285 protein-coding genes, 4 tRNA genes and 2 riboswitches (1 of these 291 cut by a window edge) are annotated in these 338,553 nt (G+C 33.5%); of the genes, 193 read left to right on the top strand and 96 right to left on the bottom strand.

What is annotated here, in order from left to right; genetic code table 11:
• Nucleotides 1-384 (top strand): integrase core domain-containing protein (locus E1J38_RS06300; protein ID WP_145774291.1); only part of this gene is annotated, 384 nt, incomplete at its 5' end.
• Between the two features lie 95 nt (nucleotides 385-479).
• On the opposite strand, the gene E1J38_RS06295 is transcribed toward E1J38_RS06300, so the two are convergent.
• Together E1J38_RS06295 and E1J38_RS06290 are read right to left on the bottom strand one after the other, a co-directional pair.
• Nucleotides 480-1,094, bottom strand: a complete 615-nt coding sequence (locus E1J38_RS06295; protein ID WP_133356321.1) for a deoxynucleoside kinase — start codon at nucleotides 1,092-1,094, stop codon at nucleotides 480-482.
• A 2-nt stretch (nucleotides 1,095-1,096) separates the two neighbouring features.
• Nucleotides 1,097-1,876 carry a hypothetical protein gene (locus E1J38_RS06290; RefSeq protein ID WP_133356320.1) on the bottom strand — a complete coding sequence of 260 codons (780 nt, stop codon included), beginning with the start codon at nucleotides 1,874-1,876 and terminating at the stop codon, nucleotides 1,097-1,099.
• A 218-nt stretch (nucleotides 1,877-2,094) separates the two neighbouring features.
• Here E1J38_RS06290 and E1J38_RS06285 point away from each other — a divergent pair, with 218 nt between their 5' ends.
• The 4 genes from E1J38_RS06285 to E1J38_RS06270 all read left to right on the top strand — a co-directional run bounded on the left by E1J38_RS06285 (nucleotide 2,095) and on the right by E1J38_RS06270 (nucleotide 6,849).
• A complete protein-coding gene (locus E1J38_RS06285; protein ID WP_133356319.1) occupies nucleotides 2,095-2,958 on the top strand; it encodes a GLPGLI family protein in 864 nt (287 codons plus the stop codon).
• A gap of 126 nt (nucleotides 2,959-3,084) precedes the next feature.
• On the top strand, nucleotides 3,085-3,930 hold the full coding sequence (locus E1J38_RS06280) for a GLPGLI family protein (protein WP_133356318.1): 846 nt from the start codon (nucleotides 3,085-3,087) through the stop codon (nucleotides 3,928-3,930).
• 37 nt (nucleotides 3,931-3,967) lie between these two features.
• On the top strand, nucleotides 3,968-6,679 hold the full coding sequence (locus E1J38_RS06275) for a TonB-dependent receptor (protein WP_133356317.1): 2,712 nt from the start codon (nucleotides 3,968-3,970) through the stop codon (nucleotides 6,677-6,679).
• Nucleotides 6,680-6,767: 88 nt separating this feature from the next.
• Nucleotides 6,768-6,849: transfer RNA gene (locus E1J38_RS06270), tRNA-Tyr, on the top strand.
• 209 nt (nucleotides 6,850-7,058) lie between these two features.
• Here E1J38_RS06270 and E1J38_RS06265 read toward each other — a convergent pair.
• The 3 genes from E1J38_RS06265 to E1J38_RS06255 all read right to left on the bottom strand — a co-directional run bounded on the left by E1J38_RS06265 (nucleotide 7,059) and on the right by E1J38_RS06255 (nucleotide 9,136).
• Nucleotides 7,059-7,796: a sulfite exporter TauE/SafE family protein gene (locus tag E1J38_RS06265; protein WP_133356316.1), complete on the bottom strand. Its 738-nt coding sequence runs from the start codon at nucleotides 7,794-7,796 to the stop codon at nucleotides 7,059-7,061.
• 78 nt (nucleotides 7,797-7,874) lie between these two features.
• Nucleotides 7,875-8,762 (bottom strand): arsenite methyltransferase, encoded by an 888-nt coding sequence (locus tag E1J38_RS06260; RefSeq protein WP_133356315.1) that lies wholly within the window; start codon nucleotides 8,760-8,762, stop codon nucleotides 7,875-7,877.
• 47 nt (nucleotides 8,763-8,809) lie between these two features.
• The gene (locus E1J38_RS06255; protein WP_133356314.1) at nucleotides 8,810-9,136 is read right to left on the bottom strand and encodes an ArsR/SmtB family transcription factor; all 327 of its coding nucleotides are present in this window, start codon (nucleotides 9,134-9,136) and stop codon (nucleotides 8,810-8,812) included.
• A 246-nt stretch (nucleotides 9,137-9,382) separates the two neighbouring features.
• Between E1J38_RS06255 and dnaG the strand changes: the two genes are divergently transcribed.
• The gene (gene dnaG / locus E1J38_RS06250) at nucleotides 9,383-11,341 is read left to right on the top strand and encodes a DNA primase (protein ID WP_133356313.1); all 1,959 of its coding nucleotides are present in this window, start codon (nucleotides 9,383-9,385) and stop codon (nucleotides 11,339-11,341) included.
• Here dnaG and E1J38_RS06245 read toward each other — a convergent pair.
• Together E1J38_RS06245 and nadE are read right to left on the bottom strand one after the other, a co-directional pair.
• Entirely contained in the window at nucleotides 11,336-11,968 is a 633-nt protein-coding gene (locus tag E1J38_RS06245; RefSeq protein WP_133356312.1) for a response regulator, read from the bottom strand. The two genes, dnaG and E1J38_RS06245, sit on opposite strands and share 6 nt — an antisense overlap.
• Nucleotides 11,969-12,065: 97 nt before the next feature.
• Nucleotides 12,066-12,854 (bottom strand): NAD(+) synthase, encoded by a 789-nt coding sequence (gene nadE / locus E1J38_RS06240; RefSeq protein WP_133356311.1) that lies wholly within the window; start codon nucleotides 12,852-12,854, stop codon nucleotides 12,066-12,068.
• 110 nt (nucleotides 12,855-12,964) lie between these two features.
• Between nadE and gldB the strand changes: the two genes are divergently transcribed.
• A complete protein-coding gene (gldB, locus tag E1J38_RS06235; protein WP_133356333.1) occupies nucleotides 12,965-13,912 on the top strand; it encodes a gliding motility lipoprotein GldB in 948 nt (315 codons plus the stop codon).
• The gene (gene gldC / locus E1J38_RS06230; RefSeq protein WP_133356310.1) at nucleotides 13,912-14,250 is read left to right on the top strand and encodes a gliding motility protein GldC; all 339 of its coding nucleotides are present in this window, start codon (nucleotides 13,912-13,914) and stop codon (nucleotides 14,248-14,250) included. Before gldB ends, gldC begins: the two co-directional genes overlap by 1 nt.
• A 133-nt stretch (nucleotides 14,251-14,383) precedes the next feature.
• Here gldC and E1J38_RS06225 read toward each other — a convergent pair whose 3' ends face one another.
• The 9 genes from E1J38_RS06225 to E1J38_RS06185 form a co-directional block, all read right to left on the bottom strand.
• Entirely contained in the window at nucleotides 14,384-16,690 is a 2,307-nt protein-coding gene (locus E1J38_RS06225; protein ID WP_133356309.1) for a glycoside hydrolase family 78 protein, read from the bottom strand.
• Nucleotides 16,691-16,985: 295 nt separating this feature from the next.
• The gene (def, locus tag E1J38_RS06220; RefSeq protein ID WP_133356308.1) at nucleotides 16,986-17,594 is read right to left on the bottom strand and encodes a peptide deformylase; all 609 of its coding nucleotides are present in this window, start codon (nucleotides 17,592-17,594) and stop codon (nucleotides 16,986-16,988) included.
• 33 nt (nucleotides 17,595-17,627) lie between these two features.
• Nucleotides 17,628-18,905: a rod shape-determining protein RodA gene (rodA, locus tag E1J38_RS06215; protein WP_133356307.1), complete on the bottom strand. Its 1,278-nt coding sequence runs from the start codon at nucleotides 18,903-18,905 to the stop codon at nucleotides 17,628-17,630.
• Nucleotides 18,905-20,839 (bottom strand): penicillin-binding protein 2, encoded by a 1,935-nt coding sequence (mrdA, locus tag E1J38_RS06210; RefSeq protein WP_133356306.1) that lies wholly within the window; start codon nucleotides 20,837-20,839, stop codon nucleotides 18,905-18,907. Before mrdA ends, rodA begins: the two co-directional genes overlap by 1 nt.
• Nucleotides 20,836-21,342, bottom strand: a complete 507-nt coding sequence (mreD, locus tag E1J38_RS06205; protein WP_133356305.1) for a rod shape-determining protein MreD — start codon at nucleotides 21,340-21,342, stop codon at nucleotides 20,836-20,838. Before mreD ends, mrdA begins: the two co-directional genes overlap by 4 nt.
• Nucleotides 21,335-22,150, bottom strand: coding sequence for a rod shape-determining protein MreC (mreC, locus tag E1J38_RS06200; RefSeq protein WP_133356304.1), 816 nt, complete (start codon nucleotides 22,148-22,150; stop codon nucleotides 21,335-21,337). The genes mreD and mreC overlap by 8 nt, the downstream gene beginning before the upstream one ends.
• Nucleotides 22,151-22,161: 11 nt before the next feature.
• Nucleotides 22,162-23,190 (bottom strand): rod shape-determining protein, encoded by a 1,029-nt coding sequence (locus tag E1J38_RS06195; protein ID WP_133356303.1) that lies wholly within the window; start codon nucleotides 23,188-23,190, stop codon nucleotides 22,162-22,164.
• 159 nt (nucleotides 23,191-23,349) lie between these two features.
• On the bottom strand, nucleotides 23,350-24,882 hold the full coding sequence (gene purH, locus E1J38_RS06190) for a bifunctional phosphoribosylaminoimidazolecarboxamide formyltransferase/IMP cyclohydrolase (protein ID WP_133356302.1): 1,533 nt from the start codon (nucleotides 24,880-24,882) through the stop codon (nucleotides 23,350-23,352).
• A gap of 238 nt (nucleotides 24,883-25,120) precedes the next feature.
• A complete protein-coding gene (locus E1J38_RS06185; RefSeq protein WP_133356301.1) occupies nucleotides 25,121-25,576 on the bottom strand; it encodes an XrtF-associated fRMsr-like GAF protein in 456 nt (151 codons plus the stop codon).
• 72 nt (nucleotides 25,577-25,648) lie between these two features.
• Here E1J38_RS06185 and xrtF point away from each other — a divergent pair, with 72 nt between their 5' ends.
• The 6 genes from xrtF to E1J38_RS06155 all read left to right on the top strand — a co-directional run bounded on the left by xrtF (nucleotide 25,649) and on the right by E1J38_RS06155 (nucleotide 32,243).
• Nucleotides 25,649-26,200: an exosortase family protein XrtF gene (gene xrtF, locus E1J38_RS06180; protein WP_255449795.1), complete on the top strand. Its 552-nt coding sequence runs from the start codon at nucleotides 25,649-25,651 to the stop codon at nucleotides 26,198-26,200.
• The gene (locus tag E1J38_RS06175) at nucleotides 26,193-26,621 is read left to right on the top strand and encodes an exosortase F system-associated membrane protein (RefSeq protein ID WP_133356299.1); all 429 of its coding nucleotides are present in this window, start codon (nucleotides 26,193-26,195) and stop codon (nucleotides 26,619-26,621) included. The genes xrtF and E1J38_RS06175 overlap by 8 nt, the downstream gene beginning before the upstream one ends.
• A 70-nt stretch (nucleotides 26,622-26,691) precedes the next feature.
• Nucleotides 26,692-27,099: an HYC_CC_PP family protein gene (locus E1J38_RS06170; RefSeq protein WP_133356332.1), complete on the top strand. Its 408-nt coding sequence runs from the start codon at nucleotides 26,692-26,694 to the stop codon at nucleotides 27,097-27,099.
• A gap of 99 nt (nucleotides 27,100-27,198) precedes the next feature.
• Nucleotides 27,199-29,595, top strand: coding sequence for a heavy metal translocating P-type ATPase (locus tag E1J38_RS06165; protein ID WP_133356298.1), 2,397 nt, complete (start codon nucleotides 27,199-27,201; stop codon nucleotides 29,593-29,595).
• Nucleotides 29,596-29,598: 3 nt separating this feature from the next.
• A complete protein-coding gene (locus tag E1J38_RS06160) occupies nucleotides 29,599-31,842 on the top strand; it encodes a TonB-dependent receptor (RefSeq protein WP_133356297.1) in 2,244 nt (747 codons plus the stop codon).
• Nucleotides 31,843-31,886: 44 nt separating this feature from the next.
• Nucleotides 31,887-32,243 (top strand): heavy-metal-associated domain-containing protein, encoded by a 357-nt coding sequence (locus E1J38_RS06155; protein WP_133356296.1) that lies wholly within the window; start codon nucleotides 31,887-31,889, stop codon nucleotides 32,241-32,243.
• 30 nt (nucleotides 32,244-32,273) lie between these two features.
• On the opposite strand, the gene E1J38_RS06150 is transcribed toward E1J38_RS06155, so the two are convergent.
• Nucleotides 32,274-32,675 (bottom strand): CBS domain-containing protein, encoded by a 402-nt coding sequence (locus E1J38_RS06150; protein WP_133356295.1) that lies wholly within the window; start codon nucleotides 32,673-32,675, stop codon nucleotides 32,274-32,276.
• Nucleotides 32,676-32,816: 141 nt separating this feature from the next.
• On the opposite strand from E1J38_RS06150, the gene E1J38_RS06145 reads away from it, so the two are divergent.
• Both E1J38_RS06145 and E1J38_RS06140 read left to right on the top strand, forming a co-directional pair.
• Nucleotides 32,817-33,191 (top strand): hypothetical protein, encoded by a 375-nt coding sequence (locus E1J38_RS06145; protein ID WP_133356294.1) that lies wholly within the window; start codon nucleotides 32,817-32,819, stop codon nucleotides 33,189-33,191.
• A 1-nt stretch (nucleotide 33,192) separates the two neighbouring features.
• Nucleotides 33,193-34,914 (top strand): AarF/UbiB family protein, encoded by a 1,722-nt coding sequence (locus E1J38_RS06140; protein WP_133356293.1) that lies wholly within the window; start codon nucleotides 33,193-33,195, stop codon nucleotides 34,912-34,914.
• A gap of 88 nt (nucleotides 34,915-35,002) precedes the next feature.
• Here E1J38_RS06140 and E1J38_RS06135 read toward each other — a convergent pair whose 3' ends face one another.
• The 8 genes from E1J38_RS06135 to miaB all read right to left on the bottom strand — a co-directional run bounded on the left by E1J38_RS06135 (nucleotide 35,003) and on the right by miaB (nucleotide 42,668).
• A complete protein-coding gene (locus tag E1J38_RS06135; protein ID WP_133356292.1) occupies nucleotides 35,003-35,608 on the bottom strand; it encodes a hypothetical protein in 606 nt (201 codons plus the stop codon).
• Between the two features lie 162 nt (nucleotides 35,609-35,770).
• Nucleotides 35,771-37,402: a chaperonin GroEL gene (gene groL / locus E1J38_RS06130; RefSeq protein WP_133356291.1), complete on the bottom strand. Its 1,632-nt coding sequence runs from the start codon at nucleotides 37,400-37,402 to the stop codon at nucleotides 35,771-35,773.
• A gap of 66 nt (nucleotides 37,403-37,468) precedes the next feature.
• On the bottom strand, nucleotides 37,469-37,744 hold the full coding sequence (locus E1J38_RS06125; protein WP_133356290.1) for a co-chaperone GroES: 276 nt from the start codon (nucleotides 37,742-37,744) through the stop codon (nucleotides 37,469-37,471).
• Between the two features lie 166 nt (nucleotides 37,745-37,910).
• Complete coding sequence (secG, locus tag E1J38_RS06120) at nucleotides 37,911-38,267, bottom strand: preprotein translocase subunit SecG (RefSeq protein ID WP_133356289.1); 357 nt, start codon at nucleotides 38,265-38,267, stop codon at nucleotides 37,911-37,913.
• Complete coding sequence (locus E1J38_RS06115; RefSeq protein WP_133356288.1) at nucleotides 38,264-39,217, bottom strand: DUF8458 domain-containing protein; 954 nt, start codon at nucleotides 39,215-39,217, stop codon at nucleotides 38,264-38,266. Before E1J38_RS06115 ends, secG begins: the two co-directional genes overlap by 4 nt.
• A gap of 75 nt (nucleotides 39,218-39,292) precedes the next feature.
• Entirely contained in the window at nucleotides 39,293-39,799 is a 507-nt protein-coding gene (locus E1J38_RS06110) for an LptE family protein (RefSeq protein WP_133356287.1), read from the bottom strand.
• A gap of 60 nt (nucleotides 39,800-39,859) precedes the next feature.
• Entirely contained in the window at nucleotides 39,860-41,131 is a 1,272-nt protein-coding gene (locus E1J38_RS06105; protein ID WP_133356286.1) for a sigma-54 interaction domain-containing protein, read from the bottom strand.
• 88 nt (nucleotides 41,132-41,219) lie between these two features.
• The gene (gene miaB / locus E1J38_RS06100) at nucleotides 41,220-42,668 is read right to left on the bottom strand and encodes a tRNA (N6-isopentenyl adenosine(37)-C2)-methylthiotransferase MiaB (RefSeq protein WP_133356285.1); all 1,449 of its coding nucleotides are present in this window, start codon (nucleotides 42,666-42,668) and stop codon (nucleotides 41,220-41,222) included.
• 183 nt (nucleotides 42,669-42,851) lie between these two features.
• On the opposite strand from miaB, the gene E1J38_RS06095 reads away from it, so the two are divergent.
• From E1J38_RS06095 to E1J38_RS06045, 11 genes are all read left to right on the top strand, one after another.
• Entirely contained in the window at nucleotides 42,852-43,310 is a 459-nt protein-coding gene (locus E1J38_RS06095; protein ID WP_133356284.1) for a hypothetical protein, read from the top strand.
• A gap of 14 nt (nucleotides 43,311-43,324) precedes the next feature.
• Nucleotides 43,325-44,575 carry an LVIVD repeat-containing protein gene (locus E1J38_RS06090; RefSeq protein ID WP_133356283.1) on the top strand — a complete coding sequence of 417 codons (1,251 nt, stop codon included), beginning with the start codon at nucleotides 43,325-43,327 and terminating at the stop codon, nucleotides 44,573-44,575.
• Nucleotides 44,576-44,704: 129 nt separating this feature from the next.
• Nucleotides 44,705-45,475: a hypothetical protein gene (locus E1J38_RS06085; RefSeq protein ID WP_133356282.1), complete on the top strand. Its 771-nt coding sequence runs from the start codon at nucleotides 44,705-44,707 to the stop codon at nucleotides 45,473-45,475.
• A gap of 51 nt (nucleotides 45,476-45,526) precedes the next feature.
• Entirely contained in the window at nucleotides 45,527-46,309 is a 783-nt protein-coding gene (locus tag E1J38_RS06080) for a hypothetical protein (RefSeq protein ID WP_133356281.1), read from the top strand.
• Nucleotides 46,310-46,448: 139 nt separating this feature from the next.
• The gene (gene topA / locus E1J38_RS06075) at nucleotides 46,449-48,938 is read left to right on the top strand and encodes a type I DNA topoisomerase (protein WP_133356280.1); all 2,490 of its coding nucleotides are present in this window, start codon (nucleotides 46,449-46,451) and stop codon (nucleotides 48,936-48,938) included.
• Between the two features lie 5 nt (nucleotides 48,939-48,943).
• A complete protein-coding gene (locus E1J38_RS06070) occupies nucleotides 48,944-50,110 on the top strand; it encodes a formimidoylglutamase (RefSeq protein WP_133356279.1) in 1,167 nt (388 codons plus the stop codon).
• A 161-nt stretch (nucleotides 50,111-50,271) separates the two neighbouring features.
• Nucleotides 50,272-51,648: a T9SS ring complex lipoprotein PorK/GldK gene (gene porK, locus E1J38_RS06065; RefSeq protein WP_500801821.1), complete on the top strand. Its 1,377-nt coding sequence runs from the start codon at nucleotides 50,272-50,274 to the stop codon at nucleotides 51,646-51,648.
• 70 nt (nucleotides 51,649-51,718) lie between these two features.
• Nucleotides 51,719-52,354, top strand: a complete 636-nt coding sequence (gene porL, locus E1J38_RS06060; protein WP_116039279.1) for a type IX secretion system motor protein PorL/GldL — start codon at nucleotides 51,719-51,721, stop codon at nucleotides 52,352-52,354.
• A 46-nt stretch (nucleotides 52,355-52,400) separates the two neighbouring features.
• Nucleotides 52,401-53,960 carry a type IX secretion system motor protein PorM/GldM gene (porM, locus tag E1J38_RS06055; RefSeq protein ID WP_133356277.1) on the top strand — a complete coding sequence of 520 codons (1,560 nt, stop codon included), beginning with the start codon at nucleotides 52,401-52,403 and terminating at the stop codon, nucleotides 53,958-53,960.
• Nucleotides 53,961-54,006: 46 nt separating this feature from the next.
• The gene (porN, locus tag E1J38_RS06050) at nucleotides 54,007-54,897 is read left to right on the top strand and encodes a type IX secretion system ring subunit PorN/GldN (RefSeq protein WP_133356276.1); all 891 of its coding nucleotides are present in this window, start codon (nucleotides 54,007-54,009) and stop codon (nucleotides 54,895-54,897) included.
• A 119-nt stretch (nucleotides 54,898-55,016) separates the two neighbouring features.
• Entirely contained in the window at nucleotides 55,017-56,060 is a 1,044-nt protein-coding gene (locus E1J38_RS06045; RefSeq protein ID WP_133356275.1) for an NAD(P)/FAD-dependent oxidoreductase, read from the top strand.
• A 108-nt stretch (nucleotides 56,061-56,168) separates the two neighbouring features.
• Here the strand turns inward: E1J38_RS06045 and E1J38_RS06040 are convergent, their stop codons facing one another.
• Complete coding sequence (locus E1J38_RS06040; protein WP_133356274.1) at nucleotides 56,169-56,552, bottom strand: DUF983 domain-containing protein; 384 nt, start codon at nucleotides 56,550-56,552, stop codon at nucleotides 56,169-56,171.
• 85 nt (nucleotides 56,553-56,637) lie between these two features.
• Here E1J38_RS06040 and E1J38_RS06035 point away from each other — a divergent pair, with 85 nt between their 5' ends.
• The 7 genes from E1J38_RS06035 (at nucleotide 56,638) to E1J38_RS06005 (ending at nucleotide 65,602) form a co-directional block, all read left to right on the top strand.
• A complete protein-coding gene (locus tag E1J38_RS06035; RefSeq protein WP_133356273.1) occupies nucleotides 56,638-58,548 on the top strand; it encodes an ABC-F family ATP-binding cassette domain-containing protein in 1,911 nt (636 codons plus the stop codon).
• A 72-nt stretch (nucleotides 58,549-58,620) separates the two neighbouring features.
• Nucleotides 58,621-59,742: an efflux RND transporter periplasmic adaptor subunit gene (locus tag E1J38_RS06030; RefSeq protein ID WP_133356272.1), complete on the top strand. Its 1,122-nt coding sequence runs from the start codon at nucleotides 58,621-58,623 to the stop codon at nucleotides 59,740-59,742.
• On the top strand, nucleotides 59,739-62,936 hold the full coding sequence (locus tag E1J38_RS06025) for an efflux RND transporter permease subunit (RefSeq protein WP_133356271.1): 3,198 nt from the start codon (nucleotides 59,739-59,741) through the stop codon (nucleotides 62,934-62,936). Before E1J38_RS06030 ends, E1J38_RS06025 begins: the two co-directional genes overlap by 4 nt.
• The gene (locus E1J38_RS06020) at nucleotides 62,926-64,245 is read left to right on the top strand and encodes a TolC family protein (RefSeq protein ID WP_133356270.1); all 1,320 of its coding nucleotides are present in this window, start codon (nucleotides 62,926-62,928) and stop codon (nucleotides 64,243-64,245) included. The genes E1J38_RS06025 and E1J38_RS06020 overlap by 11 nt, the downstream gene beginning before the upstream one ends.
• A 152-nt stretch (nucleotides 64,246-64,397) precedes the next feature.
• Nucleotides 64,398-65,222 (top strand): Two component regulator three Y domain protein, encoded by an 825-nt coding sequence (locus tag E1J38_RS06015; RefSeq protein ID WP_133356269.1) that lies wholly within the window; start codon nucleotides 64,398-64,400, stop codon nucleotides 65,220-65,222.
• Nucleotides 65,223-65,289: 67 nt separating this feature from the next.
• Nucleotides 65,290-65,472, top strand: coding sequence for a CPXCG motif-containing cysteine-rich protein (locus E1J38_RS06010; protein ID WP_133356268.1), 183 nt, complete (start codon nucleotides 65,290-65,292; stop codon nucleotides 65,470-65,472).
• Between the two features lie 57 nt (nucleotides 65,473-65,529).
• Nucleotides 65,530-65,602 (top strand) — tRNA-Met (locus tag E1J38_RS06005).
• A 150-nt stretch (nucleotides 65,603-65,752) separates the two neighbouring features.
• Here the strand turns inward: E1J38_RS06005 and E1J38_RS06000 are convergent.
• Nucleotides 65,753-66,667, bottom strand: a complete 915-nt coding sequence (locus E1J38_RS06000; RefSeq protein WP_133356267.1) for an AraC family transcriptional regulator — start codon at nucleotides 66,665-66,667, stop codon at nucleotides 65,753-65,755.
• Nucleotides 66,668-67,232: 565 nt separating this feature from the next.
• On the opposite strand from E1J38_RS06000, the gene E1J38_RS05995 reads away from it, so the two are divergent.
• The 18 genes from E1J38_RS05995 (at nucleotide 67,233) to E1J38_RS05910 (ending at nucleotide 101,412) form a co-directional block, all read left to right on the top strand.
• The gene (locus tag E1J38_RS05995) at nucleotides 67,233-68,645 is read left to right on the top strand and encodes a hypothetical protein (RefSeq protein ID WP_133356266.1); all 1,413 of its coding nucleotides are present in this window, start codon (nucleotides 67,233-67,235) and stop codon (nucleotides 68,643-68,645) included.
• Nucleotides 68,646-68,808: 163 nt separating this feature from the next.
• A complete protein-coding gene (locus E1J38_RS05990; RefSeq protein ID WP_133356265.1) occupies nucleotides 68,809-71,853 on the top strand; it encodes a SusC/RagA family TonB-linked outer membrane protein in 3,045 nt (1,014 codons plus the stop codon).
• Nucleotides 71,854-71,857: 4 nt separating this feature from the next.
• A complete protein-coding gene (locus tag E1J38_RS05985) occupies nucleotides 71,858-73,438 on the top strand; it encodes a RagB/SusD family nutrient uptake outer membrane protein (protein WP_133356264.1) in 1,581 nt (526 codons plus the stop codon).
• Nucleotides 73,439-73,476: 38 nt separating this feature from the next.
• Complete coding sequence (locus tag E1J38_RS05980) at nucleotides 73,477-75,090, top strand: glycoside hydrolase (RefSeq protein WP_186525824.1); 1,614 nt, start codon at nucleotides 73,477-73,479, stop codon at nucleotides 75,088-75,090.
• A 101-nt stretch (nucleotides 75,091-75,191) separates the two neighbouring features.
• Entirely contained in the window at nucleotides 75,192-76,616 is a 1,425-nt protein-coding gene (locus E1J38_RS05975) for a hypothetical protein (protein WP_133356262.1), read from the top strand.
• Between the two features lie 156 nt (nucleotides 76,617-76,772).
• Nucleotides 76,773-78,320, top strand: coding sequence for a glycoside hydrolase (locus E1J38_RS05970; RefSeq protein ID WP_133356261.1), 1,548 nt, complete (start codon nucleotides 76,773-76,775; stop codon nucleotides 78,318-78,320).
• 16 nt (nucleotides 78,321-78,336) lie between these two features.
• Nucleotides 78,337-79,959, top strand: coding sequence for a sulfatase (locus tag E1J38_RS05965; protein WP_255449794.1), 1,623 nt, complete (start codon nucleotides 78,337-78,339; stop codon nucleotides 79,957-79,959).
• A gap of 48 nt (nucleotides 79,960-80,007) precedes the next feature.
• Nucleotides 80,008-81,408: a sugar porter family MFS transporter gene (locus tag E1J38_RS05960; RefSeq protein WP_133356260.1), complete on the top strand. Its 1,401-nt coding sequence runs from the start codon at nucleotides 80,008-80,010 to the stop codon at nucleotides 81,406-81,408.
• A gap of 10 nt (nucleotides 81,409-81,418) precedes the next feature.
• The gene (locus tag E1J38_RS05955; protein ID WP_133356259.1) at nucleotides 81,419-82,183 is read left to right on the top strand and encodes an SGNH/GDSL hydrolase family protein; all 765 of its coding nucleotides are present in this window, start codon (nucleotides 81,419-81,421) and stop codon (nucleotides 82,181-82,183) included.
• A 9-nt stretch (nucleotides 82,184-82,192) separates the two neighbouring features.
• On the top strand, nucleotides 82,193-85,033 hold the full coding sequence (locus E1J38_RS05950; protein WP_133356258.1) for a DUF8487 domain-containing protein: 2,841 nt from the start codon (nucleotides 82,193-82,195) through the stop codon (nucleotides 85,031-85,033).
• Nucleotides 85,034-85,066: 33 nt separating this feature from the next.
• Nucleotides 85,067-88,369 (top strand): DUF5107 domain-containing protein, encoded by a 3,303-nt coding sequence (locus E1J38_RS05945; protein ID WP_133356257.1) that lies wholly within the window; start codon nucleotides 85,067-85,069, stop codon nucleotides 88,367-88,369.
• A gap of 12 nt (nucleotides 88,370-88,381) precedes the next feature.
• Complete coding sequence (locus E1J38_RS05940; protein ID WP_133356256.1) at nucleotides 88,382-89,893, top strand: sulfatase family protein; 1,512 nt, start codon at nucleotides 88,382-88,384, stop codon at nucleotides 89,891-89,893.
• Nucleotides 89,894-89,896: 3 nt separating this feature from the next.
• Complete coding sequence (locus E1J38_RS05935; RefSeq protein WP_133356255.1) at nucleotides 89,897-91,180, top strand: hypothetical protein; 1,284 nt, start codon at nucleotides 89,897-89,899, stop codon at nucleotides 91,178-91,180.
• 63 nt (nucleotides 91,181-91,243) lie between these two features.
• On the top strand, nucleotides 91,244-91,879 hold the full coding sequence (locus E1J38_RS05930; RefSeq protein WP_133356254.1) for a hypothetical protein: 636 nt from the start codon (nucleotides 91,244-91,246) through the stop codon (nucleotides 91,877-91,879).
• Between the two features lie 162 nt (nucleotides 91,880-92,041).
• A complete protein-coding gene (locus E1J38_RS05925) occupies nucleotides 92,042-93,943 on the top strand; it encodes a sulfatase family protein (RefSeq protein ID WP_133356253.1) in 1,902 nt (633 codons plus the stop codon).
• Nucleotides 93,944-93,977: 34 nt separating this feature from the next.
• Complete coding sequence (locus tag E1J38_RS05920; RefSeq protein WP_133356252.1) at nucleotides 93,978-96,764, top strand: DUF8487 domain-containing protein; 2,787 nt, start codon at nucleotides 93,978-93,980, stop codon at nucleotides 96,762-96,764.
• Nucleotides 96,765-96,767: 3 nt separating this feature from the next.
• Nucleotides 96,768-99,992 (top strand): beta-galactosidase, LacZ type, encoded by a 3,225-nt coding sequence (gene lacZ / locus E1J38_RS05915; protein WP_133356251.1) that lies wholly within the window; start codon nucleotides 96,768-96,770, stop codon nucleotides 99,990-99,992.
• A 46-nt stretch (nucleotides 99,993-100,038) separates the two neighbouring features.
• Nucleotides 100,039-101,412: a sulfatase-like hydrolase/transferase gene (locus tag E1J38_RS05910; RefSeq protein ID WP_222428235.1), complete on the top strand. Its 1,374-nt coding sequence runs from the start codon at nucleotides 100,039-100,041 to the stop codon at nucleotides 101,410-101,412.
• On the opposite strand, the gene E1J38_RS05905 is transcribed toward E1J38_RS05910, so the two are convergent.
• A complete protein-coding gene (locus E1J38_RS05905; protein WP_133356249.1) occupies nucleotides 101,409-102,251 on the bottom strand; it encodes an AraC family transcriptional regulator in 843 nt (280 codons plus the stop codon). The genes E1J38_RS05910 and E1J38_RS05905 overlap by 4 nt on opposite strands.
• A gap of 132 nt (nucleotides 102,252-102,383) precedes the next feature.
• Here E1J38_RS05905 and E1J38_RS05900 point away from each other — a divergent pair, with 132 nt between their 5' ends.
• The 10 genes from E1J38_RS05900 (at nucleotide 102,384) to E1J38_RS05855 (ending at nucleotide 114,267) form a co-directional block, all read left to right on the top strand.
• A complete protein-coding gene (locus tag E1J38_RS05900) occupies nucleotides 102,384-103,340 on the top strand; it encodes a dihydrodipicolinate synthase family protein (protein ID WP_133356248.1) in 957 nt (318 codons plus the stop codon).
• A 121-nt stretch (nucleotides 103,341-103,461) separates the two neighbouring features.
• On the top strand, nucleotides 103,462-105,045 hold the full coding sequence (locus E1J38_RS05895) for an aldehyde dehydrogenase (NADP(+)) (RefSeq protein ID WP_133356247.1): 1,584 nt from the start codon (nucleotides 103,462-103,464) through the stop codon (nucleotides 105,043-105,045).
• A gap of 5 nt (nucleotides 105,046-105,050) precedes the next feature.
• Nucleotides 105,051-106,061 carry a 4-hydroxyproline epimerase gene (locus tag E1J38_RS05890; RefSeq protein WP_133356246.1) on the top strand — a complete coding sequence of 337 codons (1,011 nt, stop codon included), beginning with the start codon at nucleotides 105,051-105,053 and terminating at the stop codon, nucleotides 106,059-106,061.
• Nucleotides 106,062-106,069: 8 nt separating this feature from the next.
• On the top strand, nucleotides 106,070-107,317 hold the full coding sequence (locus E1J38_RS05885) for an NAD(P)/FAD-dependent oxidoreductase (RefSeq protein ID WP_133356245.1): 1,248 nt from the start codon (nucleotides 106,070-106,072) through the stop codon (nucleotides 107,315-107,317).
• A gap of 277 nt (nucleotides 107,318-107,594) precedes the next feature.
• On the top strand, nucleotides 107,595-110,684 hold the full coding sequence (locus E1J38_RS05880) for a T9SS type A sorting domain-containing protein (RefSeq protein WP_133356244.1): 3,090 nt from the start codon (nucleotides 107,595-107,597) through the stop codon (nucleotides 110,682-110,684).
• Nucleotides 110,685-110,696: 12 nt separating this feature from the next.
• The gene (locus E1J38_RS05875) at nucleotides 110,697-111,410 is read left to right on the top strand and encodes a fibronectin type III domain-containing protein (protein ID WP_133356243.1); all 714 of its coding nucleotides are present in this window, start codon (nucleotides 110,697-110,699) and stop codon (nucleotides 111,408-111,410) included.
• 20 nt (nucleotides 111,411-111,430) lie between these two features.
• Nucleotides 111,431-112,303 (top strand): glycoside hydrolase family 16 protein, encoded by an 873-nt coding sequence (locus E1J38_RS05870; RefSeq protein WP_133356242.1) that lies wholly within the window; start codon nucleotides 111,431-111,433, stop codon nucleotides 112,301-112,303.
• 248 nt (nucleotides 112,304-112,551) lie between these two features.
• Nucleotides 112,552-113,373, top strand: a complete 822-nt coding sequence (locus E1J38_RS05865) for a T9SS type A sorting domain-containing protein (protein WP_133356241.1) — start codon at nucleotides 112,552-112,554, stop codon at nucleotides 113,371-113,373.
• A gap of 364 nt (nucleotides 113,374-113,737) precedes the next feature.
• Nucleotides 113,738-114,013, top strand: a complete 276-nt coding sequence (locus E1J38_RS05860; RefSeq protein WP_133356240.1) for a hypothetical protein — start codon at nucleotides 113,738-113,740, stop codon at nucleotides 114,011-114,013.
• Nucleotides 114,014-114,039: 26 nt separating this feature from the next.
• On the top strand, nucleotides 114,040-114,267 hold the full coding sequence (locus E1J38_RS05855; protein ID WP_133356239.1) for a hypothetical protein: 228 nt from the start codon (nucleotides 114,040-114,042) through the stop codon (nucleotides 114,265-114,267).
• On the opposite strand, the gene E1J38_RS05850 is transcribed toward E1J38_RS05855, so the two are convergent.
• The 3 genes from E1J38_RS05850 to E1J38_RS05840 all read right to left on the bottom strand — a co-directional run bounded on the left by E1J38_RS05850 (nucleotide 114,233) and on the right by E1J38_RS05840 (nucleotide 118,306).
• A complete protein-coding gene (locus tag E1J38_RS05850; RefSeq protein WP_133356238.1) occupies nucleotides 114,233-115,681 on the bottom strand; it encodes an MptA/MptB family glycosyltransferase in 1,449 nt (482 codons plus the stop codon). The genes E1J38_RS05855 and E1J38_RS05850 overlap by 35 nt on opposite strands.
• Before the next feature lie 323 nt (nucleotides 115,682-116,004).
• Nucleotides 116,005-117,117, bottom strand: a complete 1,113-nt coding sequence (gene leuB, locus E1J38_RS05845; protein ID WP_133356237.1) for a 3-isopropylmalate dehydrogenase — start codon at nucleotides 117,115-117,117, stop codon at nucleotides 116,005-116,007.
• Nucleotides 117,118-117,130: 13 nt separating this feature from the next.
• The gene (locus E1J38_RS05840; RefSeq protein WP_133356236.1) at nucleotides 117,131-118,306 is read right to left on the bottom strand and encodes a 2-isopropylmalate synthase; all 1,176 of its coding nucleotides are present in this window, start codon (nucleotides 118,304-118,306) and stop codon (nucleotides 117,131-117,133) included.
• 148 nt (nucleotides 118,307-118,454) lie between these two features.
• On the opposite strand from E1J38_RS05840, the gene E1J38_RS05835 reads away from it, so the two are divergent.
• The 23 genes from E1J38_RS05835 (at nucleotide 118,455) to E1J38_RS05725 (ending at nucleotide 145,035) form a co-directional block, all read left to right on the top strand.
• On the top strand, nucleotides 118,455-120,005 hold the full coding sequence (locus tag E1J38_RS05835; RefSeq protein ID WP_133356235.1) for a hypothetical protein: 1,551 nt from the start codon (nucleotides 118,455-118,457) through the stop codon (nucleotides 120,003-120,005).
• Nucleotides 120,006-120,083: 78 nt separating this feature from the next.
• Nucleotides 120,084-120,210, top strand: a riboswitch (SAM riboswitch).
• 116 nt (nucleotides 120,211-120,326) lie between these two features.
• A complete protein-coding gene (locus E1J38_RS05830; RefSeq protein WP_133356234.1) occupies nucleotides 120,327-121,601 on the top strand; it encodes an O-acetylhomoserine aminocarboxypropyltransferase/cysteine synthase family protein in 1,275 nt (424 codons plus the stop codon).
• Nucleotides 121,602-121,615: 14 nt separating this feature from the next.
• Nucleotides 121,616-125,014: a bifunctional aspartate kinase/homoserine dehydrogenase I gene (gene thrA, locus E1J38_RS05825; protein WP_133356233.1), complete on the top strand. Its 3,399-nt coding sequence runs from the start codon at nucleotides 121,616-121,618 to the stop codon at nucleotides 125,012-125,014.
• A gap of 76 nt (nucleotides 125,015-125,090) precedes the next feature.
• Nucleotides 125,091-126,266 carry a trans-sulfuration enzyme family protein gene (locus tag E1J38_RS05820; RefSeq protein WP_133356232.1) on the top strand — a complete coding sequence of 392 codons (1,176 nt, stop codon included), beginning with the start codon at nucleotides 125,091-125,093 and terminating at the stop codon, nucleotides 126,264-126,266.
• Between the two features lie 399 nt (nucleotides 126,267-126,665).
• Nucleotides 126,666-127,049: a hypothetical protein gene (locus tag E1J38_RS05815; RefSeq protein WP_133356231.1), complete on the top strand. Its 384-nt coding sequence runs from the start codon at nucleotides 126,666-126,668 to the stop codon at nucleotides 127,047-127,049.
• A 38-nt stretch (nucleotides 127,050-127,087) separates the two neighbouring features.
• Complete coding sequence (locus E1J38_RS05810; RefSeq protein ID WP_133356230.1) at nucleotides 127,088-127,564, top strand: Hsp20/alpha crystallin family protein; 477 nt, start codon at nucleotides 127,088-127,090, stop codon at nucleotides 127,562-127,564.
• A gap of 174 nt (nucleotides 127,565-127,738) precedes the next feature.
• On the top strand, nucleotides 127,739-128,158 hold the full coding sequence (locus E1J38_RS05805; protein ID WP_133356229.1) for an RrF2 family transcriptional regulator: 420 nt from the start codon (nucleotides 127,739-127,741) through the stop codon (nucleotides 128,156-128,158).
• Nucleotides 128,159-128,308: 150 nt separating this feature from the next.
• The gene (locus tag E1J38_RS05800; protein ID WP_133356228.1) at nucleotides 128,309-128,566 is read left to right on the top strand and encodes a DUF2061 domain-containing protein; all 258 of its coding nucleotides are present in this window, start codon (nucleotides 128,309-128,311) and stop codon (nucleotides 128,564-128,566) included.
• An 11-nt stretch (nucleotides 128,567-128,577) separates the two neighbouring features.
• Nucleotides 128,578-129,198, top strand: a complete 621-nt coding sequence (locus E1J38_RS05795; RefSeq protein WP_133356227.1) for a phosphoadenosine phosphosulfate reductase domain-containing protein — start codon at nucleotides 128,578-128,580, stop codon at nucleotides 129,196-129,198.
• Nucleotides 129,199-129,210: 12 nt separating this feature from the next.
• The gene (gene cysD, locus E1J38_RS05790) at nucleotides 129,211-130,116 is read left to right on the top strand and encodes a sulfate adenylyltransferase subunit CysD (RefSeq protein WP_133356226.1); all 906 of its coding nucleotides are present in this window, start codon (nucleotides 129,211-129,213) and stop codon (nucleotides 130,114-130,116) included.
• A 58-nt stretch (nucleotides 130,117-130,174) separates the two neighbouring features.
• On the top strand, nucleotides 130,175-131,422 hold the full coding sequence (locus E1J38_RS05785; protein ID WP_133356225.1) for a sulfate adenylyltransferase subunit 1: 1,248 nt from the start codon (nucleotides 130,175-130,177) through the stop codon (nucleotides 131,420-131,422).
• A gap of 92 nt (nucleotides 131,423-131,514) precedes the next feature.
• Nucleotides 131,515-133,623: a ferredoxin-like domain-containing protein gene (locus tag E1J38_RS05780; protein ID WP_133356224.1), complete on the top strand. Its 2,109-nt coding sequence runs from the start codon at nucleotides 131,515-131,517 to the stop codon at nucleotides 133,621-133,623.
• A gap of 12 nt (nucleotides 133,624-133,635) precedes the next feature.
• A complete protein-coding gene (gene cobA / locus E1J38_RS05775; RefSeq protein WP_133356223.1) occupies nucleotides 133,636-134,400 on the top strand; it encodes a uroporphyrinogen-III C-methyltransferase in 765 nt (254 codons plus the stop codon).
• Nucleotides 134,401-134,409: 9 nt separating this feature from the next.
• Nucleotides 134,410-135,000, top strand: coding sequence for a precorrin-2 dehydrogenase/sirohydrochlorin ferrochelatase family protein (locus E1J38_RS05770; RefSeq protein ID WP_133356222.1), 591 nt, complete (start codon nucleotides 134,410-134,412; stop codon nucleotides 134,998-135,000).
• Nucleotides 134,993-136,048 carry an NAD(P)/FAD-dependent oxidoreductase gene (locus tag E1J38_RS05765; RefSeq protein WP_133356221.1) on the top strand — a complete coding sequence of 352 codons (1,056 nt, stop codon included), beginning with the start codon at nucleotides 134,993-134,995 and terminating at the stop codon, nucleotides 136,046-136,048. Before E1J38_RS05770 ends, E1J38_RS05765 begins: the two co-directional genes overlap by 8 nt.
• Nucleotides 136,049-136,177: 129 nt before the next feature.
• Nucleotides 136,178-136,918: a serine O-acetyltransferase EpsC gene (gene epsC / locus E1J38_RS05760; RefSeq protein WP_133356220.1), complete on the top strand. Its 741-nt coding sequence runs from the start codon at nucleotides 136,178-136,180 to the stop codon at nucleotides 136,916-136,918.
• Nucleotides 136,905-137,795: a cysteine synthase CysM gene (cysM, locus tag E1J38_RS05755; RefSeq protein WP_133356219.1), complete on the top strand. Its 891-nt coding sequence runs from the start codon at nucleotides 136,905-136,907 to the stop codon at nucleotides 137,793-137,795. Before epsC ends, cysM begins: the two co-directional genes overlap by 14 nt.
• Before the next feature lie 88 nt (nucleotides 137,796-137,883).
• Nucleotides 137,884-137,997, top strand: a riboswitch (SAM riboswitch).
• A gap of 122 nt (nucleotides 137,998-138,119) precedes the next feature.
• Nucleotides 138,120-139,133 carry a homocysteine S-methyltransferase family protein gene (locus E1J38_RS05750; protein ID WP_133356218.1) on the top strand — a complete coding sequence of 338 codons (1,014 nt, stop codon included), beginning with the start codon at nucleotides 138,120-138,122 and terminating at the stop codon, nucleotides 139,131-139,133.
• A gap of 6 nt (nucleotides 139,134-139,139) precedes the next feature.
• Entirely contained in the window at nucleotides 139,140-139,421 is a 282-nt protein-coding gene (locus tag E1J38_RS05745) for an antibiotic biosynthesis monooxygenase family protein (protein WP_133356217.1), read from the top strand.
• Complete coding sequence (gene metH, locus E1J38_RS05740; protein WP_133356216.1) at nucleotides 139,421-142,093, top strand: methionine synthase; 2,673 nt, start codon at nucleotides 139,421-139,423, stop codon at nucleotides 142,091-142,093. The genes E1J38_RS05745 and metH overlap by 1 nt, the downstream gene beginning before the upstream one ends.
• Before the next feature lie 111 nt (nucleotides 142,094-142,204).
• A complete protein-coding gene (gene metF / locus E1J38_RS05735; protein ID WP_133356215.1) occupies nucleotides 142,205-143,161 on the top strand; it encodes a methylenetetrahydrofolate reductase [NAD(P)H] in 957 nt (318 codons plus the stop codon).
• 36 nt (nucleotides 143,162-143,197) lie between these two features.
• On the top strand, nucleotides 143,198-144,295 hold the full coding sequence (locus E1J38_RS05730; RefSeq protein ID WP_133356214.1) for an acyloxyacyl hydrolase: 1,098 nt from the start codon (nucleotides 143,198-143,200) through the stop codon (nucleotides 144,293-144,295).
• Nucleotides 144,292-145,035: a head GIN domain-containing protein gene (locus E1J38_RS05725; protein ID WP_133356213.1), complete on the top strand. Its 744-nt coding sequence runs from the start codon at nucleotides 144,292-144,294 to the stop codon at nucleotides 145,033-145,035. Before E1J38_RS05730 ends, E1J38_RS05725 begins: the two co-directional genes overlap by 4 nt.
• Here the strand turns inward: E1J38_RS05725 and E1J38_RS05720 are convergent.
• The 3 genes from E1J38_RS05720 to gldA form a co-directional block, all read right to left on the bottom strand.
• The gene (locus E1J38_RS05720; protein ID WP_133356212.1) at nucleotides 145,006-146,208 is read right to left on the bottom strand and encodes an acetate/propionate family kinase; all 1,203 of its coding nucleotides are present in this window, start codon (nucleotides 146,206-146,208) and stop codon (nucleotides 145,006-145,008) included. The genes E1J38_RS05725 and E1J38_RS05720 overlap by 30 nt on opposite strands.
• 2 nt (nucleotides 146,209-146,210) lie before the next feature.
• A complete protein-coding gene (pta, locus tag E1J38_RS05715) occupies nucleotides 146,211-148,301 on the bottom strand; it encodes a phosphate acetyltransferase (protein WP_133356211.1) in 2,091 nt (696 codons plus the stop codon).
• 217 nt (nucleotides 148,302-148,518) lie between these two features.
• Nucleotides 148,519-149,415 (bottom strand): gliding motility-associated ABC transporter ATP-binding subunit GldA, encoded by an 897-nt coding sequence (gene gldA / locus E1J38_RS05710; RefSeq protein ID WP_133356210.1) that lies wholly within the window; start codon nucleotides 149,413-149,415, stop codon nucleotides 148,519-148,521.
• A gap of 279 nt (nucleotides 149,416-149,694) precedes the next feature.
• Here gldA and E1J38_RS05705 point away from each other — a divergent pair, with 279 nt between their 5' ends.
• Genes E1J38_RS05705 through E1J38_RS05690 form a run of 4 tightly spaced genes read left to right on the top strand, consistent with a single transcriptional unit; the run spans nucleotide 149,695 to nucleotide 153,611 of the window.
• A complete protein-coding gene (locus E1J38_RS05705) occupies nucleotides 149,695-150,522 on the top strand; it encodes a prephenate dehydratase (protein WP_133356209.1) in 828 nt (275 codons plus the stop codon).
• Complete coding sequence (locus E1J38_RS05700) at nucleotides 150,519-151,664, top strand: pyridoxal phosphate-dependent aminotransferase (RefSeq protein WP_133356208.1); 1,146 nt, start codon at nucleotides 150,519-150,521, stop codon at nucleotides 151,662-151,664. Before E1J38_RS05705 ends, E1J38_RS05700 begins: the two co-directional genes overlap by 4 nt.
• A 1-nt stretch (nucleotide 151,665) precedes the next feature.
• Entirely contained in the window at nucleotides 151,666-152,517 is an 852-nt protein-coding gene (locus E1J38_RS05695) for a prephenate dehydrogenase (protein WP_133356207.1), read from the top strand.
• 11 nt (nucleotides 152,518-152,528) lie between these two features.
• Nucleotides 152,529-153,611, top strand: a complete 1,083-nt coding sequence (locus tag E1J38_RS05690; protein ID WP_133356206.1) for a bifunctional 3-deoxy-7-phosphoheptulonate synthase/chorismate mutase type II — start codon at nucleotides 152,529-152,531, stop codon at nucleotides 153,609-153,611.
• A gap of 45 nt (nucleotides 153,612-153,656) precedes the next feature.
• Here the strand turns inward: E1J38_RS05690 and E1J38_RS05685 are convergent, their stop codons facing one another.
• Nucleotides 153,657-154,109 (bottom strand): hypothetical protein, encoded by a 453-nt coding sequence (locus E1J38_RS05685; RefSeq protein WP_133356205.1) that lies wholly within the window; start codon nucleotides 154,107-154,109, stop codon nucleotides 153,657-153,659.
• An 89-nt stretch (nucleotides 154,110-154,198) separates the two neighbouring features.
• Here E1J38_RS05685 and rsgA point away from each other — a divergent pair, with 89 nt between their 5' ends.
• The 11 genes from rsgA (at nucleotide 154,199) to E1J38_RS05630 (ending at nucleotide 167,266) form a co-directional block, all read left to right on the top strand.
• Nucleotides 154,199-155,149, top strand: a complete 951-nt coding sequence (rsgA, locus tag E1J38_RS05680; protein ID WP_133356204.1) for a ribosome small subunit-dependent GTPase A — start codon at nucleotides 154,199-154,201, stop codon at nucleotides 155,147-155,149.
• Entirely contained in the window at nucleotides 155,146-155,598 is a 453-nt protein-coding gene (gene dtd / locus E1J38_RS05675; protein WP_133356203.1) for a D-aminoacyl-tRNA deacylase, read from the top strand. Before rsgA ends, dtd begins: the two co-directional genes overlap by 4 nt.
• A gap of 230 nt (nucleotides 155,599-155,828) precedes the next feature.
• Nucleotides 155,829-157,727, top strand: a complete 1,899-nt coding sequence (locus E1J38_RS05670) for a DUF3857 domain-containing transglutaminase family protein (protein ID WP_133356202.1) — start codon at nucleotides 155,829-155,831, stop codon at nucleotides 157,725-157,727.
• Between the two features lie 6 nt (nucleotides 157,728-157,733).
• The gene (locus tag E1J38_RS05665; protein WP_133356201.1) at nucleotides 157,734-159,731 is read left to right on the top strand and encodes a DUF3858 domain-containing protein; all 1,998 of its coding nucleotides are present in this window, start codon (nucleotides 157,734-157,736) and stop codon (nucleotides 159,729-159,731) included.
• Nucleotides 159,732-161,747 carry a DUF3858 domain-containing protein gene (locus E1J38_RS05660; RefSeq protein WP_133356200.1) on the top strand — a complete coding sequence of 672 codons (2,016 nt, stop codon included), beginning with the start codon at nucleotides 159,732-159,734 and terminating at the stop codon, nucleotides 161,745-161,747.
• Entirely contained in the window at nucleotides 161,747-162,073 is a 327-nt protein-coding gene (locus E1J38_RS05655; RefSeq protein WP_133356199.1) for a nucleotide pyrophosphohydrolase, read from the top strand. The genes E1J38_RS05660 and E1J38_RS05655 overlap by 1 nt, the downstream gene beginning before the upstream one ends.
• Nucleotides 162,074-162,179: 106 nt before the next feature.
• Nucleotides 162,180-163,403, top strand: a complete 1,224-nt coding sequence (locus E1J38_RS05650; RefSeq protein ID WP_133356198.1) for a 3-phosphoshikimate 1-carboxyvinyltransferase — start codon at nucleotides 162,180-162,182, stop codon at nucleotides 163,401-163,403.
• Between the two features lie 138 nt (nucleotides 163,404-163,541).
• Nucleotides 163,542-164,591 carry a tRNA preQ1(34) S-adenosylmethionine ribosyltransferase-isomerase QueA gene (gene queA, locus E1J38_RS05645; protein ID WP_133356197.1) on the top strand — a complete coding sequence of 350 codons (1,050 nt, stop codon included), beginning with the start codon at nucleotides 163,542-163,544 and terminating at the stop codon, nucleotides 164,589-164,591.
• A 175-nt stretch (nucleotides 164,592-164,766) separates the two neighbouring features.
• The gene (gene rlmN / locus E1J38_RS05640; RefSeq protein ID WP_133356196.1) at nucleotides 164,767-165,807 is read left to right on the top strand and encodes a dual-specificity RNA methyltransferase RlmN; all 1,041 of its coding nucleotides are present in this window, start codon (nucleotides 164,767-164,769) and stop codon (nucleotides 165,805-165,807) included.
• A gap of 20 nt (nucleotides 165,808-165,827) precedes the next feature.
• Nucleotides 165,828-166,196 carry a gamma-glutamylcyclotransferase family protein gene (locus E1J38_RS05635; protein ID WP_133356195.1) on the top strand — a complete coding sequence of 123 codons (369 nt, stop codon included), beginning with the start codon at nucleotides 165,828-165,830 and terminating at the stop codon, nucleotides 166,194-166,196.
• Between the two features lie 92 nt (nucleotides 166,197-166,288).
• Nucleotides 166,289-167,266, top strand: coding sequence for a polyprenyl synthetase family protein (locus tag E1J38_RS05630; RefSeq protein WP_133356194.1), 978 nt, complete (start codon nucleotides 166,289-166,291; stop codon nucleotides 167,264-167,266).
• Between the two features lie 2 nt (nucleotides 167,267-167,268).
• Here E1J38_RS05630 and E1J38_RS05625 read toward each other — a convergent pair whose 3' ends face one another.
• The 4 genes from E1J38_RS05625 to metK all read right to left on the bottom strand — a co-directional run bounded on the left by E1J38_RS05625 (nucleotide 167,269) and on the right by metK (nucleotide 172,503).
• The gene (locus E1J38_RS05625; protein WP_133356193.1) at nucleotides 167,269-168,237 is read right to left on the bottom strand and encodes a transglutaminase family protein; all 969 of its coding nucleotides are present in this window, start codon (nucleotides 168,235-168,237) and stop codon (nucleotides 167,269-167,271) included.
• Nucleotides 168,238-168,243: 6 nt separating this feature from the next.
• Nucleotides 168,244-169,170, bottom strand: a complete 927-nt coding sequence (locus E1J38_RS05620; protein ID WP_133356192.1) for an alpha-E domain-containing protein — start codon at nucleotides 169,168-169,170, stop codon at nucleotides 168,244-168,246.
• 5 nt (nucleotides 169,171-169,175) lie between these two features.
• The gene (locus E1J38_RS05615; protein ID WP_133356191.1) at nucleotides 169,176-170,618 is read right to left on the bottom strand and encodes a circularly permuted type 2 ATP-grasp protein; all 1,443 of its coding nucleotides are present in this window, start codon (nucleotides 170,616-170,618) and stop codon (nucleotides 169,176-169,178) included.
• A 631-nt stretch (nucleotides 170,619-171,249) separates the two neighbouring features.
• Nucleotides 171,250-172,503: a methionine adenosyltransferase gene (gene metK / locus E1J38_RS05610; protein ID WP_133356190.1), complete on the bottom strand. Its 1,254-nt coding sequence runs from the start codon at nucleotides 172,501-172,503 to the stop codon at nucleotides 171,250-171,252.
• Between the two features lie 622 nt (nucleotides 172,504-173,125).
• Here metK and ilvD point away from each other — a divergent pair.
• From ilvD to E1J38_RS05580, 6 genes are all read left to right on the top strand, one after another.
• Nucleotides 173,126-174,808 (top strand): dihydroxy-acid dehydratase, encoded by a 1,683-nt coding sequence (gene ilvD / locus E1J38_RS05605; protein WP_133356189.1) that lies wholly within the window; start codon nucleotides 173,126-173,128, stop codon nucleotides 174,806-174,808.
• A 47-nt stretch (nucleotides 174,809-174,855) separates the two neighbouring features.
• Nucleotides 174,856-176,589, top strand: a complete 1,734-nt coding sequence (gene ilvB / locus E1J38_RS05600; protein ID WP_133356188.1) for a biosynthetic-type acetolactate synthase large subunit — start codon at nucleotides 174,856-174,858, stop codon at nucleotides 176,587-176,589.
• Nucleotides 176,590-176,689: 100 nt separating this feature from the next.
• A complete protein-coding gene (gene ilvN, locus E1J38_RS05595) occupies nucleotides 176,690-177,220 on the top strand; it encodes an acetolactate synthase small subunit (protein WP_133356187.1) in 531 nt (176 codons plus the stop codon).
• A 65-nt stretch (nucleotides 177,221-177,285) separates the two neighbouring features.
• On the top strand, nucleotides 177,286-178,761 hold the full coding sequence (gene ilvC, locus E1J38_RS05590; protein ID WP_133356186.1) for a ketol-acid reductoisomerase: 1,476 nt from the start codon (nucleotides 177,286-177,288) through the stop codon (nucleotides 178,759-178,761).
• Between the two features lie 171 nt (nucleotides 178,762-178,932).
• Complete coding sequence (gene ilvA, locus E1J38_RS05585; RefSeq protein ID WP_133356185.1) at nucleotides 178,933-180,198, top strand: threonine ammonia-lyase IlvA; 1,266 nt, start codon at nucleotides 178,933-178,935, stop codon at nucleotides 180,196-180,198.
• A gap of 42 nt (nucleotides 180,199-180,240) precedes the next feature.
• Nucleotides 180,241-180,756, top strand: coding sequence for a plastocyanin/azurin family copper-binding protein (locus tag E1J38_RS05580; RefSeq protein ID WP_133356184.1), 516 nt, complete (start codon nucleotides 180,241-180,243; stop codon nucleotides 180,754-180,756).
• 15 nt (nucleotides 180,757-180,771) lie between these two features.
• On the opposite strand, the gene E1J38_RS05575 is transcribed toward E1J38_RS05580, so the two are convergent.
• The 3 genes from E1J38_RS05575 to E1J38_RS05565 are packed head-to-tail and all read right to left on the bottom strand — an operon-like array spanning nucleotide 180,772 to nucleotide 183,886.
• On the bottom strand, nucleotides 180,772-181,569 hold the full coding sequence (locus tag E1J38_RS05575) for a 3-keto-disaccharide hydrolase (protein WP_133356183.1): 798 nt from the start codon (nucleotides 181,567-181,569) through the stop codon (nucleotides 180,772-180,774).
• A gap of 29 nt (nucleotides 181,570-181,598) precedes the next feature.
• A complete protein-coding gene (locus E1J38_RS05570) occupies nucleotides 181,599-182,186 on the bottom strand; it encodes a gluconate 2-dehydrogenase subunit 3 family protein (RefSeq protein WP_133356182.1) in 588 nt (195 codons plus the stop codon).
• The gene (locus E1J38_RS05565) at nucleotides 182,183-183,886 is read right to left on the bottom strand and encodes a GMC oxidoreductase (RefSeq protein ID WP_133356181.1); all 1,704 of its coding nucleotides are present in this window, start codon (nucleotides 183,884-183,886) and stop codon (nucleotides 182,183-182,185) included. Before E1J38_RS05565 ends, E1J38_RS05570 begins: the two co-directional genes overlap by 4 nt.
• Before the next feature lie 126 nt (nucleotides 183,887-184,012).
• Between E1J38_RS05565 and E1J38_RS05560 the strand changes: the two genes are divergently transcribed.
• The 21 genes from E1J38_RS05560 (at nucleotide 184,013) to E1J38_RS05460 (ending at nucleotide 206,187) form a co-directional block, all read left to right on the top strand.
• Nucleotides 184,013-185,056 carry an AraC family transcriptional regulator gene (locus E1J38_RS05560; protein WP_133356180.1) on the top strand — a complete coding sequence of 348 codons (1,044 nt, stop codon included), beginning with the start codon at nucleotides 184,013-184,015 and terminating at the stop codon, nucleotides 185,054-185,056.
• Between the two features lie 103 nt (nucleotides 185,057-185,159).
• Nucleotides 185,160-186,122 (top strand): sugar phosphate isomerase/epimerase family protein, encoded by a 963-nt coding sequence (locus tag E1J38_RS05555; RefSeq protein WP_133356179.1) that lies wholly within the window; start codon nucleotides 185,160-185,162, stop codon nucleotides 186,120-186,122.
• Between the two features lie 28 nt (nucleotides 186,123-186,150).
• Nucleotides 186,151-187,323, top strand: a complete 1,173-nt coding sequence (locus tag E1J38_RS05550; protein ID WP_133356178.1) for an MFS transporter — start codon at nucleotides 186,151-186,153, stop codon at nucleotides 187,321-187,323.
• A gap of 8 nt (nucleotides 187,324-187,331) precedes the next feature.
• Nucleotides 187,332-188,480, top strand: a complete 1,149-nt coding sequence (locus tag E1J38_RS05545) for a Gfo/Idh/MocA family protein (RefSeq protein WP_255449792.1) — start codon at nucleotides 187,332-187,334, stop codon at nucleotides 188,478-188,480.
• Nucleotides 188,481-188,498: 18 nt separating this feature from the next.
• Nucleotides 188,499-189,551 carry a sugar phosphate isomerase/epimerase family protein gene (locus tag E1J38_RS05540; protein WP_133356177.1) on the top strand — a complete coding sequence of 351 codons (1,053 nt, stop codon included), beginning with the start codon at nucleotides 188,499-188,501 and terminating at the stop codon, nucleotides 189,549-189,551.
• 9 nt (nucleotides 189,552-189,560) lie between these two features.
• The gene (locus tag E1J38_RS05535) at nucleotides 189,561-190,307 is read left to right on the top strand and encodes a 3-keto-disaccharide hydrolase (protein ID WP_133356176.1); all 747 of its coding nucleotides are present in this window, start codon (nucleotides 189,561-189,563) and stop codon (nucleotides 190,305-190,307) included.
• A gap of 528 nt (nucleotides 190,308-190,835) precedes the next feature.
• Complete coding sequence (locus E1J38_RS05530; RefSeq protein WP_133356175.1) at nucleotides 190,836-191,462, top strand: GNAT family N-acetyltransferase; 627 nt, start codon at nucleotides 190,836-190,838, stop codon at nucleotides 191,460-191,462.
• Nucleotides 191,463-191,553: 91 nt separating this feature from the next.
• Nucleotides 191,554-192,729, top strand: coding sequence for an argininosuccinate synthase (locus E1J38_RS05525; RefSeq protein ID WP_133356174.1), 1,176 nt, complete (start codon nucleotides 191,554-191,556; stop codon nucleotides 192,727-192,729).
• A gap of 74 nt (nucleotides 192,730-192,803) precedes the next feature.
• A complete protein-coding gene (gene argC / locus E1J38_RS05520) occupies nucleotides 192,804-193,787 on the top strand; it encodes an N-acetyl-gamma-glutamyl-phosphate reductase (RefSeq protein WP_133356173.1) in 984 nt (327 codons plus the stop codon).
• A gap of 11 nt (nucleotides 193,788-193,798) precedes the next feature.
• Nucleotides 193,799-194,593 (top strand): pyrroline-5-carboxylate reductase, encoded by a 795-nt coding sequence (gene proC / locus E1J38_RS05515; RefSeq protein ID WP_133356172.1) that lies wholly within the window; start codon nucleotides 193,799-193,801, stop codon nucleotides 194,591-194,593.
• Between the two features lie 2 nt (nucleotides 194,594-194,595).
• Entirely contained in the window at nucleotides 194,596-195,744 is a 1,149-nt protein-coding gene (locus E1J38_RS05510) for an aspartate aminotransferase family protein (protein WP_133356171.1), read from the top strand.
• A 32-nt stretch (nucleotides 195,745-195,776) separates the two neighbouring features.
• The gene (locus tag E1J38_RS05505; RefSeq protein ID WP_133356170.1) at nucleotides 195,777-196,973 is read left to right on the top strand and encodes a glutamate-5-semialdehyde dehydrogenase; all 1,197 of its coding nucleotides are present in this window, start codon (nucleotides 195,777-195,779) and stop codon (nucleotides 196,971-196,973) included.
• Between the two features lie 45 nt (nucleotides 196,974-197,018).
• Complete coding sequence (gene proB / locus E1J38_RS05500; protein ID WP_133356169.1) at nucleotides 197,019-197,780, top strand: glutamate 5-kinase; 762 nt, start codon at nucleotides 197,019-197,021, stop codon at nucleotides 197,778-197,780.
• A gap of 5 nt (nucleotides 197,781-197,785) precedes the next feature.
• Nucleotides 197,786-198,724 carry an N-acetylornithine carbamoyltransferase gene (locus E1J38_RS05495; protein WP_133356168.1) on the top strand — a complete coding sequence of 313 codons (939 nt, stop codon included), beginning with the start codon at nucleotides 197,786-197,788 and terminating at the stop codon, nucleotides 198,722-198,724.
• A complete protein-coding gene (argB, locus tag E1J38_RS05490) occupies nucleotides 198,717-199,499 on the top strand; it encodes an acetylglutamate kinase (protein ID WP_133356167.1) in 783 nt (260 codons plus the stop codon). The genes E1J38_RS05495 and argB overlap by 8 nt, the downstream gene beginning before the upstream one ends.
• On the top strand, nucleotides 199,496-200,560 hold the full coding sequence (locus tag E1J38_RS05485; protein ID WP_133356166.1) for a M20 family metallo-hydrolase: 1,065 nt from the start codon (nucleotides 199,496-199,498) through the stop codon (nucleotides 200,558-200,560). Before argB ends, E1J38_RS05485 begins: the two co-directional genes overlap by 4 nt.
• Nucleotides 200,561-200,594: 34 nt before the next feature.
• A complete protein-coding gene (gene argH / locus E1J38_RS05480) occupies nucleotides 200,595-201,869 on the top strand; it encodes an argininosuccinate lyase (RefSeq protein WP_133356165.1) in 1,275 nt (424 codons plus the stop codon).
• Nucleotides 201,870-201,885: 16 nt separating this feature from the next.
• Nucleotides 201,886-203,319, top strand: a complete 1,434-nt coding sequence (locus E1J38_RS05475) for a sialate O-acetylesterase (RefSeq protein ID WP_133356164.1) — start codon at nucleotides 201,886-201,888, stop codon at nucleotides 203,317-203,319.
• A 60-nt stretch (nucleotides 203,320-203,379) separates the two neighbouring features.
• Nucleotides 203,380-204,480: a Re/Si-specific NAD(P)(+) transhydrogenase subunit alpha gene (locus tag E1J38_RS05470; RefSeq protein WP_133356163.1), complete on the top strand. Its 1,101-nt coding sequence runs from the start codon at nucleotides 203,380-203,382 to the stop codon at nucleotides 204,478-204,480.
• Between the two features lie 10 nt (nucleotides 204,481-204,490).
• Nucleotides 204,491-204,799, top strand: coding sequence for an NAD(P) transhydrogenase subunit alpha part 2 (locus E1J38_RS05465; protein WP_133356162.1), 309 nt, complete (start codon nucleotides 204,491-204,493; stop codon nucleotides 204,797-204,799).
• Nucleotides 204,799-206,187 carry an NAD(P)(+) transhydrogenase (Re/Si-specific) subunit beta gene (locus E1J38_RS05460; protein WP_133356161.1) on the top strand — a complete coding sequence of 463 codons (1,389 nt, stop codon included), beginning with the start codon at nucleotides 204,799-204,801 and terminating at the stop codon, nucleotides 206,185-206,187. The genes E1J38_RS05465 and E1J38_RS05460 overlap by 1 nt, the downstream gene beginning before the upstream one ends.
• Before the next feature lie 67 nt (nucleotides 206,188-206,254).
• On the opposite strand, the gene E1J38_RS05455 is transcribed toward E1J38_RS05460, so the two are convergent.
• The 4 genes from E1J38_RS05455 to E1J38_RS05440 all read right to left on the bottom strand — a co-directional run bounded on the left by E1J38_RS05455 (nucleotide 206,255) and on the right by E1J38_RS05440 (nucleotide 211,404).
• On the bottom strand, nucleotides 206,255-207,742 hold the full coding sequence (locus tag E1J38_RS05455) for a cellulose synthase family protein (RefSeq protein WP_133356160.1): 1,488 nt from the start codon (nucleotides 207,740-207,742) through the stop codon (nucleotides 206,255-206,257).
• Entirely contained in the window at nucleotides 207,742-208,431 is a 690-nt protein-coding gene (locus E1J38_RS05450; RefSeq protein WP_133356159.1) for a glycosyltransferase family 2 protein, read from the bottom strand. Before E1J38_RS05450 ends, E1J38_RS05455 begins: the two co-directional genes overlap by 1 nt.
• 80 nt (nucleotides 208,432-208,511) lie before the next feature.
• Nucleotides 208,512-210,104 (bottom strand): 4Fe-4S binding protein, encoded by a 1,593-nt coding sequence (locus tag E1J38_RS05445; protein WP_133356158.1) that lies wholly within the window; start codon nucleotides 210,102-210,104, stop codon nucleotides 208,512-208,514.
• A 1-nt stretch (nucleotide 210,105) separates the two neighbouring features.
• The gene (locus E1J38_RS05440) at nucleotides 210,106-211,404 is read right to left on the bottom strand and encodes an NAD(P)/FAD-dependent oxidoreductase (RefSeq protein ID WP_133356157.1); all 1,299 of its coding nucleotides are present in this window, start codon (nucleotides 211,402-211,404) and stop codon (nucleotides 210,106-210,108) included.
• Between the two features lie 205 nt (nucleotides 211,405-211,609).
• Here E1J38_RS05440 and E1J38_RS05435 point away from each other — a divergent pair, with 205 nt between their 5' ends.
• The 6 genes from E1J38_RS05435 (at nucleotide 211,610) to E1J38_RS05410 (ending at nucleotide 217,090) form a co-directional block, all read left to right on the top strand.
• Nucleotides 211,610-212,323, top strand: coding sequence for a DUF547 domain-containing protein (locus E1J38_RS05435; RefSeq protein ID WP_133356156.1), 714 nt, complete (start codon nucleotides 211,610-211,612; stop codon nucleotides 212,321-212,323).
• A 34-nt stretch (nucleotides 212,324-212,357) separates the two neighbouring features.
• On the top strand, nucleotides 212,358-213,260 hold the full coding sequence (locus E1J38_RS05430; protein ID WP_133356155.1) for a hypothetical protein: 903 nt from the start codon (nucleotides 212,358-212,360) through the stop codon (nucleotides 213,258-213,260).
• Between the two features lie 39 nt (nucleotides 213,261-213,299).
• Nucleotides 213,300-214,301, top strand: coding sequence for a glycoside hydrolase family 113 (locus E1J38_RS05425; protein ID WP_133356154.1), 1,002 nt, complete (start codon nucleotides 213,300-213,302; stop codon nucleotides 214,299-214,301).
• Complete coding sequence (locus E1J38_RS05420; protein WP_133356153.1) at nucleotides 214,298-215,032, top strand: hypothetical protein; 735 nt, start codon at nucleotides 214,298-214,300, stop codon at nucleotides 215,030-215,032. Before E1J38_RS05425 ends, E1J38_RS05420 begins: the two co-directional genes overlap by 4 nt.
• The gene (locus tag E1J38_RS05415) at nucleotides 215,029-216,288 is read left to right on the top strand and encodes a POTRA domain-containing protein (RefSeq protein WP_133356152.1); all 1,260 of its coding nucleotides are present in this window, start codon (nucleotides 215,029-215,031) and stop codon (nucleotides 216,286-216,288) included. The genes E1J38_RS05420 and E1J38_RS05415 overlap by 4 nt, the downstream gene beginning before the upstream one ends.
• A 70-nt stretch (nucleotides 216,289-216,358) precedes the next feature.
• Nucleotides 216,359-217,090, top strand: coding sequence for a metallophosphoesterase family protein (locus E1J38_RS05410; RefSeq protein ID WP_133356151.1), 732 nt, complete (start codon nucleotides 216,359-216,361; stop codon nucleotides 217,088-217,090).
• Here E1J38_RS05410 and E1J38_RS05405 read toward each other — a convergent pair whose 3' ends face one another.
• The 12 genes from E1J38_RS05405 to E1J38_RS05350 all read right to left on the bottom strand — a co-directional run bounded on the left by E1J38_RS05405 (nucleotide 217,091) and on the right by E1J38_RS05350 (nucleotide 228,645).
• Nucleotides 217,091-218,614, bottom strand: a complete 1,524-nt coding sequence (locus E1J38_RS05405) for a carboxypeptidase-like regulatory domain-containing protein (RefSeq protein WP_133356150.1) — start codon at nucleotides 218,612-218,614, stop codon at nucleotides 217,091-217,093.
• 77 nt (nucleotides 218,615-218,691) lie between these two features.
• On the bottom strand, nucleotides 218,692-219,417 hold the full coding sequence (locus tag E1J38_RS05400) for a TIGR04283 family arsenosugar biosynthesis glycosyltransferase (RefSeq protein WP_133356149.1): 726 nt from the start codon (nucleotides 219,415-219,417) through the stop codon (nucleotides 218,692-218,694).
• Nucleotides 219,410-220,171, bottom strand: coding sequence for a DUF547 domain-containing protein (locus E1J38_RS05395; protein WP_255449791.1), 762 nt, complete (start codon nucleotides 220,169-220,171; stop codon nucleotides 219,410-219,412). Before E1J38_RS05395 ends, E1J38_RS05400 begins: the two co-directional genes overlap by 8 nt.
• Before the next feature lie 95 nt (nucleotides 220,172-220,266).
• Complete coding sequence (gene arsM, locus E1J38_RS05390; RefSeq protein WP_133356147.1) at nucleotides 220,267-221,238, bottom strand: arsenosugar biosynthesis arsenite methyltransferase ArsM; 972 nt, start codon at nucleotides 221,236-221,238, stop codon at nucleotides 220,267-220,269.
• Nucleotides 221,239-221,308: 70 nt separating this feature from the next.
• Nucleotides 221,309-222,121: a purine-nucleoside phosphorylase gene (locus tag E1J38_RS05385; protein WP_133356146.1), complete on the bottom strand. Its 813-nt coding sequence runs from the start codon at nucleotides 222,119-222,121 to the stop codon at nucleotides 221,309-221,311.
• Nucleotides 222,114-222,743 (bottom strand): TIGR04282 family arsenosugar biosynthesis glycosyltransferase, encoded by a 630-nt coding sequence (locus E1J38_RS05380; RefSeq protein WP_186525823.1) that lies wholly within the window; start codon nucleotides 222,741-222,743, stop codon nucleotides 222,114-222,116. Before E1J38_RS05380 ends, E1J38_RS05385 begins: the two co-directional genes overlap by 8 nt.
• A complete protein-coding gene (locus E1J38_RS05375; protein WP_133356144.1) occupies nucleotides 222,736-223,230 on the bottom strand; it encodes a rhodanese-like domain-containing protein in 495 nt (164 codons plus the stop codon). The genes E1J38_RS05380 and E1J38_RS05375 overlap by 8 nt, the downstream gene beginning before the upstream one ends.
• A gap of 9 nt (nucleotides 223,231-223,239) precedes the next feature.
• Nucleotides 223,240-224,295, bottom strand: coding sequence for an arsenosugar biosynthesis radical SAM (seleno)protein ArsS (gene arsS, locus E1J38_RS05370; RefSeq protein WP_133356329.1), 1,056 nt, complete (start codon nucleotides 224,293-224,295; stop codon nucleotides 223,240-223,242).
• Nucleotides 224,296-224,603: 308 nt separating this feature from the next.
• Nucleotides 224,604-224,939, bottom strand: a complete 336-nt coding sequence (locus E1J38_RS05365) for an arsenosugar biosynthesis-associated peroxidase-like protein (RefSeq protein ID WP_133356143.1) — start codon at nucleotides 224,937-224,939, stop codon at nucleotides 224,604-224,606.
• Between the two features lie 143 nt (nucleotides 224,940-225,082).
• On the bottom strand, nucleotides 225,083-227,011 hold the full coding sequence (gene acs, locus E1J38_RS05360) for an acetate--CoA ligase (protein ID WP_133356142.1): 1,929 nt from the start codon (nucleotides 227,009-227,011) through the stop codon (nucleotides 225,083-225,085).
• A gap of 15 nt (nucleotides 227,012-227,026) precedes the next feature.
• Nucleotides 227,027-228,361: a sugar MFS transporter gene (locus E1J38_RS05355; protein ID WP_133356141.1), complete on the bottom strand. Its 1,335-nt coding sequence runs from the start codon at nucleotides 228,359-228,361 to the stop codon at nucleotides 227,027-227,029.
• Between the two features lie 211 nt (nucleotides 228,362-228,572).
• A tRNA-Phe gene (locus tag E1J38_RS05350) sits at nucleotides 228,573-228,645 on the bottom strand.
• 169 nt (nucleotides 228,646-228,814) lie between these two features.
• On the opposite strand from E1J38_RS05350, the gene E1J38_RS05345 reads away from it, so the two are divergent.
• The 7 genes from E1J38_RS05345 (at nucleotide 228,815) to E1J38_RS05315 (ending at nucleotide 236,768) form a co-directional block, all read left to right on the top strand.
• A complete protein-coding gene (locus E1J38_RS05345) occupies nucleotides 228,815-229,546 on the top strand; it encodes a type III pantothenate kinase (RefSeq protein ID WP_133356140.1) in 732 nt (243 codons plus the stop codon).
• Entirely contained in the window at nucleotides 229,543-230,847 is a 1,305-nt protein-coding gene (bamG, locus tag E1J38_RS05340) for a BamG family beta-barrel-assembly machinery protein (protein WP_133356139.1), read from the top strand. The genes E1J38_RS05345 and bamG overlap by 4 nt, the downstream gene beginning before the upstream one ends.
• A gap of 24 nt (nucleotides 230,848-230,871) precedes the next feature.
• A complete protein-coding gene (locus tag E1J38_RS05335) occupies nucleotides 230,872-232,254 on the top strand; it encodes a tetratricopeptide repeat protein (protein WP_133356138.1) in 1,383 nt (460 codons plus the stop codon).
• 37 nt (nucleotides 232,255-232,291) lie between these two features.
• Nucleotides 232,292-232,843 carry an LPS export ABC transporter periplasmic protein LptC gene (gene lptC / locus E1J38_RS05330; RefSeq protein ID WP_133356137.1) on the top strand — a complete coding sequence of 184 codons (552 nt, stop codon included), beginning with the start codon at nucleotides 232,292-232,294 and terminating at the stop codon, nucleotides 232,841-232,843.
• A 147-nt stretch (nucleotides 232,844-232,990) separates the two neighbouring features.
• Complete coding sequence (locus E1J38_RS05325) at nucleotides 232,991-233,185, top strand: LPXTG cell wall anchor domain-containing protein (protein ID WP_133356136.1); 195 nt, start codon at nucleotides 232,991-232,993, stop codon at nucleotides 233,183-233,185.
• Between the two features lie 3 nt (nucleotides 233,186-233,188).
• Nucleotides 233,189-234,478: a hemolysin family protein gene (locus E1J38_RS05320; protein WP_133356135.1), complete on the top strand. Its 1,290-nt coding sequence runs from the start codon at nucleotides 233,189-233,191 to the stop codon at nucleotides 234,476-234,478.
• 139 nt (nucleotides 234,479-234,617) lie between these two features.
• Nucleotides 234,618-236,768: a peptidylprolyl isomerase gene (locus E1J38_RS05315; protein ID WP_133356134.1), complete on the top strand. Its 2,151-nt coding sequence runs from the start codon at nucleotides 234,618-234,620 to the stop codon at nucleotides 236,766-236,768.
• 80 nt (nucleotides 236,769-236,848) lie between these two features.
• Here E1J38_RS05315 and E1J38_RS05310 read toward each other — a convergent pair whose 3' ends face one another.
• The gene (locus E1J38_RS05310) at nucleotides 236,849-237,757 is read right to left on the bottom strand and encodes a GYDIA family GHMP kinase (RefSeq protein WP_133356133.1); all 909 of its coding nucleotides are present in this window, start codon (nucleotides 237,755-237,757) and stop codon (nucleotides 236,849-236,851) included.
• On the bottom strand, nucleotides 237,758-239,080 hold the full coding sequence (locus tag E1J38_RS05305; RefSeq protein WP_133356132.1) for a hydroxymethylglutaryl-CoA reductase, degradative: 1,323 nt from the start codon (nucleotides 239,078-239,080) through the stop codon (nucleotides 237,758-237,760).
• 239 nt (nucleotides 239,081-239,319) lie between these two features.
• On the opposite strand from E1J38_RS05305, the gene E1J38_RS05300 reads away from it, so the two are divergent.
• From E1J38_RS05300 to E1J38_RS05280, 5 genes are all read left to right on the top strand, one after another.
• Entirely contained in the window at nucleotides 239,320-241,548 is a 2,229-nt protein-coding gene (locus tag E1J38_RS05300) for a S9 family peptidase (protein WP_133356131.1), read from the top strand.
• Nucleotides 241,549-241,572: 24 nt separating this feature from the next.
• Nucleotides 241,573-242,937: a peptide MFS transporter gene (locus E1J38_RS05295; RefSeq protein WP_133356130.1), complete on the top strand. Its 1,365-nt coding sequence runs from the start codon at nucleotides 241,573-241,575 to the stop codon at nucleotides 242,935-242,937.
• Between the two features lie 39 nt (nucleotides 242,938-242,976).
• Entirely contained in the window at nucleotides 242,977-244,755 is a 1,779-nt protein-coding gene (locus E1J38_RS05290; RefSeq protein WP_133356129.1) for a peptide MFS transporter, read from the top strand.
• A gap of 121 nt (nucleotides 244,756-244,876) precedes the next feature.
• On the top strand, nucleotides 244,877-245,425 hold the full coding sequence (locus E1J38_RS05285; protein WP_133356128.1) for a thioredoxin family protein: 549 nt from the start codon (nucleotides 244,877-244,879) through the stop codon (nucleotides 245,423-245,425).
• Nucleotides 245,426-245,463: 38 nt separating this feature from the next.
• Nucleotides 245,464-245,934 carry a thioredoxin family protein gene (locus E1J38_RS05280; RefSeq protein ID WP_133356127.1) on the top strand — a complete coding sequence of 157 codons (471 nt, stop codon included), beginning with the start codon at nucleotides 245,464-245,466 and terminating at the stop codon, nucleotides 245,932-245,934.
• A 4-nt stretch (nucleotides 245,935-245,938) separates the two neighbouring features.
• On the opposite strand, the gene E1J38_RS05275 is transcribed toward E1J38_RS05280, so the two are convergent.
• Genes E1J38_RS05275 through surE form a run of 5 tightly spaced genes read right to left on the bottom strand, consistent with a single transcriptional unit; the run spans nucleotide 245,939 to nucleotide 250,726 of the window.
• Nucleotides 245,939-247,978, bottom strand: a complete 2,040-nt coding sequence (locus E1J38_RS05275) for a ComEC/Rec2 family competence protein (protein WP_133356126.1) — start codon at nucleotides 247,976-247,978, stop codon at nucleotides 245,939-245,941.
• A gap of 21 nt (nucleotides 247,979-247,999) precedes the next feature.
• Complete coding sequence (locus E1J38_RS05270; protein ID WP_133356125.1) at nucleotides 248,000-248,548, bottom strand: C40 family peptidase; 549 nt, start codon at nucleotides 248,546-248,548, stop codon at nucleotides 248,000-248,002.
• Nucleotides 248,549-248,550: 2 nt separating this feature from the next.
• Complete coding sequence (gene lpxB / locus E1J38_RS05265) at nucleotides 248,551-249,663, bottom strand: lipid-A-disaccharide synthase (RefSeq protein WP_133356124.1); 1,113 nt, start codon at nucleotides 249,661-249,663, stop codon at nucleotides 248,551-248,553.
• 8 nt (nucleotides 249,664-249,671) lie between these two features.
• Nucleotides 249,672-249,953, bottom strand: coding sequence for a hypothetical protein (locus tag E1J38_RS05260; protein WP_133356123.1), 282 nt, complete (start codon nucleotides 249,951-249,953; stop codon nucleotides 249,672-249,674).
• Nucleotides 249,950-250,726 (bottom strand): 5'/3'-nucleotidase SurE, encoded by a 777-nt coding sequence (gene surE / locus E1J38_RS05255; protein ID WP_133356122.1) that lies wholly within the window; start codon nucleotides 250,724-250,726, stop codon nucleotides 249,950-249,952. Before surE ends, E1J38_RS05260 begins: the two co-directional genes overlap by 4 nt.
• Before the next feature lie 178 nt (nucleotides 250,727-250,904).
• On the opposite strand from surE, the gene E1J38_RS05250 reads away from it, so the two are divergent.
• Both E1J38_RS05250 and E1J38_RS05245 read left to right on the top strand, forming a co-directional pair.
• Nucleotides 250,905-253,067 (top strand): carboxy terminal-processing peptidase, encoded by a 2,163-nt coding sequence (locus tag E1J38_RS05250; protein WP_133356328.1) that lies wholly within the window; start codon nucleotides 250,905-250,907, stop codon nucleotides 253,065-253,067.
• Nucleotides 253,068-253,079: 12 nt separating this feature from the next.
• Nucleotides 253,080-254,174 (top strand): ABC transporter permease, encoded by a 1,095-nt coding sequence (locus E1J38_RS05245; RefSeq protein ID WP_133356121.1) that lies wholly within the window; start codon nucleotides 253,080-253,082, stop codon nucleotides 254,172-254,174.
• A gap of 68 nt (nucleotides 254,175-254,242) precedes the next feature.
• Here E1J38_RS05245 and E1J38_RS05240 read toward each other — a convergent pair whose 3' ends face one another.
• The 3 genes from E1J38_RS05240 to E1J38_RS05230 are packed head-to-tail and all read right to left on the bottom strand — an operon-like array spanning nucleotide 254,243 to nucleotide 256,691.
• Nucleotides 254,243-255,235, bottom strand: a complete 993-nt coding sequence (locus tag E1J38_RS05240) for a Gfo/Idh/MocA family protein (protein WP_133356120.1) — start codon at nucleotides 255,233-255,235, stop codon at nucleotides 254,243-254,245.
• A 29-nt stretch (nucleotides 255,236-255,264) separates the two neighbouring features.
• A complete protein-coding gene (gene yihA / locus E1J38_RS05235) occupies nucleotides 255,265-255,867 on the bottom strand; it encodes a ribosome biogenesis GTP-binding protein YihA/YsxC (RefSeq protein WP_133356119.1) in 603 nt (200 codons plus the stop codon).
• Nucleotides 255,868-255,926: 59 nt separating this feature from the next.
• Nucleotides 255,927-256,691, bottom strand: coding sequence for an alpha/beta fold hydrolase (locus tag E1J38_RS05230; RefSeq protein ID WP_133356118.1), 765 nt, complete (start codon nucleotides 256,689-256,691; stop codon nucleotides 255,927-255,929).
• A 293-nt stretch (nucleotides 256,692-256,984) separates the two neighbouring features.
• On the opposite strand from E1J38_RS05230, the gene mraZ reads away from it, so the two are divergent.
• The 18 genes from mraZ to E1J38_RS05140 all read left to right on the top strand — a co-directional run bounded on the left by mraZ (nucleotide 256,985) and on the right by E1J38_RS05140 (nucleotide 275,112).
• Nucleotides 256,985-257,455 (top strand): division/cell wall cluster transcriptional repressor MraZ, encoded by a 471-nt coding sequence (gene mraZ, locus E1J38_RS05225; protein WP_133356117.1) that lies wholly within the window; start codon nucleotides 256,985-256,987, stop codon nucleotides 257,453-257,455.
• Nucleotides 257,430-258,338, top strand: a complete 909-nt coding sequence (rsmH, locus tag E1J38_RS05220; protein WP_133356116.1) for a 16S rRNA (cytosine(1402)-N(4))-methyltransferase RsmH — start codon at nucleotides 257,430-257,432, stop codon at nucleotides 258,336-258,338. Before mraZ ends, rsmH begins: the two co-directional genes overlap by 26 nt.
• Nucleotides 258,339-258,656 (top strand): FtsL-like putative cell division protein, encoded by a 318-nt coding sequence (locus E1J38_RS05215; protein ID WP_133356115.1) that lies wholly within the window; start codon nucleotides 258,339-258,341, stop codon nucleotides 258,654-258,656.
• Nucleotides 258,657-258,718: 62 nt separating this feature from the next.
• The gene (locus E1J38_RS05210) at nucleotides 258,719-260,689 is read left to right on the top strand and encodes a PASTA domain-containing penicillin-binding protein (protein ID WP_133356327.1); all 1,971 of its coding nucleotides are present in this window, start codon (nucleotides 258,719-258,721) and stop codon (nucleotides 260,687-260,689) included.
• On the top strand, nucleotides 260,686-262,149 hold the full coding sequence (locus E1J38_RS05205; protein ID WP_133356114.1) for a UDP-N-acetylmuramoyl-L-alanyl-D-glutamate--2,6-diaminopimelate ligase: 1,464 nt from the start codon (nucleotides 260,686-260,688) through the stop codon (nucleotides 262,147-262,149). The genes E1J38_RS05210 and E1J38_RS05205 overlap by 4 nt, the downstream gene beginning before the upstream one ends.
• 42 nt (nucleotides 262,150-262,191) lie before the next feature.
• Complete coding sequence (mraY, locus tag E1J38_RS05200) at nucleotides 262,192-263,433, top strand: phospho-N-acetylmuramoyl-pentapeptide-transferase (RefSeq protein ID WP_133356113.1); 1,242 nt, start codon at nucleotides 262,192-262,194, stop codon at nucleotides 263,431-263,433.
• A complete protein-coding gene (murD, locus tag E1J38_RS05195) occupies nucleotides 263,434-264,765 on the top strand; it encodes a UDP-N-acetylmuramoyl-L-alanine--D-glutamate ligase (RefSeq protein WP_133356112.1) in 1,332 nt (443 codons plus the stop codon).
• Nucleotides 264,766-264,769: 4 nt separating this feature from the next.
• Nucleotides 264,770-265,963 (top strand): FtsW/RodA/SpoVE family cell cycle protein, encoded by a 1,194-nt coding sequence (locus tag E1J38_RS05190; RefSeq protein ID WP_133356111.1) that lies wholly within the window; start codon nucleotides 264,770-264,772, stop codon nucleotides 265,961-265,963.
• Nucleotides 265,963-267,060: an undecaprenyldiphospho-muramoylpentapeptide beta-N-acetylglucosaminyltransferase gene (murG, locus tag E1J38_RS05185; protein WP_133356110.1), complete on the top strand. Its 1,098-nt coding sequence runs from the start codon at nucleotides 265,963-265,965 to the stop codon at nucleotides 267,058-267,060. The genes E1J38_RS05190 and murG overlap by 1 nt, the downstream gene beginning before the upstream one ends.
• Nucleotides 267,057-268,409 carry a UDP-N-acetylmuramate--L-alanine ligase gene (gene murC / locus E1J38_RS05180; RefSeq protein ID WP_133356109.1) on the top strand — a complete coding sequence of 451 codons (1,353 nt, stop codon included), beginning with the start codon at nucleotides 267,057-267,059 and terminating at the stop codon, nucleotides 268,407-268,409. The genes murG and murC overlap by 4 nt, the downstream gene beginning before the upstream one ends.
• A 16-nt stretch (nucleotides 268,410-268,425) precedes the next feature.
• The gene (locus E1J38_RS05175; protein ID WP_369407150.1) at nucleotides 268,426-269,115 is read left to right on the top strand and encodes a cell division protein FtsQ/DivIB; all 690 of its coding nucleotides are present in this window, start codon (nucleotides 268,426-268,428) and stop codon (nucleotides 269,113-269,115) included.
• 100 nt (nucleotides 269,116-269,215) lie between these two features.
• Nucleotides 269,216-270,520 (top strand): cell division protein FtsA, encoded by a 1,305-nt coding sequence (gene ftsA / locus E1J38_RS05170; RefSeq protein ID WP_133356108.1) that lies wholly within the window; start codon nucleotides 269,216-269,218, stop codon nucleotides 270,518-270,520.
• A gap of 51 nt (nucleotides 270,521-270,571) precedes the next feature.
• On the top strand, nucleotides 270,572-272,530 hold the full coding sequence (ftsZ, locus tag E1J38_RS05165; RefSeq protein WP_133356107.1) for a cell division protein FtsZ: 1,959 nt from the start codon (nucleotides 270,572-270,574) through the stop codon (nucleotides 272,528-272,530).
• Between the two features lie 115 nt (nucleotides 272,531-272,645).
• Nucleotides 272,646-273,095: a GatB/YqeY domain-containing protein gene (locus tag E1J38_RS05160; RefSeq protein WP_133356106.1), complete on the top strand. Its 450-nt coding sequence runs from the start codon at nucleotides 272,646-272,648 to the stop codon at nucleotides 273,093-273,095.
• An 11-nt stretch (nucleotides 273,096-273,106) separates the two neighbouring features.
• Nucleotides 273,107-273,180: transfer RNA gene (locus E1J38_RS05155), tRNA-Arg, on the top strand.
• Nucleotides 273,181-273,309: 129 nt separating this feature from the next.
• Complete coding sequence (locus E1J38_RS05150; RefSeq protein WP_255449789.1) at nucleotides 273,310-274,146, top strand: zinc-dependent peptidase; 837 nt, start codon at nucleotides 273,310-273,312, stop codon at nucleotides 274,144-274,146.
• An 81-nt stretch (nucleotides 274,147-274,227) separates the two neighbouring features.
• Nucleotides 274,228-274,647 carry a CBS domain-containing protein gene (locus E1J38_RS05145; RefSeq protein ID WP_133356105.1) on the top strand — a complete coding sequence of 140 codons (420 nt, stop codon included), beginning with the start codon at nucleotides 274,228-274,230 and terminating at the stop codon, nucleotides 274,645-274,647.
• A 45-nt stretch (nucleotides 274,648-274,692) separates the two neighbouring features.
• Nucleotides 274,693-275,112: a CBS domain-containing protein gene (locus E1J38_RS05140; protein WP_133356104.1), complete on the top strand. Its 420-nt coding sequence runs from the start codon at nucleotides 274,693-274,695 to the stop codon at nucleotides 275,110-275,112.
• Here the strand turns inward: E1J38_RS05140 and rpe are convergent.
• The 4 genes from rpe to E1J38_RS05120 all read right to left on the bottom strand — a co-directional run bounded on the left by rpe (nucleotide 275,109) and on the right by E1J38_RS05120 (nucleotide 278,420).
• Nucleotides 275,109-275,768 carry a ribulose-phosphate 3-epimerase gene (gene rpe, locus E1J38_RS05135; RefSeq protein WP_133356103.1) on the bottom strand — a complete coding sequence of 220 codons (660 nt, stop codon included), beginning with the start codon at nucleotides 275,766-275,768 and terminating at the stop codon, nucleotides 275,109-275,111. The genes E1J38_RS05140 and rpe overlap by 4 nt on opposite strands.
• Before the next feature lie 177 nt (nucleotides 275,769-275,945).
• Complete coding sequence (locus E1J38_RS05130; RefSeq protein ID WP_019387909.1) at nucleotides 275,946-276,809, bottom strand: sigma-70 family RNA polymerase sigma factor; 864 nt, start codon at nucleotides 276,807-276,809, stop codon at nucleotides 275,946-275,948.
• 172 nt (nucleotides 276,810-276,981) lie between these two features.
• On the bottom strand, nucleotides 276,982-277,356 hold the full coding sequence (locus E1J38_RS05125; protein ID WP_133356102.1) for a hypothetical protein: 375 nt from the start codon (nucleotides 277,354-277,356) through the stop codon (nucleotides 276,982-276,984).
• A gap of 65 nt (nucleotides 277,357-277,421) precedes the next feature.
• The gene (locus E1J38_RS05120) at nucleotides 277,422-278,420 is read right to left on the bottom strand and encodes a hypothetical protein (protein ID WP_133356101.1); all 999 of its coding nucleotides are present in this window, start codon (nucleotides 278,418-278,420) and stop codon (nucleotides 277,422-277,424) included.
• A gap of 138 nt (nucleotides 278,421-278,558) precedes the next feature.
• Here E1J38_RS05120 and E1J38_RS05115 point away from each other — a divergent pair, with 138 nt between their 5' ends.
• From E1J38_RS05115 to E1J38_RS05030, 18 genes are all read left to right on the top strand, one after another.
• The gene (locus E1J38_RS05115) at nucleotides 278,559-278,837 is read left to right on the top strand and encodes a hypothetical protein (RefSeq protein WP_133356100.1); all 279 of its coding nucleotides are present in this window, start codon (nucleotides 278,559-278,561) and stop codon (nucleotides 278,835-278,837) included.
• Nucleotides 278,838-279,171: 334 nt separating this feature from the next.
• Nucleotides 279,172-280,314, top strand: coding sequence for a helix-turn-helix domain-containing protein (locus E1J38_RS05110; protein WP_133356099.1), 1,143 nt, complete (start codon nucleotides 279,172-279,174; stop codon nucleotides 280,312-280,314).
• A 295-nt stretch (nucleotides 280,315-280,609) separates the two neighbouring features.
• The gene (locus E1J38_RS05105; protein ID WP_133356098.1) at nucleotides 280,610-281,119 is read left to right on the top strand and encodes a DUF6134 family protein; all 510 of its coding nucleotides are present in this window, start codon (nucleotides 280,610-280,612) and stop codon (nucleotides 281,117-281,119) included.
• A gap of 43 nt (nucleotides 281,120-281,162) precedes the next feature.
• Nucleotides 281,163-282,065 (top strand): sterol desaturase family protein, encoded by a 903-nt coding sequence (locus tag E1J38_RS05100; RefSeq protein ID WP_133356097.1) that lies wholly within the window; start codon nucleotides 281,163-281,165, stop codon nucleotides 282,063-282,065.
• Nucleotides 282,062-282,862, top strand: a complete 801-nt coding sequence (locus E1J38_RS05095) for an SDR family NAD(P)-dependent oxidoreductase (RefSeq protein WP_133356096.1) — start codon at nucleotides 282,062-282,064, stop codon at nucleotides 282,860-282,862. The genes E1J38_RS05100 and E1J38_RS05095 overlap by 4 nt, the downstream gene beginning before the upstream one ends.
• A gap of 334 nt (nucleotides 282,863-283,196) precedes the next feature.
• Nucleotides 283,197-283,667: a lipocalin-like domain-containing protein gene (locus E1J38_RS05090; RefSeq protein ID WP_133356095.1), complete on the top strand. Its 471-nt coding sequence runs from the start codon at nucleotides 283,197-283,199 to the stop codon at nucleotides 283,665-283,667.
• Between the two features lie 16 nt (nucleotides 283,668-283,683).
• Nucleotides 283,684-284,226 carry a hypothetical protein gene (locus E1J38_RS05085; RefSeq protein ID WP_133356094.1) on the top strand — a complete coding sequence of 181 codons (543 nt, stop codon included), beginning with the start codon at nucleotides 283,684-283,686 and terminating at the stop codon, nucleotides 284,224-284,226.
• 28 nt (nucleotides 284,227-284,254) lie between these two features.
• Nucleotides 284,255-284,779, top strand: a complete 525-nt coding sequence (locus E1J38_RS05080) for a hypothetical protein (protein WP_133356093.1) — start codon at nucleotides 284,255-284,257, stop codon at nucleotides 284,777-284,779.
• 24 nt (nucleotides 284,780-284,803) lie between these two features.
• Nucleotides 284,804-285,070, top strand: a complete 267-nt coding sequence (locus E1J38_RS05075; protein WP_133356092.1) for a hypothetical protein — start codon at nucleotides 284,804-284,806, stop codon at nucleotides 285,068-285,070.
• Nucleotides 285,071-285,108: 38 nt separating this feature from the next.
• Nucleotides 285,109-285,762 (top strand): outer membrane beta-barrel protein, encoded by a 654-nt coding sequence (locus tag E1J38_RS05070; RefSeq protein ID WP_133356091.1) that lies wholly within the window; start codon nucleotides 285,109-285,111, stop codon nucleotides 285,760-285,762.
• Between the two features lie 162 nt (nucleotides 285,763-285,924).
• Nucleotides 285,925-286,176, top strand: a complete 252-nt coding sequence (locus tag E1J38_RS05065; protein WP_133356090.1) for a hypothetical protein — start codon at nucleotides 285,925-285,927, stop codon at nucleotides 286,174-286,176.
• A 196-nt stretch (nucleotides 286,177-286,372) separates the two neighbouring features.
• Complete coding sequence (locus E1J38_RS05060) at nucleotides 286,373-287,392, top strand: thiamine-phosphate kinase (RefSeq protein WP_133356089.1); 1,020 nt, start codon at nucleotides 286,373-286,375, stop codon at nucleotides 287,390-287,392.
• On the top strand, nucleotides 287,389-288,669 hold the full coding sequence (locus E1J38_RS05055) for an aminotransferase class I/II-fold pyridoxal phosphate-dependent enzyme (protein WP_133356088.1): 1,281 nt from the start codon (nucleotides 287,389-287,391) through the stop codon (nucleotides 288,667-288,669). Before E1J38_RS05060 ends, E1J38_RS05055 begins: the two co-directional genes overlap by 4 nt.
• A gap of 1 nt (nucleotide 288,670) precedes the next feature.
• Nucleotides 288,671-289,726 carry a DUF3419 family protein gene (locus tag E1J38_RS05050; RefSeq protein ID WP_133356087.1) on the top strand — a complete coding sequence of 352 codons (1,056 nt, stop codon included), beginning with the start codon at nucleotides 288,671-288,673 and terminating at the stop codon, nucleotides 289,724-289,726.
• The gene (locus tag E1J38_RS05045) at nucleotides 289,723-290,664 is read left to right on the top strand and encodes a GNAT family N-acetyltransferase (protein WP_133356086.1); all 942 of its coding nucleotides are present in this window, start codon (nucleotides 289,723-289,725) and stop codon (nucleotides 290,662-290,664) included. Before E1J38_RS05050 ends, E1J38_RS05045 begins: the two co-directional genes overlap by 4 nt.
• On the top strand, nucleotides 290,661-292,907 hold the full coding sequence (locus E1J38_RS05040) for an efflux RND transporter permease subunit (RefSeq protein ID WP_133356085.1): 2,247 nt from the start codon (nucleotides 290,661-290,663) through the stop codon (nucleotides 292,905-292,907). Before E1J38_RS05045 ends, E1J38_RS05040 begins: the two co-directional genes overlap by 4 nt.
• Nucleotides 292,907-293,851 carry a diacylglycerol/lipid kinase family protein gene (locus E1J38_RS05035; protein WP_133356084.1) on the top strand — a complete coding sequence of 315 codons (945 nt, stop codon included), beginning with the start codon at nucleotides 292,907-292,909 and terminating at the stop codon, nucleotides 293,849-293,851. Before E1J38_RS05040 ends, E1J38_RS05035 begins: the two co-directional genes overlap by 1 nt.
• A 10-nt stretch (nucleotides 293,852-293,861) precedes the next feature.
• Nucleotides 293,862-294,839, top strand: coding sequence for a UbiA family prenyltransferase (locus E1J38_RS05030; protein WP_133356083.1), 978 nt, complete (start codon nucleotides 293,862-293,864; stop codon nucleotides 294,837-294,839).
• A gap of 96 nt (nucleotides 294,840-294,935) precedes the next feature.
• Here the strand turns inward: E1J38_RS05030 and E1J38_RS05025 are convergent, their stop codons facing one another.
• From E1J38_RS05025 to E1J38_RS05015, 3 genes are read right to left on the bottom strand one after another with little or no spacing between them, the layout of a single operon-like run.
• Nucleotides 294,936-295,247: a hypothetical protein gene (locus E1J38_RS05025; protein ID WP_255449788.1), complete on the bottom strand. Its 312-nt coding sequence runs from the start codon at nucleotides 295,245-295,247 to the stop codon at nucleotides 294,936-294,938.
• 18 nt (nucleotides 295,248-295,265) lie between these two features.
• The gene (locus E1J38_RS05020) at nucleotides 295,266-296,234 is read right to left on the bottom strand and encodes a sodium-dependent bicarbonate transport family permease (RefSeq protein WP_133356081.1); all 969 of its coding nucleotides are present in this window, start codon (nucleotides 296,232-296,234) and stop codon (nucleotides 295,266-295,268) included.
• An 18-nt stretch (nucleotides 296,235-296,252) separates the two neighbouring features.
• The gene (locus E1J38_RS05015) at nucleotides 296,253-296,453 is read right to left on the bottom strand and encodes a hypothetical protein (protein ID WP_133356080.1); all 201 of its coding nucleotides are present in this window, start codon (nucleotides 296,451-296,453) and stop codon (nucleotides 296,253-296,255) included.
• 80 nt (nucleotides 296,454-296,533) lie between these two features.
• Between E1J38_RS05015 and E1J38_RS05010 the strand changes: the two genes are divergently transcribed.
• Entirely contained in the window at nucleotides 296,534-297,457 is a 924-nt protein-coding gene (locus tag E1J38_RS05010; protein ID WP_133356079.1) for a LysR family transcriptional regulator, read from the top strand.
• A gap of 65 nt (nucleotides 297,458-297,522) precedes the next feature.
• On the opposite strand, the gene E1J38_RS05005 is transcribed toward E1J38_RS05010, so the two are convergent.
• From E1J38_RS05005 to tamL, 5 genes are all read right to left on the bottom strand, one after another.
• On the bottom strand, nucleotides 297,523-299,742 hold the full coding sequence (locus tag E1J38_RS05005) for a polyribonucleotide nucleotidyltransferase (RefSeq protein WP_133356324.1): 2,220 nt from the start codon (nucleotides 299,740-299,742) through the stop codon (nucleotides 297,523-297,525).
• Between the two features lie 196 nt (nucleotides 299,743-299,938).
• Nucleotides 299,939-300,208: a 30S ribosomal protein S15 gene (rpsO, locus tag E1J38_RS05000; protein WP_116039090.1), complete on the bottom strand. Its 270-nt coding sequence runs from the start codon at nucleotides 300,206-300,208 to the stop codon at nucleotides 299,939-299,941.
• Between the two features lie 127 nt (nucleotides 300,209-300,335).
• Nucleotides 300,336-301,196, bottom strand: a complete 861-nt coding sequence (accD, locus tag E1J38_RS04995; protein ID WP_133356078.1) for an acetyl-CoA carboxylase, carboxyltransferase subunit beta — start codon at nucleotides 301,194-301,196, stop codon at nucleotides 300,336-300,338.
• A gap of 267 nt (nucleotides 301,197-301,463) precedes the next feature.
• Nucleotides 301,464-302,531 (bottom strand): class II fructose-bisphosphate aldolase, encoded by a 1,068-nt coding sequence (gene fbaA, locus E1J38_RS04990; protein WP_133356077.1) that lies wholly within the window; start codon nucleotides 302,529-302,531, stop codon nucleotides 301,464-301,466.
• A 124-nt stretch (nucleotides 302,532-302,655) separates the two neighbouring features.
• On the bottom strand, nucleotides 302,656-305,184 hold the full coding sequence (gene tamL / locus E1J38_RS04985; RefSeq protein ID WP_133356076.1) for a translocation and assembly module lipoprotein TamL: 2,529 nt from the start codon (nucleotides 305,182-305,184) through the stop codon (nucleotides 302,656-302,658).
• Nucleotides 305,185-305,422: 238 nt separating this feature from the next.
• Here tamL and E1J38_RS04980 point away from each other — a divergent pair, with 238 nt between their 5' ends.
• Nucleotides 305,423-306,148: a TrmH family RNA methyltransferase gene (locus E1J38_RS04980; protein ID WP_133356075.1), complete on the top strand. Its 726-nt coding sequence runs from the start codon at nucleotides 305,423-305,425 to the stop codon at nucleotides 306,146-306,148.
• A gap of 42 nt (nucleotides 306,149-306,190) precedes the next feature.
• Here the strand turns inward: E1J38_RS04980 and porT are convergent, their stop codons facing one another.
• Together porT and ubiE are read right to left on the bottom strand one after the other, a co-directional pair.
• Complete coding sequence (gene porT / locus E1J38_RS04975; protein WP_133356074.1) at nucleotides 306,191-306,916, bottom strand: type IX secretion/gliding motility protein PorT/SprT; 726 nt, start codon at nucleotides 306,914-306,916, stop codon at nucleotides 306,191-306,193.
• A 4-nt stretch (nucleotides 306,917-306,920) separates the two neighbouring features.
• A complete protein-coding gene (ubiE, locus tag E1J38_RS04970) occupies nucleotides 306,921-307,646 on the bottom strand; it encodes a bifunctional demethylmenaquinone methyltransferase/2-methoxy-6-polyprenyl-1,4-benzoquinol methylase UbiE (RefSeq protein ID WP_186525822.1) in 726 nt (241 codons plus the stop codon).
• A 275-nt stretch (nucleotides 307,647-307,921) separates the two neighbouring features.
• Between ubiE and trkA the strand changes: the two genes are divergently transcribed.
• From trkA to E1J38_RS04950, 4 genes are all read left to right on the top strand, one after another.
• Complete coding sequence (gene trkA / locus E1J38_RS04965) at nucleotides 307,922-309,271, top strand: Trk system potassium transporter TrkA (RefSeq protein ID WP_133356073.1); 1,350 nt, start codon at nucleotides 307,922-307,924, stop codon at nucleotides 309,269-309,271.
• Between the two features lie 9 nt (nucleotides 309,272-309,280).
• Nucleotides 309,281-310,774 carry a TrkH family potassium uptake protein gene (locus E1J38_RS04960; protein ID WP_133356072.1) on the top strand — a complete coding sequence of 498 codons (1,494 nt, stop codon included), beginning with the start codon at nucleotides 309,281-309,283 and terminating at the stop codon, nucleotides 310,772-310,774.
• Nucleotides 310,775-310,869: 95 nt separating this feature from the next.
• Nucleotides 310,870-311,088 carry a hypothetical protein gene (locus E1J38_RS04955; protein WP_133356071.1) on the top strand — a complete coding sequence of 73 codons (219 nt, stop codon included), beginning with the start codon at nucleotides 310,870-310,872 and terminating at the stop codon, nucleotides 311,086-311,088.
• Between the two features lie 131 nt (nucleotides 311,089-311,219).
• The gene (locus tag E1J38_RS04950; RefSeq protein WP_133356070.1) at nucleotides 311,220-311,549 is read left to right on the top strand and encodes a hypothetical protein; all 330 of its coding nucleotides are present in this window, start codon (nucleotides 311,220-311,222) and stop codon (nucleotides 311,547-311,549) included.
• Nucleotides 311,550-311,614: 65 nt separating this feature from the next.
• Here E1J38_RS04950 and E1J38_RS04945 read toward each other — a convergent pair whose 3' ends face one another.
• Together E1J38_RS04945 and E1J38_RS04940 are read right to left on the bottom strand one after the other, a co-directional pair.
• Entirely contained in the window at nucleotides 311,615-312,799 is a 1,185-nt protein-coding gene (locus E1J38_RS04945; protein ID WP_133356069.1) for a pyridoxal phosphate-dependent aminotransferase, read from the bottom strand.
• Nucleotides 312,800-312,832: 33 nt separating this feature from the next.
• Nucleotides 312,833-313,927: a fatty acid desaturase family protein gene (locus E1J38_RS04940; protein ID WP_133356068.1), complete on the bottom strand. Its 1,095-nt coding sequence runs from the start codon at nucleotides 313,925-313,927 to the stop codon at nucleotides 312,833-312,835.
• A gap of 139 nt (nucleotides 313,928-314,066) precedes the next feature.
• Between E1J38_RS04940 and rsmG the strand changes: the two genes are divergently transcribed.
• Entirely contained in the window at nucleotides 314,067-314,696 is a 630-nt protein-coding gene (gene rsmG / locus E1J38_RS04935) for a 16S rRNA (guanine(527)-N(7))-methyltransferase RsmG (protein ID WP_133356067.1), read from the top strand.
• 261 nt (nucleotides 314,697-314,957) lie between these two features.
• Here the strand turns inward: rsmG and E1J38_RS04930 are convergent, their stop codons facing one another.
• The 3 genes from E1J38_RS04930 to E1J38_RS04920 form a co-directional block, all read right to left on the bottom strand.
• Nucleotides 314,958-315,806 carry a fumarylacetoacetate hydrolase family protein gene (locus E1J38_RS04930; RefSeq protein WP_133356066.1) on the bottom strand — a complete coding sequence of 283 codons (849 nt, stop codon included), beginning with the start codon at nucleotides 315,804-315,806 and terminating at the stop codon, nucleotides 314,958-314,960.
• Nucleotides 315,807-315,850: 44 nt separating this feature from the next.
• Nucleotides 315,851-316,630 (bottom strand): SDR family NAD(P)-dependent oxidoreductase, encoded by a 780-nt coding sequence (locus E1J38_RS04925; protein ID WP_133356065.1) that lies wholly within the window; start codon nucleotides 316,628-316,630, stop codon nucleotides 315,851-315,853.
• A 68-nt stretch (nucleotides 316,631-316,698) separates the two neighbouring features.
• Nucleotides 316,699-318,366, bottom strand: a complete 1,668-nt coding sequence (locus tag E1J38_RS04920) for a TIM barrel protein (protein WP_133356064.1) — start codon at nucleotides 318,364-318,366, stop codon at nucleotides 316,699-316,701.
• A gap of 211 nt (nucleotides 318,367-318,577) precedes the next feature.
• On the opposite strand from E1J38_RS04920, the gene E1J38_RS04915 reads away from it, so the two are divergent.
• The 3 genes from E1J38_RS04915 to E1J38_RS04905 are packed head-to-tail and all read left to right on the top strand — an operon-like array spanning nucleotide 318,578 to nucleotide 324,105.
• A complete protein-coding gene (locus E1J38_RS04915; RefSeq protein ID WP_145774286.1) occupies nucleotides 318,578-320,701 on the top strand; it encodes a DUF5722 domain-containing protein in 2,124 nt (707 codons plus the stop codon).
• 25 nt (nucleotides 320,702-320,726) lie between these two features.
• Nucleotides 320,727-322,430, top strand: coding sequence for a sulfatase (locus E1J38_RS04910; protein WP_133356062.1), 1,704 nt, complete (start codon nucleotides 320,727-320,729; stop codon nucleotides 322,428-322,430).
• Between the two features lie 28 nt (nucleotides 322,431-322,458).
• Nucleotides 322,459-324,105 carry an arylsulfatase gene (locus E1J38_RS04905; RefSeq protein WP_133356061.1) on the top strand — a complete coding sequence of 549 codons (1,647 nt, stop codon included), beginning with the start codon at nucleotides 322,459-322,461 and terminating at the stop codon, nucleotides 324,103-324,105.
• Between the two features lie 382 nt (nucleotides 324,106-324,487).
• Here E1J38_RS04905 and E1J38_RS04900 read toward each other — a convergent pair whose 3' ends face one another.
• The 9 genes from E1J38_RS04900 to E1J38_RS04860 all read right to left on the bottom strand — a co-directional run.
• Entirely contained in the window at nucleotides 324,488-327,247 is a 2,760-nt protein-coding gene (locus E1J38_RS04900; protein WP_133356060.1) for an alpha-L-rhamnosidase, read from the bottom strand.
• A 79-nt stretch (nucleotides 327,248-327,326) separates the two neighbouring features.
• Nucleotides 327,327-328,823 carry a RagB/SusD family nutrient uptake outer membrane protein gene (locus tag E1J38_RS04895; RefSeq protein ID WP_133356059.1) on the bottom strand — a complete coding sequence of 499 codons (1,497 nt, stop codon included), beginning with the start codon at nucleotides 328,821-328,823 and terminating at the stop codon, nucleotides 327,327-327,329.
• A gap of 27 nt (nucleotides 328,824-328,850) precedes the next feature.
• Nucleotides 328,851-331,979 carry a SusC/RagA family TonB-linked outer membrane protein gene (locus tag E1J38_RS04890; protein WP_133356058.1) on the bottom strand — a complete coding sequence of 1,043 codons (3,129 nt, stop codon included), beginning with the start codon at nucleotides 331,977-331,979 and terminating at the stop codon, nucleotides 328,851-328,853.
• A 444-nt stretch (nucleotides 331,980-332,423) separates the two neighbouring features.
• Complete coding sequence (locus E1J38_RS04885; RefSeq protein WP_133356057.1) at nucleotides 332,424-333,818, bottom strand: FAD-binding oxidoreductase; 1,395 nt, start codon at nucleotides 333,816-333,818, stop codon at nucleotides 332,424-332,426.
• Between the two features lie 21 nt (nucleotides 333,819-333,839).
• Complete coding sequence (locus E1J38_RS04880; RefSeq protein ID WP_133356056.1) at nucleotides 333,840-334,685, bottom strand: SDR family oxidoreductase; 846 nt, start codon at nucleotides 334,683-334,685, stop codon at nucleotides 333,840-333,842.
• Between the two features lie 12 nt (nucleotides 334,686-334,697).
• The gene (locus E1J38_RS04875) at nucleotides 334,698-335,549 is read right to left on the bottom strand and encodes an amidohydrolase family protein (RefSeq protein WP_133356055.1); all 852 of its coding nucleotides are present in this window, start codon (nucleotides 335,547-335,549) and stop codon (nucleotides 334,698-334,700) included.
• Nucleotides 335,550-335,572: 23 nt separating this feature from the next.
• Nucleotides 335,573-336,595, bottom strand: a complete 1,023-nt coding sequence (locus E1J38_RS04870; RefSeq protein WP_186525821.1) for an L-rhamnose/proton symporter RhaT — start codon at nucleotides 336,593-336,595, stop codon at nucleotides 335,573-335,575.
• 70 nt (nucleotides 336,596-336,665) lie between these two features.
• Nucleotides 336,666-338,378 (bottom strand): PQQ-dependent sugar dehydrogenase, encoded by a 1,713-nt coding sequence (locus E1J38_RS04865; RefSeq protein WP_133356053.1) that lies wholly within the window; start codon nucleotides 338,376-338,378, stop codon nucleotides 336,666-336,668.
• 17 nt (nucleotides 338,379-338,395) lie between these two features.
• Nucleotides 338,396-338,553, bottom strand: the end of a protein-coding gene (locus tag E1J38_RS04860; RefSeq protein ID WP_133356052.1) for an alpha-L-rhamnosidase. Its footprint extends 2,674 nt past the window's final position; 158 of the gene's 2,832 nt are visible here — the last part of the coding sequence; its start codon lies off the right edge, out of view; the stop codon is at nucleotides 338,396-338,398.

Here is a 338,553-nt window from a genome sequence, read left to right as displayed (position 1 = left end):
AAACATCCATTAATTCATCACTCTGATAGAGGTTTACAGTATTGCAGCCATGAGTATACTCATATATTGCAGCAAAACAATATCCAAATAAGTATGACTGAGCAATATGACCCTTATGAAAATGCAGTAGCGGAAAGAGTCAATGGAATCCTTAAAGATGAATTTGGGTTGGATCAAATCTTTAAGAGCAATCAACAACTGCATAAGCAATTACAAGAGTCCATATTACTTTATAATAACTTAAGACCCCATCTGTCAATCAAAATGCTAACTCCTAGTCAAGCACATAAACAGCAGAACATAAAACTTAAAAAATGGACAAAGAAAAACCATCAAAAGCTAGCTTTTGATGGTTCAAATATTAGTACTAATTTTATTCAATAATCGGTCAACCTATTTTAGGACGACTCAGTTTTATAGTATTGAACGTACTTACCTCTCATTGTAAAAGTACGGTTTTACCAAAAGTAAAAAACAACCTAAAACAGTCCGTGAATTTCAGCATCAATAGTATTTATAACTTGTCCTAAATCTTCTGGGTTGTCAACAAAATCTAAATTATCTACATCTATAATTACCATTTTACCTTTGTTGTAACCATGAACCCAAGCTTCGTATCGCTCGTTCAATCTGCTTAAATAGTCAATACTAATAGAATTTTCATAATCGCGTCCACGCTTATGTATTTGCTTCACTAAATTAGGAATAGAACTCCTTAAATAGATAAGTAAATCAGGACCTTTAACTAAAGATTCCATGAGTTCAAAAAGCGAACTGTAATTTTCAAAATCCCTGTTTGTCATTAACCCCATAGCATGAAGATTGGGAGCAAAAATATGGGCGTCTTCGTATATGGTTCTATCTTGAATAATACTCTTTCCACTTTGTCGAATTTGGAGCACCTGACTAAACCTGCTATTTAAAAAATAGACCTGAAGGTTAAAACTCCAACGTTCCATTTGGTTATAAAAATCGTCTAAATAAGGGTTGTCTACAACATCTTCTAATTGCGCTTCCCATTTGTAATGTTTGGATAATAATTTAGTTAAGGTGGTTTTTCCAGCGCCAATATTTCCAGCAACAGCAACATGCATACTTAATTAATTTTTAATTGAAATTGTTGTAGTTTTTGATTCTGGTAAATATACAAGGTTTCATTGGTTACAAAAAACTGATTTATCAACAAATTTGATAGATCAATTGGGATAGTTTCACTCCTGTCTTTCTTTAAAAAGTACAAACTATTACCCTTCTTTAAAACTAAATTTCCATTGTCTTCAAATAACTCTGTGTAACCATTGTTTTTAGTTTTACTGATTAAATTTCCGAAGTAATTGTACTCATAGATATATTTTTCAGATAATAACCAAACACTGTTGTAATTACTTTTTAAGTCTATTACTTTACTTTGAATGGGTATGGTTCGCGCTTGTGTATTGTTGTTTTTGTAGTTGAATAATTCTAGTTGTTGGCTATCTTGGTTAAAAACCCAAAGCGTGTTATCAAAACCACTTGAAATATGAGTGATATTTTTATAAGGTTGAATGGTGTTGAAATCTATTTTAAAAATTTCGGCAAGCCGGTTATCTAGTATAATAGCCGTATTAAAATCTTTATAAAATAAATTTATTTTTAAAGGGTTGAAGACATTGGCAGAGGCAACATCTCCTAGTTGTAAATTATTATATGTGATAGTTTGATTACCTTTTTTTTTATAAAACACATTATTAAACACATAATAAATAGTGCCAAAATCATCAATGGATACAATGGTATCAGCCTTAAAACTAATAGTTTTAACATGAAAAGCATCAACACTGTTTTGTGAATATATTGAAAGCTTAAAAAATAATAGAAGTAAAAAAACCTGCTTCATAGTGGCTTGAAAAATACAAAAATCAAACCATTTCTTTTTATAATAAATGAGGTTTAAAGAATCATTTTGTATATCTAAATCTCACAGTAAAACGGTATTAAGTAATATAAAGTACATACAAAATGGTTTTTATTCACTGTTTCTGTTAATTGTAACATAAGAACAACTAAAAAACGTTTAATAAATTACTATATTTGTTAAACAAAATATAATAAATTATGAAACGCATCTTAAAATTTATTTATAGTACCTTGTTATTTTTCTGTCCAATTTTCTTAATGAGTCAGGAATTTTATGGAAAAGCGTATTATCAATCTAAATCAACTTTAGAGTTAGGACGCTGGGGTGCTACAATGAGTCAGCAGCAAAAAAATCAAATAGCAGCAAGGTTAAAAAATAGGCTAGAAAAAACATTTACGTTAACCTTTAACAAAGTGGAGTCAATTTTTGAAGAAGTGGAAGTTTTAGATGCCATTTCAGGGGCAACAGATTCTTGGGGTAAAAATTTTAGAGCAGGAAATCAATATAAAAACGTAAAAGAGAAAAAACTCATCCAAGAGCAAGAATTTTATGGTAAGCGCTTTGTAATTGAAGATAAAATACAAGATTTTAATTGGAATTTGGGGACCGAAACTAAAAAAATTGGACAATACACTTGTTACAAAGCTGTAGCTCTGGTGCCCGCACATAATTTAGAATGGTGGTCTTTTTCTTGGAGTAAAATGAGAAATAGAAAAGCTAATGAGCAAGAAGTTCCTGATGATCAGAATAAGGATGAAGTGTTGAATGAAGGGGTAGAAACAGAAATGGTTAACATGACTCAAATTGTTGCTTGGTACACACTACAAATACCACTCAGTCATGGTCCTTTAGAATTCTCGGGTTTACCAGGGTTAATTTTAGAGGTTAATTACAACGGGACCACAATGTTATGTTCTAAAGTGGTTTTAAATCCTAAAGAAAAAATTACAATTGATATACCCAACAAAGGAAAACGCGTATCAAAAAATGAGTACACAGATATTATTTTTAAAAAAATGCGTGAATTTAGGGAAAACAGAATGGGTAGAAGTAGGAGATAATATTTTGGTTAATAAATTCATTAGTTTTTGATTTAACGAAAAAATAACGTCATAGAATTAAACTTTGAATTTGTATTTTGGTCTAATCAAGTATTGAATCTAGATTAACCAATAATATTTCTAATAATGAAGAAAGCTTTCATAAAATATTCTGTCCTCTGTCTTATATTTTTTATATCCCATGTAACCAACTCCCAAGATTTTCAAGGAAAAGCATATTACATGTCTAAAACTACTATAGATATGGCTAATTTTGGTAGACCCGGAATGGATGAAGATATGAAAAAACGCATTGCAGACAGATTAAAGAATGCCTTAGAAAAAACATTCATTCTTACGTTTAATAAATCAGAATCTATTTATGAAGAAGAGGAAAAGCTTGAAGCACCAGGTGGGGGAGGTAGTGGTTTTAGAACTATGATGATGGGGAATTTTGTAGATGGAAATCAATACAAGAATATTAAGGACCAATCTTTTTTACAAGAACGTGAGATTTTTGGGAAGAAATTTTTAATAAAAGATTCCATTCCATCATTTGAGTGGAGAATGACAGGAGAAACAAAACAAATAGGTCAGTATACTTGCTTTAAGGCTTCGGGTATAAAAGTTAAATATGGACTAGACGTCAATACAAGAAGACCTAATCAAGATGATGAAGAACAACCAGAGGAGGGTCAAAACATGGTTGAGGTAGCTGTGTGGTATACGCCCCAAATACCAGTAAGCCAAGGACCTAGTGATTATTGGGGTTTACCAGGATTAATTTTAGAAGTTAATGAAGGTAGAACCACCATTTTATGTTCTAAGATTGTTTTGAAGTCTGATGAAAAAGACACTATCAAAGTACCTTCAAAAGGAAAAGAAATTTCTCGTGCTGAGTTTGATGAACTTTCAAAAAAGAAAATGGAAGAAATGCGTGAAAATTTTAGAAGAGGCGGTGGCCGTCCAGGTGGTGGAGGTGGAAGAAGATAATTTTGAAGTGAATAAAGAATCATACCAATCAAAATAAATGAAGTATAATATTTTATTAGTGCTATTACTAATAGCTGGAGTAACCTTTGCTCAAGTTCGTATTGAAGGTGTTGTTAAAGATAGTATTGGAACCCCGCTAGAATTGGCAAATGTTATTGCCATTAACCAAGCTACTCAAAAGCTAGATTCTTATGGCATTACCAATGATGAAGGGCGCTACAAATTATCATTAGAAAAAAACACCTCTTACACAATTCAGGTAAGTTATGTAGGTATGAAAACTGCTCAAGCTGCTATAGAGACAACAGACCAACCTATTTTAAAAGACTTCGTACTTCAAAGTGATAATGCCCTTGATGCTGTTGAATTAGTTTATGAAATGCCTGTAACCGTAAAAGGAGACACTATTGTTTATAATGCCGATTCTTTTAGGTCTGGTACTGAGCGTAAATTGGGTGATGTTCTTAAAAAACTTCCCGGTGTTGAACTCAATGATGATGGCGAAATTGAAGTTGAAGGTAAAACGGTTGGAAAAGTGATGGTGGAAGGAAAAGATTTTTTTGATGGCGATTCTAAATTGGCTGTTGAAAATATTCCAGCTAATGCTATTGACAAGGTTGAGGTACTTAAAAATTACGCCGAAGTTAGTCAGTTACGGGGTGTTACAAACAATCAGGATAACATAGCTATTAATATTAAGCTTAAAGAGGGTAAAAAGAAATTTTGGTTTGGTACGGTTACTGGTGGATTAGGAGATTCTGATAAGGAAACCTTGTATTTAGCTCAACCAAAATTATTCTATTATAGTCCAGAATATAGTGTAAACCTTATTGGAGATTTGAACAACTTAGGCGAAGTGGCTTTCACAAGACGTGACTACTTTAAATTTACGGGTGGTTTTAGAAGCCCGAGCAGAAGTAGTGGTACGAACATAAACATAGGAAGCAATGATATTGGATTTTTAACCGTTCAGAATAACAGAGCAAAATATATTAATACTAAGTTTGGTGCCGCTAATTTTAGTTATTCGCCTAGTAAGACTCTAGATTTAAGCGGATTTGCTATTTTTTCAAATAGTAGAACAGATTTGCAGGAAGACAGATTCGTTACATTTACTGATCCTGATTTGAATATTCCTGATGAAGATACCGAGAGTAATACCACACAGCGGAGTGATTTGGGAATGCTTAAACTTAGTACTTCCTATAAACCTAATGTAAATAATCAACTAGATTATGATGTATTGGCAAGAACATCTAAAGAGTCTCAAGATCAAATATTTTTTTCATCGGTTTTAGGTAACATTGATCAGTTGGAAAATACGTCTCCTTATAGTTTTAATCAAAACTTAAATTACTATTACACGCTAGATGAGAACAATATTTTTGCTTTTGAAGTTCAGCATTTGTTACAAGAAGAAGATCCTTTTTATAATGCCATTTTAGAAGATAAAGCTAATTATGACAATACAGCCAATGTACTTGGTTTAGATAATGCACAGATAGATTATAACGTAGCTCAACAGAAAATAGTAAAATCCAATCAGATAGATGCAAAATTAGATTACTGGAATGTGTTAAATGCCAAGAGTGATATTAATTTTACGTTGGGAACTATATACAGCAAACAAGATTTTGATTCTGATATATTTCAATATTTAGATAATGGTAGCATATTTAATCCTACTAATACGTTTCCAGACTATCCTGATGGCAATGATATAGCTTATACTTTTAGCGATGTTTATTTAGGTTTACATTACCGTTTAAAATCCGGGATTTTCACCTTTACTCCTGGGGTTTCTGCCCATGCTTACAGTGCTAAGAATAATCAGTTTAACGTAGGTTTTACAGATAACTTTTTTAGAGTATTACCTGATTTCAATACTAGGGTTCAATTAAAAAATAGTGAACAAATTATTTTTAATTATCGCATGTCAACCAATTTTACTGATGTCAACCAATTGGCTAGAGGGTTAGTGCTAAATAATTATAATGCCCTTTTTTCTGGAAATCAAGAATTGGAAAGTGCACTAGCTCATAATGTTAACCTGTCTTATTTCAGTTTTAATATGTTTAACTACACCAATGTTGTAGCAAGGCTTAGTTATTCTAAAACCGTTGATAGGATAAGAACCACCTCTCAATTTCAACCAGGTAGTGTCGTTAGGGTTAGCACGCCTTTTAACTCAAATTTTGCCGATGAGAATGCTAGTGCGAATGCTAGATTGGAAAAAACTTTAGGGAAGTTTAGAGTAAGAGTAAGTGGTAATTTTGATTATTCTAAATTTAACCAGTTTATTAATAATAGACGATCAATAAATAAAAATTACACATACACCTATAGAACAGGATTAAGCACTAACTTTAGAGAAGCCCCAAATTTTGAAATAAGCTACAGACATTCTATACAAGATAATAATCAAGGGGAAAATAAAACTACGTTTTTCACCAGAGCTCCATCTATAGAGTTTGACGCGTTAATCTTTAAAAAGTTCACGTTTAAAACAGATTATTCTTATAATAATTTTAGTAATGAGGATATAACCATAAATAGCTTTGAGTTTTGGAATGCATCTTTAGCCTACAAGAAAGACCAAGATAGTAAGTGGGAGTTAGAGCTGAGAGCAACAAATTTATTAGATACCCAGTCGCAAAACCGTAGTAATATTGGGAATGTTTCTGTAAGTGAAGTAGAATATTTTATACAACCTAGGTTTGTAACGTTTAGGTTGAGATACGAATTATAAAACCAAAGAAAAAAAGGATAATTTAAATAAGTTATCCTTTTTTTCTTTGGTAAAATTATTCAACAATAATATATTTGCGCTCGGTTTTGGGAAGATACTCAAGCGGCCAACGAGGGCAGACTGTAAATCTGCTGACTAAGTCTTCGCAGGTTCGAATCCTGCTCTTCCCACATGAACTCGAAAAGTCTACACGGTTGTGTAGACTTTTTTTATTCCAAAATATATTTTAAGAGTTGTTTACAGGTTTTGTTTATGATTCTGTTTCTATAAATATTGAAGAGTTTCTAAGTTATGAATAGGTATGAACTAAAAGTAGTCAATATTCTTTTTTAGATAAAGTTAGTAATGGATGACACTTTTTTTGTGAAGCGTTTTTATTTTACAGTTTATTCAACAAGACATTAGACAAAGTTATTATTCCAATAATAAGTATTAAACTAAGGGAAATTTTCTTAAACTTATCTTGCGGAATATAGTTGAGTATCTTTTTACCGATGGCTGTCCCTACAATTCCAATGACCAACAAAAATGGCACATAAATTAAATCATGTTTATGAATAAATCCATTGTAATAATATACAAATGTTCTTGAAAAATCTATTAGAAAATCAATGAATGCTGACGTGGCAATAAATACACTTTTTTCTAAATTGAATGCAGCCATAGTTAGTCCGCGTATCGCACCACCTGTTCCTAAAAGACCTGCTGAAAAACCTGATAAACTACCTCCAAATATAGCATTTCGTTTAACTGGGTTTATCACTAATTCTTTTTTAATCAGAAAGAGAAGGGCTAAAATAATAAGGAATATTCCAAGGATTAGTTCAAGGTATAGACTGTTAAATACCTTTGTGAGTAATCCACCTATTACAACAAATAGTATTGACGGAATTCCAATATTGATAAGTAATTTTTTGTCAAGACCCTTTTTGAATAAAACAATCTTACTTAAATTGCTAGAAAGATGATAAATGGCTGTTAAACCCAAAACTGATTCGAAATCGAAATAAAAATTTGCAATCGGAACAAAAAATACTGACGAACCAAACCCACCTACGGTGCCAAATATTTCGGCGATTAAGGATAAAAATAAGAATAAGTAACTTATTTGTTTCATTCAACATATAATAGATAAAGTTTCTTTTTCTAATGCTACATACATAACTTATCTGGAGATGTTTCTATTAAAATTTAATTAGCAGCATCCACTGCTTGGAGAACAACAAGCATCCTGCAGTTCTGATAATTTTACTATAGGCTTCTCAGTTTTAACTCCAGGTTTTTCGGCATAAACAGTAATACTAAAAATACCAACACTACTATTGTTAAAGTTTTTTACAGCATCCTTAGTGAGATATTTAGAAAGGATGTCATCTGGAATTCTAATAGGTTTTTCTTTTTGAAGGGTAATATTCTCAAAACCTTGGTCTTCAATAAATTTTAAATACTCATTTTTTTGAATAGCACCTGCTATACAACCGGCATACATTTCAGCATCTTGTTTTAAGGCTTCGGGTAGATTGCCAACCAAAACAATATCTGAAATACTAAAGTGCCCACCTGGTTTTAAAACTCTAAAAATCTCTCCAATTACCTTTTTTTTGTTAGGGACTAAGTTCAAAACACAATTGCTTACAATAACATCAGCAATATTATCATTTACTGGCATATTGTCAATATCACCTTCTCTAAATTCAATGTTGTTATAGTTTAGCTTTTCAGCATTAGTGCGAGCTTTTTCAATCATAGTAGGTGTAAAATCAATACCAATAACTTTGCCTTCTTTACCAGTTTCATGTCTGGCAACAAAACAATCGTTTCCTGCTCCAGAGCCTAAATCAATAACGGTGTCACCTTTTTTAATTTTTGCAAACTCAGTTGGGAGCCCGCACCCCAATCCTAAATCGGCATCCTCAACATAACCATCGGTTTGTGAATAATCATCCATCATAATGTTATAAACTTTATTTGAAGACGTAGTAGCGCCACAACATGATGAGGCATTTTCTGCTTTTCCTTGTTCGGCTATTTTACTGTATCTTTCCTTAACAATGTCCTTTAATACTTGCTCTTTTGTATCCATAATAATACTTTATTGTAATTTTACGATTAATTGATTTAATTTTTTTTTTAACAACAGTTAGACGTTGTATCTAGGTCTAAAAACTCTGTGATTAGGTTTTTCATTTTGGACCAGTTGTGTTTGTCTATACAATAACAAACACTGGTACCTTCTATATTGCCTTTAATGATTCCAATACTTTTTAGTTCTTTTAAATGTTGAGAAATGGTAGGTTGGGCCAACCCAATTTCATCTACTAAATCGCAGCAAATGCAGGTGTTTATTTTAAATAAATGCTGAATAATAGCAACCCTTGCAGGGTGCCCTAATACTTTTGCTAATTGTGCAATCTCATTTTGAAGATTTGTGAACTTTTCAGATTTAGTAACTCCCATTTGTTAAATTCATTTATTGCAATATTACGATTAATATTTTAATTCACAATATTTTTGAGAGTTTTTTTAGAAATGGATGGATTTTAAACTAAAAGAAAAGGCATATTAATTGAAATTTAAGAGTTGCAACCTACTTGAATATAAGTTTGAAGTTTAAAGGTTTAGTTTAGGTCTAGTATCCGTTTAGCTTTAATTTCTAAAATCAATTGATTAATATTACATTTACAATCTCTTTAATTTTTTCAATTGATTGCACAATCTTCCATAGACCAAGTTTTTGAAACCGCCCGGGTAGAGGAGGTTATAGGTGATTTTGTAAACCTTAAAAAGGCCGGTAGCAATTTTAAGGGTCTAAGTCCGTTTAGTGACGAACGTACTCCAAGTTTTATGGTATCACCTGTAAAACAAATATGGAAAGACTTTAGTACCGGAAAAGGTGGTAATGTAGTGGCATTTTTAATGGAGCATGAGCATTTTACTTATCCCGAAGCCATCAAATATCTCGCAAAAAAATATAATATTGATATTGAAGAGACTCAACAAACCAATGATCAAAAAGAAGCAGCTAATGAGCGTGAAAGTTTGTATTTGGTTAGTGAGTTTGCTAATGATTATTTTCAAAAGATACTACATAAAACAGACCAAGGAAAGTCTATTGGTTTAAGCTATTTTAAGGAGCGTGGTTTTACCGATGAGATTATCAAAAAATTTAATTTAGGATATTCCCTAGATGATTGGCAGGCCTTTACAGACGAGGCTTTAAAAAAAGGTTATAATATTGAATATCTTGAAAAAACGGGACTTACTATTGTAAAACCAGACAAGCATTTTGATAGGTTTAAGGGGCGTGTTATGTTTCCAATTAAAAGTATGAGTGGCCGGGTTTTAGGCTTTGGTGGACGTATACTGATAAATGATAAAAAGGCGGCCAAATATCTTAATTCACCAGAGAGTGATATCTACCATAAAAGTAAAGTGCTTTACGGGATTTATAACGCCAAACAAAGTATTGCAAAAGAAGATAATTGTTATTTAGTAGAGGGATATACAGATGTGATTCAATTTCATCAAACGGGAATAAAAAATGTCGTATCATCTTCGGGAACAGCGCTTACTTCTGAGCAAATTAGACTTATAAATAGACTAACTAAGAACATTACGGTGCTTTTTGATGGTGATGCCGCCGGTATGAGAGCCTCGCTTAGAGGAATTGATTTAATTCTGGAGCAAGGAATGAATGTAAAAGTATGCTCATTTCCAGAAGGCGAAGACCCTGATAGTTTTGCAAAACAGAATACCCTTGAAGAACTAACACTATATCTTGAAGAAAATGCCAAGGATTTTATTCAGTTTAAAGCGGGGATTTTACATGAAGATTCCAAAGATGACCCCATAAAAAAAGCTGAAACCGTAAGGGATATTGTTAACAGTATCTCTAAAATTCCTGACAGAATTAAAAAAGAAATTTATATTCAGGAATGTGCTAGAATTATGGATATTAGTGAAGAGGTACTGTTTAGTACATTAGCTCAAATTAATAAAAAGGACTTTCAGAATCAGAATACACAACTTAAGAAAGAACATAAAGTTTTTGAGGTTATTAAGCATCAAGAGCCTGTAAAAAAGGTAGATGTTCAATACGTTTTAGAACGAAAAATTATAGAGATCTTATTGCTTTATGGCAATAAAGTTGAGGATTTTGAAGATTTGGTTTTAAAAGAAAATGATGCAGGCGATTTAATTTTAGAGCCTATAATTCAGCAGGCTAAAGTATTTGAAAAAATATACTTAGACCTGCAGGATGATGAGATGCAGTTTTCAAATGAGCATTTTAAAAATTTGTATTACACCATAATAGATGCTTTAAATCAGAATCCAGAATTTAATTTAAGAATGTTTATTAATTCTGTGAACCAAGAAACAGCAAATGAAATCACCACTATTCTTATGGAAGATGAGCGTTATGCTCTTGATAATTGGAACAGAATGAATATCTATCCTAAAGAAAAATTAAACACCGTTTCACAGTTGGTAAGTGAAACAATTTTAAGCCTGCGTTGTTTTTTAATAGACCAAAAAGTCAAAGAGTATCAACAAGAAACTTTGCAAAATAAAAATGATGTAAATAAAAATATTCTTGAAGAGGTAAAAGACTATTCAGGCTTAAAAATGCTATTATCTAGAAAACTTAACAGAGTTTTATAATTGGTCTGCTAGTTTAGCTTGATTAACTAGATCTACTAGGTTAGTTACTTTAAGTTTACGCATTAATCGGGCTTTGTAAGTACTAACCGTTTTTTCATTAATATCAAGTTCTTTGGATATTTCTTTATTCTTTTTACCAATGGTTAAGAGTTTCAGTACTTCAGCTTCTCTAGTAGATAGTTTCTTATAAAAAGTTCCTGAACTTCTTCCAATACGATTGCCAAAAGCAAGCTGTTGTGTAAGTTCATTACTTAAATAAATACCGCCATCATGTACCTTTGTAATGGCTTCACTAATGGTTATTACGTTAACCGTTTTAGAAACATAACCAGAAGCACCAGCTTTAATGGCATTTATGGCGTATACTTCTTCTGGTTGCCCACTAAATATAATGGTCTTGATATCTGGATGGTCATTTTTTAAATGACGTAAAATAGTTAATCCATTAAGTTTTGGTAAATCGGCTTCCGTTAAAAGGATGTCAACTGGATTTTTCTTAATAAAATCCATTACGGCTTCGCCGTCTTCAACACTACCAACAATTTTTATGTTGGGTGATGCGGAGAAAAGAACCTCTAGTCCCTTTCTTGTAATAGGGTGATTGTCTGCTATTAATAACTTTATCATAATTTTGGTTGTTTTGCATAATTATTTAGAGAGATAATTATAAGTTGAGAGATTATGCAATTATAAAAGTAATGATTTTCTGAATGTTTTGCAATAATTATTTTAATTTAATTGGAATATTGCAAACTGGTATTGGAATCATTTTATGTTTATTAGCCGTGTTAAAGCGTTTGTATATTTTAAAAACCTCCTTTTCTCTACCCAGAAAATCGGCTTCTGTTTTACCTTCATCATTCATTTTCATAGCCCATTCAAGTTCTGGATATGATGCTCCTATTTGATCTTCATCACTCCTAGCATCACCAAATAAACCATCACTTGGTGCAGCCGTCATAATAGATTTTGGAACCTCCAATAGTTCACCTAATTGATAAACTTCAGATTTTAGTAAATCAGCAATAGGGCTTAAATCTACACCACCATCTCCATATTTAGTATAAAAACCAACACCAAAATCTTCTACTTTGTTACCAGTGCCAGCTACCAGAAGTTTATACAAACCTGCATAATAATACAGGGTTGTCATTCTTAATCTGGCCCGAGTGTTCGCTAACGCCATATCTATAGTGGCTTGATCACCATCTAAAAAAATCTCAGTTTTAAATTCTTCAAAAACAGGTGTTAAGTCAGCTCTAGTATCACTTACATTAGCAAATCTAGATTTAAGTTGTTTAATATGTTCCTGGGCTCTACTTATATGACTTTTTGCTTGGTGGATAGGCATCTCAACCACTAAAACATTTAAACCAGTTTTAGCGCATAACGTTGAAGTTACAGCAGAATCTATACCACCAGAAACCCCTACAACAAAACCATTTACACCAGCGTTAGTAGCATAGGCTTTTAACCAATCAACAATATAATTTATAACTTTTTCTGTTTGCATTTTAATAAAAGATTTTAATTCTAAGAATACTACCTTTGCAAACAAAAATAAGCGAATCACTCAATTAATAAAAATTTATGCTGTTTAAGTTTTATATCAAGAATTTCGTGATGATTTCATGTCTTACACTATTTACGGTTTCTTGTAAAAAGGAAAATCAAATTGAAAAGGAAATAGCGAAAATCAATATTGATATTAATGTAGAACGGTTTGATCAATTATTTGCTAAAGTAAGTGTAAACGAACTACCTAAATTAAAGACAGCTTATCCGTTTATGTTTTCTGAAGTAATTAAAGATTCATTTTGGATAGCAAAAAAAGAAGATACCCTTCAAAAAATGCTGAATAAAGCCGTTGATAAAACATTTCGTGATTTTGATATTACCGAATTAGAAATAGAATCACTTTTTAATCACTTAAAATATTATTTTGATGCTTTTAATCCGCCCAGAGTTATAACCACAACAAGTGACGTTGATTATAGAAACAAAGTTATTGTAACTGATACTATTGCTATAATAGCACTAGACAACTATTTAGGTAGTGACCACGAGTTTTACGCTAATATACCAAAGTTTATTGTAGCTAATTTAAAAAAAGAACAAATTGTGGTAGATCTGGCAGAAGCGTATGCTAAAAAGTATATTTACCTGAGGAATAATAAAACATTACTTGATGAAATGATTTATTTTGGAAAACAGCTATACTTTAAAGATTTAATGATTCCTTTTAAAACCGAAGCAGAACGCATTGGCTATTCTCAAGAAGAATTGGATTGGGCTGATGCTAATGAAAGTTATATTTGGCGATATTTTGTAGAGCGTGAATTGCTTTTTAGTACCGATTCTAAACTATCAAGTAGATTTATAAATCCTGCACCTTTTACTAAATTTTATTTAGAAGAAATTGATTCCAATTCACCAGGCAGATTGGGACAATATGTTGGGTGGAAAATAGTGCGTGCTTACATGGAGCAAAATGACGTGTCTTTGAACAGGATGCTGATAACTAGTGCTGAAGAAATTTTTAATAATACGAAATATAAACCAAAAAAATAATGGGTGAAACACACACATCAAAGATTGAATTGAATGTTGAATTAGACGATAATAGAGTGCCAGAGAAGTTGTTCTGGTCTGCTGAAGATGGTGGTATAAATAAAGAGGAAGCTAAAGCTATGATGCTCAGTGTTTGGGACTCTAAAGCACAAGAGTCTTTGCGTATTGATTTGTGGACCAAAGACATGCCTGTTGATGAAATGAAGGTGTTTTTTCATCAAACGCTTGTGTCTATGAGCGATACGTTTAAAAGAGCTACTCAGGATGAAAAAATGACGGCTACCATGAAAGATTTTTGTGACTATTTTGCCGAAAAACTAGATTTGAAAAATAAATAGTTTAAATGTTCTTTTTCCAGTAACTATGATGTATAGAATAACTGATCTATTACTTTGATTTAGAGTTTCAACCCCACTTAAATACCTTAAAAACGGTGTTTTCTATTGTAATAAAAGAAGTTAGACCTTTCGTTTAAGGACTAACTTCTAAATTATCAAATAAATTACCATTATATGAACTACCTAGCAAAACATAACCCGTTTTGCTTTGATGGGTAACTTTTGTTAACGCTGCTCCGTCTATAAAAGTCTCTATTTCTTTGTTATGGAACTTTAATTTTATAGTGTGCCATATACTGCTATCAAAATTTTCAACCTTCCCTTCGGCAAGTGTTTCTTTATCAAAAACCAACTTCCAGTTACCGTTTTTCTCCAGCATCAGGCGATAGCCTTTAAGATAGCTCCCCTGCACACGTCCACCAAGTTCTACATTGCCACCATCTATAAATACATCTACACTACAGGTAAAGTTTTTCCAGTTAACATCTCCTATTAAGGTATTTGGTTTAATGTTTGAACGACGGTAAACACGCATCCAATCGTAACCTTGCACCGGGTTTATTTGTTTTAAACAATTGGTGCCATCTTCTTTTTTAGCAATTTCAAAACTTCCTGTTTGATCGGAATGATACTTTGGAAGGTCTCCAACATTTCGGTCTTCATAATCTTCTTTATACGGAAACGGAAACGCCTTTTCTTCAGGGATTTTGTATTGTCCTTTTTGTTGACCTGTAGTAGTGGTTAACGAATAAATACACTTGGGATCTAGCTCAATACTAAATTTCCCATTTTCTGGTATAATACTTTTTTGTTGAACGAACTGCTGTCTTTCATTCGATTTCCATACATGAACAATTTCATTAGAAAGACCTTTGTTTATGTTAACTTCTAGTTTTTCAGGGTTTTCAGTACATATTATCATACTCCAGTTTTCACTATTCTTATCTTTTAAAGAAACGATACTACCTTTATATGTACTGGAATCAAATAGTCCACAGCCTTCATCTAGGTATTTCCATGTAAGAGGTTGTGTAAATTGAGTAGTATGTGCTGTAGCCCAAATTGTTGGCCAAACTTCGTAATAACCACTCCAGGGACTATTAGCTTTCATAGCACCTGCTTTATCCCAAGTAACTGATTTATAAATGGAACCAATTGGAGCCCATATTAAGGTTTTCGTAATTTTATCTCGTATATAAAACTTATTGTAAATACGGGCAAGGTTTAATGCTCCTGCTCCTCCCCAGTCTATTCCTGTCCAACTCCAATCTTCACTAGCCCAAAGTGGTTTGCCAGAGGCTTTTGCTTTAGCCGTTGTTGGTCTGCCGCGGCCATCTACCATATTTTCATTAAATTCTCGACCGGTTACGTAATGATAACCAGCGGCTTCAATTACCTTGTCAAATTCAGGGTCTTTTTCAAGCTCTTCAAATATTTGCCAATCACCGCTATTATCATCGGGCCCTTGAATTTTTACATTTTGATAACCTTTAGCGTCAAGTAAAGGTCTTACTTCATTTACAAGCCAATTTCTATCTGTATAATTTTCATTTTCAGCTGCTGCTACCCAGTCAATATCTAAGTCCCAATCTCTTTTAGCTACATCTAAAAAAGTAACAAAGTATTCAGCAGATTCTTTGGTAAAAATATTTGGTTTTAAATACCCAGGAAAACTCCAAGGTAAGTATTCTAAAATCATATTAGAATTTCTGTTTTTAGCTTCTTTCATAAACCAAAACTCATAACCGCGAGATACAGGGTTTTTTAATTCCTCACGAGTTATGGCATGAGAAGGTTCAGAACCACAGGTTGAATTTTCGCCGCCACCCATTTCTACTTTCAAGTGCTGAAATGCTGCACCAAACTTAGGCTTAAAAAGAATATCTAGAATATGACTACGGTAAGGGTCCTGATAGTCATATAGCAAATCTGTTGAAGCTCCAGCACTAACACCTCCAATACCTTCAAATGTTCTACCCGCATCTTCAGGGTTTAGATAGATTGTAGTTACACCATCCTTTTGATTAAACACTGGTGGTTGGAAAGGCTTTTCAGGATTTTCAATGTCTCCCATTACAAACCATGCCGGTTCACTGTGGGCTACCCCTCTATTGTTACCCCAAACTGTAACCTTCCAGTAGACTTTCTGACCCGATTTTAGAGGTTCTCCTAGGTATTGATATGAACCTGTTTCAGATTTACTAGTTGGACCAGTATCCCATAAGTCGGGATATTTTAGTTTTTCTATACTGGTGGCCATCATAATTCTAAAACCTCCCTGTTCTGTACTTATATCGTCTCCAACATAAGTCCAGCTAAAACTTGGTCTAGCCTTGGTAATACCTGTGGGGTTGGTTTTAGATTCACATTTTAAATCTTTTACATCTAAGGCCTGAGCTATTGAACATAGGCAGAGTAAACATAATGTAATTAATTTCATATTTCTATATTAGTTAGTTTGGTGATTTTTTTGTTCTAGAAGTATTTCACTATTTCAAATATCATATTTTTTGTCAATATCTTAATTGAGTCTCATGTCTCGAATTTTTTAATATGGTTTACAAAGTTAATATTTCTTAATATGGATTTTTCTTTCAAACCAGAATTAAGTATTTATAAAAGAAAACACAGACCTATTAGAAAATAAGATATAAAATAAGCTATAAAGATACTTTGTGGTTGAAGAAATAAGATAGACAATTTTAAGGTATTTATGGATTATTTTGCTGTTTAAGTTATTGCTTATTCAATTCTCTCTCAAGGTGATCTAAATATAAAATACCGTTTAGGTGGTCTATTTCATGTTGAAAGATTACTGATGTAAAACCTTCAATTGTTTCTGTTTTATGTATGGCATTCTGCGTGTCATATTCAATTTTAATAGCGTAAGAACGCGAGTTTAAGGTGTCTGTTCTATCTGGTATTGATAAGCAACCTTCTCTAACCGTTTGTGTTTTTTTTGAGTATTCTATAATTTTAGGATTCAGATACACTTCAAACGGAAAGTTTTCTTTGTCAAAGCGTTGTACCCAAATAATGTTTTTTAAAATACCCACTTGAGGCGCTGCAATACCAACTCCTAAAGATATACTGTCTCTTACAGTAGCGTATAAACGCTTAATAAATTTCTGTTGAAGTTTATCTTCAGGATTCGGTTTTATATAGCCACTCTTAGTTCTCAATGAAAGCGAATCTCTTTTGTTGGTAATTTTGTAAACTCGCATTGGAGTTAGAGAATCTGCTGAAGAGATTAAATCAAATTCCAATTTAGAAAAACTTCCCTTTGCACTGGAACAGCCAACGATTAAAAATGTTACTGAAAAAATTAGAAGATATATTTTCATTCTAGTGAGATAATCTAATATAAATTTGTCAACCTACCATTCGTTGATACGGTTAGAATCTAATTTAATAAATATAAAAATTAAAATAGTAAATGCCCATAAACCAGATCCACCATAACTAAACATAGGCAGCGGGATACCAATAGTAGGGATTAACCCCATTACCATACCAATGTTTATTAGGAAATGAATAAAAATAATGGATGCAACCCCATACCCATAAACTCTACTGAATTGTGACTTTTGTAATTCAGCTAGATGAAGAATTCTAAGAATAAGTAATACAAATAAGATTACAACTAAGGAGCAACCTAAAAACCCCCATTCTTCTCCAACGGTACTAAAAATATAATCGGTATGTTGTTCTGGTACAAACTTTCCAGTGGTTCTTTCGCCTTCCATAAAGCCTCTTCCTGAAAACCCTCCAGAACTAATTGCCTTTTCAGATTCGTTTAAATTGTAGGCAAAGGTCTGTTTCATTTGTTCCAGTTTAACAGGGTCTTTTTCTAAACGTAACCACAAACTAATTCTATCTTGCTGGTGTGGTTTTAAAATAGATTCATAAAAGAATTTTACACCGAATGATATCCCAATGGATAGGAATAAAACGAAAAATGACTGAAAAAGTGTTATCTTTTTTTTGTTAAAGAAATGATACGTAAAAACCAAAACACCTATAATAGAAGAAGCTATTGTAGCTCCAAATTTTAATGCTAAAACAGCGATGATTATCACTGATATTCCTATAGTAAGGTAGTATTTAGGTAAGCCTTCTCTATATAATACAAAGAAAAATGCTCCATAAACAATAGTACTTCCTGTATCATTTTGGAGTAGCACCAAAAATGCCGGAATGATAATGATAATAAAGGTTTTTATTTGATCTTTTAGGTTATTTATGTTAGTATTTAAATCACTTATATGCTTTGCAACTGCCAACGCAGTAGCAGCCTTAGCAAATTCACTAGGTTGTAAAGTCATACCTCCGATGGCATACCAGGAAGTGGCACCATTTACATTTTTTCCAAATACAAAAAGTCCAATCAAAGAGAGCATAGAAACAATGTAAATAATACTAGAAAATCGCTCATAAAATTTGGCATCAATAGCTAGAAGTAGAATGATTAACGCAAATGTTAGAAAAATAAAAACGGTTTGTTTACCAAAAGGTTGAGACATGTCAAAATAGTTGATGATATCTCCTGAGTGTGAAGCAGACAAAATATTAACCCAACCAAAACCAACTAATAATAGGAAAAGGATAATGGTAATCCAATCAAACTGGAAATGCCTGTTAGTTTCTCTTACCATTAATTCTGACTTTCAATTTTTCTTAAATGTTCTTTCAGCTGTTCATATTCATTATCATCAACAAGCTGAAATTGAGTTTCACCGTTTATATTAAAAGGTTTGCCTGAGTAAGGTTTTGCATACTCGTTTTCTAGGGTATGTCTCAGCAACCAATCTTCCATATCTTTCCTAGTTGTATAGCCCTTAATATGTTTTTCAATCATCAAACTGGCAACTTTACCAGCAAACCTACTTCCCCAATAACCATTTTCAACAAAAACAGAGATGGCTATTTTAGGGTTGTCTTTCGGTGCAAAAGCTACAAAAATTGAATGGTCTGTTAATTGGGTTTTTAAACTGTCTATTATGGCAAAATTTTCAACTGTGCCAGTTTTTCCACAAATATCAATATCTTTAACTTGAAGCCATTTAGCAGTCCCGTTTTTATAAACTTGGTGCATACCTTCTATAACTGGATTAAAATGTTCCTTGTTAATAGTGGTGTATTTACGCTCAGTAAACTTTTCAGGAATGTCTTCACCTTCAATAGATTTTATGATGTGAGGCGTGTAATAAAAACCTCTATTAGCAATAGCAGCAGTCATATTTGCCAACTGAACAGGGGTAGTGGCTACCTCACCCTGCCCAATAGCATTGGAGATGGTATATGTAGAATAAAATGTTCTGGGATACACATGTTTATAATAGTCTCTATCAGGTATTCTTCCCTTTTGACCAACATATAAGTCGTTATTTAAAAAATTACCCAAACCAAAACTTTTGGCATGATTACTCCAGCGGTCAATACCTTCCGACGCATCATTGTTTTTATCTAAGATTTTTCTGTATGTGGTAGCAAAATAAGCATTGCAAGATTCTTGAATACCAGATATTAAATCATTACGCTTGCCAATATAGCAATGACATTTCATGAATCTATTTCCGTACTTGTAACCCGCATAACAAGTAACCCTGTCACTAGGGGTTATAACCTCTTCCTGAAGCCCAATAAGAGCATTCATTAGTTTAAATGGTGATCCTGGTTCATAAACGCCCTGTAAACTTCTATTGAAAAGAGGTTTAGCAATAGAATCGTTAAAGAGCTTTGTGAAGTTTTTAGAGCGTTCCCTTCCTGCTAAAATATTGGGATTGTAAGTTGGGGCTGCTACCATAGCTAAAATTTCTCCAGATGATGGTTCAATAGCAATAACACCACCACGTTTATTTCTCATCAATAACTCACCGTACTCTTGCAAAGTTGCATCAATGGTAATGTGAATATCTTTTCCTTGTTTTGGTAATGTGTCAAATATTCCATCTTTATAAGGTCCAATATTTCTATTAAATCTATCTTTTTGAATGAATTTAATGCCTTTGGTACCTCTCAGTGTTTTTTCATACGAAGCTTCTATACCTTGTTTTCCAATAAGATCACCCATTTTATAATAGGGCTGCTTTTCGATAATGCGACTATTAACTTCACCAATATCGCCTAAAACGTTTGCGCCAATGGATCTTTGATAATGTCGGAGAGAGCGCTTTTGAATATAAAAACCTTCAAATTTTCGCATTTTTTCCTGTAAAACCGCATAATCTTCCTTTGATAAATGCGATACAAAAACTGAGGGTAACCTTGGTGAATAGTTTCTAGCCCTATTGAAGGTTTTGATAAACTTTTCCTTATCAATTTTTAAAAGGTTGCAAAACTCTAAGGTGTCTAACGGCTCCACTTCTCGTGGGATAACCATAACGTCATAAGAAGGTTGGTTTGATACTAGCAGATTGCCATTTCTGTCATAAACAAATCCTCTTTTTGGGTAATCATATACCTTTCTAATGGCATTATCTTCATATAGATTATGACCTTCAGATGAATAAATTTGAAGATAAAATAATCTTGAAATGAACAAAATCCCAACAAGAATTACTGAACCAAAAAGTAAAAATTGTCTCATTTAGTATTCTTACTGAAAATAATAGATATGATTATACTTAATAAAATAGTAAATATACTAGAGAATAACGTTTTTTGAAGGATAAAAATTATTTTAGATATGCTAAAAATTTCGAGTGAAAACAAAATGAGATGATGTACAAAAACTAATAGTGTTATGTAAACAATTTTAGGGCCAAGATCAATTCCTGAAAACCGTATAGTTTGGTGTTCGTACATTGATCCGAAAGATGATTTTAAAAGCACAGGTCTTATGTAAGCTATAAAAACACTTGCCGCAGCATGAATACCTCCAGAATCTAAAAACATATCAATTGATAACCCGAGAAAAAAACTGGTTAAGATTAGTATGGTTCTATTGTCTTTTACAGGAAAAAATGCGATGAAAAGTAAATAAATATAGGGGTTGAGGTATCCGTAAAAGTTTATATGATTAAATATAATAACCTGCACTAAAACCAATGCTATAAACCGAATAATATTTCCTGTAATAGCACTATTCATTTAATAAGTTGTCTATTTCTTCTTTATTTTTATTTTCAATAATATAAACGTGTTCTAAGTTGGTCATGTCATTAAACAGTTTCACATTTATATCATAAAAATTTTCAGTTACATCATTTTTAAAATCCTGAATGACTCCAATGGGAATACCTTTAGGAAAAATAGAAGACTGCCCAGAAGTAACAATGGTGTCGCCTATATTTACTTTGGCATTTATTGGTATATCTATCAACTGAACTAATTCTGGGTTTTTACCGTTCCATCTTAAAGATCCATAATGAGCAGTTCTTTTTAACCCAGCACTAATACTGCTATTTGTAGTATTTAAAATTGAAATTACTGTTGAAAACCTAGAGCTAGATTTATCCACAATGCCAACTATTCCTTGTGTGGTGATAACCCCAAAATCTTGTTTTATACTATCACTTTTTCCTTTGTTTATTAAAAGAATATTGTCAGTAGCTGAGTAACTATTTTTTATGACTTTGGCTGCGAAAAACGTATAAGATTTTTCAAGTAAAACAGAATCTAAATAGTTTGAATTAGTGTTAATGTTACTATTGAAAAGTAGCTCTCGTAATCTGTTGTTTTCTTCTGAAAGTAGCTGGTTTTGAGATTTCAAAGTAAAATACTCACTAATATTATTTACAGAATTATAAACCCCTCCACTGATAAAATTAGCAGAATTAATGAATTTGCTTTTGTGATAAGAGTGAGATTGTATGGTAAAAACAATGGCAATAAAAAATAGCAACAAGAACAATAGGAAATTTTTGTTCCTAATTATAAAATTTATAATCTGCTGCATGCTTTAAGCTCCTATTTTATCAATACACTTTTGTATTTAGATAGATTTTTAAGTGTGATACCTGTACCTCTAACAACGGCACGTAAAGGGTCTTCGGCTATATAAACAGGAAGGTCTGTTTTTTGAGATAAACGTTTGTCTAAACCACGCAACATAGAACCACCACCTGCTAAGTAAATTCCGGTATTGTATATGTCAGCAGCCAATTCAGGAGGTGTTTGTGATAGGGTTTCCATAACAGCATCTTCAATACGTAAAATAGACTTATCTAAAGCCTTGGCTATTTCTCTATACGATATGGATACTTGTTTAGGTTTACCAGTTAATAAATCACGACCTTGAACACTCATATCTTCAGGAGGGAGTTCTAAATCTTCGGTGGCTGCACCAATTTGGATTTTTATTTTTTCAGCAGTTCGCTCCCCAACATAAAGGTTGTGTTGGGTACGCATATAATACACAATATCGTTTGTAAAAACATCACCTGCAATTTTAACAGATTTATCACATACAATACCACCAAGGGCAATAACAGCAATTTCGGTGGTTCCTCCACCTATATCAACCACCATATTTCCTTTAGGCTGCATAATATCAACCCCAATACCAATAGCTGCAGCCATAGGTTCATGGATAAGGTAAACTTCTTTTCCATTAACACGTTCGGCACTTTCTTTAACTGCTCGCATTTCTACTTCTGTAATCCCAGAGGGGATGCAAATTACCATTCTAAGAGCCGGAGTAAAGAACTTCTTTTTTAAGGCAGGTATGTTTTTAATAAACATACTAATCATTTGTTCTGAAGCATCAAAATCTGCAATAACCCCGTCTTTTAAAGGGCGAATGGTTTTTATGTTTTCATGGGTTTTTCCTTGCATTAAATTTGCCTCTTGGCCAACAGCAATTATTTTACCAGTAATTCTATCTCTTGCTACAATTGACGGCGCATCAACAACTACTTTGTCGTTGTGAATAATAAGTGTGTTTGCTGTCCCTAAATCTATTGCTATTTCTTCGGTTAGGAAGTCAAAAAAGCCCATGTATTTTTAGTGGTTTAATTGGGTTAGTAATCGAAATCTTGTAAATGTAATAAAAGTTGGTAAAAATATACACTTAGGACTCACTTAAAATACTTATAATTTTAAGCATATGAATGTTATACGTCTTTTATCGGTTTTTAGACTTCGGAATCAACCTTTTTAGTGTTTAAAATGACGGGTTCCTGTCATAACCATAGCCAAATCATTTTTATTACAGTAGTCAATACTTAATTGATCTTTAATAGATCCGCCTGGTTGAATCACAGACGTTACCCCAGCATTTTTAGCAATCTCAACACAATCTGGAAATGGGAAAAAGGCATCACTTGCCATAGCAGCTCCATTCAAATCAAAATTAAATGAATTTGCTTTATGAATGGCTTGTTGTAAAGCGTCTACACGACTTGTTTGTCCTGTTCCACTAGCACATAGTTGTTTGTTTTTTGCTAGTACAATGGTATTAGATTTGGTGTGCTTGCAAATTTTGGAAGCGAATAATAAGTCTTCAATTTGTTCAGCTGTTGGGGCTAAATTAGTTACGGTTTTTAAGTCTTCGGCTTTATCAGTAACGTTATTTCTTTCTTGAAGTAATACCCCATTTAAACAAGTTCTTACGTTCATTGGAGGCATATCTACATCATGAATTTCTAATAAAATTCTATTCTTTTTACCTTTTAGTAAATCTAAAGCATCGGCAGCAAAAGACGGTGCAATAACTACCTCACAGAATAACTTGTGTATTTCCTCAGCCGTTGCTAAATCAATTTCAGTATTACTAATTAAAACACCTCCAAAAGCCGATACAGGGTCTCCTGCCAAAGCATCAACATAAGCCTGTTTGATGGTGTTGCGCTGTGCTAAACCGCATGCGTTATTGTGTTTTAAAATTGCGAAAGTAGGGGCGTCTTCTTTGAATTCTAACATTAAATTAACCGCAGCATCAACGTCTAACAAATTGTTGTAACTTAATTCTTTACCGTTAAGTTTTGTGAATAATTCGTCAAAGTTCCCAAAGAAAAACCCCTTTTGGTGTGGGTTTTCACCGTAGCGCAATACTTTACCTTTTGTTTCACTAACTTTTAAAGCTGCCACTTCATGATTGACATTAAAATAGTTAAAAATAGCCGAATCATAATGTGATGATACATTAAACGCTTTGGTCGCAAAACGTTTTCTGTCCTCTTCTGAAAGCGTTCCGTTTTTCTCTGTAATTAAGTCTAAAAATTCAGCATAATCATCAACTGATGCAACGCATACCACATCGGCATAATTTTTCGCAGCAGCTCTAATTAACGAAATACCACCAATATCAATTTTTTCAATAATAGCTTGATTGCTTGCCCCAGAGGCAACAGTTTTTTCAAATGGATATAAATCAACAATAACAACATCAATTTGCGGAATGTCATATTCAGCTAATTCAGCAACATCAGAATCATTATTTTGTCTGTTCAAAATACCACCAAATACTTTGGGGTGTAATGTCTTCACACGTCCACCAAGTATAGATGGGTAAGAAGTAACATCTTCCACAGGAACAACCTCAATACCTAAATCGTTAATAAACTTTTCTGTACCACCAGTAGAGTAGATGGTAACACCTTGCTCATTTAGTTTTTTTACAATAGGTTCTAAACCGTCTTTACTAAATACCGAAATTAGGGCAGATTTGATAGTTTTTTCGTTGCTCATTCCTGTTTGATTTTGAATACTCATACTTTTGAAGATGAGTATTTAAGATTATTTTTTAGTTGATAATACTGTGTTTTGTAATAAAGTGCAAAAGTAGTTATTTAAAGCAAAATAACAGCTTTAGCAAAGCGAAAATAATGGTGTTTTTTTAACTAAAGTTGAAGTTCTTAACAAAGCGTTCAAATTCCAAAATGAGAAATATAAATTTTGTAAAGAAATCTTAGCAGTACTTGGGATTTTATGAAAGTATCTCAGAAACTTTTTGGGTAACAAACTCTAAAAAACGTTCATCTTCTTTAGTAAAAGGATCTGGAGTGTTGGAGTCAATATCAATCTGTCCAATGTTTGCTCCGTTCACAAAAATAGGGATCACAATTTCGGCTTTAACTGTGATGCTACAGGCAATATAGTTATCTTGAGCATTCACATCTGGCACTACAAAATTTTGGTTGCTAACAGCTACCTGTCCACAAATACCTTTTCCAAAAGGGATGATTGTATGATCAGTTGGGGCGCCAACGTACGGTCCCAATTTTAGTTCTTCTTTATTGCCATTTCTAAAATAAAAACCAACCCAATTATAGTGGTCTACATGTTTTTCTAATAGCTTACAAATCTCTAACAGGCGTTCATCAACATGGGTTTTATTAGAAGTGATGGCGTCAATCTGAGGTTTTAATTGTTCAAAAGTCATATTTAAGTTTGAAGAGTTGAGCAAATGTATTTAAAAAGGTGTAATTTCGAAATTGAGATTTATGTTATTTTTTTGAAAGCACTTCTTTTAAGATATAAGACGGTAGTAATATTTATTCTAACATTTTCTGTAGTTTATGGAGTGTTAACAATAACTCATAAATTTTATTTACAATTTTCAACTGGAACGGAATATTTTCCCGACTATTTTACCAATTTGGTTGCCCAACAAACCGAAATTCTTTTAAACAACTTTGGTTATAAGACTGTAATGATTCCTCATTCCAATGAGCCTTCTATTAAGATAATTGTGAATGATAAATATTTAGCTAGAATTATTGAAGGCTGTAATTCTTTGAGTGTTATAATTTTGTTTGCGTCATTCATTATTGCTTTTTCAAGGAAATTAAAAGCGGCCATTTTATATGCATTTTCAGGAGCTGTAATAATTTATGTTGTCAATTTGTTTAGAATAGTGGTTTTAAGCATTGGTTTATATCATTATCCTGAAAAAGAGCATATCTTACATACGGTGGTTTTTCCAGCAATTATTTATGGTATAGTTTTTTTACTTTGGCTTATTTGGGTAAACGGATTTTCTAAAAAGAAGAAAAAAAATGAATAAAGCCTTAAAGTTTTTAATTTTATTTGTGTTGTTTGGGTTGCTCATTTTAATTAGGGCATTTGAAAATGAGCTATTCTATGATCCCTACTTGACATTCTTTAAGAATGATTATCTATATATTGATAGCCCTAGACGTGAGGTAGCTAAACTAGTTTTTTTTACAACTTTGAGATATGCTTTAAACACTATGATCTCATTAGCAATATTATTTGTGTTTTTTAGAAGTAAGAGTGTAATTAAGTTTTCTTTATTAATATATGCTTTTGCCTATTTTATATTAATGACTGCTTATTTGTATTTTGTGATTAATCCAAAGCAAGATGATTATTATTTGTTTTTTAATATTAGAAGATTTTTAATTCAACCTATATTTTTACTGCTTTTAATACCAGCATTTTATTATCATAAGATTAAGAATTAAATAAGTTTGAATGTTAATGATTTTATAAAGAATGACTGAGCAACTCTAGATTTTGTAACTTTGTTTTGTGATAAAAAAACTGTTACATAAAAGCTTTTCGGTGTTTTTGGCATCATTAGTGTTATTTTCAACACTCTCTTTTACTATTGAAAAACATTTTTGCGGTGATGTTTTGGTAGATGTTGCTGTTTTTACTCAAGTTGAAAAATGTGGAATGGAATCCGAAGACATGGGTTTATCCGAAATTACAAAAAAACCCTGTTGTAAAGATGAAATAAATATTGTTGAAGGCCAAGACGAACTTTTAAAAACTTTTAATGAGCTCGATTTTGAACAACAACAATTTATTACCTCATTTATATATTCATACATAAATCTTTTTGAAGGGCAACCAAAAAAAATAGTCCCTCACAAAGATTACTCTCCACCTAACCTGGTCAGGGATATTCTAGTTTTAGACCAAGTTTTCTTGATTTGATTAATAATTTTCTTTTGTTATTCTCCAGAAAATGGGAATCCATGTCTTAATAATTCCAATTAGACATGGAAAAGAATTTTTAATCAAATTTAAATTATTATGAAAAAAACATATACAGTCACAGGAATGACATGTAATGGTTGTCGGTCGCACGTAGAGAATGCCCTCAATAAAATTGAAGGTGTCATAAATGCCAATGTCGATTTAGGAAAAGCCGAAGCTTCTATACAAATGGAAAAGAATATTGCTATTGAAACATTTCAAAAGGCTTTGGGAGACCATTATGGTATTCATTTGCCTGGGGAAGAAAAAAAGAAGCATTCACATCACCACAAAAAGGAAAAGCAAGGCGAAGGAACAGGTGTTTTTTATTGCCCAATGCACTGTGAAGGCGATAAAACTTATAGTAAACCCGGTGATTGTCCAGTTTGTGGAATGGACTTAGTTGAAGAAGTGAATTCTTCAGATGGTGATGATTCTTCCTATTCAAAACCCTATAAGAAACTCCTCGAAAAATTCTGGATTTCGGTGACTTTTACACTGCCAATTTTTTTAATAGCCATGTCTGAAATGGTTCCAAACAATCCGTTATATAATATTTTAGATTTAAAATATTGGAATTGGATACAATTAGCACTGTCACTTCCAGTGGTGTTTTATACCACTTGGATGTTTTTCGAGCGTGCCTATAAATCTATAAAAACTTGGAATTTAAACATGTTTACCCTCATAGGAATGGGGGCTGGTGTTGCTTGGCTATTTAGTGTTTTTGGAATGTTATTTCCAGATATATTGCCCAATGAATTTAAAAACGAAACCGGAACAGTACACGTCTATTTTGAAGCCGCAACCGTCATTTTAACGCTCGTTTTGTTGGGGCAATTGTTGGAAGCTAAAGCCCACAGTAAAACTAATTCTGCAGTCAAGGAATTACTCAAATTGGCACCTAATAAAGCCATAAGAGTTGTTGATGGGGAAGAAAACGAAATTTCAATTAACGACATAAAGAAAGGTGATCTACTTCGTGTTAAACCTGGGGATAAAATCCCAGTTGATGGTATTATTACAGATGGTGAGAGTTCGGTAGATGAATCTATGATTACTGGTGAATCTTTGCCAGTATCAAAAAGTATTGATGATAAGGTTAGTGCAGGAACTATAAATGGCAAACAATCCTTTTTAATGAAAGCTAAAAATATTGGTGAAGATACCTTGCTTTCACAAATTGTAAAAATGGTAAACGATGCTAGCAAAAGTAAAGCGCCCATTCAAAAATTGGCCGATAAAATATCGGGGTATTTTGTCCCTATTGTGGTATCTGTCTCAATCATCACATTTATAATATGGAAGTTTTTCGGACCAGAACCGTCCTTTGTGTATGCTCTAGTAAATGCCATTGCGGTCTTGATTATTGCTTGTCCATGCGCATTGGGTTTGGCTACACCAATATCTGTTATGGTTGGTGTTGGTAAGGGCGCAAAATCTGGCGTACTGATTAAAAATGCCGAAGCCCTTGAAAATTTTAATAAAATTGATGTTTTAATTATTGACAAAACGGGAACCATTACAGAGGGGAAACCTTCTGTTGAAATCATGAAAAGTGTTTATAAAGATTTTAGCGAAGAAACGGTTATTAAATATATTACTTCATTAAACAAGTTAAGCGAACATCCCATTGCTGATGCAACGGTAAACTATGGTAAGGAAAAGGATGTTAAAACTTTAGAGGTTAAAAATTTCAATGCCATAACAGGAAAAGGAGTTAGTGGCACTATTGGCGGAAAAGAGGTTAAGCTTGGTAATGAAAAACTCATGGAAGATTCCAAGATTTTAATTTCTGAAGATATAAAAATGGCTATTTCAGAACAGCAAAAATTAGGCAAAACAGTGCCTATGCTTTCAGTAGATAATGAAGTTGTTGGTTATGTTGTTATTGCTGATAAAATCAAAGAAAGTAGTAAAAATGCCATTTCAATATTACAAGAAAAGGGTATCGAAGTAATTATGCTTACTGGTGACAATAAAGATACTGCAAAAGCTGTAGCCACTGAAATGGGATTGAGCAATTATAAATCTGAAATACTTCCCGAAGACAAACTAAGAGAAGTTGAGAAACTTCAAAGCCTAGGAAAGCTTGTAGCAATGGCTGGCGATGGTATTAACGATGCACCTGCATTAGCAAAAAGCAACATAGGTATTGCCATGGGAACGGGAACAGATGTCGCTATTAAAAGTGCACAAATTACTTTAGTAAAGGGTGATATACATGGCATTGTAAAAGCGCACAATTTGAGTGGAAAAGTAATGAAGAATATCAAACAAAATTTATTCTTTGCGCTTTTTTACAACAGTATTGGAGTGCCTATTGCAGCGGGTATTTTGTTTCCATTTTTTGGAATATTATTATCTCCTATGATTGCAGCAGTAGCCATGAGTTTTAGTTCTCTATCAGTCATATCAAATGCTTTGCGATTAAAAAACATAAACATTGATTAATAAATGAAAAATCTAATATATATTTTACTAATACTTCCTTCGGTTTTCTTTTCACAAGAAAAGATTATGGGAATGGTTATGGAGGCCAACGACAGAAATGAACATATCGGTTTACCCGGTGCCAATGTATTTTGGCTAAACACGAAAGTTGGTACGGTTACAGATTTAGATGGTAAGTTTACTATAGACTACAAAAAAGAGTATTCAAAATTAGTTATAAGTTATGTTGGTTTTAAAACCGATACATTAACTATTAAAGAGCCAAAAATGGTACACCACTGGTTGCAACCAACAGATAATTTGGATGCCATTACACTAACCTCAAGAAAGCAAGCTACCAGAAAATCATATTTACAAGCCCAGAATGTTTTAACTGTAAGTAGTGACGAGTTATTGAAAGCCGCTTGCTGTAATCTGTCAGAGAGTTTTGAAACCAACCCATCTATCGATGTCAATTTTACCGATGCTGTCACTGGAACCCGACAAATAAAAATGCTGGGGCTTACCAGTCCGTACATTTTAATTGCCACTGAAAATATTCCCTCTATTCGAGGAGCTTCCCAAGCTTTTGGTTTAAGTTTTATTCCGGGAACTTGGGTAGAAAGCATTCAAATTACCAAAGGTGCTGGAAGCGTGGTGAATGGTTACGAAAGTATTGCAGGTCAAATTAATGCGGAACTTGTAAAACCATCAAAAGACGATAAATTATTCATTAATGCTTACGGCTCGTTGAACGGAAGGTTGGAGTTAAACACCCATATCAACTCGACAGTTGGAAATAAATGGCATACAGGGTTATATCTTCATGGAAATATGCGAAACCAAAAATTCGATAAAAATGAAGATACATTTTTAGATATGCCTTTGCAGAAACAAATTAACATGATGAACCGTTGGCAATATACCAATCCTGAAAAGGGGCTGGTTAGTTTTATCAACCTAAAGTTTTTAACCGACACAAAGCAGTCGGGTCAACTTAATTTCAATCCAGTTACAGATAAGATGACCACCAATTATTGGGGAAGCGAGATAATAACAAACCGTTATGAAATTGCTGCTAAATTGGGTTATGTAAACCCTGAAGTACCTTGGCAAAGTCTAGGGGTACAAACAGCGTTTAGCAGTCACAAACAGGAATCTTATTTTGGATTTAAAACCTATGATATTACCCATAATAGTCTGTATACCAATGCTATTTATAACTCCATCATTAGTGACTCACGCCATAAAATAAAAACAGGGGTTAGTTATACTTATGATCATTATGATGAGTTGGTGAATACAAATGATTTTGAAAGAACCGAAACTTCTGTAGGTGGTTTTTTCGAATATTCACATGATAATCTGGAGCTATTCAATTTAACGGCTGGTATCAGGATAGATTATCATAATTTATTGGGAACGTTTATAACGCCAAGAATGCATGCACGTTATTCCCCATGGAGTCAATCGGCCTTTAGAGCTTCTTTTGGAAGAGGAAAACGAAGTGCTAATATTTTTGCTGAAAATCAGAAGTTGTTCGCCACATCTAGAAACATTGTTATTAACAATGTTGGAGGAAACATTTATGGTTTAGACCCAGAAATAGCATGGAATTACGGCGTGTCTTACTTACAAGGTTTTAATCTTTTTGGAAAAAAGGCAGACATAACGTTAGATTATTATAAAACCGATTTTAAAAATCAGGTAGTAGTAGATTATGAAAATCCGCTAGAGGTAAGTTTTTATAATTTAGATGGAAAAAGTTATGCTAATAGTTTTCAAGCAGAGTTTAATTGGAATTCTTTTGAAGGATTTGATTTGCGAGTAGCTTATAAATATTATGAAGTTAAAACCGATTATGAATCAGGCAGGTTAACAAGACCATTAACACCAAAACATCGGTTTTTTGCAAATGTAGGATACAAAACACATAAAAAAGACAATGAGATACTTTGGAAGTTTGATACTACATTTAATTGGTTAGGGGAACAACGATTTTCGTCAACAGCAACTAATCCTATACAATATCAATTACCGGAGCAAACACCAACAGTTTCCACTTTAAATGCCCAAATAACTAGAGTATTTTCGTCAAAATTTGAGGTATATTTAGGAGGAGAAAACATCACCAATGTAAGGCAACCAAATCCAATTATTGGAAGTGATGATCCGTTTGGAGCAAATTTTGACACCACTTTTGTATATGGCCCCATTTTTGGAAGTATGTATTACGTTGGTTTAAGATTTAAAATAAATAAAAGTTAACCCTCATGCTGAATTTATTTCAGCATCTCATAAATAATAATGAAATGAAAAAACTACTAATAATTGTATTATTGCTAACAGGGAGTATAACTATTGCTCAAAACAAAAATGCCAAAGCTTACACAGAGGTTGATGGCGTTTGCGGTATGTGTAAGGCACGTATTGAAAAGGCTTGTTTGAACACTAAAGGTGTGAAATATGCCAAATGGGATGTAGAAACACATCAATTGAGTTTAATTTTCGACGAGCGTAAAACCAATTTAAAGACTATTGAGAAAAGTGTATTGGCGGCGGGTCATGATGTTAAGGATACTAAGGCATCAGATGAAGCCTATGCTAAGGTTCACCATTGTTGTAAATACCGTAATGAAGATGTTAAGGATGACCATAACGAAGAATAGCTTAAAAAATAGTCTGAGTTTAAACTCAGACTATTTTTTTAAAAAAAATCTTATAATGTCAGCTGTTGATACGATACCAACAATATTTTCATTTTCTATTATAGGAACAGCACGGTAGCGTCCTTTTGATAATTCTTCGGCTACTTCACTTACCAAAGTGTCAGGTCCAATAGCATAAGGATTGGGCGTCATAATGTCTTTGACGTTTAATTTGTTATAAATTGCATCATCATCATTAAGTCCAGCGCCTTTTATGTGGTACATAAAATCAATCAAACTTAGCATCCCAACTAATTTCTTGTCTTTGGTCACTGGTATGTGGTGATGAAATTTTTCCTTTTCGTAAATGTGTTTTACATCAATAATCTTTTGATCTGGTGAAACACAAACCACATTTTTTGTCATTATTGAGGAGACAGGTAGAGATTTCATGATATCTAAATTTTAATTAACACACCCCTAACTCTATTTCAAAAATAAGTTTCTAAACCCATATATGAACTGAGGAAAATCATTTTGAAAAATTATGTTTAACAATATATTGTATTGAAGAAAAAACTAATAGTTCAAGTTATGAAAACCAAAACATTAATAGAATTAATTACGCTGTCATCTAGTCTTTACATTTTAGCGCGTGATACACAATTACTAGATAAATTTGGAGAATGGACCGATGAAAAAGCAAAAAAAATGAATGGTATAGCTTCTGAAACTGTTTTGGATAAAGATGGTAATGAGTTACAATTATTAGATAAGATAAAACTCAAAGCAGAACACGTTAAGGACGAATTAGAAGCCAAGATTGAAGATGTGATGTCTAATATTTATAAAAAAATAAAAATAGCACATCTTGATGATATTAAAGACATAAAAGAAAGGTTAGAAAAGGCAGATGCTAAAATAGCATTACTAGAAGCAAGGTTGAACAAACTTGAAGCAAATTCTTAACATGGGTTTATATTTAGATATTGGAAAAAAATACAAATCGGTAGCACGATATAACCAAATACTAAAGGTTTTGGTGAAGTATGGTTTTGAAGATTTGGTTCAGTATTTAGAAGAAAAAAAACGATTTGAATTCCTTCGTAAGCTCATACCTAAAGCCTCGCGTGAAAATGCCTATAAATATACCAAATGGGAAAAAATGCGTTTGGTTTGCGAGGAGCTTGGTCCAACATTTGTAAAATTTGGTCAAATACTAAGTAATAGGCCAGATTTAATTCCGTTAAAACTAACTTTTGAATTAGAGAAACTGCTTGATAATGTTCCTCCTATTCCTGAGGAAGAGGCCAAAAAAGTGGTAGAGAAAGAACTAAAAGATTCTGTTGAAAATTTATTTGCTTGGTTTGAGCCAAAACCGTTTGCATCAGCCTCTATGGCTCAGGTACATAAGGTTACTCTCAAGAATGGCAAGCGCGTAGCACTAAAAATACAGCGTCCGGGAATTAAAGAAGTTATAGAAGAAGACATTAAAGTAATGTATAGTATTGCAGAAGTACTTCAAAAACGTATACCATCTATAAAAAGTTTTGACCCCAAGGGATTAGTTAGAAATTTTGAAGAAGCTATTTTAAAGGAACTTGATTTTATTAACGAATCTATAAATGTACAACGTTTCTATAACAACATAACAAACGATACAAGCATAGATAATTTTGCAGTAGCCCCCAGAGTGTATAGAGAATATACTACTACTAAAGTGTTGGCTTTAGAATTTATGTCTGGTACTAAGATTGATAATTTTGATGAGTTATATACTAAAGATATTGATACCAAGTTAATTTCAAGACGTCTAACTAAGAGTTATTTTAAGCAAATTTTTAATTATGGGTTCTTTCATGCAGATCCGCATGCAGGGAATTTACTAGTATTATCAAACGGACACATTTGCTTTTTAGATTTTGGTATGATGGGAAGCATCCTGCCAAGAGATATTGAGGTTTTTGGTAAATTGTTCCTAGCTATTACAAGACGTGATGTTAAAAGAATAATAAAGGCGTTACAAGAATTTTCAAACTATACAAACGTTGAAGATATTAGGGCTCTTGAATTTGATATAAACGAGTTTGTAGAGAAGTATTATGTTAGATCCGTGCACAAAAATGAGATGAGTACAATACTTTTAGAGTTGAAGGATATTATTATTGCACATGGATTAAAAGTTCCAACGCACTTTTTCCTTTTCGCTAGGTCATTAGTTACTATAGAAGGGGTGGCTCGTAAATTGGATCCAAATATAGACCAGTATAACATTGCAAAACCTTTCTTGTTGAAAGCTGTGGCTAAAAGTTTTAATCCAATACTATTTGGTGAAAAAGCAATTAATTCTCTTTATGAATTAGGAAATTATATCGAAGAATTTCCAAGAGATTTAAAGAATGCCATTAGAAAAATAAATAGGGGTGAAGTAAAAGTAGATTTAACTCATAAGGGGATAGATCCCATGGTACATACCATCCATAGAATTACAAAACAAATTATTACCGCGTTTATAATAGGGGCATTAATTGTAGGAGCATCATTATTTATAATTTCAGGCATTAAACCACTGTGGGGAGATGTTTCTGTTGTAGGTGTTGTATTTATTATAGTAGCATTGGTATTAGCGTATGGTATGATTAGAGATATTAAAAAGGGAGATCGTGATGAGTGGTGGTATATGAATGAATGATTATTGAAAGTAATAAACCTATTGAAATTATGAAGGGCAGTAAAATTATATTTACTGCCCCTTGTTAATTAATTCAATGTTTTGAAACTTATGAGGGTTGCATAAAAGCTCTTTTAAAGTGCGTAAATGCCTCAGAGATTTCATCTTGGAAATGTTCCCATTTAGTCTCTTCTTTTTTGCTTCCATACTTAGTTTTTATTTGTTCTATAAAAACATTGAATTCATTTTTCCCTTTTTCAAAAGACGCTTTTGTATTTGCTTTACCTTTTTCAAATTTTTGTTCTAGTACTTCTAACTTAATCTTAAATTTTTCAATTTCAAGTAAAACAAAGGCGTAGATGTCATTAAGGCGTTTATTGGTTTTAATTTGCATTTCAATTTCATGTAGTTTTGCTAGTAAGGATTTCTTTTGTGCTTTAAATGCATCTAGACCTTCGGCTTTACCTAATTCTAATTGAACACGTAATTCATCAAATTTACTGTGAATATCTTTGGTTTTTTCTCTGCCAGCCTCAATTTTAGTTTTAGCTTCATGTAAAACATGATTAAACTTCTTTTTAACTTCCTCATATTTATCTTTAGCTTCAGCCTTTCCTAAGGCAGCTTGAACTTGAAGTTCTTCAATTTCAATGGCAGCTTTTCTAAGTGTTTCGACTACATTATCTATAAATCGATTATCTTCAATTGTTTTCATGGCGTTATAATTATGATTATTAACAAATTTGAAGACTATTTATATTATTATCAATGAGGAATGTCAGCTAAGAACATATTTTAGTGTTAATTTCTAGATATGAAATTGAAAAAGCCCTTGAAATATCAAGGGCTTTTTTAATCTATAGCTGAAGTATCTTCATTACATCATTCCTGGCATACCACCGCCGCCCATTGGAGGCATTGCAGGAGCATCTTCTTTGATGTCTATTAAAGCACACTCTGTTGTTAAAATCATGCCAGCTACAGAAGCAGCATTTTCTAAAGCAATACGAGTTACTTTTTTAGGATCTATGATACCTGCTTTAAGCATATCAACGTAGGCCTCAGATTTGGCATCGTAACCAAAGTCTTTTTTGCCTTCTAATACTTTATTAATAACAACAGAACCTTCTCCTCCGGCGTTTTCAACAATAGTGCGTAAAGGTGATTCTATAGCTTTGTTCACTATTTGCACACCAGTAGTTTCGTCTAAATTCTCAGTAGTTAATGTTTCTAAAACGGCCTTGGCTCTAACCAATGCAACACCACCACCTGCAACAATGCCTTCTTCAACAGCAGCTCTGGTTGCATGTAAAGCATCATCAACACGATCTTTCTTTTCTTTCATTTCAACTTCAGAAGCAGCACCAACATAGAGTACAGCAACGCCACCAGCTAATTTAGCTAAACGCTCTTGAAGTTTTTCCTTATCGTAATCAGAAGTAGTTGTTTCAATTTGAGTCTTGATTTGGTTAACTCTAGCTTTTATAGCTTCAGCATCACCATTACCATTAACAATAGTGGTATTGTCCTTGTCAACAGTCACTGTTTCAGCAGTTCCTAACATGGAAAGGTCTGCATTTTCTAAAGTAAATCCTCTTTCTTCAGAAATTACCGTACCACCAGTTAAGATAGCAATGTCTTCCAACATGGCTTTACGTCTGTCACCAAAACCAGGTGCTTTTACGGCAGCAATTTTTAAACCACCACGTAGTTTGTTAACAACCAAAGTTGCTAATGCTTGTCCATCAACATCTTCTGCAATGATTAATAAAGGACGACCAGATTGAGCCACAGGTTCTAGTATGGGAAGAATTTCTTGTAAGTTAGAAATCTTCTTATCAAACAATAAGATGTATGGGTTTTCTAAATCGGCTACCATTTTATCAGAATCTGTCACGAAATAAGGAGATAGGTAACCTCTGTCAAACTGCATACCTTCAACAACATCTACGTAAGTATCCATGCCTTTAGCTTCTTCAACAGTAATAACACCTTCTTTGCCAACTTTTTCAAAAGCTTGAGCAATTAATTCACCAATAGTATCATCGTTATTTGCTGAAATGGCAGCTACTTGTTTTATTTTTTCGGTAGAGCTACCTACTTTTTGAGCCTGAGCTTCAAGATCGGCAGTAATAGCCTCAACGGCTTTATCTATACCACGTTTTAAATCCATTGGATTAGCTCCAGAAGCCACATTCTTTAAGCCCTCTTTAACAATAGCTTGAGCTAAAACGGTAGCAGTAGTAGTACCGTCACCAGCCAAATCATTGGTTTTAGATGCTACTTCTTTTACCATTTGAGCCCCCATATTTTCGTGCTCATCATCTAACTCAATTTCCTTTGCTACCGAAACACCATCTTTGGTTACTTGTGGTGCTCCAAAACTTTTTGAGATAATTACGTTTCTTCCTTTTGGTCCTAAGGTTACTTTTACTGCATTTGCTAATGCATCCACACCACGTTTTAGACCGTCGCGTGCTTCAATATCAAATTTTATATCTTTTGCCATAATGTTTTTGATTTTTAATATGTTGTTTTGTAAGATTTACGTTTACACAGAAACGAAAAAAGATTTCTAAACTATTGCAAGAATATCGCTTTCTCGCATGATTAAATAATCAGTGCCTTCCCATTTTAGTTCTGTTCCAGCGTATTTACCATATAAAACGGTATCACCAACTTTTACGGTTATAGGATCGTCTTTTGTGCCAGGTCCAGCAGCAACAACGGTTCCTCTTTGTGGTTTTTCTTTTGCGTTATCAGGGATAATAATTCCCGAAGCAGTAGTAGTTTCAGCAGCAGCAGGTTCTATAACAACTCTGTCTGCTAATGGTTTAATGTTAATGCCCATTTTTCTATAATAGTTTTTATTAATTGATTTATTTTATCGCTTTAAGTTCATACTAAAAATGTGCCATTACTTTTAGACTGACAAACTTTCAGACTTGCGTGCTTTATACTGGAAATAAAAATGCCAACTGAATAAGTTGGCATTTTTTAATAAGGATTATTTTGTACTATTGGGCGGTGTCATTAGCCGTAGTTGCATCATTTGTTGTAGGTAATGGCGCTGCATCAGGCAATGGTTGAGTGGTTGTAGCGTCAGGGTCTAATGCTTTAGAATCTGTGCTGTCACCACCTTTATTAATTGCTACATTTGAAGCTAAAATTAGCACCAATAAAAAGGTTGCTAAGTACCAGGTACTTTTATCTAGAAAGTCGGTTGTCTTTTTTACACCACCTAATTGTTGTGAACCTCCGCCACCAAAAGTAGAAGATAAACCACCACCTTTAGGGTTTTGTACCATGATTACTACTATTAACAAAAATGCTACTACAACAATTAATGCTAAAAATATTGTGAAATTCATTATTCTTTATTGTTTTGTTCTTGTAATTGTTCTACTGCCTTAATTTGGTTTGCAAAGAAACTACTTTTTTCTGGATATTTCAAACTTAATATTTTATAAGATTGAATGGCTTTTTTGTAGTTTTTTTGCTCTACATAAATACGTGCTAAAGTCTCAGTCATTAAAGCCTCTGGTTTTATCATTTGGGCTTTTGCTAAATTGCCTTTTTTGTTTGATGAAACCGTAGGTTTTATTTTAGGATTTTTGCTAATAAATTTATCTATGAGTTCAAATTTTTTGGTTTTTTCTAAATAGCTTGATGTGAGTTCTTCTTTCTCTTTAGGTTTGTTTTCAAGAACTTCTATGTCTCTTTTAATAGGTTTGTAGCGAGTAAGTTTTAACCACTCGTTAAACGAATGTTTTTCATTTTTATCAAACTGAAGTGGTTTGCCTAAACTTAAAATTTCATTAGCCGATAGTGTAGGTTCTTTGGTTAATTCCGTTGATGTTTCAATAGCTTCAGATTCGTCTAAAGTAAAATGAGGTTCTTTTTTGGTAACTGGTTCTTTTGGTTGAAACAATGCAGGGTCTAAAACACCTTTAGTTTCTTTAATTTGAAGTTTTAATGCTTCATCAATGGCCACACTTTTGTTTACCGATAAGTCTTCTATAGAAACATCAATGTCTTTTAAATGTTCTATATTTTGTTTTATAAATTGAGATATTTTATTTTGAACAAAAGACTCAGAGGTTATAAAGTCGAATAAAATACTACGGTCTGTAGTATAGGCCGCTGTAGTTTTTAATTCTTGATTGTACTTAAAACTGCTTTGGTTTTTAAGTCCTTTTAAATAAACTGCTCTTGCCGATTGAAAATAAGGAAACTCATCAATAACAGATTTCACAGCTTCAGTTTGCTGGTGAGTAATCTCTTGCGGATGCTGTAGTATGTTTGTAAAATCTGATGAATTCATTAGCTAAATCCAAATTTAGTTATAATTATTTTAGCATTCAGTTTTTAATTGAGTGTTTCCTATTGCTAAATAAAACTACCATCTTGCTAAAGTGGCATTGAAAATATCTTGCGTTAAACGATCCAAAATTTCTTCATGGGCAGTAGCTTTTTGTGCTCCAGTTAATTGTGCACTCCCAGGAAAATCATAGAAAAATGAAAAAGATTGCTCTAAGTCATCTTCTTCATTGTTGGTGTTATAAAACCGAACTTTAACTGAAATAGTTAACCTGTTTTGTGCCGCTGTATTTTGAGCCGTAGAGGTGGTTGGTGCAATGCGATAATCTGTAATCTCACCTTCATAAATTAAATCACCACCAGAAGGTACTAGTCTGTAATTAGTTTGGTTTTGAATTAAATCTTCCAATGCTAATTTAAAATCTCTATCTAAACCTGGCTCAAATAGGAGCGAGGTGTTTTCAAATTGATTTACTTGGTAAGTTTCAGCTACTATTGATGTTGGAGGCGTAAAACTATATTGTATTTTGCAATTTGTAAAAATTGAGAAGGTTAAAACTAAAAAAAGATATTTTATGTGTTTCATTTATTTTTTTGGGTTCCTGTTTTTAAAAGGAATAATAACCGTTTAGAGTTTAACGATAAACTATAAATCGTATTGTTTTATCTTTCTGTACAAGGTACGTTCACTAATGCCTAATTCGGCAGCGGCTAATTTACGTTTTCCGTTGTGACGTTCTAGTGATTTTTTAATTAATTCCAACTCCTTGTCTTGTAAAGAAAGGGTTTCTTCTTCTTCTATTTCTTCAGCAAAATGATATTTGTCTTGAGTATTTTCGGCAACGTCATTATTAGAGGCATGTTCAGTGATTGACAGTACTTCTGTTTCTTGTAGTGGTTCTTCGTAAACAGCATCGTCGTTATCATCTTCACCATAAATTTTTTGAATAAGGTGTTCGTGATCTTTTTCAACGTCTTTTATGTTACCGCTTTTCATGAGTTCCATAGTGAGTTTCTTCAAATCATTTAAATCACTTTTCATGTCGAAAAGAACTTTATAAAGAATTTCACGTTCGCTACTAAAATCACTTTCAGATTTAGAGGTTTTAATAACTGCCGGTAAATTAGTTGATGCTGTACTAGGTAAATAACTTCTTAAAACTTCAGGCGTAATAGTTCTGTTCTGTTCTAAAACCGAAAGTTGTTCCGCAATATTTCTTAACTGTCTAATATTACCGTTCCAGCGGTATTTTAAAAGTATTTGAACTGCATTGTCTGTAAGCTTTATAGTTGGCATTTTGTACTTTAATGCAAAATCACTGGCAAATTTTCTAAACAGTAAATGTATATCGTCTTGTCTTTCACGTAACGGTGGTAAATGAATTTCAACTGTGCTTAAGCGATAATATAAATCTTCTCTAAATTTTTCTTTTTCAATGGCTTCAAACATATTAACGTTTGTAGCGGCCACAATACGCACATTGGTTTTTTGAACTTTACTAGAACCTACTTTTATAAACTCACCATTTTCTAAAACACGCAATAAGCGTACTTGAGTGGTTAAAGGTAATTCTCCAACTTCATCAAGGAAAATAGTACCACCATCGGCTACCTCAAAGTAACCACTGCGGGTTTGGGTAGCACCTGTAAAGGATCCTTTTTCATGCCCAAACAATTCACTATCTATAGTTCCTTCTGGAATAGCTCCACAGTTAACCGCAATATATTTATTGTGCTTTCTGTGGGATAATTGATGTATGATTTTTGGAATACTCTCTTTACCAACACCACTTTCACCAGTAACCAATACAGAAATATCTGTTGGAGCCACCTGAATGGCTTTTTCAATGGCACGATTTAACGATGGAGTATTACCAATTATGCCAAAACGTTGTTTTATTGCTTGAACTGATTCCATCTATTTTTCTGTAAATCCCGCGAAGGCAGGCATTATTTTGGTTTTTATAATATGGATCCCGAACCAAGTTCGAAATCACAAATGTTGTTTAATAATTATCTGAATACCCAACTGCTTCACCAATAAGTGTTGCACTAGTACAATCTGTAATTTTTACGTTTACAAAATCGCCCACCTTGTAATTTCCTTTTGGGAAAACCACCATAGTATTTTGGCTGTTTCTACCTGCCCAATGAGCATCAGAACGTTTAGAAGCCTTTTCAACAAGAACTTCCTCAATTTTACCAACATGCTCTTGTGTGCGCATTAATCCGTGCTTTTGCTGTAACGCAATGATTTCGTTTAAACGTCGTTTTTTAATATCTAATGGAATATCATCTTCTAGTTTGCGTTCGGCTAATGTTCCAGGTCTTTCAGAATAAGCAAACATAAAACCAAAATCGTATTTTACATATTCCATTAGGCTTAATGTATCTTGGTGGTCTGCTTCAGTTTCTGTTGGAAAACCAGAAATCATATCTTGGCTAATGGCACAGTCTGGGATAATACGTCTAATATTATCAATAAGTTCAAAATATTCCTCTCGTGTATGCTGACGATTCATTTCTTTTAAAATACGGTTACTACCACTCTGTACCGGCAAATGAATATATTTACAAATATTGTTATACTTGGCCATGGTTTCAATAACATCCAAGGTCATATCTTGAGGGTTAGAAGTAGAAAAGCGAAAACGCATTTTTGGTTGTGCTTTGGCACACATTTCTAAAAGCATTGCAAAATTAACTGCGGTTGCTTTTTGCATATCGCTGGCTTTATCAAAATCTTTTTTAAGTCCACCACCATACCAAAGAAAACTGTCTACATTTTGCCCTAAAAGTGTAACTTCTTTGTAGCCTTTGTTCCATAAGTCGTTTACTTCTTCAATAATACTTTGAGGATCTCTACTGCGCTCTCTACCACGAGTAAATGGTACTACACAAAAAGTACACATGTTATCACATCCACGCGTAATAGACACAAAAGCGGTTACGCCATTGCTATTTAATCTAACGGGAGAAATATCACCATAGGTTTCATCTTTTGAAAGAATTACGTTTATGGCGTCTCTACCTTCATCAACTTCGGCTAAAAGGTTAGGTAAATCTTTATATGCATCAGGGCCAACAACCAAATCCACAATTTTTTCCTCTTCAAGAAATTTAGCTTTTAAGCGTTCTGCCATACAGCCCAAAACTCCTACTTTCATGTTTGGGTTCCTTTCCTGTTTTACCGCATTATATTTCTCAAGGCGCTTTCTAACGGTTTGTTCTGCTTTATCTCTAATTGAACAAGTATTTACCAAAACCAAATCGGCTTCTTCTAAATTTTGAGTGGTGTTATATCCTTGCTCATTCAAAATGGATGCAACAATCTCACTATCAGAAAAATTCATCTGGCAACCATAACTTTCAATAAAAAGTTTACGTTGGTTACCTTTTTTCTGCTCTAAAATGAGAGATTCTCCTTGTTTTTTTTCGTCTATAATCTTTTCCATAATTTACTTGAACCAGTTGTGTCCAATATTTATACCTGCCTCAAGAAAGCAGGTGCAAAGATACAATTAATTTGGTTTTTGTGACAAAGTGTCATACTAAAATTTTAAAATTTAATTTTATAGTTTTTGATGGTTTTCGCGCAACCAATTCATGTTTAAAGTATCTAGTAAATAAACCAAACTATGTTAAGGTTAATACTTAAAAACACCAAACAAATACTTTTGTACACTGTATTAGGTTTGCTCTTTTTAAACACGCAATGTGAAGAGGAGGATAATCTAGTAAATGATTCTTTTTGTGATTTCACTACAATTATTAATACTTCTAAATATAATAATCTGAATTCTGATGATTTCAACTTTATTAATGCCGAAATAAATGAAGATTGTCTGGAGGTAACTATTGGAGCATCTGGTTGTGATGGTAATTCATGGGAATTTAGTTTAATTGATTCCGGAGCTGTTGCAGAGTCCTCCCCTGAGCAGAGGTATTTAAAAATTGATTTTGATAATGAAGAACTTTGTCTTGCATATTTTGAAAAGAAGGTTTCGTTTAACCTAACATCAGTACAGGTGGAAGGAAGTAGCAAAATTATGCTTCATATTGATGGACTTGATGAACCTTTAGAGTATGTATACTAATAAAAACATAATACATGAGAACTAACCCTGTTTTTTTCATACTTGTTGTAGCACTGGCTTTATTTGCTTGTAATAATGATAATGATAATGAAGATCTCGTAACTGTTGCTACACCAGAGTTTGTTAGCAAATCAGCTTTCAGAACAATGGTTGATATTATTGCTCCACAGCCCATCATACAAGCAGGAAAAATTTATGCCTATAGCAATTATATTTTTGTAAATGATATAAATAAAGGTGTTCATGTTATAGATAACACAGATCCTAAATCTCCCAAAGCAATAAGATATATAGTTATTCCAGGAAATGAGGATATTTCAATAAAAGACAATTATTTATATGCTGATAGCGCCACGGACCTAGTGGTTTTTGATATTTCAGATATCAATAATATTATAGAAGTTGAACGGTTGGAAGATGTATTTCAAGTTTACAATTTTAGAATTCCTCTGGAAGCTATGGCTACAGATTATGATGATTTTAATTGGGAGACCGATATTTTAATTGGTTGGAAACTAGAACAAAGGCCAAGAGATGAGGTGGAACAAAATATCTGGATTGATAGGGGAATGGTATTTGATACGGCTGTTATGGCAGCTTCGGCAGAGTCTAGCGTAGGTGTTGGTGGTTCATTGGCACGTTTTCAAATAGTGAATAATTATCTGTATACTGTTGATTCTCATGAAATGACTATTTTTAATATGGGTAATCTATCCAATCCTACTAAAATAACAACTTTTTATGCCGGTAATAATATTGAAACTTTATTTCAGGCAGAAGGGTATCTTTATATTGGAAGTACTGATGGTATGTATATTTATGATTTAGCAGATGCTGAAAATCCCACACGTTTATCTGAGTTTATTCATTGGACTGGTTGTGATCCTGTTGTAGTTTCGGGTAATTATGCCTACTTAACCATACGAGGAGGCAATAATTGTGGTGAACAAGAGAGTGTTTTAGAGGTGATTGATGTAACAGACAAAACCAATCCTATCTTAGCAAAACGTTATGCCTTAGATAACCCTTACGGATTAGGAATAAAGGGTAATATGCTTTTTGTATGTGATGGTGCTTCCGGTTTAAAACTATTCAATAGAAACTCTCCTGTAGATTTGAACTTGATACGAACCATAAGTGATGTTCAGGCCACCGATGTTATTCCGCTGGAAAATAGTTTGGTGATGATTGGAGATAATATTCTCTATCAATATAAATACCTAGAGGGTAATATTAGTTTTTTAAGCTCATTTTCACTTAACTAAAAAATTATTTCTTTGAATAACAAAAATCTGCTGGAAAGCGGATTTTTTTTATTTAAACTCGTAACAAATTATAAAAAACGGCTACTTTTATTGTGTGTAATTTTTACGTACTAACTTAAACCATTAAAAATGCAGTCCTTTAATACAATAACTAAAAAAATAAATACGGCCCCAGATTTGAGTTTTGGAGATATTATTAATGATGCCATAGAGCTGTTCAAAAAAGTGTGGATTAAAGGTTTTCTAACTATTTTAATTATTGCTGTTGCTGCCATTGCTGTCAGTTTTATCTTTCAATTAATTGGTTTAGCTCCAGACTCTTTATATTTTGTTGATAATGGTTTTAATTTGGAGACTCTCGTTGGGTTTTATTCTCAGAATGCCATTTATAGTATTCCACAAACCATTATGGTAAGTGCCTTAACTATAGCTTTAATGGCCGCTTTTTACAGGATTTGTAAACAAGTGAGTTTAGGGCAAAATGTAAATGATGATTATTTCTATTTCTTTAAGAAAGAATATTTTACCAAGGCATTAATGTTGGGTATGATATATACTGCCATAGCTACAATTGCTCAACTTTTGCTACTCATTCCATATATATATGCTATTGTACCACTATCGTATTTTTCTATCATTTTTTCTAATAATCCACATTTAAGAGAAATAGAAATAGTTAAATTAAGTTTCGCTATTGGTAACAAAAAGTGGCTTATTTCATTTGGTAGTCTTTTTGTTTGTTCAATTTTAGGTATGTTAGGAATAATTGCTTGTGGTATTGGTGTTTTGTTAACAATAAGCATTGCTTATTTACCATTCTTTTTAATTTACAAGGATGTTATTGGTTTTGATGAACAATCAGAAATAGATTTGATAGGTGAAGACAATGGATTTAATTAATTTAAAAAACTAACCTCTATAAATTGTAAATGCTAACCAAAAACATATAAGATGAGCGCGATAAATACATTAATTGAAAAAATAAATAGTTCTAAAACCCTAGATTTTGGTAATATTTTTAGTGATTCGATTGAGCTTTTTAAAAAAACTTGGGTACAAGGCTTTTTATTGCAATTATTCACGCTAATAATAATGCTGCCTTTAATAATTGTACTATACGTGCCATTAATAGCAGCTATTATAGCGCAACAAGAAAGTGGTTTTGGTAATAATGAGGCGTTTGAGAATTTTATAGCAGGAATGTCGGTTTTTTACATAGTTTTTGTTGTTGCTGGTGTCTTAGTTTTAGGGGCTATTTCTGTTGGACTTAATGCCGGATTTTATAGAATGATGCGCAAGTTGGATAATAATGAACAAACTAACACCTCAGATTTTTTCTATTTTATTAAAGGGACATATTTAAGCAAAATCTTTGTTTTAATGTTGGCATCGTTTGGTATTGCAATTTTGGCAGTTATATTATGCTATTTACCAATATTTTATGTAATGGTTCCTCTGTCTTTATTTGCCATAGTTTTTGCTTTTAATCCAGATTTGAGTGTGGGTGAAATTGTTAAAGTAAGTTTCAAGCTAGGAAACAAAAAATGGTTACTCATTTTTGGGTTGTTATTTGTTTCTGGGTTGTTAGCAGAAATAGTTGGATTCATGTTATGTGGTATAGGATTGTTATTTACAGCGGCATTTCCTTATCATCCAATTTATTTAATTTATAAAGAAGTTATTGGTTTTGATGAGACTACAGCTATTGAAGAAATAGGAACCTCTACCGAATAATTTTTTTTATAATAACTTTAAAGACCCGTATTTATTGAGTTAAATGCGGTTTTTTTTAATAAAATAATATGCGGTTAATCTGTAAAATGCAGCAGATAAACTTTTTTTCATATACATTTGTAGCTTCAAAAACTGAAGTATGGCGAAGAATTTAGTGATAGTTGAGTCACCTGCAAAAGCAAAAACCATTGAAAAATTTTTAGGAAAGGATTTTAAAGTAGAATCTAGCTTTGGGCATATATCAGACCTTCCTTCCAAGGAATTAGGGGTAGATGTAGACGGTGATTTTAAACCTAAATACGAAGTTTCTAAAGACAAAAAGGCGGTTGTAAAAAAACTTAAAGAGTTAGCTAAAAATGCAGATACTGTTTGGTTGGCAAGTGATGAAGACCGAGAAGGAGAAGCTATTGCGTGGCATTTAGCAGAGGCTTTAAAACTAGATAAAGAAAAAACGAAACGTATTGTTTTTCATGAAATTACAAAGTCGGCTATACAAAAGGCTATTGAAAACCCTAGAGGAATTGACTATGACTTAGTTGATGCCCAACAAGCACGCCGTATATTAGACAGAATTGTTGGTTATGAACTATCTCCTGTTTTATGGCGTAAGGTGAAAGGAGGTTTGTCTGCCGGTAGGGTGCAATCTGTTTCTGTAAGATTGATTGTTGAAAAGGAAAGAGAAATTCAAGATTTCAAACCTGTGGCATCTTATAGAATAGATGCCGAGTTTTCTAATCAGGACGGACAATCATTTAAAGCAAAATTGCCCAAGAATTTTTCAACCAAGGAAGAAGCTCAACAATTTTTAGAAAAAAATGCATCTGCCAGTTTTGAAGTAGCAAGTTTAGAAAAGAAACCAGCAAAAAAATCACCTGCGGCTCCTTTTACAACGTCTACATTACAACAAGAAGCGTCGCGTAAACTATATTTTTCTGTAAGTAAAACCATGACTATGGCACAACGGCTATACGAAGCTGGTTTAATTACTTATATGAGAACCGATAGTACTAATTTATCAGATGAGGCTAGACAAGGTGCTCAAGCCGAAATAGAAAAAGCTTTTGGATCTAACTATAGTAATCCAAGAAATTATACTGGAAAATCTAAAGGAGCTCAAGAGGCTCATGAGGCTATAAGGCCTACCGATTTTTCAAGAAGCTCTGTAAATATAGACAGAGACCAAGCACGTTTATATGAGTTAATTTGGAAGCGTTCTATTGCATCGCAAATGAGTGAAGCCCAATTAGAGCGTACCAATCTGAAAATTAGTGCTTCTAAGCATAATGAAATTTTTACGGCCAACGGAGAGGTGATTACTTTTGATGGTTTTTTGAAAGTATATTTAGAAGGTACTGATGATGAGGATGTTGAGCAGGATGGTATGTTGCCTGCTATGAAAACGGGAGAAAAACTTCTTAACAACTACATCACGGCAACAGAACGGTATACGCGTCCACCAGCAAGATTCACAGAAGCATCTCTTGTAAAGAAGTTAGAGGAATTAGGTATTGGGCGTCCGTCAACCTATGCACCAACCATTTCTACCATTCAAAATAGAAATTATGTTGAAAAGGGTTCGGTAGAGGGTGAAGAAAGAGAATATACCCAACTCACTTTAAAAGAAGGGAGTATTTCAAGTAAACTACTCACAGAAAAAGTAGGATCTGATAAAGGCAAATTAGTTCCTACAGATATTGGAATGATTGTTACAGATTTTCTAGTGAATCATTTCGATCAAATTCTAGATTATAATTTTACAGCAAAGGTTGAAGAAGATTTTGATAGTATAGCTGATGGAGAAGAGGATTGGACTAAAATGATGAAATCGTTTTACAAAAATTTTCACCCTAAAGTAGAAGACGTCAAAGAAAATGCAGAACGAGAATCTGGAGAACGTATTTTAGGTGAGGATCCTGAAACGGGAAGACAAGTTAGTGTGCGCTTAGGAAGATTTGGGCCTATGGTTCAAATAGGAACTTTTGAGGATGAAGAAAAGCCTTTGTTTGCTAGTTTAAGTCCAGACCAACAGTTAAGTAGTATAACCTATGAAGAAGCTATGGATTTGTTTCAGCTTCCAAAAGATCTAGGAACGTATAAAGGAGAAGAAGTTCAGGTAAATAACGGTAGATTTGGCCCTTATGTGAAATTTGGAAATAGCTTTGTATCCTTACCAAAAGGTGTTGACCCATTGAGTGTTGACCTTGATGATGCCATTGTTTTAATTAAAGAAAAGATAAAGGCAGATGCTCCTATATATATATATAAAGATTTACCAGTACAAAAAGGTAAAGGACGTTTTGGGCCCTTTATTAAATGGAACAATATGTTCATCAATGTAAATAAAAAGTATGACTGGGATAACCTATCTGATGAAGATATTGTTGAGTTGATTGAAACCAAAATTCAGAAAGACATTGAAAAAGTAGTTCATAATTGGGAAGATCAAGGTATACGAGTTGAGAAAGCAAGATGGGGAAGACATCATGTTATCAAAGGAAAGGTGAAAGTTGAATTGGCAAAAACGGTTGATGTTTCAGAAATGACTCTCGAAGAAGCCAAAGGCCTTATTGAAGCCAATGCACCAAAAAAGAAAACAACAAGAAAAAAAGCAACCACTAAAAAGAAGTAGCCTAAATGAATTTCAATTTTCTTACCCCTGTTTCAGATTTAGTTTTAGCTCACAACGAATTATTATCTGCTCAAGCGTTGGGAAGAAAAATTAAAATTCATTCAGAACAAAATGGCATGCCAGATTTAGAAGGTGTTTCTATTGCTCTTATTGGTGTTTTAGAGAACCGAAATGATGTTAATTATATTGGGGATGAATTTAAGTTAGATGAAATAAGAAAATCTTTCTACGGTCTTTTTCCAGGTATATGGAATACCACTATAGCAGATTTAGGCGATATTCATAAAGGAGAAAGTGTAGAAGATACTTACTTTGCTTTAAAAACAGCCATTAGTATTTTAGTGAAAAAGAATATCATTCCAATTATATTAGGTGGCTCTCAAGATTTAACTTACGCAAATTACCGGGCTTATGACCATTTAATACCAATGGTTAATATTGTTAATATTGATAGTAAGTTTGATATGGGAGATTCTACAAAGCCCATAAAGAATAATAGTTTTGTTGGAAAAATAATTCTAGATAAGCCATACAACCTTTTTAATTACGCCACCATTGGTTATCAGACCTATTTCAATTCTCAGGAAGAAATAGATTTAATGGAAAGTCTTTATTTTGAATCTTATAGATTAGGTGAGATTTCTAATAACATTGCTTCAGTAGAGCCTGTTTTAAGAGATGCTAATATTGTAAGTATTGATTTAACTTCTGTTAAAAGTTCTGAGGTAAGTTTAAATCAAAAATTTTCTCCAAATGGTTTAGACGGAAAAGAGATATGTGCCATTTCAAGATATGCGGGTATCAGTAATAAAGTAACATCATTTGGAATTTATGAATACAAGCCTTCAAATGATGATGAAATTTCTTCAATGCTAATATCACAAATGATTTGGTATTTTATTGAAGGAGTGAATTGTAGAGTAAAAGATGATGATTTTTCTAATGAGAACAATTATCAAAAATTCATTACCTTAGTAGACTCCCAAGAATTAATCTTTTACAAAAGTAATAAGACCGGTAGGTGGTGGATTGAAATCCCTTTTTTAGCAGAAGTAAATAATAAATTAAAAAGACATACGTTATTACCATGCATGCATCAGGATTATATAGATGCGAGTAATAATATAGTCCCAGACCGCTGGTATAAAGCGTTTCAAAAGAATTGTGTTTAGCAACAATATCAAGGCAAAATGCTTATTTCATCGATTAAATGCTTACTTTTTACGATGAAATGTAATTTTTTTCTCGAAAAAGTTGTTTTTTAAAAAATATATAAATATGTTTACCCTCGCAAAGTTGAAGCAGATTAATTAACCTCGAGTTTTCTATGAATATGAAAAAGTTAACATTATTAACCGCAGTACTTATACTACTAGCTAGTTGTGGCTCCAAAGATAGGGGAGAGTTAGTGGGTGTTAAAGGAAAGAAATGGCATCCAGAAAAGCCCTATGGAATGGAACTTGTACCTGGTGGTGCGTTTATAATGGGTAAAGCAGATGATGATTTAGCAGGCGTGCACAATGCACCAGCAAAAACAGTTACTGTTAGGCCCTTTTACATGGATGAAACAGAAATTACTAATAGTGAGTATCGTCAATTTGTTAATTGGGTTAGAGATTCTATTATTAGGACTAAGTTGGCTATTTTAGCCGATGAAGTTGGTATGACGCCTGAAGATGGAGGTATTGGTGAATTTGCTTTTAAAGAAGCAGATACTGCTAATATGACCGTTTATCAGAAGTATATATATGAAAATTATACTGGGCTCGGACCTACCGGATATGAAGGTTACAACTTAAATCATGATATTGATTTAATTTTTGACACAGCGGAATACCCTGATGAGTATTATGCCGAAGTTATGGATACCATGTATTTGCCAATGGAAGAATCTTATAATGGTCAACGTACTTGGGATGTAACTAAATTTAAGTTTCAGTACACATACATGGATATTCAAAAGGCCGCTAAGGATAGAAGTTTAAGAAGAAAAGACGTTTTACTCAAAGAAGAAGTTGAGGTGTATCCTGATACTACCGTTTGGATTAGAGACTTCTCATATTCTTATAATGAACCAATGCATAACGATTATTTTTGGCATGATGCTTATGGTGAATACCCTGTGGTTGGTGTAACTTGGAAACAAGCAAAGGCCTTTTGTCAATGGAGAACTTTATGGAAAAACACCTATCAAAAAAGCAAAAAAGGGGCTCATTTTGTAAATGCGTTTAGATTACCTTCAGAAGCTGAATGGGAATATGCCGCTAGAGGAGGACTGAGAGCAGCTACATTTCCTTGGGGTGGACCTTATGCCAAAAGTGATAGAGGCTGTTTTATGGCAAACTTTAAACCAGTAAGAGGTGATTATGCTGCAGACCAAGCATTATACACCGTTGAAGCAAAATCTTATGAGCCTAATGATTATAATTTATACAACATGGCTGGTAATGTTGCTGAATGGGTAGATTCATCTTATGATCCATCATCTTATGAATATATGTCGACCATCAACCCAAGTGTTAGCGATATGGAAAACGAACGTAAAGTAGTGCGTGGGGGATCATGGAAAGACGTTGCATACTTCTTACAAGTAAGTTCAAGAGATTATGAGTATGCAGATTCTGCAAGAAGTTATATTGGCTTTAGAACCGTTCAGGATTATATGGGGACACAAGTAAATTCTAAAAACGGTAAAAAGACAAAAATTTAATCTAATCAATAATAAATTACTATTAATTAACCTACTTAAGTATTCGTACTTAAATTAAAAATCGAAAATTATGGCACAGTCAAGAGCAAGTAAAAAGTTTATGAATTTAGCTTACGGATTAGGAGCATCAATCGTAATCGTAGGAGCATTGTTCAAAATTATTCATTTTGAAATTGGACCTTTAACAGGTAATGTCATGTTAACCATTGGATTGGTAACAGAAGCAATCATTTTTGCTATTTCAGCATTTGAACCAGTAGACGACGATTTAGATTGGTCACTTGTTTACCCAGAGTTAGCGGGTGGTCAAGCAACCGAAAAAGAAGCTAAAGACCCTCAAGGTTTGTTATCTAAAAAATTAGATGAGTTATTAAAAGACGCTAAAATTGATGGCGAACTTATGGCTAGTTTAGGAGATAGCATTAAAAACTTTGAAGGTGCTGCTAAAAACCTTACACCAACTGTAGATTCTATGGAAGCTACAAGAAAGTACGGCGAAGAATTATCTTTAGCTGCTGCTCAAATGGAATCTTTAAACAGTTTATATAAAGTACAGTTAGAAAGTATTAACAAGCAAGCTGCTTTAAATGAAGAGTCTGTTGAGAACGCTGCTAAATTAAAAGAGCAAATGCAATCTTTAGCATCTAATCTATCATCATTAAATGGTGTTTATGGAGGTATGTTATCTGCTATGAATAAAAGCTAATTAGGGGTTACCCAAATTTATATTAATAACCAAAACCTAATTAGAAATGGCAGGAAATAATTTATCACCAAGACAGAAGATGATTAATCTGATGTATTTAATCTTCATTGCAATGTTAGCATTAAATATGTCAAAGGAGGTACTTTCGGCCTTTGGATTAATGAATAAAAAGCTTACGGAATCTAATGAGGCTGCAACTATTCGCAATCAAGCGTTTGTAGCTAGTTTAGAACAAAAAGCTATAGATCAAAAAGAAAAATATGAGCCTTTAAAGGATAAGGCAAGTCAAATACATGTTTTAGCGACTAATTTTAATGATTATCTCGAAGAATTAAAAGGTAAGATGGAAGCCACAGTTGATGATCCTGAAGATTATGAGATTATGGACAAAGGTGATTACCTTGATGAAAACTTTTTTAAAGGAGATAAGCTCAAGCCTGAGGGTGAAGAGTTTTTAAATCAAATAGCTACCTTTAGAGATGGTGTTTCAGAAATTCTAAAAGATCAAAATGGTATGGAAGACATTGTGAAAGATGTTCAAAAAAACTTTAATACCGATGATATTAAGCGTGGTGCAGGAAAGCAACCATGGTTAGAGTACCATTATAAAGGCTTTCCTCTAGTGGCTTCTTTAACAAAGATGACCCAGTTACAAGCAGATATTAAAACCACTGAATCTCAAGTGTTATCTGCAATGTTACAAGGAACACTTTCTAGCGAGGTATCTATGACTAACTATACTACGTTGTTAGAAACTACAAAGTCTGCTTACTTTAACGGAGAAACATTTGATGGTCAAATAGTATTGGGTAGAAAAGATGCCTCTACTAAGCCTAAGAGAGTTGAATTAACTTTAGATGGAAGACCTTTAAGTGAAGATCAGTACTCTATTGAGGAGGGTAAAGTAAAATTAAAAGTAGGAACAGGTAATCCTGGAGAACATAAGATAGAAGGTAAATTAATCTTTGCTCAAGATGGAGAAGAAGTTGAAGTACCTGTATCATCATCTTTTGCTACCGTTCCAAAGCCAAATTCAGCTACGATTTCAGCAGATAAAATGAATGTGGTATATCGTGGTGTTAAAAACCCAATGACCATTTCATTTGCGGGAATTCCTGATAATAACGTAAGCGCTAGAGCTCAAGGATTATCTAGAGTTAGAGGTAGCAACTATGTTATGGACGTAACTACCGTTAAGGGTAGAGAGGTAACCATTAATGTAACTGGTAAGTTGCCAGATGGAAAACCAGTGAGTGATAATGCTACTTTCAGAATTAAAGATTTACCAAAACCAACTGGAACTATTAGAGGTGAAGATGGTCAGGTAAAAATGCAACGTAATAGTTTGGAGATATCTTCTGTTGGCGCGAAGTTCGACGATTTCGATTTCGAATTACCATTGCGAGTTACAGGATTTAAGTTTAAAGTGTCTGGGCAACCAACCATTAATGTTAGTGGTAATAAGCTAGACAGTAGAGCGAAATCTGCATTACGTAAAGCAAAACGAGGATCAGACGTGCAAATATTTGATATTGAAGCTAAAGCAAGCGGTGTAAGTGTTATACTTAAAAAAGTGTCGCCTGTAATTATTGAGCTTACAAATTAAAATCTAAGAATAGTCTTAGATTAAAGCCCTATTAAAATATAAAAAGATGAATTATAAAAGTTTTTTATTAACCATGGTAACTGTTTTTACAGCTTCAAGCATGTTTGCTCAGGCAAATATATTGAATGCTAAATCACCCGAAGAAATAGGTGTAAGAACAGAAGCACAGATAGCAATTGATAATGATAAGCCACTGCCTTATGGTTATGTAGATGATAGAGATATTCTTTTTTCTAAAATGACCTGGGAGAAAATTGTTCTTGACGAACGTGCTAACTTCCCATTGTACTACCCTATTGACACAAATAACATTGGTAGTAATAGAAGGTCTCTTTATGATGTGCTTATGAAAAACATTAAAAATGGTAACATTGAAAGAATTTATGATGATTCTTATTTTACAACCCAAAGAACACTAAAAGATATTGAAGCTGCTTTAAGCAAAATTGATACTACTGAGTTAGGTATTGAACAGTTAAATGCAGGTGAAGAATTGTCGGCAGAATATATTAACAGACGTGATATTACTGCTGCAGATATTATGGAATATCGCGTTAAAGGGTTGTGGTATTTTGATAAGCGCCAATCTGAAATGAAATACAGGTTATTAGGAATAGCTCCTGTAGCACCAGATGTTAATTTTATAGATGAAGAAGAACCAGATCTAGTAGAATTATTTTGGGTCTTTTTACCAGACGCCAGAGAGGTATTACATGAAGCTAAATCGTTTAATAACGAGAATAGTGCCATTCCGTTCTCTTTTGATCATATTTTGAATTCCAGACGTTTTCATGGATATATATACAAAGAGGAAAATGTACAAGGGGATAGAAAAGTTAATGAGTATATCTCACAAAATGCTTTAATGCAATTATTGGAATCTGAAAGAATTAAGGATAAAATTAGAGATTTTGAACTAGATATGTGGACTTATTAACCACATAAGAATTTAGATAATTTTTAAGCCCACTTTTAGTGGGTTTTTTTTTGTTTAATTTGTCATACTGAGAGTACTCGGAACGGCTTTAAAATTTCTAAACTTCATATATTCGTAAAATGAAAGTAGATTGCATTGTGGTAGGCATTGGGTTAGCAGGGATTAACTTTTGCGAACAACTTAGAACTAATAGTAAAAACTTTATGGTTTTTGATAATAACTCTCAATTATCATCATTCGTTGCTGGAGGTTTATACAACCCAGTGGTCTTAAAACGTTTCACTAGTGTTTGGAAGGCCAAAGAGCAATTAGAATTAGCATTACCAGTATATGCTTCCCTTGAAAAGTTGTTAAGTGTTAAGTTAGATTATAAAATTCCTGTCTACAGAAAATTCACTTCAACCGAAGAACAAAATAATTGGTTTACAGCATCTGATAAGCCATTGCTTTCAGAGTATCTATCAGATACTATTATTAAAAACAATAATGATAGTTTAGAAGCTCCTTTTGGCTTTGGTGAGGTGTTTAATACTGGAAGAATTGATGTTAAAACTTTGATAGATTCATATAAGGGTTATTTGAAGGAGAAGAACAGGTTATTAGAAGAAGCCTTTGAATATGATATGTTAAAAATTGAAAAAGATAAAATTCAATATAAAAATATTGAATCAGAATACATCGTATTTGCCGAAGGTTTTGGAATTAAACACAATCCGTTTTTTAGTAATTTACCATTAGTACCCGCCAAAGGAGAATTATTAATTATTCATGCCCCGGAATTGAAAATAGATTTCGTGTTAAAGTCTGCAGCCTTTTTAATTCCTTTAGCGGATGATTTATATATTGTTGGAGCTACTTACGAATGGAATGATTTAACCAATAAAACATCATTAAAAGCTAAAGAGGAACTATTAGGAAAGCTCAAAAAACTAATTTCATGTGAGTTTGAAGTTATTCATCAAGTTGCAGGAGTGAGACCAACTGTAAAGGATAGAAGACCTTTGGTTGGTAGACATAATGAGTATAAAAATCTGTTTGTTTTAAATGGACTAGGAACACGTGGTGTTATGATTGGACCTTATGTAGCTAAACAGCTTTATAATTTTATTGAAAATAATATTGCTTTAGAAAATGAAATTGATATTAAAAGGTTTTATAGCTAAAACGTCTATTTTGTTAGCTGTTGAGGTTTTGTTATTTGATAACTGAATGAGAGGAGGTTGAAAAAAGCCACTCCCGAAAGCGTGACCCGTAAATGGTAATACCTAAGATTATTTCTTTACCAAACTTTCGTCATAATGCATAAAAAAGTTAATCCAAATATTTCTAGAAAGTCTCATTATAATTGGCATAAAAACTACTAAGGTGCCAACAATAGAAATAAAAGTAACTTGTAAACTAGCATTAAAAAACAGGTTGCTAATAACATAAGCAGCTACAGCAAAAGCAATTCCAACGGCATAACTTACGTACATGGCACCATAAAAAAATGAGGGCTCAATACGGTATTTAGTATCGCACTTAGAACACCGTTCGTTAATTTTCAAAGTATCTGAAATTATATAAGCATTTTTGTTGCTATACATAGATTCTTGGTGGCATTTTGGACAACAACCGGTTATAATACTATAAATCTTGGTTCCTTTTTTTAACATATAATTTAGTGTACTTTTGCTACCGTTCTAACAAAACAAAAGTAGTTTTAATAGTTTAATATTCTGTAACTAAAGTCACATTTCTATGCTTAACATACACAATCTTTCAATATCGTTTCAAGGTGAATATTTATTTGAAGATATAACCTTTAAACTAGGAAGTGGAGATAGAGTTGGGCTTATTGGAAAAAACGGTGCTGGTAAATCTACTATGCTTAAAATTTTATCGAAGGAGTTAGAGCCTGACTCTGGACAAATAGCTACAGATAAAACTCTGAAAATTGGTTTTTTAAAGCAGGATATTGATTTTATTTTTGGAAGAACGGTTTTAGAAGAGGCATATGAGGCCTTTACAGAAATCAAGAGTCTAGAGGTTAACATGGATGTTATTAATACCCAATTGGCAGAACGAACAGATTATGAAAGTGACGGATATCATCAGCTTATGGTTGATATTAATGATTTGCAGCATCAATATGAAATTTTAGGAGGGTATAATTATCAAGGCGATACAGAAAAAATATTGCAGGGGCTTGGTTTTAAGCGTGAAGATTTTGATAAGTTAACCGATACTTTTTCGGGAGGTTGGCGTATGCGTATTGAACTGGCAAAATTATTACTTCAAAATAATGATGTTTTACTTTTAGATGAGCCTACAAACCATCTGGATATTGAATCTATTATTTGGTTAGAAAACTTTTTGAAAAATTATTCTGGAGCTGTGGTTATAGTATCTCATGACAAAATGTTTTTGGATAATGTTACTAATAGAACTATTGAAATATCATTAGGGAGAATTTATGATTATCCTAAACCATATTCAAAATATTTGGTACTACGTGAAGAATTGAGAGAGCAACAATTGGCATCACAAAAAAATCAGCAAAAACAAATTGAACACACAGAAAAACTAATTGAAAAGTTCAGGGCTAAAGCTACTAAAGCTTCTATGGCGCAATCACTTATAAAAAAGCTAGATAAAATTGAGCGTATTGAGGTTGATGAAGATGATAACAGTGTCATGACGCTTAATTTTCCTGTTTCAGTAACACCAGGTAAAGTTGTTGTTGAGGCGTCAGCAGTTTCAAAGAATTATGGGGAAAAAGAAGTCTTGAAAAACATCAATTTATTAATTGAACGAGATAGTAAGACCGCCTTTGTGGGCCAGAATGGTCAAGGTAAATCAACCTTGGCTAAAATTATTGTTGGAGATATTAAGTTTGATGGCTCTCTAAAACTTGGGCATAATGTTCAGTTAGGGTATTTTGCTCAAAATCAAGCAGAGTACTTAGATGGTAACAAAACTGTTTTAGATACTATGATTGATGCTGCAAACGAAACCAACAGAAGCAAGGTACGCGATATTCTAGGGTCGTTTTTGTTTAGAGGAGAAGAGGTTGAAAAATATGTTAGAGTGCTGTCTGGAGGGGAGCGCAACAGATTAGCATTAGCTAAATTGATGTTGCAACCCTTTAATGTTTTGATAATGGATGAGCCCACAAATCATTTAGATATCAAGTCTAAAAACGTATTAAAAGAAGCTTTAAAACGCTACGAGGGGACTTTAATTCTAGTATCACATGACCGTGATTTTCTACAAGGATTGGCTAATAAGGTTTATGAGTTTAAAGATCAAAAAATAAAGGAATATTTAGGAGGTATAGATTATTATTTAGAACAGCGTCAAGTTGAGAGTTTAAGGGAGGTAGAAAAGCGTACCGTGACAAAAGAAGCGCCAAAAAAGAAGCCGAAAACGTCTTATGAAGATCAGAAAAAAATAAAGTCTTTAAAGAATAGATTAAGTAATATTGAAGCTAAAATTAGTGCCTTGGAAAAAGAAATAAAGACCATAGATTTAGAGCTTGAAATTAATTATGAAGAAGCTACTTCAAAACCCAATTTTTTTGATGTTTATCATAACAAGAAGTCAGATTTAGATACTTTAATGGAGCAATGGGAAAATATTCAATTGGAAATAGAAACTTTAAACGATTAGATTTAAGTTTTTTTTAACTACATTATGTTGGTGTAACAAATATATTTGTTTATCACCATCAAAACAACTCGCATGCGCAAAACCATACTTTCTGTAATAGGAATTTTACTTATGGTATTTTCCTTTTTGTTTGCAAAAAATCTTATAGCTAATAAAAACAAACCAAAACCATTTAGAGAAAAAGTTGTAAAAACGGTATTTACAGACACGGTTACAAATAAAACGGTAAAAATTGTAATTCCCGCAAGTGGTAGTTTGGTAGCAAAGCAACGTGTAGAACTTTATGCTGAAGTTCAGGGAGTTTTTAGATTTTCTAATGTGCTTTTTAGACCTGGACAAACATATAAGAAGGGGCAAGTTTTAATTCAAATAGACAACACTGAATATCGCGCTAGTGTTCAGGCTGCTAAAAGTAATTTGTACAATGCCATTACTGGAATAATGCCAGATTTAAGATTAGATTTTCCCGAAGTTTATCAAAAATGGCAAACCTATATCAATAAATTCGATTTAGATAAAACTACGCCAGAATTACCAAAAATGACTTCAGAAAAAGAGAACTATTTTATAAATGGACGTGGTATTGTTTCTAGCTACTATAATGTTAAAAATCTAGAGAAACGACTTTCAAAATATACTATTTCTGCACCTTTTTCGGGAATTCTAACAGAGGCTTTAGTAACAGAGGGGTCTTTAATACGTAATGGGCAAAAACTAGGAGAATTTATAAATCCATCGGTTTATGAGATGGAAGTGGCCTTGGCTAGTTCTTATGCAGATTTACTTAAAGTTGATGAAACCGTTGTATTGAATAGTCTAGACAAAACCACTACTTACAATGGCATCGTTTCAAGAGTTAATGGTAGTGTAGACCCAACTACACAAACCATAACTGTTTATATTGAAGTAAAAGATCCAAGCCTTAAAGAAGGTTTATTTTTAGAAGCAAATGTAAATGCTAAAGAAGAAGATGATGCTATTGAAATTGATAGGAACTTATTCTTAGAAACCAATGAGATTTATGTGGTTAGAGATAGCGTTTTAGATGTTATGGAAGCCAAACCGGTTTATTTCTCAGACTCAAAGGTGGTGCTAAAAAACGTACCTAATGGTACGGTAATCCTTAAAAAACCTGTTCCGGGTGCTTATGTAGGCATGTTAGTAAAACCTTTTGAAAAGAAATCAAAATCATGAGAAAGATAATAGCTTATTTTATCAAGTATCACGTAGCGGTTAATGTTTTTATCTTGGCTTTCTTTACGTTTGGTATTATTGGGATGTTATCACTTAGGTCATCCTTTTTTCCATTAGTTGAGTCTAAAATCATAACCATAAATGTTACATACCCTGGAGCATCTCCTCAGGAAATTGAAGAAGGTATAGTCCTTAAGATTGAAGATAATTTAAAAGGATTAAAAGGTGTTGAGCGTGTTACTTCAGTTTCTAGAGAAAACAGTGGGTCAATTACTGTAGAGATTGAGAAAGGTGAGAATATTGATTTCATGTTACTTGAAGTAAAGAATGCAGTCGATAGAGTGCCTTCTTTCCCTACTGGTATGGAACCGTTGGTGGTTGCAAAACGAGAAGAGGTTCGAGAAACTATATCGTTTGCTATTAGCGGAAAGAATATTCCCTTAGTTACTTTAAAACAACTTGGTAGACAAATAGAGAATGATTTAAGGGCTATAGAAGGCATTTCACAAATTGAGGTAAGTGGTTATCCAGAGGAGGAAATTGAAATAGCCGTTAATGAAACAAGTTTGTTAGCCTATGATCTCAGTTTTAATGAAGTTGCTCAGGCAGTAGCATCTGCCAATATTTTAGTAACAGGAGGAAATATAAAAACTAGTGCAGAAGAGTACTTAATTAGAGCCAACAACAAATCGTATTATGGTGATGAACTGTCAAATTTAATTATCAAAGCTTCTACTAATGGAAAAATAGTGCGACTCAAAGACGTTGCGATAATAAGGGACCGATTTTCTGAAACACCAAAAGTAAGTTATTTTAATCAGGAGTTAGCTGTTAATATTAGTATCACTAGTACAAATAATGAAGATTTAATATCAGCTGCAGAAAAGGTAAATGAATATATTGAAAGCTATAACCAGAGTTACAATAACGTAAGTTTAAAAGTAATTAGTGATCGTTCCATCCCTTTAAAACAACGTACCCAATTGTTAATGGAAAATGCCTTTGCAGGTGTTATTTTGGTGCTTATTTTTCTATCTCTTTTTCTAAATACACGACTAGCATTTTGGGTGGCATTTGGGCTCCCTATTTCATTTTTGGGTATGTTCATTTTTGCAAATCAGTTTGATGTTACAATAAACGTATTGTCCCTTTTCGGGATGATTATTGTTATTGGGATTTTAGTAGATGATGGTATCGTCATAGCTGAAAATATTTATCAGCATTATGAGGAAGGTAAAACACCTGTTCAAGCAGCTATTGATGGAACTATGGAGGTACTTCCTCCAGTAGTCTCAGCAATTATAACAACATTATTGGCATTTTCATTGTTTTTGTTTTTAGATAGCAGGATTGGTGAATTTTTTAGTGAAGTTTCTGTTGTGGTGATATTAACTTTATCTATTTCATTAGTTGAGGCATTGATTATTTTACCTGCGCATTTGGCTCATTCTAAAGCGTTGACTAAACCTAACGGAACTGTTACTACCTCAAAAATAAAGCTGTTCTTCTCTAAAATGAGACTCATAAATAAAATTGGTGACAGTATTATGTCTTTTCTTAGAGATAAAGTGTACAGTCCAACCATTCATTTTGTTTTAAATAATAAGTTACTTTCGCTTGGGTTTTTTATTACCCTACTCATTCTTACCTATGGATCAATTGGAGGTGGAATTATTGGTGTTACAAGATTTCCTTCCATAGCAAGTGATAGAATTAATGTTCAATTAGAAATGCCCAATGGCACCAATGAAAAGGTTACAGATTCTATTATTTCAATGATTGAAAATAAATCATTTCAAGTAAATAAAGAGTTTACTGAAAAGTATTTAAAGGGTACTGGAAAACAACTCTTTGAAAACACCATTTTAACTTTAAATAGTTCCTCAAGTGCCAGATTAGAAATTAATATGCTTCCCGGAGAAGAAAGACCTGACGAAATAAATGCAAGACTGGTGGCAAATAGGTTAAGGCAGGTAGTGGGACCAGTAATTGGCACAGAAAGCTTAATTTTTGGATCAGGAGGCAATTTTGGAGGAAGTCCAGTTTCAATTTCTTTATTAGGTAATAACGTTAAAGAATTGAAGGCTGCGAAAATAGAGCTTAAAAACCGATTGCAAACCAATCCACTTTTAAAAGATGTTGCTGACAATGACCCTGCAGGTATTAAAGAAATTAGCTTGCAGTTAAAAGAAAGTGCTTATCTGTTGGGATTAGATTTACGGACCGTTATGAGCCAAATTAGAGCTGGCTTTTTTGGAGCTCAAGCACAGCGCTTTCAAAGAGGACAAGATGAAATTCGTGTTTGGGTTCGATATGATAGAAGCAATCGGGAGTCGTTAAGAGATTTAGATGATATGCGTATTATTACACCGTTAGGAGAGCGTGTTACCTTAAAAGATATTGCTTTTTATAGTATTGAAAGGGGGGATGTTAGTATTAATCACTTACTGGGGCAACGAGAAATTCAGGTTACAGCAGATTTAAAGAATCCTAATGGAAGTGCTACCGATATTTTAAATGATATAAAGGAAGATGTTATTAAGGATATACAATCTAGGTATCCTACAATTACACCATCTTATGAAGGCCAAAATAGAGAAACGGTTAAGCTAGTAACCTCGTTAAAGAATGCGGGAATACCAATATTATTGCTCATTTATATCACGATTGCGTTTACATTTAGAAGTTACAGTCAACCGTTGTTGTTGATTATTTTAGTGCCACTTAGCTTAACATCTGTAGCTTGGGGGCATTGGTTGTTTAATTTTCCTTTAAGCACATTATCTCTCTTGGGTATTATTGCCTTAATAGGAATTATGGTTAATGATGGATTAGTACTTATAGGTAAATTCAATTCTAATCTAAAAAAAGGGATGCCTTTTGATTTAGCACTTTCAGAAGCTGGAAAATCTAGATTTAGAGCAATTTTTTTAACATCATTAACAACCATTGCAGGTTTAGCTCCATTATTATTAGAAAAAAGTAGGCAAGCACAATTTTTGAAGCCTATGGCAATTTCAATTTCATTTGGTATTGGTTATGCAACAATTTTAACGCTATTAGTATTGCCATTGTTCTTGGCATTTAGTAATGATATTAAAAAGAATATAAAGTGGTTAGTAACCGGTAAGTCTGTAACCAAGGAAGAAGTAGAACGTGCTATAATAGAACAAAAGGAAACACATGAAAGTTAGATTTATATTTTTTAGTATTTCACTAATACATAGTATATGTTTGTTTTCTCAGGAAATTATAACACCCAAAGAAGCTATAAGTTTAGCTTTAGAGCATAATTATGGTATAAAAATAGCTAACAATCAAGTTGAGGTAGCAAAAAATAATGCTAACATTCTTAATTCAGGTTACCTGCCTACACTTACAGGAAATGCAAATGCTTCAATTGATAGACAAAATACAGAGGGTCAACTTGCTAATGGAGACACCCGTGTGGCTACAGGAGCAGAGACAAGACGATACAATGCATCAATAAATTTAAATTATGTTTTGTTTGATGGTTTAGGAAGAAGCTACAACTATAAGCAGTTAAAAGAAAGCCAGCAACTAACAGAATTACAAGCACGTGAAACCATTGAAAACACTATTCTGCAGCTTTTTACTGTATATTACAATGTGGCAGAGTTAGAGGAGAACACCAATTCAATAATCCAAGCCCTAGAAATTTCAAGAGATAGAGTAGTTAGAGCAAAGTATCAATTCGATTATGGACAAGAGACAAAGTTAGCTCTTTTAAATGCTGAAGTAGATATTAATAATGATAGTATCAATTTGATGAATGCAGAACAACAGCTGAAAAATTTCAAAAGAGATTTAAATTTGGTTTTGGGAAATACATTACCAGATAATTTTGATATTGATACAGAAGTTGAGTTCAATCAGCTTATGAATAAAGCAGAACTTTTAGAAAAGGCCAAAGTTTATAACACAGCTTTACAGCAAATTGAGAAAAATATTAAAATCAATTCTTTGATTGTAAAATCTGAAAAATCAGCTTACCTACCTACAGTTGGATTAACAGGAAGCTATGGCTGGAATGAGTCTAATAATAACAGTCCTTTAGCTTTTGTGCTTCAAAACACAAATTCTGGTTTTTCTGGAGGTTTAAACTTAACCTGGAACTTATTTGATGGCGGAAATACTATAACAAGGGTTAAAAACGCAAAGATAAACTTAGAGACTCAAAATATTCAAAAAGAAGAATTTTTGGTAACATTAGAAAGGGATTTCAATAACGCCTGGGAAGATTATCAAAATAAATTAGCAATTTTTAGACTTCAAGAAGATAATATTAAAACCTCACAGAATAATTTTGACAGAACCCATGAAAAATTCAAACTTGGCCAGTTAAACTCGATAGAGTTTAGGCAAGCTCAAATAAATCTTTTAAGAGCTACATTAACTAAAAATCAAGCAAAATATGCTGCTAAAATCGCAGAGTTACAATTGCTTAAAATTAGTGGTGAAATTTTAAATGTTGATTTCTAGAGATTTTCTTTAAAGATGCCCTTTTCTAATTAATTTTTTGTATTTCATCGAAAGTCATTTGTTAAAATTTTATGCTTTTCATCGATAAAAATAGTTTTTAAACCTGTTTTGGCTTAGTTTCGTGATAGAATTAATCCCAAATCTATTCTATAATGAAAACCTTAAAGCTAATAGTGGTTTGTTTATTAACAACTACTTTTTCATTTGCTAATATTTCTTTAACCGAGAAAGACGCCCTTATTGCATTGTATAACTCAACCCAAGGAACCCAATGGAATACCCAATGGGATTTAAACGCCGATATTAGTTCTTGGTATGGTGTAACTATTGAAGATAATAAAGTGGTAGAAATAAGTTTGCCATTTAATAACCTACAAGGGCAATTACCTCACGAAATTGGAAATTTTTCTAGTTTAAAGAAATTAAATCTAGGATTTAATAAAATATCTGGAAGCATACCTACTTCATTAAGTAATTTAAAATCATTAACTTCATTGGAGTTGTTTATGAATGCTTTTGAGGGGAACATTCCATCAGAGTTGGGTCAATTAGAAAGTTTAGAATCTTTAAAATTGTATAGCAACAAGTTAGACGGAGAGATCCCAAGCTCACTTATGGGGCTAACAAATTTAAAAGAGCTTTTATTGGGGAGTAATTTTTTAACAGGTACTATCCCAACAGATATTTATGCCTTGTCTAAATTGCAAAAGTTGAGTCTTATGGATAATAAATTAGAAGGAGAAATTCCTGTTGAAATTGCACAATTAACTGATTTAGAAGAATTGTTGTTATCTACAAACAAGTTAACAGGAGATCTGCCTTTAGAATTTATGAATTTAACCAAGTTAACAACAATAATGGTTAGTGATAATAATTTGAATCAAGAGTATATAAGTGTTTCAGGGAAAAACCCTCCAAGCATGATGATATTGCCATCGCAAAGAGCAACAGCTTCTATGGATATTGAAAAAGAATAATTCAAAGTAATACTTTTATAAAGTTTATAAAAAAGTGACTATTTTGTAGTCACTTTTTTGTTTTATTATGATTGAGCATTATTTTACATGCCCGTATTGTTGGCAAGTCATATCTGTTTTAATAGATAGCTCCATTCAAAACCAAAATTATATAGAAGACTGTGAGGTTTGTTGTAACCCAATTGCCATTTCATTTCAAATTTATAATTCAGATATCTCAGGCTTTCAGGCAGATAGCCTAAAGCAGTAATATTTTCATCAATATGCTTGTTAAAACTAAAAAGGATTGTATATTTGCAGTCCACATCGCGGGATAGAGCAGTAGGTAGCTCGTCGGGCTCATAACCCGAAGGTCACTGGTTCGAGTCCAGTTCCCGCTACGAAACCAGACGCATCATCTAAATAGTATGATGCGTTTTTTTTGATACTTACTAATTGTTATACAGAAAATATGTTGCTGTATTTATTTTATTCCTTATTTAATTTTTCTGAGTGATAAATGTTCGTGTTTTAAATATTTTTAAAAGGTATTATTTACGTAGACTCTGTCTGTAGTTCCTTGGTGACTTTTCCATGAAGTTTTTAAAAATTCTAGAAAAATAAAGTGGGTCCTCATAACCTACTTTAAAGCTAATTTCCTTGATACTTAAATCAGTATAATTTAAAAGCTCGCAGGCTTTTTGTACTTTCTTTAAATTAAAGAAAACTAAAAGAGGATATCCTGTTTTTGCCTTAAACTTAGTGTGTAAATAAGATTTGGAGTAATTAAACTTAGATGCTATTTCGTCTAGAGTAAATTTTTTATCTAGATTATTTAGTAAATATTTTATAATTGAATTTACTGTAGTATCATCACTATTACTTTTAATGTTATATTCAAAATCATGGTAAATAAAATTACTGATAAAGTTTAAAGATAGAAGATTTGCATATTCTATGTGGTTCTCTAAATAAGTGCTGTTAAAAAGATTAAATATTTTTTCAAAAGAATTAATTCTATCAATAGAAAAAGGGATGTTTTTGTAGTTCTTAGTTTGGGTACTTTCATATCTTTTGTAAAGCTTATCTGCTAGAGGACCGTTAAAGTGAAACCAATAAATACTCCATGGGTCATTGTCATAGGCTCTATATTCATGTTTTACTTTTTTGGGTATTATAAAAAACTGGTTTGGATTTACTTCAGTTCTTTCATCATTTATATAAATCTCTCCTTTACCTTTTGTACAGTAAATAAAAATATATTGGTTGGCCCCTTTCTTTCTCATTCTATAATGATGATGAGCCCTTGGGTAATACCCTAAGTCGCTAACGTAAAAGTTTTTGGTGATGTCATTGGTTCTTGAGATATTAATGATTGATCTGTGGAATGCAATCATTTTTTGGCCAATAAACCCTTCTTTTAAAGTTAAATCTTCGATTGAATATGATTCAGTTTTTTTAGTCATGTATTTATAGATATCAAATATTAACTGTAGGTCTTTTGTGAAAAGATAAAGAGGTTACATAGACTTAAAGTTAATAAAATTATGAATAGATTGTTAGTAATTAGTTTGTTATTAGCTCATCAAAATCTTCCTTGTTATTTTGTTAAAAAAATGAAATTCGATACAATGTTCAAATGGATTGATATAATCCTAAGTTCATGATACAAGCTAAGTAATCAATAGAGGGTGCTATTTTGTTTATATATATTAAGTTGTTTTCATTTTCTTGTTAAAATTTAAGCTTTTTTACAAAAATAGAAATATTATCCATGTTTTAGGTTTTTACGTCTATTGTTTAAAGGTCTTTAGATTGTAATTTTGTAATAATGTAGTGTGTAAAATGATTATTTCGTAATTTTATTACATTACATAGAGTAATATGTATAGTGTAATGGTAAAAACAGTGAAAGGTTATTTTTTATAAATAATAAAATTATCCTTGTTTTAATCTACTCATCATAATTATTCAATTTTCACCAACATAGTGCAAGCTAATTTTATAACTAAACTCGATAATACATTAAAAATGAAAACAATTAAAACAAAACTAGTTGTCCTTACAGGATTTTTAACCATGTTATTAGGATGTGGTGATGACGATTCGGTTAATGTAGATTCAATACCGGAATTCCAGTCGTTGATTCAGCAGGTTTCTTCACTGCCCGGAGAAGAATTTCTTTTTGAAGGCATTGTAACAGACCCAGCAGGTATTAAATCTGTCAATTTTAAGTACGAAGCGTGGTTTTTAGATAAAACCATCATGAAAGATTCTTTGCCTGAAACTTATACAATTTCATATAAGTTTAAGGTACCAGATGATGCCACAGAATTTAGCGTTCATACCATACCTGTTACTATTACAAATGCTGGTAATATAGCATCAACAAAAGAGGTGGTGGTAACTTTAGATAAAGATATTGCTGCACCTTCAATAAACATAAATTCTCCTGTTAACGGAGCAACTATTTTAATTGGTGATGGCGATGAAGTTAATTTAGATATTGATTTAGCAGATAGAGAACTGGCTGAATTAAAAATTGAAAGTGATCTTTTGAATGAAACTATTCCGTTATCTGGAGCTTCTTATAATTATAGTAATTCTATTAATGTGACCGATGAGGGAGATTATGAGTTTATAATTACTGTTACAGATGCTACTGGAAATGAGGCTACGGCGAGTGTATCTGTAAGCGTGGTAAGTGATTTGCAGTTTAATGCTATGTATTTAACTGATGAAACTAGCGATGCTTCATTAAATCAAGATATTTTTGGTATACCATTTAGTACCGTAGGTAGTCAATTATCTGGTGAAAGTGGGTACGTGTTCACAGGGCGTTATTATTCTACTGCTGCTAATTCAGAAGTTCGTTTTGTTCCACAACAAGGTTCCTTTAAGCCTTTTACTTTTGGAGCAGATCCAAGTAATCCAGGAAAATTATTGTTAGGTCAGGATGAAACCATAGACCCAATTATTATTCCTGGGGTAGGTTATTATGAGGTGAGCATGGATATTAGAGATCTTTCTTATTCAGTGACACCATATACACCAACAGATGCTACTTTTGATCAAGTTTATATTATAGGAAGAGGTATTTATATTGATGCTACAACATCTACTTGTACCAATAATACCGATGGCAGTACGCAGTGTTGGAATTTCAGATCGGGTAAGCCTTTTACCCAAGATGCAAATAATGATTATTTGTGGACTATCGATGTAACCTTACAAGATCAGCCTAATGATGAGGGGGCTAATGGTTATATACTAAATGCAAACCCATCTGGATGGGCACCATTCTGGAGAACAAATCCTGATGATAGATCACAAACAATTCCTGGTGGTGGGTCAAACTATGTGTTTGAGGATAGTGCCTTGAATAAAGACTATACGTTTATTTTCGATACTCATCTAAATCGAATTATTGCCAGAGAGAGATAGAATTATAAGGATGTATTGAGAACGCTTGTTTTCTGAGCGTTCTCGATTTTCTATGTGTGTTAGAGATTTTTCAATAAGCCTTTAAGGTAATTATTGGTCAAATGTCCTAACCTAATTTCACTAAATTAAATTAATAACAACCAAACATTAAAAAGCAAATTAAATGAAACAAATAGCTTTAATTGCGTTCAGTATGTTGTGCATCAGTTTTACAATGATGGCTCAAAATACTGTAAAAGGAACTATTACAGACGAACAGGGGCAACCAGTGCCCGGTGTTAACGTCCTTGAGAAAAATACATCCAATGGATTTGTATCTGATTTTGATGGAAATTATACCATAACTGTTGAGGATAACGCTACATTAGTTTTTAGCTATGTAGGCTTTAAAACACAAGAGGTATCAGTAGACAATAGAAGTAATATAGATATTACACTAGTCGCTGATAATGAACAGCTAGACGAAATTGTAGTTATTGGTTATGGGGCTGTAAAACGCGATAGAATTGCTACCTCAATGGCTTCTGTAGATGGAGATGAGATCGCAAAGCAAGTTGCTAGTAACCCTGCGGAAGCCCTTCAAGGTAGAGCTGCAGGTGTGCAAGTATTGTCCTCTGGTGGGTCTCCTGGAGCCTCACCTCAAATATTGATACGTGGTATTACCACAGGAGGTTTAAATACGGCTCCTTTAATTGTCATAGATGGTGTTTTGCAACCTAATGGTACCTCACTAAATGCTATTAATTCGCAAGATATTAAAAGTATGGATATCTTAAAAGATGCTGCAGCAACTGCTATTTATGGGTCCAGAGCATCTAACGGTGTGGTTTTAATAACTACAAAACGAGGAGAATCAGGTAAAACCACTATCAATTTTGATGTGAATTATGGTGTTCAAGGTTGGGATAAAATTGAGGTAGCAGATGCACCAGAGTATGTTCAAATTTGGAATACAAGAAGGTTAAACGATGATCCAAATGCTACCAATTTATTGGATCCGAATGAATTTGGAGAAGGAACAGATTGGTGGGATGAAGTAGTAGAAGACTTTGCGCCAGTTATTAATGCTAACATTCGTGCTTCAGGAGGTAGCGATAAAATTAAGTATGCAGCAAGTGTTAGTTTTTTTGATCAGCAATCTAATTACAGTAAAGGTTGGTATCAAAGAGTTACTGGGCGTTTTAATGTAGATTTTAAGATATCTGACAAAATAAATTTAAAACAAGATTTAAGCCCAAGAGTAGAGCGTTGGGAAAATACACCAAACCTTTTGTTTAATGTTCTTAGGGTAGATCCAACTATCCCTGTATTTATACCTCAAAGCGAGCGTGTAGGACGAAATATCTATAGTATCTATGCGTTACCAGAAAGAAATCTTGTGTCTAATCCTGTGGGTCAATTAGCTAGACAGTTTACAGATAATAGTTTTTTTGGGTTGTTTTCTAATACCCAACTAGATTTTCAAATAAATTCTAAGCTTAAATTTACATCACAGCTGGGTCTTAATTTTGATGCTTACACATGGGAAACATTTAATCCTACGTTTTTTATTGGTCCTAACAGGCAAAGGGAAATTAATGTTTATGAAAAAAATGTGACCCAAAGTTTTGATTATGTAATAAATAACACCATTACGTATGAGAATACGTTTCATGATAAGCATTATCTGAACTTACTTGGTGGTGTATTATTTGATTCTACCAATTCTAATTTTCTTCGTGCATCTAGAGATGGTATTCCTAGTGATACTAATGAAAACCTATGGCAGTTAAATGCAGCCGTTGGAGAAACCATTAGAGCAACAGGTAATCAAAGTACTGCCAACATACTTTCTGGGGTCTTTAGAACGATTTATAGTTTTGATAATAAATATACCTTAAATGCCTCTGTAAGGGTAGATCAGTCATCAAGATTCCCAAAAGATGGTAGAACAGGTATTTTCTCTAGTGCTTCTTTAGCTTGGGATGTGGATTCTGAAGATTGGTTTAAAAGTGAAACCATTAACAACCTGAGATTTAAAGTTGGGGTAGGGGAAGTTGGAAACCAAAATATTCGGATTGATGGTCAATTTTTTTCCATTGGTTCCGATTTTTCAGTTTTAGGGGGACAGGCTGTTGTTTCAAATTTCTTATCTCAAGCTGGGAATGAAGATTTAAAATGGGAAACGGTTCGGGATAAAAACTTTGGAGTAGATTTAGGTTTTCTTAATAATGCTTTAACGCTTTCAGCAGAGTATTATATTAAAACTTCAGAGGATTTATTGTTTAGTGTAGAATTGCCTAACTATACTGGAATACCTGGTACGGTAGATCAGAATGTAGGTAGTTTTGAATCCAAAGGTATTGACATTGCTCTTGGGTACAATAAGCAATGGGATGATTTTTCACTAGGTGTTAATTTAACATTATCAACTGGCGACAGTAAGGCCGTAGAATTGGCACCAGGAAACGAAATTATTCTAGGGCTTAAAAGAGAAACCTTAGGTAATAGATTTGTTAAAATTACGGAGTTAGGTCAAACGGTTGGGTTATTCCAAGGGTATGAAACTGCTGGAATTTTTCAAAACCAAACTGAGTTGAATTCTCATACATCGGAAGATGGTACTATCATTCAACCCAATGCTCAGATTGGAGACTTGCGTTATGTGGATCAAAATGGTGATGGTGTGTTAAATGACGATGATCTAACAATCATAGGTAATCCCTTCCCTGATTTTTATGGAGGATTAAATGTAAATATGCAGTATAAAAAGTTTGACATGTCTATGCAGTGGTATGGGACTTTTGGCAATGATGTATATAATGCTAATTTAGAGTATAATAGATCGAGTAATCAAAATCTCAATGTACTGGCTGGAACTGCAGATGTTGTTTGGTCGCCAACCAACACAGGGGCTAGATTTCCGAGATTAACTGATGCTGATCCAAACGGAAATTACCAAAACCCCTCTGATTTATTTATTGAAGATGGGTCATATTTAAGATTGCGAAACATTCAATTTGGTTATAATTTTGATGTAAAAGGGTTTTCAAGATGCCGTTTGTATGTTTCTGGACAAAATTTAATAACAATTACTAATTACACTGGTTTTGACCCAGAGGTTCAGAATCAGCCCAGAGGAGTAAATATCATTGATGCTCTTGGTGTAGATTTTGGAAGAAATCCTGTGGCTAAGACATATTTAATAGGACTAAATTTAACTTTATAAGATTATGAAAAAGATTGTTTTATTTTTATCAATAGTTGGAGCTTTATTTGTTGCGAGTTGTGATAAAGAAGATTTTTTAGATCAGCCTTTACAAGGTAGACAAACCTTAGACGATTTCTTCGCTAATGGTGATAATGCGGAATTTTTTGTAAATGCTTTGTACAGGAAAGTAAATGGCGAAGATTGGTGGCAGGTAAATTTTCAACGCCAAATCAATGAAATGGCTAGTGATGATAACTGGGCAGGAAATACAGAACAACCTAGACCAGATATTACTGGAATAGCTCAGTATAATGTGTTTGCAGGGTCAACTTACTTTAATCGGTTTTGGGAAAGCCATTACATAGGCATAACAAGAGCTAATTTAACTTTAGAAAGGATTCCAAATATTGATATCGATGAAAACAAGAAAACGCAGTTTTTAGGAGAAGCCAGATTTATTAGAGCTTTTTTGTATTTTGATTTGATTCGAAATTTTGGTGGCGTACCACTTGTCACTACATACAGTGAGATTTTTGACCCTTCCATAAATGATAAAGTTCGTGGCACTGTTGAAGAAGCATATGAGCTCATTGAGGAAGATTTAATGATCGCAATTAATAGTCTGCCAAGAAAAAGTGAATATGCGCCAGCCGATTTAGGTAGAGTTACAAAGGGAGCTGCGCAGTCATTGTTAGCTAAAGCGTATTTATACCAAGAAAAATGGACAGAAGCACAGGTTATGGCTAAAACAGTGATGGATTCTGGTGAGTATGGGTTAGAGCCTGATTTTGCAGATATCTACAGGGTAGGTAATGCGCATGGTGTAGAATCTATTTTCGCAATAGAGTTTATAAATAATCCTTCAACGCCTAGAGTAGGAGCGCAGTATGCTATAACTAACGGTAGTCGCGGGGATCGTGGTTGGGGATGGGCTTCCCCAACTAGTGATTTAGAAAATGCGTTTTTAAGTGAAGGGGATAATATCAGATTAAGGTCTACAATTATTAAGCATGGAGAACCTGTGTATGGCGATCCTGCTGTAACAGAATTTGATGGTAAACCTAGTGAAAATAAATCGGGGCGTACCAATAGAAAGTATTATGTGCCTACAGCTGAACGACCAACACCTTACCAAAGAGGTCAAATTCCTGGAACTTATATCCATATCAGGTTAGCAGATGTTATTTTATTCCATGCAGAGGCAGCCTATTTTAATGGAGATGAAACTTCAGCTAGAAACTCACTAAAGCTTGTAAGAGACCGAGTAGGCTTAGATACAAATATGTCCTTATCCGGTTCGACCCTGCGAGATGCCATCTGGAAAGAAAGACGTTTAGAGTTGGCTTTAGAGCAACACAGACTGTATGATATTAGAAGGCAAAAAATAAATGGGGTGCCCAGAATTGCATCGATATTGGGGCCTAATGGATCCTTTGTTAAATATAATACAGAAGTTAGTACAGATCCTTTTGAAACAACCAATTTAAAAGAACCACAAGATAGTGGAAGATTGTTTGATCCAAATGTACACATGTTATGGCCTATTCCACCGGAGGAGATTCAATTGTCTAGAGGGAATATTACGCAGAATCCTGGATATTAATATTTGTTAAGTTTTTTAGATTTTAAATCATGTTGAAATTGTATAAGTATATTTTAGTTTTAGTAAGTGTTGGGGTGTTTTTTGGTTGTAGCTCAGATAGTGCAACAGATCCTAACGATCCAAAATTTGATGTGCCAGAAGAAGGAGTAACACTTAATTTAAATAATACGTTTCAAATGATTGATCATTTTGGAGCTTCGGGTGGTTTTCAAGACCAATGGGTTGGAAAATGGCCCGACGCTACTAGAAATAGGGCGGCAGAATGGCTTTTTAGTACAGAAACAGATTCTCAAGGGAATCCAAAAGGTATTGGGCTTTCCTTATGGCGCACGATTATTGGAGAAGGGTCTGCGGACCAAGCCAATAGTGGATTTAGAGCCAACAGCTGGTTTCGTGAAATGGAGTGTTATTTAGCACCAGATGGAAGTTACGACTGGACGAAGCAAGCTGGAGAGCAATGGTTTATGTCAAAGGCAAGAGAATATGGGGTCAATAAATTTACTGCTTGGACAGGTTCGCCACCTTATTTTATGACTAAAAATGGATATGTGTTTAGTACTAGCGATGTGCCTACTTTTAATTGCCAACCTGATAAATATGATGATTTCGCTAATTTTTTGGCAGACGTTGTAAAAAACTATGAAAATAAAGGTTATAATATTGTAACGGTTTGTCCTTTTAATGAAACGCAATACGAATGGAATGCAGAAGTAGGTCAGGCACAACAGTCTGGCACAAAGGCAACCAATGCTGAAATAGCGACAGTTACGCGAATAATAGATGAAGTTTTTACCCAAAAAGTTGTGAATGCTAAAATAATGATACCTGAAGCTGCACAATTAAAGTATTTGTTTGAAGGTTCTGGTAACACGGTAAATCAAGTAGGTTCATTTTTTAATACGTCTAGTCCAAATTTTATTGGTGACTTACCTAATCTGTCAAAAAACATTGCTGGTCACAGTTATTTCAGTAACGGCACTACCAATGAGTCTTTGAGACAACGTAAGTCCTTAAGAACAGCTTTGGCTGGCTATGGATTAGATTATTGGCAAACGGAGTATAGTTTATTGGGCACCGCGTATCAACAAAATAAAGATGTGTCTACGCTTCAGGAGATTGATTATGCGTTATGGATGAGTCGTATTATTCATACCGATTTAGTCTTTGGTAATGCCACTGGTTGGAGTTTTTGGACGGCATTTAACCAATCTACATTTGGAGATCATCCGTTTAGATTTAATTTAATTCTGTATCAACCTAATTCTAACGGTCCTGCACATACGGATGGTTCAATTACCGATAATAAGTTGCTTTGGGCACTTGGTAATTTTAGTCGATTTATAAGACCGGGTATGGTGCGGTTTGATGTTGTTGATCCAGATTATGGAGAAACAGCTTCGGTTGAAAATTTTATGATTTCGGGTTATAAAAGTACAACTAATAACGAGGTGGTATTGGTATGCATCAATAATACTGATAGTAGTAGAGATATTACTTTAGATAATTATGGTGAAGATTTTGAGGTTATCAATAATAGTTTTGAAGCTTTCACAACCTCTATGGGAAGCAATTTGAGAAAGTCAACAATGAATATTGATAACATTAGAATTCCTAGTAAGTCTATAGTTACGCTAAAGGCTACACTTAAGTAGGAGTATTAAACAACAACATATGGAACAAAATTTTGATGCGGTGGAATTCTGCGTTAATATCTATTGTCTTCAGTTAAAATGTTAAGAATAAAAACATTAAAATGTTAAAAGTTCAAAAAATTATATCTCTGGTGCTTTTAGGATTAATATTCGCATGCAGTACAAGTGATGCAACAGATCCTAATGATTCTCAGTTTGATGATAAAGACAATAATAACCCTGCAACAGGCGGAGGGGCTTCTAATGCAGATATAACGTTGTCTGTTGATGCTGCTGACGCTGTAGATATTTACCCTGATATTTTTGGGGTTAATAACGATTGGCGTCAAATACCCGATAATACGTTTTCAAATTTTGCTAGTACCATAAAAAATATTGGTACTGCTGTGGTGCGCTATCCAGGAGGTTGGGAATCTGAGTTTTATGCTTGGACAAGTAATACAACACCAGGATGGAACAATACACCTTCGCAACCAGGTGCATCTATTACTTCATTGAAAAGTCATATTTCGAATTATAGTATTGTGCTTCCAACTGCAGAGGCTATGAATGCAACTGTTGGTTCAGGACAATGGAATACGGCAATAGCAAATTTGAAAGCGAGAACTAAAGAAGCGCTTACTATATCTAATATAGGTAATGGCTTGGTGGAAATAGGTAATGAATGGTGGTTACAATTTGCAGGAGGAGTGTCAAGAGCTCAAAAACTTGATAAATATGTAAATGTGGCAATGGAGTTGGCTGAGTATATTGAAAGCGAATATCCAAATAGAACGTTTAAGTTACTAATTAATGGTGATTATACACAGCCACAGGAGTTTACAACTATGAAGAATAAGTTTACTAGGGCTTATGCTGCTATTGATGGGGTAGCGCTTCATACTTACACAGGATACAACACGGCTACTCATAATATTAGTGATTTAGAGGAGCGTATTAAGAATTGTGCAAATAATTTTAATCCTAATAAAAATTTTAAGTACTTGTCTGAGTGGATGCCTTCTAGAGACTATAATGATAGGGCTTTATATATGGAGGCTGCTAACATTCTACCAGATATCATCCATATTTATGCAAGGGCAGGTTCTCAAGCAGCAGCTTTTTGGCCACCAATAAACACGTCAATTCCTGGACTAGGTTTAACAAATTGGAACTACTCTAAAGTTTTTCCTACCGGTCAGATTTTAGGAGAACTAGCAGATTCTTATAAAGGAAAATCTTTAAAGACAACCTCTAATAAATTTCATTTAGCGGCGGCGTTACAAGATGCCAATACTATGGTGTTATTTATTACTGGAGGAAAAGAGAGTGGAAAAAAAGTAGCCGTAAAGATAAATGGATTCACAATAAGCTCAATACAAACTGTGGAACGTTATGTGCCGTTTGATTATGGTAATACTGCTGCAGCTGAACCATATATCACTCAAACCGCTACAGCTGAAATTAGTTCAGATAATGAGGTGGTTGTAGATGTAAATAAACAAGGGCTGTACCAAATCTATAAAATTATAGTTAAAGGAAATTAAAATAGTATAATTATCCATAAATTAGGTTAAGGAGTCTATTTTTATCATTAACATTAGCCCTAAATTTGACTATATTTTAACCGTAATACTTTTATTTAAGTTAATGTGATGTCAAAAACGAATATAAAAACACAAAATTTCAAAAATAACAATATAATGCATGTTGTTGGTTTGGTTTTGTGTTTTTTTGTGTTTTCGTTTTCTCTTGGTGCACAAACTTTAAAAATCAATATTAATAAAAACCATAAGTTTCAAACTATTGATGGTTTTGGAGCGTCTGACGCTTGGCGGTGTCAATATGTTGGAGCAAATTGGCCAGAGGATAAAAAGAATAAAATAGCAGAACTCTTATTTAGTAAAGGTATAAATGATAACGGAAATCCTAAAGGGATAGGACTCTCTATATGGCGTTTTTATGTTGGTGCAGGTACGATGGAGCAAGGTGATGCATCTGGTATAAAAAATCATTGGCGTAGAGCTGAATCGTTTATAGATTACAAGGGGAATTATGATTGGAACAAACAAAAAGGTCAGCAATGGTTTTTAGATCAAGCGAAACAATATGGCGTTGATAAGTTTTTAGCTTTTTCTATATCTGCACCTGTTCAATGGACTAAAAATGGTAAAGGTTATAATGGTGATAATAAAGATGGTGAAATAAACTTAAAACCTGAATATTTTGATGATTACGCCCAATTTATGGTGAATGTTGTAAAACATTTTAACTCCAGAGGTTTTGAGTTTGCATACTTAAGTCCAATAAACGAACCACAATGGGACTGGGAAAAGAAAAGTCAAGAAGGTACACCAGCCACTAATAAAAATATATTTGAGCTTACTAAGCTACTAAACGATAAAATAGAAGAGAGTCGTTTAGAAACAGAAATTGTTTTAGCCGAATCTGCAGATTTAAGATGGTTATATTCTAATTATGGTAAGCCTGAAAGGGGTCATCAAATAGATTATTTCTTTAGTAAAAAAGATAGTTCAAGTACCCTAAAGAATCTAAAAAACACTATTTCTGGTCATAGTTACTTTACTACTTGGCCAGTTGATAGCTTGATTACTATTAGGCAAAAGCTAAACAAACAATTAACATCTCATGAGCTTGATTATTGGCAAAGTGAGTTCTGTATTTTAGAAAACACAGATGATATTGGAAGCGGAAACAAGCGTGATTTAGGAATGGATACCGCGCTTTATGTGGCTCGTGTAATTCATGCCGATTTAACTTTGGCGAATGCTTCTTCATGGCAATGGTGGACTGCCTTAACAAATGCCAATTTTAAAGATGGATTAATATATCTAGATACAGGTGACGAAAAAGATAAATATAATTTGGATAAAATGAAGTTTGATGGTGCATTTCATGACTCCAAACTTTTATGGGCTTTCGGCAACTACTCCAGATTCATTAGGCCTGGTATGGTACGAGTGGAAATCAATGTTACAGATGAGGAAAATTTTCCAAAAGATAGTTTTGAAGGTATTATGCTATCGGGTTATATCGACAGGGATTCATCAAAATTAATCGTAGTTGGAATTAATTATGGAGATAAAGCCTGTACTATAGATTTTCAAGATTTCAAAGCAGAATCTATATACATAACATCAAAGGATAAGAATTTAGAGTTTAAGAAAGTAATTGATAAAAAAATAACCTTAGAAGCACGTTCTGTTAATACATTAATAGGAAGTTTCTAGAAACAAAATATAAGAAGTGAACTTTTTAAGAATCAAGTTAGTTAAGTTTGAGTTAGTTTTAGTTTTTAGTCTTTGTCTTACAACCATTTTTTTAAATGGTTGTAAAGGCAATGATGATAAAGAGGAAGCTAAAAGTAAAAAGCCTAATATCGTTTTTATTCTAGCCGATGATCTAGGAGCTCATGATTTGAGCTATTCAGGAAGCAATTATTATGAAACACCAAATATTGACGCCATAGCTAATAGTGGTGTGCAGTTTACACAGGGTTATGCAGCTTGTCAGGTATGTAGTCCTTCTAGAGCAAGTATCATGACAGGACAGTATACCGCTAGACATGGTGTGACCGATTGGATTGGTGCAGCTACAGGTGAAAAATGGGGCGATTATTACAATACAAAAGTTATGCCTCCGGAATATGAACATGCTTTAAATGATTCAACTATAACAATTGCCGAGGCACTAAAGAGCCATGGGTATAAAACATTTTTTGCTGGAAAATGGCATCTTGGAGATGAGCCTTTTTCTCCCGAGAATAATGGATTCGAAATTAACAAAGGAGGTTGGGAAGTTGGAGGCCCTAAAGGTGGTTATTATGCCCCTTGGAGAAATCCGAAACTTGATTACAATTATGAAGGTGAGAATTTAACCAAACGTTTGGCCTTAGAAACGGCCGATTTTATTTCAGCAAATAAAGATGAGCCATTTTTTGCATACCTTTCCTTTTACGCGGTACATGGACCTATTGAAACTACTGAAGCAAAATGGAAGAAATATAGAGATAAAGCAGAAGCACAAGGTATTCCAGAATCTGGCTTTGAAATGGAAGCTAGATTACCAATTAGAAATGTGCAAGATAATCCTATTTATGCTGGCTTAGTAGAATCTATGGATGATGCGGTAGGTGTGGTTTTAGATAGACTAAATGAACTTGGGCTGGATGAAAATACCATCGTTTTGTTTACATCTGATAATGGTGGTGTGGCCAGTGGTGATGCTTTTTCTACTACTAATGCGCCACTAAGAGGAGGCAAAGGCTACCAATGGGAAGGAGGCATAAGAGAGCCTTATTTAATTAAGGCACCAATGCTAAAAAATACGCCCAAACAAATAGATTATCCAGTATCTGGAATAGATTTTTATCCTACACTTCTAGATTTAGTTGGTGCAGAAAAGCATACAGAACATGTTGTTGATGGTGTGAGTTTAGTGCCGCTTTTAAAAGGTGAAAGTTTAGATACTAGACCTTTATTTTGGCATTATCCGCATTACGGAAACCAAGGCGGAGATCCTGTGAGTATTATTAGAAAGGATGCTTATAAACTTATCCATTACTGGGAAGATGGACATGATGAACTATATAATTTGTCAACAGATCCTGGAGAAACAAATGATTTATCAGCTGAAAAATCTGAGATAGCACAAAGTTTAAGAAATGAGTTGGACACCTATCTATCTAGTGTAAATGCAAGGACTCCAGAGGTCTATGAAAAGTATGATGATGCAAAAGCCAAAGCAAAATATGAAGAAAGAAAAACTAAAATGAAACAACGCTTAGAAAAGCAACGTATGGATTTTCTAAGTAAAGATTTTGATCCAAATAATAATTGGTATGACAGTAGTTTAAACACCAAAGATTAACCAATCTCATAAAAAAGAATAACAACTAACCAACCAAACTAAACTATAATGAGAAACACTAAATTCAATTTTTCATATCTACTTTTTTTAGCACTTGTCTCTGCAATGGGTGGATTTTTATTCGGTTATGACTGGGTAGTTATTGGTGGAGCAAAACCATTTTACGAACTCTTTTTTGATATAACCTCGCAGCCTACATTACAAGGTTGGGCCATGAGTAGTGCTTTGATTGGATGTATTCTAGGAGCTGTAATTTCTGGTGTAGTTGCAGATAAATTTGGTAGAAAATTACCTTTAATTTTTTCAGCAGCTTTGTTTACCATTTCAGCTTTTGGAACTGGTTATGTAGATAGTTTTACACCATTTATAATATATCGTCTTATTGGAGGATTAGGAATTGGAATGGCATCAACACTATCTCCAATGTATATAGCAGAAATAGCTCCAGCAAAATATCGTGGTCAGTTTGTGGCTATCAATCAATTAACACTAGTAATTGGGATTTTAGCAGCTCAAGTGGCTAATTTTTTCATAGCCGAAGCCATTCCTGATAGCAGTACCCCAGAGATGATTTTAGCATCGTGGAACGGACAGACAGGATGGCGTTGGATGTTTTGGGCAGAACTTATTCCTGCTATTTTGTTCTTTGTCTTAATGTTTATTGTGCCTAAAAGTCCAAGATTTTTAGTGAAGATAAATGAGTCGGAAACTGCTAAAAATGTACTTGCGAAAATAGGCGGTGAGGCCTATGCTCAAGAAGAACTCAATAGTATCAAATTGACTTTAGAAGAGAGCGGACAAGCCAAAGTTAATATAGCTGATTTAAAATCTGCCAAAATAAAACCTATTTTGGTAATAGGTATAGTATTGGCAATATTCCAACAATGGTGCGGTATAAATATCATTTTTAATTATGCTGAAGAAATTTTTACGGCAGCAGGTTATAGCGTGGGCGATATGTTATTTAATATCGTCATTACAGGTAGTGTGAATTTAATTTTTACATTAATCGCCATGCGAACTGTTGATAGCTGGGGTCGCAGAAAACTCATGCTATTAGGCTCTATAGGCTTGGGTGTGGTATATCTCATTTTGGGTGGTGCCTACTTTTTCCAGTTTACGGGATGGCCAGTGTTATTATTAGTAATAACCGCAATTGCTATTTACGCCATGTCTTTAGCACCAATTACATGGGTAGTGCTTTCTGAGATTTTTCCAAACAAAATCAGAGGTGTAGCCATGTCTATCGCTACATTTTCTTTATGGGTTGCGTCTTTTATATTAACATTTACTTTTCCAATTTTAAATGATGCTTTAGGTGCTTCTGGAACATTCTGGGTATATAGTGCTATATGCGTCGCTGGCTTTTTATTCATACGAAGTAAGTTGCCAGAAACCAAAGGGAAGAGTTTAGAAGAAATTGAAATGGAATTTACAAAGGATAAATAATAGTTGGAAGATGATTTTAAATTCTAAAACATATAAAATCTTAGGATTTGCTTTTTTATTGAGCTTCAATTTTGCTTGTGCACAGCTTAAAGGAGTTTCATCTTCAAAAAAAGAAAACTTAGCTACCCATTACCTAGATTCTCTTAAAAAAGAACTAATGGTAAAGTGGCCAAATAACCGTACTATAAATTTAGTGTTTCATGGGCATTCAGTGCCAACAGGGTACACCACCAGAGGTGTGTTAGATAGGATAAATGCTTATCCATACCGTACACTAAAAAAGGTTAACGACTTTTATCCATACTCAGTTGTAAACACCATTACAACGTCTATTGGAGGGGAACAGGCAGAACAAGGCGCAAAACGTTTTAAGGAAGACGTACTAAATCATAGGCCAGATGTCCTTTTTATAGATTATGGGTTGAACGATAGAAGCATTGGTTTAGAACGCGCAAAAGTGGCTTGGGAGCAAATGATTGAAGATGCATTGGCATACGGTACCAAGGTTATTTTATTAACGCCTACCCCCGATTTGAATGAAGATATCACTTCCGAAGAAACACCTTTAGCCCAACACAGTGAACAGATTAGGGCACTGGCAAAAAAGTACAATGTTGGTTTGGTGGATAGCTACGGATTGTTCAAGACATTGGCCAAAATTCAACCTCTAATAGGGTATATGTCGCAGAATAATCATATCAATCAAAAAGGACATCAATTTGTAGCTGATGCCATTTTTGAATATTTAAAAAACTCTAAGTATAAAACGGACTAAATTATTTAAATGAAGATTTTCAGAATACATACCATAATTCTTTTAATGACTATATGCGTCACTTTTCAGAATTGTAAAAATGATGAAAGCGCTTATTTAGATTTGTCTGGAACGTGGAATTTTAGAATTGATTCACTAGACCAAGGTGAAAAAGAAAAGTGGTTTAAATTGAATTTAGAGGATAGCATTAGTTTACCGGGGTCTATGCCCGAAAATGGTAAGGGTAATGATATATCAGTTAAAACCAATTGGACTGGTAACATGTGGAATGATAGTCTTTGGTATAAGTCTGAAGAGATGAAAAAGTACCGACAAGAGGGCAACGTAAAGGTGTCCTTTTGGTTAACTCCCGTTAAAGATTATAAAGGGCCTGCTTGGTATCAGAAAAAAATAGCCATTCCACAATCTTGGGAAAGCAAAAATATTGTTTTACATCTGGAGCGTGTACACTGGGAATCTACAGTATGGGTAGATGATGAGAAACTGGGAATGCAGAATAGTTTGGCTACAGCCCATAATTATAATTTGGGTGAATTGTCAGTTGGAGAACATACTATTTCCATACGTATAGACAACCGCATAAAAGACATCAATGTAGGTTTAGATGCTCATAGTATTTCAGACAACACACAAACTAACTGGAATGGTATCGTAGGGGACATATCGCTTTCTGCGGTTCCAAAAATGTCTATCGGAAATGTGAAATTATATCCTAACGTCTCTGATAAAACCGTTAGAGTGGTAGTTAGAATTGAAAACGGAACAGGTAAGAACCAATCTGCAGAATTAACACTTCAAGCCAAAGAAAAATCAGAAAACGGGGAAGCTCTTGAAGTTTTAAAAGAGTCAATAGAAATAGATGATTCTAAAACAGTTGAGTTTGATTATCCAATGGGAGATGCTCCTAAACTTTGGGATGAATTCAATCCTAACTTGTACAAAATGCATTTGTCTTTAAATTCTGAAAAAGAGTTAGACGAAAAAGTGGAAACTTTCGGTATGCGAGAGTTTAAGGCAAAAGAAACAGTTTTTACTATTAATGACCAACCAATATATCTTAGAGGAACATTAGAATGTGCTATTTTCCCATTAACGGGTTATCCTCCAACAGATGTGGATTCATGGAAAAGAATCATGAATATTATCAAGGCTTATGGTTTAAACCACATGCGTTTTCATTCTTGGTGTCCGCCAGAAGCAGCGTTTCAGGCTGCTGATGAAATGGGAATTTATATTCAAGCCGAAGCATCTGCGTGGCGGGCTGGTTTAGGAGATGGTGAGCCCGTTGATACGTGGTTATACAAAGAAGGAGAAGACATTATTAACACTTATGGCAACCATCCATCGTTTGTTTTAATGACTTATGGTAACGAGCCAAGTGGTAAAAATCACAAAGCATATTTAACTAAGTATGTTGATCATTTCAAAGCTTTAGATAAAAGACGTTTGTACACTAGCGGTGCTGGCTATCCTTATCTGGAGAATATGGATTATTATAATCACAGAGGTCCAAGAATTCAAGGTTGGAATGAAAACTTAAAAAGCATCATTAATGCCAAAGCACCACAAACCGAATTTGATTGGAGTACCTTTATTGATAAAACACCTATGCCATATGTTAGCCATGAAATGGGGCAATGGTGTGTGTATCCCAACTTTAAAGAAATGCCCAAGTACAAAGGTGTTTTAAAGCCTAAAAACTTTGAAATTTTCAAGGAATCTTTAGAGGAGAACGGTATGTTGAAATTAGCAGACAGCTTCTTGTTGGCATCAGGAAAATTGCAAACACTATGCTATAAAGCAGATATTGAAGCAGCATTACGAACCAAAGGAATGGCAGGTTATCAGTTATTAGATTTACATGATTTCCCTGGTCAGGGGACCGCTTTGGTTGGTGTTTTAGATGCTTTTTGGGATGAGAAAGGCTATGTGACACCTGAAGAATTTAAGGCCTTTAGTGGGAGTACGGTTCCGCTAGCACGTTTATCTAAACCAACATTTAAAAATACCGATACATTAACCGCTAAAATTGAAATAGCCCATTTTGGAGAATATCCTTTAAAGAATGTAACCCCAAAATGGGAGTTAATTAAAATAGATGGAAGTGTTTTCTCCAAAGGAGTATTGAATGAAACAGATATTCCAATAGGGAATGGCATTCAATTGGGTACTATTAATCAGTCTTTAAGTTCTATAGATACAGCTCAAAAGTTAACATTAACTGTTTCAGTAGAAGATTATAAAAACAATTGGGATGTTTGGGTATATCCTAATAAAAATAGAGTTGTTGTAGATGATTCCTCTATCAAAGTAATAAGTAAACTAGATGCAAAAACTATCAGTTATTTAGAGAATGGGGGTAATGTACTTTTAAATATTAACAAAGGAGATATAGCTCCAGAAAAAGGAGGCGATATTGGTATTGGCTTTTCAAGTATTTTTTGGAATACCTCTTGGACCAATGGACAGAAACCACATACCTTGGGAATTCTATGTAACCCAGAACACCCTGCTTTAGCTAACTTTCCAACAGAATACCATTCCAATTGGCAATGGTGGGATGCCATGAGTCATTCAAATGCTATTGTTTTTGACGATATGCCTGAATTAAATCCTATTGTTAGAGTTATTGACGATTGGTTTAAAAATAGAAAACTTGCTTTAATTTTTGAAGCACGGGTAGGGAAAGGAAAGTTAATTTTTTCTGGAATAGACCTGCATACTGATTTAGAAGAAAGACTTGAAGCACAACAACTTTTATACAGTTTAAAAACATATATGACCGGTCAGGATTTTAAACCTAAAAGTGAATTAACAATTAGTCAACTAAAAGCGCTATTAACATATTAGTAACAAACAAACTAAGCATTAAATTTAAAGATTATGAAGACAGTAAAGGCTTGGCACGAGAGAGTAACCATTCCTACCTATGAGGTAGGGGCACCAGAGAAATACCCTGTTTTTTTAGAAAAGCGTGTATATCAGGCCAGTAGTGGTTCAGTATATCCACATCCTGTTATTGAAAAAATCAGTGATGAGAAAGTAGATAAAGAGTGGGATGCTATTTTTATTGAAAATGATTATATCAAATTAATGATTTTGCCTGCTTTAGGTGGTAGAATCCAAAGAGCGTATGATAAGATTAGAGAACGTGATTTTGTGTATTATAATCATGTTATCAAACCAGCTTTGGTGGGGTTAACAGGGCCATGGATATCTGGTGGTATAGAGTTTAACTGGCCACAGCATCATAGACCAAGTACGTACGACCCAACAGATTTTTATATTGAAGACAACGAAGATGGCAGTAAAACGGTTTGGGTTAGTGAATTAGAACGTATGTTCCGTACTAAAGGAATGGCTGGTTTTACCTTGCATCCTGATAAAGCTTACATTGAAATTAAAGCGCATTTATATAACAGAACACCGCATCCACAAACATTCTTATGGTGGGCAAATCCTGCTGTAGCAGTTAATGATCATTACCAATCAGTGTTTCCGCCAGATGTAAATGCCGTGTTTGACCATGGTAAGCGCGATGTATCAGAGTTTCCAATAGCTAAAGGCGAATATTACAAAGTAGATTATTCTCCAGGAACAGATATCTCTAGATATAAAAATATTCCGGTGCCAACCAGTTATATGGCAATTACTTCTAAGTATGATTTTGTGGGTGGTTATGAAAACGATTCAAAAGGCGGATTGCTTCATGTGGCCGATCACAATGTGTCTCCAGGTAAAAAACAGTGGACTTGGGGTAACGGAGAGTTTGGTAAGGCATGGGACAGAAATTTAACAGATGAAGATGGCCCTTATATTGAGTTAATGTGTGGTGTTTACACCGATAATCAACCAGATTTCTCTTGGATGCATCCATACGAAGAGAAGAGTTTTAAGCAATATTTTATGCCTTATTACAATGTGGGTGTAGTAAAAAATGCCACTAAAGAGGCCTTAGTAAATCTTGAAATGGTTGATGGAAAAGCTTTGGTGAAAGTTTATGTAACATCAACTTACAATAATTGCGTAATCACTCTAAAAGCAGGAAATAAGGTTTTACATGACGAAGTTTTAAATCTTTCTCCAGCAGTTGGGTTTGAAAAAGCGATTGATATAGAGAATTTCACTTTTGATGATTTACAAATTTCTTTAAATGACGCAGCAGGGAAAGTTTTAGTGGCTTGGGAACCCGATAAGGATTTATCTGATGAAATCCCTGAACCAGCCAAGGCGGCCAAAGATCCAAAAGATATAGAAACTATTGAAGCCTTGTATTTAAGAGGGCTTCATTTAGAACAATACAGACACGCTACTTTTGTAGCCACTGATTATTACGAGGAAGCATTAAGACGTTCTCCAAAAGATGTGCGTAACAACAACGCTATGGGGCTTTGGTACATGCGTAAAGGGCAATTAGAAAAAGCTATTGGATATTTTGATACAGCCATTGAAACTCTTACAAGTCACAACCCAAACCCTTATGATGGGGAGCCTTATTTTAACAAAGGAATGGCATTAAGCTATTTGGGTAAAAAAGAGGAGGCTTATGCTAGTTTTTTTAAAGCCTGTTGGAATGCACAATGGCAGGATGCGGGCTATTTCAACTTAGCACAAATCGATTGCTCTCGCGGTAATTTAGAAAAAGCCATGGATTTGGTGGATAGAGCTTTAATCAAGAACTGGCACAACCATAAGGCAAGACACCTTAAAGTGATTTTGCTTAGAAAAATTGGTAAAATTGAACAAGCAAAACAATTGATAGAAGATTCATTAGCTATTGATAAATTCAATTTTGGCGTGCTATATGAAAAGTATATGTTGTCTAATGCTCAAGAAGATTTAAAAGCATTTAAAGATATTCTTAGAAATTATGCTCACAATTACATAGAATTTTCATTAGACTATGCTATGGCAGGTCAATATGACGAAGCCGTAGCGTTGTTAAAAGTACATACCGATGCTAATGCTGAAGTATACCCAATGGTATACTATTTTATGGGGTGGTATTTAGACCAAAAAGGAGATAGTGTTAGTGCTTTAGATGCCTACAAAAAAGCATCACAAATGCCAGACACCTATTGTTTTCCAAATAAAATTGAAGAGGTAATAGCGCTTCAGTCGGCTTGTAAAGCGAATCCGTCTGATGCAAAAGCATTTTATTATTTAGGTAACTTTTGGTATGCCAACAGACAATACAAAGAAGCAAAAAATTGTTGGGAGTCATCGGTTAAATTAGATGATAGTTTCGCTATTACGCATCGTAATTTGGCCCTTCTGTATTACAACAAAACCAACCAAGAAGATTTGGCAGTAACCCATTTGGAAAAAGCGTTCGAATTGGATAATAATGATGCCAGGTTATTAATGGAATTAGATCAGTTATACAAAAAGATAAATGTTCCAATAGAAAAGCGTTTGGCATTGCTAGAAGATCATATTGATTTGACCAACTCAAGAGATGATTTGTACTTAGAGCGTATTGCACTTTATAATCTGAAAGGTGACTTTGAGAAAGCAAAAGCATTGATTGATAAGCGTCAGTTCCATCCGTGGGAAGGAGGTGAAGGTAAGGTGCCATTTCAATATCTAACAAGTAATATCGAGCTTGCGAAAAAGTACATTTCTGTTAAGAATTACGAAGACGCTATTAAGCTTTTAATACAGTCCAAGGATTACCCACACAATTTAGGAGAAGGGAAACTACATGGTACTGTTGAGAACGATATTGATTATTGGTTAGGTTGTGCTTATGAAGGATTAGGTAATGAAGAAAAAGCCAATTATTATTTTAACTTAGCCTCTAAAGGATTGAGTGATCCAAGTCCAGCCATTTTTTATAACGATCAGCAACCAGATAAAATATTTTACCAAGGATTGGCACTTCAAAAGCTGGGGAAAATGGAAGAGGCAAATACTAGGTTTGATAATTTGTTGAGCTATGGGAAGGCTCATATAAACGATAATGTTAAGTTGGATTATTTCGCCATTTCTTTACCGGATTTGTTGATCTGGGAGCAAGATCTTAACGTTATAAACAAAATTCATTGTAATTATATGATTGGTTTAGGGCAGTTAGGTAAAGGTGAGGATTGTAAAGCCACTGAGGCATTCACCAAAGTTATTGATACTAATTTATCGCATATTCCAGCGCATATTCATCAAGCACTTGTTGGTATTAAATCTTAATAGTAATAGGTAATGAATTTGTTAGCTTTTGTTAAAAGTCTGTTGTTTGGCACTTTGTTTTGTGTAGTGTTTCATGCCTGCGCTCAAAATACCAATCCCAATATTGTCATCATTTATGTTGACGATTTAGGTTATGGTGATATTGGCGTAAACGGAGCCATAGGAGTAGAAACACCCCATATAGACACACTGGCCAAAAATGGTTTAAATTTTACAGATGCCCATTGTTCGGCATCAACCTGTACACCATCAAGATATTCTTTATTAACAGGAAGCTATGCCTTTCGAAATAATGCTGAAATTTTAGAAGGTGATGCACCACTTATCATAAACCCTAACATGGGTACATTGCCTAAAATGTTACAAAAAGCAGGTTATAAAACCGGGGTGGTAGGCAAATGGCATTTAGGTCTTGGTAAAGGGAAAATCAATTGGAATGAAAAAATTCCATTAGGGCCAGAAGAAGTGGGTTTTGACTATAGTTTTTTAATTCCAGCAACTGGAGACAGAGTACCTTGTGTATTTCTTGAAAACCAAAAAGTGGTTGGCTTAGATCCCAACGACCCCATTACAGTAAGTTATGGTGCCAGAATTGAAGGCTACCCTTGGGGTTTTCAGCATCCTGAATTGTTAAAACAACATACAGACCCTTACCATCAGGGAGCAGTAATTAATGGTATCAGTCGTATTGGGTATATGAAAGGAGGTAAAAATGCGCTTTGGGTAGATGAAGACATTCCTTTTGTGTTAAGTGATAAAGCCACAACATATATCGATGAAAATAAAGACAATCCGTTCTTCTTATATTTTTCATTGCATGATATTCATCAACCAAGAATTGCCAATATTAAATTTGTGGAAAGTAGTACTATGGGACCACGCGGAGACGTGATTGCACAAATGGATTGGTGTGTTGGACAAATTTCAGAAGCATTGGATAACCAAGGTTTGTTAGAAAACACCTTGATTATTTTCACGAGTGATAATGGTCCTATTTTAGATGACGGCTATTTAGATTACGCTAGAGAGTTGGTGGGAGACCATAAGCCAGGTGGCCCGTACAGAGGGAGTAAATATTCTGCTTACGAGGCTGGAACACGAATGCCTACCGTGGTACATTGGCCAAAAGTTGTAAAACCAGGCACCAGTAAAGCTTTGTTGTCTCAAGTTGATTTGTATGCCTCTTTGGCATCCTTAGTCAATCAAAATATTGAAAAAGGAGATGCTGTGGATAGTCAAAACTTTATGGATTCTTGGTTAGGGAAATCAGATAAGGGACGCAAATTCTTACTCGAAGAATCATACACCTTCGGTTTTAGAATGGATAATTGGAAATACATCAAACCAAAAGATGCGCCCGTACCCAATTGGATTGTTCAAAAGTTTGTAGACCCGGGATTTAGACCCGAACCACAATTATTCAATTTAGACAAAGACCCTTCCGAAGAAAAAAATATAGCTAACGAGCATCCAGAAATCGTGGCTAAAATGGAGGCTAAATTAAAAGAAATATTAGAACAGTAAATTATGCTAGTAGATAGAATAAAATACATATTTGTTATTGTTATTGCAATTATTTCGGTTGCATGTTCTACAGATGCAGGAACGTCTCCCGACGATCCAATATTTGAAGAAAAAGAAGAGGAGAAAGAGGGCACTTTAGTAAGTGCTACAAATAACCCAACAGAAATAAAAGGTGTTAAATGGAGACAACATTCTGATGATGAGTTTTTACAAGGCGATGGCTCTTTAGATTGGTGGTTAAATATGCCAGATGCCGTTTCAAAAGAAAACCTATTAAAATCCTTGGTAGCTAATAATGTGAATTCTATTGTAATGCGAGTAGATGATGCCAGACGTTTTAAAAGTCCTTCTGAAGAAAACTATAACAAAGCAATGGATGATATCATTGATGTGATAGAAACCGCAAAGGACAACAGTATGAAATTGGATTTCTACTTATGGGCAAGATTCTGGTTTGAGAGAGATGGGGCGCCAAACCATGGAAGCGTAAATAACGGAGCAAATAAATTAAAACAATGGTTTACTACGGTTTTAAATAAAGCCAAAAGCGCTGGTGTGTTAGATGATATAAAAGGTATTATTCTTGTAGAAACTAATACAGATAGAATTGAAGATGTTAAGGCTTATGCCGTAGCTACTCTAGATGCTTTTAACGCTAATTCTGTATGGAATGACGCTGAAGGTAATCCTTTTTTTCATAACAAAACCCTTATTGCTCCAGGAAGCGGTTTTGGTTTAGACTTTAGAAACATAGGGAATGATAACGGTAAGTTTTTTGAAGACATACAGGGTAAATGTAAAAACTTTGCGTTTCAATATAAGTATATGAGAGGTGCCCATGAAACTGTAACATTTGATGACTATTATAATGTAACAATAGGTGGAGAAAAATGGACATGGGATGATATGGAAACCAATAGTGCTTCGTTCACTAAAGAGGACAGAGCTAGTTTTTTAAATCATTTTGGTGCTACAGAATTAACAAACTATATAAAAACATACAAAGACCAATATCCTTCGGTTGCCAATATGATATTTTGGGGAGACAAGTGGGATGGTTTAAGCAAAACACCGCCATTAAGTCGACAAGCTCTACATGAGATTTTAGTAAAAGACAACAATAATACAGGTTATTTTTTCAATCTAGCTAGTTCGGAAACTTCAAATTCTTCGGCTCAAAAATTTTATCTTTTAGATGGTTTATCTGCAAGTCAAATACAAGGATGGTCGGGATTGAGTGTTTATGATGAGTGGTTTAGATGGTCTCAAAATAATCCGGGTTATTAAAGTGTTATAGGGAAGATGATAGGACGTATCAGATACTTAACCGAAATTAATTTAAAAGATATTATGAAATTAAAAACCTTATTATTTTTATTAACCTTCTCAATTTCCATTTACACTTTCTCGCAAGGTGCAAATAATGATTTTGAATATGATAAAACGGATTTGGAATCAATAACCAAAGAACTCGGATTTTATATATTTAAATTTCCTGTAAAACAAAATTCCAAACAATTATATGATATAGAGATTGAGGAGTTCGAAAATGGACAAATGATCAACAACATCAGTCTCATAAAAGACACTAAAGGAAAATTTAAAAAATATGGTATTGAAGCTTCTAACTATTTTATTCCCAAAAAAGATAGTGACTCAATCTATTTTCATAGATTTTATTTTCACAAAAAAGACTCTTTAATATCGCTAAAAATAAAATCACATGGAATGGAGTCAAAGTATGATTTTAGTTTGGCTGGAAAATCTACTCTCGATTTGAGTGCTATTTATACAGCCAAAGATGAAATTGACAGTTTAGGATTTATTAAAATTGAACACACAAAACCATTAATGTTCCTATACGCAAATTCAGAGAAAGATAAAGAGGAACCCCTATGGTGTCCTAGCGGTATTAAAAAAGAGGATTTAGTTAAGAGATTTTATTATGTGATTTTGATTTCCATGAAAGAATTTATAAAAGATTAAAGCTTGCCCATAACGCCGCGTAAAAATAATAGCTTGGTTCGTTTCTACTCGGAAAATCCTACGGATTTTCCTCTGGTTCGTCCCTTATTTTAGTAAGTTAGTTGCTTGCACTAGTAACTATCCTTGCACAAACCGTTTTAAACTAAAAAGAAAATAAAAATTATGATTCAATTTATAAAGAGGAAAGGATTTATGTTAAGCCTCGGTTTAGTGTTTGTTTTGTATTCTTGCGAATCTGCACCCAAAGAAAAACCAAATATTCTTTGGATAACTATCGAGGACACGTCCCCACAATTTATTGGCTGCTATGGCAATGAAAATGCTAGCACTCCAGTAATTGATAAATTGGCAGAAGAAGGTGTTCGTTTTACCAATGCATTTTCAACAGGTACTGTCTGTGCGGCCAGTAGATCTTCCATTATAACCGGAGTAAGAACCTATAAAATGGGGACTGGACATCAAAGAAGTCAATATCCAATTCCAGATTACATCAAAGGTTTTCCATATTACTTAAAACAATTAGGGTATTACACAACCAACAATTATAAAACAGACTATAATATTGCCAACGAAAAAGACTTCATAAAAGAGTCATGGAACGAGTGCTCAGGTAAAGCAACGTGGAAAGGCAGAAAAGAAGGGCAGCCTTTCTTTTCGGTATTTAATTTTCCAGAATCTCATCAATCAAGAACCATGTCTTGGACGTTTGAGCAATATGTAAAACACGTTTGGAATCATTTACCAGAAGAAGACAGAATTGCAGATGAAGCTTTTGAAATGCCACCGTTTTATAATGACACACCGGAGATGCGCAAACAATTCGCAAGAGTTTATAATTCTATCAAGTTAACGGATAATAGAATAGGGGAATTGTTGCAAAAGTTAGAAGACGATGGCTTAACAGATGATACCATTATTTTCTTTTATGCAGACCATGGAGAAGGGATTCCCAGAGGAAAAACCAATGGTATTAACCTTGGATATCGCGTACCGTTTGTCGTTTGGTTCCCTGAAAAATATAAGCATTTATCGCCTTGGGAAACAGGTAAAACAACAGATAAGCTAATTAATTTTGAAGATTTAGGTCCCACCATGATTGATTTATTGGGAGGTGAAGTTCCCGAATACATGAAGGGGCAACGCCTTTTTAATGCAGATTCAGAATATGATAAAGACCTATTATTACTTTCTACAGATAGAGTTGATAATGGCCTAGATTTGGTAAGAACCGTAACCGACGGCAAGTATGTATATTCCAGAAACTTTATGCCATTTATACCCGAAGTAAGGTATATCAATTATTTAGAAATTGCTGATATTACCAAACACATGCGTAATGATTTAAAGCATGGTAAATTAAATGCATTTCAATCTGGTATTTTTGAGGAGCGTCCCTATGAAGTACTTTATGATATTGAAAACGACATTTGGGAAGAACATAATTTAGCAGGAAACCCAAAATATAAGTCTGTTTTGCAAAAGATGCGACAACATCTGGATACTGAGCTTTTAAAGGCAAAAGATATTATGTTAATACCTGAATACGAAATGGTAAAACTTTCTGAAATCCAAACTGCTTATCAGTATCGTTTAGATGAAACCAAGTATAATTTTGATGAAATTTATAAAGTAGCATCCTTATCTGGAAAGAAAGGGGAAGACGTTATTAAATCTCAAATAGAGTATCTAAAGCATCATGATAAATTAGTGCGCTATTGGGCTAGTGTAGGATTGATGTCTCAAAATTCATCACAATTACAACCGTATGAATCAGAATTAAAGGTAGCAGTTCAAGATGATTATGCGCCTGTTGCTATTACAGCTTCAGCAATTTTATATAAGAAATTCGGTAATAAGGATGTTGTAGAAGTTTTAAATAGCTTTAGTAAAAGTGACAACTGGACTTTAGCCTTAATGAGCATATATCACATGCTTTATTTTGAAGATAGAACACCATTTGAATCCACTATACAAGAATTGCTTCAAGACAAAGATATTAATTGGCATGTAAAAAGTGCTTGTCAAGATTTTGAGCGAAGCCAGAAGTTGAAAGAGGGCATGTAAAAATAGGAATACTAAACGATAAAGGAATAAAACAATGAGATTATTTCACACCACAATTATAATGATTGTACTGTTTTTAAGTGCATGTACATCACCAAAAGTAGAGCAAATCGATTTGTCTGGAGACTGGCAGGTTAAGCTGGATTCTACTAATGTTGGCGAAACCGAAAATTGGGCATCTTCAAAAATTGAAGGCACTTCAATTAGTTTGCCAGGTACTTTGGACGATGCGGGTATCGGAGCTCCAAATACTTTAGAACCCGCCATCAACAACTATGTGATGTCTAATTTGGCAAGGAAGCATCAATACATTGGAAAAGCTTGGTATCAAAAGGACATTGAAATTCCAAGTCATTGGAAAGAAGATGCAATTAGTCTAAGTTTAGAACGTGTGCTTTGGGAATCTACAGTGTATGTAGATGGTAAAAAAATAGGGTCTACTAATAGCTTAATTGGAACGCATGATTATGATTTAAGTGAAATTACTCCAGGAAAGCATACGTTAACCATTGTTATTGACAACTCCAATAAGTTTCCAGACATCAATGTAGCAGGTTCAAAATATCCCGATAAAGTAAATCAAGATATGGCACATGCCTATACGAATCATACACAAATTAAGTGGAATGGTATTTTGGGAGATATGGTTTTAAAAGCTTCAGCAAAAAATAATCCTACGAATCTTCAGGTGTATCCAAATCAAGGCTTAGACAAAATAAAAGTTACATTTAACCAACCTACGTTAGAAGAAAACTCAGTAGAATTTGTAATTAAAGCAGTTGATGGTTCTACGGTTTACAGTGAAAAATTAAAAGTTTCTAATTCTAATAACAACTTACACACTTTAGAAATAGAAAAACCTGAAGGTGTTGAATTATGGGATGAATTTAATCCTAATTTGTACGATGTATTTGTTACCACTTCAACGGGAACAGTAAACACACGTTTCGGTTATAAGTTCGTTGCAAATAATAATGGTAACCTTACGTTAAACGGAACGCGTATCTTTTTACGCGGAAATTTAGAGTGTGTTATTTTTCCGTTAACAGGATATCCACCAACAACAAAAGAAGCATGGGCAAAATTAATTGGACAAGCCAAGGCTTATGGGTTAAATCATTTAAGATTCCATTCTTGGTGTCCACCAAAAACGGCGTTCCAGGCTGCCGATGAAGCTGGTTTTTACTTGCAAGTAGAACTGCCACATTGGAGTTTAAAATTTGGTGAAGATCCAAAAACAGTTGAGTTTCTTACTTCAGAGGCGCATAAAATTATCAAAGATTATGGGAATCACCCCTCCTTCATTTTTATGGCCATGGGCAACGAGTTGGAAGGCGATTTTGAACAACTTAACAGTTTGGTGGCAGAGTTAAAACCAAAAGACAACAGGCATTTATATGCAACAACAGCCTTTTCATTTCAACGTCCTGCAGGAACTCGCCCTGAGCCGGAAGATGAGTTTTTTATTGCGCAATGGACCAAAAATGGATGGATTCGTGGTCAAGGTGTCTTTAATAATAAGTCACCACATTTTGATGCTGATTTTACCTCAGGAGCTGAGTTTGTTGAAATTCCGTTAATATCCCATGAAATTGGTCAGTATTCGGTGTACCCCGATATGAGTGAAATTGAAAAATATACGGGAGTTTTAGAACCGCTTAATTTTATCGCCGTAAGAAACGATTTGGAGAAAAAAGGATTGCTGGACCTAGCTCCTGATTTCACCTATAACTCAGGAAAGTTAGCATCTATTTTATATAAAGAAGAAATTGAACGTGCCATGAAAACGCCAAGTTTTGATGGGTTTCAATTATTACAATTGCAAGATTTTCCGGGTCAAGGTACGGCATTGGTAGGATTACTTAACGCCTTTTGGGAATCTAAAGGGGTTATTTCAGCAGAAGAATTTAGTCAGTTTAATAGCGAGTTGGTACCTCTCTTAAGGTTTGAAAAAGCAGTTTACGAAAGTGGAGAAACCTTTACAGCTTTAATTGAGGTAGCTAATTTCTTTAAGCCTTTAGATAATCAAACTTTGAATTGGAGTATAAGCGATGAGGCAGGTATTGTGCTAGCTAATTCTGAATTGCAAGACATCAATTTAAGTATTGGCAATAACACCAAATTAGGAGAAATAACTTTTGATGTCAACACTGAATCTGCTAAAAAGCTCAAAGTAGAAGTCAGTTTAGAAGGTACTAAATATAAAAATTCGTGGAACATCTGGGTATATCCTAAGGCATCGGATTTAGCTAAAAACAACATTGTTGTAACGTCATCTTATACTGTGGCAGAACAAGTGCTTAACAAAGGCGGTAAGGTGTTACTTAATCCAGATTTTAAAACGCTTGATGGTATAGAAGGGCGCTTTGTACCTGTGTTTTGGAGTCCGGTTCATTTCCCAAACCAACCCGCTACTATGGGGGTTTTGGTTGATGATAAACATCCCGCATTTAAATCTTTCCCAACGGATACGCATAGCGATTGGCAATGGTGGGATTTATGTATCAATTCAAAAACGATAGTAACAGATTCGCTAAATGTTACACCAATAGTAAGACTTATAGATAATTTTGTAACCAACCATCATTTGGCGAATGTGTTTGAAGCTAAAGTTGGCAATGGTAGTTTGGTATTTTCATCCATCGATTTAATAACCAATTTAGATAAGAGACCTGTAGCAAGACAATTACGAAACAGTCTGTTGCAATACATGGACAGTGAAGCCTTTTTACCATCACAAAGTGTCACTATAGATGATTTAAAAGGCATTAAACTTGATAAAAAACAAGGTAAGTTTTCTACAGAGGATATTTACGACTAAACGATGAAGAGGAACTTGCAGTTTTATCTCGGAATAGGGGTTGTCTTATGTGTCCTAATATATAGTGTTGGTTGTGAGAAAGCTCCAGTAAATCGTCCTGTTTACCAAGCATCTCTTTGGGAAAATCCAGAATGGGAAAATCCAGAAATTTTTCAGATTAATAGAGAAGCTCCCAGAGCAACATTTTATAGTTTCCCGAGCATTACGGAAGCATTAGATGGTAAGGATTGGAAAGCTTCTTCGTTTTATCAATCTTTAAACGGCACCTGGGATTTTTATTACACAGATAGTGTACAGGCAAGACCTGAAGAGTTTTATAAAAAAGATTTTAGCGTCAAGGGTTGGGATAAAATCAATGTGCCTTCTAATTGGGAATTACAAGGTTTTGGATTACCAATTTATACCAATATAAAATACGTTTTTCCAAAGAATCCCCCTTATATCTCTCATAATATGAACAACGTAGGGAGTTACAAGCGGAGCTTTGACTTGCCCAAAGACTGGGACAATAAAGACGTGTATTTACATTTTGCAGGTGTAAGTGGTGCCATGTATGTCTATCTTAACGGTGAGTTTGTTGGTTATAATGAAGGCAGTAAAACCCCTGCTGAATTTAATATTACAAAACATATTATCTCTGGTAAAAATCAATTAGCGGTGCAGGTATTACGATGGTCCGACGGAAGTTATATGGAAGATCAGGACTTTTGGCGATTAAGTGGCATAGAACGAGACGTATATTTAAGAGCTGAAAACTTGGTGTCTATTAAAGATATTCAGTATAATGGTGACTTAAGTAATAACTTCACTCAAGGTGAATTCTCTTTGAATATAGATTTTGAAAGCACTTCTAATTTAGCCGAAAATAGAAGGATACATATTGAATTATTTGATGGTGAAACTTCTATATTTTCAGAAGAAAAGAAACTTAGTATAGCTTCTGAAAGTCAAAACTCTTTAAATTTTAACACCAGTATTCTCAATGTAAAGGCTTGGACTGCCGAAACCCCGAACTTGTACACGCTATTGATAGCAATAAAAGATAAAAATGGTAAAGTGCAACAAGCCACAACGTTAAAAACAGGCTTTAGAAATATAAAAATAGAGAACAATCAATTTTTGGTAAACGGTAAACCTGTTTTAATAAAAGGTGTCAATTTACATGACCATGATGAAACAACGGGTCATGTAGTCAGTAAAGCTTTAACCTTGAAGGATTTGACGATAATGAAGGAAAATAATATCAATGCTATTCGTTGTAGTCATTATCCAAAAAATACATTTTTCTACGATTTATGCGACCAATATGGGTTTTATGTAATAGACGAAGCTAATATTGAAACGCATGGCATGGGGACTACAAATCAAGGACTGGATAAGAAACCAGAGATTAAAAAAATACATCCTGCTTACAGAGAGGACTGGAAACAAGCACATTTAGATAGAACCATACGCATGTTTGAACGTGATAAAAACCATCCATCAATCGTCACATGGTCTTTAGGTAACGAAGCAGGAAATGGTGATAACTTTTTTGCGACTTACGATTGGCTAAAAGCGAACGACTCAACGCGACCAACACAGTATGAAGGGGCAACCAAATATGAGAATACTGATATTCAGGCACCAATGTACGACCGTATTCAGCAGTTAATTGAATACGCCGAAAACAATCCAAAACGCCCACTTATCTTATGTGAATACTCGCATGCTATGGGAAACAGCCTCGGTAATTTTAAAGATTATTGGGATGTGATTCGAAAATATGATGTGCTACAAGGTGGCTTTATTTGGGATTGGGTGGACCAAGGCTTAGTTGCAGAAACCGAAGATGGCCAAAAATATTGGGGCTATGGCGGCGATTTTGGCGCTGGGCACCTACATCATGACGCTAATTTTTGTTTAAATGGTATTGTAAATCCTGATAGAACACCGCACCCCGGGTTGCAGGAACTCAAAAAAGTATATCAAAATATTCTTTTCTCTGGCATAGATTGGGAAAAAGGAAAAATAAAGATTACTAACGAATATTTTTTTACCAATTTGAATCATTTTAAAATAGATTGGGAGCTTTTTAAAGAAGGAGAAAAGTTAGCTTCAGGGAGTTTAGGAGTTTTAGATATAGAACCAGAAACGTCCAAAGAAGTACAATTAAACTTACCTATACTTGATTTTAGCAAGAATGAATACACGCTTAACTTTTTAGCAACAACACATAAGGAATTACCCCTGTTGTCTAAAGGATTTCCTTTAGCTAAGGAACAGTTTATTACGGGTAAATATTCGTCTCAATTCAAAGAAAATAGTAAAGAAACCATATCAGTTTCAACAACTGAAAATGATATAGTTTTTAAATCACAGGCCATTACAGCTAGTTTTGATAAGGATTCTGGAGAACTATCTAATTTAGATTATGGAAATGGAAATATCATATTAAAGGGAATAACCCCTAATTTTTGGAGAGCTACTACAGATAATGATTTTGGGTTTAATATGCCAAAACATTTCGGTATTTGGAAAAAAGCTACCAATAATAAAATATTAGTTTCTTTGGTTTTAAAAGATGAAAAATCAACTTTTGATATGTTGTCAGCTCAGGAAATAAACCTTAAGGAACATTTAGTTCAACTTGAAGCAAGCTTTAAATTGCCTGATGACATCGCAACATTACAAATGACATATCAAATTAATGCTTCAGGACAAATCACAGTAAAAACTGAATTACTAGATGTTAAAAATGACTTAGCAAATATGCCTCGCTTTGGAACTAATTTCATTGTTAGTAAAGAATATGATAAAGTGAATTGGTACGGAAGAGGCCCCTTAGAAAATTATCAAGATAGAAAAACATCACAGTTTGTTGGTAATTACAAAGCTTCGGTTTCAGACTTGTATTTTCCATACATTAGACCACAAGAAAACGGATATCGAACAGATATTCGTTGGGTAACCTTTACCAATAACGAAGGACAAGGCATCAAAATAACAGGTCCTGAACTTTTAAGTTTTAGTGCGCATCATCAATACAATTCAGATTTCGATGCAGGCGATACCAAGCAACAACGCCACACCATAGATATTATAAATAGAGATTTGGTAAATATTAATATTGATAACGCACAAATGGGTGTTGGAGGTGATACTAGCTGGTGGACAAGACCTCTGGAACAATACCAGATTAAAGCAGTAAATCAATCGTTTTCTTATAGTATCATTCCAATTCAATAGTCATGAATTATAATTATAAATGAATCGCCTTTTCTCAATATGTATTTTGACCTTAATAACTGTTTTTGCATGTAACTCAAAAACAGAAGTTTCAAAAAGTGAACCGCCAAATGTCATAATAATTTTGGTAGATGATGCTGGCTACGTAGATTTTGGTTTTATGGGCAGCCAGGATTTACAAACTCCAAATATTGATTCGCTTGCTAAAAGTGGGGTAACATTTACAGACGCGCATGTAAGCGCCACAGTTTGCGCGCCATCACGAGCTGGATTAATCACAGGAAAGTACCAACAACGTTTTGGTTTTGAGGCTAATGGTACTGGAGGCATTGGTTTAAGTGATAATGTAGTAACCATCGCCGATGTTTTTAAAGCTAATGGTTACAAGACCTATGCTATAGGAAAATGGCATTTAGGATCCGATAAAACAGACCACCCAAATCAACGAGGTTTTGATGAATTCTATGGTTTTTTGGCAGGAAGTCGTTCGTATTTTCCATTGGATAATCCAAGTATAGATGAGATGCTTCAACATAATGGGGAGCGTGTTGTTTTTGAAGGGTATATGACAGATGTGTTGGGAAAACAATCCGTTACATATATTGAAGAAAGTGGCGATAAACCTTTTTTTATGTATTTAGCTTATAATGCAGTGCATACACCCATGCATGCAAAAGCAGAAGACTTGGAGAAGTTTAAAAACCACCCGAGGAAAGAATTAGCAGCGATGACGTGGTCTTTAGATGAAAATATTGGTAAACTTTTAAAAGTACTAGAAGCATCAGGAAAAAGAGAAAATACGTTAATTTATTTTTTAAGTGATAATGGTGGCGCGCATAACAATCAATCTTCTACAGGAACTCTTAAAGGCTGGAAAGGCAATAAATTTGAAGGAGGCCATCGTGTGCCATTTATAGTCAGTTGGCCTAAAATGATTAAAGGAAATCAAAAATTTGAAGGATTGACATCTTCACTAGATATTTTTACCACGTCTTTAAGTGCCGCTGAAATTAATAAACCCAAAACATTAAAATTAGATGGCGAAAACTTGTTGCCGTATTTAAGAGGTGAAAAAAAAAGCAATCCGCATGAAACTTTATTTTGGAGAAAATTGGATGAATCTGCCGTAAGAATGGGTGATTCAAAACTTATTCAGCTTAAAGGCTACGGTTCAGTGCTTTATAATTTGAGTTCGGATTTGGGTGAAACAAATGACCTGTCTTTAATTTACAACAATAAACTTCAAGAATTAAAGTTAAAATACAACAACTGGGAGTCAACACTAATGGCACCCTTGTGGGATGAGAGCAAACCTTGGATGGATGTTACGTATCACATCCACAAACAGCTTATGGAAAATAAAGAACCAGAATACAAGGATATTTGGAGTTTAGCTTTTAAAAATAGAAAGCAGGACTAAACACGCTTTTTAAAGTAAGATGGTATATGGCCTTTTACTTTTTTGTACTGCCTGTTAAAGTTAGATAAGTTATTAAACCCAGATAATTCTGCTATTTCAACAATAGGCATGTCTAATTGTTTTTCTAAAAGCCTTGTGGCATGCTCAACCCTTATCTCATTTAAAAAAGTAATGTATGTTTTATTGGTTCTCTTTTTAAAATATTTACAAAATGCATTTTTTGTCATATTGGCCTCATTAGAAATTGTTTGCAATGAAATGTTTTTTTGATAATTATTCATAGTATACTCAAAAACATGACGCATTCTGTTTCCCTCTATGTCAGAATAAGATTTTTCGTAAATAAATCTAGAGAGTGTTTCAGATTTAGCAGTAGCAATGTGTTTTAGAATTTCTAAAAGCAAAATAAATCGTTCTAATTTAGAAGCTTTTTTTAGTTTTTTAAAGCATTCTATAATTTTACTTTTATTGTTTTTTATAACCAAGCCTTGCGTAGATTTCGCAAAAAAACGGTTGAGTTCTGTAAATTCACTCAATTCAAAAAACGTATCGCCAAAAGACGATTCAGTAAAAAATAAACTCAACATTCTAGATTCAGTTACACCGTGTTTATCACTTTTAAAAGCGTGTGGCAAATTGCTGCCAATAATAAAAATATCATTTTCAACATAACTAGAAATATGATCACCCACCAATAGCGTTCCGTTTCCTTTTCCTATAAAACTAATCTGAATTTCATTATGCTGATGCAACTTATCATAAAAAACAGCTTCAATATCTTCTTGATAAATTAATGAGCTATTTTCTGGCTTTGGTATTTTAAAAGGATGTACTTTCATTAATACAAAAATACTCAAAATATAAGCGTAACTTAAATAAACGGATAATATAATATTAAAATAGAATAATTTAGTAGCATTGTTGATGGTAATATTTATATAGTTTTATAACTCATTAAAAAGAATAAAAAAATGAAATCCAATTGGGATGGTGTCATGCCTGCAGTGTTTACATGGTTGAAAGAGTCAAAATCTGGTACTCTTGAAATTGACTTTGATACCACACAAAAACAGGCGGCAGGTATTTTAAAAGCTCAAGGTAAGGGCGGAAGCAGAATGAGTGGGCTTGTAGGTTCTGGTACTCTGGGTGAGAATAGCTATTTAAGCAATAAACAGCGGCTTTCTTTACTTAAATCCCTTTCTGAGGTTGCTAAAGAATACAATGTTCCGTTAATCAGCGGAGCTTCAGCAGAAACTAAGGAAGAGCTTACTAAAATCATTGAAGGGCTTGCAACAGTAGGCGTTGATACAGTTATGGTTATGCCACCAAAAACGAAGGCAGTTCCTTCTGAAACAAAAATGTATGAGTACTATGCACTTTCAGAAGTAACTGCAAAAGATGTAGGTGTAACCATTATGCCTTATAACAATCCAGATGCAGCTGGTTATCATGCGCTATCAACAGACCTTCTTTTAAGACTTTCTGTGCTTCCTAAAGTAACTGCGCTTAAAATATCTACCATAGATGTTTCAATTATTGAAACGCTGATGTTAGAGAACAAGGATTTAAAAATTTTAGCAGGAGTAGATACCGTTACTGTGCATGCAGGACTTGCTGGCGCATGTGGCGGCATTACGGGGGTAGGTTGTATCTTTCCAAAAGCTAGTGTTACCATGCAGGAGTATGTTTTAAAAGGAGAATGGGCTGAGGCAAACAAAATTTCCAAGGCTTTAAATTCGCTGTCGTATTTAGATGCTCAACCGCTGCTTATGGAATATCTTAAGTTGGCTATGGGAATTCATCATAATGATGTTGCTGGAGGTTTACGAACCTTTGGTAAGAAATTAACAAAACAACAAATGGATGATGTACATGCAAGATACATTCTGGCGAAAGAAAGACTTGAAGTTTTAGATTTAATAAGTTGATCTTTTCATATAATCAAAAATGAGAAACTTTCGTTTTAAACCATTATCACAGAAACACTCATTATAAAAACATTTACAAAAAAGTAAATTTGAAAAAAAAGCATTTAGAAAATAAGTAGAGATGATTACAGGAAAAAACTATATAGGCAATCAAAAATCAGCCAAGGGATACAACACCTACAAAACATTCAATCCAGAATTAAATAAAGAAAACGATACTATTTTTACAGAAGCATCTTCAGAAGAAATTCAAGAAGCAGTAGATTTAGCTTCAAAAGCATTTCAAGAATATAGATTTGTTTCTGGAGCTAAAAAAGCAGCATTTTTAAATGAAATTGCAGATGAAATTTTAGCTTTAGATGATGAGTTAGTGGAAACATATTGTTTTGAAACAGGTTTGCCAGAAGGAAGAGCCAAAGGAGAAAGAGGAAGAACTATTGGGCAATTAAGAAGTTTTGCAAATTTAGTAGCTGAAGGTTCTTGGGTAGAAGCAACCATAGATACTGCACAACCCAATAGAGAACCCATGCCAAGGTTAGATATTCGTAAAATGAATATTCCTTTAGGGCCAGTTGTGGTGTTTGGAGCAAGTAATTTTCCTTTAGCATATTCCACAGCTGGTGGGGATACAGCAGCAGCATTAGCAGCTGGTTGTCCTGTAATCGTAAAATCACACCCAATGCATTCTGGAACTGGAGAATTGGTTGCTTCTGCAATTATAAGAGCAGCAGAAAAAACAGGAATGCCAAATGGTGTTTTTTCAAACTTAAATTCGAGCGGAATTGAAGTTGGTCAGCAATTAGTTGCCAACCCAAAAGTAAAAGCAGTTGGTTTTACAGGAAGCATAAAAGGAGGTAGAGCACTACTAGATTTATCTGCGAAAAGAGAAGAACCAATTCCTGTGTTTGCAGAAATGGGTAGTATCAATCCTGTGGTTATTTTACCAGAAGCATTAGAAAATAGACATCAAGAAATTGCAAAAACCTACGCAGGTTCCATTACTCTAGGAACAGGTCAGTTTTGTACAAACCCTGGATTAATTATTGGAATTAAAAGTGATGGACTAACAAATTTTATTAATCAGTTATCACAAGAAATTTTAGAAATTATTCCTTCTTGCATGTTGCATCCAAACATTAAAAAAGGGTACAATGCAAATAAAGAAAAAGTGGTTTCTCAAGAAAATGTTACTGTTACAGCAAATTACGAATTTGATGTTGCTAATAATCACGCACAACAGGCTGTAGTTTCTGTTGAAGGAAAAACATTCTTAGAGAATTCAACATTACATCTAGAGGTTTTTGGTCCTTTTTCTATGATAGTTCAATGTGAAAATACTAACGAGTTAGAACAAGTCATTGCCAATTTAGAAGGGCAATTAACAGGAACTGTTATTTCTGATAATGATGAAATTACAAATTATTCAAATATAATTGCAGCTTTACAAAATAGAGTAGGGCGTATTATTTTTAACGGAGTTCCAACAGGTGTTGAGGTTTGTGAATCTATGGTGCATGGTGGTCCTTATCCTGCATCTACAGACAGTCGTTTTTCTGCAGTGGGTATTACTTCTATAAAACGTTGGGTGCGTCCTTTTAGCTATCAAAGTTGGCCTAATAATTTATTGCCTAAAGAATTACAAAATGAGAATCCATTATCAATTTTTAGAACGATTGATGGCATAAGAACAAAAGATTCAATTTAGGGAAAATGAGTAAGCATACATTTGTCTGTATTGATGGGCACACTTGCGGAAATCCAGTGAGAGTAATTAAAAGTGGAGGTCCACAATTGATAGGTAACACTATGAATGAAAAACGCTTACACTTTTTAAAAGAATATGATTGGATTAGAAAAAGCTTGATGTTTGAACCTCGTGGACATGATATGATGAGTGGGAGTATTTTGTATCCGCCGCATGACCCCGAAAATGATTTTGCCATTTTATTTATAGAAACTTCAGGTTGTTTGCCTATGTGTGGCCATGGTACAATAGGTACCATTACAATAGCCATAGAGGAAGGTTTGATTGTGCCAAAAAAACCGGGAAAAATAAGGATGGAGGCACCTGCAGGTTTGGTTGAAATTGATTATTCAATCAAAAATGATAAAGTAGATTGGGTACGTTTAACCAATGTAAAAAGTTATTTAGCAGAAGAAGGTTTGACGATAAACTGTCCTGAGTTAGGCGAACTTACTTTTGATGTTGCTTATGGAGGAAATTTTTATGCTATTGTTGATCCTCAAAGTAACTTTTCAGGTATTCAAAATTTTTCTGCGAGCAAGCTTATTCAGTATTCGCAAGTACTGAGACAAGCCATCAATGAAAAATATCCGGATAGGTTTATTCACCCAGAAAATGAAACCATAAGAAATGTGTCTCATTTACTTTGGACGGGAACACCTCTAGATTCTAGTTCCTCAGGAAGAAATGCTGTGTTTTATGGCGATAAGGCTATAGATAGAAGCCCTTGTGGCACAGGAACATCCGCAAGAATGGCGCAACTACATGCCAAAGGAAAATTAAAGCTAGGAGAAGAATTTATTCACGAGAGTTTTATTGGTAGTAAATTTATTGGCCGTATTGAATCAGAAGTTTTTTTAAATGGAGTAGCTGCCATCATCCCAAGTATTCAAGGTTGGGCAAAAATATATGGGTATAATACTATTATTATTGATGATGAAGACGATCCTTATGCTTATGGTTTTCAAGTGATTTAGATTTTAGTATGAGTAAAAATGTCATTATTATAGGTGGCGGTATTATAGGTTTGTGTTCCGCTTATTACCTTCAAAAGGCAGGGCATCAAGTTACGGTTATTGATAAATCCAATATGGATTCTGGTGCTTCTTACGTTAATGCAGGGTACATCACACCAAGTCATTTTATTTCGTTAGCCTCTCCTGGTATGATTTCAAAAGGATTGAAGTGGATGTTCAGTCCTCAAAGTCCACTGTATATAAAACCAAGGTTGGATTCAGATTTTTTAAAATGGGCATGGGCGTTTAAAAAATCGGCTACACCTTCAAAAGTAGAAAAATCTATAAAGCCACTATTGGATATCAATCTGCTAAGTAGAACATTATACGAAGATTTACATCAATCTAACGATTTTAATTTTCATTATGAGAAAAAAGGGCTTTTAATGTGCTACAAAACAGATAAAGTTGGCGAAGAAGAATGGGAAGTAGGTAAACGAGGCATAAGAGAAGGATTGCAGGTTGAGCATTTATCACAAATTGAGGTTTCACAATTAGAACCTAATGCTAATTTAAACATCAAAGGTGCGGTTTATTACCACTCAGATGCTCATATGACTCCTAATAACTTTATGAATGAAATGATTGTTTTTTTGAAAAGTAGAGGCGTTTCAATTTTAAAAAATGAAGAGGTATTAGATGTTGAAATAAACTGTGAAAGTATTTCCAATGTAATCACCAATACACAAAACTTAAAATGTGATGAGGTTGTTTTGGCTGCAGGAAGTTGGAGCCCAAAAATCAGTAAAAAATTAGGACTAAAATTACTCATACAAGCTGGTAAAGGTTATAGTATAAATGTAAAACATGATACCAAAATTGCCATTCCTGCTATTTTATGTGAAGCCAAAGTAGCAGTAACGCCTATGGATGGTTTTACACGTTTTGCTGGAACCATGGAATTAACAGGCATAAATCACAATATAAATCCTGTCCGCGTAAATGCTATAGCTGAAGCAAGTAGTTCTTATTATAATGAACTCCATATTACTTCAGAAGAAAAAGCACAAGTAAAATGTGGCTTACGTCCTTGTACTCCTGATGGCTTACCTTACATTGGGAAAACTTCAAAATATAAAAACTTAACTATTGCTACAGGGCATGCCATGATGGGCTGGAGTTTGGGTCCTGCAACTGGACAGTTGGTGTCAGATCTTATTTCAGAAAAAAAAACAGATTTAGATATACAAGCATTTAATCCAGATAGGGGTTTTTAGAGTGTTTTTGTGTATGTGTGGTTGGTTTTTAAAGTGCGTTTACTCAGCGTTCTACATGCGATTCTGATACGTTTTATTTTTTGTAATTGATGTTTACTTGTTGAAAGTAAACTAAATAGGTGGTTGTTGCTTTACAGCGAGTACTTAACAAACCCCATTATAGATATTATGCTTTGATTGTTTAAAAAGTGTTTTTGTCTATGTTTAGGGTAGTTTGGTTAATGTTTTTAGACTTTAGTTAGTTTAATTTTATCAATTCCATACTAACTGAGGCATTATGAGCAAAAAAAATACGCTAAGACTGGTTTTTATCGGTCTATTTTTAGTTGCATTTACGTTAATTTTCAAATCTTCTCTCCATCAAGAATCTGAATATTTGGAGTCTGATTATGGTGGCGATTATGAGCATCATGAAGAAGAAACTCCAGAAGAGATAGCTTATGAAATGGCTATGGATGAACTGGCATTACCAAAACCTTTTAATTTTCAAAATTTAGAAGGAGATGCACTGGCCAATTACAATACTTGGTATGCCAATGCAGAAAAAGAAGGGTTTAAATTTAATACTTCAAAAGATTTTGAAGCTTACTTTAAGAAGGCGCATCAGAATATGACAATCCCACCACCTGAAAAATATTTCTATGCCAACCGTACACTTTCTGGAACTTGGGATCAGAAATATTTGCACATGACATCTACTACTGCTCCTGGCTACAGTGAAGGAGGTTTTAGAACCGATGGTTCTTTATACGATCCAGTAAATGAGGACATGTATATTGTGTCTTTTGCAGGTCATATTTATAAAATTGATGAGAGCGCTCCAGTAAAATGGTCACTCAGAAATCACTCCAAAAGTTTTGAGGGTGATAAGTTTAATGGTGTAAATCTACCAGATGGTTCTTTTAGGCTTTTAAACCAGAAGAGTAATGGCAGTATGGAATTTTCGGATGACGAAGGTAGAACTTGGATGGACGCCAATGGCGCTTTTTTTGAAGGTAGTGCAAACTATACCACGGTTGTTACAAAAAAAGATGGTGATAAGCGCATTGTGGCGCACGGTGCTAGAAGAAACGCATCTCAAGGAAACGCATGGTATGACTACGTTTATATATCTACAGATTATGGTTTAAATTATACCACTTCGGCATTAACTTTTCAAAGTAATGCGTTTGATGTTGAAATCCTAAAACCACATGGGAGCAGAGACGTTTACCTTTTTGCAAGACGTGCCAGCGATTCAAAATTATATGTATACAAAATGGGTGAAAATGATGCTGACTTCACACTTATTCATGAACCAACAACTACAGTAGCTAAATTAGATTCTGTTCAAGGAACAACAGTAGGTGGTGTTACGCATTTTTACATCAGCTATGATAATACAACTATTTTCTATTCGGGTGATGAAGGAGCAACTTGGACACAGAGTGTTACCTCTAGTGATACAGGTAGAAACATTGTAGAGGTGCATCCAACACAACCCAATATTGTATTTAAAGGGTTTGTTGAGCTTTGGATATCTACAGATTATGGTGTGAATTGGACTAGAAATCAGCATGTGTTGAGTAATAACGATATTTACGTTTGGGATTTACAGCACTTCAAGATTTTTGATAAAGAAGATGGTGGGTTTTTTACCATCTCAGGCTATGATTTTGGAACCTATTATTCTACTACTCCAGAAGACTGGAATTCTTGGGTAAGTGTAAGTAGAGGCAATCCAACTATTATGTGTTATGATGCTGAAACCAATGAAAAATATAATCTAGTATATACTGCAAATCAGGATAGAGGGTCTCAAAGTTTTTCAGGAAATAATAATTATGATAAAAGTGTTCCAATACCAGCTTTAAGAGAGGCTAATACCGATGTATTACGCGTTGCGGTAGCTAATGGTGGTGAATCAGCATGGTATTGGTACTATTATGGAACTATAGGAAGAAGTTCTGCAACAAATGGTGCAAATTATAGAACAGTAACTGGAACTGATTTTTACGGAAATTGGGCAGCTACCAGTATGGTGCCTTCTCCAAACGATAATGAAGATGCTGTTTATATTCCTTGGGGAGAAGGAGGGTTGCAAAAAATTATTTATGACGGTAGTGCTGTAGTTAGAGAAATACATCCGTTTCAGTTTAGTGGTCCAATATCCAGTTTTGGCTATTCTAAAGTAAACAAAAACCGATGGTATGTTAGTTTAAAGTCTGGGCAATTGTTGTATTCTACAGATGGAGGAAATTCTTTTACATCATCAAGTTACAATGGAACATGGCCTCAACAAGATGATTCACATAGAAAGCGAAGACAGGTAATTGCTACTAGTCCTATAGATGAAGCAACGGTTTATTTTGCTGGGAAGGGTAATAATTTCTTGATATCTGTTGATGGTGGGCAAACATTTACCAATCATAATGACGGATTAAATGTAGAACGTATTTCTGAGTTGGATGCTTCGCCAAACGGTCAGTATATTTTTGCTGCCTGTGAGTTTGATGGGGCTTGGGTGTTTTCGGTACAGCAGGACCGATGGTTTAAAATGGACGGATTAGATGTTCCTGATGCCATAGGGTATACAGATGTACAGTTTATTGAATTTGAAAATGCTGTAAGATTTGCTACTTATGGTAGCGGAATTTTAGACTTTATCTTAGATCAAGATTTTTCAGAGATCTTTGTGGCAGCAGATAATTTTACCATTGAAACCATAGATGAAACCTGTCAAGGAAAAAACGGCCAAATAAAAATTAACACAAAATACAGGCACAGTTATAATGTTACAATTGCAGGAATCGAATATAGTTTTAATGATCTTCTCAATATTCCTAATCTGGAACCAGGAGTTTATGATGTCTGTATAGGAATTAATAATACATCTTATCAGTATTGTATTAATTTGGAGGTTAAGGCTTCAGAACTGCTTACGGGTAAATTTACTTCAATAAAAACTGGTAAAGTGGCTGTTGAAATAGAATCAGGATCTGCGCCTTTTAAAGTTTTTGTTAATAACAAACAAGTTCTTGAAACCAGTCAAACCTCTTTCGAGATTTCAGCAAATGACGGAGATATAATTAATATTGAAGCTAAAGCTACTTGCGAGGGCAAATTAACCAAAGTAATGGATGCTTCTGGAGGGTTGAAGGCCTTTCCAAATCCAGTCATAAATCAGTTTGAATTAAGTATTCCAGAAATATCAAAAGCTACGGTATCTGTAGAGTTATATTCCTTAACATCAGGATTAATAGCTAAACAACAGTATAATGTTGCCGGTGGAAAGATAACGGTAGATATGCAAGCATATCCATCAGGAATTTACTTTGTAAGGTTGGATTCTGAAAAGCCTAAAACCCTAAAAATTGTGAAGAAATAAAAGAATAAAGTCATGAAAAAAATCTTATATAAATTAGTTTTGATTGCATTTTTAGGTACATCGTGTTCATCTGGCGGAGGTGATGATTCTGGAGATGGAGGTGGAGGTGATACTTCAAATAGTAAACCCACTACACCGGCATTGGTGTTTCCTTCTCAAAATCAATTGTGCACTACCAATGTTTTAAATTTTGAATGGCAGGCTTCTACGAACTCAGATGGGAGTTCTGTAATATATATATTGGAAATTTCAAAAGATAATCAATTCAATAATAAAGTTGTTGATGAAGTTTTAACATCTCTGTCAAAAATTATAACGCTAGAGAAGGGTTTTGCTTATTATTGGAGGGTTAAGGCTAGGAGTACCAGAAATATAGAAAGTGATTATTCACCTACGGCTCAGTTTTATACTGAAGAAGTACCTAATAGTAATCATTTACCATTTGCGCCTGCTCTTCAATCTCCCTTTTTGGGCCAGTATTTAGAAACAGGAACCACTACAGTTAACTTGGAATGGACAGCCTCGGATGTTGATGGAGATCCTGTAACTTTTGATGTGTATTTTGGAAAGGATAAAGATGCCTTAAGTTTGGTTTCTGAAGACACTTCTGCAAATACTTTTGAAGTTAATTTAGATACTGTAGATACCACCTATTACTGGAAAATAGTGGTGAAAGACGATAAAGGAGCTTCGGTTACAGGACCTATTTGGTATTTTAATCTATAAATAAAACTTAACTAATTGATATGAAAACTAGTATAAAAACAAAGAACTTCTTTTTTGCTGTTATTGGTCTAATAACGCTATTGTTTATGTCTTGTTCAGGAGATGGAAAAACCTCTGCTGATGATGATCAGTTTGATGATGGAGACAATCCTATAACTGTTGCAAAACCTGTTTTGAATTCTATAAATACAAGTGGATGGATAATGATGTTTGAAGATAACTTTGATAATTTTGAACCAACCAAATGGACTAAAAATAATTCTACCAAAAGTAGGGCGGCAAGACCAGGTATTGGTATCAACCAATGGTTCTGGAAACCAGAGAATGTTTCCTATAGAAATGGTAATTTAATTCTTAAAAGTGAGAAGGTAGCAAACGATGTGTTGCACTGTGGCGGTGTATTTTCTAATGATTTGTTTGAATTTAAGTATGGATATATAGAAGCTAAGATTGATATAGCTGAAACGATGTTTGGTACACACACAGCCTTATGGTTACAGGGTGATAACATGGGCAATGTAGATGGTACAGGAAATGATGGAGCCGAAATAGATGTGTTTGAGTCTGCTTGGGTTGATAATTTTACGAAAAGTGTGGTGCATATTGATGGCTATGGGGCGTCTCACAAAGCAAATACCAGAAAGTATGATACACCAGGTATCCATTCTGGATACCATATTTACGGTTTGTTATGGAACGAAAATATGCTGGAAGTTTATTATGATGGTGAGTTTAAAACACGCTACCAAGGTATATGGGTACCGCAAGTAGAAGAGTTTTTGTGGTTGTCTACTGGAGCTAGTTTTGGAGGAACTGCCAACTTTACATCAAGAAGTATTGGCGACTTTACAGAGGCAAAAGTAGATTATATAAGAGTTTGGCGCATGGATTAGTTTAGTTTAAGTTTAATATAGTTTAAGTTTTGAAAACCACCTTGTAAAACGGGTGGTTTTCTATATGTATTTTAGGGTAAAGGGTTAAAGTGATTTTATATAGTGTTGTTTTGTAGTGCTTTGTTTTATTATTTAATGGTAGTTAAAAAGTATAATTGTACATGTTTAGATAAGTTTAGTCCATTAATAGTAGGTTAAAAAAAACTAATTTTAAGCATATAAATTACCAACTAAAAATTATAGACATTATGAAAAAAATTACATTATTAAATTTACTCTTTGTTTTATGCGCTTTTTATGGTTTTAGTCAAACTGTTGTGAATAATTTTGAGGATATTTCCCCTACGGTAACAACACAATTTGGTGTCGATTTTTCTGTAGTTTCTAATCCTAACACTACAGGTAATACTTCAACTAATTGTGGTAAATTGGGGAGAACAACAAGTAACTGGTATGAGTTGATTACTTTTCCTATTACAGCATATAATGTTCCTGCCAATACAACAAGATATTTGCATGTGATGGTTAATTATCCGGCACAACCAGATGTCTCTGTTAGGTTTGATGCATCAGATGCAGATATTAATGGGGCTACAGACATAAGAGCACTTAATAGTTATACCAATTTTAATCAATGGCAGGATTTAGTCTTTCAAATAGATGGTGGAGCTTCTGGTGCTACTGTAGAATATATTGTGTATTTACACGATATAGGATATCAGAATTCTCCAGCTGGAAGGATTTTAAACAATACGGATGCTTTTGCTTACATTGATAATTTTACTTTTAGTGATAGTGATGTTCCACTTTTAAGTAATAAGGATTTTGAACTATCTAAAAACATTTCACTTTATCCAAATCCAGTAAAATCTACTTTTTCAATAACATCTAACAACGGAGTTAAGATTTCTAAAGTATCTGTTTACAATGCTTTAGGAGCCAAAGTTGCTGTGAACCCTGTTTTAGGAAGTGATAAATATGATATCAGTAGCTTAGCTTCTGGAATGTATTTAGTAAAAATTTCAGATGATAAAGGTGCGGTAACTACAAAAAGATTGCTAAAACAATAATTGCATATAGCGAGTTTTTAAATAAACAATTTTAAAAAACATATTACCCAAGGCCAATAAAGTTATTGGTCTTGGGTTCTTTTTTAACAGTTTATTTGAATTTGATAAAATATTGAGGAAGTATTATGGTATTTGTTTACACTTAAGCACTATAGGTGCCCCTGCTTAAAAAGTAAAGTTAACAATTACATAATATCATGGTTTAATTTTTATATTACACTTGCACAGGTGTTTAATAAACTACTTTTTATAGTTAAAATAGTGGCTGTTAATTTTTTATTTTATTCAGAAATTATTTTTAAATTGAAACTATGTTTTTTGGTATTTATTTAAATACAGCTAACCCCAATAACCCCAAAATAAAATGGTACGTAAAATTGTAGACTACCAAAAATTAAATCCAGATATCCTGAATCTTCTTGTTGAGAAGTTTTCAGATGATTATGATGATAACCATATCATTTCATTTAGAAATGCTAAAAATGAAGTTATAGACGCCGTAGAAGTTAAAACAGAAGATACAGTTTACTTGGTTAAAGTTGGGAAATGTTTGGTTCAGGCTATGCAGGATTTTGGAGTTGGTAGCGAAGACCATACAAGTGATGATCAACCTATTCCTGATGAAAATTTCAATAATTGAAGACTAATATCCATTCTATTTAATAAATGAAAACAGCAGTTTTTAAGTCTTATCAAAATGGTTTATTTACGTTTTGGTTTGATAATGGAGACGAATTGGCTTTTGAAGAAGTACACCCAAAAGCACTCTATAAATATAATTTAAAAGCAGATAAATCTTTTCTAGATAAATCTTTTAAACTTTCATATTCTGAAATTTTTAATGATTTAGATGATAGTGTTATTTACAGGATAGATTCCCTTGTGTTGCTTTAGGGTTGTTTTTAAAAACATCCCAAACTAAAGCTCCATAAACAGTAAGATATTCTAAGAAAATGACAGGAAGGTTTTCTGATTTGTTAGCGTTCCCTGTTTGTATATAAGCTAAGTAACTCAGTATTATTACAAAACTCCATACCAATGGAAATTTATATTTTGTAAATACAGATAAAAATAAAAGTGTTGCCAAATACCAAGGATGTACCGTAGTACTTAAAAATAAATAGCAGGCAAATACCAATACCATAGATTTAAGTAAATTTTCCATAGGGTAATTAACTTTGTAAAAGGTTCTGTACATTGTAAATAGGAATACAATTAAAGAAAGTGCAATTCCCAAAACCGCAATTTCATTATACCCCCTGATGTAAAAACCAATTTCACGAAGCAGATAATATATACTAGCATTAAATTCAAACTTTTGAAACCAGAGTGCTACAGTTTCTGTATAGTTTGAAACAAATTGCATAGAAAAAAAAGGCATAAAAAGTAATAAAGTAGTCCCGCCAACAATAGTATAAAACCCTATTAACTTTGAAATCTTGAGCAGAGTTGAAGTGTCTTTACTATTCCTTGTAGGTTGGTTTACAGAGTTAGCCTGAACTATTTCAAAGGGTTTCTTTACAAACCATTGATATACTAATGGCAAAAACATGAGCGGCATTAATTTAGTAGAAATAGAAAGAGCAAATACAACAGCGCTCCATGGCCATTTACCTTTTTCAAGCAAATATAAACTCCAAACTAAAAAGAAAATCATGACGCCTTCAAAATGAAGGTTTCCTGTTAGCTCAATGATGATAAACGGATTTAATACATACCAAAAGATATTATGAACCGGTAACTTTAGTTTTTTAAGAAGTTTTTTACCAAAGTAAAGTGTTCCAAAATCTGCAGAAATAATAATAAGCCTTAAAACAACCACAGAACCTAAAATGCTTTTACCAGCAAATAATCCAGCAATTATAAAACATAGTTGGTTTATGGGAGGGTAATTGGTAAAATGGCTGGCGTTTAAGGCACCCATACCTTTATACAATGCATCTGCCTGAGTAACTGGAGAAACACCATTTTCAATAAAATTAGTAACAGTATGTAGGTACGGATTAAAACCTTCCAAGATCACGCGTCCGTCCCAAATAAAACGGTAAAAATCTTGGGATAGATTAGGAATAGCTAAAATGAAAACAGCTCTAACCATAAATGCAATAGTTGTTAAAAGCTGGGTGTTATTTTTGTAGTTTTTTTGTAACCAATAAAACAACCCAAAAAGAGCGGTGTATAAAGAAATGAGCTTTACATACTGGGTGCGCTCTAAATTATAGGCAAAAACAACATAAAGCACACAACTAGTGAGTGCTAATAGAATAGGGGTTTTATATAATTTTAAAACCGATAGATTAATTTGCATGAGCCAAATATAATACTAATTGTTGGTTGTGGTTTTTCTCAAAAGCTTACTTGAATTTTGGGAAAAATTTATTGATAAATCTTTCTTATGCGTTAGTGATTGCAGCGTCATCCTTTTATTTTGGAATCCTGCCCTAGCAGGAATGAGAAAATAAAAGATATAGCGGAAAGCGCGACTTTTTGTTTTTTTAAAGATGTCTCTTTTGACTGCGCTAAAGGTGATAAAACAAAAAGTAACGTACAAATAAAAAAGAGCACCTTAATGATGCTCTCTCTAATACGGACGTCTGTAGTTTAATTGTTTTTGGTGACTAACTCAAATAATTAAATGATAGTTGACTGTCCTAAATGTATGTTGGTAAAATTCAAATTAGTTTCGTCTGGATTATTGATAAAATCCTCTATAAAATCACCTACTTTGGTGGTGCTAATATTATCGTATTTTGTATTTAAATCGGGTGTAGTGATATGAAGTTTTAAAGACTTGTCAACACCTTCTCGTATCAAAGCAGCTTCGTCATATAAACCAAAATGGTCTAACAACATGGCCGCACTTAAAATAGAAGCAATGGGGTTGGCTATTCCTTTATTTTTAGCTTTCGTATAAGCACCATGAATAGGTTCAAACATAGCATGTTTGTCTCCAATAGATGCCGAAGCCAACAAACCAATAGACCCAACAATAACGCTAGCCTCCTCAGAAAGGATGTCTCCAAACATGTTTTCGGTTAGAATAACATCAAACTGGCGCGGATTAATAATGAGTTCCATAGCAGCATTATCAACATACATGCAATCTAAAGTCACATCTGGATATTCTTTAGAAATTTCATTAACAACGGTGCGCCAAAGTCTAGAACTTGCTAAAACATTGGCTTTGTCAACCAACGTTAATTTATGTTTTCTTCCTTGTGCTGCTTTGAAAGCTAAATGTGTGATGCGTTCAATATCAGAGCGTTTGTATTTGCAAATATCAGAAGCTTCATTGTTGCTAAAATGCTTGTCGCCAAAGTAGATTCCACTTGCTAATTCCCTATAGATTAATATATTAGATCCTTTAATTTGCTTTGTTTTTAACGAGGATTTATTTAATAAATCGTCATAAGCAATTACGGGTCTTATGTTGGTGTATAAATCGAATGTTTTTCTGAGACCTAACAAACCTTGTTCTGGTCTCACGGTAGCTAAAGGGTCATTGTCATACTTAGGATCACCAATAGCGCCAAATAAAATAGCATCTGCTTTGTCACAAATGCTAATAGTTTCTTCTGGTAAAGGAATACCTGTTTTATCCATCGCGCAAGCGCCAACCAGAGCCTTTTCAAAAGTAAAGACATGGTTAAACTCCATAGCAATAGCTTTTAGAACCTTAATGGCTTGAGCAGTCACTTCAGGTCCTATACCATCTCCTGGTAAAACAGCTATGTTTAATTTCATCCTTCTTTAAAAATTAATTAGAAGAAATCTCGTTGTAAACCGAACTGGACTCTATAATTTGATGAATATCATTGTCGTCTACTTCCTTTTTCTTATCAGCAAACTCTAAAAATTTGTTGTAAACTTCATCAAGCTGGAGTTTGGTTAATTCATAACCTACATTTTTAGCTCTGTAAGCTAAAGCAGCTCTACCACTTCTAGCTGTTAAAACAATAGCTGATTCTGTGACACCAACATCTTTAGGGTCTATAATCTCATAAGTTTCACGATTTTTAATAACACCATCTTGATGGATACCAGAACTATGTGCAAATGCATTGGCTCCAACAATAGCTTTGTTCGGTTGCGTATAAATACCCATACTATCTGATACCAATTGACTTATGCCATATAGCATTTCAGAGTTAATTCTGGTATCTAAGTTCAAGTAAGGGTGTTGTCTTAAAATCATGACCACTTCTTCTAGTGCTGTGTTTCCTGCACGTTCACCTATGCCGTTAATAGTACATTCAATTTGGCGAGCACCATTAATAACACCTTCAATAGAATTGGCAGTAGCTAGACCTAAATCGTTGTGGCAGTGACAAGATAAAATAGCTTTGTCAATACCTTTAACGTTTTCTTTTAAGTATTTAATTTTAGCCCCATACTCATGTGGTAAACAGTATCCAGTGGTATCTGGAATATTCAATACTGTGGCACCTGCTTTAATGACAGCTTCACAAACTCTTGCTAAATATTCGTTATCAGTTCTACCAGCATCTTCGGCATAAAATTCTACATCTTCTACAAAAGATTTGGCATAACTAACCGCTTTAACGGCACGCTCTATTATAGCTTCTTGATTAGATTTAAATTTGAATTTAATATGAGAATCTGAAGTACCTATTCCAGTATGGATTCTTGGAGTTTTAGCATATTTTAAGGCTTCAGCAGCAACTTTTATATCATTTTCAACAGAACGTGTTAGCCCACAAACGGTTGCGTTTTTTACAATTTTTGAAATAGCTTCAACCGATTTGAAATCTCCAGGACTGGAAACGGGAAACCCTGCTTCAATAATATCTACACCTAATTGGTCGAGCTGTTCAGCAATGACTAATTTTTGTTCAGTATTTAATTTACAACCAGGAACTTGCTCACCATCACGCAGCGTAGTATCAAAAATTTGTACCTTATTATCAGACATTTATTAAAATATATTTTCTTATTCTTTTACGAATGTATATTTTGGTTTCGTAAAACTACAACTTTAATTGCTTTTTTTACGATGTTTAACTACTGCTAAGTTAAGTTAAAAAATTGTATTACAATGCTTTAAACGTATTTTTGTAACTATGACAAAAGAGCAAAAAGATAATTTGTTTGTGTTGGTAAAGTCTTTATCAAAGTCTGAAAAAAGACAATTCAAATTATATGTTGGCAGATTAGGTGTCAATGAAGACTCCAAGTTTTTATTGCTCTTTAATATTTTGGATAAATTACCAAAATATGACGAAGCCACCATTTTAAAGAAAGGTATTGTAAAAAAACAACAGCTTTCCAACTTAAAAGCACATTTATACAAACAGATACTAATAAGCTTAAGGTTGAATCCTTCTCATCAAGATGCACGAATCCAGATTCGTGAACAATTAGATTTTGCTACCATTTTATATCACAAAGGACTCTATAAGCAGAGTTTAAAGATTTTAGACAAAGCTAAAAATATGGCAATAGTCAATGAGGAAAAGAACATTGCCTATGAAATTGTTGAGCTTGAAAAAATTATTGAATCACAGTACATAACCCGCAGTTTGAGTAATAGGGCAGATGAGTTAACAGTTCAGGCCAAAGAATTAAGTATTCAGAATGTGGTAGCTAGTAAGTTGTCTAATTTATCATTACAGCTTTATGGCTTGTTTTTAAAAACAGGTTATGTAAAAAACGATGCAGAATACAAGAGGATTACAGATTATTTTAATGCGCGCCTACCTAAATATGATATCAATGGCTTAGGTTTTCGGGAAAAGTTGTGGTTATATAAAGCACATTTATGGTATAGCTTTTTAATTCAGGACTTTCTATCATGTTATAAATACGCTTTAAAGTGGGTAACGCTTTTTTACGATAATAAAGATATGATTAAGCTTAATCCTGTTTTCTTTTTACGTGGAAATCATTATTTACTTGAAGCTTTGTTTTATTTACGTAAACACGAAAAGTTTAAAGAATATCTTGAAAAACTGGAAAATATAACCAAAGAAAAATGGTTTCCAATTGATGATAATGTTGATGGATTAGCATTCCTTTACATCTATACCAATAAACTCAATTTACATTTTATTGAAGGTTCTTTTGAGCAAGGAGTTCCTTTAATTGATAAAGTGTTAGAGCAATTAAAAACCTATCAAGATAGAATTGATGAACATCATATTATGGTATTCTACTACAAAATTGCTAGCATGTATTTTGGAGCAGGAAACAACAAAGAGTGTATTCAGTTTTTGGATAAGATAATTAGTAACAAATCATTACAAATGCGCGAAGACTTGTTATGTTTTTCAAGAATTTTGAATTTAGTAGCGCATTATGAGGCTGGATTAGATTACAACTTGGATGTGCTAATTAAAAGTACTTATAAGTTTTTAATAAAAATGGAAGATTTATATGAAGTACAAAAGGAGTTTATTAAATTTTTAAGAGGTTTGGGAGATATTTATCCTCATGAAGTAAAGAACGAGTTTATCAAACTACACGAGAAATTAAAAGAGTTTGAAAACGATCCCTACCAAAGTAGAGCATTCTTGTATTTAGATATAATTTCATGGTTAGAATCTAAAATTGAAAATAAACCTATTGCAGATGTTATTCGAGATAAATTTGAACAGAATTTGATTGAAAACTAAAATTTACCCTTAAAAAATTTGGAAAATAACTTTTCTGAACGAATATTTGCAAAACAAAAGTTCAACAAACGTATTGAAATGTTATCAAGAAAGGTGGAGGGATTAGACCCTTGGAAGCCTTAGCAACCCTTTAAACTTATTAAAGAAGGTGCTAAATTCTACTTAAATGACCGATTCATTTATCGGGAGTTTGGATAGATAACGGAACGAAATTACTTCCTGTAATTTAAAATTCTTCATAACATTTTTCTACACTAGTACGTTATTTTTAGCGTATTTTGACTATTGATTATTTTATTAACCGAAAAAAGAAATTAGAAAATGAGTGATCAAAAATTAGCAACAAACGCATTACACGCAGGCCATGATGTTAAAGCAACTGGAGGAACAAGAGCGGTACCTATTTATCAAACTACCTCTTACGTATTTAATGATTCTGAGCATGCAGCTAACCTGTTTTCATTACAAGAATTAGGCTTTATTTACACCAGATTAAACAATCCAACAAACCAAATATTACAAGAGCGTCTGGCTTCAGTAGAAGGTGGTATTGGAGCTGTTGTGTTTGCTTCTGGAACTGCTGCTATTTCAACAGGACTTTTAACGCTTTTAAAATCGGGAGATCATATAGTAGCATCAAGTAGTTTGTATGGAGGTACATACAACTTGTTGAGTGTAACATTGCCTAGATTAGGTATTACAACAACGTTTGTTGATGCATCAAACCCTGATAATTTTGCTAAGGCGGTTCAAGATAATACGAGAGCTTTTTTTGTAGAGTCTCTAGGAAATCCAAAATTAGATGTACTAGATTTAGAAGCCATTGCTGAACATTCAAAGGCAGCTGGAGTTCCTTTTATTGTTGACAACACTGTGGCTACTCCTGCTTTGTTAAATCCAATTAAACATGGTGCAAACATTGTTATTCATTCATTAACCAAATATATTGGTGGTCAAGGAACATCCTTAGGTGGCGCTATTATTGATGCAGGAACTTTTGATTGGTCTAATGGAAAGTTTCCTGAGTTCACAGAGCCATCAGCAGGGTATCACGGACTAAAGTATTACGAAACTCTAGGAGCTGCTTCATATACATTTAAGTTAATTTTAGAAGGGTTACGTGATTTTGGCGGTGCATTAAGTCCAACCAATGCTTTTAATATCCTACAAGGACTAGAAACATTGCCTATAAGAATTAAACAGCACAGTGAAAATGCCCTTGAGTTGGCAAAATGGTTGGAGGATCAACCAGAAGTAGCTTGGGTAAATTACCCAGGGTTAGAGAGTAGTAAATACAAAACTTTAGCAGATAAATATTTACCCAATGGCCAAAGTGGAATTGTTACTTTTGGAGCCAAAGGAGGTTTTGAAGCTGCTAAAACCATTGCAGATAAAACAAAACTTTTCTCGTTACTAGCTAATATTGGGGATACAAAGTCATTGATAATTCATCCTTCTAGTACAACCCATCAACAGTTAAACGAAGAAGAACAAGCTTCTGCTGGTGTAACACCAGATTTAATTAGATTGTCTGTGGGTATTGAGGATATTGAAGATTTAAAAGCCGATTTAAAAGCAGTTTTTTCAGAAATATAAAAGAAATACGAGACTTGAAAAACACCTTACAACATATCATAATCAAGAATTACACAACCGTAAGTGGTGTGTCTAACCCTGAGATTAAATTAAGTTATCAGGTGTTTGGGCAGGCATTAGGAACGGCTCCTGTTGTATTAGTAAATCACGCTCTTACAGGAAATAGTAATGTTGCTGGAGAAACGGGTTGGTGGAAAGATTTAATAGGACACGATAAGGTTATTGATACTAAGCTTTATTCTGTTTTAGCATTTAATATTCCGGGTAACGGGTTTGATGGTTTTGTGATTGATAACTACAAAGACTTTATTGCTCGTGATGTTGCTCAAATCTTTCTAGAAGGCATAAAAAGATTAAACATAGACAAGGTTTTTGCCACTATAGGGGGGTCTTTAGGAGGTGGTATTGCTTGGGAAATGGCTGTTTTACAACCTAATTTTACAGAGCATTTAATTGTGGTGGCAACTGATTGGAAGTCTACAGATTGGTTAATTGCCAATTGCCAAATTCAAGAGCAATTCTTATTGAATTCAAAAAATCCAGTTCATGATGCTAGAATGCATGCTATGCTGTGTTATCGTACGCCAGAGTCTTTTAAAGCACGTTTTCAACGAACAAAAAACGAAGATTTAGAAATTTTCAATGTAGAAAGTTGGCTATTACATCATGGTAAAAAATTGCAAGAACGATTCCAATTGTCTGCCTATAAATTGATGAATCAACTCCTAAAGACCATAGATGTGACTAAAGATAGGGCTTCAAACTTTAATGTTTTAGAGAATATTGAAGCTAAAATACATATTGTTGGTGTAGATTCTGATTTGTTTTTTACAGCCGAAGAAAATAGAGAAACACATAAACAGTTGGCTTTATCACACCCTAACGTAACTTATAGCGAGATACATTCAGTACACGGGCATGATGCATTTTTGATGGAATATAACCAACTTGAAAAAATAGTTGAAGGGATATTTGTGCCTAATTCAAAAAGAAAACCAATCAAAGTTTTAAAGTTTGGAGGTAAATCGCTAGCTAATGGAGTAGGTCTGAAAACGGTACTATCTATAATAAAAAATAAGGTAGAATCTGGTGAACGCATTACTGTGGTGGTTTCCGCAAGGGGTTCGGCAACAGATGATTTAGAAGCTATATTGAATAAAGCTTTAGAAGGAAAGCCCTATAAAGAGGATTTAGAAGTTTTTAAAGCTTATCAGTTACAGCCTTCAATGTCTACTGATTTTTCAAAAGAGTTTGAAGTTCTAGATAAACTTTTGGAGGGTGTTAGTTTGTTACGTGATTTCAGTAAAAAAACTAAGGATAATATTTTAGCACAGGGAGAATTACTTTCTGTTAAACTTATTACTAATTTACTAAATGAACATAGTATTGAAGCTAGAGCTGTAGATTCTAGAGAATTAATTAAAACTGATGAATCTTTTGGTAATGCGCAACCACTCTCTAAATTATCTAGAGAAAATGTAGAGAATTATTTCAAAAGAAATAATGGTGTGGTTAATGTAATTACAGGTTTTATAGCTTCAAATTTAAAGAATGAAACAACTACTTTAGGTAGAAACGGAAGTAATTATACGGCGGCTTTATTGGCAAATTTTTTAGAAGCCGAAGAGTTGCAAAATTACACCCATGTAAGTGGTATTTATACTGCTGATCCTAATTTAGTTCCCGATGCCAAACAGATTAGAGAATTATCATTTAGTGAGGCTAATGAATTGGCAAATTTTGGAGCATCTGTATTACACGCAAAAACTATTATTCCGTTGGTGGAGAAGAATATTAATCTTCGGATTTTGAATACTTTCAACCCTGACGACGAAGGCACGTTGATTACTGCAAAACCAAGTGCCAAAGAAGTCACCTCGCTTTCTGTGTTAGATAATGTGGCTTTATTGAATTTAGAGGGGCGTGGTTTATTAGGGAAAATAGGTGTTGATGCTAGAATATTTGGGGCATTAGGAAATGCAGGCATTAGTGTGAGTATTGTGTCACAGGGTTCTTCAGAGAGAGGTATCGGGTTAATTATTGATGCAGATCAGGCAGCACAAGCTGTAGCTACCTTACAACGAGAATTTAAAAATGATTTTCATTCTCAAGATGTAAATGCTATTAGTGTCAATGAAAATGTGGCTGTTATCTCAATAGTTGGTATTGAATTAAGTTCGTTCCATAAACCGTTTAATGCGCTAATAAAAAATCAAATTACCCCGTTACTTTTTAATAATACAGTTACTGGGAAAAATGTAAGTTTGGTAGTGAATAAAACAGAGCTTCACAAAGCATTAAACGTTATTCATGGGGAAGTTTTCGGAATTTCTAAGAAGATAAATATTGCCATTTTCGGACACGGTGGTGTTGGAGCTGCTTTAATTAATCAGATTTTAAAGTCTAAAGACGATATTGAAAAACGAAAAGGTATTAATTTAAATGTGTTTGCTATTGCTAATTCAACTAAACTTATTTTAGATAAAAATGGAGTCAATACGCAATGGAAAGAAGCAATTGCATCAAGTCTATTAGATAGTTCTATTGAAGATATTATAACCTTTGCAAAGAACCATCATTTAGAAAACTTAATAGCAGTAGATAATACAGCAAGTGATGTATTTTATAAAAACTATGAGCCTTTAATAGAAGCTGGTTTTGATTTAGTATCCAGTAATAAAATAGCCAATACCATCTCACATAATTTTTATAGAGAATTACGAGAGCAACTGAAAGTGAATAATAAACAGTACCTTTATGAAACAACTGTTGGTGCTGGGTTGCCTTTAATAGATACTATTAAGTTACTGCATGAATCTGGAGAAAACATCACGCGTATCAGAGGAGTTTTTTCAGGAACATTAAGTTATTTATTCAATAATTTTTCGGTGCAGGATAAACCGTTTAGTGTAATTGTTCAAGAGACTATTGATAAAGGTTTTACAGAACCCGATCCACGTGAGGATTTTTCAGGGAATGATGTAGCTAGAAAGTTATTGATTTTAGCCAGAGAACTGGATTTACAGAATGAGTTTGAGGATGTAGAAGTTTTAAATTTAATTCCAGAAGCTTATCGTGATATTTCGGTTACAGACTTTTTAAATAAGCTAGAGGTTTTAGATGAAAAATACCAGAAAATAAAGGAAAATCAAGAACCAGGTCATGTGCTTCGTTACGTGGGTGATTTATCAGGAGATCTATCACAAGACAAAGGTAATTTAGAAGTGAAATTAGTATCAATCCCAGAAGATAGTACTTTGGGTCATGTAAAAGGTTCAGATGCTATTTTTGAAATATTTACAGAAAGTTACGGAGAACAGCCAATTGTAATTCAAGGCGCTGGTGCAGGCGCAGAAGTTACTGCACGTGGTGTTTTTGGAGATATTTTAAGGTTGAGCAAACATATAAACTAATAAAAAGTAGTCATTCCGAATTTCTATTGGAATAAATAAAAGGTTAAAAAGGAGTAGAGGCCTATAAGAAAAGGAGATGAGCAAAGAGAAAAAACATTTTGAAACGGAAGCAGTACGCACACAATCTGGAACTACACAATATTCAGAACATTCGGTGCCTTTGTATTTAACCTCAGGATTTGTATTTGATGATGCAGAGGAAATGAGAGCGTCCTTTGCAGAAGAAAAGCAACGCGATTTATATAGCAGGTATAGCAACCCTAATGTAAATGAATTTGTAGATAAGGTTTGCAAGATGGAAGGTGCTGAATCTGGTTTTGCTTTTGCAAGTGGTATGGCAGCTGTGTTCTCAACATTTGCAACGTTTTTAAATGCTGGTGATCATGTTGTGTCTTGTAGTTCGGTATTCGGTGCAACACATGGATTGTTTACCAAATACTTTCCTAAATGGAATATTGAATGTTCTTATTTCAATATTAATGAAGTTGAAACGGTTGAACGTTTAATTAAACCAAACACCAAGTTTATTTATGCTGAAACCCCAACTAATCCGGGTGTTGATGTTTTAGACTTAGAGTTTTTAAGCACTATCTGTAAAAGGCATAATTTGTTATTGGTGATTGATAATTGTTTTGCAACACCGTATTTACAGAATCCCATAAAATATGGAGCAGATTTGGTAATCCATTCAGCTACTAAGTTAATGGACGGGCAAGGGCGTGTACTTGGAGGAATTACAGTTGGAAGTAAAGCGCTAATTAGAGAAATTTATCTGTTCTCTAGATTAACAGGACCTGCTATGAGTCCGTTTAATGCGTGGGTGCTTTCAAAATCGTTAGAGACTTTAGCAATTCGGGTTGAAAAACATTGCGAAAATGCCATAAAGCTTGCTGAATATCTAGAAAAGCACCCCAAGGTAAAATGGGTTAAATATCCGTTTTTAAAGTCACATCCAAAGTATGATATTGCTAAAAAGCAGATGCGCTTAGGAGGTAATATTGTAGCTTTTGAAGTTGAAGGTGGTTTAGAAGGCGGACGCAATTTCTTTGATAATATAAAGATGTGTTCTTTATCTGCTAATTTGGGAGATTCTAGAACCATAGTTACACACCCTGCAAGTACAACACATGCTAAGGTAGAACCAGAGGTAAAAGCTTCTGCAGGTATTACAGATGGTATGGTGCGTTGTTCGCTTGGTTTAGAACATATTGATGATATTATTGCGGATATAGAACAGGCTTTAAATAGTTAATGTTTCTTTTAATAATATTCTTTAGCAGAAACAAATTCACAATAGATTTTATATAGGAGTAACCTATAAACTCATAAGATATCTATAAGAATATGTAGTTTAAGGAGATAAACCTAAAGGCAAACAGTTTTTACATATTTATTAAATAAATTGTGAAAAATTGTCATTATTCATAAAGCCTTTTTTAAAAATTTCTGTCATTTTTTCATTGTCATGGGTTGTTTTTTAACTAAATGCCAGCTAAAATAGTTTGGTATTTTTTTTGTTTTTAATAAGGTGCTTTTAAGGTGAATCTATATTATTCTACGTTGGTTTACTTTTTTTAAGTATACTTTCAGAATATTATTAAATGTTGCCTTAGTATTATTAGAGTTTTTGTTTAATTATTAATTGTTTATTATGGAACTAAGTAAGATTAATAAGAATGAAAGCGTTTTTAAATCCTCTAAAAATGCATCTTTTAAACTAACCGAATTGAAAATGGATGTAAAAGAAGGTATTTTAACAATACGAATAAAAGCTCCATTATTAAAACCTAACAACTTTGCCATTGATATTGCAAATGGCATATTAACATTAAAAGTAATGTTAGCTAAAATTGAAACAAGTTATGGCGTCTTTAAAAAGAAACCTGTTTTTGTAGAAAGTTTTTTGGTTTTGCCTAACAGTTATTTTAACACATTAATAAATACCCAATATGTTGATGGTGGTTTATATATTTCAGTAGCAGAAAAAAACACCACGTCATTCTTATCTGATGAAGTATTAGAAGGTGTGGCGTAGTTTTAAATAAATTATTTGTTTAACTAAAAATTTTTATTATGAGCAATCTAGTAACAACTCAAAAAAATGGAAGTTTAGCAAAATCAGATAGATACGCAGACTTCCCATCGTGGTCTAATTGGATAGATAGAATGTTTAATTCAGATTTGCCGTCTATTATGATGTCTAATTACAATACCGGAATGACCTTACCTAAGGTTAATATTAGAGAAACAGCTGATGCTTTTTATGTGGATATGGCGGTTCCCGGAATGAAAAAAGAAGATTTCACAATAGATTTGGATAACGAAGTATTATCAATATCTTCAGAAAAAAATGCTGAGAACGAACATGTAGAAGATAATCATATTCGACAAGAGTTCGGTTATGCTTCATTTAAGAGAACATTCTCGTTACCTGAATATATTGAAGAATCTAAAATTAAGGCAACTTATAAAGATGGTATTTTAAGCGTTCATCTTCCCAAAAAGGAGGAAGCTAAACAAAAACCTCCAAGAACCATAACTATTTCTTAGTAATTAAAAAGGCCTCTTTTAAAGAGGCTTTTTTAATGCTGTAGTTTAGATTGAAATCTAGTTGAATACAAATTCGTGAGGTGTTTATGTGAAACGGATTTTTTGACATTAAGTCTGTTCATAAAAGCAAAAATAGACTTAGTGTCAATTCATTAAATTATTTATATTAGCAGCATGCTATCTAAAAAAACCAAGTACGGACTAAAAGCTTTAACCTTTATTGCAAGGAGTGAAAGTGGTATGCCAGTTCGTGTTGGAGAAATAGCAGGTAGTGAAAGCATTCCACAGAAATTTTTAGAAACTATATTACTTACCTTAAGAAAAGCAGGTATTCTTGGGTCTAAAAAAGGCAAACATGGTGGGTACTATTTACGTAGCCATCCATCGGCAGTTAAAATGACTGATGTGATGCGTGTTTTAGAAGGCCCTATTGCTATGGTGCCTTGTGTAAGTTTAAACTATTACGAAAAATGTGATGATTGCCCAGACGAACATCAATGCAGTGTTCATAGGTTAATGATAGAGGTGCGAGATAGCACATTAAAGGTACTGAGAAATACTACTTTAGAAGATTTAGCCTTGAAAGATTCCTAAAAATAAATCATTTAGCTACTTTTTTTAGGTCTTTTACCCTTAAAATATTCCATTATTCTAAAAAGTTGTTTATCCTCTTTGTGTTGTAATAAAAAGTATTACTTTTGTAATCCCTATTAAATTGATAGGATTAATATAGTAAAAAGACAAATGATAGCGCAGATGTTATTAAAAAGTAAAGAGAAATCTACTTATAAAGAAGATAGTTCTGGAGAAAAACCAATTAGAAGTGTTGCTAAAGCGCTAAGTTGGAGAGTTGTTGGTACGTTAGATACCTTAGTGGTTTCTTACATTCTTACAGGTAGAATATCATTAGCAGCATCCATTGCTTCTGTAGATTTTGTAACAAAACTAATTTTATACTTTTTTCACGAGCGCGTGTGGAATGTTATTAAATGGGGAAAATAAATTAAGATTTTATGTTTACTGAAAATCAAATACAACAACTAAATAAGGCATTAAAAAATGCTACTCCAAGTGAAATTATTAAAAAGGCATTTGAGCTGAGTAATGAAGCAGTGGTTACAACAAACTTCAGACCCTATGAGGCAGCTATTTTGCATGCTGTAAGCACAGAAGTTTCAGATGTTCCTGTGGTGTGGTGTGATACGGGGTATAATACTCCAAACACTTACAAACATGCAGAACAGGTTATTCAGGAATTAGGCCTAAACGTTTTTTTATATGTTCCTAAACAAACCGCTGCCCATAGAGATGTGGTTATGGGTATTCCTAGTGTAGATGATGCAAATCATGCACTGTTTACAGAACAAGTTAAATTGGAGCCTTTTAAACGTGCTATGGAAGCTCACAAGCCAAAAGTATGGTTTACTAACTTGCGTAAAGGACAAACAGCCTTCAGAAACAGTATTGATATTTTTAGTTTAAGTGCTGATGGTGTTTTAAAAGTAAGCCCTTTTTATTATTGGTCTGATGAAAAATTAGATACTTATTTAGAAGAGAATAATTTACCAAACGAGTTTAAATATTTTGACCCAACAAAAGCATTGGCCAATAGAGAATGTGGTCTACACGCTTAAATAAATAAGATTATGAAGAAAGATACGTCATACATTAATGCGTTAGAAAATGAAGCCATCTATATAATTAGAGAGGTAGCCGCACAGTTTGAAAAACCAGTATTGTTATTTTCTGGAGGTAAAGACTCCATTACTCTGGTAAGGTTGGCACAAAAAGCGTTTTACCCAGCTAAAATTCCGTTTCCATTAATGCATATTGATACAGGGCATAATTTCCCAGAAACTATTGAATTTAGAGATAGATTGGTTGAAGAACTTGGTTTAGAATTAATTGTACGTAATGTACAGGATTCTATAGATCAGGGAAAAGTAAAGGAGGAGTCTGGACGTTACGCAAGTAGAAATATGTTGCAAACCACAACGCTTTTGGATGCTATTGAAGAGTTTAAGTTTGATGCTTGTATTGGTGGTGCACGTCGCGATGAAGAAAAAGCAAGAGCTAAAGAACGTATTTTCTCGGTTCGTGATGATTTTGGTCAATGGGATGAGAAAAACCAAAGGCCAGAATTGTTTGATATGTTGAATGGAGAAATAGATTTAGGACAAAATGTTCGTGTATTTCCAATATCAAACTGGACAGAGTTAGATGTTTGGTCTTACATAGAAAAAGAAAATATCGAAATCCCATCCATTTATTTTGCTCATAAACGTAAAGTATTCTTGAGAGATGGATTGATTTGGTCTGCAGAAGATGATGTGGTTTATAGAGACGAAGAAGAAGAAATAATTGAAGAAATGGTACGTTTCAGAACTGTGGGAGATATGAGTTGTACTGCAGCAGTATTATCAGAAGCAGCTACAATTTCTAAAGTTGTTGAGGAGATCAGAGATTCTTCAATTTCAGAACGTGGAGCGCGTATTGATGACAAGCGCTCAGAAGCAGCCATGGAAAAACGTAAACAACAAGGGTATTTCTAAAATTAGATATTAGTTAAAGTTACAAACGAAAAATAGGCTTTAAGCCAACAATATAAAGATGGAAGTATTAAAAATAGCAACAGCAGGAAGTGTAGATGACGGTAAAAGTACATTGATTGGTCGTATTCTTTACGACACAAAATCATTGACAACCGATAAATTGGAAGCTATAGAAAAAACAAGCAAACAACGCGGTTATGATTATTTAGACTTTTCATTAGCAACAGATGGTTTGGTTGCCGAAAGAGAACAAGGTATTACAATTGATGTAGCTCATATTTATTTTTCAACATCTAAGAAGAGTTATATTATTGCTGATACTCCTGGTCATGTAGAATATACCAGAAACATGGTAACAGGAGCTTCAACATCACAGGCATCAATTATTTTAATTGATGCTAGAAAGGGTGTAATAGAGCAAACCAATCGCCACTTCTTTATTAATAACCTATTGCGTATTAAAGACGTTGTAGTGGCTATTAATAAGATGGACTTAGTTGATTATTCTGAAGATGTTTACAATAAAATTAAAGCCGATTTTGAGGATTTAATGAGTAAGAGAGATTATCAAGATCAATCTATTTCATTTATTCCGGTAAGTGCTTTAAAAGGTGATAATGTTGTTAATCCTTCAAAAAATATGCCTTGGTATAAGGGAGAAACGTTGTTGGATCACTTAGAAAAACTTGATAAAGCCGATATTTTTAATGTGGGTACACCACGTTTTCCTGTGCAATATGTTATTCGCCCAAAGACTGATGAATATCATGATTTTAGAGGGTACGCTGGGAAAGTTTATGGCGGTAACTTAAGTGTTGGAGATGAGGTTGTGGTATTGCCATCTCTAACAAAGTCTAAGATTAAGGAGATTTATTTCTATGATGAAAAATATGAAACTGCTTCAAGACGTTCCTCGGTTACTATTACTCTAGAAGATGATGTTAATGTAAGTAGAGGTGATATGATAGTAAAGGAGAATGATTTACCAACCATAGAAAAACAATTTACTGCTAACGTATGTTGGATGGATTCAAAACAGTTAACACCTGGTGCTAAATATATTGTACAACATGGTATTAACAAGGTATTGGCCAAAGTAGATAACATTCATCATAAAATTCATCCTGATTATTCTGGAATTGAAGAAGAGGTGAGCGGTTTAGGAATGAACGATATTGCTCAAGTAAGCTTTAAGCTTAATAAGCCTATTTATTATGATAAGTTTAAAAATCACCGTACCAATGGGTCGTTTATAATCATCGACTCACAATCAAATAATACGGTTGGAGCTGGATTTATTCAATAAATAAAGGTCTACCGTAAAGACCTAAAAGAAACGGAAAAAAGAGAAACGAGAAACACTAAAAAAGACTTTCCGAAAGGGGAGAAAAGGGAGTCATGCAAAGTTTTAGAACAGAAATAGAAAATCCAATTGTTGAAAAGGATATTATTGAATTAGCAAATAAAATTGAACTTTTTCATAATGGCAAAATTGATGAAGAAAAATTTAGAAGCCTTCGTTTAGCACGTGGTGTTTATGGACAAAGACAGGAGGGGGTTCAGATGATTCGTATCAAGTTACCTTATGGTAAGGTTAAGAGTAATCAACTACACAGAATTTCAGATGTGTCTGATGAATACTCAAAAGGACGCTTGCATATTACTACACGTCAGGATATTCAAATTCACTATGTAGATTTAAATAGAACACCAGAACTTTGGGCAGAGTTAGAAAAAGATGATGTTACATTAAGAGAAGCTTGTGGAAACACAGTACGTAATGTAACCGCAAGTGAGACGGCTGGAATTGACCCCAATGAGCCTTTTGATGTGTCACCTTATGCAGATGCTTTATATAAATTCTTTTTACGTAACCCTATTTGTCAGGAAATGGGACGTAAATTTAAAGTATCGTTCTCATCTTCTGATGAAGATACTGGGTTATCCTATATGCATGATTTAGGTTTCATTGCAAAAATTAATAATGGAGTACGCGGATTTAAAGTGATGATTGGTGGTGGATTAGGTTCTCAACCACGTGAAGCAGATGTGCTTTATGAGTTTGTTGAAACCGATAAAATTATTCCAATCATGGAAGGTGTTTTAAGAATTTTTGATCGTCATGGTGAACGTAAAAGTCGTGCCAAGGCTCGTATGAAATTCTTAATAAAAGATATTGGTTTAGAGGCTTTTAAAGAATTAGTTGATGCTGAACAACAAGCTATAGAGTTAAAGTCTGTGCCAATTAATGCTCATGATTACAGAGCATCTGTTCCTGTTGAAGTTTCTGAAATTCCTGAGGTTGAAATTAAAGATCAGACAGCTTTTGAAACTTGGAAGGCAACCAACTTAGTTCCTCAAAAGCAAGATGGTTACGTCGCTATAGGTGTTAAAGTATTGTTAGGCGATTTTTATACCGATAAAGCTAGATTGCTAGCAGATTTAGTTGAAAACTATGCTGCTGGAGAAATTCGTTTGTCACTGCGTCAAAATATTTTGATTCCTTTTGTAAAGGAGGATTTGGTGCCATTTTTCTATACTGAATTAGAGAAGTTAGGCTTTGTGGAAGTGGGTTATAATAAAGCGGTTGATATTACGGCGTGTCCAGGTACAGATACTTGTAACTTGGGTATTGCTAGCAGTACGGGAATAGCAGCAGAATTGGAACGTACAATTAAAACCGAATACCCACAATACTTAAATAACAACGATTTGGTTATTAAAATTAGTGGTTGTATGAATGCCTGTGGGCAACACAATATGGCAAACATTGGTTTTCAAGGAATGTCTGTTCGTACACCAGACAAATTAGTAGCCCCAGCTTTACAGGTATTGTTAGGTGGAGGTAACCTAGGTGATGGAAATGGTGTGTTTGCAGATAAAGTAGTAAAGGTCCCTAGTAAAAGAGGTCCTGAAGCTTTAAGAAGAATATTAAATGACTATCAGGCCAATGCTAAAGGTAAACCTTTTGTAGACTATTATAAAGAACATGGTGAAAGGTACTTTTATGAACTTCTTCAAGATTTACAAGATGTTAGCAATTTAACTGAAGCTGATTTTATTGATTGGGGGAATGAAGAGAAGTATGTAAAAGAAATTGGTGTTGGTGAATGTGCCGGTGTTGTGATTGATTTAGTGGCAACATTGTTTCTTGAAAGTGAAGAAAAAATAGAAAATGCTAAAGAATCTGTTGGTAATGGTGTGTATTCTGGAGCTATCTATCATGCGTATAGTTCTATGGTGAATACAGCTAAAGCTTTATTGACAGCTGAAAATAAAAAGACCAATACACATGCTGGTATTATCAAGCAGTTTGATGAATTGTTTATTGAAAGCCAAAAAATAAGTTTAGGCGGTTCTTTTACTGAAATAGTTTATCAAATCAATAAATTTGCACCTTCACAGGAGTTTACTTCAAAGTACATAGAAAATGCTGCAGATTTCTTGTCTAAAGTAAGGGCTTACAGAGAAGCTGAATTAGGAACTGTTCAAAAAGAAGCCGTTTAAAGAGAGAAACAAATGAGTAGCATACCCCCAAAATTAACAGTAGTAGGAGCAGGTCCCGGAGACGAAGATTTAATTACCCTCAAAGCTATCAATGCTATTAAATCTGCTAACGTTATCCTTTATGATGCTCTTATAAATGAAAGTTTACTCAATTATGCTTCAGATGATACGGAGCGTATATTTGTAGGTAAGCGCAAGGGGTGTTATGCATTTCAGCAAGAGCAAATAAATGAATTGATTGTTACTAAAGCACATGAGAAAGGGCATGTAGTTAGACTTAAAGGAGGAGATCCGTTCATTTTTGGAAGAGGTGCTGAAGAGATTGATTATGTAAAAGGATTTGGATTAGAAACCGCTGTTGTACCAGGGATTTCATCGGTTATAGGGGTGCCTGCTTACCAGGGGATACCCTTAACAAGGCGTGGTGCATCAGAAAGTTTTTGGGTAATCACAGGAACCACAAAAAACCATCAGTTATCCAGCGATGTATTGTTAGCGGCAAAATCTACAGCCACAGTAGTCATTTTAATGGGAATGCATAAACTTGGTGAGATTGTAAAGACATTTTCTCATGAAAACAAACAAGATACACCTGTTGCCATTATACAAAACGGAACCACAGATAACGAAAAAATAGGGGTTGGAACAATTGCTACCATTGAAAGAGTGGTCTCTGAAAAGCAGTTATCCTCTCCAGCTATAATTGTTATTGGTGAGGTTGTGGAAAAGCGAGTTCAATTGTCTTCTGTTATAAAAAGTGTTAAAGAGCAAATTTAAGTTGCCACTATGGAACGTAATAACCTCTACCCTATTTTTCTCAAGGTAAAACAACTAAATATCCTAATTGTTGGAGGGGGTTTTGTTGCAGAGGAAAAACTTACTTTTTTGTTAAAATCCAGTCCAGATGCACAGGTCACTATGGTGGCTCCAATGTTTAGAGAAGGAACTATTGCCTTAGCTAAAAAAGGAGATGTTACCCTTGTAAAATCAAAATATAAAAAACGATTTTTAAAAAACAGGCATATTGTTGTAGTAACCACTGATAAGCCTAAAGTGAACAAGCAGATTTATAAACATTGTAGAAGAAGAAGCATTTTGGTAAATGTAGCAGATAATCCACCGCTATGCGATTTCTATATGGGAGGTATTGTTACAAAGGGTAATGTAAAAGTAGCTATTAGTACCAACGGAAAATCACCAACAACAGCTAAACGATTAAGACAGTTTTTTGAGGAGGTCATTCCGGAAAATGTTGATGATTTAGTTAAAAATTTAAACGAATACAGGAAAACACTAAAAGGTGATTTTGAGGAAAAGGTGGAAACACTCAACGAAGTCACAAAAAAATTAATAGAAAAAAGAAAACAAAATGATTAAGACGGACATACTTATTATAGGCGCTGGCCCCACAGGGCTATTTACGGTTTTTGAAGCTGGATTGTTAAAACTAAAGTGTCACTTAATTGATGCATTACCTCAACCAGGAGGTCAATGCTCTGAGCTGTACCCAAAAAAGCCTATTTATGATATCCCTGGATTTCCTGAAATTTTAGCAGGAGATTTAACTAAAAATTTATTAGAACAAGGAAAGCAGTTTGAACCCGGTTTTACCTTAGGCGAGCGTGCAGAAACTATAGAAAAACAAGAGGACGGGTCGTTTATTGTAACTACCAATAAAGGAACAAAGCATCAAGCTCCTGTTGTAGCCATAGCAAGTGGTTTGGGAAGTTTTGAACCTAGAAAACCTCAAATAGAAAATCTACTTGATTATGAAGATAAAGGCGTTGAGTATATGATTAAAGAACCAGAAATCTACCGCGGTAAAAACGTTGTAATTGCAGGTGGTGGAGACTCTGCTCTAGATTGGTCTATCTATTTATCAGATGTAGCTAAAAGTGTAACACTTGTACACAGGCGTAATGAGTTTAGAGGACATTTAGATTCTGTTGAAAAAGTTCAAGAATTAAAAAATGAGGGCAAAATTAATCTTATTACTCCGGCAGAAGTAACTAATATCTTGGGTAATGGAAAAGTTGAAGCCATAGAGATTACTAAAAATGGAGAGACACCAGTAGTTGTTGAAACAGATCATTTTATTCCTCTTTTTGGTTTATCACCCAAATTAGGGCCTATAGCTAACTGGGGTCTGGAAATTGAGAAAAATGCTATTAAAGTAAATAATGCATTAGATTATCAAACCAACATTCCCGGTATATTCGCCATTGGTGATGGTAATTACTATCCAGGTAAACTAAAGCTAATCCTATGTGGGTTTCATGAAGCAACCATAATGTGTCAAGCAGCATATAAAATCATTAATCCTGGTAAGAAGTTTGTTTTGAAGTATACAACGGTAAGTGGGATTGATGGATTTGATGGTACAAGAAAAGAAGCACCAAAAGCGGTTGTGCAGGCTATAAATTAAATGGTAGATTTTAATAAAGAACTATCCCGCGAGGTTTCTTTTGAACACGCGGGATTTAATGTTTAATATCGCTAGATTATTCAGGTTTTAATTTTATTTTTATCAAGTAAAAGACTAAAGAGGTAACTTATGAAAAGCTATAATGTTTGTTTAAAAGATACAGTTAAAACCTTTACTAAAAAATTGTTTTATTCTTTGTTTGATTGTGAACAAGAAGAAGAACATAGTGAATTTCTGCAACATACCTTTGTTAAAATTCTGTCGGTTTTAAAAATTGATAATGCCGAAAATATTTGGGAAAGTTTTAAAGCCGATTTACCAGAAATTAGAACAAAACTTGATTTGGATGCTGTAGCTTTTGAAAAAAACGACCCCGCATCACATTGTTTAGAAGAAATTTATTTGGCGTATCCCGGATTTCATGCTATTTCAATTTATCGATTAAGTAATGCCTTGTATAAGAGAGGTGTATATATTTTGCCAAGAATGATGAGTGAATATATTCATGGTATTACAGGTATTGATATTCATCCGGGAGCTACAATAGGCGATTCATTTTATATTGATCATGGTACCGGAATTGTAATTGGAGAGACATCTATCATCGGTAAGGAAGTTAAAATATATCAAGGCGTTACTTTAGGAGGTATTTCGGTATCAAAAAATCTTGCGAAAGTAAAGCGTCACCCTACAATTGAAGATGGAGTTTGCATTTATGCTAATGCCACCATTTTGGGAGGTGATATAGTAATCGGTAAAAACAGTATTATTGGAGCAAACGTTTGGATAACCCAATCAGTTCCAGAAAATTCATTAGTTACCTATCAAACCGAAATAAAAATTAGACCCAAAAAGAATGGTATACGATAAAACAGTTTTAGATTATATAGGCAACACACCTTTGGTTGATGCAAGTCAATTAGTAGCCAAAGATGGCGTTAAATTATTTTTAAAACTTGAGGGTAATAACCCTGGTGGTAGTGTTAAAGATAGGCCTGCTTTTAATATGATAAATGAAGCACTCAAGCGAGGTGATGTTAAAAAAGGTGGCACTTTAGTAGAAGCCACAAGTGGTAATACAGGCATTGCTTTAGCGTTAATAGCAAATCTATTAGATGTGAATATGGTATTAATCATGCCTAAAAACTCTACTGAAGAACGGGTTAAAACTATGCGTGCCTATGGAGCCGAAGTGATTCTAACACCCGCTGATATTGGTATTGAAGGCTCTCGAGATTTGGCTTTTAAATTACGAGATGAAAAGGGATACGTGTTGTTAAATCAATTTGGAAACGATGATAATTGGAAAGCCCACTATAAAACCACAGGACCTGAGATTTGGAAAGATACCAATGAAAAAATCACACATTTTGTGTCTGCCATGGGAACTACAGGTACTATCATGGGGGTTTCAACATATTTAAAAGAAAAAAATAAGGCTATAACTATAGTAGGCGCACAACCTGATGATAATTCAAGGATACCTGGTATTAGAAAATGGCCAGAAGAATACATTCCTAAATTCTTTGATAGAAGTAAGGTTGATAAGATTATTGAAGTAACCGAAGCAGATGCTAAAGTAACAACCCAACGTTTAGCAAAAGAGGTAGGTGTTTTTGCAGGGATGAGTAGTGGCGGATCTGTGTTTTGTGCACTAAAAGTAGCTGAATCAATTAATGAGGGTGTTGTTGTTGCTATTATTTGTGATAGGGGTGATCGATACTTATCATCAACATTGTTTGAGTAAGCTTGTGAATTTTTAAAAATGATAGTGCAAAACAAAAATATAGTCGTTATTTTTGTGCGCCAATAGGTGTGAGTTCATAAACGTAATAGTGTTATCAAGAAAGGTAGAGGGATTAGACCCAATGAAACCTTGGCAACCCTTTAACTTGTAAAGAAGGTGCTACGTTCTACCGCCTCTCCTGAATTTATGTGGCTGATTGTATTCATTAAATCAGTAACTCAGGGACTTAGCGGACAGATAACGAATAGTATTTTTACTTTTCTTGATGACATTTGTATATACTGTAAGATTCCTGAGAATCTTTAGGTGTTTAATTAAATTAAGATGTCAAATATAAAACAAGCTTTAAAAGACCGAATTTTAGTTTTGGATGGTGCCATGGGTACTATGTTGCAAGCTTATAAATTTACTGAAGAAGATTTTAGAGGAGATCGTTTTAAAGAATATCCAATTCCCTTACAAGGGAATAACGACTTATTATCAATAACGCAGCCAGAAGCTATTAAAACGGTTCATGCCAAATATTTTGAAGCTGGAGCCGATATTGTTGAAACCAATACATTTTCGGGTACAACCATTGCCATGGCAGACTATCAGATGGAGGATTTGGTATACGAACTAAATTTTCAGTCAGCTAAAATAGCCAAAGAAGTCGCCGACGAATTCACCAAAAGAGAACCACAAAAGCCACGTTTTGTAGCGGGCTCTATGGGGCCAACAAACCGTACGGCAAGTATGTCTCCAGATGTGAATGACCCTGGATACAGGGCGGTAACTTTTGATGAATTGCGAATAGCTTATAAACAACAAGCAGAGGCACTGGTTGATGGAGGTGTAGATTTATTGTTAGTTGAAACGGTGTTTGATACATTAAACGCCAAAGCAGCTTTATTTGCCATTGAAGAAGTTAAAGAGGAAAGAAATATTGATATTCCTATTATGCTTAGCGGAACTATAACAGATGCTTCGGGGAGAACCTTATCGGGTCAAACAGCTGAAGCTTTTTTAATTTCTGTATCACATATTCCATTGTTATCGGTAGGGTTTAATTGTGCATTAGGAGCTAATTTATTACAACCACATTTGGAGGCCATTGCAGGAAAAACAGATTTTGCCGTATCAGCGCACCCAAATGCTGGTTTGCCAAATGCTTTTGGAGAATATGATGAAACGCCAGAAGAAATGGGGGCTCAGATAGAAGAATACTTAAAAAAGGATTTAATAAATATTATTGGTGGTTGTTGCGGTACAAGTCCAGCACATATAAAAGTTATTGCAGATATAGCTTCTAAATATAAACCACGTCGTCATGCTGAATTTGTTTCGGTGTCTCATTGAGTTGATATGATTCTAGAAGTAGCTATTCTAAATATTAAAGAGGGATTGTCAGAGAATTTTGAAGGTGATTTCAAAAAGGCTGAACCTATCATCTCATCAATGAAAGGTTACATCTCACACAAGCTAAAAAAATGTGTTGAGCAAAACGATAAATATATATTATTAGTAAACTGGAAAACTATTGAAGACCATGAAATTGGTTTTAGGCAGTCTAAAGAATATCAGGAATGGAAAGCATTATTACATCATTATTATGACCCATTTCCAATAGTAGAGCATTATAAATAATGAAAGTTAACCAATCTAGATACATGCGTTTGTCAGGATTAGAACCACTAATCCTGAACGAGAACAGCAACTTTATAAACATTGGTGAGCGTACTAATGTAGCTGGTTCTCGTAAATTTTTACGATTAATAAAAGAAGAGCAGTTTGATGAAGCTTTAGATATTGCCCGTCACCAAGTTGATGGAGGTGCGCAAATTATCGACATTAATATGGACGATGGACTTATTGATGGCAAAGAAGCTATGGTTAGGTTTTTAAACCTTATTGCAGCTGAACCTGATATTTGCAGAGTACCAATTATGATTGATAGTTCTAAATGGGAAATCATTGAGGCAGGATTGCAGGTTATTCAAGGCAAAGGTGTTGTTAATTCCATTTCACTCAAAGAAGGAAAGGATAAATTTATTTGGGAAGCCACCCAAATAAAACGTTATGGAGCAGCAGTTATAGTAATGGCATTTGATGAAGTTGGGCAAGCCGATAATTATGAGCGTAGAATTGAAATTGCAGAACGTTCCTACCGTATTCTGGTTGATGAAGTTGGTTTTCCTTCGGAAGATATTATTTTCGATTTAAATGTATTCCCCGTAGCAACAGGAATGGAGGAGCATCGTAAAAATGCTATCGATTTTATTGAAGCCACCCGTTGGGTTCGTCAAAATTTAGAAAATGCCAGTGTTAGTGGTGGTGTAAGTAATGTGTCATTTTCGTTCAGAGGAAACAATATTGTAAGAGAGGCTATGCACTCGGTGTTTTTATATCATGCTATTCAAGCAGGAATGAACATGGGAATTGTAAACCCTACTATGTTAGAGGTTTATGATGATATTCCAAAGGATTTATTAGAGCATGTTGAAGATGTAATTTTAGACAGACGAGATGATACTACAGAACGTTTATTAGAATTCGCCGAAACTGTAAAAGGTACCAAAGTTGAAAGAGCGGCTGATTTATCTTGGAGAGAGAATGCATTACAAGATAGAATTACGCATGCTTTAGTAAAGGGAATAGATGCTTTTATAATAGAAGATATTGAGGAAGCAAGACAACAAGCTGATAGACCTTTAGATGTTATTGAAGGTCACTTAATGATAGGAATGAATGTGGTGGGTGATTTGTTTGGTGAAGGAAAAATGTTTTTACCACAGGTAGTAAAATCGGCTCGTGTTATGAAAAAAGCCGTTGCGTATTTAAATCCGTTTATTGAAGCCGAAAAATCTGAAGAGCAAAAAGCGTTAGGTAAAATATTAATGGCGACTGTAAAAGGCGATGTACATGATATTGGTAAAAATATTGTTAGTGTTGTTTTAGGTTGTAATAATTATGAGATAGTCGATTTAGGGGTTATGGTGCCTCCAGAGAAGATTATTGAAGCCGCCAAAAAAGAAAATGTTGACGCTATTGGCTTATCTGGTTTAATTACACCATCATTAGATGAAATGGTGTATTTAGCTAAAGAAATGGAACGCGAAAACATGGATATTCCATTGCTAATTGGTGGAGCTACAACATCTAAAGCACATACAGCCGTTAAAATTGATACACAATATAAAAATGCTGTAGTGCATGTAAATGATGCATCGCGTGCCGTAACGGTTGTAGGAGATTTGCTAAATAAGCAAAGTGCTAATGAATATGTAGCTAGATTAAAAAAAGATTATGATGAATTTAGAACCAAGTTTTTAAAACGTGGTAAAGAAAAATCATATATTTCTATACAAGAGGCTAGAGAACGTAAATTTAAAATTGATTGGGATACTACTGAAATTAGAAAACCTAAAGAAATGGGGATTCAAATGTTAAAGCAATTAAGTTTAAAAGAACTGTTGCCTTATGTAGATTGGAGTCCTTTTTTTAGAAGTTGGGATTTACATGGCAAGTATCCAGATATTTTAGATGATGAGGTAGTTGGAGAGCATGCTACACAATTATTTGATGATGCCCAAACGATGATTCAGGATATCATTGCGAAACAATTATTGAAACCTAAAGCGGTTTTTGGATTGTTTGAAGCAAACTCTATCAATGATGATGATATCTCAGTTAAAAAGAAAGGCAAAGAAATAGCAGTTTTCAGAACGCTTCGTCAACAATTAAAAAAGCGTGAAGGAGTGCCTAACCATGCCTTGGCAGATTTTATTGCTCCTGAAAGTACAGGAAAAACAGATTATATTGGGGCTTTTTGTGTGGGGCTTTTTGGAGCTCAAGAGCTAGCGGAAGGGTATAAGAAAAAAGATGATGACTATAGTGCTATTATGGCACAAGCTATTGCCGATAGATTTGCAGAAGCCTTTGCAGAATATTTGCATAAGCAAGTAAGAATCAAGCACTGGGGTTATGCCGAAGGTGAAGATTTAAGTAATGATGAATTGATTAAGGAAACGTACAAAGGTATTCGTCCGGCACCAGGTTATCCAGCATGTCCAGACCATTTAGAGAAAGAAACTATTTGGGAGTTGCTAGACGTTGAAAAAATTATTGGGGTTACGCTAACTGAAAGTTTAGCTATGTGGCCAGCATCGGCGGTTTCTGGATATTATTTTGCAAACCCAGAGGCTAAATATTTTGGATTAGGTAAAATAACCGATGACCAAGTAACCGATTATGCCCAAAGAAAAGGCATCACAAAAGATAAAGCAAGAAAGTGGTTGCATCCTAATTTGGCAGAATAGCCTGCGTTAGCGATTGAAGCTAACTACCATGTAGTGCGTAAAGCGCGACCCAAAGGGGAACGCCCAAAAAGAATAAATTAATAAGGAGATACTGAATTAAATTCAGCATAAATGAAAGTAACAGACCATATAAAAGAGGCCAAGGGAAAAACCTTGTTTTCGTTTGAAGTGATTCCACCAAAGAAGGGTAAAAATATTCAGGATTTATACAATAATATAGATCCTCTAATGGAGTTTAATCCACCGTTTATTGATGTAACTACTTCTAGAGAGGAGTATGTTTATATTGATAAAGGCAATGGGCTTTTAGACAAACGTATTACACGTATGCGCCCAGGTACCGTTGGGATTTGTGCTTCTATTATGCATAAGTATCAAGTAGATGCCATTCCGCATTTGTTGTGTGGTGGTTTTACAAAGGAAGAAACCGAGTATGTATTGGTAGATTGTCATTATTTAGGGTTGGACAATGTTATGGCTTTACGTGGCGATTCCATGAAAGATGAACCCTATTTTAAACCCGTAAAAGGAGGGCATGCCTATGCTTGTGAATTGGTAGAGCAAATAGCTAACTTAAACAGAGGACAGTATCTTCATGATGATGTAGAAGTAGAGCATTATTCTGATTTTTGTATTGGAGTGGCGGGGTACCCGGAAAAACATATGGAAGCCCCTTCATTACAAACCGACTTAAAACGTTTAAAACAAAAGGTTGATGCTGGAGCAGATTATGTGGTAACGCAAATGTTTTTTGATAATCAGAAGTATTTTGATTTTGTTGAAAAAGCACGTGACATGGGAATTACAATACCAATTATTCCAGGTATTAAACCAATTGCAGTTAAGCGTCATTTACAATTATTGCCTCAAGTATTTAAAATAGATTTACCTCAAGATTTAATTGATGCTGTTGAGACTTGTAAAGATAATAAAGCGGTAAGGCAAGTAGGTATTGAATTTGCTATTCAACAATCTAAAGAGTTAAAAGCGGCTGGGGTGCCAGTGTTACACTATTACTCAATGGGTAAAAGCGATAATATAAAGGCAATAGCTTCGGCGTTGTTTTAAATATTGTATTACTTTTGCGCTATAAGCAACCCATTAATGAGGCTTTTTTTAACCTGCTTTTTAATTGTTTTTTCTTCTGTTTCTTTTGCGCAGGAAAATCAGTACAGTTCTTATTTTGATGTTAATTACTTCAAAGGTAATATTGCACTGCACAATAACGACATTCTACACTTAATACAAGGACACCCCGAAGGTGTTATTTTAAGTTGGAATAAAAAGACTTTTGGTTATCAAGAGTGGGAACAACGTTATAATTATCCAGATTACGGTATCTCTTTTGCATACCAGAATTTAAAGAATGACGTATTAGGAAATAACTATTCAATTTATGCACATTACAATTTTTACTTTTTTAAAAGAAACTTGATGATGCGTATTGGCCAAGGGTTGGCCTACACTACCAATCCTTATAATAGGGAAACGAATTTTAGAAATATAGCTTTTGGAACCCAACTTATGAGTAGCACTTATGGTATGTTGAATTATAAAAAGGAACGCCTTTTTGATAAGTTTGGTTTACAGGGTGGATTATCCTTTATTCATTATTCTAATGCAAATGTAAAGGCTCCAAACACAAGCATAAATTCGGTTACATTAAATTTAGGAGTAACCTACAGTATGGATGATAAGAATCCTGAATATCATAGTAATTTACAAGAAAACGATAATAAATTTGTAGAACCCCTAAAATATAATTTGGTTTTTCGAAGTGGAATCAATGAAAGTGATATTGTGGGGAGTGGGCAATTTCCATTTTATATCTTCTCAGCTTATGCCGATAAACGAATTAATATTAAAAGTGCATTACAACTTGGGGCCGATGTGTTCTTTTCTAATTTTTTAAAAGAATATATTAAGTATAGAAGTGTAGCTTTTCCTGAGGATAATTTATCTGGTGATGAAGATTTTAAACGCATTGGGGTTTTTGCTGGTCATGAATTGTTTGTAAATAAATTAAGTTTAGTTACCCAACTAGGATACTATGTGTATTACCCGTTTGATTTTGAAGGGAGAACTTATGTTAGGGTTGGAATGAAACGATATTTTTCTGATAAATGGTTTGGGGCATTGACTCTAAAATCTCATGGTTTTAAAGCTGAAGCAGTAGAATTAGGAATAGGAATACGATTATGAAAAAGGTACTACATATTTTGTTAATCGTTTTAATTTTTGCTTGTGACAGTGAGAATGTAGCTGATTGTTTTCAAAAAACAGGAACTATCATTCAAAATGAATTAGAACTTGGTGTCTTTAATAAAATTTTGGTCAATAGAGATATTGAACTAATAGTTAAAGAAGGTGCTCAAAAAGTTGTTATAGAAACAGGGGAGAACCTAATAAATGATGTTACAGTGGTTGTAGTTGACAATCAATTGATATTAACAGACAATAATAACTGTAATTACGTGCGTAATTATGGTATTACCAAAGTGTTTGTAACGGCTCCGGATATTACGGAAATACGAAGTTCTACACAGTACGATATTAGTTCTAATGGCGTTTTAACGTATCCAAATTTAACCATACTGTCTGAAGACTTTAATGCGCCAGGTACTTTTACTACCGGTAATTTTAGGTTGCAAATTGATAATAGTACCTTTAGACTAGTCTTTAATAACTTGTCAAATTGTTTTGTTTCAGGGAACACCAACAACTTGCATGTTACCTTTGCATCAGGAAACGGGCGTTTTGAAGGTGAAAATTTAACTGCACAAAACATACAAATTTGGCACAGAGGAACCAATGACATGTTGGTGAACCCCATTCAGAGTATTCAGGGAGTCATCAGTAGTGTAGGTAATGTAATTTCCATAAACAGACCTAATACTGTAAATATGGATGAGCTATATAAGGGCCGATTGATTTTTAAATAAGGCTATAGATTGCTTTGCAATTTCCAACTCTTCATTTGTGGGGATTACCAGTATTTTTGTTAACGCAGTGTCTTTATTGATAGCTCGAATTTTATTAGAACGTACCAGATTTTTTTCAGCATCTAATTCAATACCCAAATAATCTAAATCTTTACAAACGCGTTCGCGCATATCAGCAGAGTTTTCACCAATACCAGCGGTAAATATGATGGCATCCAGTCCGTTCATAATAGCGGCATAACTACCAATATATTTTTTAATTCGGTATGCGTTCATCTCTAAAGCCAGTATGCAATTCTTATTACCTTTTTCGGCTTCCTTTTGAATTTCACGTAAATCACTATAACCAGTAAGCCCAAGCATGCCACTTTGTTTTTGAAGCATGTTATTGATGTCTTTTAACTCAAATCCATGACGTTCTGCTAAATGAAAGATAACAGAGGGGTCAATATCTCCAGAACGAGTTCCCATTATAAGACCATTTACAGGCGAGAACCCTAATGAGTGATCAATACTTTTACCATTTTTAATGGCCGTCATACTACAACCATTACCTAAATGAATAGAAATGATTTTTGAATCTTTTTTTCCGAGAAATTCAATAGCCTTTTCAGATACGTATTTGTGGCTTGTGCCATGGAATCCGTATAAGCGAATATGGTGTTTTTCTAAATACTCATTTGGAATAGCATATTTATAGGCTTTTTCTGGAATTGATTGATGAAAAGCAGTGTCAAAAACTGCTACCTGCTTAGCATTTTTAAAGACTTCCTCGGCTACTTCAATACCTTCTAGATTTGCTGGATTGTGTAAAGGTGCTAAAGAAGATAAAGCTTTTATTTTTTCTTTAACCTCATTGGTAATTACCGTGGTATCGCTAAAATGTTTTCCACCATGAACCACTCTGTGTCCTACAATAGTAATATCATCGGGAGATTGAATAACGCCAGTTTCATTGTCTAAAAGTTGTTCGGCAACTAGTTTTAATCCTTGTTTATGATTTTTAACTGGAGTTACTTTTTCAATAGTATCATTATTGGTTTTAAATTTAAAAATAGCATCTTCAAAACCAATACGTTCTATCTGTCCTGAACAAATAATACGTTCTTCTGGCATTGAGAATAATTGAAATTTCAATGATGAACTTCCGGAGTTTAGTACTAATACTTCCATGGTTATAGGTCTTGAGCTTGAATGGCTGTTATTATTACGGTGCTATAAATATCATCTGATGTGCAGCCTCTACTTAAATCGTTAACAGGTTTGTTTAAACCTTGTAACATAGGGCCGATAGCTAATGCACCTGTTTCTCGTTGTACCGCTTTATAGGTATTGTTTCCAGTATTTAAATCTGGGAAAATCAACACGCTGGCTTCACCAGCGACCTCAGAATCTGGTAATTTACTTTTTCCAATGCGTTTATCAACCGCAGCATCATATTGAATAGGACCTTCAATTTTTAAATCAGGAGCGATAGACTTAGCAATTTCTGTTGCTTTTCTAACTTTATCAACATCTTCACCTTTTCCAGAAGCACCTGAGGAATATGATAACATGGCAACTTTAGGTTCTATACCAAAATCTAAGGCGGTTTTTGCAGATGAAATAGCTATTTCTGCTAATTGTTCTGCATTAGGATTTGGATTGATGGCACAGTCACCAAATATAGAAACACGATCTTCTAAACACATAAAGAACACCGATGAAACTATATTAACACCTGGTTTAGTTTTGATGAATTGAAGCGCAGGGCGTAATGTGTGTTGTGTGGTATGCATAGCTCCAGATACCATACCATCGGCATGACCTTTGTGTATCATCATGGTGCCAAAATAAGATACGTCCTCAATCATATCTTGAGCCATTTGTCTGTTTACGCCTTTGTGTTTTCTAAGTTCATAAAGGGTGTCTACATAATCATCAAAATGTTCAGATTGGGTGGGGAATACTACATTAACATCGTTTAAATTAAGTGGGATGTCGTACTCTTCAATACGCGATTGTATTTTTTCTCGTTCACCAATAAGAGTGATATCAACCACCTGAGTATTTACTAATCTGGCAGTTGCTCTCAGGACACGTTCATCATAACCTTCTGGTAGTACAATGTGCTTTTTATCCCTAAGTGCGCTTTGTAACAAATTATATTGGAACATTCTTGGAGTGAATATATCCGATTTGAAAGTAATTAAACGTTCAGCCAACATATCAGTGTCAACATGATTTTCAAATGTTGAAATAGAAGTTCTTATTTTTTCAGAATTCTCAGCGTAAATTCTAGACTTCACTTTTCCAATATCGTTTGCAACAGAAAAGGTGCCTCCTTGAACACTAATAACAGGAACAACACTTGAAAGTCCTTCAATGAGTTTTAGTATAGATTCTTCAGGAAGTAAACCACCTGTTAATACAATACCCGATATTTTTGGGTAATTTTTAGAGGCATGGGCTTGTAAAGCACCTAGTATAATATCTGCCCTGTCACCTGACGTTATGACAAGAGAACCATCTTTTAATTTCGTAAGATAGTTTCTCAACTGCATGGTGCCAACTCCAAAATTTTCTACTTGATTGTTAAGCATGTCTTTTCCAAACAAAACTTTAGCATCTAATGCTTTAACAATTTCTTTCAGAGTTGGACTAGCTAAACTTCTTATTTTTGGAATAACAGTAATATCGGTATCATTATTAATACGTTCAGCCAGTTTAGATTTAAGCTCCTTAACATCTTCTTTATTAATCTTATTGGCCATGATTGATAGCACATCTACCTCTTCTTTAAAGGTGTCATGTGCTAATTGAGCACTATCCACAATATCTTTCATGCTTTTGCCATCACCATGTAAAACAATAATGACTGGTAACCCGAGGTTTTTAGATATTAACATGTTGATATCTAACTCTAAACTAGAGTTTTCATGAGAGAAGTCTGTTCCTTCAACAAGAACCAAATCAAAACGATTTTCCAATCGTTTGTATTTTTTAATAATTTCATCAATAACATCTCCAGATTTACCCTGATTGTAAAGGTCTAAAACTTCACTTCGGGTAAATGCGAATGTTTTTTTGTAGTTGATGTCTATATCGAAATGTGAAATCACGGTGTTAATGTGATTATCCATTTCTCCAGCTTCAACATCCTCAATAATTGGTCTGAAGTAACCTACTTTTGCAGTCTTTCCTAAAAGCATACGCATGAGACCTAAAACTACAACCGATTTACCACTATTAGGCTCTATAGTGGCTACATAAATTCCTTTGCTCATTATACCTGTTTGTTGTTTACAAAGATACTTTTTTAAATCCTGATTAAAGAAGTACCCTTCCCTGTTTTAATTTGTTTTAAATACGGTACAAAATTAAAGCCTCAATGTTGTTGTAAAGATGATTTTTGTCATGATTTTTAATAAAAGCTAAATTGGTTTTTTGAATTTACCTTTATTATAAATAATGAAACTGAATCTTAGAAGAGTGATTTTTTATTTAAGACTGTGTAAGTTCTCTAAATAAAGTCTCTAAACTTGCATTTTTTTGATTTAATTGAAGAATTTTTAAGTGGTTGTCATGAGCAAAATCAAAAACATGTGAGCGCATGTCTTTTGAAGTTGAAAATGTAATTTCATAAACAAAATCATACGTGTTAATTACTTTTTTAACTTTTGGAAGTTGTTTTAAAAAAGCATCTTCAACTCTATAATCAAACTCCACAACAACAGTTTGTTCTTTTTGTTCACGTAATTCCGATAATTTTTTGTCGGCAACAATGTTACCTTTATTAATAATAATAACACGGTTACACATAGCCTCTACTTCTTGCATAATATGGGTTGAAAGAAAAACGGTTTTTGTCTTTCCAATAGTTTTAATAAGGTTTCTAATATCAACCAGTTGGTTAGGGTCTAAGCCAGTGGTGGGTTCATCTAATATTAAAACATCAGGATTATGCAAAAGAGCCGTTGCCAAACCAACACGCTGGCGATACCCTTTAGAAAGTTGTCCTATTTTTTTGTGAACTTCAGGTGTTAATCCTGTAAGCTCAATAACCTCATTTATACGTTCTTTAGTTACCTTGTATATGTTGGCATTAAATGAGAGGTACTCTTTAATATACATTTCCAAGTATAATGGGTTATGTTCAGGTAAGTAGCCTACGCTTAACTGTACGTTTTTGGTTTCGTTATTTATATCATACTCATTAACCTCTGCGTTTCCATCGTCTGGTCTTACGTAAGTGGTTAATATTTTCATCATGGTAGATTTGCCAGCGCCATTGGGACCTAAAAAGCCAACAATTTCGGGGTTTTTAACTTTAAAAGAAATGTTGTTTAAGGCTTTCTGATTACCGTAAAATTTAGAAATATTTTCAACCTTAATAGACATAATAAAAATTTCAGACAAAATTAAATGATTATCTAATGTAACCTAAGTTTTGCTATAAAATCACTAAAACTTCAAAAAAAAATATAAAAAATTAATTCTACAATTTTGATTTCTTAAAATATTAACTACTTTAGCCGCTGTAATTATGAGAACAACAGTAGTTTATACATATTTTAGCTTTTATTATTTCTTTTTTAGTTAAAGGAACGAGGCGTTATATGTATAAATTAGAACAATAAATTTAAATATAAGTCTCGGTGAAAATCGAGACTTTTTTTTATGATTAAAACGGTTGCCATACAAGGAGTAAAAGGATCATTTCATCACATTGTGTCACAGCAATTTTTTGATAAATCGGTTCATAATATTGAATGTTTAACATTTGATGAGGTGGTTAATTCTTTAATTTCTGAAGAATCTGACGCGGCTATTATGGCTTTAGAAAATTCTATTGCAGGTTCTATTATTCCTAATTATGCTTTAATTGATACTTATGGGTTGCACATAGTGGGAGAACATTATGTTGATGTTCAGCATAATTTAATGGTGTTGCCTGGGCAAACTATAAGAGATATTAAAGAAGTGTATTCACATCCTATGGCATTGTTGCAGTGTAAAGAATTCTTTAAACAATACCCTCATATTAAGTTGGTAGAAGATAAGGATACAGCAGAAGTTGCACAGCGTATCAAACATGGTGAATTAAAAGGTATAGGAGCTATTGCTAGTGTTTTGGCAGCAGATATTTTTGAACTGGACATTTTAGGAAAAAGTATTCAAACTATAAGACATAACGAAACCCGTTTTGTTATTGTAAAGCGCACAAATTCTGAAGTTCCTGAGAACGAAATTAATAAAGCATCTATTAAGTTTGAGGCAAATCATAAAAGAGGCAGTTTAGCAACTATTTTAAATGTGATGAGCGATTGTAAATTAAATTTAACTAAAATACAGTCGTTACCAATTATTGAAACTCCTTGGAAATATGCCTTTTTTGTAGATATTACATTTAATGAATACAGTGATTATAAAAAGGCTAAATCATTAATTGAAATAATGGCCGAAGGCTTTAAGGTATTGGGTGAATATAAAAATGCCAAGTTATGATTGAAGTAGCAAACAGATTACATACCGTTGAAGAATACTACTTCTCAAGAAAATTAAGGGAGGTAAACCAAATGATTGCCAATGGTAATCAGGTCATTAATTTGGGTATAGGAAGCCCTGATATGCAACCACCACAAAAAGTGATTGAGGCTATATCAGGTAGCTTACATGATGCTAGTGCTCATAAATATCAAAGTTATCAAGGGTTGCCAGAGCTTAGAGAAGCAATGGCAGCATTTTATAAAGAGCATTTTTCGGTGCGTTTGAATCCTAACTCTGAGATTCTTCCTTTAATGGGTAGTAAAGAAGGGATTATGCATATCTCTATGGCTTACTTAAATGAAGGTGATGAGGTTTTAATTCCAAATCCAGGTTATCCAACATACCAATCTGTTACTAGGTTGGTAGGAGCTAAACCAGTTTTTTATAAATTAGATGCTACCAATAATTGGCTGCCAGATATTAATGCGCTTCAAAGTTTAGATTTGAGCAAAGTAAAACTAATGTGGGTTAATTACCCGCATATGCCAACGGGAGCTCAACCATCTAAAATAGCTTTTAAGAGTTTAGTGGCTTTCGCAAAGCGACATAATATTTTAATTGTTAACGATAACCCATACAGTTTTGTGCTTAACGAGAATCCAATGAGTATTCTCAATATTGAAGGTGCTAAAGAGGTTTCTTTAGAGTTGAATTCATTAAGCAAAACCTTTAATATGGCAGGATGGCGCGTTGGTATGGTGCTAGGAAGTAGTGAGCTTATAAGTAATGTGTTGAAAGTTAAAAGTAACATGGATTCTGGCATGTTTTACGGTATTCAAAAAGGTGCTATTCAAGCATTGAAATGCTCTAAAATGTGGTATGTAACCTTAAACAGTGTATATAAAAAGCGCCGTGATTTAATTTGGAAATTAGCAGATACTCTTAACTGTACTTATGACAAAAATGCAACAGGTATGTTTGTGTGGGCTAAATTACCCGCAAACCTAAAATCTGAAGAATTTATAGACACTGTGTTAAAAAACAATCATGTTTTTATCACACCAGGCACTATTTTTGGTAGCCAAGGAGAAGGCTATATTAGATTTTCACTTTGTGCATCGGCAGAAGATATAGAGGAATGTATAGCAAGAATTAAGTAGCATGAAGAATATTTACTTTATAGGCATAGGGCTAATAGGAGGAAGTCTTGCTAAAGATATCAAGAAGCAGAACCCCAATGTGGTTAATCATGGTATTAGTAGAAAAGACTCAACACTAGAGGAAGCATTAACTTTAGGGTTGATTGATAAGAAAGCTACTTTAGATGATATTGATAAAGCAGATATGGTGATTGTATCTATACCTGTTGATGCTACTGTAAAATTATTACCAACCATTTTAGATAAAGTATCAGATGACGGATTGGTAATAGATGCAGGCTCAACAAAGGAAGCTATTTGTAAAGCGGTTGAGAATCATCCAAAACGAAGAAATTTTTTAGCGGCACACCCCATTGCAGGTACAGAACATTCTGGTCCAAGTGCTGCTATTAACGGATTGTTTGAAGGTAAAACCAATATTATTTGTGAAGTAGAAAAAACGGCTTTCAAGCTTCAAGAACAAGCACTAGAGATTTTCAAATCTCTAGGTATGCGTATCCGTTATATGAATCCTGAAGCACATGATAAACACATTGCTTATGTGTCGCATTTATCGCACATAAGTTCTTTCATGTTAGGAAAAACAGTTATTGAAAAAGAAAAGAATGAGCGTGATATTTTTGATATGGCTGGTAGTGGATTTGCTTCAACAGTAAGGCTTGCTAAAAGTTCACCAGAAATGTGGACACCCATTTTTAAACAAAATAAAGAGAATGTAATTGAAACATTAGAAGAGTATATAAATAACCTTTCTCATTTTAAAGAGCTAATGAAACAAGATAACTTTGAAGCTATTTTTAATGAGATGAGAGATACAAATCATATTAAAGACATATTAAACGGAATTAGTTAAGAGTAACAATTATGGAAAACAAAAAAGAAATGAGAGCATGGTTAGATGATATGAAGTTAAACCATCCACTAGTAATTGCAGGCCCTTGTAGTGCCGAAACTGAAGAGCAAGTTTTAAAAATAGCTCACGAGCTTAAAGATACCGATGTAAATTATTTTAGAGCAGGTATTTGGAAACCAAGAACAAGACCAGGAATGTTTGAAGGTGTTGGAGCATTGGGTTTAAAGTGGCTACAAAAGGTGAAGGCCGAAACAGGCATGAAAGTGTGCACAGAAGTAGCCAATGCGGCACATGTAAAATTAGCTTTAGAGCATGATATTGATATGCTTTGGATTGGCGCTCGCTCTACAGTAAGCCCATTTATAATGCAGGAAATTGCAGATGCATTAGAAGGAACAGAAAAACCAGTTCTAATAAAAAATCCTGTAAACCCAGATTTGGCATTATGGTTAGGAGGTATTGAAAGAATTTATAGTTCTGGTGTTAAAAACATTGGCGCTATACATAGAGGTTTTTCTACGTATGAAAAAACCAAATTTAGAAACAACCCAGAGTGGCAAATGGCTATAGAGTTTCAAAATAAGTTTCCGGATATTCCATTAATTAATGATCCATCGCATATTACAGGAAAAAGAGATATGGTATTTGATATTTCGCAAATTGCATTAGACCTTAATTTTGATGGTTTAATGATAGAAACACATCATGATCCTGAAAATGCTTGGAGTGACGCCTCTCAACAAGTAACACCAAATATGTTAATTCAAATGATGCGCGATTTAAAAGTAAAAAAGGAGGCAGATCCTGAAGCAGAATACAATAGCAAGTTGGGTAATTTAAGAGCGCAGATTGATGTTATAGATAATCAAATTATTGATATGCTTGGTAAGCGTATGCAAGCTTCAGATGGCATTGGTAAGCTTAAAAAAGAGAAAAACGTTGCTGTTTTACAAAGTAAGCGTTGGAACGAAATTTTAGGAAGAATGGTGTTGGAAGGTCAAGATCATGGCTTAAGTGAAGAGTTTATACTTAAAATGTTTAAAGCCATTCATCAAGAATCTATTAATCATCAAGAGAAGATTATAAACGGATAATTATTTATAGAAAATTTAAAAGCCTCACATTTGTGAGGCTTTTTGTTATTCTAGGTTTCTCTTAAAAATGTATCGTGTAATAAAAATTCCCTGCCCGTCATCTTTACCGCTATCACTTTCAACAGCACTGGTAACAAAAGCCAATTCCCAACCTTCGGCTACCATAGATGTAATTTTAGAGGAAATTAACGCATCGTTAGAAGCAATATTTTGAAAACGTATGCCACCAATATTATAAAAGTTTAAAAGCTTTGTTTCTTCAAAGTCTTTAACACGAATTTCATTGCGTTTTGATTTGTTTCGTGTGTGATCTTCTTCGGATTGTTCGGAAGTAAATTCTTCAAAATCTCTTTCTGAACTAGCGGAAATAAGTCTGGATCTACCTAAACCATTTGGAACAATAGATTCAACACTTGTAATAACCTTAAACTCAACTTGAGCATTAATTTCGGTAAAACTAACTATTAGGATAGTCGTAATGATTAATAATTTTTTCATGTTGTTGATTTTTTTAAAAAATTCAACCACCAATATAAACTTATTCTTACTTAAAAAAACGAATAATTTCATTTATTTTTGAATTGAATATGACAGGACTTGTTTATAAATCTACAGGGAGTTGGTATACTGTAAAAACACAGTTAGGAGATACCTATCAATGCCGTATTAAGGGTAAATTTAGAATTAAAGGTATTAAAAGCACCAATCCAATTGCAGTGGGTGATTTGGTAGATTTTGAATTGGAAAGGGCAAACGATGTTGAGTCTGGAATCATCCATAAAATTCACGATAGAAAAAATTATATTATTAGAAAATCTGTAAATCTATCTAAGCAAACTCATATTATTGCTGCAAACCTTGATCAGGTTTTTTTGATGATAACCATTAACAATCCTCCCACCTTAACAAGTTTTATAGATCGGTTTTTAGTGACTGCCGAGGCCTATTCCATAAAAACGGTTTTACTGTTTAATAAAATAGATACTTATAATGAAGAAACCCTTTTAGAGGTAAAATATTTAGCACATGTTTACCGTAAAATAGGGTATGAATGCATAGGAGTATCAGCTAAAACAGGAAAAAATGTTGACAAGATAAAAGCTCTTATGAAAGATAAAGTAAGTATGTTTTCTGGTCATTCAGGGGTTGGTAAATCTACTTTGGTAAATGCCATTCAGCCAGATTTGAATTTAAAGACCAAAGAGATTTCAACGTTGCATATGCAGGGGCAACATACCACAACATTTGCCGAAATGTATGATCTTGATTCTAATGCAAAAATTATAGATACACCAGGTATTAAAGGTTTTGGAGTGGTAGATATGGATAAAGAAGAAGTAGGTGATTATTTTCCTGAAATATTTGCCCTAAAGCAAGGTTGTAAATTTAACAACTGTTTGCATGTACAAGAACCCAAGTGTGCGGTAAAAAAAGCGCTTGATAATGAGGAAATAGCCTTTTCTAGATACCGGAGTTATTTGCAAATTTTACAAGGTGATGATGAAAATTATAGAACCGATAATTGGGAAGTAGAATGAAGGTAGTATTGCAAAGAGTATCTAAAGCTAGTGTAACCATAGGAAGAGAAATTCCTGCTGTTATTGGAAATGGCCTTTTAATTTTATTGGGTATAGTAGAAGAGGATACCCCTGATGATATTAATTGGTTAACAAACAAAATAGTTAACCTTCGCATATTTGGAGATGACAATGGAGTTATGAATAAATCTGTTAAAGATGTTAATGGTGATATTATTGTTGTTAGCCAGTTTACATTACACGCCCTTACCAAAAAAGGGAACAGACCTAGTTATATCAAAGCAGCAAAACCAGATATTGCGGTTCCGTTGTATGAGAGTTTTGTTAAACAATTGGAAATAAATTTGGGTAAAATAGTGCAAACCGGACAATTTGGAGCCATGATGCAAGTAAGTTTGGTTAATGATGGGCCAGTAACTATAATTATTGATACTAAAAACAAAGAATAGTTTTTTAAATTCTTTTAAGGCGCTAATCTATAGTCAGTTTAAACTATATTTTTCTATTCCCATTTGGAACAACAGTTGTAAGTGTTTTTTGTTTTTCTCTCATTTTCTTATATCTTGTGTGAGATTTTTAGTAATAAAAAACTAATATTAACCAACAAACCTGATTTTTCTCATAATATTTTGAGAATTATCATAATACATTTAACCCAGAAAAACTATCAACTTACTTTATGAGAGTTAAATTATTTACAAGTTTTTTACTTGTGACACTTAGTGTTTTTTCACAAAACAATATCAGTTTAACCATACCCAATAATCTTAAAGAAAACGCTAATGCGGTAATTAGAGAACATAGTATTGATGTAACTCTAAGGTCTTCAAGTGACATGCATGTTGTTCAAAAACGTGTAGTTACGGTACTTAATAAACAAGGAAATGATCATATAGATGCCTATTTATATTATGACGATAATAAGAGAATTATTAGTTTGGAAGCTATCGTTTTTGATGCTTTTGGTAGGCAAATAAAAAAGATAAAGAAGAAAGATTTTAAGGATGTAAGTGCTGTTGATGGTGGTACTTTGTACTCAGATTCTAGAGTCAAATATCTCGAGTACACTCCAATAAGTTATCCATACACAATAGAGATTTCATGTGAGTATGTAGATAAAAATACGGCATTTATTGAATCCTTTTATCCGCTTAATGATTATTATTTAAGTGTTCAGAAAAGCTCCTATAGTCTAAGTTTTCCTTCAGATATAAAGGTTAGAACTAAGAAAAGAAACTTTGAAAATGTAAACTTAGAAGAAGTTGTGTTAGAAAACTATTTATCATTTAAAGTTAAAGATATAGAGGCTATTAAACCCGAAGATTTTAGTCCGTCACTTTCTGCAATAGCACCAAGGGTTTTAGTAGCGTCAAATGAATTTACTTTGGAAGGTGTAAGTGCTCATGTAGAAAATTGGGAGGACTTTGGAAAGTGGATGTATCATGACTTAATTAAAGATACACAAGATTTGCCACAAAGTACTTTAAAAGAAATTAAAAGTCTGGTAAATGGAGCTAAAAGTGATCTTGAGAAAGCAAAAATAGTATATCAATATGTTCAAGATAAGGTGCGTTATATCAGTGTTCAAGTAGGTATTGGAGGTTGGAAACCGTTTAACGTTTCTAAAGTGGATGAGCTTGGTTACGGAGATTGCAAAGCGTTAACTAATTACACCATGGCTCTTTTAAAAGCTGTTGGTATAGATTCTCATTTTACCGTTTTGTATGCTAGAAGTTCACAAAGAAGTATGGAGAATGACTTTGCGTCTATGCAAGGTAATCATGCCATACTAAACATTCCTCAAGAAAATGGTGAAGATATATGGCTGGAGTGTACCAGTCAGAAATTACCATTTGGTTTTATTGGAGATTTCACCGATGATAGAGATGTGCTTGTTATTACGCCAGAAGGAGGAAAAATTGAACACACAAAAAAGTATAAAGTTGATGAAAGTCTTCAAAGTATAAAAGGAGTATGTAATATTTCAAATGAAGGAGCCATTAAAGCTAAAGTAACGGTGATTTCAAAAGGCATTCAATATGATGATAAATATTTATTAGAAACCGAAACTAGTAGAGATTTAGATATGCATTATAAAGAACATTGGGGTTATATTAACGGACTTAGTATTGATGATATGGAGATTATTAATGATAGAGATAATATTGAGTTTATTGAAAACATTAGCTTTAATGCGTTAAACTATTCCAAAATAGTAGGAGACCGAATGTTATTGACCTTAAATGCATTAAATAGAAATAGACATATTCCAGACAGATATAGATCAAGAAAGTTGCCACTTCAAATAAAAAGAGGCTTTAAAGATATTGACTCAGTAGAAATTAAACTACCAAGTGATTATAAAATTGAATCTAAGCCAGAAAATGTTTTAATAGAAAATAAGTATGGCAGTTACAAAATGGAATTAAATATTAAAGATGAAAACACTTTAGTATACAACCGAGAATTTATAATTACAGATGGATATTTTCCAAAAGAAGATTATGAAGGCTTTAGAGACTTTTATAAAGAGGTTTCAAAACAAGACAACGCCAAAATAGCATTAATTAAAAAATAATATACCATGAGAGTTATACTAATTGTATTTGTTCTATGTATCACAAATTTGATGTTTTCACAAGATTATAAATTTGGAAAGGTTTCTAAAGAAGAGCTTAAAGAAACAGTTTGTTCTATAGACTCAACAGCAAATGCTGCTTTTTTATATAAATTTAGACGCACCTACTACGAGTATATAAAGGATGAAGGATTTGTTTTAAAAACAGACATACATGAACGTATAAAATTTTATAACCAAGAAGGATTTGACTATGCAACAAAACAGGTTAGGCTTTATAATGGAAGCGGTGGAGAAGAAAAAATTTCTAATTTAAAAGCCTATACCTACAATATTGAAAAAGGTAAAGTTGTATCAGAAAAGCTCAGTAAAGATGATATTTTTAAGTCTGAAGCTAACAAATACTCTAATAGTGTAAAATTTACAATGCCAAACATAAAGCCTGGTTCTGTTATAGAATTTAAGTACCAAATCAATTCCCCATATTGGTCTAATGTTGACGAGTTTATTTTTCAGCATGATATACCAATAAAAAAGTTAGAGGCAGAATTTGATGTACCTGAATATTATAATTTTAAAGTAAATACAAAGGGCTTTTTATCTGTTGTTCCCGAAGTAGAAAATAAAAATGGGGTTATAAGATTTGTAGACAAATCAAGATCGCAAATAGGAGGAACAGTCTATGATAACTCAGAAATAGCCTATTATAGACAAGTTAGTAAGTATCATTTACAAGATATCCCAGCTTTAAAAGAAGAGCCTTTTGTTAATAGTATTAATAACTACAGGTCATCGGCAAAATATGAGCTTTCTTATACTAAGTTTCCAAACTCACAAATAGAGACTTACTCAACTACATGGGAAGATGTTGTAGATAGAGTTTACCAAAGTTCAAATTTTGGTGACGAGCTTAAAAAAACGGCTTATTTCCAAAGCGATATTGATGCACTGGTAGGTTCAGTATCAGGAGCAGAAGAAAAAATGGCTATGATTTTTGATTATGTGAAGTCTCAAGTTAAATGGAATGGATACTATGGATTTTATGCCGATGATGTTAAAAAGGCATATAAAAGTCATGCAGGTAGTAGTGGTGACATTAATTTAATGCTAACAGCTATGTTGCGATATGCTGGTTTAAATGCAAATCCTGTTTTAGTTAGTACTAGAACGCATGGGGTGCCTTTATTTCCTACTAGAGAAGGATATAACTATGTGGTTACTTGGGTAAGATTACCCAATGATAAAGTGGCCTTACTAGATGCTACAGATAAATATTCAGTTCCCAATATACTACCTTTAAGAGCTTTGAATTGGCAGGGAAGAATTGTTGCTGAAAACGGTGGTTATGGGGTTATTGATTTATATCCTAAAAATAAATCTGAAAATTCAGTTACTATGATGGCTAAAATAGATGAGGAAGGTGCTTTAGAGGGTAGTTACAGAAGTATAAAAACAAACCACAGAGCGTTGTCATTTAGAAATAGTTATAATGAGGCAGACAAAGATGATTTCTTAGAAAAATTGGAAAACAGGTACAATGGGATAGAGATTTCTGATTATACTGTTAAAAATGATATGGACTTGTCCAAACCCATTCAAGAGTCCTATAAATTCAATAAGGAAAGTCAAGTTGATATCATTGGAGAGAAAATGTATTTTTCACCGTTATTTCATCTAAGAACAAAAGAAAATCCTTTTAAATTAGAAAAAAGAGAATTTCCTGTAGATTTCGGATATCCATCCCTTACATCGTTTAGAGTGATTTTAAGTATTCCAGAAGGATACAAAATAGAAAGTACACCAGAGTCTGTAGCCTTAGCGTTACCAGATAATTTAGGGTCTTTTAGTTATATGGTGAAGGGTGGTGGGCGCAACATTCAAGTAATGGTAGAGACACAAATAAATGAGTCTATTATATCACCAATATATTATGAGGTCTTAAAAGAATATTTTAATACATTTATCCAGAAAGAAGCAGAACAAATAGTTTTAACAAAAGTATAGATGAAGTATCAAGGTCTATTTCTTTTAGTATTCGCAACTTGTTTCTGTTCGGCTCAGAATTACAAATTCGGTAAGGTTTCAAAAGAGGAATTAGTGGAAAAAGTTTGTTCTATAGATTCCAATGCTAATGCTGCTTATTTGTTTAAAAAAAGGCACTCTTATTTTAGTTATCATAGGTCAGATGGTTTTAAGCTTCATACAGAAATGCATGCGCGCATAAAAATCTATAATCAAGATGGATTTGACTATGCAACTAAGGAGGTGAATCTATACAAAGATGGGGTAGGGTTAGAAGAGAAAATGACTGATTTTAAAGCATATACATTTAATATTGAAAACGGTAAAGTCATTCAGGCTAAAGTAGATAAAAACGAGGTATTTAAATCAGATGTTAATAGGTATTTAGCCGAAATTAAATTTACAATGCCTAATGTAAAACCTGGTTGTGTAATAGAATATAAATATACCTTAGTCTCACCTTTTTGGTCTAATATAGATGAGTTTGTTTTTCAGCACAGTATTCCAACAAAAAAGATAGAAGCTATTTTTGAGGTGCCAGAGTATTATAGTTTTAAACCAAGAACTAAAGGGTATTTAGTACTTCAGCCCACTCAGGAAGAGAAAAGAGATAAACTTTACTATAAAACTGAGGTTCCCATAACTGAAAATACTAAGTTGGATACAAAAAGCCTTTACAGAACGGGTGAGATTGAATACAAAAAGAATGTTTTCACCTATAATCTCGAGAATATTTCGGCGATTAAAGATGAACCCTACGTAAATAATATAAATAATTATAGGTCATCTGTTAAGTATGAACTATCCTTCACGAAGTTTCCTCATTCAGCAATAGAGTATTATTCTACCACATGGCAAGATGTTGTAGAAAGAATTTATAAGAGTTCTAGTTTTGGAGGCGAACTTAATAAAACAGCCTATTTTAAGAACGATATAGATGCGCTATTAGCTTCGGTTTCAGACCCTGTTCAAAAGACTGCTTTGATTTTTAATTTTGTTAAATCGCAGGTAAAGTGGAATGGTTACTATGGCTTTTATTCAGAGGATATCAAAAAAGCTTATAAAGAACATGTAGGTAATTCTGGTGATATAAACTTAATGTTAACTGCTATGCTTCGCTATACGGGTTTAAATGCAAACCCCGTTTTAGTAAGTACAAGAACTCATGGGGTGCCATTGTTTCCAACCAGAGAAGGCTATAATTATGTGGTGTCATGGGTAAAACTACCTGATGGCTCTGAAGCTTTGTTGGATGCAACAGATCAATATGCTATTCCAAATATTCTACCATTAAGAGCTTTAAATTGGCAGGGTAGAATAGTGGCAGAAAATGGTGGGTCTAGTGTAGTAGATTTATACCCTAGAACAAAGTCAAAGAATTTAGTGTCCATGATGTTGAAGATAGATGAAGAGGGAACAATTCATGGAAATTATAGAAGCACTAAAACTAATCATAGGGCACTTGCTTTTAGGAACAATTACATAAGAGTAGATAAAGATGAATTTTTAGAAAAACTAGAGAATACGTATAAAGGTATTGAAATTGAAAATTATGTGGTTAAAAACGATATAGATTTATCAAAACCAATTATAGAATCTTATAAATTTTTAAAAGAAAGTCAAGTTGATATCATTGGAGAGAAAATGTATTTTTCACCGTTATTTCATCTAAGAACAAAAGAAAATCCTTTTAAATTAGAAAAAAGAGAGTTTCCAGTAGATTTTGGATACCCTTCTACGATCTCTTATAAGGTTTTAATTAATATTCCAGAAGGATATAAAATAGAAAGTACTCCAGAGTCTGTAGCTTTTGCTTTGCCAGATAACTTAGGGTCTTTTAGTTACAACATTATGGGTAATGGTAGTACTATTCAAGTAGCTATTGAAACACAAATTAACACGGCAATCATATCTCCTGTACATTATAAGGCTCTAAAAGAATATTTTAATACATTTATCCAGAAAGAAGCAGAACAAATAGTTTTAACAAAAGTATAATGGATATAAAAAACGCTCAAAAAATTGTAGATGAATGGATAAATGAACATGGGGTACGCTATTTTAATGAGCTTACTAATATGGCACAACTTACCGAAGAGGTTGGAGAAGTGGCACGCATTATTGCGCGCCGCTACGGAGAGCAAAGCGAAAAGGAAAGTGACAAGGATAAGGATTTAGGCGAAGAATTGGCCGATGTACTTTTTGTGTTATTGTGTTTAGCGAATCAAACAGGTACCAATTTACAGCAAGCTTTTGATAGAAGAATGGAAAAAAAAGCCAAACGAGACCATGATAGGCATCACAATAATGAAAAATTGAAATGATTTTTTATTAGAGAAAGTAGTCCATAAAAAAAATCAATAAGTTTCATAGTATTAATCTCCATTATCCAGTAAATTTGCAGCTTGTTTATAAGAGGTATTCATAGGTATGCAAATTACACTTCATAAATCTGAGGTTGCAAAACAGTCTTCAGTACAAATTACAGGGTCTAAAAGCGAGTCTAATAGGCTGCTGCTTTTAAAAGCACTATATCCTGTTTTTACACTTAAAAATGTATCGAATTCAGACGATAGTAACCTAATGACTAGTGCATTAGATTCAACTTCTGAAATAGTAGATATCCATCATGCAGGTACTGCTATGCGATTTCTTACCGCTTTTTTTGCAATTCAAGAAGGAAGAACAGTGATACTTACTGGATCTAAGCGCATGAAAGAGCGTCCTATTAAAATTTTAGTAGAAGCTTTAAAGCAATTAGGCGCTGATATTGAGTATGAATTAAACGAAGGGTTTCCTCCCTTAAAAATAACAGGGAAAAAGCTAACTAAAAGTAAAGTATCATTGGCAGCTAACGTTAGTAGTCAATACATTTCGGCGTTATTACTCATTGCTTCAAGATTAGAAAACGGACTTGAATTAACTCTTCAAGGAGAAATCACGTCGGTACCATATATAAAAATGACCTTAAGTCTATTACATGAAATTGGAATAGAAACATCTTTTGAAGATAATGTCATTAGTGTTAAGCCCAATACCCAAAACTCAATGCCTAAAACCTTAGTAGTAGAGTCAGATTGGTCTTCGGCATCTTACTACTTTAGTATTGCGGCCATTAGTAATGTTGGTACAGAAATTACGTTATCATCCTACAAAGAAAATTCATTACAAGGAGATTCAATTTTAGTTGATATTTATAGACATTTTGGAGTAGAGACTATTTTTGGAGATAACACATTGACCTTAAGAAAAGTAACTACAGATGTATTGCCTTTAGAACTAGATTTAAAAAATGCACCCGACATAGCGCAAACCATCGCCGTAACCTGTTTTACTTTGGGTATTCCCTGTGATTTGTTTGGTCTTCATACCTTAAAAATTAAGGAAACAGATAGACTTGTAGCCTTAAAAACCGAAATAGAAAAACTGGGAGGAGAAGTTTATATAACTGATAAATCCCTGCATTTAAAGGCTTCAAATAACATCAAAGAATTGGTGTCTGTTGCAACCTACAATGATCATAGAATGGCTATGGCATTTGCTCCCATTGCTTTAAGAGTGCCTATTGTGATTGAAGATGCTATGGTGGTTTCAAAATCATATCCAACCTTCTGGAACGATTTAAAATCTATTGGTTTTAAAATATCTCAATAATAATTAGTTAATTACTTGACAACCCCTGTTTGCAGATTGTATATTTGCAACTTTCTAAAAATATCTGTAGAGAAGGATATCCATTATTTATAAATATGAATATCGATTTTTACACCAAACTATTTTAAAAAAGAGTACATGAAATTATCAAACTTTGGCTTTAATTTACCTCAAGAACTTTTAGCAGAATACCCATCAGAAAACAGAGATGAATCGCGTTTAATGGTTCTAAACAGAAAAGAACAAACCATTGAACATAAACTGTTTAAAGATATCATTGATTATTTTGATCAAGATGATGTATTAATACTAAATAACACAAAAGTATTTCCTGCCAGATTATACGGTAATAAAGAAAAGACTGGTGCCAGAATAGAAGTATTTTTATTGAGAGAACTTAATGAAGAGCAACGCCTTTGGGATGTTTTAGTAGATCCAGCTAGAAAAATAAGAATTGGTAATAAACTGTATTTTGGTGATGACGAAACTTTAGTAGCAGAGGTTATTGATAATACCACTTCAAGAGGAAGAACATTACGTTTTTTATATGATGGTTCATATTCAGATTTCCGAAGAAAACTACAAGAACTAGGTGAAACGCCATTGCCTAAGTATATCAAAAGAGATGTAGAGCCAGAGGATGAAGATAGATATCAAACTATATATGCCAAAAACGAAGGAGCCGTTGCAGCGCCTACAGCAGGACTTCACTTTTCTAAGCACTTATTAAAGCGGTTAGAGATTAAGGGTGTTAATTTTGCTGAAGTAACTTTGCATGTTGGTTTAGGTACCTTTAACCCAGTTGAGGTAGAGGATCTTTCTAAACACAAAATGGATAGCGAAGAAATTTCTATAGACAGGTTTGCCGTAGAAACTGTAAATAAAGCTATTCAAAACAAAAAACGTGTTTGTGCCGTTGGTACAACAGCAATGAGAACTATTGAGAGCTCAGTGTCTTCAAACGGTTTGCTAAATGAAATGGATGGGTGGACTAACAAATTTATATTCCCTCCATATGATTTCAGTATTGCTAACTGCATGATTACTAATTTTCATACGCCAAAATCAACTTTATTAATGATGGTTTCGGCATTTGCTGGTCATGATTTCATTATGAAAGCTTATGAAGAAGCGGTTAAAGAAAAATATAGATTTTATAGCTATGGAGACGCTATGTTAATCATTTAATAAAGTTTAAATATATTATATGAAAGCCTCGTTTATCGGGGCTTTTTTTATACGCATAGCTTTGTCAAAGTATATCTTAATTTCTAACACAAAGTTAAATTAGTAATCCTTAAACCAAAAATCATATAATGATAGCTATCGGGACAAAATTCCTTTCGTTATTTTTGCAAAACTTATGGGAATTATCAAAAAAGATATTAGAGCATTAACCAAAGATCAACTAAGAGAATTCTTTGTGAATGAAGGTGATAAAGCATTTCGTGGGAATCAGGTCTATGAATGGTTATGGCAGAAATCTGCACATAGTTTTGATGACATGACTAATCTGTCAAAAAGTACACGCCAAATGCTTGAGAATAATTTCACAATTAACCATATTAAGGTTGATACCATGCAGCGTAGTAACGATGGTACGGTTAAAAATGCAGTACGATTGCACGATGGTTTAGTAGTAGAATCGGTATTAATTCCAACCGAATCAAGAACAACAGCTTGTGTGTCAAGTCAGGTGGGGTGTAGTTTAGATTGTAGGTTTTGTGCAACAGCACGTTTAAAACGAATGCGTAATCTAAACCCCGACGAGATTTATGACCAAGTGGTTGCCATAGACCAAGAAAGTAGGTTATATCATAACAGGCCACTAAGTAATATTGTGTTTATGGGAATGGGAGAACCGCTTATGAATTACAATAATGTATTAAAGGCTATAGATAAGATTACCTCACCAGAAGGATTAGGTATGTCTCCAAAACGTATTGTAGTATCCACATCGGGGGTGCCAAAAATGATAAAGAAAATGGCAGATGATAGCGTAAAGTTCAAGTTAGCCGTATCTCTTCATTCTGCCATAGATGAAGTGCGTGATACTATTATGCCATTTAACAAAACCTTTCCTCTTAAAGATTTAAGAGAAGCGCTGCAATATTGGTATACTAAAACCAAAAACAGAATTACTTATGAATATGTGGTTTGGAAAGGTATAAATGATAGGCGTATTGATGTAGAGGCTTTAGTGAGATTTTGCAAGTTTGCACCAAGTAAAGTGAACCTTATTGAGTACAACCCTATTGATGATGGTGAATTTCAACAGGCTAATCCAGAAGCAATAGATATGTATCAAAGAGTTTTGGAGGCCAATAGTATTACAGTTACAATCCGTAGAAGTAGAGGTAAAGATATTGATGCGGCCTGCGGACAATTAGCTAATAAAAAATAGCCTATAGAATTATTTAAGTTATGAATAAGCATTATTATTTTGTTTATGGAACACTAAAAAAGGGTTATTGTAACCATAAGCTATTAAGGGATTCTAAAAAAGTACGAGACTATACAACAAAACCAGAATACAGTATGATTAATTTGCATTCGTTTCCTGGGGTTGTCAAAAATGGTAATACGGCAATTCATGGGGAAATTTATGAGGTTATTGATGAAATGATAGAAAAAAGTTTAGACAAACTTGAAGGTTATAACCCGAATAATAAAGAAAACTTTTTTAATAAAGAGTGTATTAATCTCGAAGGAAAAAGAGTATTTATTTATATTTTGAACACATCTAAAGTAGCGACAGAGGAATATCAAATAATACCTTCAGGAAAATGGTAATCAAAGTTATTTGTTAAAAAATAGTAATTTAATATAGCTGAATTTCAATAAAACAATTAATATTATATTTGAAATCTCTTTAAAAATTTATATTGAAAATAGTTGAACAGATAAAGCAACCTATAGCCTTTGAAATGGAGCTTTTCGAACAAAAGTTCCAATTGTCAATGTCAAGTAAAGTAGCGTTGTTGAATAGGATTACTCACTACATAGTAAATAGTAAGGGAAAGCAAATGCGCCCCATGTTCGTGTTTTTAGTGGCCAAAATGGTTTCAAATGGAGAGGTTAGAGAACGCACTTACAGAGGTGCATCGGTAATAGAATTAATACATACAGCAACGCTGGTTCATGATGATGTGGTTGATGATAGTAATAGACGTCGTGGGTTTTTCTCTGTAAATGCTCTCTGGAAAAATAAGATAGCAGTTTTAATTGGTGATTTTTTGCTATCCAAGGGTTTGTTGTTATCTATAGATAATAATGACTTCGATTTACTTAAAATCATTTCTGTAGCAGTACGAGAGATGAGTGAAGGAGAGTTGCTTCAAATTGAAAAGGCGAGAAAATTAGATATCACTGAGGAAGTGTATTATGAAATCATCCGTCAAAAGACAGCAACATTAATAGCTGCTTGCTGTAGCTTGGGGGCCGCTTCGGTAAAACCAGACTCAGAGCATATTGAAAAAATGCGAAAATTTGGAGAACTTATTGGAATGGCATTTCAAATAAAAGATGACTTATTTGATTATGGAGACACAGCCATTGGAAAACCAACGGGTATTGATATTAAAGAGCAAAAGATGACCTTACCTTTAATATATGCACTTAATAATTCAAGTAAAAAAGATAAGAGTTGGCTTATTAATTCGGTTAAAAATCATAATAAAGATAAAAAGCGTGTAAAGGAAGTTATTGCCTTTGTGAAAGATAATGGTGGACTAGATTATGCCATAACCAAAATGAAAGCCTTTCAAGAAGAAGCACTTTCTATGCTTAATGATTATCCAGAGTCAGAGTTTAAAAACTCCCTAGAACTGATGGTTAATTATGTGATTGACAGGAAGAAGTAATTTTATTGCTGCTGCTGTTGTTGAACGAATTCTAAGTTTTGCCGGTAGCTATTTTGAGTGATACTTTTTTTAACAGTATTAGATTTTTCTACATCAGTTTCATCTGTGGTAATGTTGGTATGGGTTTTTGTTGCACTAACATTTACTTTTACAAATAAGCTATCGGTTACATGACCTCTAAAAACTCCTTTAACAGGAGTACAATCTTTATAATTTCTGCCTACAGCAAGTTTTACATGATGTTCAGAGGCTATTAGGTTATTGGTGGGGTCTAAACCTAACCATCCATAATAGGGAATATAGACTTCTATCCAGGCATGTGTAGCGCCTTCTCCTCTAGTTTTGGAATCTCCAGGGCAAATGTAGCCACTAACATAACGAGCTGGTATGCCCATCATACGTACCATTTGCAATAAAATGTTGGTAAAGTCTTGACAAACACCAGCTTTAAGTTTCCAAACTTGATCTAATTTAGAATCTACATCAGTAATGCCTTGTATATACTTGAAGTTGTCATAGATAAACTCACAGAACTCTAAAGCTACTTTGTATGGTGATAAAAGAGATTTGTCTTTTGAAGCAATCATTTCTTTAATATCAGGTGTCCCATCAAAAGTTATAAACTTTAAATAGTCCATAAACTGAATATCTTTTTTTAAAGACTCTAAAAGGTGCCATTGCTCTTCAGGTTTTGCTCTGTCTTCTGGAAAAATAACAGGTTGCGTATAGATTTCAATATCAGATTCTATTGATAAAAAATTGTGAGGAGTAATTAACATAAACGTACCAACGGTATTATGAAAGAAATCTTGGTAGGTGGTAACGTTTGGGTTTCCGTTTATTGTTATGTTTTGTGATATTACCTTTTGAAATTCATTATTAAAGGGGTACAAACGTATTTGGTTTGCCCCATCAATCACATTGCCGCTGTATGTGTATTTTGTAAGATGTTTTATGAAGTACAAAGCCATAACAACCTAACTTTGGTTTGAAAAATACACATTATTAATGCTTAAGGAGATATTTGAGATATCATTTTTTATACTAGCAATAAAATTAGTTAATCCTTGCTCATTAATGCTTTCTATAGTTGTGTATTGAATGGTGCTTTGTAGTTTTCCTAAAAGGAATTCTAAATCATTATTGACCAATTCATTCGTTTGTATAAGCTGGTTTATATGTCTACTTAATTTGTTAACGCAATAGTACAAGGATTTTGGGAATAATTGTTCTTGAAATATTAACTTTATTATGAAATCCTCTTGAAATGTAGACTTATATTTTTTTAAATAGAGCTGGTAGGCACCTATGGAAAGTAAAAAATTTTTCCACAGGAAACTACGTTCTAAAGCATCAGATGTTTTTGCAATTTCTTTTAATTTCATGGAAGCAAGATCAGAGATTTGAATGACGCGCTCCAAAAATTTACCAATATCCATAAAGTAATAGGCAGAACCTCGTTCTTGAGTGATATCAATTTTTCCGTAATAGAGTAATTGATGGTTTAATAGTCTGTCTAAGAAAACCACTGGGTCTTCTTGGTATAGTTTACTTGGTAGTTCTGGCTTTGTTAAATAGAGATAATAGCTATTAATACCAAGCCATAGCTCTCTTGGAATATGTTCTTGAACACTTCTTGCATTTTCACGCGATCTGGTAACTAAATTAATTATAGAATTTTGATTGTCTAAATTAAAAACCATGTGATTAATACACTCAATGGAATTTTCTGAAGAAAAACCACTCTCAGAACCGCAATAGTTTTTAATTATAGGAGTCCAGGGGAAAAGATCAGGAGAATCTTGATGCGCAGAGTAATTCACTTTTAGTAAATTCAAAACGCTGTAGCCGCGTTCCATATAGCGGTTCATCCAGATTAAGTTATTTGCTACTCTACTAAGCATTTTAATTATTTAATTACCCAAGTATCTTTACTACCTCCACCTTGCGAACTATTCACAACTAAGGAACCTTTTTTAAGTGCCACGCGAGTTAATCCACCCGGGCAAATATCAATACCATCTGGCCCATATAAAGCAAAAGGTCTTAAATCTACACACCTAGGGGATAGTTTGCCATCTATATAACAAGGTGCAGTAGATAATTTTAAAATAGGTTGTGCTATATAAGCAGCAGGGTTTTTATTAACAACTTTAAAATAGTTGTCAATTTCCTCGTTGCTTGCTTCATGCCCCATCAACATACCGTACCCGCCACTGCCATCAGTTTTTTTAATAACCATTTTGTTGATGTTTTTTTTCACGTAATCTAAGTCTTCAGGTTTACCAAGTTGATAGGTTTCAATATTTTTTAATATAGGTTCTTCGTTTAAGTAGTATCGAATCATATCAGGAACAAATGTGTAAACAGCTTTATCATCTGCTATCCCAGTACCCGGTGCATTTACTATGGTGACGTTTCCTTTGCGGTAGGAAGACATGATACCTGCTACACCTAGAACACTATTTGAATTAAATTCCATAGGATCAAGAAAATCATCATCAACTCTGCGGTAAATTACATCAACCCGTTTTAGTCCAAAAGTAGTTTTCATATAAACCACATGATCCTTTACAACTAAATCAGAACCTTCAACAAGTTCAATTCCCATTAAGCGCGCTAGAGTGGTATGTTCATAATATGCTGAATTGTATATGCCTGGGGTTAGTAAAACTACATTGGGGTTGTCCTGAGTACTGCACTCGCATAACTTTTTGTAGAGAATATCAGGATAACTAGAAACGGATAGTACATTGCATTTAGGTAAAATACCAGGAAAAATGCGCTTAGATATTTCTCTATTCTCAAGCATATAACTAACACCAGATGGAGTTCTTAAATTATCTTCTAAAACATAAAATTCCCCATCATTGTTCCTTATTAAATCTACCCCTGTAATATGAACATAAATATCAAAAGGAGGTGCAACACCTTTCATTTCTCTTAAAAAGTATGGGCAATCATATATTAAACTGGCAGGAACAACTTTATCTTTTAAAATAAATTGGTCATTGTAAATATCTTTTATAAAAAGATTTAGGGCTGTGATGCGTTGCTTAATGCCTTTTTCAATTTTGCCCCATTCTTTTGATGTAATTATCCTTGGTAAGATATCAAATGGAAAAATTTTCTCAATACCTTTTTCATCATTATAAACAGTAAAGGTAACCCCTTGGTGCATGAACAATTGCTTAGAGAGTTCTTCTTTTTTAGAAAGTTCTTCAGCAGATGTGTGCTGTAAATAATTGCTAATGATTTCATACTGTTCACGTAATGCGTGGTTATTTGTAAACATTTCATCCCAAGTATCTTTTAAAAAATCATAAGAAGAAAAAAAGGATGGTTCTTGCATTTTAGTATTTTGAGAGTTCTTCCATCAAATCTATAAAAAATTGAATAATTATCACATATTTTAACAATTGTCAATAAATAAATTATCAAAACCTTTATTTTAGTAAATAATAAATAGGGATTTAACAATATAAAGATGTTTTGTTATTATTCTTTTAATATCATTTAATAAAAAGCCTTCAGGTGACCATTAGTATAAAAACTGTGTCTTTGTAAACAGAAAGCAAAATGAAAACATTTTTGAAAGTTATACCACTTCTTAAAAATGAACTAGATATCCGAAAGTCTTTCAGTACTAGATTTTTTACAATAGCTTTGTTTAATTACCGACTTCAAATTAGGGTGGTAGAAATATTAGCTTAAATATGTGTGAGAAAAAACCAAAAAGCAGTTTAGATAGTGAACGCATAAAAGATAAACAAAAGCAAGCTCTTAATACTGGTAATTTAGTTTACTGGTTAAGCTATATTTAGCTCTTGGAGATGCGGTATTGTAAGTTAAATACAATTTGTTGCCGGTTTAAAATAACATAGCAACAGGCTTTCACTTTGGTATGGATTAAGTTGTAATTTTGAGTAAGTAAAAAAGTTTCCAATTTTGGAAGCTTTTTAGAAATTCAACTTAGAGGATTTTTATAATGCAAAGACCTCTTTTACCTTATCTACATAGTCTAATTTTTCCCAAGTAAAAAGTTCCACATCAAGAGTAATACTATTTCCGTTTGCTTGTGAAAAAGTTTTCGTTACTGTTCTGTTGGTTCGTCCCATATGTCCGTATGCCGCTGTTTCGCTATACATTGGTGAGCGTAATTTTAAACGTTCCTCAATTGCAAAAGGGCGCATGTCAAAAATTTGAGATACTTTTTTAGCTATGTCTCCATCACTAACATTAACTTTTGATGTTCCATAAGTATCAATAAAAATACCCATAGGTTCAACAACACCAATAGCATAACTAACTTGTACTAAAACTTCATCTGCAATACCTGCAGCTACTAAGTTTTTAGCAATATGTCGCGTAGCATAAGCAGCACTTCTATCTACTTTACTTGGATCTTTTCCTGAAAAAGCACCACCGCCATGGGCACCTTTACCACCGTAGGTGTCTACAATAATTTTGCGTCCGGTTAACCCAGTGTCACCATGTGGCCCGCCAATAACAAATTTTCCTGTTGGGTTAATGTGGTATTTGATATTGTCATTAAACAAACTTTGAGTTGCCTCAGGTAATTTTGCAATTACTCTTGGAATTAATATCTCAACAATATCTTTTCTAATTTGAGCTAACATGGTGTCATCATCTGCAAAGTCATCATGTTGGGTAGATATTACTATAGCGTCAATACGTTGTGGTATGTTGTCATCGCTATACTCAATGGTTACCTGGCTTTTAGAATCTGGTCTTAAATAGGTAATATCTTTGTTCTCTCTACGCAACGCAGCGAGTTCTATTAATATTCTATGAGACAAATCAAGAGCTAAGGGCATGTAGTTTTCAGTTTCATTGGTAGCATATCCAAACATCATTCCCTGGTCACCTGCACCCTGTTCCTCCTTATTACCACGATCTACACCCTGATTAATATCTGGAGATTGTGGGTGGATAGCCGAAAACACACCACAAGAATTCCCGTCAAACATGTATTCGCCTTTGGTATAACCAATCTTGTTAATGGTTTCTCGGGCTATTTTTTGAACATCCAAATAAGTGGTTGACTTAACCTCGCCAGCAAGCACCACTTGTCCAGTAGTAACTAGGGTTTCGCAGGCTACTTTAGAATCTACATCAAAAGCTAAAAAATTATCAATAAGTGCATCGCTAATTTGGTCTGCTACTTTATCTGGGTGTCCCTCAGAAACACTTTCTGAAGTAAATAAATAAGACATTTTTTATAATTTACCGAGTGAGATTTGACGGAAAACGTCAAGGAAGCAAACACTGCCTTTAGCATTTTTTATTTCTAATTTATTCAGAATCTTCTTGTTTAATGAAATAGATTAGAAGAGGTTGCAATCAGTCAAATCTTTCCTCTATTAATGTGAGCGCAAAAATATAAAATTTAATAGAAACACTATTCAATTTTTATTTTTTTAACCAAAATTTTGGCTAGAAGATTTTAATTGTAAATATTTGTTATGTTCAAGATGAAAAATTTATGTTCTAATATCGTTCCTGTCATTGTCATTGTGATTATTTCATAGTGATAGGAAGTGTTATTTAATAAAAATAAAATACAGTTCAAGCCTTCCTAAAATTACGGAAGGTTTTTTTGTGATTTTTTTCAAGTATTGGACATCATAAAAAAATGAAGTTAAATAACTGTTAATAAGTAGTTTATTGTGTTTTTTTGCATCGTGAATTTAACCTTGTTTTATATTAAGAAAAACTTAAAAATGGTTAAAGCTTTATTTTCGTTGACCATAAATTAGCATTTTTTGTTAAAACTCTTAAAATTGTTGAATTATCAACATAAATACAGGTAAAGATTTAAAATTATTGATAAAAAACATGAGCGAACTTAATAAATACAGCAAAACAGTTACTCAAAACCCATCTCAACCAGCTTCACAAGCTATGTTATACGCTACTGGTTTAACAGAAGAAGATTTAAAGAAACCTCAAATTGCTATAGGAAGTACAGGATATGACGGAAATCCTTGTAACATGCATTTGAATGATATAGCCGCTGAAATTAAAAAACGTATAAACGAAACGGGTCAGGTAGGATTAACATTTGGTACTATAGGTGTTTCTGATGGTATTTCTATGGGTACTCCTGGAATGAAATACTCTTTAGCCTCTAGAGATATCATAGCAGATTCTATGGAGACTGTAGTGAATGGTATGGCTTACGATGGATTAATTGGTGTGGTTGGATGTGATAAAAATATGCCTGGTGCTATTATAGCTATGTTAAGACTTAATAGACCTTCAATTATGGTTTATGGAGGAAGTGTTGCCTCGGGGAAATACAAAGGTCGCAAATTGAATATTGTATCTGCTTTTGAGGCTTTAGGTCAAAAAATTGCCGGTGAAATTGATGATGCAGAATACAAGGAAATAATTAAGAAATCAATTCCAGGAGCAGGAGCTTGTGGTGGAATGTACACTGCCAATACCATGGCGTCATCAATAGAATGCATGGGAATGGCGTTACCGTATAACTCATCTATTCCAGCTGTAAACCCAAGTAAACTTACCGAAGCTGAACGTACGGCTAAAGCCATGAAAAATCTTTTGGAAATCGATTTAAAACCAAAAGATATTGTAACTAAAAAGTCTATTGAGAATGCCATTACTTTAGTAAATGCTCTAGGTGGTTCTACCAATGCGGTACTACATTACTTGGCAATTGCTTATGCAGCTGATATAGAGTTTACCTTAGAAGATTTTCAAAAAATTAGTGATAGAACACCACTTATTGGAGATTTAAAACCATCAGGAAAGTATTTAATGGAAGATGTTCATGGTATTGGCGGCACGCCTAAAATTATGAAATATTTGTTAGAGAAAGGCCTTTTACATGGAGACTGTATGACCGTAACAGGTAAAACACTAGCCGAAAACCTTGCTGATGTAGAAGCTATGGAGTTCGAAGAGCAAGATGTAGTTTACAGTACAGACAAAGCTTTAAAATCTTCTGGAAACTTACAAATATTAAGAGGAAACTTAGCCGAAGAAGGTGCTGTGGCAAAAATATCTGGAAAAGAAGGTTTGATATTTGAAGGAAAAGCAGTGGTTTACAACAGTGAGCCTGATGCAAATGAAGGGATTTCTAATGGTGAAGTGGAAAAAGGAAACGTCGTCGTTATTCGTTATGTAGGACCAAAAGGAGGACCTGGAATGCCCGAAATGCTAAAACCTACATCTATGATTATGGGAGCAGGTTTGGGTAAATCCGTAGCCTTAATAACAGATGGTCGTTTCTCTGGAGGAACACATGGTTTTGTTGTGGGGCATGTAACGCCAGAAGCACAAGTTGGTGGAACCATTGCTTTGGTTGAAACAGGAGATACCATTACGATTAACGCCGAGGATAATACAATTAACCTAAATATTTCAGATGAGGAAATGGCAAGTAGAAAGGCTAAATGGCAAGCACCTCCATTAAAACATACCAAAGGGATATTATACAAATATGCACGATCTGTGGCGTCGGCTTCAGAAGGATGTGTTACAGATAAATATTAAAAATAAAATACGACCTGATGCAAAGCAAAAGGTAAAAAAGTTATAAAATGAATACTGAAACCATGGAAACCAATAAAACGGCAGCTACCAAAACGGAGCGTATCACCGGATGTGAGGCTATTATTAGATGTTTGATTGAAGAAGGGGTTGATATATTATATGGCTACCCTGGTGGAGCCATTATGCCGGTTTATGATGAATTGTTTAAATATCAAGGAAAAATTCATCATGTATTAACGCGTCATGAACAAGGTGCAGCACATGCAGCTCAAGGATATGCTCGCATATCAGGAAAAGTTGGAGTAGCAATGGCAACTTCTGGTCCAGGAGCAACAAATTTAGTAACAGGTATTGCTGATGCTCAAATAGATTCTACGCCACTAGTGTGTATTACAGGACAAGTACCATCACATTTGTTAGGAAGTGATGCTTTTCAAGAAACAGATATTGTTGGTATTTCTACCCCAGTTACCAAATGGAATCATCAAGTTACTAAAGCCGAAGATATTCCCGAGGTTTTGGCTAAGGCGTTTTATATAGCAAGAAGTGGAAGGCCAGGGCCAGTTTTAATAGATATTACTAAAGACGCACAGTTTCAAGAATTTGATTTTTCTTATAAAAAGTGCACTGGAATAAGAAGTTACACGCCCGCACCAAAAATTAATCTAGAATCTTTGAGAGCTGCCGCTGAATTAATCAACAATGCTAAAAAACCATTAATTGTTTGGGGTCAAGGTGTCATTCTTGGTGAAGCTGAAGAAGAGTTAAAAGCAGTAATTGAAAAATCTGGAGTGCCAGCAGCATGGACTATCTTGGGGGCTTCAGCTATTCCTACATCACATCCATTAAATGTGGGTATGGTGGGAATGCATGGTAATTATGCGCCCAATAAATTAACCAATGAATGCGATGTGTTGATTGCCATAGGAATGCGTTTTGACGACCGCGTTACAGGTGATTTAAATACATATGCTAAACAAGCTAAGGTTATTCATTTTGATATAGATCCAGCTGAAATAGATAAGAATGTAAAAACAGATATTGCTGTCTTAGGTGATTGTAAAGAAAGTTTGGCACTGTTATTAAAAGAGCTTAATGCAAATTCACATGAAGATTGGCATCAGGAGTTTAAAGATTTGTATAAAATTGAATATGAAAAAGTAATCAAATCTGATTTGCTTCCTGAAAAGGAAGGTTTAACAATGGGTGAGGTTCTTAAGGAAATAAATTCACAGACAAAGGGAAATGCAGCTATTGTTTCAGATGTTGGTCAACACCAAATGATTGCTTGTAGATATGCTGAATTTAATAAGACCAAAAGTAATATTACCTCAGGAGGCCTTGGTACTATGGGGTTTGCATTACCAGCAGCTATAGGTGCTAAAATGGCAAAGCCAGACCGTGAGGTTGTTGCTATTATTGGAGATGGTGGTTATCAAATGAATATTCAAGAATTAGGTACTATTTTCCAACAAGAAGTACCCGTAAAAATTGTAGTTTTGAATAATGAATTTTTAGGAATGGTACGTCAGTGGCAACAATTGTTTTTTGATAAACGCTATGCCTCTACAGAAATGACAAATCCTGATTTTGTAACCATTGCAAAAGGTTATCATATTAATGCAAAACGTGTTACAAAGCGAGAGGAATTAGCGGATGCTGTTCAGGAAATGATTGCTTCCAAATCATCTTACTTCCTAGAAGTTTGTGTTGAGAAAGAAGATAATGTATTCCCTATGATTCCTTCAGGAGCTTCGGTATCTGACATTAGATTAAGTTAAAAAAGAATAAAGAACCATGTTAAAAGAATAAAGAGTTTCAGAAAAATGATATTTTAACAAATCTTTTCTCTTTCTTCTTTTTTCTCATATCTCTTATAAAATGAGTGAAGAAATAAAAACACTTACGATTTCAGTTTACACCGAAAACAACATCGGTTTGTTAAATCGTATATCGGCTATTTTTCAGCGTAGACACATCAATATTGAGAGTTTAACAACTTCTCAATCTGAGATAGAAAATGTGAACCGTTTTGTTATTGTGGTTAATATCACTGAAACCCAAGCAAAAAAAATAGTTGGTCAGATAGAAAAACAAGTTGAGGTAATCAAAGCTTATTATCATGATGATCATGAAACTATTTATACAGAATCCTGTATGTTTAAGATAAAATCTAATTTGTTGTTCGATGAGCCTCAAATTCAAAATATTATAAAAGAAAGTAACACGAGAATTGTAACAGTGAACAAAGAATTTTTCGTTTTGGAAAAATCTGGTAGACGTCATGAAATTGAAGCCTTAAGAAAAGAATTGAATGTTTTTGGCATCATGCAATTTGTGCGTTCAGGTAGAATAGCAGTTACTAAAGATGAAATGAAAATCACAGAGTTATTAGCAGAAATTAAAAATTAACATATAATTAAAAAAGCGCCTTTCTTTTAAGGGCGAAACCAAGTACTAAAAACAAGAATATTAAAATGGGAAATTATTTTAACACTTTAACGCTAAGAGACAAATTAGATCAATTATCAAAGTGTAGATTTATGGATTCTTCAGAGTTTGAAGAAGGAGTAAATGTTTTAAAAGGAAAGAAAATAGTAATTGTAGGTTGTGGAGCTCAAGGACTTAATCAAGGATTGAATATGAGAGATTCTGGTCTTGATATTTCTTATACATTACGCGAAGCAGCTATCAAGGAAAAAAGAGCTTCTTATGTTAATGCAACTGAGAATGGATTTAATGTAGGGACTTACGAAGAGTTAATCCCAACTGCAGATTTGGTTTTGAATCTTACTCCAGATAAACAACATACTAGTGTTGTAAATGCGGTAATGCCTTTAATGAAAAAGGGGGCTACATTATCATATTCTCATGGTTTTAATATTGTTGAAGAGGGAATGCAAATTCGTGAAGATCTAACTGTAATCATGGTAGCGCCAAAATGTCCTGGTTCAGAAGTTAGAGAAGAATATAAAAGAGGGTTTGGTGTACCAACGCTTATTGCGGTTCACCCTGAAAATGACCCAGAAGGAAAAGGTTGGGCACAAGCAAAAGCTTATGCCGTAGCAACTGGTGGAGATAGAGCGGGTGTATTAGCATCGTCTTTTGTTGCAGAAGTTAAATCTGATTTGATGGGTGAGCAGACTATTCTTTGTGGGTTACTACAAACGGGGTCTATTCTATGCTTTGATAAAATGGTTGAAAAAGGCATCGAGCCTGGATATGCTTCTAAGCTAATTCAATATGGATGGGAAACAATCACTGAAGGGCTAAAATATGGAGGAATTACTAATATGATGGATAGATTGTCTAATCCAGCTAAAATTAAAGCCTTCGAATTATCAGAAGAACTAAAAGATATCATGCGTCCTTTATTTCAAAAACACATGGATGATATTATGGAAGGACGTTTTTCTAGTGGAATGATGGCAGATTGGGCTAATGGTGATGCAGATCTTTTAGGATGGAGAGCTGCTACCGCAGAAACCAATTTTGAAAAAACACCTGCTGGAGATGTTGAAATTTCAGAACAAGAATATTATGATAATGGGGTGTTAATGGTTGCTTTGGTTCGTGCAGGGGTAGAATTAGCATTTGAGGCTATGACAGAATCAGGAATCATTGATGCATCTGCGTATTATGAATCTTTACATGAAACACCGCTTATTGCTAATACCATTGCTAGAAAGAAATTATATGAAATGAACCGTGTAATCTCTGATACAGCAGAATATGGATGTTACTTGTTTGACCATGCATGTAAGCCTTTATTAGCTGATTTTATGAAGACTATTGATACCGATGTAATCGGAAAGGCATACGCTAAAGACAATGGTGATAGTGTAGATAATGCAAGATTGATTGAAGTTAATGCAGCTTTGAGAGCGCATCCGGTTGAGAAAATTGGAAGTTTCTTGAGAGCGTCTATGACAGCTATGAAGCCTATTGTTTAAATTAAAGGATTCCAAATATAAAAACCTCATAAGTCTTAAGACTTATGAGGTTTTTTGTTTTATTCCATTTTATAAAAACGCAAATACTTAACTTGCATAATAATTAGTTTTCCATTCCAGAGATTATATTTAATAGAAACTTCTTATTTTCAAACCCAAAAAATAACTTGGATGAGTAAAGAAACTATAACTTACTTCCCACATATAAATGATGTTAAAAAAGCCGCAGAAACTATCAAAAACGTATCTGCAGTAACACCACTGAGCTATGGATTAAGATATTCCAATAAGTATAACACCAATGTTTATTTTAAAAGGGAAGACTTGCAGCAGGTTCGTTCGTACAAGATTAGAGGGGCTTATAATAAAATAAGCTCTTTATCTGAAACAGAATCTAAGAAAGGGGTTGTTTGCGCTAGTGCAGGAAATCATGCTCAGGGCGTAGCTTTGTCATGCAAGTTACTGGAAATAAAAGGAACTATTTACATGCCAACCCCAACACCAAAACAAAAAATAGAACAGGTGACAATGTTTGGTGGTAACTTCATTGAAATAAAATTAGTGGGTGATACTTTTGATGATGCTTATCATGCAGCAGTTATAGAGGGAAACCAGACAGGAAAAATTTTTATACACCCTTTTGATGATAAAAAGGTTATTGAAGGACAAGCAACTATAGGCTTAGAAATACTGGAACAAGCCAAAAAGCCAATTGATTATATTTTTATTCCTGTTGGAGGAGGTGGTTTGGCAGCTGGGTTATCATCGGTTTTTAAGGTCCTATCTCCAAATACTAAAATTATAGGAGTAGAGCCTGAAGGAGCTCCGTCTATGACTGTTTCAATAAAGAATAAAAAAAATACCGAGTTAAAACAAATTGAAAAATTTGTTGATGGAGCAGCTGTAAAGCGTGTTGGCAACTTAACCTTTCCTATATGTCAGCAGAACTTAGATGATATGATTACTGTTCCAGAAGGGAAGATTTGTGAAACTATTTTAGAGCTATATAATAAAGATGCTATTGTTGTTGAACCAGCAGGTGCTTTAAGTATTGCTGCACTAGATTTTTATGCAGAAAGGATTCAAAATAAAAATGTGGTTTGTTTAATTAGTGGTAGTAACAATGATATAACTAGAACTTCTGAGATACAGGAACGGGCCTTACTTTATGCTAATTTAAAACACTATTTTATTGTAAAATTTCCGCAACGTGCGGGCGCTTTGAAAGAATTTGTAGTAGATATTTTAGGTGAGGATGACGATATAACTTATTTTGAGTATGCCAAAAAAACGAATCGGGAAAATGGTACGGCAGTTGTAGGTATACAATTAAAATCTTCTAAGGATCTCGAGCCGTTAATTATGAAAATGAAAAAGCACAATTTTTATGGAGATTATCTCAACGATAAACCTGATTTATTTCAATTTTTAGTTTAATTTAGGATGACTATAGTAAATAATATTAAATATTAAAACAAAATGAGAATAGTTAAAGGCGCATTTATATTTTTTTGTGCAGTTTCACTTTTAGTTAGCTGTGGAGGAGAAAAGAAAAAAGAGAAAGAAAATTTTTCATATGAAAACAAGTCAACAACCACAGAGAAAGAAATAGAAAATCGAAATTTAGCTAATATTGTTTTGATAGGTGATGATTTGATGAAGTTTGATAAAACCGAAATTAAAGCCAAAACAGGTCAGAAAGTAAAGTTAACCTTACGCCATAAGGGAAAAATGGATGTTAACGTTATGGGGCATAACGTGGTTATATTAAAAAGGGGTGTAGATATAACAACCTTTGCAGGTAAAGCGGCATTAGCGAGAGATAACGATTATATTCCGGTTAACACTGAAGATATTATAGCTTTTACCAAAACCATTGGGGGAGGGCAAACCACCTCAATAGAATTTAATGCTCCAGATCCAGGTATTTATGATTTTATCTGTAGTTTTCCTGGTCACTATGCTTTAATGAAAGGAAAGTTTATTGTGGAATAAAAGTTTATAGATATTTTATTTTAATTCCAATAGTTTGATATTCTTAAATTCTACAGGATGACTTTCGCTTTGTAATGAAATATAGCCACCCTTTAATGGGTGGTTTTCTTTTGAGTTCCATTTATCACCCGTGTTCACGGCTCCACCTCCTATATGAGGTTTGTTATAAGTTAATACCGCTTCTCCATTTATAAAATGTTTAATAATGGAGTCGTTTCTAACTTCAATTTCAACATTTACCCATTGGTCACCATGATAGGTTTTAGAGGAAGATTTAATAATATGCTCAGTTACCAAAGAATCCTTATAAAATACATGTGTCCCAGGGGTGCATAAATTTCCTGTTGAACGCTCATCTATACCATTTCCACCAAGTAACTGAACTTCTATACAAACTGGAAAATTTTGGTTTAACTCCATACCTTTTGGGTCTTCACAATGAATCATTATCCCACTATTTCTATGTGCCCAAGCCTTTCCTCCTGCAACCTGTTCTCCCGTAAACCGATAATCCATTTTAAATCTGTAGTTGTTGTATGGTGTTTTGTAGAAAAGATGTCCAAAAGCATTGTTAAATGAGTCGTAATCTTTATAGGATACTTTTAATAAACCCTCTTCAACAATAAATGTGTTTTTGTAATTATTTCCGTATTCAAAACCCATTATTTTTGGTGTCCAACCTTCTAAATCCTTGCCGTTAAAAATGGATTTCCATTCAATTTTTGTAATAGGTTTTTCGGATTTTTTCTTGCATGAAATCATAAATGAAAGAACTACGAAAATGCATACAATTTTGATTAAAATGGACTTCATGTTTATATTGATTTTATGATTTGAATTTTTTACAAAGACCAAGCTTTGCCTCCAGTAGCTTCTTCAACAGTAATACATCCTTTTTGAACGGCTGGTATAGGCTCATAAACTAGTATTTCTTCGCCTATTGTTTTGCTGGTTCGGTAGGCCCAAACAGCTTGGTTTCTTAAATTTAATATGGATTTGTAAACTAGGTTTTTTTCTTGTCTAAACAATACTTTTTCTTCTTTAGAGGGTTTTAAGTATTTGTCTAAAAAAACATTATAGTCTTCAGTTTTTAAGTCTTTCGCTCCCGTTTCTTTTACGGGCAGAGCTTTAACTATACTTTTTATACCTTCTTTATATTCTGCCTTATCTTCCTCTGTATAAGCTTTTGAAGCATATAAGTCTATAAACTCAGGAACATTAACATCTAAGGCTCCAGGTGTAGTCTCTGTTTTTGGTAGTATTAAATCGACTAGTTTAGTGATTACTATGCTTTCTTCTTCAGTAAAGAAAAGTGGAACCCATTTTTCTTTTTCTGTAGTACAACTTTGTAAAATGCTAAAGACGCTTGGTGCTATAGCAGAATAACCAATGGTTAAACCAATATTTTTTAATGCTTCTCTGCGTTTCATGATTGTTTGGCTTTAAATTGTTTTACTGCATAATTGGCAGCTCTTGCAGTTAACGCCATATAGGTTAAAGATGGGTTTTGGCACCCTGCTGAGGTCATGCAAGCGCCATCGGTAACATACACATTTGGAACGCTATGAATTTGGTTGTATTTGTTAAGTACAGATGTTTTGGGGTCTCGCCCCATTCTTGCTGTGCCCATTTCATGAATGCCTATGCCAGGGCCGCTTGGCCTATCAAAGGTGTGAATATCTTTAAAACCTGCTTTCTCAAGCATATCTGCAGCTTGTTCCATAATGTCTTTTCGCATATTAAGTTCATTCTCTTTCCATTCCGCATCAAAAGTAACGGTTGGTAATCCCCATTGGTCTAGTTTGTCATAATCTAATGTCATTTTGTTATCATGGTAAGGTAAGCATTCTCCAAAACCGCCTAGGTGCATTCGCCAGGGGCCTGGTTTCAATAACTCTTCTTTAAATTTAGCTCCGTAGCCTAGTTCAGCAATATGTTCAGAAATGCCATGCCTACCAGCACCACCTTGGTAGCCGTAACCTCTTAGAAATGATTTTTGTTCACTCTCATTGTCGCCTAGGTTTCTAAATCGAGGAATGTAGATGCCATTAGGTCTCCTTCCTTTATAATATTTATCATCAAAACCATCAATTGAACCTGATGCACCAGAACCTAAGTGGTGATCCATGATATTATGTCCTAATTCTCCAGAGTCATTTCCTAATCCGTTTGGAAATCTATCAGATTTTGATTGCATTAAAATAGAAGCTGAAGCTATGGCAGAGGCGCAACAAAATATAATATCCGCTTCAAACTCAAGTTTTTCTTTTGTTTTCTCATCAATAACCTTGACGCCAGTTGCCTTTTTAGAGGACTCGTCATAAATAATTTCATAGGTAATAGAATGTGGTCTTAGAGTTAAATTACCTGTTCTATTGGCCGCAGGTATAGTTGAAGAAACACTACTAAAATAAGCTCCATAGGGGCATCCACGCCTACACCTATTTCTAAATTGGCATTTGCCTCTACCTTCGTGTGGCTGGTCTCCTGTAATATGTGCAACTCTTCCTATAGTTAATACGCGCCCATGATTTTGTGCCATTTGTTCTTTAAGATGTTGCTCTACGCAATTTAGTTCCATAGGTGGTTCAAAAACACTATCGGGTAATTGTGGTAACCCTAAAGCTTCTCCGCTTATACCAATATAACGCTCTACATAACTGTACCAAGGTTCAATATCTTTATAGCGAATAGGCCAATCTATACCATAACCATCTTTTTTGTTAGCCTCAAAATCTAAATCACTTAGTCTGTAGGTTTGTTTTCCCCATGTTATGGATCGTCCCCCTACATGGTAACCCCGTATCCAATCAAATCTCTTTTTTTCATTGTAGGGATGATCGTAATCATCAACAAACCAATGTCTGGAGTCTTGTTTTACAACATAACTTGTTCGTGCCTGTTTATATTGTCTAGCTTTTTGTTCAGCAGTGGGGTCTCCTCTTAGTTCCATATCCCACGGGTCTAAATTCATAGTGGGGTAATCTTTTATGTGCTCAACCATGCGTCCACGCTCTAGTACCAAAGTTTTTAAACCACCTTCACATAGTTCTTTAGCCGCCCAACCTCCTGTCATTCCTGAACCAATAACTATAGCGTCATATTTGGTAGTTTTAGTTTCTTCTGTCATAAATATTAGTTAAGAAATAGTAATTATTAAAGTGTTTTTATGATATTTTAGTATAAATATGTTTAAAAATATGAATATGTTTTAAAAATAGTTATTTTGCATTTGTTATTTGTTTAAAATATTTCAGTGAAAGTAAACGTACATGAAATTGAGCCTTATGAAGCAAATGGTGTGGTATATCATGCTGATACCTGTTTGCCATTAATTGATGCCTTTAACAGAAAGAAATTGAAATTTAAAGCGCTGGCAAGACATACTTATCCTGGGGAGCGCTTGGATGAAAACACTTTGGGTTTGAATAGTATTGGTTATTGGGATGCTAATGAACCTCAAGATTGGGGTTTAGATTGGCATAGAAATGAGGGTATAGAGTTTCATTTTTTAGAATCAGGCACCATGCCGTACGCTCAAGAAGGTAAAGAGGTGCTGTTAACCCCCAATAACTTGACCATCACGCGTCCATGGGAAGCACATAAAGTTGGGAACCCCAATATTGGTATGGGAAAATTTTATTGGGTGATTATTGATTTGGGTGTACGCAGACCTCATCAAGAGTGGGTATGGCCAGATTGGATTACATTAACAAATAATGATCTGTTACAATTAACAACTATTTTAAGGCATAATGAGAAATCTATTTTAAAAGCAGATCAAAGGGTTCGAGACTGTTTTAAGCGTATAAATGTTGCAGTTAATACAGATGAAAATGGAAGTAATGCCTCCAAAATTAGGTTGTTAATAAATTATTTATTGATTTTAATTTTAGATTTATTAAAAACCGAGAATATTATACTTAATGAGTCTTTAACAGATAGTTCAAGGAGTGTGCAGTATTTTTTAAAAGAACTAGACAAAAACTTAGCAGAAAATTGGACTATAGAAAACATGGCTAAGTCTTCTGGGGTTGGTTTAACACGTTTTACACATCATTGTAAACAGTTAACTAATTTAACACCCATGCGCTATTTAAATATTCGTCGTTTAGAAATGGCTAAAAACATTCTAAAAGATAATCCTAATTTAACAGTTGGTGAAGTAGCATATATGTGTGGTTTTACAACAAGTCAATACTTTTCTACAGTATTTAAAAAACACGAAAAATGTTCTCCAAAAGCTTTTAGAAGTAGGTTTCAGTTTAACGAAAAGTTAAGTGATTATCCTAAGGTTTAAAGTTGTTTAAAATTTTTCACTGAATAAAAACAAACAGCTATTGGTATTTATTTCCATAACTTCACCTTTCTTCTTATTAAATGATATACTAATCTAAAAAAACATGAAACGTAGAGATTTTATCCTAAAAGCATCTCAAACAGGTATTGCAGTTTCAGCACTTGGAATTTATGCTTGCAAGAATTCAAAAGAAAATAAAATTATTAAAGAAATTGAGGGAATAGAGAATTCAGAAGAGCTGTTTTTTAAAATTTCTTTGGCGCAATGGTCATATCATAGATCTCTGAAAAGTGGGGCTATGGATCATTTGGATTTTGCTGCAAAATCAAGAAGTTTTGGCTTTGAAGGTATAGAATATGTGAATAGTTTCTTTAAGAACAAGGCTCAAGATATGAGTTATTTAAAAGAAATGAATTTTAGAGCTAATGCAGAAGGCCAAAAAAATGTACTAATTATGATAGATGGTGAGGGAGCATTGGCGGATGCTGATACCAAAAAGCGTTTAAAAGCAATTGAAAATCATTACAAGTGGGTTGAAGCAGCTCATTTTTTAGGATGTCATGCTATTAGAGTCAATTTGGCCGGAGGTGTTGAGGAAGATGAAGCTGCTAAAGCAGGTGTAGATTCTTTAACCAAACTTTCTGATTTTGCCAAAGGAGCGAATATTAATGTTTTGGTAGAAAACCATGGCGGCTTTTCTTCAAATGGATCGTGGATGTCTCGAGTATTTTCTCAAATAGAAAATGAAAACTGTGGAACTTTGCCCGATTTTGGAAACTTCTGCATAAGGAAGGATAAAGAGAGAAACTGTTTGGAGGCTTATGATAGGTACAAGGGAATGCAAGAAATATTACCATTTGCCAAGGCGGTAAGTGCAAAATCATATGATTTTGATGCTGATAGTAATGAAACTACTATTGATTATAAGCGTGTTATGCTGATGGTGAAAGATTCTGGCTATACGGGCTTTGTTGGAGTGGAGTTTGAGGGCAAAGGTATTCCAGAGGAGACAGGTATTAAAGCTACTCGCGATTTGCTTATTAGGGTTGGGAAACAACTCTCATAAAAAAACAACTAATCAAACTAAATAAATTATGGATAAAATTAATAAAAACAGGTTGTTTTTAGGAAGTTGTTTAGCTTTAATAACTACTGCAATGACCTTTGCTATTCGTGCACGTTTAGAAACAGTTTTTGGGCCTGAAGGTGTGGGGTTAACCATGGAACAAATTGGTTATGCCTTTGCGCCAGCCTTTTTTGGTTTTACTATTGCCATGATAATCGGTGGGCCTTTGGTAGATTTGTTAGGGATAAAAAAAATAACATGGATGGCGTTTATAACCCATGCCATTGGAATTGTGTTAACCTTATTAGCAGATTCTATGACCTCGCTATTTGTTGCAACCTTATTTATCGGTATTGGAAATGGTTTTGTAGAAGCAGCATTAAACCCTATGGTGGCGTCAATGTATCCCGATGAAAAAACCAAAATGCTCAATAGGTTTCACGTATGGTTTCCGGGAGGCATCGTTATTGGAGCACTTGTAGGTTGGTTAGTTATGGATATTTTAGAATTAAGCTGGCAAGTTATGGTAGGTACGTTGTTTATTCCTTTAGTAATTTATGGTGTATTGTTTTGGGGACAGAAAATACCTGTTACCGAGCGTGTACAAATGGGGGTGAGTAACAAAAAAATGTTTTCGAGTGTTCTAAAACCATTGTTTTTATTCATGGTAGCTTGTATGTTTCTAACAGCAGCTTCTGAATTAGGAACCACACAACGTATTGAGTCATTACTGAAAGAATCGGTAACGGCGCCGCTATTAGTGTTAGCTTTTATTAATGGTATCATGGCTTTAGGCAGACTGTTTGCAGGACAAGTAGTGCATAAATTAAGTCCCTCTGGCATGTTATTGTATTCTGCTATTTTCACCTTTATTGGTTTGTGGCTATTAACTATCACAAGTGGAGGGATGACATTTGTGGCTGCTACAGTTTTTGCTATTGGAGTTACGTTTTTCTGGCCAACCATGTTGGGGTTTGTTGCCGAGTATTTACCAGAAACGGGAGCATTAGGATTGTCGGTAATGGGAGGTGCAGGTATGTTTTCGGTGTCTTTGGTTTTGCCTATTATGGGTAATTTAATGGACAACGTTAGTGCATCTGAAGCTCTCCGAACTATGTCCATTTTACCAGCTATTTTAATAGTGGCATTTTTAGGATTACATATTTACATGAAGAAAAGAAAAGGCACAGATGAAGCTTAAAATAGATTATGAATAGAAAATTAAGAATGGGAATGGTTGGAGGCGGTCTAGGCTCTTTTATAGGAGATGTACACCGAAAAGCGGCGGGTATAGATGGTATGATTGAACTCGTTTGTGGTGCGTTTAGTAGTACCGCTGAGAAATCAATAACCTCAGGTAAGGCTCTTGGACTGGATGAAAGCAGGTGCTATGGCAATTTTGAAGAAATGATTCAAAAAGAAAAAGAATTACCGGAAGATGTTCGTATGGATTTCGTAGCTATTGTTACTCCAAACTATATGCATTTTCCGCCTGCAAAAATGGCATTAGAACATGGATTTCATGTGGTTTGTGATAAACCTGTAACTCTAACTTTAGATGAGGCTCAAGCCTTACAAAAAGTGGTGGATAAAAGCGGAAAACTATTTGCACTTACACACAATTACACTGGTAATTCTTTAGTGAAGCAAGCCAAAGCCATGGTGGCTAAAGGCGAACTGGGGACCATTAGAAAAATTCAAGCACAGTATTTACAAGGCTGGCTATCTACATCTTTGGAGAAAACTGAACAAAAGCAAGCGGCGTGGAGGGTTGATCCAAAACGTTCTGGAATAGGTGGTGCTTTAGGCGATATTGGTACGCACGCCGAAAACTTAATTGAATACATTACAGGTTTAAGAATTAAAGAAATTGCAGCTGACTTGGGAAGATTTGGAGAAGGACGCGTTTTAGACGATGATGGAAACATGTTGATACGAATGGAAAATGGGGCAAAAGGCACAATTTCTATTTCTCAAATAGCCTTAGGTGAAGAAAATAATTTGGGCATCAAAGTTTATGGTACAAAAGGTAGTTTAGAGTGGCACCAAGAAAACCCAAATGAACTAATAACACGATGGCTAGAAGAACCTAAAAAGGTTTACACGCCCAATGGTAACAATTTGTATCCTGAAGCACTAGCTGTATCAAGAATTCCTGCAGGGCATCCTGAGGGCTATTTGGAGGCATTTGCAACCATATATAAGAATTTTGCAATGCATTTAGTGGCTGTAAACCAAGGACAAAATATTGAAAAACCAGATTATCCTACCATTGAAGATGGTGTTCGCGGTATGCAATTTATTTATGCAGCGGTTGAAAGTGATAAAAACAATGCTGCTTGGACTAAATTAAGTTAAACAAGAATAAAATAATTGATGAAAACAATAAAAGGACCAGCAATTTTTTTAGCGCAGTTTGCAGGAAGTGAAGCACCATTTAATAGTTTAGATGGTATGTGCAAATGGGCTGCTGATTTAGGTTATAAAGGTATACAAATTCCAACATGGGAGTGCAACTTAATTGAAATAGATAAAGCTGCTGAAAGTCAAATCTATTGTGATGAGTTAAAAGGGAAGGTGCAATCTTATGGTTTGGAAATCACAGAGTTATCTACCCATTTACAAGGGCAATTGGTAGCTGTGAATCCTGCCTATGATAGTATGTTTGATGGGTTTGCACCTGAGTCTGTTCGAGGAAACCCGAAAGCAAGAACGGAGTGGGCTATAGATTTTGTAAAAAAATGCGGAACAGCCAGTAAACGATTAGGTTTAAAAGCACATGCTACCTTTTCGGGAGCTTTAATGTGGCATACAGTATACCCATGGCCACAGCGACCTGCGGGTTTGGTAGCAATGGGGTTTAAGGAGTTAGCCAATAGATGGTTACCCATATTAAATCATTTTGACGAACAAGGTGTAGATGTGTGTTATGAAATTCATCCTGGAGAGGATTTACACGATGGGATTTCATATGAGCGTTTTTTGGAGGCTACAGGAAATCATGATCGTGCTAATTTGTTATATGACCCAAGCCATTTTGTGTTACAGCAATTAGATTATTTGCAGTTTATTGATATTTATCATGAGCGCATTAGAGCATTTCATGTGAAGGATGCAGAATTTAACCCAACAGGGAAACAAGGTGTATATGGAGGTTACGCCGATTGGAAAGATCGCGCGGGACGTTTTAGAAGTTTGGGTGATGGGCAAGTGGATTTTAGTGCTATATTTTCAAAATTGACCAAGTACGGATTGGATTTATGGGCGGTTATGGAGTGGGAGTGTTGTATAAAATCGTCTGAGCAAGGCGCAAGGGAAGGCGCACCATTTATTCAAAAGCATATTATTGAAGCGGCCACTCGCAGTTTTGATGATTTTGCCGGTGGCGATATTGATGAAGATTATTTGAAAAGTATTTTAGGAATATAAAGAAGGGTAATGCATAAAAACTTTTTAAAACTATATATTTTATTGATTTTTTTTGGTTGCAAGGATAATTCTAAATCAGTTAACGCAAATATAGATCAAGTTGATACTAACGTTTCTGAAAAAGTAGTCCAAACTTCAGAATGGATAAAGCTTTTTGATGGAAGCTCATTAGATTATTGGCGAGGATATTTAAAAGATGATATGCCCGATGAATGGGTAATAGAAGACGGCGTCTTGGTATTTACGCCAAGTGAAGACGGTGGTAAAAATATTATTACAAAAGATAAGTTTAAAAATTTTAAATTGTCTTTAGAGTGGAAAATATCCAAAGGTGGTAATAGTGGTATTTTTTGGGGTGTTTATGAGGATGAAAAATATAGTGAAGCTTACCATACAGGGCCTGAAATTCAAATTTTGGATAATGCGCAACATCCAGACGCCAAAATAAATCCAAAATTTCATCAAGCGGGCTCACTTTACGATTTGGTTCAACCTCAACATGATGTTTGTAAACCAGCAGGTGAATGGAATCTGTGTGAACTTGAAGTTAATCATAAAACAAACAAAGGCTCAGTAGTTTTAAATGGTACTAAAATTGCTTCTTTTCCTCTTTCAGGATCAGAATGGGAAGAACTGATTAAACATTCTAAATTTAAGGATTGGGAAGGGTTTGGTGAACATCACATTGGGCATATTGGATTGCAAGACCACGGTGATAAGGTTTGGTTCAGGAATATTAAGATTAAAAGGCTTTAAAAATTATTTTTAAAAGCTTAAAGTGTTCTTCTAATTTGTTAAAAAAAAATAGAAAGTTAATAAATTTCCACTTTCCTAGTTTTTTGTTGTTGTATTGTTTTTTAGAAAATAATTGTCAAAAAGGCGATATTAAAAGTGATATCTTATAAAAAACTAATTATTTATAAATTTTATTAAAAACGCTGTCATTGTTAGGCGTTTATAAAATAATGTATTAGTTTTACAGCATGAAAAATTTAAAAAACAAGATACGTTGTACCACTCCCGGTTTACCCATGCGCCGTCGTCGCTGCATATAATATGCCCCCAAGAAGTAAACCTAATAACGTCATTTAAATTTTTTTAAAAGTGTCCAGTTTTTTTTCAATAGCAATTAAAATTAAAGTTAATTCCATGACAATTAACAATAACTTTGTACGCTGCTTTTTCCCGCGTCGCCCGTAAGGGTATGTATTATAATTTTGAATTAGGTGCGTCCAATTCTGCTTTCAAAAAAATAATTTATAGACATTCAATTAAAGGGAAAAAATGAAGGTTGTAATAGCCGATAAAACACATATAAAATACGCCGAAGAAATTTGCGAAACTATAGCAGAATCTGCTGCTGTAAGAGGAACAGGTATTGCAAGACGAACACCTGAATACATTGCAAAAAAAATGGAAAACGGTAATGCCGTAATTGCTCTAGATGGCGATAAGTTTGCTGGTTTTTGTTACATAGAAAAGTGGGGGCACGGTAAATTTGTTGCCAATTCTGGACTAATTGTACATCCTGATTACAGAGGAGGAGGTTTAGCAAAGAAAATTAAACTTAAAGTGTTTGCGCATTCAAGAGAGAAATTCCCTGATGCCAAGGTGTTTAGTATCACTACGGGGTTAGCTGTAATGAAAATGAATAGTGATTTGGGTTATAAACCTGTGCCTTTTTCAGAACTTACAGATGACCCAACTTTTTGGGATGGTTGCCAAACCTGTAAAAATTATGATGTGTTAACACGTACTAACAGAAAGATGTGCTTGTGTACAGGAATGCTTTATGATCCTGAGAAAGTGAAGAAGGAGAAAAAAACTGTAGTTAAAGAGAAAACATTTAATAGACTAAAACGAATTAAAGAAGCATTGTTTCTTAAAAAGGATAAAAATAAAAAGACATGAAATGAGCCATAAAGATTATCTAAATAATACCTTTTCGATATATTTTATGGTGAATTACATCTGACCAAAAAAAACATTAATACTAGAACAGATGAAAAAATTAGTAATAGCTTATAGCGGTGGTTTAGATACATCGTATTGTGCGGTAAGTTTGTCAAAAGAATATGAAGTTCACGCCGTAAGTGTTAATACAGGCGGATTTACAAAAGAAGAAATCAATCATATTGAAAGTAATGCCTATAAAATGGGGGTTGCTACCTATAAAAACATTGATGCAGTAGCAACATTTTACCAAAAAGTAGTAAAGTATTTAATTTTTGGAAATGTGTTAAAGAATAATACCTATCCATTATCAGTTAGTGCCGAAAGGATTATTCAAGCTATTGAAATTGTTGAGTATGCAAAAAGTATAGGAGCAGGTTACATTGCCCATGGTAGTACGGGTGCTGGTAATGATCAAGTAAGATTCGATATGATTTTTCAAACCTTAGCGCCAGAGATAGAGATTATTACACCTATTAGAGATGAACAGTTAACCAGACAACAGGAAATAGATTATTTAAAAGCTAATGGTATTGATATGTCTTGGGAAAAAGCTAAGTATTCTATCAATAAAGGCTTATGGGGAACCAGTGTTGGGGGTGCAGAGACTTTAACGTCAGATCAACCTTTACCTGAAAATGCTTATCCATCACAGGTTAAACATTCTGAACCTGAAAAAGTAAAATTGACTTTTGAAAAGGGAGAACTGGTTGCAGTAAACGGTGTTGAAAATGCTCCTGAGATTAATATTGAAGTTTTGAATAATTTGGCATCTGCTTACGGAATTGGAAGAGATATTCATGTAGGTGATACCATTGTGGGTATTAAAGGAAGAGTTGGTTTTGAAGCCGCAGCAGCTTTAATTACTATAAAGGCACATCATTTATTAGAAAAGCATACGCTTACTAAGTGGCAATTACAACATAAAGAATATGTATCCAGTTTCTATGGTATGCATTTACATGAAGGACAATATTTAGATCCTGTAATGAGAGATATTGAAGCTTTTTTAACTAGTTCTCAAGATAAAGTTAGTGGCGATGTTGTAGTTACTCTAATACCTTATCACTTTTCGTTAGATGGAATTAGTTCAGAACATGATTTAATGAGTGCTAAATTTGGTAGCTATGGTGAAGAGAACAAAGGTTGGACGGCAGATGATGCCAAAGGATTTATTAAAATTCTTGGAAACCAGAATAAAATATATCAACATGTAAACTCTTAAACGCTAAAGTTATTCTCAATGTGTCACACTTAGCACAGTGTAAGTGTAATGAAGAATATCAAAAAGAAATAAAAATGAAAAGTATTAAGGTAGGAATAATAGGAGGTGCTGGTTATACGGCTGGAGAATTAATAAGATTATTAATTGCTCACCCTGAGGCTGAAATCGACTTTGTGTTTAGTACAAGTAATGCTGGCAACCAGATAAGTAAAGTGCATCAAGATTTGGTAGGCTCATTGGATAAAACTTTTTCTGATACAGTAAATCCAAATGTTGATGTCTTGTTTTTATGTTTGGGTCACGGTAATTCCGTTAAATTTTTAGAAGCCAATACTTTTTCAGAAAACACCAAAATTATTGATTTAGGAAATGATTTTAGGTTAGAGGCAGATAACGTGTTTAATGGAAAAACCTTCGTTTATGGCTTACCAGAATTACAAAAAGAAGCTATTAAAAGCGCAGATTATATAGCTAATCCAGGATGTTTTGCAACTGCCATTCAATTAGGGTTGTTGCCATTGGCCAATGCAGGTTTACTGAATCAAGATGTGCATATCAATGCGGTAACAGGAGCTACAGGAGCAGGAACCTCACTGTCTGCAACTACTCATTTTACTTGGCGAGATAATAACTTTTCCTATTATAAGCCATTCACTCATCAGCATTTAGGTGAGATTAATCAATCGGTTAAGCAATTGCAGAATAATTTCGATTCAGAGATCCTGTTCATGCCTAATAGAGGAAATTTTTCAAGAGGTATATTTGCAACTATTTATACTAATTTTAAAGGAACCCTTGATGAGGCAAAAGATATTTATAAATCATTTTATAAAGAAGCAACTTTTACTTTTATAAGTGAGGATCAATTGCACTTAAAACAAGTGGTAAATACCAATAAATGTTTAATTCATTTACATAAGCATAATGGAAAATTATTGGTAACCAGTATTATAGATAATTTATTGAAAGGTGCCTCTGGACAGGCCGTTCAGAATATGAATTTGATGTTCGGATTGGAAGAAACCACAGGATTACAATTAAAGGCTACTTATTTTTAAAAGCATAACACATGAAAATAGCTATTATAGGAACTGGAAATTTAGGAAGCTCTATAGCCAAAGGCTTAATTAAAAACAAAGCATTTACATCTTTATATTTGAGCGATAAGAATACCTCTGCGGTTTCTCAGTTTGAAGACGAAGCGTATGTGACTATAACCAACTACAACAAAGAGGCGGTTATGAATTCTGATTTGGTGATTTTCGCATTACAACCCAGGCATGTAGAAACTGTTTTAAAAGAAGTAGCAGCAGAGATTACCAAAAAACATTTAATAATGTCGGTAGCCGCCGGATTTGCAATTTCTAAAATTGAAAGTGTTATAGGGGCAGATAAGCATATTATTCGTGTAATGCCTAATACGGCTATTTCTATTGGAAAATCCATGACTTGTTTGTCGGCCAATGACATTGGTGAAGAGAAAATAGAATTAGCTAAAACAATATTTAACCAATTAGGAACTACTATGGTAATACCTGAAGAACAAATTCAGGCAGCAACCGTAATTTGTGCTAGTGGTATTGCGTTTTGGATGCGTTTGGTACGTGCTACTACACAAGGAGCTATCCAATTAGGGTTTGAAGCCGAAGAAGCTCACCAATTGGCATTACAAACCTGTTATGGAGCGGCTAGTTTATTGAAAGAATCGGGGAGACATCCAGAGGCTGAGATTGATAGGGTAACTACGCCAAGTGGTTGCACCATTGAAGGTTTGAATGAAATGGAGCATCAAGGATTAAGTTCCTCTTTAATTAAAGGAATCAATGCTTCTTTTGAAAAAATTAATCAAATTAAAAACAGTTAAGCATGCCATTATTTGACGTTTATCCATTATATGATGTAACACCGGTTTCAGGTAAAGGAATTCATGTGTATGATGATCAAGGAACAGAATATCTAGATCTTTACGGTGGGCATGCTGTAATTTCAATTGGGCATGCACATCCAAATTATGTTAAGGCTATAACAGACCAAGTTAATGCATTAGGGTTTTATTCCAATGCTATTCAAAATCCGTTACAAGAGGAATTAGCAAGTAAACTGGAACAACTTTCTGGTTGTGAAGGTTACCAACTATTTTTGGTAAATTCTGGCGCTGAAGCCAATGAAAATGCTTTAAAGTTAGCGTCATTTAAAACAGGAAAGAAACGTGTTGTAGCATTCAAAAAAGGCTTTCACGGACGTACATCGGCGGCGGTTGCAGCCACCGATAACCCAAATATTGTTGCGCCAATAAATGCGCAGCAAGAGGTTACCATTTTAGAATTGAATGATATTAAGGCTGTTAAAGCCGAATTGGAAAAAGGTGACGTTTGCGCGGTAATTGTAGAATTTATTCAAGGTATTGGCGGGTTAGACCAAGGGTCTGCAGAATTCTTTGAACAAGTTGATGCTTTATGTAAAGCTAATAATACTATGTTTATTGCCGATGAGATCCAATGTGGTTATGCGCGTTCAGGTAAATTCTTTGCTTTTCAATATTATAACGTAACACCAGACATTATTTCCTTGGCAAAAGGTATGGGGAATGGATTTCCAATTGGAGGGATTTTAATTCACCCTGATATCGAAGCAAAGTATGGTATGCTGGGAACTACTTTTGGGGGAAATCACTTGGCATGTGCAGCGGGTTTATCAGTCTTAAATACGATGGCATCTGAAAATTTATTAGAGAATGTAAATGATGTAGGTGCCTATTTTATTGAAAAGGCTAAGAACATTTCGCAGATAAAGAAAATAAAAGGAAGAGGGTTAATGCTTGGGCTCGAATTCGATTTTGAAGTTGGAGACTTACGTAAAGAATTAATTTACAACCATAAAGTCTTTACAGGTGGAGCAGCTAATAAAAAGCTTTTAAGAATTTTACCACCTTTGAACATTGAAAAGGTCCATGTAGACCAGTTTTTTGATATTTTGAATGTAGCCCTCAAGACAATAACAGAAACTGTAAAATAGATAATAGATAAATGAATACTGAAAAAAAGACAATGAACACATTATTATCCATAGAAACAAGAAATGCTGTATTGCTTAAAATGGCAGAGCTTTTAGAGCAACAACGTAAAGCAATAATTAGTATAAATAAAGTAGATTTAGAATCTTACAAAGGCGATGACATCTCTATGTACGACCGCTTAAAGGTAGATGATTCTAAAGTTGATGAAATGATTAACGCAGTAACCCATTTGGCCTCTCAGGAGGATCCTGTGGGTGTAGAACGTTTTAGTTTTAAGCATGAAAACGGCATGCAAATTTATAATAAGACAGCATCCTTTGGTACTGTATTGATCATTTATGAATCACGTCCTGATGTAACAGTTGAAGCTGCAGGAATTGCCTTTAAATCTGGTAACAAGATTTTACTAAAAGGAGGTAAAGAATCGCTGCGTTCCAATTTAAAAATTGTGGAATTATGGCATCAAGCTTTGAATGAAGAAGGTGCTTCTACAGATTGGGTGGAGTATTTGCAATTTAATAGAACTGAAACTCAAGCCTTTTTAGAAAAACCAACTCAACGGGTTGATTTAATTGTGCCTCGTGGCGGTGAACGATTAATTGCTTTTGTAAAGGAGCATGCAGCATGCCCAGTAATTGTTAGCGGTCGTGGAAATAACTTTGTTTATGTACATAAAGATGCTGATAAATCTACTGCCTTAGACGTGATTATTAATGGGAAAACAGCCAAAATTTCGGCATGTAACGCAGTTGACAAAGTGCTTATTGATTCTAATCTGCCTGATAAAAATAATTTTATACAGACTTTGATTTCAAAATTAAAAGAATTTAATGTTGAGATTTTAGGAGATAATCAAACTTCTAAATTTGAAGAAATCAATAGTTTTGAATCTGATGATATTTGGTATGAAGAGTTTCTGGATTATAAAATAGTAATTGGAGAAATAGATTCAAATGACAGTGCTATTGCCAAAATCAACACGTATTCAGGAGGACATTCATCGTCTATTATAACAACCGATGATGCTGAAGCTAAAACCTTTATGGAAAATGTAGATACAGCGGCTGTTTATCATAATGCTTCAACAAGATTTACAGATGGTGGACAATTAGGATTAGGAGGAGAATTAGCCATTAGTACTGATAAATTACATCAAAGAGGACCTATTGGTCTGCAACATTTGGTAACTAATAAATGGTATGTTCATGGTAATGGACAAATAAGATAACCCTTAAAGGGTTTTTATGAAATGAGATTTGGCTCATAAAATGAAATGAAGAAAAAACGCATATTACTAAAAGTAGGTTCTAATACTCTAACTAAGGAAACTAATAATATTTCTAGAGGTAAAATTGAAGATATTGCAAATCAGATTGCAAAACTTCAGGACACCTGTGAGTTTATTATTGTGAGTTCTGGTGCTATAGCTGTTGCGAAACAATTTGTAAAACTGGAAAGTAAACGTAAGGAACTTTTTGTAAAACAAGCCTTAGCATCTATTGGACAACCTCATTTAATTAGAATTTATCAGGAGATTTTTAGGGAATATGGGTTGTTGAGTTCTCAGTGTTTATTGTCGTATTCAGATTTTGAAAAACAAGAAAGTAAGGTTAATATCACCAATACTATCAATGTATTGGTTAATAACAATTACATTCCAATAATCAATGAAAATGATACGGTAGCAACCCATGAGATTAAATTTGGGGATAACGATAAGCTGGGGGCATTAACCGCTTCTTTATTAAAAGCCGATTTGTTTATCATAGCAACAAATACCAATGGGATATATACCAAAACGTCCATACAGAATGGTACACCAGAGACCATTAAAGAAGTGACAGATTTTAAGGAGCTTGCCGATGAAGTTGTGAGTTCTAAATCTTCTCATGGTAGTGGTGGTATGCAAAGTAAAATTGAAGCTGCTGAGGTTACAAAAAAAGCAAATATAGAAACATGGATAGTAAACGGTTTAGAGGATAATTTTATTCTGAATGCTATGGAAAATAAAGTGCCGTTTACCAAGATAAAATAAAAATAATGAAACATTACACTTCCATTAATGATATAGATAACATCGACGACTGGATTGAGGAAGCAAAACAATTAAAAGCGAATCCGCTCAAAAACATAGACTTAGGTAAAAATAAAACCTTGGGATTGCTATTTTTTAATTCTAGTTTACGCACACGTTTAAGTACCCAAAAAGCAGCATTAAATTTAGGAATGAACCCCATAGTTATGAATGTATCGGGTGACGCATGGGGATTAGAGTTTGAAGATGGTACGGTAATGAATGGAAATACAGCAGAACATATCAAAGAAGCAGCTGCCGTAGTATCTCAGTATTGTAATGTTATTGCAGTAAGAGCGTTTCCAACGCTTACTGATAAAGAAAAAGATGAAAGTGAACAGGTTATGAATGCTTTTATGAAATATGCATCAGTACCAATTGTAAATATGGAAAGTGCAACGGGGCATCCATTACAAGGGTTGACAGATGCTTTAACAATTTCAGAATATAAAAAAGTAGCCAAACCAAAAGTAGTATTAAGTTGGGCACCACACATTAAGGCACTACCTCATGCCGTAGCAAATAGCTTTATTCAAGCCATGCAGAAAATGGATGTGGAGTTTGTGATTGCTAATCCTGAAGGTTATGATTTGAACCCTAAAATAACTGGAAATACACCTATATATCACAACCAAGCTGAAGCGTTTAAGGACGCTGATTTTGTGTATACTAAAAACTGGAGCTCTTACGAGGACTATGGTAAGGTTGTAAATACAGATCCCAACTGGATGATTACAAAAGACAAATTAAAAGATGCTAAATTTATGCACTGTTTACCTGTAAGACGAAATGTTGTGGTAGAAGATGCCGTATTAGATAGTGACAATTCTATTGTAATAGAACAAGCCAATAATAGAACCTATGCAGCACAATTAGTGCTTAAAAAAATATTGGAAAATGGCTAAAGAAAAACTATCTATTGTTAAAATTGGAGGGAATGTTATAGAGGATAATGATGCTTTAAATACATTTTTAGAGCACTTTTCTAAACTGGAAGGAAATAAGATTTTAGTCCATGGTGGAGGAAAACGAGCTACTAGTGTAGCTGCAAAATTGGGTATAGAATCAAAAATGGTAAACGGTAGACGTATTACCGATGCCGATACTCTTGAGGTGATTACTATGGTCTATGGCGGGTTGGTAAATAAGAATATTGTTGCTAAACTACAAGCCTTAAGTGTTGAGTCCATAGGGTTAACAGGTGCAGATGTGAACAGTATTAGGTCTGTTAAAAGACCAGTAAAAGAAGTTGATTTTGGTTTTGTTGGTGATGTAAAATCTGTAGCGTACCAATCTATTGATAAACTAATTAAAGCCCATTTTACACCTGTGTTTTGTGCTATTACTCATGATGGTAACGGACAATTATTAAACACTAATGCAGATACCATAGCTTCGGAATTAGCTATTGGTCTATCTAAATTATATGAGATTGAATTAACCTACTGTTTTGAAAAGAACGGCGTATTGATGTCAGTTGATAATGATGATTCTGTTATTGAATATATGGATTCAGGTACATATCAAGGATTAAAAGGTAATGGCGTATTTCATGACGGTATGCTTCCAAAATTAGAAAATTGTTTTCATGCCTTAGAACAAGGTGTCTCTAGAGTATTTATTGGGAATCCACTCATAATAAGTAATAAAGAACAAAAGTTCACTACCTTATATCTATGATACAGCAGTTAACATCTGATGCTATTGCGCTTCTAAAGCAATTGATTGAAACCCAGTCATTTTCTTCAGAAGAAGACCAAACGGCATTACACTTAGAAGTTTGGTTTAAACGTTATGATATTGATTACAAGAGAACTAATAATAATGTTTGGGCAGTTAATAAATATTTTGAAGAAGGTAAGCCAACTTTATTGCTTAATTCTCATCACGATACTGTAAAACCTAATTCAGCATATACTAAAGACCCCTTTAAAGCTATTGTTCAAGATGGGAAATTGTACGGATTAGGGAGTAATGATGCTGGTGGTTGCCTAGTGTCTCTATTGGCAACTTTCTCCTATTATTATAATCATAAAAATCTAAAATACAATCTGGTTATTGTAGCATCAGCTGAAGAAGAGAGTAGCGGTCCCAATGGATTAAACAGTATGTTATCTGTGATTCCAAAAATTGATGTTGCTATTGTGGGAGAACCAACCTTGATGAATTTGGCTGTTGCCGAAAAAGGATTGGTAGTCTTTGATGCTGTTGTAAATGGTACACCAAGTCATGCAGCACACCCAAATAACGACAATGTAATTTATAAAGCAATTGAAGTATTGCAGTGGTTTAAAGATTTTAAGTTTGAAAAAGGCTCTGAAGCTTTAGGTGATGTAAAATTAACAGTGAGCCAAATCAATGCTGGAAAACAACACAATGCAGTACCTGCAGACTTGAATTTGGTTATTGATGTTAGGGTAAATGATGCGTATACCAATGCAGAAATAGCCGAAATATTGCAAAAGAATGCACCGGTAACTAGTATTACACCGCGTAGTTTACGATTAAATTCATCATCTATCCCAATAGATCATGCTTTAATTAAAGCAGGTGTTGCTATGGGACGAAGCACGTATGGATCACCAACACTATCTGACCAAGCAGTATTATCTTGTCCAAGTTTAAAACTGGGACCTGGAGATAGTACACGTTCACATTCGGCAGATGAATTTATTTATTTAAACGAAATTGAAGAAGGTATTAAAATTTACATTGAGTTGTTAAATCGGGTTATCGTTTAAACAAATCAACTCATAAACAAAAAACATTTGAATAATGAAACTTTGGGATAAAGGCATATCAATAGACAATAAAATAGAACAATTTACGGTAGGTAACGACCGAGAAATTGATATTCATATAGCAAAGTATGATGTTATTGCATCAAAAGCGCATGCAAAAATGCTACAAAGTATAGGTGTTTTATCAGCTAAAGAATTAGAACAACTTTTGGAAGGTTTAAATGTATTGGCTAAACAAATTGAAGAAGGCACTTTTGTTATAGATGAACAATTTGAAGATGTGCACTCTAAAATTGAATATGAATTAACCAAAACACTTGGAGAGATTGGTAAAAAGATACATACAGCACGTTCCAGAAACGACCAAGTTTTAGTGGCATGTCATCTATATTATAAAGAGAATTTAGAATTGATTCAAGCTAAAGTAAAAATATTATTTGATACACTTTTAAGTTTAGCAGAAACTCATAAAGATAAACTATTGCCAGGGTATACTCATTTGCAAGTAGCTATGCCATCATCGTTTGGATTGTGGTTTTCGGCGTATGCAGAGTTGATGATTGATGATGTGTTTTTATTGAACGCTGCTTTTAAAACTGTAGATCAAAACCCCTTAGGGTCTGCAGCAGGGTACGGAAGCTCTTTTCCAATTGATAGAGAATTAACTACTCAAGAAATGGAATTTTCTACCTTAAAGTACAATGTGGTTGCAGCGCAAATGGGACGTGGCAAAAATGAGCGTACTATTTCTGCTGCTCTAGGAAGTTTGGCAAATACGCTTTCAAGATTTGCTATGGATGTATGTTTGTATATGAGTCAGAATTTCGGGTTTGTTACCTTTCCAGATGAATTAACCACAGGTAGTAGTATCATGCCTCATAAAAAGAATCCTGATGTGTTTGAATTGATAAGAGGAAAATGTAACAAGATTCAAGCGCTTCAAACAGAAATGGTACTAATTACTAATAATTTACCTAGTGGTTATCATAGAGATTTTCAGTTGCTTAAGGAAAATATGATTGCGGCTTTTGAAGAACTTAAAGATATTTTGGATATTTTCAACTATGCTATTCAGCAGGTAATTGTTAAAGATGTTGATTTGAATGATGACAAGTATAAATACCTTTTTACAGTAGATAACATCAATACGCTTGTTGTTGAAGGGAAAAGCTTTAGAGAAGCTTATCAAAAAATTGGAGGAGAAGTCCAAGATGGTTCCTATATTCCAGATACTTCTAAACAACATACCCATATGGGAAGTATTCATAATTTATGTTTAGATAAAATAAAGGCAAAATTTCCTCATTAACTTAAAAACAAAAAAAATGAAAACAAAGAAACTATATTTATTAGCCCTAGTATTTTTTTCCTTGATAGTACAATTGGTAAAAGCTGAAGTTAAACTTCCAGCTATAGTTTCTTCAAATATGGTATTACAGAGAAACTCGACTGTAGAGTTATGGGGATGGGCAGATGCTAACGAAAGTTTTTCAATTAAAACTAGTTGGTTAACAGAAGCGATAAATATTAAAGCAAATGATTCTGGGAATTGGAGTGTTCAAGTTAAAACAACCACCAGTAAAGTATCTCAAACAATAGAAATAAAAACACAAACTACCACCATTATTTTAGAGAATATCCTATTTGGTGAAGTTTGGCTGTGTTCTGGGCAGTCCAATATGTTTCAACCCCTAAAAGGGTATAACGGTCAGCCAACATTTGGAGGGAGTGAAGCCATAATGCTTTCAGAGAATGCGAATTTACGTCTGTTTACAGCACATAAAAAAGCTTCTGAATCACCTTTAGAAGATTTGAAGGATTTTAGTGGTTGGACACAAGCTTCACCTGAAACTGTTTCAGAATTTAGTGCAGTGGCATACTTTTTTGGAAAACAATTACAGGAAATTTTAGATGTTCCTGTGGGTCTTATACATTCCTCTTGGGGAGGTAGTAAAATAGAAGCATGGATAAGTGCAGAAGTTTTAGAAGAGTTGCAAGAAGATGGTGTGCCTATAACCCCTGTTAGCAAAAACCCGCAGCGTTCTCCAACACTACTTTTTAATGCCATGATAAATCCGTTAATACCCTATAAAATAAAAGGTGTATTGTGGTATCAGGGTGAGGCCAATAGACAAGATCCTAATTCATATAAAATTTTATTTCCAAGAATGGTAAAAGATTGGCGAGAGCGCTGGGGAGGTGAAGAGTTTCCAATCTATTATGCACAAATAGCCCCTTATATTTACAGTGGTGATAATGAATATAAAAATAAAGAAGATAATACAGCATACATACGGGAAGCTCAAATGGAATGTTTGGATTTAATTCCAAATTCTGGAATAGCTATCACTTTAGATATAGGAGAGGAAAAATTCATTCATCCACCTAAAAAGAAAGACGTTGCCGATAGGTTATTATTTAATGCTTTAAATAAAACTTATGGTTATAAGGCAATAGATTATGCTTCACCAACCTACAAATCCCATATAGTCAGAGATGGAGCAATTATTTTAGAGTTTAACAATATTAATGGTGGTTTATATTCTAAAGAAGGTCTATCGGATTTTGAAATTGCAGGGAAAGATAAAGTGTTTTATCCTGCTGAAGCTCAAATTATTGAAGGAAACAAGGTGTTGGTGAAAAGTCATGAAGTAGTTGAGCCAGCAGCCGTACGTTATGGCTGGAAAAATTGGGTAAGAGGAACGTTGTTTGATACAAGCTTATTGCCTGTTTCATCTTTTAGAACAGATAAATGGTGAAATAATTAATAGTTTAAAAATAAAAAACACTAACCAAATACTAGACTAATTAATAACAAAATGAAAATAGGAGTTTTAAAGGAATCTCAAAAAGGTGAGAAGCGGGTTGCTTTATCCCCTTTAATTACCAAGAAATTGTTTGAAAAAGGATTTGAGATTTATATTGAAAAAAGTGCTGGAGAAAATTCTTTATACAGAGATTCTGATTATGAAGAAGCAGGAGCGTCTTTAACTACCAGAGAAGACATCTTTAAATTAGCACAGGTACTTATTAAAATTAACCCATTTGATAATGAAGATTTGAAGTTGGTACAAAGCCATCATATTTTGATGAGTCAACTATATCACAAATCAAGTCCAGAATTAATCAAAGCCATTTCAGAAAAAGGGGCGACTGCCTTCTCCATGGATGCTATGCCACGTATTTCCAGAGCACAGGATATGGATGTTTTAAGTTCGCAAAATAACTTAGCTGGATATAAGGCGGTTATTTTAGGAGCTTACGAAATGACAAAAATTTTTCCTTTAATGATGACTGCTGCTGGTACTATCACACCATCCAGAGTGTTGATTTACGGTATTGGGGTTGCAGGTTTACAGGCCATTGCCACTGCTAAACGATTAGGGGCAGTTGTTGAAGCAACTGATATAAGATCTGAAACGAAAGAACAAGCAGAATCTTTGGGGGCCAAATTTATTTCAGTTGATAATACCGGAGAAGAGTCTGAAGGGGGGTATGCCAAAGAAGCTTCAGAAGAATATAAAAAAAGACAAAAAGAGGCAGTGAATGAATCCTTATTCAAAGCAGATTTGGTAATTACAACGGCTAATGTTCCTGGTAGGAAGGCCCCAGTTTTAATAACTGAGGAACAAGTAAAACAAATGAAGAATGGTGCTGTTATTATTGACTTAGCAGCGGGACAGGGAGGAAACTGTGAGGTAAGTAAACTCAATGAAAAGGTCATTGTTAACGGTGTTAAAGTTATTGGAACCACCGTTGCGCCAGAGAGTGTCTCTACCAACGCCAGTGAGTTATATGCTAAGAATATATATAACTTTATTATACACTTAACAGAAGACTTGAATTTTAAATGGGATTTAGAGGAAGAAATTACCGATGAAACCCTTATTGTTCAAGACGGGGTTCAACGCAAAAACTAACTAATCAAAAATGGAAAATTTAATAGAATTTATTAGTAACAATTTACAGATTGTTTACATCATTATTTTAGCAACCTTTGTTGGGGTAGAACTCATTAAGAGTATCCCAGCTGTTTTGCATACACCATTAATGTCTGGTGCCAATGCCCTAAGTGGTGTGGTAATTGTTGGGGCTATTTTGGTAATGTTGCATTCAGATCCTACAGATTATCTTGCATTATTGCTAGGGTTTATAGCGGTTGTATTAGGAATTTTAAATGTTGTTGGTGGTTTTGCAGTCACTAACAGAATGTTAGAAATGTTTAAAAAGAAGAAATAATGAGTGTAACATTAAGTATAATTTATCTAATCGCAACGGTAACTTTTGTATTTGGTTTAAAGCGATTAGGACACCCAGACACTGCTAAATCAGGAAATTTGATTGCCGCTGGAGGCATGGGTTTAGCTATTGTTGGAACCATTTTTATTCATGATTTGGAAGTGCCAACTATTATTTATGTTTTAATTGGAATTGCCATTTTAGTAGGAACTATTATTGGTTGGCTTATTGCCATGAAGGTTGAAATGACTAAAATGCCAGAATTGGTATCCTTGTTTAATGGTTTTGGTGGAGCTAGTGCTGCTTTAATTGGGATTGTAGAGTTTGGTAACACTAATATTTCTGCAACTAGTGCCTCTGTAGTAGCTACCATTCTAGCTGCTATTATTATTGGAGCAATTACCTTTTCAGGAAGTTTAATGGCCTTTGGTAAGTTAAACGGTTCTGTAAAGAGTGTGATTAAGATTCCACAATACAATATTGTAAATAACCTATTCATTGTTAGCGTGGTTGCTCTAGCTGCTTATATGGTTGCTGGGGGTATTGATAGCTCACTATTATTATATGCTTTATTAGCTGGCGGATTAGTTTATGGTATTCTATTTGTTATGCCTATAGGAGGAGCCGATATGCCCGTAGTAATCTCATTATTAAATTCCTTAACAGGTATTGCAGCGGCTATTACTGGTGTGTTGTATGATAACATGGTCATGTTAGTTGGGGGTATATTAGTAGGTTCTGCTGGAATTATTTTAACGGTTGCCATGTGTGTGGCTATGAACAGAACCTTAGTATCTGTAATATTTGGTTCATTTACTGCAACAGCAGGACCAGAAGGGGTTAATAAGACTTTGGGCTCCATTAAGAGCACTACAGCTAGTGATACAGCTATTATGATGAACTACGCAACTAACGTGATTATTGTTCCAGGATATGGATTAGCTGTAGCTCAAGCACAACATGTTATTCATGAGTTAGAAGAACTATTGACAGGAAAAGGTGTTAATGTGAAGTATGCTATTCACCCTGTAGCAGGGCGTATGCCCGGTCATATGAATGTATTACTGGCAGAATCTAATGTTGAGTATGATATGCTTGTTGAAATGGATGATATCAATCCTCAGTTTAACAATGCTGATGTGGTTTTAGTTGTTGGTGCCAATGATGTTGTTAACCCTGCGGCACATAATGACCCATCAAGTCCTATTTACGGAATGCCTATTTTGGATGTAGAAAATTCAAAGCATATTGTTGTAAATAAACGAAGTATGAATGTAGGTTATGCAGGCATTGATAATGAATTGTTCTACAATGCGAAAACTGCTATGTTATTTGGTGATGCCAAAAAAGTATTAACAGATTTGGTTGCAGAGTTAAAGAACATGTAAATAAACGCTGCTAGAATAAAAAAGGCTTTTTGTTTCATACAAAAAGCCTTTTTTTTATTCGCTTTTTTTAAACTTTAGATGCTAACGATTTAATAAATACATACCCAAAACCAATAAAAAGCATCAAGTGAAAAGGAAAAAGACCAAAGTCACCGCCTTGGTCACCCACCACAAAAGCACTATACATACCAAATCCAAAATAAAGCATTAAAGCACCTTCAAAAATTACATGTACAGATACTGTTTTTTTGATGTACTTATTGTTTTTCCAGTTGTCTTTAAACTTACTTATATTAAATTTTGGAGTACGTACAAATTCACTTTTCTTTCCTAAATGCCCTTCTAAAACAGCAATAGAATTATGTAACGAAAAACCCATGGCGATGGAAAAAAAGACAAAGAACATACCAATATAGCCCACGAAGTTTTTAATGCCTTTACCATAAATATTGCGGTACATAACCCAATAACATACAAAGAAAATAACCGTACTAAGCACAAAGAAACTCATTACCAAAAAGTAGGTTTTTAAATGTGCATATTCATTCTTAATATAAAGCATAGGAATACTTAAAACCGCTACTATAAGAATGTTTAAAAACATGGTGCTATTTAGCAAATGTAATAAGCCGTGAACCTTGGTTTTGGCTGAAATGTTTTGACTTTTTATTACACGCCACATCATCTTTCTAAAGTTTTCGGCACCACCTTTATTCCATCTAAATTGTTGTGAACGGGCAGCACTTATAACTACAGGTAATTCTGCAGGTGTTTCAACATCTTCAAGATATTTAAATTTCCAATTTTTTAATTGGGCACGGTAACTAAGGTCAAGGTCTTCGGTAAGGGTATCACCCTCCCAATTTCCAGCATCAATAATACACTGTTTACGCCAAATTCCTGCAGTTCCATTAAAGTTAATAAAATGACCTTTACTGTTTCTTCCAACCTGTTCTAAAGTAAAATGAGCATCTAGTGCAAAAGCTTGTATTTTTGTTAGTAAAGAATAATTCCTATTTATGTGACCCCAGCGGGTTTGTACTACACCAATGTCTTTATTTTTAAAATAAGGTACAGTACGTTTTAACCAATCAGATTTTGGTAAAAAATCAGAATCGAAAATGGCAATAAATTCGCCTTTGGCAATCTCTAATCCTTCCTTTAAAGCGCCAGCTTTAAAGCCAACACGGTTTGTTCTAGTGATATGCTTAATGTCTAACCCGGTTTGTTGTAGTTTTTTAATATGTGCAGCTGTACTATTAACCGTTTCATCTGTAGAGTCATCTAGCACTTGAATTTCCAATTTATCATGCGGATAATCAATCTTAGCAATATTATCTAATAAACGTTCCATGACATACATTTCATTATAAACAGGAAGTTGTATGGTAACATAAGGAACTTCATCAGGGTTTGATAAATTAAACTTAGCTGAGTTATTTTTTCGCTTAGCAGAAATATAATTGAACAATAAGTTTAATTGGGCCAAGGCATACAAGAAAATTAGCAATATAGCAATGGTGTATATAACAATGATGATGGTTTCTATAGTCATTATTTAAAACTGTATTTAAATATCCAACCTAATATTTTTATGCCTGCAAATATAGCACCTTTTACAGTTCCGGAAACTTTTGATACTCCTATTCTATTTCTATACTTAACAGGAATTTCAACATAACTAAATTTTTGTTTCAAGACTTTAAGTTGCATTTCTACTGTCCAGCCATAGGTCTTGTCCTCCATTTGAAGTGCTAATAATTTATTGTGTTTAATGGCTCTAAAGGGTCCTAGATCAGTAAATTTAGCACCAAATATTAGTTTCATTAAAAAGGTAGCCAACCAATTCCCGAATATTTGCGGAAATGTCATGGAGCCTTGCTCTCTGAGATGCTTAACCCGAGCGCCAATCACAAAATCGATATCATCATTTAGTATAGGAGAAACTATTTTAGTTAGTTCTTCTGGGTAATCAGAGTAATCACCATCAAGAAAAACAATGATGTCGGGTTTTATAGATTCACTACTTATGTATTCCATTCCCTTTAAACAGGCATAGCCGTAGCCTTTTCGTTTTTCTGTTAAAACGGTGGCACCAACATTACGCGCATTAATTTCAGTATCATCAGTTGAGTTATTGCTAACAACAATTATTTCATCAACTATATGGGGAATATCATTTACTACGTTAGCAATAGAATCTGCTTCGTTGTAAGCAGGAATGATAACCTTGATTATAGGCATAAATTATTATTAAGAAGCAAAAATACAATAAGCTATTTAGCTGGTCAAATTATGTTTCATCAACTTGATTATAAATAGGTTTAAGATTTGTTTATTAAATCCATCAAGTCCACATCGTTTCCTAAAAGTATTTGATTGCCATCAATTCTACCTTCCAAAGGGCCGTTTTCCAATTTTAATACACCTCTAGGGCAAACTGCAGAACAAATGCCACAACCCACACAACTGGCGCGTACTATATTTTCGCCTTTTTGAGCATAAGAACGTACATCTATTCCCATTTCACAATACGTGGAACAATTTCCGCACGAAATACATTGTCCGCCGTTTGTTGTAATTCGAAATTTAGAAAATAAGCGTTGTTGTAATCCTAAAATGCCAGCCATAGGGCAACCCATTCTACACCAAACACGGTTGCCAAGAATAGGATAAAAGCCTGTACCTATAACTCCAGAAAATATAGAGCCGATTAGGAAACCGTAAAAACTACGCAGGCCAACAGCTTCAAAAATGAATATTTTATTATTTGCAGTACCAGAGAAATAATGTATTCCAATTAACGCTATTACAATAACTAAATATCCAATAGCTCCATAACGTGCATCTTTTTTTAGTTCCTCTTTTTTAAAGTACCAGATTATTGCAAATAAAAGTCCTAAAAATAGAGCGACACCAATTAAAAACTTATCCTTTGTTAACCAGTATTTTTCAGAATCGTAACCTAAATAGGTGCTTATTACCGCTGTAGTCATCACCACCGAAAATACAAGTACAGAGTGGATTACCCAACGTTCTACTTTCCATGCAAATACGCTTTTATCGCTTAGCTGTCTAAAAGAATCACCTGCAGTTTCAGCTAGGCCACCACAACCACACACCCAAGAGCAGTACCAACGTTTTCCGTACTTGTAAGTTAAAAACGGAGAGATAACAAATACAGTGAGTATCCCAAAGATTAAAAATGCCAAACCTATATTGCCTGCATTAATAAACTGATCAACACGCCAGCCATCGAAAGCATAATAGTTTAATGGCCACATGTTCTTTAGATCATTGTAGGGTAGAGAAAATGTATCGCTATTTAGTCTTGCCATTAACTCCGGAATAATAAAGGCAAAAGCCGTTTGAAAAAACATAACACTTACAGTTCGTAATTGTTCGTAGCGGTTATGTTTGTACTTCCATATAAATTTGATGCCAAATGCAAGTATAGCGACTGTATAAAGAGTACCATAAACAAACCATTGACTAGCAGGATTACCGCTTAAAAATTTACTCAAAGGGTCAAAAAGCCCTATGAGTCCGGTGTTTCCATTTGGATTTGCACCTAAAAGGCCTTCATAAAAGTAGAGGATTACATAAAAACCTGTTAAACTAATACCTGCTACCCATCCCCAAAAACCTCTACTAGATATACTTTTAAACCAAACGCCGTGATTTTTAATACCCTCTAACTTATTAGAATATAAACCTTTTGCAAAAAGAAGAATACCTCCAGTTATAGCTATCAACGCAATAGAAAGCCAAAGAACTTTATCTTGAAAATCTTTAAAAAGGGAAAATATAAGTAGAACTATTCCTCCTAAGCCTATGGCTGTACCAATTTTTTGAAATGCGTTTAATTGGTTTGAGGCGTCTCCAGTTAGAGACATATTACGTTGTATCGTTGCCATGCTATGCTATAATAAAGTTTTTATTAAATGTGTTTAAAATATCTTGTTCATAATGCTTGTAGAATTCAGGGTCAAAATTGGCTTTTGATAGGTTTTGCATTACAAAATCTACATTTCGTTTTTCTGTTAGCCACTTATCAAAAACGTCGTGTCTCATGCGTATGCCAAATGTGTTAATACCTAAGAATTCATTGGTTTTGGTATCATAGCATACTGTAATACATTTGGTGTCGTCTGTATGTTTCCAATGAAAATGGGCTTCATTTTCTCTTGGTTTAGAAAACACCCATCCGTAGGTTTGGTATTCAATATCAAAGAATTTTGCAGAGTTAAACCAATGCCCGGGTTTGTATTGGATACGATTGCCGCATATAGTTTGTGCTAGAGTTTCGCCCATCATTCTTCCAGTATACCAAACCGCTTCTATAGGCCTGCGTTGGCCAATGGCCTCATGTTGTTCAGCACAATCACCAATAGCATACACATCAGGAATATTAGTTTCTAAATATCTATTTACTTTAACACCTCTACCAATTTCAATTTCAGAATCCTTAATAAAATCAATATTAGGCGATACACCAGCAGTTAAACCAACAACATCGCAGGCAATTTCTTCGCCCGTTTCTTGAATTATGATAGAATTAACCTTACCTGCTTCGTCTGCTTTTATCTCTTTTAAGTTTGTTGAAAGTCGTAAATCAATGTGATGATTTTTGATATGTCTATTAATCATTTGGCTTTCTCCTTCAGGTAAAACACCATTCCAAAAACTAGTTTCGCGGACTAAAAAGGTAACAGGTATGCCTCTAGAACTTAACATTTCTGCCAATTCAATTCCAATTAAACCGCCGCCAACAATGACAGCGCGTTTACAGAATTTATTGTTTGGAGCGTATTTTTCAAGGTTTTCTAAATCTTGTTTGTGATACATGCCCATTACCCCTTCTAAATCTTGTCCAGGCCATCCAAATTTATTGGGTTTACTTCCTGTTGCAATAATTAATTTGTCGTAGTTTAAAGTTTCTCCATCCGAAAAGTGAAGTGTTTTATTTTTGTTTTCTATAGATTGAACGTATCCCTTTTTTAATTCGATTCTATTTTTCTTCCAAAACCAATTTTCATAAGGTTGCGTATGTTCAAACTTCATGTGCCCCATATACACATACATCAACGCTGTACGGGAAAAAAAATAATCGGTTTCAGCAGATACAATAGTGATTTTTTTATCGGAAAGTTTTCTAATATGTCTGGCAGCTGTAACGCCTGAAATACCATTTCCTATAATAACGATGTGTTCCATAATTTTTTGGATGTTATGTGCTATTAGGTCGCACTTAAATATAAGAACTTAACATAAGCTTTTAATTTAGAACAAGTTTAAATTGAATTTTAGATGTAAGGAATTGTTATGCTTTAAGACGCTAAAAATTTGCAACTTTTTTTGAAAGTTTCAAGAAATAAGGCAGACTTAGGTTTCAAGAATTTAAAATTCAAACCATTCAAAAATGAAAAAACATATTTTAATTATAGCTTTAATTACAACTGCATTTTCAGTAAAAGCACAAAACTTAAATTCCTTCTTTAATAAAGCAGACGCATTTTTTAAAACAAACGTGGTAAACGGTAGAGTAGCTTATGATAAAATTCATAAAGATCCATCAAAATTACACGAAGTTTTAAAAATTGCTCAAGGTATTTCAGTAGCGAAAGATGATGCTAAAAATTACCAAGCCTTTTGGATTAACGCCTACAATTTATCAGTAATAAAAGGACTAATTGATAAATACCCAACAAAATCACCATTAGATAATGCAGGTTTTTTTGATAAAACAAAACACAATATTGGTGGCAAAAACATCACCTTAAATGATATTGAGCACAAATTACTTAGAGGTAATTTTAAAGATCCAAGATTTCACTTTGTATTGGTGTGTGGCGCAGTTGGCTGCCCACCTTTAATTAGTGAAGCTTACTTACCGATAACGTTAGATGTACAATTAGAAACCCAAACAAAAAAGGCCATAAACGGGAGTTTTATTCAAGTAAATTCAAAGAAAAATCGCGTACAAGTCTCTCAAATTATGGAGTGGTATAAAGAAGATTTTACCATGAATGGTACCGATGAAATAGACTTTATAAATACATACAGAACAGAAAAACTAGAAGGTAAATGGAAGTTAAGTTACTTTCCATATAACTGGACCATAAATATACAATAACCTTAATTTTTAAAATAAATAACAAATCAAAATAATGAAAAAAATAATAGCCATAGTAGTATTAGTAGCGATATCACTTAACGGATTTTCGCAAGAAGAAAAGGAAAGTCAAGGAAGTGTTATTCAAACCTATACACCATCTATCTTATTGAAAAAAGGACAATGGGATATTAAGTGGTTTAACAATTTATATACCGAAACAAAAGATTTATTCGGCAACCAAGAAGGGACACAAAAGCGTGATATACCCAGAAATACATTTTTTACATCAAGTGTTGATGTTTTTACGGGAGTGTCTAATAGCAATAGTTTTAATGTAGGACTCTTGTTTGAAGTGAGGTCAAACGCCATTGGTGGCCGAAATGCCTTGGACGTATTTTCTTTTGATGGCGAAACAGGTACAGCACGTTCTGGTTTAACATCTTTTGCCCCAGCTATTAAATTCAATCCTATAAAAAGCATAGGTAATTTTACTGTTCAAACAGCATTTCATATACCTTTAGTTGATAATGAAACTGAAAATGGTGTGTTTTTAGATCAAGATGGTTTTATATTTCAAAACAGATTTTTCTATGATTATAGTTTCGCAGGTGGAGATTGGCAATTATTTACAGAGTTAAATACAGAGTACAACTTTGGCGAACAAGCTAGTTTTGCTTATAACAGCTTGCGTTTAACACCTGGAGTGTTTTTAAGCTATTTCCCAAGTTCAAAATTCACAGTTTTAGGTCTGGTACAGCATTTACAACTAATTTCTTTTGGAGGTAATGATCAAGGTGCTAACGATTTTAATCAAAACGCTACAATTCTTGGTGGTGGTGCTAAGTACCAATTAACAGATGAACTTAATGTGGAGTTTTTATACTCAAACTTCTTTAGAGGTAAGGCCACAGGATTGGGACAAACATTTAATATAGGTTTAAGAGCATTGTTTTAGTTCTTTAATGTTAAATTAGGAGCTAATAAAAACATTAAAATGAAACATCACAAACTCCTAATTGTTCTTATAATATTTGTTCAATCTTGTATAGGACAGGTTGAAAAAATAAATGGAGTAAGTTTTGTTGCTTCGAGAGATATAATTCATAAAAATCATGTAAAATCTATTGTTAATGTCAACGCTAATTATGCATCGGTAATGCCATTTGGTTTTCTTAGAACTATTGATAGTCCTAATTTGATTTATGATACAAATCGCCAATGGTTTGGTGAAACCAAGAAAGGTGTAAAACAGTACATTGCTGAGCTAAGAAAACAAAACATTAAAATTATGCTTAAACCTCAAATTTGGGTTTGGCGTGGAGAGTTTACGGGTTATATAAAAATGAATTCCGATGATGATTGGAAAACCTTAGAAGCTAGCTACTTAAAATATATTTTGGATTATGCACAATTAGCGAAGGAGTTGAAAGTTGAAATTTTTTGTATAGGAACAGAACTTGATACTTTTATTGATACTAGACCAAATTATTGGTTTGATTTAATAAAGGAGGTTAAAAAGATTTACAATGGTAATATTACCTACGCTGCTAATTGGGATGAATTTAAGCGAATACCTTTTTGGAGCGAATTAGATTTTATAGGTATTGATGCTTATTTCCCTGTTAGTAAAAATCAAACGCCTTCTGTGAAAGATTGTTTAGAGGGTTGGCAAAATCACCTACCTGAAATAATAAACAATCAGAAGATGTTTAAAAAACCTATTTTATTTACCGAGTTTGGTTATCGGAGTGTAGATTTTGCTGGTAAAGAGCCCTGGAAAAGTGATAGAGACATGAATCAAGTAAATTTAGAGGCTCAAATTAATACTACCAAAGCACTATTTGAAACTTTTTGGAAAAAAGAATGGTTTGCAGGAGGTTTTCTTTGGAAATGGTATCATAATCATGAAGAGGCAGGAGGTTTAAATAATTCAAGGTTTACACCACAAAACAAACCTGTAGAAGAGATAATTAAATTACACTATAGTAAGTTATGAAGAAGTTTATCTACTACATACCACTTTTTCTATTTATAAGCTGTATTGAAGATGATAGTGTACCTTTAGTAAATGACAATGAAACTATTTTATCTAAATTCTTAGAAGATAAAACGTTTTTAAATAATCAAGTAATTGCTTGTGCTGCTAGTGATAGTGGAACTATGGATATTAATAATATTTATTTTTACCCAGAAGCAGGCGCATCAGATTTTAGACTCTATCAATCATGGGCAGACGATGAAAAAGACTTTTCAAGTTATCAGTTTGTACCGCTCAACTCAGAACCTGTTTTTCAGGGTGCTTTAAGGGTGTTTAAACTACGGTCTGATTGTAAATGGACTGTAGTGATTTATGAAAAGGAAGACAAAACTGAAATTTCAACGCCTATTAGAATGAAGTTAAGTTTTCAGCCAACAATATGGAGTACAGATTTAACCGTGGATCAATCTAGCCCATTAATGCCTCATTTTTCATGGTTTACATTGTCTGAAGAAAACAATGCTATTTTTTTTCAAGTTTTATCAACAGAAGATCTTGCGCTGTTATCAGGTACTTATACTGAGGATAATCATTTTCAATATTATAAATTAAATAATGTTGTTTTAAATGTAACTCCAGGTGAGCCACCTGGTTTAATTTCAGGAGAAACTTATATATTTACAGTTATGGATGTGAGCATAGATAATTGGGTAAACCATGTTATTATGTCTCCTTTTACTGCTGAATGATGAAAATTAACCTTTTACTATGTGTGTTCTTTTTTATTTCTTTTTTTGCAAATGCGCAGCAAAAGGTTATTTCAGACATTAAAATTCAAGGAAATAAAAAGATAAAGTCTTCATTTATAAAAAAAATAGCCTCTATAAAGCCTGGTGAGGTTTTAGATTCCTTGAAAATTGAAGAAGATATAAAACTCATTAAACAATTACCTTCTGTATCTCATGCCTCATACCAAGTTTTTATTTCTAAGGGTAATGAGTATAACGTTTTTTATAATATAGAGGAGAACTTTACTTTAATTCCTGGAGTAAATTTTTATACAACTGATGAGGATGAATTTGCATACAGAATAGGGCTCTATGAATTTAATGCTTTTGGAAGAAACATTATTTTTGGAGGGTTTTACCAAAAGGATATTTACGATTCTCATGCCTTAAATTTTAGAGCGCCTTTTCTCTTTTCAAGACACTGGGGTTTGGCCGCCAATTATCAAGATTTAACAACATTAGAACCTGTTTTTTTTGATGACGAAACTGCTCAATATAGATACAATAATAAAAGTTATGAATTATTAGGTTTGCACCGTTTTAACTTTAACAATAGGTTAGAATTTGGACTTAATTACTTCACAGAAGATTATAGGTTTAGAGGAGAGAATGTTAATAATAGACCAGAGTTGAATGTGAAAAAATGGCTAGCTAAAGGTGTTTACGAGTTCAATAATCTTAATTATGATTATCAGTACGTTTCCGGATTTAGAAGTATATTTAATTTTCAGTATGTGACTTCAACTAATGATATGCTTCCTGATTTTTTTATTGGCTGGAACGATTTTTTTTATTTCCTGAGAGTGGGAAACAAAGGCAATTGGGCTAATAGATTAAGGTTGGGTTTATCATCAAATGATGAAACGCCTTTTGCTCCTTTTTCGGTAGATAATAATTTAAATGTTAGAGGTGTAGGAAATACCATTGACAGAGGTACTGGTGTTATTGTTATTAACTCAGAATATAGGCAAACCATTTATGAAAAAAATTGGTTTGTGTTACAAAGTAATGTTTTTATAGATGCGGGAACATGGCGCAATCCTGGTGGCGATTTTGGCGATTTTAGTAAATCTAATAATGTAAAAGTATATCCAGGTTTGGGACTTCGTTTTATTCATAAAAAAATATATAATGCTATTTTTAGGATAGATTATGGTTATGGTATTTCAGAAAATGCCACCAAAGGTTTTGTTTTTGGAATAGGGCAATATTTTTAATGCTAACTTAACGTCATCAATCTTCAGAATTAAAATATTATACTCTAGTTTTGCTGAAAATTATTATTAGATGGCTCGTACAGTTGTAGTTGGTGATATACATGGAGGTTTAAAAGCTTTAATTCAAGTTTTAAATAAAGTTGAGGTTAAAGATGAAGATACATTAATTTTTGTTGGTGATTACGTTGATGGGTGGAGTGAATCTGCTCAGGTTATTCAGTTTTTAATAGAACTTTCAAAAACTATTAAGTGTATTTTTATAAAAGGTAATCATGATGTTTGGGCAGAGGAATGGCTAAGAAGTGGTGAAGTAAACCCTACTTGGTATATACATGGAGGAAAAGAAACTATGGAAAGTTATGAGGGCTTTACAGATATGGAGAAATCTAAGCATTTACAATTCTTTGAGGGTATGACCTTATATCATATAGATTCTAAAAACCGTTTATTTTTGCATGCTGGTTTTACCTCAATGCATGGTGTAGAAAAAGAAGTATTTCAACAAACGCTATATTTTGATAGAACACTTTGGGAAATGGCTTTAACCATGGATAAGCGTCTTGAAATGAATTCAGAATTATACCCAAAACGGTTAAAGTACTACCACGAAATTTATATTGGGCATACACCAACCATACATTTTAATTCTCATTTGCCAATGCAGGCTATTAATGTTTGGAATATTGATACTGGTGCTGCCTTTACAGGAAAATTATCAGCTATAGATATTGATACGAAAGACTTTTGGCAAAGTGATGATTTACCTTCGCTTTACCCAAATGAAAAGGGTAGAAATAAGTAATTACTCTATACTCTTAAAATCTTTAATAGCTTTATTGGGTTCTATTACATTGTAGCCTTCCCAAAATGTAGGGTCGTAAGCAGGTAAATATGTTGGGCTAATATTTAATTTTTCCTCAAAAACATCAAAAACCGTTTTATTAATAGTTTCACTTTCAAAAACCACCAGTTCTTTTTTTGTAGTGTTTGAAATAGTAAAGTGAAGATCCATAGAGAGTTCATTTTGCTTTCTTCTACCTTTTACATTTTTGTTCTTTTCAATAATTTTTAAAGGACGTTTAATGCCAAAGTTATTTCCAGTTTCAGATTCAGCATATTTTAGGGTGTATGTTTCCACATCATTTTTAGCATAAATTAAGGTGCCACGGTGTAATACTTCTTGATATGAAATACCCAAGAGCCTAAAACTCCTTAAAGGTTTCACATTTTTATAGTCTACTCTTATTATGGCAAAATCATCTGTATTTATATACAATGTGCCTTTGTAATTGGCACTGCGTTTTGGCTTGAAACTTATTTTATAAACAAATTCCCCGTTTAAAAAGATATAATCCAATAACTCAAACGCGTACTTTTTAGGTTTTTCAAGAAAGTTTAAATGAGAGTCTTCAAAAATAAAACTTCTGTGCTCTAAATTAGAAATGGTGTTTTTTCTGTGTTTTAAGAAATTTTTTTTACGTTCTAGTTCCTTTTTTTTCTGTTCTTCTAAAAACGCATCTGTTTTTTCTTTTTCCTTTTTGGTATCTGCACTATCAAACAGAGATGAATCTATGTCTTCCTTTGTTCCAAAAATGCCTGACTTTATCTTAAAATAAGAATCTCTTTTTACATGTTTTCTAAATATGGCATTGAAGCGTTCTTCAAGTCCATCAAAAGAAACTTCTTTTTTCTTGTCGTACAACCGAGATGCCTTTATAATGTCTAGTTTATGTTTTTCTTCAGGGTCGGTCTTTGTGTAAAGTGTACCCAATAATTCGGTGTAATCGTCTGCTTCTTTGGACATAATAGCCATGATACTATCCATAAATTTCTGGTTAAATTCTGGGATAGTACTTTCTTTTACTTTAATGCTGTTTTTGGTTATGTGATTGAAATAAGATTCGCGATAGAACAATTTACTTTTGTTGTAGTTAAAATGATAATTCGCAGAGAGATTTTCGTGTGTTTTTTCAATTATTTCCTCTACACTATAGTTTTTGTTAGAAACCAGAACTTCGTCTAGCTCGATGGATTTTGGACTTAGTAAAATAATACTATCCTTAAAATGTAAAGCGGGTATCTGTTTAGTTTTATATCCCAAGCAACTAATGAAAATTGAATCTGATTTTGAAGGATTTGATTTAAAGTGAATTTGAAAATCACCATCACTATTACTAATAACACCAGAGTTTTTTCCATAGCTAATAGTTGCAAAGAGAATGGGTTTTTGAGTTGTGGAGTCAATTAATTTAGCACTGATTGATTCTTGACCAAATAAAAGCGCAAATGATATTAAACAAAATAAACTTGCTAAATAGGATTTCATTGGTCTTGATTTTGCTATGAAATTAAGTTATTACAAAAACACGACCGATTAATTAACTTTTTGTTACAACAGTTTTATCATTTTTTAACAAGAACGTGCTTTAAGTAGTATTTGTTTAACGTTTGGGCATCTGCACCCAATAATCTTTTAATATGGATATTGCAATAGTGATATTGTAATTTCCACAACCCGTTGGTTTTATAACGTCTAGATGAAGTTACCAACCACTCTTGAATTACCACAAATTGTTTGCGTTTATAAAGCTTACTTATAAAATCATTGTCTTCGTATATGGTGTAACTTTCATCAAAACCACCAATCTTGTAAAACAGTGATTTAGTAATGAATAGGCTTTGGTCTCCGCCACGTGCTATTTTCCACGAAAATTTTGTTAACCATCCCGCTAGTTTTAACCACCAATGGTTGCTGTCAAATTTCATTCTAAAACAACCCGCTTTATTACTGTTTTTTACCTGTTTAATAATTAATTTATCAAAGTTTTTAGGAGGGAAAGAATCGGCATGAAGAAAATAGAGAATATTTCCTGAAGCGTTTTTTGCACCAAAATTCATTTGTTTGGCACGTCCTTTTTCTGATGTTAAAAGACGAATGTAAGTTCGAGTGTTTTCTCTCTGTGCGAATGTGTCGAGAACCATATCTTGAGTGCCATCAATACTTCCCCCATCAACCACTAAAATATCTTGAATATTTTCCTCAGATGAATTTTCAATAAGGTAATTCAGTAAATTTTTAATATTAGCTGATTCATTTAAAACGGGTATGACAATAGAGATTTTATTCATTTAAACTCCAATTGTAATCTTTGTAGTTTTTCTTTGCTTTCTGTGAAATTTCTAAGTCAGAATATTGATTTAAAAAATCAATTAACGAACCATGTTGTTTAAAATCTTTGGCAAACCATTGAAATATTTTTGAGAGTTCTAAATTATCTTTTGAAATTGAATTTCTTTCAGGATCATTTAAAAAGTCTTTGGTAGCTTTAGTTAATTGTGTTTCTAAATGTGTTGTTGTAAATGCTTTATTTTGAAGTTTAGGACAAGATATAGAGGCACAGTTTATGGCAAAATGAATACGAGGTTCATCCATTTTACGTAAAATATGGTGTTCTATCTCATCTAAATTATACCATTTGTCTCCTAATTTCCAATGGCGTTGTTGCCAAGGTTCTTTAATGTCTTTTATACTATTAATGGGATAATGTCTTAAAATTAAATCAACTGTAAAAGCATTGTAAGTGTTAATCCAATAACTTAATTTTTGGTTTTTAGAACTATCTTTTTCTGGCACAGAACTTTGGAGAAAACTAATATATTCTTGAAGTTTGTTATATTCTTTTTTTAAGCCTTGGTAATCCACATGTCCCTCGTTTGAAACGTATTTTCCCAAAAGATTATCCCATAACTGATGCTGAGATAAAACGCGGGTAGTTACTTTTTTTAGACTATCTCTTATGGTTTTATTCTCTTGTTTAGTTTCTAAAGTATAAACTGTAGTTGTGATATCTTGGGTGTGACTTTTTTCTTGGGGTCTAGACATCTCTGTTACTTTTCTTGTTCCCTTACAAGACGCTAACAAAAGAATACAGCAAGTAATGCATAATATATTTCGCATTGTAAATTTAAAATTACTAACTAACAGCAGCCCCCGCCGTCATAATGATAGGTAGATTCACTAATGAAAATATCATGCCGATTTAAATCTGCTAGAGCACCAGCGGTTTTATCACAAATGGCTAACGGTTGATTTTTAAGTAATACATGCCCTTTTTTGTCATCAAAATAATCCGCGTCACCATAATAAATGGCAGCTTTTCCAGTAAAAATACATGGGCCATCTTCAGGCATTGGGTCTTTTATGGCAGCAACCTCAATGGATTCAATGTATATTAATTCATCCGTTGGGTAATGTTTTGGGTCTAAAATTCTATAAGGTTTTCTGGCTCTAATTTCAATAGTGCCAAAACCAGCATCTGTCAACATTTTTACATATTCAGCAATAGGCAAGCTACCACTTAAACACAAGGCACGTAATCTATCATCATTCCGTAAGGTGTCATTCATAGGTTGCTCGCAGGTAGGGTCGCTCATTACCAAACGCCCATGAGGCTTTAAAACACGATACATTTCGGCAATAGCCTTTTTTAAATCGTCTGCTTTAAAGATGTTAAACAAACAGTTTTGTGCTGCAACATCAATACTGTTATCTTCAACAGGAAGATGAAGCGCATCTCCTTTTTTTAGTGTTACAAAATCGCTCTTAAACCAATCGTTTAGTGCTTCGGCTTCCTTAAAATTTTTACGTGAAGCTTCTAACATTTCATCTACCACATCAACACCTATTACACCTCCTTTTTGTCGATTGAAATAAGCGAACTGCAACAATTCCATACCGCCACCAACACCAACGTAAAGCATTTTTGGATTATTGGTTAAATCTCTGGCATGCACTGTAGAGCCACAACCATAATTCATTTCTTGCATGATTTTGGGAATTTTTAATCCTGGTAATTCCCAAATGGGGTTTGTGGTACAGCATAAACCTACATCTGGAGTTAATGCGGCTTCTTTATATACATTGTGTGTGGTTTCTAAGTATGTACTCATGTTTTTTATTTAATATTGGGTATTTAGTTTAGTTCTTGGTCTTATTCCTAAATGGACACTACAATTTTTTTTATAATGTTTCAATTACAGCTTTAAAAAGTGTTACCATATCTGGTTCAGCCTTTGCTGCCATGGCTATAATTTCTTCAATATTTACAGGTTCTAAGTTATCTGGGTCGCATTCATCCGTTAAAACTGACACTGCTGCCACCTTCAATTTTAAGTGGTTTGCCACAATAACTTCTGGTACGGTGCTCATCCCAACAGCATCTGCCCCAATTATTTTAAGCATTCTGTATTCTGCTCTGGTTTCTAATTGTGGGCCAACCACACTTGCATATACGCCTTTGTGTAATTTTATGTTATGGGTTTTCGCAATATTTTTAAAACTAGCGTTAATTAGAGCATCATAAGGAGCACTCATATCTACAAAACGCTCACCCATTTGCTCAATACCTTTTACTGCTAGTGGCGAACTTCCTTGAAGGTTAATATGGTCGTCAATCAACATCAATTCTCCTTTTTTGAAATCTAAATTAATAGCTCCAGCGGCATTAGAAACTAATAGGGTATGAATACCTAATTGTTGCATAATGCGCACAGGGTAGGTAACATCCTGTAGCGTATAGCCTTCGTATACATGAAAACGACCTTGCATTATTATAACTTTTTTTCCAGCAAGATTCCCGTAGACAAGTTTTCCTCTATGAAACTCCACTGTGGCCGTTGGAAAATTGGGAATATGGTTATAGCTTACCTCTTTTAAAACTTCAACCGAATTAATAAGTTGTCCAAGACCAGTGCCTAAAATAATACCCACTTCTGGTTTATAGAAGCCTTTGTCTTTGAGATAATCTACCGTTTCTGTAATAAATTTAATCATTTAACTGTTTAATTTTTTCTTGTAACTCTATATTCGATTTGTAAAAATTTGAAGTTATTAAGTCTTCAAACGTATCAATATCATTTAAGGTTTCTAAAATACTAAATGTTATAGCTTTTGCACTTAATTCTTGCAATGTTTCTTCCAGTAAATTTGGTTGGCTCCAAGGCTTATTATCAAACACATTATGATATAATTTAGAAAGTCCGATCAGGTAATAACCACCATCAACAGATGGCCCAAAAACAGTGTTGTATTCTTTTAAAGCGTTCAACCCATTATTAATATGTGTTTCATTAATATCAGGTAAATCTGAGCCTATTAATACAATACGATTGTAACCGTCTTTAAACCCTTTAGAAAAAGCATTTTTCATGCGTATACCAAGATTTTTGCCTTCTTGCACATGCTTTTCAAAACCATTCCATTTGGTTTCTATAATGGCATCTGAAAAGTAGATGCGCTTGTCTGCCTTAAGTTTAGTGGTAGCCTGTTCTGTAATTTTCACCAATTCACTATACACCTCAAAAGCAGCTTGATTGCCAATGGTTTTAGCAAGTCGGGTTTTTACCTTGCCCAACTTTATGTTTTTTACAAAAACAATAACGAGTTCTTTATTCATATACTTTAATCCCTTTTTGCAACCATTTCCCCCAATCTTTACTAAAGGCATGCACACTATCGGTTTCTTGCTCTTTTAGATTATAAACTTTTTGTAGATTATTTTTCCATTCAAAAATGCCACCAAATAAATTGAAAACATTTTTATATCCAGCTTTTTGGAGTTTTTCGGCAATATCTTCAGAACGAATGCCCAAAGAGCAATATACCACAACTTTAGAATTCTTGTTTGGTATTTTTTTAGAAGTAGAATCTATGTTAAAGAAATCATACCCAACAGCAATAGCATCTTTTAAATGACTAGTTGCATATTCTCTTTGTTCTCTGGCATCCAAAAGAATAATATTGTCTGGGTATGATTTCAATTCATTTACATAAATATACGGAATCTTTTCCGAATTATATTTCTTGAGTAATTTATCTAATTTCTTTTGAGAATAACCTAGTGCAGAAATAAAAAAAATAAAAAACAGGAAAGTTTTTTGCATAACTTGTATTTAAGCCACAGTGCCTTGGCAACTACTACCTGCACCTGCGGTACAACCGTAGCAGTGTTGCGAAATAACAATATTTCTACCCTCTAATAATTCCTCATTATATTCAGATATATGCTTTATTTTACTGCTCACAGGTAGCTCAAGCATTTGATTAAAATCGCAATCGAATAAATAGCCTTCCCAACTTACGGAAAGTGTATTGGTACACATAACGTTGGCTACAGCTGAAGGGTTATAAGCCTCAACTAGGGCGTACATGTAATCTTCGTAGTTTTCTGAAGCGATTAAATAATCTAAAAACCTGCTTATAGGAAGGTTGGTTATTGCGAATAAATTGTGGAACTGAATTCCAAAATCTTCAAGTAATGCTTTTTTGAAGTCTTTTTCCATAGAAGCTTGGTCACCCGGAAGAAATGCACCTGAGGGATTGTAAACCAAATCGAGTCTTAAATTACTATCTGGCATGCCGTAGCCAACCGCGTTTAATTCTTGTAATGCTTTTATTGATTTATCAAAAACACCGTCGCCACGTTGTTTGTCTGTTTTTCCACGCGTCCAATGTGGCATAGAGCTTACAACATGCACATTGTGTTTCTTAAAGAATTCTGGTAAATCGTAATACTTTTTATTAGCCCGAATAATGGTAAGGTTAGAGCGTACTATAAAGTCTTTAATACCTGCTTTTGCCGCTTCTTCTATAAACCATCTAAAATTAGGATTCATTTCTGGAGCACCACCTGTTAAATCTAAAGTATGTGCGCCTGTATTTTTAATAACGTATAAACACTGCTGCATGGTCTCCTTGGTCATTATTTCTTGACGATCTGGACCTGCATCTACATGGCAATGTTCGCAAACTTGGTTACACATATAGCCTATGTTGATTTGCAAAATTTCAAGCTTTTTTGCCTTCAAGGGAAACTGGTTTGTTTCAGATATTTTAGACTTAAATGTTGGCAGTTCTCCGTTTTGGAAAATACCGTTAGATAAAATTTCTAATTGTCTTTTGCTTTGAGCTAATGTGCTTTCGCGCTTGTGTAGCGATTGTGTTTTTATTTTCGTCATAGTACTCTTAAAAAATACCTTTTATATTTATTGTTCATTTTGCAGCGATACAAAACGAACCAAAAAATCGAGTCAAAAATAGGAAATTGCTAAAGCAACATTCACTTTCAGAGTTTTGTGCTTGAAGCTACGCTTCGCATCTTCACTCTTTCGTTCATTATTTCTGATTTTTGATGCTTCCGACTACGTCGGAATTTGGGACTTGATTTTCTGTTATTTACTTTTTTTCACCCAACTTATATTTTGTCTTTCAAAGTATGAGTAAGGTTCCTCCCTTTAGGGGAGGTTAGGAGGGGCTTTTACCCATCCAATTTATTCACTTTATTCATCATTTGTACCCCATGAACAAGAGTAGCACCACTTTTAATAGCAGCTCCTACATGTATGGCTTCCATCATTTCTTCTTTGGTAACACCACGTTGTAAACCATCTTTGGTATAGGCGTCAATGCAGTAGGGGCATTGTTCTGTATGTGCAACCGCAAGAGCTATTAATGATTTTTCACGAGCAGTTAAAGCACCTTCTTCAAAAACTTTCCCGTAATAATCAAAAAATTTATTTCCGATATCTTCACTCCATTCTGTGATTTTTCCAAATTTTCTTAGGTCTGCGGGGTCGTAGTATGTTTTACTCATCTTTTATATTTTGGTCTAAAATATGAAAATATAAAATCTTAAGTCGATAATAACTTCTTTACATAACAAGGGATTGGAAATATTTTTGATAAAGAAAAGATTATTGCTTAAATCGGAGTCTTTTTTATATTCTGAAAAAAACTTTACCAGTTGGTGTTTTTTGAGTCCTTAGCTCCATCAATAATACTTTGGACTACCTCAGGATTTAGTAAGGTGCTGGTGTCTCCTAAGTTTGATGTGTCATTGCAGGCTATTTTTCTTAGAATACGCCTCATAATTTTACCTGAACGTGTCTTTGGTAATCCTGGAGTAAATTGAATTTTGTCCAGTTTAGCTATAGGGCCAATGTGCTCTGTTATAATTTGATTTATCTCTTTACGCAAATTGGTGTGATCTCTACTTTCACCAGTGTCTTTAAGAATTACATATCCATATAGCGCATTCCCTTTTACATCATGTGGGAAGCCAACTATTGCTGACTCTGCAACTGCTGGATGTTCATTTACAGCATCTTCGATGGGTGCAGTTCCTAAATTATGACCAGATACAATGATAACATCATCAACCCTTCCTGTAATTCGATAATATCCAACCTCATCACGTAAAGCACCATCGCCAGTAAAGTACTTGTTTTCAAAAGCCGAAAAGTAAGTGTCTTTGTATCTTTGATGATTCCCCCAAATGGTTCTAGCCATACTTGGCCAAGGGAATTTTATACATAGGCGCCCATCCACTTGATTACCCTTAATTTCATATCCGTTTTCATCCATCAAAGCAGGCTGAATACCTATAAATGGTAGCGTAGCATAGGTTGGTTTTGTTGGTGTTACAAATGGGATGGGGGTAATCATGATGCCACCGGTTTCAGTTTGCCACCAGGTATCCACTATGGGGCTTTTCTTTTTGCCAATATTATCATTGTACCAATGCCAAGCTTCTTCATTTATGGGTTCACCTACAGAACCTAGAGTCTTTAATGAAGATAAATCATACTTTTCAACAACTTCAAGTCCTTGTTTAGCTAAAGCTCTAATGGCTGTTGGTGCTGTGTAGAACTGATTTATTTTATGTTTTTGAACAATTTCCCAAAACCGACCATAATCAGGGTAACTTGGAACACCCTCAAACATGACCGTTGTAGCTCCGTTTGCCAGAGGCCCATATACAATATAACTATGGCCTGTTATCCAGCCAATATCTGCAGTACACCAATAAATATCATCTTCCCTGTATTGGAATACATTTTTAAATGTGTAGGCAGTATAAACCATGTAACCTGCCGTAGTGTGTACCATACCTTTGGGCATACCTGTAGAACCTGATGTGTATAGAATAAACAAAGGATCTTCAGCATTCATTACTTCAACTGGACAAATAGAAGACGCATTGTCTAATAAGGGTTGTAACCATTTATCTCTTCCAGATTCCATGTGAATATCAGATTGAATACGTTTGACAACTAAAACAGTTTCCACGCAAGAGCAATCGTTTAATGCTTCATCTACAATGCCTTTTAAATCTATTGTTTTAGAACCTCTGTAAGAACCATCACTGGTGATGACCATTTTACATTGAGAATCATTAATTCGAGTTGATAAAGCCGTTGAAGAGAAGCCTGCAAAAACCACGGAATGAATAGCGCCAATTCTAGCACAAGCTAGAACCGAAACTGCTAATTTAGGTATCATGGGAAGATAAATACAAACTCTGTCTCCTTTTTCAATACCATGATCTTTTAAGACATTTGCAAATTTATTGACACGTTCTGAAAGTTCTTTGTAACTAATAGAAATAGAGGCTTCGTTTGGGTTGTTCGGTTCGAAAAGAATAGCTGTTTTATTACCTCTTGTTGCCAAATGTCTATCAATGCAATTTTCGGTTATATTTAATTGTGCTCCTTCAAACCATTTAACTTCAGGCTTAGAAAAATCCCAGCTTAAGACATTATCCCATTTCTTGCGCCACATAAAATGCTCTTCAGCAACTTCTTCCCAGAAATTTTCAGGTTCTCTAACCGATTTTCTATATACTTGATAGTATTCTTCTAGATGTTTTATATGGTAATTGCTCATGCTTTAAAATTTAATTTAGCGTTTAATCGTTGTAAGTCCTAATTTATGACCCCAAAAGGCATAATATAGAATAATGGTGTAACAAGGCAACAATATCCAATATCCAAAATTGCCAGCCTCTGCCATTGCAGAAACTTCACTAAGCCCAACTTTTATTAATTCATTTTTCTTATCGTCCACTATAGCGCCGTATAAAGGTGGGATAATAGCACCACCACTTATCGCCATGATCAAAAGGGCTGAAGCCGTTTTTGTAAATTTTCCTAAACCTTTTAACGCTAATGGCCATACAGCAGGCCATACTAAGGCATTAGCAATACCTAGAGAGGCTACAAAAAGCACAGAAGTAAATCCGCTGGTAAATAGGATGCATAGGGAAAGGATGATGCCTAAAATGGCACTAGCCTTTAAAGCGAAGGATTGACTTATGTACTTTGGAATTAATATCACACCCAATGCATAAGTAAATACCATAGCCATCAGTGTAAACAAGGTAAAAAACTTAGCTTGAGAAGCTGGGATATCTAGTGCGATACCATAGGCAATAATAGTATCTCCAGCAATTACTTCAACCCCTACATAAACAAAAAGAGCCATAACCCCTAACCATAAATGTGGGAATTGAAAAATACTTAATTTAGAAGATTTTCCTTCTATTTGATTTTCATCTGTATCTGCCTCAACGTGTGGCAAAGGAGCTTTTCTAATAGCGAGTCCTAGAATAAATAGTACAATAGCCATGGCAACATATGGGGTAACCACACTGTCTGCCATAGTACTCAATAATTCAGATTTTTCAGAAGTATCTACGGTAGCTAACTTGTCTTTAATCTCATCTATTCCAGATAATAATATGGCTCCAAAAATTACCGATCCTAAAGCGCCCGCAACTTTGTTGGCGATTCCCATAATAGCAATCCGTTTTGCTCCACTTTCTAGAGGACCTAAAATAGTAATATAAGGGTTGGCGGCTGTTTGTAATAAGGTCATTCCTGCGCCTTGTATAAAAATTCCAGTTAAAAAAACCCAATAAGTTCTAGCTTCTGCCGCAGGAATAAATACTAATGCTCCTAACCCCATAATCATTAATCCTAAGGACATACCTTTTCTATAGCCAATTCTATTTAATATACTAGACGAAGGTAAAGCCATTATCACAAAAGAAATATAAGAAGCCGAAGCTACCAAATAGGATTGTGCATCGGTTAGCTCGTTAATAGTTTTCATGAAGGGAATTAAGGCACCATTAATCCAAGTTACAAACCCGAATATAAAAAATAGACCCGCTATAATTAATATAGGTAACAGGTTGTTAGATGTAGGTTTAAGGGGAGTGTTAGATGTGCTCATAATTTGCTATTGATAATTCAAGGAAATAGAAAATAGTATACCCTGCATAAAGAAAGACTAAAGAAATAAAAAAATCTTGTAACTTAAAAAGATTCATGGTTTTTTGTAGTAATTAAGAGTAGAATATTACATGAATCTTAAAAATATTCAGGAAAAAGTGAGGTTTAAAAACAAAAAACCCTGTAAACATTACTGTTTCAGGGTTTTTAAGTGGTACCTCCAGGAATCGAACCAGGGACACAAGGATTTTCAGTCCTTTGCTCTACCAACTGAGCTAAGGTACCTCGCCAAAGCGGTTGCAAATATAAATTCAATTTTGTTATTCGCCAAAATAAAAATACAAAAAAATGCATTAATATATTTTGAGGTTTAAGGATTCTTTGATGGTAATTTATAATATAATTAAGAGTATAATTATTTGTGTTTTGTAATTTTAGCCCTTTCAATAAACGTATGAATTTAATTATTGATGTTGGGAATACATTTGTGAAACTTGCTGTTTTTAGTGAGGGTAATATTTGTTATAAAGAGGTAATAGAACATAATTTATTATTAAAGCAGGTTAGGATGATCAAAAGTAGATTTAAATCACTGCAAAAAGGGATTGTTTCATCAGTTGGGAGGTTAAATAATGAACATGTATCGGAAATTGAGACAATCACACCTCTTTTAAAGTTAAATTCAAAAACCAATCTTCCTTTCAAAAACAAATACAAAACTCCAAAAACACTAGGGGTTGACCGAATAGCCTTGGTAAGTGCCTCGGTGAAGCAATTTCCAGATAAAAATGTGCTTATTATTGATGCCGGTACTTGTATAACCTATGATTTTATAAACTCGCAAAATGAGTATTTAGGTGGAGCAATTTCACCTGGGTTGCGTACGCGTTATAAGTCGTTAAATAATTTAACGGCTAACTTACCGTTATTAGAATTAGAAAAACCTAAAGGCATCATTGGAGCCTCTACTAAAGCGTCAATTCATTCTGGGGTAGTATTTGGAGTATTAAATGAGATAGATGGTATGATTGATAGTTATAAACTTAAATATCCAGATTTAACAGTTATTTTAACAGGAGGTGATGCTAATTTCTTGTCTAAACAATTAAAAAATAGCATATTTGCCAATTCAAATTTTCTTTTGGAGGGTTTGAACTACATTTTACAATTTAATTCAAACGAATGATTAAAAAACTTGTATTAGTTTTTACTGTTTTAATTACCATGTATGGTAATGGTCAAGAAGGTACAGCATCTCCATACTCTTTTTATGGTATAGGAAGTCTTAAATTTAAGGGTACAGTTGAAAATAGAAGTATGGGGGGTATTGGTGTTTACATAGATAGTATTCATGTGAATTTACGTAATCCTGCGTCGTATGCAACAGATAACCTATCGTATCTTAATAATGAGAATAGACCAGTAAAATTTACAGTAGGAGGAAGTCATTCTAGTATTAACTTAGAGGGAGCTTCTGAAAGTGATAAAACAAGTTCAACTACATTTGATTATGTAGCACTAACAGTGCCAATGGGTAAGTTTGGTTTTGGTTTTGGTCTCCTACCTTATACTTCTGTTGGTTATAAATTAGAATCTCTAAACGATGATAATCAAATTGAGAATAGGTTTACTGGTGAAGGAGGCTTAAATAAAGCTTTTCTTGGGTTAGGTTATAGAATTGCTAAGGGCTTTAGTATTGGTATAGATGCCCAATATAATTTTGGTAGTGTTAGAAATAGCACAATTGAATATGTTTATGATGATGGTATACCAACCCAATATCAATCTAGAGAAAGTAATCGGTCTGATTTAAGTGGCTTAAATTTTAACATAGGTTTGTCTTATACAACGTTAGTATTTGAAAGTTTAGAGTTAGCAACTAGTTTCACGTATACACCCGAAAGTACATTGGTGTCAAACAATCAACGTTCTATAGCTACTATTACCACTAACGCTAACACTGGGCGCGAGTTTGTAAATGATTTAATTGATATTGATTTGGAAGCTTTGGGGCTATTGGAAACAGATTTGGTATTGCCATCCAAAATGTCGTTTGGATTAGGACTAGGAAAACCAAGAAGTTGGTTTATTGGTGGTGAATACACCTTGCAAAAGACTAGCCAATTTTCTAATCCGCTTTACAGCAGTGCCAGTACTAGTTATGAAGATGCTTCCACTATTTCTGTTGGAGGTTTTTATATCCCAGATTACAATTCATTAAACAACTACTTAAAAAGAATTGTGTATAGAACGGGAGTTCGATATGAAAAAACGGGACTTAATCTAAATACTGAATCAATTAATGAGTTTGGCATGTCTTTTGGTGTTGGATTACCATTAAGAGGAGGATTATCTAGTGCCAACATAGGTTTAGAGCTAGGTAAAAGAGGAACAACTAATAGTAATTTAATACAAGAGAATTTTATTAATCTCCAATTAAGCTTATCTTTGGGCGACATTTGGTTCCAGAAAAGAAAGTATAACTAACAAAACACGAGTAAATTAATTATCATGAAGACGAAAATAACTTTTTTACTAATATTATTGATGGGATTGAGTTTTGGTTTTGCACAACAAGACGAAGAGTGTATGACCAAACTATCAATATTCCATGAATATGTTAAAGCAAAAAATTACGATGCAGCCTATGAACCTTGGTCTGCTGTAAGAAATAAATGTCCTAAGTTTAATAATGCCATTTATGTAGATGGTGAAAAAATATTAGATCATAAAATTGAGACTTCCTCTGGAACTGAGAAATTAGGTTATATAAATGATTTGCTTAAGCTTTATGAGCAAAGACTAGAAAATTTTCCGAATAAGACGCCAAGAGGAAAATATGGAACAATGGCCTGTCAATTAATGTATGACTACAGAAAAGAACTTAATAAGACTCCAGAAGAACTTTATGAGTGTTTTGATGCGGTTTATAACGCAGATAAAGAGAATTTTACTAATCCAAAAAGTTTATACACTTACTTTTCTTTAATGGTAGAATTGTTTGATGCTAAGAAAAAACCGGCTCAGGATTTATTTAATAAATATGATGATATTGTTGATAAAGTAGAAGACGAGGTTAAGATTTATTCAGCTAAATTAAACATCCTTGTTGCAAAAGAAGATGAAGGTAGTGCATTGAGTAAAAAGCAGGAAAGCTACAAAAGATATTACGAAAGTTACTTAAAGGCTTATGACCAAATTTCATCTGGAATAGATGGTCAACTAGGTCCCCGTGCAAATTGTGATAACTTAATTCCTTTATATACAAAAGATTTTGAAGCAAACAAGAATGACGCAGTTTGGTTAAAACGTGCCGTAAGCAGAATGTTCTATAAAGAATGTACAGATGACCCACTTTACGAAAAAATGGTAAAAGCGTATGATGAAACGGCACCATCAGCAGACACCAAATATTTTGTGGCTACAGTGTTATTAAAGAATGGTAAAGAAAATGAAGCCGTTAATTATTTCACAGAATCTTATGAGTTAGAAGAAGACAGCTTTAAAAAAGCTAAATTGGCTAATAACATTGGTTTAATTCTTAAAAAGAAAGGACGATACGGGCAAGCAAGAACCTATTTTAGAAATGCATTAAAATTAAACCCATCAAATGGTCGTCCGCACCTTTCAATAGCAGCCATGTATGCGGCAAGTGCTAATGATTGTGGGACAGATAATTTTACGAAGAGAGCTGTGTATTGGTATGCTGCTGAAGAAGCTAAAAAAGCAGCTAGAGTAGATCCAACACAAAGAAGTAACTCATCTAAGTCCGTTGCAAATTATTTGGCAAAAGCACCTTCTAAATCTGAGATTTTCAGTAAAGGTAATTCAGGAGAAGTGATTAAGATTGGTTGTTGGATAGGAGGTTCTGTAACTGTACCAGACATAAAATAATTGATTTTTCAGTTTGGGTTAACACTCAAAACTATTCATGAAACAATTAATTACATATTATATTTTAAGCATAGTCACAGTTTTTACTGTGACTATGTTTTTTTCTTGTAAAGACAACTATAATGAAGTCCAGAAAATTGGCATTTCTGAAAATGAACCTATAGGAGAAGCAGAGAATTTTAATCTTAAATACACTGATTCTGGAAAGGTTACAAGGCATTTAATAGGAAAAAAAATGTTTGATTATAGTAATAGAGATTTTCCTTATTACGAATTTACCAATGGTGTTACACTCAATATTTATGACAAAGATAAAAAGAGTACTGTAGTGTCAGATTATGCCATTGTTTATGATAAAACAAGTATTATAGATTTACAGGGTAATGTTGTTATTACAACGCATGATAATAGAATTTTAAAGTCTGATCAGTTATACTTTGACCGAAAAAAAGAGTGGTTATTTACCAATTTCCCCGTTACATTTACGTCAGGACAAGATGTTATTCATGGTAATGGTTTTGATTCTAACGGAGAATTTTCTAACGCAGAAGTATTAGAAGTAACAGGTATTTTTACAGTTGAAGAATAGTTGATTTCAACCTTTAATCTTTCCTAAATTATTTATCTTTACATTAAATTAAAACAATGAAACATCCATGTCTAACTTTTAGACACACAGTGAAATGATAATTTGGATGTTACACGTAACCTTTGAGAAAAAAATAAATATTAACACATGAAATATTCAAGTATTTTTCAATACGCTTATTTAGTTTTTGCAGTACTATTTGCATATGATGGTATTTCAAAATGGGGAGATGGTACTAATGCAGCATACATATCGTTAGGTTTAGCAGCTTTAGCTGTTTTTATGTTTTTCTTCAGAAGAAGGTTTAATAAAAAATTCCAGAACAGGAATAATCAGTCTTAGTAAATGACACTTTATGTTGTTATTATAGTTGTTTCCTTAATGCTTTCTGCATTTTTCTCGGGTATGGAGATTGCCTATGTGTCTTCAAATAAAATTCATATTGAAATTGAGAAAAAGCAAGAAGGTATTCTTGCTAAAGTTTTAACTAAATTAACGGCAAAACCCTCAAAGTTTATTACCACCATGCTTATTGGAAACAATATTGCTCTAGTAATCTACGGGTTTTTTATGGGTGATTTGTTGGTTGGGTGGTTTCAAACTTTATTACCTACTAACAGTAACTTTTTAAATTATTTGCTTACAGATTTAAGTCTACTCTCACAAACGGTTATTTCAACATTTGTGATTTTAATTACTGCTGAATTTTTACCTAAAGTGTTTTTTCAAATTTATGCCAATACACTTATAAAGGTACTGGCAATTCCTGCGTATATTTTTTATGTGCTATTTAGTTTAATATCGGGTTTGGTTATCTGGATATCAGATATGGTTTTAAAAACATTTTTTAAAACCGAAGGCGACCAAATTCAATTGGCATTTACTAAAGTAGAACTGGGGCATTATATAAGTGAACAAATGGAATCTGTTGAAGAGCATGATGAAATAGATTCTGAAATTCAGATATTTCAAAATGCGTTGGAGTTTTCAGAAGTAAAGGCTCGTGAGGTCATGATTCCTAGAACAGAGATTATAGCCGTTGAAATTGGCGAATCTATAAAAGCCCTTAGTGCACTTTTTACAGATACGGGTAGAACCAAAATTTTAGTCTATAAAGATACTATTGATGATATTTTAGGATATGTACATTCTTTTGAACTTTTTAAAAAACATAAAGATATCAAGTCTATGATACTTCCGGTAGAGTTTGTGCCAGAAACTGTACTTATAAAGGATGTTTTAGGTGTATTAACAAAAAAACGCCGCAGTATGGCAGTGGTTTTAGATGAGTACGGGGGTACCTCTGGAATTATGACCGTTGAAGATATTGTTGAAGAATTATTTGGAGAAATTGAAGATGAGCACGATACTGTAGACTTGATTGAAGAAAGAATAGATGAAGACACCTTTAGTTTTTCGGCAAGGTTAGAAGTAGATTATATAAACGAAACATACAAAATTAATCTTCCAGAAAACGAAAACTATGAAACCCTTGGTGGCTTAATAGTGAACCATACCGAAGAAATTCCTTCTAAAGGGGAGGTTGTAAAAATTGATAATTTTCAATTTACAATTATAGAAGTATCTAACACCAAAATAGATTTAGTGAAACTAAAGGTGTTAGAAGAGAATTAATGCTTATTTCTACTTTTATTATTAAATAGAAAATGGTATTTTCGCGCACGATATTTTCATCAATCATATTAATTTGATTGAAAATCCAACTTTAAATAAAAAAATCCTACAAGGGTTATAAAAACATCAAACATAAAAAATGGCAATTTTAAATAAGATTAGGCAAAAGACTTTAGTATTGATATTGGTAATTGCTATGGCATTATTTGCTTTTGTACTCTCAGGTCTTTTTGATGGAAGTGCTAGCTTCTCTGATAAATCACAAAGTGTTGTTGGATCTGTTAATGGAAAGGACATAACACGCGAGGATTTTCAGCAAAAAACTGAAACCATGCAAAGACAAATGGGGGCTAATGCTACAAATACTCAGGTTATGAACCGAGTTTGGGATCAGGAAGTTAGAACAGCGGTTCTTGAAACTCAATTTGAAGCCTTGGGTATCTCAGTTGAAAAAGACCAAATGAGAGATTTAATTAAGAATGCTATGGCTACCAACCCTCAGTTTTTAAATGATGCGGGTTTATTTGATGAAGATAAATTAAATGAGTTTATTGCTAACCTTAAAGAAACGGCTCCTAACCCTGGTTTTATTGGTGGCCAGCCGCTTACATATTCAGATTGGATTAATTTTGAGCAGAATTTGGCAGCAAACGGTCTGCAGCAAAACTACTTTAATTTGGTAAGAGCGGGCTTAACAGGAACTTTAGCAGAAGGTGAGTTAGAGCATAAATTAGAAGGTAATAAAATTGATATTAAGTATGTACAAATACCTTATACTTCAATTCCAGATAGTATTGTAAAAGTATCAAAATCTGATATTTCAAAATATATCAACAATCACAAAAAGGATTTTGAAGTTGAAGCGTCTAGAGATATTAAATTTGTTCAATTCAATGAAGTTGCATCTGTAGAAGATGAAAACGCTATAAAAGCTGGATTAAATACACTTTTAAATGGCAGATTTGTTGATGAAACAGGAAGAAAAGATACCATTGTGGCTTTTTCAAAGGTTAAAAATAATGCAGACTATATTAACCTTAACTCAGATATTAAGTTTAATGACCGTTTTGTATTCAAATCTGGATTAGCCTCTCAGGTAGCAGATAGTTTGTTTAATCTACAAGTAGGCGAAACTTATGGCCCCTATAAAGAAGCAGGTCATTTTAAAATTTCAAAATTAATTGCTGAAAAAAACATTCCAGATTCAGCAAAAGTAAGGCACATTTTAATTCCGTTCATAGGTTCGCAAAGTGCTGCTCCAGATGTGACTTTAACTGAAGAGCAAGCAAAAGAAAGAGCCGATAGTTTACTAAGCGTTATTAAAAGAAATCGTTCTAAATTCCCAGAATTAGTAAAAGAATTTTCATCAGATCAAGGAAGTATAGAGAAAGAAGGACGTTATGATTGGCATCCATACAATACTATGGTTCCTGAATTTAATGATTTTGAGTTTGAGGGTAAAGTTGGTGATTTGGGTGTTGTTAAAACTGTTTTTGGTTTCCATGTTATAGAAATTGAAGGGCAAAAGGATAAGAAAAGAGCAGTTCAAATAGGAACAATTGCCAGAAAAATAGAGCCATCTGAAACTACTACAGCTAAAATTTTTAGAGACGCCTCTAAATTTGAGATTGATGCTGCCACTAAAGGATTTGAGGAATTAGCTGAAGAAAATAAATATACGGTTAGACCTTTGGAGGGGATTAAAGCTTTAGACGAAAGTATTCCTGGTGTAGGTAATCAAAGACAAATTATTCGTTGGACTTTTGAAGAAGATGCCAAGGTTGGAGATATTAAGCGTTTTAATATTCCTGGAGGTTACATTGTAGCGCAATTAGTAGCTAAAAATGAAGCAGGTTTAATGTCGGTTGAAGATGCTACAGCTACAGTACTACCAATTATTAGAAAAGAAATGAAAGCCGAATTAATTAAGGGAAGAGTATCTGTAAATACATTAGAAGATTTGGCAGCAGCTGAAAGTACAACGGCTAGAAGTGCGTCGGCTATTAACATGAAGAATCCAACTATTTCTGGTGCTGGTAAGGAACCGTTAGTTGTAGGAACTGCTTTTGGTTTAAATGAAGGAGAGACCTCTAAACTTATTGCTGGTGAAAAAGGCGTTTATATGGTGCAGGTAACAAAAGTAACCCCGGCAGTAGAGTTAGATAATTACCAAGCTGCAGCCAACAGAGTAGAACAACAGAAATCTACTATTGTAAACAGTAAATTATACAATGCCTTAAAAGAGGCTGCTGAAATTGAAGATAACAGAGCAGCGGCTCAAGTACAGTAAAAAGAAAGCAATTTTAAAAAAAGAACGCCTCGTTTTTAACGAGGCGTTCTTTTTTGTGCCATTCTTTGAAATAGGGTGTTTTATAAAACCATATGAGGGTAAGGAACAATGGTTTCAAACCCTTTCTTTTTAAAATAGTTGGTTGGGTTTTGTTTTGATGCTACCAAAACAAAATCTCCTCCCCAGGCACCAAGACTTTTTATGCTGCCTTCAAAGTCATTAAATAGAATTTCTTTTACTGGCTTTTGATTTGTGATTTTAGAAATAATATTTTCGTGTTGATTCATTAAGCTTTTAAACTGTTCTAGAGAATCAGAAGTAATCATTTTTAAAGTGATGGCATTCACTGTATCAATGGTTTCGGCAATTCTTGTTTTATCTTGAGCCCTGTAATGTGCAATTCCTTCTCTACTATTCTGTTTTTTATTAAGGTGAATAAAATAAAGGTGTTCTTCAAATGAAGGTTTAAAACTTACTTGACTAACTATTGGGGTTTTATAATCTAGTTGATAAGTGATAGGTGTATTATTTTGAGCACAAGCAATATCGTAACCACTACCTTTAAAGGTTTCTTCCAAAAGCATAAAAGCATCAATGTTTGCCCATTGTGCTATATTGTTGATTAAAGTTGAAGAGGTACCCAACCCCCAATTTTTAGGAAAATCTAAAACGGTTGATAGGTTGTATCCTTCTCCAGTATTTAAAAAACTTAGATTTAATTTTTTAGCGGCTTCTAATATTTGTAGTAACCTGTTAGAAATGTCATCATTTTGAGCTTGCCTCAGTGTCTTACCATGCCATTTAAATTGTCCTTCATACCAAATATTACCATTTTCGTCAATGCTTTTCCAGTATATGCAGGGTTCTGTAATACTTTCAACTTTAAGAGTTTGTCCAAATTTTGTTGGTACAGCCAAGGATATAGCACCATCTAGAACCACATATTCGCCTGTGAGCAAAAGTTTTCCGTTGCTGTATAAGTTTTGCATCTAATTATTAGCTCTTATATTTTGAATAGCTTCAGCTACTGCGCTATGAGTTACCGTATTCTTTTTAAAATGTTCCACAAGTTTTTCTTTTTCAATAGGAGTAGCTTCAAACTGATTTAAAATATTCATTAAATGCATTTTCATATGCCCCTGCTGAATACCAGTAGTTGTAAGTGATCTTAATGCAGCAAAATTTTGAGCCAAACCTGCTACAGAAACAATTTGCATTAATTCTTTAGCCGATGGTTTATGAAGCAATTCTAAAGCTAACTTAACGAGTGGATGTAAACTGGTAAGTCCGCCAACGGTACCCAAAGCAAGTGGTATTTCAATCCAAAACTTAAAAATGTCATTGTCTATTTTAGCATGTGTTAGACTGCTGTATTGACCGTTTCTTGCAGCATAGGCATGCACACAGGCTTCAACAGCTCTAAAATCGTTTCCAGTAGCCAAAACCACAGCATCAATACCGTTCATGATGCCTTTATTATGGGTTACAGCACGATAAGGCTCTATTTCAGCTATATTAACGGCCTGAACAAATTTTTCGGCAAATGCCTTTCCAGAAACGGCTTCGTTTTCAGATAAATCATCAACATGACAACTTACTTCGGCTCTAACTAAACACTCTGGCACATAATTAGAGAGTATACTCATGATAATGTCAATCTGTTTTTCGTCTTCAGAAAACAAATCAAAATGTAATGCCTCTTCTCTAAATGTCTTTGCAAATTGTTCTAAACAAGAATTGATAAAATTGGCGCCCATGGCATCAAGAGTTTCAAAAGATGCATGAAGTTGAAAATAGCCATTTATAGCCTTGTTTTTACTCCGCAATTCAATATCAATAATACCACCACCTCGTTTTTCCATATTAGAGGTAATATGTTTTGCGGCGTCAATGAGTTTAGGTTTAACAGTATTAAAAAAAGCTTTTAGTTTATCAAAATCACCATTATAAATAAAGTGTACCTGTCCAATTTTTGTAGTGGAAATCACGTTGGTTTTAAACCCGCCTCTATCCATCCAAAATTTAGCAGCCTTACTTGCTGCAGCCACAACAGAACTTTCCTCAATGGCCATTGGTATGGTGTAGAGTTTATTGTTTATCAAAAAATTTGGTGCTACACCAAGTGGTAAATAATAATTGGTTATGGTGTTCTCAATAAACTCATCGTGAAGCTGTTGCAGTTTTTCGTTCGTATTCCAATATTGTGTTATAATAGTTTTGGCACTTTCGGCATTTGAAAAATAGGTATCCACGATCCAGTCAATTTTTTTTGACTTTGAAAGTTTTGAAAAACCAGCAATGGACTTACTCATATAAAAGTGTTTATGTAGGCAAAGATACTACTCTTGGTATGAATATTTAATATCTTAATATTTATGGTGTAATTAAGTGTTAATAAATGTTAGGTTTTGAATAATTTTTAGTAAAATTGACATCGTTTTGTATTAAAATATGTTCTTTTTAAGAAACATCTATTATTTTTTATTATAAATTGTAAGGGTAATTATGTAGATGTGGTGTCTTGATTAGTACAAGTATATAAATTATTTAGATGAGATATCTTAAGTTTTCTATTGGCGTTTATTTTATTTTAACTTTTTTTTTAAACGCTCAAAATCAATTAATTACTTTAGAAGAAATATGGAGTGGGGCCTTTAGAACCGAAAGTATGGATGTATTGCACTCCATGGCAAATGGGAAGCAGTACTCGGTTTTGAATTTTGATAGAAATACAGGTTCTACCGCTATAGATATTTATGATTATCAAACCTTGGAAAGGGTAGAAAGTTTAGTGTCTTCAGCAAATATTTCAGAATTAAAATATTTTATAGATTACACGTTTAGTAAAGACGAACAAAAAGTATTATTGGCCACAGAAGTTGAGCAATTGTACAGACATTCTACTAAAGGTGTATATTTTGTGTATGATGTTCAAACCAAAGAGGTGGTTAAGTTATATGATGAAAAGGTTCAGGAACCCACATTTTCACCAGATGGGAGTAAAGTAGCTTTTGCCTTCAAGAATAACTTGTATATAAAAGACTTGCTGTCTGGTGATACCCTACAAATTACTTCAGATGGAAAAAAGAACAGCATAATTAACGGCATTACAGATTGGGTTTATGAGGAAGAGTTTGCATTTGTAAAAGCTTTTGATTGGAATGCGAACAGTAACAAAATAGCTTTTATAAGATTTGATGAAACCAATGTGCCAGAGTTTTCTATGGATATTTACGGAACAGAACTTTATCCAAAACAGCACGTGTTAAAATACCCAAAAGCAGGAGAGAAAAATTCAGAAGTATCACTTCATATATATGATTTGAACTCCAAAAAAACAGGTACCGTTAAGGTTGATAAAGACTACAGTGATTTTTATATACCTAGAATTAAATGGACAAATGAAAGTAATGTTTTAAGTGCTCATATTTTAAATAGGCATCAAAATGAATTGGACTTATGGTTTATAAATACTCAGGATAATACTACAAATCTAGTGTTAGAAGAACGTGATAAAGCTTATATTGAGGTAACAGATAATCTTACTTTTTTAAAGAATAATAGTTTTATCTGGACGAGTGAAAAAGATGGATTCAACCACATTTATCATTATTCAGAAACAGGTAAGTTAATCAATCAAGTTACTATGGGTAATTGGGAAGTTACAGAGTATTACGGTTATGATGAAAACACCAAACAAATTTTTTATCAATCGGTAGAAAACGGATCCATTAATAGAGATGTTTATTCTATAAAATTAAATGGAAGAAACAAAAAAAGGCTTACCAAAAAAGAAGGAACAAACAGTGCTTCATTTAGTGCAGACTTCTCTTATTTTATAAATTCATTTTCAAGTGCAACCACCCCGCCAGAATATACTTTAAATAGTGCTGATTCTGGTAATCTAATTAAGAGTATTAAGGATAATGATAGGTTATCTCAACAACTTTCAAATTATAAAATTTCTGAGAAGGAATTTAGTACCATTCATATTAATGGTAATGATTTAAATATGTGGATGATAAAACCAGTTAATTTTAATGAATCAAAGCAATATCCATTGTTAATGTATCAATACTCTGGTCCGGGATCACAATCAGTTGCAAATAGTTGGCATAGCTATAATGATTACTGGTACCAGCATCTAGCGCAACAAGGTTATATAGTGGCTTGTGTTGATGGTAGAGGTACTGGGTATAAGGGAGCCGATTTTAAAAAGGTTACTTATTTGAATTTAGTAAAATATGAAACTGAAGATCAAATAGAAGCGGCGAAGATATTAGGTGAATTGCCTTATATAGATGCTGATAGAATTGGGATATGGGGGTGGAGTTATGGAGGACACATGTCTACTAATTGTTTATTAAAAGGGAATGATGTGTTTAAAATGGCCATTGCTGTGGCACCAGTTACAAGTTGGCGCTTCTATGATACAATTTATACCGAGCGTTTTATGAGAACCCCTCAAGAAAACCCTAATGGATATGATGATAATTCACCATTTAATTATCCAGAGATGTTAAAAGGAGACTACTTATTAGTACACGGTTCTGGTGATGATAACGTGCATGTTCAACACACTATGAGAATGGTAGAGGCTTTAATACAAGCCAATAAAGATTTTGATTGGGCTATTTACCCAGATAAAAATCATGGTATTTATGGCGGTAACACCAGATTGCATTTGTTTAGAAAAATGACCAATTTTATTCATGAAAATTTGGGAGATAAAAGAGTGGTTAAAAAAACAAAATTAGAAGAAACTCAAATTAAAGGATAGTATATTAACTAACAATAAAATATTATGGCAAATCCTGCAACAATAAAACAAAAGGAATTATTTGGTCACCCTGTAGGGTTGTATGTGTTGTTCTTTACTGAAATGTGGGAACGTTTTTCATATTATGGAATGCGAGCCATATTAGTTTTGTATTTAGTACAGGCAACCGAAGATGCTAACCCAGGTTTAGGTTGGACAAATGGAGAAGCATTAGCGCTTTATGGCTGGTACACCATGCTTGTTTATGTCATGTCTATTCCAGGAGGCTGGATTGCAGACAAGTTTTTGGGGCAAAAAAAATCAGTTCTTTATGGAGGTATTCTTTTGGTAGCAGGTCATAGTATTTTGGCTGTAGAGCAAATGTGGGCTTTTTATACGGGTCTTGGGTTAATTATTGCTGGAGTTGGTATGTTAAAGCCTAATATTTCTACAATGGTTGGAGGATTATACAAACAAGGAGATATTCGTAGAGACAAAGGGTTTACAATTTTTTATATAGGTATAAATGTGGGAGCCTTTCTATCTAGCCTAATAGTTGGTTATGTTGGTGAAGTTCATGGTTGGCACTATGGCTTTGGTTTAGCAGGAATAGGTATGGCACTTGGGTTATTACAATATTTAATTGGACAGAAACACTTAAAGTACGTTGGTAATTTCTTGGGGAATTCAAATAATGAAGCTGACAAAGAAGCCATGAAAAAGCCTTTAACTAAGATAGAGAAAGATAGAATAGTTGTGTTATTCATATCATTTTTATTAGTGATTGTTTTTTGGGGATCTTTTGAACAGGCTGGAGGTTTAATGAATATATACGCTAAGGAAAAAACGAATAGAATGTTAATGGGTTGGGAAGTGCCAGCTTCATGGTTTCAATCTTTAAATGCAATGTTTATTATATTTTTGGGAACTTCGGTAGCTTTATATTGGGCAAATAGAAAACTAAGAGGGAAAGTGGCAACGTCTTTATTCAAAATGATTATTGGTTTAATAATTATGGGAACAGGTTTCTTTTTTATGACGGCTGCTGCTGGACAATATGAAAGTAATGGAGCATCAGCAATGTATTGGCTGGTGTTGGCTTATTTATTTCATACAGTAGGTGAACTTTGTATTTCCCCTGTTGCCTTGTCCTATATTACTAAGTTAGCCCCTGTAAAATATGCATCATTGATGATGGGAGTTTATTTTGCAATGACAGGGTTTGGTAATAAATTAGCAGGTCTTTTGGGGGAGGCTTCAGAGAGTTTAGGGGAATATAAAATATTTACCGGAATAGCAGTTTTCTGTGTGGTTTTTGGAGGACTAGTTATGCTCTTTAGAAAGAAATTAGAAACCTTAACCCATGGTGCAGAAGATAATGAAAGAGAAATGAATCATGAAGAAGTGTAAGACTTTAAAAATAGCTTATAATTAAAAACAGACATCTCTATGCAAACCAACACATCAACCGATCAATTTTTTAAAAATACTGTTCTAGGGCATCCTTCTGGATTATTTGTACTCTTTTTTACTGAAATGTGGGAACGTTTTTCGTATTACGGAATGCGTGCCATTTTAGTGATTTTTCTAACTGGAGTTATTACAGAAGATAATCCGGGTTGGGGATGGGATAAACCTGCAGCTTTGTCTCTTTTGGGAACTTATGCTATGTTTGTTTATTTAACACCAATTGTTGGTGGTTGGCTTGCCGATAATAAAATTGGTTACAGGCTTGCTGTAGTTATAGGAGCCTTATTAATGACTCTGGGTCATGCAGCTATGGCTGTTGAAACTCCAACCTTTTTATATATAGGAATTACATTACTTATTTTAGGGAATGGTTTTTTTAAACCAAACATGACATCTATAATTTCAAAAATGTATGAAGGTAGAGATGAAAAGAAAGACGGGGCTTATAACATTTTTTATATGGGTGTTAATGCAGGGGCTTTTTTAGGGATTATGTTATGTGGATGGATTGGGGAAAACATTAGTTGGAGTTACGGTTTTGGTCTTGCAGGAATTTTTATGTTTTTAGGTATGCTTCAGTTTTATTATGCACAGCCTCTTTTTGGTAATATTGGTGCTAAACCTAGAAATGAGAAAAGAGATATTATAGATGAATTAATTGACACTTCAAATAATCAGGATAACAAAAAAGAGAAATTAAACCCTTTTCTGTCTATTGATTATTTATGGGTTGGGATTTTTATTATTTCAGCTTTAATATTCATTATTAATGACCCTCTGAGTAAAATAGCTAATATTAACGTTCTTAATTTTAGCATTGCAGGAATGACAGATTCTTTATTCTTTGCATTATTAGCAGCAATTATATTTATAATAATTTTAATTGTGAGAATACCAAGGTATGAGAAATTGGTTAGAGACAGAATGATTGCCTTTACCATATTTTGTGTTTTCACAATATTCTTTTGGGCGGCTTTTGAACAAGCTGCAGGATCGCTACCGCTTTATACAAGAGATTTTACTAATAGAGTCTTAGAGGGTAATGCTTCTTTAATTTTTAAAGTTATTGATGCCATTGTAACAGTTGTACCTATCGGGATAATTACTTATGTACTTATAAGTTTATTTAGAAAAACATTTAGTAAAATTAGCCTCTCCAATATTATATTAGCCTCAAGTTTTGTGATAATTTGGGCGTTAGTAATTTACAAGCTTTATATCAACTTTAGTGTAGAAGCAAAAGAAGTAGAAATAACGTGGTTTGCTATTCTTAACTCGTTATTCATCATAATATTTGCACCTTTATTTACTAAATGGTGGGATAGTAAATATAATCCTCCAGCATCTGTTAAATATGGTTTGGGTTTAATAATTATGGCTATAGGTTTTGGTTTATTAGCTTTTGCAGCCAGAAATGTTCCCTTAGGAGCCCAAACTGCTAAATTGAGTATGATATGGTTGGTTTTTGCATATTTATTCCATACACTTGGAGAATTATGTCTATCTCCAATGGGATTGTCCTATTTAAGTAAATTAGTTCCAGCTAGAATGGTGGCGTTTATGTTTGGTGTTTATTATTTGGCAATAGCCATAGGTAACAAGATGGCTCATTATGTAGGTGGAGATATTGAAAAGATAACAGAGGAGAGTGGGTTATCTCATTTTTTTCTAATATTTACGATAGTTCCGGTATTATTAGGTTTAGTTTCATTCGCTTTACATCCATTACTTAAAAAACTCATGCATGGGGTTCGTTAATCGAATAAATCGTTAAAAAATAGTCAAAATGCTCCTGATTAGGAGCATTTTTTGTATGTTCGGAATACATTTTGAAACTTATTATATGAGTTTTAATGTATTATAAATGTTCTAAATAAATATGAAAAAGATATTATATATAATGATGTTCTTGGTGCTTGTTACTACAAAAAGTATGGCTCAGGAGATTAATTGGGTGACTTTTAATGAAGCTCTGGCACTTCAAAAAACGGCACCAAAAAAAATTATGATGGATGTTTACACCAATTGGTGTGGTCCTTGTAAAATGCTTGATAGAAATACATTTCATAATAAAGATGTGGTAGATTATGTTAATAAATATTATTATGCTGTAAAGTTTAATGCCGAAGGAAATGAGGAGGTTTCTTATGATGGTAAAAAGTTTTCAAATCCTAATTATAACCCTGACTTAGTAAATAGGAGAAATTCGGCTCATGAGTTATCAAGATACTTTCAGGTACAGGCTTACCCAACTATTGTTTTTATAGATGAGAAGGGTAAACTTATTTTTCCACTTCGAGGGTATAAAACACCAATTCAGCTTGAGTTGTATTTGAAGATGTTTAAAAATGATGATCATAAAGGAATGGATACTCAGGAAAAGTTTAATGAGTATTATAAGGCATTTAAACCTGAATTCGAAGGATAATAATTTACATTTGTAGTGTGTTATTAAACTAAATGAAAATGAAAAAAATACTTTTTGTCATATTTCTTGTAACTATAAGTTCCAGTAAAGCTTTCGCTCAACAAAGAGTACAATGGCATACAGATCTAAATCTAGCTTTAAATGTAGCTTCTAAAGAGAATAAAAAAGTATTATTATTTTTTACAGGATCTGATTGGTGCGGATGGTGTAAAAAGCTCCAAAAGGAGGTATTCGAGACTAATGATTTTGAAGAGTGGTCAAATAATGTAGTGCTGGTAGAGTTGGATTTTCCAAGAAGAACTCCTCAAGATCAAAAAATAAGAAACCAAAATTTGCAGTTACAAAGTATGTTCCAAGTAAGAGGTTATCCAACGGTTCATTTTGTGATTCCAGAAAAGATGTCTGATGGTAGAACTAATCTTAAAAGTTTAGGAAAAACAGGATATGTTAGAGGGGGTGCAACAGCTTGGTTAAATGTGGCCAACAATATAATTAACAAGACACTGTAATACTTTAGTAGTTTATTATAAAAGCTCCTTTTTTACTAGTTTGGTGAAAAGGGAGTTTTCGTTTTATGCAAGTACGCTCCCAATTTTCTATATAAGATTTATAGTTGCTTCCATCAGCAATGATATGTTTTGGTTTAACGGAATCTATCAATCTATCTAAGTTTAATTTAGGTGATTGTCTTAATAAAATATAATCAGGTTTTATAGATTTTACATTGTATATGCCTAAGCTGTCTACTACCAAAACTTTCTTGTTATTAAGTAAATAAAGCGTTTCTATAGCGGTGTTTTCAATGTTACCTATATAATTGCCAATTGTATAATCTTTTATGATTTTGTTTTGTAATTGTGTAATACTGTCAAAATCATTTGCTACTGTAATTTTGTTTTTGGTAATATTACCAATTAAACTATGTCTACTTTTGTGAAATACAATGAATTGATTTTTTGGTGATTGATATTGGGTATAGATAACCGATACTTGAAAAAGTATTACTGCAATTAAAAACAATTTAAGGGCTTTGTAATTCTTTTTTATAAATAACCTAACTAAAGAAACAACCAGAATATAAGATGCTACTACTTGTAAAACACCAAACGGAATATCTTTAATTAGAAAGGTTTCTTGATTTGATATCCAAGTAACAACGCTATTCATCCAACCAATAACATAACCAAAACTAGAGGCTACAAATTGAGGTAACACATTTAAAATGGCTAGTAGTAAAACTAAAATACCAAACCCTAAAATAATTCCTAAAAGAGGTATGATGACTAAATTTGAAATAAAGAACAATCCCGGAAATTGATGAAAGTAATAAAGGCTTACTGGGATAATTCCAAATTGAGCTGCCATAGTAACGGTAAGTGTGTGCCAGTATTTGTCTAAAAGCCAATTTTTAGGTTTCCAAAGCTTGTATAAAAGCGGATCAATTATAACAATAGCAAAAACAGCCAAGTAGCTTAGCTGAAAACCAACATCAAAAATAAATAGAGGTTTAAATAACAAAATAATAAACATTGAAATAGCCAACGTATTAAAAATATTGGTAGGCCGTTTCAAGTTCATAGCTACAGCAACAATACTAAACATGGTTACCGCTCTTGTTACAGAAGCAGATAAACCTGCAATTACAGCAAAAGCCCAAAGAATAGAAACTAATAGAATGGTTTTTAAAAGATAACCTCTTTTTAACTGTTCAATGGGTTTAAAAACAAAATTTAAAATAAGTAAAATTATACCAACGTGTAACCCTGAAACCGCCAAAATATGTACAGCTCCTGCGTTGGTGTAACTAGAATAAACCTCTTCACTAATATCCTGTCTTTGGCCTAAAAACAGTGCGTTAATTATGGCCAATTCATCAGGTTCAAAATTATAGGGTTTTAAATGGAAGTTTATATACTCTCTTATGTTGTTTGCAAGTCCAAACAAGGTGTGCGTGTTAGCACTCACCATCATAAGCGATTGCTTTTTAATAAACAGCTGATGGTATATGTATTTTTTTTCTAAGTAATTTTTGTAATCAAATTGATTAGGGTTTAATGGGGGGGTTAGGTCTTTAAAATCACTTTTTGTAATATAAATATCATCTACCTTTAAAGCCGATTGTAGTGAGTCTTTTTCAATATTTAAAAGTGACTTTCCGTTTACTTCGGTATCATTAATCTTTAAAATATCAATAACATATTTATCATAATATGTTCCCGGTTTTAAAACTTCCCGTATTCTAAATGATACCAATTTAAGAGTGTCCTTTGAGTCTAGAATATGTTGTGAGTAATGATTTGGTAAGTTCTTTTCACTATGAAAACTAGTGGTTAAAATTCCAATAGAAATCATGGTTAAGAAGCTTAAAACTCCAAACCAAATGGTTTTTATAAATTGTTTTTTGACTACAATAAAAACAACTATTAGAATGAAAAATAAAGAGCATGTTAAGTATAAGGAGGTTTGTGTAGAAATATTAACTAAGTAGCTAGCTACTATACCAATTATAAGACAAATGGTGAGTTTAATGACAGTAAAATTGAGTAGCTGCATAGCTGAAAGATAAAAAATATCCTATAATATTCGACGCGCTTCAACAAATGCCTTGTTCCAATAATCTTCAGAAAGTTGGGAGACAATAACACCTTTTTTTGTAGTGGCATGAATAAACTCTAAAATCTTTTCTGTAGCTTTTATAACCAATCCCACATGGTTAATGGCATTTCTACGGTTTTTAGTTTTAAAGAAAAGTAGATCACCTTCTTGAACTTCTTTGAGTTTTATTTTTTTTCCTTTTTTTGCCATGTCTCTAGAGATTCTAGGTAAATAAATATCATGCGCTCTAAATGACTCATAAACCAGCCCAGAGCAATCCATTCCTGTCTTGGTAGTGCCTCCCCATTTATACCTAACACCTTTAAACTGTACAGCAAATTTAACAACGTCTTCAGCTTTTGTGGTTGAGGTTTTCGCATTGGTATCGTAAATGCCATCAGAACTATCAGTTTCTGATTTCTTTGTAATAACTTCTGAGGTTGAATCCTTTTTGTTTTTAGCTTTTTTTGAAGATTTGCAGCTTCCAAGGGTTAAGATAAAAATTAATAATAAAAGAACCTTTTTCATTATTAAGGTTTTATAGATTGGTAAATTAACTTAGCTGTTTTTTGGCTTGCTCCTTTTCCGCCTAATGCTTTTTCTAATTCATAATAGTCTTCAAAAATGCGTTTTCGGTTTTTAGTATCTAGAATAGCAATAAACTCTTTTTTGAGTTGTTTTTTATTGAAATCGTTTTGAATAAGTTCAGTAACTACTTCTTTATCCATTACCAAGTTTACTAAAGAGATAAACTTTAAAGTAATGATTCGTTTTGCAATATGATACGAAATAGCACTACCTTTATAACAAACCACTTGTGGAACTTTAAATAGTGCCGTTTCTAAAGTAGCGGTACCAGAAGTAACCAAGGCAGCATAAGAAACACTCAATAAATCATAGGTTTTATTGGTGATAAACTTTACATTATTGGTTTTAATAAACTGCTCATAGAAACTGTATTCTTGACTGGGAGCACCACCAACCACAAACTGATACTCTTTAAAATCATCTACCAAACTTAGCATGACCGAAAGCATCTTTTTAATTTCCTGTTTTCTGCTTCCTGGTAGTAATGCAATAATTGGTTTATTGTTTAAATTGTGTTCTTTTTTAAATTTTGTTATATCTGTTTGTTTTCGTTGAGCAATAGCATCTATTAAAGGGTGTCCAACAAAATGAACTTTATAACCATATTTTTCATAGAAAGGTTTTACAAAAGGAAGAATTACATACATAGCATCTATATCACGTTTTATAGAGGCCACCCTACTGGCTCTTGAAGCCCAAACCTGAGGGGAGATATAATAGTTGGTCCTAAAACCTTCGGTTTTAGCCCATTTGGCAATACGAAGATTAAATCCAGAATTGTCAATAAAAACAACAACATCTGGGTTAAAATTTTTAATATCTTCTTTACAGAAAGCAATTAGTTTGAAGATTTTTGAGAGGTTCATGATAACTTCAATAAATCCCATAAAAGCACGTTCTTTGTAATGTTTTACAAGAGTGCCACCAACAGCTTGCATAAGGTCACCGCCCCAAAAACGGATATTGGCATGTGCATCTTCTTTTAGCAATGCCTTCATGAGGTTAGAGCCATGTAAATCTCCCGATGCCTCTCCTGCAAGGATATAGTATTTCATTTATAGCATTAAAAAAGTTTAAAAATAAAAGTAAAAACTGCTATAAATACAGTGATTAAAAGAACTCCTCTAGCTCTGTAATCTTGTCTTTTCTTTATAAACAGAAAAAAGGCAATTAAGTTTAAAATGGCTCCTAGACTAATGAGTTTTCCTAAAAAACCTTCATTAGCGGCAGCTTTAATTACGTTGGTAAAATCGTCGCCATTACCCAATATAGTAGCTGTAATGATTAAACCAACACTATTTGCAATTAAACCAACAAACATACCTATAATAATCTCTTTTTTCATCTGTTTAAATTCCAAGTATTTAATTCTTTTAAAAACTTATGTGCAGTTAAGTCAAACTGTGTTGGTACTACCGATATGTAGCCATTTTCCAAAGCATGTTCATCAGTATCTGTTCCACTGTCTAAATTAATAAATTCTCCAGAGAGCCAATAATAATCCTTGCCAGACGGATTTTGACGTTTATCAAAAGCTTCTACCCAATTTCCTTTAGCCTGTCTGCAAACCTTTATGCCTTTTATGTCTTTTAGGGGAAGGTTTGGGATATTTACGTTTAAAACAACACCATCAGGTAGTTTATTTTTTAAAACCTCTTTTGTAATGTTTTCTACAAAACTTTTAGAAGCTTCAAAATTAGCATCCCAAGCATAGTTTAGTAGCGAAAATCCAATAGCAGGAACACCTTCAATACCAGCTTCAACGGCAGCACTCATGGTTCCAGAATAGATGACATTAATAGATGAGTTTGAGCCATGATTGATACCCGATACACATAAATCTGGTTTCCTGTTCAATAATTCCCTAATAGCAAGTTTAACACAATCTGCTGGCGTACCGGAACATCGGTACTCTGTCTGAGGGCCATCATCAACTTTAACTTTATTTACATAAAGCGTTGCATCAACTGTAATGGCGTGTCCCATGCCACTTTGAGGGCTATCTGGAGCTACAACCACAACATCTCCAATAGTATTCATTACGCTGATTAGCGTTCTAATTCCTGGAGCATTGATACCATCGTCGTTAGTAACTAATATAAGCGGTTTTTCTGTCATTAGATTCTTAGTAAAATCATCGCTAAAATACATAATTTCATTAGTAAACACTTATTTTCTTTGGTTTAACAAAAAATTAGAGGTATTTGCCCTAATTGGCATAGTTTTTTCTTTATTTTAGTGAAAAATTACTATTATTTTTAATAGAACTCAAAAAAATAATCGGATGAAAAAAATTATGAAAAGGAATTATAAAGTTCTATCCCTATTGTTGTTGCTTGCTTTTGCCTCGTGCAGTTTTACAACAAAAACATTTGATAACCCAGACAAAGATAAGTTGTTGGTTCAAATAATAACCTTTGTCTTAGAACGAGGTCACTTTGATCCTATAGCTATGGACGATAACTTTTCTGAGGAATTATTCAATGATTACATTGAAACTTTAGATCCGTTTAAACGTTATTTTTATGAGTCTGATATAAAGGATTTTGAAAAATTTAAATTTCAATTGGATGATCAGATTAAAGCTACAGATGTTACTTTTTTCAATATCACTCATGAAAGATTGTTAAAACGAATAGCAGAAGCCAAGGATGTTTATAAAGAAATTTTAGATAAGCCTTTTGATTATTCTATTGACGAAACGTTTGATACAGATTATGATAAATATGAATTTGTTAAAAATAAAAAGCAGTTAAGAGAACGTTGGAGAAAACAACTTAAATTTTCTACACTTTCTAACTATGATGATATTCAAATTCAGGAAGAACAATCAAAAGAACGTGATGATTCTTACAAGATAAAGAACAAAGTTGAAGTTGAAAAAGAGGCTAGGGAAGCCACTCTAAAATCTATTGAAATTTATTTTAATGATAACATTGATGATTTAAAACGTGAAGACTGGTTTGCAATTTATGTAAACACCATTGTTGAGGAATTTGATCCACACACGTATTATTTACCACCAAGAAGCAAAGAAGCCTTTGATATGGATATGTCAGGTAAGTTAGAAGGAATAGGTGCAAGGCTTCAAAAGCGTATGGATTATATCAAGATTGTTGAGTTGATTTCTGGAGGCCCCGCTTGGAGAAGTCAAGAGCTTGAGGTTGAGGATGTTATTTTAAAAGTGAAGCAAGAAGACGAAGAGTTTCCTATAGATATTGTTGGAATGCGAATTAATGATGCTATTAAATATATAAAAGGACCAAAAGGAACTAAAGTAACCCTTACCATTAAAAAAGTTGATGGTACCATAAAAGATGTTACTATAACTAGAGATGTGGTTGAGTTAGGAGAGACATATGCTAAATCATCTGTGGTTGAGAAAGATGGAAAAACTTTCGGCATTATTAACTTGCCTAAGTTTTATGTAGATTTTAATGATTATAAAAATATTAATGCAGCCCAAGATGTTAAGAAAGAAATTGAGCGATTAAAGTTAGAAGGCATGGAGGGCTTGGTGTTAGATTTGAGAAACAATGGCGGCGGTTCTTTACCAACAGTGGTTGAAATGGCAGGTTTGTTCATTAAAGAAGGTCCTGTTGTTCAGGTGCGTTCTACAGGGTCAAATAAAGAAGTATTAAAGGATAGAGATAAATCTATTGCTTGGGATGGGCCATTGGTTATTCTGGTAAATGAATTATCGGCTTCAGCTTCTGAAATTATGGCTGCTGCTATGCAAGATTATAAACGTGCCATAATAATTGGTAGTAAACAAACCTATGGTAAAGGAACGGTTCAAAACGTCTATAATTTAAATGATTTGGTAAGAAGTAATACCAGTGGAGACTTAGGAGCACTTGCTTTTACTACTCAGAAATACTATAGAATAAATGGTGGTTCGGTGCAGTTAGAAGGCGTTCAAAGTGATGTAGAAGTGCCTGGGCGCTTTAGTTTTATTGAGGTTGGTGAAAAGGAAAAAGACAATCCGTTACCTTATGATGAAATTACATCTGCAGACTTTACACCTTGGGAGTACTATTATGATTATGATACAACCATCAATAGAAGCAAAGAGCGTATGAGTCGTAATGAGCAGTTAAACCTTATTGAAGAAAATGCGAGGTGGGTAAAAAGTAAAATTGATCAAACGGTTGTATCTCTAAATTATGAAAAGTACAAAGAGCAGATTGAAAATGAAAAAGAGGAGAGTAAAGTATTTGATGCCATATCACAATACCAAACTAATTTAACATTTAAATCACATGCTTTTGAACAATCGCTTTTTGAGCAAGATACAACAGATTTAAAGGAAAAGCGTGAGCGTTGGCATAAAAGTTTGTCTAAAGATGTATACGTTGAAGAGGCACTAAACGTTTTAGAAGACTTAAAATTATCGTATCCAATAAAAAATGTTATTGCAGCTAAAACTCAAACAGAAACAAAATCTGTTAAACAATAGAAATATTTGTTTATGAGTCATAAATCAAACTCATTAAAACAATTAGCGCTCCAGAAGTTTAAAAAGAACTTTTGGGGCGTTTTTAGTTTTTACTTTTTAATACTGGTTGGTTTAATTTCTGTATTTGCCTATGTTATTGCTCCTGATAACTCAAAGCATTCTAATCAAATGCACTTATCTATCCATTCTAAAAAACCTGGGTTTAAGGTAACTATGTTAACCATTCCTTCTCAATTCAAAACAGAGCAAAGTATACTTAACAAAAGCTTCTTCGGAAAGAAAAATGCTGATACTGAAGTTCCAATTTTAGAATATACTATTGAATCCGAAACTTTAATTTATATTGAATATGTTGGTGATGGTCTACAAGGTGTAGAAAAGCAAATTAGTTTAAAGGTTTTTCCAGAAGGTAATGCAAGGAGTTATATTAAAGAAAAGACGTTTTTTTTTGGAACTGACAAGTATGGAAGAGATTTACTTAGTAGAGTTTTGGTAGGAGCAAGAATATCTTTCTTTATTGGTTTTGTAGCAGTATTTATTTCGTTAATAATTGGTGTTTTAATGGGGAGTTTAGCTGGTTATTTTGGAGGCAAAGTAGATGCTGTTATCATGTGGATCATAAACGTTACTTGGTCTATTCCTACGTTATTATTGGTAATAGCTATAACATTGGCTTTAGGTAAAGGTTTTTGGCAAGTTTTTATTGCCGTAGGGCTCACTATGTGGGTTGAGGTTGCTAGAGTGGTACGCGGACAAATAATCAGTGCCAAAGAAATGCAATATGTTACGGCAGCAAGGGCTTTAGGTTTTAGTGATTTAAGAATTATAACAAAACATATTCTGCCTAATATTATGGCTCCAGTTATTGTGATTTCTGCAGCTAATTTTGCTGCAGCTATTTTAATTGAAAGTGGTCTTAGTTTTTTAGGTATTGGTGCTCAACCACCTATGGCAAGTTGGGGGGCAATGATTAAAGATCACTACAATTACATTATTCTTGGGAAACCTTATCTAGCCATTATTCCTGGGTTGTGTATAATGAGTTTGGTTATGGCTTTTATGTTAATAGGTAATGCTTTACGTGATGCTCTAGATGTCAAAAGCTAATCTCCTAATTTAGAGTTTAAGGTTTTAGTCTGTGTATAAACTTTTATAAATAGAGTGTTAAAAAAAGTTTAAAACTGGTTACTGTAGATTTCTAATATAATTTCTGAGGCTTTTTTAGCGTCTTCTCCATTTATCAAAGGTTCTTTTCCCTTAATAATGGAATTTACAAAGTCGTTAATTAAAAACTCATGATTCGTTGTATCTTCAACCATGGCGGTTGCAGCACCTGTATGGGTATTACTAGTTTTAGATTGTGTAGTAGGGTTTTCTAGGTCTTCCATATCCCAATGCGTAATCACATCGTTTTCCATAATTAAATAGCCTTTGCTGGAGTAAATTTCCATTTTGGCAGGAAAACCAGGTTTGCAAACCGTAGAGGCTGTAATAGTGTTAATCATGCCTGAATCGTGTACGCAAATGGCAACGCCATGATCTTCAACTTCAATATCGTGAGCAAAAGTGTTTAACTTACTTACAATTTTACAAGGCTTACCAAAATACCAATTATATAAATCAATGTAGTGGGAAGCTTGTTGCACAAAAGGACCTCCACCATCAATATCTTTTGTGCCTCTATATGATGCTGAGTTGTAATAGTTATCGTCTCTATAATTTTTTACAGATAAGTCAACTGAAAAGATTTTTCCTAATTTATTTTCTTGAATGAGTTTTTTTATCACGGGATTGTCAGAACTGTAACGACGTTGGTAAGCCACTCCTAAAAGCACATTATTATTTTTGCATATGCTAATCATATCGTCCATAGCTTTTAAGGTAACATCTAGAGGTTTTTCACAAAAAACATGTTTATTCAAGGTAGCAGCTTCAATAGCGCTTACATGATGTAGCCCAGGAGGGGTGCAAATAATAACCGCATTAAAATCTATAGTAATATCCTTTAAAGAAGTAAAAGTAGGTAGGTCTTTTTGTTTTGAAGGGGATTTGAGGCGTTTTGAAACAACGGCAACTATATCAGCATTATCAATATTTTGAATGGCCGAAACGTAAGTGTTTGCAATATTACCACTTCCTACAATTACAAACTTTATTTTTTTATTCATGTTTTTACTTTATGATTTTAAGTAGGGGTTTAGGAGTTAATATTAGTATTTAAACCATTAATAAACTCTAAAACATTATCTTTTCCAATATTTTTTGAAGATGATGTAATGAAATAGTTTGGTATTTCTTCCCATGTTTCCAAGAGAATACTTTTGTAAGCTTCAACATGGTTTTCAATAGCTTTAGGTTTTAATTTGTCTGCTTTTGTAAAGATGATGCCAAAAGGAATGCTATTTTCTCCAAGCCATTGCATAAATTCTAAGTCGATAGGTTGAGGCTCGTGTCTTATGTCTACTAAAACAAAACCACAAACCAATTGTTCTCGATTTTTAAAGTATTGTGTGATAAACTTTTGAAAAACTTTTTTAGATGATTTTGAAACCTTTGCATAACCATAACCTGGTAAATCTACTAAATGCCAATTTTTGTTAATTAAAAAATGGTTTATTAGTTGCGTTTTTCCTGGTTTTCCAGAGGTTTTTGCTAAGCTTTTTCTGCCAGTAAGCATATTTATTAGAGATGATTTACCAACATTGCTACGGCCAATAAAAGCATATTCGGGGAGCATACTCTTTGGGCATTTGGCAACGTCAGAATTACTCATCACAAATTCTGCAGATTTAATTTCCATTATAGTATTTTTAATACTTTCACTGAACGAAGCTCAAGTAAAAATAGGGATGTCTTAAATTAAAAACCTCTTTTGTTTAGCCACCTTTCCAAAATAGCATTAAACTCATCTGGGTGTTCCATCATGGCGGCGTGTCCGCATTTATCAATCCAAAATAAATCAGAATCGGGAAGTAATTCATGAAATTCCTTAGCAACATCTGGTGGTGTTACATTGTCATTTTTCCCCCATATAATACAGGTAGGCGTATACATTTTAGGTAAGTCTTTAGCCATGTTATGTCTTATGGCACTTTTAGCAATAGCTAAGGTTTTTACAAGTTTGTTACGGTCGTTTACAGTAGCATAAACTTCATCAACAATTTCTTTAGTGGCTATTTCTGGATCATAAAAAACTTCTTGAGCTTTTTTCTTTATAACCTCATAGTCACTGCGTTTAGTATAGCCACTACCCATGGCGCTTTCATAAAGCCCAGAACTACCTGTAATAATTAAAGCTTTTACTTTTTCGGCATATAATTTTGTGTGGTATAAACCAATATGGCCACCAAGTGAGTTTCCTAGTAATATAACTTTATCAAAACCTTTAAAATCTATAAACTCATGCAAGTAGGTCGCAAAACTTTTTACGTTTGTTTTTAATAAAGACATGGTGTAAATGGGAAGTTCTGGTATAATGACTTGATACCCTTTTTTACTAAAAAAATTTATAACAGAGTCAAAATTACTCAATCCACCCATAAGGCCATGAAGCACTATAATTGGTGTGCCTTCGCCTGCTTCTATATAGTTGTAATTACCTTCTTTTTTTAAACGATGCGTCATTAATCAGTTGTCGTTTCATTAAAAACAAATATAGGTATTTCATTCATATTTCAATGATTTTAATTCATTCAACAAAAGAAATGGGAAAAGTAAAGCTGTTAATAATATTCTTGAGAGGCTATTCTTTGCATGTAATTCTTTGACTGCTAGTGTTTATATGGATTGTTTGGTTTGCAAATCTTCTTAAAACTGTGTTTTGTCGAAAAATTATTAACAATGTGGTAGAATGTGGTAAAATGTGGTAAATTTTTCAATATATTTGAATTCTAAATAGCATAACCAACAATTCACAATTGAGTTTTTTAACTGGAACATACGAATGCAAAGTAGATGCAAAGGGTAGGTTGATGTTGCCTGCTCCTTTAAAAAAGCAGATGGCTTCTATATTGGCAGAAGGTTTTGTGTTACGGCGTTCTGTGTTTCAAAAGTGTCTTGAGTTGTATCCTATGGCGGAGTGGCAGATCCTCATGGATAAAATAAATAAGCTTAATAGATTTAAAAAGAAGAATAACGACTTTATTAGAAGATTTACTGCAGGTGTTAAAATGGTGGAGGTTGATGTAAATGGGCGTTTACTAATTCCTAAAGATTTGACGGTATTTGCTAATATTTCAAAGAATATTGTGGTTGCTTCTGCTATTAACATTATTGAAATTTGGGATAAAGACTTATATGAACAGGCTATAGATGATGCAACTTTAGATTTTGCAGATTTAGCTGAAGAAGTAATGGGACAAGATGATGATGACTATGGAATATCATAATCCAGTTTTGCTAAAAGAAACAGTTGATGGTTTAAATATTAAGCCAGATGGTGTTTATGTTGATGTGACGTTTGGTGGTGGTGGACACAGTAAAGAGATTTTAAAAAGACTTGGTGATAATGGTAAGTTGTTTGCTTTTGATCAGGATGAAGACGCTCTTAAAAATACAATTAATGATGCTCGGTTTACATTAATAAATGAAAACTTTAGATATGTAAAGCGTTTTTTAAGGCTTTACGGCGTAAGGCAAGTTGATGGGATTTTAGCTGATTTTGGAGTGTCATCACATCAGTTTGATATTCCAGAGCGTGGTTTCTCTACTCGTTTTGAGGCTAATTTAGATATGAGGATGAATCAACGTAATAAGTTGTCTGCATTTCATGTGGTAAATGAATATGATGAAGAACAGTTAAGGCAGGTCTTTGCGCAGTATGGAGAGTTGAGGTCTGCACCAGCTATGGCGAGATTAATTGCTGCATATAGGCAAACAGAACCTATAGTAACAAGTGAGCAATTAAAATTGGTTTTAAAAAAGTTTCTACCGCCTCGTCATGAAAATAAGGTTTTGGCTCAGATATATCAGGCTATTCGAATAGAAGTAAATCAGGAGATTGAAGTGCTAAAGGAATTTTTATTGCAAACTCCTGAGCTTTTAGTTAAAGGAGGTAGGTTAAGTTTTATTTCATATCATTCATTAGAGGATAGGTTGGTTAAGCGTTTTATTAGAAATGGCATGTTTGAGGGGGAGCCAGAGCGAGATGTGTTTGGGAATTTTGAAGTGCCTTTAAGAAAGGTTGGTGGGCTCATAACGCCTTCTAAAGAAGAGGTGAAAATAAATAATAGAGCTAGGAGTGCAAAACTTAGAATAGCGGAAAAATTATAAGTGAAGAAGCGTATCTACAGCATACTGAAAGGAACCTTTTTGGTGAGCGATGATTCTTTTAAGAATTGGCGATTTATCATTTTTATCTCTTTGCTAGCTATAATAATGATTGCTAGCTCTCATAGCGCTGATAAAAAAGTATATGAAATAGCAAGATTGAAGAATGAGGTAAAAGAAATTAGGTCCACCTTCTTAGAAGGTCGTACCAAATTAATGCGGCTTAAGATGGAATCTAATGTAATAAGTATAATGAAACAAAAAGGTATTAAGCCTTCAGTGATTCCTCCTAAAAAAATAAAAGTAACATCTAAAAATTAAAATAAGCATTGGCAGTTAACGAGAAAAGCATATTAAACCGACTCTACTTTATTTCTGGCTGTATGTTTGTCTTTGGGCTTGCGGTAATGCTAAAGCTTTTTAGTATCCAATTTGTTGATGGTGAAAAGTATAAGGCACTTGCAGAAAAGCGAGTTGTAAAAGATGTTGTTATTCCTGCAAATAGAGGGAATGTGTATTCGGCTAATGGTAATTTATTGGCTACGTCAATACCTAAATATGATATTAGAATTGATGCTTTAACCTCGTCTAGTAAGAATTTTAGTGAGTGTTTGAAACCCTTATCTGATTCACTTGCTAAGTTTACAGGAAAGACTTCTAATTATTATCAAAGAGAATTACAAAAAGCCAGAAAAAACAAGAACAGGTATTATTTGTTAGCTAGAAATATTGGGTATTCAGACTATGTAAGAATTCGAAATTTTCCGTTGTTAAACCTTGGTGCTTTTAAAGGAGGGTTGATAGTTGAACAAGTAGAGAAGAGAGAACGCCCTATGGGGGGGATTGCACAAAGAACAATTGGATATGAAAGAGAGGATGAGAATGGAAATGTGACTCGGCCAGGAATTGATGGTGCCTTTGGAGTAAAGTATTTAAGAGGTGTAGATGGTAAAAGAAAAATGCAACGTATTGGAAAGGGGCAGTGGAAACCTTTAAGTGATGCCAATGAAATTGAGCCAAAAGATGGCTATGATATTTATACAACTATTGATGTGAATATTCAGGATATAGCGCATCATGCTCTATTGAAACAGTTGGAAACTTATAATGCAGAACATGGTTGTGTAGTTGTTATGGAAGTTAAAACTGGAGAAATAAGAGCTATATCAAACTTAGGTAGAACTAGTAAAGGAACCTATTACGAAAAGTTAAATTATGCGGTAGGTGAAAGTCATGAACCGGGTTCTACATTTAAATTGATGGCTTTAGCTGCGGCACTTGAAGATAAAGTGATAGACACAAGTGATGTGGTGGATACAGAAAAGGGTGTATTAACTTTCTATGGAAAGAAAGTAAGAGATTCAAAATGGGGTGGTTACGGTAAAATTTCTGTGTCGGAGGCCTTTGAGGTGTCCTCAAACACCGGAATAGTAAAAGCTATTCATAATGCTTACAAAGATAAACCTGAAAAGTTTGTGGATAGGCTGTACGCTATGAATTTAGATGATACACTTCAAATTCCAATCATAGGAGAGGCTAAACCAATTATTCCAGATCCTAGAATTAAAAATGGAAAATGGAGCGGTATCGCTCTGCAATGGATGTCATATGGTTACGGAGTTAGATTGACGCCTTTACAATCACTAACATTTTACAATGCTATTGCTAATAATGGCGAAATGGTGAGACCACGTTTTTTAAAAGAAGTTAAAGAATTTGGTAAAACAATAGAAGTCTTCGATAAGGAAATTATCAACAATCAGGTGTGTTCAAAAGAAACCATAAAAAAGTTACAGCAGTTACTTAAAAATGTGGTGGAAAAGAAGCATGGTACAGGACATAGATTGTATTCTGAAAACTTTTCTATGGCTGGTAAAACTGGAACAGCTCAAACGGAGTATTGGATGGAAGATTGGACTGAAAATAAACGTTACATATCTTCTTTTACTGGGTATTTCCCTGCTGATGAACCTAAGTACTCTTGTATAGTTGTTATACATAAACCAGATACAAATGTGGGGTACTATGGTGCAGATGTATCTGGACCAGTATTTAAAAGAATTGCTCAAAAAATATTTACAGATACTCCTTTAGTTGATGAGGTGCAAATGTTGGAAGTTAAAAAAGCTTCTGTTGAAAAGGAGTATGAAGATTATTACAGTTTGGCTCAAACTTATAAAACCATTATGCCAAATGTAATTGGCTTGCCAGCAATGGATGCTATGGCGCTTTTAGAAAATATGGATGTGAAGTTGAGAGTGAAACTAAATGGTAGTGGAACTATAACAAAGCAGTCTGTTGAAAAAAGTGTAAAACTAAAAAATAATCAAACCGTCGTTTTAAACGCTTCATGAAAGTATTAAAAGACATATTGTATAAAGTTTCTATCAATGCAGTTGTAGGTAATACAAATGTTGCTATAAATGCTATTCATTTTGATTCAAGAAAGGTTGAAGAAAATGATCTTTTTGTGGCTATTAGTGGTACTGTGGTTGATGGACATGATTATATAAAAAATGCTATTGAGCAGAAAGCTACGGCTATTATTTGTGAAGAACTTCCGCAGGTTTTAGTTGAAGGAGTGACTTATGTTGAGGTTGATAACTCAAATAGAGCCTTAGCCTTTTTAGCATCTAATTTTTATGGAGCGCCATCTGAAAATTTAAAGCTTATAGGTGTTACTGGAACTAACGGTAAGACCACTGTTACAAGTTTGTTGTATCAGCTGTTTAAAAACGCTGGGTACAAAGTGGGTTTATTATCAACAGTAAAAATTTTAGTAGATGATAAAGCGTATAAAGCAACACATACCACACCAGATTCATTAACAATCAATAAATATTTAAAGGAAATGAATGATGAAGGTGTTGAGTTTTGTTTCATGGAGGCTAGCTCTCACGGAATTCATCAATACAGAACTGAAGGTCTTCATTTTGAAGGTGGCGTTTTTACTAATTTATCGCATGATCATTTAGATTATCATAACACGTTTGCAGAGTATAGAGACGTTAAAAAATCATTTTTTGATAATCTGCCAAAAAAGGCTTTTGCGCTTGTAAATATTGATGATAAAAATGGCTTGGTGATGTTACAAAATACCCAAGCTAGAAAATTCACTTACGCACTAAAAAGTTATGCTGATTATAAAGTTCAAATTCTAGAAAATCAATTAGGAGGTTTGCTTCTCAAAGTTGATGACAATGAAGTTTGGACTAAGTTAATTGGGAATTTTAACGCTTATAATGTATTGGCAATTTATGCTACTGCAGAATTATTAGGGCTTGAGAAGTTTGAAATTTTAAGGTTGATTTCTGGATTGGAAAGTGTTAGTGGGCGATTTCAATATTTAATTTCAGATGAGAAAATTACGGCTATTGTAGATTATGCGCATACGCCTGATGCTCTTAAAAATGTATTAGAAACCATTAATAGTATTCGCACTAAAAATGAGGAATTAATAACAGTTGTAGGTTGTGGAGGCGATAGAGATAAAACTAAACGCCCCAAAATGGGTCATATAGCAACCCAGTTAAGCACCAAGGTGATTTTCACAAGTGATAATCCCAGGAGTGAGGAGCCAGAGGCTATTTTAAAGGATATTGAAGCTGGAGTAGAACCTCAGAATTATAAAAAATCATTAACCATTGTAGATAGGGCACAGGCTATTAAAACCGCTTGTCAGTTAGCGCAGCCAAACGATATCATTTTAATAGCCGGAAAAGGGCATGAAACTTATCAAGAAATTAAAGGAGAACGATTTGATTTTGATGATTATAAAACCGTTCAAAAGTTTTTAAAACAATTGCAAAAATAGAAATGTCATCCTAAGCGCAGTCTAAGGATTAAGAATTAAGATATGTTATATTACCTATTTGAATATTTAGAAAAACAATTTCAATTTCCAGGAGCAACACTGTTTAGTTACATTACGTTTAGGGCTGCTTTTGCAATGATTTTGTCGCTTCTAATTTCTACAATTTATGGTAAAAGAATCATTCGCTTTTTACAAAGAAAGCAGTTGGGTGAGACCATTAGAGATTTAGGGTTAGAAGGTCAAGTAGAAAAAGCGGGAACGCCAACTATGGGTGGTGTTATTATAATTCTATCTACTTTAATACCGGTTCTTTTACTTTCAAAATTAGAGAATATATACATCATTCTTTTAATAGTTACAACGCTTTGGATGGGGGTTATTGGTTTTATTGATGATTATATTAAGAAGTTTAAAAATAACAAAGAAGGCTTAAAGGGGCGTTTTAAGGTTATTGGTCAAGTAGGCTTGGGATTAATAGTGGGGCTTACGTTATATTTTCATCAAGATGTGGTAATTAAGGAGAAACTGCCTGTAGCAGAACAACAACAGATTCTGGAGGCTAATCCTGATGCCAAAGAATCGGCATTTTTTAAGCCCGAGGAAAAATCTACTAAAACAACCATTCCTTTTGTAAAAAAGAATGAGTTTGATTATGCCGACTTAATCACTTGGATTCATCCTGATTTAAAAGACTATGCATGGGTGATTTTTATTCTTGTTGCTATTTTCATAATCACAGCTGTTTCAAATGGCGCAAACTTAACCGATGGAATTGATGGTTTAGCAGCTGGTACATCGGCTATAATTGTATTGACTCTGGGTATTTTCGCTTACGTATCTAGTAATATCATTTTTTCACAATACCTAGATATTATGTATATCCCAAAGGTTGAAGAGATTACTATTTATATAACGGCTTTTGTTGGTGCTTTAATTGGGTTTTTGTGGTACAATACGTATCCAGCTCAAGTATTTATGGGTGATACGGGGAGTTTAACTATAGGCGGAATTATAGCTGTAATAGCTATAGCAGTAAGAAAAGAATGGCTTATTCCAGTATTGTGCGGCATCTTTTTAGCAGAAAATTTATCGGTGGTTATGCAGGTAAGTTGGTTTAAATATACCAAGAAGAAATATGGCGAAGGACGTAGGATTTTCAAGATGTCACCCTTGCATCATCATTATCAAAAACTGGGGTATCACGAAAGTAAAATAGTGACCCGTTTTTGGATTATTGGAATACTACTAGCTATTCTTTCAATAGTAACATTGAAGATAAGATAAATGAAAAAACTTGTTGTTCTAGGCGGCGGAGAAAGTGGTGTTGGAACAGCACTTTTAGGAAAAGAAAAAGGGTATAGTGTTTTTGTTTCAGATAAAGGCACAATAAAAGAAAAATATAAAGAGGTTCTTATACATAATGAGATTGAATGGGAGGATAAAACACATTCAGTAGATAAAATTCTTGAAGCAGACCTAGTAATGAAAAGCCCTGGTATTCCTAATAAAGTGGCTTTAGTAAAACAAATTAGAGCTCAAGGAATCACAATAGTTTCAGAAATTGAATTTGCTTCTATGTTTACCAATGCTACTATTATAGGAATTACAGGTAGTAATGGAAAAACAACCACGGCCAGTTTAACGCATCATATTTTAAAACAGAAATTAAATGTTGGTTTAGCAGGTAATATTGGCAACAGTTTTGCGAAACAAGTATTAGAGGAAAATCATCCAAATTATGTATTGGAGATAAGTAGTTTTCAGTTGGATGATATTATTGCATTTAGACCCCACATTGCGGTTATTACTAATATAACCCCAGATCATTTAGATAGATATGATTATCAATTTGAAAACTATATTAAATCAAAATTTAGAATTGCAAAAAATCAAACAGAAGAAGATTATTTGATTTATGATGCTGATAACGAAGTGATTGTAAGTCATTTAAAAAATAACCCAGTTCAATCCACATTATTGCCGTTTTCAATAGAAAAACAAATTGAAAATGGAGCTTACTTAGATAACGACAATATAAAACTAACAGTAGATAACAAACAATTTATTATGCCAACAGCAAATTTAGCATTAGAGGGAAAACACAATATTAAAAACGCCATGGCTGCTTCTACAGTAGCCCATTTGTTAAAAATTAGAAAACAGACCATAAGAGAAAGTCTGGAAAATTTTCAAGGAGTTGAGCACCGTTTAGAAAATGTACTAAAAATTAATAAGGTACAGTATATAAATGACTCCAAGGCTACCAATGTAAATGCAACGTATTATGCATTAGAGAGTATGGATGCACCTACTGTCTGGATTGTTGGTGGAGTTGACAAAGGCAATAATTATGAAGAGTTATTTCCGTTTGTAAATGAAAAAGTTAAAGCTATCATTTGTTTAGGGGTTGACAATGAAAAGCTCCTGAAAACCTTTGGGAACATGGTAGACATTATTGTTGAAACGCAGTTTATGAGTGAGGCGGTTAAAATAGCTTATAAAATAGCTGATTCTGGTGATAGCGTGTTGTTATCTCCAGCGTGTGCAAGTTTCGATTTGTTTGAAAGTTATGAAGATAGAGGGCGTCAATTCAAAAATGCCGTACGTAATTTATAAGTAAGTGCAAACACTATTTAAAAACATAAAGGGAGATCGTTTAATATGGGCAATAGTTGCGTTATTGGCAATACTATCCTTTTTGCCTGTTTATAGTGCTGCTAGTAATTTAGCCTACAAGGGTGGTGGTAGTAATACTTTTACGTTTTTTGTAAAGCACTTTATGCACTTGTTTTTAGGCTTTGCTATCATGTATGGTGTGCATAAAATTCCTTACCGATATTTTAGAGGATTATCTCTTATTATGATTCCGGTTGTATTGGTTTTATTAGGGGTAACCATGTTGCAGGGTACTGTTATTGAAGGAGCTAATGCAAGTAGATGGATTCAAATACCCTTTGTGGGTATGTCTTTTCAAACATCAACCTTAGCGTCTGTGGTTTTAATGGTTTATTTGGCAAGATATTTATCAAAAATAAAAGATAAAAATATAACCTTTAAAGAATCTATTTTACCGCTTTGGATACCTGTTTTTTTGGTGTTGGGAATGATTTTGCCTTCAAACTTTTCAACTACGGCTATAATATTTCTAATGGTGTCTATTTTGGCTTTTCTAGGAGGCTACCCTATTCGCTATTTAGTTGTGATAATAGGTTCAGGATTATTATTGTTAGTTATGTTTGTTTTAGTAGCTAAGGCATTCCCAGAAGTTATGCCAAACAGAGTAGATACGTGGATAAGTAGAGTTGAAAGCTTTTCAAATGGAGAAGATACTGAGGCTGATTATCAAATTGAAAAAGCTAAGGTGGCCATCGCATCTGGTGAAATATGGGGTTTAGGCCCTGGAAAGAGCAGGCAAAAAAACTTTTTACCACAATCGTCTTCAGATTTCATATTTGCAATTATCATTGAAGAATACGGTTTGTTAGGTGGCGTAACCATCATGTTTTTGTATATGTGGTTGTTGTTTAGAATTGTAATCGCGGCACAAAAGTCAGATACAGTTTTTGGAAAGCTACTGGTTTTAGGGGTTGGTTTACCAATAGTGTTTCAGGCATTAATAAATATGGCGGTAGCAGTTGAGTTGTTTCCGGTTACAGGGCAAACACTGCCATTAATTAGTAGTGGAGGGACTTCTATTTGGATGACCTGTTTAGCAATTGGAATTATTTTAAGCGTTAGTGCTAAAAGAGAGGAAATAAAAGAACAAGAAAATATAGAAGAAAATCCGTTGGAAATTCTATCAGAAACTATTTAATGAGTAATTATAAAATAATATTGTCTGGAGGAGGCACAGGAGGTCATATTTATCCTGCTATTGCCATTGCCAATGAGTTAAAATCTCGTTACCCAAATGCTGAGTTTTTATTTGTGGGTGCGAAAGATAGAATGGAAATGGAAAAAGTACCTCAAGAAGGATATGATATTAAAGGGCTTTGGATTTCAGGCATTCAACGTAGTTTGACATTAAAAAATTTATCATTTCCTTTTAAAGTCATTAGTAGCCTTTGGAAAGCTCGTAAAATCATAAAATCGTTTAATCCTGATATTGCCATAGGAACAGGTGGTTTTGCGAGTGGGCCATTGTTATATGTAGCGGCTTCAAAAAAAATTCCAACCTTAATACAAGAACAAAATTCTTACCCTGGAATCACCAATAAACTATTGGCAAAAAAGGCACGAAAAATATGTGTAGCTTATGATGATTTAGAGCGATTCTTTCCAAAGAAAAAAATTATAAAAACAGGTAATCCAGTACGTCAAGATTTACTAAATATTGAAGCCAAAATGGTTGAAGCCAAAAATCATTTCAACTTAAAACACGGTAAATATACATTATTGGTTTTGGGAGGGAGTTTGGGTGCCAGAAGAATAAATGAATTAATAGAAAAGGAACTGGATTTTTTTGATACTCAAAATGTTCAAATTATATGGCAATGTGGCAAATTGTACTATCAGCAATATAAAATTTACAACCACACCAATAACGTTCAGGTTTATGAGTTTTTAAACGATATGGGATCTGCTTATGCAGCGGCAGATATAATTATTTCAAGAGCTGGAGCGAGTTCAGTATCTGAACTATGTATAGTAGGTAAGCCAGTTATTTTTATACCATCTCCCAATGTTGCAGAAGACCATCAAACCAAAAACGCTATGGCCATTGTTAGTGCCAAAGCAGCTATGATTATCAAAGAAGAAGATTTAGAGGTAGATTTTAAAAATAAGTTTTCGCAATTAATTGCATCACAAGAAAAACAAAAAGAATTGGGGGAGAATATAAAACAATTAGCGTTGGTCAATGCAACAAAAGATATTGCAGACGAAGTAGAGAAACTGTTGAAAAAAGAATGAATATAGAGAATATACATAACATCTATTTTGTTGGCATTGGAGGTATTGGAATGAGTGCTTTGGCTAGATATTTTAAAGCAAATAATAAACAAGTTTTTGGGTATGATAAAACCCCAACTGAAATTACTGATGCCTTAATTGATTTGGATATAGATGTTAATTTTAAAGATTCCTTAGAAAATATACCATTGGAGTTTTTAAAACCAGAAAACACTTTAGTGGTTTATACACCAGCTATTCCTAAAAATCATTCACAGTTAAACTATTTTAAAAACAATCAATTTAAGGTATTAAAAAGATCTGAGGTTTTAGGTTTGATTACAGATAATACATTTTGTTTGGCAGTAGCTGGAACACACGGTAAAACAACAACATCTAGTATTCTTGGGCATTTGTTATATGAGTGTGGTGTTGAAGTTACTGCTTTTTTAGGAGGTGTTACTGAGAATTATAATTCTAATTTGATTTTAAAAGGAAGCAAAGTTTCAGTAGTTGAAGCTGATGAATTCGATAGGTCGTTTTTAACCCTTTCGCCCAATATAGCTTGTATCACTTCCATGGATGCAGATCATTTAGATATTTATGGAGAAGCTAGTGCTTTAAGGGATTCTTTTGTAGCATTTACAAAAAAAATTAAACCTAATGGGAAATTGTTTGTTAAAAATGGATTGCCAATAGAAGGTATTACCTATGGTCTTGAAGATGATTCCAATTATTCTGTTAAAAATATAAAAATACAAAATGGCACTTATGTTTTTGATGTTAAGACACCAAAAACAGTGTTGAAAAATATACACTTTAACCTACCTGGTAGACATAATTTGTCGAATGCATTAATAGCCTTGGCGATGGCTGTGGAGTATGGTTGCCCTCACCATCAGCTCGCTAAGGCTTTAGCATCCTTTAAAGGAGTGAAAAGACGATTTACATATCAAATAAAAACTGAGAATTTAGTTTTTATAGATGATTATGCACATCATCCAGAAGAAATTAATTCTGTACATCAAGCGGTGCGAGAAATGTATCCTAACAGACAAGTGTTGGCTATTTTTCAGCCACATTTATTTAGTAGAACAAGAGATTTTGCAGATGAATTTGCTCAAAGCTTGTCTCAGTTTGATGAACTGTTATTATTAGATATATATCCTGCAAGAGAGTTGCCTATTGAGGGTATTAGTTCTGCTTGGTTATTAGGTAAAATAAAGAATAAGAACAAGGAGTTAGTTAGTAAAGATTTACTGCTTGAAAAAATACATCAAAGTAATGCCCAAATTATATTAACTATAGGGGCAGGTGATATTGGAGAGGAAGTTCAAAAAATTAAAAAAGGATTGAGTGTTGCGAGTTAACTGGAGTTACATAAAAATGCTTGTTTTATCCGTTGTGGTAATCTTTTTATATGCCTTTTCAACTCATAGAAATGATGTTAGAAAAGTGTCAAAACCAAAAGTAGAGTTTGTTGGTGAAAACAGCTTGTTTGTAACCCGTGATAATGTTAGTAAATTGTTAATACAAAATAGTGAAAGCTTTAAAAATGTGCCAAAAGAAGCTTTAGATTTGAATGAATTAGAGAAAGCCCTGAAATCTAATCCAATGATTAAATCTGCTGAGGTGTATGTAGCTGTGAATGGTACGCTTAATGCCAAAGTTGAACAAAAAACACCTGTTGCAAGAGTGTGTGCAAACGCATCCTATTATATTGATGCAGAGGGTTCTTTTATGCCTTTATCTAGTAATTATTCTGCTAGAGTGCCATTGGTTACCGGTTATGTTGAGAAAAATAATTTAAAAAATGTCTATACAATAGCCAGGGAAATTCAAAAAGATGACTTTTTAAAAAAGCATGTTGTTGAGATCCATCAAAGCTTAGATAAAGATATTTTTTTGAAGCTTAGGCAGTGTAAATTTATTGTGCAATTGGGAGGTGTAAATTTGTTGGATAAAAAAATCAATAATTTAAAAGCATTTTATTTAAAGACTACAAATGAAGGTACACTTAATGATTATAGCAAGGTCAATTTACAGTTTGATAACCAAGTAGTTTGTAGTAGATAAAATGAAGTGGCTTTGTTAGCATATTAAACTAAGTGTCTTAAGCAAGAATTGAATGAATATTGAAGTGTAAAAATCTCAATTATTGAGTAAAAAGTAAACTATGGAACATAATTTATCAGTAGGATTAGACATAGGAACCACGAAGATTGTGGCCATGATTGGTCGTAAAAACGAGTTCGGTAAGCTTGAGATTTTAGGAATTGGAAAATCTAAGAGTTTGGGTGTACACCGTGGGGTGGTTAATAATATAACTCAAACCATTCAGTCTATTCAACAAGCAGTACAAGAAGCCGAAGCTGCTGCCGATATTAAAATAGAAGATGTAACTGTTGGGATAGCAGGTCAGCATATTCGTAGTTTACAACACAGTGATTACATAACCAGACCAAATTCTGAAACTGTCATTGATGATGATGATATTGATAGATTGGTTAATCAAGTTCATAAACTTGTTATGTTACCTGGTGAAGAGATTATTCATGTGTTACCTCAGGAATATAAAGTAGATGGGCAAGCCGAAATAAAAGAACCAATTGGGATGTATGGTGGGCGATTAGAAGCCAACTTTCATGTGGTGGTTGGTCAAGTATCATCAATCCGAAATATAGGTAGATGTGTTCAAAGTGCGGGTTTAAACTTAGAGGGTATTACTCTAGAACCTTTAGCCTCTGCAAATGCTGTTTTAAGTCAGGAAGAAAAAGAAGCCGGTGTGGCATTGATAGATATAGGTGGCGGAACTACCGATTTAGCCATTTTTAGAGACGGTATTATTCGTCATACGGCTGTAATACCGTTTGGAGGAAACGTGATTACAGAAGATATAAAAGAAGGTTGTTCTATTATAGAAAAACAGGCCGAACTTCTTAAAATTAAATTTGGTTCTGCATGGCCAGGAGAAAATAAGGATAATGAAATTGTATCCATTCCAGGTTTGCGAGGTAGAGAGCCAAAAGAGATAACCCTCAAAAACCTGTCAAAAATAATACATGCTCGTGTTGTGGAAATTGTTGAACAGGTTTATGTGGAAATAAAAAACTACGGACACGAAGAACAAAAGAAAAAGCTTATAGCAGGGATTGTTTTAACAGGAGGTGGTAGCCAACTAAAACATTTAAAGCAGTTAGTTGAATATATCACAGGAATGGATACTAGAATAGGTTATCCTAATGAGCATTTAGCAGGTGATAGTGATGAAGATATCACGAGCCCGCTATTTGCAACAGCAGTTGGTTTGGTTTTAGATGGGTTGAAGCGTCAGGAAAGAAAAAAAGTTGAGGCACAAGCTGAACAAATAACTGAAGAAAACCAACCAGAAACAATTAAAGAAGAACCAAAAAAGGAACGTAGATCGTTTTTAGATAAATTAACCGATAGAGTTAAAGATTTTCTAGACAACGCAGAATAATATATTTCATTGAATAAAAAATAGTACAAAAACCCCAGAAAAAAAGAATTTATGAGCAGCAACAAAGAATTCGAAAGCATCGCATTTGATTTACCCAAAAACCAATCAAATGTTATTAAGGTCATCGGTGTTGGCGGCGGAGGAAGTAATGCAATAAACCACATGTTTCAACAAGGCATAAAAGGTGTAGATTTTTATGTGTGTAATACCGATGCTCAAGCACTTCAAAATAGTGGTGTGCCTAACAAAATACAATTGGGCGTAAACTTAACCGAAGGTTTAGGAGCTGGTGCGAATCCTGATGTGGGAGAACAAGCGGCAGTTGAAAGCTTTGAGGAAATTTCCAGAATGTTAGACTCTAACACTAAAATGGTATTTATCACAGCCGGAATGGGGGGTGGTACAGGTACAGGAGCTGCACCAATTATTGCTAAAATGGCTAAAGATTTAGATATTTTAACAGTTGGTATTGTTACTATGCCATTTCAATTTGAAGGTAGAATGCGCTTGGAGCAGTCCCAAAAAGGGATTGAAAAAATAAGAAATGTTGTAGACTCTTTAATAGTGATAAATAATAATAAACTTCGTGAAGTTTACGGAAACCTTGGTTTTAAAGCTGGTTTCTCTAAGGCAGACGAAGTCTTATCTACTGCTGCTCGTGGTATTGCTGAGGTTATTACACATCACTATACTCAAAATATCGATTTGCGCGATGCTAAAACTGTGTTGAGTAATAGCGGAACGGCTATTATGGGGTCTGCAGTGGCATCTGGTCAAAATAGAGCACAAGACGCTATCAGAAAAGCTTTAGATTCACCATTATTAAACGATAATAAAATTACTGGTGCTAAAAATGTACTGTTGCTAATAGTTTCTGGTTCACATGAAATTACTATTGATGAAATAGGTGAGATTAATGACCATATTCAAGATGAGGCTGGTCATGGGGCAAATATAATAATGGGTGTTGGTGAAGATGAATCTTTGGAGGAATCCATTGCTGTTACTATTATTGCTACAGGTTTCAATATAGAGCAGCAGGATGAAATTTCTAATACAGAAACTAAAAAAGTTATTCATTCTTTAACCTCAGAAGACCAAGATTTAAGTCCACAAGAAAAAGAACCAGTTATAATAGCACCCGTAATTGAATTAGAAAAAAAGGAGGAATCACCAATTGTTCGTCATACCTTGGATTTAGATAGCGAGGAAGAACAAGTACCTGCAGTTAAAAATGCCCCTGAAGATATAGATTTGATTTCTACTTCAAAGGATATTAAAAACATTAACGTGGTTTACGAAGAGGTTAAGGCAAACATTGAAGAGGAAGAAGATTTTATTATAAAGCCAGTGACAAAAATGGCTACTGATGTAGATGATATAAACGGTATTGAAGTTGATTCTGACACCTTTGAGGAGGAACAACAAATTACCTTGACTTTTGATTTACCGCTTTCAAATAATAAGGAAAATGAAAAAGAGAATGAAGAGGATATTATTTCTTTCGATTTAAATGATGATATTAAAGATATTTCTGTTAATGATTACACAGAACTTATAACAGTAACAGAAACCAATGAAGATTCAGATGTTCGTTATACACTTGAAGAGTACGTTGAGGTAGAGTCATCAATGAACCAAAAGCAATCACAAGAAGTTCTTGAAGAAGTTGATGATGACATTGTATTTGAGAAAAAGGTTGTACATGAAAATGTTGTAGAAGAAGAAATAGAGGAAGAAATTGACCCTATGAACAGCCCAATTTCAGAATTGCTCAAAGAACGAGCTGCTGAGCGAAGACGTAAAATGAAAGACTTTAACTATAAATTCAATAATGCCAAAATTGATGATATAGAAAAAGTCCCCGCATACAAGCGTCAAGGTGTAGATTTAACAGATGCTAAACATTCTTCTGAAACGGATATATCTAGAACCAGTGTAGGTTTAGATGATAACGATGATATTCAACTAAGAAGTAATAATTCTTTTCTGCATGATAATGTAGATTGATGATTGGACTAACTCATGTTTTAAACCCGAAAAGAATTTGTGCCTTTTCGGGTTTATAATTTTAATTAAGGTAGTTAATTTTTTTATCTTCGCAGTCTATTAAAATTTATATGAAATGGGCTTACAACAAGATATAATGACAGCTTTAAAAGACGCTATGAAAGCAAAAGATCAAACAGCCTTAGTAGCATTACGTGCTGTTAAATCTGCAATTCTATTAGCTAAAACAGAAAGTGGTGCCGGAGATGAATTAACAGAAGCGCAAGAACTTAAGATACTTCAAAAACAAGTAAAGCAGCGTAAAGATAGCGCTGCTGTTTATATGGATCAAGGGAGAGAAGATTTAGCCGCTCCAGAGCTTGCAGAGGCCAAAGTTATCAGTCAGTTTTTACCAGAAGCATTATCTAAAGAAGAAATTGAAAAAGTAGTAGTTGCCGTTATTGAACAAATTGGGGCAGAGGGCATGAAAGATATGGGAAAAGTCATGGGGGTTGTTAGTAAGCAATTAGCAGGACAAGCAGATGGTAAAACTATTTCTGGAATTGTAAAGGCTAAACTGGCATAATTATAGATAAAGGCTGCGTAGTTCAACTGGATAGAATATCAGATTTCGGCTCTGAGGGTTGGGGGTTCGAATCCCTCCGCGGTCACAGGTTTTAAAAAGGCAAGCTTTCAAAGCTTGCTTTTTTATTCATAATTTTACAGGTGTTAAATACTCTTAATTTAAGATTATAATAATTTCATGTATACATTTACGTTATAAGCTAAAAATAAATTTAGTGCTAGAAAATTATTCTTTTGGAAGCAAAGTGATTTTGGCAATTCTATTTGCAATATTGCTCTTTATGATTTTACGTTATGTTATTAAGCTAGTTGAAATAGCCTATGTTATAAAGCATAAAAAGCCACTTTATACGCATTTTTATTTTTTCAAAAGAAAACTTAGTACATCTCAAAAGTCAATTTTAAAAAGAAAGTTTTCTTTTTACAATAGATTACCAAAAGCGCATAAGCTTTATTTTGAACACAGGTTAGCCTCGTTTATAAAAGATAAGGACTTTTTAGGAAGACAAGGTGTCATTGTTTCAGAAGAAATGAAAGTGTTAATATCGGCTACCGCAGTTATGTTAACTTTTGGATTTCGTGACTTTTACATTGGTTTAATTTCTAAAATTGTTATTTATCCTAAGGAGTTCTACTCTAAATCTAATAATGCATACCATAAAGGAGAGTTTAATCCTAAGTTCAAGGCCTTAGTGCTGTCATGGGAGGATTTTGAAAAAGGTTATGAAAATGGAAATGATAACTTAAATCTTGGTATTCATGAGATTACTCACGCCATTCACTTAAATAGTATGAAAGAACGTGATGTTAGCTCCACCATTTTTAGTGATTCTTTCAAAGAATTATCAGAACTACTATCAAGGCATGAACAAATAAGAGAAGCATTAATTTCTTCAGAATATTTTAGAAGGTATGCATTTACTAATCAGTTTGAATTTTTAGCGGTAGCGATTGAAAGTTTTATAGAAACGCCACAAGAATTTAAAAGTCAGTTTCCAGTAGTTTACAAAAAGGTAAAGCAGATGTTAAACTTTGATTTTGCTGACTACTAGTGCTCTATATGATATTTATCATAATTTAGAAAACAGTTCTTTAATAACTTTAGAGATAACTAAACTAAAAATATAAATGTCATGATTAGAAAAGCACCTATTTCAATGATAATGACCGAGCGAGTTATTACATTGAACAAAACAGATTCTTTAGAAAAAGCAGAATATTTATTTAAACATCATAATATTAGGCACATTCCTGTGGTTGAAGGTAAGGCAGTTGTGGGTATGCTAAGTTATACAGATTTAATGCGTTTAAGTTTTGCCGATATTACTAATGAGGACGAAGCAGATATTGATGCTTTGGTATATAGTATGTTTACTATTAACCAAATTATGAAGAAAAAAGTGATTTGTGTATCACCATCAAATTCCATTAAAGAGGTAGCTGAAATATTAGCAACTAGAGAATTTCATGCGCTTCCAGTGGTAGATAATAATAGGCTAATTGGAATAGTTACTACTACCGATTTAATAAAGTATCTTTTAAAGCAATTCTAACTTAAGTCTTTTCATGACATTTATATTTTTCTAAAATCTTAAGTTATGATACATCATGTACCAGTTTCTAACATAATGACCCAAAAAGTGGTTGCTATTACCCGTTCTGATGATTTGCAAAGAGCTGAGATGCTTTTTAAAAGGCATAAAATTAAGCATATTCCTGTAGTTTCTAAGGAGACAGTCATTGGTATGCTGAGTTATACAGATTTAATGCGGATAAGTTATGCTGAAGCTGCGGAAGACAATAGTTACTCCGTTGATTCTGTAGTTTATAATATGTTTACTATTGAACAGGTAATGGTAAAAGATGTTGTTACCGTAAATAGTAAAACATCTATAAAAGAGGTAGCAAAAATATTAGCAGATAAAGATTTTCACGCGTTACCAGTTGTAGATGGTAGTACTCTTGTTGGCATAGTAACAACCACAGATTTACTTAATTACTTTATAAAGGAGTTCTAGGAATTAGCCAGAGCTTTTAAGTCTCTTATAGTTTCAATTTGGTTGTTACTCTTAAAAATATAGCTTCCAGCAACAAAGGTGTCTGCTCCAGCGTCAACTAAGGCTTCAATATTTTTGTTAGATACACCTCCGTCTATTTCTATTCGGGTGCTTAAGCCTTGGTCGTTAATCATTTTTCTAAGTTTTTTAACTCTGTTATAAGTGATGTCTTCAAATTTTTGCCCACCAAAACCAGGGTTAATAGACATCAATAACACCATATAGCATTTAGATAAAATATCTTCTAAAACAGATACAGGTGTGGTTAAATTTAAGACTACACCAGCCTTACATCCAGTGGCTTCAATTTGGGAAAGTGTTCTATGTAAATGTATAGTAGATTCGTAATGAACCGTTATAATATCAGCTCCAATTTTAGCAAACGTTTCAATATAACGTTCAGGTTTTTCTATCATTAAATGAACGTCAAGCGGTTTTTTTGCATGTTTTTTTATTGCTTGAATAACGGGCATTCCATAGGAAATATTTGGAACAAAATGACCATCCATAACATCAATGTGAAACCAGTCTGCATCACTATTGTTTACCATTTCTACATCGCGTTGAAGATTTCCAAAATCTGCTGCTAAAATTGAAGGTGCAATTAGTTTGTTCATGCAATAAAAATGTTTTGTACAAATATAAAACTCTTTTTTGAAGTCACTCGACTTTGGGAAGGATTTAGGTTAGAACCAAAATAAACCCCCGGTAATCAGCCGGGGGTTCTTTCATCAATCAAAAAACGAACAGTTATGTGTAACTGTTGTTGCAGTAATTTAGGGGTAATTTGATAATTATCCTAAATAAGTTTTTAATATTTTACTTCTAGAAGTATGTTTTAATCTTCTAATAGCTTTTTCTTTAATTTGTCTTACACGCTCTCGAGTTAAATCAAAAGTTTCACCTATTTCTTCTAATGTCATTGGATGTTGGTTTCCTAAACCAAAGTATAACCTAATTACATCAGCTTCCCGAGGTGTTAAAGTCTCTAATGCTCTTTCAATTTCTGTACGTAAAGATTCATGCAACAACTCTTTATCAGGATTTGGAGATTCACCGCTATTTAATACATCATATAAATTAGAGTCTTCTCCTTCAACTAAAGGAGCATCCATACTTACGTGGCGACCAGAGTTTTTCATAGACTCCTTAACATCGTTAATGGTCATATCTAACTCTTTAGCAATTTCCTCTGCACTTGGTGGGCGCTCATGACTTTGCTCTAAAAAAGCAAAAGTTTTATTAATCTTGTTAATAGAACCAATCTTGTTTAAAGGTAAACGTACAATTCTAGATTGCTCTGCTAAAGCTTGTAATATAGACTGACGAATCCACCAAACAGCATAAGAGATAAATTTAAAACCGCGCGTTTCATCAAATCTTTGAGCGGCTTTAATTAGTCCTAAGTTACCTTCATTAATTAAATCTGGCAATGTAAGACCTTGGTTTTGATATTGTTTTGCTACCGATACTACAAACCGAAGGTTAGCTTTTGTTAACTTCTCTAAAGCTATTTGATCACCTGCTTTAATACGCTGTGCTAACTCTACTTCTTCATCGGCAGTAATTAAATCTACCTTGCCAATTTCTTGCAAATATTTGTCTAACGAAGCAGTTTCTCTATTAGTAACCTGCTTCGTAATTTTAAGTTGTCTCATCTAAAAATCTCCTGTAATTTAATTGTGAATAATCAAGCATTTATTGGTTATACGTAAACAAACTAGATAATGTTACAAAAAGATTTAAAATATTTGTTTCTTTTAGGTTTTAGACACTTAAAAGAACAAAAAGTCACTAATTTGTTTCTTTTATTGTAATGGATGAGTTTGCTTAAATACGAATAAGTTTTTTTTCTCCTAGATTAATATCATCTAACATTTCTTTTGAAAACTGAATATGTCCTCTAGTGGTAATTAACTTAAATCTACGGGATTTAAGGTTGCTTAGCGTATTTAGAAATAACCATTTTGATTTCAGGAGTTTTGGTTTTTCAGATTTTAAGCTAATGTCAAAATAATAGGTTCTACCTTCTTTAGTGGCCACCACATCAGGAGTTATTGAGATGTTGCTACCAGCTTTTGTAAAAGATTTTGGCGTTTCATATCCTTCCAAATCCGCTTTAATATTTTCAAAGTTATGGTTTTCAAGATACGTAATAGAGTCTTCTAAAATGTCTGTGTATTTTTCTTTATCTTCTTTAATCATAGCCAATAATATATTGTAAATAATCTAAAAAGCAAGTTTTTAACAAGATTTAACAAATAGAGTGGCTATAAGAAAGTCATTTTATGATCCATATTTATACGTTCTTGGGCTATAGAAATTTTTTGGTGTACTGTTTTGAAAAATAGTGTTCTGTCTCTTTCTCCTGCAGTAGCTAATAACTTAGAATTCGACATTTGCTTATTTAAAAAGTCATTCATCATTTCACAAGTGTCTTTATGTTCTATTTTAAAATAGCTCAACACCGTAAAAGGAGAATAGAACACCTTTTTATGAGGGGTTCTTACCATAATGGTGTTGGTTAACATGTGAAGGTCACATTTATAAAGATGAAAGAATCTTTGATTATTAGCGGGGCCTATGCTTTGCTCTATGGTTTGTTTTTCGGTTTCGCTAATTACATTATGTACATCCTCACAAATTTTAAGCGCCACATCTTTAGAAACAAGTCCTGCTTCAAAATAATAAAGGATTTGTTGTAGTGTACCTGTCACCGTATTATCATTCCATAATTCAGTTATATTAATATTTTTATAAATATTTCCTAAGGCGAAAGCGCTTTGTAAAAGCGAATCTGGAATGGTTTTCATCCACTCATCAAATGAAATTTGGCTTTTAGCCATATCTATATTCAAATCTTTTAGCCATACATACATTTTGTATCTGGTTAAAAAAGAATCGCTCAGGGTATGAAATACAGGAATGTCTTTTGCAGAATAAAAAATTTCTGCACTTTTTACCTTAGATATGGTTTGAACATTTTGTAATGATACTTTTAGCCAATGCTCTAAAGCAATCTCATTTTTAGGTTCTGGAGGTAGTTCTGCTATTATGGTATTTTGATTACCAATTTCAAAAAGCTTATTTAAAGAAATTTTGTAATGTCTAGCTAGAACTACGCTTTCTTCTAAAGAAAGGTTTGTTTTTAAGTTAATACGCCTGTATGCTGCATCATAACCAATATCTAAAATACCAGCTATTTCATCAACAAACGAGGTATTATCCTGCGCCTTTTCCTTTAAGTATTTAATAAATTGCTCTTGCATTTTTTGAGAATTACAAGTAGGAAAGTTAATAGTGCTTGTGAAAAGTACAAAAAGTTATTTAAAGATTTATGGTTATGGTCTAATGATTATCAATATTCGCAAAGTAAATTTGTATCAGAATCAGTTATATGTCAATAAATGAAAACAAACAATAACATAAAAACAACGGGAATTTTCCTTTTTTGGTCTTTGCCAAGTGTTTCTATGATAAAGGCGTATAAAGAAAAATGTAACCAATTAAATCAGGCTATTAAAAAATTGAGTTGTGTTGAAATAATAACTATTGAAAACGAAATTTTAAACCTTATAGAGATTGGAATTGAATCTGGCACCTATTTTGGCGTGAATAAGATAAATGGACAGATAAAGAAAATATTATTGAATATTAATCACATAAAACAAATTGTTTTACTTTAAAATTTATTAAAATGATTGGAGCAATTCAAAATAAAATACAAAGACAGGGCAAACTTATTCTAGAAATGATTGATAGTTATCTCTTTTATTTTATCATAAACAAGGAATATAAAGAGAAAATTAAAAATACAAATCTTAGTATTTAATAATGATCTATTGTTAGTTATTGTATAGTTTTCCTCATTATAAATTCACTACACACTTATATTACTGTGCTATAATCCTTATTATTAAGTTTTTATTATCTTAGCTTTTGTTGTGTGATGGCTTTTCTGTCAGATAACAGAGTTAATTATTTTACGTTTCTCCCCGAGATTATAGTTGTTAAGTTATTATGAGTATTGTTTCTATTGTTAATTTTTTACTAATAGCAGGGGTTGTTCAAGGTTTTGGATTTAATCTAGTAACTGTATTTATTAGAAAAAAGTTTAATAAAACAATTCTTTTCCTCAATCTAATAATTCTTTTTATTTCTTTAAATAATCTTCAACGTTGGCTCATTGAGAAAGGTCTCATTTCAGATTTGTTTGTAATTCAGCAATTATTGGTGCCATGGTATCTGCTTATTATACCTATGTTTTATGCCTTTACAACACATTTTTTAAAAGTTGAAAATAAGGTACGTGGTTTTATCAAACTGTCCCTTATTATTTTTGTTGCAGAATTGATTATACGTTTATCTCTAATTGCAATTGTTTATCACTCTGTTCCAGAAAGAAATCCTCAAATTATTAAAACTTATACGCTAATTGAAGATGTTTTTAATTTGATGTATATGATATTTTTATTTGTAAATGCTTGTGTTATAATATTTAGAAGGCATCATTTAACAGAATATATTTTATCGTTTGATGATTTAACCTGGATGAAGTGGTTCATTAGATTAGGTACAATTGTTCTTGGATTATGGGCTTTGGCATTAACTGTAAGAATATTTAGTGGTAACGATGATGCTTATATATTTCTTAGGTTTGGTACTTCAATATTACTTTATTGGTTGGGTTATCAAGGGTTTTACAGATATAGTGTAGTACAAGATAGAATATCATTAAGAAACTCTATTGAAACAGATCAAGTATTAATTGGTTCAAGTAAAATAGCTTATGATGCTAAAAAAGAAGATGATTTTCTTAATGAAAAGCATTTAAAAGATTTTGAAAAAATTAGAAGCTATATTGTTGATAATAAGTTTTATTTAGATCCGCTTTTGAGCATGGAATCCATAGCTACAGACATGAGAATGAGTAAAAGTTATTTTTCTAAACTTATTAACTCTTACAGCAATTTTAATTTTTCAGATTTTATTAATTCATTACGGGTAGAACAAGCCAAAAAGTTTTTATCTAATAATGAATTTAGTGAATATACCATTGTTGCCATAGGGCTGGAATGTGGGTTTAACTCTAAATCTACATTTTATTCGGCGTTTAAAAAGTTTACTTCAAAAACTCCCAGTGCTTTTAGGGAGCAATACTAGTCCAAGATTATCGTTGGACATCCTAATTCTTACTTCCTAGACCTTATAGGATAATTACATGATATCATGCCTGTAATTTTATGATTGTTATTAATCGTAAAAGCAAAGTGTTATGATACCAATGTTAATTATCTACATTTTAAAGCAGTCCACTTTTGGTAAGAGTATTATTAAAAAATTCAATGCTTTTAAAAGAATCTTTGGACGTGGAATATGTTTTGTTTTTATCTTTTTTGTAACAAATGCAGGCGCAAGCAATTTAAATAGATTACCTAAAACAATAACATATAGAATTGTGAAAAACAATAAATCGGTAGGGTCTATAACTATTAAAAGGGAAAAATTAGGCAACTCTATAGCATATACTTTAAGCAGTAAAATAAAAGCCAAATTCATTGTTGAGTTTGATATTGAAGCAGAGGAAAAATCAATTTATAAAGAAGGAGCTTTAGTTTATTCATCAATTTTTAGAAAGTTAAATGATAAAGTAAAATTAAATCAGTCATTGTCACTTGTTGAAGGACAATATGTTCTAAAAAGTTTGGATGCTACCGAGGCACTTAGCCTTAATGTAATTTACAGAAATTTAATTACGCTCTTTTTTAATGAACCAATCAACGTTAAAAAAATATATTCAGATAAGTTCAAAAAAATGATTTCCATTATACCTCTAGGTAATGGTAAATATAAAATAAATTTCTCCCATAATACTAGTAATGTATATCATTATGAGAACGGCAAGTGTACCATGATTGAAGCTAAGGGGCCATTTTATAAAGTGAAACTTGTGCCTGAGATTTTATGAACTGAAGGAAGTAAAAAGTAGAATAAACTAAAAACATTTTATTATGGAACTAGAATTAAATGAATTGTCTAAATATGTTATTCCAGTATTTAGTTTTTTGATAGTATTTGAATATCTATTGGCTCGTCATTATTTTGATCTAAAAGAGTCACTTTCAGGAATTGCTATTGGCATAGGCGCTTCTATAATGTCTTTGATATCAAAAACTTTCACCTTAGGGGTTTTTATTCTCTTTTTTAATGTATTTAAAGAATTAAGATTAGATTTTTTTTGTTATAATTCTTTAGGTTGGAGTTGGTATATTTGGATTTTGGCAATACTATGTGATGATTTCAATTTTTATTGGCATCATCGGTTAAGTCATAGTATAAGATTACTTTGGGCGGCACATGTGCCACATCATTCCAGCAAATCTTTTAACTTTATTATTGGTTTGCGTAATGGCTGGTTTATTAGTTTATATAAACCAATTTATTGGGTATGGATGGCAGCAATGGGTTTTGAACCATTAATGATAGCTGGTTGCTTAATCATAAATAGTATATATCAATTTTTTTTGCATACCCAAATGGTTCCTAATCTTGGAATATTTGAAAGAATATTTAACACACCAAAACTGCATATTGTACACCATTCATGTAATCTAGAATATCTTCTAGATAAAAACCATGGAGGTATATTGATTATATGGGATAAATTGTTTGGGACATATAAACCCTATGTTGCTGAAATTGAACCCCAATTAGGAATATTAAAAGACCCAAAAACCCATAACCCATTTATTTTAAATACGCACGAGTTTTATAGTATTTTAAAAGATGTAAAAAACACATCTAGTTGGTTAAATAAGTTAAAATATATTTTTTATCCACCTGGATGGAGTCCAGATAGAAAGACACTTACAACAAGACAACTTCAAAAAGAATTATTAAAACAGAAATTATGAAAAGAATAAAGTATAAAACAGCTTTAGTAACTGGTGCAGCATCCGGACTTGGGTTTGAGTTTTCGTTATTATTAGCTAAAGATGGATATAACCTTGTATTGGTAGATATAGATAATTTACAACTTAATAAAACAAAGAGGCAAATTGAAAGCAAATATCCTGTAGTAATAAAAACATTAGTCAAAGATTTGAGTAGACATAATGTCGCTGAGGAAATATTTAAAGAATTAGATACAACTGTTGATGTTTTAATTAATAATGCAGGCTTTGGTCTTTTCGGGCATTTTACAAGTACCAATTGGCAATTAGAATCAAAGATGTTAAATCTCCATGTTAATACCACTACGCAATTAACAAAACTTGCTTTAAGCCCTATGGCAAGGCATGGTTGCGGAAGGATATTAAATGTAGCTTCATTAGCTGCTTTTCAACCAGGGCCTTTAATGGCTATTTACTACGCTTCAAAGGCCTATATTTTATCATTTTCACAAGCTATAGCAAATGAATTGAAAGGTAGCGGAGTTACGGTAACAGTTTTATGTCCCGGACAGACTAAAACCGGATTTCAAAAAGAGGTTTCTGTATCATCTACACCTAATAAAATTAATATCAATATTGCAGATGCTAGAACCGTTGCCCAATATGGTTATACTGCTATGATGGAAGGAAAAACAATTGCGGTTCCTGGGTATCTTAATAAATTTATTGCTTTTGTATCAAGGTTTGTTCCAAGAGATATAGCAACATCTATTGTTAGGAAGATTCAAGAAAAAAATAGGCCTAAAACTAAATTATGACACACTATAAAGTTAGAGGTTACAAAGAGATTAAAACATGTCCTAAATAATCTACCATACTTTTTTTAGGACATTCATGTAGTAATTATAATGTAGCTTTGGGTTACAGCTAAGAAAACTATAAAAGGGGGTAGAATTTATAGGGTTCTTTTTAATAAAAGTGCTTAATGAGATTAAGGAATCTAAAGGGTTTGTTGTAAAGTGTGCTTAAATACTCCCAAGTTTTGACAAAATAGTTAAAGAGCAAAATTTATTTCAGGTCTACTTTTGGAGTAACTAATTGCTATTTGTTAGATATGAGTTTTATCAATGTAAAATTTAAAAAAACTTGATTATGAAAAAATTATTTGTTAAAAGTTTCATTGTATTGATGATTCTATGTTTAGGATGTTCTAGTAATAATGATGTGAATGAAGAAAAAAAAGATACTTTGTCAGAACAGTTCATTGGAGAATGGAAACCAGTAAAATTTGTTTTTTCATGTACTAGTGGAGATGAGGTTGTAATCAGTTCAGCTTGTGAACAAACAGGACGATTAACTGTTAGTTCTAACGGCACTTGGGTTGAAAATTCTTTCTATGAGTATAATAATGTTTGTGAAGATGATGGCGCATCAAATGATACATGGGCAATAAATGGGAATGAATTGACGGTGACGGTTATAGAAAATGGCTCAGGAAATAATATAGAGATTACTTTTTTTGAGATTTCAGGAAATACACTAAAAATAGGTCAGTACGATAATGAACTGTGTGATGATACTGATGCTTCATCACTCTATTATATGGAATATGTAAGAATATAATTTAAAAACAGTGATTATGTATAAAAAGTATTTTAGATTATTCGTTTTCGGAACTCTTTTTTTGATTACCTCTTCAGTTTATGCTCAAAAAGGGTTTAGAATAGCTATTAGTGTTGGTCCAACTTTAGGAGATTCAAGTGAATATTTCTTATATACACTTCAAGCTGATTTTCAATATTTATGGAGTGTATCAGATGATATTTATATAGGAGCAACTGCGGGTGCACTTGTATTTCTAGGTGAAGGCAATAATGCTGATGACTCAGGTGGATTATTTAGTTCAATTCCAGATGTGTTTATTCCTATTGCAATGGCATCCAGAGTAAAGCTTTCAGAGTTATTTTATATAGGATTGGATATTGGTTATGCTCTAAATGCCAATGGGTTTGGTGATAGTGATGGTAGTTTTATAGATGAGGAAACTGGAGGGTTTTTCTTTAGACCTTTATTTGCATATAAAGTAAAAGAAAAGTTAGACCTAGCACTTTCATATACATCAATTAGTGAGAACGGATATAATTCATCATCAATTAACCTTGGTGTTAATTTTAGGTTTTGAAAAAGTAGAAATCTTTAATACTTCAATTATGAAAACAATGACAATCCATTTAAGTACAGTAATACTATGCTTAACACTTTTATTGTGTTTCAAAGTAAATTCACAAGAGGAAACTAAAAAAGTAAAAATTTATAAGATATGGGTAGAGCTTACTGATAAAACCAAACAAAAGGGTTTTTTGTATGCGGTAGATGATACATCTCTAAAGATTGTTTCAAAAAAATCTTTAAAAGATTTAAACGAGATTACAACAATAAATGCTAAGGATATTTATGAGGTTTATATTAAAAGGAGAGGAAAAGTTTGGAGAAGTGCACTAACAGGAATGTTAGGCATAGCTGTAGTTGTAGAGCTTATGATGGTTTCTGGAGATGGTGGCTCATTGGTTTCAAATGAGGCCGCTGCAGTAGCAATTGGAGTTGCCTTAGGAGCACCAATTGGAGCATTACTAGGCATAAGAAGAAAGGAATTTATAATCAATGGATATGAGAGCGTTTTTAAAGCAAAATATGAAGAACTTAATAGATACGCTATGGTAAAGCAATCGGAATAAAATACAGATATAAATAATCATAAAATGAAAACTTTATTAAAATTTACCATAGTAATAGTTTTTTGTTTCGCCACATGTCTAGGATGTTCAAAAGATCCAGATATAGATTGCGGTACAATAACAGATATAACATGGTCTGCCTCTTTTGTAAATTTAAGTGGATACCATCATATAACAGTAAAGTTGCCAGATGGCTCATTAAGATATGATACGGTAGAGGCTGATAGCATTATTAGTGAAATCTATAAAGTTGGAGATGAATATTGTGAAGCTACTAGAACGAGTAGATAAATTATTAAACAGCTTAAAAACAACAAATAAAATTTAAAATGATTAAAACAATATTGATTATTATATGTCTAAGTTTATTTTCTGGGAGTGTGATATCTCAAACAAACGAAATTATAAATCCAAAAGGGCAATGGTATTTTGGAGTAGAAATGGGAATAAACAAAATTAACTCTTTTAACAATGGAGAATCTAATACTTCCTTTCAAGGCGGGATTTTAGCAGAATACTATTTTTCCAAACATTGGAGTTTATCGGTTAAGGTAAAGAAATTTAATACTGGAGTTTCTTTTTTTCAACCTAGTTCTAGTGACCCATTTTGTGTTTTTTGTAGAGATCAATACTCAGGAACCTTTGAAGGGTCAGTAGTAGCATTACCTTTTAGTGTAAAATGGGAATTTGGGGTTTATAAGAATTTAAAAGCAAATCTTAAAATTGGGTATGCATTTAATATTGAAACTAAAAGTACTTATAGCAATTACTCAAACAATATATCAATCGATTATCCAAAACAATACGGAAATGTTGTCTCTGGAGCTGGATTAAACTATTCTATAAATAAAAAAACAGCTATATACCTTGATGTTGAATCGTTTACAGGAAGTAAAAAAGGGCACGTTGTAAACCTCTTTGGAAAAAAAACATACAAAGTAGAAAATGTATTAACCAGTTTTGGTATAAAATTCAATCTTTAATATTTCGATTATGAAAACAATAAAAATCATTTTAAAGAGCATCCTATTTCTTTTTATGTTAAACGGGTTTTCCCAAAGTACAAATAAGAACACATTTTTAAGAGTCTTTAACCTTGAAGGAAAAAAATAGGAAAGGGATATATATACTCTGTTAGTGAAGATATGCTCATACTTACAAAAAGTAATAATAAAAAAGTAGAAATAAGGGCAAATGATATTTGGAAGATAAAAACAAAGCGATTAGGAGGGCATAATTTTGGTATGGGTATTTTAATAGGCACAACAGTTGGAGCAATTTCTGGAGCTACTTTATTTGAGTCCGACAGTTTTTTTTCTAGAGGAGATAATACCAAAACAGGAGTGGTCTTAGGCGCACCTGCGGGTGCGGCTATAGGTGGCTACAATATTGTTTAAAAAAACAAGAGTTTTCATTATTGAAGGCAAACAATCTAAATGGAATGAATTTAAAGAATTTATATCTGAAATTTAATTTTATGAGAGGCGTTTTTTATCAGTAGTCATTTGTTTGGTTTAAAAATAATTCGAATCCTGATTTTGTTAGATGTAGCCACTTTTTTTTTAACTTTTAATTGTTTAAAAATTTCAAGATTTGAATCATTACAGAATTACAGAAAATGAGAATTTAAAATCAATGGTTGGATCCTTTTCTAGAGCGCCATTTCAGCTTAATGCTATTTTCGAGTCGGATGCTGAATTGATAGGTTTTAACAATGATAAAATTTTGGCAATAACCTATGATGCCATTGTAGAAGAAATTGAAGAAGGGCTTTATGAAGATGCTTACCAAATAGGATGGATGGCCATAACAGTTAGTGTAAGTGATCTTGCTGCAGTTGGAGCTAAAGTGTTGGGTGTGTTGTTAGATTTAAAAGTTCCAAAACACTTTGATGCTATTCGTTTGAAAAACTTACAACAGGGAATAAATGATGCTTGTGATTTTTATGGTTGTTATGTCTTTGGTGGTGATACTAATAAAAATAACATACTTCAGGTTGGGTCTACCGCCCTTGGGTTTTGTGAAAATAAACTCATGAGAAAAGGCTTGAGTGCCTCAGATGTTTTATATGTTTCAGATAATGTAGGCTTGGGCTCTTCTTACGCTTATTCTCGTTTTATATCAAACACTAAAAGTGAATATTTACCAAAAGCTAAAATTAAAGAAGGTCAATTACTCAGCAAATTTGCCAGTTCATGTATAGATACAAGTGATGGTTTATTCCCTGCATTATGTCAATTAATGGAGGTGAACAACTTAGGGTTTAATCTTAATATTTTATTCAAGGATATGCTTCACAATTCTTGTTTAAAAATTTGTAAAGAAACAGGTTTACCTCATTGGATTTTTATGTGTGGACCACATGGTGAATATGAACTATTATTTACAATTCCTTTGAAAAATGTTCAGAAGTTTGAGGACGAGGCAAAACGAATTCATTGGAGACCCATTAGGTTAGGAGAGGTTACTAACAAACAAAAACTGCTTACTAATATTGATGGCATATCAATAAATCCTTTTGAGACAACTAATCTTTACGAAAAACAACATATTAAAAGCCCAGAACAATATATGATGGAGTTATTGAAACTAGATAAAGAAATGCGATTATGAGAAATTTGTTAAAACAAACACCAGAGGAAAAAAATGATTTGTATCATTTTGAAAAAGCGAATAGAAATAATTCACTAAAAGATAAAAGTTTCAATTTTAATGTAATGTTGAATTCGCTAGAAGCAAATAAGCAATTTACATATAGAAGAATAATTGTATCTGCAACAGGAAGAACGGTGTTAGTGTTCGATAAAGAACTAAATAAGGAACGTAAAATGCTCATGTTTGCCTCTAATAATTACCTAGGGTTTGCTAATCATCCATATATACAGGAAAAAATAGGAATTGTTTTAAAAAAATATGGCACAGGTGTTGGGGGACCTCCTTTATTGAATGGTTATACTTCTCTTATGAAAGAATTAGAAGAAAGACTTTCAACTCTGAAAAAGAAAGAAGGCACCCTCATTTTTCCATCAGGATATATGGCTAATTTAGGGCTGGTTTCGGCTATTTCAACAAAGCAAAATAATTTTGTTTTAGATAAATATAGTCATGCTTCGTTATATGATGGTATTAAACTTAACAATGCTAATCTCATTACTTTTAAACATAATAATTTAGAATCCTTACAGGATGTTTTAATTAAATTGGAATCAAAAAACTATAAAGAAACGTTTGTTTGTGTTGAAGGTGTTTACTCCATGGATGGAGATTTAGCAGAATTACCGCAAATAGTAAACAAGTGTAAAAAATATGGTGCTGCACTTATATTAGATGATGCACATGGTACTGGTATATTAGGAGAAAATGGAGGTGGAACTGCAGAGTACTTTAAACTGGAGAAAGAGATTGATATTTCTATGGGAACGTTTAGTAAAGTATTTGCTTTAACTGGAGGCTTCTTGTCAGCCAATAGAGATCTAATAGATTATATCCGTTATTATTCTAGGCCCTATGTGTTTTCGGCTGCACTTCCGCCAATTACAATAGCATCTGTTTTAGCAGGATTAGACCTTATTGAAAATGAACCATGGAGACGAAAAAAAGTTTTAGAAAATACAAGATATACAATTGAGAAACTTCAAAAATTTGAGCTAACAGCAGAGCCTAAGGCTGCAATTATTTCTGTTAGAGTGCCAGAATGGATAAATATTCGAAAGGCAAATGTTCAGCTTGATAAGATGGGCGTATTTCTAAATGCCATTGAGTTTCCTGCGGTATCTCAAAATGATCAACGATTCAGAATTAGCATTTCAGCAGAACATACGTTGCAAGATATCGATAAACTGGTGAGCTGTTTAGAAAAAGTGTGGCAAGATTCTGTAAAAACTTCATGATATGATTTGGTATTCTCATGTTAACGAAGACTCCTTACCAGAAATAGTTTGCAGCACGGGATATAACTCGGTAATTGCAGTTGCAGGTAGTGGTGAAAGACTCATTGCATTACTTGATAATGCCAACTTGGAACAGTTGTTTGTAGTTGATACAAATATGAGTGCTATTGAATTATTAAAATTGAAATTAGTAGCATTAAGTGAGCTAGATGTAGAGGACTATTTGAGATTTATTGGTGCTGAAGAAATGTCTTCAAGAGAAAGAATGCGGTGTTTTATAAAACTCCAAAATAAATTGGAATCTTCTACGATAATTTATTGGAGTAAAAACCATCATTTTATCAAAAAGGGGATACTATACATTGGTCAATACGAACAATTTCTATCTAAAGCCAGACCTTTATTGAAATGGTTTTTAGGGCCTTCGTTTATGAAAGTTTTTAATAATGATTATAATAGTTTTTCAAAGTTTAGATGGAAAATTGTAAAAAGTGTTTTCTCAAAAAAAGTAAGTTATTTGTTATTAGGTAATAAAGATCCTGCATTTATTGGCAAAGGGGTGGATACCTCATTAATTACCAATGGCTTTCAAGAATTAATTGACAAAAAAGAATTCCACAAATCTTTTATGGCACATCTTGTTTTTTTGGGGTCATTAAAACAAATGGATATAGAGTTTTTACCTGCTTCTCAAAACCGGAAAATTTTAAAAAAAATACAGGCCAAATTAAAAAACAGAGAGATTAAAATACAATTTATAAATAATGACGCATTGAGCTTTCTTGAGGATAATACCTCTACAACATTTAATTTTAATGTTTTTTTATCAATGTCTGATATTTTAAGTTTTCATAAAACAGACTATGTTATAAAATGTATAAAAGCTTTGAAAGTATCTAATAAATGTAAATGTGCTTTTGTGTTTAGATCTTACTTAAGAAATCATATTGATACTGATATTATCAAAAAAATTACAGCATTGGGATATAAGATTAAAGATGTTTCAAATATGGAAAGCACTAAAATGTACAAAGTTCATTTAGTAGAAAAGTTATGAACAGTTTTCAATATGAAATAATTCCATACTCAGAAAAGTATGAAACTGCTTTACTTGCTTTAGAAAAGAATGCACTTCAAGGAAAATGGATTCAACTTGAAATGGTTAAAAATTCTTTTGTTAGGCGTTCGGAGAATTTTGAAAAGTATCAAATATATCTTGCAGTTGATTTTAATGGTGAATTATTAGGTGTTTTGGCTGCCTCAATTGTGTCAATTGTCATTAATAATACAATAAGGAATCTTGGTTATTGTTATGATGTAAGGGTAGCAAAACATGCAAGGGGAGAAGGTTTAACAAAGAAAATGGGGATGTACGCTTATAAGAATTTTTATTTACCTAACAACGTCTCAAACGTCTTTCTGACAATGAAAAAAGGTAACAAAGCAGTTCGTAAATCTGCTGGAATTTTAGGTCTAAAACTCTATAAATACCCTTTTTCGTATCTCACTATACCAACCAACAGAAGATTGAAAAAAAGCTATAACCAATCTATTTCTGAAAAATTAACTGTATATACTCCAATAAATAAACAAAAAGTAAAGTCTTATTTTTACGTTATCAACGGAAAACCAAGAGTTTGGAAAACAAACCTTATATATCATTTAAAAATTAGAAAACTTCACTTTTTAATTAAGTTAATCAATTATATTTTAACCCTCTTTCAAGCATATAGTAAACAACTCCCCAAAGAAGGAGATGAACTAAACTTTGGCATCTTAGTTTATGATAATATGCCTTCAAAAGACGAAGTAAACTCCATATTAGATTTTCTGGAAAAGCAAAATATTGGATACCTGTTAGTAGCTTGTACTAAAAGCTCAGGCTTATATTCGGTTTTAAAACCTATTTCAATTAATTCTTATGCTTACCAGATATGTAGCACTTTCCCTGTAGATCAAAATGATTTTATAAGTTTAGATGTTAGGTGTTTATGATAAAGCAATGGATTAAATATCGTTATGTTTTACTAGTAATTGTAATTGTATTTACGGTTTTTTCTATATCCATATTAAATCGAATAAAGTATAACACAGATTTTTATCAGTTTTTCCCCGAAAATGACCCAGAGTATACTTTTTATAAACAAGTGAATTCTCAATTTAAAGATCATAGTAATATTCTTGTAATAGCTTTAGAGAATCCGAAGTTTTCTTTTGACCAAACCTTTTTAAATACTTCTAAAAGTTTCATAGATAGTCTAAAGAGATTTGCTGAAATAAGAAAAGTTAGTTCATTAATTGATTTATCCTACCCGTACAATACGTTTCTTGGTTTAACACAATTAGATTATTTAAATAAAGATGATAGTTCCAACATAGCCATAGATCTTAAAAAAGTTTTTAAAGATTATGAATGGACACAATACTTCATTAGTAAAGAAGGTAATGCTTTATTTGTTTGGATTGAAATTGAAGATAATTTAGATAATAGAGATACGGTAGTATTATTAAATAAACTAGAAAAATTAAGAAATAGTTTAACAATAAACTCTTATATAATTGGTGATAAGTACCTTGAAACTTCCTTCAAGGATTTGCTCTCTATTGAAATAAAAAATTTTACACTTTGGTTTTTTGTTTTTTTAATAGTCACACTTGTCTTAATATTTAGAAAATTTGTTGCAATTATATTTCCATTGGTTGTCGTTTTTGTTTCACTTATCATTTTTTTAGGAGTTATGGCTTACTTTAATAAGCCATTAGGTATTATGGCTAATTTATTTCCAGTAATAATATTAATAATTGGAATTTCAGATGTCATCCATTTGTCATACAAATACAATACGTTGAGGGTAAATGAGGTTTGCAAAAAAAAAGCACTTTATGTTACGTTAAAAGAAGTTGGTAAAACAACATTTGTAACCTCTTTTACAACAGCTATTGGTTTTTTTGTTATGTATATTTCTCCAATGCCAGCAATTAGAGAGTTTGGTTTGGAGGCTGGATTGTCAATACTTTTGGTTTATTTAATAACCGTTTCTCTTACTCCTGTATTTTTCTTAATGACTAAAAGTAAAATTACTTTTTCACTAAGTAATTTTTTTGAAAACTTGTCAAAAGTGATTATTAAGAAAGCTCAATGGTTTAATGGTCGACCTAAAAGTGTTTTGGTAACATATATAATCATATCAATTGCCTCTGTTATTTCGATTTTTTTTATTAATGTGAATAACTATAAATTGTCTAATGTACCAAGTAGTAGTGAACTTTCTAATAATTATTCTTTTTTTGAAAAAAACTTTGGTGGCTCAAGAGATTTTGAATTGCTTTTAATAGCAAAAAAAGATATTAAATTAAATGAACCCGATATATTAGAAATGGGTTTGAACATTCAAAATTTCCTCGATAGTTTAGATTATGTAAATTCAGTTAAGTCACCAATTTTGTTTTATAAATTATTTCATAGAGCCTACAAGCCTTTTTCGTTCAAAACGAACCCTATTCCTAGTGATGAAAAAAGTATTTCAAAATATGATAAGCATATAGGTGTATTTAAAAATGGAAATTATTTATTTAATGAAGAACATAGTATTTATAAATTTTCGGGAAGAATGAAGGACATAGGAAGGTTGAATATTAATAAAAAAAATAATGAAATATTAGGTTATGTAAACACATTAATTGATACCACAAAAGTTCAAGCAAGAATAACTGGAAAAGATTATTTGGTTGATAGAGCACATAAAGTACGCATAGATAATATGATTTATGGATTAATAATAGCAATTATTTCTGTAGCAATAACCTTAGGCTATATATATAAAAAAGTAGCATTAGTTTTTTTGACCCTAGTTTTAAACCTTGTGCCAATTTTAATTGTTGCGGGTATAATGGGGTTTACAGGTATAGAATTAAGAGGAGCAACCTCTATTATTTTTACCATAGGATTTGTAATAGCTATTGATGATACCATACATTTCCTGAGTAGTTTTCAATTAGAAAGAAAAAAAGGAAGTAGTTTGAAATATTCAATTTTAAAAGCTTTGGAAGAATGTGGCAAAGCAATACTAGGTACTAGTTTTATTTTATTAGGTGGATTTAGCGTATTAATTTGTTCTGGATTTATGGAAGTATTTACTCTTGGAATTCTTATAGGAATAACGGTATTTATAACTCTGACGGTGGATTTAATTTTGGCTCCCGTACTAATGTTAACCTGGTTTAAAAAATATATTTAATGAAACCAAAAAAACTAGTAATATTAGTCAATCTAAATGCAAGACAAGGAAAGTCTGCTAATAAGTGGGAAGAAATATGTTCAAGTATACTTGATATTTTTCCTGCGGAAACAGAAATCATTACATATGAGCCTCCGTGTGATTTTAATGGGATGATAAAGAGTTTATATCATGATAAAAAAATTGATGGGTTTGTTAGTGCAGGCGGTGATGGAAGCCTGAATTATATGCTTAATGTTCTATTAAATATAAAAAAAAGTGACTCTAGGCAAGTATATGTTGGAGGCATAGGTCTGGGTTCCAGCAACGATTTTCATAAACCTTTTAATAAATATGTGAAGAATGTACCCGTGAAAATTAATTGGAAGAGTTGTCAATTATATGATGTAGGGAAAATTACATACGAAGATATTAATAAGAATTTTCATACAAGATATTTTATAATAAATGCAAGCATGGGTATTACTGCTGAAGCTAATTATAGGTTTAATCATCCAAAGTTTTTTCTTAAATTTCTAAAAAGATATTGGGTAGATGCTGCTATTTTTTTTACTGCTGTAAAAACTATTTTTTTATATAGGAATTATAACGCAGAACTATTAATAGATGATAAAATTAACGAAACTATTACTTTGTCTAATTTATCAGTAATTAAAAACCCAAATATTTCAGGTAGTTTTAGGTATGAACAAAATATATCTTTTAATGATAATGTTTTAGGGTTGAACTATTGTGATAGAATGAATAAGTTTGAGCTTTTGAGAACTTTAATTGCTCTTATTAAGGGTGAATTTAGTCCAAATTCTAAAAGGAAAACATATAAACTAAAGAGTTTAAAAGTATTCATCGGTAAGCCTATGCCTATTGAGGCAGATGGAGAGGTTTTCATAGGAAAAAATTGTAGGTTTTCAGTTGTTCCTAATGCAATATATATAATGCATTAATGTATTAAAGATGAATAGAAATAACTCTATGATGAAAAATACCTATCCCATTTTTAGTTTTAAATTCTTTAAAGCTTATTTAATACAGTGTCGGCCATATTTATTGTTCCTATCAGGAATTGTAGGATTGAGTGGAATAGCTATTGCTGTAACAGAAAACATCAGTACAAACTTATGGTCAATATATTTGGCTTTTGTTCCGTTGTTTTTGGGTTATGGTTTTGGGCAAGCACTTACAGATACATGGCAGACAGATACTGATTCAATATCGGCTCCTTATCGACCTTTATCAAAAGGTGTAATTTCAATCAAATCAGTTAGAATAGTTAGTATACTCGGTCTTGTTTTAAGTGTGGTGATTTTAGTTTACTTGAATTTTTGGAATATTATCTTAGGAGCTTTAAGTGTTTTTGGGTTAATAACATATTCACATTTTAAAAAGAACTTTTGGTTTGTTGGACCATTTTATAATGCTTGGATTGTGGCTCTATTACCGATAATGGGATACATTTCTGTTGTAGATTCCAAGTTATTTTCTAGTAAATTATTAATGCTGGTTTTATTAAGTTTCATGTCTTATACCAATTTCGTGTTAATGGGTTATTTAAAAGATATATCGGCAGATAGAGAAACTGGATACAAAACTTTTCCAGTTGTTTTTGGTTGGAATAGAACGGTGTGGATTGGAGATATTATTGTTTTATTAAGTACAGTTTTAGTTCTATTAATAGTAGAAACAGGGATTGGAATAGGCATAGCATCTATTGCTACAATATTAACTATTTATGGTCAGATATATGCACATTTAGCAAAGGTTAAGGAAGAATCATATGCTTCAATTCCAATTGAAATGACAGTTAGGAGCTTTATATTATGGCAAATTGCAGTGATTTTAGATAACCACCCTAATTGGTTAGTAGTTATTATAATATTCTATCTTTTTTTTGAGGCATTTTTGTTTTTTAGACCTGAAAAGTCACAAATATGAAAACGATAATAATTTAGAAAAAAATATAACCCCATCAATTTTATGAAGGGGTTATAAACTAATAAACTTAAATTATTATGTAACAAATAGAATTTACTATGCTTCCTCAATACTTATAATACCGTTAATCTTTAACTTTTTACCAGATTGTCGTAACTCATTAAAGAAAATTCTAGTATCTTCTTTCGCTTTTATAAGCTCATCAATTCTACCATTGTCGTATTCACATAGATCGTTAATATTACCTTCTGTTATAGATAATCTTTTTAGCTTGTGGTAGTTTATTTTTACATCTAACACGCTATTAATAATGTCTGCTGCGTCAGATATGTTAAAAACACCATCTATTAGATCAATGCTTTTATTTTTTGCTCTACTCATGGTTTTTTGTGTTATTGATTTTTTCATAATTCTTGAGTTTATAAATTAAAATGTATTTTGAATAATGTATAAGTATAGTGGCATTCCCAAGGTTATATTAAAAGGGAATGTAATGGCTAAGGCCATTGGTATGTATAAACTTGGGCTTGCTTTAGGAACTGCAATTTTCATGGCTGCTGGTACGGCAATATAAGAGGCACTTGCTGCTAGAATGGCAAACAATAGTCTATTTCCTGTTCCTGTAATAAAACTTCCGGTTGAGAAGGCTACTATACATCCATTGACAATAGGTACAATTATTGCAAATACAAGTGCAAACTTCCCTTTCTTTACAAATTCATTTAACTTTTTTCCACTTGTTATTCCCATATCTAACAAGAAAACGGCAAGAAACCCTTTAAAGATATCTGTTGTAAAAGGTTTAATACCCTCTGCTTGGGCTTCACTAGCCAAAAATCCTATTACTAGACTCCCCAGAATTAACAACACACTTCCATTAAAAAGGGCATGTTGCAAAACGTTTTTCATAGGTATATTAGTTTTTTCCTTGCCACCTTTAAAAAGCATGATTAAAAGAAGACCAATCATAATGGAAGGAGCTTCCATTAATGCCATTACAGCAACCATATGACCACTAAAAGCTATTTGCTCTAGTTCTAAAAATGAAATGGCTGTTACAAACGTAACAGCACTTACAGATCCGTAAGAGGCCGCTATGGCTCCTGCATTTTCAACGCTAAACTTTCTTCTAAGGATAAAATATGCGTAAACTGGTACCGCCACAGCTAGAAAAATACCAAAAAGGAGGGACCATAAAATTTCTAAGCTAAACTCACTATGAGCTAATTCTTGTCCTCCTTTAAAACCTATCGCTAATAAAAGATATAAGGAAATGAACTTTGAAGAGTTTTCTGGTATTTTTAAGTCACTTTTTAGTTGTACAGCAATAACGCCTAAAAAGAAGAATAAAAGCGCTGGGTTTGATAAGTTATCTATGAGTAAATGTAAATCCATAAGTTTTTTCTAAATATTTTAATACTTGTTTTTTGCTTGTGCACCCATCAATGCAAAAAGTATTATTAGTCCGCATAAGGTTAGTTCTTTTAAAAATAGGTTGTTGTTTGATATTGATAAGGATAAAAAAATAAAGTAGATAATTACCAAAATTACTTCTTCAAGGGTACTTGGTTTTTCTTTAAGTCTTTTTAAACTGTTATTAATTGCTTCTCTCATGTAATTTATTTTTGCAAAGGTTATTATTTTTGTTTATATATTTTTATTTATATTTATTATGAAATATATAAACCTTATTTATGAATTATACTTTACATCAGCTTGAGATATTTCTTAAAATAGCTCAATTACAGAGTGTTACAAAGGCATCAGAAGCTCTTTATTTAACACAGCCAGCTGTTTCAATTCAGTTAAAAAAGTTTCAAGAACAGTTTAAAACACCTCTTTTTGAAGTGGTTGGAAGGAAAATTTACATCACAGAATTTGGTGAGGAAATAGCTAAGGCAGCCGAAAATATTCTTAATGAAGTACAGGCTATTAATTACAAAGCACTTTCATTTCAAGGTGAACTAGCTGGAAAACTTAAAATAGCGATTGTATCAACAGCTAAATATGTGATGCCTTATTTTCTGTCAGATTTTATGAATCAGAATAAGGGTATAGATTTAATTATGGATGTAACTAATAAGGCCGAAGTGGTTAGAGCGTTAGAAAATAACGAAGTAGATTTTGCTATGGTTTCTACTATTCCTAGTCATTTAAAAATTAACAGAATAGAGTTGATGGAAAATAAATTATTTATGGTTGCTGGGACAGATTATAAACTAAAAGGTAAGTATCTATCTTATTCAGAATTTCAAAAATTACCCTTGATATATAGGGAGCAGGGGTCAGCAACGCGTCTTGCTATGGAGAAATTTATCGATTCAAGAAAAATATCCACTTATAAAAAAATGGAATTAAAATCTAATGAGGCTCTAAAACAGGCCGTCATTTCTGGTTTAGGGTGCTCTATAATGCCATTAATTGGTATTAAAAATGCGATAGCAAATAAAGATTTACAAATAATTCCTGTAAAGCAATTACCCATAATTACTAATTGGAATTTAATTTGGTTGAGTTCAAAAAACCTAACCAATATAGCTAAGGCATTAATAAAACATATTGAATTAAATAAAGAGGCAATTATAAAAAAACATTTTGATTGGTTAGATAAATATTAAAATAAAATAAGCCTTTCAATATTGAAAGGCTTATTATAACTAAAAATAGAAATTAATCTTCTTGTTTATCTTCTATCGTCTCTACGATTATCTCTGCTTCTATTATCACGTCCTCGGTTATTTCTATTGCCACCTTTATTATCTCTTGGAGGTCTAGCTTCCCAACCTTCAGGTTTTGGTAAAATAGCTTTTCTAGAAACTTTTTCTTTTCTGGTTCTTTGGTCAATACCAAAGTATTTTACATCAAATACATCTCCCATTTTTACAACATCAGAAACATTTTCGGTACGTTCCCAAGCCAATTCGCTTACATGCAAAAGAACTTCATTACCAGGCGCTTCAGTGTATTCTACAACAGCACCAAAGTCAAGCATTTTAATAACTTTTACTTCGTAAACACTCCCAACTTCAGGTTTAAATGTCAATGAGTCTATTTTTGCTAAAACAGCATCAATACCAGCCTGGTCAGTTCCTAGAATTTCTACAATTCCTTCTCCAGTTACAGGGTCTTCGTTAATAACAATTGTTGTTCCAGTTTCTTTTTGTAATTCTTGAATCACTTTTCCACCAGGACCTATAAAGGCTCCAATTAAATCATTTGGTAACTTAGCAGTAACCATTTTAGGAGCATGTACTTTTACGTCTGCGTTTGGTGTAGCAATGGTCTCGGTTAATTTACCAAGGATATGTAATCTACCGTCTTTAGCTTGTTGTAAAGCATTTACTAAAATCTCGTAGCTTAATCCTTTAATTTTGATATCCATTTGGCAAGCTGTGATACCATCTTCAGTACCAGTAACCTTAAAGTCCATATCACCTAGGTGATCTTCATCACCAAGAATATCAGAAAGAACGGCATAACGCTCACCATCAGAAATTAATCCCATAGCGATACCAGATACTGGTTTTTTCATTTGTACACCAGCATCCATCATAGCCATAGTACCAGCACAAACTGTAGCCATAGAGGATGAACCGTTAGATTCTAATACTTCAGATACGATACGAACCGTGTAAGGACAATCTAAAGGTACCATGCGTTTTAATGCGCGTTGGGCTAAGTTTCCATGTCCAATCTCTCTTCTTGAAGTACCTCTTAAAGGTCTGGCTTCACCAGTTGAGAAAGGAGGGAAGTTATAGTGTAAATAAAAACGTTCTTCCCCTTCTAATGATGGATTATCTATCATGTTAGCTTCACGAGATGTTCCTAAAGTTACTGTGGCTAATGCTTGAGTTTCACCACGTGTAAAGATAGACGAACCATGTGTTGATGGTAAATAATCAACCTCACACCAAATTGGTCTCACTTCAGTTGTTTTTCGCCCATCCAAACGAATACCTTCTTCTAGTACTAAGTTACGTACTGCTTCTTTTTGAACTTTACTAAAGTATTTAGAAACTAATCCTCCAACTTCTTCTAATTCTTCTTCAGTAAATTCAGCTTTTAAAGCATCTTTTAATTCAGAAAAAGCTAAACCTCTATCGCTTTTAGAAGAAGCACTTTTAGCAATTTCGTAGCACTTATCGTATGCAAAGGCTTTTACTTTTTCAAGTACAGCTTCGTTTTCAGTTTCAGACTCGTACTCACGAGTTTCTTTGGCGCCCACTTGAGCAACTAAACGCTTTTGAGCTTCAATCTGAACTTTAATAGCTTCGTGTGCTACTTTAATAGCTTCAACCATTTCTTCTTCAGAAATCTCACTCATTTCACCTTCAACCATCATCACAGAATCTTCAGAAGCACCAATTACCATGTCAATATCACATTGTTCTAATTGTGATAAACTTGGATTGATGATAAACTCACCATCAAGACGCCCCACACGAACTTCAGAAATGGGAGTTTCAAATGGAATGTCAGATAACTGAATAGCTGCAGAAGCTGCTAAACCAGCTAAAGCATCTGGCATAACTTCTTTGTCTAAAGACATTAATTGAATCATGACTTGAGTTTCAGCGTGGTAATCTTTTGGGAATAACGGACGTAATACACGGTCCACTATTCGCATTACTAAAATCTCTTCGGTACTTGGTCGTGCTTCACGTTTAAAAAAACCACCAGGGTAACGGCCTGCAGCAGCGAATTTTTCGCGATAATCTACTGTTAATGGTAAGAAATCAACATCGGCAGCATCGTAGTTAGATACTACTGTACACAGTAACATTGTTTCGCCAGATTGCACAACAACGCTACCATGAGCTTGTTTAGCTAGTTTTCCGGTTTCAATAGAAATTTCTCTACCGTCACCAAGGTCTATGACCTCTTTAAATACATTTGGAATCATAAATTTTTTCTTCTTGTTCAAGCAACCTCATGCTTGAATCTTGTTAAACAATGGTCGTTGTGTTGTTGTAGTTGTTGTGTATGGCATGAAAGCCTTGACCAATGAAAAACTATAATTAGCTTCTTATTTTCGAAAGTTATACTCTTTCGAAAGAGTTATATTTAAACAAAAAAGAGGCTACTAAAGCCTCTTTTAATTATTTTCTTAATCCTAATTCTTTAACTATGGCACGATATCTTAAAATATCTTTCTTAGTTAAATAATCTAGTAACGCTCTACGCTTACCAACTAATTTTACTAATGAACGTTCTGTATTAAAGTCTTTTCTGTTGTTCTTTAAATGTTCAGTTAAGTGGTTAATTCTGTGAGTGAATAATGCAATTTGAGCTTCCGCAGTTCCAGAATCATTCTTTCCCTTTCCGTGTTTTGCGAAAATTTCTTCTTTAATTTCTTTTGTTAGATACATGCTAATATTATTGTAAATGATTTTTATGTATTAGAAAGTCTTTCTTTCGAGCGGCAAATATACGCTTTTTTATTAATTTGCAAGCGAATGTATCAAAAAGAAAAAGCGACCAAAATGGTCGCTTTTTTTAAGCTCGTAAAGGTTGGTTCAATATTAAATCTAAATACTGATTTACTTTATTTTTTAATTCTTTTCTAATAGTTATAAAATCTAAAAAACCGTGTTCTAACAAGAACTCAGATGTTTGAAAACCTTCGGGTAAATCTTGTCCTGTAGTATCTTTAACCACGCGTGGTCCTGCAAAACCAATTAACGCTCCTGGTTCACTAATGTTAATATCACCCAACATAGCAAAAGAGGCTGTAGTTCCTCCTGTGGTTGGGTCAGTACATAATGATATATAGGGAAGTTTTGCTTCTGCCAATTGTGCTAGTTTAACCGATGTTTTTGCCAATTGCATTAGTGAAAGAGCAGCTTCCATCATTCTGGCACCACCAGATTTTGAGATAACCATTAATGGTAATTTATTCTGAAGTGCATAATCTGCAGCACGAGCAATTTTTTCTCCTACTACACTACCCATAGAACCACCAATAAAGCTGAAATCCATACAAGCCACTACTAAATCTTTTCCTTTAGATTTACCAACTGCGGTACGAACAGCATCTTTTAGCTTGGTTTTTTCTTGGGCCGCTTTTAACCTATCGGGGTATTTTTTAGTGTCTTCAAACTTTAGTGGGTCTTTAGACTCTAAGCCAGCATCTAACTCTTTAAACGTATTATTGTCAAAAAGTATTTCGAAATATTCTTTACTTCCAATGCGTACGTGATAACCATCTTCTGGACTCACATAGAAATTTTTTTCTAGTTCTTCAGTATCTACTATTTTACCAGTTGGTGTTTTGTACCACAGTCCTTTAGGAGTGTCTTTTTTCTCTTCGGTAGAGGTGGTTATTCCTTTTGTTTTTCTTTTAAACCAAGATGACATACTTGCTATTTTTAGTTCTACAATGATAAAATAATTTAATTAAATTACCATTGTTTTCTTTTAGATAAGGCATTTGTTAAACCTTAATTAGATTTAAAATCTTTAAGGAAACAGTTAAAGCCTGAGGACAAAATTAAACCTTTTTTTAGTTTTGGAGTAAAAGCAAGTACTTTATTATAATGCATGCATATTACTTTTGGTAATTTCTGCAAAAAAAAAGGCCCTGATAAATCAGAGCCTTTTTGATGTGAATATATTAACCTTTTATTATAAGGTATTTACGTTGTTTAAGTCTTCAAATGCTTTTTTTAATCTCTCAACAAATGATTTTTCACCTTCACGTAACCAAACACGTGGATCATAGAATTTCTTATTAGGAACATCATCACCTTCAGGGTTACCAATTTGAGATTGTAAATATGCTTCTTTGTCTTTCATATAATTTCTAATGCCACTCATGAAAGCATATTGTAAATCTGTATCGATATTCATTTTAATAACACCGTAGCTTATACCTTCTCTAATTTCCTCTACTGTAGAACCAGAACCACCATGAAAAACGAAATCTATGTGATTATTTTCAACACCATATTTTTTGGAAATGAACTCTTGCGAATTCTTTAAGATTTTAGGTGTTAATTTCACATTGCCTGGTTTGTAAACCCCATGAACATTTCCAAAAGCGGCAGCAATAGTAAACTGATCACTTACTTTACTTAATTCTTCATAAGCATACGCAACTTCTTCTGGTTGAGTGTATAATTTAGAATCATCAACATCGGTATTATCAACACCATCTTCTTCACCTCCAGTAATTCCTAATTCTATTTCAAGCGTCATATTCATTTTGCTCATGCGCTCTAAATATTTCTTACAGAGTTCTATGTTTTCTTCAATTGGTTCTTCAGAAAGATCAATCATATGAGAACTGAACAATGATTTTCCAGTTTGAGCAAAATGCTCTTCACTAGCCTCTAACAAACCGTCTATCCAAGGTAATAGTTTTTTTGCACAGTGATCTGTATGTAATATTACAGGAACTCCATATTCCAAAGCTAATTTTTGAACATGTTTTGCTCCTGCAATTGCACCTGCAACAGAGGCTTTTTGGCCATCATTACTTAAGCCTTTACCGGCGTTAAATTGTGCGCCACCATTAGAAAACTGTATAATTACCGGGGCATTTAAATCTCTAGCAGTTTCTAATACACCATTTATTGTGTTAGATCCTATTACATTTACAGCGGGTAGAGCAAATCCTTTTTCTTTTGCTAATTTAAATATTTCCTGTACCTCATATCCTGTGGCTACACCTGGTTTTATGTTATGTCCCATTTTCTTTAATTTTAATTTCTATAGGCTTCAAAAGTAATTAAATTTTAGAGAATTACGGCTGGTTTTTTTGACTGAAAACGATAAATATTCACTAAAACGTTATAGGTAAATAACTATGTTAACACTAGAAAGGATAGTTTATACCAATATTGTAAACAGCATTTGAGAAGTTATAATCATTAAACCACCTGTTATTTTCTGTATAGATAGGGTTATAGGTTTTAAAACCAATATCAAAACGGAAGACAAAAAAACTAAAGTCATAACGTAAACCAAAACCAGACCCTACAGCAATATTCTTTAAAGAACTTAAATTAGTAAAGGTGGCTCTTGGATCTTCAACATCGTCTAGAGCATTCCAGATATTTCCGGCATCAACAAAAATAGCTCCATTTAAATTTTCAAAAATATTAAAGCGCTGTTCAACATTAAAGGCTAGTTTCAGGTTAGCTTCGTTAAACTCGTTTGCAGATTCTAAACTTCCAGGACCTAAGCGATAGGCAGACCACGCTCTGTTGTCATTAGGCCCACCTGCAAAGAAACTTTTGGAGAATGGTATATTGCTTGAGTTTCCATAGGGAATGGCTATACCAAAGAAACTTCTCATAGCAAGTACATTTTTACTTCCCAAATCCCAATGTCTGGTAAACTCTAACTCTGTTTTGGCATATTGAGAGAAGGCTACATTAAATAATTGATACCTGTCATTAGAGTCTTTTTTAAGTCCCAGTAATTTTGAAGTATTGGCTAGCAGATTTCCAGCAAACTCTATTTTAAACCTAAAAATGGAGAAGTTTTCGTCAAATAGATTAGTTCTACCATCATTAACAAAACTGAAACTTGAAGAAAGAATTAGGTTGTCTTCTGTTAATCGTTGCTTTCTTTCATTGATATTAATTATGTCACTTAATTGCTCATCTGAAATTTCGGCTGGTGTACTATCACCCAAAGCATAATCAATAAAATCATTGGTTTCACTAGGAATAATTAAATCAGTTCCAGGTGCCACATAATTAACGTCTTGAGCTATTTTGTTTAATAGACTAAATGAATTTTGATATACATCAAAATAGTTATCTATATTCAAGTTTCTTACGTATTGAACATTGAATAAATCTAGTTTATTAGTTTTTTTGCTGTTAGGGAGCCAATTGTAATTTATGGTGCCTCGTAAGGATGTTTTGTCTAAACCAATATTGGTTTGACTAGAAGTTGATAACCCAATTCTAGTGTTGGGAGACATGTGTTTTGGAATGATTCGCTCCGTATAAAAAGGTGATAGTATCCTTGGAATAGTGAGTTTTAAATCTAGACCGTATTCAACGATATCAAAAAATGGATCGGCTTCATTTTTATTAGCATCTACCGATGCGCCTATGGCACCAAGAGCAGAAACATCTAAAGTTTCGGCCCCCCTAAAAATATTCCTAATTTTAAGACTAGGATTTACTGATAAGCCAACTTTTTGGATATTACTTGTAGAAACATCAGTACCCAAGCTAAGACTAAACTTTTTTAGTGGAGATAACCTAATGGTACTTGATAATGAATTGTCAAGGTTTTCGGTATATTCAATGTTTGGGTATTTAAAGGTTCGTAACTGATTAATATGCCTGTATGTTAAGGTACGGTCTCTGTCTTTAAAAATATCTCCAGGGGTAATAAAAATAGCATCAGTTAAAGCCCTGGGTTTATAACGCATTTTACCATAGCTATAAAATGTATAGCCACCAAACTTGATGGTGTCTTGTGGAATTTGATTTCTTTTGTTAAATGCATAATCTGTATAAATGTTTACCTCTCTTATATCATAGATGTTAAATGGTTCTCTAGTTATAGAATCTGGAGTTACAATAGCTCTGTCTGATATGTCTATGTCAACATCTACACTTTCATTTTCATCATTGTAAATAACATCAAAGCTTATGTTTTCTTGATTAAAGTGATACACGCCAGAGTTTCTAAAAGCGTTATTTAATCTATCTCTTTCGTTTACAAAATTAGCATCTCTATATTGCTCCCCTTTTTTTAAGAGGCTATTTTCTTTAGATATTTTATATAGCGAGTCAATTACAGGTGAGCTAATTGATGAATAAATGGAATCTATAATTTTTGGTTTACCAGTAGTCACATTGTAGGTAACACTAGCTCTTTTATTTTTGGTTTTACTTAATTGGTAAGACACCTCATTTTTAAACCATCCATTAGCTTTATAATATAGTTCTAATCTTTTCTTAGTTTTTTCTGTTTTTGCATTATCCAAAATAACTGGTGCCTCTCCAGTAGTTTTAAGCCAACTGTTAAAACCAACTGAAGAAGCCTTTAGTCTGTCTACTTGTTTTTTAGAAAGTTTTTTAGTTAATCGTTCTCTGCGTTTAGGCTTTTTGTCTAACCAAGCTTCAAATAAAGAGTCTCTATTATTACGTGCTAAATTGTAAAGGTGAAGCCTTAATGGTATTCCTAAAATTTTTCTGTTAGGGTTTTGAACAATTAAATTATCAATAGATTCAGAACCTACTTTTTTGCCGTTTATTAGTATTGTATTATCAGTTAGTAAATAGTCATCTTCGGCAACTCTTTTAGTAGCTTCACAACCCGTAAAAAATGGAATTATTATTAGAGAAAACAGTATTTTTAAGAGAAGCTTTTTCAAATGAAACTACAATTATTCTGGTTACAGTTTATAAATTAATAATTAGAAATAATGCTTGCCGATAACCTGCTCAAAAATACATTATTTCATCTGTTTAAATTTTTTTGATTTCTGAAAATTTTTAAAAATTTATATACATTCAGAAATTTATGCTCATTTTTATAAGTTTAAATAAATAATTTAGGTCTAAAGTATATTTAACCAGATATTTTCTTTTTCTTTATATAAAACGGATTACATGTTGTCTAAAAATCAGATAAAATTAATAACGAGTTTAAAGCAAAAAAAATATAGACAGCAACATGGTTTATTTGTTGTTGAGGGCGTTAAAACAATTAGAGAACTATTACAATCCAATTTAGAACTTCATTCAATATATACGACAGAAACCTTCAATATTGATGCCAAAAGCGAATTTTTAATTTCTGAGGTAGAACTTAAAAAAATTAGTTTTTTGAAAACGCCAAATAGGGCTTTGTCTATTTTTAAAATTCCTAAATCAAAATCAATTGATAAAACACAATTAATAGTGGCTTTAGACGATGTAAGGGATCCAGGGAATTTAGGAACTATTATTAGACTATGTGACTGGTTTGGAATTAAAGACTTGGTGTGTAGTAAAGAAACGGTTGATTGTTTTAACCCAAAAGTAATCCAAGCCACTATGGGGTCTATTACCAGAGTTAATATATGTTATGTTGATTTGATTGAATTTTTAAGTGATTCAGAACTCACTTCATTTGGAGCTTTTATGGATGGTAATAGTATTTATAAAATTAAAATACCTAGTGAAGGGGTTTTAGTTATGGGTAATGAAGCAAATGGTATATCAAAAGAAGTTGAAAGTTTAGTTAAGAAAAAAATTTCAATACCAAGATTTGGTGAACTTCAAGAGACAGAAAGTTTAAATGTTGCTACGGCCACTGCTATTTTATTAAGTGAGTTTAGAAGAAGTAGTTGTTAGACCTACGACCTAGTAAGTGTCTTAAAAACTTTATCCCTGATCTTATTGAAACGTAAAATTCACAAAAACAGCTCTGGTTTGCATACTGTGTATGTTACTAGTCCATGGACTTAAGGGGTCTTTGTCTCTGACTAATTCATCATTCATGCCAAATACACCACGTATAGAGGGCGTAAACTTAAAGTTGTATAAGTAAAAATCAATACCAAAGCCTAATTCATAGAATAGGTTGTTTTTTGTGGTCCTAAATTGTCCGTTGCTATTATCGTTGGGGTTATTTTCGTTACTGGATAAGTTTAGTGCGGTTGAAAATCCACCAACAATAAAAGGCTTAAAGTTGTTAATTCGCTTTGTTGAAACTTTCAATAACAAAGGGATATGGATGTAAGTGGATTTTACTTCTCGGATTAAATCATTATCTGAAACAGTTTCAGTAAAATAACTATCACTGTAATTTAACTCTCTACTAGTAATCATTAAACCAGGTTCTAAACGTAAATCTAAAAAGCTGTTTATACGGAGATTCCCTATTAAACCAACATTAAAACCCGGACTTTTTTGTGTGTAAATATCTCGTAAGTCTTGTTTATAATCAAAATTAAAATCGTAGTTACTAATACCCAAGAAATAACCCCATCTTAATAAATCATTATCAGTAGACCGTCTTCCTTGGTTAGCATCGTACTGTACCTTTTTCTTTGTAAAAAGTTGAGCATTAGATGTCTGAATTATGAATGAGAATGATATTAAAACAAAAAAATATTTCATGGTATCATTTAGACGATTTATAAATTGTAGCCACCCCAAAGGTTTGTGGAAAATCTTCCACATTAATAAACCCAATTTTACGCAAAATATTGTTTAATGCTTCTCCATAAGGAAAAACGGAAGCAGATTCACTTAAATATTTATACGCACTCCTGTCTTTTGAAAATACTTTTCCAATTAAGGGTAAAATATTTTTGGTGTAAAATTTATAACCTTGTTTGTATACTGTTTTTGTTGGTACAGAGGTTTCTAAAATAACAAAGGTGCCATTTGGTTTTAATACACGCAGAATCTCTTTTAACCCCTTCTCTAGATTCTCAAAATTTCTAATACCAAATGCAACCGTGATAGCATCAAAGGTGTTATCATCAAAAGGCATGTTTTCACTGTCTCCCAACACCATTTCTATTCTGTTATCCAAACTTTTGCTTGAAACTTTTGCTTTGCCAATTTCAAGCATACCACTACTAATATCTAAACCGATAATTCTAGAAGCCTTTGTTTGTGCTAGGTTTATAGCTAAATCACCAGTGCCAGTGGCAATATCTAAAATAGACTCCGGATTGGTTCCATTTACAAGTTTTACTACTTTTTTTCGCCATTTAACATCAATTCCGAAAGAAATCACGCGGTTTAAACCATCATAATCTCCAGAAATATTGTCAAACATTTTGGTGACCTGTTCTTTCTTACCTAAAGTACTGTCTTTATAAGGTTTTATTTTTGACAAATCAATAGTTTTTGGCAAACCTACATAATTATTCCTAGTTTAAAAAGGCAATATTCAATACTTTACTAAATAATATATTGTTCATTTTCTAGTTTTTAGCTTGCTTGTGTTATATGCCTTTTGTAGATGTTAAATTTTGTTGGATATAAATTATGAAATTTAGTTTAGCCGTTTAAGGCAATTTATTTACAACTTATATTTTTCCTTTAATATTTATCAATTTTTAAATGAAAAAATTAATGTATTTTTGTTCTACTTTTTATGATTAAATCAACATGAAAATAATTATTGCTGGAGCTGGTGAAGTTGGATTTCATTTGGCAAAATTATTGTCTTACGAATCTCAAGAAATTACCCTAATAGACCCCAATAAAAAGAGTTTAGCATATGCCGATTCTCAGTTAGATATTAGAGTAGTTCGTGGTGATGCCACCTCTATAGCTATTTTAAAAGAAGCCCGAATACAAAATGCAGACCTATTTATAGCGGTTACTTCTAGCGAAACAACCAATATTACAGTGTGTGTTTTAGCAAAACAATTAGGTGCAGAAAAAACTATTGCTAGAATTTCAAACACAGAGTTTATCCATTATAAAGATGAGGTTGGTTTTACGAAGTTTGGTATCGATGAACTTATTTCACCAGAGGCATTAGCTGCGGCCGAAATTGAACTATCCTTAAAGCAATCGTCTTTTAATGAAAATTATGAGTTTGAAGATGGAGCTTTAACCATGGCAGGTTTAACCCTTTCAAGAAGTGCTTCTTTTGTTGGGAAAACAGTTAAGGAGGCTGCTCAAATATTTCCAGAGATTCATTTTGTGCCTATTGCCATTCAGCGTTTTGGAACTCAGTACACTATCATTCCTAGAGGTGATACCAAATTTAAAAGAGGTGATAACGTCGTTTTTATTACATCTGAAGGTGGTGCTGATGAACTTTGCAGACTTACAGGAAAGGTAAATAGGGAAATTAAAAACGTTATGATTCTTGGTGGAACTCAAATAGCCTATAAAACAGCTAGGGATTTAAGTGAAAAAGGACTGAATGTGAAACTTTTTGAGGGCAACAGAGATAGGGCTTTTGAAGTAGCTGAGGAACTTACCAAAGTACTAGTAATTAATAGCGACGGACGTAATGTTGACATGCTTGATGAAGAGAATATTGGAGATATGGATGCCTTTATAGCGGTAGGACCTAATTCTGAAACCAATATCATGTCCTGCTTAGTTGCAAAGTCAAAAGAGGTTAAAAAAACCATCGCTTTGGTTGAGAATATGGACTATTTTGATTTATCACACTCCATTGGTATTGATACTTTAATAAATAAAAAACTGCTTGCTGCCAATAATATTTTTAGATATATACGTAGAGGAGAAGTGGTGGCTATGACCAAATTGAGTAATCTTAATGCAGAACTACTAGAGTTTGAAGTAAAGAAAACGTCAGAAGTTTGTAATAAAGCCATAAGGTCTATTGATTTTCCTAGAACAGCAATTATTGGTGGTGTTATAAGGGATGGAATTGGTATGATTGCTTTAGGAAGTTTTGTTATTAGAGAAGGAGATAGGGTTGTAGTGTGTTGTTTACTGAAGTCTATAAAACGTGTTGAAAAGTTATTCCTTTAAAAGCTGTTTATGAAGCTTAACTACAAAATTATTTTACACTTTTTAGGGCTGCTACTTTTGTTTAATGGTGGTTTTATGTTACTATCGGCATTGGTAAGCTTACTTTATAAAGATGGGGTTACCTTGCAAATATTTTATGCCGGAATCATCACTTTAGCCATAGGACTTGTAGGAATGCTTTTTACAAGAAATCATAAAAAGGAAATCAATAAACGGGACGGTTATGTAGTTGTTACTTTTGGCTGGATAATTATGTCGCTTTCTGGAACCTTGCCTTATGTGTTTACTCAGAGTATTCCTGAGTTTACAAATGCTTTTTTTGAAACAATGTCGGGTTATACAACCACTGGAGCTTCTATTTTAAATGATATTGAAGCTATGCCAAAAGGTGTTCTGTTTTGGAGAAGTTTAACCCATTGGATAGGTGGTATGGGAATCATAGTATTGGCTATAGCTATTTTACCATTATTGGGTATTGGAGGTATGCAACTTTTTGCTGCCGAAGCTCCAGGGCCTAGCGGAGATAAACTGCATCCAAGAATAACAGATACAGCTAAGCGTTTGTGGCTTATTTACTTCGGCTATACTGCTGCTGAAACTATACTATTGCAACTGGCAGGTATGTCGTTTTTTGATGCCATAAATCATGCATTATGTACCCTATCAACGGGTGGGTTTTCAACAAAAAATGCCAGTATAGCGCACTGGAATGGGCAACCTCTAATACAATACATTATCATACTGTTTATGTTTTTGGCAGGAACCAATTTTGTATTGAGTTATTTTGCATTTAAAGGACGCGTTCAAAAAATTATTCAAGACGAAGAGTTCAAACTTTACTTCAAGTTTATTGCAGTTTTCACCATTATTGCAGCTGTAATAATTTATTTTAGGGCAGATGTTAGCGCCTCTTCTGTTAATCACCCCATGGTGTTAGGTGAAGCCGAAAGTGCTTTTAGGCATTCATTGTTTCAGGTTTTAGCCATTATTACAACTACTGGTTTTGTAACTGCAGATTATACCATGTGGACACCTTTCTTGGTGGTTTTCTTTTTTGGACTTATGTTTCTTGGTGGTTCTGCGGGAAGTACTTCAGGAGGCGTAAAAGTGGTACGTCATTTAATATTAATAAAGAATGGTTTTTTAGAGTTTAAACGTACGCTACATCCCAACGCTATTGTACCTGTGCGTTATAATAAAAAAGCTATTAATAGATTTATTGTATTTAATGTATTGGCATTTTTCATTCTTTATATGCTGTCGTTTATAATCGGTAGTTTAGTATTCTCAATGTTTGATATTGATTTTAAATCTGCTATTGGTTTATCCGCTTCAACTTTAGGTAATGTAGGGCCAGCACTGGGTGATTTCGGTCCAGTAAATAATTATGCCTCCTTGCCATCTTTAGCAAAATGGTGGGCATCTTTTTTAATGCTTATAGGGCGTTTAGAGCTCTTTACGGTGCTTATTTTATTTACGCCTTTCTTTTGGCGCAACCGATGATTTTAGTTTGTTAAACACTGGTTTTTAAGGTGTTATTGTAACAAAAGTGTGGTTTAGACGTCTTATTGTTATAAACTAATCAAAAAATATTAACCGTGGAAACAATAGTAACAAATCAAGAGTTTGAATGGAGAGGCATCTTAAATTCATCTTACAAAAGCGTCGTAAAAAGTAACTTTTATAAAAATAAACCAAGTTCACTTTTTGGTGTAAAGCAACAAATAAAAAGCGCTCAACAAAAATTAAATTCAGGTATTGAAATTGCTTTAAAAGTGTGTGCTTTTGTCATTTTACTAATAACGGTTTATTCTTAATACACTAATCTTTTGGGCGCTTCCTGTTTTATAAAAAACAGGTCGGGCTTTACGTACTCGTTTTTTGTGTCCACAAAAGAACTCAAACAAATACTACAATCCCTAACGCAAAGTAACTTATTTATGATAGTTTGGATTGTAACATTTTCTATTTACTTGCCACTAATAATGTAGATAAAACTATTTTGCAAATGCCTTTGTCTGAATCTATGTTGAGTACTCTTAAAAGCAATAAGAATATTATGCTTGATAAATCTAGGCGGTTTAGAAAAACCAAAGGAGGCTATAAGTGGTCAAATAATCAACTTCCTAATCTTCCAAAAGTATCAGAAAATGAATTAGTAGAAATTAGAAAACGTATTCAAAAGGAAAATATATGCTCCAATGTAAAACAATGGTCTTTCTTTTCGATTATATTACTAACTTTTGCTTTATTACTTTTTTACCTGATAAAATATTAAACAAAAAAAAGCCACCGTATCATTTAATCAGTGGCTTTTTAATATATATGTAAGTAAGTTTAGTTTTAGCTTACTGCTTCTTTAATTCTTCTTACTGCTTCAATAATTTGTTCTTGTGACGCAGCATATGAAATTCTAATACAATCCGGATTTCCAAAAGCATCACCTGTTACGGTAGCTACTAAAGCTTCTTCTAATAGATAAAGCGAAAAATCAGACGCATTATTAATGGTTTTACCTCTGAGCGTTTTTCCGAAAAAATGTGAAACATTTGGGAAAACATAAAATGCTCCTTCTGGAGTGTTGGTTTTAAACCCTTCAATGTCACCTAATAAATTTAGAATTAAATCTCTACGTACATTAAATTCATCAATCATATATTGAATACGAGATGGTGGTTCATTCAATGCAGTTATTACAGCACGTTGTGCAATACAGTTAGCCCCACTAGTGGTCTGACCTTGTAATTTATTGCATGCTCGGGCAATTTTTTCAGGAGCACCAATGTATCCAATACGCCACCCAGTCATAGCATAGGCCTTAGAAACACCATTTACAGTGATGGTACGATCATACAATTCTTCAAATTCGGCAATACTGGTGTGTCCTTCTCCGTAATTAATATGCTCATAAATTTCATCAGAAACTACATAAATATCAGGATGTTTTGCTAATACACCAACTAGGGCTTTTAACTCCTCTTTGCTGTAAACAGACCCACTTGGGTTACAAGGTGAGCTAAACCACATCATTTTGGTTTTGGGTGTAATGGCCGCCTCTAGTTGTTCCGCAGTCATTTTAAAGTCTGTGTTAATAGAGGTTTTAACTTCTACAGGAACACCACCAAATAATTTTACAATATCTGCATAACTTACCCAGTAAGGACAAGGTAAAATAACCTCGTCACCATCATTTAACATTACACCTGCAATATTAAATAACGCTTGTTTAGCACCCGTTGAAACTACTATTTGAGATGGAGTATATTTTAGATTATTATCTCTTTTGAATTTAGTAATGATGGCATCTTTTAAGTCGCCATAACCATCAACAGGTGTATAAGAATTGTACCCCTCATTAATAGCATCAATGGCTGCTTCTTTCACAAAATCAGGCACTTTAAAATCGGGTTCCCCAAGACTTAATCCAATAATATCTTTGCCTTCCCCTCTAAGTTCGCGTGCTTTAGCTGCCATAGCCAAAGTAGCAGATGTTGACATACTTAAAATTCTGTCAGATAATAAGCTCATTGTATTTTTTTATTTATTGTTGATTAATAGGTTTTAAGCGAAACTAGGTTTTTTCCCCAGTTCTTTTAACTGATTATAGTGTTCTGCAACAGCTCCCCAAAATGTTTTATATTCATTGTATGGTAGGCTAAATTCTTTTGCAGTTTCCTTTACTATTTTTGCTATTTTCTTGTAGTGAATGTGGCTTATGTTAGCAAATAAATGATGTTCAACTTGTCTGTTCAAACCACCGGTATAAAACCCAACAAACCAGCTTTTAGGTGAAAAGTTTGATGTGGTGAACAATTGATGAATGGCCCAAGTGTTTTTCATATTTCCTTCATTATCAGGTAGTGGCATTTCAGTATTTGGCATTACATGTGCCAATTGAAAAATAACACTTAAAATAATACCTGCTGTATAGTGCATTACAAAAAATCCAATTAAAACCTTCCACCAAACCATTCCAAGGGAAAGCGGTAATACAATCCAAAGAGCATAATACACAATTTTTCCTATGATAAGTTTTGTCCATTGCGTAGCAGGATTAGGAAATTTACCATAAGATAGTTTTCTTTTTAGGTAATTGTATGATTGAATAAAATCTGTTACAATAGCCCAATTAGCCGTTAGTAAACCATATAAAAAGAACGCATAAAACTTTTGGTATTTATGAAATTTATACCATTTGGCATGCTTAGAAAATCTAATAATTCTTCCGGCATCAATATCTTCATCATGGCCTTGAATGTTTGTATATGTATGGTGTAGTACATTGTGCTGAACTTTCCAGTTGTAATCGTTACCAGCTAAAATGTAAATACTACTACCCATAAGTTTATTAACCCATTTTTTACTTGAAAAAGAACCGTGGTTAGCATCATGCATCACATTCATACCAACACCAGCCATTCCAATTCCAACTATAACCATGCATAAAATCTGTAGCCAACCCGGTAATTCATAAGATAAAACCAAAATCACAGGAACAATTAGTAATGAGAACATTACAATGGCTTTGACATACAGTTTCCAGTTACCTGTTTTTTTTAGGTTATTTTCTTTGAAGTAAGAGTTAACACGTTTGTTTAACGTTTTAAAAAACTTTGCGGAGTCATTTCTTGAAAAAGACAGAGCTTGTTTTGACATACTATTAATTTATTCAGTTTTTGTAGAGTGGGTATTTTACTTACCGGGCGCAAAGATAGGGATAAACCCATTTATGTAATAACGTTTTTTATTAAAAATATGCACATAAAAAGTATATTTTTGTTGAAAATTTAACAGAATGGACCTCATATTAAAGTATTTTCCTAATCTTTCCGAAGACCAAATTATAAAGTTTAAAAAGCTAGAAACGCTTTATCAAGACTGGAATTTAAAGATAAATGTGGTGTCGCGTAAAGATATAGATGAGCTTTATTTGCGCCATGTACTGCACTCCTTGGCAATATCAAAATTGATAAATTTTAAAGCAGGTACAAAAATAATGGATGTTGGTACTGGTGGTGGATTTCCAGGAATTCCATTAGCCATTATGTTTCCTGAATGTTCTTTTCATTTAGTTGATAGTATTGCCAAAAAACTAAAGGTAGTAAATGAAGTGGTTGAAGGTTTAGGGCTAACCAACGTAAAAACCACTCACAGTAGAGTTGAAGATATAACTGATACTTACGACTTTATTGTTAGTAGAGCTGTTGCTGCTATGCCTACTTTTGTACATTGGGTAAAAGGTAAAATTGCAAAAAATCAAAACAACAATTTAAAAAATGGGATTCTGTATTTAAAAGGGGGTGATTTAACAGAAGAGTTAAAAGATTATACTACCGTTACTATTTATAACCTTTCAGACTTTTATACGGAAGACTTTTTTGAAACAAAGAAATTGGTACACTTGCCCATGAAGTATAAAGTCTAATTTTTAGAATTCACTTCTAGAACTTGATATCTTTTTGTAAAAAAGTAGCCATATTTTTTTGTAGTTGCAAGGCATAGCCATAATAACTTTTAAAGCTAACTTGCTGGTCTTTTTGTTAAATTTAATAGCTTAAAGAAAAGGGGTTCTTTAAGATTATTCGAATGGAAAAACGATGTTTTGTCAAAGTACTTTATTGTTTATATTTCAAACAGTCATTTTTATATAATACCTAAATATTTTTACTTTCACTTAATGAAAAAGTTAAGCATTTACACAAACTTGCTTCTGACTTCCCAAGCCTTCAATTTCAAGTTCTACAACATCATTCTCTTTTAAATATTGAGGCGGGTTAAAACCTAATCCAACTCCGGGAGGTGTTCCTGTATTTATGATGTCTCCTGCTTCTAATGTCATAAATTGAGATAAATGATGAATGATCTGATATACACCAAAAATCATAAAACTAGTATTGCCATTTTGTTTTTGAACCCCATTAACCAATAATCTCATGTTAAGGTTATGAACATTATTAATCTCATCAGGTGTCACTAAATAAGGGCCTAAAGGGTTGAAATTATCGCAAGATTTACCTTTGGTCCATTGGCCACCTCGTTCTAACTGAAATGCTCTTTCGGACACATCATGAGAAGTACAATATCCTGCAATACAGTCTTTGGCTTCTTCAATAGAATTTAGATATCTGGTATCTTTTTTAATAATAACACCTAATTCCACTTCCCAATCTGTTTTTTTAGAATTTCTAGGGATGATAATATCATCATATGGACCAACTACGGTATTAGAACCTTTTTGAAATATAATGGGTTCTTCAGGAATAGCCATTCCAGATTCCTCGGCATGATCAGAATAGTTTAGCCCAATGCATATTACCTTACCTGGGCGCGCTACACAGGCTCCCCAACGTTCAGATTCATCTATATTAGGATAAATCGAAATATTTTTCAGACATTCATCTAATTTTTTAAGCCCTTCATTATTAAAAAAATCTTTATCCCAGTCCTTGAATTCAGAAGATAAGTCTTTACGTACGCCTTTGATTAGAACACCAGGTTTTTCTTGCTCTAAAGCTCCAAAACGAATTAATTTCATTGTCTTGTTTTTAAAATTTGTAGATTATTTATAAAGTAAAAGTATCAATTGGTTAAATGTGTAAAACCTCCATCAATATCATAATTACTGCCTGTAATAAATGAAGCTTCATCAGAACATAGATAGAGGACAAGGTTTGCTACTTCCTCTGGTCGTCCCATTCTGCCAATAGGCTGGGACTTTGATAATTTTTTAAACATGGCCATTTCTTGACCAGGGTAGTTTTTCTTTAAAAATCCGTTTACAAAAGGGGTATGTACTCTACCTGGTGAAATACAATTGCAACGAATATTGTAGTTTATATAATCTTTAGCTACTGAGCGTGTCATCCCAACTACAGCACTTTTGGTCATACTGTAAGCAAACCTGTCTTTTATCCCAACTGAAGCTGCAATAGAAGCCATATTAATAATAACACCTCCAGTAGATTTCAAAAAGGGTAAGGAAGATTTCATTACATGAAAAACACCTTTTACATTTACAGAAAACAGTTTGTCAAAATCTTCTATAGCTGTTTTTTCAAGGCTTCCTATATGAGCTATACCCGCATTATTAATAATAATATCTAGCTTTTTTTCGGATCCAGCAGCAGACTTAATCGCATCATCAACCTCTTTCTTAATAGATATATCACATTTTTTAAAAACTGCTTGCCCTCCTTTTTTAAAAATATCCATGATGACACTATTAGCTCCTATTTCGTCAAAATCTAAAATATAAACCAACGCTCCTTGTTGCGCTAAAACTTTGCTAATAGCGCTTCCAATACCGCTACTACCTCCAGTAACAATAGCCTTTTTGTTTTTTAAACTAAATATGTTCATTTTACATCAACTAGCTATTATGTTTATAGTATTGTTTATTAAGAAAAGTACTTTAATTGTCTTTTAGCTTACAGGGATTTCAGATTTAAAAAAATAAATCGATTTTTACTCATTTCAGGAACCATGATTAATCCCTTTTTCGCATTAATACCTAAATCGGCAAATTGCGAAAAGCCAGAGATTACTTCTTCTACATCTCCATCTTCACTAATCTTTAATAGCCTTCCTCCTGTCCAATCTGTTGCATAATAGAACTTGCCATACTTTATAACACCATCAAAGTTTGCTATAGGTAACCCTTTACCTATAGGCTTTATCTCTTTTGTTTTTAGATTAATTTTCATTAACGTGCCTTTCCTGCTAGTTTCAAAAGTTGCACGATTGGTCATTGGACCCCATGTGACCACAATTAAATGTTGTCCATCTACCCATAAACCATTAGGACACTCTAGGATATCATCTTTTATAAAAATCTCTATATTTTTATCTTTCGGTAGTTTGTAAATACTGTTTGTAAATGTGTCTGATACGTAAATATCTCCGTTTGAGGTAGCCGCAACATCATTAGCGAACTCAGAATTTGGTAAAGTTATTTTTCTAATAATTTTTCCTTTAGAAATGTCTATTTCTACTAGAACACCTCTATCTGCAACATACAACAGGTTTTTATGAGATGCCATACCTGTTGGTGCATCTAAATCTTCAATCCATCTATTTGATATAACATTTCCGTTTTCGTCTAAGCGAGTAATCCACCCGTAACCATCTTTTTCAATCGTTACTTTTTCTCCGCCAAGGCTAGAAATGAACCAATTTTTTGAAACACCGTCCCAATACGCATTTTCTGGATTGTCTAGAATGTTATTTAGATTAGTATGTAGTGTTTTGTATGTAGTGTCCACCAAAGTATTCCATTTATTAATAGAACGAGACAGGTGATCTTGAGGGACTTCTTCTATACCAAAAGTATGTAATATGGTTTTGCCTTTAAATTTTATTTTTTGCAAGGCTGATACAAATTTAGACACATCATAATCACCTTTATCTAAAGGTTTTATGGCGTCAGACCAATTTCCTTCATCATTACCAAACATGGTTATATTAGAACCTGAAATGGAAGCAAACTTTAAATATGGAGCTGATTTTATAGCAACATCTAACAAACGGTTTCCATTACCGGCTCTTAATTCATGACATAAATGTAATGTTAGATAGAGGTTTGGTGCATTCAATTCCTCAATGTAAGGAATGGCTTCTTCGGCAGATTCTATGAAACAATTATCGTGCGGATATATAACAATGTTCTTATTTAATTTTTGGGCTTCAGATGTCATGTCTTTCAAAAGCTTTAAGGTTTTTTCCTCTGTAGCATCTTTCTTCAAGATGATAACCCATAAATCTGTTCCTTCTGGCAATAGACTTAATACTTTACGCCATGATTTGTTTTCTTTTTCAAAATCATTAGAGAAATTAAACGGAAAATAAATTACGGGAATTGATAATTTTCCTGAAGAAAATACTTCAGTATCTAAATAGTCTTGTAGTTTTTTTATTTGTTCATCGTTTTTTACAATAAAAGTAGTTCCACTGTAGCCAAGTTTATCAAAAAGTTCTGCCCGCCGGGGAATGGTTAAACTATCCATCTTAAAGTCAAAAGCGTACAAAGATTTATCAATGCCCTGAGCTCCTATGTACATTGATAAAACAAAAAATAATAATTTTATTAAAGATTTCATTTATAAGTTCTTACGTTATATTAATGTGTTTGTTTTAAAATGGTTTTGAAATTTTATAAATGTTCAACACTAAATTAAGAAGAGCTAATTTATCGATAAAGATTAAAAAAACAATCATGCCCCTTCTGTGGAACGACCATATTCGGCAGGATGGTTTTTTGGAATAGGTAACGTAATTTTATATGATATAAATTACCTTCAGAAAATTATTATGTGTAAGTCTTTTTTGTTTCTTCTATTATATCCTATTGCCTTTTTTGCTCAGGATTCTAAAACCTCTTTGAGTATAAATACAAATACGTATAATCAAATAGAATTAAGTGTTTTAGATGGTGATATATATAATATTAAAACCTCAGGAAAAGACCCTTATTTATTTTTTAATCCTTTAGAAAAAGATTTAGATAAAAAAAATAATCGTTTGGTATTTGAATATTTTTGTCCTACAGGATTAGATTTTTTAGAAATTCATTTTTATCCTCAAAATAAAGACTTAAAGCCGAAAATAATTAGAGATATTGGTTCCACTGAAGGATGGGTTACGTTTAGCATCGATTTGTCTGAAGCATTAAAAAATTGGGGTAAAAAAGGAGATTATTTAAGATTAGATTTAGGCTCAGTACCTGCTCTAAATATACAGTTAAAGCATTTAGTTTTTAGACAGCAAACAAAACGAGAACTGGAGATTTCCAAAAACAAAGTACTTAAAAAGAAACAAGAAGCTATACTTGAGCGTAATTTAGTTGCTTATTTAGAAAAAGACTTTCCTAGTCAAATTTCAAATGTATTGCTAACAGATGAAATCGTAAGATTAAAAGGTAAAGTGTCAGACAATAAAAAATTATATTTAGCAGAAGTAGGGGTTTATGAAGATGCCACAGAACTTAAAGATTTTAGCTTTTTAGAAGCTATCAAACCTAAAGATAAAACCTTTAATATTACACTTAATCGTTTTAAAACTCAGCACGGATATAAACAAGATAGACTACTTTCAAAATGGATAATTGTAGAAAAAAAAGAAGATAAATATAAAGTAGCTTCTCATGCACGCTACGCAGATTCTATAGTGCCAAAATATAATTACCCATTTAAAAAACCATCCACAAAAAAGGGGTTGGGAGGATATAGTATTAATAGAAAAGCACCATACACAGATTTAGACAGTTTAGGCATTACCAGCGTAACCGTTAATATTTGGATTTCAAAATTTTTTCGCTCAAATCCCTCTCCTGAAAACATGCCTTTTGAATACATGGGAGACACCTATTATGTAAATAAAAAACAAATTAATAATCTTGACAATACATTTTTAAGTACCTCAGAACGAGATATTGAGGTATCAGCTATTTTGCTTGTAGATAAAGCCTCAAGAACTCCTGATAAAAAAATAGGGCAAATACTTGAGCATCCAGATTGTGATCCTTCAGGGATATATAGTATGCCTAACTTAACTAACCCTAAAGGTGTTCAATATTATTCTGCAATTCTTGATTTTTTAGCAGCTAGGTATAGTAGACCAGACAAAAAATTTGGACGCATTCATCATTGGATTATTCACAATGAAGTAGATGCTGGTTGGGTATGGACCAATGCTGGAGAAAAAACAGCGTTAGTATTTATGGATATTTATCATAAATCTATGCGGATCTCTCATAATATTGCTAGAAAGTATAATCCTAATTCAAAAGTGTTTATTACTCTGACGCACTATTGGAATTGGACATCAAATCCACACTTTTATCATTCCAAAGAGCTGTTGGAGATGTTATTAAAATTTTCAAACAAAGAAGGCGATTTTGAATGGGCAATAGCTTATCACCCCTACCCAGAGTCTTTACGAGAACCTAAGACATGGTTAGATAAAAAAGTGAGTTTTGATTTTGATACACAACTTATAACATTTAAAAATATTGAAGTATTAGATGCTTGGGTAAAGCAACCAGAAGTATTATTTAAAGGAAAAAGCAAGCGTCTGGTTTATTTATCTGAAAACGGAACTAACTCACCCACCTATAGAGAACAGGATTTAAAGGAACAGGCGGCAGGAATGGCTTATGCGATGAAAAAAATTAAATTTCTAGACGGCATTGATGGATTTCAATACCATAATTGGCAAGACAATAGAAATGAAGGAGGCTTACGTATAGGTCTTAGACGTTTTCCAGACGACAAAGACGATCCTGGAGGCATTAAACCTGTTTGGAAAGTATATCAAGCTTTTGGAACAGAAATGGAAAATGAAGTTTACGACCAATACAAATCAATTATAGGCATAAATAGTTGGGATGAAATTCGCCATATAGGCCCTGTTAATGAAACACGAAACCAAAACTAAACAGACAGTAATTACACTATAGCCAATGAAAAATTTAAAATTAAGCAGTATTTGTCTTTGCGCATTATTCTTATTAGGGTGCGAATCAAAAGCAAATAAGAATAGTATAGAAGATAAAAACACCTCCCGCCCTAATATCATCTTTATACTTGCCGACGATTATGGTATTATGGATAGTCAAGTTTACGCTAATAAATTTACTGGCACACATCCAGACGAAATGTTTTATGAGACACCAAACATTGATAAATTGGTAAGTGAAGGAACATCCTTTTCGCAAGCCTATGCAAATCAATTATGTTCGCCTACAAGAGCCAGTATATTAACAGGTAAATATGCAGGGAGAATTGGTTTTACTACAGCTATGCCGCCAACAGCCACTTATTACAATCAAAACGAAGAAGTCCCTAACGGCTATTATATACATGATATTTTTGAACACAAAGACCCCATAAAAATTGAGCAAGCACTCACTAACGGAATTTCTAATTCGGCTATCCCAACAGGCAGTGAACTTGATGGGGGGAGAGATGAGCTTTCTATCGCCGAGGCGCTTAAAGATTATCATTCAGGCTTTATTGGAAAATGGCATCTTGGGGGTTTTGGAGCTAAAGGGTATCAACCCAAAGACCAAGGCTTTGAGTCTTTAGCCTGGTTTGATGCTGGAGGGTCTACCTATTATAATTGGAGAAAAATATGGAATGATAAAACAAATAAAATGTTTCCAAAAGTTGCTCCAGAAGCTCTAGAAATAGGAGGTTCAGGGAAAGAAACTAATGAAACGTATTTAACAGATGATTTAACCGTACAAGCTTTACAGTTTATAGAAGATAGAGCAAAAATAAAGGACAAACCATTTTTCTTGTACTTTTCTCATTTTGCTATACATACACCTTATCAGGGTAAAGCAGACGAAATATCTCATTTTGAAAATAAAGAAAATAAAGGGTGGAATGGACACAATGATCCAGTTTACGCTTCTATGATTAAGAGTTTAGACCGCTCCGTTGGAGATATTTTAAATAAACTAAAAGAGCTTAACATTGAAGATAACTCACTTGTTGTTTTCATGTCTGATAACGGGGGTATTGATGCCGAAGTTACCCCAAATAATAAAGGCACTAACAACGATCCTTTTTTAGGTGGTAAAGCTTGTGTAACAGAAGGCGGCATTCGAGTACCTTTGGTTTTTAAATGGAAAGGTAAAGTTCAAAAAGGTAAATGGGTAGACGTTCCTGTAGACTGCACAGATATTTATCCCTCTTTATTGGATGCGGCAGGTTATAACGCTAGAGACATTGTATCTAAAAATAATCTTGATGGTGAAAGCTTAATGCCAGTGCTTTCTGATATTAAAAATAAGAAAAATAGTTATACTAAAACAACTCATTATTGGCATTACCCTTTTAATGTTATTTATAATAGTCCTTTTGAACCTTTTGCACTTACACCTCATTCTGCAATTCGAGACGGCGATTACAAGCTAATTTTCGATTGGTATGGGAGGTTGTATCTATATAATATAGAGAAAGACCCCTATGAGAAAAACAACTTAATAACAGAAAACCCAGAACTTAAAGATACAATGTTTAACAAATTGATGAGTTGGTTAAAACTGAATGTAGATATACGTTATTGGCCAACGGTTAATGAAAATTATAACCCTAAAAAAGAAGTTAGAGATACACCATTTGTAGATATGTTTTCATCATTAAAAGCAGACATCTAATTCTAATATTTTCACAAATAAACTACCAATGAAAAAAAATTGCCCGTTCTACACTCATTATTCTAAAAATACATCTTTTAATATTAGATATTTTTTACTTTTTATTGCTATTTGTTTTACGGTAAGCTGTAAAACTGAAATAACAAAAGAAACAGAGTCACCAAATATTATTGTAATTATGGCAGACGATTTGGGTTATAGCGATTTAGGGTGCTATGGTGGAGAAATAAGTACGCCATCTCTAGACAACATGGCTAGTGAAGGGATTCGTCTTCCTAATGTTTTCAATGCTGGCATGTGTGTAGCTTCAAGAAGTGCAATGCTAACGGGTAAATGGTGGCCAAGAGCTGGTTTTGGCGCTCAAAACGGACCCAATATTGCCCAAGAACTAAAGAAAGAAGGCTACAGAACAGGTTTAATAGGAAAATGGCATTTAGATGGCACACCAAATGAAAAAGGATTTGATTACTTCTTTGGTTTTTTAGGAGGTTATTCTTCTTATTTTAAAGGAGGTAAAGACTATAGGATTAATGAAGAAAAATATGAAGACTTTGGTAACGCTTTCTATTCTACAGATGCTTTTTCTGAGAGTGCCGTTGAATTTGTGAAATCTGACAATGCACAAAATAAAGCACCTTTCTTTTTGTATTTAAGTTATCAATCTCCTCATAATCCGTTGCAAGCACCGAAGGAAGATATTATGAAATATCGCGGTTCTTATTTAAAAGGTTGGCAATCTGTTAGAAAACAGCGTATAGAAAAACAAAAAGCTTTAGGGCTTATAGCAGATGGAGTTCCTCTTCCAGACTATCCTCAAAACTTACCAGACTGGAGCACTTTAACAGACGCCCAAATGGATTTAGAAGATTTAAGAATGTCTGTTTATGCCGCTATGGTAGAACGTATGGATAAAGGTATTGGGCAATTAATAGATGCTTTAAAGGCCACCAATCAAGATAAAAACACATTAATACTATTTTTAAGTGATAATGGTACAGATTCTTTTTCAGTGCTTGATAAAATATTACTCAAAAAAGGGCTTTTGCCTGGGGATGTAGGTTCCAACTATCAATTGGGTACAGGTTGGGCTTATGCAAGTGTTAGCCCTTTAAGACTTTATAAAATAAGCCAACACTCTGGAGGTGTAAAAACTGCTGCAATCGTAAGGTGGCCAGAATCTATAGAAAACCCTAATTCTATAAACACTGAAGCTATTAACTTAGTAGACTTTATGCCAACATTTTTAGAGGCTGCAAAATCAGTTTCAGTATCAGAAAATAACACATTTTCAGGACAATCTTTTCTACCAATGTTAAAGGGGGAATCATGGAAACGAGAGGCTCCAATGTACTTTCAGTTTATGGATAATCGCGCTATGCGCACTTCGGAATGGAGTTTAATTGAAGTAGATGGTAGTGGTTGGGAGTTATACAATACCATAAAAGACCCTTTAGAAACTAATGATGTATCTAACATTTATAAAGACCAAGTATTAGAACTGGAAAAAAAGTGGCTTAATTGGTGGATAACCGAAAGCGGAGAGTCTGATTATCAACCTAAAAGCACAGAGGAAAGCCCTCACTATAAACCACAGGGCGATCGTGGAACTGGTGTTATGTACTCCCCTTCAGCAATGCCTGAAAAATTGAGCAAAAAATATAGTATAAAAGGGTAGCAGGAAATAAAAGAGGCTGTCTGAAAAGTCAAGACAGCCTCTTTTTTATTCGGGTAGGTGTAGGAGAGATTTTTCAAATACCCGATTCTCAAGGACTTAAAAAAACTTTTCAGACAGCCTCAAAAAAACTTCCAACTAATTAATAACTAAATATTAGTATTAAAAACACTCAAAAGTAAAATCATGATATCTTTTCTATGTTGTTAAGAAAGAATTTAATGTGTTTCTAACATATATATCTGCCTACTATTGTAACATTACTTACTTACCTCATTTTTTTTGTCCAACGCGTTTTTCATCAAAAATACAATTGATGGGATTTGCTCCTGATCTGAACTTTGGCAGCAACTTGTCAAATAGATGAATAAAGAAAATAGGATAATTAGGTTTTTATTTTGAATGAATATTTACCTGAGCCAACTTTAAGTATTGTAAATTTATCATCAGACTGCAAAACCTTGATATCTGAGTTTTTATTTAAAGGCATATTACTTTCTTTAATTTTATAAACTTCAGATGTTGGAATATATACTTTAGCACTTGTATTTGTTGGTATTTTAATATCCATATTTAAATGATTTTTTTCCCAATCCCAAGCTGAAGATATAGTACCGTTAATACTCTTATAACTCCCTTTTATAAAGTTCATCTCTCTACTTACTGCTGGTTTTATAATTATATTTCTGTAACCAGAATCTTCCGTATCTATCCCAACAGCATTTATAAACATCCATTCTGCCACAGATCCAAAAGCATAATGGCTAAATGAGTTCATTTTACTATTAATATCTGAATTTGACAATTCATCTTTGGTATAACTATTCCAACGCTCCCAAATAGAGGTGCTACCATTTACAACAGAATATCCCCAACTTGGGTATTCGGTTTGCTTAAATAGTTTGTAAGCGATATCATCATATCCGTATTTTGATAATGAGAGCATAACATGTTTTGTTCCCAGAAAACCGGATGAAAACTTAAATCCATTCTTTTCAATTTTTTCTGCTAATCGAGCAGCTCCTTTTTTTGCGAGATGTTCTGGAAATAAATCAAAATATAAGGCGAGGGCATAGGTGGTTTGTGTGTCTTCAGATGTATATCCATTTTCTAAAATGTATTTTTTAGCAAAAGCTGTTTTTATGTTTTGGAATAGCGTCTTATACTTTTTAGCATCAGCTGTTTTTCCTAATGCTTCAGCCATTTCAGCCATTAATTTAGCATCAAAACCATAAAAAGATGCCCCAATAAAGTCATGACTTGTCTTTTCGTTTACCGAGAGCCAATCACCCCAATTATTCCCTCCACCAGGTCTAATAAAATCCGTACTGGCATCAGCTTGAAATTCCATAAACTTCTCCATCCCAGAATACATATATTCTAAAATTCGAGAATCGTTATACACTTTGTACATGTTATACGGAATAATAATACCCGCATCCATCCAAGCAGGAGCGTATTGATTTGGTCTTGAATAGGGAAATGGTGCAAAATTAGGGTAAGCACCATACCAACGTTGGGCATCGTCTACATCAATTAAAAATTTTGACATAAAAGGAGCTACATCGGCATTAAAAGATGCAGAACGCATAAAGGTTTGCGCATCTCCAAGCCAGCCTAAACGCTCATCTCTTTGAGGGCAATCGGTTGGAATGTCAAAAAAATTAGCTTCTTGAGTCGTTTTAATATTTCCATAAAGCTTATTATTCATTGTATTAGACGAACTGAAAGTACTCGTATGGGTTTCAATAGAGCTCAATACTAAACCAGTAATAGCATCTAATGTAGGTTTACCGGGAAACCCAATAACTTCTACATATTGAAAACCATGATAAGTGAATCTAGGTTGCCAAACTTCCTCTCCCTCTCCTTTTAGAATATATGTATCCGTTGCTCTTGCTAAACGAAGGTTTTCTGTTAAAATGTTGCCATCTCTTTTTAAAATCTCTCCAAACCTAAGTGAGATTTTAGTGCCTTTTAGGCCTTTTACTTTTAACTCTGCTATACCAGCAATGTTTTTGCCCATATCAAAAACATAAGTTCCAGGTTTTGGTTCAGTTATTTTAATAGGGCGAATACGTTCTGTGTTTTTTACTAGGTTACCAGGGTGTACTTGTAATTTTCCATTAGGGTAGGTGTATACTTTAGGTGTTTCCCAAGATTTATCATCATAATTTGGACTATCCCAACCTGTGTTTTCCATAGTAGCATCGTAAGTTTCTCCCATTAAAATATCAGCCTCACAAATAGCACCTTGGCTAGACTTCCAAGTTGTATCAGTTGGAATAATTTCTATACTACCATCTTCATATTCTAAATGTATTTGTCCCATGAATGATGGATTAACTCCATAATATTCACGCACTTTATCTAAACGAACCAATAAACCATAGCCAATGTATCCAGCATACCACCCATCAGCAACTATGGCACCTACAACATTTTCTCCTTCGTTAATATATTTGGTAATATCATACGTTTGGTAATACAAACGCTTGTTGTAGTCTGTCCATCCTGGAGCAAAATAGTCATCTCCCACTTTACTTCCGTTTAGTCTCAATTCATATAAGCCTAAAGCGGTTGTATAGGCTATTGCCTTTTTTATCTTTTTTTTAGGAGTAAATGACTTACGAAGGTATCTTGCGGGAGGTAGATATAAACTATCATATTTATCTGTTTTATCGTATCCAACGTCATGACTAATAAAAAGTCCTTTCCAATTTGAAAATTTTAATAATCCCATAGACCAGTGAGCTGTTTCGCTCCAACTGGATTCAGTATTTGATTCATCCCAAACCTTTACTTTCCAATAATATGTTGTATGAGACCTTAATGAAACGCCTCCATATTCAACCTGATTAGTATCACTAGAGGTAATTTTTCCACTGTCCCATATATCTCCTTCATTTTCACTTAACTTTTCTAGAGAAGAGGATACGAGTATTCTATAGGCTGTTTGGTACCTGTTTCTTCCCTCTGCTTCTAAAACCCAGCTAAATCTGGGTTTTAAAACATCCATCCCTATAGGGTTTGTAAGGTATTCTATTTTTAATGTATCAATGTTTAGGGGTGTTTTGTTAACTAATACATTATAGATACTTGTAAAATGAGTGATTAGTAAAAAAACGATAACTTTAATTTTCATAATGCACAATATTTTTTGTTAAACTGAAAAAAAGGCTACCTTAAAGTAGCCTTTAAAAACTAAAACTAACTCAAAAAAATTACCAACCAGGGTTATTTTCAGGGATTTGAGGATTATTATTAACTTCACTTACAGGTATAGGCCACAAATTGAAATTTGGATTGTATGGTGTATTTGTTGGTGACCAAATTATGTTCTCAGGATGTTGTGATAAAACTTCTTCTACTTTACCTAACCTTCTAATGTCATAGATTTCTTGAAATTCAAAAGAAAGCTCTTTATAACGTTCTTCATACACATATTCAGCAAATTCTTCTTGCGTCATACCATCTGGAGCATCAGTTGCTAGTGCTCTTGACCTTACTCTGTTTAAATAACCATAGGCTGTAGCTGTTGGACCATTTAAACTATTCTCAATTTCAGCAGCCATTAGTAGTGCATCAGAATATCTATAAACAATCATATCTGGATCACCATTAACCGCTTCTTGATCAATATCTATATACTTGTTTTGGTATATACCGTTACGCTCGGGATAATTATCATCCTTATAGGTTCTAGTGACTCCATCTCTATCAACATAAGAGTATGACATAGTAACGTCTCTTCTGGTGTCGGTAGTATCAAAAGAATTGTAAAAGTCCTCTGTAAATCCACCATGAGTTTGACCAAGACCTGGGTTGTTAAGTCTATTTGCAGAACCCCAAACATGTCCAAAAGCCGTACCTTGACTTGCGGTAGATTGTGTTTGTTGAATAGCAAATATGCGTTCATCGTTATTGTCTATACGAATAGCATCGTCATAGCTTGCTAATAATTTATAACCTTGAGCGGTGTCTTCTAAATCAATAACTTCTTGTAATTTAGCTTTAGCTAATGACATAGCACTTGCATCCTGCAATGGAAGTCCTGCCATAGTTAAGTAAACTTTGGCTAGGAGAAACTTAGCGGTGGCCTGAATAGGTCTTCCTATTTGAGTTGCACTTCTTTTATCGCTTGGCAAGTTGGTTTCGGCTTCTTGTAAATCTAAAATAATTTGCTGGTATACATCTGCTATTGGTGTTCTAGGAAGTTGAGCTTCTTCAGCTGTAATAGCAGGCTTTAAAGGCATTGGAACGTCTCCAAAAAGTTGAACTAGATTGAAGAAAGACCATGATCTTAAAAATTTAGCCTCAGCAATTATTTCTTTTCGTGCTATTTCTTCTTCACTGTCAAATTCTCTTCCTTCTAATTCTGCAATAAGGACATTAGATCTAAAGATACCTTGATAAAAGGGGTTCCAAACACGAGGTAAAGAAATAGCCTCAGTAGCATCAGTAGTATAGTTAGCCCACATTCTTCTCCACCACACTCTAGATTGCATTTTTGGTGAAGGGACCACAGTTAATGATGCCAAACCAAAATCATAGAGGCTAACAGCTCTGTTAAATGAATTATAAATTGAGGTCACTGCCACTTCGGCCTCATCTACGTTTTGATAAAAGTTTGATGGGCTGATTTCTGAATACACTTCTTCTTCTAAATCAGAACAAGCTACGAGACCGGCCAGTAGAATTATATATTTTAATTTTTTCATTATTGTTTTATTTAAATTAAACTATTATTAGAAACCAACATTTATACCTAAAGTAAAAGTTTGCGCTCTTGGATAGGTTGCGAAATCTATACCTTGAGCAAGATTATTGCCACCGCGAATATTTACCTCTGGGTCAAAGCCTGAATAGTCTGTAAAGGTTAGTAGGTTGGTTCCTGTTACATAAATTCTTGCAGATGCTATTACCTTAATTTTTTCAACAGGAACATTATATCCAACACTAAGGTTTTTTAACCTAATATATGACGCATCTTCTATAGTAGCAGAGTTTGGTGCAAAAAAACCTCCATTACCTCCAGTATAATTAGGATATCGAGTATTATTTGTAGGGTTTTCAGGTGTCCATCGGTTTTCATACCAATCTTTAAAGGCATTATTCACAATTCTACCAGTGCCCATAAAAGAGTTGTTGAGATTCATGACATCATTTCCAATAGATCCTTGAAAAAATACACTTAAAGTAAAATTTTTATACGTAAAGTCGTTGTTCCAACCAAAAATATAATCGGGGTTTGGATTACCTATAATACCTCGATCTAAACCACTTATTATACCATCTGGAACTCCATTTGGACCACTTATATCTTGGAATTTATAATGGCCAGGAGCTTGTCCGCCAAGTGTTGGAACTGTTGCTGTACCAGAAGTGTCAAAATCACTTTCTTGTAATATACCAATTACCTTATATCCATATAAAGCGCCAAATGGCTCACCTACTCGCATAACGTTTGTAGGGTCTGTTACAATATTTGTGGCAGGTCCAGGGCCAAATATATCGGCATCATTGTCTCCAAGGCTTACAACAGTTGCTTTATTGTTACTCCAGTTAAAATTAGTGTTCCACTTAAAGTCTTTTTTATCTATTATATATCCTCCCAATACAATTTCAAATCCTTTGTTTTCAATGCTCCCTGCATTGGCAGTAAGAGAGTTAATTCCAGCTGAATTTGGAAGTGGGAAATTTAATAATAAATCGTCTGTCGTTTTTTTGTAATAATCTATAGAAGCATTAAATCTGTTTTTTAGAAACCCGGCGTCCAATCCAATGTTAAACTGCTTTGTTTTTTCCCATTCTAAATTTGGGTTTCCAATTCTTATAGGTGCTAAACCAGAATATAAAATATCACCATATACAGCATTCGCAGTCCCTAAAAGGGTTAAAGACTGCAATGGCGATATAGATTGAGACCCTGTAATACCATAACTAGCTCTAAACTTCAAGTTAGATACCGTTTCTGATTCTTTTAGAAAATTTTCATTTGATATAGTCCAACCTAGACCTATAGAAGGGAAATACCCCCATTTTTTGTTTTCAGCAAAAACGCTGGAGCCATCAGCACGAGCTGTTAGTGATAAGTAATATCTTTTATCGTAGTTGTAGTTAAATCTAGCATAGTAAGATGATAAAATTCTTTCAATCCTAGAGCTTGTGGGAATTATAGGGTCTAAGCCCAAACCAACATTATCGGTTTCTAAGTTATCAACAGGAAAATTATCTACGATAGTATTTAAACGGCGTGTGTTATCAATTTGATAAGAATACCCTCCAGTTAAATCAATATTGCTTAGCTCAAATGCTTTGTTATAGTTTAAATACGATTCAACTAAATAATTACGATTACTACTAACATTATAAACAGCTCTAGAATTACGTAATCGTCCTTGTCTGGTTGTTTTAGGGAAATAAACTTCTCTTCTACTGTTAGAACTATTTGTACCTAACGAAAGGTTAAAGGTGAAATTTTCTGATATTTTATACTTTGTTAAGATACTTAAAATTAAATTCTCATTATAGGTTTCATTTCTTATGTCTCTTAGTTCTACCAAAGGATCCGTAAAAAAATTACTTGTACCATCACCTTCGTCGATAGGGTCATCAGGAGTTGCTGTTGGAGCATTTTTGTAAGCTGAAAAAACAGAACCTGAGTTTATAATAGAACCAGACCCTTCTCCTGATCTATTATTTTGTGAACGCACATAGTTCACAGATGTGCTGGTAGTTAAACGATCAGTAAGGTTATTATCTACATTTAGCCTGATATTACCTCTAGAAAAATCTGTGAATTTTACGATTCCTTCATTTTTCAAGTAATTAGCCGATAAGAAATATCTTGACTTACTGCCTCCGCCAGATGCAGTAAGTTGATATCTGTTGGTCATAGCTGTTCTCAAAATTCTATCCAACCAATCTGTGGTCGATGCGTTTTCTGGCAAGGGTCTATCAACCCCGTCAAACAGTATAGGTGTATTGTTTATAACAGCTACTTCATTTCTCCATTTAGCATACGTTGGTCCATCTAAAACTTCTGGAAAATCTTTAATATCACTAAATCCTGTTTCTGCTGTTAAATTAATTTGAGTAGCCTGCTCATAATTCCCTTTTTTTGTGGTAACAATTATTACTCCATTTGCACCTCTCGACCCATAAATAGCAGTTGACGAGGCATCTTTAAGAACCTCAACAGATTCAATTTCAGCCGGGTTTAGAAAACTTAAAAGGTTCGATGAGGTTTGGTTACCATCTCCTGCTCCTCTGGCAGAAGCTTCATTTCCTGTAGGCATAGGGTAGCCATCTATTACTATTAAAGGCGAATTATCTCCTAGTATGGAGTTATTACCTCTAATTCTAATAGTAACCTCTCCACCAGGCTCACTAGATGTATTAGTAATGTTTAATCCTGCTGTACGACCTTGAAGTGCCATATCAAAAGTAGGAACTGGCATTTTAGCAATATCTTCACCTTTAACAGATCCTACCGAGCCAACTAAATCAGCTCTAGTTTGGGAGCCATACCCAACCACAACAACAGCATCAAGCCCTTCTGTATCTTCTTCTAGAACAATATTTATTGTAGATTTTCCAGCCACAGATATCTCTTTAGTACTAAAGCCTAAATAAGAGAAAACTAATACTTGTGAACCAGATGTTAACTTTATTTTAAAATTACCTTCAAAATCAGTTACCTGACCGTTTTTTGTTCCTTTTTGAATAATATTTACCCCAGCTAATGGCATTCCATCTTCTGAAGTAACATTACCAGTTACAGTACTCTCCTGCGAATACATTCCAAGAGACATTAAAATAAAGCACAAAAACAGTACTTTTTTGTGAGTTTTTTTAAGTTGTTTTTTCATCATTTACTTAAATTTAGTTAATTGGATTTAGTTAATTTATTTTGGATATTGGTAAAACTATATCATTTCAAAGAGAATTCCATCCTGTCGAATCTGTGATATTTGTAATGATTTTAGTATAATTAAATTTGGTTTTTCAGTTCAATAAGATATTGTTGACAAGGTGTTATAACCATCTTTATTAAATTTAATACTCTGTAAAAGTGTGTTTTACTATATATTGAAGGTGCTCTTTCTTAAATTTAAGTTTGTAAGATTTATCTTTTATTTTATTTATCTTTATTGTAGGATAATAATACATCTTAAAACCATTTTTTAGATAGGGTAAGCAATTTTTAAAATAGTTTAAAGTTTACTGAAAGTGTTAAGGCTAAATAGTACCCTAAAGCAAAAAATATTTGAACTGGTTAAAACTTTGACATAATTATTTTTGAAGAGACCTAGATATTATTGATGATTAAGTATTTTATCTCTATTTAAGATACCTCTGGAGTCCAAGGCAGTTTTTAAAGATTGCATAAGTTTTATTTCCTCATTTGAGCGACAAAATTTTAGGTAAGGTTTTTTATGGATCCCTATACCATGCTCTGCAGAGACCGATCCTCCAAGACCAGTTAAGGGAGTATATATAATATTATTAATTTTATCTATGAGTTCAGTCGAATTATTGCTTTTACTTATTAAAAAGTGAATATTTCCATCGGCTACATGGCCATGAGCAAAAAAGTTGTCTATTTCTGGTATTTTATTTAAAATATTAAAAACAGTGTCAACGTAGGTGCCTATTTCTGAAACAGGAAGACTTACATCAAAATTCTGTACATTATTGCATTGGGAAACAAGAATATCTACATCTTCTCTAATTCTCCAAAACAACTCTGTATGTTGCACTGATTGCGCCAAAGCAGCATCTAAGATAAGTTTAGCCATCAAAGCTTCTTCCAGTAATGATTCTAATCTTTGTTGATCTTGCTCGTGATTACTGCCCAAACTTTCTATAAGAACGTAATATTTATATCCGTAGGATAAAGGCTTTGAAATATTTGTAGAAGGATTGGTCATAGCTTTAAAATTACGTTCCCATAATAACTCATAACCACTTAGGGTACCCGCTAAACCTTCATCTATAAATTTTAAAAATGACACTACATTTTCAAAATCGTTCATAGCTACAAATGCACTATTTCTACTTTTGGGTTTTTGTTGTAGCCTTAATATGGCTTTAGTGATTACTCCTAAAGTGCCTTCAGAGCCAATAAATAATTGTTTTAAATCATAACCTGAATTATCTTTTATGATTTTTTTCAGGGAAGAGATAATAGTCCCATCAGCTAAAACCACCTCCAACCCTAAAATTAAATTTCTTGTCATGCCATATCGAAAAACACGAAGTCCACCAGCATTTGTTGCAATTACTCCTCCTATTTGAGCTGAACCTTGAGCGCCAAAACTCATAGGGAATAATAAATTTTCTTTTTCTACTTCCTGATGTATAGTTTCTAGGACTACCCCTGATTGTACGGTTATTGTACGGCTAGATAAGTCCAATTCTTCAATGACATTCATTTTTTCCATACAAATGACTAATTCATCAGCGTTGGTTTCTGTACTCCCTGTAAGATTTGTTAATCCTCCATGTACTACAATGGGCTGGTGGTATTTATGACAAATAGTTAGGATATCTGAGACATCCTGAGTTGTTGACGGAAATACTACAGCTTTGGCACACAAAGGCTTGTCCATTTCCCATATATGCTCATATCTCTCTTTAACTTTTTCTCCTATAAGAACTTTGTTAACTCCAAGTTTTTGTTCAATTTGTTTAATATGTTCTTCAATCATAATCTTAAACTTAATTCTGAATTATTGAGATCCTGCATTAATAGTGTTTTCTCCTAAGCCTTCGGGACCTATTGAGAGGTAGCCTCCATCAACTGCTAGATTAGTGCCCGTAATAAAAGAGGCGTCATTGCTTAGTAAAAAGAGTACGGGTCTTGCCACTTCTACAGCGTTACCCATACGTCTTAACATATGAAAACGTCCCCAGATAGGATCCCATTTTTCTCGACCGCCTCCATCTAGATTAGCAGCTTTATCTGTTTCATGAGTCCATATCCAACCAGGATCTATACTGTTTACTCGTATGTTATGAGGAGCAAAATCTAGAGCTTGGCATTTAGTTAATTGGTTTACAGCTCCTTTTGATGCATTATAAGTCCACCTATCTTTTTGAGCAATATGAGCAGAAATGCTTGAAATATTTACAATAGCACCTCCACCAGATTTTTTCATATAGGGGTAAACCTCTTGTGCCATTTTTGCATAGGCTAAAGGGCCTACTTTAAAACTTCTCATCCAATCTTTAGTTTCGGCATTGATGCCTGCTGCAGTAAAAGAGAAAGCATTATTTATTAAATAGTCAATTCTTCCATATTTTTTTATGGTTTCATCTATAGTGGATTTGCAAAACTCTTCATCTCCCATATCTCCCATTAAAAATGTGGTGTCGTAGTTGTTTTCAATGTCATTCTCTTGTTTTATTTTACCTAAATCGTTTATGTCAGTAAATAAAACTTTACCACCTTCTTTACATAATTCTTCTGTAATAGCTCTTCCTAAACCAGAAGCGCCACCAGTAACAATAGTAACTTTACCTTCAAACCTTTGTGGAACAAATTCATGGTTGCTTTTATATAATGTATTGCTCATACCAGTATTATTTTATAGGTTATAAAAACGAATTGCATTTGTTTTAAAAACTTTATCACGCTCTTCTTCACTTAAACTTTCTGTTAACGAAACTGCTGTTTTAAACCATTTTGACCAAGAAGAGGCACGAAGTACGTGAGGCCAATCGCTACCCCATATTAATTTTTCCGGACCAAAAACATCAATCACTATATCTGAATACGGTCTCAAATCATCAATATCCCAGAGATCTAAATTGGCATTACAGACTAGGTTTGAAAATTTACAGTAGTGTGGTCCAGAATTAGCAAAGGCTTTTAGGTGTTGTCTCCAAGGATATAATTGCTTGTTAACTATACTTGGATTACCTATGTGGTTTAATATAAATATTGTGTCATGACACTTTTCTACAAGTTTTAAAACAGCAGGAAAGTGTTTTGGATCTATAGTTAATTCAAAGTGTAGATTGTTTTTTCCTAAGAGTTTAACGGCTTCAATAAAATCGGGACTTATACAAAAATTTAAATCTTCTTCTGGTTGTATTAACTGTCTAACTCCTTTTATTTTTTGGTTTTCTGCAAATTTTTCTAATACTTCCGCTACTGCGTTTCCTATATGTAAAGGTGCCCAAGGTATTATTGCAGACAGTCTCTCGTCCTTTTCTGAAAGTGCTTGAACCCATTCCACTTCTTTTAAAAATTGAGAAGGTTTGCATTCAGCTTGAACAAAAATCATTTTTTCAATAGATTGTTCTGCTGTAGCCTTATTATAATCTGATAAGGAAAAAGTTCTATTGATTTTAGGAAATTGATTTAACCAAGGATAATTTAAATGCTTTATATCCCATAGATGAATATGCGCGTCAATTATTGATGAATTTTTCATAGTTCTATTTTCATATTAAACTTTTATCCATTCATCACATAAGTTGAATATCCCAGTAGGGAAAAGGCTAAACACAATACCAAAATTCCTGTTATCATAATTCGGCGAGGTGCTACTCCAGAGTTTTTCCATTCGCCACCTAAAGCACCTGCTAAATTCCCTGCTAGAATAGATGCCAATATCATCATTGGAAAGCCTGCATAAGCGCCATAAGGTCCCATGGCATTTGCGCCAATACCATAAATAATAATACCTCCAGGCCATGCTAAACCCATAAAAATTGCACCTATCCACTCTCTAGAAAAACTGCCTTTAGATAAGTTTTTTAGCGTTCCTTTTTTCATCATCATATAAAAACCGAAAAAAGTGTTAATGGAAAAATTAGCTGTAAACACAAGGCTCCAAATTGCAAAACTTGTTGCATAGTCTTGTACCTGCATTTTTGAAGCCTCCTCCGTTATTGGAGTGCCAATAATAAATGCAAAATTAACGGCAGCCGAAAGGATGCCAGAAACTAAACAAAATAAGATGCCAATACGAAATGTTCCAGTTTTTTTATGGTCTTTGGTATTTAAAGCCTCTTCTTTCTTTTGACCAGCAATTGATATTATTACTACACCTATAATCATTACAATAATGGCCAATATTAATATATAGCCACCTGTTGTTAAGAGTTTATGAGGTTCAAATACAGATAGTGGTACAATTGAGCCAAAAACGTTAATAAGCCCCATAAGTATTGATACACCTAAAGCCATCCCAAGAGCAGCAATGGCCCGCCCCCAGTATATTCCTCCAATGCCCCATAAAATCCCACACGAAATAACACTGATTAATACTGAATTAGGAATAGCGCTATATAATTCCCATAAATTATCTACAAAAAGATATGACAAAGGCCAGGGTAATAACAAAAGTGCAAGAAGCGACCCAACCCCCCATATATTCTCAAACTCCCATGTCTTTACTTTAGTAACTGGTATTGAAAAAAGACCTTCTAAAATTCCTCCCAATGCTACGAGTAATACACCTACTAAAAATGCCATATCCATATACTTGATTATTATATTGTATTTATACTACAAAGTGGTTTTGACGGCGCGTATAAATTCATCACTATTCATTAATCATTCTATAAATCTTCCCATCTGCTTTGGTAAACATATACATGTTTCCATCACAATCTTGACCTAACCTAAGGTCTATACGACGTTTATTGGTAAGCTGTCCAAAATCTGTTTGCTTTCCTTTAAAAACTATATTCAACTTTTTAATATTCCTTTTGTCAGTGTTGGCTTCTGAAAGATCTGCTATATAAACAGTACCCTCTGGAATATCTCCAAAAATGTATTTCCCCTTAAATGTAGCTGTATTAGAAAAGAACCCCCCGCTAATAGCTGAACCATCATCATGATCATATTGAATTACAGGATATGTAACACCAAAATCGGCATCGTTATCTGGTAAAGGATACGCTAAACTTTGATTTCCATTAGGGTCTACTAAAAACCTACCTTCTCTAATAGGCCAGCCATAAAACTTACCTGGTTCTATAATGTTTACTTCCTCCGCTATATTATGCCCAATATCGCTGGCATACATTTGTCCTTCTGCATTCCAGCAAATTCTATTAGGGTTTCGTAACCCATAAACCCAAACTTCCCTTTTCTTGTTATTTGCATTTACAAACGGATTATCTTTTGGAACGCCGTATTTACCATTATCACTATTATTGCCCCTAGGGTCTATTCTCAAAATTGTGCCCCAAACTTGAGCCCCATCATGTAAGGCTATTTTTGGAAAACCATAAGCAACACTACCTCCATCTCCAACACCAATGTATAGCATGCCATAGTCTGGATCATCTTTTGAGCTATGTGGATTAAAAGTAATTTCTTGAATACCATGCATTATAGTAACAAAATCAATACGCAAAAGCTCTCGAATTGAACCTTCAAAAACTGAACTTTTTGGGTCTTTACTTTTCCATTCTTTAATAACCCATTGTAGTTTTACAGGAATACTATCTGGAAGCGAAAAATCAGCTTTTGCTTTATGTAATTTTTCTGAATGTGCAGTATAAAACAATCCGTTTTTTGAAAAGTCTGGATGAAAAGCAAAACTCCCAAACCCAGTACCTAGTCCTGGTTCAGGCATAAAACTATCGTGATATTTAGAGATTGAAGCATATAATTCTGGCTTATCACCTTTCAATTCATAAAGCATTCCTCTTAAATCGTTAATAAAAACGCGCTCCGTATTAGTAGTGCATGCCATCTTATTTATTCGAGCTAAGGGACCGTTTTTCGAAGAAGCAGGTACTTGGGCTACAAACTCTATATGAGCTTTAGCTTCAGAATAAACGAGCGTGTCTTTAATTGGGTTGTCTATAACGTCTTCTAAATTTTTATTACCAGGCGCTTCCTTCTTTAAATAAGAATTCATGTAACTTAGAAGTTCGTCAAATTCCTTTTCGGATAAATATGAAAACTCCGGCATAAATGTTTTATATTTTTGATGTAAAGCTTTTGCCCTTGGATCCTTTTGAGATATCATCTTAAATGGGTTCTTAATAAATTCTTTTATCCACGCTTCACTAACTTCTTTTGTAATCCCACTAAGATTAGGCCCTATGGCGTCCTTTTTAAAGTTATGGCAGTGACTACATTTTTCCTCAAAAATTAATTTTCCGTTTTGTATGTCCTCCGTGTTAATACTTATAGTACTACTATATTCATGTTTTGGCTCTGATTTACAGTTGCAAAGCACTACTACTAATAGTAAAATGTAGAAGAATCTTGTTTTAAATACTGTCTTGATACTGTTCAACCTCTTAGAAATAAAAATTATATCTCAGATTTAAACTTGTAACTTCCAGATCCGATTTCATAAACCTTATATTCTCCTTCTTGTTTTAAGAACTTTATAAATTTTGAATCAATTTTACTACCAGATTCAGATACAACGCTTCCCTTTTTAGATGGTAAGTAAACGTTAGCTGAGG

Source organism: Seonamhaeicola sediminis, from assembly GCF_004358095.2.
Lineage (GTDB): Bacteria > Bacteroidota > Bacteroidia > Flavobacteriales > Flavobacteriaceae > Seonamhaeicola > Seonamhaeicola sediminis.
This window is presented reverse-complemented; position numbering and strand designations above follow the sequence as displayed.

Coding starts and splice junctions, on each gene's coding strand:
- porN (WP_133356276.1), top strand. CDS start 54,007: ATGAATTATAAAAGTTTTTTATTAACCATGGTAACTGTTTTTACAGCT.
- accD (WP_133356078.1), bottom strand. CDS start 301,196: ATGTCATCTTGGTTTAAAAGAAAAACAAAAGGAATAACCACCTCTACC.
- metK (WP_133356190.1), bottom strand. CDS start 172,503: ATGTCTTATTTATTTACTTCAGAAAGTGTTTCTGAGGGACACCCAGAT.
- fbaA (WP_133356077.1), bottom strand. CDS start 302,531: ATGGGACATAACATAAAACCAGGTGTAGCCACAGGATATGAGGTACAG.
- E1J38_RS05065 (WP_133356090.1), top strand. CDS start 285,925: ATGCTCATACTTACAAAAAGTAATAATAAAAAAGTAGAAATAAGGGCA.
- E1J38_RS05975 (WP_133356262.1), top strand. CDS start 75,192: ATGTTAAAAGTTCAAAAAATTATATCTCTGGTGCTTTTAGGATTAATA.
- E1J38_RS05125 (WP_133356102.1), bottom strand. CDS start 277,356: ATGATTAAAGAAGATAAAGAAAAATACACAGACATTTTAGAAGACTCT.
- ilvB (WP_133356188.1), top strand. CDS start 174,856: ATGAATACTGAAACCATGGAAACCAATAAAACGGCAGCTACCAAAACG.
- E1J38_RS04900 (WP_133356060.1), bottom strand. CDS start 327,247: ATGAAAATTAAAGTTATCGTTTTTTTACTAATCACTCATTTTACAAGT.
- cysM (WP_133356219.1), top strand. CDS start 136,905: ATGGTATACGATAAAACAGTTTTAGATTATATAGGCAACACACCTTTG.
- E1J38_RS06195 (WP_133356303.1), bottom strand. CDS start 23,190: ATGGGCTTTTTTGACTTCCTAACCGAAGAAATAGCAATAGATTTAGGG.
- E1J38_RS06010 (WP_133356268.1), top strand. CDS start 65,290: ATGATTGAGCATTATTTTACATGCCCGTATTGTTGGCAAGTCATATCT.
- pta (WP_133356211.1), bottom strand. CDS start 148,301: ATGAGCAAAGGAATTTATGTAGCCACTATAGAGCCTAATAGTGGTAAA.
- gldA (WP_133356210.1), bottom strand. CDS start 149,415: ATGTCTATTAAGGTTGAAAATATTTCTAAATTTTACGGTAATCAGAAA.
- purH (WP_133356302.1), bottom strand. CDS start 24,882: ATGAGCAACGAAAAAACTATCAAATCTGCCCTAATTTCGGTATTTAGT.
- mreC (WP_133356304.1), bottom strand. CDS start 22,150: ATGCAGCAGATTATAAATTTTATAATTAGGAACAAAAATTTCCTATTG.
- E1J38_RS05275 (WP_133356126.1), bottom strand. CDS start 247,978: ATGCAGCTACTCAATTTTACTGTCATTAAACTCACCATTTGTCTTATA.
- ilvC (WP_133356186.1), top strand. CDS start 177,286: ATGGGAAATTATTTTAACACTTTAACGCTAAGAGACAAATTAGATCAA.
- E1J38_RS05075 (WP_133356092.1), top strand. CDS start 284,804: ATGAAAACTTTATTAAAATTTACCATAGTAATAGTTTTTTGTTTCGCC.
- E1J38_RS05570 (WP_133356182.1), bottom strand. CDS start 182,186: ATGAAACGCAGAGAAGCATTAAAAAATATTGGTTTAACCATTGGTTAT.
- E1J38_RS04925 (WP_133356065.1), bottom strand. CDS start 316,630: ATGAACATATTTAGTTTAAAAAACAAAAAGGCTATTGTTACTGGAGGT.
- E1J38_RS05120 (WP_133356101.1), bottom strand. CDS start 278,420: ATGCAAGAGCAATTTATTAAATACTTAAAGGAAAAGGCGCAGGATAAT.
- E1J38_RS05430 (WP_133356155.1), top strand. CDS start 212,358: ATGAAAAAAATAATAGCCATAGTAGTATTAGTAGCGATATCACTTAAC.
- E1J38_RS05625 (WP_133356193.1), bottom strand. CDS start 168,237: ATGGCTTTGTACTTCATAAAACATCTTACAAAATACACATACAGCGGC.
- E1J38_RS05320 (WP_133356135.1), top strand. CDS start 233,189: ATGACACTTTATGTTGTTATTATAGTTGTTTCCTTAATGCTTTCTGCA.
- cysD (WP_133356226.1), top strand. CDS start 129,211: ATGAAGAAAGATACGTCATACATTAATGCGTTAGAAAATGAAGCCATC.
- E1J38_RS05210 (WP_133356327.1), top strand. CDS start 258,719: ATGTTTGTCTTTGGGCTTGCGGTAATGCTAAAGCTTTTTAGTATCCAA.
- E1J38_RS05085 (WP_133356094.1), top strand. CDS start 283,684: ATGTATAAAAAGTATTTTAGATTATTCGTTTTCGGAACTCTTTTTTTG.
- E1J38_RS05140 (WP_133356104.1), top strand. CDS start 274,693: ATGATACATCATGTACCAGTTTCTAACATAATGACCCAAAAAGTGGTT.
- proC (WP_133356172.1), top strand. CDS start 193,799: ATGAAAATAGCTATTATAGGAACTGGAAATTTAGGAAGCTCTATAGCC.
- E1J38_RS06245 (WP_133356312.1), bottom strand. CDS start 11,968: ATGATAAAGTTATTAATAGCAGACAATCACCCTATTACAAGAAAGGGA.
- E1J38_RS04915 (WP_145774286.1), top strand. CDS start 318,578: ATGTGTAAGTCTTTTTTGTTTCTTCTATTATATCCTATTGCCTTTTTT.
- E1J38_RS06260 (WP_133356315.1), bottom strand. CDS start 8,762: ATGGATACAAAAGAGCAAGTATTAAAGGACATTGTTAAGGAAAGATAC.
- E1J38_RS05545 (WP_255449792.1), top strand. CDS start 187,332: ATGAATAGAAAATTAAGAATGGGAATGGTTGGAGGCGGTCTAGGCTCT.
- E1J38_RS05055 (WP_133356088.1), top strand. CDS start 287,389: ATGAGAAATTTGTTAAAACAAACACCAGAGGAAAAAAATGATTTGTAT.
- argC (WP_133356173.1), top strand. CDS start 192,804: ATGAAAAGTATTAAGGTAGGAATAATAGGAGGTGCTGGTTATACGGCT.
- E1J38_RS05615 (WP_133356191.1), bottom strand. CDS start 170,618: ATGCAAGAACCATCCTTTTTTTCTTCTTATGATTTTTTAAAAGATACT.
- E1J38_RS05230 (WP_133356118.1), bottom strand. CDS start 256,691: ATGACGCATCGTTTAAAAAAAGAAGGTAATTACAACTATATAGAAGCA.
- E1J38_RS06185 (WP_133356301.1), bottom strand. CDS start 25,576: ATGACTTTTGAACAATTAAAACCTCAGATTGACGCCATCACTTCTAAT.
- E1J38_RS06150 (WP_133356295.1), bottom strand. CDS start 32,675: ATGAAATCTCTACCTGTCTCCTCAATAATGACAAAAAATGTGGTTTGT.
- E1J38_RS05700 (WP_133356208.1), top strand. CDS start 150,519: ATGATTGAAGTAGCAAACAGATTACATACCGTTGAAGAATACTACTTC.
- E1J38_RS05495 (WP_133356168.1), top strand. CDS start 197,786: ATGAAACATTACACTTCCATTAATGATATAGATAACATCGACGACTGG.
- E1J38_RS05860 (WP_133356240.1), top strand. CDS start 113,738: ATGGTACGTAAAATTGTAGACTACCAAAAATTAAATCCAGATATCCTG.
- E1J38_RS06020 (WP_133356270.1), top strand. CDS start 62,926: ATGAAAGTTAGATTTATATTTTTTAGTATTTCACTAATACATAGTATA.
- E1J38_RS04905 (WP_133356061.1), top strand. CDS start 322,459: ATGAAAAAAAATTGCCCGTTCTACACTCATTATTCTAAAAATACATCT.
- E1J38_RS04980 (WP_133356075.1), top strand. CDS start 305,423: ATGTTGTCTAAAAATCAGATAAAATTAATAACGAGTTTAAAGCAAAAA.
- E1J38_RS06045 (WP_133356275.1), top strand. CDS start 55,017: ATGAAAGTAGATTGCATTGTGGTAGGCATTGGGTTAGCAGGGATTAAC.
- E1J38_RS05620 (WP_133356192.1), bottom strand. CDS start 169,170: ATGCTTAGTAGAGTAGCAAATAACTTAATCTGGATGAACCGCTATATG.
- E1J38_RS05895 (WP_133356247.1), top strand. CDS start 103,462: ATGATTACAGGAAAAAACTATATAGGCAATCAAAAATCAGCCAAGGGA.
- trkA (WP_133356073.1), top strand. CDS start 307,922: ATGAAAATAATTATTGCTGGAGCTGGTGAAGTTGGATTTCATTTGGCA.
- rpe (WP_133356103.1), bottom strand. CDS start 275,768: ATGAACAAACTAATTGCACCTTCAATTTTAGCAGCAGATTTTGGAAAT.
- E1J38_RS05040 (WP_133356085.1), top strand. CDS start 290,661: ATGATAAAGCAATGGATTAAATATCGTTATGTTTTACTAGTAATTGTA.
- cobA (WP_133356223.1), top strand. CDS start 133,636: ATGAGTAGCATACCCCCAAAATTAACAGTAGTAGGAGCAGGTCCCGGA.
- groL (WP_133356291.1), bottom strand. CDS start 37,402: ATGGCAAAAGATATAAAATTTGATATTGAAGCACGCGACGGTCTAAAA.
- topA (WP_133356280.1), top strand. CDS start 46,449: ATGGCGAAGAATTTAGTGATAGTTGAGTCACCTGCAAAAGCAAAAACC.
- E1J38_RS05880 (WP_133356244.1), top strand. CDS start 107,595: ATGAGCAAAAAAAATACGCTAAGACTGGTTTTTATCGGTCTATTTTTA.
- E1J38_RS05875 (WP_133356243.1), top strand. CDS start 110,697: ATGAAAAAAATCTTATATAAATTAGTTTTGATTGCATTTTTAGGTACA.
- E1J38_RS05425 (WP_133356154.1), top strand. CDS start 213,300: ATGAAACATCACAAACTCCTAATTGTTCTTATAATATTTGTTCAATCT.
- E1J38_RS06115 (WP_133356288.1), bottom strand. CDS start 39,217: ATGAATTCATCAGATTTTACAAACATACTACAGCATCCGCAAGAGATT.
- E1J38_RS06080 (WP_133356281.1), top strand. CDS start 45,527: ATGAGCGCGATAAATACATTAATTGAAAAAATAAATAGTTCTAAAACC.
- E1J38_RS05810 (WP_133356230.1), top strand. CDS start 127,088: ATGAGCAATCTAGTAACAACTCAAAAAAATGGAAGTTTAGCAAAATCA.
- murD (WP_133356112.1), top strand. CDS start 263,434: ATGAAAAAACTTGTTGTTCTAGGCGGCGGAGAAAGTGGTGTTGGAACA.
- E1J38_RS06155 (WP_133356296.1), top strand. CDS start 31,887: ATGAAAAAACTACTAATAATTGTATTATTGCTAACAGGGAGTATAACT.
- E1J38_RS05575 (WP_133356183.1), bottom strand. CDS start 181,569: ATGAAGTCCATTTTAATCAAAATTGTATGCATTTTCGTAGTTCTTTCA.
- rlmN (WP_133356196.1), top strand. CDS start 164,767: ATGGGAATTATCAAAAAAGATATTAGAGCATTAACCAAAGATCAACTA.
- rsmH (WP_133356116.1), top strand. CDS start 257,430: ATGATGATGACTATGGAATATCATAATCCAGTTTTGCTAAAAGAAACA.
- E1J38_RS05940 (WP_133356256.1), top strand. CDS start 88,382: ATGAATTTGTTAGCTTTTGTTAAAAGTCTGTTGTTTGGCACTTTGTTT.
- E1J38_RS05870 (WP_133356242.1), top strand. CDS start 111,431: ATGAAAACTAGTATAAAAACAAAGAACTTCTTTTTTGCTGTTATTGGT.
- porL (WP_116039279.1), top strand. CDS start 51,719: ATGGCACAGTCAAGAGCAAGTAAAAAGTTTATGAATTTAGCTTACGGA.
- E1J38_RS05565 (WP_133356181.1), bottom strand. CDS start 183,886: ATGACAGAAGAAACTAAAACTACCAAATATGACGCTATAGTTATTGGT.
- E1J38_RS05555 (WP_133356179.1), top strand. CDS start 185,160: ATGAAACGTAGAGATTTTATCCTAAAAGCATCTCAAACAGGTATTGCA.
- E1J38_RS06095 (WP_133356284.1), top strand. CDS start 42,852: ATGTTAAGGTTAATACTTAAAAACACCAAACAAATACTTTTGTACACT.
- murC (WP_133356109.1), top strand. CDS start 267,057: ATGAATATAGAGAATATACATAACATCTATTTTGTTGGCATTGGAGGT.
- E1J38_RS05295 (WP_133356130.1), top strand. CDS start 241,573: ATGGCAAATCCTGCAACAATAAAACAAAAGGAATTATTTGGTCACCCT.
- E1J38_RS05470 (WP_133356163.1), top strand. CDS start 203,380: ATGAAAATAGGAGTTTTAAAGGAATCTCAAAAAGGTGAGAAGCGGGTT.
- E1J38_RS05905 (WP_133356249.1), bottom strand. CDS start 102,251: ATGAAAGTACATCCTTTTAAAATACCAAAGCCAGAAAATAGCTCATTA.
- E1J38_RS05270 (WP_133356125.1), bottom strand. CDS start 248,548: ATGAAAAAGGTTCTTTTATTATTAATTTTTATCTTAACCCTTGGAAGC.
- E1J38_RS05465 (WP_133356162.1), top strand. CDS start 204,491: ATGGAAAATTTAATAGAATTTATTAGTAACAATTTACAGATTGTTTAC.
- E1J38_RS05345 (WP_133356140.1), top strand. CDS start 228,815: ATGAATTTAATTATTGATGTTGGGAATACATTTGTGAAACTTGCTGTT.
- metF (WP_133356215.1), top strand. CDS start 142,205: ATGAAAGTAACAGACCATATAAAAGAGGCCAAGGGAAAAACCTTGTTT.
- E1J38_RS05015 (WP_133356080.1), bottom strand. CDS start 296,453: ATGAGAGAAGCAATTAATAACAGTTTAAAAAGACTTAAAGAAAAACCA.
- rpsO (WP_116039090.1), bottom strand. CDS start 300,208: ATGTATCTAACAAAAGAAATTAAAGAAGAAATTTTCGCAAAACACGGA.
- E1J38_RS05205 (WP_133356114.1), top strand. CDS start 260,686: ATGAAAGTATTAAAAGACATATTGTATAAAGTTTCTATCAATGCAGTT.
- E1J38_RS05990 (WP_133356265.1), top strand. CDS start 68,809: ATGAAACAAATAGCTTTAATTGCGTTCAGTATGTTGTGCATCAGTTTT.
- E1J38_RS05385 (WP_133356146.1), bottom strand. CDS start 222,121: ATGATTAAATTTATTACAGAAACGGTAGATTATCTCAAAGACAAAGGC.
- E1J38_RS05310 (WP_133356133.1), bottom strand. CDS start 237,757: ATGCAAAACTTATACAGCAACGGAAAACTTTTGCTCACAGGCGAATAT.
- E1J38_RS05635 (WP_133356195.1), top strand. CDS start 165,828: ATGAATAAGCATTATTATTTTGTTTATGGAACACTAAAAAAGGGTTAT.
- E1J38_RS05410 (WP_133356151.1), top strand. CDS start 216,359: ATGGCTCGTACAGTTGTAGTTGGTGATATACATGGAGGTTTAAAAGCT.
- E1J38_RS05995 (WP_133356266.1), top strand. CDS start 67,233: ATGAAAACAATTAAAACAAAACTAGTTGTCCTTACAGGATTTTTAACC.
- epsC (WP_133356220.1), top strand. CDS start 136,178: ATGAAAAGCTATAATGTTTGTTTAAAAGATACAGTTAAAACCTTTACT.
- E1J38_RS05820 (WP_133356232.1), top strand. CDS start 125,091: ATGAGCAAAGAGAAAAAACATTTTGAAACGGAAGCAGTACGCACACAA.
- proB (WP_133356169.1), top strand. CDS start 197,019: ATGAAGAAAAAACGCATATTACTAAAAGTAGGTTCTAATACTCTAACT.
- E1J38_RS05525 (WP_133356174.1), top strand. CDS start 191,554: ATGAAAAAATTAGTAATAGCTTATAGCGGTGGTTTAGATACATCGTAT.
- ilvA (WP_133356185.1), top strand. CDS start 178,933: ATGAGTAAAGAAACTATAACTTACTTCCCACATATAAATGATGTTAAA.
- E1J38_RS05795 (WP_133356227.1), top strand. CDS start 128,578: ATGTTTACTGAAAATCAAATACAACAACTAAATAAGGCATTAAAAAAT.
- E1J38_RS05260 (WP_133356123.1), bottom strand. CDS start 249,953: ATGAAAAAAGAGATTATTATAGGTATGTTTGTTGGTTTAATTGCAAAT.
- E1J38_RS06225 (WP_133356309.1), bottom strand. CDS start 16,690: ATGAAATTAATTACATTATGTTTACTCTGCCTATGTTCAATAGCTCAG.
- rsgA (WP_133356204.1), top strand. CDS start 154,199: ATGACAGGACTTGTTTATAAATCTACAGGGAGTTGGTATACTGTAAAA.
- ilvD (WP_133356189.1), top strand. CDS start 173,126: ATGAGCGAACTTAATAAATACAGCAAAACAGTTACTCAAAACCCATCT.
- E1J38_RS05100 (WP_133356097.1), top strand. CDS start 281,163: ATGGAACTAGAATTAAATGAATTGTCTAAATATGTTATTCCAGTATTT.
- E1J38_RS05725 (WP_133356213.1), top strand. CDS start 144,292: ATGAAAAAGGTACTACATATTTTGTTAATCGTTTTAATTTTTGCTTGT.
- E1J38_RS05110 (WP_133356099.1), top strand. CDS start 279,172: ATGAGTATTGTTTCTATTGTTAATTTTTTACTAATAGCAGGGGTTGTT.
- gldB (WP_133356333.1), top strand. CDS start 12,965: ATGATTTCATGTCTTACACTATTTACGGTTTCTTGTAAAAAGGAAAAT.
- E1J38_RS06295 (WP_133356321.1), bottom strand. CDS start 1,094: ATGCATGTTGCTGTTGCTGGAAATATTGGCGCTGGAAAAACCACCTTA.
- E1J38_RS05530 (WP_133356175.1), top strand. CDS start 190,836: ATGAAGGTTGTAATAGCCGATAAAACACATATAAAATACGCCGAAGAA.
- E1J38_RS05540 (WP_133356177.1), top strand. CDS start 188,499: ATGAAAACAATAAAAGGACCAGCAATTTTTTTAGCGCAGTTTGCAGGA.
- E1J38_RS05885 (WP_133356245.1), top strand. CDS start 106,070: ATGAGTAAAAATGTCATTATTATAGGTGGCGGTATTATAGGTTTGTGT.
- E1J38_RS05785 (WP_133356225.1), top strand. CDS start 130,175: ATGGAAGTATTAAAAATAGCAACAGCAGGAAGTGTAGATGACGGTAAA.
- E1J38_RS05685 (WP_133356205.1), bottom strand. CDS start 154,109: ATGAAAAAATTATTAATCATTACGACTATCCTAATAGTTAGTTTTACC.
- mreD (WP_133356305.1), bottom strand. CDS start 21,342: ATGAATAGTGCTATTACAGGAAATATTATTCGGTTTATAGCATTGGTT.
- E1J38_RS06160 (WP_133356297.1), top strand. CDS start 29,599: ATGAAAAATCTAATATATATTTTACTAATACTTCCTTCGGTTTTCTTT.
- E1J38_RS05650 (WP_133356198.1), top strand. CDS start 162,180: ATGCAAATTACACTTCATAAATCTGAGGTTGCAAAACAGTCTTCAGTA.
- E1J38_RS06030 (WP_133356272.1), top strand. CDS start 58,621: ATGCGCAAAACCATACTTTCTGTAATAGGAATTTTACTTATGGTATTT.
- E1J38_RS05355 (WP_133356141.1), bottom strand. CDS start 228,361: ATGAGCACATCTAACACTCCCCTTAAACCTACATCTAACAACCTGTTA.
- acs (WP_133356142.1), bottom strand. CDS start 227,011: ATGAGCAATTACCATATAAAACATCTAGAAGAATACTATCAAGTATAT.
- E1J38_RS05375 (WP_133356144.1), bottom strand. CDS start 223,230: ATGCAAAAAACTTTCCTGTTTTTTATTTTTTTTATTTCTGCACTAGGT.
- E1J38_RS04960 (WP_133356072.1), top strand. CDS start 309,281: ATGAAGCTTAACTACAAAATTATTTTACACTTTTTAGGGCTGCTACTT.
- nadE (WP_133356311.1), bottom strand. CDS start 12,854: ATGCAAACAGAAAAAGTTATAAATTATATTGTTGATTGGTTAAAAGCC.
- E1J38_RS06280 (WP_133356318.1), top strand. CDS start 3,085: ATGAAGAAAGCTTTCATAAAATATTCTGTCCTCTGTCTTATATTTTTT.
- E1J38_RS06025 (WP_133356271.1), top strand. CDS start 59,739: ATGAGAAAGATAATAGCTTATTTTATCAAGTATCACGTAGCGGTTAAT.
- E1J38_RS05765 (WP_133356221.1), top strand. CDS start 134,993: ATGATTAAGACGGACATACTTATTATAGGCGCTGGCCCCACAGGGCTA.
- E1J38_RS05830 (WP_133356234.1), top strand. CDS start 120,327: ATGAGTGATCAAAAATTAGCAACAAACGCATTACACGCAGGCCATGAT.
- E1J38_RS05090 (WP_133356095.1), top strand. CDS start 283,197: ATGAAAAAATTATTTGTTAAAAGTTTCATTGTATTGATGATTCTATGT.
- E1J38_RS06125 (WP_133356290.1), bottom strand. CDS start 37,744: ATGGGCATTAACATTAAACCATTAGCAGACAGAGTTGTTATAGAACCT.
- E1J38_RS04920 (WP_133356064.1), bottom strand. CDS start 318,366: ATGAAATCTTTAATAAAATTATTATTTTTTGTTTTATCAATGTACATA.
- E1J38_RS05705 (WP_133356209.1), top strand. CDS start 149,695: ATGATTAAAACGGTTGCCATACAAGGAGTAAAAGGATCATTTCATCAC.
- E1J38_RS06000 (WP_133356267.1), bottom strand. CDS start 66,667: ATGACTAAAAAAACTGAATCATATTCAATCGAAGATTTAACTTTAAAA.
- E1J38_RS05070 (WP_133356091.1), top strand. CDS start 285,109: ATGATTAAAACAATATTGATTATTATATGTCTAAGTTTATTTTCTGGG.
- E1J38_RS05835 (WP_133356235.1), top strand. CDS start 118,455: ATGACAAAAGAGCAAAAAGATAATTTGTTTGTGTTGGTAAAGTCTTTA.
- E1J38_RS05395 (WP_255449791.1), bottom strand. CDS start 220,171: ATGTCTAGACCCCAAGAAAAAAGTCACACCCAAGATATCACAACTACA.
- argH (WP_133356165.1), top strand. CDS start 200,595: ATGAAACTTTGGGATAAAGGCATATCAATAGACAATAAAATAGAACAA.
- porM (WP_133356277.1), top strand. CDS start 52,401: ATGGCAGGAAATAATTTATCACCAAGACAGAAGATGATTAATCTGATG.
- E1J38_RS05285 (WP_133356128.1), top strand. CDS start 244,877: ATGAAAAAGATATTATATATAATGATGTTCTTGGTGCTTGTTACTACA.
- E1J38_RS06275 (WP_133356317.1), top strand. CDS start 3,968: ATGAAGTATAATATTTTATTAGTGCTATTACTAATAGCTGGAGTAACC.
- E1J38_RS06140 (WP_133356293.1), top strand. CDS start 33,193: ATGGGTTTATATTTAGATATTGGAAAAAAATACAAATCGGTAGCACGA.
- E1J38_RS05300 (WP_133356131.1), top strand. CDS start 239,320: ATGAGATATCTTAAGTTTTCTATTGGCGTTTATTTTATTTTAACTTTT.
- ilvN (WP_133356187.1), top strand. CDS start 176,690: ATGAGTGAAGAAATAAAAACACTTACGATTTCAGTTTACACCGAAAAC.
- E1J38_RS05335 (WP_133356138.1), top strand. CDS start 230,872: ATGAAGACGAAAATAACTTTTTTACTAATATTATTGATGGGATTGAGT.
- E1J38_RS05690 (WP_133356206.1), top strand. CDS start 152,529: ATGGAAAACAAAAAAGAAATGAGAGCATGGTTAGATGATATGAAGTTA.
- E1J38_RS04875 (WP_133356055.1), bottom strand. CDS start 335,549: ATGAAAAATTCATCAATAATTGACGCGCATATTCATCTATGGGATATA.
- E1J38_RS05750 (WP_133356218.1), top strand. CDS start 138,120: ATGTCAAATATAAAACAAGCTTTAAAAGACCGAATTTTAGTTTTGGAT.
- E1J38_RS05855 (WP_133356239.1), top strand. CDS start 114,040: ATGAAAACAGCAGTTTTTAAGTCTTATCAAAATGGTTTATTTACGTTT.
- ftsA (WP_133356108.1), top strand. CDS start 269,216: ATGGAACATAATTTATCAGTAGGATTAGACATAGGAACCACGAAGATT.
- E1J38_RS05325 (WP_133356136.1), top strand. CDS start 232,991: ATGAAATATTCAAGTATTTTTCAATACGCTTATTTAGTTTTTGCAGTA.
- E1J38_RS04880 (WP_133356056.1), bottom strand. CDS start 334,685: ATGAGCAATACATTATATAAAAGCAACCATGAATTTGTTCCACAAAGG.
- E1J38_RS05800 (WP_133356228.1), top strand. CDS start 128,309: ATGATAGCGCAGATGTTATTAAAAAGTAAAGAGAAATCTACTTATAAA.
- E1J38_RS06110 (WP_133356287.1), bottom strand. CDS start 39,799: ATGAAACACATAAAATATCTTTTTTTAGTTTTAACCTTCTCAATTTTT.
- E1J38_RS05160 (WP_133356106.1), top strand. CDS start 272,646: ATGGGCTTACAACAAGATATAATGACAGCTTTAAAAGACGCTATGAAA.
- E1J38_RS05290 (WP_133356129.1), top strand. CDS start 242,977: ATGCAAACCAACACATCAACCGATCAATTTTTTAAAAATACTGTTCTA.
- E1J38_RS04930 (WP_133356066.1), bottom strand. CDS start 315,806: ATGAAATTAATTCGTTTTGGAGCTTTAGAGCAAGAAAAACCTGGTGTT.
- E1J38_RS06040 (WP_133356274.1), bottom strand. CDS start 56,552: ATGTTAAAAAAAGGAACCAAGATTTATAGTATTATAACCGGTTGTTGT.
- E1J38_RS05010 (WP_133356079.1), top strand. CDS start 296,534: ATGAATTATACTTTACATCAGCTTGAGATATTTCTTAAAATAGCTCAA.
- E1J38_RS05985 (WP_133356264.1), top strand. CDS start 71,858: ATGAAAAAGATTGTTTTATTTTTATCAATAGTTGGAGCTTTATTTGTT.
- E1J38_RS05020 (WP_133356081.1), bottom strand. CDS start 296,234: ATGGATTTACATTTACTCATAGATAACTTATCAAACCCAGCGCTTTTA.
- E1J38_RS05890 (WP_133356246.1), top strand. CDS start 105,051: ATGAGTAAGCATACATTTGTCTGTATTGATGGGCACACTTGCGGAAAT.
- E1J38_RS05950 (WP_133356258.1), top strand. CDS start 82,193: ATGAAGATTTTCAGAATACATACCATAATTCTTTTAATGACTATATGC.
- E1J38_RS06070 (WP_133356279.1), top strand. CDS start 48,944: ATGAATTTCAATTTTCTTACCCCTGTTTCAGATTTAGTTTTAGCTCAC.
- E1J38_RS05460 (WP_133356161.1), top strand. CDS start 204,799: ATGAGTGTAACATTAAGTATAATTTATCTAATCGCAACGGTAACTTTT.
- E1J38_RS04895 (WP_133356059.1), bottom strand. CDS start 328,823: ATGAAAAAATTAAAATATATAATTCTACTGGCCGGTCTCGTAGCTTGT.
- E1J38_RS05930 (WP_133356254.1), top strand. CDS start 91,244: ATGAAATTAAAAACCTTATTATTTTTATTAACCTTCTCAATTTCCATT.
- E1J38_RS05550 (WP_133356178.1), top strand. CDS start 186,151: ATGGATAAAATTAATAAAAACAGGTTGTTTTTAGGAAGTTGTTTAGCT.
- E1J38_RS05405 (WP_133356150.1), bottom strand. CDS start 218,614: ATGAAATCCTATTTAGCAAGTTTATTTTGTTTAATATCATTTGCGCTT.
- ftsZ (WP_133356107.1), top strand. CDS start 270,572: ATGAGCAGCAACAAAGAATTCGAAAGCATCGCATTTGATTTACCCAAA.
- miaB (WP_133356285.1), bottom strand. CDS start 42,668: ATGGAAAAGATTATAGACGAAAAAAAACAAGGAGAATCTCTCATTTTA.
- E1J38_RS05435 (WP_133356156.1), top strand. CDS start 211,610: ATGAAAAAACATATTTTAATTATAGCTTTAATTACAACTGCATTTTCA.
- E1J38_RS04910 (WP_133356062.1), top strand. CDS start 320,727: ATGAAAAATTTAAAATTAAGCAGTATTTGTCTTTGCGCATTATTCTTA.
- E1J38_RS05245 (WP_133356121.1), top strand. CDS start 253,080: ATGAGTCATAAATCAAACTCATTAAAACAATTAGCGCTCCAGAAGTTT.
- def (WP_133356308.1), bottom strand. CDS start 17,594: ATGAAAATATATCTTCTAATTTTTTCAGTAACATTTTTAATCGTTGGC.
- E1J38_RS05925 (WP_133356253.1), top strand. CDS start 92,042: ATGATTCAATTTATAAAGAGGAAAGGATTTATGTTAAGCCTCGGTTTA.
- E1J38_RS05920 (WP_133356252.1), top strand. CDS start 93,978: ATGAGATTATTTCACACCACAATTATAATGATTGTACTGTTTTTAAGT.
- gldC (WP_133356310.1), top strand. CDS start 13,912: ATGGGTGAAACACACACATCAAAGATTGAATTGAATGTTGAATTAGAC.
- bamG (WP_133356139.1), top strand. CDS start 229,543: ATGATTAAAAAACTTGTATTAGTTTTTACTGTTTTAATTACCATGTAT.
- E1J38_RS05035 (WP_133356084.1), top strand. CDS start 292,907: ATGAAACCAAAAAAACTAGTAATATTAGTCAATCTAAATGCAAGACAA.
- E1J38_RS06290 (WP_133356320.1), bottom strand. CDS start 1,876: ATGAAGCAGGTTTTTTTACTTCTATTATTTTTTAAGCTTTCAATATAT.
- E1J38_RS06135 (WP_133356292.1), bottom strand. CDS start 35,608: ATGAAAACAATTGAAGATAATCGATTTATAGATAATGTAGTCGAAACA.
- E1J38_RS05660 (WP_133356200.1), top strand. CDS start 159,732: ATGAAGTATCAAGGTCTATTTCTTTTAGTATTCGCAACTTGTTTCTGT.
- yihA (WP_133356119.1), bottom strand. CDS start 255,867: ATGGAAATTAAATCTGCAGAATTTGTGATGAGTAATTCTGACGTTGCC.
- E1J38_RS05730 (WP_133356214.1), top strand. CDS start 143,198: ATGAGGCTTTTTTTAACCTGCTTTTTAATTGTTTTTTCTTCTGTTTCT.
- E1J38_RS04885 (WP_133356057.1), bottom strand. CDS start 333,818: ATGATTGAAGAACATATTAAACAAATTGAACAAAAACTTGGAGTTAAC.
- E1J38_RS05510 (WP_133356171.1), top strand. CDS start 194,596: ATGCCATTATTTGACGTTTATCCATTATATGATGTAACACCGGTTTCA.
- E1J38_RS05695 (WP_133356207.1), top strand. CDS start 151,666: ATGAAGAATATTTACTTTATAGGCATAGGGCTAATAGGAGGAAGTCTT.
- E1J38_RS05805 (WP_133356229.1), top strand. CDS start 127,739: ATGCTATCTAAAAAAACCAAGTACGGACTAAAAGCTTTAACCTTTATT.
- E1J38_RS05865 (WP_133356241.1), top strand. CDS start 112,552: ATGAAAAAAATTACATTATTAAATTTACTCTTTGTTTTATGCGCTTTT.
- argB (WP_133356167.1), top strand. CDS start 198,717: ATGGCTAAAGAAAAACTATCTATTGTTAAAATTGGAGGGAATGTTATA.
- rsmG (WP_133356067.1), top strand. CDS start 314,067: ATGGACCTCATATTAAAGTATTTTCCTAATCTTTCCGAAGACCAAATT.
- E1J38_RS06255 (WP_133356314.1), bottom strand. CDS start 9,136: ATGGGAGTTACTAAATCTGAAAAGTTCACAAATCTTCAAAATGAGATT.
- E1J38_RS05005 (WP_133356324.1), bottom strand. CDS start 299,742: ATGATTCCAAATGTATTTAAAGAGGTCATAGACCTTGGTGACGGTAGA.
- E1J38_RS05970 (WP_133356261.1), top strand. CDS start 76,773: ATGCATGTTGTTGGTTTGGTTTTGTGTTTTTTTGTGTTTTCGTTTTCT.
- E1J38_RS05850 (WP_133356238.1), bottom strand. CDS start 115,681: ATGCAAATTAATCTATCGGTTTTAAAATTATATAAAACCCCTATTCTA.
- E1J38_RS05115 (WP_133356100.1), top strand. CDS start 278,559: ATGAAAACAAACAATAACATAAAAACAACGGGAATTTTCCTTTTTTGG.
- E1J38_RS05315 (WP_133356134.1), top strand. CDS start 234,618: ATGGCAATTTTAAATAAGATTAGGCAAAAGACTTTAGTATTGATATTG.
- E1J38_RS04870 (WP_186525821.1), bottom strand. CDS start 336,595: ATGGCATTTTTAGTAGGTGTATTACTCGTAGCATTGGGAGGAATTTTA.
- E1J38_RS05400 (WP_133356149.1), bottom strand. CDS start 219,417: ATGAATAAAATCTCTATTGTCATACCCGTTTTAAATGAATCAGCTAAT.
- E1J38_RS05655 (WP_133356199.1), top strand. CDS start 161,747: ATGGATATAAAAAACGCTCAAAAAATTGTAGATGAATGGATAAATGAA.
- E1J38_RS05535 (WP_133356176.1), top strand. CDS start 189,561: ATGCATAAAAACTTTTTAAAACTATATATTTTATTGATTTTTTTTGGT.
- E1J38_RS05175 (WP_369407150.1), top strand. CDS start 268,426: ATGCTTGTTTTATCCGTTGTGGTAATCTTTTTATATGCCTTTTCAACT.
- E1J38_RS05720 (WP_133356212.1), bottom strand. CDS start 146,208: ATGGAAGTATTAGTACTAAACTCCGGAAGTTCATCATTGAAATTTCAA.
- rodA (WP_133356307.1), bottom strand. CDS start 18,905: ATGGTAAGAGAAACTAACAGGCATTTCCAGTTTGATTGGATTACCATT.
- E1J38_RS05095 (WP_133356096.1), top strand. CDS start 282,062: ATGAAAAGAATAAAGTATAAAACAGCTTTAGTAACTGGTGCAGCATCC.
- E1J38_RS05815 (WP_133356231.1), top strand. CDS start 126,666: ATGGAACTAAGTAAGATTAATAAGAATGAAAGCGTTTTTAAATCCTCT.
- E1J38_RS06105 (WP_133356286.1), bottom strand. CDS start 41,131: ATGGAATCAGTTCAAGCAATAAAACAACGTTTTGGCATAATTGGTAAT.
- E1J38_RS06165 (WP_133356298.1), top strand. CDS start 27,199: ATGAAAAAAACATATACAGTCACAGGAATGACATGTAATGGTTGTCGG.
- arsM (WP_133356147.1), bottom strand. CDS start 221,238: ATGAGTACATACTTAGAAACCACACACAATGTATATAAAGAAGCCGCA.
- E1J38_RS05025 (WP_255449788.1), bottom strand. CDS start 295,247: ATGAAAAAATCAATAACACAAAAAACCATGAGTAGAGCAAAAAATAAA.
- E1J38_RS04890 (WP_133356058.1), bottom strand. CDS start 331,979: ATGATGAAAAAACAACTTAAAAAAACTCACAAAAAAGTACTGTTTTTG.
- E1J38_RS06285 (WP_133356319.1), top strand. CDS start 2,095: ATGAAACGCATCTTAAAATTTATTTATAGTACCTTGTTATTTTTCTGT.
- E1J38_RS05475 (WP_133356164.1), top strand. CDS start 201,886: ATGAAAACAAAGAAACTATATTTATTAGCCCTAGTATTTTTTTCCTTG.
- E1J38_RS05745 (WP_133356217.1), top strand. CDS start 139,140: ATGATTCTAGAAGTAGCTATTCTAAATATTAAAGAGGGATTGTCAGAG.
- surE (WP_133356122.1), bottom strand. CDS start 250,726: ATGACAGAAAAACCGCTTATATTAGTTACTAACGACGATGGTATCAAT.
- E1J38_RS05240 (WP_133356120.1), bottom strand. CDS start 255,235: ATGAATAAAAAAATAAAGTTTGTAATTGTAGGAAGTGGTAATATTGCA.
- lptC (WP_133356137.1), top strand. CDS start 232,292: ATGAAACAATTAATTACATATTATATTTTAAGCATAGTCACAGTTTTT.
- murG (WP_133356110.1), top strand. CDS start 265,963: ATGAGTAATTATAAAATAATATTGTCTGGAGGAGGCACAGGAGGTCAT.
- dtd (WP_133356203.1), top strand. CDS start 155,146: ATGAAGGTAGTATTGCAAAGAGTATCTAAAGCTAGTGTAACCATAGGA.
- lacZ (WP_133356251.1), top strand. CDS start 96,768: ATGAAGAGGAACTTGCAGTTTTATCTCGGAATAGGGGTTGTCTTATGT.
- porT (WP_133356074.1), bottom strand. CDS start 306,916: ATGAAATATTTTTTTGTTTTAATATCATTCTCATTCATAATTCAGACA.
- E1J38_RS05935 (WP_133356255.1), top strand. CDS start 89,897: ATGCTAGTAGATAGAATAAAATACATATTTGTTATTGTTATTGCAATT.
- E1J38_RS05770 (WP_133356222.1), top strand. CDS start 134,410: ATGGAACGTAATAACCTCTACCCTATTTTTCTCAAGGTAAAACAACTA.
- E1J38_RS05505 (WP_133356170.1), top strand. CDS start 195,777: ATGAACACATTATTATCCATAGAAACAAGAAATGCTGTATTGCTTAAA.
- E1J38_RS05145 (WP_133356105.1), top strand. CDS start 274,228: ATGATTAGAAAAGCACCTATTTCAATGATAATGACCGAGCGAGTTATT.
- E1J38_RS05955 (WP_133356259.1), top strand. CDS start 81,419: ATGATTTTAAATTCTAAAACATATAAAATCTTAGGATTTGCTTTTTTA.
- E1J38_RS05455 (WP_133356160.1), bottom strand. CDS start 207,742: ATGACTATAGAAACCATCATCATTGTTATATACACCATTGCTATATTG.
- E1J38_RS05440 (WP_133356157.1), bottom strand. CDS start 211,404: ATGGAACACATCGTTATTATAGGAAATGGTATTTCAGGCGTTACAGCT.
- E1J38_RS05840 (WP_133356236.1), bottom strand. CDS start 118,306: ATGTCTGATAATAAGGTACAAATTTTTGATACTACGCTGCGTGATGGT.
- E1J38_RS05780 (WP_133356224.1), top strand. CDS start 131,515: ATGCAAAGTTTTAGAACAGAAATAGAAAATCCAATTGTTGAAAAGGAT.
- E1J38_RS05665 (WP_133356201.1), top strand. CDS start 157,734: ATGAGAGTTATACTAATTGTATTTGTTCTATGTATCACAAATTTGATG.
- E1J38_RS05045 (WP_133356086.1), top strand. CDS start 289,723: ATGAACAGTTTTCAATATGAAATAATTCCATACTCAGAAAAGTATGAA.
- E1J38_RS05050 (WP_133356087.1), top strand. CDS start 288,671: ATGATTTGGTATTCTCATGTTAACGAAGACTCCTTACCAGAAATAGTT.
- E1J38_RS05445 (WP_133356158.1), bottom strand. CDS start 210,104: ATGGCAACGATACAACGTAATATGTCTCTAACTGGAGACGCCTCAAAC.
- queA (WP_133356197.1), top strand. CDS start 163,542: ATGAAATTATCAAACTTTGGCTTTAATTTACCTCAAGAACTTTTAGCA.
- E1J38_RS06035 (WP_133356273.1), top strand. CDS start 56,638: ATGCTTAACATACACAATCTTTCAATATCGTTTCAAGGTGAATATTTA.
- E1J38_RS05250 (WP_133356328.1), top strand. CDS start 250,905: ATGAAAAGGAATTATAAAGTTCTATCCCTATTGTTGTTGCTTGCTTTT.
- metH (WP_133356216.1), top strand. CDS start 139,421: ATGAAAGTTAACCAATCTAGATACATGCGTTTGTCAGGATTAGAACCA.
- E1J38_RS06175 (WP_133356299.1), top strand. CDS start 26,193: ATGAATAAAGCCTTAAAGTTTTTAATTTTATTTGTGTTGTTTGGGTTG.
- E1J38_RS05305 (WP_133356132.1), bottom strand. CDS start 239,080: ATGAGTAAGTCCATTGCTGGTTTTTCAAAACTTTCAAAGTCAAAAAAA.
- E1J38_RS06015 (WP_133356269.1), top strand. CDS start 64,398: ATGAAAACCTTAAAGCTAATAGTGGTTTGTTTATTAACAACTACTTTT.
- E1J38_RS05450 (WP_133356159.1), bottom strand. CDS start 208,431: ATGCCTATAATCAAGGTTATCATTCCTGCTTACAACGAAGCAGATTCT.
- leuB (WP_133356237.1), bottom strand. CDS start 117,117: ATGAAATTAAACATAGCTGTTTTACCAGGAGATGGTATAGGACCTGAA.
- E1J38_RS05945 (WP_133356257.1), top strand. CDS start 85,067: ATGAAGACAGTAAAGGCTTGGCACGAGAGAGTAACCATTCCTACCTAT.
- E1J38_RS05030 (WP_133356083.1), top strand. CDS start 293,862: ATGAATAGAAATAACTCTATGATGAAAAATACCTATCCCATTTTTAGT.
- E1J38_RS05280 (WP_133356127.1), top strand. CDS start 245,464: ATGAAAAAAATACTTTTTGTCATATTTCTTGTAACTATAAGTTCCAGT.
- E1J38_RS05380 (WP_186525823.1), bottom strand. CDS start 222,743: ATGAATAAAGAACTCGTTATTGTTTTTGTAAAAAACATAAAGTTGGGC.
- porK (WP_500801821.1), top strand. CDS start 50,272: ATGAAAAAGTTAACATTATTAACCGCAGTACTTATACTACTAGCTAGT.
- E1J38_RS05420 (WP_133356153.1), top strand. CDS start 214,298: ATGAAGAAGTTTATCTACTACATACCACTTTTTCTATTTATAAGCTGT.
- E1J38_RS04945 (WP_133356069.1), bottom strand. CDS start 312,799: ATGAGCTTATTATCTGACAGAATTTTAAGTATGTCAACATCTGCTACT.
- E1J38_RS05485 (WP_133356166.1), top strand. CDS start 199,496: ATGATACAGCAGTTAACATCTGATGCTATTGCGCTTCTAAAGCAATTG.
- E1J38_RS05080 (WP_133356093.1), top strand. CDS start 284,255: ATGAAAACAATGACAATCCATTTAAGTACAGTAATACTATGCTTAACA.
- E1J38_RS05960 (WP_133356260.1), top strand. CDS start 80,008: ATGAGAAACACTAAATTCAATTTTTCATATCTACTTTTTTTAGCACTT.
- E1J38_RS05580 (WP_133356184.1), top strand. CDS start 180,241: ATGAGAATAGTTAAAGGCGCATTTATATTTTTTTGTGCAGTTTCACTT.
- mrdA (WP_133356306.1), bottom strand. CDS start 20,839: ATGAGACAATTTTTACTTTTTGGTTCAGTAATTCTTGTTGGGATTTTG.
- E1J38_RS06145 (WP_133356294.1), top strand. CDS start 32,817: ATGAAAACCAAAACATTAATAGAATTAATTACGCTGTCATCTAGTCTT.
- lpxB (WP_133356124.1), bottom strand. CDS start 249,663: ATGAAATACTATATCCTTGCAGGAGAGGCATCGGGAGATTTACATGGC.
- mraY (WP_133356113.1), top strand. CDS start 262,192: ATGTTATATTACCTATTTGAATATTTAGAAAAACAATTTCAATTTCCA.
- E1J38_RS05415 (WP_133356152.1), top strand. CDS start 215,029: ATGATGAAAATTAACCTTTTACTATGTGTGTTCTTTTTTATTTCTTTT.
- E1J38_RS05130 (WP_019387909.1), bottom strand. CDS start 276,809: ATGAGACAACTTAAAATTACGAAGCAGGTTACTAATAGAGAAACTGCT.
- E1J38_RS05900 (WP_133356248.1), top strand. CDS start 102,384: ATGAAATCCAATTGGGATGGTGTCATGCCTGCAGTGTTTACATGGTTG.
- E1J38_RS06090 (WP_133356283.1), top strand. CDS start 43,325: ATGAGAACTAACCCTGTTTTTTTCATACTTGTTGTAGCACTGGCTTTA.
- E1J38_RS05365 (WP_133356143.1), bottom strand. CDS start 224,939: ATGAGTAAAACATACTACGACCCCGCAGACCTAAGAAAATTTGGAAAA.
- E1J38_RS06085 (WP_133356282.1), top strand. CDS start 44,705: ATGCAGTCCTTTAATACAATAACTAAAAAAATAAATACGGCCCCAGAT.
- E1J38_RS06265 (WP_133356316.1), bottom strand. CDS start 7,796: ATGAAACAAATAAGTTACTTATTCTTATTTTTATCCTTAATCGCCGAA.
- E1J38_RS04940 (WP_133356068.1), bottom strand. CDS start 313,927: ATGTCAAAACAAGCTCTGTCTTTTTCAAGAAATGACTCCGCAAAGTTT.
- E1J38_RS05670 (WP_133356202.1), top strand. CDS start 155,829: ATGAGAGTTAAATTATTTACAAGTTTTTTACTTGTGACACTTAGTGTT.